The following is a 443,321-nucleotide window of genomic DNA, read 5'->3' on the forward strand; positions in this document are numbered from 1 at the left end:
GTCTATAGTTGCTCGGACGCCCCTCACCAGCGGTGGCTACGATGCGATGCCGTGCTCACGTAGGGGCGAGCGCATTTGTCTTCGATCAGTGAGTTCGATGTGCGCATCAAGATCATGTCGCAGACTTAGCCCAGTATGCACGCTTGCTGGCTGCAAAATCTAACGGCCGACTCAAGAAGTTCTATGGATATTTAATCGGGTGCAAAATTGATCCGTCCAGGATGATGCCTGAGTACAAGCGATTTCCGAACGGAAAAGGATTCTTTAGCACGTCACAACTTGTCGACTACGAAACCGACCGAAGGTATGGGGAGTTGTACAGCGAGGTGCTGCTATATGAGCACTTCATTGAGAGAGCAGCAATGAGACTGCGAGTCTACAAAGACAAGCTGAAGGTCCAACTGGACTAATCTCTGGGACCTTTGGTGGGAGGTTTCCTAATTGCTAGAGTCATAAAAAAGGCCTTTCCCGCGGACTTTCCTCCGCGTGAACAGGCCTTTCGTGCCGGCAAACAGTCTTACGCGAGCGCGCCGGGTTCCTGCCCCTTCTTCGGCCCGAACCACGCCACGTACAGCGCCGGCAGCACCACCAGCGTGAGCAGCGTGGCCGTCACCAGCCCGCCGATCACCACGATGGCCAGGGGGCGCTGTGTTTCCGAGCCGATCTCGTGCGACAGCGCCATGGGCAGCAGGCCGAGCATGGCGAGCAGGGCGGTCATGAGCACGGTGCGCAGGCGCTGCATGGAGCCCTGGCGCACGGCCTCGACCACGCTGGCGCCGCCGGCCTGCAATTGCTGGAACACCGAGAGCATCACCACGCCGTTGAGCACGGCCTGGCCGGAGAGCGCGATGAAGCCGATGGCTGCCGACACCGACAGCGGGATGCCGAAGACCCAGAGCGCCACGAAGCCGCCGATGAGCGCCAGGGGCACGTTCAGCAGGATGAGCGATGCCATCTTGACTGACTTGAAGGCGTCGAACAGCAGCACGAAGATCAGCAGCAGCGAGATGGGCACGACCACCGAGAGGCGCTTCATGGCGCGTTCCTGGTTCTCGAACTCGCCCGACCAGTTGACCTGGTAGTTGTCCGGCACCTTCACGTTTTTCTCCACGCGGGCCTTCATGTCGGCCACGACGGAGCCCATGTCGCGCCCGGCGATGAAGATGCCGATGGCCGTGGTGCGGCGGCCGGCTTCGCGGGCGATGTTCATGGCGCCCGAGCTTTCGCGGATCTTCGCGACGTCGCCCAGTTGCACATAACCGCCGTCCGGCGTGGCGATGGGCGTGCGTGGCAGGTTGGCGATGGTGCGCTCGTCGGATGGCAGGCGCACCGCCACGGCGAACTTGCGCTCGCCTTCCCACAGGTTGGTGGCGGCCTTGCCGGCCAGGGCGGCCTCGATCACGTCCTGGATGTCGCTCACGTTCAGGCCATAGCGCGCGGCGCGGTCGCGGTCGATGTCGATCAGCAGCTGCGGCACCTGGCCTTCGCGGTCGATCTCGGCGCGGGCCACGCCCTGTACCTGCTTGACCTCTCGGGCGATCTCTTCCGTGATGCGCTTCATCTCGACGAGATCGTCACCGGCCAGCTTGATCACGATCTGGCCCTTGATCTGCGAGATCGATTCGAGCACGTTGTCGCGGATGGGCTGCGAGAACGCCGGGTCGATGCCGGGGATGGCCGAGAGCGCGCGGCCCATCTCCTCGGTGATCTTCGCGCGTGTCATGCCGGGGCGCCACTGGTCCTCGGGCTTCATGTCCACGAAGATCTCGGCCATGGAGATGGTCTTGGGGTCGGTGCCGTCCTCGGGTTGGCCGGCCTTGGAGACGGTGGTACGCACCTCGGGTACCGAGAGCAGCGCCTTGCGCGCCATGCGCAGGATGCGAGAGGCCTCGGCGGTGGAGACGTTGGGCGAGAGGCTGAAGTTCACCCAGGTCGTGCCCTCGTCCAGTTCCGGCAGGAATTCCGAGCCCAGGCGCGAGGCCGCCACCATGGCCACGCCGAACACGGCCAGCGCGATGATGACCACCGTGCGGCGGCGCTCCAGCGCCCAGTCCAGCACCGGAGCGTAGAGGCTCTTGGCACGCGTGACCACGCGGTTGTCGCCGTGCGGCAGCTTGCGGCGCAGCAGCCAGTAGGCCAGCAGCGGCACCAGGGTGAGCGAGAAGATCAGCGAGCCGATGAGGGCGGTGGTGACCGACAGCGCCATGGGCTGGAAGATGCGGCCCTCGTGGCGCTGCAGCGCGAAGATGGGGATGTGCGCCGCGATGATGATGAGCATCGAGAACAGCGTGGGCCGGCCGACTTCGCCCGCGGCCTCGATGATGGTGTCGCGCCGGTCGCGGTCGTCCATGTCCTCGCCGCGTTCGGCCAGGCGGTGCATGATGTTCTCGATCACGATCACCGCGCCGTCCACGATGATGCCGAAGTCCATCGCACCCAGGCTCAGCAGGTTGGCCGGCACGCCCATGATCTTCAGGCCCATGAAGGTGGAGAGCAGGGCGAGCGGGATGATGACCACCACGGCCAGGCTGGCGCGCAGGTTCGACAGGAAGATGTAGAGCACCAGCGAGACCAGCAGCGCGCCTTCGACGAGGTTGTGGAAGACGGTGGTGAGGGTCTTGTCCATCAGCCAGGTGCGGTCGTAGAAGGGCACGATCTGCACGCCCGGCGGCAGGCCGCGCTGGTTCAGCTGGGCGATCTTGTCCTTCACGCCCTTGAGCACCACGCTCGGGTTCTCGCCTTTGCGCATCACCACGATGCCGGTGACGATGTCGTCGTCCTGGTCCTGGCCCACCACGCCGAGCTGCGGCACGGCGCCGATGCGCACCTGGGCGATGTCGCGGATCAGCACGGGCGTGCCGCCGCGCGAGGCGACGACGATGCGGCCGATGTCCTCGGCCGAGCGCAGCAGGCCCAGTCCGCGGATGGTGTACTGCTGCGCGCCCTGCGCCACGTAGCTGCCGCCGGCGTTGGCGTTGCCGCGGCCCAGCACGTCCAGCAGGTTCTGGAAGCTCACCTTGTACGCGCGCAGCTTGTCCATGTCGGGCTGCACCTCGTACTGCTTGATGGCGCCGCCCATGGCCACCACGTCGGCCACGCCGGGCACCTGGCGCAGCGCGCGTTCGACGGTCCAGTCCTCGATGGTGCGGATCTCGGTGGTGGTGAGGCCGTCGCCCTTGAGGCGGTAGCGCATGATCTCGCCCACCGGCGTGGCGTTGGGCGCGATCTCGGCCTGTACGCCCTGGGGCAGATCGACGGTCGAAAGCCGCTCGGCCACCTGCTGGCGCACGATGTTCACGTTGGCCGCATCGTCGTACGTGACCACGGTGAACGACAGCCCGAACTGCGTATGCGAGAACACGCGGATGGAGTTCGGCAGGCCGGCCAGGGCGGTCTCGATGGGCAGCGTGACCTGCTTTTCCACTTCCTCCGGCGCGCGGCCGGGAAAGAGCGCGATCACGGTGACCTGGGTGTCGGTGACATCCGGGAAGGCTTCCACCGACAGGTTCTTGAAAGCGATCACGCCCGCGAGCGCGAACAGCAGCACGCCCAGGATGATGAACAGGGGCTGGTGCAGCGCGTAGTGGATGAGACGCTTCATGGGGTCTCTTTCTTCGCGGTGGCGGCGTCTTCGGCCATGGACTGGAACTGGCGCGCCAGCAGCAGCGCGTTCTGGTTCACCACGGCTTCGCCGGGCTGCAGGCCGGCGGAAACGAGCACCTCGGCCGGGCCTTCATGGGCCAGTTCGACCTTGCGCGGCTCGAACACGCCGGATTCTCGGCGCACGAAGATGAGGTGCTGCGTGCCGTCCAGCACGATGGCGCTGGCGGGCACCACCACGCCGCCGGCGCGGCTTTCCTGCACGCGGGCGGTGGCCAGCATCTCAGCCTTCAGGCGGCGGTCGGCGTTGGGCACCACGCCTCGCACCTTGATCGTGCGCGTGCCCGGATCGATGGCATCGGCCGTGGCCGTGACCTTGCCGGCGAAGGTGGCGCCGGGGTAGGCCGGCACCTGCAGCGTGATCGGGTCGCCCGGGCGCAGCGAGGCCAGGTCGGTCTCGCGCGCGTCGATCTGCACCCAGAGGGAGGTCGGGTCGGTCACCACGAAGAGCGCCGGGCCGGACTGGTCGGGCCGCACTTCCTGGCCGGGGTTGAGGTTGCGCTCGACCACCACGCCGCCAATGCCGGTGGAGAGGGCCAGTTGCTGGTTCACGCCGCTGGCGCTGCCGTAGAGGCGCGTGCGGGCCGCGGCGCGGGCCACTTCGGCCTGGGCTCCGGCGGCGTCGGCCTCGGCCTGCTCCAGGTCCTTGCGGGCGATGATGCCGGCCTCGAACAGCTCGCGCTGGCGCTTGAGCGATTGCTGCGCCAGCGATTGCCCGGCCTGGGCCTTGGCGGTGTCGGCCTGGGCCTGGCCGAAATCGGGCGAGGCCAGCAGGGCGAGCGGCGCGCCGGCCTTGACCGATTGGCCCAGGTCGGCCTGGATGGCGGTCACGCGGCCGGCGAAGGCGGGGTAGATGCGCTGGGTGCGCTCTTCGTTCCACACCAGGCGGGCGGGCAGGTCCACCGCCACGTCCTTGGCGGCACGGGCTTCCACGGTGCCCAACAGGGCGAGCTGCGGATGGCCGGACGGAAAGCGCAGCTGGCCGGCCTGCATCACGGGCGGGGCGGGTTCGGGCGGCGTGGCGGCGGCTTCCGCGCCGGACTTGCCGCAGCCGGGCAGCAGCGCGCAGGCGGCGCCGAGCGCGGCCAGGGCCAGCAGGCCGCGCGCGGAAGGACGCCGCGCGGGAAGGGAGAGAAGGGGAGCCATCATGGTCGGGAGGTCCGGAAAGGAATGCAGTGGAAAGCGGGAGGGCTGGGTGGTGGCGCGGCGGTCAGGCCGGGGTCAGGGCGTGCCGGTGAGCAGCTGCGGGCGGGTGCGCAGCAGCCAGGCGCCGCGCGCCTTGGCGTAGTCGGCGCGGGCGGCCAGCGCGTCCAGCAGCGTGGCGCGCAGGGTGCGCTGGGCGTCCAGCAGGTCCGTGAGGGCGATGGCGCCCTTGCGGTAGGCCAGCTCGGCGCTGTCGGCCACCTGGCGTGCACGGGGCAGCACGCCCTGGTCGTAGTCGGCAGCGCGGCGGGCGGCGCTCTCCTGCGTCTGGCGCAGGCGCTGCAGGTCCAGCAGGGCCAGCCGGCGCGTGTTGTCCAGCGCATCCTGCGCCTTGGCGTAGTCGGCCTGGGCGCGGCCGATCTCGCCCTGGTACTGGTAACCCCACTGCAGCGGGATCTGTACGCGCAGTTCGACCTGCCGGGTCGAAGTGCCGGGGAAATGGTCGATGGAGGCGCCCACCGTCCAGTCGGACTTGCGCAGGGCGTTGGCGCCGTCCAGCGCGGCCTGGGCAGCCTGGGCGCGCGCCAGGGCGGCGCGCACGTCGGCGCGGGTTTCGGCCCAGGCGGCCAGGTCGGCATCGGTGGCGGGCGGGTCGCCGGCCAGGGTGGGCCAGGGCGTGTCCACGGCCTGCAGGCGGCTGCCGGTGCTGCCCGTGACCTGGGCCAGCGCCAGTGCGGCGTCGTCCCGGGCCTGCTCGGCCGCGCGCGTGTCGGCACGGGCGCGTTCGGCCTCGATGCGGGTGCGCGAGGCATCCTGCACCGAGAGATCGCCCGCCTTCACGCGGCGCTCGGCCATGCCGGCCACGTCGGCCAGGCTGCGCTCGATGGCGGCGACCTCGGCGAGGCGGTCCTGCGCGGCCAGCAGGTCGTAGTAGGCCCCCAGGGCGGCCTGCAACTGCTGGACCTGCGTGTCTTCCACGTCGGCTTCCGCGGCGTTGGCCGTGCTCTCGGCCGCCTTCTTGCGCAGCGCGCGCTTGTCGCCGCGCTCCCAGGTCCAGTCGATGCCGACGGACTTGTCGATGCGCTTGCGCGTGAACACGTTGCCCGGGCCGGGGCCGTGCTGCAGGTCGATGGAACTGGCCTTGGTGGTCAGGGAGGGCAGGGGCGCATGGTCGGCGCTGAGCACGTCGGCGCGCGCGCCGGCCAGTTCCTGCCGGGCCTGGTTGACTTCGCTGTTGTCGCGGGCGGCGGCCAGGGCCTGGGAGAGCGTCCAGCCAGTGCCGCGCGGGGCGGCCGCCGTGGCAGGCGCGGGAGCGGGCCGGGAGGATGCGGGCATGGCCGCCGTGGCCTGGGCCTGGGCCGGGTGCGGCCCGGCCAGCCAGGCGCCGCCGCAGGCCAGGAGGCCGGCCGCGATCCGCAGTGCGGTGCCGCTGCGCAGGGAAAGGGAGGGGGGATTGGAACGCATGCCCTGTTTATCGGCGTGCGAGCCTGACCACGGCCTGACCTGGCGTGCCGCCGGGCCCCGGGCGCGACACAATGCGGCTTGTGCGCCACGGTGCGGCTAGCCGTACCCGGGCGGGGCTTTTTTTCCTTCTCTTTTTTCCTTCCATCTTTGGTGCAGCCATGCGGATTCTCGTAGTCGAAGACGATGCCGTGCTGCGCGGCGTGATGCAGCGCAGCCTGGCCGACGCCGGCCACCGCGTGGACGTGGCCGCCACGCTGGCCGAAGCCGACCATTTCTGGAAGGTGCAGCCCTTCGACGCGGTGCTGCTGGACCTGAACCTGCCGCAGGATGCCGCCCATGCCAGCCCGGTGGGCAGCGGCCTGGCCGTGCTGCGCGCCGCCCGCGCGCGGGGCGACCGCACGCCGGTGCTGGTGCTCACCGCCCGCGACCGCACCGAGGAGCGCATCGCCGGCCTGGATGCGGGCGCCGACGACTACCTGGGCAAGCCCTTCGACCTGGCCGAGGTGGAGGCCCGGCTGCGCGCCCTGGTGCGCCGCACGCAGGGCACGGACGACCGCACCAGCGCCGGCACGCTGGTGCTGGACCGGCGGGCGCGCCGCTTCACCCTGCATGGCCAGCCCTTCGAGTTGCCCGCGCGCGAATTCGAGGTGCTGTGGGAGCTGATGACCCCGCCCGGGCGGGTGGTGAGCAAGCGCAGCCTGTCGGACAAGCTGTCGGACTTCGACGACATGCTGGGCGACAACGCGCTGGAAGCCTTCATCTCTCGCCTGCGCAAGAAGCTGCAGGGCAGCGGCGCCGGCATCCGCACGCTGCGCGGGCTGGGCTACATGCTGGAGGCGGCCGACGCCGCGGCGACGGAAGGAGACGCATGAGCGGCGATACGCCTGCCGCGCCCCCGCCACAGAGGCCGGCGCCCTCGCCGCCCTCGCTGCGTGCGCGCCTGCTGCGCCACGTGCTGGTGCCGCTGGCGCTCACATGGTTCGCGGGCACGGCCATTTCGGTGCTGGTGGCCAACGGCTTCACGCAGCGCGCCTTCGACCGGGCGCTGCTGGACGATGCCTATGCGATCGCGGCCAATGTGCGGATCAAGGGCGGGGCGCTGGACCTGGCGCTCAGTTCGCGCGAACTCAAGTCCGTGCTGTTCGACCAGGTGGAGACGGTGTATTTCGCCGTGCTGCTGCCTGACGGGTCGATGCTCTCGGGCAATGCCAGCCTGCCGGTGCCTCCACCCCGCGACGAGGCCTATCGCTTTTCCGACATCAGCTACCGCGGGCGGGCGCTGCGGGCCGTGCGGGTGCGGGTGAGCGAGCCGCAGGCCTTCGAGGTCATCACGGCCCAGACGGTGCATGCGCGCAGCGCCATGCTGCGTGGCGTGCTGCTGTATTCGGTGGTGTCGCAGGTGCTGCTGCTGGGCGCGCTGGCGTTCTGGCTGCGGCGTGCCATCCAGGCGGACCTGCGGCCCCTGGCGGCCTTCCAGGAGGAACTGGCGGGCCGGGATGCGCGGGGCCTCGAGCCGGTGCCGGTGCAGGCCTCCACGCGCGACCTGCAGCATCTGGGCGCTGCCGTGAACGGCCTGCTGGCGCGCGTGGCCGAGGGCGTGCGGGCGCAGCGGGAATTCGCGGGCAACGTGGCGCACGAGTTGCGCACCCCGCTGGCGGGCATCCGCGCGCTCGCGGCCTATGGCCTGGCCCACAAGGACCCGGCCGTGTGGCACGAGCAGCTCGCCGGCGTGGCCGCCAGCGAGGCCCGCGCCAGCCACCTGGTGGACCAACTGCTGGCCCTGGCGCTGGCCGACGAGGTGCGCGGTGCCGTGCCGCGGCAGCCCGTGGCGCTGGACGAGCTGGCGCGGGATGCCGTGCTGCGCTTCCTGCCACGCGCCGACGCGGCGGGCGTGGACCTGGGCGCGCGCGGGCTGGATCGGCCCGTGGTGGTGCAGGGGCAGACCGTGCTGATCGAAGGGGTACTGGGCAACCTGATCGACAACGCGCTGCGCTACGGCCGCCCGCCGGTGCAGGAAGGCGTGGCCCCGCGCATCACCGTGGAGATCGCGCAGGATGATGGGGCGGACGGCGGCGGCGTGGTGCTGTCGGTGGTGGACAACGGCCCGGGCATCCCGCAGGGGCTGCGCACCGACCTCATGCAGCGCTGGGCCCAGGGCCGCGAAGGCGAACGCCTGGGGCAGGGCGCGGGACTGGGCCTGGCCATCGTGGCGCGCTATGCGGAGCTGCTGGGCGCGCGCCTGGTGCTGGGAACGGGTCCGGACGAACAGGGGCTGCGGGTGGGACTGGTGTTCGCGCCCCTGGGGCCGACCTAAGGCCGCTCAGACCGCTTCTTCGCCGAATACCGGCCGGAAGAAGCTGCGCTCGTAGCTCAGGATGCAGCGGGTTTCGTCCGCATAGCGGAAGGCCGCGATGCATTCGGCATCCTGCATCGACTGCTGGCGGTAGGTTTCGTAGGCGGCGAGCGAGGGAAAGGTGAACATCGCCAGCGCGATGTTGTTGGCGCCTTCCGACGGCAGGAAGTAGCCGTGGTGGCGGCCGCCGAACTTCTCCACCAGGGGAATCCAGAGCCGGCCGTAGTGCTCGAATTCGGCGAGCTTGTAGGGGTCGATGACGTAACGCAGTGTGCAGGTGATCATGGCCCGATTTCACCGCATTTTCGGGAGAAACGGGCTGAACCGGTACCTGGCCCCCGGAATGCGGCGTTCGGGCCTCCAGGAGGCCTTCCAGGGGCCTCGGTGAAGCCCCCGCGCCGTTTCTGCGGGCGGCAGGGGCGCGGCCCGGTCAGCCGAGTGTCGGATAGTCGGTGTAGCCCTTCTCGCCGCCGCCGTAGAAGGTCTTGGAGTCCCACGGGTTGATCGGTGCGTCCTGGCGCAGCCGTTCGACCAGGTCGGGGTTCGAGATGAAGGCCTTGCCGAAGGCTACGATGTCGGCACGGCCGCTGGCCACCGCTTCCATCGCCAGTGCCCGGTCGTAGGCGTTGTTGACCATCCAGGCACCCTTGCCGCCGGCCTTGCGATAGGCGGCCTTCAGGGCTTCGTAGTCGAACGGGCGGCCTTCCACCTCGCGCGGGCCTCCGGTGGAGCCTTCGATGACGTGGACATAGGCCAGGCCCAGCGGCGCGAGCTGGCGGATCACGTAGTCGAACAGCGGCTGCGGATCGGCATCGACGATGTCGTTGGCCGGCGTGACGGGCGAGAGGCGGATGCCCACCTTGCCGCCGCCGATCGCGTCCACCACGGCGCGCGTGGCCTCGAGCAGCAGGCGGGCGCGGTTCTCGATGCTGCCGCCGTAGTCGTCGGTGCGCTGGTTGGCGCCGGTCTTGAGGAACTGGTCCAGCAGGTAGCCGTTGGCACCGTGGATCTCCACGCCGTCGAAACCGGCCGTCTCCACCGCATTGCGCGCGGCCGCGGCGTAGTCGTGCACGATCCCGGGCAGCTCTTCGGCGTCCAGCGCGCGGGGCTCCGAGGTGGCCGCGAAATGGCCCTGGCCGGTGGCCTTGTCGATCAGGTAGGTCTTGGACTTGGCGGCGATGGCCGAGGGCGCCACGGGCGCGCCGCCACCGGGTTGCAGGTCGTTGTGGGAGATGCGGCCCACGTGCCAGAGCTGGGTGACGATCTTGCCGCCGCGCTCATGCACCGCCGCGGTCACTTTCTTCCATCCGTCCAGCTGGTCGGTGCCGTAGAGGCCCGGCACGTCCGCATAGCCCTGGCCCTGGTGGCTGATGGCCGTGGCCTCGGTGATCAGCAGGCCGGCGGTGGCGCGCTGGGCGTAATAGGTGGCGGTGATGTCCTTCGGGACCGCGTTCGGCGAGCGGTTGCGCGTGAGCGGCGCCATGGCGATGCGGTTGGCGAGCTGCAGGTCGCCGGCCTGGACGGGATCGAAAAGCGTATGGGACAAGGGAACACCTCTTTCGAAAAAGTGGGGGGTGGGACTAAAGGCCCGGGCCGGGCCCTCCACGGCAGAGAGCGACGTTACCGCGTTTGCGCTTTTCCTGCAGTGGGACTGCGCCGCGACGGGATATGCAAGTCGTGCTAGCGAAATCGCAGCAACCGGCGGCGCATCGCAACTTCTCCAGGACGGCCGGCTTATCTGTTTTGCGCATGGGCATGCGCGCAAACGGCGCTTAGCTGCGGGAAAAGCGGTTCCTATGATGGTTCGGCCCGGCCACTGCCGGGTTCGAGACACCACAACCATCCAACGAAGGGGTTATCCAGATGCCATTCCAGCCGGTACAGAGCACGCCATCCACCCGCCGCCGCGCCCTGCAGCGCACGGCCCTGCTGATGGCGGGCAGTCTGCTGTGCGGCACCGCCGCCATGGCGCAGGCGAAGAAGGAAGTGGTGATCGGCTACCAGGACATGGTGGTGCCATGGCGCCATGCGCAGGAGACGAAGGAGGTCGAGCGCCGCACCGGCTACCAGGTGACCTACCGCAAGCTGGGCAGCGGTGCCGAGGTGGTGCGCGCGCTCGCGTCGGGCGCCATCCAGATCGGCGAGGCGGGCTCCTCCCCCATCGCGGCGGCGCTGTCGCAGGGCGTGCCGATCGAAGTCTTCTGGGTGCTGGACAACATCAACGACGCGGAGGCACTGGTCGTGCGCAACGGCTCGGGCGTGAACTCGCTGGCCGACCTGAAGGGCAAAAAGATCGGCCTGCCTTTCGTCTCCACCACGCATTTCCACGCGCTGGTGGCGCTGCAGGACGCCGGCATCGACCCCAGGACCGTGCGCATCGTGAACCTGCGGCCGCCGGAGATCCTGGCCGCCTGGGAGCGTGGCGACATCGACGCCACCTTCGTCTGGGACCCGGTGCTCGCCAAGGTCAAGCAGAGCGGCAAGGTGCTCGTCACTTCCGGGCAGATCGCGGCCAGGACCGGCAAGGCCACCTTCGACGCACTGGCCGTGAACCAGGAGTTCGCGCGCACGCACGATGCCTTCCTCACGCAGTTCGTTCAGGTGCTGGCCGATGCCGACAAGGCCTACACCGCGAACAAGGCGGCCTGGACGGCGGACGCGGCGCCCGTGAAGTCGATCGCCAAATGGTCCGGCGCCGAAGCCCCGGCGGTTCCGGCCAGCCTCGCGCTCTATGCGTTCGTGCCGCCGGCCGAGCAGGCCGGCCCGCAATGGCTGGGCGGCGGCAAGGAGTCGGGCGTGGCGAAGTCGCTGGCCGCGACGGCCGCCTTCCTGAAGGAGCAGGGGACTGTGCAGTCCGTGCTGCCCGATTATTCGGTGGGGGTGAACCCGGCGTGGGTGCAGCGTGCGCGCTGAGCCGTCTGCGCAAGCCGCAGGGTCGCGCAGCCCTGCCTGCCGTGGGGGCGGGGGCGGATTGTCCCTGCGCGACGTGAGCGTGCGCTACGCCGGCACGGATCAGCCCGCGCTGCGGGGCGTCGATCTCGATATCGCCGCGGGCGAACTGGTGGTGGCGCTGGGGGCATCCGGATGCGGCAAGACCACGCTGCTGAACTGCATGGCCGGCTTTACCGAACCCTCTGCCGGAGACATCCTGCTGGATGGGCGGCCGGTGATGGGGCCGGGCGCCGAGCGGGGCGTGGTATTCCAGAAGCACGCTCTCATGCCATGGCTGAACGTGATCGACAACGTGGCGCTGGGCTTGCGGCTCCAGGGTGTTTCACGTGGAACACGCCAGCGGCTGGCGGGTGAGCGGCTGGCCCAGGTGGGGCTGGAGGCTTTCGCGCAGGCGCCTGTCTGGCAGCTCTCGGGCGGCATGCAGCAGCGCGTGGGCATCGCCCGTGCCCTGGCCAGCGACCCGCAGGTGTTGTTGATGGACGAGCCTTTCAGCGCGCTGGATGCGTTCACGCGCGAATCGCTGCAGGAGCTGGTGCTGCGGCTGTGGCACGGCACGGGCAAGACGATTTTCTTCATTACCCACGACGTGGAAGAGGCGCTGTTCCTCGCCTCCCGCCTGATCGTGATGGCGCCGCGCCCGGGCCGCATCGTGCGGCAGCATGGACTGGATTTCAACCGCCAGTTCCTGAAGGGCCAGCCTGCCCGGGCGGTGAAATCCGGCCCGGCTTTTATCGGCTGGCGCGAGCGTGTGCTGGACGAGGTGGCGCCATCGCTGGCCCCGCAGGCAGCGGTCCGGCAGCCAGAGCATGTGAGGCATGTCCATGCCTGATGAAGCGTTGACGCCGTCGCTCCGGACACTGGCGCCGCAGCCCCGGCGCGGGGCGGCTGTGCCCGATTCGACCCTGGCTCCCGCGGAAGCCGCCCCACCGCCCGCCTTGCGGGCCGTTGCGCCATACCGCCTGCCGGGCCAGGAGTCGAGCCGGGGCCTGAGCGTGGCCTGCGTCGCCGCGTTCGCGCTGCTGTGGTGGCTGGCCACGCAGCAGCAGTGGGTAAAGCCGCTGTTCCTGCCCGCACCCCCTGCCGTGCTGCTGGCGCTGCGCGATGCCTGGGAGGGGCGCATCCAGGGCGGGGAACCCCTGTGGCGGCACCTGCAATGGAGCGCGATCCGTGTTTTCGGCGCCTTCGTGCTCGCGGCCCTGACGGCGGTGCCCGTCGGCATCGCCATGGGCGTGAGCCGCGTGGCGCGCGGCGTGTTCGATCCACCCATCGAGTTCTACCGGCCACTGCCGCCGCTGGCCTACCTGCCGCTCATCGTCATCTGGTTCGGCATCGACGAAACGGCGAAGATTCTGCTGATCTACCTGGCCTGCTTCGCGCCCGTCGCGCTGGCAGCGCGGGCCGGGGTGCGCAGCGCGAGCGTGGAGCAGATCCATGCCGCGCTGTCGCTGGGTGCGAGCCGCTGGCAGCTGGTGCGGCATGTGATCGTGCCGGCGGCACTGCCCGAGATCCTGGTGGGGCTGCGCATCGCCATCGGTTTCGGCTGGACGACACTGGTGGCAGCGGAAATGGTGGCGGCGACGGTGGGCATCGGGCAGATGGTGCTCAATGCCTCGAACTTCCTGCGCACCGACCTCGTGGTGGCCGGCATCCTGGTGATCGGCCTGGTGGCCTGGACGTTCGATCTGGGCATGCGCTGGGTGGAGGCCCGCGCGGTGCCCTGGAAGGGACGGGCCTGAACACGGGCCCGTCCTGTTTCCGAAAGCCTGAAGAAGGCTTACTTCTGCAGGCCCTCTGCCTTGAGGGCGGCCTGCACGGCCGGACGGGCGCCCACGCGTGCCAGATAGGCTTGCAGGTTCGGCAGGCCGGACAGGTCCACGCCCACGTGCTTGCCCCAGCCGCTGACGGTGAACAGGTAGCCGTCCGCCACGGAGAAGTGCTCGCCCATCAGCCATTCCTTGCCGGCGAGCTGCTCGTCCAGCCACTGGAAGCGCGACATCAGCTTCTCGCGCACGATGGGCTTGTAGGCATCGGGCGTGTTGGGCTGGAACAGCGGGCTGTGGCCCTTGTGCAGTTCCGTGCCGATGAAGTTCAGCCATTCCTGCAGGCGGTAGCGTGCCAGCGTGCCGTTGGCGGGCGCAAGGTTCTTGTGGGGCGCCTGATCCGCGATGTATTGCACGATGGCGGGGCCTTCGCGCAGGCGGGTACCGTCGTCGAGTTCCAGCACCGGCACATAGCCGAGGGGGTTGATGGTGTAGAAGTCGGTCCCGTCCTGGAGCTTGTGGCTCTTGGTGCTCGCGAGCACGGGGGTGAAGGCCAGGCCGGCCTCGTGCAGGGCGATGTGCGGGGAAAGCGAGCAGGCACCAGGACTGTAGTAGAGCTTCATGGTCAGGTTCTGAAGGCAGTGGAACAAGCCTGCCATGCTATAGCGAAGCGGCAATCCGTGCTGTCGGCCTGCGAGCCGGCACACGGGCGGTCACCCCGGCCGTCAGGCGGGCTGGGTGGCGGTTTCCAGCCGGCCGAGCCAGGCGAGGGCATGCTCCCTGCCGGGTCCGCACATGTCCTCCGAGGGCCGCAGGGATGCACAGATCGCCGGCCGCTCGGCGCTGCCGAAAATCCGGCAGCGCATCTGGCTGTCGAGCTGGACGCAGGGAACCCCGGCCGGCTTGCCGGAGGGCATGCCGGGGATCGGGCTCGTGATGGAGGGGGCGATGCAGCAGGCGCCGCATCCCGACCGGCATGCCAGGGCCATGGACGGTCAGGTACCCAGGCGGCCGGCAGCCCAGAGCACCTGGTCCACGACGGCGCGCACGCGGCCATGGTGGGCGGCATCCACGAAGCCGTCCTGAGCGTCGAAGGCGTTGCCCGCATGCCCGAGGGCGAAGGCCTGCGGTGCCAGCCAGCACTCCAGGTTGATGAGCAACGGGGCCAGGTGGCTTTGCGACCGAATGCCTCCCAGGCCGCCGGGCGAGGCGCTCAGCATGCCTACCACCTTGCCGCGGAAGGGCAGGGTGCCGTCGCTCCACACCGGGTGGCCCGCCACCGGGCTGGAGGCCCAGTCGATGGTGTTCTTGAGCAGCGCGGTGTAGCTGCCGTTGTACTCGGGCGAACACACGATCCAGCCTGCGTGGGCATGCAGGATCTCCTTGAGCCGCACCACGTCGGCGGGTGTGCCTCGTGCCTCGAGATCCGCGTTGTAGAGCGGGATGTCGAAGTCCGACAGCTCCAGCAGCGTGGTGTCCGCGCCTGCGGCGCGGGCGATGTCGGCGGCGGCGCGCGCCAGCCGGCGGTTGAGGGATTGCTGGCGGGTGCTGCCCGCGAAGACGAGGATTTTTGGCATGGCACGCATTGCAACACACGGGCGGGACAGGAATCCTGCAAGCGGTGTTCCACGTGAAACATCCAGGCGGACACCCCCGCCTGCGCCCGGGGCGTTCTGCCCCAGGGTGGCGTGTCCATGGCCGAAGTGGGAAAATCCCCGCCTTTCCCCCATTCACCCATCCGCTGACCCGGAGTCGGTGGTGCCGGCCTGTTGCCGGCGCCAGCAGGGTCAAGGTGTGCGCCGGCGGCCCGGTGTGCGCCCCTTATCGGTAACGGGCCGCCCCCTCGTTCGAGGTCCCCGGAGCAGTTTGCATGTTGTACCCCCAGGAATTTGATGTCATCGTCGTCGGCGGAGGCCATGCCGGTACGGAAGCCGCATTGGCCGCTGCCCGCATGGGCAGCAGGACGCTGCTGCTCACCCACAATATCGAGACGCTGGGGCAGATGAGCTGCAACCCCAGCATCGGGGGCATCGGCAAGGGCCATCTCGTGAAGGAGGTGGACGCGCTGGGTGGCGCCATGGCGCTGGCGACGGATGAGGGCGGTATCCAGTTCCGCATCCTCAACAGCTCCAAGGGCCCGGCCGTGCGGGCCACGCGCGCGCAGGCAGACCGCATCCTGTACAAGGCCGCCATCCGCCGCATGCTGGAGAACCAGTCCAACCTTTGGCTCTTCCAGCAGGCCGTGGACGACCTGATGGTGGAGGGCGACCGGGTGGTGGGCGCCGTCACGCAGGTGGGCATCCGGTTCCGGTCGCGCACTGTGGTGCTGACCGCGGGCACCTTCCTGGACGGCAAGATCCATGTCGGCCTGAACAACTACTCCGCCGGCCGGGCAGGGGACCCGCCGGCCGTGTCGCTCAGCGCGCGCCTGAAGGAATTGCAGCTGCCCCAGGGCCGCCTCAAGACCGGCACGCCGCCGCGCATCGACGGTCGCAGCATCGATTTCAGCCAGTGCGAGGAGCAGCCCGGTGACGGCATGCCCGGCGGCGTGAACGAAGGCACCCTTCCGGTGTTCAGCTTCATGGGCAGCACGGCGATGCACCCGCGGCAGGTGCCCTGCTGGATCACGCACACCAACGAACGCACGCACGAGATCATCCGTTCGGGCTTCGACCGCAGCCCCATGTTCACCGGCAAGATCGAGGGCGTGGGGCCGCGCTATTGCCCGAGCGTGGAAGACAAGATCAACCGCTTTGCCGACAAGGACAGCCACCAGATCTTCCTGGAACCGGAAGGGCTGACCACGCACGAGTTCTACCCCAACGGAATTTCCACCAGCTTGCCGTTCGACGTGCAGTACGACCTGGTGCGCTCGATGCGCGGCCTGGAGAACGCCCATATCCTGCGGCCCGGCTACGCCATCGAGTACGACTATTTCGACCCGCGATCGCTCAAGAGCAGTTTCCAGACGCGCCAGATCCAGGGGCTGTTCTTCGCCGGGCAGATCAATGGCACGACGGGCTATGAAGAAGCCGCCGCACAGGGGCTGTTCGCGGGCATCAACGCCGCCCTGCAGTGCCGGGGTGAATCCGCCTGGCTGCCGCGCCGCGACGAGGCCTACCTGGGCGTGCTGGTGGACGATCTCATCACCAAGGGCGTGACCGAGCCCTATCGCATGTTCACCAGCCGGGCCGAGTTCCGGCTGCAGCTGCGGGAGGACAACGCGGACATGCGGCTGACCGAGGCAGGTCGCCGCATGGGCCTGGTGGACGACGCACGCTGGGATGCCTTCAGCCGCAAGCGCGACGCGGTGGCACGGGAGACCGAGCGCCTGAAATCCACCTGGGTGAATCCCCGCAACCTGCCCGCCGAGGAGTCGGCCCGCGTGCTGGGCAAATCGATCGAGCACGAATACAACCTGTTCGACCTGCTGCGCCGGCCGGACGTCACCTATGACGCCCTGACGGGCATGGATGGCGGCAAGTACGCCAGTGCCGGTGTTTCACGTGAAACACTCGGTGAGCTGAGCGCACCGGTGATCGAGCAGGTGGAGATCGCCGCCAAGTACGCGGGATATATCGACCGCCAGAAGGACGAGGTGCAGCGCGCCTTCCACTATGAGAACCTGCAGCTGCCCCAGGAGCTGGACTACATGCAGGTAGCGGCACTGTCGATCGAGGTGCGCCAGAAGCTGCAGAAGCACCGGCCCGAAACGCTGGGGCAGGCCTCGCGGATTTCCGGGGTGACGCCGGCCGCGGTATCGCTGTTGCTGGTGCACCTGAAGAAGGGCGGCTTCCGCGGCTTCACGACCCAGCAGGCTGACGAGGTGGCCGCGTGACGGTGGTTGCCGACGCTTTGTCGGCACCCCTGCGTGCGGGCGCGGAGGCCCTGGGCCTGCAGCTGTCGGAGACGCAACTGGGTCAATTGCTGGAGTTCCTGGCCCTGCTGCAGAAGTGGAACCAGGTCTATAACCTCACGGCAGTGCGTGACCCGCAGGAGATGCTCACGCACCATCTGCTCGACAGCCTTGCGGCGGTGGCGCCGCTGCAGCGCCATCTCCAGGGGGGGGCGAACCTGCCGGGCAGCGCGGCCGACGGCGCCCAGCTGCGCCTGCTGGATGTCGGTTCGGGCGGCGGCCTGCCGGGCGTGGTGTTCGCCATCTGCTGTCCCGCGCTGGACGTGAGTTGCGTGGATACCGTGGCCAAGAAAGCCGCCTTCATCCAGCAGGCCGCGGTGTCGCTGCGGCTGCGGAACCTGCGGGGCATCCACGCGCGGGTGGAAAACCTGGCGGGCCCCTTCGACGTGGTGAGCTGCCGGGCGTTCGCCTCGCTGCCGGATTTCGTGACGTGGTCGCAGGCAGCCATCGCCCCGGACGGCGTCTGGCTGGCGATGAAGGGCCGCGACCCTTCCGATGAAATCGCCCTTCTGCCTCCGGTAGCGGAAGTGTTCCACGTGGAACAACTGGCGGTGCCGGGCCTGGATGCGGAGCGCTGCATCGTATGGATGCGGCCGCGAAAGAACGTGGAAGCCGGGACGGATGGCGTAAGCGGCGCAGCCCTGCCTTAAACTCCCGCTTCCAATTTTCGGGGGGTGCTGATGTTTGGCATTGCGGACTACGGCGCATTCGTTGCCGCCATCCTGTTGTTCCTGGCCATTCCCGGCCCCGGCAACCTGGCGCTCGTCACCTCTACCGGCAAGGGCGGCGTGCGCGCCGGGATGGCGGCCACGCTGGGCGTCATCGCGGGCGACCAGGTGCTGCTGTGGATGGCGGTGGCCGGCGTGGCCGCTATGCTCGCGGCGGTGCCGGCGGTTTTCCATGCGGTGCAGTGGCTGGGGGCCGCCTATCTGGCCTGGATGGGCGTGCGCATGCTGCTGGCCCGTCCCGGTTCAGCGCCGGTCATCGCCATCCAGCCCCGGCACTACTTCCGCCAGGCCGCGCTCATCACGCTGCTCAATCCCAAGGCCATCATGTTCTACATGGCGTTCTTTCCGCTGTTCGTCGATCCGGCCCGCCACCGCGGCCTGTTGACCTTCGGCGTGATGGCCGCCACGATCGCGGTGCTCTCGTTGCTCTACGGGCTGGGCGTGGTGCTGCTGACGCACCGCATGGCCGAGCGCATGCGTGCCCGGCCCGCGCTGGGCCGTGCGCTGGAGCGTCTGGCGGGCACGTTCCTGATCGGCTTCGGCATCAAGCTGGCCGTGGCCCGCTGACCTTTCCACCTATTGGCTGCAAGGCCCCATCCCTTCCATTCCCATGGCCAAGATTTTCTGCATTGCCAACCAGAAAGGCGGCGTCGGCAAGACGACCACCTCCGTCAACCTCGCCGCGGGCCTCGCCAAGGTGGGCCAGCGCGTGCTGCTGGTGGACCTCGATCCCCAGGGCAATGCCACCATGGGTTCGGGGGTGGACAAGCGCGCGCTCGAACTCACCATCTACGACGTGCTGCTCGAATCGGCCTCCGTGCAGGAGGCGGCGGTGCTGTCGGAGCAGTGCGGCTACCGCGTGCTGGGCGCGAACCGCGAACTGGCGGGCGCCGAGGTGGAACTGGTGGCCCTGGAGCAGCGCGAGCGGCGTCTCAAGAGCGCACTGGCGGCGGTGGACAAGGATTTCGATTTCATCCTCATCGATTGCCCGCCGAGCCTCTCGATGCTGACGCTCAACGGCCTGTGCTGCGCGCACGGGGTGATCGTGCCGATGCAGTGCGAGTACTTCGCGCTCGAGGGCCTGACCGACCTCGTCAACACCATCAAGCAGGTGCACGCCAACCTGAACAAGGACCTGCAGATCATCGGCCTGCTGCGGGTGATGTTCGATCCGCGCATCACGCTGCAGAGCCAGGTCAGCGAGCAGCTCAAGGACCATTTCGGCGACAAGGTGTTCGACACGGTGATTCCCCGCAACGTGCGCCTGGCCGAGGCGCCGAGCTACGGCCTGCCGGGTGTGGTGTTCGACCCGGGCGCCAAGGGCAGCCAGGCCTTCGTGGACTTCGCGCGCGAGATGGTCAAGCGCGTCAAGCGCATGTGAACGGTTGCTATCAAATGAGTAGCATGAATCCCGACGACGTGCTCATCCTGCCAGGATGGCAGAACTCCGGCCCCGACCACTGGCAGAGCCGCTGGGAGCGCCGCTACGGCTATCGCCGCGTGGAGCAGCACGACTGGATGCGCCCGCTGCGCGGCGATTGGTCGGCGCGGCTGGAGGACGTGGTGGGCGACGCTCCGCGGCCCGTGGTGCTGGTGGCGCACAGCCTGGGCTGCATCCTCACGGCCTGGTGGGCCGCCCACACGCGGCATGCCGGCAAGGTGCGCGGCGCCCTGCTGGTGGGGCCCGGCGACGTGGAGCGGTCCGACATCGCGGCGCTGCTGCCCGGCTGGACGCCCGTCGCGCGCACCGCGCTGCCGTTTCCCGCGGTGCTCGTGGGCAGCCACGACGATCCCTATTGCTCACTGGAGCGCGCCAGGGCGATGGCCTCGGACTGGCATGCGCGCTTCGTGGATGCGGGGGCGCGTGGCCACCTGAATGCCGACTCGGGACTGGGCGACTGGGACGAAGGGCATGCGCTGCTGCATTCCATCGCCACACCCCCCTGACGCCTGGTGCGCATCAACATCTTCCGCTTTCGACATGGCCCACAAAATCGATCTTCTCGCCGAAGCGCGCGCATTGCCTGTCACCTGGCGCTCCCGGGTAGTAGGACGGGCCGCCGATGCGAACTTCAAGATCGTCCGCATGGACGATGCCGCATATCCCGACGAAACCCACGACTTCGATGAAGCCCTCCTGGTGCTGGAGGGGCAGATGAACCTGGACCTGCAGGGCCGCCGCATCGAGGTCGGCGCCGGCGAGGTCTTCATCGTGCCCGCGGGCATTCCCCACGCCGTCGCAGCCGGCAGCCACGGGACCCTCGTCATCATCGACCGCTGATTTCCCGGATCGGCATTCATCCGCATTCACGCATCCAAGAACACATGGCAACCAAGAAACCCAAGGGCCTCGGGCGCGGCCTCGAAGCGCTGCTCGGCCCCAAGGTCGCGGAGGCGGCGCCCGGCGCCGAAGGCGGCGGTTCCAACGCCGCCGCTCCCGGCGCCCCATCCACCCTGGCGCTCGACGACATGGTGCCCGGCATCTACCAACCGCGCACGCGCATGGACGAAGGCGCGCTCTACGAGCTGGCCGAGAGCATCAAGGCCCAGGGCATCATGCAGCCCATCCTGGTGCGCCGGCTGGCGCAGGGCGAGAACGCGGGCCGCTACGAGATCATCGCCGGCGAGCGGCGCTTCCGGGCCGCGCGCATCGCGGGGCTGGCGGAGGTACCGGTGCTGGTGCGCGAGGTGCCGGACGAGTCCGCCGCGGCGATGGCGCTGATCGAGAACATCCAGCGCGAGGACCTGAACCCGCTCGAAGAGGCCCAGGGCCTTGCGCGCCTGGTGAAGGAGTTCGGCCTGACGCACGAGCAGGCCGCGCAGGCCGTGGGGCGCTCGCGCAGCGCCGCGAGCAATCTGCTGCGCCTGCTGAACCTCGCCGAGCCGGTGCAGACCATGCTCATGGCGGGCGATATCGACATGGGCCATGCCCGTGCGCTGCTGTCGCTGGACCGCGCCGCGCAGATCACGGCGGGCAACCAGATCGCGGCGCGCAAGCTGTCGGTGCGCGAGGCCGAAGGGCTGGTGAAGAAGATCGGCGCGGAATTCAGCCTGGCGCCGCAGAAGGCGCGCAAGGAAGGCAAGTCGCGCGACCTCAAGCGGGTGGAGGAAGAGCTCTCCGACCTGCTGATGGCCGAGGTGGAGGTGCGGGTGAAGAAACGCGTGAAGCGCGGCGGCCGTACCGAGGAGGTCGGCGAGCTGGCGATCCAGTTCGGCTCGCTGGAGGCCCTCAATGGCCTCATAGAGCGCCTGCGCGGCGAAAGCTGATCCAGGGTACCCCACAGGCTTTCCGGGCTTTGCAGGGGCGCCTGAAGCCTTCTGCGCTTTTCGGGCGGGGCCACCAGATTCAGGCGTTTCCTGCAACCACGGGTGCGCCCTGGCGCGGTTTACTGCTCTCTACGTTCTCCGGCGCGCTGGGGTGGCCCGTCGCTCCTCGGCCGGCAGGGCGGCGGTGGCGCTGCCCGGGGCGCGGCGCTCCAGCCAGCCGATGGCGGCGAAGCCGCAGGCCACGGCCACCCACAGCGTGGCGAATCGGATGCCCACGGCCGCGAGCGCCGCGGTGCCCAGCGGCACGGCGTGCAGCGCCAGCAGGGCCACGATGGTGGCCTCCGTGGTGCCGATGCCGCCCGGGAGCATCGATGCCGCGCCGGCCAGCATGGCCGTGGGGTAGGTGGACAGCGCCGCGCGCAGCGGCACCGTAATGTCCAGGCCCTGCAGCAGCCAGGCGAACGATGCCGCGGTGATCGTCCAGGCCGCCAGGCCCAGCGCGAACGAGACGGCCAGGTCGCGGGGGGTGAGCCAGAGGCGGCAGCCGGCCAGCCCGAGCGCGAGCATGCGGCCGGTGCGCGCGGTACGGCGCCATCCTGCGGCGCGCGTGCGCGCGGCCAGGCGCCGCAGCCAGCGGGGCCGGGCCGCCACCGCGGCGACCGCACCGATCAGCCCGGCCACGAAGGCCAGCACGATGCCGAACAGGCGGCCGGAGGGCACGGCCAGCGCGGCCAGCAGCGCCACCGTGAGCAGATCGAACGCGCGTTCATAGACGAAGGCCGAGAGGGTGCGGGCTGCCGGCACGCCCCAGCGCGTGAAGTAGCGGGCGCGCACCAGTTCGCCAACCTTGCCCGGCGTGGCGGTGAAGGCGAAACCTGCCAGGTACCCCGCGAACCCCGCTGCGGACGGCACGCGGTGCCCCGCGCGGCGCAGCAGCCAGCGCCAGCGCGCATAGCGCAGCGCATAGGAGGCGAACGCCACGGCCGCCATGCCGGGCATCCACGCCGCCACGCGTGGCAGTTGCGCGAAGACCTGGTTGCGGGCGTCGGCCCAGACCAGGGCCGCCACGTAGGCGGCCGTGCAGGCCAGGGCGGCGGCGACGGCGGTGCGCGGATTCATGGCGCCGGTGTATCAGTCCGGGGCGCCGGACCGGGCCGGCGTTTCGGCGAAGGACCAGCGCTTGTGGCCCAGGTAGCTCGTGAACACCGGCACCACCACGCCCACCGCGTGCGCGATCTCGGGTGCGAAGGCCGTGATGCCGAGCGCGGGCAGTACCCACTTCAGCAGGACCATGCTCACGGCCCAGGTCTGCGCCACGGCCAGCAGGTTCACCAGCACGAAGAACATCGCCGACTTGTGCGTGGACTGCGTGCTCGCCTTGAAGACGAAAGCGCGCGCCAGTACGAAGGCCGTGCACATGCCCACGCAGTAGGCTGCGATCACGGCGGCGGAGAACGGCATCCAGTGGCTGAACGCGATGCGCGAGCCGAAGTTGGCGAGCGCCGCCACCCCGCCCGTCACCAGGAAGGCCAGGAACTGCTTCGAGCGGAAGGCCGCGATCACGGGCGGGAGCCTGTGGCAGCTGCGGCCGCGTCGCGCGCCATGCGGCGGCCGAAGCCGATGCTCTCGGAAATGCCGCGGTCCTCGGGGTAGTAGTACGAGGTGTCGGCCACCCACAGGCCCTGCACGGGCAACTGCACGGGCGGCAGGCTTTCCAGGTAGTTGGGCGGGCAGATCGGCTGCGCGTAGCGGTAGCGGCTCGCGCGCATCGCGAGGAAGTCGCTCTCCTGCAGCGCGGGATTGATGGTGCGCAGGTAGCGCTTCACCTTGTCCAGGAAGGCCTGGTCGGGCTCGGCGTACTTGGGGTGTTCGCCGGGCATGTAGAACGGCACATAGACGATGGATTCCGGCAGCGGGCGCAGGTTGCTGTATTCCACCAGGCCCGGGATGTCCATGTCCGGGTCGTTCACGTTGAGCCAGAAGTTCTCGGTGAGCGGCTTGCGCAGCTTGGCGATCACGCAGACCACGGCGATGTTCTTCAGCGCCGCGAAGCGCGCGAGCACATCCTGCGGCAGGTCCGGCATCAGGCGCGGCACGAAGGGCAGGGGCACGGTGCTCACCACCTTGTCGAAGGCCTCGAAGCCCTGCGCCGTCTCCACGCCCTGCACGCGGCCCGCCTCCATGCGCACCCGGGTGACTGGCGTGGAGAGGCGGATCTCGCCGCCGTGCGCGCGGATGTCCGCGGCCATGCCGTCCAGCAGCGTGGCGGAGCCGCCCTCCAGGTGGCCGAGCTTTTCCTGCATGAGGCTGTAGCGCGAGCGGCCGATGCGGCGGATGCGGCTCCAGATCCAGGCGGCCGAGAGGTTGCCCGTGTGCTCGTAGAACTTGTACTCGAAGAGGCGGCGCCACAGCACCTCGTAGGCCTCCGCGCCCACCCAGCGGCGGATCCAGCCCGTGGCCTCGACGCCGTCGAGCGGCTTCCAGTCGTCGCGCCTGGTGGAGAGGAAGGCATGCAGGCCGTAACGGAACTTCGCCACCAGCCCCAGGCCCTGGAAGCGCAGCAGCGCCACCGGGTTGCCCCAGGCCTGCAGCCGCTTCTGGAACCAGTAGCCCATGCGGGTGGCGCGCCAGCGCATCCTGTCTGCCAGGCCCAGCTCGTCCAGCACCCGCAGGAAGGCGTGGTCCGAGGTGCAGTGGAAGTGGTAGTAGCGCTCGATCGGCATACCGTCGAAATCGAACATCGCGGTCATGCCGCCCACGCGGTCGTCGGCCTCGAACACCACGGGACGGTGGCCGTCGCGCGCGAGCTGGTAGGCCACGGCCAGGCCCATGGGGCCGGCGCCGAGCACGGCGATGCGCTGGCCGGGCGTGGCCGTGGATGCGGCGGCAGAGGAAGCGGCGGTGTTCATCAGAACTCCAGCACCACGCGGCTGTACTCCGGGTGGTGGAAGGTTTCGTGGATGGCCTCGGCGAAGGGCGTGGCGCGCACGCCGAAGATGCCGGGCCAGTCGATCACCTCGAACTCGTCGTGCGCCACGAGGGCCTTGAGCTGGTCGGCGGTGAAGGGCGGGTCGCGGTCGAAGAGCGCCCACACTTTCAGGAGCATGTAGAAGAGCCCGTAGGGGATTTTCACGATGGCGGCCTTCGCGCCCGTGGCGGCCTTGATGGTGCGGATGATGTCGATGTAATCCACCTTCTCCAGCCCCGTGATGTTGAACACGCCGCCCACGCGGCGCTCCTCGATGCAGCGCACGATGATGCGGCAGAAGTCCGCCGCGTAGAGCGGCTGGCGCATGTAGCGGCCGCTGCCGGGAATCGGGAACACCGGCACCTTGCGCATGAAGCGCGAGAGCCAGCCCAGGTGCTTGCGGTCGAACCAGCCGAACATCAGCGTGGGCCGCAGCACCACGCAGGGGATGCCGCTGGCCAGCACCATCTGTTCCTGCGCGCGCTTGGTGTCGGTGTAGTGGTCCTTGGCGACCGACTCCACCACCGAGGAGCTGATGTGCACGGTGTGGGGAATGCGGTGCTGCTGGATGAGCGCCAGGATGCGTTCCGTCGAGGTGAGGTTGTTGCGCACGAACGGCTCGGCCTGCGGCGCGCCGATCTGCGCCTGCAGCATCACCACCGCGTCGGCCCCCTCGAAATGGCGCTCCCAGTCGCCGGGCTCGGCCAGGTTGGCCAGCTCGGCGACGATGTCCGGGTGCATGCGGCGCAGGATCTCCAGGTTGGCGGCATGCTTGTCGAGCACGACGAGGTTGGCATAGCCATGGAGCTTGAGGTGCGCGACGAGGTTCTGGCCGACGAGGCCGGCGCCGCCGGGCAGGACGATCTTGGTGGTGTGCTGCTGCATGGAAGAGGGAGGATGCATCGGGATCGGAAAAGCGTGGAAGGACGGCGCCGCGTCAGGAGGCCGGCACGGGGGGCGTCAGCACCAGTGCGGCCGAGCAGGGCGTACCGGGCGCCTGCAGGGTGACGGCGGGAGGCAGTTGCCCCGATGCCGGCACCTGCAGGTAGGCCGTGAACATGAGATAGCGCCCGAAGGGACCCGGCGCGTGCGCGGGCGGCGTGCGGTTGCGCCAGCGGTCGGGCACGCCGTAGCCGACCACCGTGCCGTCGGCGCCGACCAGGCGCACGGCCTCGAAGGGCTTGCGCTCGGGCTCGGGCAGCAGGCCGCCCTGCACGCGCACGAAGCGGGGCTCGCCGGGCAGGGTCTCCACCTGGTCCACGAAGGCGTGGCAGCGCGGGGGCAGGGCGTCTGCGCGCTCGCCCACCGCGTGGGTGGCCTCCACCATGACGGGGCGGCCGAAGATGCCTGCGCGGACGGCCGTGGCCCCGCGGGCGAGGTGCGCGCCGTAATCGTCGTTCCAGATCAGCATGCCGATGCGCCGCTTGTCGTGCACGCCCATCTGCAGTGCCAGCGCCCCGGTCATGCGCATGTGCTGCTCTTCCTTGCGCTCGGCGTCACGCGTCTGCACTATGAGCATCTGCGCCAGCCATGCGACGAGCAGCACGTACATGGCCACGCGTGCCGCGCCGCGCAGCGCGACCAGGCGCGGTGCGTACAGGATCGCCAGGGTGGCCCACGCCATCACGGTCGGCGTGGTGTAGCGGCTCGACAGCGCGCTTTCGATGCCGAACTGCACGCGCCCGCCACTGGTCGCGAAGGCGAGGCCGCCGATGTAGGCGACGAAGGTCAGCAGGGCCAGGTCCAGCCGGTGCGCGCCGGGATCGCGGAGGACGCGCGGCAGCGGCGCCAGGGAGAGCAGTACGAAAAGCACCCCGAAGGCCTGGCTCAGCGGAGCCCATGACAGGGATTGCTGCTTCAGCACGAAATGCTGGAAGGGGGCACCGAGGTAGGCCAGGGTGTAGGCGAGCATGTCCAGCGGGCGGTCCCGCAGCTTGGAGAACACGCCGCCATGGTCGGAAGGGGAGGTGTAGCCCACCGCATAGGCGCCCGCGCAGATGGCGGTGAGCACTGCCAGGATGAGCGTGCGCCGGCGGCCGAGCCGTGCGACGGCGGCGTAGAGCACCATCATGGGCAGGGCCATGACGCCGTTGGCCATGGTTCCCACGCTGAGCACCCCGATCAGGCAGGCGGCGGGAAACCAGCCGCGCGCCGTCGGCGCGCACGCGGCGCGATAGAGACAGTAGAAGCCCACCAGCGGCAGCACCTGCGCCAGGAAGAACTGGCCCTGGTTGGCCCAGGCCAGGTTTTCCTTCTGGACCCAGGAAAACAGCCATATGGCCAGCAGCGTCACGCCGAAGAACCACGACCTGCCCGACAGGGCGGGCAGGCGGGCCCGCAGGAAGGCTGCGAACACCGCCAGGCCGCAGCCGACGAGCACGTAGTTCATGATGATCAGGAAGACCTGCTGGCCGCCGAACCAGGTGTATTCCATCCAGAACAGTGCCTTGGGAAGCACCAGCCGGTGCTCGTTGGCCTGGCGCCACCAGGCGTCCCAGCCGACGCCGTGGCGCACATCGATATAGAACTCCAGTGCTGCGCCCCACGTGTCCCAGATCGGGACCGGCGTGAAGGTGCGCCAGGCGGATACCGCCGTGGCCAGCGCGTAGATGGCGGCGAAAACCATCAGCAGCCCGAACGGTACGCGCTGCCGCCAGATCTGCCGGGAGGGGGGAGAGGAGAGAAGGGGCTCGTCGTGGGTCATCTGTGGCAATGTCAGATCTTCATGCGGTGGAACACGGCGCGGGGCAGGTGGCGGATCACGAGCATGATGAGCGCCCATTTCGCCGGGGCGTAGACCACCGGGGCGCCGCGCGCCATGCCGCGCACGATGGCACCGGCCACGTCCTCGGGCGTCGCGAGCCGTGCGCCCTGCGCCTTGAGGTGCGCGGTCATCGGCGTGTCCGTGGGCCCGGGCTTGACGAGGGTCACGCGCACGCCGGTGCCGGCCAGGCGGTGCTGCAGGCCCTGGGCGTAGCGCTCCACGAGGCCCTTGGCGGCGCCGTACACGTAGTTCGACTGGCGTCCGCGGTCGCCCGCCACCGATCCGATGATGCCGATGCGGCCGCGTCCCTGCGCCTGCTGCGCGCCCGCGAAGGCCTCGGCCCAGAGCGCGGGGGAGATGCCGTTCACTTCCAGCGCCTGCTGCGCCGCCGCGAGGTCGGATTCGCAGGCCGGCTGGTCGGGCAGGTTGCCGTGCGCGATGAGCACGAGATCGGGCACGCCTCCCGCGCACACGCTGCGCACCGTGTCCGTGATGGCGTCGGGCCGCAGCATGTCGCCTGCGATGGTGTCGATGCGCGTGCCGGGCTGGCGCACCTGCAGGTCCGCCGCGACCGAGGGCAGGCGTGCGGCGTCGCGCCCGATGAGCACCAGCCGGTCCACCGTGCCGGCGGCGAGCCAGAGACGGGCGCAGTGGTGCGCGATGGCCGAGGTGGCGCCCACGATGGCGATGGATCGGAAGGAGGAGGTATCGGACATGGCGGGCGGAGGTGGCGGCAGCGGAAGCGGCGCAAACGGTGAACAGGAAAAGACAACGGGGCGCAGTGGCGGGCCGGCGCGTCAGTCGCCGAACAGCCGCAGCGACATCGCGGAGCGGATGCGGGGATCGCGGTAGGGCAGGAACTCCGACAGGCGCGGGTAGCCCGATTCGAACAGCGCGCGGGGCATGCGGGCGTCCTTCGCGGGATACAGCCGGCCGCCGGCCGCGGCCACCACGGTATCGAGCCGCTCGAAGAGGCGCAGCGTGGACTCGCCCAGGTTCGGGAAATCGAGCGCCAGAGTCACGCCGGGCATCGGGAAACTCAAAAGGCCCGGCGGCGTGCGCTGCCCGAAGGTCTTGAGCACCCCGAGGAACGATCCCTGGCCCGACGCGGAGATCTCTCCGAGCAGCGCGGCCACCGCACCTTCGCCGCCCTCGCGGGGCACGGCGCACTGGTACTGGTGGAAGCCGCGGCGGCCGTAGATGCGGTTCCATTCCAGCAGGTTGTCCAGCGGATAGAAGAACGGCTCGTAGTGCTGCAGGCGCCGCCCCGCACGCCGCGCATGCAGGTGGTAGTAGGCGGTATTGAACGGCCGCAGGCTGAGGCGGTTGACCAGCGAGAACGGCGGCGCGAACGGCACGGTGCGCTTGCCGCCGCCGGGCGGGCGCGGCGGCGACGCCACCGGGCCGGGCACGTGGTTGCCGCGCATGAAGATGCCGCGCGCATCGGCGCCTGAGAGGCAGTCGATCCACGAGACGGTGTATTCCCAATCGGCTTCCGAGGCATCCGAGAGCGCGAAGAATTCCCGCAGGCTCGCGTAGGGCAAGGTTTCGGTGTCGAGCCACGGGCCGGCCACGCGTCGCAGCCGCAGGGTGGCCTGTGTGACGACACCCGTCAGGCCTAGCCCACCGACGGTGGCGGCGAACCAGCCGGGTTGCAGGTCGGGCCCGCAGTGCAGGCGCTGACCGTCGGTGCGCAGCAGCTGCAGGGCCACCACGTGGTCGCCGAAGCTGCCATGCACGTGGTGGTTCTTGCCGTGCACGTCGTTGGCGATCGCGCCGCCCACGGTGGCGAACTGCGTTCCGGGCGTCACGGGCAGCATCCATCCGCGCGGCACGAACGTGCGCTGGATGTCGCGCAGCAGCACGCCGGCCTCGCAGGTGAGCTCGCCCGTGGACTCGTCCCAGGCGATGAAACGGTCGAGCCCACGCGTGGACCAGAGAGCGCCGCCAGGGTTCAGGCAGACGTCGCCATAACTGCGGCCCATGCCGTGCGCCAGGCCGTGCTGCCCCTCCGCCAGCGGCAGGCGGGCGGGGGGATGGTCCGCGAGCGCATGCAGCGCGTGCTCCGCCGCCTGCAACCGCCCCCAGGAATGCACCGCTACCACGGCCACCCCAGGGCCGCCGCGACCAGGGCCAGCACGAACACCGCACCCGCCACGATGCTGGCGCGGTCCTTGAACGCGAAGACGAGCGGATCGTCGTGCATCTCGCCGCGAGCCGCGCGCAGCCACATCCAGCTCACCCAGAAGGCCAGCACCGGCACGGTGGCCCAGACCAGACCGGGTGCGCGATACATGGTCATCACCGCATCGCTGTTGAGGTAGAGGGCGAGCACCACCACGGAGGTATAGCCTGCCGCCACGCCCAGGCTCTGCACGATGGGCGCATCCGAGGTGAGATAGCCGCGGCCGTGGGCCTGCGTCTTGCCCGCCGCCTGTTGCACCAGCAGTTCCGCATAGCGCTTCACGAAGGCCAGCGACAGGAACAGGAAGCCCGAGCAGGCAATCAGCCAGAACGACAGCGGCTGCGCGATGGCCGCCGCGCCCGCCACCAGGCGCAGCGTGTAGAGCACGGCGAGCGCCACGCAGTCCACCAGCACCCAGCGCTTGAGCGCCAATGAATAGGCCCAGGTGGTCGCGAAATACACCAGCAGCCACGCGAGGAAAGCCGGCGCGGTGGCCCAGGCCAGCGCGAGGCTCGAGCCCGCCAGCACCGGCACCAGCGCCACCCCCTTCCACGCAGGGAGGGTGCCGGCGGCGAACGGCCGCAGCCGCTTGCGCGGGTGCTGGCGGTCGCTCTCCAGGTCCAGCAGGTCGTTGGCGAGGTAGACGGAAGAGGCGCACAGCCCGAACGCCAGGAAGGCCATGAGCAGTTGCGTCCAGGCGGCGCCGTCGCTCAGGCGGTGCGCCGCCATGAGCGGCACGAACAGCAGCAGGTTCTTCATCCACTGGTGCAGGCGCAGCGCCTTGCGCCACACGGAGAGGCCGGCCGAGGCGGGGGGAAAGCTGCGCTGCACGTTGCCCTGCGCCTCGGCCCGCCGCGCCACGGAGGCGGACGCATTGACCACGATGGCCGCGCGCGCGGCGCGCCAGACGGGCAGGTCGGCGCGCGAATTGCCCGCGTAGTCGAAGCCGCGCTCGCCGAAGGCCCGCACCAGCGCATCGGCCTTCGCCGGGCCGGCGAGGTTGGTGGCGCCGTCGCTCGCCATCACCGCGTCGAAACAGCCCAGGTGCGCGGCGATCGCATCGGCCAGCGCCTGGTCGGACGCCGTGCACAGCACGACGCGCCGCCCGGTGGCGCGCTGCTCGCGCAGCCAGGTAACGAGCGGCTGGTTGTAGGGCAGATGGGCGACCGGAACCTCCACCTGCTGCGCGATGCGGCGCTTGAGGGCCGCCTTGCCGCCTGCCAGCCACACCGGCAGCGCCAGCGCCTTCCAGGGCGCGTCGCGCACCAGCTGCAGGGAGCTTTCGTGCAGCATGTCGGTGAGCAGCAGCGTGCCGTCGAGGTCCACCACCAGGGGCAGGGCGTCGGCGGAAAGCGATGGATGGGTGGACGGACGCACGAAAAGCCCCTGGACGGTACGGAAAGCCCGGAAACAATCCGGGGCCGGACGCCCTGGATCAATGGCAAATGCAAAAAATGGAACGGGAGATTGTAGGAGGGCCCCGGTGGCAGGACGTGCCCGGCCCGCAGGGCTCTCTACACTGCGCGGCAGGCGGGCCGTTCCGCGATCCCTTTTGCGTTCCACGACGAGATGCGTTCCATGCCGATACCGCTGCCCTGGCCCCTTCCCGCCCTCCTGGCCTGGGGTGGTGCCTGGCTCGCCTTCGCGCTGCTGCGCGGCGTGCCCGGCATCCCCTGGTGGGGCGCCTGGCTCGCGGGCTGCGGCGTTGGCGTGCTCGCCAGCCTCTGGGGCTCCACGCGCTGGCGGCAGGGCTTCATCGCGGCCGGCTTCCCCCTGTCCTTCCTGGCGGCCGGTGCCGCGCAGGTGCCCGCCTGGGCCTGGCTCGCACCCCTGGGCGTGCTGCTGCTGGTCTATCCGCTCAACGCCTGGCGCGACGCGCCGCTGTTTCCCACCCCGCAGCGCGCGCTCGACGGCCTTCCGGATGCCGCACCCCTGGAGCCCGGCGCCGCCGTGCTCGATGCGGGTTGCGGCCTGGGCCACGGCCTGCGCGCGCTGCGCCGCGCCTATCCCGCCGCGCGGCTGGAGGGGCTGGAGTGGAGCTGGCCGCTGCGCTGCCTGTGCGCGCTGCGCTGCCCTTGGGCGCGGGTGCGCCGCGGCGACATCTGGCGCGCGCCCTGGGGCGGCTACCGGATGGTGTATCTGTTCCAGCGGCCGGAGAGCATGTCGCGCGCGGCCGCCAAGGCCCGCGCCGAGATGGCGGCGGACGCCTGGCTGGTCAGCCTCGCCTTCGAGGTGCCGGGGGCCGCGCCCGAGGCCGTGCTGCGGCCCGCGGACGGCCACCCGGTCTGGATCTACCAGGTGGGGCGCCTGCCCGCGCCGTCTGGGCGCGCGCAGACCCCGGCGCTATGATTCGGCGCCGCCGCGCGACGGCTTCACTCCACTGCCGAGCACGGCCCGATTACTCCCGGACGCGGCCCTTCCATTCCCCTGTGTTTATCCCGAAAGGAATTTCTCCCATGCTCCAGAAGACCTTCACCCTGCTGGCGGTGGCCGGCGCCGCGGCGCTGCTGTCGGGTTGCGAGACCACGAACATGCGCATGGGCAGCGCCGAGTCCAAGACGGTGGCGACGGGCGCGGCGGCGGGGGAGTCGTCGGCGAACGCGAACACGCAGCTGGAGCGCTGCTCCTCGCCGCTGGGCACGGTGTCTCTGGTGGAGAACCAGGACGCTGGCTGGTACACGATCCTGCGCAATGAATACCGCCTGCCGCCCACGTCGAACCTGCTGCGCCTGCTGATCCAGCAGTCGAACTGCTTCGTGGTGGTGGAGCGCAGCATGGCCGGCATGGGCGCGATGAACCGCGAGCGCGCCCTGATGCAGTCGGGCGAAATGCGCGGCGGCAGCAACTTCGGACAGGGCCAGATGGTGGCCTCGGACTACGGCATGTCGCCGGAGATCATCTTCTCCAACAGCGACGCGGGCGGCATCGGCGGCGCGCTGGGTGCGCTCATCGGCGGCGGCAGCGGCCGGGCGATCGGCGCGCTGGGCGGCTCGCTCAAGACGCGCGAGGCGAGCGCGATGCTGACGCTGGTGGACAACCGCTCGGGCGTGCAGGTGTCGGTGTCGGAAGGCAGTGCGTCCAAGAGCGATTTCGCGGGCTTCGGCAGCCTGTTCGGCGGCTCCGCCGGGGGCAACCTGGGCGGCTACCAGAACACCTCGCAGGGCAAGGTGCTGACGGCGGCGTTCATGGATGCGTACAACCAGATGGTCGTGGCACTGCGCAACTACAAGGCGCAGAAGGTGCAGGGCCAGGGCCTGGGCGGCGGTGGCCGGCTGGGCGTGGACGGAGGCGCGGCCCCGTCGCAGACGAAGGCCGGTGCGTCGATGTCGGTGCGTGAAGCCCAGGCGCGCCTGAATGCGCTGGGCTACGACGTGGGCACGCCGGACGGCGGCATGGGCCCGAAGACGACGAACGGGCTGCGGGCCTTCCAGAAGGACAAGGGCCTGCCGGTGACGGGCCGCCTGGACTCGGCCACTACCGACGCGCTCTCGCGCTGACGCAGCTTCGGGGCGGCCGGCACACGCTCCCTGGAGTGCGCCGGCCTTGTGGCCTTTCGATCAGCGAGCCACTTTCACCTTGGCGGCCGACTGCTGGACCGTGTGGGAGTAGTAGGCCCAGATGTAGGCGCCTCCGGCACCCTCGTTGAGGTCGGGGCCGACATGCGTCCACCCCGGGATCTGTGGCGGCGTGGATTCGTTGAGGGCGAGGAACATCAGGTTCGTGATCGGGGCCGCGCCGCCGCGCTTCCAGTACATGTAGATGTATTTGCCCCCCGCACCCTCGTTGAGGTCCACAGGAGACCATTCCCAGCCGGGGATGGAGTTCTGCTGGGCGCTGTCGTAGGCTTCGAAGCGCACATCGGTGATGGGGTTGGCGGTGCCCCGCTGGTAACCCACGTAGATGTACTTGCCGCCGGCGCCCTGGTTCAGGTCCGTGGCATAGAAGTCCCAGCCCTGCTGGTACAGCGGGCCTGCGTTGTTGTCGGATTGGACGGTCAGATTGGTCAGTGCCATTTTTGGGTTCGCTGGTTGGTTGGCTTTCGGAACACCGATGGAATCGGCGTCCCCCCTCCCTCAGAGACTGAGGAGCCCTCATTCTTCCGTTTCGTGCCGGCAGGCGGAATGAATGTTTCCTGAAAATTCCTGAACAGTTCCTGGCCAGGATGCGCAGCCGGGTGCAGGATCAGTTCCCTCCGATCGGCGCGACCGTGTTCCAGAGTGCGGAGCAGTTCGCGCCCTGGTCGATCGTGGATGCGCTGACACTGCTCTCGCCAGCGGTGTTCCATTGCGCCAGTGGCGACGACAGGCCGGCATAGGGCGCCCAGCGCGTCGGCAGGCTGCCGGACGCGGCCCAGGGAGCCGGGTTGGACGGGTTGTTCACGAAGCTCGCCCAGGCGGCCGCCATGGTCTGCGCCAGTGCCATGTCCGCGGCGGGGGCTGGGTTGACCAGTTGCCCGACGGTGTTGAACACATACGGTATTTCGTTGGCATGGCAGACGTTGCCGGCATCCGGCTGGCAGGCCGGGACAGGCGTGCGCTCCGGGCCTGTCCTGTACAGGTTGAAGATCGGCGCCTGCGCGAACAGGTAGCCGAAGGCCGGCAGCGCGGGGCTGGCCTTGGCGTTGGCAGCGGCTCCGCGGCCGGCCATGGCGAGATTGCCGCAGCGGAAGGCGAAGTCGTTGATGATGTTCGACATCGTCACGGCCGAGCCATTGGCCATGTAGCTGGGGGCCGAGGCGGCGGGGGCCTTGTAGGGCGATGTGCCTTGCACCGTGTAGCCGGTGATGGCCTTGGCGCTGTCGCGGCCCCAGACCCAGGGGACGACGATGTTGTTGACCGCGATGGGGCTGAGTTTGTCCTGCAGCTTCAAATAGGCCATGTCGGCGAAGACGGCCCCCTCGTCCCGGTTGATGCCGAAGACGAACGGCTTCGCAGGCATGGGTCCGGTGGATGTGGTCGCATAGCCGGCCAGGGGTTGCCCGGCGATGACCGTGCCGTCCAGCGTGGGCGACCAGGGCAGGCCGTCGTGGACCTGCGGGGCGGCCTCGCCCAGCAGGGCGACCAGGGGCGGCACCGAAGTCTGCATCCTGGCCGTGGCGCCGGCCTTGTCCTCCGATGGCGGCGCTTTCATTGACTGGGTATCGATAATCTCCCGGAACGTGGCATTTTTCAGGATGGGTTCGCGTTGCAGGCAATCTTTCATGTGCAGGCAGAGCGATACACGGAAGAGGTCGCCCAGCTCGTGGGCCTTGGCCGGTGTGCGGTACACGGACCCGACCGGATTGCTCTCCATGATCGCAGCCTGGAAGAGCTTCGCGCTGTCCGGGGCGGCGAACAGGTGCAGCCCGGTGGACATCGCACCTGCGCTCTCGCCCGCGACGGTGACGCGCGCCGGGTCGCCGCCGAATGCGCGGATGTACTGCTGCACCCATTGCAGTGCCTGCTGCTGGTCGAGGATGCCGAAATTGCCTTTGAGCGTGCCGCTCGGATCGACGCTCTTCTCGACATGGCCGAGCGCCAGGAACCCCAGCGCGCCCAGGCGGTAGTTGATGGTCACCACCACCATGTTGCCCGTGGCGGCGAGATAGGAGCCGTCGAAGATGTTGCCATGGGAGGTCGGCTGGTAGCCGCTGCCTTCCACGAACGCGCCGCCGTGGATGAAGAACAGCACCGGCAGCGGCCGGGACGCCCCGAGGGCCGACTGCGGGGTGAAGACGTTCAGGTAGAGACAGTCTTCGCTCTGGTTGGGGAAGACGGTGCTGTTGGGCTGCGGGCAGAAGGCGCCGGGCGCCGTCTGCGGCACGTTGCTGCCGGTGGGGGCATGCATCTGCGGCGGCTGGAACCGGCCCGCCTTGGCGTACTTGATGCCCAGGTAGGTGTTCACCGCCACGGGCGATCCGCCCGCGGGCGTGACGGATGCCTGGCTCCCGCACGCGGACGCGCCGTTGCTGAAGGTGGCGGTGGTGCCGCTGGCGCAGGCAGGCGCCGGTGCGGCGCCTGCCTGGTGGTCCGTGCGGTGCGTGCTGCAGCCGGTGCCGGCCAGCACGGCGGCGGCGGAAAGCGCCAGCCAGGCGCCTCGGATGGTGTGCGGATGTCGCATGTCGGGTTCCCTCTCTCCAAGTGTTGTGGCCGGGTGGCCGTTGCATTCGGCGCGAGCGCCCTGTCCATTCTTGGTGCGAATCCCGGCCGGCCCGGGGGCGGACACCTGAATCGTTCTGAAACGTCCTGAGCGGGCCGTGCCGGCGCGCTCCCCCTATACTTCCGCCCGTTGGTGCTCGCGCGGCCGTTTCCGGCCGCGCAGTTAAACGGGAACCAGGAAGGGCCGCTCCGCCATGGACGACGGCCCCGGCCTGGGCTGCCCCCGCAACGGTCAGCGATGGAAGGCGCATGGGCTCAGGCCAGGCGCCTTCGGCCCCTGGAACGACGTCCACTGGAATGCCTTGCGCGGCATCCGGGAAGGGCCCGGGGAGCCCGGTACGAACTGCCGCGCCGCCAGCCCGGATACCGGCCGACAGGGGAGCGCGCGCTTTTTGCGTGCATGCTCCATTTCACGGACCCTGCGGGGAGGCAGGGTGCGGGCGCGCCTGCCGCGGCGGGCGCATCTTTGTTCGTCGCTTCCCATGCCAGATTCTTCGGCGCAGGCCAACGGGGCCTGCGACAACGCTGTCCCGGGACCGGGCACCGTCTGGTTCGTCGGTGCCGGCCCCGGCGATCCGGACCTCATCACCGTCAAGGGCCGTTCCCTGGTCGAACGCGCAGGTGCCATCCTGTTCGCCGGCTCGCTCGTGGACGAAACCGCCACGCGCTGGGCGCCTCCAGGCTGCACCATCGCCGACAGCAAATCCATGACGCTGGAGCAGATGGCCGCGTGGCTCGTGCTGCAGGCGCAGAAGCACCGCACCGTGGTGCGCCTGCAGACGGGCGATCCGGCACTGTACGGCGCGCTGGTCGAACTCGTGCAGCCGCTCGATGCCGCGGGCGTTCCGGTGCGCGTGGTACCGGGGGTGTCCTCGGCCATGGCCTCGGCCGCAGCCGCGGTCGAGAGCTTCACGCTGCCCGAGGTCACGCAGACCGTGGTGTTCACGCGCGTGGAGGGCCGCACGCCCATGCCGCCCGGCGAATCGCTCGCCGAGCTGGCGCGGCACCGTTGCACGCTCTGCATCTTCCTGTCGATCACCCTGCTGCACAAGGTGCAGGCCGGCCTGCGCGAAGCCGGCTGGCCCGACGACGCGCCGCTGCTCGTGGTCCACAAGGCCTCCTGGCCAGGCGAGGAGCGCATCGTGCGCTGCACGGTGGCGGACGTGCGCGAGCGCTGCCGCGAGGCCCAGGTGGTGAGCCAGGCCATGATCATCGCCAGCCCCACGCTGGGCGCGCGCCACTGGCCCGAACTCGCCAAGTCCAAGCTCTACGACCCGGGCTTCACCCACCGCTTCCGCCGCGCGAGCGATGCGCCGCACGGCGCGGAGGCCTCCAGCTCCCCGACGGACACCCTCACGGATACCCCACGATGACGCACCTGCACGCTCCGCATGCCCACGGGCACTCCCACGAACACGGCCACGGTCATGGCGTCGATCCACATCGTGGCCCCGCCGCCGGCACCGCTCCCGCACTCGCGCAGGCCGGAACCACCGTGCTGCTGGTCGGCCACGGCTCGCGCGAGCCCGAGGGCAACGACGAGATCCACGCCTTCGTGCGCCAGTGGCGCGCGCGCCAGCCCGGCTGGCGCATCGAGGTCTGCTTCATCGAGTTCGCGCCGCCCGGCCTGCACGACGGCCTGCTGATGGCCGCCCGGGGCAGCCGCCGCGTGCTGGTGCTGCCGCTCATCCTAAACGCGGCCGGCCACGTGAAGATGGAGATCCCCGAAGCCATCGAGCATGCGCGCGAGCACTGCCCGGGCGTGGAATTTCTCTACGGCCCGCACCTCACGGCCTGCGAGCCCATCCTCGCCATCATGCAGCGCCAACTGCGCCGCTGCATGCAGGCGCTGGACATGCCCGACCCCACCACCACCGGCGTGGTGCTGCTGGGCCGGGGCTCGTCCGACCGGCAGGCCAACGGCGACGTCGCCAAGATGGCGCGCTGGCTGCAGGAAGACAGCCACCACGAGCTGGTCGAGATCGCCTTCACCGGCATCACCTGGCCGCGCCTGGAGCGCGTGGTGCAGCGCCAGGCGCTGCTGGGCATGAAGCAGATCGTGGTACTGCCGTACTACCTCTACACCGGCACGCTGATGCAGCGCATCGGCCGGCAGGTGGAGCACCTGCGCGTGCAGTACCCGCAGCTGCGCTTCGCGCAGTCGGCCCACTTCGGCATGGAGACCGAGATCTTCGAGCTGCTGGAGCAGCGCGTGGCCGACCTGCAGGCCGGCCTGCCCGACAGCCGCCTGCCCTGCGACGGCTGCAAGTACCGCGAGATCGCGCACGACCTGGGGCACGGCCATAGCCACGAGCACACGCATGCCCATGCGTCCGTAGCCCCCGCCGCCGCAGGCGCCGAACATGCGCACGCGCATGCCCATGGGCACTCGCACGGCCACGATCACGATCACGATCACGATCACGACCACCACGGCCACGCCGCGCCCCAGCCGGCCGGAGCCGCCGCATGAGCACGGTCAACACCGTCACCGAACAGCTCACGCGCGCCGGCCAGGCCATCGAGCACGACAGCTTCGCGATCATCGACGCCGAGGCCGGCCCGCACCCCTACACGGCGCAGCAGTGGCCCATCGTGCGCCGCATGATCCACGCCAACGCCGACTTCGAATTCAACGGCCTGACCGACTTCCACCCCGAGGCGGTGGAGGCCGGCATCGCGGCGATGCTGCGCGGCGGCGCGCCCGTGGTGGCCGACGTGGAGATGATCTGCTCGGGCCTCTCGCAGCCGCGCCTGGCGCACTTCGGCATGCGCACGCACCAGTTCATCAGCGACGCCGACGTGATCGCCCGGGCCCAGGCCGAGGACACCACGCGCGCCGTGCAAGCCATGCGCAAGGCGCACCGGCAGGGGCTGCTGCAGGGCGCCGTCGTGGGCATCGGCAACGCGCCCACCGCGCTCATCGAACTCGTGCGCCTGATCCGCGAGGAGGGCGTGCGCCCGGCCCTCGTGGTCGGCATGCCGGTGGGCTTCGTTTCCGCCGCCGAATCCAAGGACCTGATGGCCGGCGTGGCCGAGGTGCCCTGGATCGTGATCCGCGGCCGCAAGGGCGGCTCCACGCTGGTGGTGGCCGCGCTGCACGCGCTGCTGGCGCTGGCCGAGGCACGGCAAAAGCAAACGGCACCGCAGCCCCAAGGCGCCGCCGGAGGCTGAACCCGCCATGATGGAGAAAACCGTCCGCCGCGGCACGCGCACCGGCTTCACCACCGGGGCCTGCTCCGCCGCCGCCGCGCGCGCCGCCGTGCTGGGCCTGGTGGGCGGTGCCGTGCCCGAGGCGGTGGACTGCCTGCTGCCCAACGGCGACGTGGTGCGTTTCGCGGTGAACGACGGAAGCTGCGAGAGCGGCCGGAACGCGCACGCCATGGTCATCAAGGACGCGGGCGACGACCCCGACTGCACCGACAAGGCCCACCTCACGGCCGACGTGCGCGTGCTGCCCGGCCGCGCGGGCGAGGTGGTGCTGTGCGGCGGTTTCGGCGTGGGGACGGTCACCATGGCCGGCCTGGGCCTGGAAGTGGGCGGTCCGGCCATCAACCCCGTGCCCCGCCGCAACATCGAGGAGAACGTGCGCGCCGTGGGCGGCCCGCTGCTCGCGAACGCGGGGCTCGAAGTGACCATCTCCGTGCCCCAGGGCGAGGAGATGGCCAAGAAGACGCTGAATGCGCGCCTCGGCATCCTGGGCGGCATCTCCATCCTCGGCACCACCGGCATCGTCAAGCCCTATTCCACCTCGGCCTACCGCGCCAGCGTGGTCCAGGGCGTGCAGGTGGCGGCCACGCTGGGCCACGGCGTGGTGGTGCTCACCACGGGCGGGCGCACCGAGCAGTTCGCCATGAAGGAGCGGCCCGAGCTGCCCGCCGCCTGCTTCGTGCAGATGGGCGATTTCCTGCGCTATGCGCTCGACGAAGCCGTGGCGCAGGGCCTGCGCGAAGTCGTCATCGGCGGCATGGTGGGCAAGCTCACGAAGATCGCCCAGGGCGAGACCATCACCCACGCCAACCGCGCCGAGGTCGATACGCAGCTGCTGGCCGAACTCGCCGCCCGCGTGGGCGCGCTGCCCGAGGTCTGCGCCGAGATCGCCGCCGCCGAAACCGCGCGCTTCGGCGCCGAGCGCATGCAGGCCCTGGGCCTGGGCGAGCCCTTCCACCATGCCCTCGCCCAGGCCGTGGTGCAGACGCTCACGGCGCCCGACCGCTACGGCGACCGCTTCCATCTCACCGTGCTGGTCTGCGATTTCGACGGCAGCAAGATCACCGAGGCCGCCTCCGGGCCGGCCGCAACCGCCTGACCATGACCACGAACCTGCTCGAAAAAGACCCCCAGCCCTGCCGCGTGATCGGCGTGCTGGACGACGGCGCCGCCAGCCTCGGCGCCACCGCGCTCGCGCTGCTGCGGCGCGCCGACCTGGTGATCGGCGGCACGCGCACGCTGGCGCTGCTGGAAGACGACATCGCCCCCCATGCCGTGCGGCGCGACCTCACGGGCTGCCTGTCCTCCGTGCCCGGCTGGATCGCCGAGGCCCGCGCCGCCCAGCAGGCCTGCGTGGTGCTGGCCACGGGCGATCCGCTCTGCCACGGCATCGCCAGCTACCTCGCCTCGCGCCTGTGCATCCAGGCGCTGGAGGTGATGCCCAATGTCTCCACCCTGCAGCTCGCCTGCGCCCGGCTGGGCCTGGCCTGGCAGGACGCGCGCATCGTCTCCGTGCATGCGAAGGATGCCGGCGAGTGGGCCGTGGGCGCCGCGCCCACGCATGGCCTCTACGCGCTGGCCCAGGCCGTGCGCCAGCACGACCGCCTGGCCGTGCTGACCAGCCCGGACAACACACCCGCGCGCATCGCCCGCCTGCTGCTGGCCGAAGGCCTGGGCGAGGACTTCCAGATCAGCGTGGCAGAGCGCCTGTGCACGCCCGACGAGCGCGTCTGGGCCGACATGGCGCCGGCCGCCGCCGCCGGCCAGGACTTCGCCGACCCCAACGTGGTGCTGCTGGTGCGCACCCGCCAGCGGCCCGACGCGGTGCGCTTCGGCCTGCCCGATGCGGCCTACCACCAGCGCCAGCCGGACAAGGGCCTGATCACCAAGCAGGAAGTGCGCGCCGTCTCGCTGGCCCGCATGCAGTTGCGCGCAGCCAGCCGCGTGTGGGACATCGGCGCGGGCAGCGGTTCCGTGGGGCTGGAGGCCGCGCGCCTGTGCCCGCAGGGCCATGTCTGGGCGATGGAGAAGAACGAGGGCGACGTGGAGATCGCGCGCCGCAACGTGCGCGACTTCGGCGTCTCCAACCACACGCTGGTGCATGGCAAGGCGCCCGAGGGACTGGATGCCTGGCCCGATCCGGACGCCGTCTTCATCGGCGGATCGGGCGGCGAGCTGGCCGAGCTGATCGCGCTGTGCCTGAAACGCCTGCGCCCCGGCGGCTGGCTGGTGATGAACTTCGTCACGCTGGAGAACCTGGCCGCCGCCACCCAGGCCCTGCAGGCCGCCGGCGCCGCGTGGGACGTGCTGCAGCTGCAGGCCGCGCGCAGCAAGCCCATCCTGCACATGCACCGCATGGCGGCCGAGAACCCGGTGTGGATCGTCTGCGCGCAGGCGGGCGGTGCCGGGGTTGCGGCGCCGGCCGTGGAGGAGGGCGCATGACCGCCGAGCATGCCACCATCGATACCACCGCTCCGCAGGCAGCGCATGCCTCGCCAACGCCGCAAGCCCCGCAAAAGCCCCTGGGCCGCCTGATCGGTGTCTCCCTGGGCCCCGGCGACCCCGGCCTCATCACCCGCGCCGCCTGGGCGCAGCTGCAGCGCACCGACGCCGTCTGGACCTACCCTGCGCGCAGCACCAAGACGCCGAGCTACGCCTTCGACATCGTGCAGCGCGCCGGCCTCGCGCCGCCCGCCACGCACCAGACGCTGCTTTTCCCGATGACGCACGACGGCGACAAGCTCGCCCGTGCCTGGATGCGTGCGGCCGACACCGTGCTGCCCTGGCTGCTGGCCGGGCAGGACGTGCTCTTCCTCGTGGAAGGCGACGCCAGCACCTACGCCACCTTCGGCCACCTGGCGCGCACCGTGCGGGCGCTGGACGCGCGCATCGAGGCGCCCGTGATCGCGGGCGTGAACGCCTTCACGGCGGCCTGCGCCACGCGCGGCATGCCCCTGGCCGAACAGGACGACACCATCGCCATCGTGCCCGCCGCCTACGGCGTGAGCGCGGTGGACCGCCTGCTGACCGACTTCGACACCCTGGTGCTCATGAAGGTCAAGCCGCTCATGGACGACCTGATCGACTGGCTGGAGCGGCGCGATTTGCTGCCGCACACCCAGTTCATCGAGCGCGTGGGCGCGCCCGACGAGCGCTGCGTGGCCGGGCAGGATCTGCCCGCCCTGCGCGGCACCAAGGTCAGCTACCTTTCGCTCATGGTGGTGAAGAACCCGCACCGCATCCGGGGCGAGCGCATCAAGGGCTGCCTGAAGAAGACCTCGCCCGCGGACTCCACGGCTTCCGCTGTGGACCCACCCCTTTCCGACGAACCGGAGCTTGCCGAATGAATACCCCTGCCACCCCCGACGTGGTGCTCTCCGCCCCCGCGCAGTCCGCCGGCGAAGTGCGCGTGTGCCTCGTCGCCATCACCCGCCATGGCGCCGCCCAGGCCGCGCAGCTGGCGCGCGACGTGCCGCAGGCGCACGTCTGCACCGCCGCCAAGTTCACATTGGCCTTCGAAGGCCTGCCCAACACCGTGCGCGCCTACGAAGGCGCCCTGCGCGACGAGATCGCGCCGCTCTTCGCGCACTACGACCAGCTGGTCTTCTTCGTCTCGCTGGGCGCCGTGGTGCGCCTGATCGCCCCGGTGCTCAAGTCCAAGGACGAGGACCCCGGCGTGACGGTGGTGGACGACGCCGGCCAGTTCGTCATCCCCGTGCTCTCGGGCCACGTGGGCGGCGCCAACGAATGGAGCGAGCGCATCGCCGCGCTGATCGGCGCCACGCCCGTGCTCACCACCGCGTCCGACGTGGGCAAGACCATTCCCGTCGACATCCTCGGCCGCCACCTGGGCTGGCGCGTGGAGGCGCCCAAGATCAACATCACGCGCGTCTCGGCCCACGTGGTCAATGGCGAGCCCATCGCCGTGGTGCAGGAGGCCGGCAGCCGCCAGTGGTGGAACCGGCCCACGCCGCTGCCCGCCAACATCACCTGCCTGGACGGCTGGAGCGGCGTCGAGCCGGGCCGCTTCCAGGCCGTGCTGTGGATCACGCACGACGAGGTCGCGCCCGAGCGCTGGGCCGCATGGCACGAGCGCCTGGTGGTCTATCGCCCGCCCGTGGAAGCTGCCGCGTGAGCACTGCACACGGCGCTCGCCCGGCACCCCGCCTCGCCATCGGCCTGGGCTGCGACCGCGGCACACCCGAGGCCACGGTCGAGGCCTGCCTGCACGAAGCCCTTGCCCGGGCCGGCGCGCAGATCGCCCAGGTGTCCGTGGCCGCCAGCATCGAGGCCAAGCACGACGAAGCCGCCTTCCTGTCGCTGGCCGCCCGCCATGGCTGGCCGCTGCGCTGGTACGCCGCGGCGCAACTGGCCGCCGTGCCCGTGCCCAACCCGTCGGAGACCGTGCTGCGCTACATGGGTACGCCCTCGGTCAGCGAGGCCGCCGCGCTGCTGGCCGCGGGCGCGCCCGATGCGTCGGCCCTGCTGGTTGAAAAACACCGCCTGCGCGGCCCCGACGGGCGCAACGCCACCGTGTCCATCGCCCGCATTCCGCCTGTCCCGCAGGGCACTTCCGATTCCGGCGGCTGAGGCGCCACGCCCGCGTCCCGGCCCGTTCCTTCCCGCAACTCCAGAAAGGTCCACCATGCATATCGAAATCGGCATCCTCTCGCAGGACAAGATCGCCTATGCCTCCGTCGCCGCCACCGCGCTGCTGGGCGCGCACGCGCTGCCCCTGCTCAAGAGCCCCACGGCCTGGCTGCGCACGCTGCTGGCCGCCTTCTTCTTCAGCGTGCTGATGCAGGTCTGGCACATGCCCATAGGCCCGTCCGAGCTGCACTTCGTCGGCGCCATGCCCATCTACCTGCTGTTCGGCTTCATCCCGACGCTGTTCGGCTTCGGCCTGGGGCTGCTGGCCCAGGCCCTCGTCTTCGAGCCGCAGGACCTGGCGCACCTCGCCATCAACTTCCTGAGCCTGGCCGTGCCGCTGGTGGCCGTCCACCACGGCCTGGGCAAGCGCCTCGCGCGCATCAGCGTGGCGAATGTGCTCAAGCTCGACGCCATGTACTACGCGGGCGTCACCCTCATGGTCGGCTTCTGGCTCTCCATCAGCAGCGATCCGGCCCCCTTGGCCGACTGGGCACTGTTCGCCGCGTCCTACCTCAGCCTGGTGGCCGTCGAGCCGCTGCTGACCATCGCCATCACCCTGGGCGCCACGCGCCTGCGCGGCCGCCGCTGGCTGGCCGCCTGCATCGACGAAGGCACGCTGCACCGCATCGCCGCTCCCGGCGCCACCGCGGCAACGGCGGCCTGACCCTCATCCGAAAGAGACGACACGCACATGTCCGCAGGAAAGATCATGCTCGTGGGCATCGGCCCCGGCAGCACCGACCACATGACGGCGCGCGCCCGCGCCGCCATCGCCGAGGCCGACACCATCATCGGCTACGTCACCTACATCAAGCTGGTGGCCGACCTCATCGAGGGCAAGGAGATCATCCGCAAGTCCATGACCGAGGAGCTCGACCGCGCCATCGAGGCCCTGGCCCGCGCCCGCGAGGGCAAAAAGGTCGCGCTGATCTCCTCGGGCGACGCGGGCGTCTACGGCATGGCCGGGCCCACCTTCGAGGTGCTGTTCCAGGCCGGCTGGACGCCGCCGGAAGTCGACGAGAACGGCGTGCCCGACCCCGAGGGCATCGAGGTCGAGATCGTGCCCGGCGCATCGGCCCTCAACAGCTGCGCGGCCCGCGTGGGCGCGCCGCTCACGCACGACTTCTGCGCCATCTCGCTGTCGGACCTGCTCACGCCCTGGCCCACCATCGCGCGCCGGCTCGACGCCGCCGCCATGGCCGATTTCGTGGTCGCGCTCTACAACCCCAAGAGCGGCCGCCGCACGCGCCAGATCGAGGAGGCCCAGCGGCTCTTCCTGCGCCACCGCAGCCCGGACACGCCCGTGGCCATCGTCAAGAGCGCCTACCGCCGCCGCGAGCGCATCGAGTTCGCCACGCTCGCCACCATGTGCGATGCCGACATCGGCATGCTGAGCACCGTGCTCATCGGCAACAGCAACACCATCGTGCAGCATGGCCTCATGGTCACGCCGCGCGGCTACGCCAACAAGTACGACGTGGAAGGCGGCGGCGCCACGCGCGCAGGCGAACGGCCCGGCCGGTCGCTCTCCACGGGCCTCAATGGCTGGCTGGAGAACCTGCAGCTCGACCACGCCGCCGGCGAAAGCATCGAAGCGCTGGCCCTGCGCCACCGCCTGCCGGCCGACTACATCCGCGACACGCTGGCACAACCGCTCGCCGTCGCCGAGGCCACCACGACCGAGGAAGAGGCATGAGCACCGACACGCCCGACACCACCACCGCAGCCGCCACGCCCGCCGAAGGCGTGCGCGTCGTCGTCAAGCCCAGGATCGGCAGCTACCGCCGCCACATCCTCATCTGCACCGGCCCCCGCTGTGCGCAGGAAGGCCAGGCCCAGGCGCTGTTCGACAGCCTGGGCGAGAAGTTCAAGGCCGCGGGCCTCAACGACGGCGACCTGCGCGTCAAGCGCAGCCGCGTGGGCTGCTTCGCCGCCTGCAAGGGCGGCCCGGTGATGTGCGTGCAGCCCGACGGCACCTGGTACTACGACGTCACGCCGGCCAACATGGACCGGATCATCGAGCAGCATCTGGTGGGCGGGCAGCCGGTGGAAGACCTGGTGTTCCACCAGGGGCCGACAGGCGGCTAGGGCCTGTTAACGCTATGGAAGGGGCTGCGATGAGCTTCCCTTCGGGTTGCCCCACCAAGGGGCCGTCTGCGGCGTTGCCCGCACTTGCAAGGCACCAGCCTTGCTACGCGCGGGCGCCTTGCATACAACCCCTTGGTGGGGCAACGCGATCCCCTTCCATAGTGTTAACAGGCCCTGGGGCTGCCGCGCCATCCATTGCCTGGTGCTGTCCGGGTGCACGCTCATTGCCCAGCACGCCAGCCGATCGAGGCCGAGGCCGCCGAAGCGGGCGGGGTGGGCCTGGTGCAGCTCACAAAACCCTTCTGGCGTCGTTACTGCATCTTGTCGTACTGCCTTCGATGTGGCGCCTGGTCAGAAACGCTTCGCCGGATTTTGTGGGCCGCGCTTCATGCAAGCCCGCACCGGGAACCCGCCAATCAGCGCGGGATCAGATGCGCATACCCTTGATCCACCAGCCAAAGGAGTGTGACGATGACCCCGAACGAACGCCCGCTGCTCGACGACCTGCTGCAACGCCTGGCCCACGCCGGCCCGGCAACCAAGGACAGCGAGGCCGACAGCCGCATCCACCAGGCGCTGGCCGCGCAGCCCGACGCGCTCTACCTGCTGGTGCAGCGCTGCCTGCTGCTCGAGCGCGGCCTGGCGCATGCACGGGAAGAAGTCGCACGGCTGCAGCAGGCCGCAGACAGCAACCGCAGCTTCATCGGCGCCGACCTGGAGCCGGGCTTTGGCCGCGCCCCGTCGCAGCAAGCCTACAACCCGGGCGGCGCCGCAGCGCAATCTGCCTCCATGCCGCCGCAGGCCCCCCCGGCGGGCTATGCGCAGCCGGCACCCGCTCCGGGCTGGCGCGACCGCCTGTTCGGCAACGCCAGCGCGCCGGCTGCGGCCGCCCCGGCAGGGCCGGGTTTCCTGGGCACCGCCGCCAGCGCGGCGGCCGGTGTAGCCGGCGGCATGTTCCTGTTCAACGGGCTGGAACACCTGCTGGGCAACCGCGGCAGCGCCGTGGGCAATGGCCTGCTGGGTGGCGGCGCGCTGCTGCCACAGGAAACCGTGGTGCAGAACATCACCAACGAGAATTTCTACGACAGCCGCGGCAACGACGATAGCCGCGACGCAGGCTGGTTGCCCGACGACAGCGGCCCGGCCTTCGACGACGACGACGGCGGGAACTTCCTCTGATCTCTGAGCGCGTGCCTGCGGTCTTCCCCTTCTCCAGCCACGCAAGGCGGCGCTCGACGATCCAGCGCTTGGACGGGTGCGAAGACGTCGCCGAAGCCGCATCGCTGCGACCGGCAAACATGAGGTGTCCATGGAGCCGGGTCAACTCCAAGCATCTCGATGCCCGGCGTGCGATGCCCGCATTACGCCACCGGCCCTGGAAAGCAGCGCGCGCATCGCAGGCTGGCCGGACGGCGTGACGAGACCGATGCCGAGGGCCAGCGCGTCGCCCTCGGCCAGCCGCCTGTACGCCACGCCGGCCCGCCGCAATCCGGTGAAGGAGCTGGCCAGCAGCGCCATGCCCCGGCCGGCCGCCACCTCGGCCAGCAGGACGTGGTGGTCCGCCGGCTCGCGGAGCTTGGGCGGGGCGAAGCGGTGCCGCTCGAACACCTGCTGGCAATGGTCGTAGAACGCGGGCTGCCGGGCGCGCTCGAACCAGAACACGGGTTCCGCCGCCAGGTCGGCCAGCCGCAGCAGCCGGCGCCGCGCCAGCGGGTGCGCGGAGGGCAGCGCCACCACCATGGGCAGGCGGTCCAACTCCAGCACGTCGAGTCCGCGCACATCGGTGGGCAGCGCGATGAAGGCCGCGTCGAGCCGGCCCGCGCGCAACTGCCGTACCAGGCGCGGGGACGTGTCCGATGCCACGGCCACCATCACTCCGGGCTGCAGCGCCTGCACGCGATCGGCCAGCCCGCGGAACCAGGCCGGTTCGGCCGAACTGGTCAGCCCCAGCCGCAGCGTGGACGGCACGGCGGCGCCCTGGAAGGCGACCTCGGCCTGCCGCAGCAGATCGGCCACGCCGCGCGCATAGGGCAGCAGCCGGCGCCCGGCCTCGGTGAGGCTTACGCCCTGCGGGTGGCGGTCAAAGAGCGGCACGCCCAGGCGCGACTCCAGATCGTGGATCGCGCGGCTCAGGGGCGGCTGCGACAGGTACAGGGCCTCGGCGGCCTGGCGGAAGCTCTGCGCATCGGCCACGGCCAGGAAAAGGGCGAGCGAGCGGGAGTCGAGCTTGGCAGACATACCGAAAAGGTATCACCAAATCGGTCATTTCCGCGGCGCCGCGGGCTTCCTACATTCGCGGCTCCCACCCTCGAAAGCCGAAAGGAGCCCCGCATGCCCTACACATCCCCATCCAGCGCTGCCACGTCCCCGTCGACCACCGCCTCCCTCCCGCCGATGTCCTCGGGCACTGGCAACCACAACGACAACGCGCGCCACGAGCGCGGCGCCCGCATGCTGGCCCGCGTGGACGGCCCCGCGGGCCTCGCCGTGGTCGAGCAGCTGGCACAGTCCTTCCCCGACTTCGCGCGCCTGCTGCTGGAGTTCCCGTTCGGCGACATCTATTCGCGCCCCGCGCTGGGCCTGCGCGAACGCGAGCTGGCCACCGTGGCGGCCCTGTGCGCCATGGGCCATGCGCTGCCGCAGCTGCGCGTCCACGTGCATGCGGCACTGCACGTGGGCTGCAGCCCGGAAGAGATCGTCGAGGTGGTGATGCAGATGGCGGTCTACGCCGGCTTTCCGGCCGCGCTCAATGCGCTGGGCGTGGTGCGCGAGGTGTTCGCCGCATCGGGCATTGCGCTGCCGCTGAGCGCTGGCGGTCAGGCTGACAAGGACGAGGCGCCATCGACGGCCGCATAGTGCGACACGACCGGAAACGGCTCGTAGAAGTGGTGCAGCAGCCGCTTCCATTCCTGGTACTGGGGCGAGCCGCGAAAGCCCTGTTCGTGGGCTTCCAGCGTGTCCCACTCCACCAGCAGCAGGTACTCATTCGGCCGTTCGATGCAGCGCTCCAGCCGGTGCGAACGGTAGCCCGGCATGGACGCGATGATGCGCTGGGCCTGGCGGAACGCAGCTTCGAACGCCGCGGCTTGGCCGGCGCGCACGTGCAGGGGGGCCGATTCAAGAATCATCCGGGATTTCCTTCGTGGTGATCGCTGCGCTTCAACGCCGCGCCGCAGGCCTGCGCAACAGCCAGCGCAGGCCCACCCCGACCAAGTACAGCGTCAGCGCCGCCGGCAGCGTGAACATCGACCCCCATGCGCCCGTCAGGAACACCGCATAGGCCACGTCGGAGAGTCCCGGCGCAGCGGCGCAGTGCATGCCCGATCCTTCGTTGCCCGTGCACTCCAGCAGCGCGGCCAGCGGCCACCAGGCCAGCAGGAGCAGCAGCGGCGCCAGGCCCAGGAGCGTGCACAGCAGCCCGAACCAGTGGCGGGCGAGGAAGGGAAAGCGCCGGGCGGCCGTGACCATCGGATGGCGGGCCGCGCTACTTCCGGCCGCCCACCGCCAGCAGCAGCCCGCCCACGGCGATGGCGCCGATGCCCAGCCACAGCGGGACGTTGACGCGCTCCTGCTCCTTGGCGGAGATCTCCAGCGGCCCCAGCTTCACCACCGTGGTGTCCTTGGTATAGCTGAAGCCTCCATAGGCGAGGCCGAGCGCGCCGGCCACGATGAGGGCAAGGGCGACGAGTCGGGTGGCGTTCATGGTGTCGGTTCTTTCCGGAAGGGTCCTGCGCGGGCACCGTGGCGGCAGCAGGGCGGTTGCCCGGCAGTGAAATACGGAAACGCTGCCATGCATGAGCATAAGCGCTGCCGCGTTACCCCGGCATCACCGCGGCCGGTACATCTTGAACTTTTGCTCCGGCCCCACCGAGAAATAGTCCGCAGGCCCCCCCGCGCGCAGGATGTGCCCGGCACTCGCCGTGTCGTACACCCCTTCCTTCAGCAGGGCCGTGTCGATGTGGATGGTCACCACCTCGCCCAGCACCAGCCAGGTGGGCACCTGCACCCCGTCCGCGCCCTGCAGCTGCAGGATCTGCGTGCACCGGCATTCGAAGGTCACGGGGCTTTCGGCCACGCGCGGCGGCGCGACGCGTTCGGAGGCCAGGGGCGTGAGCCCGGCCAGGGTGAACTCGTCCACTTCGGGCGGCACGGCCGCGCAGGTCTGGTTCATCGCCTCCGCCAGGTCCCGGGTGGCCAGGTTCCACACGAATTCACCGGTGGCCTGCACGTTGGCCAGCGTGTCCTTGGCACCGATGCTGGCGAAGCCCACGATGGGCGGCACGTAGTTGAAGGCGTTGAAGAAGCTGTAGGGTGCGAGATTGAGCACGCCTTCCGCACTGCGGGTGCTGATCCAGCCGATGGGGCGCGGCCCCACGATGGCGTTGAAGGGATCGTGCGGCAGGCCGTGGCCCTGGCGCGGCTGGTAGCTGTGGAAACGTGCGCCATCGCCGGCGGTGGATGGCGCATCGGGAGAAGAGGGAGCGGGTGCGTTCATGCGCAGGCACCATACCGGCATTGGCGCGTCCCTGCAATTGCTCACTGTCCGAAGTCCAGCGGCAGGCCCACGTAGTTCTCGGCGATGGTGCGCGAGCCCGCCTCGGAATGCAGCAGGTAGTCGATCTCGGCCGCCTGGAACTTCGCGGCGATGGCCGCGTCGTCGCCGGGGAAGTTGTGCATCAGCTGCGTGAACCACCAGGAGAAACGCTCCGCGCGCCAGATGCGCTGGAGGCACTGCGCGGAGTACCCGTCGATGCCGGCCTCGCTGCGCCCTGCATAGAACTCGATCAGCGCGGCCGAGAGGAACTTTACGTCCGTCGCCGCCAGGTTCAACCCCTTCGCACCCGTGGGCGGCACGATGTGGCCCGCGTCGCCCGCCAGGAACAGGCGGCCGAAGCGCAGCGGCTCGGTGACGAAGCTGCGCAGCGGCGCGATGCTTTTTTCCAGGCTGGGGCCGGTCACCAGGTGCTCGCGCGCTTCCGGGTCCAGGCGCAGGCGCAGTTCGTTCCAGAAGGCCTCGTCGCTCCAGGCTTCGACCTTGTCGGTCAGCGGCACCTGCAGGTAGTAGCGGCTGCGCGTGGCGCTGCGCTGCGAGCAGAGCGCGAAGCCGCGCGGCGTGTTCGCGTAGATCAGTTCGTGGTGCACCGGGGGCGTGTCGGACAGCAGGCCCAGCCAGCCGAACGGATAGACCTTCTCGTAGTTGCGCAGCGCTCCCTGCGGCACGCTGGCGCGGCACACGCCGTGGAAGCCGTCGCAGCCGGCGATGAAGTCGCACCGCAGTGTGTGCGTGGCGCCGTCCTTCTCGAAGGTGACGTGCGGCCGGGCGGTGTCGAAGCCATGCACCTGCACGTTGGCTGCCCCGTAGGCCGTGGGCAGTCCGGCCGCGGCGCGCGCCTGCATCAGGTCGCGCGTCACCTCGGTCTGGCCGTAGACCATCACGTGCCGCCCGCCCGCCAGTGCCTCCAGGTCGATGCGGTGGCGCCGGCCGTCCAGCAGCAGGTCGAAGCCGCGGTGCACCAGCCCTTCCTCGTGCATGCGCGCGCCGACGCCGGCCTCGTCGAGCAGTTCGATGGTCACCTGTTCCAGCACGCCCGCGCGGATGCGGCCCAGCACGTGGTCCGCCGGCTGGCGCTCGACGATGAACGCGTCGATGCCAGCCCGGTGCAGCAACTGGCCCAGCAGCAGGCCCGACGGGCCGGCACCGATGATGGCGACCTGGGTGGCGGCCGGAACGGTGGCGCGGGGCACCGGTGCGGCCCCGGGGGGGCTGGTGGTCATGGGCTTGTCTCCTGCCGCCGGCGTGCGGCGGTCTGCTGTGTGGAAGGCGGCCGGCGGGTGCCCGGCCTGCCTGTGTCCCGCAGGGTAGGAGCGCCGCCCGCGACGCGCCATGGCCGCCCGGAAAGCTTGCGCGATGATCGCGCAATCGATGCGATGATCGCGCACTACCGCCCGCAGGGTTCCATGGCACCACGCAAACTCCCCTCTCCCCGCACGCCATCCGCTGCACCCCCGGGCAGCGCCGGGCCCGGCATTGCCCATGCCGACTTCATCGCCGGCATGGCCAGGGGCCTGGCCGTGCTGGAGAGCTTCGATACCGAGCGCCAGCGCCTCAACGCCACGCTGGCGGCCGAGCGCACCGGTCTCACGCGCGCGGCGGCGCGGCGCCATCTGCTCACGCTGGCGTACCTGGGTTACCTGGAAAGCGATGGGCAGTACTTCTGGCTGGCACCCAAGGTGCTGCGGCTGGCGGGCAGCTACCTGGCATCGGCCCGGCTGCCGCGCCTGGTGCAGCCCACGCTCAACCGCCTGGCCGCGCAGACGCAACTGCCGTTTTCCACCGTGGTGCTGGAAGGGCGCGAGGTGGTCATCGTGGCGCGCAGCACCGCCGCGCCGCAGGGCGATGCCGTGCGCGAGACGGGCCGCTCCGGCGGCATGCCGGGTGCCGCGGACCGCGTGCTGGCCTATGGGCTGCACCTGGGCAGCCGCCTGCCGGCGCACGCTACCTCCACCGGCCGCATGCTGCTGGCCACCCGCTCGCGCAGCGCGGTGCGTGACTGGCTGCGCGGGCACCCGCTGCCGCGCCTGACGGCCTACACCCGCACCGATGCACCCGCGCTGCGAGCCGCCATCGACCAGGCCCGCGCGGAGGACTGCTGCATGGCCTGCGAAGAGCATGAGCTGGGCGTGCTGGCCCTGGCCGTGCCGCTGCGCGACCTGCAGGGCCGGGCCGTCGCCGCGCTCAACGTGGTCACCGCGCCGGACCGCCTGTCTCCCGAACGCCTGAAGCGCGACCTGCTGCCGGTGCTGCAGGATGCCGCGCGGGAACTGCGGCCCATGCTCTGACGCCCTGCAGCCGGCAAGGGCGGGGCGGTACGCCGGCGCTCAATCCAGCGTCACGTTCGCCTTGCGGATCACGTCGCCGAAGCGCTGGCTCTCGCCCTGGATGAACTGGCTGAACTGGGCACGCGTGGTGGGGAAGGGCTCGTAGGCGAAGCTCTTGAACTTCTCCTGCACCTCGGGCGCCATCAGGGCCTCTTCCACGTCGTGCTTGATCCTGTCGGTGACGGCCGCGGGCAGGCCGGGTGGCACGGCGATGGCGTTCCAGCCGATGACCTCGAAGCCCCTGGGGCCGCCCGATTCGCCCACGGTGGGCACGTCGGGGTAGCTGGCCGAGCGCTGCGGCGCCGCGATGGCCAGGAAGCGCAGCTTGCCCGCGCGCTGCAGCGGCCCGGCCGTGGCGGCCGTGCCCAGGGCGAAGGCCAGGTCGCCCGTGGAGACCGAGGTGTAGAGCTGCGTGGTCTCCTTGTAGACGATGTGCTCCATCTGCGTGCCGGTGATCGACTCGAACAGCTCGGAGCCCAGGTGCACCGGATTGCCCACCGACCATGACCCGTAGTTGAGCTTGCCCGGATGGGCCCTGGCGTCGGCGACCAGGTCGGCCACCGACCGGTAGGGGCTCTGGGTGGGAACGGTGAAGAAGAAGTAGGTCCTGAACAGGGGCAGCAGCGGGTCGAAGTCCTTCGCCGGGTCGTAGGGCAGCTTCTTGAACAGGCTGGGATAGGCGGCCAGGTGGACGTTGTCCAGCACGATCATGTCGGTGCCGTCCCGGGCGCCGCGCTTGAAGGCGTCGATCGCGATGAAGCCGTTGCCGCCCGGCCGGTTGTCCACCGTCACGGGCTGGCCCCAGGCGCGGGCCAGGCGGTCGGCCACCAGCCGCGCCACGCCGTCGGGCCCGCCGCCCACCGGGAAGGGCGTGATGATGCGCACCGGCTTGGCGGGCCAGGCGGCCGGGGCCTGCGCCCGGGAGGCCAGGGGGAGGGCGCAGGCGGCGGTGGCGGCCAGGGCCAGCAGGGCGCGGCGTGCGGTGGAGGTGGCGCGGTTCGTCATGGCTTGTCTCTCTGTGCAGGAGTGGGCATTCTTGCGCGCGCGCCGCCGCTTGCCCTCGGGGCCTACCCGATATGCGGCCGTGCCGCGCGGCTCACTGCTGCAGCCCCAGGAACCGCGCCGGCGGCACGCCCACCGCGCGCCGCACCATGGCGCTGAATGCGCTGGGGCTGCTGTAGCCCAGTTCGGCCGCGATCTGGTTCACGGGCCGCCGCCCCGCCGCCAGCGCCACGGCCTGCGCCAGCAGCACCTGCTGGCGCCATTGCGTGAAGGTGGTGGACAGGTCCTGCCGGAAGAGCCGTGCCACCGTGCGCGGGCTGGCGCCGGTGTCGCGCGCCCAGTCGGCCAGCTTCTCGTGGCGCGTGGGATCGGCCAGCACCGCCTCGCACAGATGGCGCAGGCGCTTGTCCCGCGGAAGCTGCACACCCAGGCGCACGGCGCTGGCGCTGCACAGCTCTTCGCGGATCAGCGCGCTCAGAAGGCGTTCGCGGCGCAGAACCTCCTGCGGAAGCGCAGGCGCGTCGTCGCTCCGGGTGGGCATTTCGCACACCAGCGCGCGCAGCAGGTCGGACATCTCCAGCACGCGGCACTGGCGCCACAGCGCATCTTCGGCCCGTGCCACGCCGGGGCCGCAGCGCCCGCGCGGCTGGTGCAGATACAGCGTGCGCATGTCGGCGTCCTCCACCACGGTCACCGCATGCTCCACGCCGGGGGGAATCCACACCGCGCGCGACGGCGGCACGGTGTAGGTGCCTTCGGCCACCGTCAGCCGGATCACGCCCGTGGTCGATACGGCCACTTGCGCCCAGGGGTGGCAGTGCGGCATCACCTGCGTGCCGGCCTTCAGCTGGCGGTGCTTGGCGCGCATCGGCCGCGCCGCGCTCGGCACGAAGAGATGCGGCGTGAGCGAGGGGACGAACGACACCGCGCGCCACTGGGACGCGCGCTGCCGGCCCGGTGCGGAGTCCTCGGCGGGCAGGGCGGCGGGCGGCTGGGCGGAGTTTGGCATGTTCACGACAGCGATTGGCAGACTATCGTAATTCAGACGCGGGCTGCCTGCCTAAGATCACCGGCATGACATCGACCCATGCGCCCGCTGCGGCGACCTCTCCCGCCACGCTGCGCGAAGACGCCCGCACCATCGGCCTCATCGGCCTGGCGCACGGTTCCTCGCACTTCTTCCACCTGCTGCTGCCGCCGCTGTTCCCCTTCCTCATCGCGGAGTTCGGCTACAGCTACTCCGAACTGGGCCTGCTGGTGTCGGTGTTCTTCGTCATCTCCGGCGTGGGCCAGGCACTGTCGGGTTTCATCGTGGACCGGGTCGGCGCGCGGCCGGTGATGTTCTTCGCGCTGTCGAGCTTCGTCCTGTCCGGCCTCGTGGCCAGCATCGCCACCGGCTATGCCGGGCTGATGGCGGCCGCGGCGCTGGCGGGCCTGGGCAACGCTCCCTTCCATCCGGTGGACTTCACCATCCTCAACAAGCGCGTGTCGCCCCAGCGCCTGGGCCACGGCTTCTCGGTGCACGGCATCTCCGGCAACCTGGGCTGGGCCACCGCGCCCGTCTTCATGGCCGGCATCACCGCGGCCACCGGCTCGTGGCGGGCGGCCTGCCTCTGCGGCGGCCTGCTGGCGCTGGTCATCCTGTCCATCATGGTCCTGAACCGCGACGCGCTCGACGACCGCCGGGGCATGGCAGCGCCTGCCGCGGGCAAGCCCGGCGCCGCTGCCGCGCCGGCAGGCACCCTGGCCGAACACCCCATGGCCTTCCTCCGGCTGCCCTCCGTCTGGCTGTGCTTCTCGTTCTTCTTCTGGACCACCTGCTCGCTGAGCGTCATTCAAAGCTTCGCCGGCCCCACGCTGCAGAAGATGTACGGCCTGCCGCTGTCCGTCACCTCCATGGTCGTCACCGGCTACATGCTGTGCGGCGCCGCCGGCATGGTGGTCGGCGGCTTCCTGGCCGGCCGCGTGGCCCGGCTGGAGCGCACCATCACCGTCTGCCTGCTGGCCACGGCCGTGCTGCTGGTCGCCGCGGGCACCGGCCTGCTGCCGGGCATGGCCGCCATGGTCTTCGTGGCGCTCGCAGGCGTGGGCACCGGCCTGGCCGGCCCCTCGCGCGACATGCTCATCAAGCGCGCCGCGCCGCCCGGCGCCACCGGCCGCGTCTACGGCACGGTGTACTCGGGCCTGGATCTCGGCTTCTGCGTGGCCGCCCCGGTGTTCGGCGCCATGCTGGACGCGGGCATGACCTCGGGCATCTTCTACGGCTCGGCCGCCGCCCTGGTGCTGGGCGTGGCCTCGGCGGGCGTCGTGGGCATCGGCGTTGCCGCCAGGGCGCGCGCGCAGCGCATGGCCACTGCATGAGCGGCCGCTCCACCGCATCCATATCCACCGCACCCGCATCCATGGAGGGCGCCGCGCGTTGCCGGGTGTCGTGATCGAACAGCCGCCCGGCGGGGAGTGCCTGCACATCCGCGTGCGGCCACGCCTGCTGGCGGCGGCCATGTTGCTGGCCGGAGGTGTGCTCGCAGTGCTTCCCTGGACCGCGGCGGTGCTGTGGATGGGTGATCCGCAGGCCCGCGCACGCCTCGCGGCGGAAGGCCCGTGGGCCATGGCGGTGCTGGTCCTGTGGGGCGTGCTGGTCTGCGGCGCTGGCATCGCCCTCCTGCGTTTCGCGCCACGCAGCCGGGACGCCCGGCTGTCCCGCCTGGAGGGCACCGGGGAAGCCCTGCGCCATTTCCGGGGGGCACCCAGCGTGCGCGACATGGGCGTCATCCTCTCGCACATCGACGCCATCTGGCTGCGCCGCGTCCCGCATGGCCGCGGCGGGCTGCGGCGCGAAGAACTGGTCCTGCGCTGCGTGCATGGCGGCCCCCGCGTTCTGGCCTGGGCGGTCCTGCCCCGGGCCGGCGCACCCTCTCGCCTGGATGCAGCGGCCCGCGCGGCCGGCGGCTTCCTGGGCGTACCCGTGGCGCTGGACGGGGAGCCGCTTCCGCCGCGGTCGGCTGCCCGCAGGCGGCAGGTCCGCAGCCTGCAGAAAGTGGCCGCCCCCCCGGTGGACACGCCCCGGCTGCGCCTGCCCGGCCGCTGCATGGCGGCTGCCGGCGCAGCGCTGGCAGCCCTGTTCGCGGCCTGGCTGGCATGGCAGGTCGCCGGTGCCGTGCAGACCGGCCACCTCGTCGTCCATCCCCGGGCGGGCGGGGCGCGGCACTACGACTGGAACGCCGCACCGGGCCCGTTCGCCATCCAGCTGGCGTTCACCGCGGCGCTGGCAGCGCTGTGCGCGCTGATCGCGTGGCTGGCCGCGAAAGTGACGATGGGAGGGTGGAACCGGTCCGCGTGATCCGGCCGGCCGTCAGGCCTTGCGGGCCAGCTCCCGCGCGTAGCGTTGGCTGACGACCCCCAGGATGATCCCGAACACGATGAACCCCAGGCCGATCGCATCGGCGAAGCCGGGCCACGGCCCGCGCCCCTGGCTGGAAAACACGATGAAGATGGCCCCGGCACCGATGAAGAAGATGGGCGCGAGGAACCGGTTGCGCCGCTGCGCCGAGAGCACGACCGCGCTCTGCTGCACCTGCGAATGCAGCGTGCGCGCCTTGGTTTCGCATTCGCCCGCGCAGCAGATGGAATGGCCCAGGTCGGTCGCGCAGGCCGGGCACAGCCCCTTGTTGCAGGCCCGGCAGGTGCCGACCGCGTCCGAGTCATGGTGTACGAAGCATTTCATGCGAGTCCTTGTTGGCCGGGGGGGTGAGGGTCGCGCCGCGCGCCCGCCCGACTATCGCATGGCGGCGGAGGGACCGGCTTCTCTTCCTGGGCAATGGTTTCGCCTGCAGCGGGGACCCGCGGGCGGTTTCCCGGTGGAATGGCTCCCCTTTTCATAAAAGGACAATGCCATGGAACACAGAATCCAGAGCACAGGCACGCACTCCCGGGCCTATGGTTACCTGCCTGCCGGGGCAGCCCACCCCGCTTCTACGTCCGCTCGTTCCTGCGTGCACGCACGGCCTGCCGGCGATCGGTTCCCCATGCCAGGCCGGCCGCAGCCCGCATCGGGCTCCGCGCGCATGCTCGCACCGCGCGCATCGCTGCCATCCGCCAGGCCGGAGGTCTGCAGTGGTGTACCGCCACGGGAGGGCGCCTCCGCCATCCCCTACCGCACCGCCGAACTCACTGGAGCCAATACCGAAGGCATCTGCCTGGGGCTCTCCGCGGAATGGCTTCGCCGCCTTGGCCAGAGCCCCGCCGACCGCATGGCTGCGTTGGCGCGGGGATCCGCCAGCCATGCCCAGGCCGGCCAATGGCAGCGGCAGTACGCGGATGGCAAGGCCATGCGGCGGAGCAGCGGTACGCAGACGGCAAATGCGGATATCCAGGCACAGAATGCGGTACTGCGCGCTGCGGGCCTGCGCCCGGCGGATAGCGATGAGGTCTTCGATTCCAATACGCCTGAAGTGCTGCCGTATGTGTCCGACACGATTGCGGTGAGCGGCACGAAGCATCTGCTGGGGCTGTATTTCACCGACGGGACGGCGCACACCGTCGCGACGTCGGCATCGGGGCGGCGCACGACGGTCTTCGACCCGAACTATGGCGAGTTCGAAGCCCGGTCACGCGAGGTGGAAAGCCTGCTCGGAAGCCTGATTCAACGCTACAGGGAGCATGGCCACTCCCCGGTGGCCATCAGCCTGCAGGTACTGCATTGAAAACAGCCACCCGGTCACCCGCGGCACAGCGCACGATGGCATGCCGCGGTCCTGGACGCGTTCACTTGGCCTTCGAATGCCCGTGCGCCGCCGCCCCCTCGGACGCCATGCTGCTCGCCATCACCTTGGCATAGGCGGACTTCGTCAGGTGCACCGAGCAGTACTGGTCCAGCTCGGGCTTGATCTTCTCGATGGCGTCCTCCTCGAACACCGCTTCCTTCTTGCCGCCCTGCGTGTGGCCCACGGCGTAGTAGATGAACTTGGGCTTGATCGTTTCGTCCATGCCCACGTAGTCGGAGCAGGTGGTCTTCACCAGCGGCTTGCGTGCGCTTGCTGCCGGTGCCGTGGCGGCCGCCGGGTTCGCGGCCGCTGCCGACGGTGCCGCGGGGCTCGGCGTCTGCGCCATGGCTGCTGCGGCGGCCAGGGAGGAAAGGGTCAGGACGGACAGGCGGGCAAGAACTCTCATGGTGGTCACTCCTCGATCGAATGATGATGGGCTCCGGCGCGTGCGCCGCATCGGCGGCGGCATGCCGGTACCGTGTCGTCCGCCCCTTGCGACAGTGAAATCGCCCGGGCTTTCAACGACGGTTTCATCCTAGGACTGCAGACTTAGAGAGGCCTTAGAGGGGCTGCGACTGCGGCGCTTGCGGCCGGGGCTGCACATCGATGCCCGTCCACGCATGCACCGCATCCTTCTCCATCGCCATGTCGAACACCTCGCCCAGGGCTGGAAAGTGCAAGCGATAACGCAGCGTATGTGCGTCGAACCGGAAGTCCTCCGCGAACCCCTTCACCGCCACCTCCAGCCGTGCGATCGCCCAGGCCTGCACGTCGATCAGCGCGGCGCAGGTGACGGGGCCCTCGCCGTAGTCCGTAGTGAGCCACTCCTGGACCACGACGACGCGCGAGTCGGGCGACCAGCACAGCGGCCTGCCGAAGATCCGGTGCGGTACTTCGCGGCCATCGATGGCCAGCCGGAAGTACTCCGGCCCGAAGTGGATCTCGCCCTCGAAGCGCAAGGCTGCGCGGTGCGCGCCGTCGGGAGAGCGGATCGTGTGCATGCGTGATGACGTACGTGTATCTGCGAGGGGCTGCCGGTCAGGCGATGCGCCGCCATGGCACCAGCCGCGGAATGACCGCGCCCGTGGTCCGCATGTAGTCGCGGTACGCCTGCCCGAACTCCTCGCACATCATGGCCTCCTCGCGGGGAATGCGCACGATGCAGAGGATGGCCACCGCGACCAGCGCCGAAGGCCCCGCGATGGCATTGGGCAGCAACAGGGCCTGCGCCACGCCGAACAGCAGGAATGCGGCATACATCGGGTGCCGCACCACGCGGTACACGCCGTGCTGGACCAACTGGTGGCCGTGCCGGATCTCCAGCGTGATCGACCACCACGTGCCCAGCTCCGCATGGGCGCGCCAGAACAGCCAGAGGCCTGCAGCCCAGACCAGCGCACCGGCATACGGCAGCACGTCGGGGGCGGCGTCATGCGAGGCTCCATCCAGCCAGGGGGTGAAGATGTACGCCAGTGGCAGCACCATCTGCCCGATGGCCACCAGCGCGATCAGTGCCTTGTCCTGCCGGGTGGAATAGCTCGCCCTGGATGGGCCGGCAGCGCGCGCTCGGCGCTGGTAGACGATGCGGATGGCCTGGTAGGCCAGCAGGCCCACGAGGAATGTCGCCTGGGCGGCGTGAAGATGCATTGGGTTCCCTCCCTGTTTTTGTCGCCCTGCCGTTCGGGTCGGCAAGCGCAGGCCATTCTGTCCCGAGACATGGATGGTGAGCAGTACCCAAAGCTTTGCATCGCCATAAATGGCGCCTTGGGCTCACTTTCCATGCGGCCAACATGCCCCGGCCTCGCTATCCAGGCATGCGGAGGTTCGTTCTCGTCAGCCAGCGCAGCGCTTGTGAAGGCGCCCCTCGGCATTGATGATGGCGTAAGTGGCGTTCAAATCCGCGCGGATGCCTGGCCCGATGTACACCGGATCAGCAATGATCCCATCGCACACGAATTCGCCTTTGAATTCAAACCTTTGTGTCAAATGGCATTGCGGTGCAATTGGTAACCATTTTTCGGGCGATTAAGGCCTTGCTCAGCCGTTAGGTTCATATCATGCGCCCGCTGACATGAATAGAACAAGGGAGGGACGGCATGACGAGCATCATTGCGGTGCCGCAGGAGGCACTGCGTGCTGAACTGTTGCGAAAACTTGCACCAAAGTACGCTACACGACTTTTCCAATTGCGGGACATCCCGAATGTGATGCGCTCGCGGCTGGGTTGGACTGTGGCAGGTGCGTTGATGGAGCGGTGGTTCAACGGCGCGCCATTTCGCTTGCCCCCGGAAATGAAGGAAGGTCGCGCGCTCCAGTACAGACTGAGTCAGTTGGCGGGAGGGCATCTTGACGAAATGACCGTCACCATGGCTTGGGCTCTTCGGTTTGCGCGAGTGCAGTCTGCCTTGACCAGATTGCAAGCCAATTGGGCCACTCCTGCCGGGGTGGGGATGCTGAAGCGGCGGATCGCCAACCAATATAGCGGCCTGCAATGTGTGCGTTTTGGTGATCTCTCCCAGCCTGCCAAAATCTTGGATGAGACCTGCCAGGTCAACTACCTTGTTTTTGGAAAGTGGAGCGATCCATTGGATGATTTCTATGGTGCGATGGGTGAGGCACAGCTGAACGTGGCTGTTTCAGGTATTGTCACCCCGCAGGGCGGTGGCGGTACCATGGTAGAGATCGACGAGCTCGGCTTTTATTTGCGTGATTCCTACGACTTCAACGACAACCATGCTTTTCTGTCGCAGCCCCTGGGGTGCTGGGGATTTTCCGGGGTGCAATGTGGACCTCTCACCCGAACCATTGTGAAAATTGAGGATATCACCGTGGATGAAGAACCAGCTGACGTGGAAGGTTATAAATATCTCGTTCAGAATGCCGACTTTCAGCGTTGGAGGGAAAAGCACCAGAGGGGCGGCGATTTCATGGTGCTTTCTGATGTTTTGCGCGTACGACTGCCGTTCCCGCAAAAATTCTCTTGGTGAAAAGCATGGAGTTAACGAGAAAGTATTTTCGATGGGCACTTTGGCTTTGCCTTGCAGTGCTCTTCACATGTTGCGTATGGTATCTGACGACTCCTGTTTTCAAGGGTAGCTACCCCAGCCCTCGCCACGTATATCGAGTGGAATATTACGATGTCTCGCCGATCCAAAGGCTCATCCACTACGACATGAAAATTCCATCGTTTGTGCGTCTTTATCGCATTGAACCGGAGACCTTGATGGGTGAGAGCGATGTTGCTGATCTATGGATCAACGGCCAGCTTTACTGGTGGTTGAATCCGCCGGTCAATGCGGTGCAGATCGGACGAGATATCGTGTTCGAGAACGTGCCTCCTGAGTGTGTGGACTGTTCTAGATTACCTGACTCTGCCGTCAGACCTTAATAGCTCGTCCACCTTGAACTATTGGTTTTCAGTTGTAGGTAAATCAGCGGTCGACGGAGCGGCGATCAATGCCGCCGTAGGCCGAAGGCAGCAGGGCACCAACACAGGCCATGACAATGCCGAAAGCATGGCCTATGTTGGCGTCCGCGTTGAACCGACAGTAATGCTGGGATGCGAAGCACTGTGCTGCTTACACAAGTTCATTGGGGTTTTGTGCATTGGGGTACTCGAACTTGTATGTGTAGCATTCGTCGGAAAGAACGTTGCCGATCAACGACCATTGGTTAAGGTCTGGAGTGGTGGCTGCAACGATCCAAATTTCAGCCACAACGCCTTGTGGTGGCGAGATCTTGTTAATTTCAAATTTGAACCTGCGATTGAGATGATAGACAACGATGAGATCTTTGGAGTCTGAGTACTTTTGAAGTTTGTCTAGCTCTCTTTGAAGGGTGCTTTCTGGATTAAGCCGCTCAGGGACCAGTTCCTTTAGCTGTACAGGAACAAACACCCGCTCGCCTTGCCTTTCAAATGAACAAAGAGCGTCGTAGTCCGCTTCCTCTTTGAGCGCGAAGACTACCTTCGTACCCACTGCGATCGACATTCCGTACGAAAACAGCGCTGCTTGTCGCATCTCCAGTATCGGACGGAGCGATCGTGTGCGAAGGTTCCTAACCTTGTCGGGCAACTCATGCAGCGGCAGGTTTTCTTCCACCCATCGGAGGCCAGCCAAAACCTTTTCTGGATCTTTGAACGCGATCTGTTCCATCTTTTATAGGGCGACGCGCTCTTGGCTCGTCACATCTCAAAAATCTTCCCCGGGTTCAAAATATTCTTCGGATCCAGCGCCTGCTTGATCGCCCGCATCATCCCCACGGCCCCCGGCCCGGTCTCGTCCAGCAGGAAACCCATCTTGTGGATGCCCACGCCGTGTTCGCCGGTGCACGTGCCGCCCATGGCCAGGGCCCGGGCGACGAGCTGGTGGTTGAGCCGCTCGGCCACCATGCGCTCGTCGTCGCTGTTGGGGTCGATCAGGTAGCCGAAGTGGAAGTTGCCGTCGCCCACGTGGCCGACGAGGAAGTAGGGGATGCCGCTGGCGTCGGCCTCGGTCACCGAGTCGAGCAGGCAGTCCGCCAGGCGGCTGATGGGCACGCAGGTGTCGGTGCTGATGGCCCGGCAGCCGGGGCGGCTCTGCACGGCGGCGAAATAGGCGTTGTGCCGCGCGGTCCACAGGCGCGTGCGTTCCTCGGGCGTGGTGGCCCATTCGAAGGCGTTGCCGTTCCATTCCTGTGCGATGGATTGCACGGTCTCGGCCTGTTCCTGCACGCCGGCGGGCGAGCCGTGGAACTCCATCAGCAGCATGGGTTCCTCGCGCAGGCCGAGCTTGCTGTGGGCGTTCACCATGCGCACGGTGTGCGCGTCGATCAACTCCACGCGGGCGATGGGCACGCCCAGCTGGATGGTCTGGATGACGGTGCGCACGGCGGCCTCGATGCTCGGGAAGGAGCAGATGGCGGCACTCACGGCCTCGGGCAATGGGTAGAGGCGCAGCGTGACTTCGGTGATGACGCCCAGCGTGCCTTCGCTGCCCACCAGCAGGCGCGTCAGGTCGTAGCCGGCAGCGCTCTTCTTGGCGCGGGTGCCGGTGCGGATGGCTTCCCCCGATGCCGTCACCACTTCGAGCGCGAGCACGTTCTCGCGCATGGTGCCGTAGCGCACGGCGTTGGTGCCGCTGGCGCGCGTGGCGGCCATGCCGCCGATGCTGGCGTCCGCGCCCGGGTCGATCGGGAAGAACAGGCCCGTGTCCTTGATCGCCTCGTTGAGCTGCTTGCGCGTGATGCCGGGCTGCACGGTCACGGTGAGGTCGTCGGCATCCACGCTCAGCAGGCGGTTCATGCGCGAGACGTCGATGCTGATGCCGCCCTGGATGGCGAGCAGGTGGCCTTCGAGCGACGAGCCCGCGCCGTATGGAATGACGGGAACGTCGTGCTGCGCAGCCAGGCGCACGGCATCGGCCACGTCCTGCGTGCTCTCGGCGAAGACCACGGCCGAGGGCGGCGGCGCCTGCATCGAGCCTTCGTCGCGCCCGTGCTGCTCGCGCACGGCCTGGGCCAGCGAGCACTGGGGGCCGAATCGTGCCTGCAGTGCGTCCATGAAGGCCTGCGGCACGGGGCGCAGTCGGATCTCGGGCAGCAGGTGGGCGGTGGCGGTGGGGGCGTTCATGGCGGGTGTCTCCTGGGGGAGATCCATTCTAGGCACCCTGCCTGCTGGCGGCTTGTCCCCCCTTGGAAGGCAGGGGCGGTTCAGGGAAACCGCTGTGGTGTGACCAGATAGTGCAGACACATCCCGGCCGCCATCGAGAAGACGCACAGGAAGACCCACGGTGCATGCCTCCAGCCCGCGGTGCATTGCACCAGGCAGGCATTGCGCCACCGGAGTGCGAGCATCGGATATGCCAGAGCGCTGCATATCAGCCACAGCATGCACCACCCGCCGAGCCGCGCCCAGCCAACCTGCAGCCTCGCGCCGGAAATGACCACTGCGAAGAAAGCGACATAGGCCCATGACGCCACCGCCGCGACGGTTCTTGTTCTCGAAAGTCCTCCACCCGGCGCGCGTGATAGCAGTTGGTGGAGCAGGAACCACTCGCAAGCGATCAACGGTGGAACGAAGAGAAGGGCGAATGCCGCAGAAAATTCACCAAGCATGCCGATGGCCAGATAGGACAGCGGCGTGAGCAGCAGCCCTGCGGCGAGCGCGGCCAGGCCATAGGTGCCTGCGTGTCGAAGCGCTCGGGCGGTGACGCTGTTCTTCATATGGCGGGGATTTCGTAAGTGCGCTTCAGGACAACTCTCGTGACCAGGGGGGCATAAGCGAACTGATGTTGAAGCTGCCACCAGGCAGTGATTCCTACACCTGAAGGTGCGGACATCAGGCCATCCGACATCGCGCCGTATTCGGTCAGGTCGTCGTCATCCAGTCCGAAAACGTCGTAGAAAACGAATTTAAGGTTCAGATTGTATTTGCTTTCCTTGCTGTCATAAGAATAATGCGTTGCAATGATGTAGGCGTACTGAATGCCATTGATCATCAACCCGAGGCCATTGTGGTAGTCCCTTGTGGAGAAAAGGGTGCTTCCAATATTCAAGGCAGGCACTCCGATGTCGGCCGGCATCATGATTTTATGGATATCCCAGTTCGCATCCTTGAGAGATTGATGAATCCGATGATGGTTGGGTGATTGGTAAGGCAAATTGGGTGCAGATAATATGGCGCTACAGAAATAATTTATATTTGGGTGCGAGTCTACTGCTGTGTTCAAGCGCTCGTCGTCAAAATAGCTCACCTCCCTTCGATCCTCGCGGAGGAATTCCATGAAGAGTCTGCGAGCCATCCCGGTTCTTTCCCCCTTCGCGAAAATATCCAGCAGCTTGAGCATCTTGGGCTTCAGTTCCTGAACTGTGCTCCCGACATTGTGGCCGCGCGGTGAGCGCGCTCGACATCCGAAGGTGATATCCTGTCCGTACAGGGGCGGACTTACTGCAGGGATATGTAAATCATCTTTGAATGGATATTTTGGAGTGAGATATTTATCCTTTGCGATAGCGATGACCAGTGGAGGACTCAGGGGTAAAGGGCTGCTCATCTTGATTCGATTGGATTATTAAAATTTCGAATCGACGGATTGTATTGTTTTTCATATCATTAGTTATAAATATTAATTATGCAATGGATTGCGGTATAAGGGACTTAAACAGGGCACCGATTGAGGTGCGATAGCAGTTATGCAGGACTGCAGAGCTCACGTGCTATATATGCATCGGCTCCATATTCCGGCAGGCGAGATCTTGTGGATGCGAAGGGGGGAAAGCGCCGAGCATATCCAGATGCACCGAAACCCGCATGCCTCCTGCCATGCGGGTCGGGTCGGGGAATGTCAATCCTGGAGTTCTCGTGGTAGTTGCGCAATCACAGAACGTCAGCAGGACGCTGGAGGCAGGGCGTCAGGATTTGGCGCCTGCCTCGAATTCGGTACGGGACAGGGCACCGTCGTGGTTGGTGTCCAGTTCCTTGAAATGCTGGCTGATGGCGGGCAGGCGGGCGGCCTCCTGGGCGCTCAGCTTTCCGTCCTTGTCGCTGTCTGCACGGTCGAACGAGGCGCCGGCGGACGTGGAGGGAGAGGTGCCCCCGAAGGTGGCGCGGTTGCTGCCCGCAGCGGAGAGTCCCTGGGCGCCCATGGAGGGGGCGCCGGAATGCGATGGCGTGGAATGCGTTCCCGCCGAGGACGTGGTGGAGGAGGTCTGTGCATGCGCCGCGGCGCTTCCCACGGCGATGGCCGCAAAGAGCATCACGCTGCGGGCATCGAAGGTGAGGGTGGGTCGTCGTTGCTGCGTAGCTGGCATGGATGTCAGGCTCCGTAGAAGTTGAACAGGCCTTCATTGCACCGCAGCACGCGGGGCCGCGCCAGCGCTTTTGCCCGCTGTTGCCCGAGTACACATTCGCGCCCGGGATGTAACGGAAAATGGCGCCTCTTCTCCCCAATCCCTCCGGAAGGCTCCCATGGGCAACCGATTGACACAGATTGCCACGCGCACGGGCGACGACGGGCGCACCGGCCTGGGCGACAACTCCCGCGTCTCCAAGCACAGCGCCCGGCCGCACGCCATGGGCGACGTGGACGAGCTCAACTCCCACATCGGCCTGCTGCTCTGCGAGCCGCTGCCGGAGGACGTGCGCACGCTGCTGGGCGACGTACAGCACCAGCTTTTCGACCTGGGCGGCGAGCTGTCCATCCCGGGATTCGAGCTGCTCAAGGAGGGCGCGCTCGCGCAGCTGGATGCGGCCCTGGCGCGCTACAACGCCACGCTGCCGCGCCTGCAGGAGTTCATTCTGCCCGCCGGCACGCGCGCCGCGGCGCAGGCGCATGTCTGCCGCACGGTGGCCCGGCGCGCGGAGCGCGCCGTGGTGGCCCTGGGCGAAGCCGAGGGCCTGCGGCCCGCGCCCCGGCAATACCTGAACCGCCTGTCCGACCTGTTCTTCGTGCTCGCCCGCGTGCTCAACCGCATGGAGGGAGGGGACGACGTGTACTGGCGCAGCGACCGCATGGCACGCGCTGCCGAGCAGGACGAAGGTTCCGCCGCCGGATAGCCCGCAGCGCTCCGCAGATGGGCCTGTTCTCCTACGGCCGGTGGGAGAACCCATGCATTACTTTCCTTTGGCAACACAAGGAAAGCAGGACCTCGATGGAGTGCGTTGAAAAGGCGGGCAGCCCGCAGCCCGGCAGTACTGAGAAAGCGGCAGGCCTGCATCCCGCGGGGAGGCAGCGATGATCGGCATCGTCGTCCCGGTCCACGACGAGGAGGAATGCCTGGACGGGTGCCTGCGCGCCTTGCACGTGGCCGCCGCCCATCCCCGGCTGCGTGGCGAGGGCGTGGAGATCGTGGTCGCGCTCGATGCCTGTTCCGACCGCTCGGCCGATATCGCGAGGCGCCACCGCGTGACGGCGCTGGCGCTGGAGCGCCGCAACGTGGGCGCGGCCCGTGCGGCGGGGGCCCGCGCAGCCCTGGCCGCTGGCGCCCGATGGCTGGGCTTCACCGATGCCGACAGCACCGTGGCTCCCGACTGGATCGCCAGCCAGCTGGCACTGGCGAGCGACGTCGTCTGCGGCACCGTCGAAGTGCGCGACTGGGACGGATATTCCGGTGATGTGCAGCAGCGTTACCTGGCCGCCTATTCCGATGCGCCGGGACACCGGCACATCCATGGCGCCAACCTCGGCGTGGCGTCGGGCGCCTATGTGCAGGCCGGGGGCTTTCCCGAGCTGTGCACGGGCGAGGACGTGGCCCTGGTGCGCGCGCTCGAGGCGTCGGGCGCGTCCATCGCGTGGACCGACCAGCCGCGCGTGGTGACCAGTGCGCGCCGCCGCTGGCGCGCGCCGGACGGCTTCGGCGCCTATCTGGCAGGCCTCGCGGGCCTGGCGGGGCCGGCGACCATGGCGTCGGCCGCTGCAGGAGGCGTGGCATGAGCATGCGCGATCCCGGCCACGGCGCGGCGCTGTTGCCTGCGCTGCGATCCGTGCTGGCAGGCCTCGGCGCGGACGCCGGACCGGCGGACGGCCTGCGGACATTGGTGGATGCAGGCTGCACGGACCTTCCGCCACCCGGTAGGGGCGCGACGGCGGACCGCTGGCGTGCGCTGGGCGAGGTGGCCGCGCATGACCTCTCGCTCGTCAAGCTCTACGAAGGCCACACCGACGCGCTCGCCATCCTGCGCGAACTGGGCGCCCCGGCAGGCATCGCGGACAGCACTCCCGCATCGGCATGGGGCACCTGGGCGGCGGAAGCGCCCGGCGCACGCGCGACCGTGCATGCCGGCCCGGACGGGACGGTGCTCCTGCGCGGCCGCAAGGCCTGGTGCTCGGGCGCGCAGCATGCGAGCCACGGATTGCTGACCGCCTGGCATCCGGACGGCCAGGGGCCGCAGCTCATGGCGGTGGACATGCGCCAGCCGGGCGTATCGTTCTCGGGCGACCACTGGCATGCGGTGGGCATGGCCGCCAGCGCCAGCGTCGATGTGCTGTTCGACGGCGTTCCGGCCGTGCCCGTGGGTGCGCCAGGCGACTACCTGCGGCGGCCCGGGTTCTGGCATGGGGGTGCCGGCGTGGCCGCGTGCTGGCATGGCGGCGCGGTGGCACTGGCGTGCGTCCTGCACGCGGCCGTGGCGCAGGCTCCCGAGGTGCAGCGCACGGCCTTCCGGCTCGCAGCCCTGGGGCGGGTGGACCGGACGTTGACGGGATCGGCTGCGCTGTTGCGCGAGGCGGCCGGCTGGATCGACGCGCATCCACGCGACGACGCGCGGCTGCCAGCCCTGCGGGTGCGCCAGGCGGCCGAGGCGAGCGCGCGGGCCGTGCTCGACGAAGTGGGCCGGGCCCTGGGGGCCACGCCCTGGTGCCGCGATGCCGGATTCGCGCGCAGGGCGGCGGACCTGCCGGTCTTCATCCGCCAGAGCCATGCGGAACGAGACGATGCCGCCATGGGCGAATGCCTGGCGCAATCGCAGGAGGTGTCATGGTCGATCTGACGGCAGACCGCGCGGCAGAGCGGCAGATCGATATCGGCCGTCCGCGCTGCACATCCCTGGCCTGGCAGGAGCATCTGTCCCGCCGCAATGGCGTCCGCATGCCCGTGTCCGCCATGGTCGGCGCCGCCCAGCGCCTCGTGGTGCTGGCGCCGCATCCCGACGATGAACTGCTGGCCTGCGGCATGCTGATGCATGCCCATGCCCGCCGGGGTGGCGACGTTCTGATCATCGGAGTGACCGACGGCGAGGCCAGCCACCGGGATGTACCGGGCTGGTCGGCGCCGGACACCGCCGCCATGCGCCGCCGGGAGCGCGTGGAAGGCCTGGATGCGCTGGGCGCCGGCACGGCCGACCTGCTGCTGCTCGGCCTGCCGGACGGAGCGCTCCAGGAGCGCGTCGATGACCTGCAGCAGGCGCTGGGCACGCTGCTGCGCCCGGACGATGCCGTGGTGACCACGTGGCGGCTCGACGGGCACCCGGACCACGAGGCTTGCGGCCTGGCCGCTGCCGGTGCGGCGCGCAGGGCTGGCGCCCTGCTGTGGGAGGCGCCCGTGTGGATGTGGCACTGGGCGGACCCGGAGCACCCGACGGTGCCCTGGCACCGCCTGTGCGCCTTCCAGCCCCCGGCAGGGGCCGCGGCGGCCAAGCAGGCGGCCCTCTCGCGCCACCGGTCGCAGCTTGCGGAGCGCGGGCACGGCCTGGCGCCCGTGCTGGACGGCGCGATCCTGGAGCGCGCCCGCTGGCCGCTCGAATATTTCCTTCTTCCAGGGGCATGACCATGCCTCCGGAAGCCCTCCCTTGCGCGGACGGCGGCGCGGACGCGGCGCAGCATTTCGAGGCGATGTACGCCGGTAGCGACGATCCGTGGCGCTTCGACGGCAGTTGGTACGAAGCCCGCAAGCGCCGCATGCTGCTGGCGGCGCTGCCCCACGAGCACTATGCCCGCGCCTTCGAACCCGGCTGTGCCACCGGGCTGCTCACGGCCGAGCTGGCCCCGCGCTGCGGCCGGCTGCTCGCCACCGACGGCGCCGGGCGGGCGCTGTCGGTCGCCGGCCAGCGCCTGCGGTCGCACCCCCACGTCTCGCTGCGGCGCATGTGGGTACCGGATGAATGGCCCGAAGGGGCCTTCGACCTGATCGTGCTCAGCGAGTTCGTGTACTACCTGGCCCCCGCCGCGATCGACCGCCTGGCGCAGCGCGTGCGCGCCTCGCTCGCGCCCGACGGCGTGGTGGCGGCATGCCACTGGCGCAGGCCGATCGAGGGTTGCGCCCTCGGCGGCGATGCGGCGCATGCACGGCTGGAGAATGCGATGGCATTGCACCGCGTGGTGGACACGGTGGACGCGGATTTCCGCCTGGGGGTCTGGGGGACCGCTACGGAGTCTGTCGCCTGCCGCGAAGGCAGGACGGATTGATCAGCGCGGCGCGAGGATCGCCATGGTGAGGCGCGAGACGCAGGTGAGGTCGCCGGCCTCGTTGGCCATGTCGATCTGCCACACGTGCGTGGTGCGGCCGATGTGGATGGGCCGCGCGGTGCCGGTCACCCAGCCCTCGGTGGCGGCGCGCAGGTGGTTGGCGTTGATGTCCAGTCCCACCGCGCGGCAGCCCTCGGGCGAGGCGTAGAACGCGCCCACGGAGCCCAGCGTCTCGGCCAGCACCACGCTCACGCCGCCGTGCAGCAGGCCGAAGGGCTGCCTGGTGCGCTCGTCCACCGGCACGCGGGCGCGCAGGAAATCGTCGCCGATCTCGGTGAACTCGATGCCCAGGTGGGTCACCGCGTTCGGCGTGGCCGGGTGGTTCAGGCTGTGCAGGTCGATGGGCTGCTTCCAGATCGGCATGGGCGATGTCTCCTTCAGGTGCGATCCGGTGATTATGGGAGGCGCCGGCTTTTCCTGCAGGCCCGCCCGGGACAGCGCGCCCCGGGCCCGCCGGACCGCCCGCGGCACTTCAGGCGCGCATGGTGCCGGTGCGCAGGTACCGCTCGTGCCAGGACAGCGCCTCGCCCAGCAGGTGCGGCGTATGCAGGCCGCAGCCGCTCGCGCGGGCGCGGGCCACGTAGTCGCGCAGGGCGGGGCGGAAGTCGGGATGCGCGCAGCGTTCGATCACCACCTCCGAGCGCTGCGAGGGCGAGAGGCCGCGCAGGTCCGCCAGGCCCTGCTCGGTGACGAGGATTTGCACGTCGTGCTCGGTGTGGTCCACGTGCGAGGCCATGGGCACGATGCACGAGATGCTGCCGCCCTTGGCGAGCGAGGGCGTCATGAAGATCGAAAGGTAGGCATTGCGCGCGTAGTCGCCCGAGCCGCCGATGCCGTTCATGATCGACGAGCCCATCACGTGCGTGGAGTTCACGTTGCCGTAGATGTCGGCCTCGATCATGCCGTTCATCGAGATGAGGCCCAGCCGGCGGATCAGCTCGGGGTGGTTGCTGATCTCCTGCGGGCGCAGCACGATGCGTTCGCGGTAGAAGCCGATGTTGCGGGTGAATTCCTCGGTGGCTGCGGGGCTGAGCGACAGGGCGGTGGCCGAGGCGCTGTCCAGCGTGCCGGAGCGCAGCATGTCCAGCATGCCGTCCTGCAGCACCTCAGTGTAGGCCGTGAGGTGCTGGAAGGGACCGGCGTCCAGCCCCGCCAGCACGGCGTTGGCGATGTTGCCCACGCCCGACTGCAGCGGCAGCAGCGTGGGCGGCAGCCGTCCGTGCCGCACTTCGTGCTCCAGGAACTCGATGATGTGGCCCGCGATGCGCCGGGAGGTGTCGTCGGGCGGGTTGAAGACGGAGTTGCGGTCCGGCGAATGGGTGGGCACCACGGCCACCACCTTGGCCGGGTCGCAGCGGAGGTAGGGCTCCCCGATGCGGTCGCCGGGCTTGACCAGCGGGATCGGCACGCGGTTGGGCGGCAGGTCGGTGCCGTAGTAGATGTCGTGCATGCCGTCCAGCCCTTCGGGCTGCCAGGCATTCACCTCCAGGATGATCTTGTCGGCCTGATCGAGCCAGGTCTTGTTGTTGCCCACGGAGGACGACGGGATCAGCCGCCCGTCGGGCAGCACGCCGGCCACCTCGATCACGGCCACGTCGAGCCGGCCCCAGAAGCCGAACCACACGTACGGCGCCACGTGGGAGAGGTGGGCGTCCACGTACTGCATCTTGCCCGCGTTGATCTGAGCGCGGCAGGTCGGGTCGGACTGGTAGGGCATGCGCATGTTCACGCCGCCCACCTTGGCGAGCGCGCCGTCGAGCTCCGGCGCGGTGGAGGCGCCTGTCCACAGGCCGATGCTGAAGGGTTCGCCCGCGGCGTGCAGCGTCTCGATGCGGGTGGCGAGCGCGGGAGGGATCGCCTTGGGGTAGCCGGCGCCGGTGAAGCCGCTCATGCCGACGCGCGCGCCGTTCGGGATGAGGGCGGCGGCCTGCTCGGCCGTCATGAGCTTGTCCCGCAGGACGGGGCATTGGATGCGGGAAGTATCGAAGGAAGGCATGGAAGAGCCGGGCGCAAGGCCGCGTGGAAAGCCGGGAGGAGGCGGATGCAAAAATCTTAGCGCCCTGGCACGGCCGAGCTGCAGGCTGGGCGGTCCGGGACGCCGCAGCGTGACGCGGCCGACATTGCGTGCGCGACGGCAGGCGTGCAGCACGGGGCGGCGCGAGGCCACGGGCCGGCTGTGTGGACGGACCGGGCCGTGCCGTAACATGCACCGCGATGCCCGCGCCCAGCCTCTGCCCCTCCTGCCGCCAGCCCGCCGAGAACCACCGCTTCGCCGCGCGCGACGGTGGGGATCTGCACATCGACCTGTGCTTCGCCTGCCAGGGCCTGTGGTTCGATCCACGGGAAAACACGCGGCTCGCGCCGGGCGCGGTGCTGGAACTGTTCGAACTGCTGCACCGGCACCGCGGGGACGCGCACCGCCCGCTTGCCGAGCGCATGCAGTGCCCGCGCTGCACGAAGGCGCTGGAGCCGGGATTCGACCTGGGCCAGGGCGGACGCTACCGCACCTACCGCTGCGCTGCGCGCCACGGCCGGTTCAGCACCTTCGGCTCCTTCATGGTGGAGAAGGGCTTCGTGCGCCACCTCTCGCCGCTGGAAATCGATGCGCTGGCCGAGCGCGTGGGCACCATCGCGTGCACGGCCTGCGGCGGCGCGGTGGATATCCGCAACGACCATGCCTGCCCGTACTGCCGCTCCGCCCTGTCGCTGCTCGACCCGCAGGCGGTGGACAAGGCGCTGGAGCGCCACGCACGCGCTGCGCAGGTGGCGGCCGAGCCCGCACGGCCCGAGGCCCTGGCCGACGCGCTCATCGCCATGGAGCGCGACCGCGAGCGGGAGCGGAGGGAGCGCCAGCGGGAGGCGTTCACCTCCACAACCTCCGAGCGCTTCGACCTGCTTTCTGCCGGGGTGGAACTGGTCTGGTCGCTGCTGAAGCGCTGAGCGGCTGCAGGCCCGGATCAGCGGCCCCGGCGCAGGTTCAGCAGCGCGTAGAGCCCGATCGCGCCGAAGGTGGCGGTGCCGATGCCGCCGAGCGCGAAGTCGCCGAACTTGAGCGTGAAGTCGCCCGTGCCGATGATGAGCGTGATGGCGGCCACGATCAGGTTCCTGTTGTCCGAGAAGTCCACGCGGTTGTCCACCCAGATCTTGGCGCCCGCCACGGCGATGAGGCCGAACACCACGATCGAGACGCCACCCATCACCGGCAGCGGAATTGCCTGGATCAGTGCGCCGAACTTCGGCGAAAAGCCCAGCACCAGGGCGATCAGGCCGGCCACGAGGAACACGGCGGTGGAGTAGATCTTGGTGGCGGCCATCACGCCGATGTTCTCGGCATACGTGGTCACGCCCGTGCCGCCCACCGCGCCGCTCGCCATGGTGGCGATGCCGTCCCCGATGAAGGCGCGGCCCATGTAGCGGTCGAGGTTGCGGCCGGTCATGGCCGTGACGGCCTTCACGTGGCCGAGGTTCTCGGCCACCAGGATCACGGCCACGGGCGCGATCAGCAGCATGGCCGGCGCGCTGAAGGCGGGCGCGGCGAAGCGCGGCAGGCCCAGCCAGGGCGCGGCCAGGACGCCGGAGAGGTCCATCGGCTTGCCCAGCCCCAGGCCGTTGGTGAGCAGCGCGTACAGCACGCTGGCGGCGATCAGGCCCACGAGGATCAGCAGCCGCTGCAGCATGCCGCGCGTGAGCACGGCGACCAGGCCCACGCAGACGAAGGTGGCGGCCTGCATCCAGCTCTCGAAATTGTTGGCCGCCATGTTCTTGATGGGCACCTGCGCGAGGTTGAGCCCGATCACCGCCACCACCGCGCCCGTCACCACGGGCGGCATGCAGCGTTCGATCCAGCCCGTGCCCACGGCCTGCACGACCGCGCCGATCACGGTGTAGAGCAGGCCGCAGGCAATGATGCCGCCCAGCGCCACGGCCATGTTGGCGTTCGGGCCCGGGCCCGCATAGCCCGTGGCGGCGATCACCACGCCGATGAAGGCGAAGCTCGAACCCAGGTAGCTCGGCACGCGGCCGCCCGTCACGAGGAAGAAGATCAGCGTGCCCAGGCCGCTCATCAGGATGGCCACGTTGGGATCGAAGCCCATGAGGATGGGCGCGAGCACGGTGGCGCCGAACATGGCGATCACGTGCTGCACGCCCATGGCGGCGGTATGCCCCCAGGGCAGGCGCTCGTCGGGGGCGACCACGGCGCCCTCGGCGGGCGAGGCCAGCCGCCAGCGGGTGAAATAGGAAGAAGAGGGGGTGGACACGGCGATGGGCTCCTTGGACGTTGGGGCTGGCGTTCTGGGTGTTCCGGGCGGGCAGGGCGTGGCCGCGCCCGCGCGGTGGTCGGGAAAGGGTGGTGCCGGGAAGCGTCGCGAGTGTAGGCGCTGGCGACGCCCGCCCACGCGGGAGTAGGAATGGGACGACCCGTGCAGTGCAATGGCTGCGGTAAGGTGGCCTGTCCTCTGGATCGCGCAGCGTGCCCACGTCCCCCTCTTCCATTCCGCCCGCCGGCCCGGCCGACGCGCCCGTGCCCGCCTCCCGGGCCGAACCGGGCGGCGGTCGGCGCCCTGGTGCCCGCCCTCCCTGGGGCCGGGTCCTGCGTTGGACGCTGGGCGGCGTGGCCGTCGCGGGCGCCCTCGTGCTGGTGGCGGGCGCCGCGCTGTGGTGGTGGCTGCCGTCCGACGAGGAACTTGCCCGGCGCGCGGGCGACGGTGCCGGCGACTGGCTGGGCGTGCCCGTCGTGGTGGACCGCCTCGAATGGCATCTGCTGCCCGCGCCCCGGGTGGTGCTGCACGGCGTGCACACCGAGCAGGAGGCCCCCGTCTCGGCGGACCGCATCGTGGCCGACGCGCGCTGGTCCGACCTGCTGCGCCTGCGCCTGGCCCTCGCACGGCTGCAGCTGGAGGGCGCGGCCATCCCGCAGCTGTCGCTCTCGCAGTTCAAGGTGCGCGACGCGGGGGAGGACGGTCCGGCCGGCTTCGGGCCCTTCACGCTCGCCGAGGTGCCGGTGGAGCGCGCCGAATGGCAGGGCGTGCGCTGGATCGGGCGGCAGGGGCGCGACCTGGCCTACGGCGGCTCCGTGGATTTCGGGGCCGCATGGCGCCCCGTGCGCGGACTGCTGGAGCGCGAGGGCGCTTCGCCGCCCGCGCGCATGGCCATCGAGCGCGAAGGCGGCGAGGACCGCTGGCGCGCCGACGTGACGGCCGGCGGGCGCACCGAGCGCGGTGAACTGCGGCTGCAGGAGTTCGGCGAGCGCTACCGGGTGACCGGCTCGCTCGATTTCTCCGGGGTGGACGTGGTGGGGGTCATGAACGCCTTCGAGCGCCGATCCATCGTGTCGGGCAGGGCAAGCGGGCATACCGACCTGATCGCCGAGGGCGACGACCCGGCCGCGGCGATGCGGGCGCTCCAGACGCGCACGTCCTTCACGGTGGCCCGGGCGAAGCTGCTGACCTTCGACCTGGAGGCCGCCATCCGCAGCGCCGGCAGCGACAAGGGCGGCACGACCCAGCTCGACAGCCTGGCGGGCATCGTGCGCACCGAGGCCGACTCCGGCGGCACCATCGTGCGCTACAGCGACCTGAAGGCGACCTCCGGGGCGCTTACCGCCACCGGCGACGCCGTCATCCAGAACCAGCGCGTGAGCGGCCACGTGGCCGTGGACCTGGTGGATGGCATCGTGGGCGTGCCGCTCGAATTCGGCGGCACGGTGAAAGACCCCACGCTGGCCCTGCCGCCAGCCGCGCTGGCCGGCGCCGCGGTGGGCACGGTGGTCGCGCCCGGCGTGGGCACGGCCCTGGGCGCGCGCATCGGCGAAACCGTGCGGCGCATCTTCGGTGGCGAAGACAGGCAGGAGCCGCCGGCACCACGCCGCCTGCCTCCGGTGCGGCGGGACCCGGACTGAAAAAGAACAGGGCGCCCGAAGGCGCCCCGTGATCGCTGGCCGGCTCCCGGGGAGCTCAGAACGTGGTCCAGTCGTCGTCGGCGTTGCTGTGCGCGGCCGGCTTCGCGGCGGGCTTGGGTGCGGCTGCCGGCAGGGCCGGTGCCCTGGATGCCTTGGGTGCCGCGGGCGCCTTGGCGGCGCGCGGCGCCGGTTGCGCGGGCCTGGACGGGGCCGGGGGCGTGCTGCCCAGTTGCGCGGCCGGTGCCTTGCCACCGCCCAGGGCCGTGGAGGCCGCAGCGGAGGGGCGTGCTGCCGGGCGTGCAGGAATGGCGTGGGGCGTGGCGGCAGCGGTGTGGACAGGAGCCGGCGCAGGCGCTGCGCGCTCGGCCATGCCGGAAAGGCGGAATACGCCCACCGCCTCGGTCAGGCGGACAGCCTGCTGCTGCAGGCTGCCGGCCGCTGCAGCGGATTCCTCGACCAGCGCGGCGTTCTGCTGCGTGGCCTGGTCGAGCTGGGAAACGGCCGCGTTCACCTGGCCGATGCCCTCGCTCTGCTCGCGCGTGGCGGCGTCGATCTCGGCGATCAGGTCGCTCACGCGCTGCACCTGCTGCACGATGTCGGACATGGTGGCGCCGGCCTCGTCCACCAGGCGCGTGCCCGTGCCGACCTTCTCCACGCTCTGGCCGATGAGGTTCTTGATCTCCTTGGCGGCCTCGGCGCTGCGGCCCGCGAGCGCGCGCACCTCGCCGGCCACCACCGCGAATCCGCGGCCCTGCTCGCCCGCGCGGGCGGCTTCCACGGCCGCGTTCAGCGCCAGGATGTTGGTCTGGAAGGCGATGCCGTCGATCACGCCGATGATGTCGGCGATCTTGTTGGAGCTGCCCGAGATGTCCTGCATGGTCGCGACCACCTGGCCCATGACATCGCCGCCCCGGCTCGCGGCCTGGCTGGCGGTGGATGCGAGCTGGCTGGCCGTGCGCGCCGTGTCCGCATTCTGGCGGATGGTCGCGCTCATTTCCTCCATGGAGGCCGCGGTCTGCTGCAGGCTGGACGCCTGCGACTCCGTGCGCTGGGAGAGATCGGAGTTGCCGCTGGCGATCTGCGAGGAGCCGGTGGCGATGGAGTCGCTCGCCTGCCGGATCTGGTGCACCACGCGCGTGAGGTTGCCGTTCATGGTCTGCAGGGAGCGCAGCAGCAGCGCGGCCTCGTCGCGGCCGGTGTCGTCCATCGTGCGGGTGAGGTCGCCTTCGGCCACGGCCTGGGCCATGCCTACGGCCTGCGACATGGGGACCGTGATGGAGCGGGTGATCAGCATGGCGCCGGCCACGCCCACCAGCACGGCGATCCCGGCCACCACCCCGAGGATGGTGGCGGACTGCAGGAAGGTGGCATGGGCGTGCGCGCTGGCCTGCTGCATTTCGCCTTCGTACTGCTTCACGAGCTGGGCCAGTTGCCCGAGCAGCTCGCCCTGGATCTTGTAGCGCGGGCCGAACAGCAGCTTCTGGCCTTCGATGTTCTGGTTGGCGAGCCCGAGCCTGGTCACGTCGGCCGTGAACGCGAGGTATTCCTTGCTCGTGGCTTCGGTGGCATCGATCAGGCTGCGCGTTGCGGGCGACGTCTCCATCTGGCGCAGCCGGGCGATCGTATCGGCGAACTCGGCGATGTTCTTGTCGATGACGGCCTTGTTGCTGGCCATCTGCGCCGCATCCTCCAGGATGATGATGTTGCGGGCGGCGCGGGCGATGTCCAGCACCAGGTAGCTCATGCGCTGGCTGGCGTTCGCCTTGGCGTAGTACTCGGAGGTGAGCTGCTGCGACGTGTGGTCGAGCGTGGACATGCGGGCGATGCCCATTCCGGTGACGATGGCCAGCAGCAGGAGCAGCAGGCCGAAGCCCAGCGCGAGCCGGGACCCCAGCGAGAGACGGCGAAGGAATTGCATGTGAACTTTCTGAGCGGGAGCGGTGACTCGGGGCCGTTGGAACCGGCGCAGACACGCCATTCTGGCGCGGAGCCAAGACAGACTGACAGTATGTGACAAAAAGAAACAGACTGCTTGGCGGCCGCGCATTGCGCCTGCAGCCTGGACCGGCAATGCGCGCAGGTGTTGCGCGCGCGCAAAACGAACAGGGTCCCCGGCCGGCCTGTCAGGCGCGCGCCTCGAGCGCGCGCTCGATCCTGCGCCGGTTCACCGTGGTTTTCGGTACATGGAAAGGAAACCATGCCCGCACGTCCTCTTCCAGCCCGATCCCGTGCATGTAGTTGTAGATGGCCTTCTTGAGGCCTGCGCCCAGGGCGTCGTGGTCCACGCCGGTCGGGTCGATGAACGCCACGTCGTTCTTCGCGAAGCCGCCGGGCGGCAGTGGCGCCAGGGTGACCCCGTATTCCGCCGGGTTCTGCCCCACGGGCGAATGCACGGTGCAGGCGAAGCGGTGGAAGAAGCCGCTCTGGATGCAGCCGTTGGCGAACAGCTGGCGCACGTATTCCAGCGCATCCACCGTGTCCTGCACGGTCTGGGTGGGAAAACCGTACATCAGGTAGGCATGCACCAGGATGCCTGCATCGCTGAAGGCGCGCGTCACGCGGGCCACCTGGTCCACCGATACGCCCTTCTTCATCAGCGCCAGCAGCCGGTCCGACGCCACTTCCAGCCCGCCCGATATGGCGATGCAGCCCGAATCGGCGAGCAGCTCGGCCAGCTCGGGCGTGAAGGTCTTCTCGAAGCGCACGTTGCCCCACCAGCTGATGCCTGCATTGCGCTCGATCAGTTCGGTGGCCAGCGCCTTGAGTGCCTTCGGCGGCGCGGCCTCATCGACGAAATGGAAGCCCGTCTGGCCGGTCTCTGCGACGATGGCCTCGATGCGGTCGGCCAGCACCTGGGCGCTGGCGCCCTCGTAGCGGCCGATGTAGTCCAGGCCCACGTCGCAGAAGCTGCACTTCTTCCAGTAGCAGCCGTGCGCCACCGTGAGCTTGTTCCAGCGCCCGTCGCTCCAGAGCCGGTGCATGGGGTTGAGCATGTCCAGCAGCGACAGGTAGCGGTCCAGCGGCAGGCCGTCCCAGGTGGGCGTGCCGACCTCGGCGAAGGCGACGTCGGCTTCCATCATGTTCACGTACTGCACCGTGCCGTCCTCCGGGCGCACGAAGGTACGCACCAGGCGCTGCCTGCCGCGGCGACCCTCCAGGTGTTCCAGCAGCGCCAGCAGCGGGCGTTCTCCGGCATCGAGCGTGACGTAGTCGAAGAAGTCGAACACGCGCGGGTCCGACAGCTCGCGCAGCTCGGTGTTCACGAAACCCCCTCCCAGCACCGTGGCGATGTGCGGGTGCCGCGCCTTGATGGCCTGGGCGATGCGGAACGCCGCATAGACCGAGCCGGGAAAGGGCACCGAGAGCAGCACCACGGTGGGCTGGTGGCGCTCGACGGCTTCGTGCGTGAGTTGCGCGAGCAGTTCGTCCACCAGCGTGGGCGGGGCGGCCAGGGCATCGGCCAGCGGATCGAAGGTGGGCTGGCTGCCGGCGAGCGATTCGGCATAGCGCACGAACTCGAAGCGCTCGTCCACCGCATCGCGCAGCACGTCGGCCAGGTCGTTCAGGTAGAGCGTGGCCAGGTGCTTGGCCTTGTCCTGCAGGCCCAGGGCGCCGAAGGCCCAGCCCAGCGGATCGCCGCCTTCGTCATCGACATAGACATCGAGCGAGGCGAAGCGCGGCCCTTCGGGCAGGTAGTGGCGCCCGGCGATGCGGTGCGCCAGCGTGCTGTCGCGTCCCTGCAGGAAGGCGATGGCCGGGCCGATGGTGGCCAGATACCGGTCCTGCCGGGCCGCGAAGGACTGCACGGCGGGGCTGCGCCGCTTCGGGGGAATCGCCTGCACCCGCTCTGCCACGTCCTTCAGTCCTTCGGGCGAGAGCAGGCGCAGCACCAGGGCCAGCGCCAGGTCTTCCTGGAAGGCCGCGACGCCGCGCGAGCGCAAAAAGCCCGTGAGGTAGGCGGTGGAGGGGTAGGGCGTGTTGAGCTGCGTCATCGGCGGGATGACGGCCAGCACGCGGCAGGCGGAATCGGGCATGGACAACGTGGGGCAGGAAGACGCCGATTATCCCGGCGGGCCGCACGGCGTGCCGGCCAGGGGGCACTGCGGCGTATCCAGCGGGGATGCCGCCGGCCTCTCCTCAGGACTCAGGGGCCTGCCGTGCCAGCCGCCGGGCCTGCTTGACCTCGTACATCTGCCGGTCGGCCCGGTCCAGGGCCTGCTCTGCCGTGAGCGGTCGCTCCGGCGGCACGGCGATGGCGCCCACGCTGGCCCCTTCGTAAGCTAGCGTGGCGTCCGGAAGGTCGAACCGCCCCTGCGTGGCCCGGGCGACGCGCTCCCGGAAGGATTCCTGCGTGCAGGAAGCCGTATCTCCAGCGTGCGTGCCGAGGGCCGCCACCACGAATTCGTCGCCTCCCATGCGGGCCACCACGTCTTCTTCGCGCAGCACCGCCCGCAGCCGCTGCGCGATGGCGGCGAGGAACTGGTCGCCCACTTCATGTCCATGGCGGTCGTTGATCGACTTGAAGCTGTCCAGGTCGATGAAGGCGACCAGCACCTCCGCCTGCCGGCGCTGGCCCTGCGACAGCAGCCGCGTGAGCGCTTCGATGAGTGCCCGGCGGTTCGGCAGTCCCGTCAGTGCGTCGGTCGAGGCGTACCGGGCCAGCCGTTCGTTGGCGGCGACCAGTTCCTTGATCAGCTGCTCGCGTTCGATCTGCTGCCCGATCAGATGGGCGAAGAGCGTGAGGATGTGCTCGGTGTCGGGCGTGGCGGGCCGGGCCCGCGTGCTGGCCGCGCACAGGGTGCCGCACAGCCGGCCGTCCGCGGTGCGCACGGGCATGCTGGCATAGGCCCGCAGGCCCAGGTCGCGCACGACCGCCAGGTCTGCCCAGCGGCTGGAAATGTCGCTGGCGTAGCGCAGGCCCTCGTCCAGCGCCCGCTTGCACGGCGTCTGGTCCCAGGAGGTGACCAGGCCTTCGGGGATCTGTAGCGTGCCGGCATTGCGCGCGTGCAGGATCCGGAGGGTGCCCTGCGCTTCGTCGATGGACGTCAGGTAGGTGGATTCCAGCCCCGTCACTACCGACAGTATCTCCAGCAACGGGCGCGTGAGGTCTTCCAGGTTGCGCGCCGTGGAGACCGAGCCGGACAGTTGCTCGAGGAAAGGGGTCATGCGGGAATGAGATTAGATGATCCGCATGGGCCTGTCGAGCGCTCAGTCCTGGGGCGGTGCGGCCAGGTAATTGTTCTTGACGCGGATGTAATGCTCCGCCGAGTAGCGCAGATAGGCGATCTCCTGCGGCGTCAGCGCACGCTGGCGCACGGCGGGCCGGCCGATGTAGAGCGAGCCGCGCTCCAGCACCTTGCCCGGCGGCACCAGGCTGCCGGCGCCGAGCATCACCTGGTCGCCGATGACCGCATCGTCCATCACGATGCTGCCCATGCCGATGAGGCATTCGTCGCCGATGCGGCAGCCGTGCAGGATGGCCGAATGCCCGATGGTCACGTGGCTGCCGATGACCAGGGGCGAGCCGTCCGGCTTGCCCGGGTGGCGGTGGGACACGTGGCCCATGCTCAGGTCCTGCACGTTGGAGCCCTCGCCGACCGTGATGCGGTGCACGTCGCCGCGCAGCACGGCATTGCACCAGACGGACGCGTCCCGCCCCAGGTGCACGTCGCCGATCACCTGGGCGGAGGCATGGATGAACACGCCTTCGTCCATCGTGGGCGTGGCGTCGAGATAGGGGGAGAGAGGCATGGGCGGAGGCGGCCGGGGCCGGAAAACGAAGAGGCGTGACCCCGGAGCGTAAGGCACGCCGGGCCGCGCCGCAGCCCGGGGCTCAGGTTTCCGGCAGAACGGCGTGGCCCGCTGCCAGCAGGAGGGCCTGCCCGGCGGCTGCATCGCGCTCCTGCAGCAGGAGGTGGTCGCCGTCGAAGGTCGACACCACGAACACGCCGATGCCCGCCTCCGACAGCGGCTGTATCACGGACAGCACGATCCCGGTGGCACCGAAGGCGAACGGGCCGACGAAGCGGAACGCCTTCCAGTCCCGCTCGGCCTGCACGTGGGTCGGCACCCGCTCCTGCCGGCAGACCACCGACAGCTCCTCGGAGGTGCGCGTGATCGAGACGAAGCCGTCGCCATCCGCCCAGTCCGGGAATGCCGACGAGGGCGCGAGGCGCGCCACCGCATAGCGCAAGGGAAGGGGTGCGAGGGTGATGCGGGGACGGGTCATGGTGTGGAGGGAAGGGACGTGAAGGCGAGGAAGGCGGCCAGCGACAGCATCACGGCCGCCACGAAGGCGTCGAGCGCGCGCCAGGCCGAGGGCCGGGCGAACCAGGGCGACAGGAGCCGGGCGCCGAAGCTCAGAGAGAGGAACCACGCGGTGGAGGCCGCGATCGCCCCGGCCGCGAACGCAGTGCGCTCGGGCGGTGGCCGCTGCCCGCCCAGCGAGCCGAGCAGCACCACCGTATCCAGGTACATATGGGGGTTGAGCAGCGACACTGCCAGCACGGCGGCCAGGGCCTGGCGCGAGCCGCTGTCCCGGGCCGGGTCCATGCCGTCCTGGCCCGTGCCTTCGCCCAGCCGGGCGCCGCCCCGCAGGGCCCGCCATGCCGCCGCCAGGCCATACCAGGCGAGAAAGGCCGCACCGCCCCAGCGGGCCGCGCCGAGCAGCAGGGGCTGCCCCTGGATCAGCAGGCCCATGCCCGCCACGCCGGCTGCGATGGCCATGGCATCGACGGCAATGCAGGTCCATGCCGTGAGCGCCACGTGCCGTCGCTGCAGGCCCGTGCGCAGCACGTGCACGTTCTGCGCCCCGATCGCGATGATCAGGCCCGCGCCGGTACCCAGGCCCTGCAGGAAGGAAGTTGTCCACCACATGACGGCATTCTCGGACCGCATCGCTGGAATTGAGTCAAACTTGTGTATTCATCGGCCAGGCCGAAAATTTCTCAATCAACCCGATCCAGGCCGCCATGCACCTTGATTCCAGACAGTGCGAAGCCTTCCTCGCCGTGGCCGAGGCCGGCAGTTTCGAGCAGGCCGCCGCCGCGCTGCACCTGACGCCCTCGGCGGTGTCGCTGCGGGTGCGAGCGCTGGAAACCCGTCTCGGCCAGCCGCTGCTGGTGCGTGGCCGCCCCTGCCGGGCGACGCGGGCCGGGCGGCAACTGCTGCAGCACCTGCAGCGCGCGCGGGCCATGGAGCGCGAACTGCTGGCCGACCTGGCCGGCGATGGCGGGGACGCGGCGTTTTCTCCCGTCGCGCTGGCCGTGAACGCGGATTCGCTGGCCACCTGGCTCCTGCCGTCGCTGGCACCCGCCCTGCAGCGCGAGCGCATCGCCCTGGAACTCATGGTGGACGACCAGGAGCACACGCATGCGCTGCTGGAGGCCGGGCTGGTGCATGCCTGCATCTCCGTGCAGCCGGAGGCCATGCGCGGCTGCGTGGCCGAACCGCTGGGGACGATGCGCTACCGGCTGGTGGCGTCGCCCGCGTTCGCGGCGGAGTGGTTTCCGCGCGGCATCTCTCGCTCCTCGGCGCGCCGCGCGCCGGTCGTGGTCTTCAACCGCAAGGATGCCCTGCAGGCCCAGGTCCTGCGCCAGGTTTTCGGCCTGCAGGCCAGCGCATGCCCCAGCCACTACGTCCCGGCGTCCGAGCCCTTCGTGGCCGCGGTGCGCTGCGGGCTGGGCTACGGCATGGTGCCCGAACTGCAGATCCCGGGTGCCGTGGAACGGGGAGAACTGGTGGATGTGCTGCCGGAGGCCGCCATCGACGTCGCCCTCTTCTGGCACGGCTGGCGGCAACAGCCGCCGCGGCTGGAGCGCCTGGCCCGCAGCGCGATGGAGGCGGCACGCCGCGTGCTGGGCCCCGCGCCGCAGCCTCAGCCGCGGGCGTAGAAGCCCAGGAACATGTCCACCGCGTCGTCCAGCACCTGGGCCTGCTGGGCAGCGTCCAGCGGCGGCTGGCCCAGGATGAGTTGCGGCCAGAAGGCATGCGTCTTGAGCTGGCCCATGAGCAGGTGCGCGGCATAGAGCGGATCGGGACCGGCGCGCAGCCGGCCCGCCTCCTGCGCGTCGCGGATCCAGGCGGGCAGGCCTTCTTCCCTGGAGGAAAGGCGCTCGGCCATTGCCTTGGCACGTTCGGGCGTGTGCAGCATCTCGGCCATCACCACGCGCGAGAGGTCCATGAAGCTCGGGTCGTTGAAGAGCTGCATCTTGCCGCCGATCAGCTCCAGCAGTTGCTGCCGCAGCGGCCGGTCGGCGTCGTGGCGCAGATCGGGCAGCGCGTGGCTGCGGTTCCAGAGCTGGTCGAGGATGGCGGAGAACAGCTCGTCCTTGCTGGGGAAGTGGTTGTAGACCGTGCGCTTCGACACACCGGCGGCGGCCGCCACACGGTCCATGCTGGTGCCGGAGAAGCCGCTTTCGCGGAACTCCGCGATGGCCGCCTGCACGATGGCTTCGCGCTTGCGGTCGGTCAGGCGGGGGAGCACGTCGGCTGCTGTCATGGAGATATTTTACACCGCACGGTTTACTTTTTTCGAAACAACACTACACTGTGCAGTGCACTTCGTAGTGCGTCTTTTTCCCATTTCCTTCCTCCACTGCCATGGCCCGTCCGTCCGCCTACAGCCACGCCGCCCCGATCGATCCGTCCCCCCTGCGGCTTCCGACGTCGGCCGACGGCCGGTTCCGCAACGCAGCCCCGCCCCGCCGCATGGGCTGGCTGAAAGGCCTGCAGGTGATGCTGCGCATGGCGCTCGGCAAGCCCGCCGGCACGGTGCCGGACCGCCCCGTGCCGGTGCGGGCGCTCACGCGGGAGGCGCTGCTGGCCGCGCCCGACATGTCGCTGTGGCGGCTGGGCCATTCCACCGTGCTGCTCAAGCTGCAGGGCGGCTTCTGGCTCACGGACCCGGTGTTCTCGGAGCGCGCCTCTCCCGTGCCGTTCGCGGGGCCGCGTCGCTTCCACGCGCCGCCCCTGCGGATCGAGGACCTGCCCCCGCTGCGCGGCGTGGTGCTGTCCCATGACCACTATGACCACCTGGACCATGCCGCCATCCTCGCGCTGGTACCGAAGGTGGAGCAGTTCATGACGCCGCTGGGCGTGGGCGACCGCCTGGTGGGCTGGGGCGTGCCGGCCGACAAGGTGCGGCAGTTCGACTGGTGGCAGGGCACCACCTTCGCCGGGGTGCAGCTGGTCTGCACGCCGGCGCAGCATTTCTCGGGACGGGGCCTCTCCGACGGCAACCGTACGCTCTGGGCATCGTGGGTGCTGATCGCTGGCAGCACCCGCGTCTTCTTCAGCGGCGATTCCGGCTATTTCGACGGCTTCCGCGCCATCGGCGAGCGCTACGGCCCCTTCAACCTGACGCTGATGGAGACCGGTGCCTACAACGCCGACTGGCCCGACGTGCACATGCAGCCCGAGCAGAGCCTGCAGGCGCACCTGGATGTGCGCGGGCGCCACTGCCTGCCCATCCACAACGGCACGTTCGATCTGTCCTTCCATGCCTGGACCGAGCCGTTCGAGCGCATCGGCGCGCTGGCCACCGCATGCGGCGTGCCGCTGCTGACGCCCGCCATGGGCGAGCGCGTGGACATCCGTTCCCCCGCGGCCACGCAGCCCTGGTGGCGCGATGCCGCTGCGCCCGCCGCCTCCTGACCGACCGGAGACCATCGACCATGTTCAGCCGCGTCATTCCCATCCGGCGCCTCCTGTACGGCCACCTCGCGCCGGTCGGCGGCGGGAGCGCTCCCGTGCGCCTTGCCGCTTCCGGCCACCCTGCACCTTCCGCCGGCGCGATGCCGGATCGATTCACCCAGGCGAGGTCCGCCCCATCCGCGCCGCCTGGCGTGGCGGCCGTTCAGGAACTGGCAAGCACTGGCTCTTGAGCGCTGCGCTGAAGCCGGTGGCGCCGAAGGCGCCTCAGGGGGGGGACTCTTCCCCCGTGGGCAGCCGCATCACCCCGGTGCGGAAGTCGTACTCGAACACCTCGCCATGCCGCGCCCAGGTGATGGCCGTGCGCAGCACGCTCTCGGCCTCCTGGGCATCGAGCTGCTCGCTCAGCAGGCGCAGGAAGGGCACGTCCGGCAGTTCGCCCGCCGGCTCCTGCTCCAGGCTGTGGCGGATGTGCGCCACGAGCGGCACGTGGGCCAGCAGCTGCTGGCCGAAGATTTGCTGCCGCAGGCCGTGGGCTCCTTCCACGTAGCGCCGCCCCAACGGAGTGATCTGCAGGTCGCCGCTCGCCAGCGCCGCCAGGCCCAGCTGGGACACCGCATGGGCCACGGGCAGCAGTTCGGCGTCGGTGAGGCTGGTTTCCTCCGCCAGCCGGGGCAGGTCGGCGCGGCCGTCGAAGGGGGGCTCCGCCAGCAGTTCCAGCAGGCCGTCCATGCGCGCCACGTCGGCTGCGGGCAGGCGGTCGGTGAGCGTGGCGGGCGCCGGCTCGGCCGCCGCGCCCCCGGCCGCGGACGCGTGGCGCGTGGCGCCGGCCGTCATGAGCGCATAGACCTCGTCGATCAGCGCGCGCACGTGGTGGCTGTCCGGATCGCGGGGGCGCGGCAACTGGATCGACAGCTGGCAGCGGATGCGGCCCGGATCGCTGGCGAAGATCAGCACGCGGTCGGCCATCATCACGGCCTCCTCGATGTTGTGCGAGACCACCAGCATGGCCTTGGTGGGCATGCTGCCGCTGCGCCACAGCTGCAGGATGTCCTCGCGCAGGCGCTCGCCGGTGAGCACGTCCAGCGCGGAAAAGGCCTCGTCCATCAGCAGCACGTCGGGCTGGGTGACCAGGGCGCGGGCGATGCCCACGCGCTGGCGCATGCCGCCCGAGAGCTCGCGCGGCAGCGCGCCTTCGAAGCCCGCCAGCCCGATGAGTTCGATGGCAGCCTCCGCCCGCGCGGCCCGCTCCGCCTGCGGCACGCCGCGGGCCTCCAGGCCCAGCTCCACGTTCTGCTGCACCGTCAGCCACGGAAAGAGCGCGAACGACTGGAAGACCATGCTGATCGCGCGCGCCGGCCCGTGCAGCGGCTGGCCGCGGTAGCGCACGTCGCCCTCGTCGGCCGGCACCAGGCCCGCCATGATGCGCAGCAGCGTGCTCTTGCCCGAGCCTGACTGGCCCAGCAGGGCGACGATCTCGCCTTCGCGCAGCGTGAAATCGACGTTCTGCAGCACGGGGCGCTCGCGGCCGTCGGAAGAGCGGAAGGTCTTGCCCACGCCGTGGAGTTCGATGATGGATTGCGTCATGGCAGCGATGCGTTGTGTTCAGCGTTCGGGGCGGGTCAGAAATGCATGCGGTCTTCTGCGAGGCGGTAGAGGCGCCGCCACAGGAAGTGGTTCAGCCCCATCACGAACACCACCATCGCGCCGATGCCCAGCGCGATGCGCGGGAAGTCGCCGGTGGCCGTCATCTGCGCGATGTAGCTGCCCAGGCCCCGGGCCTGCAGCGTGGTGTCGCCCCAGGTCACGTATTCGGCCACGATGCTGGCGTTCCACGATCCGCCACTGGCGGTGATGGCGCCGGTCACGAAGCTGGGGAACACGGCAGGCAGCAGGTAGCGCTTCCACTTGAGCCAGCCCGACAGGCCCAGGTTCTGCGCGGCCAGGCGCAGTTCGTTGGGGATGCTGGAGGCGCCCGCGATCACGTTGAAGAGGATGTACCACTGCGTGCCCAGGATCATCAGGGGCGACAGCCACACGTCCGGGTTCAGCTTCCAGTGCACCACCAGCATCACCGCCACCGGGAAGAACAGGTTGGCCGGGAAGGCGGCCAGGAACTGCGCCACCGCCTGCAGCCGGCCCGCCCAGCGCGGGTTCATGCCGATCCACACGCCGATGGGTACCCACACCACGGCGGCCAAGGCGATCAGCACCATCACGCGCACCAGGGTGTAGCCGCCCAGGGTGAATACATGCACCACCTCGTGCCAGCCTACCTCGGTGTGGACGAACTGCACCAGCCGCGCGATGGCGAAGAGCACCCCCGCGGCCAGCACCGCGTCCCACACGCGCTCCGCGCGGGCCGAGGGCGCGGGCGGGCGGGCGCGGATCGAGGTGCCGTCATGGCTGCGCCTGAACAGCGTGAGCGTGCGGCCCAGCTGCCGCTGGCACCAGCCGGCCACGGTCTGCGTGGCGCGCGCGCGGCGCAGCCAGGCCAGCAGCCAGGAGCGGGGGGCCGCATCGGCGCTGCCTTCCTCGAAGCGGAACTTGTCGGCCCAGGCCACCAGCGGGCGGAAGAGCAACTGGTCGTAGAGCAGGATGGCCACCAGCATGCAGGCGATGGCCCAGCCGATCGCGGGCAGGTCGCGCGCCTCGATGGCCATGGCGATGTACGAGCCCACGCCGGGCAGCTTGATGTCCTGGTGCGAGACGGAAATCGCCTCCGAGGCCACGACGAAGAACCAGCCGCCGGACATCGACATCATCATGTTCCACAGCAGGCCCGGCATGGCGAAGGGCAGTTCCAGCCGCCAGAAGCGCTGCCAGCCCGAGAGCTGGAACACCCGTGCGGCCTCCTGCAGCTCCGCCGGCACGGTGCGCAGCGACTGGTACAGGCTGAACGCCATGTTCCACGCCTGCGAGGTGAAGATGGCGAAGATGGCCGCGCATTCCACGCCCAGGAGGCTGCCCGGGAAGAGCGCGATGAAGCCCGTCACGGTGATGGACAGAAATCCCAGGATGGGAATGGACTGCAGGATGTCCAGCAGGGGCACCAGCACCCGTTCGGCCAGCCGGTACTTGGCCGCCAGCACCGCGAACACGCAGGCGAACACCAGCGAGGCGCCCAGCGCGATGAACATGCGCAGCGTGGTGCGCAGCAGGTAGTACGGCAGCTGCCAGGGGTCCAGCGAGAGCGGGATCACGTCGCCCATCTCGAAGGGCCGGGCCATCTGCGCCGCCCCATAGGCCAGCAGCACCACGCCTGCCAGCACCAGCGGCAGCAGGGCCCAGTCCCAGCGGTTGGGGCCGGCCTCCACGACCTGGCGTGGAAAGAATTCGCGGGACGCTTGGTTTTTCATGGTGTGCGGAACCAAAAAGGGCGCATAGGGTAGCCGGTCCTGATGACAAAAGGCCGGCCATGCCGCCGCCGCACACGAAATGCCGCGCGAGGGCGGCATGGCGGAGTCCGCCGAAGCGGGAAAGTTCAGAGGCCCGCGGGGCCGGGCGTCCAGGGACTGGCCTCGGACGCCGTTCCCATCAGCTGCCCCACGATCGCCGCCTGTACGGGAGCGAGCCGGCGGGCACCCTGCAGCACCACGCGCCGCAGCAGGCGCGGCAGCGGGCGGTCGTCGGTATAGAGCCGCACGATGGCATTCGTGCCCTCGTACAGCGGCCAGGCATGCCGGTGGTGCCCCCGCGCGTAGTGCCGCTCCAGCAGGCCGGCATCACCGATGTCGCGGCCCGTATCGCGTGCGTGCACCAGCGCGGCGGTCAGCCGCTCCACGCCCGCGAGGCCCAGGTTGTAGCCATGCGCGGTCACCGGATGCATGCCCACGGCGGCATCGCCCAGCAATGCGCAGCGGTGGCCGCTGAAGCGCCGGGCATAGACGGCGACCAGCGGATAGGCGTGGCGCTCGCCGGCCAGCCGCATCGCGCCGAGGCGGTCGCCGAACTGCGCCTGCACCTGGGCGGCGAAATCGGCCGGCGGCAGCGCGAGCAGCGCGGCGGCATCGTCGGTGCGGGTGGTGACCACCACCGAGCACAGGGGCTCGCCCGTGCCGGGATCGGGCGGCAGCGGCAGGATGGCCAGTGTGCGGGCATAGCCGAAGCACTCGTGGGCGGTACCGTCGCCCGCGAGTGCGTGGCGCATGCGGCAGACGATGACCGTGCGACCGAAATCGGTGCTCGCCGCGCCGATGCCCAGTTGACGCCGCGTGGCGGAAAAGCGGCTGTCCGCCGCCACCAGCAGGCGCGCGCGCAGCCGCAGGGGCGCGGCGCCATCCGGCCCGCCATCGACGGGCGCGCATTCCAGTTCCGCTGCGTCCTGCGACACGGCCACGTGCGTCACCTGCCGGCCGGCCAGCAGCCGCACGCCCGGCGTGGCGAGGGCCGCGGCGTGCGCGCTGCGCCGCAGGGCGTGGTTGGGAACGATCCAGCCCAGGTGGCCCGGGCCGCGTCCGGTCTGCAGGTGCAGCGGCTGCGTGACGCCCACGGGGCCGTCGTGCACCTGTGCTGCGTGGATGCGCCCGACCTCGTGCGGCAGCAGGCGCTGCCAGGACCCCAGGCGCCGCAGCGTGTCCGCGCCGGGGTGGGTGAGCGCGATTTCCCGGCCATCCGGCGCCGGTCCGGCCAGCGCGTCACCCGGCTGGCGCTCCACTACCGTGGCGGTGAAGCCGGCCTGGGCCAGCGAGACCGCGAGCGACAGGCCCGCGGGGCCGCCGCCCACGATCAGGACATCGCAGTCGTGCGCACCTGCAGTCGTGGCCTGCCGGGGCAGGGAGGCTGGGACGGAAGCAGGCGCGGACATCTCGGGCATGGCGGGCGGAACGCGCAGGGGGCGCAAAAGTGGGAGCCTGCCGATTGTGGGCGCGGTGGCCCGGGGCTGCCATTGCTGTGCATCAAGCGCCGTGTTCGCCGCTGCCGGCAACGCTCCAGAGGCGCTGCGCTTCCTCCAGCCACGCCACGAAGCAACGGGCTTCTTCGGAGGCATCCGGTGCAATGCCGTAGTAGTAGCGCTCCAGCGGCAGGGCGTGACGGGGAAGCAGCGGCACCAGCCTTTTCTGCTTGAGATCATTGCCCCACAACGACCGCGGCGCCATGGCCACGCCCAGCCCGTCGACGGCGGCCTGGAAGATCAGGTGCAGGTGGTCCAGGTGCAGCCGTCCTGCGGCCTTCAGCCGGCCTATGCCTGCCTGCCGGCACCAGTCGTCCCAGTCACCCTTCCTGGAACGGGCGCAGAGCAACACGAACGCCGCCAGGTCGCGCGGGGATTCGACAGGGCGGCTGGCGCTCTGCAGCAAGGCCGGCGAGGCCACCGCCAGTGCCTCGTCTTCCAGGAACGGTGCCACCTGCAAGGACACCGGCCACCCCTGGAGCCCGCGCCGCACGGCCACGTCGAATCTCTCTGCGGCGTGGGAAGGCGCCGCAATGCTGGTGATGACCTCCGGCTCGATGCCGGGGTACCTGGCCACGAAATCGGGCAGTCTGGGGATCAGCCAGCGCACGGCGAACGACGGCCTCACATTGACCCGCACGGCACGGCTCGCCACCCCTGCCCTCAGGGCCGTGGCTGCATTCCCTATCAGGGCCAGGCCCGCCTCGGCCTGCGCGTAGAAGGCCTGGCCTTCCACCGTGAGCACCACCTGCCGCACCCGGCGTTCGAAGAGGGAGACGCCCAGGTCTTCCTCGAGCCCCTTGACCTGCCGGCTCACGGCGCCATGGGTCACATGCAGCTCTTGCGCTGCCCGCGAAAAACTCTGGTGCCTGGCCGCGGCCACGAAGGCCCGTACCGCATTGAGAGGGGGGAGCACCATGGCCATGCGTGAGATTTTTGCACACATGTGCCCCCAACAAACTCGTTTGTCGTCTCCTTGCGCAGGGCCCACGATGCGGCCATGCAAACGACCAGCGCGGCCGGAACGGACATCCCCACTCCCGAAGCCGCTGACCGCGACTCCAGAAACGCTGCGATAGCGCTGGCCACCACGCTGCCTTCGGACGTGGTGCTGTACCTGCTGTTTCCCGTCCACGGCGCTGCATGGGGCATCACGCTGGTGGAAGCGGGGATGCTGCTGGCCGCCAACCGCCTCGTGCGCATTGCCGGGTACGGCTGGGTCGCGCGCCTGTATGCCCGATACGGCGACCGCAGGATCTGCGTCCTGGCTGTCGCGGCGGCTGCCGCCTGTGCATTGGGCAATGCCACCCTCAGCGGCTTCTGGCTGCTGCTGCCGCTGCGCTTGCTCTGGGGCATGGCGTTCGCTGCGTTGAACCTCTCCACCCAGGTCCTGGCCACGTCGTCGGCAGCCGGTGCATCGGCGCGGTCCGGAAGGTCGCGCGCCTTCATCGCTCTGGGACCCGTGATCGCCTTGCCGGCGGCGGCCGTGTTGAGCGAGCTGGCAGGACCGCGCTGGGTGCTGGGAGCGCTGACCTTCGCGGCCCTGGGCGGCTTGTGGGCTGCCCGCAGGCTTCCCGCCCGGCCCCACCCGGGCATGGGGGCGGTGCGTACCCGGCCGTCGCGTCCGAACGCCCTGGACACCTGGTCTTTCGTGGAGGGATTCGCGCTGGACGGCCTGTTTCTCATCGGCCTCACCGTGCTGGGCCAGGCGTTGTGGCCTTCCAGCGCGCTGACGGCCGCCGCCGTGCTGCTGGCCGTCCGGTATGGCTCCGAGATCGTTCTCGGCCCGGTCGGTGGCCGCTGGGCCGACAGGTGGGGCGCCGAACGGCTGCTCGTCGTCTTCTCGCTCATGACGGCCGTGGCCCTCGTCGGCTTCGGAGCGGGGTGGCTGTGGACCTGTGCTGCGGCCATCGTGTTGCTGCGGGCCCTTCAGCTGCCGCTGCTCGCACCCATCGTCGCCATCCGCCATCCCGGCGCCGACCGCGTCCGTGCCCTGGCGGCCCGGTCCGTCTGGCGTGACATCGGGGCAGGGCTCGGGCCGCTGGCCGCCGGGCTGTTGCTGCCCGTGCTCCCGACGCCCTGGCTCTACGGCATTCCCGCCGCGGTGCTGGCTGCCGCGGCTCTGGCTTGCGGGAGAAAGGCAGCCATCCGCGCCGACGGCGGGCGGTCCTGATCCCTCTCCCGCAGCCTGGCGCCCCCTGTCGAGACTGCCCCTCTCAGCAGGGAACGCCGTTGCGCGCGGCCAGCCACCCGGGCGCATCCTGCAGTGCCACGGGGCGCAGGAAGCGATCCATCGCTGCGTAGCCGACCGACGTGGTGAAGGGCGCGGTGCTGGCGGGGTAGGGGCCGCCATGGTGCTGGGCGGCCGTGACGGCCACGCCGGTGGGCACGCCGGCAAAGAGCACGCGGCCCGCCACCTGGGTGGCGGCGCGCACCAGTGCGCGGTTGTCCTCCGTGTCGTCGTCCGCGCCCCAGAGCGTGACCGTGAGGGAGCCGCCCACGGCGCGCAGCACGTCGATCGTTTCCTTGGCCGAGCCCGTGCGCACCACCAGGGCGGCGGATCCGAAGACTTCCTCGTGGAGCGCGGCGTCGGCGATGAAATCCGCCGCCTGCACCTCGGCCAGGAAGGGGCGCGGCGTGGCGTCGGGCGCGGCCGTGCCGTCCACCAGCGGCCTGACCTTGCCGTGGGCCCTCCACGCGGCCACTCCATGGTCGAAGTGCGCGCGGATGCCCGCCGAGAGCATGGCGTGCGGCGCGAGCGCCTGGAGCCTGTCCGCCAGCGCCTGCACGAACGCGTCGCCCGAGGCATCCCGGCGCACCACGATCACGCCGGGGCTGGTGCAGAACTGGCCCGCGCCGAGGCAGATCGAGCCGGCCAGGGTTTCGGCCAGCGCGGCGCCCTGGGCCTGCAGCGCCGCGGGCAGTGCGACGAGGGGATTCACCGAGCCCAGTTCGCCATAGAAGGGGATGGGCCGGGGGCGTTCCGCCGCCACCCGGGCCAGGGCGGTGCCTCCCTTGAACGAGCCGGTGAAGGCCACGGCGGCGATGGCCGGCGCCTGCACCAGTTGCACGCCGGTGGCCACCGATCCGCCCTCCACGAACTGGAAGACCCCTTCGGGCAGGCCCTGCGCCGCCACGACCTGTTGCGCGAGGCGTGCCGTCCGGCGGGACAGCTCCGGATGGGCCGGATGCGCCTTCACGACCACCGGGCAGCCGGCCGCCAGCGCCGAGGCGGTGTCTCCGCCCAGCACCGAGAACGCGAAAGGAAAATTGCTCGCCGAGAACATGGCGACGGGCCCCACGGGCACGCGCACACGGGTGAGGTGCGGCCGGCCGGCCGGTGGCGCGCCGGCCACCGCGGGGTCGTCCACCACCGCGTGCGCCGCACCCCGCTCGAGCTCGGTGGCGAAGCCGCGCAGCTGGAAGGCGGTGCGGTCCAGCTCGCCGTTCAGGCGGACCGGGCCCAGGGCGGTCTCGCGGTCGGCGATGGGCACCAGGGCCTCGCGCTGCGATTCCAGGGCGTCGGCCAGGGCGCGCAGCAGGCCCGCGCGGTCGGCGGCACTGCGGGCGGCGAAGGCGTCTGCCGCCTGTGCGGCGGTGGCCACGGCGGCGTCGATGGCCGCTGGCGTGGAGGCGTTCCAGGCATCGCCCTGGGGCTGGCCGGTACGCGCGTCGATGGATTGCAGGGTGTCTGGCGTGGTCATGGAATGTCTCCTGGGAAATGGGGCCGGAGCTGTCTCAAGGGATGGAAAGCCGGTGCGGAAGTCCGGCCCGCAGCGTCCTGCCGGCCGATCGTAGCGAGCACCCGTGTCCCCGGCATCCGGGAGGGGAGGCTACAGTCGCGGGCAGTTCCACTATCTGAGACACACCATGGCCTCGTCTTCCAGCGAAGGCACCGCGGCCCTTGAAAAGGCCCTCGATCTCCTGGAGGCGGTCGGCGCCGCACCCGATGGACTGAGCCAGGCCGAGCTGTCCGGGCGCTTCGGGCTGCCGCGCACCACCGCCTACCGCCTGCTCGCCGTCCTGGTGGCGCGCGGGCTGCTGCGGCGCGACCCGCTGCGCAAGGTGTATTGCCTGGGCATGCGCTGCTTCGAGATGGCGCGGCAGGCCTACGCCATGCCCGACCTCGCCGCAGCCGCGGCGCTGGAGTTGCGGGCGCTGCGCGACCTGACGGGTGAAACCTCCTACCTCGCGGCCCTCGACGGCCGTGAAGTCGTATCGCTCGAGCGTTGCGACGGGGCGCACAGCGAGCGCTCCTCCAGCGCGCTGGGCCAGCGCAAGCCGGTGCATTGCACCAGCCAGGGCAAGGCCATCCTGTCGGCGCTGCGCGAGCCCGAGCGCGACACCCTTCTGAAGGGACTCTCCCTGAAGGCCGCCACGCCGCGCACCATCACCGACCGGCGCCGGCTGCAGGCGGAGCTGCGCGTGACGGCGGCGCGCGGCTACGCCATCGACGATGAGGAGATCGTGCCCGGCGTGCGCTGCGTCGGCGCCCCCATCGTGGACGGCCAGGGCCAGGTGCGGGGGGCGCTCAGCGTGGCCGGCCCGGCCTGGCGCCTCACGCCCGAGCGGCTGGAACTGCTCGGGCCGGAAGTGGCCGAGGCCGCCCGGCGGGTGGGCGCCCAGCTCGGGCGCACCCGCGCCCCCGTGGCCGACACCGTGGCGTGCGCCCTGGCGGGGTCCTGGGCATTCCATGGTGCCCATCCCCACTGGTGCGCAGAAGCCGGCCTGCTGTACTGGGCGGACAGCCTGGCCCCTGCGCTGCGCGCCTGGTCGCCGCAGGCCGCCCCGGAAGGAGAGCCGCGCGCGGCTGGTGAGGCCGTCCTGCCGACCGGTACCGACCAGGCCCTGGCGGGATGCGAAGAGCCCATTGCCGGCGTGCTCGTGCATGGCCCGCAGGATGTGTCGCTGGTGGGCGCGCGGGGCGCCGTGCGCTGGCGTCCGGGTGCCGCGCGGCCCGAGCCGTGGCCCCTCTGGCCGGAAGGCTCCATCGTCCAGGCCGTGTGCCTGGGCGGGGCCGAGGGTGGCGGCAGCGGCGTCTGGATCGCCGTGGAAACCGCCGAGGGCGGCAGCGCGGTGGGGCGCCTGCACGCCACGGGGCACGTCGAGGTGCTCTGGCGGCTGGCCGAAGCCCTGCAGTGCCTGCGCTGGCGGGCCGGGGATGGCGCGCTGCTGGCCACCGCGCCCCACACCGGCGCCATCCTGCACATGCACCCGGACAGCCCCGGCGTGGTGCGAAGGCTGGTCACGGTGCCCAAGGGGTCAGGGCGTGTCAGCGGGCTCGCCTTCGACGCCGAGGGCGGCGTGTGGACTGCGCTGCGCGACGGCTGGAGCGTGGTGCGTTTCCTGGCGGACGGCGGGCTTGACCGCGTCGCCGCACTGCCCGTGCCCTGTCCGACCGATGTGGCCGTGGGTGGACCGGAAGGCAACGTCCTGTTCGTGACGACTGCGCGCCAGCCCGTGGCGCTGGACATGCTCGCAAACGCCCCTTTGTCCGGCCGCCTTTTCGCGCTGCCGCTCTGAACTGCTGGTTTTTTGCAACAAGATGTGCCTCTGGCGATGAGAGGCATGCTTCGCGAAATCGCCAAAAGTTCCCGGGGAATGCGGGTGTTACCCGTTTGGGTGGATAAATACAAATGGATGCAAGTGTGCGCTCGCCGCGACTCTCCGGCGCCCCATCCCTGGAGAGAATCCGCCCGCCGTCCCACCGCCGCAGCCTCGCGTCGGTCCCGGGCCCGGGCTGCGCCCGGCCCTCTTCGGGCGGCGCATCATTCCAACGAGGGTAAAAAAACCATGAACACGTTCCGCCTGGGCGCGCTTGCGCTCTCCCTGATCCTGGCCGGCTGCGCCACCAATGGCTCCACGGGATCTTCATCGTCCGCAGGATCCGCACTCGGTTCCGTGCTGGGAGCGGCGGGCACCGGCGGCACCGGCTCCGGCACCGACAGCAAGATCGGCGCGGCCGCGGACGTGTTCAAGGCTGCGACCGTGTCGGACGCCGAACTCAAATCCGTGTCGCAGCAGCTGCGCGCCTACGAGGAGCGCACGGAAAAGGTCGCGCCGGCCGGCAACAAATACGCCCAGCGCCTGGCCCGCCTCACGAAGAAGCATGTCAACGAAGACGGCATGAAACTCAACTTCAAGGTCTATCTCGCCAACGAGGTCAACGCCGACGCGACGGCCGACGGCTCGATCCGCGTGTACAGCGGCCTGATGGACATGATGAACGATCAGGAGCTGCTGGGCGTCATCGGACACGAGATCGGCCACGTCAAGCTGCAGCATTCCCTTGCCGCCATGCGCACCGCCTATCTCGCCTCCGCCGGCCGCAAGGCCGCTTCCGCCGCGGGCGGCGTCGGTGCCCTGGCCGACAGCGACCTGGGCGCACTGGGCGAAAAGCTGGTCAACAGCCAGTTCTCCCAGAGCCAGGAGACGGCCGCCGACGACTACGGGCTGGCCTTCATGAAGAAGCACAAGTACAAGGTGAGCGCGATGGAATCGGCTTTCCGCAAGCTGGCGGCCCAGAGCGGCGGCAAGGGCGGCGCGCTCGACGAGATGCTGTCCTCCCATCCGGACCCGGCCGGCCGCGCCGACCGCATGCGCGACATGGCTGCGAAGTAAGCGCGCTTCGGAGACCTCCCCTCCGTTCCCGCCAGGGGCGGGGGGTTTTTCCTACGGGAGTGCCGCGGAGCGTTGGCTAGAGTGGGGACTTCTCTCCCCACAGCAAAGGATCCCTCCCATGCGCGTCGACATCTACCGCCGGCCCGAAGCTGACGGCAAGCATTCCTATCTCGTGGTTCCCGAAGGCCGCCCCATTCCGCAGGAGGCCATCAACACCGACTGGAGTTGCCAGGAGCGGGGCCACGAACTGGACGAGAGCGCCGCGCACTGGAACGACTACGGCATTCCCGAACCGGCCCGGCAGCTGAGCGAGAAGCGCTACGCGATCACCAGCGTGAAGGAACTCAAGGAAGACTGACCCGGGCACCTGCCTGTCAAGCCCGGGACGCCCCGGCGGTGACACGCCGGGGCACCACGCAGTACGCTGCGTGGCCATGGAGACAACCACACCCCCGCCGCGCAACGCGGCCGCCGAAGCGAGCGCCCCCTTCGTTCCCCAGATCCGGCTCTACCAGGACTGGCTGCGCGAGACGCGCGGCCTGCAGTTCGACGATTACGATGCCCTCTGGCGCTGGTCCGTGACCGACCTGGACGCCTTCTGGCAGAGCATCTGGGATTACTTCGGCCTCGAGTCGCCCACGCCGCACACGGCCGTGCTGGCCCGCAACACCATGCCGGGTGCCGAATGGTTCCCGGGTGCCCAGGTGAACTACGCGCGCCAGGCGCTGCGGCACGCCGATGCCGCGCACGAGGCCGGCCAGCCGGCCATCATCAGCCGCAACGAACGCGGCGAGCACCGCGAACTGTCCTGGCCCGAACTGCGCCGGCAGGTGGCCGCGCTGGCCCTGCACCTGCGCGCTCAGGGCGTGGGGCCGGGCGACCGCGTCGCGGCCTACCTGCCCAACATCCCCGAGGCCATGGTGGCCCTGCTGGCCACGGCCAGCCTGGGCGCCATCTGGAGCGTGTGCGCGCCCGACATGGGCACGGCCGCGGTGCTGGACCGCTTCCGGCAGATCGAGCCGAAGGCCCTGATCACCGTGGACGGCGTGACCTACGGCGGCCGCGACCTCGACCGCCGCGGCGTGCTGGCCGAGCTGCGGGCCGCGCTGCCCACGCTGGAGCACGTGGTCGTCGTGGACCAGCTCGGCACGGCGGGCACCATCGCCGGCTGCGTGGAATACGCCCGGGCCACCGCGCGCGACGATGCCGGGGTGGCGTCGTTCGAGCCGCTCTGGCTGCCGTTCGACCACCCGCTCTGGATCGTCTATTCCAGCGGCACCACGGGCCTGCCCAAGCCCATCGTGCACGGCCACGGCGGCATGGTGCTGGTGGCGCTGCTGCTCAAGGGCCTGCACAACGACATCGGCCCGAGCCACGCGCCCAACTCGTTCGGCGAACGCTACCACTGGTACAGCTCCACCGGCTGGGTCATGTGGAACGCGCAGGCCAGCGGCCTGCTCTCGGGCACCACCTGCGTCATCTACGACGGCAACCCGGGCGGCAGCCGCGAGCGCCCCGACTGGGGCACGCTCTGGCGCTTCGCCGCCGAGACCGGCGTGACCTTCTTCGGCGCGGGCGCCGCCTTCTATGCCAACTGCATGAAGGCGGGGATCGATCTCGCGGCCTGCGGCGACCTTTCCCGCATCCGCGCGCTGGGCACCACGGGCTCGCCGCTCTCGCCGGAGGTGCAGGAGTGGGGCACGGCGCAATTCGCGCGCATCCAGGCCCGAGCCGGGAATGCGGGCAGCAGCGAACCGATCTGGTGGGACAACATCTCCGGAGGCACGGATTTCTGCGGCGCCTTCATCGGCGGTCACCGAGAACTCCCGCAGGTGCCCGGCGAGATGCAGTGCCGCATGCTCGGCGCGGCCGTGGAGGCCTGGGACGAGGAAGGTCGGCCCGTCACCGGCGCGGTGGGCGAGCTGGTCTGCACGCAACCCATTCCCTCCATGCCGCTCTACTTCTGGGGCGATGCACCGGCGGGGGCGCCGGCACTGCCGGGCGATCCGCAGGGTCCGCGCTACCTCGCGAGCTATTTCGACATGTACCCGCCCGGCCACGGCCGCCGGCCTGGCGGTGGCGACGGCCCCGCGTCCATGGGCGCGGTCTGGCGCCATGGCGACTGGCTGCGCGTCGGTCCGGAAGGCCGCTGCGTGATCTACGGGCGCAGCGACGCCACCATCAACCGCCACGGCCTGCGCATGGGTACCAGCGAGCTCTACCGCGCGGTGGAAGCCTTGCCCGAGGTGCTCGACAGCCTCGTGGTGGACCTGGAATACCTGGGCCGCGAGAGCCACATGCCGCTCTTCGTGGCGCTGCGCGAGGGCGCCGTGCTGGACGATGCGCTGCGCGAGCGCATCGCCGGGGCGATCCGCACCGCGCTCTCGCCGCGCTTCGTGCCCGACGAGATCGTGCAGGTGGCCGAGGTTCCGCGCACGCTCACGGGCAAGAAGCAGGAGCTGCCCATCAAGAAGCTGCTGCTCGGCCAGCCGCTGGAGAAGGTGGTGAACCGCGACGCCATGGCCAATCCCGGCTGCCTTGGCTGGTACGAGGATTTCGCGCGGCGGCACCTGGCGCGCACCGCCGCCGCCGCTGCCGCGCAGGCCTAGCGCCGTCCCGCCGGGGCCGGCGCGCGCACCAGCGTGCTCTTGCCGAACAGGCTCTCCACCAGATCCACCACGAGTTCGGCGGTCTGGTTGCGGATGTCGAGCGCGGGGTTGAGTTCCACGATGTCGAGCGAGGCGAGCCTTCCCGTGTCCGCGATCATCTCCACGCACAGCTGGGCCTCGCGGTAGTTCGGCCCGCCGCGCACCGTGGTGCCCGTGCCGGGCGCGATTTCCGGATCGAGGAAGTCCACGTCGAAGCTCAGGTGCAGGTGCGCGCCATCGTCGTCCTCCAGCCCGGCGAGCGCGCGGCGCATGACCTCGCGCATGCCGAGCTCGTCGATCGCGCGCATGTCGTATACCTCCAGCCCGAGCTCGTGGATCATGCGCTTCTCGGCCGCATCCACGCTGCGCAGGCCGATCTGGCACATCTGCGCGCCGCGCAGCGCCGGCCCGGGGCCGCCGAGCGCCGCGAGCGCGGGAGGGCCCAGCCCGCAGAGGCTGGCCACCGGCACGCCGTGCACGTTGCCGCTGGGCGAGATCTCCGGCGTGTTGCTGTCGGAGTGCGCGTCCAGCCAGAGCACGCGCAGCCGCTTGCCGGTATCGCGGCAGTGGCGCGCCACGGCGCTGATCGAGCCGATGGCGAGGTTGTGGTCGCCGCCCAGCATCACCGGCAGGCGACCGGCCTGCAACTGGGCGAACACCGCATCGTGCGTGGATCGGTTCCATGCCTCGCATTCGGCGAGGTTGCGCAGGCCCTCGGCCGTGCGCTCGCCGCGCGGGTTCGGCGGGCCGTGCAGATTGCCCAGGTCCTCGACCTCCAGTCCCAGCCGTTCGAGCGCCGGACCGAGCTGGGCCACGCGCAGCGCGTCCGGGCCCATCGCCGCGCCCAGGCGGGCGGCGCCGACGTCGGTGGGAACGCCGATCAGCGTGACCGGGCGTGGAAAGGGGGCGTTGTCCATGGTGGGCGTCTCTCCTGCTGCGGGCATTGTGCGGTGCGGACCTGCGCGATGGCGTCGGAAATCAGGCCGCCTCGTGGACGAAGATGGGAGCGCGTGGCGCCGACGTGGCTGCGCCGGGGGCGCCTTCAGGCAGCCAGGGCCGCAACTGCGCGTACAGGTCCTTCGGATCGGCCAGGTCCGGCACCAGTGCGATGCGCTCCAGCAGCCCGGCCGCCTGGCCCAGCGCACGCATGGTGCGCAGGGCGGAGTAGTCCTCCAGCGCGAAGCCCACGGAATCGAACACCGTTACCTGCCCGGGCGACACGCGCCCCGGCGCCATACCCGCCAGCACGCGCCAGAGCTCGGTGACGGGGAAGTCCGCCGGCATCTGATGCAGATCGCCCTCGATGCGGGTCTGCGGCTCGTATTCCACGAAAACCGCACCTGCCTGCATCACCTCCGGCGCCAATTCGGTCTTGCCCGGACAGTCGCCGCCCACGGCGTTCAGGTGCATCCCCGGCTCCAGCATGTCGGCCTGGACGATGGCTGCGCGTGTCTTGTCGGCCGTCGCCGTGGTCACGATGTCGGCGCCGCGCACGGCTTCACGCGCACTCGCGCACGGCACGCAGTGCAGTCCCTCGCGTGCATAGGGCCCGAGGTTGCGCATGAGCTTGCGCGTGGCCGCGGGGTCGGTGTCGTACAGCCGCAGCTCGCGCACGTCCAGCAGTCCGAAGAACGCCAGCGCCTGGAACTCGGCCTGCGAGCCGTTGCCGATCAGCGCCATGCAACGGCTCTCCGGCCGGGCCAGCCGCCGGGCCGCCACGGCCGAGGTGGCGGCCGTGCGCAGCGCGGTGGTCAGCGTGAGCTCGCCCAGGAACACCGGCAGGCCCGTGTCCACGTCCGCCAGGGCGCCGAAGGCCATCACCGTGGGCAGCCCGTCCTGCGTGTTGGCCGGGTGGCCGTTGACGTACTTGAAGGCATAGCCGCCGCCGGGCCGGGTATCGGCCACGGGCATGAGCTCGATCACGCCGCGCGGCGAATGGGCGGCCGTGCGGGCGGTCTTGTCGAAGTCGTTCCACCGGGCGAAGTCGGCCTCGATGGCCTGGGCGATGGCGTGCAGGCAGGCGATGACGCCCGTGCGACCCACCAATTCGGCGGCACGCGGTGCGTCCAGGAATTCGGTGGATCCGGCGCGGCGCAGGGCGGGACGGATGGTGTGGGTGCGGTCCATGGCATGCCTCTTCGGTGCTGGTGTACGAGGTTCCCACAGGCGTGCACCAATCCAAATCGCAAGGATTGACCGCAATTGCGCAGAAAGCTGGCTTTATGGCAGCATTCGTTGACACTATGGACAATATCGACCAGCAACTCATCGCCGCCCTGCGCCACAACGCCCGCGCCAGCGTGGCGACGCTGGCAACGCGCCTGGGCGTGTCGCGCGGCACGGTCACCAACCGCATCCGCAAGCTGGAGGATTCGGGAACCATCGTCGGCTACACCGTGCGGTTGCGGCCGGAGGGGGAGACCGGCGGGCTGCAGGCCTGGATGAGCATTTCCATCGAGGGCAATGACGCGCGCCGCGTTACCGCCTCTCTGCTGGGCGAGCCGAGCGTGCTGTCCCTGCACGCCACCAACGGCCAGTGGGATCTTCTGGCCGAACTGCAGATCGCGTCCCTGGCCGAGCTGGCCCAGGCGCTGGAGCGCATCCGGCTCATCAAGGGCATCCGCAACACGGAAACCAGCATCCACCTGGAAACCCTGCGCGCGCCGCCCCAGCAGGCTCCTGGCGCACGCCGGTAGGACATACCTGACGAGGCCGGCGCCGGCCCCGTCCCATAATCGGCCGACGGCCCCGCGCCGCAGCATCCGCAGGAACCGCCAGGAAGGAAAGACCGCCCATGACTCCGCAAGCCCCCAAGCGTTTTTCGATGATCCGCGAGTTCCACCTGGCCGACTGGTTCACGCTGGGCAACGCCGTGTGCGGCGTGGGGGCGCTGTTCTCCTCCATGACATTCATGGAGACGGGCGACGTGCGCCACGTGTATTTCGCCGCCGCGCTGGTGCTCGCGGCGCTGGTTTTCGACGTGCTCGACGGCCGCGTCGCGCGCTGGCGGCAGAAGTCCTCCGCCATGGGCCGCGAGCTGGATTCGCTGGCCGACGTGATTTCGTTCGGCGTGGCGCCGGCGATCATCGCCTACGCCTGCGGCATGCAGGGCCTCTACGACCGCATCGTCCTGGCCTTCTTCGTGGCCTGCGGCGTCTCGCGCCTCGCGCGCTACAACGTCACGGCGGAAACACTCTCCGAGGGTTCAGGCAAGGTGAAGTACTTCGAGGGCACGCCGATCCCCACCTCCATCGTGCTGGTGGGGCTCATGGCACTGGCCGCATCGCTCGGTGCCGTGCGCGAGAACCTGTGGTTCGGCAAGCTGCTGGTGGGGGGCTTCACGCTGCACCCCTTCGTGCTGCTGTTCGCGGTGTCCGGCTCGCTCATGATCAGCCGGATCCGCATACCGAAGTTTTGACCCCCCTGAGTCGCCTTCGGCGCCTTCCCCCCAAGGGGGGACGACGCCAGTGGCCCGGCAAAGCCGGTTCCACGGCGTCTGCTGGCGTGGCCTGCTCCGCGGCCTTCTGACGGGGCAGGCTCTGCGTGTGCGTGAGGGGCCCACCGGGCTTGAGAATACCTCTGACTGTCGGTAGCCCACGATGACGTGTAGTGGGCCAATGTTTCTTTGTGCGATGGATTTGCATTCACTTGCTGAACATTTACCCGCACTTCGGCCCTGCTGCGCGTGCCAATCGCCCCGGTAACGGTAAACTCCGCCGCTTTGAGCCGCGTCGTTCGCACTCCTTCCTTCCATGGCCGTTGACACGGTGGGCCAGGCCCGCACCAGCTTTGACCTCAAGAGCGCCCAGCTGCCCGTGGTGGCCGTGGCGTTGCGGACCACCGACGCCGACGCGTTCGCTGCCGACCTGGCCGCGCGCCTCGGGGAGGACCCGGGCTTCTTCGACAACGATCCGGTGCTGATCGACCTCGCCGCCGTGCGCGAGGAGGCTGCACCCATCGATTTTCCCGCCCTCGTGGCCCTGCTGCGCCAGCACCGCACCCAGCCCGTGGCCGTGCGCGGCGGCAGCGCCGCGCAGATGGAGGCCGCGCTCGCCGCCGGGCTCGTGGCCGCGCCGGAGGCGCCGCCCGCCCGTGCCGCCCAGCCGCCCGCCGCGGCCGAATCGCCTGCGCGGGAGGTCGTCCGCGAAGTCGTGCGCGAGGTCGAGGTGGTGCGCGAGGTGCCCGCTCCCGCACCCGGCACCGTCGTGGTGGACAAGCCGCTGCGCTCGGGCCAGCAGGTCTATGCGCGCGGCTCCGACCTCGTGGTGATGGCCGTGGTGAGCTTCGGTGCCGAAGTCATCGCCGACGGCAACATCCACGTCTATGCGCCGCTGCGCGGCCGGGCCATCGCCGGTGCGCGCGGCGACACCTCCGCCCGCATCTTCAGCACCTGCCTGGAACCGCAGCTCGTCTCGGTGGCCGGCATCTACCGCACCACCGACACCGAGCTGCCCGACAACGTGCGCGGCAAGCCCGCGCAGGTGCGGCTCGACGGCGAGAAACTGATCATCGAGCCGCTCGCCTGACCCCAGAACACCAGACCAACGCCCCAAGGAATTTGCAGAAATGGCCAAAATCGTCGTCGTGACCTCCGGCAAGGGAGGCGTGGGAAAGACCACCACCAGCGCCAGCTTCGCATCGGGCCTCGCGCTGCGCGGCCACAAGACCGCCGTGATCGACTTCGACGTCGGCCTGCGCAACCTCGACCTCATCATGGGTTGCGAGCGCCGCGTCGTGTACGACCTCATCAACGTGATCCACGGCGAGGCCAACCTGAACCAGGCCCTCATCAAGGACAAGCAGTGCGAGAACCTGTTCGTGCTGGCAGCCAGCCAGACGCGCGACAAGGACGCGCTCACGCAGGAGGGCGTGGAGAAGGTGCTGAACGACCTCGCCGCGATGGACTTCGAATACATCGTCTGCGACTCGCCCGCCGGCATCGAAAGTGGCGCGCTCATGGCCATGCACTTCGCCGACGAGGCGCTGCTGGTGACCAACCCCGAGGTGTCCTCGGTGCGCGATTCCGACCGCATCCTCGGCATGCTCGGCAGCAAGACGAAGCGCGCGATCGAGGGCAAGGAGCCGATCAAGGAACACCTGCTCATCACGCGCTACAACCCCGGCCGCGTGCAGGACGGGCAGATGCTGAGCCTGGAGGACATCCAGGACATCCTGCGCATCGAACTCATCGGCGTCGTGCCCGAGTCCGAAAGCGTGCTGCAGGCGTCCAACCAGGGCACGCCCGCCATCCACCTGCAGGGCACGGACGTGTCCGAGGCCTACAAGGACGTGGTGGCGCGCTTCCTCGGCGAGGACAAGCCCCTGCGTTTCATCGACGCGCAGAAGCCCGGCTTCTTCAAGCGCATCTTCGGCGGGAGGTAACGCATGGCATCCTTTCTCTCATTCCTGCTCGGCGAAAAGAAGAAGACCGCCAGTGTCGCCAAGGAGCGGCTGCAGATCATCCTCGCTCACGAGCGCAATGGCCGCAATGCCTCGGAGCCGGACTACCTGCCCGCACTGCAGCGCGAGCTCGTCGCCGTGATTTCCAAGTACGTGAAGATCAGCCCCGAAGACCTGAAGGTGCAGCTGGAGCGCCAGGACAACCTCGAGGTGCTCGAAGTCAAGATCGAACTGCCCGACACGGTGCGCTGACCGCCCGGCCGTGGCCCGCGGTCCGCGGCCGCCAGCGGCTCAGAGGGGATGTTCCGTATAGAAGCGTCCGCCGTGGTAGAGCAGCGGTGGCACGCCCGGGCGGTGCGCGCAGCGCTCCACTTCTCCGACGAAGATGACGTGGTCGCCTTCGTCGTAGCGGCTGCGGTTGAAGCATTCGAACGTGGCCACCGCCCCCTCGATCAGCGGCGCGCCCGCCACGCCCGGCGTGTAGGCCACGCCCGCGAAGCGGTCCACGCCACGGCTGGCGAAGCGCTCGGCCAGTGTCTTCTGGTCGGCGGCCAGCACGTTGATCGCATAGTGCGAACCGGCGGCCAGCGCGCTCATCGAACCGGCGGTGCGGCCCAGGCTCCAGAGTACCAGCGGCGGCGCGAGCGACACCGAATTGAATGAACTCGCCGTGAGGCCCACGAGGCCGCCGGCGGCGTCCTGCGCGGTGACGATGGTCACGCCGGTGGCGAACATGCCGAGCGCGTCGCGGAACTCGCGGGGGGAAAAGCTCGGCGGAGTGGCCAGCGCGGGCCGGGGCAGGGGACGTGTCACGGAAGGCGAAGGCGCGGCGCGCGCCGGGCGGAGGAAGGGGTCGGCTATTATGGTCCGGTGCCCGCACCCCCGCCGCCGACCGGGGCCGAGTCCCCACCGGGCGCGTTGTCGTTGCCCCTCCCTTCCATGGCCCTGCTTCCCACTTTCACCACCCTTGGCGCCGGTCCCACCGTGCTCATGCTGCACGATGCCGACGGCGGCCACCTGACCTTCGCTCCCCAGGTCGAGACCCTCGCGGGCTCCGGCTACCGTGCCGTGGCCTGGGACATGCCGGGTTACGGCCGCAGCGCGCCCATCGAGCCCTACAGCTTCAAGGGGCTGGCGCAGAGCTGCATCGCCCTGCTCGATGCGCTGCAGTGCACGCAGGGCACCACCCTCGTCGGCCACGGCCTGGGCGCCATGGTGGCGGTCGAGGTCGCCCTGCGGGCACCCCGCCGCGTGGGCCGGCTCGTGCTGTGCGCGGGCGGCCCGGCCCTGGATGGCGAAGGCCTGGACACCTGGGTGGCGCCCCGCGTCGCCGCGCTGGAGGGCGACCAGGCCATGGAGCGCGTGGCCGAATTGCTGGTGCCGCGCCAGACCGGCAGCGGCGCGTTGCCCGAAGGCGCGCGCCTGGCTGGCCATGCGATGGGCCAGGTCCACCGTTCCGCCTTCCGCCGCGCGCTGGAATTGCTGCCAGCGTTCGCGCGCGATGCCGCGGACCTCGCCCACCTCTCCATGCCCACCCTGCTCGTGAGTGGGGCCCAGGACCGCTGCATGCCGCCCGAGGCCCTGCAGGCCCTGGCCCACGTGCTGCCCGATGCGCGGCACCTGAGCCTGCCGAACGTGGGTCACTGGCCGCAGCTGGAAGACCCGGACGGCTTCGATGGCGCGCTGCTGGACTTCCTCGGCTCCTCCGCTCCGCGGACCATCCACTGATGGCGGCGCGCACGAACGGCACTCCCGGGGTGCCAGCCATCCCGCGCCGTCCAGGTCTCCTGTCCCCCTGGCTGATGCCTCCGGCGGCCGTGCTGGCGCTGGCGCTGTTCGGTGCCTCCCTGTGGGATCCCCGTGCCTTCCAGGCCGGCGGACAGGCTGGCGCGGTCACTGCCTCCGACGCTGTGGTCGCCGTCGGGCGGGGGCACCTGGGCACGGGTGAGAGCGGCGCGGGATACCACTCGGTGGTCGTGCTCGGCGCGCCCGCCGAACGTTCCGGGGACACCGCGGCCTCCCCGGCGGTACCCCGGGCGTCCAGCGCGGCCCAGCCCCGGAGGGGCGCCGCATCCGCTCCGGGCCGCGGCGACGGCGCCGCGGCGTCCGCGTCCGGCGCCATGGCCACCCGCGCCCTGGCGCCCGCCCAGGTCCCCGTCCCCTTGCCGCCACCCGGCGCCGCGGAATCGGTGGCCGCCTGCAAGCTGCTGCTGCCCCGCCTGCCCACGGTGGACCGGCCGCTCTGCGAATCCACGCGCCTGTCCGAAAGCGGGGCGCATTCCCGCAAGGGGCTGCCGATCTACTGGCGCGACGTGCCTCCGGCCCCGGTGGCGGGCGGTGCCGCGGGCCCGGAGCCGCTGCGCGTCCTGGTGCTGGGGGCCATCCACGGCGACGAGCCCACCTCCGCGTCGCTGGCCATGCGCTGGATCGCTTTCGCGGCCCAGCCGCAGCCGGCGTTGCGGCAGCCCGTGCACTGGCGCTTCATTCCGGCGCTCAACCCCGACGGCATGCTGGCCCGCCCGGCGACGCGCGTGAACGCCCGGGGCGTGGACCTGAACCGCAATTTCCCCACGCCGAACTGGGAGCGCGATGCCCCGGTGTACTGGGAAAAGCGCACCCGCCGCGATCCGCGCCGCTGGCCGGGGCCCGAGCCTTTGTCCGAGCCCGAGTCGCGCTTCCTGCACGAGCAGATGGAGGGCTTCCGGCCCGACCTGGTGGTGAGCATCCACGCTCCGTATGGCGTGCTCGATTACGACGGCCCGCTGCCGCCGCCCAGCCGCCTGGGCCGCCTGCGGCTCGACCAGCTCGGCATCTTCCCCGGCTCGCTCGGCCACTACGGCAGCGTGCGCCAGGGCATGCCCGTCGTCACCATCGAGCTGCAGCACGAACTGCGCATGCCCGAAGACAGCCAGGTGCGCCAGATGTGGGTGGACCTGCTGCGGTGGATGGATACCCACCTGGCAGCCACCGATACGCCGGCCGCCGGCATTCCCGCGCGGTAGCTTCCGGCCCGGGCCGGGGCGCCTGCCCCGGGCGCCTCAGGAGAGCGGCGCTGCCAGGAAGCGCGCGGCCTCCCGCACGGCCGCCGCATCCGCCTGCACCGCGCCCGGCGGCCCGCCCTTGCCCCAGAGTGCTCCCCGGAAGCGCATGCCCAGGAACTGCGCGCACAGCTGCACCGAATCGATCATCGGCTGGGCCTTGGCGCGGTCGCCGCTGGTCGTGACCAGGCTGAGCGCCTTGCCGGCCATGCGTTCCTTGAACTCCAGGCCCGGCACGCGCATCCATGCGCTCCAGTGGTCCAGGTAGGTCTTGAGCGGCGAAGGAATGCTGAACCAGTACACGGGCGACACGAACACGATCTCGGAGGCCGCGAGCGTGGCATCCAGCAGCGTGCGCAGATCGCCTTCGGGCGCGGGGTAGGTGCCGGTGGTGTGGCGCAGGTCCACGAACGGCGGCAGGTCGAGGCGGGCGAGGTGCAGCCAGTCCACGGCGGTGCCTGCGGGCAGCGCGGCCGCGGCCTGGCGGGCCAGCCATTCGGTGTTGCCGACATGGCCCGGCTCGCGGGTGGAGGCGTTCAGGAAAAGAAGATGGGAGGAGGACGGCATGCGCGAGATGGTAGCGCTGCATGTCCTGCCCGCCCGCCTGCCGGGCCGGGTTGCCGTGTCAGGCGGCGACCGGCGTGGCGCTCGCCTGGCGGCCCTGGGCGCCGAAGCCGAGGAAGCCGAAATCCATCGCGGGCCGCTCGCCGCTCAGCAGCTCGGCCATCGCCTTGCCCGAGCCTGCGCCGTGCGTCCAGCCCAGCGTGCCGTGCCCCGCGTTCACCCAGAGCTTGCCCACGCGGGTGCGGCCGATGAACGGGATGTTGGTCGGCGTGGCGGGGCGCAGCCCGGTCCAGTACTGCGGATTGCCGCCTTCCTCCGGCGTGCGCGTATCGCACACGCCGGGCAGGATCTCGGCGATGCGCCGCGAGAGCATGTGGCAGCGCGCGCGGGCCACGGGGCTGTCCAGGGAGAGGTCGAAACCCCCCAGTTCGATCGTGCCGGCCACGCGCAGGAAATTGCCCAGGCGGCTCATCGCGATCTTCTTGCCGTCGTCGATGGTGGAGACCATGGGCGCGCCCTCGGGCTTGAGCAGCGGGAACGTGGCGCTGTAGCCCTTGCCGGGGTAGATGGGCAGATCCACGCCCACCGTGCGCAGCAGCGGCGCCGTATAGGAGCCGCAGGCCACCACGAACGCGTCGGCACGCAACTCCTGCGCGGCCGAGCCGGGCTCGCGGGAGCGCACCGTGGCGGCGTCGATGGCGTCGCCCGTGCGCTGCAGCCGCAGCACGTCGTGCCCGAAGAGGAACTGCGCACCCCGCTCGGCGCAGCGGCGGGCCAGCGCCTGGGTGAACACCCGGGCGTCACCGCTCTCGTCGGTGCTGGTGTAGGTGCCGCCGGTGATGCGGTCGCCATAGGCGCGGAACGCCGGCTCGATCTGCAACAACTCGTCGCGGCTCACCAGGCGGCGCTGCACGCCGTACTGGCGCATCAGGTCCACGGCCTTGCCGGCCGCGTCGAAGGATTTCTGGTCGGTGTAGAAGTGGGCGATGCCGCGTTCGAGCCGGTGGTACTCGATGCCGGTGGAGCGCACCAGGTCCTTGAGCGCGGCATGGCTGTAGGCCCCCAGCGCCACGATCTGCTGCACGTTGCGGGCAAAGGCGGCGTCGTTGCATTGCGCGAGGAACTTCAGGCTCCAGCGCCACTGGTCCCAGTCCAGCTGGGGACGGAACAGCAGCGGGGCTTCCTTGTCGAACATCCACTTGAGCGCCTTCCAGGGCGCCTCCCGGTTCGCCCAGGGTTCGCAATAGCTCACCGAGATCTGCGCCGCATTGGCGTAGCTGGTCTCCAGCGATGCGTCGGGCTGGCGATCGACGACGATGACTTCGTGTCCGCGCTCGAGCAGGTGCCACGCGGTGCTGATGCCGATGATGCCGGCTCCGAGGACGATGGTTTTCATGGCTCCGCAGTGTGCGGCGGCGCCCGTTTTTTTTGAAGAGGAATTAAACTTCCTCCAAATTCATCAGTTCATCTAATGCGCCGACCGCCATGAGCACCTTCGATCCCGCCGCCCTGGAATGCCTGGCCGCCATCGTGGAAGAGGGGGGCTTCGAGCGCGCGGCGCAGCGCCTGAACGTCACCCAGTCGGCCGTCTCGCAGCGCCTGCGGGCGCTGGAGGCGCAGGTGGGCTCCGTGCTGATCGTGCGCAGCCGGCCGCTCAAGCCGACGAGTGCCGGGCAGCTGCTGCTCAAGCACACCAAGCAGCTGCGCCTGCTGCGCGCCGACCTGGAGCGCGACCTGCAGGAACTCGCCCCCAGCGCGCCCGGGGGTGCCCGCGAGGACGAGCGCATCGCCATCGCCATCAATGCCGACAGCATCGCCACCTGGGCGCTGGACGCGCTGCACGACCTGGCCCGCCAGCGCCTGCCCATCGAAATCATCGTGGACGACCAGGACTTCACCCAGGAGTGGCTGCGTTCGGGCCAGGTACTGGGCTGCGTGACCACGCTCAAGCAGGCGCTGCGGGGATGCAAGGTCGTGCCGCTGGGGGCCATGCGCTACGTGGCGGTGGCCTCTCCGGGCCTGGCGGCCCGGTATCTGCCCCAGGGACTGACGCCGCACAACTTCCGCGACGTGCCGTTCCTGTCGTTCAACCGCAAGGACGACATGCAGTCGGAATTCATCATGCGCGCCTTCGGCCTCAAGCGCGTGGCGCTGCACCACCTCTTCGTGCCCAGCTCCGAAGGCCAGGTGCGCGCGGTGGTCGCGGGCTGGGGCGCTGGCGTGGTGCCTGAATTGCTCGCGCGTCCCGCCCTGGCCAGCGGGGCGCTGGTGGACCTCGCGCCCGGCCACGCCCTGCCGATCCAGCTCTACTGGCATTGCTGGAATCTGGAATCCGAGGTGCTGGACTCCCTCACCGAGGCCCTGATGGCCACCGCCGCGCGCTCGCTCGCAGCCGCGTGACTGCAACTCGACCGTGACAGTGGGTCCTTGACGCAGGCCCTAAGATGTGTACATGAATACGTCTTCCCCGCCACCCCGCCGCTCCTTCAGGGCACAGATGCACGAGGCCCGCGCCCAGGCCATCGTCGCCGCCGCAGGCCGGTTGCTGGGCGAAAAGGGCTTCGAGGCCATGACGCTCGACGAGGTCGCCGCCCAGGTGGGCGTGGCCAAGGCCAGCCTCTACAAGCATTTCGCCGGCAAGGAAGACCTCTGCGCCACGGCCATGGCGCGCGCGGTCGAGCGCCTGCGCGAGTTCCTCGAAGGGCTGCCCCCCGGTCTTCCCCCGCTCGACTGCCTGCAGCGGCTGCTGCGCTGGCTGCTGTCGTTGCAACTCACCGACGAACTGCCACTGATGCTCAGCCGCAACTCCGGCCTGCAGCGGCCCCTCAAGGAGTGCGCCGCCTACCAGAGCGCCCTGCAATGCGTGAGTGCCCGGGTCATGGAATGGATCACCGCCGCGCAGGGCGAAGGCCTGCTGAGCCGGGTGCTGCCGGCCGAGGTGATCCTCTATTCCATCTATGCCCGCAGCGCCGACCCACTGCTGTCCATGCTGCGCGAGCACAGTGGCTGCTCCGATGAACAGATCGTGGACTGGGCGGTGCAGACCTGCTTCGATGGGTTGAAAAGCAGGTCATCCCCCTGAATGAGGCCTGCTCTGCGGCCTTCCGATGGCAAGCCGCTGCTTCAGCGCACCAGCAGCACGGGGACCCGGCTGCTGGCCAGCACCTGGGTGCTCACCGAGCCCATGACGAGCTGGCCCAAGGCGCCGTGGCCGTGGGAGCCCATGACCAGCAGGTCGAACTTGCCCGCATCGGCGGCCTTGGCGATGGTTTCGCCCACGGGGCCGGTCTTCACGAGGCGCTTGGCAGTGATGCCGTGGCGGGCGAGGAACTTGGCGACGGGGCCGATGACCTTCTCGGCCTCGTCGGCGTAGTACTTCTCGACCACGTCCTTGCCCAGCGCGGCGCGGGCCCGGGGAGGCAGCGGCGACTGCACCGTGATGGCGGTCACATCGTGCGCTCCGCCTGCGAGCAGTTCGTCGTGCGTGGCGAGGTAGGCCAGCATCTTCTTGGTATAGGCGCTGCCGTCGACGGCCAGAAGGATCTTCATGGTGGAAAGGCTCTCACGAAAGGATGAAGGAAGACTAAAGCGCGCCTGTGCCTGTTGTCTTGACCTGGGTCATCTTTGTGCTGCCGTGCGCGTGCGGGCCGGGGTTGCGGGCTCCCCGTGGCGCCATCATACGGTGACGGTGAAATGCGGCCGGAAGGTTTCCTGCTCTCCCTTGCCGGCATAGCCCAGCGGGTTCGCGACCACGCGGCAGGCCCACGTGCTGCCGTCCGGGCGGGTGCCCTGGGCGGTGTAGTCGCTGGGGGCATGCAGGTGGCCGTGCATCCAGACCCGTGCCAGGGGCAGCAGGTCGTCCAGCGCGTTGCAGAAGCCTGCCGTGCCGGGTACCAGGCCATAGCGGGGATCGGCGCTGCGCAGGCTGGGAGCGAAGTGAGTGACCGCTACTGTCGGTCCGTCAAAAGGGACCTGCAGTGCACCGCGCAGCCAGTCCTGGCAGCGCAGCGCCTCCTCGCGCATCGTCTCGGCCAGGAAGGGCTCGCCGTCGCGCGTGCCTCCGGTCTTGCGCAGGTAGAAATTGGCGGCGCGGAAGGCCTTGTCCCGGTGGCGCAGCAACCGCGCCATGTCGGCGCCCCCGTCGCTCTTGTCCAGGGCCAGTGCGTCGAAGTCGCTCCAGAGCGTGGTGCCCACGAAGCGCACGCCCTGCAGCTCCACCGTTTCGCGGTCGAGCCACTGCAGGCCCAGTCGGTCGCAGGTGGCGCGCAGGCGGTCCCGCGCCGCGTCGAAGTCGTGCAGGTCGTATTCATGGTTGCCCGGCACGAACAGCACCGGCACGGGCCAGCCGGCATGCTGGGGCAGCGGGGAGAAGCGTGCCAGCCCGAAGTCGTCGTCCGCGAGGCGGGAACCGGTCTGGTAGGAGCCGATGTCCCCGGCCAGGACGAGCAGGTCGGCCCCGGGTGCGGGACTGGGCTGGAACGCGGGGTGGGCCTCCAGGTGCAGGTCGGACAGCAATTGGATCTTCATGCCCCCGGATTCTCCGGTGCGGGCGCTGCCGTGGCTGCCGGAGGGTGCGCCGCCGTGTGCCGGGCCGAGCGCGCCATGGCGTCCCGCAGCCAGAGGTGGGCGGCGTCGTGGCGCTTGCGGCGGTGCCAGAGCGCATCGACGTGCACGGTGGGCAGCGGCATGGGCAGCGGGCGCCAGACGAGTTCCCCGCCCAGGCTGGCCACGCCCACGAAGTGGCGCGGCAGCACGGTGAGCAGGTCGGTGGTCGCGACCACCCGGCCGGCAGTGAAGAACTGGTTCACGGTGAGCACGATGCGCCGCTCGCGGCCGAGCGCGGTCAGGGCCTCGTCGATGAAGCCGTAGGGCTTGCCGGAAAAGCTCACCAGCAGATGGCGGGCCGCGCAGTACTGGTCCAGCGTGAGCGGTTCGCGCGCCAGGGGATGGTCCTGGCGCATCACGCAGACATACTCGCCGTCGTAGAGCCGCAGGCTTTCATAGGCGATGACGCTGTCGGTCTGTGCCCGGGCCGTGAGGTCGGCCATCACGGCGGGGAAGTAGCCCACGGCCATGTCGGTGGATTCGTCGTCCAGCAGGCTGCGCGGATCGCGCGTGGTCAGCGGCACCACCCGCAGCGATACGCCGGGGGCCTCGCGCTCCACGATCTCCACCAGCGGGGGGATCAGCGTGGCGCCGGTGGCGTCGGCCATGGCGAGCACGAATGTGGAGTTCGCCGAGCCCGGATCGAAGGTGCCGGGGGCGAGCGACTGCTGCAACTGGGCCAGCGCCTGCCTTACCGGGGGCCAGAGGGCCAGAGCCCGGGGCGTGGGCTCCACTCCCTGCCCGCTGCGCACCACGAGATCGTCGCCCATCACCTCACGCAGGCGGCGCAGGGCATTGCTCACCGCGGGCTGCGTGAGCGCGAGCTTGGCTGCGGCGCGGGTGAGGTTGCGCTCGGCCATGACCTCGTCGAAGACGCGCAGAAGGTTCAGGTCGAGCGAGCGGAAATTGACGGGCTGCATGCCTGAACCATCATCGCTGTGAATGTCTGGGATTCAAAATATAAAGTGGAACAACCCTGGGGTAAACCCTAAGATACCTCCATTCGCCCGGCAACTTCGCCACAAGCGTTTGAGAGGGTCTGCATCATGACGAACTTTGTACACATCGACTACCGTACCGAACATCCTGGCGTGGCACGCGCCGAACAGGCTGCCGCCACGCTGAAGAGCGCCTTCGAAGGCGCACGCGGCGCCTCCTCGCTGCTCCTGGCCGCCGTCGTGGCTGCCGTGCTGGTGGTGGCCAACCAGATCATCGAAACCTGGAGCGAGGGCCACACCCTCACCGCCTGGATGGTGCTCTGGCTGATCGCCTTCACCGCCCTGGCCCTGCTGGCCGGCCCCGTCCGCCGCGCTGCGTCCATGCTGCGCGCCGGCTTCCACGCCTGGAAGGAAGCCCGCCGCCGGGAAGCCGAAGACGAAAAGACCTGGAATGCCGCCCTGCACGATGCCCGCATCATGGCCGATCTGAGCCGCGCCATGAACGGTATCGCCGTGGACAACATCCGCCGCTACTATTGATCAGGCTCCGGGCCATCGGCCCGGAGAGGCCGGCCGGGGCCACGACCCGGCACCTTTTTCAGGGCACCGCGAGGTGCCCTTTTTCGTGGGCGCCCGAAAAGCGGGCGGTTGTTCCCGTCCGGCCGCTCCGGCGCCTATTGCAGCAGGCAGTCCGCCACGCGGGCCAGCATGTCCGCCACATCGGCCACCGGCACCGCGCCCGGCAGGGCCACGTCGCCGTGCATCACGAAGACGGGCGTGCCCCATTTCAGGCCCAGCGCCATTTCCGACAGCGTGCCCATGTTGCCGCCGATGGCGATCAGGCACACGGCGCTGCGGGCGATGAGCGCGTTGCGCATCTCCCCCATGCCCGTGGGCAGGGCAACGCCCAGCCAGGGGTTGGCGTTGCGTTCGTCCTCCTCGGGCAGGAGGCCGATGGCGATGCCGCCCGCCTCGGCCGCGCCCTGCGATGCGGCGGCCATGACCCCTCCGCGCCCGCCGCAGACGATGGCCATGCCCGCGCCGGCGAGGGCCCGGGCCACCTGGCGTGCGGCGCTGCATTCGTGCTCGCCGCCGTCGCCCGGGCCGATGATGCCCACCGGCCGGCGATGGCGCCGGGGGCCGCTCTGGCGCCCGGCCAGCTGCTGCAGGGCCTGCCGCACGCCGGGCGGCAGGGCGTCCGGTCCGCCGTCTGCGGCACCATGGGCGCTGTCAGTGCGTTGTGTTTGCATGCGTTGTCGTCCGTTCCCGCCGGCGTGCCAGCGCGTCGCCTGCGCCCATCACGATGACGCACAGCGCCATCAGCAGCAGAGAGAGGGCCGCCGCCACGCCGAAATCCGATCCGCCGTCGCCCACCTGGGCATAGAGCATCAGCGGAAGAATATTGAGCTGCGTGCCCGCCAATGCCAGCGCCGTGCCGTAGGTGCCCATGGCGATGGCCGCCACCAGGCAGGCATTGGACAGCACCGAGGGTGCCACCTGGGCCAGCACCGTGTCGTTGAAGGCGCGCCAGCGCGTGGCGCCCAGAGTGCGCGCGGCCAGCATGGGGCGCAGGTCGAGGTTGGCGAACACGGGGTACAGCGACAGCGCCACCCGTGGCACCAGGTAGTAGGCGTAGGCCAGGCCCAGTCCACCCGCGCCGTAGATCCAGCCACCCACGCTGGCCGGGTCGGCACCCAGGCGGGCCAGCAGCTGGGTGACGAAGCCGGCGCGGCCGAAGGCCAGGATGAAGCCGTAGGCGATCACCAGGCCCGAGAACGCCAGCGGCAGGCCCAGCAGGGCCATCATCCAGCGCCTGCGGGCGGCCGGCTGGCGCGCCAGCTCGATGGCCACGGCCGTGCCCACCAGGGCCGACACGCCGCCGGCCGTGAGGCCCAGCGCCAGCGTGTTGCGCAGCGCGCCGGGCAGCAGCGGGTTGGCGAAGAGCCGGCCGAAGGCGCTGCCGCGATCGGCGAAGGCCTCGGGCAGCAGCGCGGCCAGAGGCAGCACGAAGAAGAGCGCCATGAAGGCCCACGCGGGCCAGGCGCCGAAGCGGCGGATGATCACGTCAGGTCACATTCCGCGCGTCACTTGCCGGCCAGCGCCACCTGGGCCCAGAGCTGGTCCACCTCGGCCTTGCGGGCGGCGGCCTTGACCACGTCCAGCGGGCGGATCTGCGGCGCGGCGGGCATCCTGGCGGCGATGTCGGCGGGCAGCGGCGTGCCGGGCACGGCCGGGCGCACGAACCCCTGGGCGAAGAGCTGCTGGCCAGCGGTGCTCATGATGAAGTTGAGCCACAGCTTGCCGGCGTTGGGGTTGGGGCCGTTCTTGACCAGGCTGATGGCGTAGGGTGCGGCCACGCTGGCCTCCTTGGGGATGACCACGGCGCAGTCGTCGCCCATGCCGTCGCTGTACTTGGCCTTGAGGCCGTCGTTCTCGTAGCCGATCCAGACGGGGATCTCGCCCTTGAGGAACTTGGCGTAGGGCGTGGTGCCTTCCACGCGCTGCACGTTGCCGGCCGCATGCAGGCGGCCCAGGTAGTCGATGCCGGGCTTGACGTCGTCCACGCTGCCACCGTTGGCATAGGCGGCGGCGAAGGCCATGACCTGGCCCACGCCGGTGCTGCGCGGGTCCAGATAGGTGACGGCGCCCTTGTATTCGGGCTTGAGCAGGTCGGCCCAGCCGGTGGGCACGTTCTTGACCAGCTTCCTGTTGACCAGGAAGGCGATGTTCAGCGTGTGGATGGTGAACCAGCGGCCTTCGGCGTCGCGGAAGACCTCGGGGAGCTTGTCGAAATGCAGCGGCTTGAAGGGCGCGACCACGTCCTTCTTCACCGCATCGACGGCCGAGGCGGCGAAGTAGTAGGCCGTGTCGGCCTGCGGGCGGCGGCGCATCTTCTCCAGCGCGACCACGGTGGCGGCCGAGCCCAGGTCGTTGTAGGTCAGCTCGATCTCGGGGTAGCGCTTCTTGAAGTCGCGGAACAGCGATTTCCAGTTGGCCCATTCGGGGCCGGTGTCGAAGGAGACGCACAGGCCTTCCTTCTTCGCCTCGTCATAGAGGGCGCGCTCGCCGGCGTAGAGCTCGGCACCTTCGAAGGCGAAGGCGGCGCGGGTCGTGAGCAGGGAGGCCAGGGGCAGGGTGCCGGCTGCCTGGAGGAGATGTCTGCGTTGCATGGAAAGGCTCCTGGAGGAAGGGAGAAGGCGGATGAATGGAAGGAAGGCGCGGATGGCGGGAACCCGTCACTCGTCCAGCAGTTGCAGGTGCTCGGGCGCGATGGCGACGGCCTCGCGGGCTGGCCTTGCGCCTTCGCAGAGCAGCGGGCGGGGCGCGCCGGCCACGGCGAAGTCGTAGCGGGTGACCGCACCCAGGTAGCGCTGCGCGCCGGCCTGGCCTGCCAGGCGGTTGGGGGCGCCGGCAGGCGGGTCGGCCTGGACGTGTTCGGGGCGCACCAGCACATGCACGGCCTGGCCGACGGTGCGGCCGGCGGTGGACACGGCCAGTTCGGCAAAGCCCGTGTCCACGCGGCCTTCGGCGCTCACGCGGGCAGGCAGCAGAGTGGACAGGCCCACGAACTCGGCCACGGCGCGGCACGCGGGCCGCTCGTACAGCGCGCGAGGCGCGGCCATCTGCAGCAGGCGCCCGTCCTTGAGCACCGCCACGCGGTCGGCCATGGCCAGGGCCTCTTCCTGGTCGTGCGTGACCAGCAGCGTGGTGGCGCCGAAGCGCTGCTGCAGGCTGCGGATCTGGTCGCGCAGGTGGCCGCGCACGCTGGCGTCCAGCGCGGAGAGGGGTTCATCGAGCAGCAGCGCGCGCGGGTCGATGGCCAGGGCCCGCGCCAGCGCCACGCGCTGCTGCTGCCCGCCCGACAGTTGCGTGACGGCGCGCTGGGCGTGCCCGGCCAGGCCCACCACCTCCAGCAGCTCCAGCGCGCGGCGGCGCCGTTCGGCCGCGGGCACCTTGCGCAGCGTGAGGCCGTAGGCCACGTTGTCCTGCACGCTCAGGTGCGGAAAGAGGGCATAACTCTGGAACACCATGCCGATGCCGCGCTGGTGGACGGGCGTGCCCGCCATGTCCTGCCCGCCCAGCACGATGCGGCCGGCATGCCCCGCCTCCAGCCCCGCCACCAGCTTGAGCAGCGTGGATTTGCCCGAGCCGCTGGGCCCGATGACGGCCACCAGTTCGCCGGCGGCCACGTCGAACGACACCGCGTGCAGCCCCTGCGTGGTGCCGGGATAGCGGTAGCTGACCTGATCGAAAACGAGGCTCATGGGGACGGCTTGCGGAAAACGGTGGAGGACAGCAGCGCAGCGATGCCGGCGAGCAGCAGCAGCACCACGGTGGCGGCGCAGGCGAAGCCCGTGGCGCCGTAGAAGGCCTGCAGCAGCACCACCGGATAGGTGCGGTTCTGGAAGCCCGCCAGCAGGTTGGACAGGTTGAATTCACCGATCGAGAGCGCCGCCACCATCACCAGGCCCGACAGCAGGCTCTGCCGCAGGCTGGGCAGAACGATGCCCGTGAAGCGCTGCCATTCGCCGGCGCCCAGCGTGGCGGCGGCCTGTTCCAGCCGTTCCAGGCCCAGGTGGCGCAGGTCGGTCAGCAGAGTATTGGTGAGATAGGGCAGGGTGGCGATGGCATGGGCGGCCACCAGCAGCGGCGTGCTGCCCAGCCAGGGCAGGGTGTCGGTGTTGAAGACCAGCAGGTAGCCGAAGCCCAGCGTGATGGCCGGCACCGCCACCGGCATGGCCGATACCAGCCGCGCCGCCATGCCGCCGCCGCGCCGCGCGCCATGGTAGAGCGCATAGGCCAGCGGCAGCGCCAGCAGCGCGTCGATGGCGCAGGCCGAGAGCGCCACGACGAGGCTGCTGCCGAAGGCCTTGCGGAAGGATGGGTCCTGCCACAGCTCGGCATACCAGCGGCCGGTGAGGCCCGTGGGCAGCAGGGTGTTGGTCCAGCTCTGGCCGAAGCTGCCCAGCACCAGCAGGCCCATGGGCAGCAGGAGATAGAAGCCGTAGATGAGGGTGATGCCGCGGACCAAGGGCACTGCTTTCGTACAGGGTGAACGGCCGCGGGATGATCCGATACTTTCCGGATGCGACTGGGCGGCAGGAGTGATGCCGGAATTCTAGGAATCGTGGCGCGGTCCTGCGTGAAGCTTCGATGACAAAGCTTGAGCTTTTGGAAAGTATCATGCGGGTGCCCAGGCACCGATTCCCGGTGTTGTGCCGCCGTCGGGAGAACGTTTCGTGAAGCGCGATTGCCCTACCATCCAGGAACTGCTGGCTTTCGATGCCGTGGCCCGGCACGAGGGGCTGACCCGCGCCGCGGAGGCGCTGTGCCTCACGGTGAGCGCGGTCAGCAAGCAGGTCGCCGGGCTGGAGTCCTTCCTGGGCGTGTCGCTGCTGCGCAAACAGGGGCGTGGCGTGCAGCTTACGCCGCAGGGGCGGGCGTACTGGCAGAAGATCGCCGGGCCGCTGCGCGCGCTGGAAGCCGCGAGCTTCGAGGCGCGCGCGGGCGGCGGCGATGCCGGCTTGATCACGCTGGCCAGCGTGCCCACCTTCCTCACGCGCTGGCTGATCCCGCGGCTGCCGGCCTTCAGCCGCCGCCATCCGCAGGTGACGCTGGGCTTCAGCCGCCACCTCGCGCCCGCCGAAAGCCTGCCGCCGCAGGTGGATGCCGCCATCCGCTACAGCCCGGCCGAGCTGCCCGGCGTGGTGGCCGAGTACCTCGCCGGGCGCGAATTCGTGCCCGTCGCCTCGCCCGCGCTGCTGGAGGGCCCGCACCGCATCCATGCGCCCGCCGACCTGCTGGGCCACACCCTTCTGCACCACGAGGAGGCCGCCACCGCCTGGCCGCGCTGGGCGGGCCGGCATGGCGTGGCTGAAACCTGGGTGGCGGCCGGGCCGCGCTTCGCCCAGTATTCGGCGCTGATCCAGGCGGCGCGCAGCGGCCTGGGCCTGGCCCTGGTGCCGCGCATCCTGGTGGAGGACGAACTGGCCGAGGGCGCGCTCCGCGTGCCCTGCGGCGAGCCGGTGGTCGTCGAGCAGGGCCACTACCTCTGCTATCGGCCCGAACGCATGCACCTGCCGGCCTTCGCGGCCTTCCGCGCCTGGCTGCTGGACGAGGCGGCGCGCTCGCGCGGGCCGCTGGGTTAGGAGCGGGCGGCAAAAAGCCCCGGCCACGGGCGTGGCGCGGGGCTTTCAGGGGGCCGCCCGCCCTGGCAGGCGGGGCCGGGCGGGGTCAGGCGCCCAGGCGTTCTTCCAGCGCGGCCTTGGTCTCGAGCATCTGCGCCGGCAGGTGGTAGGCCAGCTGGTCGAAGTGCGCGGTGTGCAGCTTCAGTTCGTCGGCCCAGGCGGCCTTGTCGATGCGGGTCACGGTGTCGAACTGCTCGCCCGAGAAGTCCAGGCCCGTCCAGTTGATCTCGCCGTACTGCGGCGCCACGCCGAAGGCGGTTTCCTGGCCGGTGGCGCAGCCTTCGATGCGGTCGATCATCCACTTGAGCACGCGCATGTTCTCGCCGTAGCCGGGCCAGACGAACTTGCCATCGGCATCCTTGCGGAACCAGTTGGTCGTGTAGATGCGCGGCAGCGTGGCGCCCGAAGCGGCGAGTTTCTCGCCCAGGTTCAGCCAGTGCTGGAAGTAGTCGCTCATGTTGTAGCCCATGAAGGGCAGCATGGCGAACGGGTCGCGGCGCACCACGCCCTGTGCGCCGAAGGCGGCGGCAGTGGTCTCGGAGCCCATGGTGGCGGCCATGTACACGCCTTCGGTCCAGTCGCGGGCCTCGGTCACCAGCGGCACCGTGGTGGAGCGGCGGCCGCCGAAGATGAAGGCGTCGATCTTCACGCCCTTGGGGTCGTCCCAGGCTTCGTCCAGCGCGGGATTGTTGGTGGCGGCCACGGTGAAGCGGGCATTGGGGTGGGCCGCCTTGGCGCCGGTTTCCTTGGCGATCTGGGGCGTCCAGTCCTTGCCCTGCCAGTCGATCAGGTGGTCCGGCAGCTTGCCGGTATCCTTTTCCATGCCTTCCCACCACACGTCGCCGTCGTCGGTCAGCGCGACGTTCGTGAAGATCACGTCCCTGTCGAGGCTGGCCATGCAGTTGGGGTTGGTGTGGTAGTTGGTGCCCGGGGCCACGCCGAAATAGCCGGCCTCGGGGTTGATGGCGCGCAGGCTGCCGTCGGCCTGGGGCTTGATCCAGGCGATGTCGTCGCCGATGGTGGTGACCTTCCAGCCCTCGAAGGCCTTCGGGGGCACCAGCATGGAGAAGTTGGTCTTGCCGCAGGCGCTCGGGAAGGCGGCGGCCACGTGGTACTTCTTGCCCTCGGGGTTGCTGACGCCCAGGATCAGCATGTGCTCGGCCAGCCAGCCCTGGTCACGGCCCATGGTGGAGGCGATGCGCAGCGCGAAGCACTTCTTGCCCAGCAGCGCGTTGCCGCCGTAGCCGGAGCCGTACGACCAGATCTCGCGCGTCTCGGGGTAATGCACGATGTACTTGGTCTTGTTGCAGGGCCAGGACACGTCCTGCTGGCCGGGTTGCAGCGGGGCGCCCACGGTGTGCACGCAGGGCACGAAGTCGCCTTCCACGCCCAGCACGTCGTACACGGCACGGCCCATGCGGGTCATGATCTTCATGTTGACGGCCACGTAGGGGCTGTCGGAGAGCTCGATGCCCACGTGCGCGATGGGCGAGCCCAGCGGGCCCATGCTGAACGGCACGACGTACATCGTGCGGCCCTTCATGCAGCCGTCGAACAGGGGCTGCAGCGTGGCGCGCATCTCGGCCGGGGCCATCCAGTTGTTGGTCGGGCCGGCGTCTTCCTTCTTTTCGCAGCAGATGTAGGTGCGGTCTTCCACGCGGGCCACGTCCGACGGGTCGGACCAGGCCAGGTAGCTGCCGGGGCGCTTGGCGGGGTTGAGCTTCTTGAAGGTGCCGGCATCCACCAGTTGCTGGCAGAGGCGGTCGTACTCTTCCTGCGAGCCGTCGCACCAATGGATCCTGGCGGGCTTGCAGAGGGCGGCCATGTCGGCCACCCAGGCGAGCAGGCGGGCGTTCTTGACGTATGCGGGGGCCTGGAGGTCGAGGCCTTGCATGGTGGGTGCGTTCATCGCGGGCTTCCTGAAGTTGAAAAACGGTTTTTCAAAGGAAGCGGCCGGGATGCGGCAAGGCCGCGCTGGATCCTGAGCGCTGTCTTTGAGAAAACGTCTTGCGGCTCAGTCGGCGGGCGGACGAACGGTGAGGGAAGTGTGGTTCGCCAGGGTCGGTTGCGTCGTCCGCAGGTCGGCTGGGATGACGATTTTATGAATGCACCCCCGAAAAGTCTGTCAGACACCGGCATAAGTGATGCAAAAAAAGCATTAGGTTATGCGGTGTAGGGCGCGGTGCGCCGGCGGTATGTCGCGGTTGGGACAGGCGGATGCCCTGATTCGCAGTCTCCCGCTTGCACGGCCCGTCACTTTCCCCGAGAGTCCAATTACCGTCCGGCAGGTAAATAGACGACTGACTGTGTCCTGGCCGTGGCGGCCCCATGCCACACAAGGAGATATATGGAATTCCAGACCTTGCAACTGGCGGTGCAGGACCGCATCGCCGTCGTGACGCTCAACCGTCCTCCCGTCAACGCGCAGAACGCCGAGCTGCGTGGGGAGATCACGCAGGTATTCGACGAACTCTCCGATCGCGACGACGTTTCGGTCGTGGTGCTCACGGGTGCCGGCAAAGTGTTCTCGGCCGGTGCCGACATCCGCGAGCGCCCCAACCTGGGCGCCACGCCGGGCGCCTACGGACGGCACAACCGGCTGGTGCGTGAGTCGTTCTACGCCGTCGTGGAGTGCTCCAAGCCGGTCATCGCCGCCATCAACGGACCGGCCATGGGCGCCGGCTTCGGGCTGGTAATGGCCTCCGACATCTGGGTGGCCTCCGAGGAGGCCTACGTGTCCATGCCGGAAATCAACGTGGGCCTGGCGGGCGGCGTGACCTTCCTGCAGGAGGTGTTCGGGCGCTCGCGTGCACGACGCATGTTCTTCACCGGCATGAAGGTCAGTGGCGCGGAGCTGTACCGCCTGGGCCTGGTCGAGGCCTGCCTGCCGCCCGACGAACTGATGCCCTACGCCATGGACCTGGCCCGCGAGATCGCTTCCAAGAGCCCCATCGCGCTGCGCCTGGCCAAGGAGGCCGCGCGCCTGACGCAGCTGATGCCGTCGCGCGACGCCTACCGGTACGAGCAGGGCAACACGGTGGCGCTGTCCAAGACGGAAGACGCCAAAGAGGCCCAGCGTGCCTTCCTGGAGAAGCGCGCGCCGGTGTACGTGGGCCGCTGAGCGCGCCGGGCGCGCGCGGTCACGGCCCTGCTGCAGAATGGAGGCTGCACCATACGAGCGCCCCTGGCCTGCCGGCCGGGGGATCATGGCATCCGGGCGGGGCCGAGCCCACGGTCTGGCGTGCCTGCACTACAACAATGAGGAGGCCTCACCCTATGGCAACCCGTTCTGCGGTTTCGGCGAACGACCCGGCGCCCACAGGCCGCTCCGACACCCGGCAGGAGCAGCTCATCGACATCGCCTGCCGACTGTTCGCTCAGCGCGGCTACGAAGGCACGTCGCTGCGCGACATCGCCGAAGAGGCCAAGATCACCAAGGCGGCGCTGTACTACCACTTCCCGAACAAGGAGGCGCTGTACGAGCGCATCGTGCTCGAGTCCATGCAGGCCCTGGTGGATTCCGTGCGCGGGGCCATGGCGCAGGGGGCGACCCCGGTCGACAAGGTCCGCCTCTTCATGCAGTCGTCGGCCGACTTTCTGGACCGCAGCCGCAACTCCTGGATCGCCGGCTCCAACGCGTTCTGGTCCGGCAGCGCCATCGATCCCCGTGCCATGGCGGTGGACCTGCGCGACGAGTACGAGCACCTGCTGCGCGACAGCATCACGGAGGCGATCGCCAAGGGCCACTTCCGCGCGGTGGATCCCGCCATGGCGGGGCGCATGCTGCTGTCCATGCTCAACCACATCGCGCGCTGGCACTCGCCCGGCGGGCGCCTCACCACGCGGCAGGTGATCGAGCAGTACCTCGACATGGCCTTCGGCGGGCTGCTGAAGCCGTAGCGCTCCCCCTTCCGGTCCCCTGCACAGGCCGCCCCGGTACCCGCCGGCGCGGCCTGTGTGCTTCCAGGGACCGGTCTGCAGCCGCTGCAGGGGTTTTCCCTGTCTGTTTACCTGCCGGCCGTTTAATAAACTGTCCGCAGGAGGTTGCCCATGTGTACCGATCGCCGATCTTTCCTGCTGCTGTCCTGCGCCGCGCTGTCTGCCGTGACCGCGCCGGCCCTGGCCGCCGCGCCGCAGCGGCTGGGAGGCCGGCCGGTACAGATCGTCGTGCCTTACGCCGCGGGCGGCCTGACCGACAATCTGGCGCGGGTGATCGCTCCCGCCCTGTCGGCCCGCTGGTCCCTGCCCGTGGTGGTCGACAACCGCAACGGCGGCGGCGGCACCATCGGCACCGCTGCCGTGGCGCGGGCGCCGGGCGACGGGCACACGCTGCTGCTCACGGCCTTCGGCTACGTCTCCAACCCCCTGCTGATGGACTCGCTGCCGTACGAGCCGCACGCGCTGGCGCCGCTGGCGATGGTGGGAGACACCCCGAGTGTGCTCTATGTCAACGCGCGCCTGCCCGTCACCACGGTCGCCGAGCTGGTCGCCTACGGCAAGGCCCACCCCGGCAAGCTGGTCTTTGCCTCCTCGGGCAATGGTTCCAGCCCGCACATCGCGGCGGAGCTGCTGGCCGCGCTGACGGGCATCGAGATCGTCCACGTGCCCTACCGCGGTAACGGACCTGCGCTCAACGATCTGCTGGGCGGTCAGGTGCAGGCCATGTTCGATTCCGTGGCATCGCTGGCGCATGTGCGCAGCGGGCGGCTGCGCGCCCTGGGCGTGGCCAGCGCGGCCCGGTTGCCGCGCGCGCCGGAGCTCGTGCCGATCGCGCAGTCCGGCGTGCCGCAGCTGGCCGGGTTCGCGGCGGGCGGCTGGTTCGGCTTCATCGTGCCGGCCGCCACGTCGCCGGCGCTGCAGCAGTGGCTGCACGCGGAACTGCGGCAGGTCCTGCAGGAGCCCGCCGTGGGCGACGCCGTGGAGCGGGCCGGCGTGGAGCCGCGCAGCATGACGCAGGAGGCCTTCGCGGCCTACCTGGAGGCCGAGCGTGCCCGCTGGGCGCCCGTATTCCGCCAGCGCGGCATCCGCCTGGACTGACGCACCGCCACCGCCATGGCCACCCACTGCCCATCGCACCGCGCCACGCGCCGCGCACCGCATCCCCCGCTGCGGGGCCCCGGCCACGGCGGTTCCTTCCCCCTTTCTGCAACGCACCGGGGCATCCCCCCGCATTTCCGAGCACCATGACGAGCAGCCCATCCCCATCGCACACCGCCGACCCCTATGCCGCCTTCCGGGAGGAACTGCGCCAGTTCGCGCAGGCCGAGTGCCCGGCGGAACTGCGGGAGATCGTCCGCACCAACCAGAAGGTCACGCGCAACGAGTACCGCGCCTGGCAGGAGAAGCTCTTCGCCCGCGGCTGGGCCGCACCCAACTGGCCGGTGGAGTACGGCGGCACCGGCTGGGACCTGCAGCAGCGCTACCTGTTCGAAGAGATCACGGCCCAGGCGGACTGCCCGCCGCAGTATCACCACGGCCTGGGCCACATCGGGCCGGTGATCATGCACTTCGGCACGCCCGAGCAGAAGGCGCGCTTCCTGCCCCGCATCCTGGATGGCAGCGAGTGGTGGTGCCAGGGTTACTCCGAGCCCGGTGCCGGCTCCGATCTGGCTTCGCTGAAGACCTCGGCGGTGCGCGACGGCGACCACTATGTCATCAACGGCCAGAAGATCTGGACCTCCCACGCCCAGGAGGCGGACATGATGTACACGCTGGTTCGCACGTCCAGCGAAGGGCGCAAGCAGGCCGGCATATCGCTGCTGCTGGTGCCCATGGACACGCCGGGCATCGAGGTGCGCCCGATTCCCACCATCGACCACTGGCACCACGTCAACGAAGTGTTCCTCAACGACGTGCGCGTGCCGGTCGCCAACCTGCTGGGCACCGAGGGGGAAGGGTGGAAGTGCGCCAAGTTCCTGCTCGACCGCGAGCGCCTCTCGCCGGCCACGGTGCCGCGCCTGGCCCGGCTGGCCGAGCAGGTGGAGGAGCTGCTGCGCGAGCGCGGCGCTGGCGCGGCCGGGGCCCGCGCCAGCCAGCACGTGCTGCAGGAGCGCCTGTTCCTGGCCCAGGCGGGTGTGGTCGGCGCGCGGGAGATGCTGCTCAGTGCCATCCAGGAGGAGATGCAGGGCACGCTGGCCGCATCCAAGTCGTCCGCGCTGAAGCTCTACTGCTCCGAGCTGTCACAGCAACTCATCGGCATCGCGCTGGACATCGCCGGCCCCGAGTACGCCGCGCGCCTGGTCGATACCGTGGCCGCCACCGGTCAGGAGGTGGCAACGGGCGCGGTGGACCCGGTGCGCCAGCTCATCCATACCTACCTGTTCTATCGCTCGCGCACCATTGCCGGCGGCACCAGCGAAGTGCAGAAGAACGTGATCGCGCGCGACCTTTTCGGAGCCTGAACCCATGACATTCCACGCCACGCCGATGTTCCCCGGCGATCTCTACGACACCACGGCCCGCGTGGCCGCAGCCGCCCCGGTCACCGAGACCTTCGAGTCCCAGGAGCCCAGCGAAACCTGGCGCCAGTTCCTGCAGCTGGGCTGGCAGGGCGTCCTGATCGACGAAGCCCACGACGGTGCCGGCGCCTCGCTGGGCGATGTCGCCGCCGTGGCCGAGGCCGCCGGGCGCCATGCGCTGGCCCAGCCCCTGGCGGCCCGCTGCGCCGTGGTACCGGAACTGTTGGCCGGCCTGCCTGCGGCGGGCGACATCCTGCGTGCCATGGCCGCGGGCGAGGCCTCCGTGTGCCCGGTGCTGGAGACGGCGCAGGCGCCGCTGGGGGCTGCACCGGCGGCCGGCGGCCTGGTGCTCGACGGCAGCCTGCGCGGCGCGGACCTGACCGAGCCCGCCACCCATTTCGTGTTCGTGGCCCGGGCGCAGGACGGCGAGCCGCTGCTGCTGATCGCGCAGCGCGATGCCGTGCCCGGCCACGCCAGCACCTGGCTGGGCATCGACGGCCGCCAGACGGCCGACATCGCGCTGTCGGGCGTCGCCCTGCCCTCCGCGGCCGTGCTGGCCCGCGGTGACGAGGTGCACCGGCGGGTGGAGCGCGCCAGCGCCGTGGGCGGCCTGCTGGCCTGCGCCCAGATCGTGGGCGCCCTGGGTGCCATGATCGAGCAGACCATCGAATACCTCACCACACGCGTGCAGTTCGGCGTGGCCCTGGCCACCTTCCAGGCGCTGCGCCACCGGGTGGTGGAGATGTACGTGGCGTACGAGAACGTGCGCGGCATGGTGCGCCGCCAGGTGCTGGAGCTGGAAGGGGCCTCTGCGCGCGACGTCGCCCTGGTGCAGCTCTACCTGTCGGTCACCGGGCGCCAGGTGGCCGAGTCGGCGATCCAGCTGCACGGCGGCATCGGCATGTCGCGGGAGCTGCCGGCGGCGCGCCTGGCCATGCACGCGCTGGCCTGCAGCCTGCAGTGGGGCGACCGCTTCGCCCACCTGGACCGCCTGGCGGGGAGCGCCGCCGCGCACTGACCGCGCCGGGGGCCGCCGCCGCGCGCGGCAGCCCGGGCCTGCACCATCGACATCTCGCATTGAAAGACCAATGGCCATGCATCCGCTGCATCCGCTGTTCCACCCCACTTCGGTCGCCCTGGTGGGCGCATCGTCCGATCCCGAGCGCATCGGCGGGCGGCCGCTGCGCTTCATGCGCGAAGGCGGCTTCGAGGCGCCCGTCTACCCGGTCAACCGCAGCCAGGCCGAGACCATCCAGGGCCTGCCGGCCTATGCCCGCGTGCGGGACATACCGCACCCCGTGGACCACGCCGTCATATGCGTGCCGGTCGCCGGGGTGGAGGAGGCCGTGCGCGACAGCATCGCCAAAGGCGTGCGCGCCATCCAGGTGCTCACCGCCGGCTTCGCCGAGGTGGATGCCGCCGGCCGGGCCCTGCAGGAGCGGATCGCAGGCCTGTGCCGCGATGCCGGCGTCCGCATGCTGGGCCCCAATTCGCTGGGGCTGCTGAACGTGCCCACGCGCTTCTTCGCCACCTTCTCCACGGCGCTCAACGGCCTGCAGCCGCGCCCCGGCCCCATCGCGCTGGCCACCCAGAGCGGCGCGTTCGGCTCGGCCGCGTACGCCGCTGCCTCCCTGCGCGGGCTGGGCTTCAGCAAAATCGTGGCCACCGGCAACGAGGCCGATGTGGATGTGGCCGAGTGCATCGACTACCTCGTGGACGATGCGGATACGCGCGTGATCTGCGCGGCCCTGGAGTCCTGCCGCGATGGCGCGTGCCTGCGCGCCGCCCTGCTCAAGGCGGCCCGGGCCGGCAAGCCGGTGGTCATCATGAAGGTCGGCCGCACCGCGCTGGGCGCGGCCGCGGCGTCCACGCACACGGGGTCGCTGGCCGGCGACGATGCGGTGTACGACACGGTGTTCGCCGAATGCGGCGCCTGGCGGGCCGGCTCCATCGAGGAGATGCTCGACATCGCCTACCTCTACGCGACCGCCGGCCGACTGCCCCCGAACGCCGACGTCGGCGTGGTCACGGGCTCGGGCGGCATCGGCATCCTGATGGCCGACGACGCGGGCGAGCGCGGGCTCGACCTGCCGCCCCTGCCCGACGCCGCGCGGACCGCGGCGCTGGAGCTGCTGCCCTTCGCCGTGGCGAGCAACCCGCTGGACATGACGGCGCAGGTCACCGCCGTGCCGCAGGGCGTGCCCCGCACCTTGGCGCTGATGCTCGACCACACGGGCTACGGCAGCGTGTTCGCCTACCTGGCCCACGTGGGGCTGTCGCCGGAGCGCTTCGCGGCCACGCAGGCCGAACTGGTCGCGCTGCGGCGGCGCCATCCCGAGCGGCTGATGGTGCTGGTCATGCTTTCGCGCCCGGAGGTGAGCGCGGCCCTGCAGGCAGAGGGCATCGCCGTGTTCGAGGACCCATCGCGCGCCGTGCAGGCCGTGGCTGCCCTGGCCCGGATCCAGCAGCGCCGCGGCATGCTGCACCTGCCTCCCCCGCCGGCCCCGGCGTCGGCGCCGCTGGGCGACGTGGCGACGGAGGACGGTGCCAAGCGCGTGCTGGCGGGGGCGGGCCTGCCCGTGCTGCCCGAGCGGATCTGCCGCAGCGCCGCGGAGGCGGCAGAGGCGGCCGCGGGCATGGGCTTTCCCGTGGTGGCGAAGATCGTCTCGCCCGACATCGTGCACAAGACCGAGGTCGGCGGTGTGCTGCTGCACCTGTCCGACGGGCCTGCGGTGGCCGCGGCCTTCGACACGCTGATGCAGCGCGCCCGCGCGGCCCGGCCGGATGCGCGCCTTGACGGCGTGCTGGTGGCGCCCATGCTGCGCGGCGGCGTCGAGATGATCGCCGGCATCCACCGCGACCCGACCTTCGGGCCCATGGTGATGTTCGGCTCCGGCGGCACGGCCGTGGAGCTGTTCAAGGACGTGGCCTTCGCCTCCGCCCCGCTCACGCCGGAACGTGCGCGGGCCCTGCTGGAGCGGGTGCGCTCCACGCAGCTGCTGCGCGGCTGGCGCGGGGGTCCGCATTACGACGAGGCGGCGCTGGCCGACGCGCTGTGCCGGCTGTCCGAATTCGCCTTCGCCCACGCCGACCAGATCGAGAGCATCGACATCAACCCGCTGGTCGTGCGCACCGAAGGGGCTGCCTGCCTCGACGCGGTGATCGCCTTGCGGCCGCATGGCACGCAGGAGGGTGGCCATGCCGTCCACTGAAAGCCGGCTCGCGACCCTGGAGTCGCAAGGGCGCGCCCTGGCGGACAAGGACGCCATCCGCGAGTGCCTGTACCGCTACAGCCGCGGCATCGACCGCTGCGACGAGGAGGCCCTGCGCAGCGCCTACTGGCCCGACGCCACCGACCGGCACGGCCCCTTCCAGGGCAGTGCGGAAGGCTTTATCGCCTGGGCCCTGGACAAGCTGCCGGCCAGCGGCCGCATGGTCCACCTGCTGGGCAACATCTCCATCGAACTGCGTGGCAGCGTGGCGGCGGTGGAGAGCTACTTCCAGGCTCTGCAGCCCGGGCAGGACGCCCAGGGGCAGGCCGTGGACCTGCTTCTGTGCGGCCGCTATGTCGACCGCTTCGAGCAGCGCCGCGGCGAGTGGCGGGTGGCCAGGCGCACGGTGGTCTACGACTGGATCCGGGAAATGCCCGCGGCGCCCGGGGACGACGCCCAGCGCTTCGGCGTGCGCATGCCCGTGGGGGCCCATAAACCGGTGGATACCTGGTATGCGCTGGCTGCGCAAATGACCGGCTGATTGGTTATTGCCCCGCTGGTGGGGGATTCTTCCTGGAGCCCGGGTGCAGCACCGGGCTTTTGGCGCTGGGGAAAAGCCGGGTGGATGACGGATGAAAATCGCCTGCGTGAATACCCTTGGATTATTGGTGCATACCCTTGGAATTTCCTTCAAGCCATTGATGCTGCTTAATTTTTTTCTTACCATTTTTTGACCGGTCGGCAGGTAATTGACTGTATTGCAAGGGCCGGCAATGCGCTTTTCCATTTGGTGGAAATGGCGATCTCTATTCCTGTTGAGGAGGCATCGATGTCTGAAAGAATGGGCGAGAAAATCACCGGCAATATCCGCCGCGGCATTATTCGGAACACGCGGCCGCGCCTGCTGGTGGTTGCCATGGCGGCGGCCGCGGCCTGCGGCCAGGCCGGAGCGCAGCCGGCCCAGAAGGAAGAGCTGCGGCAGATCACCACGCCCGCCGGTGGCATGACGTCCGCGGCCTCCAGCGTGACGATCTACGGCCTCATCGACACCAGCATCGCGTATGCCTCCGCGCCGGGCGGGCGCATCGCCAAGCTCGACAGCGGTCACATGAACGGCTCGCGGCTGGGTTTCCGCGGAACGGAGGACCTGGGCGGAGGGCTGCGTGCCAACTTCTGGCTGGAGGCCGGCATCAATACCGACACCGGCACCTCGGGCCAGAACCAGGGCGCGGGCGCCAAGTTCTTCGGCCGGGGCTCGCTGGTCAGCCTGACGGGGGGCTTCGGCGAGGTCCGCCTGGGCCGCACGGTCACGACCATCAGCTCCGAGGCGCAGGCCGTGGGCGATGCCTTCGGCCTGGGCGGCGCGGGCAACCTGCAGGGCATACAGCCGGCCACGGGCCGCGCGAACAACACCGTCTGGTACCAGACGCCGTCGCTTTCCGGCTTCATCGGGAAGGTGTCGTATTCCTTCGGCGAGCGCACGCAGGCCGGCGGCGGCACCCAGGCCGCCAACCAGGCGGCGGTGGCGCTGTTCTACGCGGCGGATGCGCTCAGCGGTGCCCTGGCCTACACCACCCTTCGCCACCCCACCGACCTGAGCACCGTGCGCTGGCTGAACTCCAGCCTGGCCTACAACTTCGGCAGCTTCAAGCTGTTCGGCTCCTTCGCCACGTTCAAGAACCCCGGCACGGACCTCACGCCCGCCGTCCATGCGGGGCTCGACGGCAACGTGCAGCTCGCCGGCTTCCCCACCGTGGGCTACTACGCGGGCCAGGACGATCGCAGCGCATCCCTGGGCGTGTCGGTGCCCTTCGGGGCCAGCACGGTGCTGGCGCAGATCGTCAAGGTGGACGATCGCGGGCCCCTGAACCGGGACGCCACGCAGTTCGGGGTGGCCTACCTCTATGCCCTGTCCAAGCGCACCACGCTGTACGCCGACTACGGCAAGGTCAGGAACCGCAACGGGGCCGCCTATGCGCTCACGGGGGCCACTTCGCAGGCCGGACTGGGCGACAGCGGCAACAGCGATGCCGTGCACCTGGGCGTGCGCCACTCCTTCTGAAGGCGCGGGTGCGGCGGGCCCGGCCTGGTGGGGATGGGGCCTGCCGCCACCGTGGTGCCCGGGGCCAGGCAGGGCACCGGGCACCGTGCCGCCGGGATCAGCCGGCGGTGGCTGCGGGGCGCTGCCAGCCGCCCATGGGCAGCGAGCCCATGAGGGTGTGGGAGAGGCCGCCGTCCACCACCAGCTCCGCGCCGGTGACATAGGCCGCGTCCGGCCCGATCAGGAATGCCGCCACGCCGGCCATGTCGTCGGCCTCGGCCAGCCGCCGCAGGGGTACCCGTGCCTCGCGCTGCCGGCGGGCCTGCGGGTCCTGGTACGCGGCCGCGGTGCCGGGCGTGAGCGTCAGCCCGGGCGAGAGGGCATTGACCCGGATGCCGTCCGGACCCCATTCCGCCGCCATCTGGCGCATCAGCATCAGGGTGGCGGCCTTGCTGGCGCTGTAGGCCCCCAGCGGCGGCGTGGCGTGCGTGCCGGAGATCGACGCGACGAAGAGCACGCTGCCGCGCGCGGCCTGCAGGGCCGGGCGCGCGGCCTGGGCCAGCAGGAAGGGCGCCCGGGTGTTGACGGCGAAGACGCGGTCCCACGTGTCCGTGCCGTAGGTGGCCAGCGGGCCGGGTGCCGCGAAGCCGGCGTTGCAGACCACTGCGTCCAGCCCGCCGAACGCGGACACGGCCTCGGCACAGGCACGGGCCGGCAGGGCGGCATCGCAGAGGTCGCCGCCGATCGCGAGCGCCGTGCCGCCCGCCTGCCGCACCAGGGTCGCCACGGGTTCGAGCTCGGCCCCGTGCTGGTCCAGCAGCGCGATGCGGGCGTGTCCCCCGCAGGCCGCCGCATCGCGTGCCAGCCGCAGTGCGATGGCGCGGCCGATGCCCCGCGCGGCGCCGGTGACGATGCAGCGCGTCATGCGCTGGCTTCCTGCCCGCCGGCGGGGTGGGAAGACGAGAGAACAGTCGGTGAAGAGAAAGCCATGCAAGATCCTCCTGGAAGCAAAGACACAACTGACCCTGCGGCGGCGGACCGCCATCGCTGTGGAGCCTGCGCATGCCGGCCACCCCGGTGAAATCCGCCACCCGCGTCCTGCAGGTGCTGGAGCACTTCGCGCAGGTGCGCGCGCCCCTGCCGCTCAAGCACCTCAGCGAGACGCTGGGCTATCCGCAGTCGAGCACCACGGTGCTGCTCAAGAACCTGGTGGCGATGGGCTACCTGCGCTACGACCGGGCCGAGCGGCTGTATTTCCCCACACCGCGCGTGGCGGCCCTGGGCGACTGGATTTCGCAGGCGCTCTTCGGCCAGGGCCGCGTCTTCGGCCTCATGCATGACCTGCACGGCGCGACAGGGGAAACCGTGTCCATCGCGATGCTCAACGACATCTACGTGCAATACATCCGGGTGATCCAGTCCACGCACGCCATCCGCTTCCATACCGACGAAGGCAGTCTGCGGCCGCTCACGCGCTCCGCCGTGGGGTGGCTGCTGCTCACGGACCGCACCGATGCCGAGGTGGAGAAGCTGTTGCGCCGCGCCAACATCGCCGTGCCGCGCACCGAGGACCGCGTGCCGCTGGAGACCATCGCCGCCGAAGTGGCGGACGCCCGGCTGCGCCGCACCCTCTACCTGGAGAACCTGCCCCTGGTGGGCGGTGCCACCATCGGCGTGGTACTGCCCTGGCGGGTGCAGGAGCGCCTCGTGGTGCTGGGCATGGGCGGCACCATCGAGCGCATGCGGCCCCGCCGCGCCCGCTATACGGCGATGATGCGCCAGCTGGCCCATCAGCTGGAGCCGCAGCCGCCGGGCGGGGGTGCCGCGGAGGACGCCCCGCGCCCCGGTGGCGTGTAGCGGCGGGCCGGGGCGGCGGGCACGGCTCAGCCGGCGAGCGCCGGTTCCGGGGCCGCCACCGGGGCGGGGCGGCCGGGGGCGCCGGCCTGCGCCCCAGGGCGCTGGAAGCTGAAGCTGCGGTAGCCGTCCTGCGCGGCGGCCGCGCAGTGCTCGCGGTACTTGGCGAAGCCTCCGGTGAACAGGGTGAGGCCCTGTGGCTTGTCCTTCACGTTGGCGCCCAGGTACCAGGTCTTGGCCTTGAGCAGCAGCGAGCGCTGCGACAGCGCGAACACGAGGTCCATCCAGCCCTGCTCGGCCTGGGCCGTCGGCTCGATGGTGGCCAGGCCCTGGCGCTCCATGTGCTGCATGGCGGCCGCGATCCAGTCCACGTCGTTCTCGCTGATGCGGATGATGTTGGCCAGGGCGGCCGGGCCGTTGGGGCCGGTGGTCATGAACAGGTTGGGGAAGCCTTCCATCATCAGCCCCAGGTAGGAGCGCGCGCCGTCCTTCCACTTATCGTTGACCGTGCGGCCACCGCGGCCGACCACGTCGAAGGCCAGCAGCGCGCCGGTGAGCCCGTCGTAGCCCGTGGCCAGGATGAGCATGTCCAGCTCCACCTCGCCGGACTGGGTCCGCACGCCCTTCTCGGTGATCTCCACGATGGGATCGTTCAGCAGGTCCACCAGGTGCACGTTGGGCTGGTTGAAGGTCTCGTAGTAGCCGGAGTCCAGGCAGGGGCGGCGGGCGAAGATCGGGTAGCCCTTGGGCTTGAGCTGCTCGGCCGTCACCGGGTCGTGCACCACCTCCCCGATCTTGCCGCGCACGAACTCCGCCACATGCTCGTTGGCCTCGGCGTTGGTCATCAGGTCGCAGAAGGTGCCGAGCATGGCCAGGCCACCGTTCTTCCAGGCGTCCTCCAGCAACTGGCGGCGCTGCTGCGGCGTCACGCTGTAGAAGGCCCGGGTCGACTGCGGGCGCACGCCGCCCACGGCGCTGTTGCGCGCGGCCTCGCGGATGCCGGCGTAGTGGCGCTTCACCTCGGCCACGTAGTCGGGCGTGAGCGTCTCGTTGCGCATGGGCATGGTGAAGCTCGGCGTGCGCTGGAACACGAACAGTTCGCCGGCTTCCTTGCCCACCTCCTGCACGATCTGGATGCCGGTGGAGCCGGTGCCGATCACGCCCACGCGCAGCCCGTCGAAGCGCACCGGCTCGTGCGGCCACCTGGCGGCGCGCAGCAGCCGGCCGCGGAAGCGGTCCAGGCCCGGGATCTCCGGGTCCTTGGGAATGGACAGGGGGCCGGTAGCCATGATGCAGTACGTGGCCTCGTACACGTCGCCGCGGTCGGTCTTCACGGTCCACAGCTGCCGGTCCTCGCTCCAAACGGCGCTGGTCACGCGGGTGTTGAACTGGATGTGCCGGCGCAGGTCGAGCCGGTCGGCCACGAAGTTGATGTAGCGCAGCAGCTCCGGCTGGGCCGCGAACTGCTCCGACCAGGTCCACTCCTGCTCGATCTCGGGCGAGAAGGAAAAGCTGTAGTCGATGCTGGGCAGGTCCACGCGGGCGCCGGGGTAGCGGTTCCAGTACCAGACGCCGCCCACGTCGCCGCCGGCCTCGAAGCCCTGGATCTTCAGCCCCATTTCGCGGAACTTGTACACGGCGTACATGCCGCCGAAGCCCGCGCCCACGATGGCCACGTCGATGCGCTGCGGCGCGTGGGTGGTGCCCGGGGTGCCGTGCTGTTGCTGGTTTTGCGCTGTCATTTCGTGTCTCCTCTGACGGCGGCACGCCACGGTGCCGCGGATGGTTGCAGATCCGGCCGGGCTGCCGCCAGCGCTGCGTGGGCGCATGGTTCGTTCAGCCGGCCTTGCGGAACATGATGCGTTCGCGGTGCGGGCGCATCAAGCAAACGCGGTGGGCGGGGCGTCAACATCACATCCGTGATTTCCGCTGGCGCTGCGGCCCGGACCGCATGTGTTCAGACGGCCAGCGTGCCGCCGTCCACGGGCAGCGTCGCGCCGTTGACGAAGCTCGCCAGGTCCGAGGCCAGGAACACCGCCGGCCCGGCCAGCTCGTGCGGCTGGCCCAGGCGGCCGGCGGGAATGCGCTGCATGAAGCGTTCGAGCCGCTCGGGGTTGGCGCGCGTGGCCTCCGTCATGGGGGTCTCGATCACGCCGGGCGCCAGCGCGTTGACGCGGATGCCGTCGGGCGCGAGGTCGAGGGCGAGGGTCTGGGTGAACATCCGCACGGCCGCCTTCGACGGCGAATAGCCCAGGGCATTGCCCTGCGCGATGAAGGCCGCGCCCGAGGCCACGTTGATGATGCAGCCGCGCGTGCGCCGCAGCGCGGGCAGCCAGGCATGCACGGTGTGGAACACGCCGAACAGGTTCACGTCCATCGTGCGGCGCAGGTTCTCGGCGGCGCGGGGGCTGTCGATGCCCTCGCGGATGAGCACGCCGGCGTTGTTCACCAGCGTGTCCACGTCGCCGGCGGTCCGCTCCACTTCGGCGGCCAGGTCGCGGCAGGCCCCGGCGTCCGAGACGTCCAGCGCATGGGCCCAGCCTTCGGCGCCGGCGGCGTGTACGGCGCGCAGCGTGTCCGCGCAGCGCTCGGCCTGCAGGTCGGTCACGACCACGCGGGCGCCGGCCCGGGCGAAGGCCACGGCCACGGCCTGGCCGATGCCGCTGGCCGCTCCGGTGACGAGGGCCAGGCGGCCGGCCAGCAGGCCGGGGGTGGCGGGGCAGGCGGGGGGAAGGGCATGGGCGGGCATGGCGGCTCTCCTACAGTGGCGCCGCGCCGCGCTGGCGGCGGCTGGCGAGATACGACTGGAACTGGCCGACGATGCCCTTGCGGAACAGCATGACCACGATGACGAACACCACGCCCTGCAGGATCAGCACCCACTCGGCGAACGAGGCCAGGTAGTTCTCCATGGTCACGATCACCATGGCGCCCACCACCGGGCCCAGCAGGGTCTGCATGCCGCCGACGATGCAGATGAGCAGCGCCTCGCCGGAGGTCGCCCAGTGCACGTCGGTGAGCGTGGCGAGCTGGAAGACCAGCGCCTTCAGCGAGCCCGCGAAGCCGGCGATGGTGGCCGACAGCACGAAGGCCAGCAGCTTGTACCGGTTGACGCGGTAGCCCAGGCTCCCGGCTCGGGGCTCGTTGTCACGGATGGCACGCAGCACCTGTCCGAACGGCGAGTGCACCAGCCGGTAGATGAGCCAGAAGCCGGCGGCGATCATCACGGTGACGAAGTAGTACATCACCAGCGTGTTCTCCAGCGAGAACAGGCCCAGCACGGTGGGCCGGGGGATGTTCTGGATGCCGTCCTCGCCGCCCGTGAACGGCAGGCGCAGCGCCATGAAGTACACCAGCTGGGCGAAGGCCAGCGTGATCATCGAGAAATAGATGCCCTGGCGGCGGATGGCCAGCAGGCCCGTGAGCAGGCCCAGCAGCCCGGCCGCGGCGGCCCCGAAGGCGATGCCGGAGAGGCCTTCCCAGCCCCAGACCTTGACCGCATGGGCCGTGAGGTAGCCGGCGGTGCCGTAGAACATGGCGTGCCCGAAGGACAGCAGGCCCACGTAGCCGACCAGCAGGTTCACCGATGCGGCCAGCAGCGCGAAGCACATCAGCTTCATCAGGAACATGGGGTAGACCACGAAGGGGGCCGCGGCCAGGCAGGCGCCGGCGGCCAGCAGCAGTGCGGTGGAGGTGCGTCGGCTGAGCAATTCCATGGCGGTTCGGTTCCTCAGTGGGCACGGCCGAAGAGGCCATGGGGACGGACGGCGAGCACGAGGATCATCACGACGAAGATGACCACCCCCGCGCCGTCGGGATAGACGAGCTTGGTGAGCCCCTCGATGGCGCCCAGAGCGAAGCCCGTGACGATGGAGCCCAGGATGGATCCCATGCCGCCGATCACCACGACGGCGAAGACGACGATGATCAGGTTCGACCCCATCAGCGGGCTCACCTGGTAGATGGGCGCGGCCATCACGCCGCTCAGGCCCGCCAGGCCGACGCCCAGCCCGTAGGTGAGCATGAGCATGCGCGGCACGTTGATGCCGAAGGTGCGCACCAGGGGCGCGTTCTCGTTGGCCGCGCGCAGGTAGGCGCCGAGCTTGGTCTTCTCGATGAAGAACCAGGTGCCCAGGCAGACCGCCAGCGCGGCGACGATCGCCCACACCCGGTACAGCGGCAGGAAGGTCACGCCCACGTCGATGCCGCCCGACAACGGGTTGGGATAGGGCTGGCCGCTCACGCCGAACTGCAGCCGGAATGCGCCTTCCATGAGCAGCGCCACGCCGAAGGTCAGCAGCAGCGCATAGACGTGGTCCAGCGCGTAGAGGCGCCGCAGCATCAGCCGCTCGAAGGCGATGCCGAAGGCGGCCACCACCAGCGGCGCGATGAGGAGCGCCGGCCAGTAGCCCAGGCCCAGGTACTCCAGCAGCCCCCAGGCCACGAAGGCTCCCAGCATGTACTGGGCGCCGTGGGCGAAGTTGACCACGTGCAGCAGCCCGAAGATGATCGACAGCCCCAGGCTCATCAAGGCATAGAAGGCGCCGTTGATCAGCCCCACGAGGATCTGCCCGATCCATGCCGCCCAGGGAATTCCGAATAGCCCGTCCATCGTCTGGCCCGTCCTGTTGGTAGTGAAGAAGCAGCCGGGCTCACAGGCCCAGCAGCGATTCGATGCGCGGGCGCTGCGTGCCCAGCTCGTCCTGGCGGAAATGGGCAGCCACCTCGCCCTCCTCGATCACGTAGAAGCGGTCGGCCAGCGACGAGGCGAAACGGAAGTTCTGCTCCACCAGCAGCACCGTGAAGCCGCGCTCGCGCAGCATGCGGATGGTCTGGCCGATGCGCTCCACGATCACGGGGGCCAGCCCCTCGGTGGGCTCGTCGAGCAGCAGCAGCTTGGCGCCCGTGCGCAGGATGCGTGCGATGGCCAGCATCTGCTGCTCGCCGCCCGACAGCCGCGTGCCCGGGCTGTGCCGGCGCTGCTGCAGGTTGGGGAACAGCGTGTAGATCTCCTGCACGCTCAGTCCGCCGGGCAGCAGCACCGGCGGCAGCAGCAGGTTCTCTTCTGTCGAAAGGCTGGCGAAGATCCCGCGTTCTTCCGGGCAGTAGGCCATTCCCAGGCGGGCGATGGCCTCGGGCGGAAGTCCTTCGGTCGGGCTTCCGCGCAAGGTGATGTGGCCTTCACGCCGGGCCAGCAGACCCATGATGGCGCGCAGCGTGGTCGTCTTGCCGGCACCGTTGCGGCCCAGCAGGCACACCACTTCGCCTTCGTTCACGTCGAGGTCAATCTGGTGCAGTGCCCGGGTCTCTCCGTACCAGCCGCGCAGGCCGCGTACCCGCAGGATGGTCCGTGCATGGTCTGTGTCAGTCATGCGCCCCTCCCACATAGGCTTCGATGACGCGCGGGTCGCGCGAGACCTCGTCGTAGCTTCCCTCCGCCAGCACCTGGCCGGCCTGCAGCACGGTCACGCGGTCGCACAGCTCGGCGATGACTTTCATGTTGTGCTCCACCATGAGCACCGTCCGCCCGCGGGCCGCCTCGCGGATCAGTTCCACCACGGGGCCGATGTCCTCGTGCCCCAGGCCGGCCATGGGCTCGTCCAGCAGGATCATCTCGGGCTCCATGGCGATGGTGGTGGCCAGCTCCAGGGCGCGCTTGCGCCCGTAGGGCAACTCGCCGGCCGGGGTGTCGCGCCAGCGCCCCAGGCCCACGCGCTCCAGCAGTTCCAGCGCCCGGGCGTCCAGCGTGCGCAGCACCCTGGCGTTGCGCCAGAAGGCGAAGGTGCCGCCGTGGCGCTTCTGCAGTGCCACGCGCACGTTCTCCAGCGCCGTCATCTGCCCGAACACGGCCGAGATCTGGAACGAGCGCACCAGCCCGGCCATGGCCACCGAGGCCGGGTCGCTGCGGGAGATGTCCCGGCCGTTGAACACCACCGTGCCGGACGACGGCCGCAGGAAGGTGGTGAGCAGGTTGAAGCAGGTCGTCTTGCCCGCGCCGTTGGGGCCGATGAGGGCGTGGACCGAATGCCGGCGCACCCGCAGGTCCACGTCCTTCACGGCGTAGAAGCCGCGGAACTGCCGGCTCAGCCCGCGGGCCTCGAGGATGAAGGTGTCGTCCATGGCGTGGCGGCCGCGGTGCGCGTCAGAGGAAGGCATGGGTGACGCCGCCGTCCACGAGCAGCGATTCCCCGGTCACGAAGCTGGCGTCGTCGGAGGCCAGGAAGCAGGCGGCCCTGGCGATGTCCTCCACCTCGCCCAGGCGCTTCATCGGCGTCTTGGCGATGCGGATCTTCGCCTTCTCGGCGTCCACGTTGATCTTCACGCCCTCGGTGAGCACGGAGCCGGGGCAGATGGCGTTGACGCGGATGCCGCGCGGCCCCAGGTCCACCGCGGCGGAACGTGTCAGGCCCAGCACGCCGGCCTTCACGCCGCAGTACAGCATGCCCTCGGGCAGGCCCAGGAAAGCGGCTGACGACGCGATGTTGACGATGCTCCCGCCCGCGTCCATGGCCTCGGCGCCCACCTGGATGCCCCAGACCACGGAGTTGAACCCGGTGCCGACCATGCGGTCGAGCATCTCGGGCGTGATGGCGTCGATGGGGCCGTAGCGCACCCAGATGGCGTTGTTCACCAGCACGTCGAGGCGGCCGTAGTGCTCCTTGAGCGCGCCCACCGCCTCGGTGAAGCTGGAGCGCCGCGCCACGTCGCCGCCGAAGGCCATGGCCCGCAGGCCGCGCGCCTGCAGCTGCTCGGCGGCCTCGTGGGCCATGTCCTCGGCGCGGTCCAGGATGCCGACGGCGGCGCCTTCGGCCGCCATGGCCTCGGCGATCGCGCGGCCGATGCCGCGGGCGCCGCCGGTGATGAGGGCTACCTTGCCTTCGAAACGTCGGGTCGTCATGGAGAAGTCCTTGTCTGTGGGGATCGGGGAAGGTCGGCGAAGCGGGCTTCCTCGAGCCCGCGCACGCCGGTGCCGTGGATGGCGAAGACCGCGCCGGCGTCGGGGTGGTCGCTGCGCAGCAGGTTGCCGCTGTCGCGGATGGAGGTGAGGTAGATCACGTCGAGTTGCGGCCCGCCGAAGCACGGGCAGGTCACGAAGTCCACGGGCAGCTGGATGCGCCGCTCCAGCCGCCCTTCAGGCGTGAAGCGCACGAGCTGGCCGTTCTGCACCAGCGCCACCCACACGCAGCCGTCCGCGTCCACGGCGGCGCCGTCGGGCACCGAGCCCAGCGCCCGGGTGTCCACCCACGGTTCGGCCGGGCCGGCCATGCCGGTGGCCGGGTCGTAGGAGTGGCGGCGTACCTGGTGCGTGGGGCTGTCGGCGAAGTACAGCCAGCGCCCGTCCGGGCTGAAGCACGTGCCGTTGGCCACGTGGATGCCGCGGTCCAGGATGCGCACGGCCTCCGCCGCGCCCGCGGCATCCGCCGTCTCCGGCGCCTGCAGCTGGTACAGCGCGCCCTCGGGCGCCATCCGGCCCAGTGTCATGGAGCCGACCACGAAGCGGCCGCGGCGGTCGGTGCGACCGTCGTTCAGGCGCATCCGGTCGGCGGCGTGCGCCACCCGCACGCCCAGCGGCTCCAGGGCGCCGGTCTCCGGGTCCAGGTAGCGGAAGTCCTCCTCCAGCGCCACCAGCAGCCGGCCGCTCTCGCACAGCGCGATGGAGCCGGCGTGGGCGGGCAGCTGCCAATCCACCTCGGCGCCCGTGGCCGGCGTGTGCCGGCGCACCAGGCCGGCCCGGGCGTCGATCCAGTAGAGCGACTGCGTGCGCACGTCCCACAGCGGGCATTCGCCGAGCAGGTCGCGCCGGGGGGAGAGGATGTCGATCCGCAGGTCCATGGGGGCTCTCGCAGGTGCCGGCCGTCGTGCCTTACCTGGCCGCGCTCTTGATGTAGTCGCAGCTGCTCTCGGACAGCGGGCGCCACGTCTGCTCGGGCGGGATCTCGCCGCGCACCGTGTAGAAGTCGTTCGGGCCCCTGGACTCCGCGGGCTTCTTGACCTGGATGGCGTACACCGGGCGCAGCGCCTGGCCGTCCTCGCGGATCTTCACGTCCTTCGAGAAGAAGTCGTTGATGGGCAGCTCGCGCATCCTGGCCGCGACCTGGGCGCCGTCGTCCGTGCCGGCGGCCTTCACGGCCTGCAGGTAGTGCCAGGCGGCGCTGTAGGCGCCGGCGTGGATGTAGGTGGGCACCACACCCTTGTTGCGGGCCATGAAGCGCCTGGACCAGGCGCGCGAGGACTCGTCGCGGTCCCAGTAGAAGGGCAGGGTCAGCTGCAGGCCCTGGGCCACGTCCAGGCCCATGGCCGCCACGCTGTTGATCGTCATGCCGAACACGGTCACCACCTGGCCGCCGCGGGTGATCTTGTACTCCGCGGCCTGCTTGAGGGCGTTGGACAGGTCCAGGCCCGCGTTGAGGATGACGATGGCCTGCGCACCGCTGGCCTGGGCCTGCAGCAGGTAGGAGGAGAAGTCCGTGGCGCCCAGCGGGTGCTTGACCGAGCCCACCACCTTGCCGCCGGCGGCCTGGATGAAACGCGTGGCATCGTCCTGGTAGGCCTGGCCGAAGGCGTAGTCCACGGTGATGAAAAAGAAGCTCTTGATACCCTGCTTGAACAGGCTCTGCACGCCGGCCTTGGGCAGCGCGTAGGTGTCCGTGAGGAACTGGAAGTTCATGGGCGAGCACGACTTGTTGGTCAGCTCCGCACTCACCGTGCCGGCGATCAGGTAGGGCTTCTTGCGCTCCTTCATCAGGCTGGAGATGCCCAGCGCGATGGACGAGGCGGAGCCGCCGACGATGGTGTCCACCTTCTCGGTGTCCAGCCACTTGCGGGCGATGTTCAGGCCCACGTCGGGCTTGTTCTGGTCGTCGGCCACGACCACCTCCACCGGCTTGCCGAGCACGGTGCTGCCGAAGTCCTCCACGGCCATGCGCACGGCCAGCGTCGAGCCCGGCCCGCCGTTGCCGGAGTAGGGGCCGGTCTGGTCGGCCATGACGCCGATGCGCACGACGTCGTCACTGATCTGGGCATGGGCCGCCGCGCCGAAGGCGAGGGACAGGGCGGCGAGGGCGAGGCGGGAGCGTGGCTGGGGCATGGTGTGTCTCCTTGGTGTGGTGCGTTGTCTTCGGACCGGACGGATGCATTCCAGGGCCCGCCGTCCGCAGGCCGGGTGGCGGGCCGGCGCCTGCAGCGCCCGGGGGCCGCGTGGCGTCAGCCGGCGTCGGTGGGCAGGCGGTGGTCGCGGAACAGTTCGCGCAGCCGGGTCTTCTGCAGCTTGCCGGTGGCCGTGTGGGGCAGCTCGTCGATGAACACCACGTCGTCGGGCATCCACCAGCGGGCCACGCGGTCCTTCATGAAGTCGAGGATTTCCGCGCCGCTCACCGTCTCGCCGGCCTTGGGCACGACGATCAGCAGGGGGCGTTCCTGCCACTTGCTGTGGTAGGCGCCGATCACTGCGGCCTCCTGCACCTTGGGATGTCCCACGGCCAGGTTCTCCAGGTCGATGGAGGAGATCCATTCGCCGCCGGACTTGATCACGTCCTTGGACCGATCGGTGATCTGCACGTAGCCCTCGGCGTCGATGAGGGCCACGTCGCCCGTGGCGAACCAGCCGTCCGCATCCAGCGCGGAGCCCGACGTCTGGCCGTAGTAGGCCGATACCACCCAGGGCCCGCGCACCTTGAGGTCGCCGGGGGTGTGGTCGTCCGGCGCGCGCTGCCGCCCGTCGGCGTCGAACACCGCGATTTCCACGCCGTAGATGGCGCGGCCCTGGCGCGCCTGCACGGCGTGGCGCTCCTGCGCGGGCAGGCCGTCGTGGCGGGGCAGCAGGTTGCCGATGGTGGCCAGCGGGCTGGTCTCCGTCATGCCCCAGGCCTGGATCACGAAGGCACCGAAGAGCCGGTCGAACTTCTCGATGATGGCGCGGGGCGCGGCCGACCCGCCCACCACCACGCGCTGCAGCCGCAGCTGCGCCCGCTCAGCGTCGGGGAGGCCCTCGACGTGCTGGAAGAAGCCCAGCCAGACGGTGGGCACGCCGAGCGACAGGGTGCACTGCTCGTCGCGCAGCAGCGCGAAGATGCGCTCACCCGCCAGGTTGGGCCCCGGCAGGACGAGCTTGGCGCCGCTCATGGCAGCGGCATAGGGAATGCCCCAGGCGTTCACGTGGAACATCGGCACGGCCAGCAGCACGCTGTCGCGCGCGCCCAGCCCCAGCCCGTCCGTGGCGCAGGCGGTCCAGGAGTGCAGCACCGTGGAGCGGTGGCTGTAGAGCACGCCCTTGGGATGGCCCGTCGTGCCGGAGGTGTAGCAAAGGGAGGAGGCCGTGTGCTCGTCCAGGGCCGGCCAGGTGAAACCTTCGTCGCCCGCATCCACCAGGTCTTCGTAGCACAGCAGCGGCACGGGCAGGTCCATGGCCGGCAACTGGTCGCGCCGGCACAGCGCCACGCAGGCCCGCACCGAGGCCAACTGGGGGGCGATCCGCGCCACCAGCGGCGCGAAATCCAGGTCGAAGCACAGGTACTCGTCGGCCGCGTGGTTGACGATGTAGCTGATCTGCTCGGGGAACAGGCGGGGGTTGATCGTGTGCAGGATGGCGCCCATCCCGGACACGGCGTAGTACAGCTCCAGGTGGCGGTGGGTGTTCCAGGCCAGCGTGCCGACACGGGCCCCCGGGGGCAAGCCCCGGCCACGCAGGGCGCCGGCCAGGCGCCGGGCGCGGCGGCCCACTTCGCCCCAGGTCGTGCGCAGGCTGTCGTGCGCGTTCAGGTGGGAGACGATTTCCACCCCGCCATGGTGGCGTACCGCATGCTCCAGCAACGTGGAGATCAGCAGCGCCCCGGATTGCATCAAACCCTGCATTTGTCTTCCTCTTTCTCTTCGGTGCCGCGCGACGGTGGTCCGTGAGCGATCTGCTTTTTACATGCCGGCCGGTAAGTAAATTGATGCTAGCAGAACGCCCCCCAGCCAACAATGGCGCGCGCTGGGTGAAAACCCTTGCGAGCGGGCCGTGGCTTGCCGGGACGCGGAAAGGGGAGAAAAAAGGTGCCGCCGCCGGGCGGACTGCCGGGATCAGCCTTGTGCGGCCTGTCCAGTCCACTGCGCATGCCCGGCCTGCCGCAGCAGGCACGCCGGGCAGGTGCCGCAGCCGTAGCCCCAGGCGTGGAGCGTGTCGCGCACGCCGTGGTAGCAGGTATGGGACTGGCGAACGATGATGTCCACCAGCTCGTCGCCGCCGATCTGCCGGGCCATTTCCCAGGTCTCGGCCTTGTCGATCCACATGAGTGGCGTCTCGATGGTGAAGCGCTGGCCCATGCCCAGGGAGAGGGCCACCTGCAGCGCTTTGAGCGTGTCGTCGCGGCAGTCCGGATAGCCGGAGAAGTCGGTCTCGCACATGCCGCCCACCAGCGTGTGCAGGCCGCGCCGGTAGCCCACGGCGGCGGCCAGCTGGAAGAACAGCAGGTTGCGGCCGGGCACGAAGGTGTTGGGCAGGCCGGCTTCCGTCATCTGGATGGCGGTGTCGCGGGTGAGCGCCGTGTCGCTGATCTGGCCGAGCACGGCCAGGTCGACCATGTGGTCGTCGCCGAGGCGCGCGCTCCAGGCGGGGAAGCGGCCGCGCAGTGCCGCGAGCACGGCGGTGCGGGCCTCCAGCTCCACATGGTGGCGCTGGCCGTAATCGAAGCCGATGGTCTCCACCCGCTCGAAGCGCTCGAGCGCCCAGGCCAGGCAGGTGGTGGAGTCCTGGCCTCCGGAGAAAAGGACGAGGGCGTGGCCGGCTCGCATGGGATGGGTCCTTGGAACGAAGAAGATCAGGAGTGAAAAGAAAAAGCCCCGCATGCGCGGGGCCGGCTGGCGGGGCGGTCCGGAATGGCTTCAGGCCATGTAGATGGCGATGAACGCCAGCAGCAGCATCAGCACGCCGCCCGCGATGGGCAGCACGATGGGCATGTAGGGCACCACGGCCTCCACGCCGTCGGGGGCATGCTGCTCGCCGGCGTGCGGTGTGGTGGTGGTGTCGTGGACCATGGCATTCTCCTCGGAACGGGGTTGCGGATGGGATGGACCATTCTAGCCACAGCCCCGCGGCGCCCGGGCCGCGGTTTCCTCGGTAATAACCTCAGTATCCGTGCCGGGCGGCACGTGGCCGGTCAGGAGAGCCGGCGGTCCGCCGGGGCGGGCGGCACCCACTGGTAGAGCCACGTCTCGGTGAGCGGCGCGCCGTTCTCGCCGCGCAGGAACATGCGGATGGTGATGGGCGCGGTGCTGTCGTCCTCGGGCTTGATGTCGAACATGGCGCGCCAGCCCTGGATGGCGTCCTGCGGCCGTGCGGAGGTGATCTCGATCTTGCCGCGGCTGGCGGTGATCACGGGCTCGACCTTGGCGCCGCGGCCCAGCGCCACGAGGTTCTCCCCGGCGAAATCGACCGCGAAGCGCCAGGAGAAGTACTTGCGCGGCTGGCCGACCACGCCGCCCAGGCCTGTCCAGGTGGCCACGCAGCGCGCCAGCGGGGACTGGGCCGGCGGGTGGGCGCCCCAGAACAGGCGGTAGCCGATCAGCAGTTCCTCGCCGGGCTGCGGCTTGCGGTCGGGGTTCCAGAAGGCGACGATGTTGTCGAAGGTCTCGTCGATGGTGGGAATCTCCACCAGCTGGATGGAGCCCGCGCCCCAGTCGGACTTCGGCTCCACCCAGAGCGAGGGCCGGCGCTCGTAGAAGACGCCGTCGTCCTGGTAGTGGTCGAAATTGCGGTCGCGCTGCACGAGGCCGAAGCCGCGCGGGCCCTGGTCGGCGAAGGCGTTGAACTGCAGCGCCGGCGGATTGGTGAGCGGACGCCAGACCCATTCGCCGTTGCCACGCCACATCTGCAGGCCGTCGGAGTCATGGATCTCGGGGCGCCAGTCGTTGGCCATGCGGCGGTCGTTCTCGCCGTGCTGGAACATGCTGGTGCAGGGCGCGATGCCCAGCCGCTCGATGGCCTTGCGCGGATACAGGGCGGCATCGATCTCCATCACCTGTGTGTCGCCCGGCGTGATCGCGAAGCGGTAGGCGCCGGAGATGCTGGGCGAGTCCAGCAGGGCCAGCACGACGACGGTGTTGGAGCCCGGCGCGGGGCGCTCCAGGTAGAAGGCGGTGAAGTCCGGGAATTCCTCCGGCCGCTGCATGCCGGTATCGATGGCCAGGCCCCGGGCGGAGAGGCCGTACTGCCATTCGCCGCCCACGGCCCGGAAGTAGCTGGCGCCCAGGAAGGCGGCCACGTCGCGCACCGGGTCGGTATGGAAATTGAGGCGGAAGCCCGCGAAGCCCAGGTCCGGCGGCAGGTCACCGGGCTTGAGGCCGCTCTTGCCGTAGTCGAACATCTCGGGGTCGTAGGCCAGTTCCTGGGCCTTGCCGTCGGCCAGTTCGAACATGCGCACCGGCTTCTTGAAGAACAGGCCCAGGTGGAAGAACTTGGCCTGGAAGCGCAGCTTCTCGTCGGCCCAGAGGGCGTGGTCTGGCCGGAACTGGATGGACTGGTACTGGTCCCAGTCGAGCTTGGACACCGAGGGGGGAATGGTGTCCTTCGGCGGCTCGTAGGCCTTGGCAGCCAGGGCGCGGGCCTGGCCCTTGAGCGCCGCGAAATCGAAGGGCTGGGGCTGGCCCAGGGGCTTGAGGGCGGCGAAGGCCTGGGTCCAGTTCAGGCCCAGGCCGCCAGCGGTGGCCAGCGCGGCGCCGTGGCCGAGAGTGCGGAGGAAATGGCGTCGTTGGGGTTTCTGCATGGGGCTGCAGTGTGCCGAAAACGACGCGGCGGTGATGCAACGCCGTGTGACTCTGTGGATATTGCCCGCAAAAGCCGCTCCAGTCCTACAACGCGGAGGGGCAAAGGATCACAGGAGTTCGGCTTCCATGGACGCTTCGCGGAGGCGGGCGAGCACCTGCTGCACATGCTCGCGGCCGCGCGTCTGCAGCACGAGTTCGATCTCCACGTTCTGGGCGGCCAGCATGGTGAAGGCGCGCTGGTGGTGGACTTCCTCGATGTTGGCGCCGGCCTCGGCCACCGTGGCGGTGATGCGCGCGAGCACGCCCGGGATGTCGCGCGCGCTCACCTTGACGCGCGCCAGGCGCCCGGAGCGCACCATGCCGCGCTCGATGATGGCCGCCAGCAGCAGGGGATCGATGTTGCCGCCGCACAGCACCAGGCCCACGCGCTTGCCCCGGAAGCGCTCCGGGTGGCGCAGCAGCGCCGCGAGGCCCGCGGCTCCGGCGCCCTCCACGAGGGTCTTCTCGATTTCCAGCAGCATCAGCACGGCCTGCTCGATATCGCCCTCGTCCACGAGCAGCAGGTCGTCCACCAGCCGGGCGATCACCTCGCGGGTGATCTGGCCGGGCGTGCCCACGGCGATCCCTTCGGCGATGGTGGAGGTGCCCTGCGGGTGGTGCGTGCCCTTGACCGCATTGACCATGGCCGGAAAGCGCGAGGTCTGCACGCCGATGATCTCGATGTCCGGCTTCAGAGCCTTGGCGGCGGTGGCGATGCCGGCGATCAGGCCGCCCCCGCCCACGGCGATGGCCAGGCAGTCCAGGTCCGGCACCGCCTGCAGCATCTCCAGGCCGACCGTGCCCTGGCCCGCGGCGACGGCCTCGTCGTCGTAGGGATGCACGAAAGTGAGCCCCCGCTCCTCGGCCAGGGCATAGGCATGGGCGCGTGCTTCTTCCAGGGTGTCGCCGTGGAGCACGACCTCGGCGCCGAAGCCGCGCGTGCGCTCCACCTTCACGCCGGGCGTGAAGCGCGGCATCACGATCACGGCCACGAGGCCCAGGCGCTGCGCGTGGTAGGCCACGCCCTGGGCATGGTTGCCGGCGCTCATGGCGATCACGCCGCGCCGCTGCTCCTCCGCCGAAAGCTGGCTCAGCTTGTTGCAGGCGCCGCGTTCCTTGAAGGAGGCGGTGAACTGCAGGTTCTCGAACTTGAGGAACACCTGCGCGCCCACGATCTGCGAGAGCGTGCGCGATTCGACGCAAGGGGTGTCGAGCACCTGGCCCTGGAGGCGGGCGGCGGCGGCCTGGATGTCGGGGAGGGTGAGCATGGGCGCCATTGTCATGCAGGCAGGTCCGGCGCCCACGGATTCCTGCCGTTCAGAAATCCACGGAGGCCGACAGCTGCAGGCTCCGTGGCGCGCCGACCAGCAGCGTGCCCCAGGTGGACGCCCCGGCCCAGTAGTCGCGGCCCGTGGCGTTGCGTACCGTGGCGCGCAGCACCGTGCTGCGGCCGGCCACCTGCAGTCGGTAGCGCAGGCCCAGGTCCACGGTCGTCCACGACGGCAGGCGCTGGAGGTTGGCCTGGTCGGCGTACTGGGAGCCGGTGCGGGTGAGCCCTGCCGTGGCCGTCAGGCCGGGCACCAGGGCGAGGTCGTGCTCGGCGTTCAGCGTGAACTGCGTGCGCGGCACGCCCACGGCCATGTTGCCTTGCGTGGCGGCGCTGCTGGTGCGGGTGAGTTCCGCGTCGATCCAGGTCGCGCCGCCGTACAGACGCCAGCCGGCGGCGGGCTCGCCATATGCCGACAGCTCCAGGCCGCGGTTGCGCTGTTCGCCGTCCACCGCGAATACGTTGTTCTGCAGGAAGCCGCTGGGCTTGCGGATCTGGAAGAGGCTGGCGGTGGTCATGAGCCTGCCGTGATCGATCTTGATGCCCACCTCCCGCTGGCGGGTTTTGTAAGGGGCGAAGACCTCGCCCGCGTTCACGGCGTTGCTGGGCGCGGTGTCGCCCCTGCTGAGGCCCTCGATGTAATTGGCATACAGGGAGACACCCTGCCACGGCTTGAACACCACGCCGGCCAGGGGCGTGGTGGCGCTCTGGCCGTAGGTTGCTGTGCGCACGCCGCTGGCATCGAAGCTGTCCGAGTCCACCTGCTGGTGGCGCATGCCCAGGGTGAGCAGCAGCCGTTCGTCCCACAGGCCGAGGGTGTCCGACAGTGCGATGCCGCTCAGCGCAGTGGCGGACCGCTTCGGACGGGTGGCCGGAGCCTCCACGGCCTGGGCGGGCCGCTCGATCGGCGCATAGAGATTGGAGGTATAGGCCGTGCCCGACACCGAGCCCATGCGGTAGCGGTCTTCGTACCGGCTCCACTGCAGCGTGGCCTGGTGACTGGCCGCGCCGGTGGTGAAGCGGCCGCGCAGGCCGGCCTCCATCACCGCGCGCTCCACGTCGAACCGGGCCCGCGTGGGCGTCACGCGCGTATCGCCGGCGGCCGAGGTGATGGTGGGAGTGTTGAAGAGCCGGTCCACCTGGGACCGGGCTGCGCCCGCGCTGGCGAAGACAGACCAGCGGTCCGTGAGTTCGTGCCGCGCCTTGAGCAGGGCGGATTCCTCAGTGCTTTCGTACCACTCCCAGCGCTGCGTGATGTTGCGGCGCCCGTCCGGCGCGGCGGGCACGGCCAGGCCCGCGGCCAGGGACGGCCGGCGCGTGGGGGCATCCACGTCCTCGCGCTGGCGGATCAGGTCCAGCGTGGCCTGGGTGCGCTCCGTGGTGTAGTCCAGCGCCAGGGCCCCCAGCGAAGACTCCCGGCGTTGATGGTCCATGGGCGTGCGGCCGTCGCGGTAGCTGCCGTTGAAGCGCACGCCGAACTGGCGCGCATCGCCCCAGCGCCGCGCCACGTCGATGTGGCCGCCGCCCTGCGTGCGGGTGCCGTAGTCGGCGCGCAAGCGGGTCAGGTCCTGCGTGGCGCGCTTGGGCACCACGTTGATGCCGCCGCCTACGCCGCTGTTGGGCGACATGCCGTACACCATGGCCGTGGGGCCCTTGAGCACCTCCACGCGCTCGGCGTAGTCGGTCAGCAAGCGGTAGTTGGGTGCCACGCCGTACAGGCCGTCGAAGGCGATTTCGCCGATGTTGTTGTCCCCGATGGCGAAGCCGCGGATGAAGAAGGCATCGGCGACGTCGCCGCTGGGCGCCGTGCTGCGCACCGACGGGTCCACCGCCAGCGCGTCGGCCAGCGTGGTCGCCTGGCGGTCCTCGATGGCCTGGGCGGTGTAGCTGGTGATGTGGAAAGGCGCATCCATGGCGTCCGCCTGGCCCAGGAGGCCCAGCCGCCCGCCGCGGGCGATCTGGCCGCCGGCGTACGCGCCGGGCAGCAGGTCGGGCTGCACCGGTGCGGCGGCCGTCACGCGCACCTCCGGCAGGGCCGAGGTGGCGGCGCCCGGTGCGTGCGAGGCTTCCGGCAGGCGGCGCAGCGTGTAGGCGCCGCCCGCACCGGCCACGGGCTCCAGCCCGGTGCCGGCCAGGAGTTGGGCCAGGGCATGCGCGACCGTCGGCGCGCCCTGCACGCCGTCCGTCCGCAGGCCGGCCACCAGATCGGGTGCGAAGGTGATCAGCGCACCCGACTCCCGGCCCAGCCGGTTGAGCGCCGGACCCAGCGGGCCGGCGGGGATGGCATAGCTGCGCGGTGCAGACTCGGCTGCTGCCGGCTGGGCCTGCGCATGGGAAGGCAGTGCCAGCAGGGCCGCGCCGCAGGCTGCCGCCAGGCTGGCGCACAGCACGTGCGCCGCGGTGGCTGTGCTGCGGCGGGGGAGGGGCAGGGGGCGAGGGGCTGAGAGATGGGCGCGGTACATGCTGCGGGTCTTTCGGGCGATAGAGCGGAGGGAGGTCGTGTGCCCCGCTGCGGGCAGGGCTTCCCAATGCTTGACACCCATTCGGGCCGAAATGGCCGCATTTCCGTGGCGCATCGGCACGGAGTGCGCAGATGGACCGGTCCATCCTGCAGATGAAGCTATGAAAATGTGGCTAACCGCGCAGCTCCACCGTCACCCACCAGGGCGTGCGGCTGCGGATCTGCACCGGCAGCGACAGCGTGAGCGCCGCCAGTACCCGGTCGGTGTCGGCCAGCGGGTACGAGCCCGAGACACGCAGCCCGGAGGTCTCGGGCGCGCAGCGCAGCACGCCGGGCCGATAGCGCGACAGCTCGGCGATGAAGTCGCCCAGCGGCATGCCGTCGGCGACCAGCATGCCTTCGGCCCAGGCGCTGGCGCCGTCCTGCAGGGGCTCTGCGGCGCTGGCCGCCTCGCGGCTGAAACGGCCCTGCTCACCCGCCGCCAGGCGCAAGGCCGGCCGGCCCAGCCGGGCAGGCATGAGTTCCACGGCACCCTGCATCACGCCGACAGCGGTGTGGCCGCCATGCTGGCGCACGGTAAAGCGCGTGCCGACAGCGTGCACCAGCCCTTCGGCGGTGCGCACGCGCAGGGGGCGGACGGTACCGGTGGCGGCATCCGGGGCGTTGTCGGGAGCGCTCTGCACCAGGATCTCGCCAGCACGCAGCACGATGAGACGCTCGGTGGTGGCGTAGCGCACGTCCACGGCCGAGGCGGTGTTCAGCCACACGCAGGTGCCGTCGGGCAGCCGCGCCTCGTGCCGCTCCCCGGTGCCAGTGGCCAGGTCCGCCGCCAGCCGCTGCCACACCTGGTCGCCCAGGCCCGTCTGCCGCGCAGCCAGCAGTCCGCCGGTCCCGGCGGTGAGCAGCACGGCCAGATGCACCGCATGGCGGCGCCGCAGGCCGGGTGCAGCCAGTGTCTGCAGGGCGACGGAGGGCGGCACGCCGCGCAGCTGGGCATCCACCTCGGCAATGCGCTGCCAGGCGCGGGCGTGCAGCGGGTCGGCGTCCAGCCAGGCCTGCCATCGCTGGCGCGTGTGCCGTGCGGCCCCGGGCGCGTCGTCTTCCGGCTGCAGCTCCAACAGCCAGTGCACGGCCTGGCGAGCGACGGCGGGAGGGATGTCCGTGGAATCCATGCCAGGTTGCGGAGGCGCCAAGCCGCGCTGGGGCTCAGCGGATGGGCGCTGCATCGCCGAAGTAGCAGCGCTCGGCCGCGGCTGCCAGGTGCCGGCGCACGGTGGTGCGCGAGAGTCCCAGTTGCGCGGCGATCTGCTCCTGCGTCAGTTCCTCCAGCCGCCACAGCAGGAAAGCCTTGCGCGCCACGGCGGGCAGGCCGTCCAGCAGGCGGTCGATGGCGACCAGGGTCTCCAGCACCATCAGGCGCACGTCGGGCGGCGGTGCCACGGGTTCGGGCAGCAGGGCCAGCGCATCGAGATAGGCGCGCTCGATCTGCCGGCGCCGCAGGTGGTTGGCCAGCAGGCGCTGGGCGATGGTGGTCAGGTAGGCTCGGGGCTCGGCCACTTCGTCCAGCCCCTGGCCGGTGGCGGTGAGCACGCGCACGAAGGTGGTCTGCGCCAGGTCCGCCGCATCCCAGGCGCAGCCCAGCTTGTGTTGCAGGCGGCCCACCAGCCAGCCGTGGTGCTGCAGGTACAGGGCCTGGGTGGCTTCGGCATGGAGGGAGTGGGCGGGCGCAGGCATGGCAGGCATTACAAATGCGAATCGATCGCATTCTATTCCTTCTCATCTGTCCGGAGGGCCGGCCTGCCCTGTGCCCCGTCCGGATCAGCCGGTGAAGACCCGCGCCAATATTGCCGCTACGTCCGCCCTGCGCAGGTCCAGGGCGCCTGCCACGCGCCCTGCGCTCCCGACGCGTTCCGAGGCCAGCCGCGTGGCGATGAACGCATCCGCCACGGCGGCGGGCGCATGCCGGCGCAGCAGGCAGGCCTGGGCCAGCAGCACCAGCCGCTGCACCAGCAGGCGGCCCAGGGCTTCAAGGGCTTCCGGCGGCCCGGCCAGCAGCGACTGCAGTTCGCGCAGCGCGGCGGCGATGCGCGGCTCACCCTGCGCGGCGGGCGCGAACTCTTCCAGCAATGCACGGGCGGCCTCGGGATCGCGGGCCAGTGCCCGCAGCACGTCCAGGCACATCACGTTGCCCGACCCCTCCCAGATGGAGTTGACGGGCGCTTCGAGGAACAGGCGGGCCATCACGCCCTCCTGCACGTAACCGTTGCCGCCGAACACTTCCATCGCCTCGCCCGCCATCTCCACGCCGCGCTTGCAGACCCAGAACTTGGCGGCGGGCGTCATCACGCGCTTCCAGGCGTGGTCGGCCGGGCTGGCGGTGCCGCCGTCGTCGCGCTCGAAGGCTTCGGCCAGGCGCATCAGCAGGGCGAGCGCGGCCTCGCTCTCCAGCGCCAGGTCGGCGAGCACGGTGCGCATCAGGGGCTGCCCGGCCAGGGCCTTGCCGAAGGCGTGGCGCCGGCGCGCGTACGCGATGGCCTGCACGGTGGCCTGCCGCAGGATGGCGGCGCTGCCGGCCACGCAGTTGAGGCGGGTATGGGTGGCCATCTCGATGATGGTGGGAATGCCGCGGCCCTCTTCGCCCATGAGCACGCCCCAGGCGTCGTCGAACTCGACTTCGCCGCTGGCGTTGCTGCGGTTGCCGACCTTGTCCTTGAGGCGCTGCACGTGCACGCCGTTGAGCGTGCCGTCCTGCAGGCGGCGCGGTACGTAGAAGCAGGCGAAGGGGCCGCCTTCGCCCGTGCGCGCCACCACGAGGTGCGCGTCGCTCTGCGGGGTGGAGAAGAACCACTTGTGGCCGCGCAGCTGGTATTCGCCGCCGCGCCCGCCCGCACCGATGGGCGTGGCCACGGTGGTGTTGGCGCGCACGTCGGAGCCGCCCTGTTTTTCCGTCATGCCCATGCCCAGCCAGACGCCGGCCTTGTCATGCGCGGGCACCTCGCGCGGGTCATGGACGCGGCTGTGGAGCCTGTCGCCCAACTGCGCCCAGAGGGCGGGCTCCTTGCGCAGCAGCGGGATGGCGGCCTGCGTCATCGTGGCGGGGCAGAGCGTGCCCTGCTCCACCTGCCCGTGCAGGTAGAAGCCGGCCGCCCAGGCGGACCAGCGGCCGGGCCGGTCGCTGTCGAAGGGCATGGAGACCAGGCCTTCGCCGCGGTAGAGGGCCATGAGCGCATCCCATGCGGGGTGGAACTCGACCCGGTCGATGCGGCGGCCCCGGCTGTCGAAGCGGTGCAGTTCCGGCGTGTGGCGGTTGGCCAGCTGCGCCAGGGCACAGGTTTCGGCGCTGCCGAGCCGGCGGGCGTAGTCGCCCAGCGCGGGCAGGGCGTGGGCGGCGCCCGCGCGCTGCAGTGCCTCCTGCAGGGCGGCATCGGTGCCGAGCAGGTCGTAGTCGGTGAGTTCCGCGAACTGGTTGAAAACCTCGTGGGTGGCCTGGGCCATGGTTGTCTCCTCCACAGGGATGCGGCGGCGTGCGCCGAAACCCGCATGGTGCCCGCACTCGCCCGGGCATGCACGCGCCTTCAGGACACGGGGGAGGACGACACTTCGCGCAGGGCGCGCAGCATGCTGTCCACCGCCGTGCGGTCGGTGGTGTTCTCGCGCCAGTACATCGACACCGATCCGAAGCCCGCCAGCCGCACCGGCAGCACGCGCAGGGCGCCCATGTGCGAGAAGCGCAGAGCGGCCCGGTGCGAGGCCAGCCCGATCATGTCGCTGTGGCCCAGCAGGGTGAGGTTGAGCGTGACGGAGTTGGATTCCACGCTGCCCGGCGGCAGGGCGTGGCCGGCGGCGACGAGCGCGTTCTCCAGCGCGTTGCGGATGGGCGTGCCGCGCGGCCAGACCAGCCAGCGCCAGGCCATCAGGTCGGGCCAGTCGATCGGGCCGTCCGTGCGCTGCAGCAGCGGGTGCTGCGGGCGCGCCACCAGGTGGATGGGCTCCATGTAGAGCGTCTCGGCGTGGATGTGGGTGTCGTGCAGTTCGGGGGCGGAGCGGCCCACCACCACGTCCAGCTCGCCCATGGCCAGCTGCTGCATGAGCACGTTCATGGTGCTTTCGGCCAGCCGGATCTGCGCGCGCGGCAGCCATTCCAGCAGGCGCAGCACGGCCATGGGCACCACGTCGGAGGCGGATGCGCCCGAGGTGCCCACCGCCACCAGGCCGCTGCCGCCGTCGCGCAGGGCCTGCATGTCGTCGCGGGCGCTGTCCAGGTGGGCCTCGATGCGGCGGGCATGGGCGATCAGCGCCTCGCCCTGCGGGGTGGGGCGCAGGCCGCGCGCATGGCGCTCGAACAGCACCATGCCGAGGTCGTCCTCCAGTTCCCTGAGCCACTTGGAGAGCGCGGGCTGCGCGGTATGCAGTTGCTGGGCCGACTGGCTCATGTTGCCGGTCTGCGCGAGGCTCAGGAGCATCTGCAGCTGGCGCAGCCGCAGGCGGTGGGTCCAGTCCATGGCGGCGGTCCTTGGCGTCGAGGTATATCCAAAAGATTATGAATAAGACCAATAAATGATTTTACGGAATATCGCTGGCGCCGAATAATTTCCGCAGATACAGGAGACAACGCATGGACACCAACACCCTCGCCCGGCCCGCCGCGGAAGGCGCCGGGACGCCCGGACGCCAGGCCTATTACGACCGCATCGCCCGCCATGGCATGGCGCCCCTGTGGGAATCGCTGCACAGCCTGGTGCCGCGCGAGCCGCGCCCGCAGGCCGTGCCGGCCTTCTGGCGCTACGAGGAGGTGCGGCCGCTGGTCATGCAGGCCGGCGAGGTCATCAGCGCCGAGGAGGCCGTGCGGCGCGTGCTCATCCTGGAGAACCCGGGCCTGCCGGGCCGCGCCAGCATCACGTCCACGCTCTACGCGGGGCTGCAGCTGATCCTGCCCGGCGAGGTGGCGCCCAGCCACCGCCACACGCAATCGGCGCTGCGCTTCATCGTGGAAGGCAAGGGCGCCTACACGGCCGTCAACGGCGAGCGCACCACCATGCACCCGGGCGATTTCATCATCACCCCCTCGTGGACGTGGCACGACCACGGCAACCCCGCGGTGGACGAGGGGGGCGAGCCCGTGGTGTGGCTGGACGGCCTGGACATTCCCCTCATCGGCCACCTGGACGCCGGCTTCGCCGAGAACTATCCCGAGGCCGTGCAGCCCGTGAACCGCGCCGAAGGCCACAGCTTCGCCGCCTTCGGCCACAACATGGCCCCGGTGCGCCACCGCGCGGCGGACCCGGCTTCGCCCATCTTCAGCTACCCCTACGACCGCAGCCGCGAGGCGCTGGACCAGCTGTTCCGTCAGGGCGAGCTGGACGCCTGGGACGGCGTGAAGCTGCGCTACGTGAACCCCGCCACCGGCGGCTGGCCCATGCCCACCATGGCCACCTTCCTGCAGTTTCTGCCCGCGGGCTTCCAGGGGCGTACCTACCGCGGCACCGACGCCACCGTGTTCAGCGTGGTCGAAGGACAGGGCACGGCGCGCATCGGCGGCAGCACCTTCCAGTTCGGCCCGCGCGACACCTTCGTCGCGCCCTCGTGGGCGCCGGTGCAGCTGGCCGCCACGCAGGACGCGGTGCTGTTCAGCTATTCCGACCGGCCGGTGCAGGACGCACTTCACCTCCACCGCGAACACCGCATGTGACGGGGCGCGGTCCACAGAGCCTCCCTGGCGGCGTTGCCGCATCTTGCCGTGGCGCTGCCACTGTCTGCGATGCGGCGCCTTGCCAGAGAGGCTCTGTGGACCGCTCACGAGCGTGACCCGCCTTCCCTCTTTGAACGATCCATTTCTCCGAAAGAAAAAACACCATGGCTTTCGTGTTTCCTGTTCCTCCTACCGTGGCCGTGCCTGTCGTGGGCACATCGGATGCCTTCGCCGTGCGGCGCGTCTATTGCGTGGGGCGCAATTACGCGGCCCATGCGCGGGAGATGGGGTTCGATCCGGACCGCGAGCCGCCGTTCTTCTTCTGCAAGCCGGCCGATGCGGTGATTCCCGTGGCCTATGGCGAGACGCTGCGGCTGCCGTATCCGGTGCGTACCGACAACTTCCATTACGAAGCGGAACTGGTCGTCGCCATCGGCAAGGCCGGCAGCGACATCCCGCGGGAGAAGGCGCTGGAGCACGCCTGGGGCTATGCCGTGGGCCTGGACATGACCCGCCGCGACCGGCAGATGGAGATGCGCCAGATGGGCCGCCCCTGGGAGATCGGCAAGGCCTTCGATGCCTCCGCGCCCATCGGCCCCATCCACCGCGCGAGCGACGTCGGCCACTTCGAGCAGGCCGGCCTCTGGCTCACCGTGAACGGCGCGGACCGCCAGCGCAGCGACGTGTCGCACCTGATCTGGTCGGTGGCCGAGACCATCGCGGATCTTTCCACGTATTTCCGCCTGGAGCCCGGCGACCTGATCTACACCGGCACGCCCGAAGGCGTGGGCCCGGTGGTGCGCGGCGACCGCATGGTGGTGGGCGTGGAGCGCCTGGGCGAACTGGCGGTGGACGTGGTCTGAAGCGACGGCGACACCATGCAGCTCTACAGTTTCTTCAACAGCTCCACCTCGTACCGGGTGCGCATCGCCCTGGCGCTCAAGGGACTGCCGGCCGACTACCACGGCGTGAACATCCGCACCGGCGAGCACCGCGCGCCGGGCTATGCCGAACTGAACGCTGCGCGCGTGGTGCCCACGCTGGTGGACGGCGACTTCACCCTGGGACAGTCCATGGCCATCCTGGACTACCTGGACCAGCGCCATCCCGAGCCGCGGCTGATCCCGCTGGAGCCCCACCTGCGCGCCCGCGTGCTGGAGCTGGCGAATGTCGTCGCCTGCGACATGCACCCGGTGAACAACCTGCGCATCCTGAAATACCTCCAGGGCCCGCTGGGCTTGAGCGCGGCGCAGAAGGACGCCTGGTACGCCCACTGGGCGGCGGAGGGCTTCGCTGCCGTGGAGCAGTTGCTGGTGCGGCATGGCGGCACAGGCCCCTGGTGCTTCGGCGACGCGCCCACGCTGGCCGATGTGTGCCTGGTGCCGCAGGTGGCGAATGCCCTGCGCGCGGGCTGCGACCTCGCGCCCCATGCGCGCGTGATGGCCGTGCACGCGCATGCGGAGCAGCACCCCGCCTTCATCGCCGCGCGGCCGCAGGCGCAGCCGGATTACCAGCCATGAGTTGACAGGCCGCCACCCCACGGGCCCAGGCCACAGGCCGGGCTTCCATCCACAAGAACGGAGCGAGACAAAATGACCCCATCCATGGCCGCCGGCATCCCGGCGGCAGACCGCGCCGCCTTCGGGCCGCTGCAGCTGCGCGTGACGCTGCTGTGCGCCATCGTCGCCATGCTCGATGGCTTCGACACCCAGTCCATCGCCTACGTGGCGCCGCGCATCGCGGAAGACTGGGGCCTCAAGGCCTCCGAGTTCGGCCCGATCTTCGCAGCGGGCCTGTTCGGCCTCATGGCCGGCGCCTTCCTGCTCAGCCCGGCGGCGGACCGCTGGGGCCGCAAGAAGGTGATCCTGCTGTCCACCTGCATCTTCGGCCTGTTCGCGCTGCTCACCGCCTGGGCCACCAGCATGAACGAGCTGCTGGCCTACCGCTTCATCACCGGCGTGGGCCTGGGCGCCGCCATGCCCAACATCATCGCGCTGACCAGCGAATACGCGCCGCAGCGCCTGCGCGCCACGCTGGTCACGGTGATGTTCTGCGGATTCCCGCTGGGCTCCACGCTGGGCGGGCTGGTCTCCAGCTGGCTCATCGCGCATTTCGACTGGCACTCGGTCTTCGTGCTGGGCGGCGTGCTGCCGCTGCTGCTCCTGCCGGTGCTGGCCGCGCTGCTGCCCGAATCGCTGCGCTACCTGGCCGCCAGCGGTGCCGCGCCCGCGCGCTACGAGCCGATCGTGCAGAGCGCCTACCCGGGCGAGGACCCTGCCACGGTGATGGCCGGGCTGCGAGGCGAGGCCGCGGGCGTGCAGGGCGGTTTCTCGGTGTTCGAGCTGTTCCGCCACGGCCGCCTGCCCACCACCGTGCTGCTGTGGCTGGCCTTCTTCATGAACCTGCTGGTCATGTACTTCCTGGTCAACTGGCTGCCCACGCTGCTCAAGAGCGCCGGCCTGCCGCTGGAAAAAGCCATTCTCTCCACCGCCATGCTCAACCTGGGCGGCGTGGTGGGCGCGCTCGCGCTGGGCCGGCTCATCGACCGGTTCAGTGCCTATACGGTGCTGGGGGCCGCCTATGCGGCCTCGGCTGCGTTCATCGGCCTCATCGCCTTCAGCGGGCAGAACCTCACGGGCCTGCTGGCGGGCGCCGCGCTCTCGGGCTTCGGCGTGGTGGGCGCGCAAATCGGCTGCAACGCGCTGGCCGCCGCCATCTACCCCACCCACATCCGCGCCACCGGCGTGGGCTGGGCGCTGGGCGTGGGGCGCATCGGCGCCATCGTCGGCCCGCTGGCCGGCGGCGCGCTGCTGGCCGCGGCATGGACGCCGTCGTCCATCATCCTCGTGGCCGCCGTGCCGGCGGTACTGGCGGCCGTGGCCGTGGTGCTGCTCGGGCGCGTGCGGCGGGGCGCCTGACAGGGATTGTCCGGGCCCGCCCACTGCCGGGCCGGCATGGCATCGCGGCTGGAGACAAGCACCCAAGAAAGGCAGCCCATGGACGACGGCCTTCGCACCTGGACCACCGATTCCGTTCCCCCCGCGCAGCGGGCCGACTATTGGGTCGGCGCCGTCTGCGACTGTTTCCTCGACATGGAGGTGCAGCCCGGCCAGCGCGACGCGTTCTCCGCCACGCTCACCTCCGTGCCCTGCGGGGGGCTGCGCGTCAACCGCGTGAGCGGCGGGGCGCAGCGCGTGCGCCGCACGCAGCAGGCCATCCGCCGCGGCGCGGGCGACAACTTCTACTACCTGCTCTGCAAGGAGTCCGCGCCCTGCCATGTCGCGCAGGACGATGCCGGCGCCGCGCGCCTGCTGCCGGGCGACCTGGCGCTGATCGACTCGCGGCGCCGCTACCTGCTGGAGTTTCCGGAGGCGGTGGACACCGCCTCCATCCAGATCCCGATCGGCTGGCTGGACACCTGGCTGCCCGCCGCCGACCGCTGGCTGGGCCGCCGCGTGGACGGCGCCACGGGCTGGGGGAGGGTGCTGAGCGCCTACGTGGGCCAGCTGTGCGCCGAGCGGCCGGAACGGCTGGCCGCGCTGCAGGCCGAGCACCTGGGCGGCCTGCTGTCCCTGGCCTGCGGCCCCGTGCCCGAGGCGCCGCCGCGCACGGGCCTGCTGCCGCGCATCGAACAGTGCGTGCGCGAGCGCTGCTGCGAGCCCGGGCTCACCGCCGCCCATGTGGCCGATGATGTCGGCGTGTCGCTGCGCACGCTGCACCGCGCGCTGTCGTCGGGTGGCACCACCTTCGCGGTGCTGCTCATGCGCGAGCGCATGGCCGTGGCGCAGCGCATGCTGCACGCACCCTCGCACCGGCATTTGACGGTGGCCGAGATCGGACGGCGCGCGGGCTTCCTGGACCCGTCGCACTTCGCGCGCGCCTGCCGGCAGTGGTGCGGCAGGACGCCCGCGCAGGAGCGCGCCCGGGCTGCGTGAATGGAAGAGGCGATGCCATTGCGGGGCGTGAACGTCACCAGGGCCAGGCCACCGGCAGCCCGAGCCCGGCGGCGTCCGCCTGCTGCTGCACCAGCCGGGCCACGGTCAGGTCCTGCAGGGCCAGGCCCGTCATGTCGAACAGCGTGATGTCTTCGGGCTGCCGGTCCACGGAGGCGCTACCCCGCATCACATCGCCGATTTCCGTGCATGCGGTCCCGGGGGCCCATTGCATCTCGCCGATCTGGCGGGCCTGGGCCTCGTCATCGACGTAGATCCGGGCCTTGTCCAGCAGGCCTTGCGGCGCTTCGCGCTTGCCACGGGTGTCGGCGCCCACGCAGTTCAGGTGCGTGCCGGGGCGCACGGCGTCCAGGTCGAAGAGCGGGCCGCCGCCCGGCGTCGCGGTGATCACCACGTCGCTGGCGGCCACGTCCGCGTTGCGGTCGGTCGAATGGCGCAGCAGGCATTGCCTCGCGAACCGCTGCTCGAACGCCGGGTCGGGCCGGCCGTCGGCCGTCACGTACCGCACGTCCCGCAACTGCGGCAGCAACCGCAGGGCGTAGGTGAGCTGCACGCCGGCCTGCACGCCCGTCCCGAACAGGCACAGCCGCCGGCTGTCCGGGCGCGCCAGCAGCGCCAGGCCGTGGCCGCCCGCGGCACCGGTGCGCGCCGTGGTGATGGCGTTGCCGTCGATCAGGCAGGTGGGCCGGCCGGTGGCGGGGTCGATCAACAGGATCGTGGCCTGGTGCGGCTCGCCACCGAGCGCACGGTTGGAAGGCCAGAACCCCGCCGCCTTGAAGCCGAGCAGCCCCTGCGAGGGCACGTCGCCGGACTTGATGCCGAAGATGCCGCCCGTCTCCAGGCGCTCGCGCACCACCGGGAACACCCGGCCGGCCCGCTCGCTGTGCAGGACGAAGGCCTCGCGCACGGCGGCCAGCACGCCCTCCGGCTGCAGCAGCTGTTCCACGTGGTCCTTCGTGAGCAGGAGCAGCCGCGCATCCCGTGTGGTGGAGGCCGTCATGCGAACATCTCCGCGATGGCATCGGCATTCTTGATGCCGGTGGCCGTCAGGATCACCACCGTCTCCTCGCTCTCGCGGACCGTGCCGGCCTGGATCAGGTGGTCGAGCCCGGCGATCGCCGTGGCAGACGTGAGTTCGGGCAGCAGGCCCGTGCGCGCCGCCTTCCCGAGCGCATCGACGATGGCCTGCTCCTGCAGCGCCACGGTGGCGCCGCCGGTGGCCTGCACCGCCGAGACGAGCTCCCGCAGCCGCAGGGGGTGCGCAATCGCCGTTCCCTCGGCCACCGTCTTGCGCACTTCGCGCGCCACCGGCGTCGTCACGCCCGCCTGGAAGCTCGCGTCGATCGGCGAGCAGTTCAGCGGCTGGCAGACGTACAGGCGCGGCATCTTCGCGATCTGGCCCGCGCGCAGCAGTTCCGAGAACGCCATGAAGCACCCCAGCACGTTGCTGCCGGCGCCGGCGGGCATGACGATGTTGTCCGGCGCGCGGAAGTTCAGGTCTTCCCAGATTTCGTAGCCGATCGCCTTCGTGCCTTCGAGGAAGAAGGGCTGCCAGTTGTGGCTCGAATAGAAGATGTGGGCCGATTGCCGCACCGCCTCGTCCTCGCAGGCCTGGCGCGGCCCCTCCACCAATTGCACTTCCGCCCCGTAGGCACGCATTTGCGCGATCTTCGGCTTCGAGGCATAGGCCGGCGCGAGGATCTTCACCCGCATGCCGCCCGCGGCACCGTACGCGGACACCGACGCACCGCCGTTGCCCGAGCTGTCCTCCAGCACCGCATCGACGCCCTGCTGGCGCAGCACGGAGAGCATCACCGTGGTGCCGCGGTCCTTGAAGCTGCTGGTCGGGTGGAACCATTCGAGCTTGAAATGTGGCCGGTGGGCACCCCATTCCTTCTGCACGAGGGGCGTGCAGCCCTCGCCCATGGAGATCGGGCGCGCGACGTCCAGCGGCAGCGATGCCCGGTACCGCCACTGGGAGCGGCAGGTGCGGTCGATGTCGTCGCGCGACATGCCGGGCTGCGGCGTGATCAGCAGCGGCTTGCGGTCGTCGGAGCACCACCGCGGCACGTCCAGGGGGTAGGTCCGGCCGCTGGCCGGGTCGATGTAGAGCGAAGTCGTCATGTCTCGGTTCTCCTGCAATCGGATGTGGATGATAAATCCAGAATTAGACAATATGTTTGGACTCCCGATCAACTGACCAATGCTGGATAAAATGTCCAGATGAAGAAGAAGGCGCACACCGCGGAGCAGCAGGCCATCCTCGAACAGGTCCAGCACATCGCCTCCGCGCTGGGAGAGACGTTCGCGCCGTTCACCGAGGTCGTGCTGCACGACCTGCGGTCGCCCCGGCACGCGATCCTCGCCATCCACAACAACCTGTCCGGCCGGAAGGTCGGTGATCCCGCGACGGAACTGGGCCTGGCCCGCATCGCGGACGACCAGTACCCCCAGGTGCTGGCCAACTACGCCAACCAGTTCGCCGACGGCCGCCGCGCCAAGAGCACCTCGATCGGCATCAAGGATTCCGAAGGGCACTACTTCGCCGCGCTGTGCCTGAACGTGGACATGACCGTCTTCCGCGGGATCGCCACCATGATCGAGCAGTTCTCCGCCATCGGCGAAGACGGCCGCAAGGAGTCGCTGGACACGGGCAACGCCGACGCGCTGCGCGACCGCATCGACCGCTTCGCGATGACGCTCGCCACCACGCCCCGCGCGCTGCGCACCGAGCAGCGGCGCGAACTGCTGCAGACGCTCAAGGGCGAAGGCTTCCTGGAGATCAAGCGCTCCATGGACACGGTGGCCCAGCACCTGGGCGTGTCCCGGGCCACGGTGTACAACGACATCCGGTAGCCGCCTGGCACCTTGCGTCCGCCGGCCTGGCACGCAGCGGCCATCCGCGGCCCTGCTGCCGGGCCACCATGGGTCTCCCCACCACACAAGGAGACAACGACATGGCGGACACCTACGTACTGGTCCACGGCGCCTGGCACACGGGCGAAACCCTGGCGGCGACGGCGAAATACCTGCGCGCGCGCGGCCACACCGTGCACTGCCCCACGCTGCCGGGCAACCGCCCCGGCGACGGCACGGCCCCGCTGGGCCTGCAGGACGCGATCGACGGGCTGGTGCAGTTCCTGGAATCGAACGACCTGAAGGACGTGCGCCTGGTCGGCCACAGCTATGGCGGCATGCTGCTCTCGGGCGCGGCCGACCGCGTGCCCGAACGCATCCGGCGGCTGGTGTACGTGAACGCCTTCGTGCCGCTGCCCGGCGAATCCCTGGCCGACATGGCGCCACCTTACTACCGCGCGATGTTCGAAGGCATCGCGGCCGCCAGCGGCGGCGGGGTGCAACTGCCGTTCGAGGTCTGGCGCGAATCCTTCATCAACGACGCCGATGCGGACCTGGCGCGCACCACCTATGCGCTGCTGCACCCGCAGCCGCTGCGCTGCCTGACCGACCCCATCACCCTGTCGCAACCCACTGCGGCGCTGGCGCTGGGCAAGTCGTACCTGAACTGCCGTGAGGACACCGCGCTGCCCCACAGCCTGCCCTGGCATCCGCGCCTGTCGGAGCGGCTCGGCCTGTTCCGCTACGTGGAGGCCAGCGGCAGCCACGAGGCGCTGTTCACCGACCCGGAAGGCTTCGCGCGCGGCATCGAGCGCGCCGGGCGGGATTGATCTGCAAGGCCGGCACACGGACATCCATTCAGGAGACGACACCATGCAAGCCATCGCACGCCACACGCACGCCGCCGCTGCCTTCGCAGCCGCCGTCGGCTGCCTCATCGCTGCGCAGCCCGCCCAGGCCCAGGCACCGACGCAGCCACAACAAACCACACAGGCCACAGCGCGAACGCCATCGGCGGACCTGTCCGCGCCATCCCCCTGGCGCATCTACGCCGGTGCTGCGCACATCGGCTTCAGCACCTCGGCCGAAGTGCGTGCCGGCGGCCAGCTCGTGCCCGGCGCAAATGCCGAAGCGGATTCCAACAACAGCCTCGGCTTCGGCGCCATCTACGACTTCCACCCCGGCTGGAGCGCCGAAATCGCCCTGGGCCTGCCGCCCACCACCGCCCTCAAGGGCACCGGCACCCTGAGCAGCGCGGGCACGCTCGGCAAGGTGAAATACGGCCCCGCCGTGCTCTCCGTGCGCCGCCACCTGTGGGAAGACGGCCCCGTGCGCCCCTACATCGGCGCGGGCATCAACTACACCCTGGTGCTGGAGTCGCGCGATGGCTTCGTGTCGAACCTTCACGTCAGGAACGGCGTGGGCCCGGTGCTGCAGGCCGGCTTCGAAGTGCCGATCGACCGGCGCTGGAGCTTCTTCGTCGATGCGAAGAAGATCTGGCTGAAGACCACGGCGACCGGCACGCTGCCCGCGCTGGGCGGGGCGCCGGCGCATGCGAAGGTGCGGCTGGATCCGCTGGTGGTGACGGCGGGGGTGAGTTATCGGTTCTGAGAGTCGGGCTGCGATACGCCTTTTGCTTTTCTGGTCCGTGCAGGACTAGAAACTGGCCCGCGGCAGATCTTTTTCGGTGAAGACCAGGTAGGCGCGGGCATCTTCCGGAATGGGGGGCAGGGAGTCGTTCCATCGCTCCCAGGAAGTCTTGAGCTCCTGGAAGATGTCCGGATACCGGGAACGCAGGTTGGCACGTTCTCGAACGTCTTCCCCGAGGTTGAAGAGGTACTCGTTCTCTTCGACCTGCAGATACTTCCAGTCCCCCCGCACCACCGCCTTCTGCCGCAGGTGGGTCATGCGCCAGAACAGGTCCCGTGTCTTTGCGGGCTCTCCGTCGCACAGTGCCGGTAACAGGCTGACCCCGTCCAGGGGATAGTCGTCGTGGCAGCGGGCGCCGGCCGCATCCAGCAGGGTGGCTGTCCAGTCCATGGTCATGTTGGGAATGTCGCTCACACTCCCCGCCGGCATCCGCGCGGGCCATCTGGCGATGAGCGGAACCCTGATGCCGCCCTCGAGGAGATCCATCTTCTGCCCGACCAGCGGCCAGTTGTTGGAAAACCGTTCGCCGCCGTTGTCGCTGGTGAATACCACCAGGGTGTTCTCGTCCATGCCGCGCCGCTGGAGTGCCTCCATCACCCACCCGATGCCTTCGTCCATGTGGTGGATCATCCGCTGGTAGGTCTCGATGGAGCCACCGTCCAGGTGCTTGCCGACACCCGCGATCCGCCGGGACTCGGCTGCGTCGTCCCGGGTCAGCCAGGGCCAGTGGGGCGCGCTGTAGTGCAGGCTGAGCAGGAATGGACGATCGGCGGGTTGCTGTTCGATGAATGCGACGGCCCGCTGGCTCAGGATGTCCGTGAGATAGCCTTCCTCCCTGATCTCGGTTTCGTTTTCCCAGAGGTCGGGCTGCCCTTTGGGATTGCAGTGGGCAAAATAGTCGTTGCCACCCGCGTGGAAGCCATAGAAGTGCTGGTACCCCGAGAGGCGGGGCGAGAAATGGGGTGGATAGCCGAGATGCCACTTCCCTATCAGCGCCGTGGTGTAGCCCGTGTCCCGCAGCAGAGAAGGCAGCGTCGGGTGCTCCGGAGGCAGGCCCAGGACCTTGTCCTGCGAGACGGTGGGAATGGGCTCCTCTGCCCCTCCGCGCAGCCGGTACTGCCAGCGGCCTGTCGCCAGCGCGAATCGCGTGGGGGAGCAAACGGAGGAGTTCGAATAGCCTCTCGTGAAGCGCACACCGCCTGACGCGATCCTGTCGAGATGGGGGGTGATATCTGCCGGCCGCCCCTCGGCATCCCGGGCTCCGGTGCATCCCAGGTCCGCATAGCCCAGGTCGTCGGCAAGGATGAAGATGAGGTTGGGACGCTTCTCCTGGGACATATGCGCTTTCTCCGTGCTCAGTTCAGTGGGATCTTCGCGGTATGGACCAGCGCATTGAACTTCGCAAGGCTGTTGACGACGAAGTCCTGCGTCGCAGCAGGCGACAGATGGCCTCCGACCTGTCCGGAAGCCTCCAGCGCGAGTTTCACTTCAGGATTCTGAAGGGCCTCGGCGATGGTCGCGTTGAGCTTCGCCACGATGGCAGGATCGATGCCCCTGGGTGCGGCAGCCACGAAGAACTGGGTGGCGTCGTAGCCTTTGAGGCCCGCTTCTTCCATCGTGGGCACGTCGGGCAGGCTGGGAATACGGAACCGGGTGGTCACGGCATAGGCCTTCAGCTGCCCCGCCTTGATCTGGGACAGCACCGGAGTCACCCCGAGCATGCCCAGGGTCACCTGGCCGCCGACGATGTCGGTGACGGCCTGGCCACCGCCTTTGTAGGGAACATGGACCATTGCGGTGCCTGCCATCGTGTTGAAGAGTTCACCGGCAAGGTGCTGGCCGGTGCCCGTGCCGGAACTGGCGAAGCTCCAGCGGTCGGGATGCTGCTTCATGGCGGCGATCAGGGCACGGAGGTCCGACGGCGCATTGGCCATGGTCCCCACCATCACGATAGGGCCCTGCGACATCAGGGCGACTGCCGCCAGCTCCCGGCCGATCTCCGGTTGCCGCTGCGTGTGGATGATGGGGCCAGGCACGGTGAGCAGGGTGTAGCCATCGTTGGGAGCCCGGGACACGTACTGCAGGGCGAGTGCGCCTGAAGCCCCCGGCCGGTTGTCGATCACGATGCTCTGCCCTATTTTTTCGGAGACGACCTTGGCAATCGCCCGGGTCAATACATCGACGGAGCCTCCTGGCACGTAGCCCACGACCCAGGTGATCGGCTTCGCCGTCGGCCAGGGCCTGGGGGCATCCGCGGCACCGGCAAAAAGGGCGCTGCAGCATGCAGCGAGAGCGGCAACGGAACGAACGACACGCAGCAGAGAGGGTTTCATCTTTGGCTTCCGAAGAGTGGGGAGTGGAGTAATGAACTATCGGTGGGCAGCTTCGGGGTCCTTCGCCCCGGGCTTGGTGTTGGGATGCACTTCCACGCTATCGTTGAAAGCCTTCACCATGCGCAGCATGGGCCCCATCACCCAGGTATTGAAGACGAGCACATCCGTCTCTTCCTTCGGGTCTCGCGTCAGATTGAACAGGTAGGGCGATTCCAGCTTGCCCTTGCCTTCGTTCACTTCCGGCTCCCAGTAGAAGTGCAGCTTCCAGTCGCGCCACTTCAATGCCCGCATTTCCTGCTTGATATAGAAAATGAATCCCTCCCGCGCCGACTTCTCCTCGTTTTCCAGCAGGAATCGCCGCTGGTCCAGCCCGTCGATGGGGCGGTCGGCCGGCACCGCCGCGCCACCGACATGCGCCAGCGTCGTGAAGATGTCCGTGACATGGAAGATTTCATTGCTGACGCGTCCCGGCCGTATGCGGCCGGGCCAGCGAGCGATGAAGGGAACCCGCAGGCTTCCTTCCATCGCGGTGTGGTACGTGCCCCGCCAGGGACCGGCGGTCCCGCGGTAGGGTGCACGAAACTCCGGACCATTGTCGCTGCAGAAGATGAACAGCGTGTCGTCGGAGATGCCCAGGCGTTCGATCTCGTCGATCACCTGGCCGACGCGATGGTCCATTTCCACCATCGAATCGGCAAAGTCCCCGTTCCCCGTCCGTCCGGAAAACTCCGGGTGAGGGAGCGTGGGGAAATGCAGATGGACCAGCGGCAGATACAGGAAGAACGGTTTTCTGGCAGCCGCGTGCCGCTGCATGAATTCACAGCTCTTGTCGACCAGGTCGGCGTCGATCTTCCGACGCGATTCCAGGTCGTACAACTTGACTTCCTTCGTCGGCTCGCCGGACTTGCCTTCCATGATGTAGGGCAGATCGGCCGCCGAGGGGTCGAAGCCGATGGACGATGTGAACTGGCTCTCATCGGTCGTTCGCGGGATGCCGTACCACTCGTCGAACCCGCGGTCCGAGGGATACCGGCCATGGACGTCGCCGAGGTGCCATTTCCCGAAATGGGCGGTGGCGTATCCGGCATCGGACAGCAGTTGTGCCAGCGTGCGCTCCCATCGGGTAAGGCCCTGGGGCAGGCCTGGCGGGACCGACTGCAGGCTGCCCGTGCGGATCGGATGGCGTCCCGTCATCAGGGCCGAGCGGGTCGGGACGCAGTCGCTTTCGACGTTGAAGTTCTGAAGCAGGACACCTTCGCTTGCAAGCCGGTCGATGCGGGGGGTGGGCGCCCCGCGCAGAGCCCCGCCGCCGTAACAGCCGAGCTCGCCCCATCCCAGGTTATCCGCCACGACGAGAACGATATTGGGTTGTCCCATGGCAATGGCCTCTCAAGTTCTGAATGTTGGAGAGGTTCATGCCAAAAGGGTGCCCGATGCATTCCCTGGCGAACGCATTCGCATTCCATGCAGGAATGCCTCAAGCCCTTATTCCTGCCGAGGGTCGCGGTACGAGAGGAGCAGGTCCCTCAAGTCGGTCATCAACGCAGACCAGGTCGCCTGGGGCCGTGAAAGCAGTACCTGGGTACGGTGGATCTGCAGTTCGGGCACCGACAGGGGTGTCACCCTGCCTAGCCAGTTGCGCAGTACCGACGCAGGGACCATGGAAAGCAGGTCGGTCCTGGTGATGATTCCCATGACGGCCTCCGAGACGTAATCCGGCTCCAGTGCGACATGCGGTGCCGGTGCCCCGTTCTGCTGCAAGGCCCGCTGCAGCGCCTGGAGTGCTGCGCTGTGCTGGGAGGGCATGACCCATGCGAAAGGTGTCAGGTCCTGCAGGCCGACGGACGCCAGCCGGGCCAGCGGGTGGCCCGCTCGGACGACCAGGCGCATCTCTTCCTGGCTGAGAGCGATTTGGGAACAACTCAGCGATTGCCCCTGGTAGGAAGGCACCACGGCGAGGTCCAGTTCGCCGTCCTCCACTTTGGCATTGAGTTCATCCGATTTGCCGATGTGCATCCGGAGCCTCATCCCGGGGCGCCTGCGCACCAGGTCGGACACGGCGAGCACCGCAATGGAATCGCTCGAAGGGCTCGTGATGCCCAGCCGCAGCAGCCCCGAGTGCCTGGCCCTCAGTTCGGACGAGAGGCGACCCAGTTCCAGGTGCTGCGCCTCCAGCCGTTTGGCCGCTTCCAGGAAGAGCTGCCCTTCGCTGGTCAGCCGAACCCCATGCACGCCGCGCTCGAGAAGGGAGACGCCCACGGAGTCCTCGAGCCTGCGCAGTGCCTTGGATACGGAAGGCTGCGTCACCCCGAGGTTGATGGCTGCGCGACTGAAGCCGCCACTGCGCACGACCTCGATGAAGGCAGCGATGTCTGAACGTGAAAGATCCATGCCCGAGAGTAATGTCTATCGCGCCGTCGTGGAATGGAAGGCCATCTTCTCGTCCAGGGCGGCGGACATCCCCGCAGGTGCATGCCGTGGGGGCCGCCGGTGGCTCAGGCGGAAGCCATCATCCAGGTCTGGTGTATCGACGCGCCTGTCCCATCGACGGCCACGGTGACGGGAAAGTCCTCCAGCACGAATTCGTGGATCGCCTCCATGCCCAGATCCTCGAACGCCAGTACCCGTGCCCCGACCACGGCTCGGGAGAGCAGGTACGCGGCGCCGCCCACGGCGATCAGCGATGCCGAGCCGTGGCGACGGATGGCATCCACGGCTGCGGTGCCGCGCTCGGCCTTGCCGATCATGGCCAGCAGCCCCGTGCGGGCCAGCAACGGCTCGACGAATGCGTCCATGCGCGTGGCGGTGGTCGGTCCCGCCGGTCCCACGGCTTCCCCGGGCACCGCATCGACCGGGCCCACGTAGTAGACGACGCGGTCGCGCAGGTCGACCGGCAGCGGCTGGCCGGCATCGAGCATCGCCACCAGGCGGCGGTGGGCTGCATCGCGCGCGGTGAGCAGCCGGCCCGACAGCAGCAGCGTCTGGCCGACGCGCCAGCCCGCCACCTGATCGCGATCCAGCGTGTCGAGGTCGACACGCAGCGCGCCCCCGCTCTCGAAGCGGTCCGGAATGCCATCCCATAGCGAGGCCGGTGGTGGTTGCAGCCGCAAAGGTCCACGGCCGTCCAGCGTGAAGCGCAGCCAGCGGGTGGCGGCGCAATTGGGCACCAGCGCCACCGGCAGCGCCGCGGCGTGCGCGGGTACGGTGGCCACCTTGACGTCCAGCACCGTGGCCAGCCCGCCCAGGCCCTGGGCACCGATGCCCAGCGCGTTGGCGCGGGCATGCACTTCCAGCCGCAGGGCTTCCTCCGGCGTGGCGGCGCCACGTGACTGCAGCGCGCAGATGTCGATCGGCGCGAACAGGCTCTGCTTGGCCAGCAGCATCGCCTGCTCGGGCGTGCCGCCGATCCCGATGCCGAGCGTGCCCGGCGGGCACCAGCCGGCGCCCATGCCCGGCAATTCGCGGATCACCCAGTCGGCGATGCTGTCGCCGGGCAGCAGCGTCGCGAAGCGGGCCTTGAGGTCCCCGCCGCCGCCCTTGGCCGCGACCAGGACCTCGACCGTGTCGCCTTCCACGATGTCGCAATGCACCACCGCCGGCGTGTTGTCGCGCGTGTTGCGGCGTGCGCCCAGCGGGTCGGAGACCACCGTGGCGCGCAATGGGTTGGCCGCGTCGGTATAGGCGCACCGGGTGGCGGAGTCGGCGATGGCCTGGGGCGTGCGCAGCGCGCCGCCGTCGCGCCGATGGAAGCGCGCGCCCACGCCGATGCGCAGGAACACCTGGGCGAGCCCCGTGTCCTGGCAGACCGGCCGCCGTCCCTGCGCGGCCAGGCGGCTGTTGACGAGCAATTGCAGCAGCGCGTCGCGGGCCGGCGGATGCGTCTCGCACTCCCAGGCCGTGCGCAGGGCCTGCACGAAATCCGGCGGGTGGAAGCAGCTGACGTACTGCAGCGCATCGGCGATGCCGTCTTCGAGGTCTTCCTGTGCGATGGATGGCATGGTGGGGGTGCGTGGGCTGTCTTGCGCCGCCGCTCAGTCCAGCGAGATTTTCGCGTCCGCCGCGACCTTGCGCCAGGTCTGCACCTCGGCGGCGGTGTATTTGCGGAAGGCTTCGGGGGCGTATTGCGCCTCGGGCAGCAGGCGGATGCCCTGGTCGGTCATCTTCTTCTTCCAGGCGGCGCTCTCCATCGCCTTGGCGTAGGCCTGGTAGACCTTCTGCACCACGTCCGCGGGCGTGCCCCGTGGCGCGTAGATCCCATACCAGGTGGCCGTCTCGAAGCCGGGTATGACCTTCTGGCCGAGTGCCGGCACGCCGGGGAATTGGGGCATTTCCTTGTCGGAGGTCAGGCCGATGGCCTGAATGCGGCCGCCGGCGAGCTGCGGCAGCGCCGTGTTGGTCTGGTCGAACATCGCGTCGAGCTGGCCGGCGATCAGGTCGGTCATGGCGGGGGCGGCCCCTTTGTACGACACCGAGGTGATCTCGATGCCCGCCCGGCTGGCGAACAGGGCCGCCACCAGGTGCGAGGTGGAGCCGACACCGGCGTTGCCGAAGTTCAGCGCGCCCGGGTTCTTCTTGCCGAAGGCGATCAGCTCCTCCGCGCTGCGGTAGGGCGAATTCTTGCCGACGAGCAGCACCAGCGGCGTGTCCGGGAAGCGGAGCACGGGTTCGAAATCCTTGACCGGGTCGTAGGCGAGCTTCTTGTAGAGGGCCGGTGCCGCGCCCATGTAGCCCATGTGGCCCACCAGCATGGTGTATCCATCGGGCGCGGCGCGCGCCACCCTGGTCGCGCCGATGGTGCCGCCGGCACCGGCCGCGTTCTCGATCAGGATGGTCTGGCCCAGCTGCCGGGAGACGTTGTCCGCCACGTCGCGCGCCATGGCGTCGGTCGGGCCGCCCGCGGCGAAAGGCACGACCCACGTGATGGGGCGCGAGGGATAGCCCTGGGCGTGGGCGGCGGCGAAGGCGGCCGTGAGGGCGAATGCGAGGACGGTGCGGCGCAGCAGGGCCATGGGAGTCTCCGGGTGTGAGTAATTCTGGAATCGGCGAACGGGGTGGTCGGCGGTGCGCGCGGCCGTCATGCGATGCGCGCCGACAGCGCGAGGGCGCGGTCGACCATCTGCGGCGCGAGGCCGAGATAGTTCGCGGGATCGGTCAGGCGGTCGATGGCGGCCCGGTCGAGGTACTGCGTGACTGCAGGCAGCGCGGCGAGCGCCTCGGCCAGCGTGCCGCCGCGCTCGTTGACGGTGCGGCAGGCGTCGTAGACCACGTCGTGCGCGTGCTGGCGGCCTAGCGCGGGCGCCAGGCCCATCATCACGGCCTCGGCCACGATCAGGCCGCGGCTCAGGCCCAGGTTGTGCCGCATCCGGTCCTCGTCGACGATCAGGCCGCCGAGCGCGAATTTCGCCTGGTGCAGGGCACCGGCGGTGAGGATGAAGCTCTCGGGGATGGCGATCCACTCCGCATGCCATGGCCCCGTGGCGCGCTCGAAATCCTGCACCATGGCGTCGACCATCAGGCCCGCGTGCTGGCGCACCGCCTTGGAGGCCGCCAGCATCAGTTCGCTGGAGATCGGGTTGCGCTTCTGCGGCATGGTGCTGCTGGCGCCGCGGCCCTTGACGAAGGGCTCGTACACCTCGGCGAACTCGGTGCTGGCCATGATCATGATGTCCAGCGCGATCTTGCCGAGCGATCCGGTGACGAGCGCGAGCAGGTTCACTGCTTCCGCGAAACCGTCGCGCGCCACATGCCAGGTGGTGGCGGGGATGCCCAGGCCCAGCTCCTCCGCCATGGCGGCCTGCACTTCCAGGCCCTTGCCGCCCAGCGATGCCAGCGTGCCGGCCGCGCCGGCGAACTCGACCACCGCGACCCGCGGCCGCAGCTCGGCGATGCGCTGCTGGTGGCGGTCGAACATCGCCAGCCAGATCGCTGCCTTGTAGCCGAAGGTCACCGGAAGCGCCTGCTGCAGGTGCGTGCGGCCGGCCATGGGCGTGTCGCGGTGCTTCTTCGCGAGGCCGGCCAGGATGGCGCGCAACGCGCGGACATCGGCATCGATGGCGTCGAGCGCGTCACGCACCTGCAGCGCCACGGCCGTGTCCATGATGTCCTGGGTGGTCGCGCCCCAGTGCACGTAGCGGCCGGCCTCGCCGCACATCTGCGCGAGCTGGTGGACCAGGGGCAGGATGGGATAGCCGACGATGTCGGTTTCTTCCCGCATGTGGTCGAAGTCGATGCGGTCCAGGCGCGACTGCCGGGCGATCGCCTCGGCCGCCTCGACCGGTATCACGCCGCAGCGGGCCTCGGCGCGGGCCAGCGCGATCTCCGCATCGATATAGCGCTGCACCAGCGCGCGGTCGGAAAACAACCCGCGCATCGCGGCGGTTCCGAAGGCGTCGCGGAACAGGATGGAATCGACCACCGTGCTGGCGGCGGGAAAGAGCGTGGCGGACGGATCGGACGGGTGCATCGGGCAGGCCATTCATTCATATGTTCGGACATAAAGACTTTATATGTTCGGACATATTGGAGGCTCAGGGATTACCCTGTCGGGGATAATCGAGGGGCATGAAGAGGCCTCACTACACGGACATCGCCCGCCACCTGACCGAGTCCATCACCACCGGCCATTTCGCGGTGGGCAGCCTGCTGCCCACCGAACTCGAGCTGTGTGCCCATTACGGGACCAGCCGCCACACCATCCGGGCGGCGCTGGCCGAACTGCAGGCGCAGGGGCTGGTCTCGCGGCGCAAGAATGTCGGCACCCGGGTGGAGTCGGCGCAGGCGCGATCGGGCTTTCGTCCGACGCTGGCGTCGGTGGACGACCTGGTGCAGTTCAGCGCGACCCACATTCGCCAGGTGCAGTCGGTGGGCGAGGTGGAGCTGGGGGCGGGAAAGGCGCGCGAACTGGGCTGCGCGCCGGGCTCGCGCTGGCTGCGCATTTCCAGCCTCCGGCTGGAGGCCGGTGGCCTTCCGGTAGGCTGGACCGATGTCTATGTGGACCCTGCCTATGAGGCGGTCGGCACGATGGTGCGCCAGGAGCCCGGTACGCTGATCTGCGCGCTGATCGAATCACGCTACGGCCGGTCCATCGCCGAGATCCGGCAGGAAATCCATGCGGCGACCGTCACCGGCACGTTGGCAGAGAAACTGCAACTCGACCCGGGCGCCGTGGTGCTCAAGGTGATCCGGCACTATCTCGACGCCGACGGCGTGGCCTTCGAAATCTCGGTGTCGGTCCATCCCGCCGAGCGGTTCTCGGTGTCGATGCGATTGCGGCAGTCGGAGCCGCTGCATCCGTAGCATCGAAAGAAAGGCTGGCGGGCACCGGCCTGCCCGGGCATTCAGTCCCCGCTCAGTCCCCTTCCGCGAACATCTCCACCACCACCCCCCGCAACCACTGGTTCCCCGGATCCCGGTGGTACTTCGTGTGCCAGAACAGGTTGATCGCCACCTGCGGCAATTTGGCGGGGTGGGGCGCATAGGCCAGCCCGAAGGGCTCGGCCATGCTCTGGGCCATCTTCTCGGGCACGGTGGCGACCATCTGCGTGGCCTGCAGGATGTGGCCGATGGCGACGAAGTGTGGCACGGTGAGGCGCACGTCGCGGGCCACGCCCATGCGCTCGAGCAGTTCGTCCACCTTGCCGTGGCCCGTGCCTTCGGAGACGACCACCACGTGCTGCGCCTTCGCGAAATCCTCCAGCCCGATGCGGCGGCGCCTGTGCAGCGGGTGGCCCTGGCGGAAGAGGCACACGTAGGGCTGGCGGAACAGCCGGCGCTGGAAGAAGCCGGCTTTGAGCTGCGGCAGCAGGCCCACGGCGAGGTCCACCTTGCCGGCTTCCATGGCGTCCTTCAGATCCGTCGCTGAATTGCGCACGGTGGTCAGGCGCACGCCCGGCGCCACCTGGGCCAGGCGCTCCAGCAGGCGCGGCAGGAAGTAGATCTCGCCGATGTCCGTCATGCCCACCTTGAACACGCGCCGGCTGCTGGCCGGGTCGAACCCCAGCTTGTGGTTCAGGGCGCCGTGGATCATCGCCAGCGCGTACGACACCGATTCGGCGAGCTGGTCGGCGTAGGGCGTGGGCTGCATGCCGTGGGCCGTGCGCAGGAACAGCTCGTCGCCCAGCAGGCGCCGCAGCCGCGCAAGGGCGTTGCTTACGGCCGGCTGCGTGAGGCCCAGGTTCTCCGCGGCCTGCGACACCTTGCGCGTGACCAGCAGCTGCTGGAAGACCACGAGCAGGTTCAGGTCGATGTCTTCCAGTTCCATCGCCAACCTTTATTCATCAGGGTGATGCTCTGTATTCATGCCATTCTATTGGCTGATGAATGAATCGCGGGAATGATCGGGGCCATAACGAAACCCTGGAGACAGTCCCCGATGGAGTTGCATATCGAGCCGCTGGGCCGCGTGCTGCCCGTGGCGCCCGGCGCCAATCTGCTGGAAGTGCTGCGCGCGCACCAGATCCCCGTGTCGTACAGCTGCATGGCCGGGCGTTGCGGCACCTGCCGCTGCAAGGTGATCGCGGGCGAGGTGCTGGATTCCGGCCAGGCGCTGCGCATGCCGCCGCTGGGCTGCGATGGCGAGGCGCAGTACGTGATGGCCTGCCAGACGGTGCTGAGCGAGTCCTGCACCATCGAGATTCCCGAGCCCGACGAGGTGGTGGTGCACACCTCCCGCACGCTCAAGGCCACGGTGACGGCGGTGGAAACGCTCACGCACGATATCCGCCGCCTGCTTCTGAAGCCGGCCAAGCCGCTGGATTTCTCGCCGGGGCAGTACGCGCAATTGCAGTTCGGCCCGGGCCTGGTGCGGCCTTATTCGATGGCCGGGCTGCCGCACGACGATGAACTCGAATTCCATGTGCGGCTGGTCGAAGGCGGGCTGGTGTCCACCCACGTCGCCAGCGTGCTGGCGGTGGGCGATGCGGTGCGCGTGAGCGGGCCGCTGGGCTCGGCCTACCTGCGCCGCAAGTACGAAGGCCCGATGCTCTGCGTGGCGGGCGGGACGGGGCTGGCGCCGATCCTCTCCATCGTGCGCGGCGCGCTGGAAGCCGGCATGCCCAATCCCATCCACGTCTATGCCGGTGCGCGGTCCGCGCGCGATGTCTATGGCCTGCAGTGGCTGGCTGACCTGCAGCGCCGCCATCCGCAGTTGCAGGTGCATGCCGTGGTGGCCGCGGCCGATGCGGCGCCGGGGCAGCGCACGGGGCTGGTCACCGATGCGATCGCGCAGGACTGGCCTTCGCTGGAAGGCTGGCGTGCGTACCTGTGCGGATCGCCGCCGATGGTGGAGGCGGTATCGCTGCTGGCGCGCCAGCGCGGCATCTCTCCCGAGCACCTCTATGCGGATGCTTTCTACGCCAGTACGCCCTGACACACATCCCAAGGAGACAACGACATGAGTACGCCCCACCCCGTCTTCCCATTGCAGCCCGTCTGGGAGGGCCCCGGCACCCACCGCGTGCCGTTCGCGGCCTACACCAGCGAAGATATTTACCGCCGCGAGCTGGAGCGGTTTTTCTACCGCGGCCACTGGTGCTACGTGGGCCTGGAGGCCGAGGTGCCCAACCCCGGCGACTTCAAGCGCACGGCGATCGGCGAGCGCTCGGTGATCCTCACGCGCGGCGAGGACATGCAGCTGCACGTGGTGGAGAACGTCTGCGCGCACCGCGGCATGCGCTTTTGCCGCGAGCGGCACGGCAACCGCAAGGAGTTCGTCTGCCCCTACCACCAGTGGAACTACAGGCTCGATGGGGCGCTGCAGGGCGTGCCTTTCCGGCGCGGGGTGAAGCAGGACGGCAAGGTGCACGGCGGCATGCCGGCGGATTTCAAGCTCGAGGAGCACAGCCTCACGCGGCTCAAGGTGGCCGTGCGCGGCGGCGTCGTGTTCGCCTCGTTCGACCAGGATGTGGAGTCGCTCGAGGACTTCATGGGCCCGGTCATACTGGGCTACTTCGACCGCATGTTCAATGGCCGCAAGCTGAAGATCCTCGGCTACAGCCGCCAGCGCATTCCGGGCAACTGGAAGCTGATGCAGGAGAACATCAAGGACCCGTACCACCCCGGGCTGCTGCACACCTGGTTCGTCACCTTCGGCCTCTGGCGCGCGGACAACAAGTCGGAATTGAAGATGGACGCGCGCCACCGCCATGCGGCCATGGTGTCCACGCGCGGCGAGGCCAAGAAGCAGTCGGACGTGTCCAACGTCTCCAGCTTCAAGGCCGGCATGCAGCTGGAAGACCCGCGCTTTCTCGACATCGTGCCCGAGCCCTGGTGGGGCGGCCCCACGGCGGTGATGACCACGCTGTTCCCGAGCGTGATCCTGCAGCAGCAGGTCAACAGCGTCTCCACGCGCCACATCCAGCCCGTGGGCCACGACGCCTTCGATTTCGTGTGGACGCATTTCGGCTACGAGGACGACACCGACGAGATGACCGAACGCCGCCTGCGCCAGTCCAACCTGTTCGGCCCGGCGGGCTTCGTCTCGGCCGACGACGGCGAGGTGATCGAGTTCTCGCAGCAGGGCTTCGAGCAGAAGCCCTTCCACCGCGCGCTGGTGGAGCTGGGCGGCCACGACGTGGGCGACACCGACCACATGGTGACCGAGACGCTGATCCGCGGCATGTACGAATACTGGCGCGGCGTGATGGAGAAGGAGGACTGAAGCCATGCGCACGATCACCACCACCGCGACCACCGTCACGCCCGCCATCGACTTCGCCGACTGGTTCGCGCTGCAGCAGCTCTATGCCGACTACGCCGCGGCGCTGGACGCCGCCGACTGGGACCGCTGGCCGGGCTTTTTCACGGAAGACTGCGTGTACCGCCTGCAGCCGCGCGAGAACCACGAGCGCGGCCTGCCGCTGGCCACGCTCTCGTTCGACAGCCAGGGCATGCTGAAGGACCGGGTCTATGGCATCCGCGAGACGCTGTTCCACGACCCCTACTACCAGCGCCATGTGATCGGCACGCCCCGCGTGCGTACGGCCGGCGAGGGCCGCTGGGAATGCGAGGCGAACTACGCCGTGTTCCGCACCAAGCTGTCGGAGCCCTCCACGGTGTTCAACGTGGGCCGCTACCTCGACATGGTGGTGCGCACGCCCCAGGGGCTGCGCTTCGCCCGCAAGGAATGCATCTACGACAGCGAAATGATCCTGAATTCCATCATCTACCCCATCTGAGGAGACATTCCATGACCGCCATCGATACCGCATGGACCGAGGCCGCCGCACTGGACGACGTGCCCCAGGACGACGTGGTGGGCGTGACCGTCGCCGGGCGCGACGTGGCGCTCTATTCCGTGGAAGGCGAGGTGTTCGCCACCGACAACCTCTGCACCCACGGTAATGCGCGGCTGTGCGACGGCTTCCTGGAGGGGCACGAGATCGAATGCCCGCTGCACCAGGGCCGCTTCGACGTGCGCGACGGCAGCGCGCTGTGCGCGCCGCTCACGCAGGGCCTGCGCACCTACCCCGTGCGGATCGAGCAGGGCAAGGTGTACCTGCAAATCGACGGGGCGTGAGGAAGGCCGGCCTCAGGGTGCCAGCAGGTCCACCCTGGCGATGAAGGCATTCAGCGGATCGCGCCAGTAGCGCCCGCCCACCCGCAGCAGGTTGTGGCCGTCCGCTCCCTCCAGCGCGGGCGCCGCGATGAACTGCGCATCGTCGCCGCCTTCGCGGAAGGCGCCGAACCACTGGCGGGGCATGTCCGGGCCCCAGTACTGGTCGTTCTGGGCATACAGCCACAGGGTGGGCACGCGCACCTGCGTGCCCAGCTGGCGGTAGAGCCCGGTGAGCACGTCGGGCCGGCAGCTGTGGCCCGGGGCCGTGTCGGGCTTGCCCCCCGCGCCGCCGGAGAAATTGACCGCGCCGACCACGCCGGGCAGGCGGCCCGCCGCCGCGGCGATGGTGGCCATGCCGCCCACCGACTGTCCTTCGAGCAGGATGCGGTCGCGCCGCACCCAGGGTTGCTGCAGGGCCCAGCCGTGGACGGCCTGGACGGCGGCCGCGGCGTGCCCCGCCACCTGGGCATAGTCGGGCAGGCCCGTGCAGCCGGTGCCGCCGGCCGGCCAGCGGGCACCGGAATTCTCGCGGTCCGGGCCCCCCGTGGCGCCATAGCCGGGCCGGACCGGTGCGACCACGGCCACGCCCTGGCGCAGCCAGTAGGCCACGTGGCCCAGGGGAACGGGATATTGCAGGGCGGCGCGCACGGCGGGATCGGCCGAGCGGCCGTGCGAGAAGATCACCAGGGGGAAGGGGCCCGGCCCGTCCGGGCGGAAGACCTGGGTCGCCATGTCCACCTCGCGGCCATCGATGGACAGGTGCAGCACCTGCGTGTCGGGCTGGGGCAGGGGCGCGGCGGCACCGGCCGGGCCCGCGGCCAGCAGGGCCGCCAGCAGCGCACCCGGTGGCATGGGCAGGGAGCAGCGGCGCATCGATCGGAACAGGAAGGGCATGCGGACCTCGCATTGCCCGTGGCCGTGGGCAACGCGGCCATTATGGCGCTGCTCTGCAGTAAGGGGCCGCTGCAGGCCCGTGCCCGCCGCCGCTAGGCGGTGGCCGGTACCGGGTGCAGGGCGGCCTGCCGCTGCGCCAGCCAGAACACGGGCAGCGCGAGGACGGCGCAACCCGCCAGCAGCGCGAAGGCGAGGCCGAACCGGCCCTGCGCGCCCACCACGCTGTTGGCGATGGCCGGGCTCAGCGAGGCACCGACGCCCTGCAGGGTCATGACCAGCCCGAGGGCGGTGTTGTAGCGGCCGCTGCCGCGCACGTAGCGCTCCACCATCAGGGGGGTGGCCACGCCCAGGGCGCCGGCCGCGACGCCGTCGAGGATCTGCACGGGAATGTTGGCCCAGGCATCGGGAATCGCCCAGGCCAGGATGCCGCGCACGGGCAGCGCGAGGATGGCGATGTAGATGAACACCTGCAGGTCGAGGCGGCGGCTGCGCGACACCCACAGCGCCACCGGCACCATGGTGAGCTGCGCGACGACGATGGCGATGCCGGTCCACAGCAACGGAGCGGAATCGGGCACCGTGGCCGCCAGCCGCTGGTTGAGCAGCGGCAGCATGGCCGCGTTGCCCAGGTGGAAGAGCGCGCAGGCCAGCCCGAACAGCCAGAGCGCGCGGTGCGACAGGAAGGCGCGCCAGCCTTCGGGGGCGGCCGTGGCGCCGGCGGATGCGGCGGCCGGGGCCGCCTGTGCCGTGTCCATGCGCGCGGCCTCCGGGGCCGGCTCGCCGCCGCGGGCCGCCACATGGTCGATGTCGCGGTCGCGGATGGCCATCAGGCAGGCCAGCGCGCCCACGGCCATGGCCGTCATGACGACCAGCATCCAGGGCGCACCGAGCCAGTGTGCGAAGGCCGCCGCGCCCAGCGCGGAAACGATGTTGCCGGCATGGCTGTAGGCCTCGTTGCGGCCGGTCTGGTGGCGCAGGCCCTGGCTGCGTGCCAGGCCCAGCGTCAGGGCCGCGAGCCCGGCGGCCAGCAGCGCGCCGGCCACGCCGGTGAGCACCTGCGACAGCACCAGCATGGCCGGCGACCGCGTGCCGAAGGCGATCGCGCTCGCGGCCAGGATGGCCAGCGCGGCGATGGCGACCAGCATCCGCTTGGCGTGGATGCGGTCCGCCCAGGCGCCGGCCAGGGGCGTGGCCAGCATGCCGGCCAGCCCGCCGGCCGACATCACGATGCCGATCATGGTCTGGTCGATGCGCTGGGTCTGCAGGTAGGTGGCGAGGAACGGACCGAGCCCGTCGCGCACGTCCGCCATGAAGAACGCCATCCAGGCCAGGGCCGTGAGGGAGGCCCCGGCGGCCACCGGCGCGTTCCCGCCGGCAGACCGTTTTTCCTGGGGGGCCGGGCCTCCGAACAGCGGGGAAGGGGCGGTGTCTGCGATGGCGGGGTGCGCGGCGGTGGTCATGGTGTCACCCGTGGCGGGGTTGGGCGGGAAGGGGCTTGCCGTTGACGGTGCGGGCCTCGATCACATGGCCCTGCGCGCCGCGCAGCGGCCGGGCGGGACCGGTGGCATCGACCGCGTCGCCGGGCTGCAGCTGCAGCGCCGCATAGCCTTCGGGGCGCAGGTGGATGAAGTCGCCGGTGTCCAGCACCACGCCGTTGGGCTCGCCGTGGCGGGCGTGGTGGATGCGCGCCACGCGGCCTTCGGCGCGGCGCACGGCCTCTTCGGGCGCGGCGGGCTCGCCGTCGATCGACACCAGCCGCTCGAAGACATAGACCTCGTGCGCAGCCTCGCCGTGCCGCGGGGGCGCGGCCACGCTGCCCTCGAGCACGATGGCCTGGCCGGGCTTCAGGTCTTCGGCGGCACGCACGGCGCGCTCGTCATGCTTGCCGAAGGTGAACTGCGCGGGGACGCCGTCCACGTCGATGAGCACGCCTTCCACCTCGCCGCGAGGGCTGTGGAGCAGGTGCTGGAAGCGGCCCTCGAGGGACCAGACTTCCACGGTTTCATGGGGTTGGGTCATACGGGTTTCCTGTGGGTGAAAAAGAGAGGGATCAGGGCATGCGCGGCGGGCCGCCGGCCGGGCCGCGGAACACTTCCTGCAGCGTGCTGGCGGAGGAGCCGAGCTGCGTGGCTTCCAGCGCCGTGCCCAGCGTGTTGCGCGTGCCCCAGCCGCGGGCCGAGACGGTGGCGCCGGTCTGCAGCAGGTTGCCGATGGACGCGGCCACGTGCGGCGGGAAGCGGACGATCACGCCGTTGTCGAGCAGCAGGCCGTGGGCGTCGCCACGGGTGTTGAGCAGCACGGCGGCCACGCGGCCGTCGGTCTGCAGCTCGGCGAGGGCCTGGCGCTGCGGGGGAGGCGGGGGCGTCTGGCCCGGCGCGGGAGGCGTGTCCTCGACGGTGCGGCCCTGCGAGCGGATCGCGGTGGCGCGCAGCACGGGCACGCCGCTGTGGTGCCAGCCGGCCACGTCCACCGCGGCGCCGGGCTGCAGCCAGGCGGTCAGCGTGTCGGACAGGTGCGGCGGGAAGGTCACCTGCGTTCCGTCCTGCAGCAGCAGGCCGTCGGCTTCGCCGTTGGGGTTGAGCAGCCAGCGCTGAACGGCGCCGCTGTGCGAGGCCTGCTCCACGGCGGCCGGCTGGCCGATCGGGCCGGGTGGCTGGCCTGCCACGGGGGGCGGCGGAACGGCGCCGGGGGCCGGGGGGGCGGGCTGGGCCTGTGCTCCGGCACAGGCGAGCAGGAGGGCGGCGAGGCCGGCGCGGGTCAGGGTATTCAGTCGCATGGCAGAACTCCTTCTGGTGGTGGAGTCCTGGTATCTCAAGAGACGTGCCAGCATGGAATGCCTTATGAATCAACGACTTGCATGAATTCTGCGGGCCGCCGCGTGCATGGCGGGACGACACCTTGTCCGGATTCGCGACATCGCCGGTGCCTCCATCCGTCTCATTCCATGCCGTACTGGGCCAGCTTGCTGTAGAGCAGCTGCCGGTGGATGCCCAGGCGCCGGGCGGCGAGCGAGCGGTTGCCGCGGGCCTGCTCGAGCGCATGGGCGATCAACAGCCGCTCCAGCCGCTCCACGGCCTCGGGCAACGGAATTTCGAGCCAGTCCTGGGGCAGGTCGCCGCTGGCGGAGCCCGCCATTGCCGCCGAGCCCGTGGAGGGGCCCAGGTCGAGGTCGGCCGCGCCCACCACGGGGCCGCGCTGCAGGGCCTGCACGCGCTCCATGGCGTTGCGCAGTTCGCGCACGTTGCCCGGCCAGCCATGGGCGAGCAGGGCACGCGCGGCATCAGGCGCCAGGCGCTTGGCAGGCTGCGGTGCCGCGGCGCGGCGCAGAAAATGCTCGGCCAGCGGCACGATGTCGGCCAGCCGCTCGCGCAGCGGGGGCAGGGCGATCTGCAGCACGTCGAGCCGGTAGCGCAGGTCCTCGCGGAAGCGCCCCTCGCGCACGGCGGCGGCCAGGTCGCGGTGCGTGGCGGCCACCACGCGCACATCCACTTTCACCGGCCGGTGGCTGCCCAGGGGCGTGACCTCGCCTTCCTGCAGCGCGCGCAGCAGCTTGGCCTGCACGTCCGGCGCCATGTCGCCGATCTCGTCGAGCAGCAGCACGCCGCCATCGGCCGCGCGAAAGCACCCGGGCCGGTCGGTGGCGGCGCCGGTGAAGGCGCCTTTCACGTGGCCGAAAAGCTCGCTTTCCAGCAGTTCCTTCGGGATGGCCGCGCAATTGAGCGCCACGAACGGGCCGGCGCTGCGGGCCGAGTGCCGGTGCAGCGCGCGCGCCACCAGCTCCTTGCCCGTGCCGGTCTCGCCCTGCACCAGCACCGGTGCCTCGCTCGCGGCGGCCAGGCCGATGCGCTTGTGGACTTCGCGCATGGCCTCGCTCACGCCGATGAGCTCGCCGTCCGCCTCGTCCGCGCCGGACTGCGCCGCCGGGATGGGTGGGGTGGCATCCGCTTCGGCGCGGGAGCGCAGGGCGCGCTCCAGCACCTCGATCACCGCGGCGCGGCCCACCGGCTTGGTCAGGTGGTCGAAGGCGCCGAGGCGCATCGCCTCGATGGTGCCGGAGCCGCTGGCGTAGGCGGTGAGCACCACCACCGGGGGCAACTCGGGCACGCGGGCAGCGAGCGCGGCCAGGGTTTCCAGCCCGTCCATGCCGGGCATGCGGTGGTCCAGGAAGATGGCGGCGTAGCGGTGGCGTCCGGCCTGCTGCAGCGCTTCGTCGCCGCTCGCGGCCTCGTGCACCTCGTGCCCCAGGCCCTGCAGGGTTTCGACCAGCGATTCGCGGAAGGCCGCGTCGTCATCGACGGCTAGGATGCGTGCCATGGCAGCTCCAGGAGGAAGCGGGCGCCGCCGCCTTCGCGCGGCGCGTAGTGCAGGTCTCCCCCGTGCGCCAGCGCCACCTCGCGCGCCAGGGCCAGGCCCAGGCCGTTGCCGTCGGTGCGGCCGGTGGCGAAGGGCTCGAAGAGCTGGGCGCGCAATGCTTCGGGCACGCCCGGGCCGTCGTCCTCCACGGCGATCACGCACAGGGAACGGGCGGCATCCACCTGGGCCGAGAGCACGGCCTCGCCCCCCTGCGGCGCATGGCGCACGGCGTTGTCCAGCAGGTTGTCGATGGCGCGTGCCGCGTGCACGGGGTCGAAGACGGCCGTGGCCGGCGCATCGCCGCGCAGCGACAGGCGCACGCCCCGGGCCTCGGCCGCGGCCCGGGCGGTGTCCAGCCGCTCCTGCAGCCAGGCGGGCAGGTCCACCGGGTGGGGTTCGAGCTGCAGGGGCTGCACCAGGGTCAGCAGGCTCTGCACCAGGCCTTCCAGCCGGTCGATCTGCGTGCCGATGGCGGCCAGGGCGTCGGCATGGCGGGCGGGAGGCGCCGCCAGGGCGTTGTCGGCCTTCAGCCGCATGGCGGCGATGGGGTTGCGGATTTCGTGCGCCACAGAGGCCGTCATGCGGCCCAGGGCCGTGAGGCGCATGTCGCGGTGCTGCTGGGCGAGCGCTTCGCGCAGGCGCTCGCGCGCTTCCTGCAGCCGGGTGCCGAAGCTGTTGAAGCCATCCACGATGCGGTCGAGTTCCCGGATGCCGGTGCGCTCCAGCACGGGGACGGTGTCGCCCCCGGCCTGCGCCAGGGCGTCCTCCATGCGCTGCACCTGCCGCAGGCCGCGCTGCAGCATCCACCCGAGCCAGGCGCCCGACACCACCACCAGCAGGGCCAGGATGGCGATGCCCGCGCGCAGGCTGTCCTGCGCGGCGATGGCGCCGGCATGCACGCGGGTCATGGTCCAGACGGCCGTGTCCGGATGCGCGGACAGCGGGCAGGCCGCCACGATGAGCACCTCGCGGCTGCCGCGCACCAGGTTCACCAGCGGCTGGCGCCCGGCGCTGGACTGCCGCGCCATTTCCACGATGAGCGGCTCCTCGGCGGAGGGCACGTCGCTCTTCACGCCGCTGCCCTCGTAGGTGGGGTAGGCATAGGCCAGCATGCCGCCGGCGGCGCTCCAGACGCCGCCTTCGACGCGCGGCGCCTCCAGCAGCACCATGTGCAGCAGCACCCGCAGCAGGTCCTCGCGCGGGGCGTCGGCCGCCACGTCGGGCACGGACTGGGCGTAGCGTGCGGCGACGTCGGCGCAGGCCTGGGCCACGCGGGTGCGCCCGGCGGCCACCTGCGCGCCCGAGCCCGACTGGTAGAGCACCGTGAGAACGACCGCCACCAGGGCGCAAGCGCCCAGCAGCAGGGTCCAGAAGAGGGTGAGTTGGATACGCAGGGAGCGCACGGGGGATCCGCGGGTGGGAGACGTGCGCATCCTACGGTGCCACGGATGAGCCGGCGGTAGGAGAGCAGCCCATCCGTCCGCCCCGGAGCCGGGCCGGTCCGGGCGGGATCAGGCCGCTTCGGGGTAGAACAGCTTGCGCGTGGGCACCGGAGCCACGGCGCGGCCGATGGCGGCGATGTGGTCCGGCGTGGTGCCGCAGCAGCCGCCCACGATGTTCACCAGGCCCTCGGCGGCGAACTCGTGCACCAGGCGGCTGGTGACCTCGGGCGTCTCGTCGAAGCCGGTGTCGCTCATGGGGTTGGGCAGGCCGGCGTTGGGGTAGCAACTGATGAAGGTGTCTTCCGCCACCCGGTTCAGTTCCTGGATGTAGGGGCGCATCAGCGTGGCACCCAGGGCGCAGTTCAGGCCGATGGCCAGCGGCCGGGCGTGGCGCACGCTGTGCCAGAAGGCCGTCACGGTCTGGCCCGAGAGGATGCGGCCGGAGGCATCGGTGACGGTGCCGCTGATGATGAGCGGCAGGCGCTCGCCGCTCGCCTCGAAGTATTCGTCGATGGCGAAGAGCGCGGCCTTGGCGTTGAGCGTGTCGAAGATGGTTTCCACCAGCAGCACGTCGGCCCCTCCCTCGACCAGCGCCTGGGTCTGCTCGTAATACGCGGCACGTAGTTGCTCGAAATCGACGTTGCGTGCGCCGGGGTCGTTCACGTCCGGGCTGATGCTCGCAGTCTTGGGCGTGGGCCCGAGCGCACCGGCCACGAAACGCGGCTTGTCGGGCGTGGAATATTTGTCGCAGGCGGCGCGCGCCAGCCGGGCCGAGGCGAGGTTCATCTCGCGCGCCAGGTCGGCCATGTGGTAGTCCTCCTGCGCGATCGTGGTGGCGCCGAAGGTGTTGGTTTCGATCAGGTCGGCGCCTGCGGCCAGGTAGCGCTCGTGGATGTCGCGGATCACGTCGGGCCGCGTGAGCGACAGCAGCTCGTTGTTGCCTTTCACGTCCCGCGGGAAATCCTTGAACCGCTCGCCCGCGCCGTCGGGGCCGCTGTAGCCCTCGCCGCGGTACTGGGCCTCGCCCAGCTTGAAGCGCTGGATCATGGTGCCCATGGCGCCGTCGAGGATGGCGATGCGTTCGGCCAGGATGCCAGGCAGTTGCCGGGCGCGGGTGTAGTGGAGCGGTTGCATAAGCCTCCATTGTAGAAAGTGCGCTCCGCAACCCGGCCTGTCCGTGCCGGTTCTGTCCCTTGCCCTTTATTCCGCCATGGCTTTGCACAGGGCCGCCATGCTCTTCTGGCCTTCGGGTTTCCTGGCTTCCTGCATCTGGTCGCGCCGGGCGTCTGCCACGGCGGAGGCAAACGCCGGACTCTTGCGGTATTCGGTCACCTGGGGCGGCAGCGATGCCAGATTGGCCTGCCAGTTCTTGTCGATCTTCCTGGCAAGGTCCGGGTGCAGCGATGCGCAGTTGGCGACGGTGGCCGCATCGGTCACATGCATCTGGCGCTCCATCGCTGCCTGCATGTCTTTCTGGGTGATCTGGTTCGCGGGCTTGGGTTGCGCGAGTACCGGCACGCTGAAGGCGACAGCGGCGACAGCGGCGACAGCGGCGACAGCGGCGAAAGCGATGAAGGGTGCGATTTTCATGGCTGGCATTTGGGTGGGAGGGGACGCCGTCTGTCAGGAACCCTCGGAGGCCGGACGGTGCTGCTGCGAAGCGGCGGATGCCACGTCCAGAAACGCCTGCAGCGCCGGATTCGTGCCCTCTTCATGCCAGGCCAGCACCCCCACCGTGGGGTGCTCCAGGTGGGCGATGGGCATGAAGCGCACGCCCTGCACGGCGGCCTGCGCCATCGAGGCCGGCACCAGTGCCACGCCCATGCGCATGGCGACCAGCGCCACCACCGTCAGCCACTGGCGCGCGGCGTGGCGCGTGTGCGGATGGATGCCGGCGCGGTGGAAGAGGGCGATGACGTTGTCGTGGTTGGCCGGCGCCACGTCGCGCGCGAACATCACGAAGGTTTCCCCGGCCAGGGCGTGCAGGTCCACCGGCGCCGTGCCGGCCAGGGCGTGCCCCTGGGGCAGGCAGGCCACGAAGTGGTCGTGCGCCAGCGGCAGGCAGCGCAGGGGCGCGGGCACCACGCTGGCGTTGATGAAGCCGGCATGCAGTTGCCGGTGCAGCAATGCTTCGGTCTGCTCGCCCGAGGACATCTCGCGCAGGTGCACCTCGATGCCCGGCGCTCGCTCGCCGAAGGCCCGCACGATGGCTGGCATGTCACGATAGACCATGGAGCCGGTGAAGCCGATGTCCAGCCGGCCGCGCCGGCCGGCGGCGACGGCCCGCGCCGTGTCGCCCGCCCGCGCCACGCGGTCCAGCACCACGCGCGCCTCCGCGAGGTAGGCCGCGCCCGCGGGCGTGAGCGCCACGTGCTTGCTGCTGCGGTCGAAGAGCTTCACGCCCAGCTCGTCCTCCAGCGCCTTGATGCCCGAGCTGAGCGGCGGCTGCGTGATGGCCAGCCGCTCCGCCGCGCGGCCGAAATGCAGCTCTTCGGCCAGCACGGTGAAGTAGCGCAGCAGGTGCAGTTTCATGCGGGGCATCATGCCAGCCGCCGCGGGCCCGGCGATCCGGTGCGCGGAAGCGGCGCAGGCGCTCATACGGATTCGCCTTCAACCGTATAAAGTCGTTGGTTCGCCTCGCCGTGCCATAGCACTGTCTTCGGCTTCCCGCCTAGTTATCCGATTGAAGGCAAACCCGTATCAGGGGATGTCAATACGACTTCGGCAGGCCCAGGACCTTCTCGGCGATGAAGCACAGGATCAGTTGCGGGCTCACGGGCGCGAGGCGCGGGATCCACGATTCGCGCAGGTAGCGCTCCACGTGGTATTCCTTGGCGTAGCCCATGCCGCCATGGGTGAGGATGGCGCGCTCGCAGGCGTGGTAGCAGGCCTCGGCCGAGAGGTATTTGGCGGCGTTGGCCTCGGCGCCGCAGGGCTGGTGCCGGTCGTAGAGCCAGGCGGCCTTCTGCACCATGAGGTGCGCGGCCTCCAGCTCCATCCACGACTGCGCCAGCGGATGCTGGATGCCCTGGTTCTGCCCGATGGGGCGGCCGAACACCTCGCGCTCCTGCGCGTAGCCGGCCGCGCGCGCCAGGGCTGCACGGCCCAGGCCCACGGCCTCGCTGGCGATCAGGATGCGCTCGGGGTTGAGGCCGTGCAGGATGTACTGGAAGCCCTTGCCTTCCTCGCCCACGCGGTCTTCCACGGGGATGCGCAGGCCGTCGATGAACACCTGGTTGGAGTCCACGCACTTGCGGCCGAGCTTCTCGATCTCGCGCACTTCCACCGTGCTGCGGTCCAGGTCGGTGTAGAAGAGGCTCAGGCCCTCGGTGCCGCTGCATTCCTCCACCGGCGTGGTGCGCGCCAGCAGCAGGATCTTGCTGGCCACCTGCGCGGTGCTGATCCAGACCTTCTGGCCGTGCACCACGTAGTGGTCGCCCTGCCGCACGGCGCGGGTCTTGAGCTTGAGTGTGTTCAGGCCCGTATTGGGCTCGGTCACGCCGAAGCAGGCCTTGTCGCGGCCCTGGATCAGCGGCGGCAGCCAGCGCGCCTTCTGCTCTTCGGTGCCGAATACCACCACCGGGTGCAGCCCGAAGATGTTCATGTGCACGGCCGACGCACCCGACAGGCCCGCGCCGGTGGCCGAGATGGTGTGCATCATCAGCGCAGCCTCGCTGATGCCCAGGCCGGCGCCGCCATAGGCTTCGGGCATGGCGATGCCCAGCCAGCCGGCATCGGCGAGTGCCTGGTGGAAGTCGTGCGGAAAGCCGCCTTCGCGGTCCTTCGCGAGCCAGTAGTCGGCATCGAACGGTGCGCAGACGCGCTCGATGGCATGGCGGATCTGCTCCTGATCCGGCGAGAGGGCGAAGTCCATCATGCGCCTTTCGCGGCCGGGCGGATCACCTTGTCGGGCGATTCGCCGTAGGGCGGGCTGTAGATCACCAGCAGCTTGACGGGGGTGTCGCTGGTCACGGTGAACACGTGCATGCGGTCGGCCGGGAAAAAGCACATGTCGCCCGGCACCATGTCGAAGGCCTCGCCCTCCACCTCGGCGCGGGCCGTGCCTTCCAGCAGGTAGCAGGCCTGCTCGATACCCGGGTGCGCGTGCGGCAGCGCGCCGCCGCCCTTGTGCAGCGTGCCGAGCAGCACTTCCATCTGGCGCGCACCCACCGTCTCGGGGCCGATGAGGCGCTGGTTCACGGTGTGGTGGTGGTTGGCGGGCTGGTAGCCGGGTACCTGCGCGGCGCGCACCAGGTAGCGGGAGGGGGCGTCGGGAGTGGTCATGGCGGTCGTCGTGGGGACTGTCGTGGTGGGAGTCATGCGGTGTCTCCGGCAGCGCGGCACGCGCCCTGTGCCAGCAGGGTGTCGATCTGAACGGGCGTGTAGCCGGCATCGGCCAGCAGGCTGCGCGTGTGTTCGCCCAGGCGCGGCGCGGGCGGCAGATCGCGCTCCGGGGGCGTGGCGGACCAGCGCGTGGGATGCGCCATGGCGTGCATCGGTCCCTCGCTGGGGTGTTCCGTGTCGTGCAGGAAGCCGGTCGCGCGCAGTTGCGCGTTGCCGAGCAGGTCGGCCGGGGAATTCATGGGCATGTTGGGCACGTCGGCCGCGTCCAGCAGCGCCTGCCATGCGGCCGTGGTGCGCGTGCGCAGGATGCGCGCCACCTCGGCGTACACGGCGTCGATGTGCGCGGCGCGCGCGCCATGCGTGGCGAAGCGCGGGTCGTGCGCCAGGCCTCCATCGCCGTCCTCGCCGATCGCCGCGAAGAAGCTGCGCCAGTGCTTGTCGTTGTAGATCAGCACGCAGAGCATGCCGTCGGCCGTGGCATAGGGCTTGCGGTGCGCCGTGAGCAGGCGCGCGTACCCGGGCTCGCCCAGCGGCGGCTCGAAGGTGAGGCCCGCCATGTGGTCGCCCAGCACGAACTGCGCCATGGCCTCGAACATCGGCACGACCACGGCCTGGCCCCGGCCGGTCTTCTCGCGGGCGTAGAGCGCCGCCGTCACGGCGTACACCGCGTGCAGCCCGGTCACCCGGTCCGACAGCGTGGTGGGCGCGTACGACGGCTCGGGTGCGCCGTAGCGTTGCATGAGCCAGGGAATGCCGGTGGCGCCCTGGATCAGGTCGTCGTAGGCAGGACGCGCGGCGTCCGGCCCGTCCTGGTCGAAGCCGCAGCAGCTCACGTGGATGATGCGCGGGTTGCGAGCACTCACCGCCCCGTAATCCAGCCCCAGCCGGGCCAGCGCCTGCGGGCGCACGTTGCTGACGAGCACGTCGCACTGCTCGGCCAGCCGCAGCGCCGCCTCGCGCCCCTCGGGGTGCTTCAGGTCGAGCGCGATGCTCTGCTTGCCCGCGTTCGCATGCAGAAAGATGTGGCCCATGCCCGCATGCCGCATCGGCCCCACGTGCCGCATGTTGTCCCCCTCGGGCGTCTCCACCTTCACCACCTCCGCGCCCAGCTGCGCGAGGATCTGCGTGGCGAACGGCCCCATGATCACCGAGGTGAGATCGAGCACCCGCACCCCCGCCAGCGGGCCGGTGCGTTGTGGGGAGGCAGCGAAAGAAGAAGCGTCTGTCATCTCGTGTTCCGTTGAACAGGTCCGTTCGGCAACGTCGCCCATGCCTATGCCCGAGTCCACGGCTTTTGCACTAGCGCGGCCCAGGCCAGCAGACGCCGTGGAACTGGCTCTGCCAGGCCACCGGCGTCGTCCCCCTTCCCGCCGCGCGCAGCGCGGCGAGAGAAGGGGGAAGCGGCGCAGCCGCTCAGGGGGTTGTTGCCTGAATTCCGGCTTGCTGGATCAAAGTCCGCCAGTGCGCCAGCTGCTGCGCCACGTACTGCGCGAATTCCTCCGGCGTCTTGCTGGGCCAGACCTGGAAGCCGATCTGCGCGAGCTTGTCCTGCGTGTCCCTGTCGGCCAGCACGGCCTGCAGCTCGGTGTTCAGGCGCTGCACCACGGCGGGCGGCATGCCGGCCGGGCCGAAGATGCCGTTCCACGATGTCAGGTCGAAACCCCTCACCGTCTGGCCGATGGGCGGCACGCCCGGCAGCAGGGGCGAGGGCTGGGCGGTGGTGATGCCCAGGGTGCGCACCTTGTCGCCCGTGAGCATGGTCTTGCCCGAACCCAGGTCCACCACGTAGGCCTGCACCTGCCCGCCCAGCAGGTCGGTGAGCGCCTGCGGGCTGGACTTGTAGGGCACGCCCAGGATGTCCACCTTCGCGATGTGCTTGATGCTTTCCATCGCCACCAGCGAGGTGCTGTTGGGCGTGGCGTAGCTCAGCGTGCCGGGGTGGGCGCGGGCATAGTCGAGGAACTCGGGCAGGGATTTCACCGGCAGGGCCGGGCTCACCACGAGCGCGAAGGGCAGTTCGCCCACGCGGGCCACGGGCGTGAAATCCTTGATGGGGTCGTACTTGAGGCTGGCGTAGAGCGCCGGATTGGCCGAGTGCGAGGTGTTCGTCGTCATGAACAGCGTGTAGCCGTCGGGCTTGGCCCGGGCCGCCAGCTGGGCGCCCACCTGGGCGTTGGCGCCAGGCTTGTTGTCCACCAGCACCGGCTGCTTCAGGCGTTCGGCCAGCTTCTGGCCCACGGTGCGCGCGACCGCGTCCGTGCCGCTGCCGGCGGCGAAGGGCACGATGAGGGTGATGGGGGCGTTCGGATAGGCGGGCGCCTGGGCCAGGGCCGCCGTGGCGGCCAGCGCTGCCGCGGCGCCGCAGGCCCGCCGCAGGGCGCGGGGAAGGAAAAAGCGCATCGTGTTGTCTCCTGAATGGCGGCCTCTGTAGCCGGGCCTGGAGGGCATCTTGAGGGGTCCATCCATTCGCGTCCAATTCAATCGTTGAAGCGTGCGATAGCTTTTGCGAATGGTTGCCGCGCTTCCAGCCTGCGGGACGGAGCACAATAGGCACCTTGCCTGCGTGCAGCGCAGCGGCTCCGCCGGGACGCCGTCCTGCCCTGCACCCGCCCAGCGCCACTGCCGCGCGGGCACCCCGACGCCATCGACCAGAGAGTTCCACCGCCTTGTCCCCCGCGCATTTCGTCCTGCACGACGTTTTTGGCTACGAGCATTTCCGCGGCCCGCAGCAGGCCATCGTCGAACACGTGATCGCCGGTGGCGACGCGCTGGTGCTCATGCCCACGGGCGGCGGCAAGTCGCTGTGCTACCAGGTGCCGGCCATCGTGCGGCGCGATGCGGGCAAGGGCGTGGCCATCGTCGTGTCGCCGCTCATCGCGCTCATGCACGACCAGGTGGGCGCGCTGCACGAGGCGGGGGTGGATGCGGCCTATCACAATTCCACGCTCGACTGGCAGCAGACGCAGGAACTGGAGCGGCGCGTGGCGCGCGGCGACATCACCATGCTGTACGCCGCGCCCGAGCGCCTGACCACGCCCCGCTTCCTGGAACTGCTCGACGGCCTGCACCAGCGCGGGCAGCTGTCGATGTTCGCCATCGACGAGGCGCATTGCGTGAGCCAGTGGGGCCACGACTTCCGCCCCGAATACCGCGCGCTCACCGTGCTGCACGAGCGCTACCCGGGCGTGCCGCGCATCGCGCTCACCGCCACGGCCGATGCGCTCACGCGCGAGGACATCGTTGAGCGGCTGCAGCTCGAGGGCGCGCAGCACTTCGTCTCCAGCTTCGACCGGCCGAACATCCGCTACACGATCGTCGAGAAGAAGGAGCCGCTCGCGCAGCTGCTGCGCTTCATCGAGCGCGAGCACCCGGAGGATGCGGGCGTGGTCTATTGCCAGTCGCGCAAGCGCGTGGAGGAGATGTCGGCCGCGCTGGTCGATGCGGGCCTCAAATCGCTGCCCTACCACGCCGGCTTGGCCGCAGAGGTGCGCCAGGAGAACCAGGACCGCTTCCTGCGCGAGGAAGGCATCGTCATGGTGGCGACCATCGCCTTCGGCATGGGCATCGACAAGCCGGACGTGCGCTTCGTGGCCCACGTGGACATGCCCAAGAACATCGAGGGCTACTACCAGGAAACCGGCCGCGCGGGCCGCGACGGCCTGCCCGCCGATGCCTGGATGGCCTACGGCCTGCAGGACGTGGTGAACCAGCGCCGCATGATCGACGAGAGTCCCGCGGGCGAGGAATTCAAGCAGGTCATGCGCGGCAAGCTCGACGCGCTGCTGGGCCTGGCCGAGGCCACGGATTGCCGGCGCGTGCGGCTGCTGGGCTACTTCGGCGAGCCGTCCGAGCCCTGCGGCAATTGCGACAACTGCCTGAATCCGCCGGCCGTCTGGGACGGCACGGACGCCGCGCGCAAGCTGCTGTCCACCATCTACCGGGTGCACGAGGCCAGCGGCCTCACTTTCGGCACCGGGCACATCATGGACATCGTGCGCGGCAAGGACACCGAGAAGGTGAAGCAGTTCGGCCACGACAGGCTATCCACCTTCGGCGTCGGCAAGGACTACACCGAGCCGCAGCTGCGCGGCGTGCTGCGGCAACTGCTGGCCACGGGCGCGGTGGGCCTGCACAAGGTGATGCTCGAGAGCGGCCACAGCTTCGACACGCTGAGCCTCACCGAAGGCTCGCGCCCGGTGCTCAAGGGGCAGGTGCCGGTGAAGCTGCGCGAGTCGGCCGCCGCGGCGCCGGCCCGGCGCACGCGGCGTACCGCGGCCCCGCCCGTGGCCGCGGCCAACCTCGATCCGGATGCGCAGGTGCGGTTCATCAATCTCAAGGCCTGGCGCGCCGAAGTGGCGCGCGAGCACAACCTGCCGGCCTACGTCATCTTCCACGATGCCACGCTGGCGGCCATTGCCGAGCGGCGCCCCGCGTCGCTGGCCGACCTGCAGGGCATCAGCGGCATGGGAGCCAAGAAGCTGGAGGCCTACGGCGAGGATGTGCTGCGCGTGTGCCGCCAGGGCGCCGCCGTGTCCTGACGCCGCACCAGGCGCAGTGCGCCAGCGTCAACCGCTGGCCTGCGCCGCGCCCGGTCCGGTGGCCGGCCGGTCCTTCAGCAGCGTGCGCGTGATCGCGCGGCCGATCTGCTCGAACAGCCGGCCCGCCTGCCGCATCTCGTCCATGCCCTCGGCGCAGGTGGCCACCACGATCGCATGCGCGCCGCCATCCTGCGGATCGATCACGCCCATGTGGCAGGCCCGGTGGTACTGCGTGCCGGTCTTGTGGATGAAGCGCACGGTGCGCGGCAGCCCGGCTTCCAGCCGGTAGGCGTCGTAGGTGTCGAATTTCAGGTCCTTGTAGAGCATCTGCTGGTGCGGCGGTGTCAGCAGCTGGCCGCGCACCAGCTTTTCCAGCATGGCGCCGTAGCCCGCGAGCGTGGCGGTGTTGGCGCCGCGCGCGTAGTAGCGGCCGTAGGCCTCCTCCATGGTCTTCACCTGCAGATCGGCCGTCTTGAGGTCCAGCGTGCGGGCCAGTGCCTGCACGCGCTGCGCGCCCATGGGCGCGGCGGCCACGCGCACCAGGTCCATCGGCGCGATCTCGCGCGCGCGGGGATGCAGCTCGGCGTACACATCCTGGCGCACCTGGGTGAAGTTGGTGAGCGGGCCGACGTTGCGCGCACCCATCAATGCCTGGGCGCGCGTATTGAACGTCTCCAGCCCGATGGTGCGGATCAGCAGGTTCGCCGCGGTGTTGTCGCTGTCCATCAGCATGCGGCGCAGCAGCGTCTCGACGCTGTGCTGCGTGCCCACGGGCTGCCAGACCAGCGCGCCGGAGCCGTCGATCTTGTCGCGCTCTTCCACGCGCAGTTCCTGGTCCAGCCGCAGGCGGCCCTGCTGCACCTCCTGCAGCACCGCGATGGCCAGGGGCAGCTTCGCGGAAGAGGCCAGGTACCACCGCCGGTCGGCCTGCCAGGCGAAGGTCTCGCCGTTGTCCAGGCGCTTCACGTACAGGCCGAAATCGCCGGGCGTCTCGCGTTCGAGCTTCTGCACCTGGCTGCCCAGGGCCTCGGCCCACGCCGGGGCGGCGAGGGCCCGCTCAGGCGTCGTCGTCCACAGCGCCGTCAGCAGGGGCAGTGCCGCCACCAGCACCGGGCGGGCGAGCCGCCGGCGCATCGCCCGATGGCGTGGTGCCGGTGGAGCGGGAGGGCAGGGTGGGGCAGCGTGGTTCATGCGGTCTCCCGTCGGACAGCAGGCCCGACTGGCAGAGGGCGATACCCACCTGCCTGAGCGCGCGATCGGACCGGGCCGTGGAAGGTTCGCCGCGCGTGCAGGCCACCACCAGCAAGCGCGGCCCCGGGTGGGAGCGCGGCATGGTGACGAGCCCGGAATCGCATGTTCGTGCGCGCTGCGTTCCGGTCTTGTGGGCGAAGCGCGCACCAGGCGGTAGTCCCGCCTTGATGCGCTGGGTGCCGGTCTTCACGCGCTCCATCACGGACAGCAGGTAGGCCGTGTGCCGGGCATCGAGCGCCCGGCCCTCGACGAGTGCCTGCAGCAGGTCGGCATAGGCGTCGAGCCGGCCGCTGTTGAGGCCGGTGGCGTAGTAGGTCTCGTAGGCGGAGGCCAGGTCCGTGGGCGCGAGGGAGCGCTCGGGTACGCGCAGCAGCGTGGCCAGCGCAGACCGCGCCGCGGCATCGCCATGCAGCCGCTGCTGCTGCCGCAGCGCCAAGAAGTCGGTGCCGGACAGGTGCGATGCCGCGGGCGTGAGCACGCCGTACACGTGGCGGCGCACGTCGGCCAGCGTGGTGATGCGCCCGAAGCCCCGGGGCACCAGCGACTGCACCACCGCGTTCACCGTGCCGATGCCGACCAGGCCGATGAGCATGTCGGTGGCGGTGTTGTCGCTGTAGATGATCATCTGCTCCAGCAGGTAGCGCACGGTGAGCGGCGCGCCCACGGCGCGTCCGTTGGTGGGGCCCGCGCCGTCCACGTAGTCGGCCGCACGCAGGGTGAGGGGCGTCTCCAGCGTGAAATCTCCACGCTCCACGCCGCGCAGCACCGCGATCGCCACCGGCACCTTGACGGACGAGGCCAGGTACCACGGCTCCGTGCCGTGCAGCGAGGCGGAGGCGCCCGTGTCCAGGTCGCGCACATACACGCCGGTGCGCACGCCGCTGTCCGCCTCCACCCGCGCCAGCGCGCGCTCCAGCGGCTGTACCCAGGCCGGCGTGGAGGCCGTAGCGGGCAGCGTGGCGGATGGTGCATCCGCGCCCTGCGCATGCACCGTGCCCGTGGCGATGTGCCACAGCGCGGACGTGGCGCAGGCCAGGAACCGGAGCCTGCGCAAGGGATGGGCCGGGTGGAAGCGAGATGGCGTGGATGCGGGAGTCTGGGGCATGCGGACGGTCTCGGAACGGGGACGACGGGCCCACCCTAGCGCCCTCGCGCGCGCGGCGCCGTAGGGCAATGTCCCTTGCAGCCTGCCGGGTGGCATCGGGTGTGCCATGCACTGTATTTACAATCAGTGTTCCAATCGCGCCATGCCGGACATCGCCCTCCAACGCATCCATCGCACCCGCCTGCTGCAGATCTGGCGGTCCGCGGGCTGGCCTTGCCGCGATACGGTCGAGATCGACCTGCTCGCCGCCGGCATGCTGCGCCTGGTACCGGAGCCGGGCGGGCATGAGGTGCTCCGCCTGACCGACGCGGGCATCGCCAGCCTGGCCCAGGCGCGGCAGCGCAATGCGCGGGCGCTGAGCGCCCACGACCGGCTGGCGATGCGCTTCGCGGAGCAACTGCTCTCGGCCGGCCGCATCGTCTGGCGGGAGCTGTCGCTGCGCGCCGCCGTGGAAGCCCTGCCTCCGCCGGCCCCCGCGCCGCAGCCGCCGCTGTCTCCGGCGGCGCCCGGTCGCGGCGCGCCGGCCGGCCTGTGGGACGGGGAGGAGGCCCAGGGCGGCGCCTGCCTGCCGCCGCCCGCGGTGGCCCGCGTGTGGCGCATGGCCCGGCCCGACCTGTTCTCGATCCGCCACACCAGCGTGCCCGCCTACCTGCAGCCCATGGTGCACGAGGTCAAGGCGAGCCGCGCCGACCTGCTCTCCGACCTGCGGCATGCGGCCAAGCGCGAGGCCTACCAGTGGCTGTGCGAGGAGTGCTACTACGTCTTCCCGGCGGGCATCGCCGAGCCTGAGGAGATCCCCGAACCCTTCGGCGTGTGGGTGCTGCACGGTGCGATCGAATCGGGCCGCTTCGAGCTGCTGCGCCCCGCGCGCCATGCCCGGTGCCCGCTGCCTTTCGCCGTCTGGATGGCGCTGTGCCGCGCCACGCCCCTGCACGGCGAAGGCGAGCCTGCACAGGCGCTGCTGGGCGAGGAGGGCGGCGCGCCGGCCTCCGGCGTGCCCGCCGACGTGCGGCCGGAGGCGCCTGCGCCGGCGCCCTCCGCAGCTCCCTGACGCGCCAGCCCATGCAGACGGCAACGCAACCGGCCACGGAGCCCGCGGACCCTGGCGCGCCCGGCGCGGAGAGTGCGCAGCCGTGGAGCTACACCATCGCCGTGCGCGAGCTGTGCGAGTTCACCGCCAAGCAGGGCGACCTCGACCTGCGCTTCACCCCGGCGCCCACGGCGCGGGAGGGCATGGCGGGCCATGCCGCGGTGGCGGCCCGGCGGGCGGCCGAGGCCCCGGGCTACGAGGCCGAGGTGCCGCTGGAAGGTGTGTGCGGGCTGCTGCGCGTGCGGGGCCGCGCCGACGGATTCGATGCCGCGGCGGGCCGCGTGGACGAGGTCAAGACCTTCAAGGGCCGGCTCGACCGCCAGCCCGCCGCCCACCGTGCGCTGCACTGGGCGCAGGCCCGGGTGTACGGATGGCTGCTGTGCGTCTCGCGCGGCCTGCCGGGGCTCACCGTCTCTCTGGTGTACCTGGACGTCGGCACCCAGAAGGAAACCGTGCTGTCCGAAGACTGGACGGCGCCGGCGCTGCGGGCGCATTTCGAGGCGCTGTGCGGCCGCTTCGTGGACTGGGCCGCGCAGGAGGTGGCCCACCGGGCGGCGCGCGACGCTGCGCTGCGCCGCCTGGCCTTTCCGTTCGCGGGGGGCTTCCGCGCAGGCCAGCGGCCCCTGGCCGAAGCCGTGTACCGGACCGCCGTTGCCGGCAGATGCCTGCTCGCGCAGGCACCCACGGGCATCGGCAAGACGGTGGGCACGCTGTTCCCGCTGCTCAAGGCCGCGCCGGGCGCGGGCATCGACAAGGTGTTCTTCCTCGCGGCCAAGACCTCCGGGCGGCAGGTCGCCCTGGACGCGCTCGCCCGCATCGCGGTGCCTCTGCCCCTGCCCGTGCGCGTGCTGGAACTGGTGGCGCGCGAGAAGTCCTGCGAATACCCGGGCAGCGCCTGCCACGGCGACGCCTGCCCGCTCGCGCGCGGCTTCTACGACCGGCTGCCGGCCGCGCGGGCCGATGCGCTGCGCCCGCCGGAGGGCGGGGCGCCGGCACCGCTGGACCAGGCCCGCGTGCGCGATGCCGCCCTGCGCCACGGGGTGTGTCCCTACTACCTGGGCCAGGAGCTGGCGCGCTGGGCCGACGTGGTGGTGGGTGATTACCACTACTACTTCGACATGGGCGGCCTGCTGCACGGCCTGGCGCAGGCCAGCCAGTGGCGCGTGGCCCTGCTGGTGGACGAAGCGCACAACCTGGTGGAGCGCGGCCGGCGCATGTACAGCGCGGAACTGCTGCCGGATTCGCTCTTCCAGGCCCGCCGCTCGGCCACCGCCGCCACCGTGCCGGCCGTGAAGAAAGCCCTGGACCGCGTGCGGCGCTGCTGGGTGGCGCTCGACAGGGAGCAGCCGGTCGATTACGCCGTGCTGGAGGCCTTCCCCGGCAAGCTGCTCGCGGCGCTGCAGCAGTGCTCGGTCACGCTGGGCGAGCACTTCGCCGAGCATCCGGAGCAGATGGACGCCGCGCTGCAGGCCTTCCACCTGGAAGTGCTGCAGCTGCTGCGCATGACCGAACTGCTGGATGCGCATTCCATCGTGGACGTGAGCCGCCCTGCGCAGGGCGCCGCCGGCAGTTCCGTGGTCTGCGTGCGCAACCTGGTGCCCGCGCCGTTCCTGGGGCCGCGCCTGCAGGCCGCGCAGTCGGGCACGCTGTTTTCCGCCACGCTGCAGCCCATGGACTACTACGCCGACCTGCTGGGCCTGCCGCAGGACCATGTCCGCACCGACGTGGCCTCGCCCTTCCGCGCGGCGCAGCTGCAGGTGCATATCGCGCGCCACATCTCCACGCGCTATGCCCATCGCGCGGCCTCGGTGCAGCCCATCGCCGACCTCATGGCGGGGCAGTTCGCGGACCGGCCCGGCAACTACCTGGCCTTTTTCAGCAGCTACGACTACCTGCAGCAGGTGGCGGAGGTGTTCGCGCAGCGCCATCCCGGCGTGCCGCACTGGTGCCAGTCGCGCCGCATGCAGGAGGCCGGGCAGCGCGCGTTCCTGGAGCGCTTCACCGAGCAGGGCCGGGGCATCGGCTTCGCGGTGCTGGGCGGCGCCTTCGCCGAGGGCATCGACCTGCCCGGCCGCCGGCTGATCGGGGCTTTCCTCTCCACGCTGGGGCTGCCGCAGGTGAACCCGGTGAACGAGCAGGTGCGAGAGCGCATGGACCGGCTCTTCGGGGCCGGCTACGACTACACCTACCTCTACCCGGGCCTGCAGAAGGTCGTGCAGGCCGCGGGCCGGGTGATCCGCACGCCCGAGGACGAGGGCGTGGTGTACCTCATCGATGACCGCTTCGGGCGCGCGCAGGTGCGGCGGCTGCTGCCTGCGTGGTGGCGTGTCTGAGCCGGACGGCAGGCAGAGCCGGTGGTCACGCTGAATTGACATACGCTCCGTATGCCAATTAGCATACGTACCGTATGTCAACCAGGACACCCATCCAGCAGCGCCGCACACGGGCGGAAATGATCGAGGCCACCCGCGCCCGGCTCCTGGCCGCGGCGCGCGGTGCGTTTGCGGCCCAGGGCTATGCGCAGACGTCGATGGACGATTTCACGGGCGAGGCCGGCCTGACGCGCGGGGCGCTCTACCACCACTTCGGCAGCAAGGAGGGCCTGCTGGCCGCGGTCATCGAGCAGATCGAAGCCGAGGTCGGCGAGCGCCTGCGTGCCGTCTCCGGGGCGGCGCCCACGCCGTGGGAGGGGCTCCGGCGCCGCTGCCGTACCTACCTGGAACTGGCGCTGGAGCCCGAGATCCGCCGCATCGTCCTGCAGGATGCCCGGGCCGTTTTCGGCGACGTACCCCAGGCCGCGCAGTCGGCCGGCGTCGCCGCGCTCGAATCCGCGCTGCAGGGCCTGATCGACCAGGGCACGGTGGCCCCGCTGCATGCCGGCGCCATGGCCCGCATGCTCTACGGCGTGGTCACCGAAGCCTCGTTCTGGATCGCCGAGCCGGACGGGGACCAGTCCCAGCGTCTCGCGCAGGCCCTGGATGGCCTGGACCGGCTGCTGGACGGCCTTCTTGCCCACCCCTGACCTCTTCTTCGCCCACCCAGGAACACCCCATGCAGTGGACCAGCACCGCGACCCGTTTCGGGGCGCTCGCCAAATTCTTTCACTGGACGAGTGCCGCCGCATTCATCGGCGCCTACGCCGTCGTTTATTACGTCATCTGGTTCATGGACGACACCTCGGACGCATCCCTGCCCGTGCTCAACATCCACTGGGTGCTGGGCCTGATCGTGGGCTTCCTGGTGCTGCCGCGGCTGATCTGGCGGCTGCTGGACGTGCAGCCCGAGGATCCGCCCGGCACGCCCCTGGAGCATGCCCTGGCCCATGCCGCGCACTGGGGCCTCTACGGCCTGCTGGTCGCCATGCCGCTCACGGGCTATATCGGCACCGGGGCGCCCACGGATTTCGGGCTGTTCACCGTGACGGGATTCAACGACACCGCGCTCTTCGCCTGGATCAGCCGAACCTTCCAGGTGGGCTGGGAGGCGTTCGAGGCGCCGGTCGATGCCGTCCACCACTTCCTGGGCCAGTTCGTGGCCTGGGCCGTCGTGCTGCTGCACGTGGGGGCGGCGCTCTTCCACCACCGTGTGCGGCGCGACGACGTGCTCACCCGCATGCTGCCGGGACGGCGCTAGGGCGTTACGCTTACGCATTGCTGACAAATCAAGTGACCGAGCGTCACCCAGGGTGAATGGATTACAAATATTCACGTTTCCTCCCGGGTTCGGTATAACCGCGTGAACTTTCTGTGGAGGAGAGCGCTTTGGTTTTCAAGCAATGGGCAGCAGCCGCGCTGCTGGCGTGCACCGCGGGTGCCCACGCCTACGAGCCCCAGGCCGGCACCTGGGTCGTGTCGTCGGAGGTGGATGGCAAGCCGGGCCGGGGCCTGTCGGTGGATGTCCAGAACGGCACGCTCGCCCTGCAGATGTATGCCTACGAGAACAGCGGTCAGCCCACGTTCTACCTCGCCGTGGGCTCCGTGGCGGACAACAGGGTCACGGCACGGCTGAACCGCTACACCGGCGGCCGCTATTTCGGCAGCCCGGCGCAGTCGGGCACCGAGGCCGGCAGCCCCGGCAACGTGACCATCCGCTTCACCAGCGGGACGACCGGTTTCATCACCTTCCCGAACGAGCCGGAAAAGCCCATCTCCCGTTTCAACTTCGGCTATCCGCAGAAGCCTTCCAGCCTGGCGGGCATCTGGACCTTCACCTCGGTAGGTTCCGAAGGGACCCGGGCCGATGCCGCTTTGCTGGACACGCCGCTTTCGGGCACCAGCAATGGCAATGGCCTGCTGGCAAGCAGCGACGGCCTGTTCGGCTGCGAGCACCAAGTGTCCGGCACCCTGGCAGGCAGCGTGCTGTGCGTGCGCGTCAACAGCAGCGGCACGCTGCAGCGCGTCTACGTGATGAACTACAGCATCCATGACGGCGAGGGCTACTCGCAAGGGGCGAGCAGCAACACCCAGCAGTTCCTGGTCGCACGCCGCGTCGCCACGGCCAAGGGCGACGGCACGGGCATCGCCCTGAAGTCGGCCGGCTCCGCGGAAGGCTCCGCGCCTCCGTCCTCCCTGCAGGTGGCATTGCGCTCCCACCTGGAGGCCGTGGCCCTGCAGGCTCCCGCGCCCTGAGGCTGCGCGGCCTGGCTGGTGCGTTGCCGCGGGCACGCGCCGGCAGGCATGGCGCTCACGGCCGCCAGGCCGCAGAATCCGGTCAGGCGGCCGTGCGCGGCGGCCTTCCGGAAACGCCATGCCCCCTTCATCCATCGATCCGCCGCTCCCGCCGCAGGGCGCCCTGGCGCGCCTGTTCGCAGAGGCCGCGCTGCAGCGGCAGGGCATGCTGCTCGGCACCGACCGTGGCAGCGATACCGCCCCCTCGGCCCCGGCCCTGCCGCATGCGCCCGGAACTGCCGCACCGTCCCAGCCCCCGCCGTCCACCGAACGCGTGAGTGTGTCGCCCGAGGCCCGCGCACGCGCGGATGCTGCGCTGGGACCGGGCCCGGCCGCGGCCCCACGCCCCGGCGCTGGAGTGCCCGGCACCACGGGACAGGGTGCGCCGGGGGCGGGCCGGCCTCCAGCCGGGCTGCCTGGCCTGGCCGTGCCTGCGCCGGCCGCGGGTGCGGCCCCGGTGGATGGCCCGGGCGAGGCCTGGCCCGCCGGCGGGGTCGGCGGCCCCATGCGTTCCCTGCTCGGCATGCTGGTGCACCGCCTCGCGGAAGCCGGTGGCCCTGCCCTGCGCGTGGTGGCGGCCCAGCCCTGGACGGCGGACATGGCGCGGGCCTTGCGGGCTGCCGTTTCGGCCCAGGGCGGCCCGGCCGCCCTGCAGACCTGGCGCGTGGGGCAGGGCCGCGTGCAGGCGGAAGACGGCGAGCGGGGATTCGCCTTCACGCTCCAGGTGCCGTCGGCCTGGGCGGAGCGCGGCGCGGCCGCCGGGGCGTCCGCGGGCATGGCGGCATCCGCGGGCGCGCAGGCCCTGGCCGTACCGTTCCCCGGGCGGCAGGCACGGCTGGACCCGGGCGTGTTCGCGCTGGTGCTGCAGCCGGCCCGGGACGACGCAGGCGCGCCGGGCAGGACGAGCGCGCTCCTGTCCCTGGAGTTCCAGCCGCCGCCCCAGCAGGGCCTGTACGGGCGCGAGTGGATGCAGCCCGCCCTGCGCCCCGATCCCTGGCTGCAGATGGCGGCGCTGCAGGCCAGCGGCTGGCGCCGCGAGGACGAGGAGGCCGAGGCCGCCGCGCGCCGGGGCGCGGTGCCGCCCTGCGACCAGCCGGGCTGCCCCTACGAGGGCCGGTCGCCCTGCGAGCAGCCCTTTTGCCTGGCGCTGCGGGTGGAGCCGCCCCGCCGCCCGGCCTGACCGGCCCACTGGCATGCCCGTAAAAAAAGCCGCCAGGCCCGGGTAGGGCGCTGGCGGCTTCTTCCTGACGCGCACGCTCGATGGGCGCGCGCGGCAGGCGGCAGTCGGTCTTGCCGATGTCAGTGCATCAGGGGTACAGGCCGCGCATTTCGCGGGCGTGCAGGATGCGCTGGCAGGCCACGATGAAGGTGGCGGTGCGCAGCGTCACCTTGTGCTCCTGCGCCACATGCCAGATGCCGGCGAAGGCTTCCTGCATGATGCGCACCAGGCGGGCGTTGATCTCGTCCTCGCTCCAGAAGAAGCTGGAGAAGTCCTGCACCCACTCGAAGTAGCTCACCGTCACGCCGCCGGCGTTGGCGATCACGTCGGGCAGCACCAGCACGCCCTTGTCGGCCAGGATGTCGTCGGCCTCGGTGGTGGTGGGGCCGTTGGCACCCTCGATCACCAGCTTGGCCTTGATCTGGCCGGCGTTGTCCTTGGTGATCTGGTTTTCCAGCGCGGCGGGGATGAGGATCTCGCAGTCCACGCCCCAGAAGTCTTCCTTCGCCATCGCTTCGGCGCCGGCGAAGCCGCCCACGCCGCCGGTCTGCTTGACGTGCGCCAGCAGGGCGGGCACGTCCAGGCCGTTCTTGTTCAGGATGGTGCCCGTGTGGTCCTGCACGGCCACGACCTTGGCGCCCGCTTCGGCGAAGAGCTTGCCGGCGATGCCGCCCACGTTGCCGAAGCCCTGCACGGCCACGCGTGCGCCCTCGATGGGCAGGCCGGTGAGCTTGGCGGCTTCCACGCCCACGGTGTACACGCCGCGGCCGGTGGCTTCCACGCGGCCCAGCGAGCCGCCCAGGTCCACGGGCTTGCCGGTGACCACGCCGGTGGCGGTGGCGCCCACGTTCATCGAGTACGTGTCCATCATCCAGGCCATGACCTGGCCGTTGGTGTTCACGTCAGGGGCGGGGATGTCCTTGGAGGGGCCGATGAGCAGGCCGATCTCGCTGGTGTAGCGGCGCGTCAGGCGCTCGAGCTCGCCGCGCGAGAGCTTCTTGGGATCGACGCGGATGCCGCCCTTGGCACCGCCGTAGGGCACGTTCACGGCGGCGTTCTTCACCGACATCCAGGCCGACAGGGCCATCACTTCGGACAGCGTCACGTCCTGGTGGAAGCGCACGCCGCCCTTGCCGGGGCCGCGGCTCAGGTTGTGCTGCACGCGGTAGCCCTCGTAGTGGGCGATGGTGCCGTTGTCCAGTTCGATGGGCACGTCCACGACCAGGATGCGCTTGGGACGCTTCAGGGTTTCCACCCAGCGCGCCAGGTTGCCGAGGTACGGCGTGACGCGGTCCACCTGCTGCAGGTAGTTGCCCCAGGGGCCGAGGTGGTCGGCCTGGAGGTAGGAAGGCACGGGATGTTGGACGAGGGTGCCGGCGGAGTTCGACATGCGGATGTTTCCCTTGGGTGTAGGAGGTAGGGTCAGGCCAGCGACTGTATGCCTCGCCCCCCGGGCTGTCCAAGGCCTGAGTGTTTCCGGGTTATGCGGTGGATGCATAACCGGGGCCTGCACCCGATCACGGCCGCACGAAGCTCTTGAGCCAATCCAGGGTGGGGTTGAGTTCCCAGCCGCTGTTGCCATACAGGTAGCCGGAGTCCACCAGCAGGCCCGTGCACTGCGTGCCGTAGTAGCCGCCGTAGCCCATGAAGCAATGGTCGGCATACCCATCCTGCACTTCGCTGTCCTTGACGATGTACCAGCCGCTGCCGTTCTCGCCGCCGCATGACTGGGCGCCGGGGCAGGCGAGGCCGGTCACCAGCGTGGCGGAGTCGCGGGCGATGCCCTCGTTGCCGCCGACGAACATGTCGCGCTCGCCATTGATGATGCGCAACCGGTTGCCGGGCAGGGAGTGGTTGCCATTGGCGATGCAGCTGCCGAGGTTGTAGTACGGGGTATAGGTCGCGCCGGTGCCCTGGCCGAAGGAAGCCACGACCCGGCTGTCATAGTCGTGCGCAAGCACCGAAATGATGGAGCCTTGGCTCAGGCCGCCGGTCACCACGCCTTTGGAGCAGTCTGCCTTGCCGCGCGAACAGACCTGGGCGATGGCGCTCTGGAGATTCCGGGCATCGAAGATGGCCCTGGCCCGGCCACCGATCACGCTGCAGTCGCCGAAGCTGCTGTTGTCGTACTGCACGGAAGCGGCCACGAAGCCCTTGGCGGCCGCCGTGTTCACCGCGGCGAGAGACCAGTTGCTCTGGTAGGGCTCGCCGGTGCCGCCGATGTGGATGTACACCGGGTACCTGCCTGCGGCGGTGGGCTCCCGGCCGCTGATGCCATAGGTGGTGCCATGGCTGCTGTAGGACATGCTGAAACCGGTGGTGTCCGCCGCCGAAGCGGGGCCGCCGATCGAGCCTGCAATGAGCAGGCCCAGCCATGGCAGGAACGAGCAGAACAGGGGCTTGCGTGCACGACGTTGCATGGTGAATACCTCCGGTGGTGCCGATGCGTGGTTGGACGGACAGCGTATGTCGTATGGATGAGCTCCCTATGAAAATACTCAATAGCAACCTGGAATTGTGATTATTCTTGTTTATGCAAATATTTGTTTCCGGTTACGCCCGGCCGGACTGTTCCGGGCACGGCCCGCATGGCGGCCGAATCATTCGATCGTGAAATGGGCCAGCGCCGGATCCCCTTCGGGGTAGCGCAGGTCGAGATTGCGCAGCACCTCGCGCAGCACGGTGGCGATCATCAGGTTGCGGTGGGTCTTGGAGTCGGCCGGCACGATGGTCCACGGCGCCCAGGGCGTGTGCGTGGCGGCCAGCAGCGTGGCGTAGGCGCGCTGGTAGTCGTCCCACTGCTTGCGGGCCGCGATGTCGCCCATCTCGAATTTCCAGTGCTTGGCCGGGTCGTCCAGCCGGGCCTGCAGGCGCTCGCGCTGCTCGTCCTTGCTGATGTGCAGCATGAACTTGACGATCACCGTGCCGGTCTCGGCCAGCATGCGCTCGAAGTCGTTGATGTGCGCCAGGCGCTGGGCGTGCTGCTCCGGCGTGATCCAGCCCTGCACCACGGGCACCAGTACGTCCTCGTAGTGGCTGCGGTTGAAGACCACGGTCTCGCCGGCCGCCGGCACCTGGGCATGGATGCGCCAGAGGTAGTCGTGCGCGCGCTCGGTCTCGGTCGGGGCTTTCCAGCCCACTGCGCGCACGCCCAGTGGACTGGTCTGGCCGAACACGCCGCGCACCGTGCCGTCCTTGCCGGAGGTGTCGGTGCCCTGCAGCAGCACCAGCAGCTTGAAGCGGCGGTCGGCGTAGAAGAGGTTCTGCAGGCCGTCCAGTTCGGCGGCCAGGTCCTGCACGGCGGCCTTGTCGGTGGCCTTGTCGCCGAGGGAGAAAGGCTTCTTGCCGGGATCGAAATCCGCGAGCGAGAAGGCGGGCGCGTCTTTGTTGTTGTCTTTCCTGCCGATCCCGGCTGCGGGCGGCTGCCAGTCGCGCCACCGTGCGGCCAGGGCCTTGTCGCGGATGTCGAAGGGGGGCTCCATGCGGTTCTCCAGGGGAATGGGACAGCCATTGTGGCCTGCCACTGCCGGGCGGGCACGGCACCGGCGGAGGCAGGAACGGGCTGTGTCACATGGGAAGCGGGAATGCGTGTCAGCACTTATTCAATGGGCCTGGCGCCAAACCAATCAGACAACAGCAGGCGATAGTTCACACTTGCTTGCATTTGATACCGTCAGATAAGATGGTTGCTCATCCATTCGGACATCCGTCACCTGCCGAGCGAGAGCCGCCATACCATGCGTCACAAATACACCCCATCCGTTTTTGCCCTCTGGCTGCAGAGATGGTGCGCTTATGTTATCTGTGCGCTGGCGCTCGGAACCGGAGGCTCGGCCCTGGCGCAGACGCTGGGGTGGAGCAGCGGGCCCGACATGGGCGCGGCTCGCTACGACCACACGGCGACGCTGCTGGCCAATGGCAAGGTGCTGATCGCAGGGGGCGAAGACACCAACGGACGCCTTGCTGGTGTGAAGTTGTACGACCCGACATCGAATAGCTGGAGCAGCGCGAGCAGCCTGGCCGCCGCACGCACCCTGCACGCGGCCGTGCTGCTGCCCAGCGGCAAGGTGCTGGTCGTCGGGGGAAACGCCGGCAGTGGCGGCTACCTCACCAGCGCGGAGTTGTACGACCCGGTCGCCAATAGCTGGAGCAGCGCGGGCAGCCTGGGTACCGGACGCAGCGGCCCCACGGCCACGCTGCTGCCCAGCGGCAAGGTGCTGGTCGCAGGGGGGAGGGACCGCGATGGCTACCTCGCCAGCGCGGAGCTGTACGATCCGGCCACCAACAGCTGGAGTAGCGCGGGCAACCTGACCGTCGGGCGCGGCCTGCACACGGCCACGCTGCTGTCCGGCGGCAAGGTGCTCATAGCAGGGGGCATCAGCAGTGTCTACCTCGCCAGCGCGGAACTGTATGACCCGGCCACCAACAGCTGGAGCAGCGCGGGCAGCCTGGGCGCCGCGCGCGGCAGCCACACCGCTACGCTGCTGTCCAGCGGCAAGGTGCTGGTCGCGGGAGGACGCAACCCCGACGGCATCGCCAGCGCGGAGCTGTACGACCCGGCCGCCAACAGCTGGAGCGGCACGGCCAGCCTGGCGGCCGCGCGCTACGGGCACACGGCCACGCCGCTGTCCAGCGGCAAGGTGCTGGTCGCGGGGGGATACGGCAACAATACTCTGGCCAGCGCGGAACAGTACGACCCGGCCACCGGCAGCTGGAGCAGCGCGGGCAGCATGGGCACCGCGCGCTACTTCCATACGGCCACGCGGCTGTCCAGCGGCAAGGTGCTGGCCGTGGCGGGATACGGCAACACCTACCTCTCCAGCACGGCGCTGTACGATGCGCCGGCCCCCACCGTGCCGGGTGCTCCCACGGGTCTCGTGGCCAGCACGGGCGATGGCGTCGTGGCTTTGAGTTGGACGGCCCCCTCCGACAACGGCGGCAGCGCCATCACCGGCTACACCGTGCTCGTGACGCCGGTGGCCGGCGGCTCCAGCTCAGTGGCGTGCAGCACGAACGGCACGCTGGGCTGCACGGCATCGGGGCTGACCAATGGCCAGGCGTATTCCTTCACCGTGCGCGCCACCAATGCCGTGGGCGACGGCAGCGTGTCGGCTGCGGTGCAGGCCACGCCGCAGCAGATCACCAGCCCGAGCGTGCCCATGACGGGCGTCACCGGCGGCGGCAACGCGGCCGTGCGGATCAGCGGCGCGCCTGCGGGGTGTACGGTCAATTCCCTGACCATCGACAGCAACGCGCCCGCCGAGGCGCCCCGCAATGCCACCTTCCCGTTGGGGGTGCTGCGTTTCACCGTCACGGGGTGCCCCGGGGCGACGCTGACGGTGAGCATCACCTACCCCAGCGCCATCCCCGCCGCGGCCCGGTTGCAAAAGTACGGCCCGAAGACGGCCGGGGCGCCCAACAGCTGGTTCACCCCCAGCGTTTCCAGCATCAGCAGCGACCGGCTGACGGCCACCTACCAGGTGACGGACAACGGCGAGGGCGACAGCGACGCCACGCCGGGCGCCATCAGCGATCCGTTCGCTCCCTTGGTGGTGCCTGCGGACCCGCAGTCCGTGGCCGGGATTCCCACCCTCAGCCAGTGGGGCCTGGTGCTGCTGTCGCTGATCGCGGCGGCCATGGGAATGCTGGTGGTGCGCCGGCGCGGCTGATCCGTCCCGGGTCGCGGCAGGGGCGGCTTCGGTGTCTGCCGTGCCAGGACGCTATCGCGTCACATGCACGTCCGGGCGCCGCCCGCCGTTCCAGCGCCCGCCGAGCGCCCGCTCGATCTGCGCGGCCAGCTGCAGCAGCAGGCCGTCGTGCCCTTGCCGCGCCTGGGCGTGGATACCGAAGGGCAGGTCGTGGTCCTGCGCGCCCATGGGCAGCGAGATGGCCGGAATGCCGCAGAGGTTGGACAGCGGCGTGTACGCGAAGAACTGCCAGAGGTTGTCGAACCAGTCCAGCACGTCGGGGTTGTCGCTGGTGGTGAGGTATTCGGTGGTGCCCACGGGCGGCGTGGGCCGCGCGGTGATGGGGGTGAGGATGATGTCCCAGTCCTCGAAGAATGCGCCGAAGCCGCGTGCCGTGGTGTTGAACACGGTCTGCATGCGGTGGCGCTCGGCATAGGGCAGGTCGCGGCCGGCCTCCCAGATGCGGATGTTGATGGGCTCGATCAGGCCGGCGGGCGGGCGCTCCAGACCGCGCCGCTCCAGCAGGCCGTTGATGACCTGGGCGAAGTTGCTGATGTAGCAGGTGGTCTGGGCGCGGAAGGCGGCGCGCAGGTCCACCTGCGGCAGCGCCCATTCGACGTGGTGGCCCAGGCCTTCGAGGAAGCGGCCGGCCTTTTCCAGTTCGGCCACGATGGCCGGCGTGGCGCGGTAGTCGCCCCATTCGTGCGAGAGCGCGATGCGCAGGCGGGCCGGGTCGCGGCGGATCAGTTCGGTGTAGGGCTCGGGCGCCGTCCAGTAGGGCATGAACTCGCCCGGCGCGCCGCCCCGGCAGGCATCGACGAAGGCGGCCGTATCGCGCACCGTGCGGCTGTGGCAGCCCTGGGTGGAGACGTAGCCCGTGATGTCCGAGGCATGGGGCGCGATGGAGAACACGCCGCGCGAGGGCTTCAGGCCGATGTTGCCGTTGAAGCCTGCGGGGATGCGGATGGAGCCGCCCCCGTCGGTGGCGTGCGACATGGGCACCACGCCCGCCGCCACGATGGCGGACGTGCCGGCGGACGATCCGCAGGTGGTGTAGCCAGTGTTCCAGGGGTTGCGCGTGACATAGACGGCCGGGTTCTCGGCCGAGCTGCAGACGCCGAATTCCGGCGTGGTGGTGCGGCCCATCAGGTTCAGCCCCGCGCGGCGCATCTGCTGCACGAGCCAGGCGTCTTCGGTGGGGCGGTTGCCGCGCATGAAGAGCGATCCCTGCTCCTGCAGCCGCCCGGCCAGGGTGGGGCCCAGGTCCTTCATGAAGAAGGGCACGCCGGCCAGCGGGCCGCCGGGCCGCATGCCGGCCTGCTGCGGGTCGGCCACCGCATCGGCGAAGACCTCGACCACCGCGCTCAGGGCGGGGTTCACCTTCGCCACGCCGGCTGCCGCCTGGGCGGCCAGTTCGGCGGGGGTCACCTCGCCGCGGCGCACCAGTCCGGCCAGCCCCACCGCGTCGTGCGCGGCCCATTCGGTCCAACCCATTGCCAAGCCCATGTGGATGCCTTCCGTTTCATGTGGTCGCCGCAAACGCCAAGACTGCCACAGCAACCGGCGATGGACTCAGAAGCTGTGCTGGAGCCCCGCCACCACCTGCCTGCCCAGGCCCGGCATGGCGGTGAGCGCGCCCCATGACGTGGCGGCGTAGTGCTTGTCGAAGAGGTTGTGTACGTCCAGCGTCAGGCGTGTGCGCGGGTCGATCTGCCAGTAGGCGGTCACGCGTGCCGTGGTGTAGCCCGGCAGACGGTAGGTATCGTTGGCCGTGGCGGTGCGCTCGCCCACATAGACCAGGCCGCCGCCCACGCCGTAGCGGCCGCCCGAGGCCAGGCGGTCTTCGCGGATGGCGAACAGGCCGCCGCTCACGCGCGGGATGCCCAGCAGGCGCTTGCCCAGCAGGGTCTTGTCGTTGTCGCGCAGCACCTCGGTGTCGGTGTAGGCCGCGTTGGCCGTCAGTCGCCAATGAGCGTCGAGCTTGCCGGACACATCGGCCTCGACGCCACGGCTGCGTACCTCGCCCGCCGCCACGTTGAAGTTGGCGTTGTTCGGATCAGGCGTGAGCACGTTGGTCTTGCGGATGTCGAACACGGCCATGGAGGCGACCAGGCGCTGGTCGGGCGACTGCCACTTGGCGCCGGCTTCGAAGGCCTTGCCCTTGGTCGGCGCGAAGGCGTTGCCCGACGCGTCGCCGCCGGCGTTGGGCCGGAACGAGCGGCCGTAGGAGACATAGACCGAGCTGTCCGGCGTGAGCAGATAGCTCAGGCCCACGCGCGGCGAGGTGGAGGAATGGTCCTGCGTGGTGTTGGTCTTGGCCAGCCGGTCCTCCAGGCTCTGGTGGAAGCGGTCGAAGCGTACGCCGGCCAGCAGCTTCCAGCGCGCAGTCAGGTCGATCTGGTCCTGCAGGAAGAGGCCCGTGGCGCGCTGGTGGTCCTGGCTGCTGAAATACGGCGTCATCGGAGCCGTTCGGGGCTGGCCGTAGGTGGGCTGGTAGATGTCGATGGCGTACAGGCTGGAGCCTCGGGGCGAGGCCTCGCCGTACTGGCCCACGAAGAGCCGCCACGACTCCACACCCGCCAGCAGCGTGTGGCGCAGGCTGCCGGTGCTGACCTTGCCCTCCACCTCCGCCTGCACCGAGGTGTCGTGCGAAGGCAGGCTGCGCCAGGTGTCGCTGCGGTACAGCGTGCGGCCATCGCTCTGCAGCAGGCCCAGCCGTCCGTTGCCGAAGTCCATGGCGTCGCCGTAGTACTCCGTCTCGCGGTACGACGCGCCCAGGCGGGTGCGCCAGCCCTGGCCCAAGTCGTGGTCCAGCGTGAGTTGGTGCGTGTCGCCCGTCACGTGCAGCTTGCCGCGGTTGGGCTCGCCCAGGAAGCGGTCGCCGGGCAGCGCCAGGGCGTTGCCACCCACCTGGACGGTGCCGCGGTCCAGCGGCGTGCGGATGCGGATGAACTCGGCCTCGTACTGCAGCACCGTGTCGGCGCCCAGCGTCCAGGCGAAGGCGGGGGCGACCACGTACTTGTGGTTGTCCACCAGGCTGGTGCGGCTGGCGCCGTCCTCGGCCGCCACGTTCAGGCGGTAGGCCAGGTTCTGCGTGATGGGGCCGGTGGTGTCCAGCGTGGCGCGGCGCATGCCCAGCGTGCCCACGTCCAGCCCCACCTTGTGCGCGGCGGTGAACTGCGGCTTCTTGGTGACGATGTTGAGCGTGCCGCCGGGCTCGCTGCTGCCGTAGAGCGCTGCCGCAGGGCCCTTGAGGAATTCCACCCGCTCCACCGTCGCCATGTCGCGCATGGGGCCGTAACCCCGGCTGGAGGCGAAGCCGTTGAGCAGCGAACCGCCGTCGGTGTTGCTGAAGCCGCGGATGGCGTAGTTGTCCCAGGTGCCGCCGAAGTCGTTCAGGCGGGTGACGCCGCTCACGAAGTCCACCGTGTCCGCCAGGCGCGTGGCGCCCAGGTCCTGGATGAGCTGCTGCGATACCACGCGCACCGCCTGCGGGGTTTCGACCAGGGGCGTGTCGGTGCGGGTGGCGGCGGTGTTGCGCTGCGCGCCCTGGTAGCCGGTGGTGGCGTCGGCCGCGTCCTGCACGCGCACTTCCTGCAGCGTGACGGCGGGCGCGGCGGTCTCCTGGGCATGGGCCTGGTTCTGGGCGGAGAGGGCGGCGGCGAGCACCAGCACGGCCTGCGCCAGCGGGGCGCGGCGGGGAGAGAAAGAGCGGGAGGACGCCGCGGCGACGGCGGCCAGGTCGGGAGACAGGCGGAAGGCAGGCATGGACGGCAGGCCGGAGAAGGCTCCGGCGCGAAAAAAGGAATGCGGTGGAGTTCGGTGAGCGAGCCTTCAGGCTCCGCAGCTCGGCCGTGAAGGCGCCGAACTGTAGCACCAAGTTGAGAACAACTCTCATTCCCTGTCGCGTCGCCGCGACGCTGCGGCCGGGGGCTTCGGGCTGCCGCCCCCAGCCTGCCCGTGCCGGCCTGCTACTTGAGCGGGTTCTCCGGCTCCTTGCCCGTCAGCGCCTTGTCCTTGCGGCAGACCGACAGGGGCTGGGTGCGTGACGAGAAGATGTGCGTCACTTCCTGCGTATCGGCGCGCGCGCTGACTTTCAGGCAGGCGCAGCCGTAGCCCGCGCTGCCGGTGCCGGTCGCCACCCAGCGTGCCTTGGGGAACGTCGGCCAGTCGCCTTCGGCCTGGTGGCCTCCCTGCATGCCGATGGTCCATTCCCCGTCCTTGTCCACCAGGGTCGCATTGCCCGGCGTCGGGTTGTCGAACCAGCCGCAGCGCGTGGTCGTGTCGGGCGGCATCGCCGCGGCCGCGAACTGGCAGGCACCCAGCCACAGCAGGGCATGGAGGACGCGGGCCGTCATCGGGCCGCGCAGGGTCTTCGGGGCAGTGCAGCGTGTCATGGCTTGGGGGCGGCAGGTGTGTTGATGGCGTTCGGCCGGGCCTTCAGCAGGACCGCCTCGAACTTCCGGGCGATCTTGGCGATGTCTTCGGCGTGGTCGCTTCCGTTGACCATTTTCCGGGCCGATACGTAATCGGTCGCGTCCCCCGAGAAGTAGAGTGAGAACTTGCGTCCGTTCGCGAAGATGCCGCCCGTGCGCATGCCATAGGACATCAGTGCATAGGCGGTCTCGGGCGTCTTGACCTGCTCCGGGTCCGTCAGCAGCCCCAGCCCCCGGCCGAGCGCGACGCCTGCCTTGGCGTAGTTGGACCACCAGGTCAGCTGCACGTAGCCGCGCCCGTAATAGGCCTGCTCGATGCCGTCGTCGGCGTCGTAGGACTTGGTGGCGGCGCCGCCGTCCTTGGTGCCCATCTTGGCACCCTTGGTGAGCGGGGAGATGTCCCCGGCCGCCGTGACCGAGAACTGGTCGCCGTCCTGCTCGGTGATGCGCGCCCCGCCATCCGGCAGCAGCTTGACCTTGACGGGTTCGTGGTACTGCCGTCCCTTGCCGTGGCCGATCTCGGCCACGGGGGCCATGGTCATCAGCCACTTCTTCTGCTTGAGGACGACGGGCTGCCCGTGCTTGTCCACCAGCGGCAGCCCCTTCTTGTTCGTCGCCACCTTGGTGACGGTGACCGGAGAGGTGGTTTCCCACATCACGGTCGCGAGCATGTAGGCAGCCTGGCGCACGTCGTTGATGGCCGTGTCGCGCTCGATCATGCCCAGCAGGGACAGCATGTCGGGAATGGCTGCGGCGTTGTACCTGCCGCTGGTGCCGAACTGCTGGGTGAATTGTTCCTGGAAAACGACCCGGTCGTAGGGGCCGGTGTGTTGGTAGTTGATTTTCTGCGGCGCAGGCATGGGCCCATCCGTGGAATGGAAACGCACCAGTCTAGGGCGCTCGTCCGTGGCTTTGTTTTGCCGGATGTAATTTCTGCAAACCGGTATCACCTCCGACGCCGCGGGTCGCGAGCGCCTGCGCGGAGTGCCGTAACCGCTCCACGAAGCGCCGTGCGCCCAGGCCCTGCGGTCGCTCCCTGGACCACACCACATCCACCCACAGCTCCACGCCATTGCTGAGATTGTCGAACGGCATTTCCACCAGAGTGCCGGCCTGGATGCGGGGATCCACCAGTTCGCGCGGCTGCCAGCCCCAGCCCAGGCCGGCCTCGATGAGGCTGAGCGCGGCCAGATGGTTGTCGGTGCGCCAGTGGTGGCGCGCGAACACGAAGCGCGGGTCGGTCTGCGCGAGATCGCGCCCGGCCACGACGATCTGGCGGGTGGTGGTCAGGTGGACTTCGCTCAGCGGCGCGCCGGCGGCGGCCTGCATCACGGGGTGCTGCGGCGCGATGACCGCCACCAGCGTCTCGCTGCCCACTTCCTGGAAGCCTTCGCGCCCGTCCAGGCTGGACCGCTCGAACACCAGCGCCAGCTGGGCGCGGCCCGCGTGCAGCAACGCCATGGCGTCGGCCTGCGGCGCGGCCAGCACCTCCACCTGCAACTGGGGGTACTCGGCGGTGAGCGCGGCCAGCGCATCCGTCCAGGGGCCGGCCAGCAGTTCGGGCGCGATGGCGATGGTCAGGCGCTCTTCCAGCCCCTGCGTGAGGGCCAGGGCCTGCGCGTTGAGCTGGCGCAGTTGCGCGCCCAGCAGCCGGGCCTGGGGCTCCAGCGCGCGGGCGGCGGGGGTGGGGCGCGGCTCGCGCCCGCTGCGGTCGAAGAGCTGCACGTCGAGCTCGGCCTCCAGGTGGGCGATGGTCATGCTCACGGCCGAGGGCACGCGGGAAAGCGCCCGGGCGGCGGCCGAGAACGAGCCGTGGTCCAGCACCGCCAGAAATACGTTCACGCTGTCGGAAGAAAATGCCATGGCCGTCGTTCTATCAGAAAAAATGAAACAAGCTGACTTTATGTATCAGCCCGGCACACATAAAGTGCGACGCATGTCCGTGCCATCCTCCTCTTCCGCCGCCGTCTCCGCATCCGCTGGCGCCCGTGAAGCCCCGGGCTTGCAGGGCCCCTGGCGCCGCGTGGTCTATGTCTCGCTCTACGAACTGATCGCCATCGCCTTCGCGACCGCCGGCCTGGCCATGCTGACGGGGCAGGGCGCGGGCCATTCCAGCGCCGTGGCGGTGGCGTGCTCGGTGATCGCCATCGTCTGGAACGTCGGCTTCAACTGGGCGTTCGAGCGCTGGGAGTCGCGGCAGGCGGTGCGCGGCCGCAGCGTGGCGCGCCGCGTGGCCCATGCGATCGGCTTCGAGGGCGGGCTGGCGCTCATCCTGGTGCCGCTCTTCGCCTGGTGGTTCGACGTGAGCCTCTGGCAGGCGCTGGTGATGGACCTGGGCCTGCTGCTGTTCTTCCTGGGTTACACGTTCGTCTTCAACTGGCTCTTCGACCGGGTGTTCGGCCTGCCGGCCTCGGCGCGGGGCTGATCCGGCGTCATTCCTGGAGCCACTGCCCTGCCAGGGCGGCCGCGGCGGTGCGCGTCTCCACGCCCAGCTTCTCGAAGATGTGCTCCAGGTGCTTGTTCACCGTGCGCGGACTCATGCCCAGGATGTCGGCGATGTCGCGGTTGGTCTTGCCCTTGGCGATCCACGACAGCACCTCGGTCTCGCGCGGTGTCAGGTCCACGCTCGGCAGGCGCGCCGCGGGCGCCGCGCCGGCGGCCTGCACCGACAGCAGCAGCATGGTCTCGCCCAGCCCGCTGGCGCCGAGCGGGCGCGCCATGAGCCGCTGGCCGGGCTCCAGGCCGGTGGCGCCTTCGCCTGCCTGCTGCGCCTGGGCCAGCCAGCGTGCCATGGCCGGTGCCGGAGCGGGATCGGCGGCGAAGGCGGCCTCCAGCCAGCGTGTGGCCTGGGGCGAGCGCCAGGCGATGCGGTCCTGGCCGTCGAGCACCACCACGCCCATGCCGGCCACGTCCACCGCCTCGCGCGCCAGCCGGGCGGCGCGGGCGTTGGCGACGTGGGTGGCCAGGCGGGCCAGCACCTCGGGCAGGCGCAGGGGCTTGACCACGTAGTCCACCCCGCCGGCCGCGAAGCCGCGCACGATCTGTTCGGTGTCCGACAGGCCGGTCATGAACACGATGGGCACGTGCGACCACGGCGGCGTGGCCTTGATGCGGGCGCAGAGCGTGAAGCCGTCGGTTCCGGGCATGACGGCGTCCAGCAGCACGCCGTCGGGCACGGCGAGGTCGAAGCGCTCGAGCGCCTCGTCGGCGTCGCGTGCGGCCAGCACGGCGTAGCCTTCTGCGGCCAGGGCGTCGCCGAGCATCTGCAGGGTGGCGAGGTCGTCGTCCACCACGAGGATGGCGCGCCGCGCCGCGGCGGGGGATGGAGAAACGGGAGCGGTATCAGGCGGATGCATCGGTGTCGTCTTCGGGTTCGCGCAGCAGCCGGGTGAGCCGGTCGAAGTCCAGCTGGCCGACCGCGTCATCCAGGGGGTCCAGCAGCGCGGCGTGGCCGGGATGGGCGGCCCGGGCCGCGCGCAGCCGGGCGCGCAGCGCGGAGGCTTGGCCGGAGCGGGCCAGGTGGTGCAGTGCCTCCCGCAATGGCTCCGGCAGTGGTTCCGGCCGCGGCTGTGTGCAAGTCGCCGCGGCATCGGCGTGCGCCGAAGGGGCGCCGGCGGGGCGGGGCATGTCCTGCGGCGCCGGGTCGTGCAGCCACTGCAGGCCCAGCGCGGACTGCAGGGCCTGCAGCAGTTCCGATTCCACCACCGGCTTGCCCACGAAACCCTGGCAGCCGTGGGCGGCCACGCGCGCGGCGTCGTTGTCGAACTGGTTGGCGGACACGAACACGATGGGCAGGGCCGCAGCCGGCAGGCACTCGCGCAGCAGCGCGGCGGTCTGCCAGCCGTCCAGGTCGTCCATGCTGATGTCCAGCAGCACCAGGTCCGGGGGCGACTGCCGCACGATCTCCAGGCACTCGCGTCCGCTCGCGGCCTCGCGCACATCGAAACCCAGGGGCACCAGCAGGCCCGCGAGCAGCTGGCGCTGCAGCGGCTGGTCGTCCACCACCAGCAGGGTGCGCCGCGGGGGCCGGTAACCCACCACGGGCCGCAGGGCGGCGGCCTGCGCGGGCTGCCAGGCCGGGTCGGGCGCGGCAGCGGGCAGGTACAGGCGTGCGGTGAAGGTGCTGCCCTGGCCCACGGTGCTGCGCACGCTCAGCTGCCCGCCCATGAGTTCGGTCAGCAGGTGGGTGATGGTCAGCCCCAGTCCGGTGCCGGGTTCGCTGGCGCGGCGGCCGGCGCTGCCGCGCTCGAACGGCAGGAAGATGCGTTCCAGGTCCTGCGGCTCGATGCCGATGCCGGTGTCGATCACCTCGATGCGTGCGACATGGGCGCGGAAATCCAGCCGCAGCCGCACCTCGCCCTGGCGGGTGAAGCGCACCGCGTTGGACAGCAGGTTGATCAGGATCTGGCGCAGGCGTTTGGCGTCCGCGCGGATCCATCCGGGCATCGCGCCCAGCACCTCCACGGTGAAGGCCAGGCCTTTGGCCTCGGCCTGCGGGCGCAGCATGCCTTCCACGTCGTGCACCAGCTCGGGCAGCGGCAGCGGCGCGAGAGCCTGCCGCAGCCGGCCGGCCTCGATGCGGGCCAGTTCCAGCGAGTCGTCGATCAGCGCATGCATGTGCCGGCCGCTGCGCTCGATGGTCGAGAGCGCGTCGCGCAGCGCGTGGGCGTCCGGCGGGGCCTTCTGCAGGATCTGGGTGTAGCCCAGGATGCTGTTGAGCGGCGAGCGCAGCTCGTGCGTCATGCCGGCCACGTAGCGGGTCTTGGCCATGTTGGCGGCCTCGGCGCGGTCGCGCGCGGCCTGCAGTTCGGCGTCGGTGCGCTTGTGCGCCTCGATCTCCTGCAGCAGCAGTTGCGTCTGGCGCTCGGATTCGTCCTGCGCCATGCGCCGGCTTCCGGTGCTGAGCACCACCCACCAGGCGCACACGGCGGCCAGCAGCGCCAGCAGGGCATAGACCTTGAGGAACGGCGTGCGCAGGAACTGCGCGGGTGTCTCCAGCCCTTCCTGCACATAGACCACCCCCACCAGGAACGCGATCACCGCGCACAGCGACGCGAACACCATCAGGTACTGCCCCAGCCGGAAGTTCATTTTCGCGGCCCAGGCGCGCGGAAGCAGCAGCGTGGCCAGCGCGCGCAGCTGGTCGGCCGCGCGCGAGCCGGTCTTGCAGCGGTCGTGGCAGCGCGACTCGAGCGAGCAGCACAGCGAGCAGATGGCCGCGCCGTAGGCGGGGCAGCGGGCCATGTCCTCGGATTCGAAACGGTTCTCGCACACGGCGCAGCGCACCAGCTCGCCCGGCGCCCAGTCGGCGGCGGGCGGGCGCGCCAGGTAGTAGCGTCCGCCGGTCCACCATGCGAACAGCGGCGCCAGCGCCATCGACAGGGCCAGGGCGATGAAGGGCGAGAAGGCCGCCGCGGTCTCGCCCAGCAGGCCCGCATAGGCGCAGCAGGCCACGGCCGCGGCCACCACCATCGCGCCCAGGCCGACGGGGTTGAAGTCGTACAGGTGCGCCCGGCGGAATTCGATGCCCCGGGGCGACAGGCCCAGCGGCTTGTTGATGACCAGGTCGGCCACCAGCGCGCCCACCCAGGCGATGGCCACGTTGCTGTACACCGCCAGCACCTTCTCCAGCGCGCCGAAGACACCCAGCGTCATCAGCAGCGTGGCGATGCCCACGTTGAACACCAGCCACACCACGCGCCCCGGGTGGCTGCGGGTGACGCGCGCGAAGAAGTTGGACCAGGCCAGCGAGCCCGCATACGCATTCGTCAGGTTGATCTTGATCTGCGAGACCACCACGAACAGCACCGTCACGGCCACCGCCATGCCGGGCAGGCCCAGGGACTGCATCACCTGCCGGAAACCGGCCAGGAACATCTGCGTGGGCTCGGCCGCGCGGTGCACGCCCACCTCGAACTGCAGCGCCGCGAACGCGAGGAAGGCGCCGCCCGCCATCTTGAGCATGCCCATGGCGATCCAGCCCGGTCCGGCCACCAGCACCGCGCCCCACCAGCGCCAGCGGTTGGTGGCCGTGCGCTCGGGCAGGAAGCGCAGGAAGTCCACCTGCTCGCCGATCTGCACCACCAGGGAGAAGATCACCGCGCAGGCCGCACCGAACATGAGCGGGTCGAACTGGCTGCTGCCGCTCTTGAGGCCCGAGAGGCTGGCGAAGTCGCGGTAGAGCTGCGGCTGCGCCAGCGCGATCCACACGAAGGGAAGGAGCAGCAGGAAGAGCCACAGCGGCTGCGTCCAGGCCTGCAGGCGCGAGATCAGCGTGATGCCGCGCATGGCCAGCGGCAGGATGACCAGCGACGAGAGCACATAGCACCACTGCAGCGGCCAGTCCACCACCAGCTGCAGGGCGAGGGCCATGATGGCCGCCTCCAGCGCGAAGAAGATGAAGGTGAACACCGCGTAGATCAGCGAGGTGATGGTCGAGCCCAGGTAGCCGAAGCCCGCGCCGCGCGTGAGCAGGTCCATGTCCAGCCCGTAGCGCGCCGCGCAGTAGGCGATCGGCAGGCCGGTGAGGAAGATCAGCACGCCCACCGCGAGGATCGCCCACATCGCGTTGGCGAAGCCGTAGTTCAGCGCGATGGCGCCGCCGATGGCCTCCAGCGCCAGGAACGAGAGCGAGCCGAACGCGGTGTTCGCCACGCGGAATTCGCTCCAGCGGCGGAAGCCCTTGGGCGTGTAGCGCAGCGCGTAGTCCTCCATGGACTCGTCGGCCACCCAGGCGTTGTATTCGCGCCGGAAGCGAAAGATCGTCTGCGTCGCGGCGGGAGTGTCGTCGGGGGTGGCGGCCATGCATGGACCGCATGCAAGAAACGTTCTTGGCGTGGTGCGGGCGGCGCCGTACGCACGCCACTACGTTAATTGACGTATGGGCGCTTCGCAGGGTTCTCCCTAACCTTCATTCCAGCGCGGCACCTGTCGTCCCATCCGGGGCGACGCCACCGCCGCCTTCCACCCTCGCCAGATGCAAGGAGCGCCTTCATGAAGCACCCTCTCGACCCCCGGAACGTTTCCCCCCTGGCCAGCGCCGACGCGGGCCGCCGCCGCCTGCTGCAGGCCATGGGCGCCGCGTCCATCGCCGGCCTGCCGGCCTGGGGGCATGCCCAGCCCACGGCGCAGGTCAACACGACCAAGCTGGCCGTGACCGACACCGAAGTGACGGTGGGCCAGCTGCATTCGGCCACGGGCACGATGGCGATTTCCGAGACGGGCTCCATCCAGGCCGAGCAACTCGCCATCGACCAGATCAACGCCATGGGCGGCGTGCTGGGCCGCAAGATCAAGGTCATCAAGGAAGACGGCGCCTCCGACTGGCCCACCTTCGCGGAGAAGGCCAAGAAGCTGCTCATCAACGACCACTGCGCGGCGGTGTTCGGCTGCTGGACCAGCGCCTCGCGCAAGGCGGTGCTGCCGATCTTCGAGAAGGAGAACGGCCTGCTGTACTACCCCACCTTCTACGAAGGCCTGGAGCAGTCCAAGAACGTGATCTACACCGGCCAGGAGGCCACCCAGCAGATCCTCTACAGCCTGGACTGGGCGCAGAAGGAGAAGAAGGCCAAGACCTTCTTCCTGATCGGTTCGGACTACATCTGGCCGCGCACCTCGATGAAGATCGCGCGCAAGCACATCGAGAACTTCCAGAAGGGCAAGGTCGTCGGTGAGGAGTATTACCCCCTGGGCAGCACCAACTTTGGCTCGCTGATGAACAAGATCAAGGTGCAGAAGCCCGACTGCATCTTCGTGGCGGTGGTGGGCGGCTCCAACGTGGCCTTCTACAAGGCGCTCAAGGCCGCGGGCATCACGGGTGACAAGCAGCTGCTGGTGACGCTGTCGGTCACCGAGGACGAGATGACCGGCGTGGGCGGAGAGAACTTCGCGGGCTTCTACTCGTCGATGAAGTACTTCCAGTCGCTGGACAACGAGAACAACAAGAAATTCGTGGCCGCGTTCAAGGCGAAGTACGGCCCCAATGCGGTGATCGGCGACGTGACGCAAGCCGGCTACCTGGGCCCCTGGCTCTGGAAGGCCGCGGTGGAAAAGGCCAAGAGCTTCGACGTGGACAAGGTGGTGGCGGCCTCGCCCGGCATCGAGCTCAAGACCGCGCCCGAAGGCTACGTGAAGGTGGATGCCAACCACCACCTCTGGAGCAAGTCGCGCATCGCCCAGGGCCTGCCGGACGGCACGTTCAAGGTGGTGTCCGAATCGCCCGAGCTCATCAAGCCCGATCCGTTCCCCAAAGGGTATCAGTGACCACCCCCTGAGGCGCTGCGCGCCTTCCCCTCTCTCTCGCTGCGCGGGGAGGGGGACGACACCTTCGGTGCGGGGCGGCCCTTCCTCGGTGTCTCTGGCCTTGGGCCGTGCCGGTTTCAGCCGCCATGCCCTGGGTTCGCCACTGCGGTTTTCGAATTCCGCACAGATCGCCATTTCTTCCGATGGGTTCGCACGCAGGAGCTGCACCATGACTTTCTCCGAGATGATGAACATCGGCCTGATGCAGGGCTTCGCGGGCCTGAGCCTGTTCGCGGTGCTGCTGCTCATGGGCCTGGGACTGGCGATCATCTTCGGCCAGATGGGCGTGATCAACATGGCGCACGGCGAGTTCATGACCATCGGCGCCTACACCATCTACCTGGGCTCGACGCTGACGGCGCAGTACGCGCCCGGCTTCATGCCGTTCTATTTCCCGCTGGCCATCGTGGCCGCGTTCGGATTCGCCTTCGTGGCCGGATGGCTGGTGGAGTGGGGGCTGATCCGCCACCTCTACAAGCGCCCGCTGGACACGCTGCTGGCCACCTGGGGCGTGAGCCTGGCGCTGCAGCAGTGCTTCCGCACCTTCATCGGCCCCAAGGAAGTGAGCCCCACGCTGCCGGACTGGCTGATGGGCTCCTGGGCGCCGGCCGAAGGGCTGGACATTCCCGTCAACGGCCTGTTCGTGCTGGCCCTCACCGTGGTGGTGACGGCCGGCGTGCTGATCGCGCTGCACAGGAGCCGCTGGGGCCTGCGGGTGCGCGCCACCGTGAGCAACCGCGTGATGGCCAACGCCATCGGCATCGACACGAAGAAGACCGACCGCCTCACCTTCGCCATCGGCTGCGGCATCGCCGGCGTGGCGGGCGCGGCCTTCACCACCATCGGCTCCACGGGACCTACTTCCGGCTCGCTCTACATCGTCGATGCCTTCCTGGTGGTCACCTTCGGCGGCGCGGCCAGCCTGCTGGGCACGGTGGTGTCGGCCTTCGGCATCGCGCAGACGCAGTCGATCACCGAGTTCTTCCTGGCCGGCTCCATGGCCAAGGTGATCACGCTGTCGCTGATCGTGCTGATCCTGATGGTGCGGCCGCAGGGGCTGTTCGCCTCCAAGGTCCGCCGCTGAAGCTCCGCTCCCTGTTCCTTCCCGCATCCACCGGAGTCCTCCCATGAACGCCCTCAAAGCCTGGGTCCAGCGCTACCAGCTCGCCAGCCTGGTGCTGCTCACCGTGCTGCTGGCCGTGGTCCTGCCGCTGGCCCTCGACGTGTTCCGCCTGAACCTGGTGGGCAAGTACCTGACCTATGCCTTCGTCGCCATCGGGCTGGTGATGGTGTGGGGCTACGGCGGCGTGCTGAGCCTGGGGCAGGGCGTGTTCTTCGGCCTGGGCGGCTATGCCATGGCGATGTTCCTGAAGCTCGAGGCCTCGGACCCCATCAGCACGAAGATCCAGTCCACGCCCGGCATCCCGGATTTCATGGACTGGAACCAGATCACCGCGCTGCCCTCGTTCTGGGTGCCGTTCAAGAGCCTGCCGTTCGCGCTGGCCGCCGTGGTCGTGCTGCCCACGCTGCTGGCCTGGATCGTGAGCTTCGCCATGTTCAAGCGCCGCGTGGGCGGTGTGTATTTCGCCATCATCACGCAGGCGGTGGCGCTGATCTGCACGGTGCTCATCATCGGCCAGCAGGGCTACACGGGTGGCGTGAACGGCATGACCGACCTGAAAACGCTCTGGGGCTGGGACACGCGCACCGACAGCGCCAAGGTCATCCTCTACTACGTGTGCGTGGCGCTGCTGGTGGCGGCCATCGTGCTGTGCCGCTACATCCAGACGAGCAAGCTGGGCACGCTGCTGCTGGCCATGCGCGACAAGGAAGACCGCGTGCGCTTCTCGGGCTACGACGTGGCCAACTTCAAGGTCTTCACCTTCTGCCTGGCGGCGGCGCTCTCAGGGGTAGGCGGCGCGCTGTTCACGCTGCAGGTGGGCTTCATGTCGCCGAGCTTCGTGGGCATCGTGCCCTCGATCGAAATGGTGATCTACGCCGCCGTGGGCGGGCGCATGAGCCTGGTGGGCGCGGTCTACGGCGCGCTGCTGGTGAACGCGGGCAAGACGTATTTCTCCGAGAGCTTCCCGGACCTGTGGCTGTTCCTGATGGCGGCGCTCTTCATCGGCGTGACCATGGCCTTCCCGATGGGGCTGGCCGGCCTGTGGGAAGAGCGCATCGTGCCCTGGTGGAAGGGCCGCCGCGAGGCCCTGCGCCGCGCTGCCGTGCCGGCACCCGCCCCCTGGACCGAACCCGCTGCCGAGGTGCCGCCGCCCGCCAGTGTCGCTGCCTCTCCGAACCCCGCCGCGCCGCTGCCCCAGGGCACCCGCCATCAGGGCGTCTGAACACCACCGCGCAGGAGCCCTTCATGAGCAATACCGACTTCGCCCTGGCCGTGGAAGACCTCACTGTCTCCTTCGACGGCTTCAAGGCCATCGACAAGCTGACGCTGTACGTGGACAGGAACGAGCTGCGCGTGATCATCGGCCCCAACGGCGCGGGCAAGACCACGCTGCTGGACCTCATCTGCGGCAAGACACGCGCCACCGGCGGCAGCATCAAGTTCAAGAACGAGGAACTGACCCGCATGGCGGAGCACAAGCGCGTGCGCCTCGGTATCGGCCGCAAGTTCCAGACGCCCTCCATCTACGAGAACCTGTCGGTCTTCCAGAACCTGGAGGTGTCCTATCCCACGGGCCGCACGGTGTTCGGGGCGTTGGCCTTCCGCTGCACCGATGCGGTGAAGGAGCGCGTGCAGGCCGTGGCGGAGGACATCGGTCTGGCAGACCGGCTGGAGACGGAGGCCGGCCTGCTGTCGCACGGGCAGAAGCAGTGGCTGGAGATCGGCATGCTGCTGATGCAGGAGCCCGAGCTGCTGATGCTGGACGAGCCGATCGCCGGGATGAGCGCGCGCGAGCGGGAGCTGACGGCGGAGCTGCTGGAGCGCATCTGCCGCAACCGCGCGGTGATCGTGATCGAGCACGACATGGAGTTCGTGAAGCGCATCGCGCACAAGGTGACGGTGATGCACCAGGGAAAGATCCTGGCCGAGGGGCCGATGGACAAGGTGCAGGCCGACCCGAAGGTCATCGACGTGTACCTGGGGCATTGAGCATGCGGTGCGAACGACGGTTGTCTTATTGGTTCTGGTGCCGGAACGAAGGCTGTGTAGAGCGTGCTATCGGGGTGGCCCGTGGCGGTGGCATGCCCCGCTCCGCGAATGTCCCCCGGCCTGCGGCCTCCTCCTTGATTTCGCTGCGCGGGGCATGCCACCACCACGGGCAGCCAGCGCCGTGCGGTTTTCGCGGCCGGCAAGGCAGAGCACTGAACTGGCCGGGAGTGCCGGGTGGCCCCTGCAGCGAAATCAAGGAGGAGGCGAAGCCGGGGGACATTCGCGGAAGGGGCCACCCGGCGATCCCGGCCCGGGCGCACATCTCGCACATCAAGAGCTCTGCAGCGACGGCTGCCGACCCAACGCAAAGCCCGCACATCCGAGCCGACATGGCAGGCATCCCAAAGCACCCCCCAGGAGCGACCCCATGCTGAAAGTCACCGACCTCCACGTCGCCTACGGCCAGAGCGAGGCCCTGCACGGCATCTCGTTCGAAGGCCATGCCAACGAAACCGTCGCCATCATGGGCCGCAACGGCATGGGCAAGACCACGCTCTTCAAAAGCCTCATGGGCGTGCTGCCCACCAAAAGCGGCAGCATCCGCGTGGCGGACCAGGACGTCACGCGCGACGAAAGCTTCCGCCGCGTCGCCAAAGGCATCGCCTACGTCCCCCAGGGCCGCATGATCTTCCCCACCCTCACCGTGGAAGAAAACATCCAGACCGGCCTGGAAAACGCCAAGGAAAAACGCATCCCCGACGAGATCTACGCGCTCTTCCCCGTGCTGTGGGACATGCGCCGCCGCAAGGGCGGCAACCTCTCGGGCGGCCAGCAACAGCAACTCGCCATCGCCCGCGCCCTGGTCACCGACCCCAAGGTACTGCTGCTCGACGAGCCCACCGAGGGCATCCAGCCTTCGATCATCAAGGACATCGCCAAGGCCCTCAACGAGATCCGGAAGATGCGCCAGCTCACCATCGTCGTGTCCGAGCAGGTGCTCAGCTTCGCGATGGACGTGGCCGACCGGCTCTTCGTCATCGAGGGCGGCCGGCTGGTGCACGAGACCACCCGCGCCGGCACCGACCAGCAGCGCATCAAGTCCTACCTCTCCGTCTGACCACCATCCACCCCCAAGGAGCATGCCATGACCGACACCCTCATCAAAGTCGACCTCACGAAGTCGCCCACCGAGAACGAGAACATCCACAACCGCTGGCACCCGGACATTCCCATGGCCTGCTGGGTGAACCCGGGCGACGACTTCATCCTGGAGACCTTCGACTGGACGGGCGGTTTCATCAAGAACAACGACAGCGCCGACGACGTGCGCGACATCGACCTGACCACCGTGCACTACCTCTCCGGCCCCGTGGGCGTGAAGGGGGCCGAGCCCGGCGACCTGCTGGTGGTGGACCTGCTGGACATCGGCGCCAAGCCGGACAGCCTCTGGGGCTTCAACGGCTTCTTCTCGAAGAAGAACGGCGGGGGCTTTCTGACCGAGCACTTCCCCGAGGCGCAGAAGTCCATCTGGGACTTCAAGGGCATGTTCACCAGCTCGCGCCACATCCCGGGCGTGAACTTCGCCGGCCTGATCCACCCCGGCCTGATCGGCTGCCTGCCCGACAAGGCGATGCTCGACCAGTGGAACGCGCGCGAGCAGGCGCTGATCGACAGCGCGCCCACCGCGGGCCTGGCCAACCCGCCTTCGCCCGGCACCGCGCACATGGGCAAGATGACGGGCGAGGCCCGCGACAAGGCCGCCGCCGAGGCCGCCCGCACCGTGCCCCCGCGCGAGCACGGCGGCAACTGCGACATCAAGGACCTGTCGCGCGGCGCGAAGGTGTATTTCCCGGTCTACGTGGATGGCGCGGGCCTGTCGGTGGGGGACCTGCACTTCAGCCAGGGCGACGGCGAGATCACTTTCTGCGGCGCGATCGAGATGGCGGGCTGGGTGCACATGAAGGTGCAGCTCATCAAGGGCGGCATGGCCAAGTACGGCATCAAGAACCCCATCTTCAAGCCCAGCCCCATCGTGCCCACCTACAACGACTACCTGATCTTCGAAGGCATCTCGGTGGACGAGGCCGGCAAGCAGTACTACCTGGACGTGAACGTGGCCTACCGCCAGGCCTGCCTGAACGCCATCGAATACCTGAAGAAGTTCGGCTACAGCGGCGCGCAGGCCTATTCCATCCTGGGCACGGCCCCGGTGCAGGGCCACATCAGCGGCGTGGTGGACGTGCCCAACGCCTGCGCCACGCTCTGGCTGCCCACGCAGATCTTCGACTTCGACATCAACCCCACGGCCGCGGGCCCGCAGAAGATGCTCGACGGCAGCATCGACATGCCCCTGTCGCCCGACATCGCCTGAGCGAACCAGCGAGCGAAAGAGACCCGCCCATGCCCACCTACGACTACCACTGCGCGGCCTGCGGCGGCTTCGACGCGCTGCGCGGCCTGGCGCAGCGCAACGAGCCCGCCGCCTGCCCGGAATGCGGCGCGCCGTCGCCCCGCGTTTTCGCGAGCGCGCCGCGCCTGGCCTGCCTGGGCGCGGACCAGCGCCGCGCCCACGACACCAACGAGCGCGCCCGCCACGCGCCGCGCTCCTCGCGCGACACCGAGGCCGGCAGCTACGGCCGGATGCGCCATCCCGCGGGCTGCGGCTGCTGCAGCGGCGGCTCCGGCAAGCGCAGCGCCACCGTCACTGCCGCCAACGGCGCCAAGGCTTTTCCGTCAAAACGGCCCTGGATGATCAGCCACTGAGCGCGGCACCCCGGACGGCCTTTTCTTCTCTCTCGTCACCGATTCACCGTTTTCCCAGGAGCCCGCGCCATGATCCACGGCGATATTTCGAGCAGCGACGACACCGTCGGCGTCGCGGTCGTCAACTACAGGATGCCCCGGCTGCACACCAAGGCCGAGGTGCTGGACAACGCCCGCAGGATCGCCGACATGCTGATCGGCATGAAGGCCGGCCTGCCGGGCATGGACCTGGTCATCTTCCCCGAATACAGCACCCACGGCATCATGTACGACCGGCAGGAGATGATGGACACCGCCGCCCACATTCCTGGCGAGGAGACCGAGATCTTCGCCGCCGCCTGCCGCAAGGCCAGGGTGTGGGGCGTGTTCTCGCTCACCGGCGAGCGGCACGAGGAGCACCCGCGCAAGGTGCCCTACAACACGCTCATCCTCATGAACGACCAGGGCGAGATCGTGCAGAAGTACCGCAAGATCATGCCGTGGACGCCCATCGAGGGCTGGTACCCGGGCGACCGGACCTACGTCACCGACGGCCCCAAGGGCCTGAAGATCAGCCTCATCATCTGCGACGACGGCAACTACCCCGAGATCTGGCGCGACTGCGCCATGCAGGGCGCCGAGCTGATCGTGCGCTGCCAGGGCTACATGTACCCGGCCAAGGAGCAGCAGATCCTGATGAGCAAGGCCATGGCCTTCGCCAACAACAGCTACGTGGCCGTGGCCAATGCGGCCGGCTTCGACGGCGTGTACAGCTACTTCGGCCACAGCGCGCTGATCGGCTTCGACGGCCGCACGCTGGGGGAGTGCGGCGAGGAGGAAATGGGCGTGCAGTACGCCGCGCTCTCCAAGCACCTGATCCGCGACTTCCGCCGCCACGGCCAGAGCGAGAACCACCTGTTCAAGCTCATGCACCGGGGCTACACCGGGCTGCTGAACTCGGGGGAGGGCGACCAGGGCGTGGCGGACTGCCCGTACGGCTTCTACCGCCAGTGGGTGACCGACCCGGCCGCCGCGCGCCGCACGGCGGAGGCCGTCACGCGCGGCACCGTGGGCACGCCGCAGTGCCCGATCGACGGCATTCCGCACGGGGCGAAACAGCCCTGACGCCTCTGCCGTGTCACGGGTTGTCAGCCATTCCTATCGCCCCCTGGACGAATAATCGCTGTCCATCCACGCCTGAGCACTGGCCTGGCTGAGCTTGAAGTTCGCCTCCACGCGCGCTTCGCCCAGCAGCTGGCCGGCGTCGTCGTGCGCCGTCAGAACGGCATACGGATACTCCTCGTCCGGCACGATGCGCAGGGCCACCCGGACGCGCGCTGCGCCCGCGCCCACGGCTACCTCCTTGTGCAGCTGCGCATGCAGTTGCTGCTCATGGCGGCGCAGCACTTCGGAAGCGGTTTTGACCAGCGTGTGGAAGGCCGCCACGTCCAGCGGCTTGGGATTCTTCTTGTCGCGGCCCATCGTCCACGGGCCCACCAGCGCCGGCTCGGATTCGCCGCGCAGCGTCATCGACACGGCCCAGCCGTCGTCGTCTTCGTTCTTGATCACCTCGGCCGTCCAGCGTCCGTCGCTCCAGAGGCGGGCCTCCTGGATGGGCGCTTCGGTGGTATCGGGGGATGCTTCGTCGGTCTTCTGCATGGGGGAGTCGTTCATCGCTGCATTGTCCGGTACGTGGCCGGCCGGCTGGCAGCGGTGGCCGTGGCGCCCACCAACGGCCGCAGCCGCGCCACGAACTCCCGCGCCGCCGCGCTGCGCGAGGCGCCCCGCCGCCACAGCACCCCCGCGCGCCGCACGGTGGCGGGTTCGGTCAGCGTGATCGCGCGCATGCCCGGCCCGGCCTGGCCCGCCGCCCGTTCGGCCGCGATGGTGGCCAGCGGCCCGCTGCGGCAGGCGTGCAGCAGCGCGTCCACCGATTCCATCTCCACCCGCACCACGGGGGCCACGCCGGCCTGCGCGAAGGCCGCATCGATCATGCGGCGCGTCGCGAAACTCTGCGGCAGCAGCGCCAGCGGCACGCCGGCCAGTTCGCGCACGCGCAGGCTGCGGCGGCGCGCCAGTGCGTGGCCCGCGTGCACCACCAGCTGCAGGCGCTCCTCGAACAGCGGCTCGGCCTCGATCTCCTCGCGGTGCGCGGGGTGGAAGGAGATGCCCACGTCCAGCCGGCCGGCGATCAGCTGCTCTTCGATCGGGCCGCCGCGCAGGTCGCGCACCACCACCTGCACGCCCGGGTAATCCGCGCTGAAAGCGGCCACCGCGTCCGGCACCAGGTGGGTGAGGAAGGTGGGGATCACGCCCACGGTGAGCGTACCCGCCTGCAGCCCCGCCATGTCGGCCAGCGCCATGCGGCCGGCCTCCAGTTCCTGCAGCGCGCGCGCCGCGTGGCTGCGGAACGCCATGCCTGCCTGCGAGAGCTTCAGCCCCCGCCCCAGCCGGTCGAACAGCGGCAGGCCCAGTTCGGCCTCCAGCTGCCGCAGGCCGTGCGACAGGGTGGACTGGGTGACGAAGAGCGCGTCGGCCGACTGCGTGAGGTGCTCGGTCTCGGCCACGCTCAGGAAGTAGCGCAACTGGCGCAGTTCCATGGAGGCTCCTGGAGGAAGGGGGGAATCGGGTGGCGGAAGGTGCGCATGATCGTTCGATGTTGTCGAATGAATCGTGTCATATATACCATTGGATCGCAGGCTTTCTCCGGGATAAGGTGGCAGCCATGACCGCCATTTCTTCCGCCGGCCTGCGCATCGAGCGCATCGAGGCGCGCATCCTCGACATCCCCACCATCCGGCCGCACAAGTTCTCGTTCGGCGCGATCCACCGCCAGAGCCCGGTGGTGGTGCAGCTGTGGCTGGCGGACGGCGCCTGCGGCTTCGGCGAGGCCGCCACCATCGGCGGCCCTTCGTGGAACGAGGAATCGCCCGAAAGCATCCTGCATGCCGTCACCGCATACCTCGGCCCCGCCGTGGCCGGGCAGGACGCGGGCCGCTTCGAGCAATTGCTGGCGCGCATGGACGCCGTCTGCAAGGGCAACCGCTTCGCCAAGAGCGCCGTGGAGATGGCCGCCATCGACGCCGTGGCCCGCTCCCTGGGCCTGCCCGCCTGGCAGCTGCTGGGCGGCAAGCAGCACGAGAGCCTGCCCCTGGCCTGGACGCTCGCCAGCGGCGATTCCGCCCGCGACGTGGAAGAGGCCGAGCGCATGCTGGAGGCGCGCCGCCACCGCATTTTCAAGCTCAAGATCGGCGCGCGCGCCCCGCAGGACGACGTGGCCCACGTCACGCGCATCGCCCGCGGCCTGGACGGGCGCGCCGACATGACGGTGGACATCAACCAGGCCTGGGACGGCAATACCGCGCGCCGCTACGTGCCCCAGCTCATCGATGCGGGCGTGACCCTGATCGAGCAGCCCGTCGCGCAATGGAACGTGGAGGCCCTGCGCCAGCTCACCGCCGGCCTGCCCGCCGGCGCGCTGGTGATGGCCGACGAGACCGTCTGCACGCCGCAGGACGCGATGCTGCTGGCGCGGCAGGGCGCCTGCCATGTCTTCTCGCTGAAGGTGGCCAAGTACGGCGGCCTGCTGCGCACCCGCGCCGTGGCTGCGGTGGCGGAGGCCGCGGACATCGGCTGGTACGGCGGCACCATGCTGGAAACGTCGCTGGGCAGCGCCGCATCGGCCCACGTCTTCGCCACCCTGCCCGGCAGACATCACAACTGCGAACTGTTCGGCCCGCAACTGCTGGTGAACGACATCGTCGCCACGCCCATGGCCGTGCGCGACTTCGCGTTGCAGTTGCCTGACGGCCCCGGCTTCGGCGTGGAGGTGCTGCCCGAGGCCCTGCGCCGCTTCGACCGCGCCCGCGAAGGACTCGCGCCCATGCACGTGGACATGGGCCGCCAGGCGGCCAGCTCATCCGTGCCATCCGCCTGACGCCTGCGCCACCCTTTCATCCATCCATCCCTCATCGAATCCTATAAATCCGGAGACAAGTCCCATGCCATCCATCCGCGCCCAGGCCCTGCCGTTCGCCCCCACCCCCACGCGCCGCCGTGCCCTCGCCTTCGCGGCGGGTGCCGCTGCCACCGCCGCGGCCGCCCTGGCGGGCGTGCTGCCCGCGCCCGCCCACGCGCAGTCGGCCGACGCGGCCGCCTGGCCCTCCAAGCCCATCCGCTGGGTCGTTCCGTTCCCGCCCGGCGGCGCCATGGACGTCATCGCCCGCACCCTGGGCGAGCGCGCCGGCCGCACCCTGGGCCAGCCCTTCGTGATCGAGAACCGCCCCGGCGCGGGCGGCAACATCGGCGCGGACGCCGTCGCCAAGTCGCCGGCCGACGGATACACGATCATGATCACCTCCATCGGCATGGCCACCAACAAGGCGCTCTACGCCAGGCTGAGCTACGACCCGGTGAAGGACTTCGCGCCCGTCAGCCTGCTGGCCATCGTGCCCAACGTGCTGGTGGTGCACGCCAATAGCCCGGACAAGACGGTGGCCGACGTGATCGCGCACGCCGGGCGCGAGCCCGGCAAGCTCACCTACGCCTCGGCCGGCAACGGCACCTCGATCCACCTGGCCGGCGAGGTGTTCGCCTCCATGGCCAGGCTGAACCTGCTGCACGTGCCCTACAAGGGCAGCGGCCCGGCCATGACCGACATGCTGGGCGGCCAGGTGGACCTGATGTTCGACAGCATCACCTCCGCCGCCCCGCACATCCAGTCCGGCAAGCTGCGCGCCCTGGGCGTCACCAGCGCCAAACGCTCGGCCACGCTGCCGGGCGTGCCCACCATCGCCGAGGCCGGCGTGCCCGGCTACGAGGTCTCGCCGTGGTTCGCCGTGTTCGCCCCGGCCGGCACGCCCGCGCCCATCGTGCAGAAGCTCAACGCCGCCCTGCTGGACGCCATGAAGCAACCGGAGACCAAGGCCCGCTTCGACGCCATCGGCGCCGAGCCCATCGGCAGCACGCCCGCGCAGCTGGCCGCGCACCTGGACAAGGAAATGGCGCGCTGGGGCGCGCTGATCAAGGACCGCAACATCCGGATGGATTGAGTCCCGGCAATCCCAGCATCAGGTCGAGGTTCTGTACCGCCGCACCCGCGGCGCCCTTGCCCAGGTTGTCGAACACCGCAGTCAGCAGAACCTGCTCCTGCTGCGGCTGGCCGAACACCGCCAGTCGCACGCGGTTGGTACCGTTGAGCGCACGGGGGTCGAGCCGCTGTGCGTCCGCGTCTTCCTCCAGCGGCTGCAATTCGATGCAAGGCTGGCCGGCATACCGCGCCTGCAGCGCGGCGTGCAGGCGTGCGGTGGTCACGCCGGCGGGGAGCAGGCGGAGGTGCAGGGCGATGGTCACCACGATGCCCTGCCGGTAGTTGCCATAGGCCGGCACGAACACCGGTGCATGCGCCAGGCCCGAGTGTTGCCGGATCTCCGGCACGTGCTTGTGGTGCAGGCCGAGGCCATAGACCTGGAACGGCACGGCGGTCGATGCGTTCGCGCCTTCATGGTCCTGAAGGCCCGTGCGGCCCCGTCCCGAGTAGCCCGACACTGCATGGATGGCCACCGGGTAGCCGGCCGGCAGCAAGCCGGCGTCGATCAGTGGCCTGAGCAGCATCAGCGCGCCGGTCGGGTAGCAGCCAGGATTGCTGACGCGGCGGGCATGCGCGATGCGGCCGGCCTGGCCCGCCTCCAGTTCCGGCAGCCCATAGACCCAGCCCGGTGCAGTGCGATGCGCCGAACTGGCATCGATGATGCGCACGCCGGGCCGGCGTACCCACGCCACGGCTTCACGCGCGGCGTCGTCCGGCAGGCACAGCAATGCGATGTCGCAGTCGTTGAGCGCTTCGGCCCGGTGCGCGGCGCTCTTGCGTTGCTCGGCCGGCAACTGCAGCAGGCGCAGATCGTCGCGTCCTTCGAGCCACTGGCGTACCTGCAGGCCCGTGGTGCCCTGGTCACCGTCGATGAATACATGGGGGGTCATTGCGTGCTCCATGGGGTGTATGGGGCGCATGGTGCAGCGCAATGCGGATGCAGGCCAGTTGAATCTGACAAACTACGCATTCATGAATACTGAATGAGCGGTCCTCCGTCAAGCCATGCGCGAAATCAATCTCGACCGTCTGCGCACATTGCTGGCGGTGGCGGATCTCGGGTCCTTTGCCGCAGCCGCCAAGGCGTTGCACCTGGCGCCGCCCACGGTGACGCTGCACGTGGCACAGCTGGAGGAACGCCTCGGGGCGCGCCTGCTGCACCGCGCGTCGGCAGGCGCCACGCCGACATCGGCCGGAAGCCTGTTGATCGACAGGGCGCGGCGGCTGTTGGCCGAGGCCGACGATCTTCTGCAGTCCGTGGAGCGGCAGATCGCTGCACGAGGCGGTCGCGTGCGCCTGGGGGCATCCACGGGCGCACTCGCGCACCTGTTGCCCCGGGCACTGGAAACCCTGGCTGCCCGGCATCCGGAGATTGACGTGCAGGTGGGAGTGATGACGAGCGAGGAAGCCCTGGTGCGCCTGGCGGCCGGCAGCCTGGACATCGGCATCGTCGCGCTGCCGCAGCCGGTGCTGCGCGGCCTGCAGGTGCAGGCCTGGCGCCAGGACCCGGTGCTGGCGTTCATACCGGCTGCCTGGAAGCCGCCGCGGCATGTCACGCCGGCGTGGCTCGCTGCCCGGCCGCTGATTGCCAATGACAGCGGCACCCGGCTCTCGCGCCAGACGGCTGAATGGTTCGCCGCTGGCGGCGAGCGGCCCAAGGCACGCATCGAGTTGAATTACAACGATGCGATGAAGAGCCTGGTGGCCGCAGGCTATGGTGCCGCATTGCTGCCCCACGAAGCAGGCGCGCCGCAGCCCGATGCCCGCATCAGCACCCGGCCATTGCGCCCGGCGCTGTGCAGGGCACTGGGCATCGCACACCGGACCCATCTGGATGACGACGCAACGGCCGTGACGCTCCGGGCCTTGCTGGACATGGAGCATGGCGGGAAGGCATAGAACGCATGCTGGCAGGCAGCGGCCGCCCGGTCCCGGCCATCACGGCAGGCTCAGGTCCATCCCGAGATGCCTGGCCAGCGCGAACGTCAACCACAGCACGACCGCCAGCGCCAGCAGGAAGGCGGCACCGAGCTTGCAGGTGGTCAGCAGCAGCGCGCGCCTGTCCATCTTCTTCCCGCTCTGGTCGTAATGCCACTTGATGGCGAAGAACATGCACGTGCCGAACACGAGCACCTTGAACACAATGAAGACTACGGGGATCCAATCGATCATCTGGGGAGCTTCCTGGCGGGTGGCCTGACACGGTGCATGGGGGAAGGCGGCAAAGCGAGAATGCAGGGCTGCCGCCGCCACCCGCTCCGGGAGATGGTACGCAGAAGCAATATCCATACATCCACGGCCCACGCTGCCATTCATCCCAGCCATGCAAGACGACGACGCGCCCCTCTGGCTGCCGCGACTGGCCGCGCAGGGCGGGCCCCGCTTCCTGCAGATCGCGGATGCCCTGCAGGCCGCGGTAGAGGACGGATCGCTGGCCCCGGGCGACCGCCTGCCGCCGCAGCGCCTGCTGGCGGCACGGCTGGGCGTCGATCTCACGACTGTCACGCGCGCCTACGACGAAGCCCGGCGCCGCCACCTGCTGGAGGGGCGCGGCGCGCGCGGCACCTATGTCGCGGCGCCGAAAGTCGCATCGACCCCGACCCTCGACCTCAGCATGAACATCCCGCCACCGCCGGAGGGCGTGGACTTTGGCGACCTGTTGAGGCAAGGCGTGTCCCAGGTCCTGATGCGGGCGGACGCCGGATTGCTGATGACCTACCACCCGGGCGGCGGCAGCGAGGCCGACCGCGAGGCGGGGGCCCGATGGATCGCACCGATGCTGGGCGATGTGGAGGCCGGGCAGGTCGTCGTCTGTCCCGGTGCGCAGGCGGCCATCGCCGCGCTGATCCTGGCGCTCACGGAGCCGGGCGATGCGATCTTCGTGGAGCCCGCAACCTATCCCGGCGTGTTGGCCGCAGCCGCTCAGTTCGGCCGGCGCCTCGTGGCGGTGGAAGCGGACGGGCAGGGCATGGTGCCCGAGGCGCTGGAGCAGGCGTGCCGCCAGCACCGGGCCGGGCTGGTGTATCTCAACCCCACGCTGCAGAACCCGACCGCCATCACCATGCCGGAGCACCGGCGCAAGGCACTGGCCGGCATCGCGCGGCGCTGCAGGCTGCGCATCATCGAGGACGATCCCTACTGGCTCCTGGCCGATGCCCCGCCACCACCCATCGCCACGTTCGCTCCGGAACGGGTGACCTACCTCTCGACGCTGTCGAAATGCCTGACGCCCGGCCTGCGCGTCGCCTTCGTCCTGATGCGGGATCCGCAGGAGCGCGAACGCTTCCTGGCCGCGCTCAGGGCCTTCGCGCTGATGGCTGCGCCCTTGACGGCCGCAGTGGCCACGCAGTGGATCCTCGACGGGTCGGCCGCCGGATTGATGGAAGGCGTGCGCAAGGAAGCGCGCCTGCGCCACCGGATGGCGGGGGACCTTCTGGCGGGGCGGTACAGCGGGGCCGGGGACGGCCTGCATGTGTGGCTGGAGTTGCCGGGGTATTGGAGTTCTGCAGAGCTGGCGCAGGCCACCCGGAGCGAGGGCATTGCCGTCATGCCGGCGGAAGCGTTTGCGCCGGATGGTGCAACCGTGCATGCCAATGCCATCCGGATCTCTCTGGGCGGCATCAGGGACCGCGGGCGCCTGCAGGCGGGGCTCCGGAAGCTGTCTGATCTGTTGGCGCGGCGGCCCGGGTAGAGCGCTGCTTTCCGCCCGCGCACACCTCCCGCACGCATTCGCGAAGCCATCGATGCCCCGCGTCCGCATGCATCCGCGGATGCCAGATCAGCGACACGGTGAAGTCCGGCAGGTCGAATGGCAGCGCGAATGTCTTCAGTCCCACGCGCAGCCGGGCCGTGTGCGCCTCGGGCACCGTCGCCACCAGGTCGGTGTCGCGCGCGAGCGCCAGCGCGCCGGTAAAGCTGTCCACTGCCGTCACCACGCGGCGCGAGAGGCCCAGCAACTCCAGCGCGCCGTCCACGATGCCGCGGCGCCCGGGCCGGCGCTCCACCACGACGTGGCCGGCCTGCGCATAGCGCGCGGGAGTCACGCGTCCGCGCGCAAGTGCATGGCCCGCATGCACCACGCCCACGAAGCGGTCGCGCAACAGCGCCTGCACGCGCATCTCGGGGCCGGTGGACTGGCCGACGACACCGATCTCGAGATCGACGCTGCCGTCGCGCAGCGGCGTGTTGTCCTTGTCGGGCTTGGGCGCGAAGCGCAGGCTGACGCCGGGCGCCTCGGCCGCCACGCGGGCGATCAGCGCGGCGCCGAAGTTCTCGACAAAGCCGTCGCGCGTGCGCAGCGTGAACGTCCGCTCCAGCCGGGCAGGATCCAGGCCTTCTGCGGGCCGCAGCAGTGCCTCGGCCTCGCGCAGCGCCGGGCCCGTCCGTTCGCGCAATTCGATCGCGCGCGGCGTGGGCACCAGGCCGCGGCCGGCGCGCACCAGCAGCGGGTCTCCGGTGGTCTCGCGCAGGCGCGCGAGCGAGCGGCTCATGGCCGACGCGCTCAGGCCCAGGCGGAGCGCGGCGCGCGCCACATTGCCTTCGGCAAGCAGCACATCGAGCGTCACGAGCAGGTTGAGGTCGGGTCGCGTCATGCCGCGATCTTGGCATGACATGGCGTCTCATGCAGCTATTCAATGCAATCCATGCGTCTTCCGCCAGGTCTCGTTCGTCCCTACGCTGCGGGAAAAACTCCGGAAAGATGCCATGAACGACAACCGACCCGCGCTCGCCGCCCTGTGCCTGACGATGCTGATGCCCTCGCTGGACACCAGCATCGCCAATGCCAGCCTGCCCGTGCTCGCCCAGGCCCTCGGGGCATCGTTCGCGCAGGTGCAGTGGGTGGTGCTGGCCTACCTGCTCACCATCACTGCCCTGATCGTCGGTGCCGGCCGGCTCGGCGACCTGCTCGGGCGCGGGCGGCTGCTCGTCGCCGGTGTCGCACTGTTCACTGTCGCCTCGCTGCTGTGCGGGCTTGCGCCGACGCTCGCCACGCTGGCGGCAGCGCGCGTGCTGCAGGGCCTGGGCGCCGCGGCGATGCTGGCGCTGACCGTCGCGCTCGTCGGCGAGACGATGCCGCGCGAACGCACCGGCGCGGCGATGGGCCTGCTCGGCACGATGTCGGCCATCGGCACGACGCTCGGCCCGTCGCTGGGCGGCCTGCTCACCACGGCCCTGGGCTGGCGCGCGATCTTCCTCGTCAACGTGCCGATCGGCCTCCTCAACCTGTGGCTGGCGAGCCGGCACCTGCCGATGGCGCGCCCTGCCGCCGCAGGCACCGGGCCGCGCTTCGACATTCCCGGCACCGTGTTGCTGGCCGGCACGCTCGCTGCCTACGCGATCGCGACGACGGTCGGCCGCGGCCATGCGCTCGCGTGGATGGCCGTCGCGCTGGCCGGCGGGCTCGCGTTCGTGGCGGTGGAGGCGTGTGCCGCCGCGCCGCTGGTGCGGCTCTCGATGTTCCGCGACGCGGCGCTGTGCGCGGGCCTCGCGACGACGGCGCTGGTGGCGACCGTGATCGCCACCACGCTCGTGGTCGGCCCGTTCTACCTCTCCCGCGCGCTGGCCTTGCCAGCGGGCATCGTGGGCGTCGTGCTGTCGTGCGGCCCGATGGTGTCTGCGCTGGCGGGGGCGCCGGCGGGGCGCGTCGTGGACCGCGTCGGCGCCTCTCGAGTGGTGGTTTTCGGCCTCGCCGCGATGGTTGCAGGCACCCTGCTGCTGGCGCTGCTGCCATCGGGCCTGGGCGTGGCGGGTTGGCTCGCCGGCATCGTGGTGACGACGGTGGGCTACGCGAGCTTCCAGGCCGCCAACAACACCGCGCTGATGCATGGCGCCGCCGCAGCGCAGCGCGGTCTTGTCTCCGGACTGCTGAGCCTCGCGCGCAACCTCGGCCTCGTCACCGGCGTGGCGGCCCTGGGCGCGGTGTTTGCAGCAGCATCGTCGTCGGCCGATGTCGCGAGCGCGGGCGGGGCTGCCGTCGCGCGGGGCATGCACATCACCTTCGCAGTGGACGCCGGGCTGATGGCCATCGCGCTCGCCATCGCGCTGGCCGGAGCGTGGCTGCGCAGGGTCGCTCCTCTGGCAAAGGCGTGACAGAGCGGCGCGATGCGTGAGCCATCGTGCAGCGGAACGGCCCTTGCGACGGGGCGGTGCCGACGGCCCGCTGGCCGGTATGCTCGACGCTGCCCTTATGCCCTCTTCACTGCCCGAGTCGCCATGAACGTCGGCATGACGTTCTCCACCACGAACCGCGGATGCGGCTGCCAGTCTTCATGGAACCCCGTCAGGACGAACCCCGCATCCAGCTGCCCGCCGATCTGGTCGGCGAGCGTGTGGCCGAAGACCACGGCCTCGCCCCGGCCCTGCTTGTCCGCCAGGGCTTCGGGCGGCAGGTGCTCCACGTCGGAATAGGGCAGTCGCCATACCGGCTTCACCAGGCCCTGGGCGCGCAGTGCCGGGTCCCGGTCGCCGATGAACACCACCGGGTTCCAGAAGCTCGACAGCAGCGTGCCGCCGGGCACGAGCACGCGCGCGCACTCCCGCCACACGGGTCGCACATCCGGCACGTAGAGGTTGGAGATGGGGTGGAAGATGAGGTCGAAGCTGCCATCGGCGAACACGCCCAGGTCCCGCATGTCGCCCTGCACGCAGCGCAGGTCCAGCCGCTCCCGCTCGGCCACGGCCCGGTCCTGCGCAAGCTGGCCGGCAGAGGCGTCGTACACCGTCACCTCGGCGCCCGCCGCCGCGAGGAGGGGGGCCTGCTGGCCACCTCCGGCGGCGAGGCAGAGGATGCGCAGGCCGGCGACCTGCTCCAGCCATCCCGCGGGCAGCGGGCCCGGCGTGAGGTGGACCTGCCAGCGCCCGGCGCGCGCTTCGGCGATGGCTTCAGGGCCGACCGGGGCGGACCATTCGCAGCCCTGCGCGGCCTGGCGGTCCCAGGCGGCCTGGTTGTGGGCGAGGATGTCGATGGGATGGTTCATGGTTTTTGGGGAGAGTAGCGCCGCATTCCCGCTGCCGATCATTGTCGCCCTTGGCTTGGCGTACCACGACCACCCCACGGCCAAAACGCGGTAGAGGAAAACCTTCGATTTCCAGCCGCCCCATGTCTCGTGGATGCCGCAAGCCGTGCCATTTCACGAACATGCGCACCGATTGCACGCAGGCCTGCTCGTGCGCAGGCTATAGTGTTTGTAACGAATTCGCTCACGGACCTGATCCAGCAACCGTGCGGCGCTTAGCACAGGAGGGGGAGGTGGGGTTCATGGCTGAATTTGGAGCTGTATTTTTGTACAGATTGCTCGCCTTCAATCTAGGCTGCAGCCCCTTTCCGCGTTTTTTTTCGCGCCAATTTAGACCGCAAGCGCCAGATATGGCCTGCGGCTTAGTGCGGTCTACATTAAGTTGGGCGCTTATGCAATCGAAACTCGTGGAGTATTATTAAATGACGAAGGTCAATCACGTACCACCGATATTAAAAAAACAAGCCTTCAACTGCACTCGCTGCGGGGTGTACGCAAAACAAAATTGGTACTACATGTCCGGCTCAACCGAAAGCAATGGCTATGGCGGCATGTACCAGAACAAGGCGTTTCTTGTATCTCGCTGCGAAGCTTGCGGCGAGCCCACCATCTGGCACGGTGACGTGATGATCTATCCGCTGCACTCTACCGTTGAGCCGCCTAGTGCTGACCTACCTCAAGATATTCAAGACGACTACGAAGAGGCTCGACTAATTGCCAATTTCTCACCTCGCGGCGCAGCAGCACTACTTCGTCTAGCTGTTCAAAAGCTCTGCCAGCATCTGGGGCAGCCGGGAAAAAATATTAATACTGACGTGGCATCGCTAGTCGCAAAGGGACTCCCCCCAAGTGTTCAAGAGGCTCTTGATAGTGTTCGGGTTATTGGCAATGAAGCAGTTCACCCTGGCTCTATCGACCTTCGGGACGACCGAGAAACGGTCATTAAGCTTTTTAGACTGGTCAACTTCATCGCGGCAAAGATGATTACGGAGCCAAAGGAAATTGCTGACCTCTACAACGGTCTTCCGGCTGACAAACTTGCAGGTATCGCAAAACGCGATGGACGCTAGATTGAGCCTTCCATGACTAGCGTTAAATCCAAATGCAGCGCCTAACTGGGCGGTCAAGCGGACGCCAACAAAGTCCATGGCTTCGCCATTTTCATGAGCTTTGTTGGTGCCGTCCACTCGCTGCGCTCTTCCCGGCGCCGCTTACCTTGGGCGTTAGGCCGCGGGTTCGCCCTTAAGCGCAGGGGCGCTATGTAAAATTAAATTCTTAAGGAGATAGAGGATTGAGAAACTGGCAAGTTCAGCTGGGATTCTGGGGCGGCATCGCATGGATCGGTTCGTTCCAGGCCGGCGATTTCCTCGCAAAACAGGGCTACACGATGGCGTCAAGCGCCATATTTGGCTACACGATGGGATTCATTACAATTTTTTCCGGGCATATCTTCTGGAGTCGAGTGGTTCAAGGAAAATGGTCCGAATTACTCGGAGTCAGTTGGCTGACACGGATTTTCTCAGCACTTCCGCTTGGCGTCATATTTTTATACGGCATTCTGGGTTTTTGCATTGGAGTTTTCCACTCAAATCATTGGTCTTACAGTCTCGCCTTTGCATTTGGCGGACTAGTAGTGAATCAGGGCTTGATGCCCCTCATTGATAGTCTTGACACCCCAAGCAGGCCTTAAGCTTTAGGGCTTTCGAGCTGATTGAGCTGCGTGACGAGGAGTCGCTGGAATGAGCGCGCTGAGCAAGCTCGATCTAACTAGTCGGTCAAGCGGACGCCAACACAGTCCATGCCTTCGGCATTTTCATGGCCTGTATTGGTGCCCTACGCACCTTTGATGCACCGGCGCCGCTTACCTTGGGCGTTAGGCCTCAGAGAAGAAATACCATGGACGCCAGTACCTCACTCCTAATAACCGCCATTTCGGCGGCTGTTGCCGCACTAAGCGCTTTAGTTGGTGTTTGGAACTTTCAACGTGAGCAGTTGAATCAAAAGATCACAACAGCCAAATGGCGAAGAGAGTATTTCTCTGACCTGTTGAGGTGGTCGGATGATGCAATGCATCTGCTCTCGGAAGCATTTCATTTGTGCGAACTTGATCCAAAGCGAATGGAGGCAGGTGAGTACTTTGAGCTTCGCCACAAGCTGCGGGTAGAGCTATCTGCCCAAATTGACAGGGGGCGCTGGTTCTTCCCCAACTACATGACAGAACAATACGGACAACACAAACACGAGGCGTTCCAAGGCTATCGCCATGCCGTACTCGACGGTCTGGTTCACACATATCAAGAAGTAAGCAAGCTTGATTATTCCGATGCAACCAAGAACGGCCCTCGTCGAATGGCTATTGAGCAAGCAAAAAGACTGTTCACGAGCGAAATACAAAAAGTTCTCGACCCACGAACCCGAGATGAAGAGTTCAGAAAACTCACATCTGCCGTCACTGATTCGCGGTTTCGCACATGAAGCTCAATACCAAAAAATATCCGTGGCCTAACATTACGGTCAAGCCGACGCCAACACTGACCATGGCTTCGCCATTTTATTGGCGAGTGTTGGTACCCTGCACTCGCTTCGCTCCTTCCGGCGCGGCTTACCTTGGGCGTTGAGCGCCCGCTTTCATCTGCCATCACCGACTGCCTCTGGCCGATAACAGCCCTGATCACGTGTAAGCCACGCAAAATCGCTCCACGGGAAGCGACTCCTCACCCTTGATCAGCAAGCATCATCGCCAGCCCGCCCCACTACGAAAAGCACTGGGATTGGCCCCCGCCCCCCGGCGCATCAGCCGCCGCAATGCCGTAGCGTCGATATACCCCACCTCCTGAGCGACCTGGTCCACCGGCATCCGGCTGTTCTCGATCAGCAGGCGCGCCCGGTTCAGGCGGACGGCCTGGACCAGGGCCAGCGGGCTCTGGCCGGTGGCGGCGCGCACGTGGCGCGCCAGCGTACGGGACGACATGGCGAAGGCCTCCGCCAGTTCGCCGACGCTGGGGGGATGGGGCAGCGCCGATTCGATGAACGCGGTCAGGCGCCCGATCAGCTCGTTGCCGCCGGCCAGCATGGCCGGCACCATGAAGCGCGACTGGGCCTGCCTGCCGTCGACCAGCAGCACCTTGCCCACCGCGTCGGCCAGGGCGGCGGAGAAGCGCGCGCGGATGAGGTGCAGCATGAGATCGGTCTGCGCGAAGGCCGCCCCGGCCGTGGTCACCGGGCCGTCGCTGACCACCATGCGGTCGGCGTCCACCGTGCAGTCGGGCTGGAGCCGGCGCAGCTCCGGCGCCAGCCACCACGACGTGGTGGCGCGGCGTTCGCGCAGCAGGCCCGCGGCCTGCAGCAGGAACACGGCGGAACAGGAGGCCGCCACCGTGCCGCCGGCGGCGACGTGCCGGGCCAGGCGCACGGCGGCCTGGTGGGCTGCCGGGCCGGACAGGCGGGCTGCGACGTCGCCGGGGCCGTCCACGCCCAGCCCCGGCACGACCCAGGTGGACGGATCGGCTGGCGCGCGCACGGGCATGCGCGTGGTGGCGATGCCCAGCCCACCGGAAAGCTGCACGGCCCCGCCACCGGGCGACACGACGCGCCAGCGCGGAGGCGGCAGCTTGCAGCGCGGCGCCAGCGCCGCGGCGGCCTGGAGCATGTCCTGCGTGAGCGCGACGCTGGCGGCATACGCGCCAGGCAGCACGAGAAGGGTGAAGTCGTGCATGGCAGATTTCGCTGGAAAGATGTCGAAATCGACACTCGCAGTCTAGCGGCGGGCAGAGTGCAATGGCGGGTCTTCCTCACCCTTTGCAATGAGCCACCATGCCCCACATCATTGTTCGCATTCCCAAGGACTCCTACCCCGGCGAGGCGCGCGCTGCGCTCGTGCGCAGCATCAACGACGCTGCCGCGCTGGCCGAGCAGATTCCGGCAGACCCGCGCAAGCGCATGCTGTGCTGGGTGCTGATCGACGAAGCCGCCTCCGGCGCCTGGACCTGCGGCGGCGCCGACCTCACCGCGCAGCTGCTGCCCTGCGTGGCCTGGGTCTATCTGCCCGCAGGTGTGCTGGATGACGCCGCGCGGGCCTTGTACGTGCAGGCGCTGCACCAGGCGTTCCAGCAATCGATGCCGGCACAGGACACGCGTCGACTGGCCAGTTCGGTGGTTTTGCAGGAAGTCGCCGATGGCACATGGGGCGTCAATGGGGCGATATGGAAGCTGCCGCAGTTCGCGGAGGCGGCGGGCTTCGCCCATCTGCAGGGACTGGTGAACGCCGGCTGACCCGCGTCACGAGGAGCCGGCATCGCCGCCGGCCTGAAACACACGCGTGAAGTCACAACACGACTGCGCCAGCATGATCACCGACGCCACCAGGGCGCTGCGCTGGTCCCCGCGCACCATCGCCACATAGGGCACGGGCGGCAGCGGTGGCTGCACCTCGATCTCGGCCAGCATGCCGGCGGCGACCAGGGGGGCGAGGCAGTGGCGGGGCAGGTAGCTCACGCCCAGGCCGGAGATGGTGAGGCCGGCCAGCGCGATCAGGTTGCTGACCACCAGGGTGTCCGCGGGCTCCACGCCGCGCTCGCGCATCCAGCCGTCGTAGATGCGGCCGGTGCCGGAGGCATTGCCCTGCACCAGCAGGCGGTGGGCGGCCAGGTCGTGCAGGCGCACGGGGCGGCCGGGGGCGGGGGGCTGCACGAGGCCGGGGCGGCACATCCAGGCGCTCTCGACCTGGCCCACGGGCTTGGCGGGCAGGCGGCTGTCGGCGAAGGCGTCGGGCACGATGACGAGGTCCAGCGCGTCGGCCAGCAACTTGTCGCGCAGGGGCACGCTGCCGTCCACGTCGGGCTCCAGCGTGACCTTGGGGTAGTGCGCGCGCACCAGCCCCACCAGGCGCGGCAGCCAGGTCATGGCCGTGAGCTCCGTCACGCCGATGCGCAGGCGCCGTTCGATCACCCCGGGCTTGCCGAACTGCTCCACCGCCGCATCGCGCTCGCGCAGCAGCTTGCGTGCCAGCATGAACATCTCCTCGCCCTTTTCCGTCAGGCGCGCGCTGCGCTGGCTGCGGTCGAACAGCGCGGTGTCGAAGATCTGCTCCAGCTCGTGCACCCGCTTGGAGATGGCGGACTGCGTGGTGTGCAGCTTGCGGGCGGCCGGCGCGAAGCCGCCGAGCTGGCCGATCCAGTACAGGGCTTCCAGTTGCTTGAAGGTCATCATGGCGGGTGTCGATTCATCGCTTTTGTTCATGCGATTCGAGCACAAAAAATCGCTTTTCGAGAAATGACACGACTCTCACAATGGGCTGCATCCCGGCCGTGGCGCTGACGCCCGCGGCTTTTTCTCCGTCCGCAGCCGCCTTCATCCAGGAGTGCCCGCCATGACTTCCCGCCGCCTTTTCTCGTCCTCGTCCCTGGCCGCCGTGCTGGGCGCCTGCCTGCTGGCCCACGGCGCCGCCGCCAGCGCGCAGGAGATCGACACGCTGGCACGCATCAAGCAGACCGGGGTGATCCACATCGGCAGCCGCGACAGCTCGATCCCGTTCTCGTACAGCCCCAAGGGCAGCGGCGACCCGGTAGGCTTCTCCAACGACATCTGCCTGAAGATCGTCGATGCGGTGAAGGCCAAGCTGGGCCTGCCGGCGCTGCGCGTGCAGTACACGCTGCTCAATTCGCTCAACCGCATCCCGCTGATGCAGAACGGCACGGTGGACCTGGACTGCGCCACCACGACCAATTCCGTGGTGCGCCAGCAGATGGTCTCCTTCGCGCCCAGCCATTTCGTGGCGGGCATCACCGTGGCGGTGAAGAAGAACTCGGGCATCAACTCCCTCTCGGATCTCGCGGGCAAGACGGTGGCCACCGTGGCCGGCAGCACCTCGGTGCAACTGCTGCGCACCTACAAGCGGGCCGAGGCGCTGGACGTGCGCGAACTGAGCGGCAAGGACACGGCCGACGCCTTCCTGCTGCTGGCCAACGGCCGGGCCGACGCCTATGTGCTGGACGACGTGCAACTGGCAGGCCTCATCGCCTCCTCGCCCAATCCGGGCGAATACCGCATGCTGCGCGACGTGGTGCTGCGCCAGGAACCCTACGGCATCATGTTCCGCAAGAACGATCCGCAGTTCGAGGCGCTGGTGGACGAGACCGTCACCCAGCTCATGAAGAGCGGCGAGATGGAGCGCCTCTACGCCCGCTGGTTCACCCAGCCGATCCCGCCCAACAACGTGAACCTGAACTTCCCGATGACGGACGCCGTGCGCGAGGCCTACCGCAACCCCAGCAAGAAGGGCGTGTGATGGCCGGCCACGACGCGATTTCGGCCCGCTACCCGCAGGGCCTGCTGTTCCCGGAGGCGGTGATGCGCGAGGTGCGCGGCCGCTTCCTGCAGGTGGACCACGACCATGCAGGGCGCCCGCGGCTGTATTTCGACAACGCGGGCGGCTCCTTCCGCCTGAAGGCGGCGGTGGAGCGCTTCGCGCAGATCGACGCCGTGCCCGACAACACCGAGCGCATCCACCCCGTGGCGCGCGAACTGCAGGGCATCCAGGCCACGGGCACCGACGACCTGCGCATGATGCTCAATGCCGAGGGCGGCAGCGTGCATGCCGCGCTCACCGCATCGGGCGCCATGTTCGAGATGGTGCGCGCCATCGCGCTGAACGTGCCGGGCACCAACATGGTCACCACGGTGCTGGAGCACCCCTCGTCCTACGACGCCATGGAGCGCTATGCGCGCGAGACCGGCCGCGAACTGCGCGTGGCGCCCAGCAACCCGGCCACGGGCGGGGTGGACGTGGACGCCGTCGTGCGGCTGGTGGACGAGGGCACGACGCTGCTCAACGTGATCTACGCCTCCAACATCTCCGGCGCCAAGCTGGACCTGGAGCGCATCGTGGCCGCGGCGCGTGCCGTGAAGCCCGACCTCTACATCGTGGTGGATGCCGTGCAGCACGCGCCGCATGGCCTGATCGACCTGCAGAAGACGCCGGTGGACGGCATCAACATCGCACCCTACAAGTTCTTCGGCTGCCGGGGCTCCGGCCTGGCCTGGCTGTCGGATCGCGCTGCCGCGCTGCCGCACCACAAGCTCTCGGCCAAGCCGGAGGGCTTCTGGGACCTGGGCAGCTCCTCGCCCTGGCAGTTCGCGGTGGTGACCGAGATCGCCGACTACGTCTGCTGGCTGGGCTGCCAGGCCCTGAAGGAACTGCCGGAACTGGCCGCCGCGCTGGACGCGGGCGCCGATGCCGGCGAGCGGCCGCGCCGGGCCCTGTTCGCGGCCGGCATCGAACGCATCATGCTGCACGAGCGGGCCCTGCTGGCGCGCCTGCTGGACGGCGACGGCGGCGCCCGCCACGGCCTGCGCGGCATGCCTGGCGTGCAGGTGTTCCTGGACCACCCGGACCTCACCCTGCGCGACCTCATCATCGCCATCGGCATCGACGGCGTGGACTGCACCCAGGCCGTGCACGAATACGGACTGCGCGGCGTGACGGTCTATGAGCGCAGCGTGGCGAGCCTGTATTCGCGGCGCATGCTCGAATCCTTCGGGCTGAAGGGCGCGGTGCGCGTGTCGCCGCTGCACTGCAACACGGTGCAGGAGGTGGATGCGTTCCTGCGGGTGACGGAGGACATCGTGCGGGTGCATGCCTCGTCCGCTGCCCGCGAGGCCGCGGTCCTGTAGCGCAGCGTTCCGCCCTACAGCCTGCAGTCCACGCCCCACGCGTGGATGGGGACCACATCGCAATCCACCTCCGCCGCGATGCGGTCGGCCACCAGCCAGGGGCCGGCCTGCAGCGACAGCAGCGGGTGGTGCCACACGCCCGGGGCCAGTTGCAGCCCCTGCCGGCCGTCGGTGACGAAGGCGCGCAGATGCCCAGGGCCCAGCGCTTCGGGTGCGATGGCCGCATCGGCCACCACGGCCACCAGCTGCAGCGCGGCGCCGAAGGGCGCGAAGGACTGGCTGCCCAGCCGGTGCCGCTCCATCAGCGTGAGCCGCGCCGGCAGCGCGGTGGCGGCGGCATCGAACAGGCTGAAGGCCACAGCGCCGGGCCCGGCGGCGAAGGGCCGGGCCAGGTCGTGGTGGCGCATGCAGCGGCCATCGTTGATGGGGATCTGCCGGGTGCCGCTGCCGCCCAGCGCGATCACCTGGCCGTAGGGCGCGAAGGCTTCGGCGGTGAGGGGCTGCACCGGCAGCACCACTCCCCCGCTCATTGCACCGCGCCGATGAAGCCGGCCAGTTCCGGCGTGCGCGGCTGGGCGAACAATTCCCTGGCAGGCCCGCATTCGTGCACGCGGCCCTGGTGCATGAACACCAGCTGGTCGCCCACGTCGCGGGCGAAGCGCATTTCGTGGGTGACCATGATGAGCGTCATGCCCTCGGTGGCCAGCTGCTTGACCACGGCGAGCACCTCGTTGACCAGCTCCGGGTCCAGCGCGGAGGTGATCTCGTCGCACAGCAGCACCTTGGGCTGCATGGCCAGGGCGCGGGCGATGGCCACGCGCTGCTGCTGGCCGCCGCTGAGCTGGTCGGGGTAGGCGTCGTATTTCTCGGCCAGGCCCACCTTGGCGAGCATCTCGCGGGCGAGCTGCCGGGCCTCGGCCTTCTTCGTGCCCTTGACCACCACGGGCGAGAGCGCCACGTTCTCCCCCGCCGTGAGGTGCGGGAACAGGTTGAACTGCTGGAACACCATGCCCACGTTCAGGCGCAGTGCGCGCAGCTGCGCGGCCGTGGCCTGCGCCCCCTTGAGCACGGCGTCATCGACGACGATCTGGCCGTCGTTGATCGATTCCAGCCCGTTGATGGAGCGCAGCAGCGTGCTCTTGCCCGAGCCGCTGCGGCCGATGATGGCCACGACCTGGCCGCTTTCGACGCGCAGGTCCACGCCCTTGAGCACATGGTTGTCGCCGTAGTACTTGTGCACGGCGCAGACGTCAACGAGCGGCATAGAGTTTCTTCTCCAGGTGGGATGCACAGGCGGACAGCGGCCAGCACAGCAGGAAGTAGCCGGCGGCGACGAGCCCGTAGATGAGGAAGGGCTGGAAGGTGGCGTTGGCCAGCATCGAGCCGAGCTTGGTGAGGTCCTCGAAGCCGATGATCGAGGCCACGGCCGTGCCCTTGACGATCTGCACCGAGAAACCCACGGTGGGCGCGATGGCCAGGCGCACGGCCTGCGGCAGCACCACGTGGCGCATCTGCTGGAAGTAGCCCATGGCGAGGCTGGACGACGCCTCCCACTGCCCGCGGGGGATGGCCTGCACGCAGCCGCGCCAGACTTCGGCCAGGTAGGCGCTGGTGTAGAGCGTGAGGCCGATGGCGGCGGCCGTCCAGGGCGATACGTCGAAGCCCGCCATCGACGCGCCGAAGAACACCAGGAACATCTGCATGAGCAGCGGCGTGTTCTGGAAGACCTGGATATAGGTGCGGCTCACGCGCTGCAGGCCGGAGTGCCGGCCCACGCGGGCGAACAGCACCACCAGGCCGGCCGCGCCGCCCAGCGCGAAAGCCATGAGCGACAGCAGCAGGGTGGCCCAGAGGCCTTCGGCCAGCTTGAGCAGGATGGGCAGCAGGGGAATGTCGGCGATCATGCGGCGTCTCCGGCCGGCGCGGCGGCGGGGCGGGGCGTGGACGTGGCCGGCGCGCGGCGCGCCACGATGACGTGCTGCCCGATCCAGGCCAGCGCCTGGCGCAGCAGCAGGGCCAGCGCGAAGTAAAGCGCCGTCACCACGATATAGGTCTCGAACGCGCGGAAATTGCGCGACTGGATGAAATTGGCGGCGAAGGTCAGGTCCTGCGCCGCGATCTGCGACACCACCGAGGTGCCCAGCATCACGATGACGATCTGGCTGCTGAGCGCGGGCCACACTTTCTGCAGCGCGGGCCGCAGCACCACGTGCCGGAAGCAGGCCCAGCGGCCCATGCCCAGCGCGCTCGCGGCCTCCAGCTGGCCGCGCGGCGTTTCCTGGATGCCGGCCCGCACAATCTCCGTGAGGTAGGCGCCCAGGTTGACCACGGTGGTCAGCAGGCAGGCCTGCCATTCATTGAGCTGCAGGCCCAGCGACGGCAGGCCGAAGAACACGAACATCAGCTGCACCAGGAAGGGCGTGTTGCGGATCGCCTCCACATACAGCTTGAACAGCCAGTTCAGCGGCGCGATGCGCCACGCGCGGCAGACGCCGCCGGCCACGCCGATCACGCCGCCCAGCACGGCACCGGCCGTCGTCAGCCCCAGCGTGAAGGCGGCGCCCTGCGCCAGCTGGCCGCTGTAGTCGAAGACGGCGCCGAAGTCGAATGCATATGCCATGGAGGAGGTCTCTTCCGGTCAACGTGGCCTGGTGCGGACGGTGCGGTCCCGGCCGCTTACAGCGTGGCGGGCAGCGGCATCTTCATCCAGCGCTGCGACATGTCGTTCAGGCGGCCGTCGGACTTGGCCTTGGTGATGATCGCGTCCACCTTCTGCAGCAGCGCGTCCTCGCCCTTGGCGACACCCACGTAGCAGGGCGTGTCTTCCACGGCGAACTTGGCATCCAGCTGGCGCAGCCTGGTGCGCTCGTTCACGGCGTTGGCGACGATGTTGCCCAGCGTCACCAACTGCACCTGGCCGGTCAGGTAGCTCTGCGCCGTGGCGTTGTTGTCTTCATAGCGCTTGATGGTGGCCGACGCGGGAGCCAGCTTGGTCAGCGACAGGTCTTCGGTGGAGCCGCGCGTCACGCCGATGGTCTTGCCCGCCAGGTCGGCCGGGCCCTTGATGACGGCCTCCTTGGGGCCATAGACGCTCTTGGGGAAGGGCGCGTAGGCCTGGGTGAAGTCGATCACCTTGGCGCGCTCGGCGTTCTTGCCGAGGCTGGAGATCACCAGGTCGGCCTTGCCGGTGGTCAGGTAGGGGATGCGGTTGGTGCTGGTGACGGGCACCAGTTCGACCTTCACGCCCAGTTCCTTGGCCACCAGGTTGGCCATGTCGATGTCATAGCCCTGCAGCTTCAGGTCGGTGCCCAGCGAGCCGAAGGGCGGGAAGTCCTGCGGGATGGCCACGCGGACCACGCCGGCCTTCTGGATGTTGGCCAGCACGTCGGCACGGGCGGACGCCGCGCCGCCCAGGGCTGCGGCCGCGAAGGCGGTGGCGGCCAGCAGGGCGCGGAGGGCGCCGCGGCGGGCGGTCGGGGGGGTGATGGCGGTGCGGGTCATTGGAAAACTCCTTCAGGGAAAGGGGGAGAGGGGGGAACGAGGCGAAAGGAAACCGGTGCGCCGGCCGCGGGGGGCTCCGGCGCACCCATGTCGATGCCGCCGCGGCGCGCCGCCGACAGCAGGTGGGCGTGCATGGCCTGGGCGCTGGCCGCGGCATCGCCCGCGCGCAGCGCCTGCACGATGGCGTCGTGCTCGCGCGCGGGCTCGTCGTCGGCGCCCGTGCGGGCGAACGGCAGGCGCAGGCTGTGGGCGATGGCCGGCTCCAGCTGCCGCGCCATGGCGATCAGGCCGGGGTTGCCCGACAGCTGTGCCAGCAGCAGGTGGAAATGCAGGTCCGCCTCGGCGGCGCTCAGCAGGTCGTTGCGCCGCAGCGCTTCGGACTGCTGCTGTTGCAGCCACTGCAACTGGTGGTGCGCGCCCGCATCGGCGCGGCCGGCGGCCAGGGCCGTCCATCCGGGCTCCAGCACCAGCCGCAGCTCGATCAGCTGGCGCGGCGAAAGGGTGCCCATTTCGGGGGTGGCGAAGGCACGGTGCGTGCGCTCGCCGCTGGCATGCGGGCCCCGCACCATCACGCCCCGGCCGGGCAGGATGTCCACCAGCCCCAGCGTCTCCAGCACCGACAGTGCCTCGCGCAGCGAGGCCCGGCTGATGCCCAGGCGCTGCGCCAGTTCGCGCTGCGCGGGCAGCGGGCTGCCGCTGGCGTAGTGGCCGCTCAGGATCTGCTGCTGCAGCGTTTGCGCGACGGAGGAAGGAATGCTGTGCATGGGCTTGGTGGATCGGTGGCCTGACAGGTCAGACCAGTGCGCAGGTCAAAGCGATTTGCATGCCAGACTCAAAAACAGGAGCATGAAAGCATTGCCTGGAAAGGAAAATTCCCGGGAGAGCCGGCCAGCTTCCGCGGCAGGGCGGTGCCCGGCGCGCCGCACACCGTCCGGGGGGCGCCTGCATTTGGTGCGCTGCAGCACGGCGCCGGGCAGAAGGCGCCCGGCGCCTGCCCATAATCCGGACGTGATGAAGACGGCCGACCTCCCTCTTTCCCGCCGCTGCCTGCTGGGGCAGGGCTGTGCGCTGGCCGGCGCGCTGCTGGCCGGATGCGGAACGCCGGCCCACACCGAGCGCGGCGAGGTGCAGGCCGCCGACATCGAGCCCACCGAGCTGGCGCAGTCCGACGTGAACCGCATGGCCACGCTGGGCATGCGCGCCAACCTGGACAGCCTCTACCTGCTGATGGACAAGCTCTACCGCCGCAACCCGGCCGAGTGGCGCAAGGGCCAGGCACCGGACCAGCTGCCGGGCCGCATCCTGGCCGGGCAGCGCGTGCGCGACGCCATCGAGCAGCGCCAGCCCTGGGCGCCGCTGCAGGGGCGCCGCGACATCGCCGCGCTGGCCTTCTCGCTCAGCCCCGAGTTCACGGGCGACCGGGTGGCCGCGGTCATCCACGCCACGGCCGACATGATCGTCACCGCCCATGGCGGCAAGACCCGCTTCTTCCTGGTCGACGGGCTGGACGCGCAGCACCTCTACAACGCCGCGCGCAACGTGGAGATCGCCGTCTGGCTCATCGCCCAGCGGCAGGGCCCGGACGGCCGGCCGCTGCTGCTGGCCGACGAGATCGGCCCGGGCGTGCGCAACGTGAGCTTCGAGCGCGAGTTCGGCAAGATCATCGCGCGGCTCGACCTGCTGGCCGCCGTGGTGGCCGAGAAGTACCGCCGCGCCGCCATCAGCTACGTGCAGAACCTGGTGGGCGGCACCTTCCTGCAGTTCCTGCCGGTGCGCTAGGCGAAGGGGCCTCCCCCGGTCGCGCGCCGCCGTCCCCGTTTAAAATCCGCCCGCCCTCCGAGGAGCGTTGCAGCGGCCCGTCCGCCGGCGTCGGTCACGACCGCCGCGGGCGCGCCGTCAGGCTCGGAGCCCGTGCCGAAGATTCGATGCCAACGACGCTCACCTGTCCTTTCCCACCGTCCGCGCAGGTGAGCCCCATGTCCGCCCCCCATTCCCTTCCTCCCATGAAGCTCTCCGGCCTGGAGCCGGTCTCCATCGGCGAGGGCACGCTGTTCGTCAACATCGGCGAGCGCACCAACGTGACGGGCTCCAAGGCCTTCGCGCGCATGATCCTCAACGGCCAGTACGAAGAGGCCCTGGCCGTGGCGCGCCAGCAGGTGGAAAACGGCGCCCAGGTCATCGACATCAACATGGACGAGGCCATGCTCGACAGCAAGGCCGCCATGGTGCGCTTCCTGCAACTCATCGCCTCCGAGCCCGACATCGCCCGCGTGCCCATCATGGTGGATTCCTCCAAGTGGGAGGTGATCGAGGCCGGGCTGCGCTGCATCCAGGGCAAGGGCATCGTCAACTCCATCAGCATGAAAGAGGGCGTGGAGAAGTTCAAGCACGAGGCGCGCCTCGTCAAGCGCTACGGCGCCGCCGCCGTGGTCATGGCCTTCGACGAGGTGGGGCAGGCCGACACCTACGCGCGCAAGATCGAGATCTGCGAGCGCGCCTACCGCGTGCTGGTCGATGAAGTGGGCTTCCCGCCCGAGGACATCATCTTCGATCCCAACATCTTCGCGGTGGCCACGGGCATCGAGGAGCACAACAACTACGCGGTGGATTTCATCGAGGCCACGCGCTGGATCAAGCAGAACCTGCCGGGCGCCAAGGTCTCGGGCGGCGTCTCCAACGTCTCCTTCAGCTTCCGCGGCAACGACCCGGTGCGCGAGGCCATCCACACCGTGTTCCTCTACCACGCCATCAAGGCGGGCATGGACATGGGCATCGTCAACGCCGGCATGGTGGGCGTCTATGACGACCTGGAGCCCACCCTGCGCGAGCGGGTGGAAGACGTGGTGCTCAACCGCCGGCCCGATGCGGGCGAACGCCTGGTCGAGATCGCCGAGACCGCCAAGAGCGGCGCCAAGGACGAAAGCAGGAAGCTCGAATGGCGCAACGCCCCGGTGCGCGAGCGGCTGGCCCACGCGCTGGTGCACGGCATCACCGACTTCATCGTGCAAGACACGGAAGAGGCCTACCGGGAGATCCTGGCCGGCGGCGGCCGCCCGCTGCACGTGATCGAAGGCCCGCTCATGGACGGCATGAACATCGTGGGCGACCTGTTCGGCGCCGGCAAGATGTTCCTGCCCCAGGTGGTCAAGAGCGCGCGCGTGATGAAGTCCGCCGTGGCCCACCTGATTCCCTACATCGAGGAAGAAAAGCGCCAGGACGAACTCGCCGGCCGCGACGTGCGCAGCAAGGGCAAGATCGTCATCGCCACCGTGAAGGGCGACGTGCACGACATCGGCAAGAACATCGTCACCGTGGTCCTGCAGTGCAACAACTTCGAGGTGGTGAACATGGGCGTGATGGTCCCGTGCCACGAGATCCTGGCCAAGGCCAAGGTCGAGGGCGCGGACATCGTGGGCCTCTCGGGCCTCATCACGCCCAGCCTGGAAGAGATGCAGTACGTGGCCGGCGAGATGCAGAAGGACGAGCACTTTCGCGTCAAGAAGATCCCGCTGCTGATCGGGGGCGCCACCTGCTCGCGCGTGCACACCGCCGTCAAGATCGCGCCGCATTACGAAGGGCCCGTCGTCTACGTGCCCGACGCCTCGCGCAGCGTGAGCGTGGCGCAGAGCCTGCTGGGCGATGGCGCGCAGAGCTATGTCGAAGAGCTGAACGCCGACTACGACAAGGTGCGCCAGCAGCACGCCAACAGGAAGCAGACGCCGATGTGGCCGCTGGCCAAGGCGCGCGCCAATCGCACGCCGGTCAACTTCAGCACCTACCGGCCGCAGCCGCCCCGCCTGCTGGGCCGCCGCGTGTTCAAGAACTTCGACCTGGGCGATCTGGCCAAGTACATCGACTGGGGCCCCTTCTTCCAGACCTGGGACCTGGCCGGCCCGTACCCCGCCATCCTCGACGACGAGGTGGTGGGCGAGCAGGCCCGCCGCGTCTTCGCCGACGGCCAGGCCATGCTCAGGAAGGTCATCGAAGGCCGCTGGCTCAGCGCGAGCGGCGTGCTCGCCCTCTACCCCGCCAACAGCGTGGGCGACGACATCGAGTTCTACACCGACGAGACCCGCACCGAGGTCGCCATGACCTGGTACGGCCTGCGCCAGCAGACCGAAAAGCAGGTGATCGACGGCGTGATGCGCCCCAGCCGGTGCCTGGCCGACTTCGTCGCGCCCAAGGAAAGCGGCATCGCCGACTACGCCGGCCTCTTCGCCGTGACGGCCGGCCTGGGCGTGGAGAAGAAGGAGCAAGCCTTCATCGACGCGCTGGACGACTACTCCGCCATCATGCTCAAGGGCCTGGCCGACCGCCTCGCCGAAGCCTTCGCCGAATGCCTGCACCAGCGCGTGCGCACCGACCTCTGGGGCTACGCCGCCGGCGAGGCCCTGAGCAATGAAGACATGATCGCCGAGAAGTACCAGGGCATCCGCCCCGCGCCCGGCTACCCCGCCTGCCCGGACCACAGCGCCAAGACCGACCTCTTCCGCGTGCTGCAGTGCGAGGAGATCGGCATGGGCCTGACGGAAAGCCTGGCCATGACCCCCGCCGCCAGCGTGAGCGGCTTCTACATCGGCCACCCCGAGAGCACGTACTTCAACGTCGGCAAGATCGGCGAGGACCAGCTACACGACATGGCCGAGCGGCGCGGCATGGACGAGAAGGTGCTGGAGCGGCTGCTGGCGCCGAATCTCTGATTTCCCGACGCTGGAAAGACGAAGGCCCCGCATGCGGGGCCTTCCATTTGGTGCATCTTTCAGCTTGTTAGCGTCCAGAGCGCATATCCCAGTGATCTGAGTGTTTGCGAATTTACCCGAATCCGCTACAAACGGCAAACAGCAGAGCAGAGGGGGAACGCATGCAGAAAGAAAAACCGCTGGCCTATCGCCTGGCATTGGACCTGGGCTCCACATCGCTGGGCTGGGCCGTGCTTCGTTTGAGCGCGCCGGGTGAGCCTTCGGCCATCGTCAGGGCAGGCTCGCGCATCTTCAGCGATGGCCGCAATCCCAAGGACGGGTCGTCCCTGGCCGTCACCCGCCGCGCGGCACGCGCCATGCGAAGGCGGCGCGACCGGCTCCTCAAGCGCAAGGCCCGCATGCTGGCGGCGCTGGAACGGCATGGCTTCTTCCCGCAGGACGAGGCAGCCCGCAAGGCACTGGAAAAGCTGAATCCCTACGGGCTGCGCGCCGAAGGCCTGGAGTCCGCGCTCAAGCCGGAAGAATTCGGCCGCGCGCTGTTCCACCTGAACCAGCGCCGGGGCTTCCAGAGCAACCGCAAGACCGACCGCAAGGACAGCGACAGCGGTGCGCTCAAGCAGGCCATCGGCACGCTGCGGGCGCAGATGCACGAATCCGGCTGCCGCACGGTGGGCGAATGGTTCTGGAAAGTGCGCATGGAGCAAAAGCCCGAAGGCGTAAAAGGCCAGGGGGTGCGCGCCCGCTACCGCGAAACGCCTTTCACCACCGACGAGGGCAAGAAGCGCATCGACAAGCGCTACGACCTGTATGTCGATCGCGCCATGGTGGCGCATGAGTTCGATGCGCTGTGGGCCGCGCAAGCGGCCTTCGCCCCCGAACTGTTCAATGAGACCGCACGCGCCGAACTGCGCGACATCCTGCTGCACCAGCGCAAGCTGCGGCCCGTGAAGCCCGGCCGCTGCACGCTGGTGCCCGAGGAGCCCCGCGCCCTGCTGGCGCTGCCGAGCACGCAGCGCTTCCGCATCTACCAGGAAGTGAATCACCTGCGCGTGCTGCATGACGAGTTGCGCGAAGAGGCGCTGACCCTGGCGCAGCGCGACCAGATCGTGGCACTGCTGGAGAAGCAGGCCAAGGTGACTTTCACCGCCATGCGCAAGGCGCTGGGCTTTTCGGCCCTCTTCAACCTGGAAGACGCCAAGCGCGATGGCCTCAAGGGCAATGCCACCGCGGCGGTGCTGGGCAAGAAGGACTTGTTCGGCCCGCTGTGGGCCGGATTCGACACTGCGCTGCAGGACGAGATCGTCACGCAGCTGATGACCGAGGAAAGCGAGCCGCGCCTGATCGCCTGGCTGCAGGAGCGCACAGGCGTGGATGAGACGCGGGCGCAGGCCATCGCCAATGCCGGCCTGCCGGAAGGCTATGGCAGCCTGGGCCGTACGGCGCTGGCCCGCATTGTTCCGGAGCTGCAGCGCGATGTCATCACCTACGACAAGGCCGTGCAGGCGGCCGGCTTTGCGCATCACAGCGACCTGGGCTTCAGCTTCGAGCACGATGCGGACGAAGTGGAACGCATCGGCGAGCGCACCATTGCCTCCACCGGGGAGATCAAGCCCGTCTTCGCCTTCAAGCAGTTGCCCTACTACGGCCGCGCGTTGCAGCGCCATGTAGCGTTTGCCAAGGACAACCCGCGCAACGACGAAGAGCGCTACGGCAAGATCGCCAACCCCACCGTCCACATCGGCCTGAACCAGGTGCGCGTGGTAGTCAACGCGCTGATGCGCCGCTATGGCCGGCCGGTCGAAGTGGTGATCGAGCTGGCGCGCGACCTCAAGCAGAGTCGCGAGCAGAAGCTGGAAGCGCAGCAGCGGCAGGCGGACAACCAGAAGCGCAACGTGCGCATCCGCCGCTCCATCGCCGAGGTGCTGGGCATCAGCGAAGAACGGGTGCGAACGCTGGACATCCAGAAATGGATCCTGTGGGAAGAGCTGAGCCACGATGCGGCCGACCGCCGCTGCCCCTACAGCGGCGTACAGATCAGCGCGAGCATGCTGCTGGGCGAGCGCGTGGAAATCGAGCACATCCTGCCGTTCTCGATGACCCTGGACGACAGCCTGAACAACCGCACGGTGGCCCTGCGCGAAGCCAACCGCATCAAGCGCAACCGCACGCCGTGGGAGGCCCGCGCCGACTTCGAAGCGCAGGGCTGGAGCTATGACGGCATACTGCAGCGCGCCGAGCGCATGCCGCTGCGCAAGCGCTACCGCTTCGCGCCCGACGGCTACGAACGCTGGCTGGGCGAGGACAAGGACTTCCTGGCCCGTGCGCTCAACGACACGCGCTATCTGTCGCGCGTGGCGGCGGAATACCTGCGGCTGGTGTGCCCCGGCAGCGCCACGCGGGTGATCCCAGGTCAGATGACGGCGCTACTGCGCGGCAAGTTCGGCCTGAACGACGTGCTGGGCCTGGACGGCGAGAAGAACCGCAACGACCACCGCCACCATGCGGTGGATGCCTGCGTGATTGGCGTGACCGACCAGCGCATGATGCAGCGCTTCGCCCAGGCCAACGCGCGGGCGCGTGAAGATGGTTTGACACGCCTGGTCGAAGACATGCCGCTGCCCTGGCCCACCTACCGCGCCCATGTGGAGCGCGCCGTGCGCCACATCTGGGTCAGCCACAAGCCCGACCACGGCTTCGAAGGCGCCATGATGGAGGAGACCAGCTACGGCATCCTGCGCGACGGCAGCATCAAGCAGCGCCGCAAGGTCGACGGCAGCGCGGGGCGCGAGATCAGCAACCTGATCCGCATCGCCGAGCCCCGCCAACCCATGCGTCATGGCGTCGATGCCGAAGGCCGGCCGCTGCCCTACAAGGGCTATGTGGGCGGCAGCAACTACTGCATCGAGATCACCATCAACGACAAGGGCAGGTGGGAAGGGCAGGTGATCTCCACCTTCGATGCGTATCGCATCGTGCGGGAAGGCGGCCTACAGCAGTTGCGGCATCCAACCCAAGGCCAGAATGGGCGGGCATTGGCCATGCGGCTGGTGATTGGCGATAGCGTGCGGCTGGAGGTAGGTGAGCAAGAGCGTGTCATGCGCATCGTGAATATCAATGGCAACAATGGCCAGGTATTCATGGCCCCCGTACACGAGGCGAATGTGGATGCCCGCAACAGAGACAAGCAAGATGCGTTTGTCTACACATCCAAGATCGCGGGCTCGTTCCAGAAAGCCAAGGCCCGCCAAGTCGCCATCTCCCCCATTGGCGAACTCCGCGATCCGGGGTTCAAGGGCTGACGCACCATGGTCGGCCGCATCGTCGAAATCGCGGACGACCGGCGGCACCTCTTTGTGCACCGCGGATTTCTCGTCGTGCGCGACACCGAGGGAGAGCGCAAGGAGCTGGGCCAGATTCCCCTGGATGACATCGCAGCCGTCATCGCCAACGCCCACGGCCTGAGCTACACCAACAATCTGCTGGTGGCCCTGGCCGAGCGCGGGGCGCCGTTCGTGCTCTGCGGCGCCAATCACAATGCCGTAGGCATGCTGTTGTCCATCGACGGCCACCATGTGCAGGCCAAGCGCATCGAAGCGCAACTGGCCGCTGGCCTGCCCTTGCTCAAGCGCCTTTGGGCCACCGTGGTGAAGGCCAAGCTGGAACAGCAAGCCGCCGCGCTGGAGGCCGCAGGCGCCGCCACGGCACCGCTGCTGGCCCTGGTGGGCAAGGTGCGCAGCGGCGATCCCGAGAACATCGAAGGGCAGGGGGCCAGGCGCTACTGGAACCTGCTGTTCGGCACGGACTTCCGGCGTGACCAGGACGGCGAGGGCCTGAATGCCCTGCTCAACTACGGCTACACCGTGCTGCGCTCCGCCACTGCCCGGGCCGTGGTGGCTGCCGGCCTGCATCCCAGCCTCGGCCTGCACCACAGCAACGACGCCAACCCGATGCGGCTGGTGGACGATCTGATGGAGCCCTTCCGACCGGTGGTGGATCTCAAGGTGTGGCAACTGTATCGGGCGGGCGAAGCCCATGTCACGCCCGAGACCAAGCGCGCCCTGGTGCGCGTGCTGTACGACGACATGCAGACCCTGCAGGGCGTGACACCCGTCATGGTGTGCATGCAGCGCATGGCGACTTCACTGGCCCAGGTGTATTTGGGGGAACGGCTTCGACTCGATCTTCCCCTGCCCGGATTGCCGCTATCGCTGGCGGGCAGCTTCGATCCCGATTGAAGTGACGCTGAACGGACGCATGCGACAGGATTGCAACCATGCTGACGGGGTACCGACTGATGTGGATGGTGGTGATGTTCGATTTGCCCGTGATCACGAAGGCGGAACGCAAGGCGGCCACGGGGTTTCGCAATGCCTTGCTGGACGTGGGTTTCCAGATGAGCCAGTTCAGCGTCTACCTGCGCTTTTGCACCAGCCAGGCTCAGGTGGACACGCTCTGCCGACAGGTGGAGCACGCCTTGCCGGCCGGGGGTAAAGTGCATATCTTCCAGTTCACCGACAAGCAGTACGAACGGGCCATTTCCTTCCATGGCCGGAGCCGCCAGCCCGCGCAAAAAGCACCCGACCAGTTCGATCTTTTCTGACCAGACGCCATGTTTTCCTGGACCGCAGAAGCGAAAAACCCCTTGACGAATCAAGGGGTTATCGCGATCAGAGTCTAGATCACTGGGATATGCGCACTGGCCGGAACAGAAGCGGCCGGCTGACGCTCCCCCGCGTCAGTCTAGATCACTGGGATATGCGCACTGGCCGGAACACGACGCCTTCGTCGGCGATCAGCTGCTGCAGTCTAGATCACTGGGATATGCGCACTGGCCGGAACAGAGGATGGACCGTCACCGAAGACCGCTTCAGTCTAGATCACTGGGATATGCGCACTGGCCGGAACTGACCCGCCTGACCGGCGAAACGGACGTGTAGTCTAGATCACTGGGATATGCGCACTGGCCGGAACTCGCCGGGGGTGACGGTGGCGCAGGCTACAGTCTAGATCACTGGGATATGCGCACTGGCCGGAACCACGGCACAGCCTACGCAATCACCCGCAGCAGTCTAGATCACTGGGATATGCGCACTGGCCGGAACTCCTCACGCTGGAGGTGTACCAGCAGGTCGAGTCTAGATCACTGGGATATGCGCACTGGCCGGAACAGCAATGCCTATTCGCTCTACAACACCGGAAGTCTAGATCACTGGGATATGCGCACTGGCCGGAACGAACTCGTGCTGCGGTTGGAGCAAAGCAAGAGTCTAGATCACTGGGATATGCGCACTGGCCGGAACGGCCCTGCACAGATTGTCCGGACGTGCCTTAGTCTAGATCACTGGGATATGCGCACTGGCCGGAACCGATCCTGCAATGGACGGCGGCGGAGTGCTAGTCTAGATCACTGGGATATGCGCACTGGCCGGAACTCGCGTGCGGGGCGATGTGGAGTGCTGTCGAGTCTAGATCACTGGGATATGCGCACTGGCCGGAACAAGGCTTTCCGTAGGGCTCGCAGGCGGATAAGTCTAGATCACTGGGATATGCGCACTGGCCGGAACGCTGTGAACGTATTTTAGCGCACGTTAAACAGTCTAGATCACTGGGATATGCGCACTGGCCGGAACTGGATCACCGACAGCCCGCCGTGCAGGTAAAGTCTAGATCACTGGGATATGCGCACTGGCCGGAACTGTGCCGCCGCCTGTGCCGCCGCCCGTGCCAGTCTAGATCACTGGGATATGCGCACTGGCCGGAACTCCTCCAGTCCACGCTCGATTACCGCGAGTAGTCTAGATCACTGGGATATGCGCACTGGCCGGAACGCATGGATGCGCCGTCTTATCTGCCGTCTGAGTCTAGATCACTGGGATATGCGCACTGGCCGGAACGCAGGTAGCCGTATTCCACGAGGTGCCCGTAGTCTAGATCACTGGGATATGCGCACTGGCCGGAACCAACCAGATGCGCAGCCGCGCCTCTTGCCGAGTCTAGATCACTGGGATATGCGCACTGGCCGGAACAAAACACGGACGGGACGTTCGTGCGCCGACAGTCTAGATCACTGGGATATGCGCACTGGCCGGAACTTACGTCGAAGGCATGCGCTGTGTGGTGCAAGTCTAGATCACTGGGATATGCGCACTGGCCGGAACCCGCGGCCGAATGCATCGACTTCACCCTCGAGTCTAGATCACTGGGATATGCGCACTGGCCGGAACTGCACGCGCGCGCGGGAGAAAGTGGACTTCAGTCTAGATCACTGGGATATGCGCACTGGCCGGAACGGCAGCGCACCTGCTGGATGTCGGTCAGCAAGTCTAGATCACTGGGATATGCGCACTGGCCGGAACATGCCTGGCGTCTACACGCTGCTGGGCAATAGTCTAGATCACTGGGATATGCGCACTGGCCGGAACGCGGCGGCAGCTTCGTCGACTTTCAGGCCTAGTCTAGATCACTGGGATATGCGCACTGGGCGGAACATGGCCATCGTCGCAGTGTGGGCCGTGGGCAGTCTAGATCACTGGGATATGCGCACTGGCCGGAACTTGTCGGATGGAAAGGTGAAACCAGCGCCGAGTCTAGATCACTGGGATATGCGCACTGGCCGGAACACCTCACCGCCTTTGAACAGGTGCTTGTCTAGTCTAGATCACTGGGATATGCGAGCTGGCTGTGTTCACCAGCACTGCTCCGGCCAGTCACCGCCGTGTTACCCAAACGTCACTCCCACGCAATAGTCCGAGAGAAGAATGCCAAGCCTCTCCATTCCTCTCCCCACGACATGACCTCGCATCCACGGCCCACCGCGCCGTCCCTCCTCGGCCGCTCCCTGCTGGCCGCCTGCACGCTCGCGCTCGGCCTGCTGCTGGCCGGCTGCGGCGGCTCCGGCTCCGACGCCTCGAACGGCTTCATCGCCAACTGCGGCAACCCCGACACGCACTGCGCGCCCAAGCCCTGACCCGGGCCCACGGGCGCTCCGGCGCCTGTCGTGCACTGCGCTCGCCGCACCGCCGCGCGCGGTCCATGGCGCGCCCCGTCTTTCTTCGGACAACAAACACTCCTCCAAAATGACCGTCGATTCCTCCAAACGCAAGTTCCTCTCCGGCGTGCTCGGCACCGGAGCGGCCGCCGCCACGCTGTCCGCGTTTCCGCCCGCCATCCGGCGCGCGCTCGCCATCGAGGCGAACAACGCCACCGGCACCATCCGGGACGTGCAGCACGTGGTGCTGCTGATGATGGAAAACCGCTCCTTCGACAGCTATTTCGGCACCTTCAAGGGCGTGCGCGGCTTCGGCGACCGCTTCGCCGTGCCCTCGCAGTACGGGCGCAACGTCTTCTACCAGGCCTACACCAAGACCACGCCGCCCGGCACCTACGTGCCCTTCCGGCTGGACGAGGCCCAGGGCAACGCCCAGCGCGCCGGCAGCACGCCGCACACCTGGGTGGATTCGCAGGCGGCCTGGGACCATGGCCGCATGTCGCGCTGGCCCGATGCGAAGCTGCCCCTCTCGATGGGGTACTACGAGACGGCCGAGGTCTCGTTCCAGCGCGCGCTGGCCGATGCCTTCACGCTGTGCGACCACTACCACTGCGGCATGCACACCGGCACCATCGCCAACCGGCTCTTCTACTGGACGGGCACCAACGGCCCGAACGGTGTCAGCCCCGTCGACGGCTCGCGCGTGAATGTGGCGGGCCTGAACAACCAGTTCAACGCGGGCAACGACATCGGCGCCTCCACCGACGGCTGGACCTGGACCACCTATGCCGACCGGCTGCAGAAGGCGGGCGTGACCTGGAAGGTCTACCAGAGCCTGATCGACAACTTCGGCTGCAACGAGATGATGGGCTTTCGCCACTGGCGCGCCGAGATCGAGAAGATGCCCGCGGACCGCAAGCCGCTCTACGTGGCCAAGACCGACATCACGCAACCGCAGGGCCTGGCCGGCCCCAATTACGACCCGGCCATCGACGATGCCCTGAGCCCGCTGGCCAAGGGCTTCGGCAACACCATGCCGCAGGGCTTCCTGGAGACCTTCCGCGACGACATCGGCAAGGGCCGGCTGCCGGCCGTGTCGTGGATCATCGCGCCCTCGGTCTATAGCGAACACCCCGGCCCCTCCAGCCCCGCGCAGGGCGGCTGGTACGTGCAGGAAGTGCTGGACGCGCTCACCGCCAATCCGGAGGTGTGGAGCAAGACGGTGCTGCTCATCAACTACGACGAGAACGACGGCTTCTTCGACCACCTGCCGTCGCCCGCCGTGCCTTCGCGCAACGCGGATGGCAGCCTGGCCGGCGCCTGCACGCTGGCTGCCGCCGACGTTGCCGTGGAATACCACGACTTCCAGCCTGCCACCTCCAGCCAGCCGCCGGCCGACGGCAAGCCCTACGGCCCCGGCCCGCGCGTGCCGATGTGGATCGTCTCGCCCTGGAGCCGGGGTGGCTGGGTGAATTCGCAGGTGTTCGACCACACCTCCACCCTCATGTTCCTGGAAAAGCGCTTCGGCGTGGCCGAGCCGCAGATCAGCGCCTACCGCCGCGCGGTGTGCGGCGACCTGACCAGCTGCTTCAACTTCGTCAACCCGAACACCGAGACCCTGCCCACGCTGGCCGGCCGCACCAGCAAGACGGCCGTGGACGCACGCATCGCCGCGCAGGTCCAGGCCCCCAAGCTGCCCCAGCCCGCCGCGGCCACGGACACGGCCCTGCCGGTGCAGGCGCCGGGCGTGCGGCCTTCGCGCGCGCTGCCCTACGAACTGCACGCCACGGCCCAGGCGAACGCCGGCGCGGGCACGGTGACGCTGCTCTTCGCCAACACGGCCAAAGCCGGCAGCCCCGCCACGGTGTTCCACGTCTATGACAGGAAGCACCTGGACGCGATCCCGCGCCGCTACGTGGTCGAGGCGGGCAAGACGCTGAACGGCGTCTGGAACGCGGCGGCCGACGGCGGTGCCTACGACCTGTGGGTGCTGGGCCCCAACGGCTTCCACCGCGCCTTCGCGGGCGACCTCGCGCAGCAGGCTTCCGCCGGCATGCCCGAGGTGCAGGTCTGCTACGAACTGTGCGACCCGCCGCAGGTGCGCGTGAAGCTCTACAACCGCGGCACCGCGGCCATCGGCTTCACCGCCGAGGCACGCGCCTACCGCGCCGACGGCCCCTGGACGCGCACCGTGCAGCCGGGCGCGGTGGAGGAACTGGCCTGGGCCCTGGGCGACAGCGGCAACTGGTACGACTTCACCGTGCGCTGCAGCGCGGCCCCGGCCTTCGTGCGGCGCTTCGCGGGCCGCGTCGAAACGGGCCGGGATTCCGTGTCCGATCCGGCGATGGGACAGGGGGCCTGAGGACGGCGCGCGGGGCGGTCACCGCTGCGACGCCATGTCGGGCGATGACTGCCCCGCCGTCTGCGCGTTCTCCGCCATGGCGAACCCGCCCCCGCGCCGCTTGGCCGTGTACATCGCCTGGTCGGCGCATTGCACCACCTCGGCGCCGCGCCGGGAGTGCGCGGGGGCGAAGGCGATGCCGATGCTGGTGCCCACTTCGGCCGTGAGGCCCGGCTGCAGCGGGATGGGCTGGCGCACCACCTCGACGATGGCAGTGGCGATGTGGGTCAGCGTCTGCGGGTCGTCGGTGCGTACCAGGATCGCGAACTCGTCGCCGCCCAGCCGGGCCAGCGTGTCGGACGAGCGGATGATCTTCTGGATGCGGGACGCGGCTTCCTTGAGCACCACGTCGCCCGCGTCGTGCCCGTACGTGTCGTTGACGAGCTTGAACTTGTCGAGGTCCAGCAGCATGACGGAGAAGCCCGCGCCCGACCTCTGCATGTCCTGCTCGGCGCGCAGCAGCCGGGCCTCGAAGGTGCGGCGGTTGGCGAGCCCGGTGAGCGCGTCCTTCTGCGCCACGTCCTCCAGCGGCGTCACCACGCGGCTGGCGACCACCTTCACCGCGATGATGGACACCAGCGCGCTCATCAGCACGCTCACGGCGTACAGTGCCTCCAGCTTGAGGAACGGAGACATGACCGGCGCGAAGGGCTTGGCCACCACGGCGCTGACAGGCTGCGGGCCGGAGTCGTCCAGCATGATGACCTTGACGCGGTAGCCGGCACCTTCGGTGTCGCTGGCGGAAAAGGGCGCCTGGTTCCTGTAGTGCCGGTCGATGTGTTCCATGGGAATGGAGGGGGGCAGGGTGCTCGCGTGGACGGTGTAGCGGCCCTCGCTGTCATGGGAGACGAAGGCCATCTGCAGCTGCGTCATGCGTGCGAACTGCTGGGCGCCCGCGGGCGTGATCCGGAAGGCCAGGTAGATGTGCGCCACCGGAACGGGAGCCCGCACCGTCACCTTGACCCAGTTGTGCAGCACGGGCTTGCCGTCTTCCCCGTCCATGGTGCGCATGTTGCGGCTGGCTTCGCGGACGCTTCCCACCAGCATCTCCAGCCGGCGGTCCAGCGCCGGGTCCCGCTCGCGCAGGAACCCGGACACGGACGAGCGCGCCCGCAGCGTGCCGTCCAGGTCCGTGAGCACGATCAGTTCGGCGCCGGTCCGCGCCAGCTGGTTGTAGAGCGCCGACTCCACCGTGTCCCGGTTGGTCTCGTTGAAGATGATGTTCTGCAGGCCGTAGTCCCGGGAGATCAGCTCGGAGGCCACCCGCCGGGATTCGCGCCGCATCGCGGCCGTGTACTCGAAGGTCTGCGCGCCCGCCTCCAGGGCGGCGTCCACGCTGTTCATGGCGATCCGCCGGTTGGAAAAATGCAGGAAGACGAAGGCCACCACCTGTGCAGCGATCAGCGTCAGCGCGAGCAGGGCCAGGAAACGGCCCGACGATGCGGATGGCAGGAAATCCCTCTTCATGCGTGCTCTTTTTCTGTAAGGCGCGGGCAATCGTGCTCCGTGGGCAGGGCGGGCGCCCGCCTGTGGTGCCCTGCCTGACTCTTTCTCTATTCCCCTGCGCCCCATGATGCCCGCCTTTGGCCTATCCGTGCAATGACCTGCGGGTATCCCGTATCCCATACAGGTATGCATTGGCGAAGTGCTCCGACACCCGGCGGCTCGACGATGCGGTGCAATGGCCGCATGCCGTCCCCCTTCCTCACCCGCTGCATGGAGAGCGCCAGGCGCCTCATCCAGCCCATCATGCCGCTCGTGCGGGCCGTCAATCTCTGGCTCGACGCCGACGGCCTGCGGATGAGCGCAGCCATGTCGTTCTACGGCATGCTGAGCCTGGCGCCCCTGCTGCTGCTGCTCGTGGGGGTGCTGGGCTGGTGGATCGACAAGTCCTATCTCGAAACCAACCTCATCGCCCAGGTGCAGTCCGTGATGGGCGAGCGCGGCGCGGAAGTCGTGAAGCTCGCGCTCTCCAGCGCCCGGGAGCCCTCCGAAGGCCGGCTGGCCTCCATCGCGGGCTTCGTGCTGCTGCTGTCGGGCGCGACCGGGGTGTTCGTGGAGCTGCAGTCCGCGCTGGAGCGGCTCTGGACGTCCGGCCATCCCCCCGCACCCGACAACAACAAGGCCTGGTGGCGCATGGCCTCGCTGCGGCTGCGCGGCCTGGCGTATGTGCTGGCCATCGGCTTCCTGCTGCTGATCTCGCTGGTCGTCTCCACGGTGATCCACGTGGTGGCCAACTGGGCGAGCGCGCGCCTGCCTTTCGCCTCCGGGCCCCTCCTGCAACTGGTCAACGAACTGGTCGCCTTCGGCATCGCGGTGCTGCTGTTCGTGGGGCTGATGCGCATCGGGACCGGGCCCAAGCCGCCGATGGCCTGCCTGGTGTTCGGCGCCGTGGTGGGGGCGATCCTGTTCACCGTGGGCAAGCAGCTGCTGGCGCTCTACCTGGCCACGGCGGCCGTGGTGTCGGCCTACGGGGCCGCGGGCTCGCTCGTCGTACTGCTCATGTGGATCTATTTCTCGTCGGCGGTGCTGCTGTTCTCCGCCAGTTGCGCCCGTGCCCTGCAGGAGGCCCGGGCCGAGCACGTGGGGCAGCGCGTGGATGCCGCCCATGCCGAAGATGTGCCCCCCTCCACCTCGCCGAAGCCACCGGCACCCGCCGCGCCGGCCGGCGCGCGCTGAGCACGGGCCGGGCACCGGCGCTCAGCGCCCCGCCGGCCGCAGCGTGTCCGGGGAAAGGCGCAGGACCCGCGCCAGTTCCAGCGCATTGCGGGGCGCGTGGAGCTTCGCCGTGTTGTCGAAGAAGCAGAACACGTCCCGCCCGCCTGGAGGCGCTGCGGGCGCACCCGCGGCAGGGCCGGCCAGTGCGACATCGCGGGGCACCGCGCCCCGGTGCCAGGCCCGGATGCGGCGGGCCCACGCGGCGATCCGGTCATCGCTGTAGCCGCTGGCGTACAGCGCCTCGGCGCCGTGCAGGCGCAGGTACATGAAATCGGCAGTGACGTCGCCCAGCTCCGGCCAGCGGCCGCCGGTGTCGGCCACCACCAGGGCCACGCCATGGCGGCGCAGCAGGGTGATGCATTCGGGTGTGGCGAAGCTGGAATGGCGCACCTCGAGTGCATGGCGCATGCGCCACCGGGGCCCTTCCGCCTCCAGCCATTCCCGGCCGCGCATGCGGGGCTCGCGTTCGCGGGCCAGTTCCAGGCCCTGCCGGGTGTCGCGGGGCAGCAGGGCCAGGAAATCCTCCAGCAGGCCGGCATCGAAGGGCAGGCTCGGCGGCAGCTGCCACAGGACGGGGCCGAGCCGGGGGCCGAGCGAGAGCAGGCCGGACGCCAGAAAATTCGCGATGGCCGCGCGCGGCGAGCGCAACCGCAGGATGTGGGTGATGAACCGCGGCGCCTTCACGGTGAAGACGAAGCCTTCCGGCGTATCCCGCGACCACGCCGCGTAGCTGGAAGGGCGCTGCAGGGCATAGAAGGAGCCGTTGAGCTCGATCGCAGGAAACTGCCGGGAGGCGAACGCCAGCTCCCGGGCCTGGGCCAGGTCGTCCGGGTAGAAGGTACCGCGCCATGGGGCATAGCGCCACCCGGAAACACCGATGCGTATCTGTGCGGCCGGTGCCGCCTGGAGTGCCATGGGGCCACTGTGCGCAGCGCCGGCCAGGGCGTTTGCGGGAGGCCTTCGGCAGGCCGTGTCGGACGCCGCCGGGCGGCTCTACAGCTTCTTACGGTGTTTACAGAGCCCGGCGGTATGTGAAGCACCTGCGCGGGTAACCTGCCAGCACAACACCCATGGAAAGGGAAATCGTATGAGTCTCGTTGTCCGTTCCAATTCTTCCGCTGCGGGCCCGGTGGCCGGCGGCTCGGCGAAGTGGCTCTGGGCTGCGATCGGCGCGCTGGGAGTCAGCGTGCTGGCCCTGGGCGCCACGCTGGTGGTCCAGAACCGCGACCGCGCTCCGGATGTCGCCTCCGCAGTGCAGCCTGCCGCCGCCCTCGCTCCGGACGCACAGTCCGCGGCGGCCGCCAATCCATCCATCAACCCCGCCAACTCCGCAGTACCCCAGGGCGCCCAGGGCCGTCCCGCCGCGGTGGCCCAGGCCCCGGCCCAGCAGTTCGCGCAGCGCGCGCCCTCCCCGGGCTATGCGCCGCAGCCCGCCTACAGCGGTGCCCCGCAGGGCCAGCAGCAGGTGGCCATGCAGCGTGCCGCGGCGCCGGCCTGCATGACCTGCGGCCGTGTCGAGTCCGTCCAGGCCTTCCAGCAGGCCGCGCCCGCCACCGGCATCGGTGCCGTGGCCGGCGGCGTGATCGGCGGCGTGCTGGGCAACCAGGTGGGCAAGGGCTCGGGCCGCACGGCGGCCACGGTGCTCGGCGCCGTGGGCGGCGGCTACCTGGGCCACACGGTGGAGCAGCGCACCCGCACCACCACGGCCTACCAGATCCGTGTCCGCATGGACGACGGCTCGGTGCGTACCTTCACGCGCTCGCAGCCGGTGGCCGAAGGCACGGCCGTGCGGGTGGAAGGCCGCAGCTTCCGCGTGGACAACGGCCAGTACGGCAGCGGCTATGGCGGCGGCTACTCCGCCCAGGCGCCGCATTCGGTGCGCGTGGCCGACAACGGCTACTGACATCCCCGGGCCGGCCGGCATGTTCCGGCCGCGGGTCCCCTCGGCTTTGCGGACGGGCGGCTTTCAGGCCGCCCGTTGTGCTTTCCGCGGCCGTGTCACTTCTCGACGAAGGCGCGCTCGATCACGAAATCGCCGGGCTTGGTCGTGTTGCCTTCCTCAAAGTCGCGCTTTTCCAGGATGGCCTTGAGCGAGGCCAGCATTTCCGGGCTGCCGCAGAGCATGACGCGGTCCACCAGCGGGTCCAGCGGGGGCACGCCCAGGTCGGTGAAGAGCTTGCCGTTCTCGATCAGGTCGTTGATGCGGCCCTGGTTGCGGAACGGCTCGCGCGTCACGGTGGGGTAGTACTTGAGCTGCTTGGACACCATCTCGCCCAGGAACTCGTGCTTGGGCAGCTCCTGCGTGATGAAGTCGTGGTAGGCCAGTTCGTTCACCTGGCGCACACCATGCACCAGCACCACTTCCTCGAACTTCTCGTAGGTGTCCGGGTCGCGGATCACCGAGAGGAAGGGTGCGAGGCCGGTGCCGGTGGAGATGAGGTACAGGCGCTTGGCCGGCAGCAGGTAGTCGATGAGCAGCGTGCCCGTGGGCTTGCGGCCGACGACGATGCTGTCGCCCACCTGGATGTTCTGCAGGCGCGAGGTGAGCGGGCCGTCCGGCACCTTGATGGAGAGGAACTCCAGGTGCTCCTCGTAATTGGCGCTGGCGATGCTGTAGGCGCGCAGCAGCGGCTTGCCGTCCACCTTGAGGCCGATCATGGTGAAGTGGCCGTTGGAGAACCGCAGCGACGTGTCGCGGGTGGTCGTGAAGGAGAACAGGCGGTCGGTCCAGTGGTGGACGGAGAGGACTCGCTCTTCGTTGAATGCGCTCATGGATGGATGGCGGAAAGTGAAAACGACAAGGGGCGCGTGGCCTTCGAAGGCAGGGCCGGTGGCTCGTGCGGGCGGCCATGTGGACCGCCCTGGCTGCCCCCTGCCGGGTGGGCAAACCCCTACATTGTCGGACAAACGCGGCGGGTGGGTGGGTTCAGGCCCCAGGACATGTGCGCGAATCCTGTCTATCGTCATCTGGAAAACCTGCCAGCCAATGGTCCGTCGGCACGCGTCTCACGGTGGCGCTGCTCCCCGGTTTGTCGCTGCCGCATCCTGCCCCAGGTGCTCCCCCACCACTTCCGCCAGCCAATCCATCACCGCCCTCACGCGCCGCGGCAGGTTGCGGCGGTTGGCGTACATCAGCGTGAGCGGCATCGGTGGCGCGGCGTGCTGCGGCAGCACTTCCACCAGCGCGCCCTGCGCCAGCAGGTCCACCACGCCCAGGCGCGGCACCTGGATGATTCCCAGGCCCGCGAGACAGCCGGCGATATAGGCCTCGGCGTTGTTCACCGTGAGGGCACCCTGCATGGGGATGGCCGCCAGGGAGCCGTCCACCAGGACCTCGAAGCCGCCGGAGCGGGCGCCGAGGGTGTTCACGAAATGCACCAGCCGGTGATTTGGCAGAGCGTCCAGCGCCTGCGGTGTGCCGCGCGCCCGCAGGTAGGCGGGGCTGGCGCAGTTGACCAGCCGCGCGGGGCCCAGCGGGCGCGCGACGAGGCTGGCGTCCACCACGGCGCCGGTGCGCAGCACGCAGTCGAAGCCTTCGCGCACCACGTCCACGCGGCGTTCGGTGCTGCTCAGTTCCACCTCCAGGCCTGGATGGCGGGCCAGTAGCTCGGGCAGGCGCGGCACGACCACGTTGCGCGCCATGCCGGTGGACATGTCGATGCGCACGCGTCCGCGCAGGCCGCCGCCCCCCGCGCCCTCGCCGTCGGCGTGCTGGAACATGGACTGCAGCTCGTCCACGTCGGCCAGCAGGTCCTTGCAGCGCTCGTAGTAGGCCTGCCCGTCCTGCGTGAGCTGCACCCGGCGGGTGGTGCGGTGCAGCAGGCGCGTGCCGAGCTGGGTTTCCAGCTGCTGCACGGCGGTGGAGGCGCTGGCCTTGGGGATGCCGAGCGCTTCGGCCGCCTGCGTGAAGCTGGCGAGTTCGGCCACGCGGACGAAGGTGTGCATGCGGTCGAAGGGGCTCATTGTTCTTTTGGGATGAACGATGTGATCGATTTTCCGCGATTTATGGCGATGGTATCGATCAATAGACTCCGTTCCATCGATTCTTCAACGTCGTTTCCTCCTTCCCTGATCCACCGAAAGGACTTCGCCATGGCTTCCCCCGCATCCACTTCTTCTTCTTCTTCTTCCACCGGCCACCCCGCCATCGCCCTCATCACCGGCGGCAGCCGGGGCCTGGGCCGCAATGCCGCGCTGCACGTGGCGCGCTCCGGCACCGACGTGATCCTCACCTACCGCAGCCAGGCGGCCGAGGCGCAGGCCGTGGTCGCCGAGATCGAGGCGCTGGGCCGCCGCGCGGTGGCGTTGCCGCTGGACGTGGGTGCCAGTGCCACGTTCGCGGATTTCGCGCAGCAGGTGCGCGGCGTGCTCGCACAACACTGGCAGCGAGAGCGCTTCGACTTCCTGGTGAACAACGCCGGTTCCGGCGCGCATGCCGGCTTCATGGAGACGACCGAGGAGCAGTTCGACCAGATGGTCGCCATCCACCTCAAGGGCACGTTCTTCCTCACGCAGAAGCTGCTGCCGCTGATGAACGACGGCGGGCGCATCCTGAACGTGTCCTCGGGCCTCGCGCGGTTCGCGCTGCCGGGCTATGCCGCCTATGCGGCGATGAAGGGCGGGGTGGAGGTGCTGACCCGCTACATGGCCAAGGAACTGGGCGCGCGCGGCATCGCCGTGAACGTGGTGGCCCCCGGCGCGATCGAGACGGATTTCGGGGGCGGTGCGGTGCGCGACAACGCGCAGCTCAATGCCTTCATCGCCGGGCAGACGGCGCTGGGCCGTGTGGGTCTGCCGGACGACATCGGCGGCGTGATCGCGGCGCTGCTGCAGCCGGGCACGGGCTGGGTGAACGCCCAGCGCATCGAGGCGTCGGGCGGCATGTTCGTCTGAAACGAGCCTTTGCCACGGCGCTGGCGCACCGCTCACCGGTCCGGGCCGTCCATTCCGAGCACAGCAACGCATGGACGAATTCGCCGCCCCACTCTGGCGCGCTGCCTGTGGGTCGCTGCGTGCGCCTCGGCCAGGACCGGCCGGTGAAGCCCGCCGTCCGGCCGACGGGCCGTTGCGGTACTCAGTTCAGCTTCAGCTGCTGCTTGGCCACCACGCCCTTGTAGAGCTCGTACTCGGCCTTGGTCTGGGCCGTGAATTCCTCCGGCGTGTTGCCGACCACGAGGGAGCCCGTGTCCTCGATGCGCTGGCGCACGGCCGGGTCTTCCAGGGTCTTTTTCACGGCCTGGGAGATCTTGTCCACCACTTCGCGCGGCAGGTTCTTCGGGCCGTGGATGCCGTAGAACGCCATCCGGTTCACGGGCTCGAAGCCGACTTCCTTAAAGGTGGGCACGTCGGGCATCGAGGGCAGCCGCTGGGGCGCCGCTACCGCGATCGCGATGAGCCGTTTTTCCTTGATGAACGGCAGCGCGGAGGGCAGGTTGTCGAAGATCATGGGCACCTGGCCGGCCACCGCGTCGTTGAGCGCCGGGCCCGCGCCCTTGTAGCCGATGTGCTCCAGTCCCAGGCCGGACAGCGACTTGAACAGTTCCATCTGCAGGTGGCCGATGCCGCCCGTGCCCGAGGTGGCGAAAGAGTACTTGCCCGGATGGGCCTTCACCTCGGCCATGAACGCCTTGAAGTCCTTCGCCGGGAAGCTCGGGTGCACGGCCAGGACGTTGGGCGTGGCGGCCATGTTGACGATCGACGTGAAGTCGGTGAGCGGGTTGTATTTCACGGCGGGATTGATGGCAGGCGCGGACGCGACCGACGACACCGTCGCCACGCCGAGCGTATAGCCGTCCGGCGCGGCGCGGGCGATTTCCGTCGCACCGACCACGCCGCCCGCGCCGGCCTTGTTGTCCACCAACACGGGCTGGCCCAGCGTGGTGCCCAGCGACTGCGACACCACGCGCGCCACGATGTCGGTCGTGCCGCCAGGGGCGAACGGAACGATCAGGCGCACGGGTTTGGAGGGGTAGTCCTGGGCCATGGCGGGAGCCGCGGCGCAGGCGGCCAGGGCCGTGGCGGCGAGCAGGGCGCGGCGCAGGGGGGAGGGGGAATGCTTCATTGCGGATGTCTCCTGGGTAGTCGGATATTTTCGGTTCTGCGGGATGCGGCACACTTCGCCCGCGATGGCGGGTGCGCCGCACGGAAATGCCTTTTGCAGCTTGCGTGCCACGCCGGGCGCGGCGGTGGCGGATGAGCCCGGCGGGCGCACCAGCGCTGGAGATGGGGCCTGTTGCATAGCCGCGGAGGGGCTGGGTGCGGCAGTGCTGCGTGGCGGCTTTCCGCACGTGGACGGACCGGTTGTGCGGTTTTCCGGACACGGGTTCTTGTCAACGGGAGTAGCCCTTGGGTGCGCCTTTCCGGCCCGCACCACAATGCGTGCCGAACCGCCGCTCCGGCGGGCCGGCGGCCACCGCCGGGCATTTCGCCGCGCAGCCTCCGCTTGAAACCCGACCGTTCCCTCCTGATCCCCGGCCTCGCTGTGCTGGCCTGCGTGTGTGTCGGCGCGCTGGTGTACCGCGCCACGCTCGACACTCAGCTGTCCCGCCAGCGGCATGCGGCGGCGCAGCGGCTCGATTTCGCCGCCCAGAGCCTGGAATCCCTGCTGCATCGCAACGAGGCCCTGCCGGCCCTGCTCGCCCTGGATGACGGCCTGGGCCGCGCGCTGCGCGACTCCGGCCAGACCGGCCTGGCCGCCGCCAATGCGTTCCTGGAACAGGCGGCCGGCCTGGCCGACGTGGAAGCGGCCTACCTGATGGATGCAAGCGGCCACACGGTGGCGTCCAGCAACTGGCGCCTGCCGAGCAGCTTCGTGGGGCAGAACTACCGGTTCCGCCCGTACTTCGAGGCGGCGATGCAGGGACAGACCGGGCGCTTCTACGGTGTGGGCGCGACGACCGGCAAGCCCGGCTATTTCATCGCCGCGCCCCTGCCGGCCAACGCACCCGCCCGGGGCGTCGTGGCCGTGAAGATTTCGCTCGATGCCTTCGAAGCCTCGCTGGCCGCAGGCGGCGACACCGTTCTGCTGGCCGACCGCGATGGTGTCGTGTTCGTGAGCACCGAGGCGCAGTGGCGCTACCGCACGCTCGCGCCGCTCGGGCCACAGGCGCTGGCCCGGCTGCAGGATGCCCAGCAATATGGCAGCCATGCCCTGAGGCCCATCGACCACGGCCTGGGTGCCTGGCCGGACGGCAGCGCACCGGTGCGCCTGCGGCGCGGCGGAATGGAGCGCGATTTCAGCGTGGCTGCACGCAGCGTCGGGCCGCTGGGCTGGCAGATGCTGCTGCTGGCGGACCAGTATCCGGTGCGCCAGGAAGCCCTGGTGGCGGGGCTGGCCGGCGGGCTGTGCGCCGCGCTGCTGCTGGGCATGTTCTTCTACCAGCGGCTGGACCAGCAGGGCCAGGCCGAGCGCCGCGCCAGCGCCGCCCGGCTGCAGGCCGCGCACGACATGCTCGCATCGCAGATCGCCCAGCGTACCGCCGACCTGACTGCCGCCAACATGGCACTGCAGGAACGGGTGAGCGACCTGCAGCAGGCGGAGCAGATCCTGCGCGGCACGCGCGATGCGGCCGTGCAGGCGGGCAAGCTGGCGGTGCTCGGCCAGATGGCGGCCGGCATGAGCCATGAACTGAACCAGCCCCTGGCCGCGCTCCAGACGCTCTCGGACAATGCCATCGCGCTCGACCGCCAGGGGCGCCGCGAGGATGTGGCCGAGAACCTGCAGCTCATCGGCCAGCTCGCCGCACGCATGGGCCGGATCGTGCGCCAGCTCAAGAGTTTCGTGCGCAAGGAAGCGCCCGTGCTGCAGTCCTGCCGCGTGCGCGATGCGCTGGACCATGCGCTCCTGCTGCTGGCGCAGCGCTGCACGGCGGTACAGGCGCGCATCGACGTGCAGCCGTTCGACGCCGGGCTGTGCGTGATGGCGGACCCCACGCGGCTGGAGCAGGTGCTGGTGAACCTGCTGCGCAACGGCCTCGACGCGGTGCAGGACCGGCCGGTGCGCGAAGTGCGCTTCGCCCCGGCCGCCGAGGCTGGATGGGTGCGCCTGCGCGTGTCCGACACGGGGGGCGGCATCGCGCCCGAGGCCCGCGGCCGGCTCTTCGAGCCGTTCTTCACGACCAAGGCGGGCGAGGGGCTCGGCCTGGGGCTCGCGGTTTCGCGCATCATCGTGGAAGGCATGGGCGGCACCCTCGCCGTGGAAGACGTTCCCGAGGGCGGCGGCGCCGGATTCACCGTCACCCTTCCTCTCGCCCGGCCCGATGCCTGAATCCCTTCCGTTCCAAGGACTTTTTAGCCGATGACCGACGCGCCCCTCCCGGCCGTACCTGCCGGGGCCCCCCGCCCCGTCTATCTGATCGAGGACGACGCCATGGTGCGCCGCGCCTACGGCCAGGCCCTCGAACTGGCCGACATCCCCGTGCGCGCGTTTTCCCAGGGGCAGGCCGCCCTCGACGCCTTCGGGCAGGACCCGCCCGCCGTCGTGGTGACCGACATCCGCATGCCGGGCCTGGACGGCATGGAACTGCTGCGCCTGCTGCGCCAGCGGGATGCGGACCTGCCCGTGGTGCTGGTCACCGGCCATGGCGACGTGGCGATGGCGGTGGAAGCCATGCGCGATGGCGCCTACGATTTCATCGAAAAGCCGTTCTCGTCCGAGCGCCTGCTGCTGACCGTGCGCCGGGCGCTGGAGCGCCGCGCGCTGTCCGGCGAACTGCAGCGGCTGCGCGCGCGGGGCGGGGCCGATGCGCTCGCCGGGCTGGTGGGCCAGTCCGCCGGCATGGCGGAGGTGCGGCGGCTGGTGTCGGCGCTCGCCCCCCTGGACGTGGACGTGCTGCTCCACGGAGAGACCGGCGCCGGCAAGGAGGTGGTGGCCCGCGCCCTGCACGCGGCCAGCGGCCGCACCGGCCCGTTCGTGGCCATCAACTGCGGAGCGCTGCCCGAAGCCATCATCGAGAGCGAACTCTTCGGCCACGAGCCGGGCGCGTTCACGGGCGCCACGCGCCGGCGCATCGGCAAGATCGAATACGCCAACGGAGGCACGCTGCTGCTCGACGAGATCGAGTCCATGCCACCCTCGCTGCAGCTGCGCCTGCTGCGCGTGCTGCAGGAGCGCGAGATCGAACGCCTGGGCAGCAACCAGCCGGTGCCCGTCACCGCGCGCTTCGTGGCCGCCGCCAAGGCGGACCTGAAGCAACTTGCCGAGCGCGGGCAGTTCCGTGCCGACCTGTACTACCGCCTGCACGTGGTCGCCATCGACATCCCGCCGCTGCGCGACCGGCCGCAGGACATCCCGCTGCTCATGGCCCACTTCCTCGCGCAGTCGGCACTGCGCCACGGCCGCCCGGTGCCCGCCTGGAGCGACCGAGACCTCGCGGGATGGCTGGCCCACGACTGGCCCGGCAATGTGCGCGAACTGCGCAACGCCGCCGAGCGCCTGTGCCTGGGCCTGCCCGTGCAGCCGCTCGATGCGGGGGGCGAATCCACCCCGTCGCTCGCGGCCCGGGTGGAGGCGTTCGAGCGCAAGCTGCTGCGCGACACCCTGGCCTTGACGCAGGGCAATGTGGCCCGCGCCGCCGAACTGCTCCAGATGCCCCGCAAGACGGTGTACGACAAGCTGCAGCGCCACGGGCTCGCGCCCGGCAACGCGGGCATCGCTCCGCGCGACGGCGAACGGTAGGCCGCAGCCGCGAAGGCCGGGGCTGCCGGTCACGCGGCCTGGCGCAGCACGCGCCGGTACTGCACCGCTTCGGCCACGTGCGCGGGCCCGACGGAAGCATCGCCCGCCAGGTCGGCGATGGTGCGTGCCACCTTGAGCGTGCGGTGGGTGCTGCGCGCCGACCATCCCAGCCGGGCGGCGGCGGACTGCAGGAACCGGGCGGCATCGTCCTGCAGGCCGGCCTGCACGTCGATCTCGCGCCCCTGCAGGGCCTGGTTGGGCTTGCCCTGGCGGGCCAGGGCGCGCTCGCGCGCGGCGGCGACGCGCTCCCGCACGCTGGCCGACGGTTCGCCGGGCGCGGCGGCCAGCAACTGGTCCGCGGGGAGGGCGGGCACCTCCACATGCAGATCGATGCGGTCCAGCAGCGGGCCGCTCAGCTTGGCCTGGTAGCGGTCGATCTGGTCGGGCGTGCAGCGGCAGGCACGCTGGCCGGAGCCCAGGTAGCCGCAGGGGCAGGGGTTCATCGCCGCGACGAGCTGGAAGCGCGCCGGGAAATCCGCGCGGCGTGCGGCCCGTGCGATCGTGATGCGGCCCGTCTCCAGCGGCTCGCGCAGCGCTTCCAGGGCGCTGCGGGCGTACTCGGGGAATTCGTCCAGGAAGAGCACTCCGTGGTGGGCGATCGAGATTTCTCCGGGGCGCGGGGGTGACCCCCCTCCCACCAGAGCCACCGCACTGCAGGAGTGGTGTGGCGCAGCCGTCGGCCTGGCACCCCATGCGGTCGGCGTGAAGCGCCCGGCCAGGCTGGCCACCGCGGCGCTTTCCAGCGCCTCGTCCACGGACATGGCCGGCAGCAGGCCCGCGAACCGGTGCGCCAGCATCGACTTGCCCGAGCCCGGCGGGCCCACCATGAGCAGGCCGTGGCCGCCTGCGGCGGCGATCTCCAGCGCGCGCCGGGCGGCGGCCTGGCCCTTCACGTCGGCGAGATCGTCGGCGGGGGCTGCGGCCATCGGCGGCATGCCCTCCACCCGGCACCAGCCGTCCTCGGTACCGATGTCGGGGCCCGCCCCGGCGCTGGCCGCGGCCTGGGGAGGAAGGAACCGCGCCACCACGTCCAGCAGGTGCCGGGCCCGGTACACCTCGGTGCCGGGCACCAGGGCCGCTTCTTCGGCGCTGCCGGGCGGCAGCACCATGCGGGCGCGGCCCCCGGCGGAGCGCAGGGCGAGGCTGGTGGCGAGTGCGCCCCGCACCGGGCGCAGTTCGCCGGAGAGCGACAGCTCGCCCGCGAACTCATGGCCGGCCAGCAGCGTGCCGTCGATCTGGCCGCTGGCGGCCAGGATGCCCAGGGCGATCGGCAGGTCGAAGCGGCCGGAGTCCTTGGGAAGATCAGCCGGAGCCAGGTTGACGGTGATCTTCTTGTTGTGGGGGAATTCCAGCCCCGCGTTCTGCAGTGCCGAGCGCACGCGCTCGCGCGCTTCCTTCACTTCCACGTCCGCCAGGCCCACGAGCGTGAAGCTCGGCAGGCCGTTGGCCAGATGCACTTCCACCGTGACGGCCGCGGCCTGCAGGCCCAGCAATGCGCGGCTCTGCACCAAGGCAAGACTCATGAACTTTCCCCCTCCCCACTTGGGTGCGCTGCCGGGTGCCGGCGCGTCGGGGGCGCATGGTACGCACCATTCGGGTGCGCCATGCTGCAAAACCGTCAGGGTTGTAACCATCCACGACGCAGGGGACGCCGGGGCGCACCCATTCGGAGCGCCTGGAGCGGCGCGGCGGCGGGGCATGGCACGGTCCATGCTTTGCGTCTGTCGAACCCCGATCCACCATTGGCTTATTCCGAAGGAGCCCCCATGACCCGCGTCCTGAAGTCCCTGAGCATCGCCCTCCTGGCCGCCGCCCCCGTCTGGGCCAGCGCCCAGCTGACCGGCAATGTGAGCCTGACCACCAACTACAAGTTCCGTGGACAGGACCAGGACACGAGCAAGGTCAAGGCCGTCAAGCCCGCCATCCAGGGCGGCTTCGACTACACGTTCGGCGAGAGCGGCTTCTACCTGGGCAACTGGAACTCCAGCGTGGACTGGCTGCCCGGCAATTCCATCGAAATGGATTTTTATGGCGGCTATAAATTCAAGGCCGGGGGCATGGACCTGGACGTGGGGGCCCTGACCTATGTGTATCCCGGCAACACCACCGGCAACACGACCGAACTCTACGGCGCCGCCACCTACGGCCCGGTGACGGCCAAGTACTCGCACACCATCTCCAAGGACTATTTCGGCTGGGCCGGCGCCAAGACCTCCGGCAACCGCGGCCGCAATACCGGCTACCTGAACGTCGCTTTCGCGCAGGAAGTCGCCCCGAACACCACCTTCAAGGCGGCGGTGGGTTACACGCGCTTCGCCAGCGACATCAAGGACCTGGGCGTGCCCAACTATGTGGACTACAGCGTGGGCGGTGCCTACGATTTCGGTTCCGGCCTCTCGCTGTCGGCTGCGGTGGCCGGCGCCAACAAGAAGAACTTCTTCGGGCCGGTGAACAAGAACCGGCTCATCGTCACGCTCACGAAAACCCTTTGACCGACCATACCCACAACGGGGGTCTCGAGGCCCCCACTACGGAGATCCGAACATGAAAATGGTGACAGCCATCATCAAACCCTTCAAGCTCGACGAGGTGCGCGAGGCCCTCTCGGACATCGGCGTGCAGGGCATCACGGTGACCGAGGTCAAGGGCTTCGGGCGCCAGAAGGGCCATACCGAGCTCTACCGCGGCGCCGAGTACGTGGTGGACTTTCTGCCCAAGGTGAAGATCGAGGCCGCCGTCGCGGACGATCTCGTGGAGCGGGTCATCGAGGCGATCGAGGGCGCCGCCCGCACCGGCAAGATCGGTGACGGGAAGATCTTCGTGGGACACCTGGAGCAGGTCGTCCGCATCCGCACCGGCGAGACCGGCAAGGAAGCCCTCTGACGGCGGCCCGAGCGCAGAGCCAACGGATCAACGCATTCCGAGAGACACAACCATGAAAAAACTGCTTGCTTCCTTCCTGCTGGGAATGGGCCTGCTGGCTGCCGGCTCCGCCGCGCTGGCACAGGCCCCTGCCGCCTCCGAGCCGGCCGCCGTCACCGCATCGGCTCCCGATGCCGCCCCCGCGCCGGCCGCTGCTGCGGCACCCGCTCCCGCAGCGGCCGCCGCGCCGGCTGCCGCTGCAGCTTCCGAAGCCGCTCCCGCGGCGCCTGCGCCGAAGCTCGATTCCGGCGACACCGCCTGGATGCTGACCTCCACGCTGCTGGTGATCCTCATGACCATCCCGGGCCTGGCCCTGTTCTACGGCGGCCTGGCCCGCTCCAAGAACATGCTGTCGGTCCTGGTGCAGGTGTTCGTGATCTTCTCGCTGATCTCCGTGCTCTGGGCCATCTACGGCTACAGCCTGGCGTTCGGCGGCGAAGGCACGTTCTTCGGCACGTTCGACAAGATCTTCCTGAAGGGCATCGCTCCGGACACCCTCTCGACCATGCTGCCGACGATCCCCGAGTACGTGTTCGTGTCGTTCCAGTCCACCTTCGCTGCGATCACCGTCGCGCTGATCGTGGGCTCGTTCGCCGAGCGCATCAAGTTCTCGGCCGTGCTGATCTTCTCGGTGCTGTGGTTCACGTTCAGCTACATCCCGATGGCCCACATGGTGTGGGGCGGCGGCCTGCTGGGCAAGGACGGCGCGCTGGACTTCGCCGGCGGCACCGTGGTGCACATCAACGCCGGTATCGCGGGCCTGGTGGGCGCGTACATGGTGGGCAAGCGCATCGGCTTCGGCAAGGAGGCGCTCACGCCCCACAGCCTGACGCTGACCATGGTGGGTGCCTCGCTGCTGTGGGTGGGCTGGTTCGGCTTCAACGCCGGCTCCGCCGGTGCCGCCAACGGCGCCGCGGGCCTGGCCTTCGTGAACACCGTGCTCGCCACGGGCGCCGCCACCCTGAGCTGGCTGGCCGGTGAATCCCTGCACAAGGGCAAGGCCTCCATGCTGGGTGCCGCATCGGGTGCCGTGGCCGGCCTCGTGGCCGTCACGCCGGCCGCCGGTTTCGTGGGCCCGATGGGCGCCATCGTGCTCGGCCTGATCGCCGGCGTGGTCTGCCTCTGGGGCGTGGGTGGCCTCAAGAAGATGCTGGGCGCTGACGACGCATTCGACGTGTTCGGCGTGCACGGCGTGGGCGGCATCCTGGGCGCCATCCTGACGGGTGTGTTCGCCTCCCAGGGCCTGGGCGGCACGGGTGGCCTGACGCCCGACACGTTCTCCATGGGCGGGCAGGTGTGGATCCAGGTCAAGAGCGTGGTGATCACGCTGGTCTGGTCCGGCGTGGTGGCCTTCATCTCCTACAAGATCGCCGATCTGCTGGTGGGCCTGCGCGTCAGCGAGGAAGCCGAGCGCGAGGGCCTGGACATCACCTCGCACGGCGAAACCGCCTACAACCGCTGAAATCAGGGTTTGTGCGCCGTTCCTTTGGATGCTGAAAAAAGGTACGGTGCCAGGTATCTGGACCGGGGCGGCGACTGGTGGCGTCACCCGGGCCGGACGACAACGAACGATCGAGTTGCTCCTTTTGGACATTCGGCCCGCCCGCAAGGCGGGCTTTTTTTTGGCCATGCGGTGCCATGGCCGAATAATCGGTGCCGGGGCCCGGGAAGGCGGCTGCGGCGGTCGCGCCGCCGAAGGGCTCCCTACGAAAGAGGACACCGCATGCACCTGGACATGGACTGGCGCACGGGCAGCCTGGAGCCCGACGCGCTCGGCGAGTCGCCGTTCTGGCATCCGCTGGAAACCCGCCTCTACTGGGTCGATATCGCCGGCTGCGCGCTGGCCCGCTGGGAGCCCGACACCGGCCGCATCGACCGGTGGGCCATGCCCAGCGAGCCGGGCTGCATCGCCCCCGCGCGCACCGCGGGGGTGGCCAGCGGCCTGGTGATCGCGCTGCGCGACGGCATCTACCGGGCACGCGAATGGGGTGGGTCCTTGGTGCCGGTGGCCACGCTGCCCTACGACCCGGCCACGCAACGTGCCAACGACGGCAAATGCGACGCCCTCGGCCGTTTCTGGGTGGGGACCCTGCACGAGCCGCCGTCCGGGCAGCCGCGGGAGGCGGTGGGCGCGCTCTACTGCATCGACGGCCGCGGCAGCGCCAGCGCGCCCGTGGTGCGCCGCATGCTGGATGGCGTGATGACCGCCAACGGCCTGGCCTGGTCGCCGGACGGCCGGCGGCTCTACTGGGCCGATACCCCGGCCCACACGGTGAGCGCCTGGGAATGCGACGCGCACGGCGAACCCCAGGGCAGCCCGCGCGTGTTCCACTCCTTCCCGCCCAAGCCCGCGCAGTGGCGCCCGGGTGATCCCGGCTACGCGGGACGGCCCGACGGGGCCGTGGTGGATGCCGAGGGCCACTACTGGACGGCCATGTACGAAGGTGGCCAACTGCTGCGGCTGGCGCCGTCCGGCGAGATCGTGGCCGAGGTGCCGGTGCCCGTGGTGTGCCCCACCATGCCCTGCCTGGGCGGGGTCGGCGGGCGCGAGTTGTTCGCCACCTCGGCCCGCAAGGGCCGCCCCGAGGAGGAGGTCACCCGGCTGCCGTGGACCGGTTTCCTGCTGCGAGCGGGCCGGCCGGCGCCGGTACCGGGCCAGCCGGTGGCGTGGTACGAGGAGGCGGCCCTGCCGGCAGGGATGGATTGACGGGACACCCCTGGCGCCGCGAGGCGGCCGGCTTCACGCGCCGCGTTCAAAAAATTCAAGGGGCCTTGCGGTCTCCCGTTCCGGGGCTGCCGCTACGATGCAGTCATGGATTCCGCCCTCCGCCAGATCATCGAACGCGTGCGCGACAGTGCGCGCGAAGGCCGTCCCCTGCGCATCCGCGGGGGCGGTACCAAGGATTTCCATGGCGGCATGCCGCTGGCCGGCGAAGTGCTCGACACCCGTGCCTGCGCGGGCGTGGTGGACTACGAGCCGAGCGAACTGGTGGTGACGGTGCGCGCCGGCACCCCGCTCGCCGAGCTGGAGGCGCTGCTGGCCGGCCGGGGGCAGTGCCTGCCGTTCGAGCCGCCGCATTTCGGTGAGGACGCCACCGTGGGCGGCATGGTGGCGGCGGGGCTGTCGGGCCCGGCCCGCGCGAGCGCCGGGGCCGTGCGCGACTTCGTGCTCGGGGCGGAGATCGTCAACGGCCGCGCCGAATGCCTGCGCTTCGGCGGGCAGGTCATGAAGAACGTGGCGGGCTACGACGTCTCGCGGCTGATGGCCGGGGCCTGGGGCACGCTGGGTGTCGTCACCGAAGTGAGCCTGAAGGTGCTGCCCGTGCCGCCCGCGGAGGCCACCCTGTGCTTCGAGCTGTCGCAGGCCGAGGCGCTGCGGCGGCTGCAGGAGTGGGGCGGCCAGCCGTTGCCTTTGAATGCCAGCCGCTGGGAGGCCGGCCCGTCCGGTGCCGCGGACGGCGTGCTGCACTTGCGGCTGCGGGGTGCCGTGGCCGCCGTGGAGTCGGCCTGCCGTGCCCTGGGCGGACAGCTGCAATCGCCGCAGGCAGCTGCCGCGCAGTGGGATGCCTGCCGCGAGCAGGCGCTGCCGTGGTTCGCCGGCCGGCCCGCGGGCGCCGCGCTCTGGCGCCTGTCGGTGCCCCAGTCGGCTCCGGCCCTGGCATTGCCTGACGGGACATCCGGACCGCTGGTCGAATGGCATGGCGGGCTGCGCTGGGTGCAGGCCCCGCCAGCCCTGGGGCCGGCGCTGCAGGAGGCCGCGCGTGCCGTCGGCGGTGCGGCCACGCTGTTCCGCGCTCCGGCGGAATCTTCCGTCGTGCCGGCGGCCGGTACCGTGCCGGCGCAGCCCGCGGACGCGGCCCTGCAGCGCATCCATGACCGCTTGCGCGCGGCTTTCGATCCCTCGGGCATCTTCAACCCCGGACGGCGGGTGGCGGGGTAGGGCAAGTATGCGCCTGCTGCGGCACCTCATGGGGCGGCACCGCACGCCGTCCACCAACCGGCTGCTGGGCCTGCTGCTGGCGTTCAACGCGGGCGCGGTGAACGCGGGCGGCTTCCTCGTCGTGCACAGCTACACCTCGCACATGACGGGTTTCCTGTCCACCGTGGCCGACAACCTCGTGCTGGGCAACATGGCCCTGGTGCTGGCCGCCGTGGGCACGCTCTGGGCGTTCATGTCGGGCGCGGGCACCACCGCGATCATGGTGAACTGGGCGCGCCACCACCGGCTGCGCAGCGGTTTCGCGCTGCCGCTGCTGCTGGAAGCCGTGCTGATGCTGCTGTTCGGCCTCATGGGCGCGATCACGCTGGGCTGGCCCACGCCGTTCTCGGTGCCGCTCACGGTGCTGCTGCTGGCCTTCCTCATGGGGCTGCAGAACGCGGTGGTGACCAAGATGTCTTCTGCCCAGATCCGCACCACGCACATGACGGGCGTGGCCACCGACCTGGGCATCGAGATGGGCAAGATGCTCTACTGGAACCGGCGCGGCACTCCGCCCGAGGCGCATGTGCACTCCAACCGCGCCCGGATGGTGCTGTTCGCGAGCCTGCTGGGCATGTTCACGGCCGGCGGCATCGTGGGTGCGGCCGGCTTCAAGCACGTGGGCTTCGTCTGGGTGGTGCCGCTCGCGGCGGTGCTGCTGGGGCTCGCGCTCCCGCCGCTCGCATCGGACTTCGGGCACCTGGCCGCGCTGTGGCGTACGCGCCGCCACCGCCCTTGAACGCCCTGCGGGCCGACACCACGACATTCCCACGATAACGATCACCATGCAAACCCGACTCGCCCCCGAATTCCAGGACACGCCCGAAGGCCGCGAGGCCGAGGGCATCCTGCGCAAGTGCGTGCATTGCGGCTTCTGTACCGCCACGTGCCCGACCTACCAATTGCTCGGCGACGAGCTGGACGGGCCGCGCGGGCGCATCTACCTCATCAAGCAGGTGCTGGAGGGGGAGACTCCCACGCGCAAGACGCAACTGCACCTGGACCGCTGCCTGACCTGCCGCAACTGCGAGACGACGTGCCCGAGCGGCGTGCAGTACGGGCGCCTGGTGGATATCGGCCGGCGCATCGTCGAGGACAAGGTGCCGCGGCCGCTGCCCGAGCGCGCGCGCCGCTGGGCGTTGAAGGAGGGGCTGCCCTCGCCGCTGTTCAGGCCGGCGCTGAAGGCCGGCCAGGCCGTGCGCGGGCTGCTGCCCGCCGCGCTGCGCGCCAAGGTGCCGCGCCCCCAGGAGGCGGGCGCCTGGCCGGTGCGCGAGCACGCACGCAAGGTGCTCATGCTCGCGGGCTGCGTGCAGCCGGCGATGCTGCCCAACGTGAACCGCGCCACGGCGCGCGTGCTGGACGCCGCGGGCATCCAGACCGTGATCGCCGCCGGCGAGGGCTGCTGCGGCGCGGTGAAGTTCCACCTCAACGACCAGGACGGCGGCCTCGCGCAGATGCGCGCCAACATCGATGCCTGGTGGCCGCACGTGGAGGCGGGGGGCGTGGAGGCGATCGTGCTCAATGCCTCGGGCTGCGGCGCCACGGTGAAGGAGTACGGCCACCTGCTGCGCCACGACCCGGCCTACGCCGCGCGGGCGGAGCGCATCAGCGCACTGGCGCGGGACCTGTCCGAACTGCTGCCGGACATGCTGCCCGCGCTTGCCGAGCGCCTGGAGGGGCGGATCGATCCCCCGCGCGCGCTGCTGGCCTACCACCCGCCCTGCACGCTGCAGCACGGCCAGAAGCTGCGCGGCGGGGTGGAGGCCCATCTGGCCCGCCTGGGCTTTCGCCTGCGCGTGGCGCGCACGGAGTCGCACCTGTGCTGCGGCTCCGCCGGCACCTACTCGCTGCTGCAGCCGGAGATCGCCGGCCAGTTGCGCGACCGCAAGCTCGGCGCGCTGGACGAGGCGTGCGCGGAAGAGCCGCCCGCGGCCATCCTCTCGGCCAATATCGGCTGCATCACGCACCTGCAGAGCGGCACCCGGGTGCCCGTGCGGCACTGGGTGGAGGTACTCGACGAGGCCCTGCGGCCGGGCGCCGTCTAGCGCCGTGCAGGGGCCGCGCGCGGCAAACTGGCATGATGGCGGGTTTTACGCCGCGTGGCCATGCCGCGCAGCCGGGCCGCACGCCCTGACCAGACCGCATCCTTGATTGCCATGACCGACAACGCGACCGCAGAAGCAACCCAGAACCCCGTCCCCGCCGCAGCGGACGACGCGCAGGCCGTGGCCGGCCGCGAAGACGCAATGGACAACGCCGCGCCGGCCGCCACCGGCGATGCTCCCGAGGCCGGCGAAGCCCGCACGCCCCGCGCCGGCCGGCGTGGAGGCCGGGGCCGCGGAGGCGCCCGCAACCGCTCCGCGGGCGAGCCCGCCGCCGCGCCAGGCGCTGCCGCGCCGCAGGCCCAGGGCCCGCGCCGCACGCATCCCGTGCTGGAACAGCTGGCAGGCTTCTATCCGCACCTCTTCGGCGCGCAATTCCTGCCACTCAAGCGCGGCATCTTCCAGGACCTGCAGGACGCCCATCCCGGCGCTTTCGAGAAGGACGACCTGAAGGCCGCGCTGGGCATCCACACCCGCTCCACCCGCTACCTGCAGGTGGTGGCCGAGGGCCGCCCGCGCCACGACCTGCAGGGCCAGGCCGTGGAGGCCATGGCGCCAGAGCATGTGCACCACGCGCTGCTGGAGGTGTTCCGCCGCAAGAAGCCGCGCGACGGCGAGGACCTCACCGCCAAGCTGCGCCGCCGCATCGCCCAGGCGTACGAAGCATCGGGCCTCACGCGCGATGCCTACGACGCGCTGGTGCGTGGCCGTGACGAGCGCGCCAATGCCGTGCTGGACGAAGCCTTCGCCGAAGTCGCCGAGCGCGATGCCAAGGCCGAGGCCCTGCTGCGCGCTTTCGAGGCCAGCGGCAGCACGGTGGATCAGTTCGCCGACATGTACGGCCTGCAGCCGCGGGCGGCCGAGCGGCTGCTGCAGCGTGCGCGCCAGATGCGTGCAGCGCCCGTGCCTGCGGCGGCTCCGGAGGCTCCCGAGCCGCCGCCGGCCTCGGCCTGAGCCATCCGGCCGGCGCCCGCTGCGGCTTTTCAGCGGGGCTGCTGCAGTTGGTCGCGGGTGCAGAGGCTGCTGTTGCTGCCCATGCACCCTGCCGTGATGAGGTATGGCACGTTGACTGAATGGCGCAGGTAGCCGCGCAGCATGCCATTGGCGTCCACCGTGAAATATCCGCTGCGGTATTCGGTGTTGGTTGCGCCTTCGGAGGCCTGGCAATTCAGTGAACCGGACGTTGCCAGCCCATCGCCGGCGAGGTTGTAGGTACCCCGGTACTGGCAGTTCTTGTAGGCCCCCATGGCAATGGTGTCCATGCGAAACACGCCGTCGCGTGCGACGAGGTCGATGTCGATCGAATCGCTGGCAGGGTAGGGGGAGCTGTAGCCCCGGCCCTCGAAGGCCTTGTCAAAACGCACGGTGTGGTCTTCGTAGCGGTAGCGCGAGATGCGCCGCGGCGTGTCGCCGGGCAGTGTGATGGTGCCCGTGGTGGGACTGTTCAGCACCAGTTGCGCGGTCCCCACGCTCGCGGCCTCCTGCCCGGGAGTGACGGCCCCTCCAATCACGGGGCCGTTGCGGAACTCCTTGAGGGGGATTCCGTAGTTGCGTACCTGAATCATGTCCACCGGAGCAGAGCCCTGCAGGAACAGCGAGGAGCCGTCGGCACGGTATCCGAGGTACGACACGACCAGCGCCCCGCTGCCGGGCAGGTTATCGATCTGCAGGCTGCGCCCCGGCCGTCCGTTCAGTTCGTCGTCGAAGCTCCACATTCCCGTCTGCAGTGCGAAGCCGCCGTAGAAGTGCGTCGAGCAGGGCCCGGGCGTGCCGGAGTTGACCGCGCCGGTCATCCAGCAGGCCCCCGCCGCGACGACGCTGGTGCCGTCGATCTCCATCTTTGCGGAGAGAAAGCCCTGGCTGTCGAACCGGAGCCGTTCGATCTTGTAGGTGCCCTGCTGCTGCGCGCCGGACGCATCCGTGCAGACCTTCGTGCCTTGCGAGGTCAGGCTTCCGCCCTGCACCTGGTAGGGGCCCGAGTAGGCACAGAGACTGCCGTCGCTGCTGCTGAGCTGTTCCAGCCGGAGGTCGCTGTCGGACAGCCGCATCCGGTACGTTGCCGTCCGGGGTGACCGGCTCGCCTGGGAATACAGCCCGATCTCGATCTGCCGGTCGAAATCGCGCGACAGTTGCTGGTTGCCATACGTGAAGCGGGAGATGCGCCGCGGCGCCTCGCCTGGCAGCGTCACGGTGCCGGAGGTGGGCGTGTCGAAGGCCAGGCGCAGCGTGCCGACGCTGCCCGCCACCTCGCCGTTGGCGGCGCCCCCGCCGATCACCGGGCCGTTGCGGAACTCGCGCAGCTCGCCCGTGAAGCCGTTGTCGTCCTGCGCGCGGTAGCCGCTCGCCTGCAGGAAAAGCGAGGAGCCATCGGCGCGGTAGCCCAGGTACGAGACGACCATGCCGCGCCCCAGCTGGGTGTCGATCTGCAGACTGCGGCCGGGCTGGCCGGTGAGTTCGCCATCGAAGGCCCACATGCCGGGCTCGGGCTCAGCGCCCGCCGCCGCGGTGGTTTGCGCCCAGGCCGGCGCGACGCCTGCCGCGGAAGCGGCCAGGGCAAGCGCGCACGCCAGAGCAAGGCGTGCCGTGCGAGCGCGCCGGGAGTGCCGGGCGATGATGGCGTTCTGCATGGGTTTTCCCCCCTGTCATGCGAAGTGAATGCGAAGTATTTACTAAAGCGTAAAACTCGCTCTTTGCCTACCCCTCCTGGGTAGGCTTCTGGTATCAATGGATACCAAAAATGACCTTTGTGACGGGTCGTTGCGCAACCGCGGCGTCCTGCGCTGGTACGGTTGGCACCAGCTTCACGGCACCACTTTTTCCGGAACGGGGCGCGTCAGAACGGGCAGGAGGAGACATGACGACCGACAACGACAATTCCGCAAAGGACCGCTCAGCGTTCGAGACCGCCATCTGGATGCTCAAGGTGGAGATGGGCAATGCCGGCGCGCACATGACCATCGACGCGAATGCCCGGCTCGCCTATACCCGCCAGATCGACGCCATGGCCAACGAGCTGCGCGCGCAGGCCCTGTCGGGGAACATCACCTGGGCGCAGGCCGCCCAGCAGGCGCAGGACACGCGCAACGTGATCATGGAAGTGATCCGCGGCCGCAGCACCCCGTTCGGGCGGGCCATGGCGCAGCAGCTCAAGGCCGAGGGCAAGACGCTCAATGAACTCATCGCGCGCAAGGTGCAGCAGCTGCACGGCCCGGGCGCGCAGTTCGACCGGCTCACGGCGGCACAGCAGAACGGCGTCTATGCGGAGATCGTGAAATCCGCGGGCAAATCCAACCCGCGCGTCACCCAGACGATGCGGGGGCTGTCGCGCGCGGGGCGGGGTCTCATCGTGCTGTCGCTGGCACTGTCGGTCTACAACGTGGCGACGGCGCAGGACAAGGTGGCGGCGGCCGGCAGGGAGGTGGCCGTCACGGGAGCCGGCATCGGCGGCGGCATCGCCGGCGGCGCGCTCGCGGGCCTGGCCTGCGGTCCGGGGGCTCCGGTCTGCGTCGCGGTCGGGGCCTTCGTGGGCGGGGCGCTGGCCGCTTTCGGCGTGGACATGCTCTGGTGAGGCGCCCGGCCCATGGATGTCCTCGCTCCCGAAGAACTCTCCCTCCACCTCCTGCGGGAGGCCGACGCGCGGCACAAGCCGCTGAGCGACATCGTGCTGGCCGGGCAGCGCACGGGCCGCACCGTGGAGGCCGCGCTGCTGGAGGCGGCGTTCCGCTGCGACAGCGGCTATCTGCTGTTCACCACCGACGATGTGCCGGACGAGGAATTCCTCGGCATCCACCTCTTCAGCCCCACCCTCGAGCTGCTGGACTCCGCCACCCTCGGCGGCATGTATTCCACCGGCAGCTTCCTGCTGCTGGGCGTGGAGGGAACGGACACGGTGCGGTTCCGGTTCATCGGCGGCACCGACTGGCGGCTGAGGGTGCTGCCCCGGCCCCGCCTGCGCGTGCCCCTGATGCCGGAGGCGCGCGGGGTGTCGAGGCCGCTGGGATTCTCGCGCCGCTTCGAGATCACCGGACGGCCGCAGCGCGAACTGTCGGACTGACCGGGGTGGCTCAGGGCGCGGGGCTGGCGAGCGCCGCCTCGATGTCCCTGGCGAGCGACGCCGGTTTGTCGGTGGGCGCGTAGCGGCGGATCACCTGGCCGTCCCGGCCGATGAGGAACTTGGTGAAGTTCCACTTGATGGCCTTCGTGCCGAGCAGGCCCGGGGCTTCCGCGGTCAGCCAGCGGTAGAGCGGCGGCGCCTCGGATCCGTTCACGTCGATCTTGGCCATCATCGGGAAATCCACGCCGTAGTTGCGCTGGCAGAACGTGGCGATCTCCCCGTTCGATCCCGGATCCTGCCGGCCGAACTGGTTGCAGGGAAAGCCCAGCACGACGAGCCCGCGGTCCGCATAGCGCTGGTGCAGTTCCTGCAGGCCCGCGAACTGAGGCGTGAAGCCGCAGGCGCTGGCGGTGTTCACGATGAGCAGCACGCGGCCCTCGTACTGGCGCAGGGGCACCGTCTGGCCGTCCATCTGCAGGGCATCGAAATCGTAGGCGCGGGTCATGTCGGGCATTCTCCGGAAAGCCCCGCAGGCCCGGCGCGGTCAGGGCGACTTCGCCGTTGCGGGAGTCCCATTGTCGCCAGCGAAGTAGGGGATCAGCACGCGGTTGCCTTCGCTGCCCGTGGCGCGCAGGTATTCCACCGCCAGGTTCTCGCCGAGCCGGCGCATCTCGCGCCGCAGTTCCGGCTCGGGCGTCTCCACCCGGATGCCGTTGCGTGCGAGTTCGGCCATCGAGGCCGATGAAGCCGCATCGCTCGCGGCCCACCCGCGTTTCTGCGCCTCCTCCGCGGCTGCCTGCACTGAACGGCGCGTGGCTTCCGGCAAGGCCATCCATTTCGCCTTGTTCGCGATCACGAGGTTCTTGGGGTACCAGCCGCGCACGTTGTAGAAGTACTTCACGGGAGACTCCCACACCCTGCCGTCCACGCCCGTCGCGGGCGAGGTGAACATCGCGTCCACGCGCCGGTCTGCCAGGGCCTGCGGTATGCCCTGGGTCGGTACCTCCACCGGCGTGGCGCCCACGAGTTGCGCGAGGCGCTCGGTACTGGGGTTGTAGGTGCGCATCTTCGCGCCGCGCAGATCGGTGACGGAATGGATGGGCCGCACGGTGAAAAGGCCCTGCGCCGGCCACGGCACGGCATACAGCACGACCAGGCCCTGGCGGTCCAGCGCCTCCTGCAGGACGGGGCGCTGCGCATTCCAGAAGCGCAGCGCGTCCTCGTAGCTGTTCACGATGAAGGGCAGCGTGTCCGCCCCGGCGATCTTCGCGTCGCCGGAGAGGGCGCTGAGCAGCACCTCGCCCGCCGCGATCTCGCCCGAGCGGACCTTGGCCGCGATCTCGGAGAGCTTCGCCGCACTGTTGTCGGGACGCAGTTCGACAACCAGGGCGCCGCGGGTCCGGGCATTCACGTCGTCTGCGAACTGGCGCAGGTTCACCGTGTGGAAGAGGGCGGCGGGGTAGCCTGAGGCGAGCGTCCAGGGGGCAGGCTCGGCCGCCCTGGCCGGCAGTGCCAGGCAGGCGACGGCCAGCGCCGTGGCGCCTGCCCGGCTGAAGCGGCGGCGGGCGGGACTGGAGAGAGGGGGCATGGGGACGGCTCCTGGACTGCGCGGAGCCACCGATGCGGCAGCGAGGACGCGCTGTGCCGCGATGATCGCAACAACCCTCCCCCCGGCTGGACGGAAAGTGCAGGCAAATCCGCTTTGCGGAACGGATCCGCGCGAAAACAGGATCGTTCGTTGTTTTTCGGCCGATTCAGCGCCGCTGCAGCGAGGCCAGCAGCGCGGCCAGCACGATCATCCCGCCGCCCAGCAGGGTGCGCGGCTGCAGCGTGGCCGCCGAGAGCAGCACCGACGATACGCTGGCGAACACCACTTCGGAGAGCATCACGATGGCCGTCGTCCCTGCCGCGAGCCGGGACGCGCCGAACTGCAACGCCCAGTTGCCCAGCAGCAGCACGCCCGCGAGCAGCGCCGCCGTGGCGATCCAGGTGGCGTTCGGGGCGGGGAAGGGCTCCACCACGCCCACATGCAGGCCGATGGTGCCCACCACGAGCGCCATCAGCATGCAGCCGCCGAACATCGAGAACATGCGGGCCTCCCCCGGCACCGCATGCAGGCGCCGCAGCGTGACGTTGGTGAGCGCGAACATGAAGCCGCCCAGCAGGGCGAGGCCGTCGGCCATCGTCAGCCCGTGCAGCAGTGCCCGCCCGGAGGCGCCCTCGGGCCAGATCACCAGCACCACGCCCGCGAAGGCCAGCGCCAGCCGTGCGATCGCCCCGGCCGTGGGCCGCTCCCCGAGCACCTTCCAGGCCAGCAGCACCGCCCAGGCGGGCATGAGGTAGAACAGCAGGATCACGCGCACCACGTCGCCCACGGTGACCGCCCAGTTGAAGGCCACGTTGTTCAGGCCCGAACTGAGGGCGAGCAGCCACAGCTGCGGATGCGCGCGCACCTGCGCCCAGAGGCCCGGGCGCAGCGCCAGCAGCGCGATCAGCACGCCGCAATACATCAGTGCCGTGGCCCAGAGCGGGTGCAGGCCGGCCCCGTGCATCAGCCGGAAGGGCCACCATGCCAGCCCCCAGACGAAGGCATTGAACAGCAGGGCGAGGATGGGCAGCGGGGAGGTCATGGGAAATCCGGGCCGCGATGGCGGCGGGTGCCTGGACGCGGATGCCCCGCGCTCCGGCGCCGGGCGCGGCCCGCGGGGGCCGGTGCTTCAGTGGTGGTGGTCGTGCCGCGCGATGTGCAGCAGGTGTTCCACCTCGTCGTGATAGCGGGTGCAATTGTGGATGTGCCAGCGCCGGATCAGCCACATCACGCCCGCCACCACGAGACCGAAGACCGTGATCGCGCCGAACACCGACAGCCCCATCTTGAGCGACAGGCTGTAGAACGCGCCCAGCCCGAGGATGGCCGCCTGCTCGTTGAAGTTCTGCACGGCGATGGAGCGGCCCGCGCCCATGAGGTTGTGGCCGCGGTGCTGCAGCAGCGCGTTCATGGGCACGACGAGGTAGCCGCCCAGGCCGCCCAGCAGGATCAGGAAGGGGATGGCGATCCAGATGCTCTTGATGAAGACCATCAGGATCAGCAGCACGCCCATGGCGATGCCCAGCGGGATGACCTTGGTGGCCATGTCCAGCCGCATGCGCATGGAGGCCACCACGGCCCCCACCGCGGTGCCGATGGCCACCACGCCCGTGAGCGCCGAGGCCTGGGTGGTGTTGTAGGCCAGGGCGGCGGCTGCCCAGGCCAGCACGATGAACTTCAGGTTGCCGCCGGCGCCCCAGAAGAGGGTGGTGGTGGCCAGGGAGATCTGCCCGAGCTTGTCGCGCCAGAGGCGGTTGTTGCAGGCCCAGAAATCGGGCAGCAGCGCCAGCGGGTTGCGCGGCATGGGGCGCATCTCGACGCCGGTGTGCGGGATGCGGGTGTTGAACCAGGCCGCGGCCAGGTACACCGCGATGAGCGTGGCGATGGCCGCCTCGGCCGCGGTGTCCACGCCGGTGTCCACGAACGGGATGTCCACCGACAGCAGCCATCCGGAGATGTTGGGGCCCACCAGCTGTCCGCCCAGCAGCACGCCCAGGATGATGGAGGCGATCGTGAGGCCCTCGATCCAGCCGTTGGCCTTGACCAGTTGGGAGGCCGGCAGCAGTTCGGTGAGGATGCCGTACTTGGCGGGGGAATAGGCCGCGGCGCCCAGGCCCACCACCGCATAGGCGATGAGCGGATGGGAGCCGAACAGCATCATGAGGCAGCCGACGACCTTGATCGCGTTGCTCACGAACATGACCTTGCCCTTGGGCATCGCGTCCGCGAAGGCGCCCACGAAGGGCGCCAGCACCACGTAGAACAGGGCGAACATCGGCACCAGCGCGGCCCGCTGCCATTCCGGGGAGCCGTTGGTGCGCAGCAGTTCGACGGCCGCCACGAAGAGTGCGTTGTCGGCCAGCGAGCTGCAGAACTGCGCCGACATGATGGTGTAGAAACCGCGCTTCATCGAATGGCTGGTGGTGCATCAGCGGAACTGATGCCCTGTTAAATCTCGGACCCGGCTGCAAGTGACTGGCGGTTATATCACGCGCCCTGTACGCTCCGATGCCAGAATTCCTCCCTTTCTGCCTGCCGTCCAGTCCCCATGCCTCGCCCCATACAAGCCACGATCCATACTGCTGCACTGCAGCAAAACCTGGCGCGTGCCCGTGCCGCCACGCCTGACGCCCGCGTGTGGGCCGTGGTCAAGGCCAATGCCTACGGCCACGGCATCGAGCGCGCGTTCGAGGGGTTGCGCGGGGCGGACGGCTTCGCGTTGCTGGACCTGGGCGAGGCCGAGCGGGTGCGCCAGCTGGGGTGGCGGGGACCCATTCTGCTGCTGGAGGGGGTGTTCGAGCCGCGCGACCTGGAACTGTGCTCGCGCCTGTCGCTGTGGCACGCGGTGCACTGCGACGAGCAGATCGACTGGCTCTCCGCGCACAAGACGCATGCGCCGCACCGCGTGTTCCTCAAGATGAATTCGGGCATGAACCGCCTGGGGTTCCCGCCGGAGCGCTACCGGGCGGCCTGGGCGCGGCTCAATGCCCTCCCGCAGGTGGACGAGATCTCGTTCATGACCCACTTCAGCGACGCCGACGGGCCGCGCGGCATCGCCCACCAGATCGATGCCTTCTGCACTGCCACGCAGGACCTGCCGGGCGAGCGCACGGTCAGCAACAGCGCCGCCACCCTGCGCCATGCCGGCGGCGACGCGCGGGTGCGCGCCGACTGGGTGCGCGCGGGCATCGTGCTCTATGGCGGCGCGGCCGACCACCCCGAGCACACGGCGGCGCACTGGGGCCTCGCGCCGACCATGACGCTGTCGGCGCGCATCATCGGCACCCAGCAACTGCAGGCCGGCGACACCGTGGGCTACGGCTCCACCTTCACCGCGGACCGGCCGATGACCATCGGCGTGGTGGCCTGCGGCTATGCCGACGGCTACCCGCGCCACGCCCCCACGGGCACGCCGGTGCTGGTGAACGGCGTGCGCACGCGCATCGTGGGCCGCGTGAGCATGGACATGATCACCGTGGACCTCACGCCGTTGCACGAGGCCGGCGTGGAGGCCGGCACGGGCAGCGAAGCCACGCTCTGGGGGCGCGCAGCCTGCGGCGCGGTGCTCGGCATCGACGAGGTGGCGCAGGCGGCCGGCACGGTAGGGTATGAACTGATGTGTGCGCTCGCTATGCGCGTGCCGGTGGTGGTGGACTGATGCCCTCCGGGCGGGCGCGGCCCGGCCAGCGCGCCGGGGGATCGAGCTGGCGCCGCGTGCGCACGCCCGGGCGCACGCTGGAGGCGTCGCTGCTGAGCCGCTACCGGCTGCGCGTGCACGGCTGGTGCATCGGCGCCTTCATGATGGCCTTCATGTGGGCGGTTTCGCACACGCAGATGGTGCTGGGCGTGGAGTCGCTCGCCGTGCGCTACCTCGCCACGCTCGGGGCCGGCTATGCCGCCTACCTGCTGGTGCTGCGGCTCTGGGCGGCGCGGCTGGTCCGGCGGCCTGCGGGCCGGTCGCGGAACCGGGACGAGGACGGCCCCGATCCCTCCAGCGGAATGGACGTGGCCGATGCGGCCGAAGCCCTGTACGACGCCGGCGATCTCGCGGCCCGGGCGGTACGGGGTGCCGGCGGACGCGCGCCGGCGCTGCCCCGGTCCGGCGGCGGCGATTTCGCGGGGGCGGGCGCGGATGGCCATTTCGGGGACGCCCTCGGCGACATGGCGGGCAACGCCCTGGGCGCCGCCGCCGAGGCCGACGAGGGGGCTGTGGTGGTCGTGCCCGTGGTGGCGATCTTCCTCATCGGCGCGGCCGTGCTGTTCGGTGCGGGAGCGCTCGCGCTGCTGTACTTCGGCTTCGACGTGCTGCTGGCCGTGGCGGTGGAACTGGCGTTCTCCTATGCCACGGCGCGCGCCACCATGGGCGTGGAGCGCGCGGGCTGGCTCGCGGCCGCCGTGCGCCTCACCTGGAAGCCCCTGCTGGGCGCGCTGCTGTGCGCAGTGGTGCTCGGGGCCGCGCTCGACCGCTTCCTGCCCGAAGCGCGGTCGCTGCCGCAGGCGGTGCGCATGCTCCAGGGCGGCCACCGCTGAACCGCCTTGCCGGGCGCATCCGGCAGAGTCACCGCGTCGGTGACTTTTTGCGCTGACGCAATCTGCGGCGCACATTCCCCGCGCCCGCCTGCGCGTTTGCGATGGGTCAAGCGCGCCGCGGGCCGGGCTCCGAAGAATGGTTTCACGGCAGCACGGCGCGGGCGACACCGCGGCGGCTGCCGGATGCCATCACACAAGGAGCCCTCCGATGAGAACGCCTGTATTCCTCCTGCGCGCCGCGTTCGGCGCCTGGGCCTGCGCGGCCCTGGTGGCCGGGACGGCCACGCATGCCGCAGAACCCGTGCAGCCCGTGACCGTGCCGCAGGTGAAGGACCCTGCCCGGGTCGAACTCGGCAAGAAGCTGTTCTTCGATCCGCGCCTGTCGCGCTCGGGCTTCATTTCCTGCAATTCCTGCCACAACCTCGGCATGGGCGGCTCGGACAACATCCGCACATCCATCGGCCACAAGTGGCAGCAGGGACCGATCAACTCGCCCACCGTGCTGAACGCCAGCCAGAACCTCGCGCAGTTCTGGGACGGGCGCGCCAAGGACCTCAAGGAACAGGCCGGCGGCCCGATCTCCAACCCTGGCGAGATGGGCTTCACGCACGAACTCGCGGTGGACATGCTGCGCTCCATCCCGCAGTACGTGGCTGAATTCAAGACCGTGTTCGGCACCGACCGACTCACGATCGACGAGGTGACCTCTGCCATCGCGGCGTTCGAGGAAACGCTGGTCACGCCCAATGCGCGCTTCGACCAGTGGTTGCAGGGCAGAAAGACCGCCATCGACGCGCAGGAGCTGCGCGGCTATGAACTGTTCAAGTCCAGCGGCTGCGTGGCCTGCCACAACGGCCCGAACCTGGGGGGCGGCTCCTTCCAGAAGATGGGCCTCGTCGAGCCCTACAGGACCACCAACGCCGCCCAGGGCCGCGCGGGCGTGACGGGCAAGGACGCGGACCGCTTCCTCTTCAAGGTGCCCACGCTGCGCAACGTGGAGCTCACCTACCCGTACTTCCACGACGGCGGCGCCGACACGCTGGCGCAGGCGGTGGACGTGATGGGCCGGCTGCAGCTCGGGCGGCGCTTCACCGATGGCGAGAACGCCGACATCGTGGCGTTCCTCAAGACCCTCACGGGCGAGCAGCCGAAGATCGTGCTTCCGATCCTGCCGCCGTCGAGCGACAAGACACGGCGCCCACAGCCCTTCGATTGAAGGATGCGGCCTGCGCCCGCCGCCCGCATATCGATACAACCACAAAGTCGTTCAGCGGGCACGGCCGGCTTGGCATAGTGGCTGCCTCGCTGCGGAGCAGCCCATCCCGAGACCAAGACACCACCATGCGAATTTCCCGCACCCTCCTGGCGGCCGCGCTCGCGGCCTCGCTCACGGCAGCCCTGCCCCTGGCCGCGCAGGCGGCCACCTTCCGCTTCGCCCGTTCGGCCGACGTGACCACCTGGGACGTGCATGCCCACAACGTGGGCCCGAACAATGTGCTGCATTCGGCGGTGTACGAGACGCTGGTCGAATACAACAGCAAGACCTTCAAGCCCGAGCCGCAGCTGGCCACCGCCTGGAAGCAGGTGAGCCCGACCCAGCTGCGCCTCACCCTGCGGCAGGGCGTGAAGTTCAGCGACGGCTCGCCGCTCACGGCCGAGGACGTGAAGTTCTCGCTGGAGCGCGCGAAGGCCAGGACTTCCAACTACGCGGTCTATGCGCAGGGCGTCGACCGCGTGCAGGTGGTGGATGCGCAGACGATCGACATCTTCTCGGACGTGCCCAACCCGGTGCTGGTGAACCAGCTGACCGAACTGCGCATCCTGAGCAAGCCCTGGGCCGAGAAGAACAACGCGACGACCCCGAAGGACATCAAGACCAGCGACGAGCCCTACACGCACCGCAACGCGCTGGGCACGGGTCCGTTCGTGCTCAAGTCGTGGTCACCCGACCAGCGCACCGTGCTCGCGGCCAACCCCCACTGGTGGGGGAAGGGAAAATTCGCCGGCAACGTGACCGATGTGGTCTATACCCCGATCAAGTCCGATGCGACCCGCACCGCGGCGCTGCTGTCGGGCGAGGTGGATTTCGTGCTCGACCCCAGTCCGCAGGACATCGCGCGCGTGCGCCAGACGCAGGGCTTCAAGGTGCTGGAAGGCCCGGAAAACCGTACGCTGTTCCTGGGCCTGGACCAGTTCCGCGAGGAGCTTCCCGGCTCGAACGTGAAGGGGACGAACCCGCTCAAGGACGTGCGCGTGCGCCGGGCGCTCTACCAGGCCATCGACATCCAGACCATCCAGCGGGTGACGCTGCGCGGTCTCGCGCAGCCCACGGGCGCGCTCATCGCGCGGCAGGTGAACGGCTGGACGCAGAAGGCCGACGCGCGCTGGCCCTACGACCCCGCTGCCGCGCAGAAACTGCTGGCCGACGCGGGCTATCCGCAGGGCTTCGAGGTCGATTTCGCGTGCAGCGCGGGCCGGTACACGAACGATGAGCAGCTCTGCCAGGCGATCACGGCGCAGTGGGCCAAGGTGGGCGTGCGCGCCAAGCTGCGCACCCAGCCGTTCGCCACGTATTTCCCGATGATCCAGCGCAACGAGGCCAGCATCTACCTGCTGGGCTGGGGCGTGCCGACCTTCGACGCGTTCTACTCGCTGCAGTCGCTGGTCCGCTCGCCCGGCGCGGGCGGCGACGGCAACTTCAACCTGGGGCGCTTCTCCGATCCGCAGCAGGACGCGCTGATCGAGCGCATCAAGAAGGAGACGGACCTGTCCACGCGCAACGGCCTCATCGAGCAGGCCCTGTTGAAGGACCACGAGCTGATCTCGCACATCCCGCTCTACAACCAGATCATTCCCTGGGCCGCCACCCAGAAGGTGGCGCTGCCGCACCGCGCCGACAACCGCATCGACTGGCGCGTGCTGAAGGTGGAACAATGACCGGCCCCGGGCGCGCGTGAGCGGCGCCGTCAGCCGCCCGTGATCGTCCCGCTCGCCTCGCCCAAGCCGATGCGCGCCGCGCCTTCGCGCTCGCACCAGCCGCGCAGCGTGACCGTGTCGCCGTCTTCCAGGAAGCTGCGTTCCTCGCCGGACGGCAGGCGCACGGGCTGGCGGCCGGCCACGGCCAACTCCAGCAATGAGCCGGCCTCACCCGGGCCGGGCCCCGACAGCGTGCCCGAGCCGAGCAGGTCGCCGCTCTGCAGGTTGCATCCGTTCACCGTGTGGTGCGCCACGAGCTGCGCGGGCGTCCAGTAGGCGGCGCGGGTGGTGTCGGTGCGCGAGAGCACGGCCGGCGGCAGTCCCTGCGCGCGCATGCGCTCCGTCTGCAGCAGCACTTCGAGCGTGATCGCGAAGGCGCCCGCGGCGCGGTGGGCGGGCGCGTCCAGGTAGGGCAGCGGCTGCGGGTCTGCCTCGGGCCGCGTGAAGGGCGCGCGGAACGGCGCCAGCGCTTCCAGCGTGACCACCCAGGGCGAGAGGGTGCTGGCGAAATTCTTCGAGAGGAACGGCCCCAGGGGCTGGTACTCCCAGCCCTGGATGTCGCGCGCGCTCCAGTCGTTGAAGAGCGCGACGCCGAACAGGTGGTCCTCCGCCTCGCCGATGCCGATGGGCTCGCCCTGCGCGTTGCCTGCGCCGACGAACCAGCCCAGTTCCAGCTCGTAGTCCAGCCGGCGGCTAGGGGAGAGCACGGGCGCGACGGCGTCGGGCGCCTTGAGCTGGCCGCGGGGACGCCGCACCGCCGCTCCGCTCACGCCGATGGAGGACGCGCGGCCGTGGTAGCCGATCGGCACCCACTGGTAGTTGGGCAGCAGCGGGTTGTCGGGGCGGAACTGCCGGCCCACGTTGGTGGCGTGGTGCACGCTGGTGTAGAAGTCGGTGTAGTCGCCGATGCGGCAGGGCACGAGCATCGTGGTGCCCGCCTGCGGCAGCAGCGCGTCCTGCCATGCGGCCTGCTGCGCGCTGCCGGCGGCGAGGCCCTGCGAGAGGCGCGCGCGCAGGGCCCGGCGCGCCTGCGGGCCCGCCGCCATCAGCGCGTTCATGTCGTCGCCGGCCACGAGGCCCGCGGCCTGCAGGTCCAGGATGCGGTCGCCGATGGCCACGCCTATGCGGGCGCCGCCGTCCTGCGCGCGGAAGCGTCCGAAGGGCAGGTTCTGGATGGGAAAGTCGCAGCCCGCGGCGTTGGCGGATTCGACCCAGCTGCGCAGTGCCGGGTCATGGGTGGCGTCGGTGTGCTGTGGCATGGCAGGGCCTCAGTCCACGGTCATCCCGGCCGTGCGGGCCACCTTCCCCAGGCGGTCGTACTCGCGCAGCGTCAGCGCTCCCAGTTCGGCCGCGGAGGAGCCGCGCGGCGTGAAGCCGGCCGCCTGCAGGCGGTCCTTCACGGCGGGATCGGCCAGGGCCTCCTGCAGGGCCTTGTCCAGGCGCTGCACCACCGCGGCCGGCATTCCGGCGGGGCCATAGACCCCGAACCACGGCTCCACCGAATAGCCGGCCAGTCCCGCCTCGGCCAGGGTGGGCACGTCGGGCAGGGCCGGCGAGCGCTGCGATCCGGCCACGGCCAGCGCCCGCAGCTTGCCGGCCTGGATGTGCGGCAGCGACGCGGGCAGGTTGTCGAAGGCCACGGGCACCTGGCCCGCGATCAGGTCGGTGATGAGCGGGGCGCTGCCCTTGTAGGGCACGTGCGTCCATTCGGTCTTGCTCAGCTGCCCGAACAGTACGCCGGCCAGGTGCATGGAGGTGCCCGCGCCCGCGGTGGAGAACGGCAGGCCGGGGTGCTTGCGTGCGTAGTCGATCAGCTCGGCCACGTTCTTCACGGGCAGCGCGGGGCCGGCCTCCAGCACGATGGTCGATTGGCCCAGCAGGCCCACGGGCGTGAAGTCCTTGCGCGGGTCGAAGGGCATCTTCTTGTAGATGTGCGGGTTCAGCGCGTTGGTCGAGATCGCGCCCATGCCCACGGTGTAGCCGTCCGGCGCGGCCTTGGCCACCGCGTCCATGCCGATGTTGCCGCCTGCGCCGCCGCGGTTGTCGATGACGACGGGCTGGCCCAGCGTCTGCGCCATGCGCGCGCCCACCGTGCGCGCCACGAGGTCGGTGGTGCCGCCGGCCGCGTAGGGCACGATGAAGCGGATGGGGCGGGAGGGGAAGGTTTCCTGCGCGGCCAGGGGGCCGGCGGCGGCGCCCAGCAGCAGGGCCGCGGCGGCGCCCAACGCCGCGCGGCGCGGCATGGAGGGGGAACCGGAAAGGATGGAACGCATGTTGTCTCCTGGTTGTTCGTTGCCGCGATTGTGGCCAGCCTGTCCGGCCAGGTCAGCAGTTTGTCCACGGTGTGGACAAGAAGCGGCGGGATTCCATTCCCCGGCGGGTATGCTGGCGCCATGACCACCGTGGTGCTCGACCGCGTCCTGCGCATCCTCGACCAGCTCTCGCGCTACGACGCGGGAGGCCTCTCGCTGTCGGACATCGCCCGCCAGTCGGGCATACCCCATCCGACCGTGCACCGCCTGCTGCGCGATCTCGCGCAGGCGCGCCTCGTGACGCTGCTGCCCGATGGGCGGGGCTACGTCCTGGGTCGGCTGGCCTTCGAGGTGGGTCTGGCCGCCCGCGCGCGGCACGACGTGGCACCGCTCTTCGCGGCCCACCTGCGCCGCCTGGCGGAAGCCACGGGCTACGCCGCCTACCTGTTCGTGCGCAGCGGCCTCGAAGCGGTCTGCCATGACCACACCCATGCGCAGCGGCTCGATCCGCCCCTGTCCGTCACCGTGGGCGGCCGGCGGCCGCTGGGCGTGGGCGCCGCGGGCCTGGCCCTGCTGGCCGCGCAGGACGATGCCCGGGTGGAGGCGTCGCTCGCCGCCCATGCGGGAGTGCTCGGGCGCTACGGCGGGCTCGACGTCGTGTCGCTGCGCACGCTCATCGCGCAGACGCGCGCCCTGGGCTATGCCCGCAGCGGCGGCTGCCTCAACACCAACACCGCCGCCGTGGGCCATGCCGTGCGTGACCCGGGCGGCTGCGCCTTCGCGGCCGTGAGCCTGTCCACCACCGTCGCGCGCCTCACGCAGCGCGAGGCCGCCCGCCTGGCGTCGCTGCTGCGCGCGGAGATCGCGCAGATCGAGCCGCGCGTGCGCTTCGCCTGGAGCGACGAAGCCGCGCTGCGGTGATGCGCATGACGCGGCGCATCCCCCGTATGCACGTCGTGCCACCACGTTCCATGGAAGCCCGCACGGCGCCACCCCTCCGATGGCCGCGGAGCAGGCCATGCCAGCAGACGCGCCGCGGCTCCGAGCCTGCCTGCGCAGGCTTGGACGTGCACGAAGGGCAGCCGCCTCTGGCGGCAGCGCGGAGCGGCGCAGCCGCTAAGGGGGGGTGTCCTTTCTTTCAGGCCAGTGCCTGCTGTACCGCCGGACGCGCCGCCACGCGCTGAGAGTGAGCGTGGACCTTGGGAAAGCGCGCGATGTCCACCCCGTCGCTGGCCAGCCAGCCGGCCACGGTGAACAGGTAGCCATCAGCCACCGTGTAATGGTCGCCCATCACCCAGGGGCCGTCGCCGAGGCTGTGCTGCTCGATCATCTCGAAGCACTCGGTCATGTTCTGCGGCACCTTGCGCTGCATCGCGGCGATGGCCTCGGGCTCGTCCGCCCAGCGGACCGCGCGGGGACGGTGCGCATGGGCGACATGCACGGTGGAGGCCAGGTAGCTGTGGAACTCCTGCATGCGCGCGAAGCGGTAGGCATCGGTGGGCGCGAGGCGTGCTTGCGGGAACCGCTGCGCCACGTAGGCGAGCAGGGCGGGTGTCTCGGTCAGCGTGCCCTCTTCGGTGACCAGCGCGGGCACGCGGCCCTTGGGGTTGATGGCGAGGTATTCCGGGCTGCGCTGCCCGCCGGCCGAAAAATCGACGCGCACCAGGCGGTGCTCCGCGCCGGCTTCGTGCAGGGCGATGCGCACCGCCTGCGCGCAGGTGCCGGGAGCGTAGTAGAGGGTGAGGGCAGGGGTCATGGTCGGGTCTCGTTGCGAAGGGAAAGGCGGTTGGATGCGAACAGGCGCACCAGGCCCAGCAGCGCATCGGTGTGGGGCGTGGGCACGCCGGTGGCGCGGCCGAGTTCGTGCACTGCTCCCACCAGGGCGTCGATCTCCAGCGGCTTGCCGGCCTCCACGTCCTGCAGCATGGATGTCTTGAAGGCGCCGAGCTTGCGCGTCACCGCGTGCCGGTCCTCGGGTTGCTGGTCGATGCGCAGGCCCAGGCGCTCGCCGATGGCCTTGGCCTCCAGCATCACGGCGGAGACGAAGCCGCGCACGAGCTCGTCGTCCAGGATGCGGTCGGTGGTGGCGCCGGTCAGGGCGCTGATGGGGTTGATCGTCATGTTGCCCCACAGCTTGAACCAGATGTCCTGCTGGATGCGCGGGGACTGTTCCACCTCGATGCCGCCGCGGGCGATGAGCGCCGAGAGCGCCTCCAGGCGCGGGGTGGTGCCGCCGGCGGCCTCGCCCAGGATGAGCCGGTTGCCGAAATGCTGCCGCACGATGCCGGGCCCGTCGACCGAGCAGCTGGCATGCACCACGCCGCCGACCACCCGCTGGGTGGGAATGGCGCGTGCCAGCGTGCCGCCCGGGTCCACGGAGGCCAGCTCCCGCCCATGGGCCGGGCCGGAGCATCCCTCCAGGAACCACCATGGCACGCCGTTCATGGCCGTGAGCACGGTGGTTTCGGGGCCCAGCAGCGGGGCGATGCGCGCGGCCACGTCGGGCAGGGCGGGGGCTTTCACGGCCAGGACGACCGCATCCTGCGCACCGAGCGCGGCCGGATCATCGTGGGCCGCGACGGGCGCGGCCTCGCAGGTGCCGTCCGGCCGGATGCAGCGCAGGCCCCGGGTGCGCAAGGCATCCAGTGTGGGACCCCGCGCCACGAAAGACACATCGGCACCGCCGCGCGACAGCGCCATGCCCAGCCAGCCGCCGATGGCGCCGGCACCATAGATCGCAACCTGCATCGTCTCCTGCCTCCTCGGGATCGCGCCGCCATGGGCGCGGAATGGCCCGGCGCACGAAAAAGCCATGCGCCGGGCCCGGGAGGGCTATTGTGCTGCGGGCGGGATGCGCGCGTCCCGCAGCGGGTGGGGATGCGTCAGCGTGCGGCGCTGGCGGCGTCGGATGCCGCGGAGGCGGGGGGCGTGGTCGCCGTGCCGCCGAAGACGGCACCGCCGGAGGGGGCGGAGGACGCCGCGCCAGGGGCCGTTCCCCCGAAGACCGCACCGCCGGAGCTGCTTCCGGTGCCCGACGTGCCCGCATCGGAAGCCGGTGGCATGGTCGCCGGGGCCGGCGTGGTGGCCGGAGCCGGCGTGCTGGACGGCGTGGTGTTCACATTGCTTTCCTTGTTCCGGTCGCAGGCGGACAAGGCCAGCACCGAAGCCAGCGCGATCGGTGCGGCCACCAGCCAGCGGCGCGATGCGGAAAGTGCGGTGTTCTGGGTCATAGGTTCGTTCTCCGTTCTAGGAAACAAGGCGGCGCCATGCCGCCGGGAGGCCCATCCTAGGGAGGCCGCAGTCCATGCGGAGTAGGATAGGGTTGACGACGCATTTGCTTACGGTTGCCCCCGCTTTCCTGCGCGGTGCGCCGTTGCCCGACCCGTGAAAATCGGCATCGCCGGCCCCATCTGCATGCGTTGCGACTGCTGTCCACGCCTCCATGCGGATGGCCCGTGTGTCTCCGCGTGGTGTTTCTCGCCGCCCCCTGCTCCATTTTTTCCTGGCCCGCATCCCGCGGGCTCCCTCTGCCATGGCCAAAGACAAGACCGTTTTCACCTGTACCGAATGCGGGGGCACCAGCCCGCGCTGGCTCGGCAAGTGCCCCGCCTGCGGGGCCTGGAACACGCTGGTGGAGTCCGTCGCCGAGGCCGGGCCGGGCAAGAACCGCTACAGCACGCCGCAGCATGCGGGCCTGGCGCAGTCGCAGCCGGTGACGCCGCTGTCGGCCATCGAGGCCGCCGACGTGGCGCGCACCGCCAGCGGCATCGAGGAGCTCGACCGGGTGCTGGGCGGCGGGGTGGTCGAGGGCGGCGTGGTGCTCATCGGCGGCGACCCGGGCATCGGCAAGTCCACCCTGCTGCTGCAGGCGCTCGATGCGCTGCAGCGCCTGGGCCTGCCTACGCTCTACGTGACAGGCGAGGAAAGCGGCGCGCAGGTGGCGCTGCGCTCGCGCCGGCTGGGACTGGACCACAGCCAGGTCAATGTGCTGGCGGAAATCCAGCTGGAGAAGATCCTCGCCACCGTCGAGGCGACACAGCCTGCCGTCGCCGTGATCGATTCCATCCAGACCGTGTATTCCGACCAGCTCACCAGCGCGCCGGGCTCGGTGGCCCAGGTGCGCGAATGCGCGGCGCACCTCACGCGGGCCGCCAAGACCACCGGCGTGTCCATCATCCTCGTGGGCCACGTGACCAAGGAAGGCGCGCTGGCCGGTCCGCGCGTGCTCGAGCACATGGTGGACACGGTGCTGTACTTCGAAGGCGACACCCACAGCCAGTTCCGGCTGGTGCGCGCCATCAAGAACCGCTTCGGCGCGGTGAACGAGATCGGCGTGTTCGCGATGACCGAGAAGGGGCTGAAGGGCGTGACCAACCCCAGCGCCATCTTCCTGAGCCAGCACAGCGAGCCGGTGCCCGGCAGCTGCGTGCTGGTCACGCTGGAGGGTACGCGGCCCATGCTGGTGGAGATCCAGGCGCTGGTGGACGAGGGCGGCCCGAGCCCGCGCCGCCTGTCGGTGGGCCTGGACCGCGACCGCCTCGCCATGCTGCTGGCCGTGCTGCACCGCCATGCGGGCGTGGCCTGCATGGATCAGGACGTGTTCGTCAATGCCGTGGGCGGCGTGCGCATCAGCGAGCCGGCGGCCGACCTGGCCGTGATGCTGGCCATCACCAGCAGCCTGCGCGGCAAGCCCCTGCCCAAGGGGTTTCTCGCCTTCGGCGAAGTGGGGCTGGCGGGCGAGGTGCGGCCCGCGCCGCGCGGCCAGGAGCGCCTGAAGGAGGCCGCCAAGCTCGGCTTCACCCTGGCCGTGGTGCCCAAGGCCAACGCGCCCAAGAAGCCGATCGAGGGCCTGACGATCCACGCAGTGGAACGGGTGGAGGAGGCGATGGAGGTGGTCCGCGGCATGGGGTGAATTCCCCCCCTGAGTCGCCTTCGGCGCCTTCCGCGTAAGCACCATCCACAGCGAGGGGCTTGCTCCGGCCGACGACAATCGGCGCATGAACCTGCTGCGCCGCTTCTTCATTCCCGTCCTCATCGCCCTGCTCGTCATCGCGGCCTACCGCTCGTACGGCTGGCAGGGTGTTTTCGCCGTCGGCGGGGGGCTGCTCATGTGGGCGCTGCTGCATTTCACGCGGCTCATGAACATCATGCGCAAGGCGGCCGACCGGCCCATCGGCTACGTGGGCAGCGCCGTCATGCTGAACGCCCGCCTGCGCGAGGGCGTGAACCTGATGCACGTGGTGGCGATGACGCGCTCGCTGGGCGAACTGCTGTCGCCCGAGGGCGAGGAGCCCGAGCGCTACCGCTGGACGGACGGCACGCAGTCACACGTGACCTGCGAGTTCCGCGGTGGCCGCCTCGCCGCCTGGGAACTGGTGCGGCCGGTGGCGGAGGCGGATGCCGGGGCCGGCGGCACGGCGAGCGGCGCTTCCGACGCGCTGCCGCCCGCCACGGGGCCGTCCGCGCCGTAAAATCGCAGGCTTTGCGGCAGCATGCCCCCGGAAAAAAGGAATCCCATGAGCCCCGTAGTTCCCTCGATGGCCGACCGTGACGGCAAGATCTGGATGGACGGCCAGATGGTGGATTGGCGCGACGCCAAGATCCACGTGCTCACCCATACGCTGCACTACGGCTGCGGCGCGTTCGAGGGCGTGCGGGCGTACCAGACCCCCCAGGGCACGGCGATCTTCCGCCTGCAGGAGCACACCGAGCGGCTTTTCAACAGCGCCAAGATCCTGCGCATGCAGATCCCCTTCACGCAGGACGAGGTGAACGAGGCCCAGCGCGCCGTGGTGCGCGAGAACCGGCTCGCCTCCTGCTACCTGCGCCCGCTCACCTGGATCGGCTCGCAGAAGCTGGGCGTGTCGCCCAAGGGCAACCAGATCCACCTGATGGTCGCGGCCTGGGCCTGGGGCGCGTACCTCGGCGAGGAAGGCATGCAGCGCGGCATCCGCGTGAAGACCAGCAGCTACACGCGCCACCACGTCAACATCACCATGACGCAGGCCAAGGCGGTGAGCAACTACACCAACTCGATCCTGGCCAACATGGAAGCCACGGAAGACGGCTACGACGAGGCCCTGCTGCTCGATTCCGCCGGCTTCGTGTCCGAGGGCGCAGGCGAGAACATCTTCGTGATCAAGAACGGCGTGGTCTATACGCCCGACCTGTCCGCCGGTGCGCTCAACGGCATCACGCGCAACACCATCCTGCACATCTGCAAGGACCTGGGGCTGGAGCTCGTGCAAAAGCGCATCACGCGCGACGAGGTGTACATTGCCGACGAGGCGTTCTTCACCGGCACGGCCGCCGAGGTCACGCCCATCCGCGAACTCGACCGCATCGCCATCGGCGCGGGCAGCCGCGGCCCCGTGACCGAGAAGATCCAGGGCGCGTTCTTCGACATCGTGAACGGCCGCAATCCGAAGTACGCCCACTGGCTCACGCTGGTCTGACCCCTTTTTGTTTTTCCTGTCCGCACAGCGCGACCCCCACCATGACGCAAGCCATCATCGAACTGCTCGCCAAGGACCTGAACCCGCAGGGCGGCGTCTTCTGCCCGAGCCCCAAGGCCGACATGAAGGTCTGGAACACCCACCCGAAGGTGTACCTGGACGTGGCCCACACGGGCGAGGCCAAGTGCCCCTACTGCGGCACGGTGTACCGCCTGAAGGCGGGCGAAACGGTTCGCGCGGGCCACTGAGCCGCGGCCGCCCTGGCGCGCCCCGATGTGCGTGCCCCTACGCTGCCGAGCCGTTCCCGGCGTGCGCAGGCGCGGTGCTGCCGCAGGCCTGTTGCCAGATGCTGCCGGCTGCCGGCCCGCCGTGCTGGGCGAGCAGCTCCGAGAAATGCCGGCGCTCGCCGCCGCGCAGCTTGATGAGCGGCGCCGGCGCCGGCTCGGCCTGCACCAGGCACAGCCGCGGATACAGCAAATACCACTTCCAGCGCAATGCCTGCTGGTAGAAGAATGCCGTGTCCTCCGCCTTGAAGAGCGCCAGCCGGAAGGCGTTGCCACGCCGCAGCACCTGCTGGGCGGCCACGTGGATCAGCAGATAGGCCGGGTCCGCGATGCCCTGCAGCCGTGCTGCCGCATCGTCCTGCCCTCGCAGCTGCGCCAGGTAGGCGTCGGTGCCGGCGGTGACCAGCGCGTGGTGGAATTCCTGCTGCCAGGCGGTCACGAAGGGCGCATGCGCGGGAGCGCCGAAAGCCCAGCTCTCGATCACCGGAAAGCGTTCGTCGTGCGTATAGCCGCCCAGGTAGAAACCCACGAATTCCGCGCCGCGCGACTGCCGCAGCGCGTCCATCCAGCGCAGCGGCTGCGTGAGCAGGATGGTGGCGTCGAGCCAGTAGCCGCCGTGGTGGCGCACCAGGTAGAGGCGCACCCAGTCCGACTGCTTGGTCGGATGCAGTTGCGCGAAGCCCGGCGGCAGGTCGCCGGCCGCCACGAAATCGCCGATGTTGCGGCGGTTGACCACCTGCACCTCGAAGTCCGGGCAGTGGATGCGCCAGTTGGCGATGCACTGGTCCACCAGCGGATCGGCGGTTTCGGTATCCCAATAGGTCCAAAGGCGTGGCGGGATCGGCTGGCCGGCCGCGGCGGGTGCAGCGCCGCGCCGGCCGTCGAACAGCACGGCCTGCGGCTGGCCGGGATAGCGGGTGCTGCCGCGGGGGCGCAGGCAGGTCACGAGGCGATAGGCCGCGCGCAGGGCGCGGGCAGAAATGCGAAGCGTCATGGAATACCGTGTCGGCCGGACTGCGCGGATGCGCGACGCCCGGCATTCTGGCACCGCGGCGCTGCGTTACGATCCGCCGCGGAGAGACCATCCGAATAAATATCCCGCGGCCGCGCCATTGCTCCATTGCGCAATGCATGCCGCCTTTTCCGTACCCGTGCCCGCGAAGCACGCCTTGCCCTTCCGATGACTCTCGCTGCCTTTTCCTCCCTGCTGGGGCCCGGCCCCTGGCCGCGCCGCCTCACGACGCTGGCCGCCTTCCTGGTGCCGGCCCTGGCGCTCACGCTGCCTTCCGGTTATTCATACGGGGCCGTGCTGCTCCTGCTCGGGGCCCTGGCCACGCTGCCCCGCTGGGTGCGCATGCGCCCCGACCGGGGGACCCTGGCCCTCGTCGCGGTGACCTTCGCGATGGGGCTGCTGTGGTGCGTAATGTCCGATCCGCGCGAAACCATGGGCCAGTGGGACCGTCCCGTCAAGTTCATGCTGGGCGCCGTCTGCGGGCTGTTCATCGCCTCGCAGCCGCCCAGGCCGCGCCCGCTGTTCTGGGGGCTGCTCGTGGGCTGTATCGGCGCGGGGCTGGTGGCGCTGTGGCAGGTGCATGTGCAGGGCGCGCTGCGGGCTTCCGGATTCCCGACAGGCCGCACGAACGCCATCCAGTGGGGCAACCTGGCGTTGCTGCTGGGTTCGATGCTGGCCCTGCAGCTGATCGTGCTGTGGCGCCAGCTTCCGCGCGCCGTGGCATGGCTGGCGGTCGTGGCCGCGCTCGGGGCCCTCAATGCCTCGGTGCTGTCGCAGTCGCGCGGAGGCTGGCTGGCGCTGCTGCTGGCGCTGCCCATCGGCCTGTGGCTGCTGCATCGCCTGCATCCGGGACGGATCACCGCTATCACCGCCGTGCTGGTCACCGCGCTGGCCGTGCTCACGGCCATGAACTGGGACGTGATGGAAAAGCGCTGGGAGCGGATGCAGGAAGAGGTGACGCAGTACGACACCCACGGCGAGGCCGACAACTCTGTCGGCCAGCGGCTGGAGCATTGGCGATTCGCCTGGAACGTGGGCATGGAGCGGCCCTGGACCGGCTGGGGCATGGCGGGCTACATGCAGGAAAAGGCCACGCGGGTGGCGGCGAAGCAATACGAGCCTTCCATCCTGGAATACATCTACGTCCACAATGAACTGCTGGACGTCTTCGTCAAGACCGGCGTCGGGGGCGTGGTCCTCCTGCTGTGCTTCTACGGCGTGCCGCTCGCGCTCTTCTGGCCCAGCCGCCGCCGCATGGCGGTGGTGGCCTCCGAGCCCGAGCCGGTGCGTGCCCAGGTGCTGGCGCTGCGGCTGTCGGGGGTGTGCATCCCGTTGCTCTATGCGGGCTTCGGGCTCACGCAGGTGTTTTTCGCGCACAACAGCGGCATCATGTTCTACATCTTCATGAACATGGTGACCTGGGCCGTCTTGCTGGGCATGCGCGCGCCGGTGGCGGGCGCCAGGGCATGAGCCCCGTGCCATGAGCGCGCGCACGCTCCACGCCGCTCCGGCCGCGGGCATGCCGTCCGCGCGGCGGCCGCGCGTGCTGCATTTCGTGACCGGCGGCTTCTCCGGTGCCACGCAGGTGGCCGTCGATCTGGTGCGCGCGCACGCGGGCTCCGGCCGTTTCGACGCCCTGCTGGCGCTGCGCTCCAAGCGCCGCACCACCACCCCCGAACGCGTTGCGGCGCTGCGGGCCGAAGGCATGGCGGTGGAACTGGTACCCGGCTGGGCGCATGCGGTCACCGTGTGGCAGCTGGCGGCGCTCTGCCGGCGCTGGCAGCCCGACATCCTGGTCGCGCACGGTTTCAGCGAGCACCTCTGGGGCCGCTATGCCGGCCTGCTCGCGGGCGTGCCCCGGCTGGTGCACGTGGAGCACAACTCCCGCGAGCGCTACACCGCCTGGCGCCTGGCGCAGGCGCGCTGGCTGGCGCGGCGCACGGCCGCCATCGTCGGGGTGTCCGAAGGCGTGCGCAGCACACTGCTGGAGCGCGGCTTCCCGGCGGAGCGCATCCATGCCATTCCCAACGGCGTACGGCTCGAGCCCTTCGCCCAGGCCGCCGCCCACCCCTTTGCCGCGCGCGAGCCCGGCATCGTGATGGCCGCCCGCTTCGCCCGCCAGAAGGACCATGCCACGCTGCTGCGCGCCGTGGCGCTGTTGCGCGATCGCGGCCTCACTCCGCCCGTGCGGCTGGCCGGTGGCGGCAAGGCCGGCGCGCGGCAGGCCGCCGAGCGGCTGGCGCGCGAATTGAACCTGCTGCCCCAGGTGCAGTTTATCGGCCACTGCGCCGACGTGCCGGGGCTGCTGATGGGCCAGCGGATCTGCGTGCTCTCCACGCATTACGAAGGCATGCCGCTGTCGCTTATCGAGGGCATGGCCGCCGGCTGCGCGGTGGTGGGCAGCCGCGTGGTGGGCGTGCAGGAAGTGATCGCGCCGGGACGCACGGGCCTGCTGGCCGAGCCGGGCGATGCCGCATCGCTGGCCGATGCGCTGGCGCTGCTGCTGACCGATGCCGAGGCCGCTGCCCGCATGGCTGCCGCCGCGCGCGCGGACGCCGTGGCGCATTACGGCCTGCCCACCATGACGGCGCGCTACGAAGCCCTCCTGGAGGGCCTGATGCGCGAGGCGCCCGCTGCACCATGACGCTCTCCGCATCCCCGATGGCAGCCCGCACGGCCGCTGCGCCCTGGCTCAGCGTGCTGGTGCCTGTCTTCAACGTGCGCGACTACCTGGCCGAATGCGTCGAATCCGTGCTGGCCCAGGCGCCGGCCGATGCGGGTGTCGAAGTGCTGCTGCTGGACGACTGCTCCACCGATGGCTCGGCCGAGGTCATGGCCGCCCTGGATGCCCGCTGGCCCGGCCGCCTGCGGCTGATGCACCACGGGCGCAATGCGGGCCTGAGCGCCGCGCGCAACACGATGATCGCCGCGGCGCGGGGCGACTACCTCTGGTTTCTCGACTCCGATGACAAGCTCCTGCCCGGCGCCATCGGGGGCTTGAGCGAAGTGGTGCGCCTGCATGCGCCCGACGCCGTGCTGTGCGACTTCGCCGTCTGGCGCGAGCGCCCGCGCCTGAAGCACCGCCTGCGCGGCGAAGGCCACCGCGGCAGCTTCGACGGCCCGCACGCCACGCTGCGCCCCGGCGGGCCGGAACTGCTGGCCGGGCTGCTGTCCACGGGGCAGCTGCATGCCTGGTCCAAGATCACGCGCCGCGCCCTCTGGCCGGATGCCGTGCGCTTTCCGGCCGGCCGGTACTTCGAGGACATGGCCACCATGCCGCTGGCGCTGCTGGGCGCACGCAGCTACTGGCACGCCCCCCGGCCCTGGGTGGCCTACCGCCAGCGCGGGGGCAGCATCCTGGCCACCATGACGCTGCCCAAGGCCCTGGACCAGTCCGCCGCACTGCGGGCTTTCAGCGAAGCGCTGCGAGGCCGGCCCGAAGCCGGGGACGCGGCGCTGCGCTTCGCCCTGGCCCACCAGAGCGCGCGCAACCTGACAGGCGCCATGCGCGTGGTGGCCCGCGCCGCCGGCCAGCCCGGCGCCGACCCGGCGGCGCTGGACGCCGCCGCCGACCGCATCCGTGCCGATTTCGCCGCCGTATCGCCCCTGCCGGCCGGTGCGCTGGCGCGCGCGTATCTGCAGCGCGGCTGGTGGCTGCGGCGCCTGAAACTCCTGCGCGCCCACGCGCTTCGCCAACGATGAACCTGCCTGCACTTCCCCGTCCCACGCTCAAGACGCATGGCGAACTCTGGCTGGCGCGCGGCCTGCGCTGGTTCTACGGCCTGTGGCCGCGCCGTCTCGAGGACTGTCCCCCGCCGCCGTTCGCGCTGCATGCGATCGCGCCTGCCCGGGGCATGCCGGCGGACCGGGAGGACGAGGCGGGGCGGCGCCCCATTCCGCGCGTCATCTGGGCCTACTGGAAAGGGGCCACTCCGCCGCTGCTGATCCAGCGCTGCTTCGCCAACTGGCGGCGCAACAGCCCGGGCTACGAGATCCGCCTGCTGGACGATGTCTCCGCCCGGGCGTGGCTGCCGGACATCCCGGCCGTGCTCGACGACGTGTCGCCCGCGAAGCGCGCCGACTGGATCCGCCTGGAACTGCTGCGGCTGCATGGCGGCATCTGGGTGGATGCCAGCACCATCCTCACGGCGCCGCTGGACTGGGTGCTGGCGCAGCAGGAGCGCACCCCGGCCGACTTCGTGGGCTTCTATCTCGGGCGCCATACCCGCGATGCCGCCTATCCGGTGGTGGAGAACTGGTTCATGGCGGCGCCCCCGGGCAGCCGCTTCATCGCCGACCTGCAGCAGGAGTTCACGACCCAGGTGATCCACCGCACGGGGCACGAATACATCGCCCACCTGCAATCCCTGGGCGTGTACGAGGAAGTGCGGCAGTACATCGATGCGCCGGACTACCTCAGCATGCACCTGGCGCTGCAGTTCATCCTGCGCGCGCGCGGCGGCTACCGGCTGGCGCTGGCCCGCGCGGAAGACGGGCCGTTCTACTATCACATGCTCGGGCGCTGGCAACGCACGCAACTCAAGCTGCGGCTGCTGTTCTCGCGGCCCGCGGGCGCGCTGCCGCCCCTCATCAAGCTGCGCGCGCCCGACCGCAGGCGGCTGGACGACTATCTGGCGCGGGGGCTCTACCTTCCGGACAGCATCGCCGCACGGCACCTGATGGCGGAGACCGGTCCCGCCGTCATGCCGGCGAGCCCGCGCTGACCCCGCCCGCCGCGGCCCGCCATTCGCTGGCCAGCAGCGCCACCAGTTCGCCCGCCGGCATCGGCCGCACCGCCGCCACGCCCTGGCCGGCCCACAGCGCCACCGCGTCGGCGCAGCCCCGGGCCGCGGCGGCCTTGCGCACCGGGCCCATCAGCGCGTTCTGCACCGGGTAGGCCGGCACGCTGCCTTCCCAGGGGGCGAGCCGCTCCATGGTGGCGTTGACGATGCCGCGCGCCGGCCGGCCCGAGAACACGCGGGTGAGGCGGGTGCTGGTCTCGCCCGCCCGGGCCAGCGCCGCCCGGTAGGCCGGGGCGATGGCCGACTCGGGGCAGGACAGGAAGGCCGTGCCCATCTGCGCACCTTCGGCGCCCAGGGCCTGCGCCGCGGCAATGCCGCGGCCGTCCATGATGGCGCCGGCCGCGATGACCGGAATGCGCAGCGCGTCCACGCATTGCGGCACCAGGGCCAGCGTGCTGACCTGGCTGGATTCGAAGTCGGCCAGGAAGGTGCCCCGGTGGCCGCCGGCCTCCAGTCCACTGGCGCAGACCGCATCGGCGCCCACGCCGGCCCAGGCACGGGCTTCCGCCACGGTGGTGGCGGTGCCGATGACGACGCAGCCCGCCGCCTGCAGCCGTTCCACCTGGCGCGCGTCGAGGATGCCGAAGGTGAAGCTGGCGACGGCCGGGCGGGCCTCTACCAGGGCCTCGAACTGCGCCGCGAAGTCTTCGCACCATTGCGCGGGCACGGCGGGCTCCAGGCCGAATTCCGCGTACAGCGGCGCCAGCCGGTCCAGCGCCTCGCGCACCGTGGCGGCGTCGGGCGAGGGGGTGTCCTGCACGAAGAGGTTCATGCCGAAGGGGCGGGCCGTGCGGCGGCGCACTTCGGCGGCGGCCTCGGCCATGGCGGTGGGCGAGCGCATGCCGCAGCCCAGCGTGCCCAGTCCACCGGCTTCGGACACGGCGGCGGCCAGGGCGGGCGTGTCGGCGCCGGTCATGGGGCCCTGCACGATGGGCAGGGCGATGCCCAGGCGGTCGAACAGCGGGGTGCGGCGGGGTGAAAGGGCCGTGGTCGGCATGGCGGGTCTCCGATGGATGGGAACAGGGTATGGCCGGGTTCAGGCGCCTGGCGGCAGGCCGGCAGGAGTGCCGCGCAGCGCGTCCAGCAGCGCATCCAGGGCCGGCGTGTGCCAGCCGCGCCGGCGCACCAGCACCGTCTCCCGGTCGGGCAGCGGCACCCAGCGCAGCGCAGGTGGCTCGCGCATCAGGTCGATGACGGACTGCGGCACCACGCCGGCGCAACGCCCCGCGGCCACGCAGGCCAGGATGGCGTGGTAGGAGGCCAGCTCCAGCACCTGGGGCGCGGCGCCGTGCCGCTGCGCGCGCATCCAGTCCTCGCCCATGCGGCGGTAGGTACAGCCGGGGCCGAAGGCGGCGAGCGTGTCCACCTGCAGGTCTCCGGGCCGCTCCACCGCCGGGTGGCCGGCAGGCAAGGCAACGAGCAGCGATTCGGTGAAGACGGGCGTGCGGTCCACCGGTGCCTCCGGGTCCACACCCGGCGGCGGCCAGGCGACCAGGGCGCAGTCGCTGGCGTGTGCCAGCACCTGGTCCACCAGGTCGCGCGACGCGCCGGTGCGCAGTTCCAGCTGCAGGCCGGGCCATCGGGCGTGCAGGCGGGCGAGGGGTGCCGGCAGGCGCGCGGCGGCGGTGCTCTCCATGGCGCCCAGGCGCAGCCGGCCCACGGGCGTGCCGGGGTGCAGGGCCTGGCGGGCTTCTTCGGCCAGCGCCAGCAGGCGGTCGGCATAGGCCACCAGCGAGGTCCCGGCCGGCGTGAGGGCCATGCGCCGCCCTTCGCGCACGAACAGTGTGGCGCCCAGCTGTTCCTCCAGTTGCTGCACCCGGGTGGTCACGTTCGACTGCACCCGGCCCAGCCGCTCGGCTGCACGCGTGACGCTGCCTTCGGCCGCGACGGCGCGAAAGATTTCCAGGGCGGACAGGTCCATGAAATTCTTTTTGAGAGATTGATTGTTTGAATAATAATCTGAAAAAGAGAATAAACAAGACGAGGCCCGCATGGCACCCGAAACCGTCCCGGCCGATACCCTGGCCAAGCCCCCCACCCTGGTGGACAACCCACTGGCGGTCGCCCTGGCCGGCATGGCCGCGCTCGGCGCCGCCATGGGCATCGGCCGCTTCGCCTTCACCCCGCTGCTGCCCATGATGCTGGGCGATGGCGTGCTCACCCTCGCGGGCGGAAGCTGGCTGGCCACGGTCAACTACGTGGGCTATCTGGTGGGTGCCCTGGCCTGCATGGCGCTGCCGTGGCTGGCGCCGGACGCGTTCCGCCCGTGGCAGGGAGCCCGGCTCACGCGCTGGGGGCTGGCGGCCACCGTGCTGCTGACGTGCGGCATGGCGCTGCCCCTGCCCGGCGCATGGCCGCTGCTGCGCGCGGCGGCGGGCGTTGCCAGCGCGGTGGTGTTCCTCAACGTGTCGTCCTGGTGCATGGCGCGGCTGGTGGCGATGGGGCAGCCGGCGCTGGGCGGACTGATTTTCTGCGGGCCGGGACTGGGCATCGTGCTGACGGGACTGTCGGGCAGCGCCATGGTTGCGGCGCACTGGCGGGCCGCCACGGCCTGGGCGGTCTTCGGGCTGCTTTGCGCGGTGCTGTGCGCGCTGGTCTGGCCGGTGGTGCGCGGGTCGGCGCGGCCTGCGGCGGGCGCGTCGGGGCCGGCTGCGGCGCAGGCTGCCGCTCCCGGGGCCCGCGGCGGCCGCTCCGCCCGTGCGCTGCTCACGCTGGCCTATGGGCTGGCGGGGCTGGGATATATCGTCACCGCCACGTTCCTGCCGGTGATCGCGCGCGGGGTGCTGCCGGCCGGATCGCCCTGGCCCGATCTGTTCTGGCCGGTGTTCGGCGCGGGCGTGGCGCTGGGCGCTGCGCTGTCCACCCGGACCCCGGCGGCCTGGGACCGGCGCTGGCTGCTGGCGGGCTGCTATGCGCTGCAGGCCTTCTCCATCGGCCTGGGCCTGGCATGGCCGGGCGTGCCCGGCTTCGCCCTGGGCAGCCTGCTGCTGGGGCTGCCTTTCACCGCCATCACGTTCTATGCGCTGCAGGAAGCGCGGCGCATCTGGCCGGCGGCGGGCGACAGCTTCGCGGGCCTGCTGACGGTAGCCTACGGCCTGGGCCAGATCGCCGGGCCGCCGCTGGTGGCCTGGGCGCTGCACCATGCGGCCACGCCGCGGCAGGGGTTCGCGCACGGCCTGGCGATGGCGGCCGGCGCGCTGTGCCTGGGGGCGGCGATGCTGGGCGCGATGGCGTGGCGGTGGCCGCCGGAGCCGCGGCCGGAAGGGGGCTGATGCGCAGCGCGGCGCGGACGGACGGAGGTCAGCCGGCGCGCGGCAGCCGCAGCACGAAGCAGGCGCCCTCCGCGCCGTCGGGACGGTCCGTGCAGTACACGCTGCCGTCGTGCCGCTCCGCGATGGAGCGCACCAGGGCCAGGCCCAGGCCGACGCCGCCCGAGCGTTCACTGGCGCCGGGCAGGCGATAGAAGGGCTCGAAGATACGTTCGCGCTGTGCCGGCGGCACGCCGGGGCCCTGGTCGCAGACGCTCACCTCCACGTGCGTCGCCGTGCTGCGCAGCGTGACGGTGATGTCGCCCTGGCTGTAGCGCCGGGCGTTCTCCAGCAGGTTGCGCAGCGCGCGGCGCAGCAGCTTGGCGATGCCGCGCACTTCCAGCGCATCGGCGGCGGTGCCGTCGGCGGCCTGCAGTTCGGCGTCCACGCGCACGCACTCCTCGGCGGCCAGGCCCATCAGGTCCACCGTTTCCACGGTGCCCATGTCGGCTTCGCGCGCGTCGAGGCGGCTGGCAAGGAGGATTTCGTCCACGAGCTGGTCCAGCTCGGCGATGTTGCGCAGGATCTCGGAGCGGAAGGCCGGCGACGGCGTGCTGCCCTGCATCAGTTCCAGCCCCATGCGGATGCGCGTGAGCGGCGAGCGCAGTTCGTGCGAGGCATTGGCGAGCAGCGATTTGTGCGACTTGACCAGCGTCTCGACGCGCGCGGCCGCGGCGTTGAACTGGCGGGCGAGGTCGGCCACTTCGTCCTGCCCGTGTTCGGGAACGCGCACCGACAGATCGCCCTCGCCGAAGCGCTGCACGCTGCGCTGCAGCGTCTCCAGCCGCTGCAGCAGGCGCCGGATGATGGGGAACACGCCTACCGCCACCGCGATGCCCACGATGCCCAGCATCCAGAGGAACCCGAAGGGCGGGCGCGTCCAGAACGCGACCTCGGGGCCGCCGCGGCGGTCGCGCTCGCCACCCGGCGGATGCATGCGCGGCGAAAACTGCAGCGTGTGCGGCATCTGGCCGTCTTCGCCTTCCACGCTGAACTCCAGCTTGCCCGGCGGCGCGCCCGCGGGGGGCGGCACGCGGATCGCGAGCCCGCGCAGCACCGTCTGGCCCGATGCGTCCAGCAGCACCACCTCGCGCGGCGGCGGCGCCGGCTGCGACAGCGCGTTCTGCTCTGCCGCGATGCGCCATGCCCAGCCCACCGCCAGCGTGAGCACCGCCATCCCGCCGACCACGGCGAGCCAGATGCGCAGGTAGAGGCGGCGGGAAAAGGGATTGGACATGGGATGGCTTCCGTGCCGTCAATCTTGCTGTTTTGCGAACACGTACCCGACACCGCGCACCGTGAGGATGCGGCGCGGGTTCTTGGGATCGGATTCGATCGCCGCGCGGATGCGGCCCATGTGCACGTCGATCGAGCGGTCGAAGGCCTCCAGCTCGCGGCCGCGCACGGCCTCCATGATCTGGTCGCGCGTGAGCACCCGGCCCGCGCGTTCGGCCAGCGCCACCAGCAGATCGAACTGGTAGGAGGTGAGGTCCGCCGGCTGGCCGCCGACGGTGACGGAGCGCGCGTCGCGGTCGATCTCCAGCGTGCCGAAGCGCATGGCCTGCGACGGTGCGGCGGGCCCGGTCTCGCGGCGGCGCAGGATGGCGCGGATGCGGGCCAGCAGCTCGCGCGGCTCGAAGGGTTTGGGCAGGTAGTCGTCGGCGCCCAGCTCCAGCCCGATGATGCGGTCCATGGGGTCGCCCTTGGCCGTCAGCATCAGCACCGGCACCTGGGCCGCGGCGCCCGGCAGCGAGCGGATGCGGCGGCACACGTCGAGCCCGTCCATGTCGGGCAGCATCAGGTCCAGGATCACCAGGTCGGGCAGCGCGCCGGCATCGCCGCCCTGCAGGCGGGCCATGCCGCTCTGGCCGTCGGCCATGTGGGTGACCTCCAGGCCCGACTGGCCGAGGTATTCGATGACCATCTGCGCGAGGCGGAAGTCGTCTTCGATCATCAACAGCTGGGCGGTACTCATGGCGTCTTTCGTCTTCTCCGCGGGGGGCGGATTCCCATGCTCGCCCCGGCGCATCTCGGGGCGTTGAAGTCTCCGTAAAGTTCAGGTAAACGCCGGCAGCGCCGCGGCCGGCTCACGCCGGCGGGCGGGCCTGCACGCGCGCGGCCAGCGCCACCAGCAGCAGCACGGGCAGCCCCAGCAGCGCGGTGGCCGCGAAGAACCCGGGGTAGCCGAAGGCATCCACGAACCGCCCCGAGAACCCCGCGATCCACTTGGGGAGCAGCAGCATCATGGAGCTGAACAGCGCGTACTGCGTGGCCGAATATTGCACATTCGTGAGCGCCGAGAGGTAGGCGATGAACGCGGCCGAGGCGATGCCGCCGGCCAGGTTGTCGGCCGACACCACCAGCACCAGCAGCGTCACGTCGTGCCCCTGCAGGCCCAGCCACGCGAACAGCAGGTTGCTCGCCGCGCTCAGCAGGGCGCCGAGCATCAGCACGCGCATCACGCCCACGCGCATCGACAGCACGCCGCCCACGAAGGCGCCGGCGAGCGTCATGAACACGCCGAACACCTTGGTGACGGCGGCCACCTCGTCCTTGGTGTAGCCCATGTCCACGTAGAACGGATTGGCCATGATGCCCATCACCACGTCGCTGATGCGGTAGACGGCGATCAGCGCCAGGATCAGCGCCGCCTGCCAGCGGTAGCGTGCGATGAAGTCCGCGAACGGATCGATCAGCGCGCCGCGCAGCCACTCGGCCGCGTTGCGCGCGGGCGGCAGCGGGCGCGGCGCGGGCTCGCGCGAGAGCAGCACCGTGAGCACGCCCACCAGCATGGATGCGGCCATCACCAGGTAGGCAGTGCGCCATGCGCCGGGCTGGTAGCCCGCGAGGCCGGGCACCTCGGCGCGCGCGGCCACCCACAGCACGCCGGCGCCCGCCCAGATCATCGCCAGCCGGTAGCCCGTCTGGTAGGTGGCGGCGAGCGCGGCCTGCCGGTCGGCATCGGCCGATTCGATGCGGAAGGCGTCGAGCGCGATGTCCTGCGTGGCCGAGCCGAAGGCCACCGCCAGCGCGCACCACACCATGGGTGCCAGCGCCGCGCGCGGATCGTTGAAGGCCATGCCCGCCAGGCCCGCCATCACCAGCGCCTGCGAGAACAGCAGCCAGCTGCGGCGCCGGCCCAGCGCGCGCGTGAGCAGCGGCAGCGGCATGCGGTCCACCAGCGGCGCCCACACCCATTTGAAGGCATAGGCGAGGCCCACCCAGCTGAGGTAGCCGATGGTGGTGCGGTCCACGCCCGCCTCGCGCAGCCAGAACGACAGCGTGCCCAGCACCAGCAGCAGCGGCAGGCCGGCAGAAAAGCCCAGGGCGAGCATGCGCAGGCTGGCAGGTTCGGCATAGACCTTCCAGGCGGCCCTCCAGGAACGGCGGGGCGGTGCTGGCACGGAGGGCGCGGACGATGGAGGCTCGGAGGGCTGCGTGGAGGTCATGGGCAAGGGCGTGGCCGTCCCCCGGGGCGGGGCGGCCGGGCGTGGCGGCATTATCGGGGCGGGCCGCCGGGCGTACCATGCGGGCCATGCTGCCGGGAACCCCCGCCTTCCTTTCCTGCACCCTGCGCCACTATGGCGGGGAGCACGCCGCGCATGCGCACGACCATGCGCAGGTGCTGGTCGGGCTGCAGGGGCGCATGGAGCTGGAGGTGGACGGCCGTTCGGCGTTCGTGGACGCCTCCTGCGGCATCCTGATACCCGCCGGTGCGCGGCACGGCTACCTGGCCTCGCCCGGGGCCCGCTTCTGCGTGGTCGATGCGGCGGCGCAACCGGGCATGGACCGGCTGCGCCGCTTCGCCGTGCCGGCCCCGGCGCGCGACGGCCTGGCGCGCGCCCTCGGAGGCGGGGCTGGAGGTGCACCCTCCCTGCCCTCGCTGCCCGGCGTGTGGAGTGCGCCCGTCGCGCACGGGGGGCAGGTGGCCGCCCACCTGGAAGCCCTGCTGGGCCGTGCGCCCCGCGTGCTGGCCCGCCGGGCGCTGCCGCTGGAGCGGCTGCAGCAGGCCGTGGAGGCTGCCCTGCACGAGCCCTGGCCCACGCCCCGCATGGCGGCCCTGTGCCACCTGAGCCCGCAGCGCTTCCATGCCCGCTGGCTGGAACTGACGGGGGCGACGCCCCAGGCCTGGCTGCGCGGGCTGCGCCTGGATGCTGCCGCGCAGCGCATCGCGCGCGGACAGCGGCTCGACGACGCGGCGCTGGCCTGCGGCTATGCCACGGGCACGGCGCTCGCGAGCGCGCTGCGCCGGGAGCGCGGCACCGGCGCCCGCGCGCTGCGCGGGGACGCGGGCAGGGACTGACGCACGGCGCACTTCGAGCGTTGCGCGACATCCGGCGGCCGCGCCGCGTGGCACGCTCGCGGCCATGTCCTCCCCATCGCCAGCGACTTCTTCCGTGACGCCATCTTCCGCCACCTCCCGGCTGCCGGCACCGTCCGCCGCCCGGGCGCCGCTGGGCATCGGCATGGTGCTGCTCGCTGCCGTGCTCTGGGGCACGACGGGCACGGCGCAGAGTCTTGCGCCTTCCGGCCTGGCGCCGGTGTGGGTGGGGGCGCTGCGGCTGCTGATCGCCAGCGCCTTCTTCGCGGCGCTGCTGCGGTGGCAGGGCGGCGCGCGCGGCCTGGGTGCGCTGCCCTGGCACGGCGTCCTGGCCGGCGGGGTCTGCGTGGCCGCCTACAACCTGAGCTTCTTCGCCGGGGTGAAGGCCTGCGGCGTGGCGCTGGGGACGGCGATCGCCATCGGCAGCGGCCCGGTCTGGGCCGGGCTGCTGCAGACCGTGGTGCAGCGCCGCTGGCCCGCGGCCGTGTGGTGGGTGGGCACGCTGCTCGGGGTGGCGGGCGGGGCCGCCATGGCGCTGGACGGCCGCACCAGCGTGCAGGCCCCGCCTGGCGGCATCGCGCTGTGCCTGCTGGCGGGCCTGTCGTACGCTGCCTATGCGCTCGTCAACCAGCGGCTGGTGGCCCGCGCCGCGCCAGGGGCGGTCAACCTGGCGGTGTTCGGCTCGGCCGCGCTGCTCTCCCTGCCGGCCGCCTTCGCCATCGCCGGGCCGCTCGCGGTGTCGGCGCGCACCTGGGGCGTGGTGCTGTACCTGGGCCTGGTGGCCACCGGCCTGGCCTACCTGCTGTTCACGCACGCGCTGCGGCACATCAGTGGCGCGACCGGCGTCACCCTCGCGCTGGCCGAGCCGGTCACCGCGTTCGCCCTGGCCGTGGCCGTGGTGGGGGAGTCGCCGTCCGCCATGGCCGTGTGGGGACTGGCGGGCGTGCTGGGCGGGCTGCTGATCGTGGTCTGGTCGGAGGTCCGCAGCCGCAAGGGGGCCGCTGCCGGGTGAAGGCGCGCCGCCTCCGGAACGCCGCTTCGGCTGCATGGACATTTGCGCGGGCGGCCTACAGCCGCGCTGCGGCATGCCGCACTAGACTCGCCCCATCATGCCGAACGATCACCCGACTTCCCCTTTCCCGGCCGTCGATGGGTCTCCGGCGGCCATGCCGCATTCCGATACCGGCTGCCGCTTCTGCACCGCCCTGCGCACCGGGCCCTGGAATGCGCGGCGGGGTTTCCTGCTCGCGGCCGGCGCGGCGGTGGCAGCCCCGGCGCTGGCCCAGGTGGACGTGGGCTCCGCCTCGCAGATGCGGCGCCTCGTGCCGGCCGAGCAGCTGGAGGCCGCCGCCGACCAGCAGTACGACCAGATGCTCGCCAAGGCCAAGGCCCAGCGCGCCCTCGCCGGCGATACGCACCCGCAGCTGGTGCGCCTGCGCGGCATCGGCCAGCGCCTCATCCCCTTCTCCGCGCAGTGGAACGACCGTGCGCGGCAGTGGAAGTGGGAAGTGAACCTGATCGGCAGCAAGCAGATCAACGCCTTCTGCATGCCGGGCGGCAAGATCGCCTTCTACACCGGCATCCTGGACCAGCTCAAGCTCACCGACGACGAAGCCGCCATGGTCATGGGCCACGAGATGGCGCATGCGCTGCGCGAGCACGCGCGCGCCCGCCTGGCCAAGACACAGGCCACGAGCATGGGCCTGTCGCTCGGCGCGCAGCTGCTGGGCCTGGGCGACCTGGGCAACGCGGCCGCGAACATCGGCACGCAGCTGATTTCGCTCAAGTTCAGCCGCAGCGACGAGACGGAGGCCGACCTCGTCGGCCTGGAGATGGCCGCCCGCGGCGGCTACAACCCCGAATCCGCCGTCACGCTCTGGCGCAAGATGGGCGAAGCCACGGGCAGCCAGGGCGGGCTCGCCTTCCTGTCCACGCACCCGAGCGGGCCGGACCGCATCCGCGAACTGGAGCAGAACGTGCCGCGCGTACAGGGCCTCTACCAGGCGGCGCGGCGCGGCTGAGCCCGCGCCACCTGCGCAGCGTCAGAGCACGCCCATCCACGGCCACAGCGTGGCCGACAGCAGCAGGATGAGCGCCAGGCCCGCCAGCGTCACCACCAGCCCGACCTTGGCGAACTGCAGCGTGCCGAACGCGCCCGTGCCGTAGCACAGCATGTTCTGCGGAGCGTTCGTCGGCAGGATGAAGCCGAACGACACCACGAAGCTCTGCACGAGCACGATGCCGAATGCCGTCTCCTTCGAGACCGGCAGTGTCTGCACGAAGGCGATGAAGATCGGGATCAGCGTGCTGGCCAGGCCCGTGGCGGAGGCGAAGCCCAGGTGCAGCACGATGCTGAACACCGCCAGCGCGCCGATCACCGACACCACCGGCAGGGCCGCGAGCCCCAGCTGGCCCAGCGTCTGCTGGGCCAGCCAGCCGGCCGCCCCGGTGCGCTGCAGCAGCGTGCCGAGCGAGATCGAGGCCGCGAACAGCACCACCGTGCCCCAGGGCACGAGCTTTTCTGCCTGTGCCCAGTGCATCACGCCGATGCGCGGCATGAGCAGCAGCGCGATGCCGAGTTGCGTCGTGGTGGTCGTGTCGAACGGGTGCAGCGTGCCTTCCGTGGACCAGAGCACGAGCAGCAGCAGCGCCACCGCGATCAGGCGCTTCTCCGGGGCGCTGACGGGCCCCAGCGCGCGCAGTTGCTCGCGCAGGTTGCCTGCGGCGTCTTCGGAATCGGGCACCTCGGGGCGCAGCAGCCACAGGGACACGAAGAACAGCACGACGGACATGCCGATGGTGAAGGGCAGGGCGGCCAGGAACCACTGTCCCCAGGTCACGCCGTGGCCGAAGGCGCCCTGCATGAAGTTCAGGCTGATGAGGTTCTGCGCCGCGCCCGTCTTCACCGCGATGTTGAAGATCGAGCAGGCCTGCGCCGTCACGATCATCAGCGTGGCGCCCAGGCTGCTGCCCACGGGCAGGCCGAGTGCCGCGGTGATTCCGACCATGATCGGTATCACCGCGCCCACGCGCGCCGTGGCCGAGGGAATGAACAATGCCAGCACGAAGCCCACCAGCATCGCGCCCAGCGTGAGCCGTGCCGGCGAAATGCCCACGCGGCTCATCACCAGCAGGGCCACGCGGCGGTCCAGCCCGGTGTGCTTGAGCGCCACGGCCAGGAACAGCGCGGCGGCCACCAGCAGCACGGCCGTGGACGAGAAGCCGCCCAGCATCACGGTGAGCGCATCGGCCGAGCCCATGGGTTTGGCGCCCGGCGTGAGGGACTTGCCCATCAGCCCCACCACCGCCATGCCGGTGAGCAGCACCGCGCTGTTGGCGGGCGAGACGCATTCGCTGATCCACAGCGTGACGACCAGCACCAGCAGCGCCAGGGCGACCTGGCCCGAGGGCGAAAGGCCGGCGGGAGCGGGCAGAGCCAGCACCAGGGCATACAGGCCCAGGGCGAGCAGCAGGTAGCCGAGCTTGCGGCGGGAATCGGGCTCGGGCTGCGAAGTGATCGGAGCGGCGGGGGAGGGCGGGGGGACGGGCGATGTCGTCATGGCGGAGGCTTTTCTTTCACGGTGAGGCCGTGGCCCGCCATCGATCGGAAACGACCGATTGCGCGGTGCCGTCAGGCCTGCCTGGAAGAATGCCCGTACCCCGCTCTCGGGGCGTTGACCGGCATCAAGGCCGGGTGGATACCCGGCCGTGGAGGGCCGCTCAGGTGCCGCCCACGTAGGGGTTGCTGCGCCGTTCGCGCCCGAAGGTGCTCTCCGGCCCGTGTCCGGGAATGAACACCGTCTCGTCGCCCATGGGCCACAGGCGCTGCACGATGCTGTCGATCAGGTCCTGGTGGTTGCCCTGGGGGAAGTCCGTGCGGCCGATGCTGCCGGCGAACAGCACGTCGCCCACGAAGCAGCGCTGGATCTGCGGCGCATGGAACACCACGTGGCCAGGCGTGTGGCCGGGGCAGTGGCGGACGTGCAGCGTCTCGTTGCCGATCTGCACCGTGTCGCCGTCGTGCAGCCAGCGCGTGGGCGTGAAGGGCCGGGCGGGCGGGAAACCGAACATCGCGCTCTGCTGCGGCAGCCCGTCGATCCAGAACTGGTCGCCCGGGTGGGGGCCCGTGATCGGCAGCGAGAGCCGCTCGGCCAGTTCGCCCGCGCCGCCGGCATGGTCGATATGGGCGTGCGTGAGCCAGATCTGCTCCAGCCGCAGTCCGCGGCGCCCCACCTCCGCGAGCACCTGGTCGAGGTCGCCGCCGGGATCGATCACGGCGGCCGCTTGCGCGCCGTCGCACCAGACGAGCGAGCAGTTCTGCTGGAAGGCGGTGACGGGGTGGGTGTGGTAGTGGAGCATGGATGAGAAAGATTTTGCAGCTATCAGCTTCAAAAAGGCTTTGCAAGAGTTTGTGTGGAATTTGTTTTCGGTCAGCGAGGTTGTGCAAATTGTCACAAGTAGCGTAATTATTTTGGTTAGTATCCGCACCGAAAATAATTGCAACAACTCTGCATCCGCTGTTAAGGGAGGTAATCGGCATCCGCCGGTTAAGCAACGCTTTGCACGCGCATCGGGGTCGAGGGTCTCAATAATGCGTGTGCCGGGAATGGGTTGCGTGGCAAAAGCCGCGCGGCGCTGGTTGTGCTTTGCTTTGCTGTCTGTATGTCCCGCCCTGGTTTGGGCGGATACATCCAGTGGACTTGCATGGCTTCAGAGGCAGGTGCAGGCGGCGGGGCCGTGGACGAGCGTCTCCAGTTCCGCAACGGCTTCCCAGAGCCAATGCGAAGCGGCCCGCACGCTGCTGGAGTTTTCGGATCCGGCCCGGGCTGTCGCGTTGACCGCTGCCCTGGATGCGGCGCCCCTGGCCGAGACAGCGACCGAGGTGCTGGCGTGCACGCAATGGCTGCAGCAGCAACAAAACCAGATTTCTCGCACTTCCGAGCTTCAAAGCCGGCGGGCGGATTCCGGTGGTTTTTCCACTTTCGCCGATCTCAGCGGGCCCAGCCCGCTGGATACCGGCTGGGCCTTGCAAGCAATGGCCACCCAATGGAGCGCCATCCAGGCTGAGCCCACCCTGGCCTGGCTGCAGCAGCAACAAGCCGCCAACGGCAGCTTCACTGTGGGGGGACATGCCGATCTGCTGGGCACGGCCATCGTTTTGCGCGGCCTGCAGGCCCACCGCCAGCGCTCAGCGGTTGCCGTGGCCATCGCCGACAAGGCAGCGGGTTACCTGCTGGCCCAGGCCGACCCGGCCGGGAATTGGCAGTCCGATGCCGGAGTCACCGCGCTCGTCTATGAAGCCGTGCATCCATACAGCGGCGCTGCACCGAACCTGGGGGCGTCCGTCAAGGCGTGGCTGCTGGCCGCGCAAGGCGCCAGCGGCGCATGGGGCAATGGTGATCCCTGGGCCACGGCTCTGGCCCTGCGCGCGTTGGCGCTGGCTGAGCGCCCGGCCATCCATCCTGCCCAGGCCGCATTGCGCGTGCAGTTCGTGGACGCCCGCAACGGCAGTCCCATCCCCGCGGTGCAGCTCGCCGGCCCGGGAGGCAGCGGCATCCAGGGATCGAGCGATGCGTCGGGCCGGATCTACCTGAGCGGACTGGCTCCGGGTGCCTATACCCTCACCGCGAGCAATGCCGGCTACAGCACGGTACAGATGTCGGCCACCCTGCGTGCAGGCCTCGTGACGGACCTGGGCATCCTGCAGATGCTGGTGCCGGGCAACAGCGCCACCGCCGTCCTCAGCGGCACCGTCAGGGACAGTGCCACCGGATTACCCCTGAGCGCGGTGGCCGTCACGGTGGCCGCGCAATCGCTGAGCGCCGTCACCGATGCCACAGGCCGTTATCTCATCGGCGGCGTGGCCCCCGGCACCGTCAGCGTGCTGGCCCGCAAGGCCGGCTACCACGACGCTTCAGGGCAGGCAGACGTCCTGGCAGGACAAACCCTGGATTTCTCGCCCGCATTGGTGCCGGGCCAATCCGGAGGCCCGGGAGGAGCGACCGATTGCCGCATCCTGGGCCGAGTCACCAGCGCCGCCGATGCATCGCCGATTGCAGTTGCCTCCGTCTCGCTGAGCGGGGCCAATACGGGCGCCGTGCTCACGGGTGCCGACGGAGCCTACGCATTGACTGGCCTCGTGTCCGGCGATACGCGCATCACCGTCAGCCAGGCAGGATACGGTTCTGCCGAGGCCAACACCCGGCTCGCCTGCAGTGCACTGAGCAACACGGCGGTTCAATACGCCCCCAGGCTCTATCCAGGTAGCCAGAGCCCGCCGGACGCGAACAGCGCCAGCGTGAGCGGCATCGTCCTGGACGTTCGCGACAACCGGCCGATTGCCGCGGCGCAGCTGTCCGCCACGACCAGCACGGGCATCGTGCGTAACACGGCCAGCCAGCCGGACGGCCGCTTCGCGATCGGTGGCCTGGATGGAGCCAGCGTGCAGCTCACGGTCACGGCCACGGGCTACGCAGGTACCACGGCCAGCTACCTGCTGCAGCCTGCCCTGAACAGCGACCTGGGACAGTTGCGCCTGCGCCCGCCGCAGACTGATGAACTTGCCATGGACCTGCAGGTGCAGGCCGTCAAACGGCACACCCTGCAGACCGACCCGCAAACGCTGCGCGTGCTCGGTGCGCTCCAGGTGCAGATACGGAATGCAGGCACGCAGCCTGCCCCGGGAAACATACCGGTGCTCGCTTTCCTGGACGTGGACGGCAACGGTGCCTACGACGCCGGCACGGATGCCGTGCTCGGCCAGGCAACGATGGCTGCAGCGTTGGCGTCAGGGCAGTCACAGGCATTGGAGATCGTGGTCGCGGGCATGCTGCCCTTCCGGGATGCGCCAATCCACGTGATCGTCGATCCGGCAGGTGCGATCCCCGAGAGCAACAAGTCCAACAACGTGCGCTCCAGTGCGCAGGATGTGCTGTTCACTCCGGCCACCGCAGCGTTCTCGCCCAAGCTCAAGTGGCACTGGGATGGCAGCAATTCGCCGTACCCCGACTACAACCAGGTGATGATGGCGCCCGTCGTCGGGCGGATCATCGATACCAACGGCGACGGGCGCTTGAGCGTGGACGATATGCCTGTGGTGGCGTTCACGTCGTTCACCGCCTCGCAGGGATACAACAACGTGGCCACGATCCGTGTCGTCGATGGCAGGACGGGCGCCCACCTGTTGTCCATCCGGGACGACTCCATCTCGGCGATCGCCAATCTGGCCCTCGCGGACCTGGACGGCGACGGAACGCCGGAGATCATCGCCATCACCCGGGACTACCGCGTCGTGGCCTTCCGCAACACCGGCGAGCGGTGGTGGGTGTCCGATGTGACGGTCGCCAGCTCGGGCAGTCCACCGTGGGGCGCTCCGTACGTGGCGGACATCGACCGCGATGGAAAGCCGGAGATCATTTTCGGCCTCACCGTCCTGAACTTCGACGGCACCACCAAGTGGCGCGCCAACGGGCCCTATGTCGGCACTTCGTATGAAAGAAACGGCGGCTTCTCGATCCCCGTCGCGGCCGACATCGAAGGGCGAGGCAATGCCAATGTGATTTTCGGAGGCTCGCTCTATTCCGCCGATGGATCGCTGGTGTGGCAGGCTCCGATGGATGGGTACACCGCTGTCGCCTCCTTCGATGCAGGCCGGCAGCCCTCGATTGCCATCGTCCATTCGGGCCAGCTCTCGCGCATCGGTGCGGACGGACAGGTGCTGTGGACAACCGCCCTGCCCGGCGGGGGCACGGGCGGGCCGCCCACCATTGCCGACATGGATGGCGACGGCATCCCGGACATCGGGGTCGCGGGCTCCAATGCGTACTCGGTGTTCCGGGGAGACGGGTCGCTGCTGTGGAGCAAGCCGTCACAGGACTGGTCTTCGCAGATCACGGGTTCGACCGTTTTCGACTTCGATGGCGACGGGGTGGCCGAAGTGCTCTACTCCGATGAAATCAAGCTGCGGGTCTTCAAGGGGCCGACAGGCGAAGTGCTCTGGGAGCAGCCCAATACGTCGGACACGACACTCGAATATCCGTTGGTGGTCGATGTGGATGCCGACGGGCATTCCGACGTGCTGGTGGTGTCCAACGACTTCGGCTGGCTCATCAATGCGACGGAGCGTTTCCATGGCGTGCGGGCTTTCGAGGACGTCAACAACGCCTGGGTGCCCACGCGCAGCGTCTGGAACCAGCATGCATACAGCATCAACAACATCAACGACGACCTGAGTGTTCCGCGCGACCCTGAGCCGAGCTGGAAGAACCACAACACCTTCCGGCTGAACCGGCGCATGGATGCCGATCCCCGTGCCATCGCGGACATCACGGCCAGCTACGTGCGCGTGGTGGACGGTGGGGCGCAGACGGCCTCGCAGATCGTCGTGCGCGTGGGCAATGCCGGCTCCTACCAAGTGCCCGCGGGCACGCCGGTGGCCATCTACAACACCGACCCTGCACTGGGCCAGCCTGCAGTGCAGGCCCTGGTGGCGCAGGGCGTCACGCAGGGCGTGCTGCCCACGGGCGCATACGAAGACCTGGCGATCATCCTGGCCCGGCCGCTGGCCCAGCTCAGCCCCACGGGTACCGTGTGGATCGTCGCCGACGACGACGGAACGGGCCGCCACACCCTCGCGGATTTCGACCGTGGAAACAACGTGGCCGCGGCCGACCTGGGCGCCATCGCCACCCACCTGCTCATCACGGTGGCCACGGACAAGCCGCTTTACTCGGAAGCCGATACCGCCAGCTTCACCGCCACGGTGCGCAACGCAGGGAGCTTCGGCCGCAGCGCACTCGTTCGTTTCACGGTGCTGGATGCTGCAGGCCAGTCTGTGGACATCCTGCCGCTGGGCGCTGCCGCCCTGCTGCAACCGGCCTCCAGCGGCCAGGTGCAGGCCCCCTGGTCGGCCGCCGCGGTGCTCGCGGGCAACTACCAGGTCCGGGCGGAACTCGTCACGCCGCAAGGCCTCGTGTATGGCACGGCCAGCGCGCCTTTCGCCGTGAGGGCAGGTACCGGCACGGGCGCTGTGGACAACAGCCTGAACAGCGCACGCACCAGCACGGACCGCAGCCGGTACAGCACGGCGCACCCCGTTTTCATCGACTCGCGGATCGCCAACCTCAGCGCCAACCTCCTGCAGGAAAACCTGCGCGCCGTGACGCAGGTCATCGCGCCCGGCGGACAAGTCGTGCTCACGCACACCGAAGACATCGCCCAGGCCGTCCCGCGCAGCCAACGCAAGTATGGCTACTACCTCCCTGCCGGCAGCCTGGTGCCGGGCACCTACCAGGTGCGCATCAGGCTCTTCGGCCCCGCCAGCTACCAGGGCGCGACCCGGTTGGCGCTGGCCGTCAAGTCGAGCGCCCGTGCCGATACCTCCGATGTCGAACTGGCCTCCAGCACCGCCACTTTCGTGATGCTGGACGCGTTGCAGGGCAGCACGGGCGTCACGGGGCAGCTCGGCGCCGCGCCTGCCACCGTGACCGTGGGTGCCGCGTCCGCACTGCAGCTGAGCGTGGCCAATAACGGTACTTCGGCCATTGCGGGCGCGACGGTGCGCGTGCGCGTGCTGGACCCCGGCACGGGCACGCCCCTCGCTGTCTTCACCCAGACCGGCGTGCAACTGCCTGCGGGAACGGGCGGCCAGTACAGCTGGAACTGGGTCTCTTCAGGAACCGCGGGCAGCGTGCTGCCAGTGGCGGCCACCATCGAGATCGCGGGGACCGAGCAACCCCTGGCGCAGGCCACCGTGACGCTCATCGCCGCGACCGCGCAACCGCCTGTCGAGCTCCGGCCCGTGCCCCTCGACGGGCGATGGCTGCTCGCGCTGCTTCTCCTGATGCCTGCCATCGCACATTGCTGCACGCGCCGCCGCCTGCCCGCGCGCGCGCCTTTCCAAAGCCAACCATGAGCCACGCAACCCCGAGCATGAGCGCCTCCCCCAACACCCGGATCGCATGGCACCCCTGGCTGCGCCCGGTAGCCCGCACTGTGATGGCGGCCCACTTGGCACTGGCCCTGCAGCCCCTGAGCGCACTGGCCCAGGACGGCACACCTGCCGTCCCGCCCGCAGCGCAGCAGCAGATGCAGCGCCTGGCGCAGTGGCAGCAACGCATGGAGTCGGCCCGGCTGGAGCAGGCGCGTGTGGCGCAGCCGCCCGGTGCGATCGCGACCGACCGCACCAGCCGCAACCTCACCCGCGTGCACGAACTGCTCAGGGGAATCAAGGCACGCATCGAGCAGCCCTCTGCCCGCGCAACCGGACGCAGCGGATCCACTCCGTATGCGACAAAGGCCGGGCCGGATACGGGAGCGGCCAGCGAAGCAGAGCAGGCGCAGATCACCGCCCTGCTGAATGCGATCGATGCCGACACCGACGCCGTGCTGGCCGATTTCGCGTCCATGCGCCAGCAGCTCCAGGCGCAGGGCGTGGGCGCGGAAATCCTGGCCCGCCACGACGAGGCCCAGGCGGAGCTGGACAGGCGTGCAGGCGAACTGCGCGGCCTGATCCAGGCGTGGCGCCAGGCACCGGGCGCGGCCGCCCTGGCAGCACTGGATGCCTACTTCGAGCGGTATCCTGCTGCCCGCACCAGTGCACCCGTCGATGCCGGCAAGCTCCCCTGGCGGACGCCGCAGCCCAACCCGCGCGCGCCCGCCGAGAGCAAGCTGGCCTGGTTCGAGAACCTGCACGGCAAGCAGCAGGTGAAGCTCGCCCAGGCAGGGGGGGGCAACAGCCTCGGCCTGCAGTTCACGATCCCGCCCGAGCCCGGGCAGGCACCCACGCCCGAGGACCTGGCGGAAACGGCGGAAGTCACCTTCACGGCCGCCATCCGCGCCAAGGCGCAGGAACTGGGCAACAACCCCGTCGCCATCCAGAACTGGGTGCGCAACACCATCGAATGGGTGCCCACCTGGGGGGCGATCCAGAGCGCGCAGGACACGCTGGACAAGCAGCGCGGCAACGCAATCGACATCGCAGGCCTGCAGATCGCGCTGCTGCGCGCGGCCGGCATTCCGGCACGCTACCAGTTCGGCACGGTGGAGATTTCTGCCGCGCAGGCGATGAACTGGATGGGTGGCGCGGCGAACGCACAGGCGGCCCTGCAATTGATGAACCTGGGCGGTATCGCGGCCCGGGGCCTTGTCCAAGGCGGCGGCATCCAAAGCATTCGCATGGAGCATGCCTGGGTGCAGGCATATGTGAACTGGGCGCCCGGGCGCGGGAGCCGCAACGCCACCGCCACGCAGCATCCGAACCCCAACGCCGGCCTCAATGCCTGGGTGCCGCTGGATGCGAGCTTCAAGCAGTACGACCATGTGGCAGGCATGGACCTGCAGGCCGCCGTGCCCCTGGATGCGCAGGCACTGCTGAACGCTGCCCGAAGCGGGGCCACCGTCAATGAACAGGAAGGCTGGGTGCAGAACCTGAACCAAGCGGCCATCCAGAGCCAGCTCACCGCGTACCAGAACCGCCTCAAGGCCTACATCGACACCCGGAAGCCCGACGCCACCGTGGGCGACGTCATCGGCAGGAAGATCATTCCGCAGACGGTGCACAGCGTGCTGGGCGGCGTCACGCCGCTGGTCCTGATCCAGGCCGGCCAGCAGAGCGCCACGGTTCCTGCCGGGCTGCAGCACCGGTTCAGCTACCAGCTCAGCGATGGCTGGGGCAACGAGTTGCTGAGCTACTCGGCACCCACGAGCCGCCTGGCGGGAAAACGCCTGACCCTGAGCTATGTGCCCGCGGACCAGGCGACCACCGACCTCATCGCCAGCTACCTGCCCAAGCCGCATGCGGACGGCAGCCCCATCCAGCCCAGCGAACTCCCCACCAGCCTGCCGGGGTACCTGATCCGGCTCAAACCCCAGATCAGTCTTGAAGGGCAGGTGGTGGCCCAAAGCACCAGCGTGGTCACGATGGGCACCGACCTGCAGGGCCACGGTGGCTTCACCCAGTTGTACGACCCGACGCAATGGGACCTGAGCCCGGACGCGAGCCACGTGGCGGGCCAGGCCACGGCCATTGGCATCAGCGCCGGCGGCATCAGCGCGCGGCAACTGGATGCCTTGAAGGGCCGGCTGGAACAGGCCAAGGGGCTGCTGCAGGCCGGCAGTGTGGAAGGCCTGACGGGCGAGCGCCTGAGCGGCGACCTGCTCACCGCCGTGATCTGGAGCTGGTTCGCGGCCACGGAAAGCCACAGCCGGCTGAGCCAGCGCGCCGCCGGCATGGTGGAGAACCCGGGGCTGAGCTACGGGCTGTTCCACGCGGTGGCGCAGCCGGTGTACAGCTGGGGCGTGGTGCGGCGGGTGGAGTTCCCCGGCGTGAACATCGACATCGGGCACATGCGCAACCTGGCCTGGTCGCGGAGCAACGACAAGGCCCAGTGGGTGGCGTACAACCGGATGCGTGGGCAATACATGAGCGCGCTGGAGCACGCGGTGCCGGAGCGGTTCTTCAGCGATCCGGCGAAATGCAACCTGGCAGGGAGCGCCAATCCGGTGGCCGGGCTGCCGGAATGTCCCCAGGGCATCAGCGCGGTGAAGGCGCTGGGGCTGGCCGCGCAGCAGGGCCAGAAGATCTACACGATCACGCCGCAGGTCTATGCGAACCAGCCCAACATCGTGAACACGGCGCTGGTGGCGCACAGCCCAAGCACGCGGGCGAAGGTGCAGGCAGCGCTGGACGAGGGCAAGGAGGTGACCATCCACGAGGCGCCGATTGCGCAGAGCGGGTGGGTGGGGGCGGGGTTTACGGTGATTGAAGAGGGGACGGGGGCGGGGGCTTACACGATTGAAGGGGGCAGTAATGGAGGGATATTTATATTCAGCGCTTTGATAATGCTCGGATTGACAGTGGTGGCTATATTTAGTGCCGGTGCATTGGGAGGCGCTGCGGTTGCGACTATAGCTGTCGGATTAGTTCTTACCCTTGGTCTTGCTGTTACTGGTCTTTCTCTAATCGGAGCTATTGATAGCAGTTGGTGTCGATGGGGGTACGGTTTGACTGTAGGAACACTCGTGGCGAATGTCGCAGCTTTAGGTTTGGCAGCGGCTGGCAAAGGGGCAGGATTTTTTACGCAATTTTTCCTTAACTCAAATATTCAGAGGGTTCTTGGTGGGCTGCTGGGGTTGTTCTCTGTTGGAAGGGTTTGCGGTATATGAAGGAGTTGCTGTGAAGGTGTTTTTCGCTTTGATTTTTTGCTTGTCGTTGTTGGTAAACTATTTTGCTTGGAAATATTTGGCTCAGCCTTGGGATTTCTTGGTAATGGTGATTTCTGTAGTGGTTGCGTGGTCAGCTTTTAAAAAACTAATTAAGCCATCCAGAAATGCAAAGAGAAATAATGGCGAGCCGCTCTAGCTAATTCAGCACACAGCAGGCATGTGTAGAGAACCCGGGGCTGAGCTACGGTCTGTTCCACGCGGTGGCGCAGCCGGTGTACAGCTGGGGCGTGGTGCGGCGGGTGGAGTTCCCCGGCGTGAACATCGACATCGGGCACATGCGCAACCTGGCCTGGTCGCGGAGCAACGACAAGGCCCAGTGGGTGGCGTACAACCGGATGCGTGGGCAATACATGAGCGCGCTGGAGCACGCGGTGCCGGAGCGGTTCTTCAGCGATCCGGCGAAATGCAACCTGGCAGGGAGCGCCAATCCGGTGGCCGGGCTGCCGGAATGTCCCCAGGGCATCAGCGCGGTGAAGGCGCTGGGGCTGGCCGCGCAGCAGGGCCAGAAGATCTACACGATCACGCCGCAGGTCTATGCGAACCAGCCCAACATCGTGAACACGGCGCTGGTGGCGCACAGCCCAAGCACGCGGGCGAAGGTGCAGGCAGCGCTGGACGAGGGCAAGGAGGTGACCATCCACGAGGCGCCGATTGCGCAGAGCGGGTGGGTGGGGGCGGGGTTTACGGTGATTGAAGAGGGGACGGGGCGGGGGCTTACACGATTGAAGGAGGAAGCCAAGGAGCTTGGTTGGGGGGCTTCGCCCATGGAGTTTCTTTTGCTGCGACGGTGGCTATATTGGTTACCGTAGCAGGGACTTCCATTGGGACATTAGGTGTTGTTGGTGGAGTTTTGGCGTCATTAATATTGGCAGCAGTATTTTTTGCCATTCACCTTATTGTGCTGGAGCTCGCGACTAGAGGTATGAGTGATGAGCAACTGGCTTGTTACAACGGAGGATTTGGTGCAGGAGGCGCGGTATGGGGCATAGCAGCCGCAATGCTTGCAGCTTTTATTCCCACTGTTTCTGCTGCAGCGGTTGCACAAGGCGCCGCTGGAGTAATGCTGGCTGTATATAGTATCCCTGGATTAGTGGCCGGAATGGAACTTCCGTCAACCGATCGCCCTAGTTGCTTTAAATGATGTACTATATTTTTGCATTCATTGTTATATTTTTTGTTGGCTATACGTCTCTAGGGTTGGGTCAGAAAAGGCGCCTTGGGCTAGCGAAGAAAATAGATTACATTTTATTTTTAATTTCAATGATTCTGTTCGTTTTTATGCTTTATTTAATTAAAAAATAGTACCTACCACTTGATTGATAGCCGCCGAATTGAATTCGGGCGCGAGCCACGTGGCAGGCCAGGCCACGGCCATCGGCATCAGCGCGCGGCAACTGGATGCGTTGAAGGACCGTCTGGAACAGGCCAAGGGGCTGCTGCAGGCCGGCAGCGTGGAAGGCCTGACGGGCGAGCGCCTGAGCGGCGACCTGCTCACGGCCGTGATCTGGAGCTGGTTCGCGGCCACGGAAAGCCACAGCCGGCTGAGCCAGCGCGCCGCCGGCATGGTGGAGAACCCGGGGCTGAGCTACGGGCTGTTCCTCGCGATGGCGCAGTCTATGTACAGCTTCACGCCGGTGCCGGCTTACCGTGGCGCCGCCTGGCCATCGCCCCTACAGCGCCCTAGAATCCCGCTTCCCCGAAAGAACCGCCATGGCCCGGGGCCATGGAAGGCTTTCATTCATTCTCGCAACCCGATGGGGTGAAGATGAACAAGCCTTTCATTTCCCTGTGCCCGGAGATCACCCGGGCCCACGCGCTCTTGCTGATGGACTGGCTGGAAGACGAGGGCGTGACCCGCTACCTGAGCGATGCGCGCGATGTCTCCCGGTCCATCGGGCAGGTGGTCGGCCGGGTGCAGCTGCCGGTGCTCACGCATCTGTTCAACCAGGGCGGCCGGTTCTTCATGGCCTGCGACCGGCACGACATGCCCGTGGGCTTCGTCCGCCTGGTCAAGGACGGACCGGACTGCGAGATGGTTCTGGCCATCGGCGACCGTGCCAACTGGGGGCGCCGGCTGGGGGCCAGCGCGATCCGCGAAGGCATGAAGCTCGCTTTCTTCGACATGCGTGCCGAAAGGCTCATCGCCAAAATCCATCCGGACAACGCGCGGTCGCTGAACGCTTTCCTGCGCAGCGGATTCGCGCTGCACAGCGAAGGGCCTTCGGTGACGTCCCTGGCCATGGGCGCGGACCGCTATCTCCGGCTCCTGCGCGAATGCCCCGCGGCTGGCACTCCGGCCATCCACGTCACCGAGATCGACGAAGCCCGGCTCCGGGAGCTTGTCGCGTTCCACCAGGACCCGGAGATCTTCGAGCTGGAGCACGAGATCGAGCGGGCCACGGTCGTCGATCCGCGGCAGGTGGCGGAGGACGTCGTCACGATGAATTCCAGGGCCCTGCTGGAGGTGGACAACGAAACGGTGGAAGTGGCGCTGGTCTATCCGCAGGATGCGGACGAGGCTGCAGGCAGGCATTCCGTCTGCTCGGGCCTGGGCACGGCGATCCTGGGCTACCGGGAGGGCGATGCCTTCCGCTGGCGGATCGCGGACCGCACGCGCCGCATCCGTGTGCGGAAAGTGCTGTACCAGCCGGAAGCCCGGGGCGATTTCCACCTGTAGGCCGCAGCGGCGCCGACGGCGCCGGCCTGCTCAGCGGGCGGAAGCCGGCTTTCCGGAACCAGGCTCGAGCCGCGATGCCAGCAAATCGGCCGTGTACCGCAGTCGGCCGATGTCGGCTTCCGGGTGGACCCCCCTGCTGAAGCAGCACAGCGTGCCATAGACCCCGCCCCCCGGCAGGCGCACCGGCGTGCTCAGCAGCGTGCCCACGGAATACCCCGGATTCGGGGCCTTCCCCGCCTTGACGTAGGCGGCAGCGTTCTCCACGCGTTCCGGCAGCCGTCCCTCGATGACGTGCTGGCACCAGGTTTCCTCGACCGGGTCGGACGTGCCTGCCGGAAGGGGATCGAAGCCCGGGGCATGGTCCACGGCCTGGATCGTGCGGCGCCCGTCCGCGATCTGCGACACGAAGGCCACGTCCATGTCCAGCCGCGTGCGCAGCAGGCGCAGCACCGCGGGCACGGCCGAGGGAAGAGCGGGGTCGGCGGAATCGCAGGTGGCGACCAGCAGTTCCGAAATCTTCACGTCCAGGTCGTCGGGGTCGTAGTCCAGGAACATGCCGGCCAGTCTAAGCCCTTGCCCGCGGCGGGTGCAAGAATGCCCGCATGCTTACCCACCGGCAGTTGCGCTATTTCGTGGAGATCGTGGATGCCGGCAGCTTCAGCCTGGCGGCCGAGCGGCTCTTCATTGCCCAGTCGGCGCTGAGCCGGCAGGTCCGTGAGATGGAGGACGCCCTGCAGGCCCGGCTGCTCGAGCGCGGGACGCGCCACCTCGAGATGACGGCCGCCGGCCGGTCGCTCTACACCGATGCCCGTGCGATCCTGTCCGCGCTGGAAGCGGCTGCTGCGCGGGTCGTCCATGCGCAGCACGGCACCGAAGGCACGCTGCGGCTCCTGCACTCCAGTTCCGTTCCGCTCGCGCCGCCGCTGCTGGCCGTGCTGCGCGCGCATGCGCGCGACTGCCCCGGGGTGTCCGTCGAGGTGTCGCAGGCCTCCTCCGAACACCAGCCGCTCGACATCAGCGAGGGACGCGCCGACGTGGGGCTGGCGCGCGCGCCGATCCTGCGCCGCCATGCCGGCGTGCAGTACGTGCCGCTCTACGATGAGCCGCTGGTGGCCGCGGTGCCCGAGGGGCACGCGCTGGCGCAGCGCGCGGGCGTCGGCTTCGCGGAGTTGCGCGGGGAGTGTTTCGTGGCCACTCCGCACCTGGAGCGCGGCGGCCTCAGCCACCGGGTCGCGGAACTGTGCCGCGACCACGGGTTCCAGCCACGCGCGGCCGTGGTGCGTTCACGCAAATGGGCGCAGCTGGCACTGGTCCAGGCCGGCTTCGGCATCGCCGTCGTGCCCGCATCGATGGGCCGGCTCGCGCCGCCGGGCGTGCGCACGGTCTCCCTGGAAGGGCCCGGCTGCACCAGCAACGTGATGGCCCTCTGGCGCGACGACGCACCGGCCGTGGCGATGCGTTTCGCCGAGCGGCTGCGCGCCGCGCCGTGGGCCGGCGCCACGGACGAGACCCCGGCCGGCGTCCCCAGCTGATTTCGAGATAAGTGGACGCCGCATTCCATATTGGCGCGCACCGGCCCCCGCCGGTAGATTGGGCGGCTTCTTCCTTCCTGCCCAGCTTCGCACCGTGGATGCCTTCCAGTCCCTGTCCCTGCCGCTGCCACCCTGGCCCCTGCTCGTCGTCTGCCTGGGCGTGGCGGTGGCCTATGTCATCTTCGGCATCGCCGGTTTCGGCACCGCGCTGGTGGCCGGGCCGGTGCTCGCGCAGTTCGTGCCCGTCGCGACCATCGTGCCGTTGCTGGCGCTGCTCGATTTCGCCGCCGCGGGCGTGAATGTCGCGCGCGACGGCAAGGCCGCCGATACGGCCGAGCTCCGGCGGATCGTGCCGGCGATGGCGCTCGGCAGCCTCGCGGGGGCGGCGCTCCTGCTGCTCGGGCACCCGGATGCGCTGCTGCTCGCGCTGGGCGTCTTCGCGGTGGCCTACGCTCTGTACACGCTGAGCGGCTACCAGGCCGGCACGGCGTTCGGCGCGGGCGCGGCCTGGCCGTTCGGCCTCGTGGGCGGCGTGTTCTCGGCCCTGTTCGGCAGTGGCGGCTTCCTCTACGCCATCTACCTCGGCGGCCGCATCGCGGAGCCCGCGCGCTTCCGCGTGACCCAGTCCACGCTCATCGGGTTGTCCACGCTGACGCGCGCCGTGCTGTTCCTGCTCGCGGGCGTCTATGCGGACCGCGCGATCCTCGTGCTGGCGGCGGTGCTGGCGCCGGCCATGCTCCTGGGCACCGCGGTGGGCCGCCGCGTCACCCTCGCGCTACCGCGCGCGCAGTTCCTGCGCATCGTCAGCGCCGTCGTCCTGTGTTCGGGGGCGGCGCTGATCTGGCGGTATCTGGCGCGGTGATCGCCGAAGGGGCCGGGCCTGCTCGCGGGCGTCGGCGCTCAGCTCGGAGCAGTGGAACGCCTGCCACACCAGCCTGTCCCGTTCCTCGCAGAACCAGAAGCAGATGACGGAGCCGTCGCCGTTGTCGCAGGTCACCAGCATGCGGGTGTTCCCGTTCCGGGAGCGTACGTACATCCCGGGGCGGAGGAAGGGAATGTTCTGTGTGCGCATGGCGCCATTGAAGCGCCGCCGGGCCGTGCGGCCTTGCGCTCGCGCAAGCCTGCCCGCAGGACCCGGCGCGGTCCTACAGGGGCGCCTCAATGTCCGGGCCCGGCCAGCCGTGCGGCCAGGAAATCGAGGAAGCAGGCGATGCGCGAAGCGAGTTGCGTGTTGCGGTAGTACACCGCGCTGATGGGTTGCCGCACGTCGGCCGTGTCCCGGGCCAGCAGTTGCACGAGGTCGCCGCGTTCGCGGTCCCGCGCGGTCATGAAGTCCGCCAGGCAGGCGATGCCGGCGCCCTGCAGCGCCAGCTGGCGCAGGGTTTCGCCGCTGGAGGCCGCGATGTCCGGCGTGGCGGTCCAGGCGTCGCCATGCGGGCCGCGCAGGGGCCAGAGGTTGAGCGCCTCGGGCTGGGTGAATCCCAGCAGGGTGTGCTGCGCCAGGGCCGCTGCCGACTTCGGCCGGCCGTGCGTGGCCACGTAGGCAGGGCTGGCGAGCACGCGCAGGCGGCTGGAGCCCAGCGGGCGCGCGTGCAGCGTGGAGTCGCGCAGGGCGCCGATGCGGATGGCGACATCCGTGCGCCGCTCCAGCAGGTCGATGTTGCGCTCGTCGGTGTCCAGTTCCAGGGCGATCTGCGGGTAGGCATCGCGGAAGGCCGGCACCAGCGGTGCCACCACGTGCAGCATGAACGGCGTGGCGGCGTTCACGCGCAGGCGTCCCGCGGGCTGGTGCCGGCGCGCGGCCATGTGCTCTTCCGCCTCGTCCAGGGCCGCGAGGATGGCACGGGCACGCGTGAGGAAGGCGTGGCCTTCTTCCGTGAGCGCGATGCGGCGCGTGGTGCGGCGCAGCAGCGTCGTGTCGAGCTTCTTCTCCAGGCGTGCCAGAGCCCGGCTGACGCCCGATGCCGTCTGGTCCAGCTGCGCGGCGGCGGCGGTGACGGAGCCGGCGTCCACCACGGCGGCGAAGGCCTGCAGTTCTTCCAGGGTGGTTTTCATGAGGGCGGATTGTTGACTGCGAGGCAAATATATTCTGCCGATCACGGGCTTTTTCCGCAAAGGTGAAGCGCCCACACTCCTGGCATCGATCTTTTTCTGTGCCCCAAGGAGTGCTTCCCATGCCCATTGCCCTGTTCGCGCTGACGCTCGGCGCCTTCGCCATCGGCACGACGGAATTCGTCATCGTCGGGCTGCTGCCCACCGTGGCCGCGGACCTCGGCATCGGCCTGCCCTCGGCCGGCCTGCTCGTCAGCCTGTATGCGCTGGGCGTGGCCGTCGGCGCCCCGGTGCTCACCGCGCTCACCGGCCGGCTGCCTCGCAAGGCCCTGCTGCTGGCGCTCATGGCGCTGTTCACCGCCGGCAACCTGCTGGCCTGGCAGGCCCCGGGCTACGGCACGCTGGTGGCCGCGCGCGTGCTCACCGGGCTCGCGCACGGCGTGTTCTTCTCGATCGGCTCGACCATCGCCACCGGCCTGGTGCCGCGGGAGAAGGCCGCCAGCGCCATCGCCACGCTGTTCGCGGGGCTCACGGTGGCGCTGGTCACCGGCGTGCCGCTGGGCACCTTCATCGGCCAGCACTTCGGCTGGCGCGAAACCTTCCTCGCCGTGGCGGGGCTCGGCATGCTGGCCTTCGCGGGCAGCGCGCTCTTCGTGCCGCGGCGCATCGCGCACGTGCCGCCGGCCTCGCTCCTGCAGCAGGCCCGCGTGCTGGCCGAGCCGCGGCTGCTGCTGGTCTATGCCAAGACGGCCATCGGCTACGGCGGCACCTTCATCCCGTTCACTTTCCTCGCGCCCATCCTGACCGGCGTGTCGGGTTTCAGCGAAAGCGCGGTGGGCTGGGTGATGCTGGTGTACGGTGTCTCGGTGGCCGCGGGCAACCTCTGGGGCGGCCGGCTGGCCGACCGCCTGGGGCCCATCGCCGCGCTGCGCATCATCTTCGCGCTGCTGGCCGCCGTGCTGCTGCTCCTGCAGTTCACCGCGCCGCATCCCTGGCTGGCCGTGGGCACGGTGCTGCTCTGGGGCGCGGTGGCCTTCGGCAACGTGCCGGGCCTGCAGCTGTACGTGGTGCGCCAGGCCGAGCGCGTCGCGCCGCAGGCCGTGGACGTGGCCTCGGGCCTGAACATCGCCGCGTTCAACCTGGGCATCGCCGGCGCGGCGTGGGCCGGGGGACTGATCGTGACGCACCTGGGCCTCATGCACACGCCCTGGATCGGCGCCGTCGTGGTGCTGGGCGCGCTGGCGCTCACCCAGGCCAGCGGCGTGCTCGACGCCCGCGGCGGGGCTGCCGTGCGCGGGGGGCGTCCGGCGGCCGCGGGCCACTGAGGCGCGGGGGCCGGCCCATCCATTCATTCGTTCATTCATTCACCGACAAGGAGTTTTCCATGCAGGCATCCGCTTCCCTCTCCACGCAGCCGCCCGTGCCGCCTTTCGGCATGGGCACGTTCCGGCTCAAGGGCCAGGCCGCCATCGATTCGGTGGCGAATGCCCTCGACCTCGGCTACCGCCATGTGGACACCGCGCAGATCTACGGCAACGAGGCCGAGGTGGGCCAGGCGGTCGCCGCCAGCGGCGTGGCCCGGGGCGACCTCTACCTCACCACCAAGGTCTGGACCGACCATCTCGCCGCCAGCCGGCTCGTTCCCAGCCTGGAGGAAAGCCTCGAAAAGCTGCGCACGGACCATGTCGATCTGGCGCTGATCCACTGGCCCTCGCCCGGCGGTGCCGTGCCGCTGGCCGAAAGTCTGGAAGCGCTGGCCGAAGCGCGGGCCCGCGGGCTCGCACGGCGCATCGGCGTGTCGAACTTCACGGTGTCGCTCCTGCGCGAGGCGGTGGCCGCCGTGGGGGCAGACATGATCGCCACGAACCAGATCGAGCTGCACCCCTACCTGCAGAACCGGGCGGTGGTGGATTTCGCGCGCAGCCAGGGCATCCACATCACCTCCTACATGACGCTGGGCTACGGCCAGATGCTGCAGGATGCAGAGATCCAGGCGATCGCGCAGGAATGCAGCGCCACGCCGGCCCAGGTCGCGCTGGCATGGGCGATGCAGTCGGGCTTCGCCGTGATTCCTTCGTCCACGCGCCGCGAGCATCTGGCCTCCAACCTGCGCGCCACGCAGTTGCGGCTGGAGGAGACCCATAAGCAGCGCATCGCCGCGCTGGACCGCGGCGGCCGCCTGGTAAACCCGGAAGGGCTGGCGCCAGCCTGGGATTGAGGCCGTTGCCCGGGCTTCAGAAGCGAGCGTTGCTGCCCGTGTCCGCGTTCGTGCCCCCATCCGCATGCACCGGGGCGTCCCACACCACCCGCATCGGGCTCTTGCGCGAGAACAGCTCCACGTGCGAGTCGATGGCATGCTGGACACGCGAAAGCGCCTCGGCGTCGTCCGCGCTGCATTCGAAGGACAGTTGCCCGGCGTCCGCCCGCAGCACGCATGCGCCCCACGGAAAACGCGCGTCCCCCCGCGTCGCGTCATATTCGACCGGGATCTTGCGGCGGAAGTGATAGCACAGCCGGGTGAGAAACCGGCTGGCTTCGGCGGTGGCCATGCGGCCGTGGCGCGTGATCATGGAGATGTGGTGTCGTGGGAACGGAAGGCGCTCGCGGCGGCGCCGGCCGGGGCCAGCGCTTCGTCGGCGAGCACGACGGGATGGCCGAGCGAGCAGCGCTCCACGCGCGCCCGCACGCCGTAGGCCTGCTGGAGCAACTGCGGCGTGACCACGTCGGCAGGCACGCCATCCGCCAGGATGCGGCCCAGGCCCAGCACCAGGATGCGGTCGCAGAAGCGCAGGGCCAGGTTGAGGTCGTGCACGGCGATGAGCGCGAGCGTCTGCCCGCCGTCCACCAGCGCGCGCACGGTCTGCAGCACCGTGAGCTGCCAGCGCAGGTCGAGCGCGCTGGTGGGCTCGTCCAGCAGCAGCAGGCGGGGGGCACGCACCAGCACCTGGGCCAGGCCCACCATCTGGCGCTGCCCGCCGGAGAGCTCGTCCAGCCGCCGCAGCGCCAGGCCGTCGAGCCCCAGGTCGCCCAGCACGCGGGCGAGGGCGGTATCGGCCCGTGCGCCGGCGAGGTCCGGGCGGCCCACGCGCAGGGCGCTCAGCATCGATTCGTGCACCACCAGCGAGGTGGCCTGCGGCAGTGTCTGCGGCAGGTAGCCCACGCGGCGCAGCCGTTCGCGCGGCGCGAGGCGTGCCAGGTCGGCGCCGTCCAGCCGCACGGTGCCGCGCGCGGGCTGCAGGCCCGCGATCGCGCGCAGCAGGGTGGACTTGCCCACGGCATTCGGGCCCACCACGGCAGTGAGCGTGCCCGGCGCGGCGCGCGCGGGCGCGATGTCCGAGAGCACGGTGCGGCCCGGGTAGCCCACCTGCACCTGCTGCAGCACGAGGCCTTCCTCTGTGCGGTCATGGGTCGCCGCACTCATGCCTGCCGCCTGCGCGCGAGGATCAGCGCCATGAACATCGGCACGCCCACCAGCGCGGTGATGATGCCGATCGGCAGCACCACGCCCGGCACCAGCGCCTTGCTGAGGATGGAGGCGCCCGCGAGCATCAGCGCGCCCGCGAGCGCGCTGCCGGGCAGGTAGTAGCGGTGGTCTTCGCCCACCACCAGCCGCGCGATGTGCGGCCCGACCAGGCCGACGAAGCCGATCGTGCCCACGAACGACAGCGCGGTGGCTGCCAGCAGGCTCACGCGCAGCAGCGTCACCAGCCGCAGACGCTCCACCGCCACGCCGAAGCTGCGCGCCTGCTCCTCGCCCGCGCGCAGCGCCGTGAGCGACCAGGCGTGGCGCGCCGACCAGATCCCGCAGAACGCGAACACCGCACCCACCAGGCCGATCTTGTTCCAGGTGGCGCGCGACAGGCTGCCCATGGTCCAGAACACGATCTGCTGCAGCGCGTTGCTGTCGGCGATGAACTGCAGCAGCCACAGCAGCGCCTCGAAGGTGAACAGTAGCGCGATGCCGAACAGCACCACCGTGTCCACCGTGGCGCCGAAGCGCCAGGCGAGAAACTGGATGAGCAGGGTGGCGCCGGTGGCCGCGGCGAAGGCGCACAGCGGCACGGCCAGGTTCTCGCCGAACGCGGCCAGCGTCAGGCCCGAGACCACGGCGACGGACGCTCCCACGGCCGAGGCCGCCGAGATGCCCAGCGTGAACGGGCTGGCGAGCGGGTTGTTGAGCACGGTCTGCATCTCCGCACCCGCCAGCCCCAGCGACGCGCCCACGAGCACGGCCATGGCGGCATAGGGCAGGCGCACCTCCCAGAGGATCACGCGCTGCTCTGCGGGCAGTGCGCCGGGCCGCAGCAGGCCGGCCCACACGTCGGCCAGCGGAAAGGTGGAGGGACCGGTGGAGACGTCCACCGCGAACGCCAGGGCGAGCGCCGCGGCCATGGCCGCGAGCACCAGCAGGCGCGCCGCGGCGAAGCGCCGGTAGCGGCGCGCGAGCGCGGTGCCGGCCGCGGCCTGCGCATCCGACGCCGGAGGGGCGGCAGGGGTCACGCAGCGGCCTCCTGCAGTGCCAGCGCGACGGCGCGTACCGCCGCCGGGGCCATGGTGCTGCCGTGGTCCTCGTCCTCGAACCGCACGAAGCGCGTGCGCAGGCCCGGCACGCCCTCCAGGTGCCGCGCCCAGTCCTGCGGCGTTCCCCCGGCCTGGCGCTGGCGCACGATGGCCGCACGCGCGTGGTCCGCAGGCGGCACCGGCGGCGTGCCCTCGCGGCCACCCGCCGTCATCAGCAGGTCGATGCCGGCGGGCGGCAGCGCGCCGGCCCGGGCCGCGGCGACGAAGCGATCGCGCTCGCGCGTCAGCGGCCCGCCGCGCCACCACACCGAAGGGCTGGCGGCGCAGTAGCGCGTGAACAGGGCGGGGCGGGTAAAGAGCGCATGCAGCGCCAGCAGGCCGCCGTACGAATGGCCGAACAGCGTCTGCCGCCGCGGGTCGAGCGGAAAGCGCCCGGCGATCCAGGGGCGGATGCGCCCGTCGAGCAGGTCGAGGAAGGCGTCGGCACCGCCCTCGCGGCGCCCGAGCGGATCCACCAGCGGCACATCCGCGTTCCCGGCATCGTCGCCCTGCAGGGGCGGCGTGTAGTCGTAGGCGCGGGCCGTGGTGTCCAGCACGCCGGGCGTGGCGTAGCCCAGTCCCACGACCACCGCCGGGAAACGCGCGGCCATGTCGCTGCGCGCGCCGCGGTTGCGCACCAGTTGCGCCACGATCGGGAACAGGATGTTGCCGTCCAGCACGAAGATGACGGGGTAGCCCTGGGCCGGCGGCGGCGCGATCGGCTCCGCCACGAAGATGCGGTGCACGTGGCCGTTCGCGGCCCAGTCGATCTGCCGGGTGCCCGGCATGGCGAAGGCGGGCGCGCCGTCCAGCGGCGGCAGGGCCGTTTCCGGCCGGCGGGCGGCGGCGGAGGGCTGCCCGGCCGCGCAGCCCGCGAGGGCGAGCGCCGCGTCGGCGCCCGCGCACAGCAGGCCGCGACGCCCGGTGGAGGGGATGCCCGCGCTCATCGGGCGAGTTCCGTCCAGTAGGTGCCTTCCAGCGCGAACGGCTGGAAGCGTTCGGTCAGCGTGCGGAAGGTCTCGCGCGGATCGACGTCTGCGAACAGCTCGGGGTGCAGCCATTTGGCGAACACCTGTACCGCGACCACGTTGAAGGGCGAGTTGTAGAAGTGGTGCCAGATGGCGAAGGCACGTCCCTCCTGCACGGCTTTCAGCTGGGCGATGCCGCGGCGCTGCACCGCGCGCGCGAGCGAGGCGCGCGCCGCCTCGGGCGTGGCGTCGGCCCCCAGCACGATGCGCAGCGGCATGTCCCGCGCCGTGGCGGCAGAGCCGATGCCGGTGCCGATGTAGAAGCGCGGCTGCCGGGCGATCAGCAGCTCCGGGTTCAGCGTGCCGAACTCCCCGGGGATCAGTCCCTTGCCGATGTTGCTGCCACCCGCGGCGTCCAGCAGCATGCCGACGAGGCCCACCATCGTGTCGCAGCAGCCCTCGGACAGGCCCACGCGGTTTTCCAGGAAGACCGTGGGCGCCTCCGGTTTCGCGCGCGCCAGCCGGTCCGTCACCACGGCCAGCTGCGCCTTCCAGACCTTCACGAAGGCGTCGGCTTCGGCGCGCCGGCCCAGCACCTCGCCCAGCAGCTTCATGCTGCGGGGCGTGTTGCGCAGCGGGTCGTGCCGGAAGTCGATGAACACCGCGGCCACGCCGGCCGCCTCCAGGCGCGCCAGCGTCTCGCGGTCCCGCTCGCTCGGGCCATGGCCGCCGGCCAGCCCGAGGATCGCCACCTGGGGCCGCAGCGCGATCGCCTGCTCGTCGCTGAAGCTGCCGCTGCTGGTGCGCCCCACGCGCGGCACCTGGTCGAGATGCGGAAACCGGCGCGCCCATTGCGCGTAGCCGGGCGCATCCAGCTTCTCGAATTCGCCCATCATGCCCACGAGCCGGCGCGTCGGGTCCTCGCGGTCGAAGACGGCGAGGGCGGGCAGCAGCCGGCCCTCGCCGAGCAGCACGCGGTCCACGCGGGCCGGCAGGCGGACCGTGCGCCCTGCGAGGTCGGTCACCTCGATGGAGTCCGCGGAAGCGGGTGGCCGTGCCTGCCCGGCCGCGGGCAGGGCCCACAGGCCGGCGGATGCGGCCAGGGCGCCGCAAAGGGCGCGGCATACGGAGCGGCGGAACGGAAGTCTCATGGTGGCGTAGCGAATGCGGGGGGTTGTATTGAGAACCATTTGTATTATCGATCGCGGCCTGATAGCATCCCATGCACTGCGGTCCGAGGTGTTTGCCCCGCCAACGAAGATGTTTGCGGCGGCCCCGTTCCGGCCCCTGCCTCCGCGGCCGCGCCGCTTTCTTCCCGTTGCCCCTTCCCGCCGCTGTCCCCCGTGCCGCCGTCGTCCGTACCCGCCGTCCAGCCCATCGCGCCCACGCCCGGCGCGCTCGCCGCCGAGCCGGCGCTGCGCGCGCATTTCCAGCGCATGCGGCAGCTGCGCCCCGGGCTGCACCTGCACGCCGACGACGCCCGCGACGAGCGCGACCTCGTCGCGCAGTCCGAAATCGAAGAGGGGCTGCGCATCGTGCTGTTGCTGGAGGGCACGGTGGACGTGTCATACGGCCCCGAGCGCGTGCGGCTCACGGGCCGCGCCGGCCATGCCAGTGCCATGCTCGTATCGGTGGCCGAGCGCGAGCGCTTCACCCGCCGCGCCCGCCAGGGTTCCTACGCGCGCCGCGTGAGCCTGGGCCTGGGCTGGGACTGGATTGCCCAGGCGCTGGGCGAAGGCAGCGATCCGCAGGAAGCCCGCGGCCAACTGGGCGAATTCCGCCGCCGCCACCTCGCCATCCAGCGGTGGCAGGCCTCGCCGCGCGCCGTGGCGATCGCCGAGCAACTCGTGCGCCCACCGGTGCTCGAACCGCTGCTGCAGCACCTCTACCTGGAAAGCCGTGCCCTCGAACTCATCGGCGAGGCGCTCGGCACGCTCTACCGCAACCCCGCCGCGCCTCCGCCCCCCGCGGTCGCGCCCGCCGCCCTGCGTCCTCGCGAGCACCAGCGGCTGCGGGAACTGCACGCCTTCCTCGGCTCGGGCGAGGCGGACCAGTTCTCCCTCGACGAGATCGCGCGCCGCGCCGGGGTGAACGCCAACACGCTGCAGCGCCAGTTCCGCTCGGTCTATGGCACCACGGTGTTCGACTACCTGCGCGACTGCCGGCTGCAGCGCGCCCGCCAGGCCCTGGAGCGCGATGGCCTCTCCGTCGGCCAGGCGGCCATGGTGGCCGGCTATACCAGCGCGGCCAACTTCGCCACGGCGTACAAGCGCCGTTTCGGCCTTTCGCCCAAGCAGGCCCGCAGCCGCGTCTGGTAATCAGGGCGCGGCGGGCGGTGCCTGGCAGCCCCGCGTTCCCGGCTCCCGCGCAAACATCTTTGTTGTCCCGGCAAACCACTGCGCCGGCAGCGCGTGGAAGAATCGTTTCAGAAAGTAATGCGAATCATTCCTGAAACCATCGCTCCGCAACGCCGCGCCATGCACCTTCTTCCTGCTTCCAAGACCTTCCGCCGCCGCGCTTCGCCGCTCCATCCCTGGCTGGCTGCCGCCCTCGCGGGTGCCTGCGCCGCCGCGGGCGCCCAGGCCCAGGCCTCCGACACCGCCGGCGCATCCGCCGACACGCCTGCGCTCGGTACGGTGGTCGTCACCGCCAGCGGACGCGAGCAGCAGGTCAAGGAGGCCCCCGCGAGCATTTCGGTGATCACGCGCGAGGAACTGGACCAGCGGCCCTACGCCACGCTGCAGGACGTGATGAAGGACCTGGAAGGCGTGAGCGTGGTGGGCGCCAGTGCCAACGAGAAGGACATCGTCATCCGCGGCATGCCCGGCGAATACACCCTCATCCTCGTGGACGGCAGCCGGCAGGGCACGCGCGAGACCATGAACCGCGGTACCGCGGGCGTGCAGTCGAACCTGATCCCGCCGCTGGCCGCCATCGAGCGCATCGAGGTGGTGCGCGGGCCGATGTCGTCGCTCTACGGGGCGGACGCGATGGGCGGCGTGATCAACATCATCACGCGCAAGGTACCGAAGCAGTGGAGCGGCACGCTGGAGGTCGGCGGCATCCGGCAGGAAGACCGCAGCCAGGGCGACTCCACGCTGGCGGACTTCTGGGTCGGCGGCCCGCTGCGCGACGGCGTGCTGGGCGTGCAGATCTACGGCAAGTCGCGCCACCGCGGCGAGGACGACATCTTCTTCCCGCTCAACTCCACCAGCGGCAACTTCGGCAACCGCGACGAGGAACTGACGGCCAGGTTCACCCTGAAACCCTCGGCGGGCCAGGAGTGGACCTTCGAGGCCGGCCAGGGCCGCTTCACGCAAAAGAGCACGCCCGGCCGCACGCTCTCGCCCACCGCCTCGGCGACCACCGTGGTGCGCACCGAACACGAGCGGCGCCACTGGGCGATCGCCCACGACGGCCGCTGGGATTTCGGCACCACCTCCGTTTCGCTCTACCAGGAGGTCGGCCAGCAGACGCAGTGGCGCACGGGCGGCCGCAACCCGGTGGCGCCCGAGCTGACCAACACGGTGCTGGACGGCACCGCCACGCTGCCGCTTGGGCGCAGCGTGCTCAAGGTGGGCGGCCAGGCCACGCGCAACGAACTGACCGGCATTGCCGCGCAGGACGCCGCGCCGGGCGGCTACGGCGCCAACGTGGACCGCGTGAAGCTCAATGGCTGGGCGCTCTTCGCGGAGGACGAATTCTTCGTGACCGACCGCTTCACCGTGACGGCCGGTGCGCGCGTGGACGACGACGACCGCTACGGCCGCCACTGGACCCCGCGCCTCTACGGCGTCTACCAGCTGGCCCCCGCCTGGACGCTGCGCGGCGGCATCGCCAAGGGCTTCAAGGCGCCCACCATCCGCCAGAGCACCACCGGCTATTGCATGACCACCGGCGGCGCGGGCGGCGCCACGCCCGGCACGCTCTGCGGCGACGGCGGCCTGAAGCCCGAGACCAGCCTCACCCAGGAGATCGGCCTGCGCTTCGACCAGGGCGGCAGCAACGTTTCGGCGACCTTCTTCCACAACGCGTTCAAGAACAAGGTGGCCAGCTACGACACGGGCGTGCGGGACCCTCGCTCGGTCGGCCGCAACATCTACGTGTACGACAACATCGACCGCGTGACCCTGCGCGGCCTGGAGCTCGGCGCAGGCACCACGCTGGCCCGAGACTGGAAGGTGTCGGGCAACTACACCTTCACCGACTCGCGCCGCAAGGGTGGCGGCGAGCCCGCCTTCAACGGTACGTCGCTGGAAGGCCGCCCGCTCGACAAGACCCCCCGCCACGTACTCAACGCCCGCGTGGACTGGACGGCCACCGGCCAGCTGTCGCTCTACGCCTCGGCCAGCTACATCGGCAAGCAGTACTGGGCGGCCTTCCGCAACGCCGCGCTGGGTGTGCGCGAGCGCGGCGCCTCCACCACGCTGGACTTCGGCGGCCAGTACGCCTTCCATCGCAACCTGTCGCTCAAGTTCGCGGTGCTCAACCTGACGGACAAGGTCGTGCCCGTGGACGCGCGCTCCCGCACGGGCGGGCTCGACGGCAACTGGATGGTGGACGAGGGGCGGCGCCTGTTCGTGGCGCTCAACGCCTCGTTCTGATTCCGGTCAGATCGCCAGGTCGTAGCCGACCGTGATCGGCGCGTGGTCCGAGAACTTCTGCTGCTTGTAGATGGACTCGGTGCGCGCCAGTGCCGCGATGGCCGGTGTGGCGAGGTGGTAGTCCAGCCGCCACCCCACGTTGTTCGCGTAGGCCTGCCCGCGGTTGCTCCACCAGGTGTAGGCCGTCTCGGTGGTGTCGGGCTGCAGCAGGCGGTACACGTCCACGAGGCCGCCGCCCGGGTCGGTCGTGTGCAACAACTTTGTCATCCACTCGCGCTCTTCGGGCAGGAAGCCGCTGTTCTTCTGGTTGCTGCGCCAGTTCTTCAAGTCGATCTGCTGGTGGGCGATGTTGACGTCGCCGCAGAGGATGAACTCGCGCTCTTCCTTCACGCGCATCAGGTGCACGTGGAATTCCGCCAGGAAGCGGAACTTGGCCAGCTGGCGCTCCGGCCCCGACGAGCCGCTCGGAAAATAGGCGCTGATGATCGACAGCTTGCGCGAAGGCGTGTCGAAGCGGGCTTCCACGTAGCGCCCCTCGGCGTCGAATTCGGTGGAGCCGTAGCCCACGCGCACGTCGCTGGGCTCGTGGCGGGTGTAGATGCCGACCCCCGAGTACCCCTTCTTGGTCGCGAAGTGGAAATGCCCCTTGAGGCCCGCCAGGGTCTCGAAACGGCCTTCCATGTCGGCGGACTGGGCCTTGATCTCCTGCACGCAAATACAATCCGGCCGCGTCTCGGCAATCCATGCCTCCACGCCTTTCGAGGCGGCGGAGCGGATGCCGTTGAGGTTCAGGCTGGTCAATTTGAAAAGGGAAGCATCCATGGTGGCAGACGGCGCGCAGCGGCAGGCGGGAACGGAAATGGCGGGAGACGGCGCGTCGGCGGACCGCCTCGCCCAGGAATTCGTGCATTTCGCCGTGGAGGCAGGCGTGCTCAGGTTCGGCGAATTCAAGACCAAGGCGGGCCGCATGAGCCCGTACTTCTTCAATGCCGGGCTTTTCGACGATGGCGCCAAGATGGGCCGGCTCGCGGAATTCTATGCAAAAGCCTTGGCTGCAAGCGGCATCGAATTCGACATGGTCTTCGGGCCCGCCTACAAGGGCATCCCGCTGGCCGCCACGGTGGCGGTGGAACTGGCCCGCCATGGCCGCAATGTCCCCTTCGCCTACAACCGCAAGGAGGCCAAGGACCATGGCGAGGGCGGCACGCTGGTCGGCGCGCCGCTGCAGGGCCGCGTCCTCATCGTGGATGACGTGATGTCCGCCGGCACCGCCGCGCGCGAATCCATCGCGCTCATCCGGGCCGCCGGGGCCGTTCCCCACGCGATGGCCATTGCCCTCGACCGCCAGGAAAAGGCCACCGAGAACGGCCAGGACGTGGACCACAGCGCCGTGCAGTACGTGCGCAGCCAGCTGGGCATGCAGGTGTGCACCATCGCCAAGCTGGCCGATTTATTGCAATATCTGCAGGACCGTGGGGGCTCCGGCATGGGCGCCCACCACGAGCGCGTGCTGGCCTACCGCCAGCGCTACGGCGTCTGAACCGCGCCTGACCTTACTTCGCACGCCGCATCGGGCCCTTTTCGGGCGGCGGGAGAGCACGGACACCTGCACAGCATGGAAGCCCTTCCGGTGAAGCAACTGAGCCTCTGGCGCGCTGGCGCCGGAGCGGCGCTGGCCTTCCTGTGCGGTGCCGCGGCCCAGGCGCAGCAGCAGCCCGGGCCCGGCGGCATCTACACCTGCGTGGACGCCAAGGGCCGCCGCCTCACCGCGGACCGCCCCATCCCCGAGTGCTCCGACCGCGAGCAGCGCGTGCTGGGGCCGTCCGGCACGGAGCGCTCGCGCGTGGGTCCCATCCTGTCCGACCAGGAGCGTGCCGCGCTGGAAGCCCAGCGCCGGAAGGAGGCCGACGAACGGGCGCGCGCCGCCGAGGAGCGGCGCCGCGAGCGCGTGCTGGTCGCCCGCTATCCGGACCAGGCCGCGCACGATGCCGAGCGCGCGGCGGCCATCGCGCAGGTGAACGAGGTGACGTCCGTGGCCGAGGCCCGCGTGGCCGAACTGCGGCGCCAGCGCAAGGCACTCGACGCCGAGATGGAGTTCTACCGCCGCGACCCGTCCAAGGCCCCCATGGCATTGCGCCGCCAGATCGCCGAGCAGGAGGAGTCGCTCGCCCAGCAGCAGCGGTTCATCGCCTCGCAGGAGGACGAAAAGCGCCGGGTGCACCAGCGCTTCGACGCGGAACTGGCCCATTTGCGCCAGCTCTGGGCCGCGCAGCAGGGCATGCCGGCATCTCGCTGACCGGGGATCGGCCAGCCCCGGCCCCTATACCACCAGCGTCAGGCGGCCGCGAGCCGCGCGCGCAACATCTCGTTGACCTGCTGCGGGTTCGCCTTGCCCTTGCTGGCCTTCATGGCCTGGCCCACCAGGGCATTGAATGCCTTGTCCTTGCCGGCCTTGAACTGGGCCACGTTGTCGGGGTTGGCGGCGATCACCTCGTCGATGATCTTCTCCAGCGCGCCGGAGTCGTTCATCTGCCTGAGGCCCCTGGCCTCGATCACCGCATCCACGTCCTGGCCTTCGCCGGTCCAGAGTGCATCGAACACCTGCCGGGCGGCGGCATTGGAAATGGTGCCGTCGGCGATGCGCTGGATCAGCTTCGCCAGCAGCGCGGCCGTCACCGGCGCGGCGGCGATGTCGGTCTCGCCCGCATTCACGCGGCGCGACACCTCGCCCATGATCCAGTTGCTCGCAAGCTTGGGGCTGCCGCTGGCCTTCGCGGCTTCCTCGAAGTAGGCCGCCATGGCCTTGGACTGGGTGAGCGTGGTCGCGTCGTATTCCGGCAGGCCGTAGTCGGCCACGAAGCGTGCGGCCATGGTGCGTGGCAGTTCGGGCATGCGCGCGCGCTCTTCCTGTACCCACTGCTCCGAAATCCGCAGCGGCGGCAGGTCCGGGTCGGGGAAGTAGCGGTAGTCGGCCGCGTCTTCCTTGGTGCGCATGGCGCGGGTCTCGCCCGTGTCCGGGTCGAACAGCACGGTGGCCTGCTGGATGGCGTGTCCGTCCTCGATCTGCTCGATCTGCCAGCGGATCTCGTAGTCGATCGCCTGCTGCATGAACTTGAAGCTGTTCAGGTTCTTGATCTCGCGGCGCGTGCCCAGCGGCGCCCCCGGCTTGCGCACGGAGACGTTGGCGTCGCAGCGGAACGAGCCTTCCTGCATGTTGCCGTCGCAGATGCCGATCCAGGTCACGATCTTGTGCAGCTCGCGGGCATAGGCCACGGCCTCCTCGCTGCTGCGGATGTCGGGCTCGGTCACGATCTCCAGCAGCGGCGTGCCGGCGCGGTTCAGGTCGATGCCCGACTGGCCGATGAAGTCCTCGTGCAGCGACTTGCCCGCGTCTTCCTCCAGGTGGGCGCGCACCAGGCGCACGGTCTTCTTCTCGTCGCCGAGATAGAACGACACCTCGCCGCCCTGCACCACCGGGATCTCGAACTGGCTGATCTGGTAGCCCTTGGGCAGGTCGGGGTAGAAGTAGTTTTTGCGCGCGAAGATGCTCTCGGGCGCGACCCTGGAGCCCAGGGCCAGGCCCAGGCGTATGGCGCAGGCCACGGCCTCGCGGTTCATCACGGGCAGCGTGCCGGGCAGGGCCAGGTCCACCGCGCAGGCCTGGGTGTTGGGCTCGGCGCCGAAGGCCGTGGGCGCGCGGCTGAAGATCTTCGATTGCGTGGCGAGCTGGGTGTGGGTCTCGAAGCCGATGACGACTTCGTAGCCATGGATCAGTTTGCTGGTCGTCATGTCACAGTCCTCCGGGCGTGCGGAGGTGGAAATCGGTCGCCTGCTGCAGGCGGTGCGCGGCATTCAGCAGCCGGCTTTCCTGGAAGTAGTTGCCGATGAGCTGCAGGCCCACGGGCATGCCGCCTTCTCCGAAGCCGGCGGGCACGCTCATGCCGGGCAGGCCGGCGAGCGAGGCGGGCAGGGTGAAGATGTCGGCCAGGTAGTCGGCCAGCGGATCGTTGCCGTGCTCGCCGAGCTTCCAGGCCACCGTGGGCGCCACCGGGCCGGCGATCAGGTCGCAGTCCTTGAAGGCGTTCTGGAAGTCATCCGCGATCATGCGGCGGATCTTCTGCGCCTGCAGGTAGTAGGCGTCGTAGTAGCCGTGCGAGAGCACGTAGGTGCCGATCATGATGCGGCGCTTGACCTCGTCGCCGAAGCCCTCGGCGCGGGTTTTCTTGTACATGTCCACCAGGTCGGTGTAGTCCCTGGCGCGGTGGCCGAACTTCACGCCGTCGAAGCGGCTCAGGTTGGACGAGGCCTCGGCCGGCGCGATGATGTAGTACACCGGGATGGACAGCTCGGTGCGCGGCAGCGTGATGGGCACCAGCCTGGCGCCGAGCTTCTCGTATTCCTTGAGCGCGCCGTCCACCGCGGCGCGCACGTCGGGCGCCAGGCCCTCGCCGAAGAACTCGGCCGGGATGCCGATGCGCAGGCCGTCGATGGAGTCGTTCAGCTTCGCGCTGAAGTCCTCGGCCGGCACGTCCAGGCTGGTGGAGTCGCGGTCCGGATCGGGGCCGCAGATCGCCGAGAGCAGCAGGGCGCAGTCCTCGGCCGAGCGGGCCATCGGGCCGGCCTGGTCCAGGCTGGAGGCGAAGGCGATCATGCCGTAGCGGCTGGCGCGGCCGTAGGTGGGCTTGATGCCGGTGATGCCGCAGAACGAGGCCGGCTGGCGGATGGAGCCGCCGGTGTCGGTGCCCGTCACGGCCGGGGCGAGGCGCGCGGCCACGGCCACGGCGCTGCCGCCGGAGGAGCCGCCCGGCACGCGGTCGGTCGCCCAGGGGTTGCGTACCGGGGCGGGCGCATCGGCGCCCAGGGGGGCGACGGCCGAGTTCTCGTTGGCCGAGCCCATGGCGAATTCATCGCAGTTGAGCTTGCCCAGCGTCACGGCGCCGGCGTCGGCCAGCCGCGTGACCACCGTGGCGTCGAAGGGCGACTGGTAGCCGGCCAGCATCTTCGAGCCGGCCGTGCTGGGGAAGTCGCGCGTGACGAAGATGTCCTTGTGGGCGATGGGCACGCCCGCCAGCGGGCCGGCCGTGCCGGCGGCGATGGCCGCGTCCTGGGCGCGAGCCTGGGCCAGGGTGGCCTCCTCGTTGACGCTCACGAAGGCGCCGAGGTCGGTGTGCTGCTGGATGCGGGCGAGGAAATGCCGGGCGGCCTCGACGGCGGAGATGCGCTTGCCGCGCAGCGCCGCGGCCAGTTCGGCCACGCCCAGGGTGTGCAGGGAAGAGGAGGGTTCGCTCATGGATTACGTACGTTTATTCTTGTTATTCGATCACCTTGGGCACCAGGAACAGGCCCCGCTCCACGGCGGGCGCGCTGCGCTGGTTGGCTTCGCGCTGGTCGGGCTCGCTCGCGGTGTCTTCCCGCAGGCGCAGGGCGATGTCCTGGATGGCAGCGACGGGGTGGGAGAGGGGTTCCAGGCCGGCGGTATCCACAGCCCGCATCTTCTCGACGATGCCGAAAAAGCCGTTGAGCTGCGTAAGCATGCGCTCACTTTCGGCGGGGCTCAGATCGAGCCGCGCCAGGTTGGCGATGCGGCCAATGTCCTGGGGTGTCAGTGCCATAGGGAAAACAGGTCCGGAAACGGGATGTAAAGCTGCGCCGGCGTAGGGCCGGGCGGGAGTTATTCACAGGGGATGCGGTATTATCCCGGCTTTGCCGCAATACCCTCCCAACCGCCGGTCATTGTGCGAAAAAAGCCCACAAACACCCTGTAAACACCCGGCGACGGCAGGCCGACGCGCATGCCGTGCCCGAGAGGAATTCCTGAATGTTCGGAGCTTTCCGTCGGTACTTCTCCACCGACCTTGCCATTGATCTTGGCACAGCCAACACGCTGATCTTCGCCCGCGACAAGGGCATCGTGCTCGACGAACCCTCCGTCGTCGCCATTCGCCATGAAGGCGGCCCCCACGGCAAGAAAGTCATCCAGGCCGTCGGCCACGAGGCCAAGGCCATGCTCGGCAAGGTGCCCGGCAACATCGAGGCCATCCGCCCGATGAAGGACGGCGTGATCGCCGACTTCGTGATCACCGAGCAGATGATCAAGCAGTTCATCAAGATGGTGCACCCGCGCACGCTGCTCACGCCGAGCCCGCGCATCATCATCTGCGTGCCCTGCGGCTCCACCCAGGTGGAGCGCCGCGCCATCAAGGACGCGGCCGAGGCCGCGGGCGCCACGGCCGTCTATCTCATCGAGGAACCCATGGCCGCCGGCATCGGCGCCGGCCTGCCGGTCTCCGAGGCCTCCGGCTCCATGGTCGTGGACATCGGCGGCGGCACGACAGAAGTCGGCGTGATCTCCCTGGGCGGCATGGTGTACAAGGGCAGCGTCCGCGTGGGCGGCGACAAGTTCGACGAAGCCATCATCAGCTACATCCGCCGCAACTACGGCATGCTGATCGGCGAGCCCACGGCCGAGGCCATCAAGAAGAGCATCGGCTCGGCCTTCCCCGGCTCCGAGGTGCGCGAGATGGAGGTCAAGGGCCGCAACCTCTCCGAGGGCGTGCCGCGCAGCTTCACCATCTCCAGCAACGAAGTGCTGGAGGCGCTCACCGATCCGCTCAACCAGATCGTGTCTTCCGTCAAGAACGCCCTGGAGCAGACCCCGCCCGAGCTGGGCGCCGACATCGCCGAGCGCGGCATGATGCTCACCGGCGGCGGTGCGCTGCTGCGCGACCTCGACCGGCTGCTCGCCGAAGAGACGGGCTTGCCGGTGCTGGTGGCCGAAGACCCCCTGACCTGCGTGGTCCGCGGCTGCGGCATCGCGCTCGAGCGCATGGACCGCCAGGGCAGCATCTTCACGAGCGAGTGACATGACCATGCCGCGGGGCGGAGGTTGCGGGTCCGCCGGCCGGGCGGGCCGGCCGCCGTGCCTGCGCCCCGGTGCCGCCGCGTTCGTTCCTGCGTCCGTGCCCGCGCGGCACCGTCCCTCCTGACATTCCCTGCGGCTGTTCCCTACCGCCATGCCCATCGGTACCCTCGAACGGACCGCGCCGTCTTTCTTCAAGCAGGGCCCGTCGCCGCGCGCCCGCTTCGCGCTGTGCGGCGCGCTGGCACTGTTCCTCATGGTGGCGGACGCGCGCTTCCACGTCACCGAACCGCTGCGCAAGGCCATCGCCGTGGCGCTCTACCCGGTGCAGTGGGTGATGCTGCAGCCCGTGGAGTTCGTGGGCGGCGGCATGGCCTACCTGCGCACCATGGAATCCGCCCAGGCCGAGGTCGATGCCGCGCGGCGCAACATGGTGGCCATGGCCCAGCGGGCCAACCAGGCCGAACAGCTCCTGCAGGAGAACGAGCGCCTGCGCAAGCTGCTGCAGTTGCGCGACCGGCTGCAGACGCCCGCCAGGGCCGCGCAGGTGATCTACGACGCCGCCGACCCCTATACCCGCCGGGTGATGATCGACCAGGGCCAGATGGCCGGCATCGTGCTCGGCTCCCCGGTCATGGACGAATCGGGCATGCTCGGCCAGGTGACCCGGGTGCATCCGCTGCTGAGCGAGGTCACCCTGCTCATCGACCGCGACCAGGCCATTCCGGTCATGAACGTGCGCACCGGAGCGCGCGGCGTCGCCTACGGCGACCCCGTCATCGCGCACGGCGGCGGGATGGAGCTGCGCTTCATGCCCAGCAATGCCGACGTGCAGGAGGGCGACCTGCTCACCACCAGCGGGGTGGACGGCCTCTATCCGCCAGGCCTGCCCGTGGCCCGCATCGTGCGCGTGGAGCGCCGGGCCGACTCCGCCTTCGCCCGCATCTACTGCGCGCCCCTGGCGCAGGCGCAGGGCGCCCGCCACGTCATGGTGCTGCAGCCCCTCGATACCGGCCTGCCCGAACGGCCCCCGGCCGCCGAGCCCGCGCCAGCGCGCAAGGGGGGCCGCCGATGATCATGCCCCGCGGCGAGCAGCTGCTGCTGCCCGTGCGTCCCGCCTTCATCGCGGCCAGCCTGCTGGTGGCGCTGGCGTTCAACATGCTGCCGCTCGGGCGCGTGGTGTGGACGCCCGACCTCGTCATGGTGCTGCTCGTTTTCTGGGGCGTGCACCAGTCGCAGCGCGTGGGCATGGCCGTCGCCTTCGTCATGGGCCTGTGCATGGACGTCTACCAGACCGCGCTGCTGGGTCAGCATGCGCTGGCCTACTGCGCCATGATGTTCGGCGCGATCTACCTGCACCGGCGCCTGCTGTGGTTCAGCCCGTTCTCGCAGGCGCTGCAGGTGCTGCCCCTGTTCCTGGCCGCGCATGCGATCGAGCTGCTCGTGCGCATGGTCTCGGGCGGCATCCTGCCCGGACTGCCGGGGCTGATCGCCCCCGTGATCGAGGCCCTGCTGTGGCCGCTGGCCAGCTGGGTGCTGCTCGCGCCGCAGCGCCGCCCGCCCGACCGCGACGAGAACCGGCCGCTCTGACGCGCCCCTCCTCTTTTCTTCCGCCCTGCCGACATGACCGAGCTGCGCAACACCGAGGCCGATCTCTCGCGGTTCCGCCTGCGCGTCTTCGTCGTGGGCCTGGTGGTGCTGCTGGCCATGTGCCTCATCGTGGCGCGCCTGCTCGTGCTGCAGGTGGTGCGCCACGAAGACCTTGCCGACCAGGCCGAGAGCAACCGCACCGCGGTCGTTCCCATCGTGCCCAACCGCGGGCTCATCCAGGACCGCAACGGCGTGGTGCTGGCCACCAACTACTCGGCCTACACCCTGGAGATCACGCCCTCGAAGGTCGATGGCCTGGAGGACACGATCGACGAGCTCTCCAAGGTCGTGGAGATCCACGCGCGCGACCGGCGCCGGTTCAAGCGCCTCATGGAGGAGTCGCGCAGCTTCGAGTCCCTGCCGATCCGCACGCGCCTCTCGGACCAGGAGGTCGCCCGTTTCACCGCCCAGCGCTACCGCTTCCCGGGTGTGGACATCAAGGCGCGGCTCTTCCGCAATTACCCGCTGGGCGAGATCGCGAGCCATGCCATCGGCTACATCGGCCGCATCAACCAGCGCGAGAAGGAGCGCATCGAGGATTCCGAGGACGCGGCCAACTACCGCGGCACGGACCACATCGGCAAGCTCGGCATCGAGCAGAGCCAGGAGACCACGCTGCACGGCCAGACCGGTGTGGAGCGCATGGAGACCTCGGCCGGCGGCCACGCCGTGCGGCGTCTCGCGAGCCATCCGGCCACGCCGGGCAACACCGTGATGCTGTCGCTCGACATCAAGCTGCAGAAGCTGGTGGAGGACATGTTCGGCGACCGGCGCGGCGCGCTCGTGGCGATCGACCCTCGCAACGGCGAAGTGCTCGCGCTGGTATCGAAGCCCACGTTCGATCCGAACCTGTTCGTGGAAGGCATCGATTCGGAGAACTGGCAGGCGCTCAACGAATCCATCGACAAGCCGCTGCTCAACCGCGCGCTGCGCGGCACCTACCCGCCCGGCTCCACCTACAAGCCCTTCATGGCACTCGGCGCGCTGCAGCTGAACAAGCGCTCGCCCACGCAGGTATACAACGACCCGGGCTTCTATACCTACGGCGGCCACACCTTCCGCAGCCACGAAGGCGGCCTGGGCGGCGTGGACATGGTGCGCGCCATCCAGTTCTCCAGCAACACCTACTTCTACTCGCTGGCCGTGGACATGGGCGTGGACACCATCCACGACTTCATGAAGCCGCTGGGCTTCGGCCAGATCACCGGCATCGATCTCAACGGCGAGGTGCGCGGCGTGCTGCCCAGCACCGAGTGGAAGCGCAATACCTACAAGCGCCCGGAGATGAAGCGCTGGTATTCGGGCGAGACGGTGTCCCTCGGCATCGGCCAGGGCTACAACAGCTTCACCATGCTGCAGCTGGCCTCGGCCGAGGCCACGCTCGCCAACGGCGGCATCCGCTACCGCCCGCACCTGGTGAAGGCGGTGCGTGACACCGTCACCGGCGTGGTCACCGAGGTGCAGCAGCCGCCCGGCGAGAACCTCGGCTATTCGCCGAAGAACCTGGAAATCGTGCGCAACGGCCTCACGGCGGTGATCAAGGCCGGCACGGGCACGCGCGTGTTCGCAGGTGCTCCGTACACCGCGGCCGGCAAGACCGGCACCGCGCAGGCCGTGAGCCTCGGGCAAAACGTGAAGTACAACGCCAAGCTGCTGGAAGAGCACCAGCGCGACCACTCGCTGTTCGCCGCCTTCGCGCCGGTGGAGAACCCCCGCATCGCCGTGGCCGTGATCGTCGAGAACGCGGGTTTCGGCGCGGCCGCCGCGGCGCCGATCGTGCGCCGCGTGTTCGATTACTGGCTCCAGGGCGATTACCCCAACGAGCAGGACCTGGCGGCGGTCGCCAAGGGCCAGGCCGGCGCCCCGATGGGCACGCCGCGCCGCGCGGCCGACGTGCAGGTCACGGCCCCCGCGCCCTGACGCCGCCGGGCCGTCCCTTCAGCCGGCCGCCTGTGGTGCGCGCGGCGGCTGCAGCTGGCTGACGATCAGCGCGCCGACGATGAGCGCCGCCCCGCACACGCCGGCCCAGCCCAGCCGTTCGCCGATCAGCACCCAGGCCGTGAGCGCCGCGAACACGGGCTCCAGGCCGAAGACGATGGCGCTGCGCATGGCGTCCACGCGCTGCTGGCCCCACGCCTGCAGCGTGACCACCAGCACGCTGGCCACCACGCCCAGGTAGGCCACGGCGGCCCACGCATCGCCCGGCAACTGCGCGATCTGCGCCATCGACGTGGCATGGCCGTCGTGGCGCACGCCCACCAGCACGGTGGCGGCACCGAACATCACCAGCGCCTGCATGGCCGCCATGCGCGTGGCCCGCAGTGGCGCCGCGGCCGTGCGGCGCGCGCATTCCTCGAGTGCGAGGATGTAGATGGCGTAGAACACCGTGCTGGCCAGGGTCAGGGTATCGCCCAGGTTCCAGGGCTCGTTCTCGTGGAACATCAGGCCCATGCCCGCCAGTGCCATGCCGCAGGCGGCCCACAGCGTCCACCCGTAGCGCCGGCCCAGCACGGCCATCGCCAGCAGCGGCACGACCAGCACGTTCAGGCCGGTGACGAAGGCGTTGCGGTTGCTGCTGGTGCGCGCGAGCCCCTCGATCTGCAGCCAGAACGCCAGGAACAGGAGGCCGCCCAGCAGCAGCCCCCAGCCGAGCTCTGCGCGGCGCATGCCGCGCCACATCGGGCTGAGCACGGCCAGCGCGATGGCGAAACGCATCCAGATGATCTGCAGCGCGTCCAGGTGCGCGGACAGCATCTTCATCGCGGGGAAGGTCGTCCCCCAGACCATGGTGACGAGGAGGAGGGCCAGCAGGCCCTGGCGTTCGGAGCGCAAGGCGGTCAGCTGCCCATGCGCCCCAGGAAGGCGCGGATGCGGTCGTTGGCCGGATTGGCGAAGAACTCGGCCGGCGGCGCATCGTGCGCGATGCGGCCCTGGTCGAAGAACATCACGCGGTCGGCCACTTCGCGGGCGAAGCCCATTTCGTGGGTGACCACGATCATGGTCATGCCGCCGCGCGCGAGCTCGCGCATCACGTCCAGCACTTCCTGCACCATTTCCGGGTCCAGGGCGGAGGTGGGCTCGTCGAACAGCATCACCTTGGGCCGCATGGCCAGTGCGCGGGCGATGGCCACGCGCTGCTGCTGGCCACCCGAGAGCTGCCAGGGGTACTTGTGGGCGTGCTCGCGCAGGCCCACGCGCCGCAGCAGCTGCAGGGCCTGCTCGTTCGCCTCCGCGCGCGGCGTGCGGTGGATGCGGCGCGGCGCGAGCGTCACGTTGTCGAGCACGCTCATGTGGCCGAACAGGTTGAACTGCTGGAACACCATGCCGACCTCGCTGCGCTGCTGCTGCAGGACGCGCTGGTCGTCGGTGACTTCCACGCCGCCGATGGTGATGCGGCCGCTGTCGTGCGGCTCCAGCCGGTTGATGGCGCGCAGCAGCGTGGACTTGCCCGAGCCGGAGGCTCCGATGATCACGGTGACCTCGCCCGTGTTGAACACGGTGGAGACATCCTTGAGCACCTGGTGCGTGCCGAACGCCTTGCAGACGTTCTCCGCCACGATGTAGGGCGTGGCGGGGGTGGTGTGCGGCCGGTTCATTGGGCGCGGCCCTCCACGTCGAAGCGGTGCTCGATGGCGTTCGACACCTGGGTGACCAGCGTGGTCAGCAGCAGGTAGGTGATGGCCACCGTGGAGAGCGTGGCGATCGGCTGGAAGGTGGCCGACTGGATGCGGTTGCCCACGTTGGTCAGCTCCACCACGCCGATCGCGTAGGCGAGCGAGGAGTCCTTGAGCAGCGCCACGAAGTTGCTCACCAGCGGCGGCAGCGAGATCTTGAAGGCCTGGGGGAACACCACGTCGAAGAAGACATGCGTGCGCGACAGACCCAGGGCACGAGCTGCTTCGGTCTGCCCGCGCGGCACGGCCAGCAGGCCCGCGCGGATGGCTTCGGAGTTGTAGGCGCCCACGTTCAGGCCCAGCGCCACCACGGCGGCGGCGAAGTCGGGCAGGTTGAGCCCCGGCACCAGCACCGGCAGCGCGAAATACACGAACAGGATCTGCACCAGCAGCGGCGTGCCACGGATGACCCAGATGTAGAAGCGGGCCACCCAGCGCAGCGGCGTCCAGCGCGCGGTGCGGGCCAGGGCCGCGCCGGTGCCGAGAACGAGGCCGCAGAACCCGCTCACGAGCGTGAGCCAGAGCGTGGTGCGCGCGCCGTCGGCGAAGGCCTGCGCGTTGGGGCCGATGGGGTCGGGGAGGAAGGAGAGGGCCTGGCCGAGCAGGGCCAGGGCCAGCACCATCAGCACCAGGGCCGAGACCAGTGTCGCATTGCTGCGCTGCTGGCGGCTCCAGTGCCGGGGCCAAAGGGCGGTGAGCATGGGAGGGAACGTCCGGAAGGCCGGCGGCTGCGTCCGCGGCGGGACGCAGGCCGGCGGTCAGGGATCAGGGGGTGCAGCGGACGTCTTCGTTGAAGTACTTCTTCGACACGGCGGCATAGCTGCCGTCGGCCAGGATCTCGGCGAAGGCCTTGTTCCAGGCATCGGCCAGGCCGGTGTTGCCCTTGGCCACGGCCGGGGCGATCTTCTCGATGAAGAGCATGTCGCCGAGCTTCAGGCCGGCCTTGGGATTCTTGGCGGCGACTTCCTTGGCCACGAACTTGTCGGTCACCCAGGCGTCCACCCGCTTGGAGGTGAGCGCGCTGCGGGCGTCCACGTCGGTCGGGAAGTTCTTCACGTCCTTCACGCCGGGCACCTTCTTCACGTTCTCCAGGTAGCTCGTGCCGGTCTGCACGGCCACCACCTTGCCGGCGAGGTCCTTGCCCGCGCGGATGGCAGGGTCCATGGAAATCACCATGCCGCCGGAGCAGTAGTGGGGGGTGGCGAAGGTGACGGCCTTGGAGCGCTCCTCCGTCACGCCGTGCGAGGCGATGGCGACGTCCCAGCGGTCCTGCGCGAGGCCGGTCAGCAGGGCGTCGAAGCCCAGCGTCTTCCATTCCACCTTCAGATTCATCTTCTTGGCCACCAGGTTGGCGACCTCGACCTCGAAGCCCGTGAGCTGCGTGCCGTTGAAATAGTTGAAGGGCGCGAACTGCCCCTCCGTGGCGATGATGATCTTGCCGTCCTTCTGGATGGCGTCGATCGGGCGGGCCTGTGCCGAGAAGGCCGCGCACAGCGCCACGGCGGCGGTGGCCATCGTCTTGAGAATCTTCATCTGCGGTTCCTGGTGGGGTGGGACAGGGTACAAAAAATCCGGCTTGGCGTGTGGCGAAGCCGGACATGGTGGACCCGCCGCCCGGGGTCGGGCGTCACGGAGTGGACACATTATAAAGACGGGGCATGGCGCCATGCCTCCTCGAAAATGCGGATGGTCCGGTGCCGCCTGGAGCGGCTACAAGGCTCAGCAAGAAGCGGACCTGCCCTCGGGCTCAACACTCCACGATGTTCACCGCCAGGCCGCCCCGGGCCGTTTCCTTGTACTTGGTGAGCATGTCGGCCCCGGTCTCGCGCATGGTTTTGATGACCTGGTCCAGGCTCACGAAGTGCGTGCCGTCGCCGTGCAGCGCCATGCGCGCCGCGTTGATCGCCTTGACCGAGGCGATGGCGTTGCGCTCGATGCACGGGATCTGCACCAGCCCGCCGACGGGGTCGCAGGTGAGCCCCAGGTGGTGCTCCATGCCGATCTCCGCCGCGTTCTCCGCCTGGGCCGGCGTGCCGCCCAGCGCCGCGCACAGCGCGCCCGCCGCCATCGAGCAGGCCACGCCCACCTCGCCCTGGCAGCCGACTTCCGCGCCGCTGATGGACGCGTTCTGCTTGTAGAGGATGCCGATCGCCCCGGCCGTGAGCAGGAAGTCCACCACGCCGCGCTCGCTGGCGCCGGGCGCCGTGTGCACGTAGTAGTGCAGCACCGCCGGCACGATGCCCGCGGCGCCGTTGGTCGGGGCGGTGACCACGCGGCCGCCGGCGGCATTCTCCTCGTTCACGGCCAGCGCCCAGAGGTTCACCCAGTCGAGCACCCGCAGCGGATCTTCCGGACGGGGGTCGAACGTTCCCAGCCGCTGCGCCAGGCCGGCTGCGCGCCGCTTCACCTTGAAGCCGCCGGGCAGCAGGCCCTCGGTGCGGCAGCCGCGCTCGACGCAGCCCTGCATGGTGCGCCAGATGGCGAGCAGGCCGGCGTCGATCTCCGCGTCCGTGCGCCAGTGCCGTTCGTTGGTGCGCATCACGCCCGCGATGTCCAGGCCGTGCGTGGCCGTGAGGCGCAGCAGGTCCGCCGCATCGCCGAAAGGCAGCGGCAGCACCGACGGGTCGGGTGCCACCACCTTGTGGCGGGATCCATCCGCCGCCACCGCTTCGCTCACCACGAAGCCGCCGCCCACCGAGTAATAGGTGGCCTCGTGCAGCAGATCGCCCGAATCGCTGCGCGCGGCGAAGCGCAGCCCGTTGGCGTGGAAGGGCAGGGTCTTGAGGGCGTAGAAGCGCAGGTCGCGCCGCTCGTCGAAGGCGACCGGATGGTGGCCGGCCAGCGGCAGGCGCCCGCCTGCGCGGATGTCGGCCACGTAGCCGCCGATGCGGTCCACGTCCACCGTGTCGGGCTCGTGCCCCGCGAGGCCCAGCAGCACGGCGGTATCGCTGCCGTGGCCCTTGCCCGTGGCGCCCAGCGAGCCGTAGAGCTCCGCCTCCACGCGCCCCGTGGCGGCCATCAGGCCCTGGTGCTCCAGGGCGTGGGTGAACAGGCGGGCGGCACGCATGGGGCCCACCGTGTGGGAGCTGGACGGACCGATGCCGATCTTGAAGAGGTCGAAGACGCTGATGGCCATGGGACGGAGTGCAATGCTGCGGATGGGCGCACAGCGTAGGCAACAAGTTTCACCAGGTCCACTGATCTTTTGTGAAGGAATACATTAGAGATTCTGTTGATTCTTGAAGGCCGGGAAACCATGGACATGAACCGCCTGCGCGCCCTGCGCGAACTGGCCCGCTGCGGCACGATGGCAGCGGCTGCCGAGGCGCTGTCCCTCACGCCCTCGGCGGTGTCGCAACAGATCGCGCAACTGGAGGCGGAAGCGGGCATCGCGCTCACCGAGCGCCAGGGGCGCGGCGTGCGCCTCACGCCCGGCGGCGAAGCGCTGGTGCGGCACGCGGAGCGCCTGATGGCGGTGCTGGACGAGGCGAAGTCCGAACTGGCGCTGCTGCGGCGCGAGCTGGCAGGCGAGTTGCGCGTGGCGGCTTTCCCGTCGATCGCCTCCGCGCTGCTGCCGGAGACGATCCAGGCGCTGCGGGCCGCCTATCCGCGCCTGCGCCTGGCCGTGGAGGAAATGGAACCGGTGGACGGCCTGGCAGCGCTCGGCTCCTGGCGTGCCGACATTGCGCTCATCGACCACCTCGCGCTGCGCCGGGATCGCCGGCAGGACGGCTACGGTTTCGTGGCGCTGGCCCGGGATTCGCTGCACGTGCTGCTGCCCGCCACCCATCCCCTGACCGCCCGTCCGTGGCTGGGCGTGGCGGACCTGCGGGACGAGCCCTGGGCCATGGACGCCGCCTCCAGCAGCTTCGGCGAGTTCGTGCGCAACCTGTGCCTTGCGGAAGGCTTCGAGCCGCGCATGGACGTGCGCGCCCTCGGCTTCGAGGTGGTGTCCGCCATGGTGGGTGCCGGTTGCGCCGTGACCGTGGTCCCCGGGTTGCGCCTGCTGCGCCCCTTGCCGGGCACCCGCGCCGTGCCCCTGCGCCCGGCCGTCGCCCGGGAAATCTCCGTGGCCTTCCGGCGCGGCGAGCGCGAGCACCCGGCCGTGACGGTATTCATCGGTGAAATCGTGCGCGCGGCGGAGCGCCTGTCCCGCCCGGCAGGGGATGTCACCTCATGAAGCCGTCGTAGCCCGTCTTGAGGATCAGCGCCCCCACGACGAGGATGAAGATGCCACGCACGAAGCCCGTACCGTGCTTCATCGCCATGTGCGTGCCCAGGACGCTGCCCACCACGTTGGCCACCGCCAGCGGCAGCGCGAAGTGCCACCACACCTGGCCCTTGGCCGTGAACAGGATCAGCGCGGCGACGTTGGTCGCGAGGTTGAGCAGCTTGGCCGAGGCCGACGCGTTCAGGAAGTCGTAGCCCAGCAGCCGCACGAACAGGAACACGAAGAAACTGCCCGTTCCCGGACCGAAGAAGCCGTCGTAGAACCCGATCGTGAGGCCGATCAGGCAGGCCATGCGGGTTTCGGCGGCGCCCTCGAAGCGTGGCGCATGGTGCTTGCCGAGATCCTTGCGCGCCAGGGTGTAGAGCAGCACGGCCAGCAGGATGAAGGGCAGGATCCGGCGCAGGAAGTCCACCGGCACCACGGTGACCGTCCACGCCCCGGCGAACCCTCCCACGAAGCCCGCGGCCGCGGCGGGCAGCAGCGACTGCCAGCGTATCTGCACGCGGCGGCTGTACTGCCAGGTGGCGATGGCGGTGCCCCAGATCGAGCCGCTCTTGTTGGTGCCCAGCAGGGTGGCCGGCGGTGCGTTGGGAAAGGTGGCGAACAGGGCGGGCACCAGGATGAGTCCGCCGCCGCCCACGATGGCATCCACGAAACCGGCCAGCAGCGATGCCAGCGAAACAATGATCCATTCCATCCCCGGATTGTCTCACCTGCTATCGTTTCAATAGCTTGCAGGCAAAAAAAAGCGCCGGGATCACCGGCGCTTGGGGAAACAGGGCATCTTGTAGGGGATGCTTGGAATGTGTTTTCGAGTTCGAGTTTGTCTCCTCGGCCCCCTCGTGGCGCGACGTGCGCGCCATCGGGTAACTGCAATGTAACTCCCGCACTCGCCTGGTGCATTGGGGGTTTCCCTCAGGCGGTCCGTGCGCGATGGCGGTGCGCCGGGTGGCCGGATGGGGCCGTGGTGGTGCATCGGCGCCCGCGCGGCTGCGCGTCAGCCCGCGGCCCGGGCTTCGGCGCGCAGCCATTCGGCCGCCTTTTCCGCGATCATCAGCGTGGGCGAATTGGTGTTGCCGCTGGTGATGGTGGGCATGGCGCCCGCGTCCACCACCCGCAGGCCCGCGATCGTGCCGCCCCGGCCGTCCCGCACGCGCAGCCGCGCGTCGAGCACCGCGGCAGAGTCTCCGTCGGCGCCCATGCGCGTGGTGCCCACGGGATGGAAGATGGTGGTGGCGATGTCTCCCGCCAGGCGCGCGAGCTCCTCGTCGGTCTGGTACTGCGGGCCCGGCTTCCATTCCTCGGGCCGGTAGGGCGCCAGTGCCGGCTGCGCCACGATGCGGCGCGTGACGCGCAGCGAATCGGCGGCCACCTGCCGGTCCTCCGGCGTGCTCAGGTAGCGCGGCGCGATCGCGGGTGCATCCTGGAAGCGGGGGCTGCGGATGCGCACCGTGCCGCGGCTCGTCGGATTGAGGTTGCACACGCTGGCGGTGAACGCCGGAAACGCATGCAGCGGCTCGCCGAACGCGTCGAGCGACAGGGGCTGGACGTGGTACTGGATGTTGGGGTGTGGCTGCTCCGGCGCGCTGCGGGTGAAGGCGCCCAGTTGCGACGGCGCCATGCTCATCGGGCCGGTGCGTTTGAGGGCGTACTCGAGCCCGATGCGTGCGCGGCCCCACAGGTTGCCCGCCAGCGTGTTGAGCGTGGGCACCCCGTTCACCTTGAACACGGCGCGGATCTGCAGGTGGTCCTGCAGGTTGCCGCCGACCCCCGGCAGGTCGTGCGCCACGGGTATGCCATGCGACTGCAGCAACTCTCCCGGGCCGATGCCCGAGAGCTGCAGCAGTTGCGGCGAATTGACGGCGCCCGCGCTCAGGATCACGTCGCGGGCGGCATGCGCGGTGACCATCTCGCTGCCGTTCCACACCTCCACGCCCGTGCAGCGGCTGCTGCCGTCCGGCAGGGTCTCCAGCAGCAGCCGGGCGGCCTGCGCGCCGGTCCACATCTCGAAATTGGGGCGGCCATAGCAGGTGGGCCGCAGGAAGGCCTTGGCGGTGTTCCAGCGCCAGCCGTTCTTCTGGTTGACCTCGAAATACCCCACGCCCTCGTTGCTGCCGCCGTTGAAATCGTCGGTCGCCGGGATGCCGGCCTGCTGCGCCGCGAGCGCGAAGGCGTCCAGCACATCCCAGCGCAGGCGCTGGCGCTCCACCCGCCATTCGCCGCTGCCCCCGGTGCTCTTGCTGCCATGCAACCGCCGGAACGCCTCGCTCGCCGTGTCGGGGCGGTCCAGGCGCCAGTGGTCCTCGTGGCGGCGGAAGGCCGGCAGCACGGATTCCCAGCGCCATGCGTCGTCGCCGGTGATCTCCGCCCACTGCTCGTAGTCCCGTGCCTGCCCGCGCATGTAGATCATGCCGTTGATGCTGCTGCAGCCGCCCAGGGTCTTGCCGCGCGGATAGCGCAGGCTGCGGCCGTTCAGGCCCTCGTCCGGTTCGGTCTGGTAGAGCCAGTCGGTGCGCGGGTTGCCGATGCAGTAGAGGTAGCCCACGGGAATGTGGATCCAGTGGTAGTCGTCCTTGCGGCCCGCCTCCACGAGCAGCACACGGTGCCGTGGGTCGGCGCTCAGCCGGTTGCACAGCAGGGCGCCGGCCGTGCCGCCGCCGATGACGATGGTGTCGAAAGTGGTGTCGCTCATGGGAAGGGAAGGCGGGAAGCCGCGGCGCGGCAACGGGCCCGGCCATTGTGCGCAGCGGTGCCGTGCTGTCGATAGGGAAACACCTGCTGCTCCTGGTTCGATAGCATTAATGGCCCATCCCTGCTGGTTGCATGCCGGTTTTGACGAAATTTCAACCGCCGCGCTCCGCCATACGGACGGGCTCTGCGCTGACGCGTGCGGCGCGCCGCGCTCCGCTAACATCCGGTTGCCGTTTTCCGCGGCACTTTGTCTCCGCCGTTCAACCCCACCGCATCCTGCCAGTCCCTTCCGCCCCGATCCGGCACCGTTTCCCCTCCATGAGCGACAGCCAGCCACGCATCACACGCACGGATACCCCCGAAGGGCCGGTCGCGGCGCTGCTCGGCCGCTGGGGCGCGGCGGAACTGGGCACGCGGCCGGCCTGGAAGGCCCTGTCGGCGCAGCTGGCTAAGACGCCGCCTTCGGCCGGCCTGGGGTGGGACCTGCGCGGCATCGAATGGCTCGACCACGTGGGCGCGCAACTGCTCTGGAACCACTGGGGCCGCGACTGGCCCGAACGCCTGTCCGTGGACGATGCGCAGCGCGACATGCTCGAGCGCGTGGCCGAATACACCGTCACCCGCCGGCCGTCCGAATCCTCCTGGCGCCTGTCCGAAGAGATCGACCGGCTCGGCGTGAAAGTGCTCAGCGCCCTCGGCCATGCGCGCCACCTGCTGGAACTGGTGGGCCAGCTGATGATCGACCTGGTCCGGGTGGTGCGCGCGCCGCGCCGCGCGCCATGGCGCGACATCTCGGGCCACCTCTACCGCATGGGCGCCACGGCCATGCCCATCACGGCCATCGTGGGCTTCCTGATCGGCGTGGTGCTGGCCTACCTCATGAGCCTGCAGTTGCGGCAATTCGGGGCCGAATCCTTCATCGTCAACATCCTGGGCATCTCGCTGATCCGGGAACTGGGCCCGATGCTGGCAGCCATCCTCGTGGCAGGCCGGTCCGGCTCGGCCATCACGGCGCAGATCGGCGTCATGCGGGTCACCGAGGAGCTGGATGCGATGCGCGTCATGGGCATACCGCACGGCTTCCGGCTGGTGATGCCCCGCGCTGTAGCCCTGGCCATCGCCATGCCGCTGATCGCCGTCTGGACCACGCTGTGCGCTCTGGCGGGGGGCATGCTCGCGGCCGACATCGCCATGAACGTCTCGCCTGCCTATTTCGTGCAGGCGCTGCCCAATGCAGTGGGCTTCTCCAACCTCGTGCTCGCCATGGGCAAGTCGGTGGTGTTCGGCGTCGGCATCGCCCTCATCGGCTGCCACTGGGGCCTGCGCGTGAAGCCCAACACCCAGAGCCTGGGCGAGGGCACCACGGCCTCGGTGGTGAACGCCATCACCATGGTCATCATCGTGGACGCGCTCTTCGCGATCGCGTTCAAGAACCTGGGGATCTGAGCGCATGACGAGCGAAGCAGAAGCAGACGCCATCGCCACGGGCCCCGCGGCCGCCCCCGAGCCGCCGCCGACGGACGCGCCGCCCGTGGTCGAGATCCAGGGGCTGTCCACCGTGTTCGGCAAGGGCGACGAAGCCTTCGCAGTGCACGAGAACCTCGACCTCACGGTGCGCCGCGGCGAGATCCTCGCGCTCGTGGGCGGCTCGGGCACCGGAAAGACCGTGCTGCTGCGGCAGATGCTGGGCCTCACCCGTCCGGCCAAAGGCAGCGTCACCGTGCTGGGCCGGCCGGCCTCCGAGATGGGCCGCGCGGGCGCCGCGAGCCGCGTGGGCATGCTGTTCCAGCACGGTGCGCTGTTCTCCGCGTTCAGCGTGCTGGACAACGTCGCCTTCGCGCTGCGCGAGCAGGGCACCCTGCCCAGGGACCTGATCTGCGACGCCGCCATGGTCAAGCTGCGCATGGTGGGCCTGAAGCCCGAACACGCCACGCGCATGCCGTCGGATCTGTCGGGCGGCATGATCAAGCGCGTGGCGCTGGCGCGCGCGCTCGTCATGGACCCGCCGCTGCTGCTGCTCGACGAGCCCACTGCGGGCCTCGACCCGAACAGCTCCGACGAATTCTGCGAACTGCTGCGCGAACTGCATGCCGCGCTCGGCCTCACCGTGGTGATGGTCACGCACGACCTGGACACGCTTTTCGCGCTCAGCACGCGTGTCGCGGTCCTCGCGGAAAAACGGGTCATCACCAGCGGCACGCCGCAGGAGGTGACCCGCTTCGAGCATCCGTTCATTCAACACTTTTTCCTCGGGGAGCGCGGCCGCCGCGCGATGGCGCCCGCGCCGTCTGCGCCGCCTGCCGCCGCCCCGGGACAGGAGGCCTGATGGAAAACAAGTCCCATGCCCTGGCCGCGGGCATTTTCGTGGTGGTCGTGGCGGCGCTGCTGGCGGGGCTGGGCCTGTGGCTCACGCGCGACCGTGCGAGCTACCAGCTCTATGAACTCTCCACCCGCGAGAGCGTGGGCGGCCTGCAGCCCCAGGCCGCCGTGCGCTACAAGGGCGTCGCCGTGGGCAAGGTCACGCGCATCGGCTTCGATCCCGACGTACCGGGCAACGTGCTCATCCGGATCGCCGTCAACGACCAGGCGCCCGTCACCCCGGCCACCTTCGCGGTGCTGGGCTACCAGGGCGTCACCGGGCTGGCCCACGTGCTGCTCGATGATGGCAATGGTCCGCAGCCGGCGCTTCCCCGCGGGGCGAGCGGCCTGCCGCGGCTGCCCCTCAAAAGTTCCCCCTTCAGCCAGCTGGCGGAGCAGGGGCCGGCCATCCTCGCGCAGGTGCAGCAGGCGACCGATCGCATCAACGACCTGCTGGGCGACGAGAACCAGAAGCGCTTCTCCCTGGCGCTGGACAACCTCGGCCAGGCCGCCGGCAGCGCCAACGCGCTCATGAAGCGGCTCGATGCCACCGTGGAACAGCGGCTCGATCCCGCACTGGCCTCGGTGCCGGGCGTGGCGAGCGATGCGCGCGAGACGCTGAAGGCGCTGCGGCAGGCGGGCACCAACGTCGGCGACGCGGCCAACGAGGTCAGGGCCGCCGTGCGCAAGCTCAGCGCCGAAGGCGGGCCGATCGACAAGATCGCCGACAGCTCGCAATCGCTCTCGCTGGCCGCAGACCGCTTCGGCCGCGTGACGCTGCCGCGCCTGAGCCACGCCGCCGACGAGACCTCGCGCGCTGCGCGCCGGCTGGGCCGGGCGGCCAGCGGCTTCAGCGACAACCCGCAATCGCTCATCTACGGGCCCGGCCGTTCGGCGGGCGGCCCCGGCGAGCCCGGATTCGAGGCGCCTGCCGCGGCGGCCCCGTGAGGCGCAGGCCGCCCGGGCACCTGCAAGCACGCCCCGCAGCATCTTCCACCGCATCCATGGACATGACGAGGAACGACATGGCACACCACGCAGTCACCCCCCGGGCCCGCGGCCTCCGGGCCGTCGCCATCGCGGCCGCCGCAGCGCTCATGGCGGGCTGCTCCGCCCTGCCCGCGCCACCGCCCCGGGCCGACGTGTACGACTTCGGTCCCGGCCCGCTGTCGCAAGCGCCCGCCGAGCGTGGCGCGCCGCTGCCGCCCATCGCGCTGCCCGAGGTGGCCGTCGCGGGGCCGGTCGAAGGCAGCACCGCCGTGCTGTACCGCCTGGCCTACGACGATCCGCGCCGCCTGCGCCCCTACGGCCAGGCACGCTGGAGCCAACCGCCCGCGCAGCTCGTGCAGCAGGCCCTGCGCGACCAGCTCGGCCTGCGCCGTCCCGTGCTCATGGGCGACGAGGGCGCATCGCAACTCGTGGACACCGGCAAGCCGCCTGCGGTGCTGCGCGTGGAGATCGAGGAGTTGAGCCAGGTCTTCCAGGCGCCCAAGTCCAGCACCGGCGTGTTGCGGCTGCGTGCCTCCCTCGCCGACTCCACCCAGGCCGGCGAGAAGCTCGTCGCCCAGCGCGTCTTCGTCATCCAGCGCCCGGCCCCCACGGCCGACGCGCGCGGCGGCACGCTCGCCATGGCCGAGGCAGCCGCCCAGGCGTCGCAGGAGGTGGCGCAGTGGGTGGAGCAGATGGGGCGATAGGCTATTGCCCCAGTGCCGCGAGGCGGCGTAGAAGCGCTTCCACGTCCTGCCTGCGAACTGGAAGAAATTCCTGCACTGTCGTGTCAGGGGGGGGATGCCCTGCCAGTTCCTTTTCGCAGAGCGCCATGTTGGCGCGGATCGCTGATCGCGTGTCCGCCGGAACGCGATAGTTCGCACTTTCAGAGCGTTCGAGATAGTCGTCGAGGGTGAGGTGTGCGCATTGCGTCAACCAGGGAATCTGCGCGCGGGCCTTGTCGAGATCAAACGCCCCGCAGCCGGGATGGATGTAGAGCTGCAGCAAACGAAGATGGGCATCGGGGCTGTTCGGCACCACGCGCAGCATGATGGCTTCGACGGTGCGCGCATCGAAGCCCGGCACGCGGTCGCAAAAGACCTTCATTTCACTGCGCAGGTCCAGCCCGACCTGTGCCCCGTGCATGGCGCGTAGCTGCCACTGGCGTGCTTCCGGTTCCCTGCCTTCCGTTTCGAGATAGGCGCCGTAACCCCATTGCGCGGCGTTGTCTCCCTGCTCGGCGCGCTCCTGTATCCGCATGAGGCAGATGCCGCGAAGGTTGTATTCGTCCTGGGTATCACAGGTGCGCGCGCTATCGATCCACCACCATGCGGTGTAGATGCCGATCATTAGCGCAAAAAGCAAAAGAAGTCGCAGTCCGCAACCCATCCGTTTCCACCAGCGCAACATCATCGTTTTCTCAGAAGTTCGTTAGCCAGTGGGCCCCTGATAACTCCTCCGCCATCGCGCGGGGACGTGCGTGTAGTGGCAATGGGTTCGCCGTCCGGCCCCCAGGTTCTCCATTGTCCTGGGCGTAGGAAGTTCGGAATGGCCAGTCTCTCCAATACTCCTGGTAGCTTTTCGAAAGCACCCTGGCCGATAGCAGGGCCACCGAAAGGATGATTCCACGTGGTGGTGGTAGGCGCCGTGATGTGGGTGCCCAAGGCCCTGGCCAAGATGCTGGCGACACCGTCAGGTGCGGCACCGGCATTGCAGGCATCTATCAGGATCGGTTGCCTATGCCAGATTCCGCTGAGATGAAAAAGCTTGACGATTTCTCCAATGTCTATCACTCCCTGCAGGCGAGTTGCATTCGCATGCGCGAAAAGATACAGATATCCCGGAACCCCTCTTTCCCGCAGGCCTGAGGCATACAGCGCCTTCTCTCCGGGCTGGATCAGGATGATCTTTTTCCGCACTGGATCGATAGTGGCGATTTTCGAGACAATTTTTTGGGCGTTGTCCAAGCCCTTGAACACCAGCTTGGGCAACCCCTTCCCCGGCCCATACTGAATCCACCCATTCTCGACGGGCTCCGCAGGTCCCTCCCGGAACCAGTAGGCAAGCGACATCCTGTCTTTCCTCCCATGTGCATGTGCATGAAGGCCGGTGCGGCCTTCCTCCGGGCGGTGCGTGCCCTGGACGGATGCCAATGTGCCTGCATCGGGCGGTGTGCGGGGGCCGTTGCCCCGCGCGTTCTGCAATGCAGAACATTTCCACCGCACGCTGGACAAGCGCGGTGGAAATGGGGTCGGTGAAGCGGGAAGGCGGCGCCATTGCGCCGCAGGCCACTAGCGCAGCGACACGAAGACCGGGTTCGAATAGAACCAGAGGTTGCCGTAGTTGCGGTCGTTGATCTGGTCGTGGCGGGTGGCAGGATCGGTGGTGGTGACCGGCTGGTCCGCCAGCGGCTCGCCCCCGGACGTGAGACCGGCCACGTTCTCGCCGAGGTTCGTCCCGCGCAGGCGCAGGTACTGGTTCTTCGTGACGGTCATCGGGAACTCCATCACGTTGTAGCCTTCCTCGTCGGTGGTCCAGTCCGCGGCGGTGAAGCGGCGCAGCACCCGCGTGCTCGGGTTGGTGGCCTGCCGGTAGGCGTCGGTACCGGGCAGTGCTTTCGCGCCCACGTCGCCCACGATGAGATCCACATGGTCCACCCTGGGCGTCATGTTGCCGGGATTGCCGCTCGCCACCGGGCGCTGGTAGTTGTTGACCGGAGGGCTCTTGAAGCGGATGCGCACCGTCACGCGCTCGCCGGCGGCGGCGTGGATCTCCTGGCCCATGGTGGCCCGGCCGGCTGCGCCGGACACGTTGAAGTCCAGGGCGTTGATCAGGTCCCCGAACACCCCGAAGCTGCGGCCCGCGCGCAGGCTGTCGATCAGCCCGTCGATGTGGCCTTCCGCCTTGGCGCCCTGCCAGACGTAGGTCTTGGCGTATTCGCCAGGGTAGTAGCCGCTGCTGTTGTTGTTGGAGTCGATCTCGAAGTGCGAGTCGGAATCGGCAATGTTCCAGATGCGGCGGCCTTCGCCCAGCAGCGCATCCCACACGCCGCCCAGTTGCGCCACGATGTAGTCGGTGCCGCCGTAGGTGCGGTTGGGCTTGTTGGCGTCGATGTAGGCCGAGGTGTAGCCGCCGCGGTCGGGCTCGAGCTGGTTGCCCACCATGCCTTCGATGGCGAACACGATCCGGGGCGCCAGGTCGTTCATCTGGCGGAAGTCGGCAATGGTGTACTTGCTGGGGTTGCGCGAGGGGTGGTTGATCAGCGCGTAGCTGTTGTCGGGGTACTTGTCCTTCAGCCAGGCGATGGCCTTGATCGCGTCGTCGCCGGTCTGGTTGTAGCGCTGCGGGTACCGGGCCTTCCATCGGGCCACGTCGGCCGGGTCGAACAGCGACTCGGCGCCGGTGGTGAAGAGGTACTGGAATTCCTTGGCCGCGTTGGCGGAGGTCTTCCAGTTGCCGCTGGTGCCTTCGAAGATGCCGACGCCGATGTGGTCGTGCGTGGGCATGTCCCACTCGAAGGCCGAATAGATCAGCTTGCCCTTGTGGCTGCCGGCGTCCTGCAGCGCCTTGATGCGCGGCATCTCGTAGCTTTCCATGCCGTAGGCGAAGGCCCTGGGCGCGGGAAGCAGGTTGGCCGCGTTGTCGTACTTGGACGAGCGCAGGTGGTTGGTCACGGCCATCCAGTCCAGGCCATAGCTGGTGAAGGCCTTGCCGAGCAGGAAGTCCAGGGTCTGCGTGGTGCGCGAATCATCGGATTGCACCGTGTGCGTGTGCAGGTCGCCGGTGGTCCAGCGGCCCTTCTCGAAGTTGTCGGATGAGCCGCCGGAGCCGCCGCAGGCGCTCAGTAGGAGAACCAGCAAGGAGGAGGCCGCCAGGGGATGGCGTACGGGCCGGCGTGCGCGGAGCGTGGAAGTGGGCATGGGACGCGGATGTTGCAGGGCGTTGTGGAAGCATGCCCCCGTGGCGCGCGATGGCGCCCGGAGGCCGGCGATTTGTAACCAGGCTTCATGACTTCCTGGTGACGTACAGCACGCCCGTCCCTGGCCTTCCGCGACCCCTGCCTCAGAAGCTGTGCCGCAGCGTCAGCGTCGCATTGCGCGGAGCGCCCGGCAGGTTCAGGTTCGCGTTCGATCCGTGCGCCGACACGATGTAGTTGCGGTCGAACAGGTTGCGCAGGTTCAGCTGCAGCGTGGTCGCACGGTCGATGCGGTACTGCGCCATGGCGTCCACCACCACATACGACGGCAGCGTCACGGTGTTGCCCGGGTTGGCGAAACGGTCGCCCACGTAGTTCACGCCGCCGCCCACGCTCCAGGCCTCGCCGAGCTGCTGGGTGATCCAGGCCGAGAAGGCATTGCGCGGCGTGAGGGTGGCGCGCTTGCCTTCCACCGGCTGGCCCGCGTCCGTGGCCGTGGAGCGCGTGACGCGCGTATCCAGGAACGCATAGCTGAAGGTGGCCTGCGTGCCGGGGCGCAGTTCTCCCGAGAGCGACAGCTCCAGCCCGCGCGTGCGCTGCGTGCCGATGGGGATCAGCACCGTGGGCTGCGCCGGGTCGGCGGTCTTGATGTCGGTGCGCTCCAGTTGGAAGAGCGAGGCCGTGGCGGTGGCGCGGCCACCCAGCAGCTCCCACTTCGTGCCCACTTCATAGTTGGTGGTGCGCTCGGGCTTCACGGACGCATTCGATGCCGACAGCGCGAACATTTCGGCCGATGGCTGGTACGAGCGGCTCACCGAGGCGTAGTACGACTGCACGGCGTCGGGCTGCCAGACCAGGCCCAGGCGCGGGCTCCAGGTTGTGTCCGTGCGCTCGAAGTCGGCCTGGCCCGGCAGCCGGTTGTCGGTCGCCTGCCCGAACCGGTCGTAGCGCAGGCCCGCCAGCAGCTTCCATTGCTGCGTGAACGTGACCTGGTCCTGCACGTAGATGCCGCGCGTGTCGTACCGGTTGAGCGCGCTGGCGGTCAGCTTGCCTCCGCCGTCCAGCGGCACGACCGGCAGCACCGGATGGAACAGGTTCACGGTGGCGACGGTGCCGTCCGAGAAGCTCAGCGCATCCTTGTTCTGCTGGCCCAGCTCCACGCCGTACAGCACCTCGTGCTCCACGCTGCCGGTGCGCAGCTTCTGGATCAGCTCGGTCTGGTTGAACACGCCGTGTTCGAAGCGGTCGATGCCCGAGCGCGTGAGCGCCACGGTGCCGGCGGCCTCGTTGACGGCGCCCCCGGGCAGGGTGTTCTGGCGGTCCAGCTCGTAGTGGTAGTAGCGCAGGGCATTGCGCAGGCGCAGGGTGTCGGAGAAGCGGTGCTCGAAGGTGGCGGCGAAAGAGCTGACCCGGGATTCCGACGTGTCCGCATCGCGTGCATTGGCCGATCCGTAGTAGGTGCCCGGGTCCACGGCCACCGGGCGGCCCCGGTATGCCGGAATGCCGAAATCGGTCACGCGCTTGTCCCGCAGGTAATCCGCCTGCAGCATCAGCGAGGTGGCGCCGTCGGGCTTCCAGAGCACCGACGGTGCGATCGCCTGGCGCTCCAGGAACTGCTGGCTGCGGTAGCTGTTGGCATCCTCGGCCGCGCCGGTCACCCGCCAGGACCAGTCGCTGCCCGCGGGTGCGCGGCCCACATCGAACTCGGCCCGCTTGTCCGCCCAGCTGCCCACGCTCAGGGCCGCATCGGACACATTGGTCCCTGGCTTCTTCGTGACGCGGTTCACGAGGCCGCCGGAAGATCCGCGCCCGTAGAGCACGGCGGCCGGCCCCTTCACCACCTCCACGCGTTCGATGTTCGACAGGTCGCGGAAATACAGCGCATCGTCCCGGAAGCCATCCACGAACTGGTCGCCGATGCTGGTGAAACCGCGGATGCTCACCTGGTCGCGCTGTCCGTCGCCCGTGGACAGGCCCACGCCCGCCACGTTGCGCAGCGTGTCCTGGATCGAGGTGGCGCCCTGGTCGCGGATCACCTGCTGGGGCACCACGTCGATGGTCTGGGGCACATCGCGCAAGGCCGCCTCGGTCTTGGTGCCGCTGGCGGACGAGGGGGCGTAGTAGGCCGTGTCCTCGCCGCGCGCGGCCTGCACGCGCACCTCGCCCAGCGCGGGTGCGCCACCGGCGGCCTGGCCCGGTGCTGCCTGGGGGCGTTCGATGGTGAAGGTGCGCCCATCCTGCGCGCGCACGACGAGACCCGAGCCGACCACCAGGCGGTCCAGCGCCTCGCGCACCTCCAGCGTGCCGCGCAGCGCGGGCGCGCGCAGCCCCTGTGCCAGTTCGGTGGCGAACACGATCTGCGCGCCGCTCTGGCGGGCGAGCGCGGACAGCGATTGCGCCAGCGGCTGTGCGGGCAGGTCGATGGCCACGGGCTGGGCATGGGCGGCGGCGGCGATGCACAGTGCCGCAGCCAGGGCCGCGCCCCGGAGGGCGAAGGACCGGGGCTGGCGCAGGGCGTGCAGGGCCTGCAGGGGGCACTGGGGACGGAACGGGGTCGGCATGGAACGGAAACTCCTGGCGGATGGCGGTGAGGAAATGGCCGGAAAGGACTCCGGCTTGCCTGCAAGCCGAACGGGCGCGCGGGTTTGTACACCTCTCCCACGGAAAAAATCGCCAGGCACTGGCGGGGCCGTTTCCCGCGGCCTGGCCGTCAGGAGGCGGAGTGCGCTCCCGCACGGGACCGGATCACCACGCTGCCGTCGGGCTGCCTGTGGACCGCCACGGGCGCGAGTCGCGGCAGCAGATCGATGAGCTGGTCGATGCGGTCCAGGTCGAACACGCCGGAAATCCGCCGGCCCGCGGCCTGCTCGTCCGCGATCACGATGGGCGCGGCATGCTGGCGCTGCATCTCCGCCACGGCGTCGGCCAGCGGCGTCGCCTCCAGCAGCAGCCGCCCTTCGCGCCAGGCCGTGGCCGCGGCCATCGCTGCAGGGCCCGGGCGCTCCGGGGCCGGCAGCACGGCCGAGGTGCCCGTGGCCGCTGCGTCGTCCGGCACGCGCAGCAGGTCCCCGGCCGCCAGCCGCACCGCGGGGGCCGTCCCATGCAGCGGATGCACGCTGACACGGCCCTGCAGCACGGCGATATCCGTGCGCCCCGTTCCACCCGGGCTGAAGACGGCGCCGCGGCGGCGGATCTGGAACACGGTGCCGATGTCGAGCACGCGCACCGCACCGGCCTGCACGGCAAAGGGCCGCTGCAGCCACGGCAGCCAGCGGTGCCATGGCGCATGCGCCACGTCGAACGACGCCTCCCCCGTGGAGAGGGCCAGCCTGCGGGAGCGCAGGTGCAGTGCCACTTCCACGCGCGACTGGCCGTGCAGCCGCACCTCGCTGCCGTCCGGCAGGCGCACGCTGCGGCGTTCTCCCAGCGCGGTGGCCAGGGTGTCGCGGTGCCATGCCGGGTCGGCCCACCAGAGCCCGGCTGTCAGCAGGGCCACCACCGCCGTGCCCGCTGCCGCCCGGGCCGTGCGGCGCCGTTTGCGGGCGGCGGCAGCGCGCTCGATCTCCTCGGGCGTGGGCAGGTGCTGGCGCAGTGCGTCGGCGAAGGGGGCCAGCGCCTCGTCGAAGGGAAGATGGGGAGAACGCGCGGGGCGGCGCGCGGGTGAGGGCGCCCTGCGGGCCGGATCAGTGTCCATGGACGTGGCGTGGATCTCCGTCCGGCGGCGTGTTTCCGGCGCAGGTGTCCTGCAGGACCGGCTGCACGCCACGCAACGCGCGTGCCAGGTGCCGTGCCACCATGCTGCGCGAGATGCCCAGGCGCTGCGCGACCTCGTCCTGGGGCAACCCGTACAGCTTGGCCATCACGAACACATCGCGGCAGGCTTCGGGCAGGTCCGCGATGGCCGACAGCAGGGCCTGCCGGCACTGCTGCGCGGCGCAAGCCAGTTCGGGATGCGACAGCCGAGCAGGAGGGGGAGGCGATGCGTGCGCCTCCAGCAATTCCGGCTCCAGGACCGTCTCGGGCCGGCGCGCGCGGGCGCGGTGGCGGTCGATCGCCAGGTCGCGCGAGATCGCGCGCAGGAACGCCACCGGATTCTCCACGTGCGGTACGGGCCGCTCCAGCAGCCGCACGCAGACCTCGTTCACGATCTCGCGGGGAAAGCAGTCTTCCCCGAAGCGCTGCCGCAGCGCACCGACGAGTTCCTCGTAGTGCTGCACCAGCGCCCCCAGCAGGGGGGCGGCACCGGAGACGGCGCGGGAATCGGCAGCGATGGATGTCATGGCGGCCGTGATTATAGAAAAGTTAATACGAATTATTAACATTGATAAACAGGATTCCGCGTCCTGCATCCCTGCCACCGGCGTGGGCGTGACCCGCCGCCGGGACGGCGGCCCGCACGCGCGGCACAATGCCCACCCTGCCGCCGGCGCTTTTTTTGTCCAGCCGGCGCGGCAACGGAGCCACGCATTCCCATGAGCAGCAGCATCGACCTCGACCGGATCAACGCCGAACTCGGCCACAACGCGCAGGGCCTCGTGGACTGGGCCATCGGCCTGGGCCAGCCCGCCATCGTCACCACCAACTTCCGCCCGTTCGAGGCCGTGATCCTGCACATGTGCACGCGCGCCCGGCCGGACATCCCGGTCGTGTGGATGGACAACGGCTACAACACCGAGGCCACCTACCGGTTCGCCGATGAGGTGACTCGCCAGCTCGGGCTCAACCTGCGCATTTACCTGCCGCTGCGCTCGCGAGCCCACCGCGAGGCGGTGGACGGTCCCACGCCCGCACTGGACGACCCCCGCCACGCCGCGTTCACGCAGGAAGTCAAGCTCGAGCCCTTCGCACGGGCCCTGCGCGAGACGGCCCCCAAGGTCTGGTTCACGGCCCTGCGCGCCACCGACACGGCCGTGCGGGCGCAGATGGATCCGGTCAGCCTCAACCCCGATGGCCTCGTCAAGGTCGCGCCGCTGCTGCACTGGAGTTCCAAGGACCTGTACGAGTACTGCCAGGCACATGGCCTGCCCAACAATTTCGATTACGTGGACCCGACCAAGGGCGAAGACAACCGCGAGTGCGGCCTGCACCTGGCCCATTGACCGGACGCGCCGTTCAAGGCGCCTCCCTCCATTCCGAAGGGCGTGCTTGCATGCCCTTTTTTTATGGCTGGGTGCCCACGCTGCCAGTAGTCCTGGGCTGACGCGGCCATACCCCCCGAACCTACGCGTCCATGCCGGACCGACTTTTACAGTGCCTCCATCGCATCCCGCAAGGGTTCCACCCCGTACCGGAGTGGATGGCGGAGCGAGACACCCAGAAGAGAGGACACGTCCATGAACGAAGACACCATCAAGGGCAACTGGAAGCAATTCACCGGAAAGATCAAGGAGCAATGGGGCAAGCTGACCGATGACGACCTCGACGTCGTCGCCGGCAAGCGTGACCAGTTCGTGGGCAAGCTGCAGGAGCGCCAGGGCCTGGCACGCGATGCGGCAGAAAAAGAACTCAAGGCCTGGCAGGAACGCCATCCCGATTTCCGTTTCGACAAGTGATCCGTTCGGACTCCTGCTCTCCCACCGCATTTTTTTGAAAACCATCCCCTTCACTGACTTGAGGAGAAAACAATGAAGCACGCACGCAATCTGCTCGCCCTGGCCGTCGCCGGTCTGCTCGCCACGTCCGGCATGGCCATGACCAAGGAAGAACACAAGGCGGCCAACGACCGCATCTCCGCCGACTACAAGGCCGCCAAGGCCAAGTGCGACGGCCTGACGGGCAATGCCAAGGACGTCTGCCAGAAGGAAGCCAAGGGCAACGAGAAGATCGCCAAGGCTGAACTGGAAGCCCAGTACAAGCCCAGCGACAAGAACACCTACAAGGTCGCCGAAGCCCGTGCCGACGCCGCCTACGACGTGGCCAAGGAGAAGTGCGACGACCTGAAGGGCGACGCCAAGAACGTCTGCCAGAAGGATGCCAAGGCCGCCCATGTGAAGGCCAAGGAAGACGCCAAGGTGGCCCGCGCCGAAACCAAGCCCGCCGACACGGCCGCGGAAAAGAGCGCACAGGTGGCCGAAGCCAAGAAGGACGCGGCCCACGAAAAGCGTGAAGCCGACTACAAGGCTGCCAAGGAGCGCTGCGACACCATGTCCGGCGACGCCAAGGACAAGTGCGTTGCCGACGCCAAGCGCATGTACAACCAGTAAGCGTACTGGTGGGAGCCATGGCACGCCACGCCATGGCCCTCTGTGGGCCGAGGTCTCCTGACGGGGGCTTCGGCCTTTTTTTGTGTCCATGCCCGAAGCATGGCGTGCCCGTCCGGAGGCCCGAAGGCTGACCTGCATCAAATCTCCCCGCGGGGGCTGCGCCTAAGCTGCATCGCTCACCGCAAGCCAAGGATTGGAGAGATGCATGGCCGCACTGCAATGGTCGGAGGGTCTCGCGCTGGACCTGCCCCTGATGGATGAAACGCACGAGGAGTTCGTTGCCCTGCTGGCCGCTGTCGAACAGGCGGACGACGAGGCGCTGCTGCCGGCGTGGCGTGCGCTCGTGGCCCACACCACGGAGCACTTCGCACGCGAAGACGCCTGGATGGCCGCCACCCGCTTCGCCTCCGGCAACTGCCACAGCCTGCAGCACAAGGTGGTGCTGCAAGTCATGGGCGAGGGCATGGCCCGCGCAGAAGCCGGCGAGCCTGCCGTGCTGCGCCACATGGCTGGCGAACTGGCGGTATGGTTTCCCCAGCACACCCAGACCATGGATGCCGCGCTGGCCCTGCACCTGCGCCGCGTGGGCTACGACCCCGTCAGCGGCACCGTGCATGCCCCCGACGCACTGCCAGCCGAGCCCATTCATGGCTGCGGGGGAGCCTGCTCCAGCGATCTGGCCGAGGCCGAAGTCCCGGCGACGGCCGTGGCCTGACAGCCCGGCGTGTTCGCCCGGACGGCCTGCCGTCCGGGCCGGTCATTCCGTGCGCGACCTTGCCAGCCGCAGGGCGGCCATGCGCCAGGCGAGTTGCCTTATCGCCCGCGCGAAGGCGGGCGTCGCTCCCCACGAGGTGGTCGCGGTCCGCAGCACGGCCTGCTTGGCGGTGCGCAGCGCGTCCCGGTCCCTCGCATCCCAGGCTGCCAGCAACTGGTCCCGGTAGCGCGCGAGGCGGGCGGCCTCTGCCGGACGCAGCGGCACCGGGGCTGCCGATGCCTGCGCAGTGCCCGGCGCCGACAGGAAGCCGGACCAGTCCGTGGCGCCCGGCTGGGCGGAATGCGCGCGGGGCCGGGTCATGGTGCGGTCTCCGCCCGGGCTGCTGAAGACGCGCTTCGGCCAGCGCCAGACAGCGCATACCAGTCCAGCTTGCGGGTGGCCACCATCACGAACGCCAGCACCAAGAACAATGCCAGCGCGCCCACCACCAGCGCCGTTTGTTCCAGCTGAAGCAACAGGTAGAGCAGGCCGTAGAGCAGGGCGATGCCCGCGCCGAACGGCAGTCCGCGCCGCACGCTGCGCAGCATGTGGCAGGCGTAGTAGGCCAGCAGCAGCACGCACGCGCCTGCCGCCAGGGCGTACGCGGCGCCGAAAGGCAGGTGTTCGGACAGACTCACCAGCAGCAGGAAAAAGCTGCACAGGGCGCTGCCTGCCAGCAGGTACTGCACCGGGTGCACGCGCAGCCGCTGCAGCAGCTCGAACAGGCCCACGGCCACGAAGGTGAGTGCGATGAACAGCACACCGTATTTCGTGGCGCGGTCGGAGAGCGAATACGGATTGACGGGATCGATGAAGGACACGCCGAACACATCGGCGCAGCCCGCATCGGCTGCTCCCGGCGGCTCGTAGGGCGCCGGATCGCTTGCGAGGTCACACAGCCGCCGGCTGGCGGCAACGTCCTGCTGCGCGGTGGTGGCCAGAGCCGAGAGGTTCCAGCGGGCCGTGAATCCGTCGTCGCCGAGCGCGCGCTCCGATGGCAGGAAGCGGCCTCCGAACGACGGATGTGGCCAGCTGCTCTGCAGTTGCACGTCGGTCGTGCCGCCCAGGGGCACGATCGAAAGCCGCTCGGTGCCCACCAGTTCGAGATCCACGGAGGCAACCAGGGGCTCGCCGCGCCCGCGGAGCGCCTCCGGCAGCGGCGTATGCAGGCCGCGCGCATAGGTGGGGTGGAAGGTGCCGGGCTTGAGCACCAGTGGTTGCCCGTCCACCTCCACCCGTGCGGCGCGGATGCCGCGTGCATCGCCCACGGCCAGCATGAGGATGGGCGCACCGCACTGCATGCGCGATCCCTCCACGGTGGCGTGGGGGCGCAGGTCCGCGAGCGTCGCCCAGCGCGCGGTGACATGGGCCTGGAGGGTATAGGCGTTGACCTGGTGCAGGCCGCGCGAAAGCTGCTGCATCGCGGCGCCCGACCGCACCTGCAGCGATTCGGGCATGGCCGTGAGCAGGAATTCGCGCCGCTGCTCGGTCGTGCGGCGCTCCTCCCCCTTGCCGGTCACGGTATCCCAGGTCTCCACGCAGGCGCTGTGCAGCATCGGTCCCAGCAGCGTCTGCGGCCCGGCCAGGCTCTGGGCCACGCTGCGGGTGGCTTCGCTGCGGTAGTGCTGCCGGTCGCGCACGATGTCTTCGATCATGCCGAGTCCGAAAAGCAGCAGCAAGGTGACCGCGACGAGCGCCGCGGCTTTGGCGAGAAAGGGGTGTTTCAAGAGGGGCTCCTCCGGCGAGTGGTGATGGAGGGGCAGTCTCGGCTCCGGGTGTGAGGGGGAAATGAGGTGTGTGAGGCGAGCGTGAAGTGGCGTGCGCCGCCACCCGGCCGGCGCGCGCCGCGGGCCTGTGTACCCCTTGGGGGCCGTCAGCCGGCCAGTACCAGGGTCGCCCGCAGCCCGCGGGCGGTGCTGGCCACGTCGAGCCGGCCGCCGTGCAGCGCCATGACCCGTTTCACGATCGCCAGCCCCAGGCCCGAGCCGCTGCGCGTGCCGTCCGGCCGCGCGGTGGTGAAGAACCGCTCGCCCAGCCGGGGCCGGGCGTAGTCCGGCACTCCCGGCCCTTCGTCCTGCACCGAGGCGGTGGCGCCGTCCAGCACCACGCGCACGGTGCCGCCTTCGGGCGAGAAGTCGATGGCGTTGTCGATGAGGTTGCCGAGGGCCAGGGTGATGAGATCGGCCTCCCAGGGGCCGCTTGCTCCGGCCCCTTCCAGTTGCAGGCGCACCCCGCGTTGGGAGGCTCGCGCCCCGCACTGGCGCAGGGCGGCCTCGGCGCAGGCGCGCAGCGCCACCGGTGCGGCGCCGGCCTCGGCGTGCTGGCGCTGCTCCAGCTTGCTCAGTTCCAGCAGCCGGTCCACGAGGCGCTGCAGCCGTTCGCTCTGGTCCACCACCTGGGCCGCGAACTGCCGGCGGTCGTCCCCGGGCAGGTCGTCCTGCAGCAGCTCGCCTGCGCCGCGGATGGCGGCGACGGGGCTCTTGAGCTCGTGGGTCAGGGCGCGGACGTAGCCCTCGATGTAGTCGCGGCCCGCGAGGCGCTCGCGCATGTGGTCCATGGCCCGCGCGAGGTCGCCGAGTTCGCCGGGCACGCGCGGCACGGTGGGCGGCGGCCCGCCGCCGGCGCCCGGCGCCTGCACGCTGAGGGCGTAATCGCGCAGGCGGCGCACGTGCCACACGGTCCACACGGTGACGGCCACGCCCACGGCCGCGGAGAGCGCGAGCAGCAGCAATCCGCCCTGCAGCACCTTGCGTTCGGCGCGGTCGATGAAGCGCTGCACCGTGCGCGTCGGCTTGGCGACTGTGAGCACGCCACCGATCCGCCGCTCCCCGCCTGGGGCACCGTCGATCCAGATCGGCGCGGCCACATACATCACGCCGCTGGTGTCGTCGGCCTGCACGTCGCGCGTGGCGCGGGCGCCGTATTCGCCGCGCAGCGTGCGGGCCACGTCGCGCCACTGCGAATAGTCATCGCCCACGGCGCGCCGCTCGGTATCGAAGACCACGCGCCCGCGCGCATCGGTCACGTAGATGCGGAAATCCAGTGTCTGCTTGGACAACCCCCAGATGGAGGCATCGACCGGCCGGCTCGCGTAGCGCCGCACGTGGCGTGCGAAATCGCTTTCCGGCGTTCCGGGTGCGCCCTGCGCGCCCGCTGCCAGTCGCCCGCTCGCGAGGTCGTCGCTCGCCAGTTCCGCCAGCAGGTTGGCGGTGTCCACCATCATGTCCTCCATCACTTCCCGCACGCTGGGCTTGATCTCGGCCGTGAACACCCGCAGCACGAAGAACGCCGCGATGCCGTTGATGAGGAAGAACGCGAAAAGCAGCCGCAATCCGAGGCGCATGGGTCAAGCTCCTTGCCAGCGGAAGGGGGATGGCGCGAAGCGCGTCAGGGGTGGCTTCATACCTCTAGTGAATAGCCCATGCCCCTGTGCGTGCGGATGTACTCGCGCGACGGGTCGGCCTCGCGCAGCTTGGCGCGCAGGGTCTTGATGTGCGTGTCCACGGTGCGATCGGTGCTCTCGCTGTCGCCGCCCCAGGCGCCGGCCAGCAGGGCATCGCGCGTGTGGATGCGGCCCGCGCCCGCGAGCAGCTGGGACAGCAGGCGGTATTCGCGGCGCGTGAGCTCCAGCGGGCGTCCGTGCAGGTGCATGCGCTGGCCGGTAGCGTCGTCATGGAAGGGGCCGGTGGCCAAGCGGGCATGTGCCACCGCAGGCACGGCGGCGCGGCGCAGCAGGGCCTTGGCCCGGGCAGCCAGTTCGCGCGGGCTGAAAGGCTTGGGCAGGTAGTCGTCGGCACCGAGTTCCAGTCCCAGCACGCGATCGATCTCTTCCCCGTGGGCGCTGAGCATGAGCACGGGCAGGGCGCTGCCCTGCTGCCGCAATTCACGCAGCAGGTCCAGGCCGCTGCCGTCGGGCAGGCCCACGTCCAGCACCAGCAGGTCGAAGCGATGGGCGCGCAGCAGGCCGCGGGCATCGCCCAGCAGCAGGCTGTGGCTCACTGCCAGGCCGTCGCGTTCCAGGGCGTAGGCCACTGTGCGCGCGATGGCCGGGTCGTCCTCCACGAGCAGCAGGCGTGCCGCCATGGTCAGCGCGCCACCAGCACGGGAAAGAGCTTGCCCAGCCCGTCGGCCATCACCTCGACCGCCAGAGCGGCCAGGATCAGGCCCATGAGCCGCGTCATCACGTTGATGCCGGTCTTGCCCAGCACGCGCGCGATCGGGTCGGCCAGTGCGAAGCACACCGCCGTGGCCAGGGCGATGACCACGCCATAGCCCACGAGCGCCAGGTGCTGCCAGAAGGTCTGCGCCCGGTCGGCGTAGATCACCACGGTGGACATGCTCGCCGGCCCGGTGAGCAGCGGGATCGTGAGCGGCACCACGGCGATGCTGTCGCCCTGGGCCGCCTTCTCGGCGCCTTCCTCCAGCTCGTGCGTGTGCGGTTTCGCTTCCGCGGGCTGGGCGTTGAGCATGTTCATCGCGCTGATGAGCAGCAGCATGCCGCCACCCACCTGGAAGCTCTGCAGCGAGATGTTGAAGAATTCCAGGATCTGCAGGCCCAGTAGCGCGCAGGCCGCGATGACGCAGAACGCGCTGAAGGCCGCCACCTGGATGGTGCGCTGCCGCTGCCGTGGCGAGAACCCGTCGGTGTAGTGAATGAAGAAGGGCACGATGGCCAGCGGGTTCACGATGGCCAGCAGGGTGATGAGGGGCTTGAGGTCCATGGAATGTCGGTGTCCGGTTCAGCGGCCGCCGGAAACGTCCAGCAGGCTCATGGTGGTGTAGCTCGCGGCGTCCGACAGCAGCCAGACGATGGATTCGGCCACTTCTTCCGGCGTGCCGCCCCGGCCCATGGGCACCTGGTGGGCAAGGTCGCGCACACGGTCGGGCAACCCTCCGCTCGCGTGGATCTCGGTATCGATCAGGCCGGGCCGCACCGCGTTCACCCGGATGCCTTCCGCGGCCACTTCGCGCGCGAGGCCCACCGTGAGCACGTCGATGGCGCCCTTGGCTGCCGCGTAGTCCACGTACTGGTGGGCGGCGCCCAGGCGGGCTGCGGCGCTGGAAACGTTGACGATGCTGCCGCCCTGGCCGCCGCGCTGCAGGCCCATGCGCCGAACTGCCTCGCGGGCGCAGTAGAAGCTGCCCAGCACGTTGATGTCGAACATGCGCCGCAGCCGCTGGCCGCTCATTTCGGACACGCGTGCCGGCACGTCCACCACGCCGGCATTGTTCACCAGGCCCGATAGCCGGCCCCACTGCGCGTCCACCGCCTCGAACAGCGCCACGACCTGCGACTCGTCCGCCACGTCCGCCTGGATGGCCATGGCTTCGCCGCCTTCCGCCCGGATGGCATCGACCACGCGCCCGGCCGCGGCGGCGTCGCGCGCGTAGTTCACCGCCACGGCCCAGCCATGCCGGGCGGCCAGCCGGGCGGTGGCGGCGCCGATGCCCCGGCTGCCTCCCGTCACCAAAACCACTTTTTTGTCCATGGGTGCGTCTCCTGCAAGAATGCCGTGGCGCGATTACAGCACTGCCGTGCCCGGCGCGGGCCGGCTGCTGCGATCGATTCCCGTCGCCCCCTCCCCCGGGGGCGTTCAACCCGTCCATACCGAAGGAGTGACAACATGGGCAGTTTCGTGGATCTGGCCTCGGCCGATGGTTTCAAGGTGCCGGCCTGGGTGGCGCAGCCCGAAGGCCGGGCGCGCGGCGCCGTGGTGGTCCTGCAGGAGATCTTCGGCGTCAACTCGCACATCCGCTCCGTGGCCGACCGCTATGCGGCCGCGGGCTACCTCGCGGTGGCGCCCGCCACCTTCGCGCGCGTGAAGCCCGGCGTGGAACTGGGCTACACCGAAGACGACATGAAGGAAGGTTTCGGCCTGAAGCAGCAGGTGGAGGCGCTGCCCGGTGCGGGCGTGCTGCCCGACATCCAGGCGGCCATCGACCATGCGGCGCAGCAGAGCGGCGGCAAGGTCGGCATCGTGGGCTACTGCTGGGGCGGCCTGCTGTCCTGGCGGGCGGCGTGCGAACTCCGGGGCCTGGCGGCCGCGGCCGTCTATTACGGCGGCGGCATCACGGGCGACCAGGAAGTGGCGCGCACCCCGCGCTGCCCGGTGATCGCGCACTTCGGCAAGCGCGACCACTACATCCCGCTCGAAGGCGTGGAGACCTTCCGCAAGGCGCACCCGGACGTCGAGGTGCATGTCTATGAAGCCGACCACGGCTTCAACTGCGACCAGCGCGGCTCCTATGACGCGCCGTCCGCGGACCTGGCGCGCGAGCGCACGCTGGCGTTCTTCGCGAAGCACCTGGGCTGAGGGCCGCGGGGGGTGGGAGCCGCCGATGCGTCAGGGCGATGGATCGGCGACGCCCCCGGGGCGGGCCAGTGTCTGCAGCATCAGCGCATGCATCGCGTCCACGGCGGCCGAGCGCTGCGATGCCTTGCTGCGCAGCGCCGCCACCTCCATGGCCTCCAGGGCCGGCAGCATGAAGCCCGCCGGCAGGTTGCTCAACACCTGCAGATGCGCAGGCACGCTGCACCGCGTGCACACCGCCACGGCCAGCCCGCTTTCCACGGCTGCCAGCTGGCCCGCCAGGCTGGAGCTGTGGTACACGATGCGGTAGGGCCGGCGCTGCTGCGCCAGGCCGTCGAGGGTGGCCGTGCGGGCCATGCTGCCGGTTTCGTACACCGCGATGGGCAGGGGGGCTTTGCGCCAGACCTCGTATTGCGGTGAGCCCACCCACACCAGGGGCTCCCGGAAAAGCAGACGGCCGCGCTGCGGCTTGTCGCGCGATACGAGGGCCAGGTCCAGCTCGCCCCGGACCACCTTGGGGATCAGCGAAGTCGACTGCTCGCACGTCAGTTCGATGTCCACCGCATGGTGGCGCCCGGCGAAGCTGCGCAGCAGGGGGGTGAGGTAGCGGGCCGCATAGTCGTCCGGCACGCCCAGCCGCACGCGCCCGGAGAGGTCCGGGCCGCACAGCGCGGCCTGTGCCTCGGCCTGCAGCGCCAGCATGCGCCGCGCGTAGCCGAGCAGTTCCGCACCCGCCGGCGTCACCTGCAGCTGGCGCGGTCCGCGCAGCAGCACGGGCTTGCCCAGCGTCGCCTCCAGCTTCTTGATCTGCATGCTGACCGCGGCCTGCGACCGGTGCACCACGGGCGCCGCCGCCGAGAGCGAGCCGGCATCCACCACGGCGACCAGGGCACGCAGCCAGTCGATCTGCAGGTCCGGAAATCCCATGGCTGCCTCTTCCATTCATTCGATGATCGAATGATAGTGTGGTGAACTATTTGCTTTACGGGATGCCTTCGCCCGAGGAGCATGCAGGCATGTCCCAGTCACCCTTCCGGCCACAGTCCCAGGCATTCCCCTCTCCGGCCGTCCACGCCCGCGAGCGGCGCCATCGGGAGTCTCAAGGCGCATGGCTGCTCGTCGTTGGCGGGGTGCTGCTGGGCACGGTCGGCGTGTTCGTGGAAGAGGCAGGCCAGCCGCCGCTGGTGACCGTGTGGTTCCGCTGCGTATTCGGTGCGCTCGCCCTGCTGCTCTGGGGACTGGCCACGGGCCGGTCCCCGGAACTGCGCATCCGGGGCCGCAGTACGTGGGTGGTCCTGGCGGCGGGCGGCTTCATGGTGATGAACTGGGCGCTGTTCTTCGCGGCCATTCCGCACACATCCATCGGTGTGGCCACCATCGTCTTCCACATCCAGCCCGTGTGGCTGCTGCTCTACAGCGCGCTGGTGCTGCGCGAGGCCGTGCCGCGCCGGCAGCAGTTCGCCACCGCGGTAGCTCTGGGCGGGCTGATCCTCACGACGGGGCTGTGGGGTGACGCCGTCCGCACGGGGCAGGGAGGCGCGCAATACACGACGGGGCTTCTGCTGTGCCTGGCGGGATCGCTGTGCTATGCCGGCGTGACCATCCTGGCCCAGCGGCAGCAGGGCGTCAGTCCCTTCGCGCTGGCGTGGTGGCAGTGCGCGGTCGGCGCGGTATCGCTCGTGTGGGCGCCACTCCTGTACGGCTGGCCCGGCCAGGCCGCGGCCTGGGGCTGGCTGGCGGGCCTGGGAGTGCTGCACACGGGGCTGGCTTACGCCATCCTCTTCGCGGGCATGGCACGCCTGCCGCTCAGCCGCATCGCGGTCCTGCAGTACGTGTACCCCCTCACCGCGGTACTGCTGGACGGCATGGTGTATGGCAAGACCCTCGGGGTCCTCCAGTGGGCGGGCGTCGGGCTCATGGGGGTGGCGCTGTGGGCGATCAAGTCGCGCCCCGCCGCTCCGCGCCAGAAGCGATAAATAATGAAAGCCTTCAGCGCAAATTCTTCCCTGGCGAGACTCTGCACTTCCACGGCAGATAGCGTCTGGCCGGATCACTGCAATGATCCACGCGCCTGCGCCGCGGCCCGCGAAACCGGCACAGCATCACCCGTCCGATGGCCGCGGAGCAGGCCATGCCAGCAGACGCCGTGGAACCGGCTTCGCCAGGCCACCGGCGTCGTCCCATGCCCGCCCTGCGCGGCAGGGCGAGAGCGGGGAAGCTGCGCAGTCGCTCAAAGGGGGGCTGCTCAATGCGCGCCAGCCGCCGCGTCCGCGCTGCCGGCACTGGCGCGCACCGGGTGGGCCAGCCAGACCAGGGGAATCAGCAGCAGGAACAACACGGCCGAGGCATAGAAGATATCGTTGGCCGCCAGCATGAAGGCCTGCTGGTTCACCAGCCGCTCGACCTGCGCGAGCGCCTGCTCCGCCGTCAATCCTCCTGCCTGCAGCCCTTGCAGCGTCTGCGTGACGGCCACTCCACCCTGCTGCAGGCCCTCGGTCAACTGCGCATGGTGCAGCGTGGCACGCCGCTCCCACAGCGTGGTGGACACGGACGTGCCGATGGCTCCGGCCGTGATGCGCATGAAGTTCGACAGTCCGGAGGCCGAGGGAATGCGCGCCGGTGCGATCTCCGACAGCGTGAGCGTCACCAGCGGGATGAAGAAGAACGCCATGGCGATGCCCTGGATGATGGTGGGCACCATGATGGTCGTCAGGTCCGCCTGCGTATTGAACCGCGAGCGCATCCACAGCACCAGCGCGAACACGAGGAAGGCGAAGGTCGCGAAACGGCGCGGGTCCACCTTGGCGATGTTCTTGCCCACCACCGGCGAGAGCACCAGTGCCAGCAGACCCACCGGCGCCATCACCATGCCCGCCTGCGTGGCCGTGTAGCCCATGTACTGCTGGAGCCAGAGCGGCAGCAGCACCACGTTGCCGAAGAACAGGCCATAGCCCACCGAGGTGGCGAGCGCCCCGGCCCAGAAGTTGCGGATCTTGAAGAGCGACAGGTCCACCACGGGGTGCTCCTCGCCGCGCTCCCAGACCATGAAGGTGATGAAGCCCACAACGGCCACCACGCCGCAGGCCACGACCCAGGGCGAAGCGAACCAGTCATGCTCCTTGCCAATGTCCAGCATCACCTGCATCGCCGCCACCCAGATGACGAGCAGGGCCAAGCCGACGGAGTCGATCGGCAGCGCACGCCGCTCGGACTCGCGCTTGTGGAAGATGCCCCAGGTGACGAGCACCGCAACAATGCCCACCGGCACGTTGATGTAGAAGATCCACGGCCAGGTCATGTTGTCCGTGATCCAGCCGCCCAGCAGCGGTCCCATGACCGGCGCGATGAGCGTGGTCATCGACCACATCGCCATGGCCAGCCCGGCCAGCGCCTTGGGGTAGCTGGAAAGCAGCAGCGACTGCGACAGCGGGATCATCGGCCCGGCCACGAAACCCTGCAGTGCGCGGAAGGCGATGAGCGTGGCCATGTTGGGCGCCAGGCCACACAGCAGCGACGCGATGACGAAGAGCGTCACGCTGGCCACGAACAGGCGCACCTGCCCGAAGCGCTGCGACAGCCAGCCGGTGAGCGGCACCGCGATGGCGTTGGCCACCGCGAAGCTGGTGATGACCCAGGTGCCCTGCGTGGGGCTCACGCCCAGGTCGCCCGCGATGGCGGGCAGCGACACGTTGGCGATCGACGTGTCCAGCACGTTCATGAATGTGGCCGCCGAGAGGGCCAGCGTGCCCCACATGCGCGCGCTGCCTTCGAGCGGTGGCGGCGCCAGGGGCGTTGTGTGGGTGGGAGAGGACATGGAGGCTCCGAAAGGGGAGGGCGCCGCCGCGGTCAGTGGGCCTGCGTCCGGCTGCCGGCGCGGGTGGCCGGCCCTGCATTGGCTGCGATGATGCGGGCCACTTCTTCGTCGGCCCCCTTGTCGAGGCCGGCATACACGGCCGTCTGCGCCACCGCCTCGGCACGCGGCGCGTCCGCCAGCAGCGCGCCTGCGCGGTCCTGGGTGTTCACCGTCACGTCCATGGACAGGCCCACGCGCAGAGGATGGTCCTTGAGCTGCTCGGCATCCAGGGCGATGCGCACGGGCACGCGCTGCACCACCTTGATCCAGTTGCCGGTGGCGTTCTGCGCGGGCAGCAGCGCGAACGCCGCGCCCGTGCCCACGCCCAGCCCGACGACCTTGCCCGTGTACTCCACCTTGCTGCCGTAGAGATCGGCCGTGAGCGTGGCGGACTGGCCAAGGCGCAGGTTGCGCAGCTGGTTTTCCTTGAAGTTCGCGTCCACCCACACGTGGCTGAGCGGCACGATGGTCATGAGCGGCGCACCGGGCGCCACGCGCTGGCCGAGCTGCACCGTGCGCTTGGCGACATAGCCGTCCACCGGGGCGGGCAGGGCCGTGCGGCGCTCGGCGAGATAGGCTTCGCGCACCTTCGCCGCAGCAGCGAGCACGTTGGGGTTCTCCTGCACAGGCACGCCCTGGGTGAGCGACTGGTTGCTGGTCAGCTGTTCACGTGCGGCTTCGACGCCGGCCTGCGCGGCGGCCAGGGCCGAGCGGGCCGCGTCCACCTGGTTTTGCGCGTGCTGCAGCTCCTCCTTGGAGACCGCGCCATTGCCCGAGAGGGATTGCCGGCGCTTCAGGTCTTCCTGGGCGCGCGCCACGTCCGACCGCGCCTTGGCCACCTCGGCCTGGCGCAGCGTGATCTGCGCATTCAGCGAACCGTTGTTCACGTACACCGTGCGCGCCTGCCGCACGGCCTGGGCCAGGCCCGCCTCGGCCTGGGCAAGCGCCACGCGGGCATCGGCCGGGTCCAGCTGCACCAGTGGTGCGCCGGCCTTCACGAAGTCGGTATCGTCGGCCATGATGGACATCACCGTGCCGCCCGTCTGCGGCGTGATCTGGATGACGTTGCCCTGCACGTAGGCGTTGTCGGTGCTCTCGTAGTGGCTCAGGACGAGCCAGTCGTACAGGCCCCACCCCGCGCCGGCCACGACGACCACGGCGGCGAGGGCCACGAGGGTCTTGCGGCGGCGGGCCTTGGCGTCCTGCGCGGTGGCCGGGGCGTTGGAGGGTGCGGAAGCGTTCTGGGGTGCGTTCATGGTGATGTCTCCCCGCGGGACGGCCATCGTCCGCGCGGCAAGGGTTCGGAGAGGAAGCGGATGGAAGGAGGCAGGAAGGTCAGTGAGCGGTGCCGGATGCGGCGGGCGCCTGCGGGCCCGCTGCCAGGACGGGAGCCTGCGAGGCATAGCCGCCGCCCAGTGCCCGCGCCAGGCGTGCCTGGTTGTCCAGGCGGCGGGCCGCGAGATCCACGGCCTGCCGGCGCTGCTGCAGCACGCTGGTTTCGGCGGTGAGCACGTTCAGGTAGTTGCCCAGGCCGGCTTGGTAGCGCTGCTGGGCGATGGCGTAGGCGCTCTCGGCAGATGCCTGCGCTTCACGCTGCTCGGCGGCCTGCTGGTCGATGGAGCGTGCCGAGGCGATCTGGTCCGCCGCCTCATGCAGCGCATCCAGCAGGGTGGCGTTGTAGCTCTCGACCGCGGCATCCACGTCGGCGGCCTTGCCGCGCAGGTTGGCGCGCAGCCGGCCCGCCTCGAAGATCGGCAGCCGGATGGCCGGGCCCACGCCCCATTCGCGACTGCCGCCCTTGACGAAGTTGTCCAGCCCCAGCGAGGCCAGGCCCACGAAAGCCGTGAGGCTCACGTTGGGATAGAACTGCGCCTTCGCCACGGCCACGTCCTGCGTGGCGGCTTCCACGCGCCAGCGCGCAGCGGCGATGTCCGCACGCCGGCCCAGCAGGTCCGCGGGCAGCGCGGCGGGCAGGGCGATGGCATGCAGGGACGACAGCGGCGGCGGCACCAGGGCCTGCGCGGCTCCGGGCTGCCCCACCAGTGCGTCCAGTGCATTGCGCGCCATGGCCGCCTGCTCGCGCAGCGCCTCGATCTGCTGACGCGCCTCGGGCAGGCTGCCTTCGCTCTGGCGTTCTTCCAGCCGCGTGTCCAGGCCGGCCGCCACGCGGTCACGCACCAGCGACAGCGTCTGGGTGCGCTGCTCCAGGGTGCGCTGCGCCACGCCGAGCTGGGCCTGCACCCGTGCGAGTTCCACATACTGCCGCGCCACGTTGGACGCCAGCAGCACCCGCGCGGCCTGCGCGTCGGCGATGGCTGCATTGGCGCTGCCCACTGCGGCGTCGATGGCCGCGCGGTTCTTGCCGAAGAAGTCCAGCTCCCAGTTGCCCGTGAGGCGGCCCGTGGCGCTGTTTTCCGTGCTTCCGCCCAGCGGAGGCGGATAGATGGAATTGGCGCTGTAGCGCTGCCGGGTGGCGTCCAGGCTGCCATTGACCTGCGGGCGGTCTGCGGCGCGCGTGGCCTCCGTGAAGGCCTGCGCCCGGGCGATGCGCGCCTCTGCGAGCTTCAGGTTGGGGCTCTGGGACAGGGCCTGGTCGATGAGCGCATCCAGCTGCGCATTGCCGAAGCCGCGCCACCAGTCGGAGGCCACGGCCGGGTCGGCGAAGGCCCGCGCGGCATCCGCCGTGCCCTGCGCCTGTGCGGCCAGGCCCAGGGAGGCCGCATCGCGCATCCGGGCCTGGGGCGCGATGCCGGACATGTCTGCGCAGGCCGTCAGCCCCAGCAGCGCGAAGGCGAGGGTGCCGACATAGAGCGCCACCGCCTGCCAGCGGGGCCCTGCGGTGTCGCTGGCCGGTTGGGCTTGCGGCGCGGCGGCTGCGGAGGAGGAAGGAGCCAGAAGGTTTTTCATGTTGTGTCGTGCTCTCGGGAAAGGGGGGAAGGCTTACCGGCCGTCGGGCGGCGGCGCCAGCCGCGTGGTGAGGTTCTCGTAAATGCGGGCCAGGTAACGGCGAAATGCGGCGGCTTCCGCATCGCTGAAGCCGTGCAGGGCGGTGCGCTGGAGGTCCTGCAGCAATTCAGGCAACTGGGCGGCGGCGGCGTGGCCTTCTTCGGTCAGCGCGAGGTTGACCACGCGGCGGTCTTCCTGCGAGCGTTCGCGGCGGCACAGGCCCTTGGTCTCCAGCCGGTCCAGCAGCCGCGTCATGCCGCCGGCATCCAGCTGGCAGACGCGAGCCAGGGCGGCGACCGTGCTTTCCTGGCCCGACGCCAGGAAGATGCGCAGCAGGGGCCGCCATTGCGCATCGGTCAACCCCAGCGGTTCCACCCGGCGGTCCACCTCGCTGCCCATCAGGTTGACGATGCGGCGCATCTGGTAGCCGATGCTCTGCTCTATCAGCTCGGGATTCACGGAAGGCTTGGCGTCGTGGGTTGAATGCATGCCGCAACATTAATTGACTGGTCAAATAATGTCAAGTCTTTGATTGCGGCGCAGCCCCGTCGGTGGGCCCAGGGATGGAAGGGGGGCGCCTCCTCCGGCCGATGGCTGGAGGAGCCCGGGAGTGGCGTCAGGCTGTCCGGCGGTCCAGGCAGAACCGGGCGAAACGGCCCAGCAGCGCGGCCGCCACCGGTGTCGCGCAGACGTGCCCGCGCAATGCTTCGGGGTCGTGGCTGGTGTGGCGCAGGTCGGCAGCCAGCATGTCGATGTAGCCGCGCATCGCATCCGGCGCGAATTCGGGATGGAACTGCACCCCCCACGCGCAGGGGCCGACCCGGAAGGCCTGGTGCGGTTCGAATGCATTGCCCGCGAGCCGCACCGCCCCGGCAGGCAGGCGCCTCACCGATTGCCGGTGCACCACCTGGGCGCCGAAAGCGCCGGGCAGCGCGGCGAAAAGTGCGTCGCCGCACGTGGCATCCGGCGCCGTGCGAACCTCCACGGTACCGATCTCCCATCCTTCCGGATGGTCCTCCACCTCACCGCCCAGTGCGTGCGCGAGCAATTGGTGGCCATAGCAGATGCCCAGCACGGGCGTCTGCGCCGCCACGGCGCGGGCGAGCCAGCCGCCCAGTGCTTCGCTCCAGGGCGCCCGGTCCGTGACCATGGCATGCGACCCGGTCACCACCACGCCGGCGACGGCATCGGGTTCGGGCATGCCGTCGCCCTGCGCCGCATCGATGGTGAGCACGGGTGCCGCGGTGCCGGCCAGCCCGGCCTGCACCCAGTCCTCGAAGTCGCCCAGGTGCTCCCGCAGCGCCGGGAACGTGCCACCGGTCCTGGCGATCACGATGGGCAGCGGCGTGGGTGACGGCATGGGACTGTGCTGGCGGTCAATGCTGGCCGGTACGGGCGAGATAGCGCTTGCGCCAGAACAGCGCCACCAGGGCGATGGCGATCACCGTCATCGTGGCCATGGCCCACCAGAAGCCGTCCTGCTTGTGGATCAGCGGAATGAACTCGAAATTCATGCCGAAGATGCCGGCGATCAGGTTGAGCGGCAGGAACACGGCGGTGAGGGCGGTGAGCGTGCGCATGATGTCGTTGGTGCGGTTGCTCTGAACGCTGAAATGCATCTGCACCGCGGTTTCGGTGCTCTGTTCCAGCCGGCGCACGTGGTGCACCACCCGCTCGATGTGTTCCAGCACGTCGCGGCTGCGCACCTTGAGCAGTTCCAGTTCGCGCAGCGCGGCGATGTTCTCGGGCAGTGCCCAGGTCTCGAGCGTGTCCACCCAGTCCTGCACGGCAGCCCGCTGGTCCTCGCAGATCTCGTCGAGCTGGTGCAGCGTGAGCCGTGCATCGAGCAGAGCGCTCCAGTTGGCGAAGCGCCCGCGCGGCTTGAGCAGTTCGGCCTGCCAGTGGTCCAACTGGCGGGAGAGTTCGCGGCGCAGGTCCAGGTAGTTGTCCACGATCAGGTTCACCACGCGGAGCATCAGGTCCGCCGGGCTGGTCGGCAGGCGCGAGCCCGGCACGGGTCCGGTGCGCATGTCCCGGGCCTGCGTTTCCGAGGCCGGGCCGCCCTCGGCCGCGGGTGCAGGCTGCGTTGCCGTGAGCAGGCGGGCGGCGAATGCGTCGCGCACGGTGCAATCGCCCGGGTGCACCGACAGCAGCACCTGGTCGAAGACCGCGAACCCCACGGGGCTGGTGTCGATGCGACGCAGCACGGGAGGCCCGGCGCGCCGGGGCGGGGCCAGCCCCGTCAGGCTGGGCACTTCCGTCGTATCGCATTGCGTGGCGCTCAGCCGCCGGAACACCATGACGTCGTACTGGGACGTGTAGTCGTAGTGCGACGGCAGTTGGGCGTTCAGCAGGTCGGATACATGCAGATCGACGAGTTGCAGGCCCGCCAGGGACTGCAGCGCCGCCTGCAGCGCCGGCAGCCGCTCGCCGAAGACGGCGCGAGTGCATGCGATCCACACGAAGCCCTGTGGGGGAATGCGCTGCGGGATCGCATCCAGCTCTTTCGCCCCCTGCGGTCCGATGTGGAATACGCGGATCGCTCCGGAAGCGTCCAGCGTCACGGGGCGTGCTCCCGGCATCCGGAATGGGGTGCCATGGCGCTCCTATCGGGAAAGCAGGCGCGCGGCGTCGCGGGCGAAATACGTCAGGATGCCGTCCGCCCCGGCGCGCTTGAACGCGAGCAGGGATTCCATCATCACGGCATCGTGGTCGAGCCAGCCGTTGGCCGCGGCGGCCTTCAGCATGGCGTATTCGCCGCTCACCTGGTAGGCGAAGGTCGGCACGCGGAACTCGTCCTTCACGCGGCGCACCACGTCCAGGTACGGCATGCCGGGCTTGACCATGACCATGTCCGCGCCCTCGGCGATGTCCAGGGCCACCTCGCGCAGCGCCTCGTCGGTGTTGCCCGGGTCCATCTGGTAGACGTTCTTGTCGGCCTTGCCGAGCGCCCCGCGCGTGCCCACGGCATCGCGGAACGGGCCATAGAAGGCGCTCGCGTACTTGGCACTGTAGGCCATGATGCGGGTGTGGATGTGGCCCTGGGCCTCCAGCGCCTCGCGGATGGCGCCGATGCGGCCGTCCATCATGTCGCTGGGCGCCACGATGTCCACCCCCGCCTCGGCATGCGTGAGCACCTGTCCGACGAGGATTTCCACCGTCTCGTCGTTCAAGATGTAGCCGGTCTCGTCCAGCACGCCATCCTGTCCATGGCTGGTGTAGGGGTCGAGCGCCACGTCGGTGAGCACGCCCAGGTCGGGGAATTCCTTCTTGAGCGCCCGCACCACCCGGGGGATCAGCCCCTCGGGGTTGAGCGCTTCCTTGCCATCCGGCGCTTTCAGCGATGGCTCGATGGACGGGAACAGCGCCAGCACCGGGATGCCCAGGCGCACGCAGTCTTCCGCCACGGGCAGCAGCAGGTCCAGGCTCAGCCGGTCCACGCCGGGCATCGACGCAATGGCCTGCCGGTGGTTCGTGCCTTCGTGCACGAACACCGGGTAGATGAAGTCGTGCGCGGACAGCCGGTGCTCGCGCACCAGGTTGCGGGTGAATGCGTCGCGCCGCAGCCGGCGAGGGCGGTGCTGGGGAAAGGGCGGGGGGCTGGAGAGATGCATCCCGAAATTGTGCTCCCGTTTCGGGAGGGCGTGCCACCCGGCGGGCGCCCGGCGGCACGTACACTGCGGCCCATGCTCTGGGTCAAAGCCTTCCATATCGTCTTCGTGGCCAGCTGGTTCGCGGGCCTGTTCTACCTGCCCCGCATCTTCGTGAACCTCGCCATGGTGCCGCCGGAGTCCACCGCCGAGCGCGAGCGCCTGCTGCTCATGGCGCGCAAGCTGCTGCGTTTCACCACCCTGCTGGCGGTGCCCGCGCTGGCCCTGGGCCTGTGGCTCTACCTGGGCTACGGCATCGGCCGCGGACCCGGCAATGGCTGGATGCATGCCAAGCTCACCGTGGTGGTGCTGGCCGTGGGCTACCACCATGCCTGCGGCGTGCTGCTGCGCAAGTTCGCCGCCGGGCGCAACAGCCACGGGCACCGCTGGTACCGCTGGTTCAACGAGGTGCCGGTGCTCCTGCTGGTCGCCGCGGTGGTGCTGGTCGTCGTCAAACCGTTCTGAAACGGGCGCGCGCCGCCGTGCACAAGACATCCGCCTGGCCGCTCGCGCTGACCTACATCGCGCTCATCGTCTTCGCGAGCCTGTTTCCCTTCGAGGGCTGGCGCGAGCAGGGCATCTCGCCGCTGGTCTTCCTCACGGCCCGGGTGCCACCGCCGTACTGGACCTGGTTCGACGTCAACATCAATGTCGCGGGCTATGCGCCGCTGGGCTTCCTGCTGGCCCTGGCGCTGCTGCGCACGGGCTGGCCCCGGGCGGCCGTGGCGGTGGCCGTGCTGTCCGGCGGCATGCTGTCCATGCTCATGGAGTTGCTGCAGATCTACCTGCCGCGGCGGGTGCCGTCCAACATGGACCTGTTGCTCAACACGGCCGGCACCCTGCTGGGGGCGCTCGTGGCCGCATTGCTGGAGCGGCTGGGGGCCATCGCCCGCTGGAGCCGGTTCCGCGCGCGGTGGTTCGTGCCGGACGCAAGCGGCGCCCTGGTGCTCATCGCGCTCTGGCCGGCCGCACTGCTGTTCCCTGCGGCCGTGCCGTTCGGACTCGGCCAGATGTGGGAGCGCCTGGAGGCCGCACTGGCTGAAACGCTGGCCGACACCCCCTTCCTCGAATGGCTGCCCGTGCGCGACACTCCGCTGGAGCCCCTGATGCCCGGGGCGGAACTGCTCGCGGTGCTGCTCGGGTTGCTCGTTCCCTGCCTGCTGGGCTATTGCGTGATCCGCAACGTCGGGCGCCGCGTGGCCTATGCCTGCGGCATGGTCGCCGCCGGTGTGGCGGTAACCGCGCTTTCCGCCGCGCTCAGCTATGGCCCGGCCCACGCCTGGGAGTGGCTGGGCCTGCCCACGCGCGTAGGCATCGTCGCGGGCCTGGTGGCGGCGCTGCTGCTCGTGACTTTGCCGCGCCGCGCCGCCGGGGTGCTGTTGCTGCTCGTGCTGGTCTGGCACCTGAACCTGCTCAACCAGGCGCCGACCAGCGCCTACTTCGCGGAAACGCTCCTGGCCTGGGAGCAGGGGCGCTTCATCCGCTTCTATGGCCTGGGCCAGTGGCTCGGCTGGCTCTGGCCCTATGCAACGCTGGTGTACGTGGTGCTGCAGGTCGCCAGCCGCCCGGCGCCGGAGGTGCGCGCGGCCCCCGCCTCCTAGAATCCGGGGATGACCGAAGACACTTCCCCGTCCCGCGGCTACTACGCCCGCCACATTTTCTTCTGCCTCAACGACCGCACCAACGGCGAGGACAGCTGTGCCCACCACGGCGCGAAGGAGGCGTTCGACCACTGCAAGGCGCGCGTCAAGGCCGAAAAGCTCGCCGGTCCCGGCCAGGTGCGCGTGAACAAGGCAGGCTGCCTGGACCGCTGCGCGGGCGGGCCCGTCGCGGTCGTCTATCCCGAGGGCACCTGGTACACCTACGTGGACACCAGCGATATCGACGAGATCGTCGAGTCCCACCTCAAGAACGGGCAGGTGGTCGAGCGCCTGCTCACCCCGCCGGAACTCGGACGCTGATCCGGGCTCAGACCCCGGCCTTCCCGCATTTCGGACCGCGGGCTGCCCTTTTTTTTTGGAGGGCGGCACGGGGCCATTTCCATACTGCAGACAAGTGAACGCCCAGACTGAACGCCTGACTTTCTCCGGCACGGCCGGCGCCATCGAGGCGCTGCGCGACCCGGCTGCCGCGGCCGCGGGTGGTGCCCCGCATGGCGTGGCCGTGATCGCCCACCCCCATCCGCTCTTCGGCGGCACCATGGACAACAAGGTCGTGCAGACCCTCGCCCGGGCCTTCGTCGCCTGTGGGTGGACGGCCGTGCGCTTCAATTTCCGGGGCGTCGGCGGCAGCGCCGGCACCCACGATGAAGGGCGCGGAGAACTGGACGACCTGCTCGCGGTCATCGACCAGGCGGCGCCCGGCGGAGCACTCGCACTGGCGGGGTTCTCCTTCGGCGCTTTCGTCACCAGCCATGCCCTGGAGCGGCTCTGGGGCGCGCGCGACATCGAGCGTGCCGTGCTCGTGGGGACGGCCGCCAGCCGTTTCACCGTCGCGCCGGTGCCGGCCGAGGCCCATGGTCGCACGCTGGTCGTACACGGCGAGCAGGACGACACCGTGCCCCTCGCCGCCGTAATGGACTGGGCGCGCCCGCAGACACTCCCTGTGACAGTCGTGCCCGGCGGCGGGCATTTCTTTCACGGACAATTGCCGCTGCTCAAGAGCCTGGTCATGCGGCACCTGACTTCCCAGGCCTGAGGCGCAGGCCGCCGGCTGCCTGCCCGCCTCCGCTTTTCCTTCTTTTTTCTCTCCCGCTTCCTTTCTTCCCGGACCGTTTCGAATGCATGCCTCCATGAAGTCCTTCCTGCCCCTGCTGCGCTCTTTCGCCATGGCCGCCGCGCTCGCGCCTGCCGCGCTCTGGGCGCAGGTGCAGGCTCCCCAGCCGCCCGAGATCGCCGCGCGCAACTACCTGCTGCTGGACGTGACATCCGGGCAGGTGTTGGCCGCCAAGGACATCGATGCCCCCGTGGAGCAGGCGTCGCTGACCAAGCTCATGACCGCCTACCTGGTGTTCGATGCGCTGCGTTCCAAGAAGATCACCCTGGAGCAGACGCTGCCGGTGAGCGTGCTGGCGTGGAAGATGCCCGGCTCGCGCATGTTCATCGACCCCAAGATGCAGGTGCCGGTGGATGACCTGCTGAAGGGCATGATCATTCAGTCGGGCAACGATGCCTCCATGGCCCTGGCCGAGGGGGTGGGCGGCTCGGCCGAGAATTTCGTCAAGCTCATGAATGACCAGGCCAAGGCCCTGGGCATGAAGAACACGGCCTACAAGAACCCCGAAGGCCTCACGGAGCCCGGCCACACGACCACGGCGCGCGACCTGAGCATTCTCGCGACGCGGCTCATGAAGGACTTCCCGGAGTACATGCACTATTACTCCACCAAGCACTATGCCTATCCGGGCACCCCGCCTTCCAACGGCACCAACCGCAATTCGCTGCTGTTCCGCGACCCGACGGTGGACGGCCTCAAGACCGGGCACACGGCGGCGGCCGGCTATTGCCTCGTGGCCACGTCCAGGCGTGATTTCCCCAACGTCGGCCAGCGCCGCCTGCTGTCCATCGTGCTGGGCACCGCGAGCGAGAACGCGCGCGCCAACGAGAGCCAGAAGCTCCTGAACTGGGGCTACACCGCCTACGACGCCGTCAAGCTGTTCGATGGTGGCCAGCCGGCCGCCACCCCGGCGCTCTGGAAGGGCACGCAGAACACCGTCAAGATCGGACGCCCCGACCCCATCGTCGTCACGGTGCCGTCGGGCTCGGCCGGCAAGATCTCCACTCAGATCGTCCGCCAGGACCCGCTGGTCGCTCCGCTGACCAAGGGGCAGTCCATCGGCACGCTCAAGGTCTCGCTGGGCGACCAGCAGATCGCCGAGGTGCCCCTGGTGGCACTCGAGACCGTCGAGCAGGCGGGCATCTTCGGGCGTGCCTGGGATGCCATCCGGCTCTGGATCAAGTGATGCGCGCTGCGCGTGGCGGGAGGCTGGCGGCGCCGGTCCTTGCCTCGCCCCGGGCAAACTGATACATTAGAAGGCTTTTCGGAATTTCCGAAGGGAATCACGTCTTCGCTCGATCCGAATCCGCCGGGCGAAGTTTTCACGTTTAGGGACGATTCATGCCAACCATCAACCAGCTCATTCGTCAGGGGCGCGAGGTCGAAACGACCAAGTCCAAGAGCCCCGCGATGCAAAACTCTCCCCAGCGCCGTGGCGTGTGCACCCGTGTGTACACCACGACGCCCAAGAAGCCGAACTCCGCTCTGCGGAAGGTCGCCAAGGTGCGCCTGACCAACGGCTTCGAAGTCATCTCCTACATCGGCGGCGAAGGCCACAACCTGCAGGAACACAGCGTGGTGCTGGTTCGCGGCGGCCGTGTGAAGGATCTGCCCGGTGTGCGTTACCACATCGTGCGCGGCTCGCTTGACCTGCAAGGTGTCAAGGACCGCAAGCAGGCCCGTTCCAAGTACGGTGCCAAGAAGCCCAAGGCCAAGTAAGCCCTGCGTTTCGAAGAATTTTCGGTGCTGTTCCCGCGTGGCGCGGCGAAGCAGCGTAGTGGCCCCGAACGCAGGTGTTCTGCGTGGGTCGAGTAAGTGGGAGTCCTGAATGGCTCTCGCGGTGCCTGGAAGGGCGCCAACTGAAGCAAAGATAGAGGTCAGAAATGCCACGTCGTCGCGAAGTCCCCAAACGTGAAATCCTGCCGGACCCGAAGTTCGGCAATGTCGAGCTGTCCAAATTCATGAACGTGATCATGGAAGGCGGCAAGAAGGCAGTTGCAGAGCGCATCATCTATGGTGCCCTGGAACTCATCCAGAAGAAGCACCCCGACAAGGATCCCCTGGAAGCGTTCACCGTTGCCATCAACAACGTGAAGCCCATGGTGGAAGTGAAGTCCCGCCGTGTTGGTGGTGCCAACTACCAGGTGCCGGTCGAAGTGCGTCCCGTGCGCCGCCTGGCCCTGTCGATGCGCTGGCTCAAGGAAGCCGCACGCAAGCGCGGCGAGAAGTCCATGGCCCAGCGCCTGGCCAACGAGCTGCTGGAAGCCACGGAAGGCCGTGGCGGCGCGATGAAGCGCCGTGACGAAGTGCACCGCATGGCGGAAGCCAACAAGGCGTTCAGCCACTTCCGCTTCTAAGCCCATCCCTTCATCTCGAAGGCCTGGAGCCCGATCCGCCCCACCGGCGGGCGGGCTCTTTGGCTGTTAACGAAAGACCATCATGGCACGCAAGACTCCCATCGAGCGCTACCGCAACATCGGTATCTCGGCCCACATCGACGCTGGCAAGACCACGACGACTGAACGTATCCTGTTCTACACGGGTGTGAACCACAAGATCGGCGAAGTGCACGACGGCGCTGCGACCATGGACTGGATGGAGCAGGAGCAGGAGCGCGGCATCACGATCACGTCCGCCGCCACGACCTGCTTCTGGAAGGGCATGGACATGTCCTATCCCGAGCACCGCTTCAACATCATCGACACCCCCGGCCACGTGGACTTCACCATCGAGGTGGAGCGTTCCATGCGCGTGCTCGACGGTGCCTGCATGGTCTATTGCGCCGTGGGTGGCGTGCAGCCGCAGTCGGAAACGGTGTGGCGCCAGGCCAACAAGTACAAGGTGCCCCGCCTCGCGTTCGTCAACAAGATGGACCGTACCGGCGCCAACTTCTTCAAGGTCTATGACCAGATGCGCCTGCGCCTGAAGGCGAACCCCGTGCCCGTGGTGATCCCGATCGGCGCCGAGGAAAACTTCACCGGCGTGGTCGATCTGCTCAAGATGAAGGCCATCATCTGGGACGAAGCGTCCCAGGGCATGAAGTTCAACTACGAAGACATCCCGGCCGACCTGGCGGAGTCCGCCAAGGAGTGGCGCGAGAAGATGGTCGAGGCCGCTGCCGAAGCGTCCGAAGAGCTGATGAACAAGTACCTGGAAGAGGGTGACCTCTCCGAGGAAGAGATCAAGCTCGGCCTGCGCACGCGCACGATCGCCACCGAGATCCAGCCCATGCTGTGCGGCACGGCGTTCAAGAACAAGGGTGTGCAGCGCATGCTGGACGCCGTGATCGACTACCTGCCTTCGCCCGTGGACATTCCTCCCGTGGCCGGCACGGACGAGGACGAAGCCGAAACCACCCGCAAGGCGGATGACGGCGAGAAGTTCTCGGCCCTGGCATTCAAGCTGATGACCGACCCGTTCGTGGGCCAGCTGACCTTCGTGCGCGTGTATTCGGGTGTGCTCTCCAAGGGCGACAGCGTCTACAACCCCGTCAAGGGCAAGAAGGAACGTATCGGCCGTATCGTGCAGATGCACGCGAACGAACGCCTGGAAGTGGAAGAAATCCGCGCCGGCGACATCGCTGCCTGCGTGGGCCTGAAGGACGTGACCACGGGTGAAACCCTGTGCGATCCCGAAGCCATCGTGACGCTGGAGCGCATGGTGTTCCCCGAGCCCGTGATCGCGCAGGCCGTGGAACCCAAGACCAAGACCGACCAGGAAAAGATGGGCATCGCGCTGCAGCGCCTGGCCGCCGAAGATCCGTCCTTCCGCGTGAAGACCGACGAGGAATCCGGCCAGACCATCATCTCGGGCATGGGCGAGCTCCACCTCGAAATCATCGTGGACCGCATGAAGCGCGAGTTCGGCGTGGAAGCCAACGTGGGCAAGCCGCAGGTGGCCTACCGCGAAACCATTCGCAAGACGGTGGAAGAGGCCGAAGGCAAGTTCGTGCGCCAGTCCGGCGGCAAGGGCCAGTACGGCCACGTCGTGCTCAAGATCGAGCCGAACGAAGCCGGCAAGGGCATCGAGTTCGTCGACGCCATCAAGGGCGGTGTGGTTCCCCGTGAATTCATCCCGGCCGTGGAAAAGGGCATCAACGAAGCCGTGACCCAGGGCGTGCTGGCCGGTTATCCGGTGGTGGACGTGAAGGTCACGCTGCACTTCGGTTCGTACCACGACGTGGACTCGAACGAACTGGCGTTCAAGATGGCTGCCATCTTCGGCTTCAAGGAAGGTTGCAAGAAGGCCGGTCCGGTCATTCTGGAACCCATGATGGCCGTGGAAGTGGAGACGCCCGAAGACTACGCCGGTACCGTGATGGGCGACCTCTCGTCCCGCCGCGGCATGGTGCAGGGCATGGATGACATGGTCGGCGGCGGCAAGGCCATCAAGGCCGAAGTGCCCCTGTCGGAAATGTTCGGCTACTCGACCGCGCTGCGCTCCGCGACGCAAGGCCGTGCCACGTACACGATGGAGTTCAAGCACTACAGCGAAGCTCCGCGCAACGTGTCCGAGGCCATCATGGCCGCCCGCGCGAAGTAAAGTCCCACCCCTGTGTCGCCTGCGGCGCCTCCCCCTCAAGGGGGCGCACGCAGCGGTCCGGCAAAGCCGGTCCCGCGCGTGCTGCTGGCATGGCCTGCTCCGCGGCCTTTCGAACAGGAAGGTCGGGGTGGCACTAGGGAATCAATTTCTGTCTGCGATCGCATGCCCTTCGTTGCCCGTGGCGAAGGATTCGGCAATGCGGTGCAGACGTAAAACCAACACACGGGCATTGCTCTTTATTCTGGAGTTGAGAAATGGCAAAAGGTAAGTTCGAACGTACCAAGCCCCACGTGAACGTGGGCACGATCGGCCACGTGGACCATGGCAAGACGACGCTGACGGCAGCGATCGCCACGGTGCTGTCCGCCAAGTTCGGCGGCGAAGCCAAGAAGTACGACGAAATCGACGCAGCGCCCGAAGAAAAGGCCCGCGGCATCACCATCAACACCGCACACGTGGAATACGAGACGGCCAACCGCCACTACGCCCACGTGGACTGCCCCGGCCACGCCGACTACGTCAAGAACATGATCACCGGTGCCGCCCAGATGGACGGCGCCATCCTGGTGTGCTCGGCCGCCGACGGCCCGATGCCCCAGACGCGCGAGCACATCCTGCTGGCCCGCCAGGTGGGCGTGCCCTACATCATCGTGTTCCTGAACAAGTGCGACATGGTGGATGACGAAGAGCTGCTCGAGCTCGTCGAAATGGAAGTGCGCGAACTCCTCGACAAGTACGACTTCCCCGGCGACGACACCCCCATCGTGCGCGGCTCGGCCAAGCTGGCCCTCGAAGGCGACAAGGGCCCGCTGGGCGAGCAAGCCATCGACAAGCTGGCCGAAGCCCTGGACACCTACATCCCGACGCCCGAGCGCGCCGTGGACGGTGCCTTCCTGATGCCCGTGGAAGACGTGTTCTCCATCTCCGGTCGCGGTACCGTGGTGACGGGTCGTGTCGAGCGCGGCATCATCAAGGTCGGCGAAGAAATCGAAATCGTGGGCATCCGCGACACGCAGAAGACCACCTGCACGGGCGTGGAAATGTTCCGCAAGCTGCTGGACCAGGGCCAGGCCGGCGACAACGTCGGTCTGCTGCTGCGCGGCACGAAGCGCGAAGACGTCGAGCGCGGCCAGGTGCTGTGCAAGCCCGGCTCCATCAAGCCGCACACCCACTTCACGGCTGAGGTGTACGTGCTGTCGAAGGACGAAGGCGGCCGCCACACGCCCTTCTTCAACAACTACCGTCCGCAGTTCTACTTCCGCACGACCGACGTGACCGGCGCCATCGAGCTGCCGGCCGACAAGGAAATGGTCATGCCCGGCGACAACGTGTCGATCACCGTCAAGCTGATCAACCCCATCGCCATGGAAGAAGGCCTGCGCTTCGCCATCCGCGAAGGCGGCCGTACGGTCGGCGCCGGCGTCGTGGCCAAGATCATTGCTTAAATTCGAGCAATAAGGAATCTGCCATGTCCAAGCAAAAGATCCGCATCCGCCTGAAGGCTTTCGATTACAAGCTGATCGACCAGTCCGCCGCCGAGATCGTCGATACCGCCAAGCGCACCGGCGCCATCGTCAAGGGCCCCGTGCCCCTGCCGACGCGCATGAAGCGTTTCGACATCCTGCGTTCGCCGCACGTCAACAAGACGTCGCGCGACCAGTTCGAAATCCGCACGCACCAGCGCCTGATGGATATCGTCGATCCCACCGACAAGACGGTTGACGCTCTGATGAAGCTCGACCTGCCGGCTGGCGTGGACGTCGAGATCAAGCTGCAGTAATCCCCCCACTGTGGCCATTCGTGCGGCATGCTCCGGCTGGAGCGTGCCGTGCTTCCAACGCGGACTTGCCTGCAAAGGCAGTCCGCGTTATACTTTGAGGCTTCGCATTTTTGCGTCCTCGAATTGAGGGCGCAGGGCTGCGGAGTTTTATCAACCTTCTTTCGCGCACATTGGTGCCAAGCCGTCGAGGCCTGCGCCCGTCGTGCAAACGTCCTGGCCAATTGAAGTCGGGGCGGCGGAAGCTTTGGAGAACAACCAATGAGTCTGAGCAACTCCCTCGGGTTGCTGGGCCGCAAGGTGGGCATGATGCGTCTGTTCACCGATGACGGGGACGCAGTGCCCGTCACGGTGGTGGATGTGTCCAACAACCGCGTGACCCAGGTCAAAACCCAAGAGAACGATGGCTACGTGGCCCTGCAGGTCACGTTCGGTTCGCGCAAGGCATCTCGCGTGACCAAGCCCGAAGCCGGCCACCTTGCCAAGGCAGGTGTGGAAGCCGGTGAAATCATCCGTGAATTCCGCGTGACCGCAGAAACCGCTGGCAAGTACGCCACCGGCGCTGCAGTGCCCGTGGCGGACGTGTTCTCCGTGGGCCAGAAGGTCGATGTGCAAGGCACCTCGATCGGTAAGGGCTACGCGGGCACGATCAAGCGCCACAACATGGCCTCGCAACGCGCATCGCACGGTAACAGCCGCTCGCACAACGTGCCCGGCTCGATCGGCATGGCGCAGGATCCCGGCCGCGTGTTCCCCGGCAAGCGCATGACGGGCCACCTCGGCGACGCCACCACCACCACGCAGAACCTCGACGTCATCCGCGTCGACGAGGCACGCCAGCTTCTCCTGATCAAGGGCGCCATTCCGGGCTCCAAGGGTGGCTTCGTGACCGTGCGTCCCGCCGTCAAGGCCAAAGCTTCCCAAGGAGCGAACTAATGCAGCTCGAACTCCTGAATGACCAAGGCCAGGCCGCGTCCAAGATCGACGTGCCCGAAACCGTGTTCGATCGCCAGTACAACGAAGACCTGATCCATCAGATCGTCGTGGCCTACCGCGCCAACGCCCGCCAGGGTACCCGCGCGCAGAAGGACCGCGAACAGGTTCGCCACTCGACCAAGAAGCCCTTCAAGCAAAAGGGCACCGGCAACGCACGTGCCGGTATGACCTCCTCGCCGCTGTGGCGTGGGGGCGGTCGCATCTTCCCGAACCTGCCTGAAGAAAACTTCACGCAGAAGATCAACAAGAAGATGTACCGCGCCGGCATGGCGTCCATCCTGTCGCAGCTGGCCCGCGAAGGCCGTCTGGCCGTGGTGGACTCGCTGAAGGTGGAAACGCCCAAGACCAAGGTGCTGGCCGACAAGTTCAAGGCCATGAACCTGCAATCGGTGATGGTGATCGCCGATGAAGTGGACGAAAACCTGTACCTCGCTTCCCGCAACCTGAAGAACGTGTTCGTCGTCGAACCGCGTTATGCAGATCCGGTGTCGCTGGTGCATTACAAGAAAGTGCTCGTCACCAAGGGCGCTATCGACAAACTCAAGGAGATGTTCGCATGAGCACGCCCAAGTTTGACGAAGGCCGTCTGATGCAGGTTCTGGTCGCTCCCATCGTGTCCGAAAAGGCCACCATGGTTGCCGAGAAGTCCAATGCTGTGACGTTCAAGGTGCTGCAGAACGCAACCAAGCCCGAAATCAAGGCCGCCGTGGAATTGATGTTCAAGGTCGAGGTCAAGGGCGTTTCTGTGGTGAACACCAAAGGCAAGACCAAGCGCTTTGGCAAGACCATCGGCCGCCGCGACAACGTGCGCAAGGCCTATGTGACGCTGAAGGAAGGTCAAGAGCTGAACCTGTCCGGGGAGGCCGCTTAAATGGCAGTCATCAAGATGAAACCCACCTCGCCCGGCCAACGTGCCGTGGTGAAGGTGACGCGTGACCACCTGTACAAGGGCGAGGCTTTCGCTGCGCTGCTGGAACCCCAGCACCAGAAGTCCGGCCGCAACAACAACGGTCACATCACCACCCGCCACAAGGGCGGTGGCCACAAGCACCACTACCGTGTGGTGGACTTCAAGCGCAACAAGGACGGGATCCCGGCCAAGGTCGAGCGCATCGAGTACGACCCGAACCGTACGGCCCACATCGCTCTGGTGTGCTACGCCGACGGCGAGCGCCGTTACATCATCGCTCCCCGCAATCTGGAAGTCGGCGCCACCATCGTGAGCGGCTCCGAAGCCCCGATCCGCGTGGGCAACACGCTGCCGATCCGCAACATCCCCGTGGGTTCGACGATCCACTGCATCGAGCTCAAGCCCGGTGCAGGTGCCCAGATCGCCCGTTCCGCCGGCACGTCCGCCACGCTGCTGGCCCGCGAAAGCGCCTACGCCCAGGTGCGCATGCGCTCCGGCGAAGTGCGCAAGATCCACATCGAGTGCCGCGCCACCATCGGTGAAGTCGCCAACGAAGAACACAGCCTGCGCCAACTGGGCAAGGCCGGTGTGAAGCGCTGGATGGGTATTCGCCCGACCGTCCGCGGTGTGGCCATGAACCCGGTGGATCACCCTCACGGTGGTGGCGAAGGCCGCACCGGCGAAGGCCGCCATGCTGTCGATCCTTGGGGCAATCTGACCAAGGGTTATCGCACCCGCAACAACAAGCGCACACAGGTCATGATCGTGTCGCGCCGCAAGAAGTAAGGGATAACAAATGACTCGCTCTCTCAAAAAGGGTCCGTTTGTTGACCACCACTTGCTGGCCAAGGTCGAGAAGGCCGTCGCCACCAAGGACAAGAAACCAGTCAAGACCTGGTCGCGTCGCTCCATGGTTCTGCCCGAGTTCATCGGCCTGACCATCGCCGTGCACAACGGCAAGCAACACGTGCCGGTCTATGTCACCGACCAGATGGTGGGCCACAAGCTGGGCGAATTCGCCCTGACGCGCACCTTCAAGGGTCACCCCGCTGACAAAAAAGTCAAGAAGTAAGGAACGACCATGTCTGAAACACGTGCAGTCCTTCGGGGCGTCCGTCTGTCGGTCGACAAGGGCCGTCTGGTCGCTGATCTGATCCGCGGCAAGAAGGTTGACCAGGCCCTGAACATCCTGACGTTCACGCAGAAAAAAGCTGCCGGCATCGTCAAGAAGGTTCTGGAGTCCGCCATCGCCAACGCCGAGCACAACGACGGCGCCGACATCGACGAACTGAAGGTCAAGACCATCTACGTCGAACAAGGCACGACGCTCAAGCGCTTCACGGCCCGCGCCAAAGGCCGCGGCAACCGCATCAGCAAGCCCACCTGCCACGTTTACGTGACGGTCGGCAACTGAGGCCAAAGGAAGAATATGGGACAGAAAATCCATCCTACCGGCTTCCGCCTGGCCGTGAGCCGCAACTGGGCCAGCCGCTGGTACGCGAGCAACCGTGACTTCGCCGGCATGCTGGCCGAAGACATCAAGGTGCGCGAATACCTGAAGGCCAAGCTGAAGAACGCCGCCGTGTCGCGCATCCTGATCGAGCGTCCTGCCAAGAACGCCCGCATCACGATCTATTCGGCACGCCCCGGCGTGGTGATCGGCAAGAAGGGTGAGGACATCGAGAACCTGAAGAAGGAACTCGCCTCCCGCCTGGGCGTGCCGGTCGCAGTGAACATCGAGGAAGTGCGCAAGCCCGAAATCGATGCCAAGCTGATCGCCGACTCGATCACCCAGCAGCTCGAAAAGCGCATCATGTTCCGCCGCGCCATGAAGCGCGCGATGCAGAACGCGATGCGCCTGGGCGCCCAGGGCATCAAGATCATGTCCGCCGGCCGCCTGAACGGCATCGAAATCGCCCGTACCGAGTGGTACCGCGAAGGCCGTGTGCCGCTGCACACCCTGCGCGCCGACATCGACTACGGCACCTCCGAAGCCAAGACCACCTACGGTGTGATCGGCGTGAAGGTGTGGGTCTACAAGGGCGACACGCTGGGCCGCAACGACCTGCCGGTGGCCGAGACGCCCCGTCCGGAAGAAGAGCGCCGCCCCCGCGGTCCCCGTCGCGATGGCCGCCCTGGTGGCGACCGTGCCGGTGCAGGCCGTGGTCCCCGTCGTCCCATGGGTGGCAATGCCGCTCCGGCCGACGGCAGCGACAAGCCCGCTGGTGCCGGTGGCACCGACGCAACCGCCGTTAAGCGCGTTCGCAAGGTTGACGCGCCCGCTACAGCAGCGGACGGCAAAGGAGAATAACGATGCTGCAACCCGCTCGTCGCAAATACCGCAAAGAGCAGAAGGGCCGTAACACCGGCGTCGCTACCCGGGGCAACTCGGTGGCGTTCGGTGACTTCGGCCTGAAGTGCACGGACCGTGGCCGCCTGACGGCCCGCCAGATCGAGGCCGCACGCCGTGCGATCTCCCGTCACGTGAAGCGTGGCGGCCGCATCTGGATCCGTGTGTTCCCCGACAAGCCGATTTCCACCAAGCCCGCAGAAGTGCGGATGGGTAACGGCAAGGGCAACCCCGAGTACTACGTGGCCGAGATCCAGCCCGGCAAGATCGTCTTCGAAATCGTCGGCGTTCCTGAAGAGCTGGCACGCGAAGCGTTCCGCCTGGCTGCCGCCAAGCTGCCGTTGCGCACCACGTTCGTGAGCCGCCAGATCGGCGCCTGATCAGGAGAATCGACAAATGACGAAAGCTGCTGAACTGCGCCAGAAGGACGTCGCCGGCCTGGAGGCCGAGATCAAGTCGCTGCAGAAGGCCCATTTCGGCCTGCGCATGCAGAAGGCCACGCAACAACTGGGCAACACGGGCACGCTGCGCACCACGCGCCGCGACATCGCCCGCGCCAAGACCATCCTTGCTGAAAAGCAAGCCGCCAAGTAAGGAGCCGACATGACGGAAGCTAAAAAATCCCTCAAGCGCACCTTGGTTGGCAAGGTGGTCAGCGACAAGCGTGAAAAGACCGTGACGGTGCTCGTCGAGCGCCGCGTTAAGCACCCGATCTACGACAAGATCGTGATCAAGTCGAGCAAGTACCACGCGCACGACGAGAACAGCGAGTACAAGCTGGGCGACACGATCGAGATCACGGAAAGCCGCCCGCTCTCCAAGACCAAGAACTGGGTTGCCACCCGCCTGGTCCAGAAGGCTGCCCTGGTCTGAGTGGTTCTCCACCCTCCAGGCGGCACGCCCTCCAAAAACGGCCCACAATCGTGGGCCGTTTTTTTATTTCCGGCGCCGGTGCCTGCGTCCGCGGCGCACCGGCTGGCCCATCCACCACCTACCCAACTGGAGAAGAAAGCATGATCAAGATCGGAGAAGCGCTGCCCGCCGTGACGCTGATGGAGTACTCGGAAGTCGAGGGCGGAGGCTGCAGCATCGGCCCCAACCCCGTGGACGTCGCGAAGGCCTCGGCCGGCAAGACGATCGCGCTGTTCGCCGTGCCGGGCGCTTTCACGCCGACCTGCTCCGCCAAGCACGTGCCGGGTTACCTCGAGCAGGCCGAGGCCTTCAAGGCAGCCGGCGTGGACGAAATCTGGTGCCTGAGCGTCAACGATGCCTTCGTCATGGGCGCCTGGGCGCGCGACCAGAAGACCGACGGCAAGGTGCGCATGCTGGCCGACGGCGACGCCGCCTTCGCCAAGGCCACCGGCCTGACGCTCGACCTCAACGGCAAGGGCCTGGGCCTGCGCAGCAACCGCTATTCCATGCTGGTCAAGGACGGCAAGGTGGCTTCGCTGAACATCGAAGCGCCGGGCAAGTTCGAAGTGAGCGACGCCGACACGCTGCTGGCCCAGGCCCGCGGCTGAGAACAGCTCACGCACTCCTCGGCAGAACCGCTCCAGGCACTGTCCGGGGAGGGCACTCTCAGTCGATATCGACCTTGAGGTAGTGCGAGCCGGCGATGGGGTTGTGGTAGTAGGGCGGGATTTCCTCGAAGCCCAGATCCGCGTAGAGTGCCCGTGCGGACTCCATGCCGTCCAGCGTGTCCAGGAGCACGCTGGCGTATCCCGCCTGGCGGGCCACGTCCAGCATGGCCTCCGCCAATTGCCGTCCGAGGCCGAATCCGCGGAACGCCTTGCGCACGTACAGGCGTTTCATTTCGGCCGCGTTCGGGTAGTCGGCGGTGTCCAGCGGCCGGAGGGCGCAGCACCCCGCGATCGCGCCGTCCACCTCGGCCAGCAGGATCTGCCCGCGCGGCGGGGCATAGTCGCCGGGCAGGTCTGCCAGCTCGGCATCGAAACCCTGGAACTGCAGGTCGATACCCAGGCTGTCGCCATATTCCTGGAAGATGGCGCGCACGGGCTCCATCTCGGCAGGCTGGGAGGGCGTGAGGAGCGCGATGGAGGGCTGGTCCACGGGAAGCGTCGGGAGGGTGGCAGTGGGAAACAGTGTAACGGCATGCCCTGACGGCCCTGCTGCCGGCCCGGAGCCCACGCCGCGCGGGGCATCACGTTCCGCCTGCCAGGGCATGGCGGTCTGCCACGGCATCCGCGCCCCGGGATGGGCCGGGGCGGCGTCGTTCAGGTTTCTGCCAGGAGCCGCTCGATCAGCTGGTGGAGTTCCGCGAAGTCCGGCGCCCCCACGTAGCTCTTCACGATCTCGCCGCGCTTGTTCACGATGAAGGTCGAGGGGGTGAGCTGCACGTCGCCCCAGGCCTTGGCGACCGAGCCGGTGTTGTCGATGGCGATCTTGAAAGGCAGCTGGCGGGTCTGGGCGAAGTTCACCACGTAGCTCGGCGGGTCGTAGCTCATGGCCACGGCCAGCGTCTCGAAGCCGCGCTCGCGGTACTTGCCGTAGGTGGACACGATCTGCGGCATCTCGGCCACGCAGGTGGTGCAGCTGGTGGCCCAGAAATTCACGAGGGTGACCTTCCCGCGGAGGTCCGCAGTGGTCTGGCGGCTGCCGTCGAGCAGCACGAAAGTGGATTCCGGGGCCTGGGAGCGTCCCGCGCCCAGGAAGACGAAAGCGCCCACGCCCAAGAAGGCCGCGACCGCGGCGGCGCCGATCCAATGCTTCAAGCCCATCATGCCGTCCTTCCATCCGTCCGTTCAGACCGCGCGGCGCGCGAAACGCGGCGCACGGCTGCCATTGTGCCGGACGGGGCGGTCCGGCGCATGCCGCTGGTGGAGCATGCGGGCGGCAGAAAAGTTCGTGCTTGATGCGTATCAAGCGCCGGGATGCATGCCGTGCGCTGGGCCCACCGGGATGGGCCGACCATAATGCCCGGATGTCGCGCAACCGCATGCCCTGGATCCTGCTGGCCGGTGCCCTGTCGCTGGGGGGCTGCAGTCCGTCGCTGGACTGGCGCTCGGTCCGGATGGACGATGCCGGCCTGACGGCGCTGCTTCCATGCAAGCCGGAACGTGCCGTGAGGCCCGTCGAGCTGCAGGGGCGCTCCGTGGAGCTGTCCATGGCCGGGTGCGATGCCGATGGCGCCACCTTCGCCGTGTCCCACATGGCGCTGCAGCAGGGCTCCGGCGCGGCCGAGGCCGGCATGGTGCTTGCGCAATGGCGAGCGGCGACATTGGCGCGCATCGGCGTGCCGGCAGACGCGACGGACCTGGCCGGCGCCCCGTTCACGCCCCGCGGTGCGCTGCCGCTGCCGCAATCCTTGCGCCTGCAGGTGCGGGGCACGGCGCCTGGGGATGGGCGCGCTGTGGCGCTGGATGCGGCCTGGTTCGCCCGGGCCGAGTCCGCCGAGGGCGGGCCCCGCATGCGGCTCTTCCATGCGGTGATCTACAGCCCGCAGCCCCGAGCGGCGGTGGCGGACACGTTTTTCCCGGGGCTCGTGTTGCGATAATGCGGTCCACCCGATCTCCCCATGAGCACGCGCATCCTCCTCATCGCCCACGCCCCGCTGGCCCATGCGCTGCGCGCCTGCGCCCTGCACGTGTTTCCGGACACTGCCGAAGACATCCTGGCGCTGGATGTGCATCCGAATGCCCCGCCGGAGGACACGCTGGCTGCCGCGCGCATCCTGCTGGACGGGCCGGGCGATGACACTCCCATCCTCGTGCTGACGGACGTGTTCGGCGCGACGCCCTGCAACGTGGCGCAGCGTCTCGTGGACGGGGAGCGCTCGCGGCTGGTCACCGGGGTGAACCTGCCGATGCTGCTGCGCGCGGTGAGCTACCGCCGCGAGCCGCTCGAGGCGCTCGTCGCCCGCGCGGTCGCGGGCGGCACACAGGGGGTGATGCAGGTCGCTGTCGCCGCACCCCAGAACCAGATCCGACGGTCCCATCATGATCAAGACGAATATCACCATCAGCAATAAGCTGGGCCTGCACGCCCGGGCATCGGCCAAGCTCACCAAGCTGGCGGGCAGCTTTCCCTGCGAGGTGTGGATGGCCCGGGGCGAACGCCGCGTGAATGCCAAGAGCATCATGGGCGTGATGATGCTGGCCGCAGGCATCGGCACCGACGTCTCGATCGAGACCGACGGCCCGCAGGAGCAGGAAGCGATGGACGCGCTGCGCGCGCTCATCGACGGCAAGTTCGGCGAAGGAGAGTGAGGCCGGGAATGACCCCCTCAGCAGCCCGCTCAGCAGCCCGTTCCGGAGGCGCCCGATGACATTCGCCGTCCACGGCCTGGCCGTCGCGCGGGGCATCGCCATCGGGCGCGCGGTGCTCGTGGCTTCGAGCCGCGTGGACGTGGCGCACTATTTCATCGAACCCGACCAGGTGCGCGCGGAGATCATCCGCGTGCGCAACGGGCGCAATGCCGTGGTCGAGGAGCTGCAGCGCCTGCAGGCCGAGATGCCTGCCGATGCCCCGCCCGAACTCGCCGCGCTGCTGGACGTCCACCTGATGCTGCTGCAGGACGAGGCACTGGTGAGCGGCGTCAAGCACTGGATCACGGACCGCCTCTACAACGCCGAGTGGGCGCTGACGACGCAACTGGAGATCATCGCGCGCCAGTTCGACGAGATGGAGGACGACTACCTGCGCGAGCGCAAGGCCGACCTGGAACAGGTGGTCGAGCGCATCCTGCGGTACATGAAGGGCGTGGCCAGTCCGGTCGCGCCGCCGCCCTGCAGCCCGCGCCGCGGCAGCGCCGCGCTGGGCCTGCAGCAGGACCTGCTGCCGGGCGACATGGTGGACGTGCCGCTGGTGCTGGTGGCGCACGACCTCTCGCCGGCCGACATGCTGCAGTTCAAGCAGAGCGTGTTCGCGGGCTTCGTGACCGACGTGGGCGGCAAGACCTCGCACACGGCCATCGTGGCGCGCAGCATGGACATTCCCGCCGTGGTGGGAGCGCGTGCCGCGAGCCAGCTGGTGCGGCAGGACGACTGGGTGATCATCGACGGGGACGCGGGTATCATGATCGTCGATCCGTCGCCGATCATCCTCGCCGAATACGGCTTCCGCCAGCGCCAGACCGAACTGGAGCGCGAGCGGTTGTCCCGCCTGCGGCACACGCCGGCCGTGACGCTCGACGGCGAGCGCATCGAGCTGCTGGCGAACATCGAGCAGCCTGCCGACGCGGCGGTGGCCGTGCGTGCCGGGGCTGCGGGCGTAGGGCTGTTCCGCAGCGAATTCATGTTCATGGGCCGGGGCGGCCACCTGCCGGGCGAGGAAGAACAGTACCAGGCCTACCGTGCCGCGGTGGAGGGCATGCAGGGCCTGCCCGTCACGCTGCGCACCATTGACGTGGGCGCGGACAAGCCGCTTGACCACAAGGCAGCCAAGGATACCCCCAGCCACCTCAACCCGGCCCTGGGCCTGCGGGCCATCCGCTGGAGCCTGGCCGACCCGTCCATGTTCCGCACGCAGCTGCGGGCGGTGCTGCGCGCGGCCGCGCACGGGCCGGTGAACCTGCTGTTCCCGATGCTGGCCCACGTCGGGGAGATCCGGCAGACGCTGGCGCAGGTGGACATGGCGCGCGCGGAACTGGAGGCGCGTGGCGCTTCGTACGGGCCGGTGCAACTGGGGGCGATGATCGAGGTGCCCGCGGCGGCGCTGATCGTGCGGCGCTTCCTGCAGTATTTCGATTTCCTGTCGATCGGCACCAACGACCTGATCCAGTACACCCTGGCGATCGACCGGGCCGACGAGAGCGTGGCCCATCTCTACGACCCCATGCACCCGGCGGTGCTGCAGCTCGTGGCGGACGTGATCGCGGAAGGCCACCGGCAGGGCAAGAGCGTGTGCCTCTGCGGGGAGGCCGCGGGCGACGTGGCGATGACACGGCTGCTGCTGGGCCTGGGCCTGCGCAGCTTCTCCATGCATCCCGCGCAGATCCTGGCGGTGAAGCAGGAAGTGCTGCGCTCGGACACCCGCAAGCTGGCCCCCTGGGCCCGCACGGTGATCGACGCGGACAGCCCGGCGGACATGCTGGGCGGCTGACGGGCGTCCGGCCCCGGCGCCTGGCGCGGGACCACTGAAACTCCGGCTCCGTGCCCGGTACGTCTCGGCCGGCACGCGGTTTTTACGCCGCGTTTATGCGGCGTGCCGCAAGCTGTGCACACTTTTTACGGGTGCTTTTCCAGAATGCCTCCATCGCCCGCGAGGGTTGTTGGAGTGCCTGACATGGATGTGCTGTGGGTTGCCGCGATCGCGGCGTTGTGGGTGGCCATGGCCGAGGCCGTGGTGATCCTGGGTCGCCACGATGGCCGGCCGCGGGGAGAAGCACGATGATCGGCATCGACGTGCTCTACGGTTTCGGTGGCATCGTCGCGGTGCTGCTGTTCGCCTATCTGGTGTTCGCGCTGATCTGCGCGGAGGAGTTCTGATGACTGCCTCCGCCTGGGGCCTGCTGGCCCTTTTCCTGATCGTGCTGGGCCTGCTGGCGTGGCCGCTGGGCCGGGCCCTGGCCGCGGTGTGCGATGGGCGGCTGCCGGGCTGGATGCACCGCGTGGAAGCACCGCTCTATCGCCTGGCCGGCGTGCGGCCGGAGGCGGGCATGCACTGGCGCCATTACGCGCTGGCGCTGCTGGCCTTCAATGCCGTGGGCGTGTTCGCCGTGTACGCCCTCCAGCGCCTGCAGGGTGTGCTGCCCCTGAATCCGCAGGGACTGCCCGCAGTGTCGGGCGATTCCGCGTTCAACACGGCCGTGAGCTTCGTGTCGAACACCAACTGGCAGGGGTACGCGGGCGAGTCCACGATGGGCTACCTCGTGCAGATGCTCGGGCTGTCGGTACAGAACTTCCTGTCCGCCGCGACCGGCATTGCCGTGGCCTTCGCGCTGGCGCGGGGATTCGCCGCGCGCGGTGGCGATGGGGCAGGGCATGTGGGCAACTTCTGGGCGGACATCGTGCGCATCACGGCCTGGGTGCTGGTGCCGCTGTCCTTCGTGCTCGCCATCTTCTTCGTGGGCCAGGGCGTGATCCAGAATTTCACGCCCTACCAGGACGTGGCCACGGTGGAGACGACCATCTACCAGGACCCGCAGCTCGATGCGCAGGGGCAGCCCTTGAAGGATGCGTCCGGCAACCCGCTCACGCGAGAGGCCAGCACGCGTGCGCAGATGCTTCCCATGGGACCCGTGGCCTCGCAGGAGGCGATCAAGATGCTGGGCACGAACGGCGGCGGATTCTTCAATGCCAACTCGGCGCATCCCTATGAGAACCCGACGCCGCTCGCCAATTTCGCGCAGATGCTGGCGATCTTCCTGATCCCCGCGGCGCTGTGCTTTGCGTTCGGCCGCGTGGTCGGGGACTGGCGCCAGGGCGCGGCGCTGCTGGCCGCGATGGTGCTGATGTTCGCCGTGGCCGTGGTCGCGGTGACTGTCGCGGAGCAGGCGGGCAACCCGGCGCTGTCCGCGCTGGGAGCGGACCAGGTGGCCTCCGCCACGCAGGCCGGCGGCAACATGGAGGGCAAGGAGGTGCGCTTCGGGATCTCCGCTTCCGCGCTGTTCGCTGCGGTGACCACCGCGGCTTCGTGCGGCGCCGTGAACGGCATGCACGACTCCTTCACGCCGCTGGGCGGGATGGTGCCGATGGTGCTCATGCAGCTCGGCGAGGTGGTGTTCGGCGGCGTAGGCACGGGCCTCTACGGCATGCTGGTCTTCGCCATCCTCGCGGTGTTCATCGCCGGCCTGATGATCGGGCGCACGCCGGAGTACCTGGGCAAGAAGATCGAGGTGCGCGAGATGAAGCTGACCTCCGTCGCCATTCTCGTTACCCCCATCCTCGTGCTGGTGGGCACTGCCGTCGCCGTGCTGGCGGCCGCGGGCCAGGCCGGCATCGCGAACCCCGGGGCGCACGGCTTTTCCGAGGTGCTGTATGCGCTCACCTCGGCCGCCAACAACAACGGCAGCGCCTTCGCCGGCCTGTCCGCGAACACCCCGTTCTACAACGTGCTGCTGGCCCTGGCCATGTGGTTCGGCAGGTTCGGCGTGATCGTGCCGGTGCTGGCCATCGCCGGTTCGCTGGCCGCCAAGAAGCGCCTGCCGCCCGGCCCCGGCACCATGCCCACGCATGGCCCGCTGTTCGTGGCGCTGCTGGTGTTCACGGTGCTGCTCGTGGGGCTGCTGAATTACGTGCCTTCGCTGGCGCTCGGCCCGGTGGTGGAACACCTGGTGCTGCAGGCCCGGTGAGCGGGCCAGGAGAAGAACGACATGACGACCCCCCAATCCCCGGCCACGGCACCCGCCGCGGCCCCGGTTCCCTCGCGGAACCTCACGCTGTTCGATGCCGCGCTGGTGCGCCCCGCCGTGTGGCAGGCATTCGCCAAGCTGGACCCGCGCGTGCAGTGGCGCAATCCGGTGATGTTCATCGTTTTCATCGGCAGCATCTTCACGACGCTGCTGTGGCTGCAGGCGCTGACCACCGCGCAGGACATGGGCATGCGCCCGGTGTTCATCCTCGCGGTGGCCGTGTGGCTGTGGTTCACCGTGCTGTTCGCCAACTTCGCCGAAGCGCTGGCGGAAGGCCGCAGCAAGGCGCAGGCCGCCTCGCTGCGCGGACTGCGCAAGGACACCTGGGCCAAGAAGCTCTCCGAGCCGCGCCATGGCGCGCGTTTCCTGCCCGAGCAGGCCACCAACCTGCGAAAGGGCGACGTGGTGCAGGTGGATGCCGGCGACGTGATCCCGCTCGACGGCGAGGTGATCGAGGGCATGGCTTCGGTGGACGAAAGCGCCATCACCGGCGAATCCGCGCCGGTGGTGCGCGAGTCCGGCGGCGACTTCTCCGCCGTGACAGGTGGCACGCGCGTGCTGTCCGACTGGCTGGTGGTGCGCATCACGGTGAACCCGGGCGAGTCGTTCCTCGACCGCATGATCGGCATGGTGGAGGCCGCCAAGCGCCAGAAGACGCCCAACGAAGTGGCGCTCACCATCCTGCTGGTGGCGCTCACCATCGTGTTCCTCGTGGTGACGGTGACGCTGCTGCCGTTCTCCCTGTTCAGCGTGCAGGCCTCGGGCGCGGGCACGGTGGTGTCGCTCACCGCGCTGATCGCGCTGCTGGTGTGCCTGATCCCCACCACCATCGGCGGCCTGCTGTCGGCCGTGGGCGTGGCCGGCATGAGCCGCATGATGCAGGCAAACGTGATCGCCACGTCGGGCCGCGCGGTGGAAGCCGCGGGCGACGTGGATGTGCTGCTGCTGGACAAGACCGGCACCATCACCCACGGCAACCGGCAGGCGAGCACATTCCTGCCGGCACCGGGCGTGACCCGCGCGCACCTGGCCCGGGCGGCGCTCATGGCCTCGCTGGCCGACGAGACGCCCGAAGGGCGCAGCATCGTGGAGCTGGCGCGCCGCGAAGGCATCGAGGCCGGGGAAGGCGCGGCCGAAGGCCTCGTGCTGGTGCCCTTCACGGCGCAGACCCGCATGAGCGGCGTGGACCTGCCTGCCGCGGGCGGCGCCGCCCCCGTGGCGCTGCGAAAGGGTGCCGTGCAGGCCCTGACCCGGCATGTGCAAGCCCTGGGCGGCTCCATGCCCGCGGAGGTGGCCCGCGCCGCGGACGACGTGGCCCGCCGCGGCAGCACGCCGCTGGCCGTGGCGGAAGGCAGCCGTGTCCTGGGCGTGGTGGAGCTCAAGGACATCGTCAAGGCAGGCATCCAGGCGCGGTTCGCAGAACTGCGGCGCATGGGCATCAAGACGGTGATGATCACGGGCGACAACCGGCTCACGGCGGCGGCCATCGCGGCCGAGGCCGGGGTGGACGATTTCCTCGCCGAAGCCACGCCCGAGGACAAGCTCGCCCTCATCCGCCGCTACCAGTCCGAAGGCCGGCTGGTCGCCATGACCGGCGACGGCACGAACGACGCGCCCGCGCTGGCCCAGGCCGACGTGGCCGTGGCCATGGGCAGCGGCACGCAGGCCGCCAAGGAGGCCGGCAACATGGTGGACCTGGATTCCAACCCCACCAAGCTGCTGGAGGTGGTGGAGACCGGCAAGGCGCTGCTGATGACGCGCGGCTCGCTCACCACGTTCTCGATCGCCAACGACGTGGCCAAGTACTTCGCCATCATCCCGGCGATGTTCGTCTCCACCTATCCGCAGCTCGGCGCGCTGAACGTGATGCGGCTGGCCAGCCCGTCGTCGGCCATCCTCTCGGCGGTGATCTTCAACGCGCTGATCATCGTCTTCCTGATCCCGCTCGCGCTCAAGGGCGTGCGCTACCGGCCGGTGGGCGCCGCGGCGCTGCTGCGCCGCAACCTCGCCGTGTACGGCCTGGGCGGTCTCGTCGTGCCGTTCATCGGGATCAAGCTCATCGACTGGGCGCTTGCGGCCGTGGGCCTCGTCTGAGCGCAGCCTTCCGGAGAAACCACCATGAATACTTTCCTGCAATCTCCCGCGGATGCTTCCGCACCGGCTGCCACATCGGCCGGCGAAGGCCCGGCCCCGGCCCGAGCACCGCTGCTGCGGCCCACGCTGGTGCTTTTCGTCCTGCTGTCCCTGGTGACCGGTGTGCTCTATCCGCTGGCGGTGACGGGCGTTGCGCAGTCCGCCTTCCCCCACGAGGCGGCGGGCAGCCTCATCCGGGACGGCTCCGGCCATGCCGTGGGGTCCACGCTGATCGGCCAGAACTTCACGGAGCCGGGGCATTTCTGGGGGCGCCCGTCGGCCACTGCGCCCATGCCCTACAACGCGGGCGCCTCGGGCGGCTCGAACCTCGGCCCGGCGAATCCCGCCCTGGCCGATGCGGTCAAGGCGCGCATCGAGGCCCTGCGGGCCGCCGACCCCGGCAACACGGCTCCCGTACCGGTGGATCTCGTCACCGCGTCGGCCAGCGGGCTCGATCCGCACATCAGCGTGGCGGCGGCCCGCTACCAGGCGTCCCGGGTGGCCCGCGCGCGGGGGCTGCCCCTGGAGCGCGTGGAGGCCCTGGTGCGCTCCCACACCGAGGCGCCCCTCCTGCCCTGGCTGGGCGAGGCCGGCGTGAACGTGCTGACCCTCAACGTGGCCCTCGACGCGGCGCGCTGAATCCCGGAGACTGCGGTGCCGCGGCATGCCGCCGCGGCCCGTCCCCCATCGCCTTCCACGCATGACCGATCCCCGTCCCGATCCCGATGCCCTCATCGCACAGATACGTGCCGAGGAGCAGCGGGTGCAGCGCGGCAAGCTGCGCATCTATTTCGGCGCGAACGCCGGCGTGGGCAAGACCTGGTCCATGCTGAGCGCCGCGCAGCGCGAGCGGCAGGCGGGGCGCGACGTGCTCGTGGGCGTCGTGGAGACGCATGGGCGCGCGGAAACGGCGGCCCTGCTGGACGGCCTGCCCGTTCTGCCTGCGCGCACGCTGGAACACCGCGGACGGACGCGGACCGAGTTCGATCTCGATGCCGCGCTGCAGCGCCGGCCGGCCGTGCTGCTGGTCGACGAACTGGCCCACTCGAACGCGCCGGGCTCACGGCATGCCAAGCGCTGGCAGGACGTGCAGGAACTCGTGGCCTCGGGCATCGAGGTCTGGACGGCGCTCAATGTGCAGCACCTGGAGAGCCTCAACGGCACGGTGGGGGCGATCACGGGCGTGCGCGTGCACGAGACCGTGCCCGACACGGTGCTCGACGAGGCCGACGAGGTCGTGCTCGTCGATGCCACGCCCGACGAGCTGGCCGCACGCCTGGCCGCGGGCAAGGTGTACCTGCCGCAGCAGGCCGAGCGCGCGGCGCAGAATTTCTTCCGCAAGGGCAATCTGATCGCACTGCGCGAAATCGCCCTGCGGCGCACCGCCGAACACGTCGAGGACGATGTGCGCGGATGGCGTGTGGAGCAGTCCGGCGGCGGCCACGGCGTGCCGCCGGCCTGGAACACTTCCGGCGCGCTGCTGGCCTGCGTGGGGCCGCACGAGGATGCCGCCCACACCGTGCGCACGGCGGCCCGCCTGGCCAGCCAGCTGAACGTGCGCTGGCATGCCGCCTATGTGGAGACGCCGCGGCTGCAGCGTCTTCCGGCCCCGCAGCGCGACCGCATCCTGGCCGTGCTGCAGCTGGCAGAGGGACTGGGTGCGGAGACCGCCGTGCTCACCGGCAACGCCGTGGTGCCCGCGCTCGCGGAGCATGCGCGGCAGCTCAATTGCGCCACCCTGGTGGTGGGCCGCGCCCGCCGGCGGTCCGGCCTGTGGCGGTGGTGGCCGGTGCCCGGCACGGCCGAGGCCATCGGCACCGCCGCGCCCGCGCTCGACATCGTGGAGGCGGGCGAGCCCGGCAGCAGCCGCCGCCTGCCGGCCGCATCCTGGCGCCAGGGGGGCGATGCGCAGGAGGACGGCGAGCAGTTGTCCGCCCGCTGGCCCGGCTACGGGGCCGCGGTCGCCGCGAGCGTGGCCGTGACGCTGCTCGCATTGCCCCTGTCCGGCGTGCTGGAGCTGACCAACATCGTCATGCTCTACCTGCTCGGCGTGGTGGGCGTGGCCATGCGTTTCGGTCGCGGGCCTGCCGCACTGGCGGCGCTGCTCAACGTGGCGGCCTTCGATTTCGTCTTCGTATCGCCGCAGTTCTCGTTCGCCGTGAGCGATGTGCAGTACCTCGTGACCTTCATCGTCATGCTCGGCGTGGGATTGCTCGTGGGCCAGCTGACCGCGGGCCTGCGGTTCTCCGCAGGGGTGGCGGCCGGGCGCGAGCAGCGCATGCGCTCGCTGTTCGAACTCACGCGCGAGCTTTCGGCCGCCCTGGAGGCATCGCAGGTCGTGGACATCGGCACGGCCGCCGTACAGCAGCATTTCGGAGGACAGGCCGTGGTGCTGCCCCTCGACGAAGGCGACCGGCTCATGCTGCCCGTGAATCCACCCGAAGGATTCGACCCGAGCGTGGCCGACTGGACCCTGCGCCACGGCCAGAGCGCGGGCCTGGGAACCGGCACGCTGGCCGCGCAGGGCTGGCGCTACGTGCCGCTCACCGCGCCCATGCGGGTGCGGGGCGTGCTGGCCCTGTCGCCCGCGCACCCGCGCTGGCTGCTGATACCCGAGCAGGCGCGCCATCTCGAAACCCTCGCCCGGCAGGTCGCGATCGCGCTGGAGCGGGTCCACTACGTGGAGGTGGCGCAGCGCGCCGTGCTGGACATGGAGTCCGAGCGCCTGCGCAATGCCCTGCTGGGCGCCATTTCCCACGACGTGCGCACGCCGCTCACCGCCCTCATCGCCCTGGCCGAGTCCCTGCCGGCACAGCCCGGCGAGGGGTTGCAGTCGGCGTCGCGCGCCATCGTCCAGCAGGCCCACCAGCTGCACGCCCTGGTCAGCAACCTGCTGGACATGGCGCGGCTGGAAAGCGGCCTGTCCGGCGGCAGCGTGAACCTGCGGCGCGACTGGCAGTCGGTGGAGGAGGTGGTCGGTTCGGCCATCCGTGCGGCGCGTCCCGCGCTGGGGGCGACGGAGGTGCGCACGTCGCTGCCCCCCGACCTGCCGCTGGTGGAGTTCGACGCGGTGCTCATCGAGCGCGTGCTCGTGAACCTGCTGGAGAACGCGGCCAAGTACGGCGCCGCGCCCATCGAGATCGGTGCTGCCGCGCTGCCGGGAGCGCTGCACCTGCGCGTGCGCGACCACGGCCCCGGCCTGCCTGCGGCGCTGCGGGGGCGCGAGCACACGCTGTTCGACAAATTCACCCGCGGGCAGGCCGAGTCCGCCACGCCGGGCGTGGGGCTCGGGCTCGCGATCTGCAAGGCCGTGGTACTGGCGCACGGCGGCGATATCGCGGCGGCCGGTGCGTCGCCGGGCCCCGGGGCAGAATTCACCGTCACGCTGCCCCGGCGCGATCCCCCGGCCCTCCCGGAGCCCGTGGACCCGCCCGAACCATCATCCACCGACCCTGCACCATGACCCTGCACCTGCGCACCGCGATCGTGATCGAGGACGAGCCCCAGATCCGCCGTTTCGTGCGCGGGGCGCTGGAGGAGGAGGGCTGGCAGGTGCATGAGGCCGCCACGCTGCGCGAGGGGCTGTCGGCCGCCGGCACGCGCCAGCCCGACCTGCTGGTGCTCGACCTGGGCCTGCCCGATGGCGATGGGCTGACCCTGCTGCGGGACGTGCGCAGCTGGTCGGCCGTGCCCATCATCGTGCTCTCCGCGCGCGCCGACGAGTCCGACAAGATCGCCGCCCTCGACGCAGGCGCGGACGATTACCTCACCAAGCCTTTCGGCACGGGCGAATTGCTCGCGCGCGTACGTGCCAACCTGCGTCGGCCGCGGCCCGCCACCGGGCAGGGCCTGCAGGCCGAAGCCGCCGAACCCGTGTTCCGCTTCGGCGACATCGAGGTGGACCGTGGGGCGCGCCTCGTGCGGCGCGCAGGCGCGGTCGTTCACCTGACGCCCACCGAGTACCGCATGCTCACCGTCCTGGTGGCCAACGCGGGCCGCGTCATCACCCAGCGCCAGCTACTGCGCGAAGTCTGGGGCCCGGCCCGCTCCGACCAGAGCCACTACCTGCGCATCTACATGGGCCACCTGCGCCAGAAGCTGGAGGCCGACCCTGCTCAGCCGCGCCACCTGCTGACCGAGACCGGGGTGGGGTACCGCCTGGCCGCCTGACGCTTTGCGGCGGATTGACGCGGCGCGCCGTGCTTTTTACGCCGTTTTGATGCGCCCGTTCCTAGACTGAAGGCCTGTTCCATCCTGCTTCGCACAAGCGCTCCGCGCCGCACGAAGCCCCAGAGCATGCTGCTGCATCGGATATTTCAAGACGAAGAGGGCGCTGATGCCGGCGCCGTGTGTTCCGGCTCCCGCCGTGCGCGCCCCGCGGTGCCCGGCGTGGTCCTGCCGGTCAGGCTGGCGCGGGAGCCCGCACTGCGCGTGCGCCAGCGCCTCCATGCCGCGCTGGGCCCTTTGCTGGGCACCTACCGCCTGTCGGTGAATGCCGTGCGGCCGGTGTGCACGGTCTACCTGCATCTGCGCGAGTCCGACATCGGCGAGTGCATGCACCGGCTCATGGCCGCCTTGCCGATGGCGGAATTCGGGCGCATCGGCCGCGTATTCCATGGCTTGCCGCAGCCCGCGGAGCCTTCTCTGGCAGAGGTGTCGCGTGTCCACGCATGACGTGCCGGCGCTGTGGCAGGCCGGCCTGGCCATCCTCGCGCTGTTCACTCCGCTCGCCGTCGCCTGGGGCGTCGTGCGCTGGAGCATGCGGCGCAACGCTCGCCGCTGAATCACAGGAGCACTCGGCAGACCGGCGCTTGGCCGGCAAGTCCTTCGCCGGGTGCCCGTCGCGGTGCGGGCTCTGCGCTGTGCTACTCCAAAAATTCAATGATTCCAATGCCTCAATAGTTTTTGCAAATACGAGGCTTACAATGTGAAGCGGTAAGTTTTTGTAAACATTTCGGATCTTTCGAGGAAATTGGAAATGAGAACTATCGACAAAGCCATCGGCAGCCTGGCTGCGGTCTTCGTGGGGCTGGCCTGCACCCAAGCCATGGCCGAGCCCGTGCCGCCCGTCACGGTCACCTATGCGCCGCCTGCTGCGCTGCCTGTTCCCACGTTATCGCAATGGGGCTTGATCCTGCTGACGCTCGCGTTGCTCGTCCTGGTCTATCGCACCCTGCGCAAAGCGTCCCATGGACGGCCCATCGCATGGGCTTTGCTGGCGGGAGCTCTCGCTCTTTCCGTGGGCGGAGCTGGCAGCTGGATCGGAAAGTCGTTCGCTGCGCCAAGTGCCAGGCAACTCTCCGTGCCTGCCGGCGGTTCGGTGCAAGTGAGCTCCGGTCTGTACATCCTCACCAACACGAGTGGCGTGGCGCAGCAGATCATCAGGATCGACGTACCCGCGGTGTACACGCGGCTGTCCATCGACAGCCAATTCCCCGCCGAGTGCTCGGTGGGCGCGGTGCTTGCGCCCAACGCTGCCTGCTCCACGCACTTCAATCTCGAATGACCTTCGACGCGGCCTGCCTCATCCCGCATACGGGAAGGCAGGCCGGCAGGCAGGAGCGCCTGATCGCCGCGGTTCACCGGTCAGGGACGCGCACGGTTATCGCGCCCCTCTGCGGCGCTAGACGCCTGCCGCGTGCGCCTGCTGGTCCGCGTGGTAACTGGAGCGAACCATCGCACCCACGGCGGCGTGGGTGAATCCCATCCTGTAGGCCTCTTCCTCGTACATCTTGAACGTGTCCGGGTGCACGTAGCGGCGCACCGGCAGGTGGCTGTTGGACGGCGCGAGGTACTGGCCGATGGTCAGCATGTCGATGTCGTGCGCGCGCATGTCGCGCATCACCTGCAGGATCTCTTCATCCGTCTCGCCCAGGCCCACCATGATGCCGCTCTTGGTGGGCACGCCGGGGTGCAGCGCCTTGAACTTCTTGAGCAGGTTCAGGCTGAACTGGTAGTCCGATCCCGGGCGCGCTTCCTTGTACAGGCGCGGCGCGGTCTCCAGGTTGTGGTTCATCACGTCGGGCGGTGCGGCCTTGAGGATCTCCAGCGCGCGGTCGTCGCGGCCGCGGAAGTCGGGCACGAGGATCTCGATCTGCGTGGCGGGCGAGAGCGCGCGGATGTTCTGGATGCACTCCACGAAGTGGCCGCTGCCGCCGTCGCGCAGGTCGTCGCGGTCCACGCTGGTGATCACCACGTACTTCAGCTTGAGCGCGGCGATGGTGCGCGCGAGGTTCAGCGGTTCGTCCTTGTCCAGCGGGTCCGGCCGGCCGTGGCCCACGTCGCAGAACGGGCAGCGGCGCGTGCACTTGTCGCCCATGATCATGAACGTGGCCGTGCCCTTGCCGAAGCACTCGCCGATGTTGGGGCAGGAGGCCTCCTCGCACACCGTGTGCAGCTTGTGCTCGCGCAGGATCTCCTTGATCTCGTAGAAACGCGTGGTGGGCGAACCGGCCTTGACGCGGATCCACTCGGGTTTCTTCAGCACCTCGCCCTGCTCCACCTTGATGGGGATGCGCGAAAGCTTCGCGGCGGCCTTCTGCTTGGCGAGCGGGTTGTAGGCGACGGTGGATTGCGCTTCGCGCACGACTTCGGGAGTGCTCATGGCTGGTGCTGAGGTCAGGGCGCGAGGCGGATGGCCAATTGGCTGGCCAGCACGGAAGCCGCTTCGTCCCAGGTGGTGTGCACGCCGATTGTAGAAAGGTCCACGGTCGGCAGCCCTGCGTAGCCGCAAGGGTTGATGCGCGAGAAGGGTTCCAGGTCCATGTCCACGTTGAGCGCCACGCCGTGGTAGGCGCAGTGGCGCGAGACCTTGATGCCGAGCGCGGCGATCTTGCCCAGCCCGGTGAAGTCGGGCGCGGGCGCCACGGGCGACAGCGGGTCGGCCTTCTGCGGGCGCTGGGGCAGCAGGGCGTGGCTGCGTGGATCGTCCAGCCGCACATAGATCCCCGGCGCGCCGGCCACCCGGTGGCCCGTGATGCCGAAGTGCGCGAGCGTGCGGATCGCTGCCTCTTCCACGCGATGGACATATTCCTTCACGTAGTAGCCGGCGCGCCGCAGATCGACGAGCGGATAGGCCACCACCTGCCCGGGGCCGTGGAAGGTGACCTGCCCGCCGCGGTTGGTGGCCACCACGGGGATGTCGCCCGGTGCCAGCAGGTGGTCCGCGCGGCCCGCGAGGCCCTGCGTGAAATGGGGCGCGTGCTCGCACACCCAGAGGGCATCGGGCGTGCCGTCGGTGCGCTGCTCGGTGAACGCCTGCATGGCCTCCACCGTTTCGCGCAAATCCACCCGCCCGAGCATCCGCACCTGCATCGCCGTGTCCCGGATCAGAGCACCACCTTCACCATCGGGTGCGAGGAAAGCGCGCGGTACAGGTCGTCGAGCTGTTCGCGGCTGGTCGCCGTCACGGTGAGGGTCACGCCCAGGTAATTGCCTTCGCGGCTGTCTCGCAACTCGATGGTGGAGGCGTCGAACGATGGGTCGAAGCGGCGGGCCACCTCGGTCAGCGCATGGACGAACCCATCGGCCTTGCGGCCCATGACCTTGATGGGAAAGCGGGAGGGGTACTCGATGAGCGATTCCTTGCGCGGATCGCCCTCGGATCCGATCACCGGGGAAGGGGTGGGGGGCTGTGTCATGCGATGATTGTCGGCGAAGCAGGGGAGAGACACCCGGGCGGCGATGCGCCAAGCTGGTGCCCGCAGGAGGCCTGGTTCACCCATCGGGTGCACCGTTGCGCGCCGTTGTCGCACGCGCGCCCCAAGGCATTGCAGGATGCAACGGGTTTTTACTTATAATCAAGGGCTTTGTAAGAAGTTCCAGCCCGGATGCCGGGCGTCCAGCAGGCGTTGACCAACCATGAAAACAGACGCTCCGGACACTGGAACTGAGGTCGAGGATTCCGGTTTCAAGCCCCTTTCTGCAGCCGAGGCGCAGGAATGGCGGCAACGACATCCACCCGTGTCCATCTGGCGCATCGTTGCGGGCCAGGCGGCGGTGGGGCTCGTTGCGGCCCTGGTGGCCTGGGTGATGACCGGACGCTCCCATGTCGCCTGGTCCACGGGTTACGGAGCGCTGGCGGTGGTTCTTCCCGCAGCGCTTTTCGCCCGGGGCATGGCGCGCAGGAGGTCTTCCGCCGGGGGCGCCCTGGCGGGACTCTTCGGATGGGAGCTGGTCAAGATTGCTTTGACCGTCGCCATGCTGGCGGCGGCGCCCCGGCTGGTGCCGGGATTGAGCTGGCTGGCTCTGCTCGCCGGCATGGTGGTGACGATGAAAACGTACTGGATCGCGCTCATGGTGCGGTCCGGTGTCCGCAAACCGATTGATTGAGAGAAGAGTTGTCCGATGGCCGCAGAAGCGCATGCCCCGACTGCCAGTGAATACATCGTTCACCACTTGCAGCATCTTCAGAACATCAAGCAGAAGTCCATCGTCGATTTCTCCGTGGTGAACTACGACTCCGTCATCGTGGGCCTGGTGCTCGGCGCGATCGCCCTGTTCACCTTCTGGATATGCGCCCGCAAGGCGACTTCCGGCGTGCCGGGCCGCTTCCAGGCCGCCGTCGAGATCCTCGTCGAGATGGTGGACAACCAGGCCAAGGCCAACATCCACAACGCCGAGAGCCGCAAGTTCATCGCTCCCCTGGCCCTCACCGTGTTCGTGTGGATCTTCCTGATGAACGCGATGGACATGCTGCCCGTGGACCTGCTTCCCGCCATCTGGGCGCAGATCTATGGCGCCGCGGGCCACGACCCCCACCACGCCTACCTGCGCGTCGTGCCCACGGCCGACCTCTCCACCACGCTGGGCCTGTCCACGGCCGTGCTGATCCTCTGCCTGTACTACAGCGTGAAGATCAAGGGCCTGGGCGGCTGGGCCCACGAACTCGTGACCGCTCCGTTCGGCACGAGCAAGAATCCCGTCTTCGCCCTGATCCTGGGCGTGGTCAATCTGCTGATGCAGATCATCGAATACGTTGCCAAGACCGTGTCGCATGGCATGCGGCTGTTCGGCAACATGTACGCTGGTGAGTTGGTGTTCATGCTGATCGCCCTGATGGGCGGCGCGGCAGCCATGTCGCTTTCCGGTGTGTTGCTCCCCGTGGGGCACATCATTGCGGGCTCTATCTGGGCGATCTTCCACATCCTGGTGATCACCCTGCAGGCATTCATTTTCATGATGCTGGCGCTGATCTACCTCGGCCAGGCGCATGACGCTCACTGAGCCTTCCCTTTCCTTCCTTCTCAACCTTTCTTTCTTTTCATCCTAGGAGTCATCATGGAAAACATTCTCGGTCTCGTCGCTCTGGCTTGTGGTCTGATCGTGGGTCTGGGCGCCATCGGCGCATCGATCGGTATCGCTCTGATGGGTGGCAAGTACCTCGAAGCTTCCGCCCGCCAGCCCGAGCTGATCAACGAACTGCAAACCAAGATGTTCATCTTGGCCGGCCTGATCGACGCCGCCTTCCTGATCGGCGTTGCCATCGCCCTGCTGTTCGCCTTCGCCAACCCCTTCGTCCTGGCCTGATTCCCGTCCAACGCCCAACTAGAAAGGTGTTGCCGTGAGTATCAACGCGACCCTGTTCGTTCAGGCCATCGTCTTCCTGATCCTGGTGCTGTTCACGATGAAGTTCGTGTGGCCCCCGATCGCGAAGGCGCTGGATGAGCGAGCCCAGAAAATCGCCGAAGGCCTCGCTGCTGCCGACCGCGCCAAGTCCGAACTCGTCGCCGTGAACCAGCGCGTCGAGACGGAACTCGCGCAGACGCGCAACGAAACGGCATCGCGTCTTGCGGACGCCGAGCGCCGTGCCCAGGCCATCATCGAAGAGGCCAAGGCCCGTGCGACCGAGGAAGGCAACAAGATCGTCGCCGCTGCCCGCGCCGAGGCCGAGCAGCAGACGATCCAGGCCCGCGAAGCCCTGCGCGAGCAGGTGGCCGCGCTGGCCGTCAAGGGTGCCGAGCAGATCCTCCGCAAGGAGGTCAATGCCGGCGTCCACGCCGATCTGCTGAACCGGCTCAAGACCGAGCTGTAAGTAAGGGACGCAACCATGGCAGAACTCGCCACCATTGCCCGCCCTTACGCGGAAGCCCTGTTCAAGGCCTGCGCAGCCCAGCCGGGCGCCGACCTGGGCAGCACCGTCGCCTGGGTGGACGAACTGGCGGCGATCGCTGCCGACCCGCAGGTGCGGCAGCTGGCCGACAACCCCAAGATCGAGCCCGGACAGCTGTTCGACCTGATCGCCGGGGTGGTGCGCGCGCCGCTCTCCGATGCGGCCCGCAACTTCCTGCGCGTGCTCATCGACAACGGCCGCCTCGAAGCGCTGCCCGAGGTGGCTGCGCAGTTCCGCGCCCTGGTCAATCGCCAGAGCGGCTCGTCCGACGCGGTGGTCCACAGCGCGTTCCCGATCGACGCCGCCGCACTGGCGGAGCTCGGTGCCTCGCTGGAGAAGCGCTTCGGCCGCAAGCTGAACCTCTCCGTGCAGCTCGACGAGTCGCTGATCGGCGGTGTGCGCGTGGCCGTGGGCGACGAGGTGCTCGACACCTCCGTCAAGGCCCGTCTGGAACAAATGAAAGCGGCCCTCGTCGCGTAAGCGCCCGAGGTTTCGGCTAACCCAAGAAAGAAGGAAAGAGTCATGCAACTCAATCCCGCAGAGATTTCTGAACTGATCAAGAGCCGCATCGAAGGTCTGGCAGCCAGCAGCGACATCCGCAACCAGGGCACCGTGGTGTCCGTGACCGACGGCATCGTGCGCGTCCATGGCCTGTCGGATGTGATGCAGGGCGAAATGCTCGAATTCCCGGCCACCCAGGACGGCCAGCCCTCCTACGGCCTCGCACTGAACCTCGAGCGCGACTCCGTCGGCGCCGTGATTCTGGGCGAGTACGAGCACATCTCCGAAGGCGACACCGTGAAGTGCACGGGCCGCATCCTGGAAGTGCCCGTGGGCCCCGAACTGATCGGCCGCGTGGTGAACGCCCTGGGCCAGCCCATCGACGGCAAGGGCCCGATCAACGCCAAGCTGACGGACGTGATCGAGAAGGTCGCTCCCGGCGTGATCGCGCGCCAGTCCGTGGACCAGCCGCTGCAGACCGGCATCAAGTCCATCGACGCGATGGTGCCCGTGGGCCGTGGCCAGCGCGAGCTGATCATCGGCGACCGCCAGACCGGCAAGACGGCCGTGGCCATCGACGCCATCATCGCCCAGAAGGGTCAGGGCGTGACGTGTATCTACGTCGCGATCGGCCAGAAGGCTTCGTCGATCAAGAACGTGGTGCGAGCCCTGGAACAGGCCGGCGCCATGGAATACACGATCGTGGTGGCTGCATCCGCTTCCGAATCGGCTGCCATGCAGTACGTGTCTGCCTACTCGGGCTGCACGATGGGCGAGTACTTCCGCGACCGCGGCGAAGACGCGCTGATCGTCTATGACGACCTGTCCAAGCAGGCCGTGGCCTACCGCCAGGTCTCGCTGCTGCTGCGCCGCCCGCCGGGCCGCGAAGCCTATCCCGGCGACGTGTTCTATCTCCACAGCCGCCTGCTGGAGCGTGCAGCCCGCGTGAACGCCGACTACGTCGAAGCCTTCACCAAGGGGGAAGTCAAGGGCAAGACCGGTTCGCTGACGGCACTGCCGATCATCGAAACGCAGGCCGGTGACGTGTCCGCCTTCGTTCCGACGAACGTGATCTCGATCACGGACGGCCAGATCTTCCTGGAAACCAGCCTGTTCAACGCCGGTATCCGCCCCGCCATCAACGCCGGTATCTCCGTGTCCCGCGTGGGTGGCGCTGCCCAGACCAAGATCATCAAGGGCCTGTCCGGCGGTATCCGTACCGACCTGGCGCAGTACCGTGAGCTGGCTGCGTTCGCGCAGTTCGCTTCCGACCTGGACGAAGCCACCCGCAAGCAGCTCGACCGCGGTGCCCGCGTGACCGAACTGCTCAAGCAGGCCCAGTACAGCCCCCTGCCCATCTCGCTGATGGGCTCGACGCTGTTCGCGGTGAACAAGGGCTTCATGGACGACGTGGACGTGAAGAAGGTGCTCGCCTTCGAATCCGGCCTGCACCAGTTCCTCAAGACCAGCCACGGCGCCCTGCTGGAGCGCCTGGAGAAGAACCGCGCCTTCGACAAGGAAGGCAAGGACGAGGCCGAACTGACGCAAGCCATCACGGCCTTCAAGAAGTCGTTCGCCTAAACCGGACGAGGACCCATCATGGCAGCAGGCAAGGAAATACGCGGCAAGATCAAATCGGTGGAGAACACCAAGAAGATCACCAAGGCCATGGAAATGGTGGCCGCGTCCAAGATGCGCAAGGCGCAGGACCGCATGCGTGCCGCACGGCCCTACAGCGAGAAGATCCGCAATATCGCGGCGAACCTCGGCCAGGCCAATCCCGAGTACGTCCATCCCTTCATGAAGTCGAACGACGCCAAGACGGCCGGCTTCATCGTGGTGACGACGGACAAGGGCCTGTGCGGCGGCATGAACACCAACGTGCTGCGCGCCGTGACGGCCAAGCTGCGCGAACTGCAGTCGCAGGGCGTGACCACGCAGGCCGTCGCGATCGGCAACAAGGGCCTGGGCTTCCTGAACCGCGTCGGCGCCCAGGTGGTGTCGCATGCAACCGGCCTGGGGGACACCCCCCACCTGGACAAGCTGATCGGCCCCGTGAAGGTGCTGCTCGACGCCTATGCCGAAGGCAAGATCAACGGCGTGTACCTCGCGTACACGAAGTTCATCAACACCATGAAGCAGGAATCGGTCGTCGAGCAGCTGCTGCCGCTCTCTTCCGAGAAGATGCAGGCCGAGAAGACCGAGCACGGCTGGGACTACATCTACGAGCCCGATGCCCAGAGCGTCATCGACGACCTGCTCGTGCGCTACGTGGAGTCCCTGATCTACCAGGCCGTGGCCGAGAACATGGCGTCCGAGCAGTCGGCGCGCATGGTGGCCATGAAGGCCGCCACGGACAACGCGGGCAACGTCATCGGCGAACTCAAGCTGGTCTACAACAAGACGCGCCAGGCCGCGATCACGAAAGAACTTTCGGAGATCGTCGCGGGTGCCGCGGCAGTTTAAATTTTTGGAGCAAATGCAATGGCTCAAGAGAACACCCAAGTGAACGCTGGCGTTCAGGGCAAGATCGTTCAATGTATCGGCGCCGTGGTGGACGTCGAGTTCCCGCGCGACCAGATGCCCAAGGTGTATGACGCGCTCAAGCTCGAAGGCTCCCCGCTGACGCTGGAAGTGCAGCAGCAGCTCGGCGACGGCGTGGTGCGTACCATCGCCCTGGGTTCGTCCGACGGCCTGCGCCGCGGCCTGATGGTGTCCAACACCGGCAACCCGATCACCGTGCCCGTGGGCAAGGCGACGCTGGGTCGCATCATGGACGTGCTGGGTTCGCCCATCGACGAGCGCGGCCCGGTCAGCCAGGAACTGACGGCCTCCATCCACCGCAAGGCCCCGGCGTACGACGAACTGTCGCCGTCGCAGGAGCTGCTGGAAACCGGCATCAAGGTGATCGACCTGGTGTGCCCGTTCGCCAAGGGCGGCAAGGTGGGCCTGTTCGGCGGCGCCGGCGTGGGCAAGACCGTGAACATGATGGAGCTCATCAACAACATCGCCAAGGCCCACAGCGGCCTGTCGGTGTTCGCCGGTGTGGGCGAGCGTACCCGTGAAGGCAACGACTTCTATCACGAAATGGCCGATTCCGGCGTCGTGAACCTCGAGAAGCTCGAAGACTCCAAGGTCGCCATGGTCTATGGCCAGATGAACGAGCCCCCGGGCAACCGCCTGCGCGTGGCCCTGACCGGCCTGACGATCGCCGAGTCGTTCCGCGACGAAGGCCGCGACGTGCTGTTCTTCGTGGACAACATCTACCGTTACACCCTGGCCGGTACCGAAGTGTCCGCACTGCTGGGCCGCATGCCTTCCGCCGTGGGCTACCAGCCGACGCTGGCCGAGGAAATGGGCCGCCTGCAGGAGCGCATCACCTCCACCAAGGTCGGCTCGATCACCTCCATCCAGGCCGTGTACGTGCCTGCCGATGACTTGACCGACCCGTCCCCCGCCACGACCTTCGCCCACCTGGACTCCACCGTGGTGCTGTCGCGTGACATCGCTTCGCTGGGTATCTACCCTGCCGTGGATCCGCTGGACTCCACCAGCCGCCAGCTGGACCCGCAAGTGGTCGGTGAAGAGCACTACCAGGTGGCCCGCGGCGTGCAGGGCACGCTGCAGCGCTACAAGGAACTGCGCGACATCATCGCCATCCTGGGCATGGACGAACTGGCCCCCGAGGACAAGCTGGCCGTGGCCCGCGCCCGGAAGATCCAGCGTTTCCTGTCGCAGCCGTTCCACGTGGCCGAAGTGTTCACGGGCTCGCCCGGCAAGTACGTGCCGCTGGCCGAGACCATCCGCGGCTTCAAGATGATCGTGGCCGGCGAGTGCGACCACCTGCCGGAGCAGGCGTTCTACATGGTCGGGACCATCGACGAAGCCTTCGAAAAGGCCAAGAAGGTCGCGTAAAGCGGCGCATACGGGCAGCCCGCGTCGTTGCCGTGCTCGCCGTACTCCGGTACGGCTGTGCGCGGCGCCCGGCGGGCCCTCCCGTCTGCTTGCTTTATCCACCTTCTTTCAGAGCCCAGAGGAAAACCCATGAACACCATCCACGTCGATGTGGTCAGCGCCGAAGAGTCCATCTTCTCGGGTGAGGCGCGCTTCGTCGCGCTGCCCGGTGAGGCCGGCGAGCTCGGCATCTACCCGCGCCACACGCCGCTGATCACCCGCATCAAGCCGGGATCGGTGCGCATCGAGACGGCCGACGGCGGCGAAGAGTTCGTCTTCGTGGCCGGTGGCATCCTCGAGGTGCAGCCCGAGCGCGTGACCGTGCTGTCCGACACCGCCATCCGCGGCAAGGACCTGGACGACGAGAAGGCCAACGCTGCCAGGGCCGCTGCCGAGGAAGCGCTGAAGAACGCCAAGAGCGACGTCGATTTCGCGCGCGCGCAGTCCGAGCTGGCCGTGATGGCCGCCCAGATCGCCGCACTGCGCAAGTTCCGCCAGAAGCGTTGAGTCCTGCGGGGCCGGCGACGGCCTTGCGTACTCCACAACCAGGCCGCCCCATGGGGCGGCTTTTTCTTTTTCCGAGCCTTCTTGGGCAATGCTTCCGGTCGACCGGGCCGGTACGGCGGGGGCCACGTGTTTCGGCTGCCGGAAACTGGACCGTGGGGTAGGCGTGCTCCGACATCGGCATGCGGCGGGCTGTACGGGAGGGCCCACGGGACGGGCGCTAGCATTCCTCATGCAAGCGCACACCAGGGCTTTCTTCCTTCTACGTACGTCGCATTGGGCGGCGGGGTCAGCGGGGCGGCGGGTTGGCGCTTTCCTCCATTCCATGGAAGGGCTCGCGCATGGCGGCTGCTTCCGATGACCTGGTGATCGCGCGTCCCGAGGGGCTCTACTGTCCCCCGGGCGATTTCTATATCGATCCCTGGAAGCCCGTGGAGCGGGCGGTCATCACGCACGGGCACTCCGACCACGCCCGATGGGGCCACTCCCATTACCTGGCCCACATCGACAGCGAAGGGACCTTGCGCACCCGGCTCGGGGCCGACATCACGCTGCAGACGCTGCCGTACGGGCAGGCCATCGAACACCACGGCGTGCGCATCTCGCTGCATCCCGCAGGCCACGTGCTCGGGTCGGCCCAGGTGCGGCTCGAACATGGTGGCCGCGTCTGGGTGGCCTCCGGCGATTACAAGACCGGGCCCGACGGTACCTGCGTGCCGTTCGAGCCGGTGCGCTGCGACACCTTCATCACCGAGTCCACCTTCGGCCTGCCGATCTACCGCTGGCCCTCGCAGGAAGCGCTGTTCGCCGAGATCGACGCGTGGTGGCGGGCGAATGCCGCGCAGGGGCGGCCGTCGGTGATGCTGTGCTACGCCTTCGGCAAGGCGCAGCGCATCCTGCACGGCGTGGACGCTTCGATCGGGCCTATCGTGGTCCATGGCGCGGTGGAGCCGCTCAATGCCGTTTACCGGGCGGCCGGCGTGGCGCTGCCCCCGACGGTGCGGGCCACGGATCCGGCCGTGGATGCGAAGCTGCTGCAGACGGCCCTGGTGGTCGCGCCTCCTTCTGCCCAGGGCACGCCCTGGATGCGCCGCTTCCCCCGGCATTCCGATGCTTTCGCCAGCGGCTGGATGCAACTGCGGGGCACCCGGCGCCGGCGCGGCGTGGACCGCGGCTTCGTGATGTCGGACCATGCGGACTGGCCCGGCCTGCAGTCGGCCATCGGTGCCACGGGGGCGGAGCGCGTCTTCGTGACGCATGGCAGCGTGGCCGTGCTGGTGCGCTGGCTCCGGGAGCAGGGCCTGGATGCGCAGTCGTTCCGCACGGAATACGGCAACGAGGACGACGATGCGGCGCCCGGTGCTTCCACGGCCGTGCCGCCGGTCGCCGCGCCGGGCGGTGATGCGTCGCCCGTGGAGGATGACGGCCGGCACGAGGGCGGGGAAGCGGCGCCATGAAGGACTTTGCCGCGCTCTACCGGGCGCTGGATGCGAGCACGTCCAGCCTGGCCAAGCAGGCGGCGCTGCAGGCCTACCTGCGTGCGGCAGCACCTGCGGATGCGGCCTGGGCGGTGTACTTCCTGGCAGGTGGCAAGCCGCGCCAACTGGTCCCGACCAAGCTGTTGCGGCAGTTCGCGCGCGAGGCCGCGGGCCTGCCGGAATGGCTGTTCGACGAAAGCTACGAAGCGGTCGGAGACCTCGCGGAAACCATCGCACTCCTGCTGCCGC

At 69.6% G+C, this 443,321-nt stretch carries 419 protein-coding genes, 1 CRISPR repeat array and 2 riboswitches (1 of these 422 cut by a window edge); of the genes, 219 read left to right on the forward strand and 200 right to left on the reverse strand.

The genetic code is table 11. From position 1 onward, the window contains the following. Positions 1–517: 517 nt before the first annotated feature. The 3 genes from ACGHC0_RS00240 to ACGHC0_RS00250 form a co-directional block, all read right to left on the reverse strand. Positions 518–3,601: an efflux RND transporter permease subunit gene (locus tag ACGHC0_RS00240; protein ID WP_415267087.1), complete on the reverse strand. Its 3,084-nt coding sequence runs from the start codon at positions 3,599–3,601 to the stop codon at positions 518–520. Continuing rightward, positions 3,598–4,809 carry an efflux RND transporter periplasmic adaptor subunit gene (locus tag ACGHC0_RS00245; protein WP_415267088.1) on the reverse strand — a complete coding sequence of 404 codons (1,212 nt, stop codon included), beginning with the start codon at positions 4,807–4,809 and terminating at the stop codon, positions 3,598–3,600. The genes ACGHC0_RS00240 and ACGHC0_RS00245 overlap by 4 nt, the downstream gene beginning before the upstream one ends. Before the next feature lie 72 nt (positions 4,810–4,881). Continuing rightward, entirely contained in the window at positions 4,882–6,267 is a 1,386-nt protein-coding gene (locus tag ACGHC0_RS00250; RefSeq protein ID WP_415267089.1) for a TolC family protein, read from the reverse strand. A gap of 158 nt (positions 6,268–6,425) precedes the next feature. Between ACGHC0_RS00250 and ACGHC0_RS00255 the strand changes: the two genes are divergently transcribed. Next, positions 6,426–7,139: a response regulator transcription factor gene (locus tag ACGHC0_RS00255; protein WP_368353484.1), complete on the forward strand. Its 714-nt coding sequence runs from the start codon at positions 6,426–6,428 to the stop codon at positions 7,137–7,139. After that, complete coding sequence (locus ACGHC0_RS00260; protein ID WP_368353485.1) at positions 7,136–8,581, forward strand: sensor histidine kinase; 1,446 nt, start codon at positions 7,136–7,138, stop codon at positions 8,579–8,581. The genes ACGHC0_RS00255 and ACGHC0_RS00260 overlap by 4 nt, the downstream gene beginning before the upstream one ends. A 6-nt stretch (positions 8,582–8,587) precedes the next feature. On the opposite strand, the gene ACGHC0_RS00265 is transcribed toward ACGHC0_RS00260, so the two are convergent. Together ACGHC0_RS00265 and ACGHC0_RS00270 are read right to left on the reverse strand one after the other, a co-directional pair. Beyond that, the gene (locus tag ACGHC0_RS00265) at positions 8,588–8,905 is read right to left on the reverse strand and encodes an NIPSNAP family protein (RefSeq protein WP_368353486.1); all 318 of its coding nucleotides are present in this window, start codon (positions 8,903–8,905) and stop codon (positions 8,588–8,590) included. A gap of 145 nt (positions 8,906–9,050) precedes the next feature. Beyond that, positions 9,051–10,166: an alkene reductase gene (locus ACGHC0_RS00270; protein ID WP_415267090.1), complete on the reverse strand. Its 1,116-nt coding sequence runs from the start codon at positions 10,164–10,166 to the stop codon at positions 9,051–9,053. 317 nt (positions 10,167–10,483) lie between these two features. On the opposite strand from ACGHC0_RS00270, the gene tauA reads away from it, so the two are divergent. The 3 genes from tauA to ACGHC0_RS00285 are packed head-to-tail and all read left to right on the forward strand — an operon-like array spanning position 10,484 to position 13,308. Further along, entirely contained in the window at positions 10,484–11,533 is a 1,050-nt protein-coding gene (tauA, locus tag ACGHC0_RS00275) for a taurine ABC transporter substrate-binding protein (protein WP_368353487.1), read from the forward strand. Positions 11,534–11,591: 58 nt separating this feature from the next. Further along, positions 11,592–12,401 (forward strand): taurine ABC transporter ATP-binding protein, encoded by an 810-nt coding sequence (locus ACGHC0_RS00280; RefSeq protein ID WP_415267091.1) that lies wholly within the window; start codon positions 11,592–11,594, stop codon positions 12,399–12,401. Next, complete coding sequence (locus ACGHC0_RS00285; RefSeq protein WP_368353489.1) at positions 12,388–13,308, forward strand: ABC transporter permease subunit; 921 nt, start codon at positions 12,388–12,390, stop codon at positions 13,306–13,308. The genes ACGHC0_RS00280 and ACGHC0_RS00285 overlap by 14 nt, the downstream gene beginning before the upstream one ends. Before the next feature lie 38 nt (positions 13,309–13,346). Here the strand turns inward: ACGHC0_RS00285 and gstA are convergent, their stop codons facing one another. The 3 genes from gstA to ACGHC0_RS00300 form a co-directional block, all read right to left on the reverse strand. Further along, positions 13,347–13,955, reverse strand: coding sequence for a glutathione transferase GstA (gstA, locus tag ACGHC0_RS00290; RefSeq protein WP_415267092.1), 609 nt, complete (start codon positions 13,953–13,955; stop codon positions 13,347–13,349). Between the two features lie 102 nt (positions 13,956–14,057). After that, entirely contained in the window at positions 14,058–14,321 is a 264-nt protein-coding gene (locus ACGHC0_RS00295) for a YkgJ family cysteine cluster protein (RefSeq protein WP_415267093.1), read from the reverse strand. A gap of 6 nt (positions 14,322–14,327) precedes the next feature. Next, complete coding sequence (locus ACGHC0_RS00300; protein WP_415267094.1) at positions 14,328–14,909, reverse strand: NADPH-dependent FMN reductase; 582 nt, start codon at positions 14,907–14,909, stop codon at positions 14,328–14,330. Between the two features lie 293 nt (positions 14,910–15,202). Here ACGHC0_RS00300 and mnmG point away from each other — a divergent pair, with 293 nt between their 5' ends. From mnmG to ACGHC0_RS00335, 7 genes are read left to right on the forward strand one after another with little or no spacing between them, the layout of a single operon-like run. Further along, complete coding sequence (gene mnmG / locus ACGHC0_RS00305) at positions 15,203–17,170, forward strand: tRNA uridine-5-carboxymethylaminomethyl(34) synthesis enzyme MnmG (RefSeq protein WP_415267095.1); 1,968 nt, start codon at positions 15,203–15,205, stop codon at positions 17,168–17,170. Beyond that, complete coding sequence (gene rsmG / locus ACGHC0_RS00310) at positions 17,167–17,898, forward strand: 16S rRNA (guanine(527)-N(7))-methyltransferase RsmG (protein WP_415267096.1); 732 nt, start codon at positions 17,167–17,169, stop codon at positions 17,896–17,898. The genes mnmG and rsmG overlap by 4 nt, the downstream gene beginning before the upstream one ends. Positions 17,899–17,928: 30 nt before the next feature. Next, the gene (locus ACGHC0_RS00315) at positions 17,929–18,543 is read left to right on the forward strand and encodes a LysE family transporter (protein ID WP_368353494.1); all 615 of its coding nucleotides are present in this window, start codon (positions 17,929–17,931) and stop codon (positions 18,541–18,543) included. A 43-nt stretch (positions 18,544–18,586) separates the two neighbouring features. Further along, the gene (locus ACGHC0_RS00320; RefSeq protein ID WP_368353495.1) at positions 18,587–19,357 is read left to right on the forward strand and encodes a ParA family protein; all 771 of its coding nucleotides are present in this window, start codon (positions 18,587–18,589) and stop codon (positions 19,355–19,357) included. Positions 19,358–19,380: 23 nt separating this feature from the next. After that, the gene (locus ACGHC0_RS00325; protein WP_415267097.1) at positions 19,381–19,923 is read left to right on the forward strand and encodes an RBBP9/YdeN family alpha/beta hydrolase; all 543 of its coding nucleotides are present in this window, start codon (positions 19,381–19,383) and stop codon (positions 19,921–19,923) included. Positions 19,924–19,957: 34 nt separating this feature from the next. Beyond that, a complete protein-coding gene (locus ACGHC0_RS00330) occupies positions 19,958–20,257 on the forward strand; it encodes a cupin domain-containing protein (RefSeq protein WP_415267098.1) in 300 nt (99 codons plus the stop codon). A gap of 44 nt (positions 20,258–20,301) precedes the next feature. Then, positions 20,302–21,243: a ParB/RepB/Spo0J family partition protein gene (locus ACGHC0_RS00335; protein ID WP_026432738.1), complete on the forward strand. Its 942-nt coding sequence runs from the start codon at positions 20,302–20,304 to the stop codon at positions 21,241–21,243. 129 nt (positions 21,244–21,372) lie between these two features. On the opposite strand, the gene ACGHC0_RS00340 is transcribed toward ACGHC0_RS00335, so the two are convergent. The 8 genes from ACGHC0_RS00340 to ACGHC0_RS00375 all read right to left on the reverse strand — a co-directional run bounded on the left by ACGHC0_RS00340 (position 21,373) and on the right by ACGHC0_RS00375 (position 30,537). After that, positions 21,373–22,362, reverse strand: coding sequence for a lysylphosphatidylglycerol synthase transmembrane domain-containing protein (locus tag ACGHC0_RS00340; protein ID WP_415267099.1), 990 nt, complete (start codon positions 22,360–22,362; stop codon positions 21,373–21,375). Between the two features lie 12 nt (positions 22,363–22,374). Next, positions 22,375–22,806 carry a GtrA family protein gene (locus ACGHC0_RS00345; protein ID WP_368353498.1) on the reverse strand — a complete coding sequence of 144 codons (432 nt, stop codon included), beginning with the start codon at positions 22,804–22,806 and terminating at the stop codon, positions 22,375–22,377. After that, a complete protein-coding gene (locus ACGHC0_RS00350; protein WP_415267100.1) occupies positions 22,803–24,152 on the reverse strand; it encodes an NAD(P)/FAD-dependent oxidoreductase in 1,350 nt (449 codons plus the stop codon). Before ACGHC0_RS00350 ends, ACGHC0_RS00345 begins: the two co-directional genes overlap by 4 nt. Then, on the reverse strand, positions 24,152–25,096 hold the full coding sequence (locus ACGHC0_RS00355) for an NAD-dependent epimerase/dehydratase family protein (protein WP_415267101.1): 945 nt from the start codon (positions 25,094–25,096) through the stop codon (positions 24,152–24,154). The genes ACGHC0_RS00350 and ACGHC0_RS00355 overlap by 1 nt, the downstream gene beginning before the upstream one ends. Positions 25,097–25,148: 52 nt before the next feature. Then, on the reverse strand, positions 25,149–26,915 hold the full coding sequence (locus ACGHC0_RS00360) for a hypothetical protein (RefSeq protein WP_415267102.1): 1,767 nt from the start codon (positions 26,913–26,915) through the stop codon (positions 25,149–25,151). Positions 26,916–26,926: 11 nt separating this feature from the next. Beyond that, positions 26,927–27,691, reverse strand: coding sequence for an SDR family NAD(P)-dependent oxidoreductase (locus ACGHC0_RS00365; protein ID WP_415267103.1), 765 nt, complete (start codon positions 27,689–27,691; stop codon positions 26,927–26,929). A gap of 81 nt (positions 27,692–27,772) precedes the next feature. Next, positions 27,773–29,080, reverse strand: a complete 1,308-nt coding sequence (locus ACGHC0_RS00370; protein ID WP_415268462.1) for an FAD-dependent oxidoreductase — start codon at positions 29,078–29,080, stop codon at positions 27,773–27,775. After that, positions 29,074–30,537 (reverse strand): UbiA family prenyltransferase, encoded by a 1,464-nt coding sequence (locus tag ACGHC0_RS00375; RefSeq protein WP_415267104.1) that lies wholly within the window; start codon positions 30,535–30,537, stop codon positions 29,074–29,076. The genes ACGHC0_RS00370 and ACGHC0_RS00375 overlap by 7 nt, the downstream gene beginning before the upstream one ends. A 201-nt stretch (positions 30,538–30,738) precedes the next feature. On the opposite strand from ACGHC0_RS00375, the gene ACGHC0_RS00380 reads away from it, so the two are divergent. Then, on the forward strand, positions 30,739–31,509 hold the full coding sequence (locus ACGHC0_RS00380) for a class I SAM-dependent methyltransferase (RefSeq protein ID WP_415267105.1): 771 nt from the start codon (positions 30,739–30,741) through the stop codon (positions 31,507–31,509). Positions 31,510–31,616: 107 nt separating this feature from the next. Beyond that, positions 31,617–32,657 (forward strand): peptidoglycan-binding protein, encoded by a 1,041-nt coding sequence (locus ACGHC0_RS00385; RefSeq protein ID WP_415267106.1) that lies wholly within the window; start codon positions 31,617–31,619, stop codon positions 32,655–32,657. Between the two features lie 60 nt (positions 32,658–32,717). Here the strand turns inward: ACGHC0_RS00385 and ACGHC0_RS00390 are convergent, their stop codons facing one another. Together ACGHC0_RS00390 and ACGHC0_RS00395 are read right to left on the reverse strand one after the other, a co-directional pair. Next, the gene (locus tag ACGHC0_RS00390) at positions 32,718–33,173 is read right to left on the reverse strand and encodes a hypothetical protein (RefSeq protein WP_051647393.1); all 456 of its coding nucleotides are present in this window, start codon (positions 33,171–33,173) and stop codon (positions 32,718–32,720) included. A 169-nt stretch (positions 33,174–33,342) separates the two neighbouring features. Then, the gene (locus tag ACGHC0_RS00395) at positions 33,343–35,259 is read right to left on the reverse strand and encodes a carboxylesterase family protein (RefSeq protein WP_415267107.1); all 1,917 of its coding nucleotides are present in this window, start codon (positions 35,257–35,259) and stop codon (positions 33,343–33,345) included. Positions 35,260–35,411: 152 nt separating this feature from the next. After that, positions 35,412–35,687, forward strand: a riboswitch (cobalamin riboswitch). A gap of 92 nt (positions 35,688–35,779) precedes the next feature. On the opposite strand from ACGHC0_RS00395, the gene cobM reads away from it, so the two are divergent. The 12 genes from cobM to ACGHC0_RS00455 all read left to right on the forward strand — a co-directional run bounded on the left by cobM (position 35,780) and on the right by ACGHC0_RS00455 (position 46,424). Continuing rightward, entirely contained in the window at positions 35,780–36,670 is an 891-nt protein-coding gene (cobM, locus tag ACGHC0_RS00400; RefSeq protein ID WP_368353508.1) for a precorrin-4 C(11)-methyltransferase, read from the forward strand. Continuing rightward, entirely contained in the window at positions 36,667–37,770 is a 1,104-nt protein-coding gene (locus ACGHC0_RS00405) for a sirohydrochlorin chelatase (protein ID WP_415267108.1), read from the forward strand. Before cobM ends, ACGHC0_RS00405 begins: the two co-directional genes overlap by 4 nt. Next, positions 37,767–38,471: a precorrin-8X methylmutase gene (locus ACGHC0_RS00410; protein ID WP_415267109.1), complete on the forward strand. Its 705-nt coding sequence runs from the start codon at positions 37,767–37,769 to the stop codon at positions 38,469–38,471. Before ACGHC0_RS00405 ends, ACGHC0_RS00410 begins: the two co-directional genes overlap by 4 nt. 7 nt (positions 38,472–38,478) lie before the next feature. After that, complete coding sequence (locus tag ACGHC0_RS00415; RefSeq protein ID WP_415267110.1) at positions 38,479–39,606, forward strand: cobalt-precorrin-5B (C(1))-methyltransferase; 1,128 nt, start codon at positions 38,479–38,481, stop codon at positions 39,604–39,606. A gap of 2 nt (positions 39,607–39,608) precedes the next feature. Further along, positions 39,609–40,949 (forward strand): precorrin-6y C5,15-methyltransferase (decarboxylating) subunit CbiE, encoded by a 1,341-nt coding sequence (gene cbiE / locus ACGHC0_RS00420; protein WP_415267111.1) that lies wholly within the window; start codon positions 39,609–39,611, stop codon positions 40,947–40,949. Further along, the gene (gene cobI / locus ACGHC0_RS00425; protein WP_415267112.1) at positions 40,946–41,854 is read left to right on the forward strand and encodes a precorrin-2 C(20)-methyltransferase; all 909 of its coding nucleotides are present in this window, start codon (positions 40,946–40,948) and stop codon (positions 41,852–41,854) included. The genes cbiE and cobI overlap by 4 nt, the downstream gene beginning before the upstream one ends. Next, the gene (locus tag ACGHC0_RS00430) at positions 41,851–42,642 is read left to right on the forward strand and encodes a cobalamin biosynthesis central domain-containing protein (protein WP_415267113.1); all 792 of its coding nucleotides are present in this window, start codon (positions 41,851–41,853) and stop codon (positions 42,640–42,642) included. Before cobI ends, ACGHC0_RS00430 begins: the two co-directional genes overlap by 4 nt. After that, a complete protein-coding gene (locus ACGHC0_RS00435; protein ID WP_415267114.1) occupies positions 42,639–43,097 on the forward strand; it encodes a cobalamin biosynthesis protein in 459 nt (152 codons plus the stop codon). Before ACGHC0_RS00430 ends, ACGHC0_RS00435 begins: the two co-directional genes overlap by 4 nt. 55 nt (positions 43,098–43,152) lie before the next feature. Then, positions 43,153–43,821 carry an energy-coupling factor ABC transporter permease gene (locus ACGHC0_RS00440; protein WP_415267115.1) on the forward strand — a complete coding sequence of 223 codons (669 nt, stop codon included), beginning with the start codon at positions 43,153–43,155 and terminating at the stop codon, positions 43,819–43,821. Between the two features lie 27 nt (positions 43,822–43,848). Continuing rightward, the gene (gene cobJ, locus ACGHC0_RS00445) at positions 43,849–44,853 is read left to right on the forward strand and encodes a precorrin-3B C(17)-methyltransferase (protein WP_368353517.1); all 1,005 of its coding nucleotides are present in this window, start codon (positions 43,849–43,851) and stop codon (positions 44,851–44,853) included. Further along, the gene (locus ACGHC0_RS00450) at positions 44,850–45,245 is read left to right on the forward strand and encodes a (2Fe-2S) ferredoxin domain-containing protein (RefSeq protein WP_415267116.1); all 396 of its coding nucleotides are present in this window, start codon (positions 44,850–44,852) and stop codon (positions 45,243–45,245) included. Before cobJ ends, ACGHC0_RS00450 begins: the two co-directional genes overlap by 4 nt. A 471-nt stretch (positions 45,246–45,716) precedes the next feature. Next, positions 45,717–46,424 carry a DUF2076 family protein gene (locus ACGHC0_RS00455; protein ID WP_368353519.1) on the forward strand — a complete coding sequence of 236 codons (708 nt, stop codon included), beginning with the start codon at positions 45,717–45,719 and terminating at the stop codon, positions 46,422–46,424. Positions 46,425–46,565: 141 nt separating this feature from the next. Here the strand turns inward: ACGHC0_RS00455 and ACGHC0_RS00460 are convergent, their stop codons facing one another. Beyond that, a complete protein-coding gene (locus ACGHC0_RS00460) occupies positions 46,566–47,483 on the reverse strand; it encodes a LysR substrate-binding domain-containing protein (RefSeq protein WP_415267117.1) in 918 nt (305 codons plus the stop codon). 156 nt (positions 47,484–47,639) lie between these two features. Here ACGHC0_RS00460 and ACGHC0_RS00465 point away from each other — a divergent pair, with 156 nt between their 5' ends. Next, the gene (locus ACGHC0_RS00465) at positions 47,640–48,101 is read left to right on the forward strand and encodes a carboxymuconolactone decarboxylase family protein (protein WP_405045352.1); all 462 of its coding nucleotides are present in this window, start codon (positions 47,640–47,642) and stop codon (positions 48,099–48,101) included. Here ACGHC0_RS00465 and ACGHC0_RS00470 read toward each other — a convergent pair. The 5 genes from ACGHC0_RS00470 to pobA all read right to left on the reverse strand — a co-directional run bounded on the left by ACGHC0_RS00470 (position 48,062) and on the right by pobA (position 51,020). Next, complete coding sequence (locus ACGHC0_RS00470) at positions 48,062–48,373, reverse strand: antibiotic biosynthesis monooxygenase family protein (RefSeq protein WP_368353521.1); 312 nt, start codon at positions 48,371–48,373, stop codon at positions 48,062–48,064. The two genes, ACGHC0_RS00465 and ACGHC0_RS00470, sit on opposite strands and share 40 nt — an antisense overlap. Before the next feature lie 31 nt (positions 48,374–48,404). Beyond that, entirely contained in the window at positions 48,405–48,713 is a 309-nt protein-coding gene (locus ACGHC0_RS00475; protein ID WP_415267118.1) for a hypothetical protein, read from the reverse strand. A gap of 16 nt (positions 48,714–48,729) precedes the next feature. Then, on the reverse strand, positions 48,730–48,948 hold the full coding sequence (locus ACGHC0_RS00480; protein WP_013592619.1) for a hypothetical protein: 219 nt from the start codon (positions 48,946–48,948) through the stop codon (positions 48,730–48,732). A 123-nt stretch (positions 48,949–49,071) separates the two neighbouring features. After that, positions 49,072–49,740 carry a flavin reductase family protein gene (locus ACGHC0_RS00485; RefSeq protein ID WP_415267119.1) on the reverse strand — a complete coding sequence of 223 codons (669 nt, stop codon included), beginning with the start codon at positions 49,738–49,740 and terminating at the stop codon, positions 49,072–49,074. Positions 49,741–49,781: 41 nt separating this feature from the next. Next, a complete protein-coding gene (gene pobA, locus ACGHC0_RS00490) occupies positions 49,782–51,020 on the reverse strand; it encodes a 4-hydroxybenzoate 3-monooxygenase (RefSeq protein WP_415267120.1) in 1,239 nt (412 codons plus the stop codon). Positions 51,021–51,299: 279 nt separating this feature from the next. Here pobA and ACGHC0_RS00495 point away from each other — a divergent pair, with 279 nt between their 5' ends. Continuing rightward, positions 51,300–52,085 carry an IclR family transcriptional regulator domain-containing protein gene (locus ACGHC0_RS00495; RefSeq protein ID WP_415268372.1) on the forward strand — a complete coding sequence of 262 codons (786 nt, stop codon included), beginning with the start codon at positions 51,300–51,302 and terminating at the stop codon, positions 52,083–52,085. Between the two features lie 39 nt (positions 52,086–52,124). Here the strand turns inward: ACGHC0_RS00495 and ACGHC0_RS00500 are convergent, their stop codons facing one another. Both ACGHC0_RS00500 and ACGHC0_RS00505 read right to left on the reverse strand, forming a co-directional pair. Continuing rightward, complete coding sequence (locus ACGHC0_RS00500; RefSeq protein WP_368353526.1) at positions 52,125–53,129, reverse strand: Bug family tripartite tricarboxylate transporter substrate binding protein; 1,005 nt, start codon at positions 53,127–53,129, stop codon at positions 52,125–52,127. 91 nt (positions 53,130–53,220) lie between these two features. After that, on the reverse strand, positions 53,221–54,135 hold the full coding sequence (locus ACGHC0_RS00505) for an AraC family transcriptional regulator (protein WP_368353527.1): 915 nt from the start codon (positions 54,133–54,135) through the stop codon (positions 53,221–53,223). A 65-nt stretch (positions 54,136–54,200) separates the two neighbouring features. Here ACGHC0_RS00505 and ACGHC0_RS00510 point away from each other — a divergent pair, with 65 nt between their 5' ends. Beyond that, positions 54,201–55,487 carry an MFS transporter gene (locus ACGHC0_RS00510; RefSeq protein WP_415267121.1) on the forward strand — a complete coding sequence of 429 codons (1,287 nt, stop codon included), beginning with the start codon at positions 54,201–54,203 and terminating at the stop codon, positions 55,485–55,487. A gap of 70 nt (positions 55,488–55,557) precedes the next feature. After that, positions 55,558–56,466, forward strand: a complete 909-nt coding sequence (locus tag ACGHC0_RS00515) for a hypothetical protein (RefSeq protein ID WP_415267122.1) — start codon at positions 55,558–55,560, stop codon at positions 56,464–56,466. A 12-nt stretch (positions 56,467–56,478) separates the two neighbouring features. Here the strand turns inward: ACGHC0_RS00515 and ACGHC0_RS00520 are convergent, their stop codons facing one another. Beyond that, on the reverse strand, positions 56,479–56,850 hold the full coding sequence (locus ACGHC0_RS00520) for a hypothetical protein (protein ID WP_415267123.1): 372 nt from the start codon (positions 56,848–56,850) through the stop codon (positions 56,479–56,481). A 340-nt stretch (positions 56,851–57,190) separates the two neighbouring features. Here ACGHC0_RS00520 and ACGHC0_RS00525 point away from each other — a divergent pair, with 340 nt between their 5' ends. Further along, positions 57,191–57,829 carry a YopT-type cysteine protease domain-containing protein gene (locus ACGHC0_RS00525; RefSeq protein ID WP_368353531.1) on the forward strand — a complete coding sequence of 213 codons (639 nt, stop codon included), beginning with the start codon at positions 57,191–57,193 and terminating at the stop codon, positions 57,827–57,829. 61 nt (positions 57,830–57,890) lie between these two features. Here ACGHC0_RS00525 and ACGHC0_RS00530 read toward each other — a convergent pair whose 3' ends face one another. From ACGHC0_RS00530 to ACGHC0_RS00540, 3 genes are all read right to left on the reverse strand, one after another. Next, a complete protein-coding gene (locus ACGHC0_RS00530) occupies positions 57,891–58,295 on the reverse strand; it encodes an HdeA/HdeB family chaperone (protein WP_415267124.1) in 405 nt (134 codons plus the stop codon). 154 nt (positions 58,296–58,449) lie between these two features. Further along, the gene (locus ACGHC0_RS00535; protein ID WP_415267125.1) at positions 58,450–58,890 is read right to left on the reverse strand and encodes a hypothetical protein; all 441 of its coding nucleotides are present in this window, start codon (positions 58,888–58,890) and stop codon (positions 58,450–58,452) included. A 37-nt stretch (positions 58,891–58,927) separates the two neighbouring features. Further along, complete coding sequence (locus ACGHC0_RS00540) at positions 58,928–59,536, reverse strand: protein-S-isoprenylcysteine O-methyltransferase (protein WP_368353534.1); 609 nt, start codon at positions 59,534–59,536, stop codon at positions 58,928–58,930. A gap of 449 nt (positions 59,537–59,985) precedes the next feature. Here ACGHC0_RS00540 and ACGHC0_RS00545 point away from each other — a divergent pair, with 449 nt between their 5' ends. Next, positions 59,986–60,876, forward strand: a complete 891-nt coding sequence (locus ACGHC0_RS00545) for a DUF6402 family protein (RefSeq protein WP_415267126.1) — start codon at positions 59,986–59,988, stop codon at positions 60,874–60,876. A 591-nt stretch (positions 60,877–61,467) separates the two neighbouring features. Here ACGHC0_RS00545 and ACGHC0_RS00550 read toward each other — a convergent pair. The 5 genes from ACGHC0_RS00550 to ACGHC0_RS00570 form a co-directional block, all read right to left on the reverse strand. Further along, positions 61,468–62,043, reverse strand: a complete 576-nt coding sequence (locus tag ACGHC0_RS00550) for a hypothetical protein (RefSeq protein WP_415267127.1) — start codon at positions 62,041–62,043, stop codon at positions 61,468–61,470. Between the two features lie 29 nt (positions 62,044–62,072). Beyond that, positions 62,073–63,497, reverse strand: coding sequence for an FAD-binding oxidoreductase (locus ACGHC0_RS00555; RefSeq protein WP_415267128.1), 1,425 nt, complete (start codon positions 63,495–63,497; stop codon positions 62,073–62,075). A gap of 80 nt (positions 63,498–63,577) precedes the next feature. Next, positions 63,578–64,090 (reverse strand): hypothetical protein, encoded by a 513-nt coding sequence (locus tag ACGHC0_RS00560; RefSeq protein WP_415267129.1) that lies wholly within the window; start codon positions 64,088–64,090, stop codon positions 63,578–63,580. Then, the gene (locus tag ACGHC0_RS00565) at positions 64,087–64,713 is read right to left on the reverse strand and encodes a hypothetical protein (RefSeq protein WP_415267130.1); all 627 of its coding nucleotides are present in this window, start codon (positions 64,711–64,713) and stop codon (positions 64,087–64,089) included. The genes ACGHC0_RS00560 and ACGHC0_RS00565 overlap by 4 nt, the downstream gene beginning before the upstream one ends. Before the next feature lie 565 nt (positions 64,714–65,278). Continuing rightward, a complete protein-coding gene (locus tag ACGHC0_RS00570; protein ID WP_107131863.1) occupies positions 65,279–65,677 on the reverse strand; it encodes an EF-hand domain-containing protein in 399 nt (132 codons plus the stop codon). Between the two features lie 157 nt (positions 65,678–65,834). Here ACGHC0_RS00570 and ACGHC0_RS00575 point away from each other — a divergent pair, with 157 nt between their 5' ends. The 5 genes from ACGHC0_RS00575 (at position 65,835) to ACGHC0_RS00595 (ending at position 69,768) form a co-directional block, all read left to right on the forward strand. After that, positions 65,835–66,422 (forward strand): cob(I)yrinic acid a,c-diamide adenosyltransferase, encoded by a 588-nt coding sequence (locus ACGHC0_RS00575; protein ID WP_415267131.1) that lies wholly within the window; start codon positions 65,835–65,837, stop codon positions 66,420–66,422. Between the two features lie 178 nt (positions 66,423–66,600). Continuing rightward, on the forward strand, positions 66,601–67,299 hold the full coding sequence (locus tag ACGHC0_RS00580; RefSeq protein WP_415267132.1) for a glycosyltransferase: 699 nt from the start codon (positions 66,601–66,603) through the stop codon (positions 67,297–67,299). Further along, on the forward strand, positions 67,296–68,354 hold the full coding sequence (locus ACGHC0_RS00585; protein WP_415267133.1) for an acyl-CoA dehydrogenase family protein: 1,059 nt from the start codon (positions 67,296–67,298) through the stop codon (positions 68,352–68,354). Before ACGHC0_RS00580 ends, ACGHC0_RS00585 begins: the two co-directional genes overlap by 4 nt. Further along, positions 68,342–69,130 carry a PIG-L deacetylase family protein gene (locus ACGHC0_RS00590; protein ID WP_368353543.1) on the forward strand — a complete coding sequence of 263 codons (789 nt, stop codon included), beginning with the start codon at positions 68,342–68,344 and terminating at the stop codon, positions 69,128–69,130. Before ACGHC0_RS00585 ends, ACGHC0_RS00590 begins: the two co-directional genes overlap by 13 nt. Continuing rightward, the gene (locus ACGHC0_RS00595; RefSeq protein ID WP_368353544.1) at positions 69,127–69,768 is read left to right on the forward strand and encodes a class I SAM-dependent DNA methyltransferase; all 642 of its coding nucleotides are present in this window, start codon (positions 69,127–69,129) and stop codon (positions 69,766–69,768) included. Before ACGHC0_RS00590 ends, ACGHC0_RS00595 begins: the two co-directional genes overlap by 4 nt. Here ACGHC0_RS00595 and ACGHC0_RS00600 read toward each other — a convergent pair whose 3' ends face one another. Together ACGHC0_RS00600 and ACGHC0_RS00605 are read right to left on the reverse strand one after the other, a co-directional pair. After that, positions 69,769–70,191: a hotdog fold thioesterase gene (locus tag ACGHC0_RS00600; RefSeq protein ID WP_107130739.1), complete on the reverse strand. Its 423-nt coding sequence runs from the start codon at positions 70,189–70,191 to the stop codon at positions 69,769–69,771. Positions 70,192–70,300: 109 nt separating this feature from the next. Continuing rightward, on the reverse strand, positions 70,301–71,824 hold the full coding sequence (locus ACGHC0_RS00605) for an acetyl-CoA hydrolase/transferase family protein (RefSeq protein ID WP_415267134.1): 1,524 nt from the start codon (positions 71,822–71,824) through the stop codon (positions 70,301–70,303). Between the two features lie 218 nt (positions 71,825–72,042). Here ACGHC0_RS00605 and ACGHC0_RS00610 point away from each other — a divergent pair, with 218 nt between their 5' ends. After that, entirely contained in the window at positions 72,043–72,768 is a 726-nt protein-coding gene (locus ACGHC0_RS00610; protein WP_415267135.1) for a zf-TFIIB domain-containing protein, read from the forward strand. A 17-nt stretch (positions 72,769–72,785) separates the two neighbouring features. On the opposite strand, the gene ACGHC0_RS00615 is transcribed toward ACGHC0_RS00610, so the two are convergent. After that, positions 72,786–74,087 (reverse strand): solute carrier family 23 protein, encoded by a 1,302-nt coding sequence (locus tag ACGHC0_RS00615; protein WP_415267136.1) that lies wholly within the window; start codon positions 74,085–74,087, stop codon positions 72,786–72,788. A gap of 212 nt (positions 74,088–74,299) precedes the next feature. On the opposite strand from ACGHC0_RS00615, the gene ACGHC0_RS00620 reads away from it, so the two are divergent. Further along, positions 74,300–75,727, forward strand: a complete 1,428-nt coding sequence (locus tag ACGHC0_RS00620; RefSeq protein WP_415267137.1) for a hypothetical protein — start codon at positions 74,300–74,302, stop codon at positions 75,725–75,727. A 55-nt stretch (positions 75,728–75,782) separates the two neighbouring features. On the opposite strand, the gene ACGHC0_RS00625 is transcribed toward ACGHC0_RS00620, so the two are convergent. The 6 genes from ACGHC0_RS00625 to ACGHC0_RS00650 all read right to left on the reverse strand — a co-directional run bounded on the left by ACGHC0_RS00625 (position 75,783) and on the right by ACGHC0_RS00650 (position 82,603). Then, positions 75,783–77,645, reverse strand: coding sequence for a methyl-accepting chemotaxis protein (locus tag ACGHC0_RS00625; protein WP_415267138.1), 1,863 nt, complete (start codon positions 77,643–77,645; stop codon positions 75,783–75,785). A 205-nt stretch (positions 77,646–77,850) separates the two neighbouring features. Beyond that, positions 77,851–79,761 carry a B12-binding domain-containing radical SAM protein gene (locus ACGHC0_RS00630; protein ID WP_368353550.1) on the reverse strand — a complete coding sequence of 637 codons (1,911 nt, stop codon included), beginning with the start codon at positions 79,759–79,761 and terminating at the stop codon, positions 77,851–77,853. 103 nt (positions 79,762–79,864) lie between these two features. Beyond that, positions 79,865–80,893: a GGDEF domain-containing protein gene (locus ACGHC0_RS00635; RefSeq protein ID WP_368353551.1), complete on the reverse strand. Its 1,029-nt coding sequence runs from the start codon at positions 80,891–80,893 to the stop codon at positions 79,865–79,867. 42 nt (positions 80,894–80,935) lie between these two features. Next, complete coding sequence (locus ACGHC0_RS00640; protein WP_368353552.1) at positions 80,936–81,478, reverse strand: gamma carbonic anhydrase family protein; 543 nt, start codon at positions 81,476–81,478, stop codon at positions 80,936–80,938. 82 nt (positions 81,479–81,560) lie between these two features. Beyond that, positions 81,561–81,956: an ACT domain-containing protein gene (locus tag ACGHC0_RS00645; protein ID WP_415267139.1), complete on the reverse strand. Its 396-nt coding sequence runs from the start codon at positions 81,954–81,956 to the stop codon at positions 81,561–81,563. Then, the gene (locus tag ACGHC0_RS00650; protein WP_415267140.1) at positions 81,953–82,603 is read right to left on the reverse strand and encodes a LysE/ArgO family amino acid transporter; all 651 of its coding nucleotides are present in this window, start codon (positions 82,601–82,603) and stop codon (positions 81,953–81,955) included. The genes ACGHC0_RS00645 and ACGHC0_RS00650 overlap by 4 nt, the downstream gene beginning before the upstream one ends. Positions 82,604–82,698: 95 nt before the next feature. Here ACGHC0_RS00650 and ACGHC0_RS00655 point away from each other — a divergent pair, with 95 nt between their 5' ends. Further along, complete coding sequence (locus tag ACGHC0_RS00655; RefSeq protein WP_415267141.1) at positions 82,699–83,619, forward strand: LysR family transcriptional regulator ArgP; 921 nt, start codon at positions 82,699–82,701, stop codon at positions 83,617–83,619. Here the strand turns inward: ACGHC0_RS00655 and ACGHC0_RS00660 are convergent. Next, positions 83,604–84,227: a TetR/AcrR family transcriptional regulator gene (locus tag ACGHC0_RS00660; protein ID WP_368353556.1), complete on the reverse strand. Its 624-nt coding sequence runs from the start codon at positions 84,225–84,227 to the stop codon at positions 83,604–83,606. The two genes, ACGHC0_RS00655 and ACGHC0_RS00660, sit on opposite strands and share 16 nt — an antisense overlap. 101 nt (positions 84,228–84,328) lie before the next feature. Between ACGHC0_RS00660 and ACGHC0_RS00665 the strand changes: the two genes are divergently transcribed. Next, positions 84,329–85,381 carry an MBL fold metallo-hydrolase gene (locus ACGHC0_RS00665; protein WP_415267142.1) on the forward strand — a complete coding sequence of 351 codons (1,053 nt, stop codon included), beginning with the start codon at positions 84,329–84,331 and terminating at the stop codon, positions 85,379–85,381. A gap of 264 nt (positions 85,382–85,645) precedes the next feature. On the opposite strand, the gene ACGHC0_RS00670 is transcribed toward ACGHC0_RS00665, so the two are convergent. The 4 genes from ACGHC0_RS00670 to ACGHC0_RS00685 form a co-directional block, all read right to left on the reverse strand. Further along, positions 85,646–86,965, reverse strand: coding sequence for a nitrate/sulfonate/bicarbonate ABC transporter ATP-binding protein (locus tag ACGHC0_RS00670; RefSeq protein WP_415267143.1), 1,320 nt, complete (start codon positions 86,963–86,965; stop codon positions 85,646–85,648). A 35-nt stretch (positions 86,966–87,000) separates the two neighbouring features. Continuing rightward, entirely contained in the window at positions 87,001–88,737 is a 1,737-nt protein-coding gene (locus ACGHC0_RS00675) for an ABC transporter permease (RefSeq protein WP_368353559.1), read from the reverse strand. A 125-nt stretch (positions 88,738–88,862) separates the two neighbouring features. Continuing rightward, positions 88,863–90,185: a 5-demethoxyubiquinol-8 5-hydroxylase UbiM gene (gene ubiM, locus ACGHC0_RS00680; RefSeq protein WP_415268373.1), complete on the reverse strand. Its 1,323-nt coding sequence runs from the start codon at positions 90,183–90,185 to the stop codon at positions 88,863–88,865. A 91-nt stretch (positions 90,186–90,276) separates the two neighbouring features. Further along, positions 90,277–91,191, reverse strand: coding sequence for a LysR substrate-binding domain-containing protein (locus tag ACGHC0_RS00685; RefSeq protein WP_368353561.1), 915 nt, complete (start codon positions 91,189–91,191; stop codon positions 90,277–90,279). Between the two features lie 81 nt (positions 91,192–91,272). Here ACGHC0_RS00685 and ACGHC0_RS00690 point away from each other — a divergent pair, with 81 nt between their 5' ends. After that, complete coding sequence (locus ACGHC0_RS00690; protein ID WP_415267144.1) at positions 91,273–92,445, forward strand: MFS transporter; 1,173 nt, start codon at positions 91,273–91,275, stop codon at positions 92,443–92,445. Positions 92,446–92,488: 43 nt separating this feature from the next. On the opposite strand, the gene ACGHC0_RS00695 is transcribed toward ACGHC0_RS00690, so the two are convergent. After that, the gene (locus ACGHC0_RS00695) at positions 92,489–93,976 is read right to left on the reverse strand and encodes an aldehyde dehydrogenase (NADP(+)) (RefSeq protein WP_415267145.1); all 1,488 of its coding nucleotides are present in this window, start codon (positions 93,974–93,976) and stop codon (positions 92,489–92,491) included. A 166-nt stretch (positions 93,977–94,142) separates the two neighbouring features. On the opposite strand from ACGHC0_RS00695, the gene ACGHC0_RS00700 reads away from it, so the two are divergent. The 4 genes from ACGHC0_RS00700 (at position 94,143) to ACGHC0_RS00715 (ending at position 99,502) form a co-directional block, all read left to right on the forward strand. Next, positions 94,143–95,795, forward strand: a complete 1,653-nt coding sequence (locus ACGHC0_RS00700) for an IclR family transcriptional regulator domain-containing protein (protein ID WP_415267146.1) — start codon at positions 94,143–94,145, stop codon at positions 95,793–95,795. A gap of 270 nt (positions 95,796–96,065) precedes the next feature. Next, positions 96,066–96,893 carry a M48 family metallopeptidase gene (locus tag ACGHC0_RS00705; RefSeq protein WP_368353565.1) on the forward strand — a complete coding sequence of 276 codons (828 nt, stop codon included), beginning with the start codon at positions 96,066–96,068 and terminating at the stop codon, positions 96,891–96,893. A gap of 118 nt (positions 96,894–97,011) precedes the next feature. After that, on the forward strand, positions 97,012–97,251 hold the full coding sequence (locus tag ACGHC0_RS00710; protein ID WP_013592665.1) for a DUF6139 family protein: 240 nt from the start codon (positions 97,012–97,014) through the stop codon (positions 97,249–97,251). 76 nt (positions 97,252–97,327) lie between these two features. Further along, on the forward strand, positions 97,328–99,502 hold the full coding sequence (locus ACGHC0_RS00715; protein ID WP_415267147.1) for an acetoacetate--CoA ligase: 2,175 nt from the start codon (positions 97,328–97,330) through the stop codon (positions 99,500–99,502). On the opposite strand, the gene rocF is transcribed toward ACGHC0_RS00715, so the two are convergent. Beyond that, positions 99,499–100,458: an arginase gene (rocF, locus tag ACGHC0_RS00720; RefSeq protein WP_415267148.1), complete on the reverse strand. Its 960-nt coding sequence runs from the start codon at positions 100,456–100,458 to the stop codon at positions 99,499–99,501. The two genes, ACGHC0_RS00715 and rocF, sit on opposite strands and share 4 nt — an antisense overlap. 61 nt (positions 100,459–100,519) lie before the next feature. After that, positions 100,520–101,668 (reverse strand): ornithine cyclodeaminase, encoded by a 1,149-nt coding sequence (locus ACGHC0_RS00725; protein ID WP_415267149.1) that lies wholly within the window; start codon positions 101,666–101,668, stop codon positions 100,520–100,522. A gap of 116 nt (positions 101,669–101,784) precedes the next feature. Here ACGHC0_RS00725 and ACGHC0_RS00730 point away from each other — a divergent pair, with 116 nt between their 5' ends. The 5 genes from ACGHC0_RS00730 (at position 101,785) to minE (ending at position 105,193) form a co-directional block, all read left to right on the forward strand. Beyond that, on the forward strand, positions 101,785–102,237 hold the full coding sequence (locus ACGHC0_RS00730; RefSeq protein WP_415267150.1) for an Lrp/AsnC family transcriptional regulator: 453 nt from the start codon (positions 101,785–101,787) through the stop codon (positions 102,235–102,237). A gap of 98 nt (positions 102,238–102,335) precedes the next feature. Beyond that, positions 102,336–102,959, forward strand: coding sequence for a CDP-diacylglycerol--serine O-phosphatidyltransferase (gene pssA, locus ACGHC0_RS00735; protein ID WP_011793313.1), 624 nt, complete (start codon positions 102,336–102,338; stop codon positions 102,957–102,959). 334 nt (positions 102,960–103,293) lie between these two features. After that, complete coding sequence (minC, locus tag ACGHC0_RS00740; protein ID WP_415267151.1) at positions 103,294–104,067, forward strand: septum site-determining protein MinC; 774 nt, start codon at positions 103,294–103,296, stop codon at positions 104,065–104,067. A gap of 40 nt (positions 104,068–104,107) precedes the next feature. Then, on the forward strand, positions 104,108–104,923 hold the full coding sequence (minD, locus tag ACGHC0_RS00745) for a septum site-determining protein MinD (RefSeq protein ID WP_092837366.1): 816 nt from the start codon (positions 104,108–104,110) through the stop codon (positions 104,921–104,923). Between the two features lie 3 nt (positions 104,924–104,926). Further along, positions 104,927–105,193: a cell division topological specificity factor MinE gene (gene minE / locus ACGHC0_RS00750; RefSeq protein ID WP_011793316.1), complete on the forward strand. Its 267-nt coding sequence runs from the start codon at positions 104,927–104,929 to the stop codon at positions 105,191–105,193. A 39-nt stretch (positions 105,194–105,232) separates the two neighbouring features. Here the strand turns inward: minE and ACGHC0_RS00755 are convergent, their stop codons facing one another. Beyond that, positions 105,233–105,754, reverse strand: coding sequence for a flavin reductase family protein (locus ACGHC0_RS00755; protein WP_415267152.1), 522 nt, complete (start codon positions 105,752–105,754; stop codon positions 105,233–105,235). 126 nt (positions 105,755–105,880) lie between these two features. Between ACGHC0_RS00755 and ACGHC0_RS00760 the strand changes: the two genes are divergently transcribed. Together ACGHC0_RS00760 and ACGHC0_RS00765 are read left to right on the forward strand one after the other, a co-directional pair. Then, positions 105,881–106,669, forward strand: a complete 789-nt coding sequence (locus ACGHC0_RS00760; RefSeq protein WP_368353572.1) for an alpha/beta fold hydrolase — start codon at positions 105,881–105,883, stop codon at positions 106,667–106,669. A gap of 74 nt (positions 106,670–106,743) precedes the next feature. Then, a complete protein-coding gene (locus ACGHC0_RS00765) occupies positions 106,744–107,943 on the forward strand; it encodes a M14 family zinc carboxypeptidase (protein ID WP_415267153.1) in 1,200 nt (399 codons plus the stop codon). A gap of 36 nt (positions 107,944–107,979) precedes the next feature. Here the strand turns inward: ACGHC0_RS00765 and ACGHC0_RS00770 are convergent, their stop codons facing one another. Then, positions 107,980–108,546 carry a flavodoxin family protein gene (locus ACGHC0_RS00770; protein ID WP_368353574.1) on the reverse strand — a complete coding sequence of 189 codons (567 nt, stop codon included), beginning with the start codon at positions 108,544–108,546 and terminating at the stop codon, positions 107,980–107,982. A gap of 58 nt (positions 108,547–108,604) precedes the next feature. Continuing rightward, positions 108,605–109,939: a D-amino acid dehydrogenase gene (locus ACGHC0_RS00775; protein ID WP_415267154.1), complete on the reverse strand. Its 1,335-nt coding sequence runs from the start codon at positions 109,937–109,939 to the stop codon at positions 108,605–108,607. An 89-nt stretch (positions 109,940–110,028) separates the two neighbouring features. On the opposite strand from ACGHC0_RS00775, the gene ACGHC0_RS00780 reads away from it, so the two are divergent. Together ACGHC0_RS00780 and ACGHC0_RS00785 are read left to right on the forward strand one after the other, a co-directional pair. Beyond that, positions 110,029–110,943 carry a LysR family transcriptional regulator ArgP gene (locus tag ACGHC0_RS00780; RefSeq protein WP_368353576.1) on the forward strand — a complete coding sequence of 305 codons (915 nt, stop codon included), beginning with the start codon at positions 110,029–110,031 and terminating at the stop codon, positions 110,941–110,943. 97 nt (positions 110,944–111,040) lie between these two features. Then, entirely contained in the window at positions 111,041–111,625 is a 585-nt protein-coding gene (locus ACGHC0_RS00785; RefSeq protein ID WP_368355559.1) for a TetR/AcrR family transcriptional regulator, read from the forward strand. A gap of 41 nt (positions 111,626–111,666) precedes the next feature. On the opposite strand, the gene ACGHC0_RS00790 is transcribed toward ACGHC0_RS00785, so the two are convergent. The 3 genes from ACGHC0_RS00790 to ACGHC0_RS00800 all read right to left on the reverse strand — a co-directional run bounded on the left by ACGHC0_RS00790 (position 111,667) and on the right by ACGHC0_RS00800 (position 114,068). Further along, positions 111,667–112,092, reverse strand: a complete 426-nt coding sequence (locus ACGHC0_RS00790) for a universal stress protein (RefSeq protein WP_415267155.1) — start codon at positions 112,090–112,092, stop codon at positions 111,667–111,669. Positions 112,093–112,218: 126 nt separating this feature from the next. Beyond that, a complete protein-coding gene (locus ACGHC0_RS00795; protein ID WP_368353578.1) occupies positions 112,219–113,070 on the reverse strand; it encodes a metallophosphoesterase in 852 nt (283 codons plus the stop codon). After that, the gene (locus ACGHC0_RS00800) at positions 113,067–114,068 is read right to left on the reverse strand and encodes a LysR family transcriptional regulator (RefSeq protein ID WP_368353579.1); all 1,002 of its coding nucleotides are present in this window, start codon (positions 114,066–114,068) and stop codon (positions 113,067–113,069) included. The genes ACGHC0_RS00795 and ACGHC0_RS00800 overlap by 4 nt, the downstream gene beginning before the upstream one ends. Before the next feature lie 126 nt (positions 114,069–114,194). Here ACGHC0_RS00800 and ACGHC0_RS00805 point away from each other — a divergent pair, with 126 nt between their 5' ends. After that, positions 114,195–114,626 carry a hypothetical protein gene (locus tag ACGHC0_RS00805; RefSeq protein ID WP_368353580.1) on the forward strand — a complete coding sequence of 144 codons (432 nt, stop codon included), beginning with the start codon at positions 114,195–114,197 and terminating at the stop codon, positions 114,624–114,626. Positions 114,627–114,760: 134 nt separating this feature from the next. Here the strand turns inward: ACGHC0_RS00805 and ACGHC0_RS00810 are convergent, their stop codons facing one another. The 5 genes from ACGHC0_RS00810 to ACGHC0_RS00830 form a co-directional block, all read right to left on the reverse strand. Next, positions 114,761–115,336: a TIGR00725 family protein gene (locus ACGHC0_RS00810; RefSeq protein ID WP_415267156.1), complete on the reverse strand. Its 576-nt coding sequence runs from the start codon at positions 115,334–115,336 to the stop codon at positions 114,761–114,763. After that, positions 115,317–116,108, reverse strand: coding sequence for an ABC transporter permease (locus tag ACGHC0_RS00815; protein WP_415268374.1), 792 nt, complete (start codon positions 116,106–116,108; stop codon positions 115,317–115,319). Before ACGHC0_RS00815 ends, ACGHC0_RS00810 begins: the two co-directional genes overlap by 20 nt. A 62-nt stretch (positions 116,109–116,170) precedes the next feature. Further along, positions 116,171–117,256: an extracellular solute-binding protein gene (locus ACGHC0_RS00820; RefSeq protein ID WP_415267157.1), complete on the reverse strand. Its 1,086-nt coding sequence runs from the start codon at positions 117,254–117,256 to the stop codon at positions 116,171–116,173. Between the two features lie 66 nt (positions 117,257–117,322). Further along, positions 117,323–118,351: an ABC transporter ATP-binding protein gene (locus tag ACGHC0_RS00825; protein ID WP_415267158.1), complete on the reverse strand. Its 1,029-nt coding sequence runs from the start codon at positions 118,349–118,351 to the stop codon at positions 117,323–117,325. After that, positions 118,348–119,070, reverse strand: a complete 723-nt coding sequence (locus ACGHC0_RS00830) for an ABC transporter permease (protein ID WP_019699828.1) — start codon at positions 119,068–119,070, stop codon at positions 118,348–118,350. Before ACGHC0_RS00830 ends, ACGHC0_RS00825 begins: the two co-directional genes overlap by 4 nt. A gap of 256 nt (positions 119,071–119,326) precedes the next feature. Here ACGHC0_RS00830 and ACGHC0_RS00835 point away from each other — a divergent pair, with 256 nt between their 5' ends. Next, a complete protein-coding gene (locus ACGHC0_RS00835) occupies positions 119,327–120,235 on the forward strand; it encodes a LysR substrate-binding domain-containing protein (protein WP_415267159.1) in 909 nt (302 codons plus the stop codon). Positions 120,236–120,320: 85 nt separating this feature from the next. Here ACGHC0_RS00835 and ACGHC0_RS00840 read toward each other — a convergent pair whose 3' ends face one another. Next, complete coding sequence (locus ACGHC0_RS00840; protein WP_415267160.1) at positions 120,321–122,183, reverse strand: phosphoenolpyruvate carboxykinase (GTP); 1,863 nt, start codon at positions 122,181–122,183, stop codon at positions 120,321–120,323. A 438-nt stretch (positions 122,184–122,621) separates the two neighbouring features. On the opposite strand from ACGHC0_RS00840, the gene ACGHC0_RS00845 reads away from it, so the two are divergent. The 8 genes from ACGHC0_RS00845 (at position 122,622) to ACGHC0_RS00880 (ending at position 132,006) form a co-directional block, all read left to right on the forward strand. After that, entirely contained in the window at positions 122,622–123,395 is a 774-nt protein-coding gene (locus tag ACGHC0_RS00845) for an enoyl-CoA hydratase/isomerase family protein (protein ID WP_368353586.1), read from the forward strand. Between the two features lie 155 nt (positions 123,396–123,550). Then, the gene (locus ACGHC0_RS00850; RefSeq protein WP_368353587.1) at positions 123,551–124,174 is read left to right on the forward strand and encodes a TetR/AcrR family transcriptional regulator; all 624 of its coding nucleotides are present in this window, start codon (positions 123,551–123,553) and stop codon (positions 124,172–124,174) included. 150 nt (positions 124,175–124,324) lie between these two features. Further along, entirely contained in the window at positions 124,325–125,311 is a 987-nt protein-coding gene (locus ACGHC0_RS00855) for a Bug family tripartite tricarboxylate transporter substrate binding protein (protein WP_415267161.1), read from the forward strand. A gap of 146 nt (positions 125,312–125,457) precedes the next feature. Continuing rightward, positions 125,458–126,675, forward strand: coding sequence for an acyl-CoA dehydrogenase family protein (locus tag ACGHC0_RS00860; RefSeq protein ID WP_415267162.1), 1,218 nt, complete (start codon positions 125,458–125,460; stop codon positions 126,673–126,675). Positions 126,676–126,679: 4 nt separating this feature from the next. Continuing rightward, the gene (locus ACGHC0_RS00865; protein WP_415267163.1) at positions 126,680–127,750 is read left to right on the forward strand and encodes an acyl-CoA dehydrogenase family protein; all 1,071 of its coding nucleotides are present in this window, start codon (positions 126,680–126,682) and stop codon (positions 127,748–127,750) included. Positions 127,751–127,820: 70 nt separating this feature from the next. Beyond that, positions 127,821–129,944 (forward strand): acetate--CoA ligase family protein, encoded by a 2,124-nt coding sequence (locus tag ACGHC0_RS00870; RefSeq protein WP_415267164.1) that lies wholly within the window; start codon positions 127,821–127,823, stop codon positions 129,942–129,944. Next, on the forward strand, positions 129,931–130,485 hold the full coding sequence (locus tag ACGHC0_RS00875) for a nuclear transport factor 2 family protein (protein ID WP_415267165.1): 555 nt from the start codon (positions 129,931–129,933) through the stop codon (positions 130,483–130,485). Before ACGHC0_RS00870 ends, ACGHC0_RS00875 begins: the two co-directional genes overlap by 14 nt. A gap of 288 nt (positions 130,486–130,773) precedes the next feature. Then, entirely contained in the window at positions 130,774–132,006 is a 1,233-nt protein-coding gene (locus ACGHC0_RS00880; RefSeq protein ID WP_368353593.1) for a porin, read from the forward strand. 97 nt (positions 132,007–132,103) lie between these two features. Here the strand turns inward: ACGHC0_RS00880 and ACGHC0_RS00885 are convergent, their stop codons facing one another. After that, on the reverse strand, positions 132,104–132,910 hold the full coding sequence (locus ACGHC0_RS00885; protein ID WP_368353594.1) for an SDR family NAD(P)-dependent oxidoreductase: 807 nt from the start codon (positions 132,908–132,910) through the stop codon (positions 132,104–132,106). 137 nt (positions 132,911–133,047) lie between these two features. Here ACGHC0_RS00885 and ACGHC0_RS00890 point away from each other — a divergent pair, with 137 nt between their 5' ends. Further along, positions 133,048–133,842 carry an IclR family transcriptional regulator gene (locus tag ACGHC0_RS00890; protein WP_415267166.1) on the forward strand — a complete coding sequence of 265 codons (795 nt, stop codon included), beginning with the start codon at positions 133,048–133,050 and terminating at the stop codon, positions 133,840–133,842. Between the two features lie 26 nt (positions 133,843–133,868). Here the strand turns inward: ACGHC0_RS00890 and ACGHC0_RS00895 are convergent, their stop codons facing one another. The 19 genes from ACGHC0_RS00895 to ACGHC0_RS00985 form a co-directional block, all read right to left on the reverse strand. Further along, positions 133,869–135,581: a flavin-containing monooxygenase gene (locus ACGHC0_RS00895; protein ID WP_368353596.1), complete on the reverse strand. Its 1,713-nt coding sequence runs from the start codon at positions 135,579–135,581 to the stop codon at positions 133,869–133,871. 215 nt (positions 135,582–135,796) lie between these two features. Then, a complete protein-coding gene (locus ACGHC0_RS00900) occupies positions 135,797–136,588 on the reverse strand; it encodes an SDR family NAD(P)-dependent oxidoreductase (protein ID WP_368353597.1) in 792 nt (263 codons plus the stop codon). A gap of 10 nt (positions 136,589–136,598) precedes the next feature. Next, positions 136,599–137,555 carry a branched-chain amino acid ABC transporter permease gene (locus ACGHC0_RS00905; RefSeq protein ID WP_368353598.1) on the reverse strand — a complete coding sequence of 319 codons (957 nt, stop codon included), beginning with the start codon at positions 137,553–137,555 and terminating at the stop codon, positions 136,599–136,601. A gap of 14 nt (positions 137,556–137,569) precedes the next feature. Beyond that, positions 137,570–138,451 carry a branched-chain amino acid ABC transporter permease gene (locus ACGHC0_RS00910; protein ID WP_368353599.1) on the reverse strand — a complete coding sequence of 294 codons (882 nt, stop codon included), beginning with the start codon at positions 138,449–138,451 and terminating at the stop codon, positions 137,570–137,572. Positions 138,452–138,491: 40 nt separating this feature from the next. Continuing rightward, complete coding sequence (locus tag ACGHC0_RS00915; RefSeq protein ID WP_368353600.1) at positions 138,492–139,211, reverse strand: ABC transporter ATP-binding protein; 720 nt, start codon at positions 139,209–139,211, stop codon at positions 138,492–138,494. Further along, entirely contained in the window at positions 139,204–139,959 is a 756-nt protein-coding gene (locus ACGHC0_RS00920; RefSeq protein ID WP_405045354.1) for an ABC transporter ATP-binding protein, read from the reverse strand. Before ACGHC0_RS00920 ends, ACGHC0_RS00915 begins: the two co-directional genes overlap by 8 nt. Positions 139,960–139,981: 22 nt before the next feature. Next, positions 139,982–140,737 carry an SDR family NAD(P)-dependent oxidoreductase gene (locus ACGHC0_RS00925; RefSeq protein WP_368353602.1) on the reverse strand — a complete coding sequence of 252 codons (756 nt, stop codon included), beginning with the start codon at positions 140,735–140,737 and terminating at the stop codon, positions 139,982–139,984. Then, on the reverse strand, positions 140,734–141,672 hold the full coding sequence (locus ACGHC0_RS00930) for an SMP-30/gluconolactonase/LRE family protein (RefSeq protein WP_415267167.1): 939 nt from the start codon (positions 141,670–141,672) through the stop codon (positions 140,734–140,736). The genes ACGHC0_RS00925 and ACGHC0_RS00930 overlap by 4 nt, the downstream gene beginning before the upstream one ends. A 31-nt stretch (positions 141,673–141,703) precedes the next feature. Then, on the reverse strand, positions 141,704–142,927 hold the full coding sequence (locus ACGHC0_RS00935; protein WP_415267168.1) for an ABC transporter substrate-binding protein: 1,224 nt from the start codon (positions 142,925–142,927) through the stop codon (positions 141,704–141,706). Between the two features lie 116 nt (positions 142,928–143,043). Then, positions 143,044–144,690 (reverse strand): long-chain-fatty-acid--CoA ligase, encoded by a 1,647-nt coding sequence (locus tag ACGHC0_RS00940; protein ID WP_368353605.1) that lies wholly within the window; start codon positions 144,688–144,690, stop codon positions 143,044–143,046. A 210-nt stretch (positions 144,691–144,900) separates the two neighbouring features. Continuing rightward, a complete protein-coding gene (gene queC / locus ACGHC0_RS00945; RefSeq protein ID WP_368353606.1) occupies positions 144,901–145,611 on the reverse strand; it encodes a 7-cyano-7-deazaguanine synthase QueC in 711 nt (236 codons plus the stop codon). A gap of 90 nt (positions 145,612–145,701) precedes the next feature. Then, positions 145,702–145,854, reverse strand: a complete 153-nt coding sequence (locus tag ACGHC0_RS00950; protein WP_368353607.1) for a hypothetical protein — start codon at positions 145,852–145,854, stop codon at positions 145,702–145,704. Between the two features lie 122 nt (positions 145,855–145,976). Beyond that, positions 145,977–147,581 (reverse strand): glucan biosynthesis protein, encoded by a 1,605-nt coding sequence (locus ACGHC0_RS00955; RefSeq protein ID WP_368353608.1) that lies wholly within the window; start codon positions 147,579–147,581, stop codon positions 145,977–145,979. A gap of 108 nt (positions 147,582–147,689) precedes the next feature. Further along, positions 147,690–148,889 carry a threonine ammonia-lyase gene (locus tag ACGHC0_RS00960; RefSeq protein WP_415267169.1) on the reverse strand — a complete coding sequence of 400 codons (1,200 nt, stop codon included), beginning with the start codon at positions 148,887–148,889 and terminating at the stop codon, positions 147,690–147,692. A gap of 49 nt (positions 148,890–148,938) precedes the next feature. Beyond that, positions 148,939–151,410 (reverse strand): TonB-dependent siderophore receptor, encoded by a 2,472-nt coding sequence (locus ACGHC0_RS00965; protein WP_415267170.1) that lies wholly within the window; start codon positions 151,408–151,410, stop codon positions 148,939–148,941. A 172-nt stretch (positions 151,411–151,582) separates the two neighbouring features. Then, entirely contained in the window at positions 151,583–152,581 is a 999-nt protein-coding gene (locus ACGHC0_RS00970) for a FecR domain-containing protein (protein WP_368353611.1), read from the reverse strand. Positions 152,582–152,615: 34 nt separating this feature from the next. After that, positions 152,616–153,143 carry a sigma-70 family RNA polymerase sigma factor gene (locus tag ACGHC0_RS00975; protein ID WP_415267171.1) on the reverse strand — a complete coding sequence of 176 codons (528 nt, stop codon included), beginning with the start codon at positions 153,141–153,143 and terminating at the stop codon, positions 152,616–152,618. An 84-nt stretch (positions 153,144–153,227) separates the two neighbouring features. Beyond that, the gene (locus ACGHC0_RS00980) at positions 153,228–154,904 is read right to left on the reverse strand and encodes an acyl-CoA dehydrogenase family protein (protein WP_415267172.1); all 1,677 of its coding nucleotides are present in this window, start codon (positions 154,902–154,904) and stop codon (positions 153,228–153,230) included. An 80-nt stretch (positions 154,905–154,984) separates the two neighbouring features. Further along, positions 154,985–155,911: a LysR substrate-binding domain-containing protein gene (locus ACGHC0_RS00985; RefSeq protein ID WP_368353614.1), complete on the reverse strand. Its 927-nt coding sequence runs from the start codon at positions 155,909–155,911 to the stop codon at positions 154,985–154,987. A 113-nt stretch (positions 155,912–156,024) separates the two neighbouring features. Here ACGHC0_RS00985 and gtdA point away from each other — a divergent pair, with 113 nt between their 5' ends. The 5 genes from gtdA (at position 156,025) to ACGHC0_RS01010 (ending at position 161,033) form a co-directional block, all read left to right on the forward strand. Next, on the forward strand, positions 156,025–157,098 hold the full coding sequence (gene gtdA, locus ACGHC0_RS00990) for a gentisate 1,2-dioxygenase (protein WP_415267173.1): 1,074 nt from the start codon (positions 156,025–156,027) through the stop codon (positions 157,096–157,098). Between the two features lie 164 nt (positions 157,099–157,262). Further along, the gene (locus tag ACGHC0_RS00995; protein ID WP_415267174.1) at positions 157,263–157,961 is read left to right on the forward strand and encodes a fumarylacetoacetate hydrolase family protein; all 699 of its coding nucleotides are present in this window, start codon (positions 157,263–157,265) and stop codon (positions 157,959–157,961) included. 15 nt (positions 157,962–157,976) lie between these two features. Next, the gene (maiA, locus tag ACGHC0_RS01000) at positions 157,977–158,618 is read left to right on the forward strand and encodes a maleylacetoacetate isomerase (protein ID WP_415267175.1); all 642 of its coding nucleotides are present in this window, start codon (positions 157,977–157,979) and stop codon (positions 158,616–158,618) included. A gap of 72 nt (positions 158,619–158,690) precedes the next feature. After that, on the forward strand, positions 158,691–160,016 hold the full coding sequence (locus tag ACGHC0_RS01005; protein ID WP_368353618.1) for an MFS transporter: 1,326 nt from the start codon (positions 158,691–158,693) through the stop codon (positions 160,014–160,016). 78 nt (positions 160,017–160,094) lie between these two features. Further along, complete coding sequence (locus ACGHC0_RS01010) at positions 160,095–161,033, forward strand: helix-turn-helix domain-containing protein (protein WP_368353619.1); 939 nt, start codon at positions 160,095–160,097, stop codon at positions 161,031–161,033. A 34-nt stretch (positions 161,034–161,067) separates the two neighbouring features. Here the strand turns inward: ACGHC0_RS01010 and ACGHC0_RS01015 are convergent, their stop codons facing one another. Together ACGHC0_RS01015 and ACGHC0_RS01020 are read right to left on the reverse strand one after the other, a co-directional pair. Further along, on the reverse strand, positions 161,068–162,051 hold the full coding sequence (locus ACGHC0_RS01015) for an ornithine cyclodeaminase family protein (protein WP_368353620.1): 984 nt from the start codon (positions 162,049–162,051) through the stop codon (positions 161,068–161,070). Then, a complete protein-coding gene (locus tag ACGHC0_RS01020; protein WP_415267176.1) occupies positions 162,048–163,175 on the reverse strand; it encodes a threonine synthase in 1,128 nt (375 codons plus the stop codon). Before ACGHC0_RS01020 ends, ACGHC0_RS01015 begins: the two co-directional genes overlap by 4 nt. A 99-nt stretch (positions 163,176–163,274) precedes the next feature. On the opposite strand from ACGHC0_RS01020, the gene ACGHC0_RS01025 reads away from it, so the two are divergent. From ACGHC0_RS01025 to ACGHC0_RS01035, 3 genes are all read left to right on the forward strand, one after another. Then, on the forward strand, positions 163,275–163,907 hold the full coding sequence (locus tag ACGHC0_RS01025) for a helix-turn-helix transcriptional regulator (protein ID WP_415267177.1): 633 nt from the start codon (positions 163,275–163,277) through the stop codon (positions 163,905–163,907). 101 nt (positions 163,908–164,008) lie between these two features. Continuing rightward, complete coding sequence (locus ACGHC0_RS01030) at positions 164,009–164,737, forward strand: alpha/beta fold hydrolase (protein ID WP_415267178.1); 729 nt, start codon at positions 164,009–164,011, stop codon at positions 164,735–164,737. A 43-nt stretch (positions 164,738–164,780) separates the two neighbouring features. Then, positions 164,781–165,518 (forward strand): OmpW/AlkL family protein, encoded by a 738-nt coding sequence (locus tag ACGHC0_RS01035; protein WP_415267179.1) that lies wholly within the window; start codon positions 164,781–164,783, stop codon positions 165,516–165,518. A 45-nt stretch (positions 165,519–165,563) separates the two neighbouring features. Here the strand turns inward: ACGHC0_RS01035 and ACGHC0_RS01040 are convergent, their stop codons facing one another. From ACGHC0_RS01040 to ACGHC0_RS01070, 7 genes are all read right to left on the reverse strand, one after another. Continuing rightward, positions 165,564–166,895 carry a sulfatase gene (locus tag ACGHC0_RS01040; protein ID WP_415267180.1) on the reverse strand — a complete coding sequence of 444 codons (1,332 nt, stop codon included), beginning with the start codon at positions 166,893–166,895 and terminating at the stop codon, positions 165,564–165,566. Between the two features lie 17 nt (positions 166,896–166,912). Next, on the reverse strand, positions 166,913–167,890 hold the full coding sequence (locus ACGHC0_RS01045) for a Bug family tripartite tricarboxylate transporter substrate binding protein (protein WP_415267181.1): 978 nt from the start codon (positions 167,888–167,890) through the stop codon (positions 166,913–166,915). Positions 167,891–167,926: 36 nt separating this feature from the next. Then, on the reverse strand, positions 167,927–169,267 hold the full coding sequence (locus ACGHC0_RS01050) for an arylsulfatase (protein ID WP_415267182.1): 1,341 nt from the start codon (positions 169,265–169,267) through the stop codon (positions 167,927–167,929). 108 nt (positions 169,268–169,375) lie between these two features. Continuing rightward, positions 169,376–170,281 (reverse strand): LysR family transcriptional regulator, encoded by a 906-nt coding sequence (locus ACGHC0_RS01055; RefSeq protein WP_415267183.1) that lies wholly within the window; start codon positions 170,279–170,281, stop codon positions 169,376–169,378. Positions 170,282–170,385: 104 nt separating this feature from the next. Further along, complete coding sequence (locus tag ACGHC0_RS01060; RefSeq protein ID WP_415267184.1) at positions 170,386–171,888, reverse strand: fumarate hydratase; 1,503 nt, start codon at positions 171,886–171,888, stop codon at positions 170,386–170,388. A gap of 33 nt (positions 171,889–171,921) precedes the next feature. Then, complete coding sequence (locus tag ACGHC0_RS01065) at positions 171,922–172,899, reverse strand: tripartite tricarboxylate transporter substrate-binding protein (RefSeq protein WP_415267185.1); 978 nt, start codon at positions 172,897–172,899, stop codon at positions 171,922–171,924. A 65-nt stretch (positions 172,900–172,964) separates the two neighbouring features. Then, positions 172,965–174,353 carry a class-II fumarase/aspartase family protein gene (locus ACGHC0_RS01070; RefSeq protein ID WP_415267186.1) on the reverse strand — a complete coding sequence of 463 codons (1,389 nt, stop codon included), beginning with the start codon at positions 174,351–174,353 and terminating at the stop codon, positions 172,965–172,967. Positions 174,354–174,451: 98 nt separating this feature from the next. On the opposite strand from ACGHC0_RS01070, the gene ACGHC0_RS01075 reads away from it, so the two are divergent. Next, the gene (locus ACGHC0_RS01075; RefSeq protein ID WP_415267187.1) at positions 174,452–175,186 is read left to right on the forward strand and encodes a GntR family transcriptional regulator; all 735 of its coding nucleotides are present in this window, start codon (positions 174,452–174,454) and stop codon (positions 175,184–175,186) included. Positions 175,187–175,238: 52 nt separating this feature from the next. Here ACGHC0_RS01075 and ACGHC0_RS01080 read toward each other — a convergent pair whose 3' ends face one another. After that, positions 175,239–176,150: a LysR family transcriptional regulator gene (locus ACGHC0_RS01080; protein WP_415267188.1), complete on the reverse strand. Its 912-nt coding sequence runs from the start codon at positions 176,148–176,150 to the stop codon at positions 175,239–175,241. A gap of 111 nt (positions 176,151–176,261) precedes the next feature. Between ACGHC0_RS01080 and ACGHC0_RS01085 the strand changes: the two genes are divergently transcribed. From ACGHC0_RS01085 to ACGHC0_RS01100, 4 genes are read left to right on the forward strand one after another with little or no spacing between them, the layout of a single operon-like run. Next, on the forward strand, positions 176,262–177,257 hold the full coding sequence (locus tag ACGHC0_RS01085; protein ID WP_415267189.1) for a 2Fe-2S iron-sulfur cluster-binding protein: 996 nt from the start codon (positions 176,262–176,264) through the stop codon (positions 177,255–177,257). Positions 177,258–177,281: 24 nt separating this feature from the next. Then, positions 177,282–178,547 carry an aromatic ring-hydroxylating dioxygenase subunit alpha gene (locus ACGHC0_RS01090; RefSeq protein WP_415267190.1) on the forward strand — a complete coding sequence of 422 codons (1,266 nt, stop codon included), beginning with the start codon at positions 177,282–177,284 and terminating at the stop codon, positions 178,545–178,547. Positions 178,548–178,551: 4 nt separating this feature from the next. Next, complete coding sequence (locus ACGHC0_RS01095; protein WP_415267191.1) at positions 178,552–179,064, forward strand: aromatic-ring-hydroxylating dioxygenase subunit beta; 513 nt, start codon at positions 178,552–178,554, stop codon at positions 179,062–179,064. 11 nt (positions 179,065–179,075) lie between these two features. Then, positions 179,076–179,405: a non-heme iron oxygenase ferredoxin subunit gene (locus ACGHC0_RS01100; protein ID WP_415267192.1), complete on the forward strand. Its 330-nt coding sequence runs from the start codon at positions 179,076–179,078 to the stop codon at positions 179,403–179,405. A gap of 12 nt (positions 179,406–179,417) precedes the next feature. Here the strand turns inward: ACGHC0_RS01100 and ACGHC0_RS01105 are convergent, their stop codons facing one another. The 13 genes from ACGHC0_RS01105 to ACGHC0_RS01165 all read right to left on the reverse strand — a co-directional run bounded on the left by ACGHC0_RS01105 (position 179,418) and on the right by ACGHC0_RS01165 (position 192,877). Next, on the reverse strand, positions 179,418–180,338 hold the full coding sequence (locus ACGHC0_RS01105; protein ID WP_415267193.1) for a dienelactone hydrolase family protein: 921 nt from the start codon (positions 180,336–180,338) through the stop codon (positions 179,418–179,420). Between the two features lie 92 nt (positions 180,339–180,430). Continuing rightward, on the reverse strand, positions 180,431–181,798 hold the full coding sequence (locus ACGHC0_RS01110; protein WP_368353640.1) for an MFS transporter: 1,368 nt from the start codon (positions 181,796–181,798) through the stop codon (positions 180,431–180,433). 4 nt (positions 181,799–181,802) lie between these two features. Further along, positions 181,803–182,357, reverse strand: coding sequence for a hypothetical protein (locus ACGHC0_RS01115; RefSeq protein ID WP_415267194.1), 555 nt, complete (start codon positions 182,355–182,357; stop codon positions 181,803–181,805). Between the two features lie 31 nt (positions 182,358–182,388). After that, a complete protein-coding gene (locus ACGHC0_RS01120; RefSeq protein ID WP_415267195.1) occupies positions 182,389–183,114 on the reverse strand; it encodes a hypothetical protein in 726 nt (241 codons plus the stop codon). A 161-nt stretch (positions 183,115–183,275) separates the two neighbouring features. Beyond that, the gene (locus tag ACGHC0_RS01125; protein ID WP_415267196.1) at positions 183,276–184,652 is read right to left on the reverse strand and encodes a sigma-54-dependent transcriptional regulator; all 1,377 of its coding nucleotides are present in this window, start codon (positions 184,650–184,652) and stop codon (positions 183,276–183,278) included. Further along, positions 184,637–186,124: a sensor histidine kinase gene (locus ACGHC0_RS01130; RefSeq protein WP_368353644.1), complete on the reverse strand. Its 1,488-nt coding sequence runs from the start codon at positions 186,122–186,124 to the stop codon at positions 184,637–184,639. The genes ACGHC0_RS01125 and ACGHC0_RS01130 overlap by 16 nt, the downstream gene beginning before the upstream one ends. A gap of 78 nt (positions 186,125–186,202) precedes the next feature. Next, entirely contained in the window at positions 186,203–187,267 is a 1,065-nt protein-coding gene (locus tag ACGHC0_RS01135) for a homocysteine S-methyltransferase family protein (RefSeq protein ID WP_368353645.1), read from the reverse strand. Positions 187,268–187,333: 66 nt separating this feature from the next. Then, positions 187,334–187,723 carry a hypothetical protein gene (locus ACGHC0_RS01140; RefSeq protein WP_415267197.1) on the reverse strand — a complete coding sequence of 130 codons (390 nt, stop codon included), beginning with the start codon at positions 187,721–187,723 and terminating at the stop codon, positions 187,334–187,336. Positions 187,724–187,756: 33 nt separating this feature from the next. Next, positions 187,757–188,665 (reverse strand): LysR substrate-binding domain-containing protein, encoded by a 909-nt coding sequence (locus ACGHC0_RS01145; protein ID WP_415267198.1) that lies wholly within the window; start codon positions 188,663–188,665, stop codon positions 187,757–187,759. 178 nt (positions 188,666–188,843) lie between these two features. Further along, positions 188,844–190,007 carry an acyl-CoA dehydrogenase family protein gene (locus ACGHC0_RS01150; RefSeq protein WP_415268375.1) on the reverse strand — a complete coding sequence of 388 codons (1,164 nt, stop codon included), beginning with the start codon at positions 190,005–190,007 and terminating at the stop codon, positions 188,844–188,846. After that, entirely contained in the window at positions 190,007–190,417 is a 411-nt protein-coding gene (locus ACGHC0_RS01155) for a cupin domain-containing protein (protein ID WP_368353648.1), read from the reverse strand. Before ACGHC0_RS01155 ends, ACGHC0_RS01150 begins: the two co-directional genes overlap by 1 nt. A 32-nt stretch (positions 190,418–190,449) precedes the next feature. Next, the gene (locus ACGHC0_RS01160; RefSeq protein WP_415267199.1) at positions 190,450–191,706 is read right to left on the reverse strand and encodes a CaiB/BaiF CoA transferase family protein; all 1,257 of its coding nucleotides are present in this window, start codon (positions 191,704–191,706) and stop codon (positions 190,450–190,452) included. A gap of 184 nt (positions 191,707–191,890) precedes the next feature. Next, a complete protein-coding gene (locus ACGHC0_RS01165; protein WP_415267200.1) occupies positions 191,891–192,877 on the reverse strand; it encodes a Bug family tripartite tricarboxylate transporter substrate binding protein in 987 nt (328 codons plus the stop codon). A gap of 266 nt (positions 192,878–193,143) precedes the next feature. Here ACGHC0_RS01165 and recQ point away from each other — a divergent pair, with 266 nt between their 5' ends. Continuing rightward, positions 193,144–195,015 carry a DNA helicase RecQ gene (recQ, locus tag ACGHC0_RS01170; RefSeq protein WP_415267201.1) on the forward strand — a complete coding sequence of 624 codons (1,872 nt, stop codon included), beginning with the start codon at positions 193,144–193,146 and terminating at the stop codon, positions 195,013–195,015. 27 nt (positions 195,016–195,042) lie between these two features. Here recQ and ACGHC0_RS01175 read toward each other — a convergent pair whose 3' ends face one another. After that, positions 195,043–196,149, reverse strand: coding sequence for a serine hydrolase (locus ACGHC0_RS01175; RefSeq protein WP_415267202.1), 1,107 nt, complete (start codon positions 196,147–196,149; stop codon positions 195,043–195,045). After that, a complete protein-coding gene (locus tag ACGHC0_RS01180; RefSeq protein WP_415267203.1) occupies positions 196,073–197,371 on the reverse strand; it encodes a serine hydrolase in 1,299 nt (432 codons plus the stop codon). Before ACGHC0_RS01180 ends, ACGHC0_RS01175 begins: the two co-directional genes overlap by 77 nt. Before the next feature lie 142 nt (positions 197,372–197,513). On the opposite strand from ACGHC0_RS01180, the gene ACGHC0_RS01185 reads away from it, so the two are divergent. The 6 genes from ACGHC0_RS01185 (at position 197,514) to ACGHC0_RS01210 (ending at position 204,308) form a co-directional block, all read left to right on the forward strand. Then, a complete protein-coding gene (locus ACGHC0_RS01185) occupies positions 197,514–198,422 on the forward strand; it encodes a hypothetical protein (RefSeq protein ID WP_415267204.1) in 909 nt (302 codons plus the stop codon). A gap of 11 nt (positions 198,423–198,433) precedes the next feature. Further along, the gene (locus ACGHC0_RS01190) at positions 198,434–200,794 is read left to right on the forward strand and encodes an ATP-dependent DNA helicase (RefSeq protein WP_415267205.1); all 2,361 of its coding nucleotides are present in this window, start codon (positions 198,434–198,436) and stop codon (positions 200,792–200,794) included. 119 nt (positions 200,795–200,913) lie between these two features. After that, complete coding sequence (locus ACGHC0_RS01195) at positions 200,914–201,483, forward strand: TetR/AcrR family transcriptional regulator (protein WP_368355563.1); 570 nt, start codon at positions 200,914–200,916, stop codon at positions 201,481–201,483. Positions 201,484–201,512: 29 nt separating this feature from the next. After that, positions 201,513–202,094 (forward strand): cytochrome b, encoded by a 582-nt coding sequence (locus tag ACGHC0_RS01200; protein WP_368353656.1) that lies wholly within the window; start codon positions 201,513–201,515, stop codon positions 202,092–202,094. A 128-nt stretch (positions 202,095–202,222) separates the two neighbouring features. Next, positions 202,223–203,089 carry a hypothetical protein gene (locus ACGHC0_RS01205; protein WP_415267206.1) on the forward strand — a complete coding sequence of 289 codons (867 nt, stop codon included), beginning with the start codon at positions 202,223–202,225 and terminating at the stop codon, positions 203,087–203,089. A 118-nt stretch (positions 203,090–203,207) separates the two neighbouring features. Further along, positions 203,208–204,308, forward strand: a complete 1,101-nt coding sequence (locus ACGHC0_RS01210; RefSeq protein ID WP_415267207.1) for a Fe-S oxidoreductase — start codon at positions 203,208–203,210, stop codon at positions 204,306–204,308. A 127-nt stretch (positions 204,309–204,435) separates the two neighbouring features. Here ACGHC0_RS01210 and ACGHC0_RS01215 read toward each other — a convergent pair whose 3' ends face one another. From ACGHC0_RS01215 to ACGHC0_RS01225, 3 genes are all read right to left on the reverse strand, one after another. Next, positions 204,436–205,737 carry a Glu/Leu/Phe/Val family dehydrogenase gene (locus ACGHC0_RS01215; RefSeq protein WP_415267208.1) on the reverse strand — a complete coding sequence of 434 codons (1,302 nt, stop codon included), beginning with the start codon at positions 205,735–205,737 and terminating at the stop codon, positions 204,436–204,438. A gap of 127 nt (positions 205,738–205,864) precedes the next feature. After that, on the reverse strand, positions 205,865–206,767 hold the full coding sequence (locus ACGHC0_RS01220; protein ID WP_415267209.1) for a hypothetical protein: 903 nt from the start codon (positions 206,765–206,767) through the stop codon (positions 205,865–205,867). 180 nt (positions 206,768–206,947) lie between these two features. Then, the gene (locus ACGHC0_RS01225) at positions 206,948–207,829 is read right to left on the reverse strand and encodes a PPK2 family polyphosphate kinase (protein WP_415267210.1); all 882 of its coding nucleotides are present in this window, start codon (positions 207,827–207,829) and stop codon (positions 206,948–206,950) included. A gap of 390 nt (positions 207,830–208,219) precedes the next feature. Here ACGHC0_RS01225 and ACGHC0_RS01230 point away from each other — a divergent pair, with 390 nt between their 5' ends. Beyond that, positions 208,220–210,016, forward strand: coding sequence for an IPTL-CTERM sorting domain-containing protein (locus ACGHC0_RS01230; RefSeq protein WP_368353662.1), 1,797 nt, complete (start codon positions 208,220–208,222; stop codon positions 210,014–210,016). Positions 210,017–210,067: 51 nt separating this feature from the next. Here the strand turns inward: ACGHC0_RS01230 and ACGHC0_RS01235 are convergent, their stop codons facing one another. The 5 genes from ACGHC0_RS01235 to ACGHC0_RS01255 all read right to left on the reverse strand — a co-directional run bounded on the left by ACGHC0_RS01235 (position 210,068) and on the right by ACGHC0_RS01255 (position 216,333). Beyond that, a complete protein-coding gene (locus ACGHC0_RS01235) occupies positions 210,068–211,528 on the reverse strand; it encodes an amidase (protein ID WP_415267211.1) in 1,461 nt (486 codons plus the stop codon). A gap of 78 nt (positions 211,529–211,606) precedes the next feature. Further along, positions 211,607–213,802, reverse strand: a complete 2,196-nt coding sequence (locus ACGHC0_RS01240; RefSeq protein ID WP_415267212.1) for a TonB-dependent siderophore receptor — start codon at positions 213,800–213,802, stop codon at positions 211,607–211,609. A gap of 203 nt (positions 213,803–214,005) precedes the next feature. Then, positions 214,006–214,431 (reverse strand): DUF4087 domain-containing protein, encoded by a 426-nt coding sequence (locus ACGHC0_RS01245; RefSeq protein WP_288492903.1) that lies wholly within the window; start codon positions 214,429–214,431, stop codon positions 214,006–214,008. Then, positions 214,428–215,330 carry a glycoside hydrolase gene (locus ACGHC0_RS01250; RefSeq protein WP_415267213.1) on the reverse strand — a complete coding sequence of 301 codons (903 nt, stop codon included), beginning with the start codon at positions 215,328–215,330 and terminating at the stop codon, positions 214,428–214,430. The genes ACGHC0_RS01245 and ACGHC0_RS01250 overlap by 4 nt, the downstream gene beginning before the upstream one ends. A gap of 31 nt (positions 215,331–215,361) precedes the next feature. Then, entirely contained in the window at positions 215,362–216,333 is a 972-nt protein-coding gene (locus tag ACGHC0_RS01255; RefSeq protein WP_415267214.1) for a LysR family transcriptional regulator, read from the reverse strand. Between the two features lie 139 nt (positions 216,334–216,472). On the opposite strand from ACGHC0_RS01255, the gene ACGHC0_RS01260 reads away from it, so the two are divergent. Continuing rightward, complete coding sequence (locus ACGHC0_RS01260; RefSeq protein ID WP_368355564.1) at positions 216,473–216,895, forward strand: PACE efflux transporter; 423 nt, start codon at positions 216,473–216,475, stop codon at positions 216,893–216,895. A gap of 7 nt (positions 216,896–216,902) precedes the next feature. On the opposite strand, the gene ACGHC0_RS01265 is transcribed toward ACGHC0_RS01260, so the two are convergent. Continuing rightward, positions 216,903–217,826, reverse strand: a complete 924-nt coding sequence (locus tag ACGHC0_RS01265) for a response regulator (RefSeq protein WP_368353668.1) — start codon at positions 217,824–217,826, stop codon at positions 216,903–216,905. Then, on the reverse strand, positions 217,813–221,274 hold the full coding sequence (locus ACGHC0_RS01270) for an ATP-binding protein (RefSeq protein WP_415267215.1): 3,462 nt from the start codon (positions 221,272–221,274) through the stop codon (positions 217,813–217,815). Before ACGHC0_RS01270 ends, ACGHC0_RS01265 begins: the two co-directional genes overlap by 14 nt. Positions 221,275–221,463: 189 nt before the next feature. On the opposite strand from ACGHC0_RS01270, the gene urtA reads away from it, so the two are divergent. The 8 genes from urtA to ACGHC0_RS01310 all read left to right on the forward strand — a co-directional run bounded on the left by urtA (position 221,464) and on the right by ACGHC0_RS01310 (position 229,750). Then, on the forward strand, positions 221,464–222,732 hold the full coding sequence (urtA, locus tag ACGHC0_RS01275; protein WP_092836719.1) for an urea ABC transporter substrate-binding protein: 1,269 nt from the start codon (positions 221,464–221,466) through the stop codon (positions 222,730–222,732). A 208-nt stretch (positions 222,733–222,940) separates the two neighbouring features. Continuing rightward, positions 222,941–223,855: an urea ABC transporter permease subunit UrtB gene (gene urtB, locus ACGHC0_RS01280; protein WP_092836716.1), complete on the forward strand. Its 915-nt coding sequence runs from the start codon at positions 222,941–222,943 to the stop codon at positions 223,853–223,855. Positions 223,856–223,898: 43 nt separating this feature from the next. Beyond that, positions 223,899–225,116, forward strand: a complete 1,218-nt coding sequence (gene urtC, locus ACGHC0_RS01285) for an urea ABC transporter permease subunit UrtC (RefSeq protein ID WP_415267216.1) — start codon at positions 223,899–223,901, stop codon at positions 225,114–225,116. A gap of 23 nt (positions 225,117–225,139) precedes the next feature. Further along, positions 225,140–225,883 carry an urea ABC transporter ATP-binding protein UrtD gene (urtD, locus tag ACGHC0_RS01290; RefSeq protein ID WP_288469526.1) on the forward strand — a complete coding sequence of 248 codons (744 nt, stop codon included), beginning with the start codon at positions 225,140–225,142 and terminating at the stop codon, positions 225,881–225,883. 427 nt (positions 225,884–226,310) lie between these two features. Beyond that, a complete protein-coding gene (gene urtE, locus ACGHC0_RS01295) occupies positions 226,311–227,000 on the forward strand; it encodes an urea ABC transporter ATP-binding subunit UrtE (RefSeq protein WP_368353672.1) in 690 nt (229 codons plus the stop codon). A gap of 27 nt (positions 227,001–227,027) precedes the next feature. Next, entirely contained in the window at positions 227,028–228,254 is a 1,227-nt protein-coding gene (gene fmdA / locus ACGHC0_RS01300) for a formamidase (RefSeq protein WP_368353673.1), read from the forward strand. 29 nt (positions 228,255–228,283) lie between these two features. Beyond that, complete coding sequence (locus ACGHC0_RS01305) at positions 228,284–228,646, forward strand: FmdB family zinc ribbon protein (RefSeq protein WP_415267217.1); 363 nt, start codon at positions 228,284–228,286, stop codon at positions 228,644–228,646. 69 nt (positions 228,647–228,715) lie between these two features. Next, positions 228,716–229,750 (forward strand): aliphatic amidase, encoded by a 1,035-nt coding sequence (locus tag ACGHC0_RS01310; RefSeq protein ID WP_415267218.1) that lies wholly within the window; start codon positions 228,716–228,718, stop codon positions 229,748–229,750. 33 nt (positions 229,751–229,783) lie between these two features. Here ACGHC0_RS01310 and ACGHC0_RS01315 read toward each other — a convergent pair whose 3' ends face one another. Next, positions 229,784–230,299 carry a hypothetical protein gene (locus ACGHC0_RS01315; RefSeq protein ID WP_415267219.1) on the reverse strand — a complete coding sequence of 172 codons (516 nt, stop codon included), beginning with the start codon at positions 230,297–230,299 and terminating at the stop codon, positions 229,784–229,786. After that, positions 230,296–231,225, reverse strand: a complete 930-nt coding sequence (cynR, locus tag ACGHC0_RS01320; RefSeq protein WP_368353677.1) for a transcriptional regulator CynR — start codon at positions 231,223–231,225, stop codon at positions 230,296–230,298. Before cynR ends, ACGHC0_RS01315 begins: the two co-directional genes overlap by 4 nt. A 125-nt stretch (positions 231,226–231,350) precedes the next feature. Between cynR and ACGHC0_RS01325 the strand changes: the two genes are divergently transcribed. Further along, positions 231,351–232,562, forward strand: a complete 1,212-nt coding sequence (locus ACGHC0_RS01325) for a muconate/chloromuconate family cycloisomerase (RefSeq protein ID WP_415267220.1) — start codon at positions 231,351–231,353, stop codon at positions 232,560–232,562. Between the two features lie 64 nt (positions 232,563–232,626). Beyond that, entirely contained in the window at positions 232,627–233,676 is a 1,050-nt protein-coding gene (locus ACGHC0_RS01330) for a tripartite tricarboxylate transporter substrate binding protein (protein ID WP_415267221.1), read from the forward strand. Here ACGHC0_RS01330 and argC read toward each other — a convergent pair. Beyond that, positions 233,648–234,604: an N-acetyl-gamma-glutamyl-phosphate reductase gene (gene argC, locus ACGHC0_RS01335; RefSeq protein ID WP_415267222.1), complete on the reverse strand. Its 957-nt coding sequence runs from the start codon at positions 234,602–234,604 to the stop codon at positions 233,648–233,650. The two genes, ACGHC0_RS01330 and argC, sit on opposite strands and share 29 nt — an antisense overlap. Before the next feature lie 115 nt (positions 234,605–234,719). Between argC and ACGHC0_RS01340 the strand changes: the two genes are divergently transcribed. Next, on the forward strand, positions 234,720–235,613 hold the full coding sequence (locus ACGHC0_RS01340) for a LysR family transcriptional regulator (RefSeq protein ID WP_415267223.1): 894 nt from the start codon (positions 234,720–234,722) through the stop codon (positions 235,611–235,613). A gap of 39 nt (positions 235,614–235,652) precedes the next feature. On the opposite strand, the gene ACGHC0_RS01345 is transcribed toward ACGHC0_RS01340, so the two are convergent. After that, the gene (locus tag ACGHC0_RS01345) at positions 235,653–235,886 is read right to left on the reverse strand and encodes a hypothetical protein (protein ID WP_368353682.1); all 234 of its coding nucleotides are present in this window, start codon (positions 235,884–235,886) and stop codon (positions 235,653–235,655) included. Between the two features lie 151 nt (positions 235,887–236,037). On the opposite strand from ACGHC0_RS01345, the gene ACGHC0_RS01350 reads away from it, so the two are divergent. After that, positions 236,038–237,405 (forward strand): PLP-dependent aminotransferase family protein, encoded by a 1,368-nt coding sequence (locus ACGHC0_RS01350; RefSeq protein WP_415267224.1) that lies wholly within the window; start codon positions 236,038–236,040, stop codon positions 237,403–237,405. Here ACGHC0_RS01350 and ACGHC0_RS01355 read toward each other — a convergent pair. Continuing rightward, on the reverse strand, positions 237,335–238,306 hold the full coding sequence (locus tag ACGHC0_RS01355; RefSeq protein WP_415267225.1) for a LysR family transcriptional regulator: 972 nt from the start codon (positions 238,304–238,306) through the stop codon (positions 237,335–237,337). The genes ACGHC0_RS01350 and ACGHC0_RS01355 overlap by 71 nt on opposite strands. A gap of 112 nt (positions 238,307–238,418) precedes the next feature. On the opposite strand from ACGHC0_RS01355, the gene ACGHC0_RS01360 reads away from it, so the two are divergent. Continuing rightward, positions 238,419–239,804, forward strand: a complete 1,386-nt coding sequence (locus tag ACGHC0_RS01360) for an MFS transporter (RefSeq protein ID WP_415267226.1) — start codon at positions 238,419–238,421, stop codon at positions 239,802–239,804. 95 nt (positions 239,805–239,899) lie between these two features. On the opposite strand, the gene ACGHC0_RS01365 is transcribed toward ACGHC0_RS01360, so the two are convergent. Then, a complete protein-coding gene (locus ACGHC0_RS01365) occupies positions 239,900–240,691 on the reverse strand; it encodes a class I SAM-dependent methyltransferase (RefSeq protein WP_415267227.1) in 792 nt (263 codons plus the stop codon). Between the two features lie 461 nt (positions 240,692–241,152). On the opposite strand from ACGHC0_RS01365, the gene ACGHC0_RS01370 reads away from it, so the two are divergent. The 3 genes from ACGHC0_RS01370 to ACGHC0_RS01380 all read left to right on the forward strand — a co-directional run bounded on the left by ACGHC0_RS01370 (position 241,153) and on the right by ACGHC0_RS01380 (position 243,205). Beyond that, on the forward strand, positions 241,153–241,800 hold the full coding sequence (locus tag ACGHC0_RS01370; protein ID WP_415267228.1) for a DUF4145 domain-containing protein: 648 nt from the start codon (positions 241,153–241,155) through the stop codon (positions 241,798–241,800). Between the two features lie 221 nt (positions 241,801–242,021). Then, complete coding sequence (locus tag ACGHC0_RS01375; protein WP_415267229.1) at positions 242,022–242,420, forward strand: hypothetical protein; 399 nt, start codon at positions 242,022–242,024, stop codon at positions 242,418–242,420. A 206-nt stretch (positions 242,421–242,626) separates the two neighbouring features. Further along, positions 242,627–243,205, forward strand: a complete 579-nt coding sequence (locus tag ACGHC0_RS01380) for a hypothetical protein (RefSeq protein ID WP_415267230.1) — start codon at positions 242,627–242,629, stop codon at positions 243,203–243,205. Between the two features lie 259 nt (positions 243,206–243,464). Here the strand turns inward: ACGHC0_RS01380 and ACGHC0_RS01385 are convergent, their stop codons facing one another. After that, positions 243,465–244,445, reverse strand: coding sequence for a GlxA family transcriptional regulator (locus tag ACGHC0_RS01385; RefSeq protein WP_415267231.1), 981 nt, complete (start codon positions 244,443–244,445; stop codon positions 243,465–243,467). 98 nt (positions 244,446–244,543) lie between these two features. Here ACGHC0_RS01385 and ACGHC0_RS01390 point away from each other — a divergent pair, with 98 nt between their 5' ends. Continuing rightward, positions 244,544–245,002 carry a tautomerase gene (locus ACGHC0_RS01390; protein ID WP_415267232.1) on the forward strand — a complete coding sequence of 153 codons (459 nt, stop codon included), beginning with the start codon at positions 244,544–244,546 and terminating at the stop codon, positions 245,000–245,002. Positions 245,003–245,008: 6 nt separating this feature from the next. On the opposite strand, the gene ACGHC0_RS01395 is transcribed toward ACGHC0_RS01390, so the two are convergent. Further along, the gene (locus ACGHC0_RS01395) at positions 245,009–245,935 is read right to left on the reverse strand and encodes a LysR family transcriptional regulator (RefSeq protein ID WP_415268376.1); all 927 of its coding nucleotides are present in this window, start codon (positions 245,933–245,935) and stop codon (positions 245,009–245,011) included. Between the two features lie 163 nt (positions 245,936–246,098). Between ACGHC0_RS01395 and ACGHC0_RS01400 the strand changes: the two genes are divergently transcribed. Both ACGHC0_RS01400 and ACGHC0_RS01405 read left to right on the forward strand, forming a co-directional pair. Next, positions 246,099–247,016 (forward strand): amino acid ABC transporter substrate-binding protein, encoded by a 918-nt coding sequence (locus ACGHC0_RS01400; protein ID WP_107128360.1) that lies wholly within the window; start codon positions 246,099–246,101, stop codon positions 247,014–247,016. Beyond that, positions 247,016–248,401: an aminotransferase class V-fold PLP-dependent enzyme gene (locus ACGHC0_RS01405; RefSeq protein ID WP_415267233.1), complete on the forward strand. Its 1,386-nt coding sequence runs from the start codon at positions 247,016–247,018 to the stop codon at positions 248,399–248,401. Before ACGHC0_RS01400 ends, ACGHC0_RS01405 begins: the two co-directional genes overlap by 1 nt. A gap of 14 nt (positions 248,402–248,415) precedes the next feature. On the opposite strand, the gene ACGHC0_RS01410 is transcribed toward ACGHC0_RS01405, so the two are convergent. The 6 genes from ACGHC0_RS01410 to ACGHC0_RS01435 are packed head-to-tail and all read right to left on the reverse strand — an operon-like array spanning position 248,416 to position 252,666. Then, complete coding sequence (locus ACGHC0_RS01410; protein WP_415267234.1) at positions 248,416–248,931, reverse strand: ureidoglycolate lyase; 516 nt, start codon at positions 248,929–248,931, stop codon at positions 248,416–248,418. After that, on the reverse strand, positions 248,928–249,665 hold the full coding sequence (locus ACGHC0_RS01415; protein WP_107128364.1) for an amino acid ABC transporter ATP-binding protein: 738 nt from the start codon (positions 249,663–249,665) through the stop codon (positions 248,928–248,930). The genes ACGHC0_RS01410 and ACGHC0_RS01415 overlap by 4 nt, the downstream gene beginning before the upstream one ends. Beyond that, on the reverse strand, positions 249,652–250,305 hold the full coding sequence (locus tag ACGHC0_RS01420) for an amino acid ABC transporter permease (protein ID WP_107128365.1): 654 nt from the start codon (positions 250,303–250,305) through the stop codon (positions 249,652–249,654). The genes ACGHC0_RS01415 and ACGHC0_RS01420 overlap by 14 nt, the downstream gene beginning before the upstream one ends. Continuing rightward, positions 250,302–251,021, reverse strand: a complete 720-nt coding sequence (locus ACGHC0_RS01425) for an amino acid ABC transporter permease (protein WP_107128366.1) — start codon at positions 251,019–251,021, stop codon at positions 250,302–250,304. The genes ACGHC0_RS01420 and ACGHC0_RS01425 overlap by 4 nt, the downstream gene beginning before the upstream one ends. 56 nt (positions 251,022–251,077) lie before the next feature. Continuing rightward, positions 251,078–251,902 (reverse strand): transporter substrate-binding domain-containing protein, encoded by an 825-nt coding sequence (locus ACGHC0_RS01430; protein ID WP_368353690.1) that lies wholly within the window; start codon positions 251,900–251,902, stop codon positions 251,078–251,080. Next, entirely contained in the window at positions 251,899–252,666 is a 768-nt protein-coding gene (locus tag ACGHC0_RS01435; protein WP_368353691.1) for a FadR/GntR family transcriptional regulator, read from the reverse strand. The genes ACGHC0_RS01430 and ACGHC0_RS01435 overlap by 4 nt, the downstream gene beginning before the upstream one ends. A 247-nt stretch (positions 252,667–252,913) precedes the next feature. On the opposite strand from ACGHC0_RS01435, the gene ACGHC0_RS01440 reads away from it, so the two are divergent. From ACGHC0_RS01440 to ACGHC0_RS01470, 7 genes are all read left to right on the forward strand, one after another. Next, entirely contained in the window at positions 252,914–253,681 is a 768-nt protein-coding gene (locus ACGHC0_RS01440) for a hypothetical protein (protein ID WP_368355567.1), read from the forward strand. A gap of 53 nt (positions 253,682–253,734) precedes the next feature. Beyond that, positions 253,735–253,849: riboswitch (S-adenosyl-L-homocysteine riboswitch) on the forward strand. A 56-nt stretch (positions 253,850–253,905) separates the two neighbouring features. Next, on the forward strand, positions 253,906–256,602 hold the full coding sequence (gene metH / locus ACGHC0_RS01445; RefSeq protein ID WP_415267235.1) for a methionine synthase: 2,697 nt from the start codon (positions 253,906–253,908) through the stop codon (positions 256,600–256,602). Between the two features lie 161 nt (positions 256,603–256,763). Continuing rightward, positions 256,764–259,901 carry a type II CRISPR RNA-guided endonuclease Cas9 gene (gene cas9, locus ACGHC0_RS01450; protein WP_415267236.1) on the forward strand — a complete coding sequence of 1,046 codons (3,138 nt, stop codon included), beginning with the start codon at positions 256,764–256,766 and terminating at the stop codon, positions 259,899–259,901. Between the two features lie 6 nt (positions 259,902–259,907). Continuing rightward, positions 259,908–260,837, forward strand: a complete 930-nt coding sequence (cas1, locus tag ACGHC0_RS01455; protein WP_415267237.1) for a type II CRISPR-associated endonuclease Cas1 — start codon at positions 259,908–259,910, stop codon at positions 260,835–260,837. A gap of 38 nt (positions 260,838–260,875) precedes the next feature. Continuing rightward, positions 260,876–261,202, forward strand: coding sequence for a CRISPR-associated endonuclease Cas2 (cas2, locus tag ACGHC0_RS01460; protein ID WP_415267238.1), 327 nt, complete (start codon positions 260,876–260,878; stop codon positions 261,200–261,202). Positions 261,203–261,273: 71 nt separating this feature from the next. Further along, a CRISPR array of direct repeats spans positions 261,274–263,288; the repeat unit is 36 nt; unit sequence AGTCTAGATCACTGGGATATGCGCACTGGCCGGAAC. Positions 263,289–263,392: 104 nt separating this feature from the next. Then, positions 263,393–263,569: a hypothetical protein gene (locus ACGHC0_RS01465; RefSeq protein WP_415267239.1), complete on the forward strand. Its 177-nt coding sequence runs from the start codon at positions 263,393–263,395 to the stop codon at positions 263,567–263,569. A gap of 109 nt (positions 263,570–263,678) precedes the next feature. Beyond that, a complete protein-coding gene (locus ACGHC0_RS01470; RefSeq protein WP_415267240.1) occupies positions 263,679–265,952 on the forward strand; it encodes a phosphocholine-specific phospholipase C in 2,274 nt (757 codons plus the stop codon). 18 nt (positions 265,953–265,970) lie between these two features. Here the strand turns inward: ACGHC0_RS01470 and ACGHC0_RS01475 are convergent, their stop codons facing one another. Continuing rightward, complete coding sequence (locus tag ACGHC0_RS01475; RefSeq protein WP_415267241.1) at positions 265,971–267,458, reverse strand: diguanylate cyclase domain-containing protein; 1,488 nt, start codon at positions 267,456–267,458, stop codon at positions 265,971–265,973. A gap of 222 nt (positions 267,459–267,680) precedes the next feature. Between ACGHC0_RS01475 and ACGHC0_RS01480 the strand changes: the two genes are divergently transcribed. Next, complete coding sequence (locus ACGHC0_RS01480) at positions 267,681–268,670, forward strand: YihY/virulence factor BrkB family protein (protein WP_368353697.1); 990 nt, start codon at positions 267,681–267,683, stop codon at positions 268,668–268,670. A 21-nt stretch (positions 268,671–268,691) separates the two neighbouring features. On the opposite strand, the gene ACGHC0_RS01485 is transcribed toward ACGHC0_RS01480, so the two are convergent. After that, the gene (locus ACGHC0_RS01485; protein ID WP_415267242.1) at positions 268,692–269,624 is read right to left on the reverse strand and encodes a DUF72 domain-containing protein; all 933 of its coding nucleotides are present in this window, start codon (positions 269,622–269,624) and stop codon (positions 268,692–268,694) included. 172 nt (positions 269,625–269,796) lie between these two features. Here ACGHC0_RS01485 and ACGHC0_RS01490 point away from each other — a divergent pair, with 172 nt between their 5' ends. Then, positions 269,797–270,612 carry a glycine zipper 2TM domain-containing protein gene (locus tag ACGHC0_RS01490; protein ID WP_107128375.1) on the forward strand — a complete coding sequence of 272 codons (816 nt, stop codon included), beginning with the start codon at positions 269,797–269,799 and terminating at the stop codon, positions 270,610–270,612. Between the two features lie 95 nt (positions 270,613–270,707). Here the strand turns inward: ACGHC0_RS01490 and ACGHC0_RS01495 are convergent, their stop codons facing one another. Then, positions 270,708–271,481 (reverse strand): ferredoxin--NADP reductase, encoded by a 774-nt coding sequence (locus ACGHC0_RS01495; RefSeq protein WP_368353700.1) that lies wholly within the window; start codon positions 271,479–271,481, stop codon positions 270,708–270,710. 234 nt (positions 271,482–271,715) lie between these two features. Further along, positions 271,716–272,672 (reverse strand): LysR family transcriptional regulator, encoded by a 957-nt coding sequence (locus ACGHC0_RS01500; RefSeq protein WP_415267243.1) that lies wholly within the window; start codon positions 272,670–272,672, stop codon positions 271,716–271,718. 129 nt (positions 272,673–272,801) lie between these two features. Here ACGHC0_RS01500 and ACGHC0_RS01505 point away from each other — a divergent pair, with 129 nt between their 5' ends. Continuing rightward, on the forward strand, positions 272,802–273,602 hold the full coding sequence (locus ACGHC0_RS01505) for an SDR family NAD(P)-dependent oxidoreductase (protein WP_415267244.1): 801 nt from the start codon (positions 272,802–272,804) through the stop codon (positions 273,600–273,602). A gap of 181 nt (positions 273,603–273,783) precedes the next feature. Here ACGHC0_RS01505 and ACGHC0_RS01510 read toward each other — a convergent pair whose 3' ends face one another. Then, positions 273,784–274,770, reverse strand: a complete 987-nt coding sequence (locus ACGHC0_RS01510) for a tripartite tricarboxylate transporter substrate binding protein BugE (RefSeq protein WP_415267245.1) — start codon at positions 274,768–274,770, stop codon at positions 273,784–273,786. 381 nt (positions 274,771–275,151) lie between these two features. On the opposite strand from ACGHC0_RS01510, the gene ACGHC0_RS01515 reads away from it, so the two are divergent. Together ACGHC0_RS01515 and ACGHC0_RS01520 are read left to right on the forward strand one after the other, a co-directional pair. Continuing rightward, complete coding sequence (locus ACGHC0_RS01515; protein ID WP_415267246.1) at positions 275,152–276,975, forward strand: sensor histidine kinase; 1,824 nt, start codon at positions 275,152–275,154, stop codon at positions 276,973–276,975. 30 nt (positions 276,976–277,005) lie between these two features. Further along, positions 277,006–278,385 (forward strand): sigma-54-dependent transcriptional regulator, encoded by a 1,380-nt coding sequence (locus ACGHC0_RS01520; protein WP_415267247.1) that lies wholly within the window; start codon positions 277,006–277,008, stop codon positions 278,383–278,385. 29 nt (positions 278,386–278,414) lie between these two features. On the opposite strand, the gene ACGHC0_RS01525 is transcribed toward ACGHC0_RS01520, so the two are convergent. Next, complete coding sequence (locus ACGHC0_RS01525) at positions 278,415–279,968, reverse strand: YifB family Mg chelatase-like AAA ATPase (protein WP_107128383.1); 1,554 nt, start codon at positions 279,966–279,968, stop codon at positions 278,415–278,417. A 243-nt stretch (positions 279,969–280,211) separates the two neighbouring features. Here ACGHC0_RS01525 and ACGHC0_RS01530 point away from each other — a divergent pair, with 243 nt between their 5' ends. From ACGHC0_RS01530 to ACGHC0_RS01565, 8 genes are all read left to right on the forward strand, one after another. After that, positions 280,212–280,937: a TorF family putative porin gene (locus ACGHC0_RS01530; RefSeq protein WP_368353706.1), complete on the forward strand. Its 726-nt coding sequence runs from the start codon at positions 280,212–280,214 to the stop codon at positions 280,935–280,937. 52 nt (positions 280,938–280,989) lie between these two features. Beyond that, positions 280,990–281,328 (forward strand): P-II family nitrogen regulator, encoded by a 339-nt coding sequence (glnK, locus tag ACGHC0_RS01535; RefSeq protein ID WP_011793419.1) that lies wholly within the window; start codon positions 280,990–280,992, stop codon positions 281,326–281,328. A gap of 52 nt (positions 281,329–281,380) precedes the next feature. Beyond that, positions 281,381–282,829 carry an ammonium transporter gene (locus ACGHC0_RS01540; protein ID WP_415267248.1) on the forward strand — a complete coding sequence of 483 codons (1,449 nt, stop codon included), beginning with the start codon at positions 281,381–281,383 and terminating at the stop codon, positions 282,827–282,829. Between the two features lie 261 nt (positions 282,830–283,090). Then, entirely contained in the window at positions 283,091–284,074 is a 984-nt protein-coding gene (locus tag ACGHC0_RS01545; protein ID WP_368353708.1) for an SMP-30/gluconolactonase/LRE family protein, read from the forward strand. Positions 284,075–284,179: 105 nt separating this feature from the next. Then, positions 284,180–285,307 (forward strand): glycolate oxidase subunit GlcE, encoded by a 1,128-nt coding sequence (gene glcE, locus ACGHC0_RS01550; RefSeq protein WP_415267249.1) that lies wholly within the window; start codon positions 284,180–284,182, stop codon positions 285,305–285,307. A gap of 7 nt (positions 285,308–285,314) precedes the next feature. Then, positions 285,315–286,085, forward strand: a complete 771-nt coding sequence (locus ACGHC0_RS01555; RefSeq protein WP_415267250.1) for a YoaK family protein — start codon at positions 285,315–285,317, stop codon at positions 286,083–286,085. A 46-nt stretch (positions 286,086–286,131) separates the two neighbouring features. Next, complete coding sequence (gene glcF / locus ACGHC0_RS01560) at positions 286,132–287,391, forward strand: glycolate oxidase subunit GlcF (protein WP_415267251.1); 1,260 nt, start codon at positions 286,132–286,134, stop codon at positions 287,389–287,391. Between the two features lie 111 nt (positions 287,392–287,502). Then, on the forward strand, positions 287,503–288,402 hold the full coding sequence (locus tag ACGHC0_RS01565; protein WP_415267252.1) for a ProQ/FINO family protein: 900 nt from the start codon (positions 287,503–287,505) through the stop codon (positions 288,400–288,402). Positions 288,403–288,431: 29 nt separating this feature from the next. Here the strand turns inward: ACGHC0_RS01565 and ACGHC0_RS01570 are convergent, their stop codons facing one another. Then, on the reverse strand, positions 288,432–290,075 hold the full coding sequence (locus ACGHC0_RS01570; protein WP_415267253.1) for a hypothetical protein: 1,644 nt from the start codon (positions 290,073–290,075) through the stop codon (positions 288,432–288,434). A gap of 227 nt (positions 290,076–290,302) precedes the next feature. Here ACGHC0_RS01570 and ACGHC0_RS01575 point away from each other — a divergent pair, with 227 nt between their 5' ends. Together ACGHC0_RS01575 and ACGHC0_RS01580 are read left to right on the forward strand one after the other, a co-directional pair. After that, positions 290,303–291,016: a hypothetical protein gene (locus ACGHC0_RS01575; RefSeq protein ID WP_368353714.1), complete on the forward strand. Its 714-nt coding sequence runs from the start codon at positions 290,303–290,305 to the stop codon at positions 291,014–291,016. Positions 291,017–291,028: 12 nt separating this feature from the next. Beyond that, positions 291,029–291,502, forward strand: a complete 474-nt coding sequence (locus ACGHC0_RS01580) for a hypothetical protein (protein ID WP_368353715.1) — start codon at positions 291,029–291,031, stop codon at positions 291,500–291,502. 10 nt (positions 291,503–291,512) lie between these two features. Here ACGHC0_RS01580 and ACGHC0_RS01585 read toward each other — a convergent pair whose 3' ends face one another. The 4 genes from ACGHC0_RS01585 to lplT form a co-directional block, all read right to left on the reverse strand. After that, entirely contained in the window at positions 291,513–292,007 is a 495-nt protein-coding gene (locus tag ACGHC0_RS01585) for a glutathione peroxidase (RefSeq protein ID WP_415267254.1), read from the reverse strand. Positions 292,008–292,046: 39 nt separating this feature from the next. Beyond that, complete coding sequence (locus ACGHC0_RS01590; RefSeq protein WP_415267255.1) at positions 292,047–293,090, reverse strand: TRAP transporter substrate-binding protein; 1,044 nt, start codon at positions 293,088–293,090, stop codon at positions 292,047–292,049. Positions 293,091–293,256: 166 nt separating this feature from the next. Continuing rightward, complete coding sequence (locus ACGHC0_RS01595; protein ID WP_415267256.1) at positions 293,257–294,132, reverse strand: DMT family transporter; 876 nt, start codon at positions 294,130–294,132, stop codon at positions 293,257–293,259. Between the two features lie 87 nt (positions 294,133–294,219). Next, on the reverse strand, positions 294,220–295,500 hold the full coding sequence (gene lplT / locus ACGHC0_RS01600) for a lysophospholipid transporter LplT (RefSeq protein WP_368353719.1): 1,281 nt from the start codon (positions 295,498–295,500) through the stop codon (positions 294,220–294,222). A 138-nt stretch (positions 295,501–295,638) separates the two neighbouring features. Here lplT and alr point away from each other — a divergent pair, with 138 nt between their 5' ends. From alr to ACGHC0_RS01620, 4 genes are all read left to right on the forward strand, one after another. Beyond that, positions 295,639–296,748 carry an alanine racemase gene (alr, locus tag ACGHC0_RS01605; RefSeq protein WP_415267257.1) on the forward strand — a complete coding sequence of 370 codons (1,110 nt, stop codon included), beginning with the start codon at positions 295,639–295,641 and terminating at the stop codon, positions 296,746–296,748. Next, positions 296,748–297,620, forward strand: coding sequence for a hypothetical protein (locus ACGHC0_RS01610; RefSeq protein ID WP_415267258.1), 873 nt, complete (start codon positions 296,748–296,750; stop codon positions 297,618–297,620). Before alr ends, ACGHC0_RS01610 begins: the two co-directional genes overlap by 1 nt. 208 nt (positions 297,621–297,828) lie before the next feature. Next, positions 297,829–298,836, forward strand: a complete 1,008-nt coding sequence (locus tag ACGHC0_RS01615; protein WP_368353722.1) for a cytochrome-c peroxidase — start codon at positions 297,829–297,831, stop codon at positions 298,834–298,836. A gap of 125 nt (positions 298,837–298,961) precedes the next feature. Further along, positions 298,962–300,557, forward strand: a complete 1,596-nt coding sequence (locus ACGHC0_RS01620) for an ABC transporter substrate-binding protein (RefSeq protein WP_415267259.1) — start codon at positions 298,962–298,964, stop codon at positions 300,555–300,557. Between the two features lie 29 nt (positions 300,558–300,586). Here ACGHC0_RS01620 and fahA read toward each other — a convergent pair whose 3' ends face one another. Both fahA and ACGHC0_RS01630 read right to left on the reverse strand, forming a co-directional pair. Next, a complete protein-coding gene (gene fahA, locus ACGHC0_RS01625) occupies positions 300,587–301,855 on the reverse strand; it encodes a fumarylacetoacetase (protein ID WP_415267260.1) in 1,269 nt (422 codons plus the stop codon). A 9-nt stretch (positions 301,856–301,864) separates the two neighbouring features. Continuing rightward, complete coding sequence (locus ACGHC0_RS01630) at positions 301,865–302,869, reverse strand: Bug family tripartite tricarboxylate transporter substrate binding protein (protein WP_415267261.1); 1,005 nt, start codon at positions 302,867–302,869, stop codon at positions 301,865–301,867. Positions 302,870–302,989: 120 nt separating this feature from the next. Between ACGHC0_RS01630 and ACGHC0_RS01635 the strand changes: the two genes are divergently transcribed. Beyond that, positions 302,990–303,769, forward strand: coding sequence for an IclR family transcriptional regulator (locus tag ACGHC0_RS01635; RefSeq protein ID WP_415267262.1), 780 nt, complete (start codon positions 302,990–302,992; stop codon positions 303,767–303,769). 217 nt (positions 303,770–303,986) lie between these two features. Here ACGHC0_RS01635 and ACGHC0_RS01640 read toward each other — a convergent pair whose 3' ends face one another. From ACGHC0_RS01640 to ACGHC0_RS01650, 3 genes are all read right to left on the reverse strand, one after another. Further along, positions 303,987–304,604 (reverse strand): glutathione S-transferase family protein, encoded by a 618-nt coding sequence (locus ACGHC0_RS01640; protein WP_415267263.1) that lies wholly within the window; start codon positions 304,602–304,604, stop codon positions 303,987–303,989. Then, complete coding sequence (locus tag ACGHC0_RS01645) at positions 304,601–305,596, reverse strand: 2-dehydropantoate 2-reductase (protein ID WP_415267264.1); 996 nt, start codon at positions 305,594–305,596, stop codon at positions 304,601–304,603. Before ACGHC0_RS01645 ends, ACGHC0_RS01640 begins: the two co-directional genes overlap by 4 nt. A gap of 134 nt (positions 305,597–305,730) precedes the next feature. Beyond that, the gene (locus ACGHC0_RS01650; RefSeq protein ID WP_368353732.1) at positions 305,731–306,078 is read right to left on the reverse strand and encodes a hypothetical protein; all 348 of its coding nucleotides are present in this window, start codon (positions 306,076–306,078) and stop codon (positions 305,731–305,733) included. A gap of 302 nt (positions 306,079–306,380) precedes the next feature. On the opposite strand from ACGHC0_RS01650, the gene radA reads away from it, so the two are divergent. The 4 genes from radA to ACGHC0_RS01670 all read left to right on the forward strand — a co-directional run bounded on the left by radA (position 306,381) and on the right by ACGHC0_RS01670 (position 309,551). After that, the gene (gene radA, locus ACGHC0_RS01655; protein WP_368353733.1) at positions 306,381–307,760 is read left to right on the forward strand and encodes a DNA repair protein RadA; all 1,380 of its coding nucleotides are present in this window, start codon (positions 306,381–306,383) and stop codon (positions 307,758–307,760) included. 85 nt (positions 307,761–307,845) lie between these two features. Further along, positions 307,846–308,319 carry a glycerate kinase gene (locus tag ACGHC0_RS01660; RefSeq protein ID WP_415267265.1) on the forward strand — a complete coding sequence of 158 codons (474 nt, stop codon included), beginning with the start codon at positions 307,846–307,848 and terminating at the stop codon, positions 308,317–308,319. A 45-nt stretch (positions 308,320–308,364) separates the two neighbouring features. Then, positions 308,365–309,303, forward strand: a complete 939-nt coding sequence (locus ACGHC0_RS01665; RefSeq protein ID WP_019700822.1) for a branched-chain amino acid transaminase — start codon at positions 308,365–308,367, stop codon at positions 309,301–309,303. A 41-nt stretch (positions 309,304–309,344) separates the two neighbouring features. Continuing rightward, positions 309,345–309,551 carry a zinc-finger domain-containing protein gene (locus ACGHC0_RS01670; protein ID WP_013592830.1) on the forward strand — a complete coding sequence of 69 codons (207 nt, stop codon included), beginning with the start codon at positions 309,345–309,347 and terminating at the stop codon, positions 309,549–309,551. 37 nt (positions 309,552–309,588) lie between these two features. On the opposite strand, the gene ACGHC0_RS01675 is transcribed toward ACGHC0_RS01670, so the two are convergent. Then, positions 309,589–310,581, reverse strand: a complete 993-nt coding sequence (locus ACGHC0_RS01675) for a glycosyltransferase family 32 protein (protein WP_415267266.1) — start codon at positions 310,579–310,581, stop codon at positions 309,589–309,591. 186 nt (positions 310,582–310,767) lie between these two features. On the opposite strand from ACGHC0_RS01675, the gene ACGHC0_RS01680 reads away from it, so the two are divergent. The 4 genes from ACGHC0_RS01680 to ACGHC0_RS01695 are packed head-to-tail and all read left to right on the forward strand — an operon-like array spanning position 310,768 to position 315,323. Next, entirely contained in the window at positions 310,768–312,069 is a 1,302-nt protein-coding gene (locus tag ACGHC0_RS01680) for an O-antigen ligase family protein (protein ID WP_368353737.1), read from the forward strand. A 10-nt stretch (positions 312,070–312,079) separates the two neighbouring features. Beyond that, complete coding sequence (locus ACGHC0_RS01685) at positions 312,080–313,243, forward strand: glycosyltransferase (protein WP_415267267.1); 1,164 nt, start codon at positions 312,080–312,082, stop codon at positions 313,241–313,243. Then, positions 313,240–314,301, forward strand: a complete 1,062-nt coding sequence (locus ACGHC0_RS01690) for a glycosyltransferase family 2 protein (RefSeq protein ID WP_415267268.1) — start codon at positions 313,240–313,242, stop codon at positions 314,299–314,301. Before ACGHC0_RS01685 ends, ACGHC0_RS01690 begins: the two co-directional genes overlap by 4 nt. Continuing rightward, positions 314,298–315,323, forward strand: a complete 1,026-nt coding sequence (locus ACGHC0_RS01695; RefSeq protein WP_368353740.1) for a glycosyltransferase family 32 protein — start codon at positions 314,298–314,300, stop codon at positions 315,321–315,323. Before ACGHC0_RS01690 ends, ACGHC0_RS01695 begins: the two co-directional genes overlap by 4 nt. On the opposite strand, the gene ACGHC0_RS01700 is transcribed toward ACGHC0_RS01695, so the two are convergent. Together ACGHC0_RS01700 and ACGHC0_RS01705 are read right to left on the reverse strand one after the other, a co-directional pair. Then, positions 315,301–316,398, reverse strand: coding sequence for an NAD(P)H-dependent flavin oxidoreductase (locus ACGHC0_RS01700; protein WP_415267269.1), 1,098 nt, complete (start codon positions 316,396–316,398; stop codon positions 315,301–315,303). The genes ACGHC0_RS01695 and ACGHC0_RS01700 overlap by 23 nt on opposite strands. 39 nt (positions 316,399–316,437) lie before the next feature. After that, on the reverse strand, positions 316,438–317,322 hold the full coding sequence (locus ACGHC0_RS01705) for a LysR family transcriptional regulator (RefSeq protein ID WP_415267270.1): 885 nt from the start codon (positions 317,320–317,322) through the stop codon (positions 316,438–316,440). Between the two features lie 70 nt (positions 317,323–317,392). Here ACGHC0_RS01705 and ACGHC0_RS01710 point away from each other — a divergent pair, with 70 nt between their 5' ends. Continuing rightward, entirely contained in the window at positions 317,393–318,673 is a 1,281-nt protein-coding gene (locus ACGHC0_RS01710) for a YbfB/YjiJ family MFS transporter (RefSeq protein WP_368353743.1), read from the forward strand. Positions 318,674–318,701: 28 nt separating this feature from the next. On the opposite strand, the gene ACGHC0_RS01715 is transcribed toward ACGHC0_RS01710, so the two are convergent. From ACGHC0_RS01715 to ACGHC0_RS01725, 3 genes are all read right to left on the reverse strand, one after another. Further along, positions 318,702–319,946, reverse strand: a complete 1,245-nt coding sequence (locus tag ACGHC0_RS01715) for an ATP-binding protein (RefSeq protein ID WP_415267271.1) — start codon at positions 319,944–319,946, stop codon at positions 318,702–318,704. 18 nt (positions 319,947–319,964) lie between these two features. Continuing rightward, a complete protein-coding gene (locus ACGHC0_RS01720; protein WP_311234803.1) occupies positions 319,965–320,684 on the reverse strand; it encodes a response regulator transcription factor in 720 nt (239 codons plus the stop codon). 112 nt (positions 320,685–320,796) lie between these two features. Then, the gene (locus ACGHC0_RS01725) at positions 320,797–322,158 is read right to left on the reverse strand and encodes an AmpG family muropeptide MFS transporter (protein WP_415267272.1); all 1,362 of its coding nucleotides are present in this window, start codon (positions 322,156–322,158) and stop codon (positions 320,797–320,799) included. An 86-nt stretch (positions 322,159–322,244) separates the two neighbouring features. Between ACGHC0_RS01725 and ACGHC0_RS01730 the strand changes: the two genes are divergently transcribed. From ACGHC0_RS01730 to ACGHC0_RS01740, 3 genes are all read left to right on the forward strand, one after another. Then, a complete protein-coding gene (locus ACGHC0_RS01730; RefSeq protein ID WP_368353745.1) occupies positions 322,245–323,012 on the forward strand; it encodes a helix-turn-helix domain-containing protein in 768 nt (255 codons plus the stop codon). A gap of 64 nt (positions 323,013–323,076) precedes the next feature. After that, entirely contained in the window at positions 323,077–324,042 is a 966-nt protein-coding gene (locus tag ACGHC0_RS01735) for a DMT family transporter (protein ID WP_415267273.1), read from the forward strand. 154 nt (positions 324,043–324,196) lie between these two features. Then, the gene (locus ACGHC0_RS01740; protein ID WP_415268377.1) at positions 324,197–325,051 is read left to right on the forward strand and encodes a M48 family metallopeptidase; all 855 of its coding nucleotides are present in this window, start codon (positions 324,197–324,199) and stop codon (positions 325,049–325,051) included. A gap of 21 nt (positions 325,052–325,072) precedes the next feature. Here ACGHC0_RS01740 and ACGHC0_RS01745 read toward each other — a convergent pair whose 3' ends face one another. Both ACGHC0_RS01745 and ACGHC0_RS01750 read right to left on the reverse strand, forming a co-directional pair. Beyond that, positions 325,073–326,590, reverse strand: coding sequence for an SLC13 family permease (locus ACGHC0_RS01745; RefSeq protein ID WP_415267274.1), 1,518 nt, complete (start codon positions 326,588–326,590; stop codon positions 325,073–325,075). Positions 326,591–326,750: 160 nt separating this feature from the next. Then, positions 326,751–327,389, reverse strand: coding sequence for an MBL fold metallo-hydrolase (locus ACGHC0_RS01750; protein ID WP_415267275.1), 639 nt, complete (start codon positions 327,387–327,389; stop codon positions 326,751–326,753). A gap of 475 nt (positions 327,390–327,864) precedes the next feature. On the opposite strand from ACGHC0_RS01750, the gene ACGHC0_RS01755 reads away from it, so the two are divergent. From ACGHC0_RS01755 to ACGHC0_RS01775, 5 genes are all read left to right on the forward strand, one after another. Then, complete coding sequence (locus ACGHC0_RS01755; protein WP_415267276.1) at positions 327,865–332,943, forward strand: carboxypeptidase regulatory-like domain-containing protein; 5,079 nt, start codon at positions 327,865–327,867, stop codon at positions 332,941–332,943. Next, positions 332,940–336,194, forward strand: a complete 3,255-nt coding sequence (locus tag ACGHC0_RS01760; RefSeq protein ID WP_415267277.1) for a transglutaminase domain-containing protein — start codon at positions 332,940–332,942, stop codon at positions 336,192–336,194. Before ACGHC0_RS01755 ends, ACGHC0_RS01760 begins: the two co-directional genes overlap by 4 nt. A gap of 314 nt (positions 336,195–336,508) precedes the next feature. Further along, positions 336,509–337,063 (forward strand): hypothetical protein, encoded by a 555-nt coding sequence (locus tag ACGHC0_RS01765; RefSeq protein WP_415267278.1) that lies wholly within the window; start codon positions 336,509–336,511, stop codon positions 337,061–337,063. A gap of 507 nt (positions 337,064–337,570) precedes the next feature. Then, entirely contained in the window at positions 337,571–338,017 is a 447-nt protein-coding gene (locus ACGHC0_RS01770; protein WP_415267279.1) for a hypothetical protein, read from the forward strand. Between the two features lie 2 nt (positions 338,018–338,019). Next, positions 338,020–338,931, forward strand: coding sequence for a bifunctional GNAT family N-acetyltransferase/nucleoside diphosphate kinase regulator (locus ACGHC0_RS01775; RefSeq protein WP_415267280.1), 912 nt, complete (start codon positions 338,020–338,022; stop codon positions 338,929–338,931). Between the two features lie 30 nt (positions 338,932–338,961). On the opposite strand, the gene ACGHC0_RS01780 is transcribed toward ACGHC0_RS01775, so the two are convergent. Then, positions 338,962–339,486, reverse strand: a complete 525-nt coding sequence (locus ACGHC0_RS01780) for a GAF domain-containing protein (RefSeq protein ID WP_415267281.1) — start codon at positions 339,484–339,486, stop codon at positions 338,962–338,964. A 47-nt stretch (positions 339,487–339,533) separates the two neighbouring features. Here ACGHC0_RS01780 and ACGHC0_RS01785 point away from each other — a divergent pair, with 47 nt between their 5' ends. Together ACGHC0_RS01785 and ACGHC0_RS01790 are read left to right on the forward strand one after the other, a co-directional pair. After that, positions 339,534–340,463: a LysR family transcriptional regulator gene (locus tag ACGHC0_RS01785; RefSeq protein WP_415267282.1), complete on the forward strand. Its 930-nt coding sequence runs from the start codon at positions 339,534–339,536 to the stop codon at positions 340,461–340,463. Between the two features lie 94 nt (positions 340,464–340,557). Beyond that, a complete protein-coding gene (locus tag ACGHC0_RS01790; protein WP_415267283.1) occupies positions 340,558–341,325 on the forward strand; it encodes a TSUP family transporter in 768 nt (255 codons plus the stop codon). 296 nt (positions 341,326–341,621) lie between these two features. Here the strand turns inward: ACGHC0_RS01790 and ACGHC0_RS01795 are convergent, their stop codons facing one another. Next, positions 341,622–342,518: a LysR substrate-binding domain-containing protein gene (locus tag ACGHC0_RS01795; RefSeq protein ID WP_415267284.1), complete on the reverse strand. Its 897-nt coding sequence runs from the start codon at positions 342,516–342,518 to the stop codon at positions 341,622–341,624. Positions 342,519–342,637: 119 nt separating this feature from the next. Here ACGHC0_RS01795 and ACGHC0_RS01800 point away from each other — a divergent pair, with 119 nt between their 5' ends. Next, positions 342,638–343,840, forward strand: coding sequence for an MFS transporter (locus tag ACGHC0_RS01800; RefSeq protein ID WP_368353755.1), 1,203 nt, complete (start codon positions 342,638–342,640; stop codon positions 343,838–343,840). 59 nt (positions 343,841–343,899) lie between these two features. Beyond that, entirely contained in the window at positions 343,900–344,733 is an 834-nt protein-coding gene (gene dkgB, locus ACGHC0_RS01805; RefSeq protein WP_368353756.1) for a 2,5-didehydrogluconate reductase DkgB, read from the forward strand. A 16-nt stretch (positions 344,734–344,749) separates the two neighbouring features. Here dkgB and ACGHC0_RS01810 read toward each other — a convergent pair whose 3' ends face one another. From ACGHC0_RS01810 to ACGHC0_RS01830, 5 genes are all read right to left on the reverse strand, one after another. After that, a complete protein-coding gene (locus ACGHC0_RS01810) occupies positions 344,750–345,085 on the reverse strand; it encodes a DUF2218 domain-containing protein (RefSeq protein WP_415267285.1) in 336 nt (111 codons plus the stop codon). After that, positions 345,082–345,936, reverse strand: a complete 855-nt coding sequence (locus ACGHC0_RS01815; RefSeq protein ID WP_415267286.1) for an ABC transporter ATP-binding protein — start codon at positions 345,934–345,936, stop codon at positions 345,082–345,084. Before ACGHC0_RS01815 ends, ACGHC0_RS01810 begins: the two co-directional genes overlap by 4 nt. Next, on the reverse strand, positions 345,933–346,907 hold the full coding sequence (locus tag ACGHC0_RS01820; protein ID WP_415268378.1) for a FecCD family ABC transporter permease: 975 nt from the start codon (positions 346,905–346,907) through the stop codon (positions 345,933–345,935). Before ACGHC0_RS01820 ends, ACGHC0_RS01815 begins: the two co-directional genes overlap by 4 nt. A 104-nt stretch (positions 346,908–347,011) precedes the next feature. Next, entirely contained in the window at positions 347,012–348,022 is a 1,011-nt protein-coding gene (locus ACGHC0_RS01825; RefSeq protein ID WP_415267287.1) for an alpha/beta hydrolase, read from the reverse strand. Further along, positions 348,019–349,194, reverse strand: a complete 1,176-nt coding sequence (locus tag ACGHC0_RS01830) for an ABC transporter substrate-binding protein (RefSeq protein ID WP_415267288.1) — start codon at positions 349,192–349,194, stop codon at positions 348,019–348,021. The genes ACGHC0_RS01825 and ACGHC0_RS01830 overlap by 4 nt, the downstream gene beginning before the upstream one ends. A 192-nt stretch (positions 349,195–349,386) precedes the next feature. Between ACGHC0_RS01830 and ACGHC0_RS01835 the strand changes: the two genes are divergently transcribed. Further along, complete coding sequence (locus ACGHC0_RS01835) at positions 349,387–350,361, forward strand: helix-turn-helix transcriptional regulator (protein ID WP_415267289.1); 975 nt, start codon at positions 349,387–349,389, stop codon at positions 350,359–350,361. A gap of 159 nt (positions 350,362–350,520) precedes the next feature. Next, positions 350,521–352,647, forward strand: coding sequence for a TonB-dependent receptor domain-containing protein (locus ACGHC0_RS01840; RefSeq protein ID WP_415267290.1), 2,127 nt, complete (start codon positions 350,521–350,523; stop codon positions 352,645–352,647). 6 nt (positions 352,648–352,653) lie between these two features. Here ACGHC0_RS01840 and ACGHC0_RS01845 read toward each other — a convergent pair whose 3' ends face one another. Further along, entirely contained in the window at positions 352,654–353,469 is an 816-nt protein-coding gene (locus ACGHC0_RS01845) for an exodeoxyribonuclease III (protein WP_368353763.1), read from the reverse strand. On the opposite strand from ACGHC0_RS01845, the gene pyrE reads away from it, so the two are divergent. Next, complete coding sequence (gene pyrE, locus ACGHC0_RS01850) at positions 353,468–354,187, forward strand: orotate phosphoribosyltransferase (protein WP_415267291.1); 720 nt, start codon at positions 353,468–353,470, stop codon at positions 354,185–354,187. The two genes, ACGHC0_RS01845 and pyrE, sit on opposite strands and share 2 nt — an antisense overlap. A gap of 75 nt (positions 354,188–354,262) precedes the next feature. Further along, positions 354,263–354,943 carry a DUF4124 domain-containing protein gene (locus ACGHC0_RS01855; protein ID WP_415267292.1) on the forward strand — a complete coding sequence of 227 codons (681 nt, stop codon included), beginning with the start codon at positions 354,263–354,265 and terminating at the stop codon, positions 354,941–354,943. Positions 354,944–354,981: 38 nt separating this feature from the next. Here the strand turns inward: ACGHC0_RS01855 and gatB are convergent, their stop codons facing one another. The 3 genes from gatB to gatC are packed head-to-tail and all read right to left on the reverse strand — an operon-like array spanning position 354,982 to position 358,259. Beyond that, positions 354,982–356,436: an Asp-tRNA(Asn)/Glu-tRNA(Gln) amidotransferase subunit GatB gene (gene gatB / locus ACGHC0_RS01860; RefSeq protein ID WP_368353765.1), complete on the reverse strand. Its 1,455-nt coding sequence runs from the start codon at positions 356,434–356,436 to the stop codon at positions 354,982–354,984. Between the two features lies 1 nt (position 356,437). Further along, the gene (gene gatA, locus ACGHC0_RS01865) at positions 356,438–357,937 is read right to left on the reverse strand and encodes an Asp-tRNA(Asn)/Glu-tRNA(Gln) amidotransferase subunit GatA (RefSeq protein WP_415267293.1); all 1,500 of its coding nucleotides are present in this window, start codon (positions 357,935–357,937) and stop codon (positions 356,438–356,440) included. A gap of 22 nt (positions 357,938–357,959) precedes the next feature. Next, positions 357,960–358,259, reverse strand: a complete 300-nt coding sequence (gatC, locus tag ACGHC0_RS01870) for an Asp-tRNA(Asn)/Glu-tRNA(Gln) amidotransferase subunit GatC (RefSeq protein WP_013592861.1) — start codon at positions 358,257–358,259, stop codon at positions 357,960–357,962. 206 nt (positions 358,260–358,465) lie between these two features. Between gatC and ACGHC0_RS01875 the strand changes: the two genes are divergently transcribed. The 4 genes from ACGHC0_RS01875 (at position 358,466) to mrdA (ending at position 363,076) form a co-directional block, all read left to right on the forward strand. Then, entirely contained in the window at positions 358,466–359,509 is a 1,044-nt protein-coding gene (locus tag ACGHC0_RS01875) for a rod shape-determining protein (protein ID WP_011793479.1), read from the forward strand. Between the two features lie 151 nt (positions 359,510–359,660). After that, complete coding sequence (gene mreC, locus ACGHC0_RS01880; protein WP_368353767.1) at positions 359,661–360,581, forward strand: rod shape-determining protein MreC; 921 nt, start codon at positions 359,661–359,663, stop codon at positions 360,579–360,581. After that, the gene (gene mreD / locus ACGHC0_RS01885; RefSeq protein WP_208912077.1) at positions 360,578–361,096 is read left to right on the forward strand and encodes a rod shape-determining protein MreD; all 519 of its coding nucleotides are present in this window, start codon (positions 360,578–360,580) and stop codon (positions 361,094–361,096) included. Before mreC ends, mreD begins: the two co-directional genes overlap by 4 nt. Positions 361,097–361,129: 33 nt before the next feature. Beyond that, positions 361,130–363,076 carry a penicillin-binding protein 2 gene (gene mrdA / locus ACGHC0_RS01890; RefSeq protein ID WP_368353768.1) on the forward strand — a complete coding sequence of 649 codons (1,947 nt, stop codon included), beginning with the start codon at positions 361,130–361,132 and terminating at the stop codon, positions 363,074–363,076. A gap of 18 nt (positions 363,077–363,094) precedes the next feature. On the opposite strand, the gene ACGHC0_RS01895 is transcribed toward mrdA, so the two are convergent. The 5 genes from ACGHC0_RS01895 to ACGHC0_RS01915 form a co-directional block, all read right to left on the reverse strand. Beyond that, positions 363,095–363,988, reverse strand: a complete 894-nt coding sequence (locus ACGHC0_RS01895; protein ID WP_368353769.1) for a DMT family transporter — start codon at positions 363,986–363,988, stop codon at positions 363,095–363,097. Positions 363,989–363,993: 5 nt separating this feature from the next. Continuing rightward, a complete protein-coding gene (locus ACGHC0_RS01900; RefSeq protein WP_415267294.1) occupies positions 363,994–364,752 on the reverse strand; it encodes an amino acid ABC transporter ATP-binding protein in 759 nt (252 codons plus the stop codon). Next, positions 364,749–365,531, reverse strand: coding sequence for an amino acid ABC transporter permease (locus tag ACGHC0_RS01905; protein WP_107128430.1), 783 nt, complete (start codon positions 365,529–365,531; stop codon positions 364,749–364,751). The genes ACGHC0_RS01900 and ACGHC0_RS01905 overlap by 4 nt, the downstream gene beginning before the upstream one ends. A gap of 64 nt (positions 365,532–365,595) precedes the next feature. Next, entirely contained in the window at positions 365,596–366,363 is a 768-nt protein-coding gene (locus ACGHC0_RS01910; RefSeq protein WP_368353771.1) for an ABC transporter substrate-binding protein, read from the reverse strand. 214 nt (positions 366,364–366,577) lie between these two features. Next, complete coding sequence (locus ACGHC0_RS01915) at positions 366,578–367,966, reverse strand: L-serine ammonia-lyase (RefSeq protein WP_368353772.1); 1,389 nt, start codon at positions 367,964–367,966, stop codon at positions 366,578–366,580. Positions 367,967–368,086: 120 nt separating this feature from the next. Between ACGHC0_RS01915 and ACGHC0_RS01920 the strand changes: the two genes are divergently transcribed. Next, positions 368,087–369,010 (forward strand): LysR substrate-binding domain-containing protein, encoded by a 924-nt coding sequence (locus ACGHC0_RS01920; RefSeq protein ID WP_415267295.1) that lies wholly within the window; start codon positions 368,087–368,089, stop codon positions 369,008–369,010. On the opposite strand, the gene ACGHC0_RS01925 is transcribed toward ACGHC0_RS01920, so the two are convergent. Both ACGHC0_RS01925 and ACGHC0_RS01930 read right to left on the reverse strand, forming a co-directional pair. Further along, positions 369,000–369,758, reverse strand: a complete 759-nt coding sequence (locus ACGHC0_RS01925; protein WP_415267296.1) for a sulfite exporter TauE/SafE family protein — start codon at positions 369,756–369,758, stop codon at positions 369,000–369,002. The genes ACGHC0_RS01920 and ACGHC0_RS01925 overlap by 11 nt on opposite strands. Before the next feature lie 300 nt (positions 369,759–370,058). Next, a complete protein-coding gene (locus ACGHC0_RS01930) occupies positions 370,059–371,753 on the reverse strand; it encodes a GMC family oxidoreductase (protein WP_415267297.1) in 1,695 nt (564 codons plus the stop codon). 317 nt (positions 371,754–372,070) lie between these two features. Between ACGHC0_RS01930 and ACGHC0_RS01935 the strand changes: the two genes are divergently transcribed. From ACGHC0_RS01935 to ACGHC0_RS01950, 4 genes are all read left to right on the forward strand, one after another. Then, entirely contained in the window at positions 372,071–373,198 is a 1,128-nt protein-coding gene (locus ACGHC0_RS01935) for an MlaE family ABC transporter permease (protein ID WP_368353776.1), read from the forward strand. Positions 373,199–373,202: 4 nt separating this feature from the next. Then, positions 373,203–374,078: an ABC transporter ATP-binding protein gene (locus ACGHC0_RS01940; protein ID WP_415267298.1), complete on the forward strand. Its 876-nt coding sequence runs from the start codon at positions 373,203–373,205 to the stop codon at positions 374,076–374,078. Continuing rightward, entirely contained in the window at positions 374,078–375,058 is a 981-nt protein-coding gene (locus ACGHC0_RS01945) for an MlaD family protein (protein ID WP_415267299.1), read from the forward strand. The genes ACGHC0_RS01940 and ACGHC0_RS01945 overlap by 1 nt, the downstream gene beginning before the upstream one ends. A 77-nt stretch (positions 375,059–375,135) precedes the next feature. Next, complete coding sequence (locus ACGHC0_RS01950; protein ID WP_415267300.1) at positions 375,136–375,804, forward strand: ABC-type transport auxiliary lipoprotein family protein; 669 nt, start codon at positions 375,136–375,138, stop codon at positions 375,802–375,804. Between the two features lies 1 nt (position 375,805). Here the strand turns inward: ACGHC0_RS01950 and ACGHC0_RS01955 are convergent, their stop codons facing one another. From ACGHC0_RS01955 to ACGHC0_RS01980, 6 genes are all read right to left on the reverse strand, one after another. Next, a complete protein-coding gene (locus ACGHC0_RS01955; RefSeq protein ID WP_415267301.1) occupies positions 375,806–376,510 on the reverse strand; it encodes a hypothetical protein in 705 nt (234 codons plus the stop codon). Further along, on the reverse strand, positions 376,507–377,169 hold the full coding sequence (locus tag ACGHC0_RS01960) for a hypothetical protein (RefSeq protein WP_415267302.1): 663 nt from the start codon (positions 377,167–377,169) through the stop codon (positions 376,507–376,509). Before ACGHC0_RS01960 ends, ACGHC0_RS01955 begins: the two co-directional genes overlap by 4 nt. Before the next feature lie 219 nt (positions 377,170–377,388). Further along, positions 377,389–379,017 (reverse strand): S-layer protein, encoded by a 1,629-nt coding sequence (locus ACGHC0_RS01965; RefSeq protein ID WP_415267303.1) that lies wholly within the window; start codon positions 379,015–379,017, stop codon positions 377,389–377,391. Positions 379,018–379,159: 142 nt separating this feature from the next. Beyond that, positions 379,160–381,574 carry a TonB-dependent siderophore receptor gene (locus ACGHC0_RS01970; RefSeq protein WP_415267304.1) on the reverse strand — a complete coding sequence of 805 codons (2,415 nt, stop codon included), beginning with the start codon at positions 381,572–381,574 and terminating at the stop codon, positions 379,160–379,162. 149 nt (positions 381,575–381,723) lie between these two features. Further along, complete coding sequence (locus ACGHC0_RS01975) at positions 381,724–382,707, reverse strand: FecR family protein (RefSeq protein ID WP_415267305.1); 984 nt, start codon at positions 382,705–382,707, stop codon at positions 381,724–381,726. Next, the gene (locus tag ACGHC0_RS01980; protein ID WP_415267306.1) at positions 382,697–383,293 is read right to left on the reverse strand and encodes an RNA polymerase sigma factor; all 597 of its coding nucleotides are present in this window, start codon (positions 383,291–383,293) and stop codon (positions 382,697–382,699) included. Before ACGHC0_RS01980 ends, ACGHC0_RS01975 begins: the two co-directional genes overlap by 11 nt. A 192-nt stretch (positions 383,294–383,485) precedes the next feature. On the opposite strand from ACGHC0_RS01980, the gene ACGHC0_RS01985 reads away from it, so the two are divergent. From ACGHC0_RS01985 to ACGHC0_RS02000, 4 genes are all read left to right on the forward strand, one after another. Next, complete coding sequence (locus tag ACGHC0_RS01985; RefSeq protein ID WP_368353785.1) at positions 383,486–384,112, forward strand: phosphoadenosine phosphosulfate reductase family protein; 627 nt, start codon at positions 383,486–383,488, stop codon at positions 384,110–384,112. Between the two features lie 234 nt (positions 384,113–384,346). After that, complete coding sequence (locus ACGHC0_RS01990; RefSeq protein WP_368353786.1) at positions 384,347–384,565, forward strand: CsbD family protein; 219 nt, start codon at positions 384,347–384,349, stop codon at positions 384,563–384,565. A gap of 72 nt (positions 384,566–384,637) precedes the next feature. Next, positions 384,638–385,216: a hypothetical protein gene (locus tag ACGHC0_RS01995; protein ID WP_107176946.1), complete on the forward strand. Its 579-nt coding sequence runs from the start codon at positions 384,638–384,640 to the stop codon at positions 385,214–385,216. A 205-nt stretch (positions 385,217–385,421) separates the two neighbouring features. Further along, entirely contained in the window at positions 385,422–385,931 is a 510-nt protein-coding gene (locus ACGHC0_RS02000; RefSeq protein WP_415267307.1) for a hemerythrin domain-containing protein, read from the forward strand. A gap of 42 nt (positions 385,932–385,973) precedes the next feature. Here the strand turns inward: ACGHC0_RS02000 and ACGHC0_RS02005 are convergent, their stop codons facing one another. From ACGHC0_RS02005 to ACGHC0_RS02030, 6 genes are all read right to left on the reverse strand, one after another. Next, entirely contained in the window at positions 385,974–386,291 is a 318-nt protein-coding gene (locus ACGHC0_RS02005) for a hypothetical protein (RefSeq protein WP_415267308.1), read from the reverse strand. Next, positions 386,288–387,697, reverse strand: coding sequence for a cell envelope integrity protein CreD (gene creD / locus ACGHC0_RS02010; RefSeq protein ID WP_415267309.1), 1,410 nt, complete (start codon positions 387,695–387,697; stop codon positions 386,288–386,290). Before creD ends, ACGHC0_RS02005 begins: the two co-directional genes overlap by 4 nt. 146 nt (positions 387,698–387,843) lie before the next feature. Next, positions 387,844–389,313: a two-component system sensor histidine kinase CreC gene (gene creC, locus ACGHC0_RS02015; RefSeq protein WP_415267310.1), complete on the reverse strand. Its 1,470-nt coding sequence runs from the start codon at positions 389,311–389,313 to the stop codon at positions 387,844–387,846. A 56-nt stretch (positions 389,314–389,369) separates the two neighbouring features. Beyond that, positions 389,370–390,053 carry a response regulator gene (locus tag ACGHC0_RS02020; RefSeq protein ID WP_415267311.1) on the reverse strand — a complete coding sequence of 228 codons (684 nt, stop codon included), beginning with the start codon at positions 390,051–390,053 and terminating at the stop codon, positions 389,370–389,372. Between the two features lie 2 nt (positions 390,054–390,055). Then, on the reverse strand, positions 390,056–390,691 hold the full coding sequence (locus ACGHC0_RS02025) for a MarC family protein (RefSeq protein WP_013592894.1): 636 nt from the start codon (positions 390,689–390,691) through the stop codon (positions 390,056–390,058). An 18-nt stretch (positions 390,692–390,709) separates the two neighbouring features. Then, entirely contained in the window at positions 390,710–391,459 is a 750-nt protein-coding gene (locus tag ACGHC0_RS02030) for an SDR family oxidoreductase (protein WP_368353792.1), read from the reverse strand. A 135-nt stretch (positions 391,460–391,594) separates the two neighbouring features. On the opposite strand from ACGHC0_RS02030, the gene ACGHC0_RS02035 reads away from it, so the two are divergent. After that, the gene (locus ACGHC0_RS02035) at positions 391,595–392,284 is read left to right on the forward strand and encodes a dienelactone hydrolase family protein (protein ID WP_415267312.1); all 690 of its coding nucleotides are present in this window, start codon (positions 391,595–391,597) and stop codon (positions 392,282–392,284) included. A gap of 30 nt (positions 392,285–392,314) precedes the next feature. On the opposite strand, the gene ACGHC0_RS02040 is transcribed toward ACGHC0_RS02035, so the two are convergent. After that, the gene (locus ACGHC0_RS02040; protein ID WP_415267313.1) at positions 392,315–393,208 is read right to left on the reverse strand and encodes a LysR family transcriptional regulator; all 894 of its coding nucleotides are present in this window, start codon (positions 393,206–393,208) and stop codon (positions 392,315–392,317) included. An 89-nt stretch (positions 393,209–393,297) separates the two neighbouring features. On the opposite strand from ACGHC0_RS02040, the gene ACGHC0_RS02045 reads away from it, so the two are divergent. Next, complete coding sequence (locus ACGHC0_RS02045) at positions 393,298–394,257, forward strand: DMT family transporter (protein ID WP_415267314.1); 960 nt, start codon at positions 393,298–393,300, stop codon at positions 394,255–394,257. Positions 394,258–394,526: 269 nt separating this feature from the next. Here ACGHC0_RS02045 and ACGHC0_RS02050 read toward each other — a convergent pair whose 3' ends face one another. From ACGHC0_RS02050 to hemB, 7 genes are all read right to left on the reverse strand, one after another. Further along, a complete protein-coding gene (locus ACGHC0_RS02050; protein WP_368353796.1) occupies positions 394,527–396,095 on the reverse strand; it encodes a DHA2 family efflux MFS transporter permease subunit in 1,569 nt (522 codons plus the stop codon). Between the two features lie 32 nt (positions 396,096–396,127). Beyond that, positions 396,128–397,390 carry an efflux RND transporter periplasmic adaptor subunit gene (locus tag ACGHC0_RS02055; RefSeq protein ID WP_368353797.1) on the reverse strand — a complete coding sequence of 421 codons (1,263 nt, stop codon included), beginning with the start codon at positions 397,388–397,390 and terminating at the stop codon, positions 396,128–396,130. Between the two features lie 79 nt (positions 397,391–397,469). Further along, positions 397,470–399,041 carry an efflux transporter outer membrane subunit gene (locus tag ACGHC0_RS02060; RefSeq protein WP_415267315.1) on the reverse strand — a complete coding sequence of 524 codons (1,572 nt, stop codon included), beginning with the start codon at positions 399,039–399,041 and terminating at the stop codon, positions 397,470–397,472. Positions 399,042–399,074: 33 nt separating this feature from the next. Beyond that, positions 399,075–399,569, reverse strand: a complete 495-nt coding sequence (locus ACGHC0_RS02065) for a MarR family winged helix-turn-helix transcriptional regulator (protein WP_368353799.1) — start codon at positions 399,567–399,569, stop codon at positions 399,075–399,077. Positions 399,570–399,696: 127 nt separating this feature from the next. Then, entirely contained in the window at positions 399,697–400,440 is a 744-nt protein-coding gene (locus ACGHC0_RS02070; protein ID WP_415267316.1) for a glutamine amidotransferase, read from the reverse strand. 16 nt (positions 400,441–400,456) lie between these two features. Continuing rightward, a complete protein-coding gene (locus ACGHC0_RS02075; RefSeq protein ID WP_415267317.1) occupies positions 400,457–401,662 on the reverse strand; it encodes a magnesium transporter CorA family protein in 1,206 nt (401 codons plus the stop codon). 24 nt (positions 401,663–401,686) lie between these two features. Then, positions 401,687–402,694, reverse strand: coding sequence for a porphobilinogen synthase (hemB, locus tag ACGHC0_RS02080; protein WP_368353802.1), 1,008 nt, complete (start codon positions 402,692–402,694; stop codon positions 401,687–401,689). A gap of 72 nt (positions 402,695–402,766) precedes the next feature. Here hemB and ACGHC0_RS02085 point away from each other — a divergent pair, with 72 nt between their 5' ends. From ACGHC0_RS02085 to ACGHC0_RS02185, 21 genes are all read left to right on the forward strand, one after another. Beyond that, a complete protein-coding gene (locus ACGHC0_RS02085) occupies positions 402,767–403,195 on the forward strand; it encodes a CopD family protein (RefSeq protein ID WP_415267318.1) in 429 nt (142 codons plus the stop codon). Between the two features lie 17 nt (positions 403,196–403,212). Further along, positions 403,213–404,331, forward strand: a complete 1,119-nt coding sequence (locus ACGHC0_RS02090; RefSeq protein ID WP_368353804.1) for a VanZ family protein — start codon at positions 403,213–403,215, stop codon at positions 404,329–404,331. A 9-nt stretch (positions 404,332–404,340) separates the two neighbouring features. Beyond that, entirely contained in the window at positions 404,341–404,691 is a 351-nt protein-coding gene (locus ACGHC0_RS02095; protein WP_368353805.1) for a (2Fe-2S) ferredoxin domain-containing protein, read from the forward strand. Positions 404,692–404,785: 94 nt separating this feature from the next. Beyond that, positions 404,786–405,427: an alpha/beta hydrolase gene (locus ACGHC0_RS02100; RefSeq protein WP_415267319.1), complete on the forward strand. Its 642-nt coding sequence runs from the start codon at positions 404,786–404,788 to the stop codon at positions 405,425–405,427. A 94-nt stretch (positions 405,428–405,521) separates the two neighbouring features. Next, positions 405,522–406,691, forward strand: a complete 1,170-nt coding sequence (locus ACGHC0_RS02105; RefSeq protein ID WP_415267320.1) for a D-alanyl-D-alanine carboxypeptidase family protein — start codon at positions 405,522–405,524, stop codon at positions 406,689–406,691. A gap of 155 nt (positions 406,692–406,846) precedes the next feature. Then, positions 406,847–407,224: a 30S ribosomal protein S12 gene (gene rpsL / locus ACGHC0_RS02110; protein WP_026432380.1), complete on the forward strand. Its 378-nt coding sequence runs from the start codon at positions 406,847–406,849 to the stop codon at positions 407,222–407,224. Between the two features lie 164 nt (positions 407,225–407,388). Then, positions 407,389–407,862 (forward strand): 30S ribosomal protein S7, encoded by a 474-nt coding sequence (gene rpsG, locus ACGHC0_RS02115; protein ID WP_011793519.1) that lies wholly within the window; start codon positions 407,389–407,391, stop codon positions 407,860–407,862. 82 nt (positions 407,863–407,944) lie between these two features. Beyond that, positions 407,945–410,047, forward strand: coding sequence for an elongation factor G (gene fusA / locus ACGHC0_RS02120; protein WP_368353808.1), 2,103 nt, complete (start codon positions 407,945–407,947; stop codon positions 410,045–410,047). A 254-nt stretch (positions 410,048–410,301) separates the two neighbouring features. Then, positions 410,302–411,492 (forward strand): elongation factor Tu, encoded by a 1,191-nt coding sequence (gene tuf, locus ACGHC0_RS02125; protein WP_011793521.1) that lies wholly within the window; start codon positions 410,302–410,304, stop codon positions 411,490–411,492. 23 nt (positions 411,493–411,515) lie between these two features. After that, on the forward strand, positions 411,516–411,827 hold the full coding sequence (gene rpsJ, locus ACGHC0_RS02130) for a 30S ribosomal protein S10 (protein ID WP_003059431.1): 312 nt from the start codon (positions 411,516–411,518) through the stop codon (positions 411,825–411,827). A gap of 258 nt (positions 411,828–412,085) precedes the next feature. Continuing rightward, positions 412,086–412,760, forward strand: a complete 675-nt coding sequence (rplC, locus tag ACGHC0_RS02135) for a 50S ribosomal protein L3 (RefSeq protein ID WP_011793522.1) — start codon at positions 412,086–412,088, stop codon at positions 412,758–412,760. Next, positions 412,760–413,380 carry a 50S ribosomal protein L4 gene (gene rplD, locus ACGHC0_RS02140; protein WP_013592910.1) on the forward strand — a complete coding sequence of 207 codons (621 nt, stop codon included), beginning with the start codon at positions 412,760–412,762 and terminating at the stop codon, positions 413,378–413,380. Before rplC ends, rplD begins: the two co-directional genes overlap by 1 nt. Then, positions 413,377–413,691, forward strand: a complete 315-nt coding sequence (gene rplW, locus ACGHC0_RS02145) for a 50S ribosomal protein L23 (protein ID WP_368353809.1) — start codon at positions 413,377–413,379, stop codon at positions 413,689–413,691. Before rplD ends, rplW begins: the two co-directional genes overlap by 4 nt. Further along, positions 413,692–414,516: a 50S ribosomal protein L2 gene (gene rplB, locus ACGHC0_RS02150; protein ID WP_368353810.1), complete on the forward strand. Its 825-nt coding sequence runs from the start codon at positions 413,692–413,694 to the stop codon at positions 414,514–414,516. A 10-nt stretch (positions 414,517–414,526) separates the two neighbouring features. Next, positions 414,527–414,802, forward strand: coding sequence for a 30S ribosomal protein S19 (gene rpsS / locus ACGHC0_RS02155; RefSeq protein WP_011809046.1), 276 nt, complete (start codon positions 414,527–414,529; stop codon positions 414,800–414,802). Between the two features lie 9 nt (positions 414,803–414,811). Next, positions 414,812–415,144, forward strand: a complete 333-nt coding sequence (rplV, locus tag ACGHC0_RS02160) for a 50S ribosomal protein L22 (protein ID WP_005796970.1) — start codon at positions 414,812–414,814, stop codon at positions 415,142–415,144. Between the two features lie 15 nt (positions 415,145–415,159). Then, entirely contained in the window at positions 415,160–416,041 is an 882-nt protein-coding gene (gene rpsC / locus ACGHC0_RS02165) for a 30S ribosomal protein S3 (protein ID WP_013592912.1), read from the forward strand. Between the two features lie 2 nt (positions 416,042–416,043). Then, complete coding sequence (gene rplP / locus ACGHC0_RS02170) at positions 416,044–416,460, forward strand: 50S ribosomal protein L16 (protein ID WP_011793529.1); 417 nt, start codon at positions 416,044–416,046, stop codon at positions 416,458–416,460. A 16-nt stretch (positions 416,461–416,476) separates the two neighbouring features. Next, the gene (gene rpmC / locus ACGHC0_RS02175) at positions 416,477–416,674 is read left to right on the forward strand and encodes a 50S ribosomal protein L29 (protein ID WP_011793530.1); all 198 of its coding nucleotides are present in this window, start codon (positions 416,477–416,479) and stop codon (positions 416,672–416,674) included. Positions 416,675–416,683: 9 nt separating this feature from the next. Continuing rightward, on the forward strand, positions 416,684–416,953 hold the full coding sequence (gene rpsQ, locus ACGHC0_RS02180; protein ID WP_011793531.1) for a 30S ribosomal protein S17: 270 nt from the start codon (positions 416,684–416,686) through the stop codon (positions 416,951–416,953). Positions 416,954–417,093: 140 nt separating this feature from the next. Beyond that, on the forward strand, positions 417,094–417,600 hold the full coding sequence (locus ACGHC0_RS02185; protein ID WP_415267321.1) for a peroxiredoxin: 507 nt from the start codon (positions 417,094–417,096) through the stop codon (positions 417,598–417,600). 58 nt (positions 417,601–417,658) lie between these two features. Here the strand turns inward: ACGHC0_RS02185 and ACGHC0_RS02190 are convergent, their stop codons facing one another. Then, the gene (locus ACGHC0_RS02190; protein WP_368353811.1) at positions 417,659–418,150 is read right to left on the reverse strand and encodes a GNAT family N-acetyltransferase; all 492 of its coding nucleotides are present in this window, start codon (positions 418,148–418,150) and stop codon (positions 417,659–417,661) included. A 164-nt stretch (positions 418,151–418,314) separates the two neighbouring features. After that, entirely contained in the window at positions 418,315–418,818 is a 504-nt protein-coding gene (locus tag ACGHC0_RS02195) for a peroxiredoxin family protein (protein WP_415268379.1), read from the reverse strand. Between the two features lie 203 nt (positions 418,819–419,021). Between ACGHC0_RS02195 and ACGHC0_RS02200 the strand changes: the two genes are divergently transcribed. The 13 genes from ACGHC0_RS02200 to ACGHC0_RS02260 all read left to right on the forward strand — a co-directional run bounded on the left by ACGHC0_RS02200 (position 419,022) and on the right by ACGHC0_RS02260 (position 432,030). Further along, positions 419,022–419,594, forward strand: a complete 573-nt coding sequence (locus tag ACGHC0_RS02200) for a hypothetical protein (protein WP_415267322.1) — start codon at positions 419,022–419,024, stop codon at positions 419,592–419,594. Between the two features lie 21 nt (positions 419,595–419,615). Further along, positions 419,616–420,068: a PTS sugar transporter subunit IIA gene (locus ACGHC0_RS02205; protein WP_368353813.1), complete on the forward strand. Its 453-nt coding sequence runs from the start codon at positions 419,616–419,618 to the stop codon at positions 420,066–420,068. Next, positions 420,037–420,306, forward strand: coding sequence for an HPr family phosphocarrier protein (locus ACGHC0_RS02210; protein ID WP_368353814.1), 270 nt, complete (start codon positions 420,037–420,039; stop codon positions 420,304–420,306). The genes ACGHC0_RS02205 and ACGHC0_RS02210 overlap by 32 nt, the downstream gene beginning before the upstream one ends. Positions 420,307–420,361: 55 nt before the next feature. Next, positions 420,362–422,140 carry a phosphoenolpyruvate--protein phosphotransferase gene (ptsP, locus tag ACGHC0_RS02215; RefSeq protein ID WP_368353815.1) on the forward strand — a complete coding sequence of 593 codons (1,779 nt, stop codon included), beginning with the start codon at positions 420,362–420,364 and terminating at the stop codon, positions 422,138–422,140. A gap of 287 nt (positions 422,141–422,427) precedes the next feature. After that, positions 422,428–422,526, forward strand: a complete 99-nt coding sequence (gene kdpF, locus ACGHC0_RS02220; RefSeq protein WP_013592920.1) for a K(+)-transporting ATPase subunit F — start codon at positions 422,428–422,430, stop codon at positions 422,524–422,526. Then, a complete protein-coding gene (gene kdpA, locus ACGHC0_RS02225) occupies positions 422,526–424,331 on the forward strand; it encodes a potassium-transporting ATPase subunit KdpA (RefSeq protein WP_415267323.1) in 1,806 nt (601 codons plus the stop codon). The genes kdpF and kdpA overlap by 1 nt, the downstream gene beginning before the upstream one ends. Before the next feature lie 21 nt (positions 424,332–424,352). Next, complete coding sequence (kdpB, locus tag ACGHC0_RS02230; protein ID WP_415267324.1) at positions 424,353–426,485, forward strand: potassium-transporting ATPase subunit KdpB; 2,133 nt, start codon at positions 424,353–424,355, stop codon at positions 426,483–426,485. A gap of 24 nt (positions 426,486–426,509) precedes the next feature. Next, positions 426,510–427,163: a potassium-transporting ATPase subunit KdpC gene (gene kdpC, locus ACGHC0_RS02235; RefSeq protein ID WP_415267325.1), complete on the forward strand. Its 654-nt coding sequence runs from the start codon at positions 426,510–426,512 to the stop codon at positions 427,161–427,163. A 61-nt stretch (positions 427,164–427,224) separates the two neighbouring features. After that, on the forward strand, positions 427,225–429,987 hold the full coding sequence (locus ACGHC0_RS02240) for a DUF4118 domain-containing protein (protein WP_415267326.1): 2,763 nt from the start codon (positions 427,225–427,227) through the stop codon (positions 429,985–429,987). Then, a complete protein-coding gene (gene kdpE / locus ACGHC0_RS02245; protein ID WP_415267327.1) occupies positions 429,984–430,694 on the forward strand; it encodes a two-component system response regulator KdpE in 711 nt (236 codons plus the stop codon). The genes ACGHC0_RS02240 and kdpE overlap by 4 nt, the downstream gene beginning before the upstream one ends. Before the next feature lie 177 nt (positions 430,695–430,871). Beyond that, positions 430,872–431,198: a hypothetical protein gene (locus ACGHC0_RS02250; RefSeq protein ID WP_415267328.1), complete on the forward strand. Its 327-nt coding sequence runs from the start codon at positions 430,872–430,874 to the stop codon at positions 431,196–431,198. Further along, the gene (locus ACGHC0_RS02255; RefSeq protein ID WP_368353821.1) at positions 431,185–431,307 is read left to right on the forward strand and encodes a hypothetical protein; all 123 of its coding nucleotides are present in this window, start codon (positions 431,185–431,187) and stop codon (positions 431,305–431,307) included. Before ACGHC0_RS02250 ends, ACGHC0_RS02255 begins: the two co-directional genes overlap by 14 nt. 195 nt (positions 431,308–431,502) lie before the next feature. Then, complete coding sequence (locus ACGHC0_RS02260) at positions 431,503–432,030, forward strand: midcut-by-XrtH protein (protein ID WP_415267329.1); 528 nt, start codon at positions 431,503–431,505, stop codon at positions 432,028–432,030. Positions 432,031–432,147: 117 nt separating this feature from the next. Here the strand turns inward: ACGHC0_RS02260 and lipA are convergent, their stop codons facing one another. Genes lipA through ACGHC0_RS02275 form a run of 3 tightly spaced genes read right to left on the reverse strand, consistent with a single transcriptional unit; the run spans position 432,148 to position 434,164 of the window. Further along, positions 432,148–433,128, reverse strand: coding sequence for a lipoyl synthase (lipA, locus tag ACGHC0_RS02265; RefSeq protein WP_368353823.1), 981 nt, complete (start codon positions 433,126–433,128; stop codon positions 432,148–432,150). A 14-nt stretch (positions 433,129–433,142) separates the two neighbouring features. Then, positions 433,143–433,838 (reverse strand): lipoyl(octanoyl) transferase LipB, encoded by a 696-nt coding sequence (gene lipB / locus ACGHC0_RS02270; RefSeq protein WP_415267330.1) that lies wholly within the window; start codon positions 433,836–433,838, stop codon positions 433,143–433,145. 14 nt (positions 433,839–433,852) lie between these two features. Beyond that, positions 433,853–434,164 (reverse strand): YbeD family protein, encoded by a 312-nt coding sequence (locus ACGHC0_RS02275; RefSeq protein WP_011793548.1) that lies wholly within the window; start codon positions 434,162–434,164, stop codon positions 433,853–433,855. A 220-nt stretch (positions 434,165–434,384) separates the two neighbouring features. Between ACGHC0_RS02275 and ACGHC0_RS02280 the strand changes: the two genes are divergently transcribed. The 11 genes from ACGHC0_RS02280 to ACGHC0_RS02330 form a co-directional block, all read left to right on the forward strand. Then, on the forward strand, positions 434,385–434,855 hold the full coding sequence (locus tag ACGHC0_RS02280) for an ATP synthase subunit I (RefSeq protein ID WP_415267331.1): 471 nt from the start codon (positions 434,385–434,387) through the stop codon (positions 434,853–434,855). 15 nt (positions 434,856–434,870) lie between these two features. Further along, positions 434,871–435,749, forward strand: coding sequence for a F0F1 ATP synthase subunit A (atpB, locus tag ACGHC0_RS02285; RefSeq protein ID WP_013592931.1), 879 nt, complete (start codon positions 434,871–434,873; stop codon positions 435,747–435,749). 54 nt (positions 435,750–435,803) lie between these two features. Beyond that, positions 435,804–436,052: a F0F1 ATP synthase subunit C gene (gene atpE / locus ACGHC0_RS02290; protein WP_011793551.1), complete on the forward strand. Its 249-nt coding sequence runs from the start codon at positions 435,804–435,806 to the stop codon at positions 436,050–436,052. Positions 436,053–436,086: 34 nt separating this feature from the next. Beyond that, positions 436,087–436,557 carry a F0F1 ATP synthase subunit B gene (locus ACGHC0_RS02295; protein WP_011793552.1) on the forward strand — a complete coding sequence of 157 codons (471 nt, stop codon included), beginning with the start codon at positions 436,087–436,089 and terminating at the stop codon, positions 436,555–436,557. Positions 436,558–436,572: 15 nt separating this feature from the next. Then, on the forward strand, positions 436,573–437,115 hold the full coding sequence (locus tag ACGHC0_RS02300; RefSeq protein ID WP_053842789.1) for a F0F1 ATP synthase subunit delta: 543 nt from the start codon (positions 436,573–436,575) through the stop codon (positions 437,113–437,115). A gap of 42 nt (positions 437,116–437,157) precedes the next feature. After that, on the forward strand, positions 437,158–438,717 hold the full coding sequence (gene atpA, locus ACGHC0_RS02305; RefSeq protein ID WP_128098991.1) for a F0F1 ATP synthase subunit alpha: 1,560 nt from the start codon (positions 437,158–437,160) through the stop codon (positions 438,715–438,717). 18 nt (positions 438,718–438,735) lie between these two features. Next, positions 438,736–439,602 carry a F0F1 ATP synthase subunit gamma gene (gene atpG, locus ACGHC0_RS02310; protein ID WP_128098990.1) on the forward strand — a complete coding sequence of 289 codons (867 nt, stop codon included), beginning with the start codon at positions 438,736–438,738 and terminating at the stop codon, positions 439,600–439,602. Between the two features lie 18 nt (positions 439,603–439,620). Continuing rightward, on the forward strand, positions 439,621–441,051 hold the full coding sequence (atpD, locus tag ACGHC0_RS02315) for a F0F1 ATP synthase subunit beta (protein ID WP_011793556.1): 1,431 nt from the start codon (positions 439,621–439,623) through the stop codon (positions 441,049–441,051). 129 nt (positions 441,052–441,180) lie between these two features. Next, positions 441,181–441,597: a F0F1 ATP synthase subunit epsilon gene (locus tag ACGHC0_RS02320; RefSeq protein ID WP_019703875.1), complete on the forward strand. Its 417-nt coding sequence runs from the start codon at positions 441,181–441,183 to the stop codon at positions 441,595–441,597. Positions 441,598–441,935: 338 nt separating this feature from the next. Beyond that, positions 441,936–443,051 carry a ligase-associated DNA damage response exonuclease gene (locus ACGHC0_RS02325; protein ID WP_368353826.1) on the forward strand — a complete coding sequence of 372 codons (1,116 nt, stop codon included), beginning with the start codon at positions 441,936–441,938 and terminating at the stop codon, positions 443,049–443,051. Next, positions 443,048–443,321: the 5' end (the start) of an ATP-dependent DNA ligase gene (locus ACGHC0_RS02330; protein WP_368353827.1), read on the forward strand. 1,427 nt of this gene lie beyond the right edge of the window; 274 of the gene's 1,701 nt are visible here — the first part of the coding sequence; it begins with the start codon at positions 443,048–443,050; the stop codon falls past the right edge of the window. Before ACGHC0_RS02325 ends, ACGHC0_RS02330 begins: the two co-directional genes overlap by 4 nt.

The organism is Acidovorax sacchari, assembly GCF_042847045.1.
Lineage (GTDB): Bacteria > Pseudomonadota > Gammaproteobacteria > Burkholderiales > Burkholderiaceae_C > Paracidovorax > Paracidovorax sacchari.

Excerpts from the sequence above, each read along its gene's own strand:
- ACGHC0_RS00240 (WP_415267087.1), bottom strand. The coding sequence starts at position 3,601 with ATGAAGCGTCTCATCCACTACGCGCTGCACCAGCCCCTGTTCATCATC.
- ACGHC0_RS00245 (WP_415267088.1), bottom strand. The coding sequence starts at position 4,809 with ATGATGGCTCCCCTTCTCTCCCTTCCCGCGCGGCGTCCTTCCGCGCGC.
- ACGHC0_RS00250 (WP_415267089.1), bottom strand. The coding sequence starts at position 6,267 with ATGCGTTCCAATCCCCCCTCCCTTTCCCTGCGCAGCGGCACCGCACTG.
- ACGHC0_RS00255 (WP_368353484.1), top strand. The coding sequence starts at position 6,426 with ATGCGGATTCTCGTAGTCGAAGACGATGCCGTGCTGCGCGGCGTGATG.
- ACGHC0_RS00260 (WP_368353485.1), top strand. The coding sequence starts at position 7,136 with ATGAGCGGCGATACGCCTGCCGCGCCCCCGCCACAGAGGCCGGCGCCC.
- ACGHC0_RS00265 (WP_368353486.1), bottom strand. The coding sequence starts at position 8,905 with ATGATCACCTGCACACTGCGTTACGTCATCGACCCCTACAAGCTCGCC.
- tauA (WP_368353487.1), top strand. The coding sequence starts at position 10,484 with ATGCCATTCCAGCCGGTACAGAGCACGCCATCCACCCGCCGCCGCGCC.
- ACGHC0_RS00285 (WP_368353489.1), top strand. The coding sequence starts at position 12,388 with ATGTCCATGCCTGATGAAGCGTTGACGCCGTCGCTCCGGACACTGGCG.
- gstA (WP_415267092.1), bottom strand. The coding sequence starts at position 13,955 with ATGAAGCTCTACTACAGTCCTGGTGCCTGCTCGCTTTCCCCGCACATC.
- ACGHC0_RS00295 (WP_415267093.1), bottom strand. The coding sequence starts at position 14,321 with ATGGCCCTGGCATGCCGGTCGGGATGCGGCGCCTGCTGCATCGCCCCC.
- ACGHC0_RS00300 (WP_415267094.1), bottom strand. The coding sequence starts at position 14,909 with ATGCCAAAAATCCTCGTCTTCGCGGGCAGCACCCGCCAGCAATCCCTC.
- mnmG (WP_415267095.1), top strand. The coding sequence starts at position 15,203 with ATGTTGTACCCCCAGGAATTTGATGTCATCGTCGTCGGCGGAGGCCAT.
- ACGHC0_RS00315 (WP_368353494.1), top strand. The coding sequence starts at position 17,929 with ATGTTTGGCATTGCGGACTACGGCGCATTCGTTGCCGCCATCCTGTTG.
- ACGHC0_RS00320 (WP_368353495.1), top strand. The coding sequence starts at position 18,587 with ATGGCCAAGATTTTCTGCATTGCCAACCAGAAAGGCGGCGTCGGCAAG.
- ACGHC0_RS00325 (WP_415267097.1), top strand. The coding sequence starts at position 19,381 with ATGAATCCCGACGACGTGCTCATCCTGCCAGGATGGCAGAACTCCGGC.
- ACGHC0_RS00330 (WP_415267098.1), top strand. The coding sequence starts at position 19,958 with ATGGCCCACAAAATCGATCTTCTCGCCGAAGCGCGCGCATTGCCTGTC.
- ACGHC0_RS00335 (WP_026432738.1), top strand. The coding sequence starts at position 20,302 with ATGGCAACCAAGAAACCCAAGGGCCTCGGGCGCGGCCTCGAAGCGCTG.
- ACGHC0_RS00340 (WP_415267099.1), bottom strand. The coding sequence starts at position 22,362 with ATGAATCCGCGCACCGCCGTCGCCGCCGCCCTGGCCTGCACGGCCGCC.
- ACGHC0_RS00350 (WP_415267100.1), bottom strand. The coding sequence starts at position 24,152 with ATGAACACCGCCGCTTCCTCTGCCGCCGCATCCACGGCCACGCCCGGC.
- ACGHC0_RS00355 (WP_415267101.1), bottom strand. The coding sequence starts at position 25,096 with ATGCAGCAGCACACCACCAAGATCGTCCTGCCCGGCGGCGCCGGCCTC.
- ACGHC0_RS00360 (WP_415267102.1), bottom strand. The coding sequence starts at position 26,915 with ATGACCCACGACGAGCCCCTTCTCTCCTCTCCCCCCTCCCGGCAGATC.
- ACGHC0_RS00365 (WP_415267103.1), bottom strand. The coding sequence starts at position 27,691 with ATGTCCGATACCTCCTCCTTCCGATCCATCGCCATCGTGGGCGCCACC.
- ACGHC0_RS00380 (WP_415267105.1), top strand. The coding sequence starts at position 30,739 with ATGCCGATACCGCTGCCCTGGCCCCTTCCCGCCCTCCTGGCCTGGGGT.
- ACGHC0_RS00385 (WP_415267106.1), top strand. The coding sequence starts at position 31,617 with ATGCTCCAGAAGACCTTCACCCTGCTGGCGGTGGCCGGCGCCGCGGCG.
- ACGHC0_RS00390 (WP_051647393.1), bottom strand. The coding sequence starts at position 33,173 with ATGGCACTGACCAATCTGACCGTCCAATCCGACAACAACGCAGGCCCG.
- ACGHC0_RS00395 (WP_415267107.1), bottom strand. The coding sequence starts at position 35,259 with ATGCGACATCCGCACACCATCCGAGGCGCCTGGCTGGCGCTTTCCGCC.
- cobM (WP_368353508.1), top strand. The coding sequence starts at position 35,780 with ATGCCAGATTCTTCGGCGCAGGCCAACGGGGCCTGCGACAACGCTGTC.
- ACGHC0_RS00405 (WP_415267108.1), top strand. The coding sequence starts at position 36,667 with ATGACGCACCTGCACGCTCCGCATGCCCACGGGCACTCCCACGAACAC.
- ACGHC0_RS00410 (WP_415267109.1), top strand. The coding sequence starts at position 37,767 with ATGAGCACGGTCAACACCGTCACCGAACAGCTCACGCGCGCCGGCCAG.
- ACGHC0_RS00415 (WP_415267110.1), top strand. The coding sequence starts at position 38,479 with ATGATGGAGAAAACCGTCCGCCGCGGCACGCGCACCGGCTTCACCACC.
- cbiE (WP_415267111.1), top strand. The coding sequence starts at position 39,609 with ATGACCACGAACCTGCTCGAAAAAGACCCCCAGCCCTGCCGCGTGATC.
- cobI (WP_415267112.1), top strand. The coding sequence starts at position 40,946 with ATGACCGCCGAGCATGCCACCATCGATACCACCGCTCCGCAGGCAGCG.
- ACGHC0_RS00430 (WP_415267113.1), top strand. The coding sequence starts at position 41,851 with ATGAATACCCCTGCCACCCCCGACGTGGTGCTCTCCGCCCCCGCGCAG.
- ACGHC0_RS00440 (WP_415267115.1), top strand. The coding sequence starts at position 43,153 with ATGCATATCGAAATCGGCATCCTCTCGCAGGACAAGATCGCCTATGCC.
- cobJ (WP_368353517.1), top strand. The coding sequence starts at position 43,849 with ATGTCCGCAGGAAAGATCATGCTCGTGGGCATCGGCCCCGGCAGCACC.
- ACGHC0_RS00450 (WP_415267116.1), top strand. The coding sequence starts at position 44,850 with ATGAGCACCGACACGCCCGACACCACCACCGCAGCCGCCACGCCCGCC.
- ACGHC0_RS00455 (WP_368353519.1), top strand. The coding sequence starts at position 45,717 with ATGACCCCGAACGAACGCCCGCTGCTCGACGACCTGCTGCAACGCCTG.
- ACGHC0_RS00460 (WP_415267117.1), bottom strand. The coding sequence starts at position 47,483 with ATGTCTGCCAAGCTCGACTCCCGCTCGCTCGCCCTTTTCCTGGCCGTG.
- ACGHC0_RS00465 (WP_405045352.1), top strand. The coding sequence starts at position 47,640 with ATGTCCTCGGGCACTGGCAACCACAACGACAACGCGCGCCACGAGCGC.
- ACGHC0_RS00470 (WP_368353521.1), bottom strand. The coding sequence starts at position 48,373 with ATGATTCTTGAATCGGCCCCCCTGCACGTGCGCGCCGGCCAAGCCGCG.
- ACGHC0_RS00475 (WP_415267118.1), bottom strand. The coding sequence starts at position 48,713 with ATGGTCACGGCCGCCCGGCGCTTTCCCTTCCTCGCCCGCCACTGGTTC.
- ACGHC0_RS00480 (WP_013592619.1), bottom strand. The coding sequence starts at position 48,948 with ATGAACGCCACCCGACTCGTCGCCCTTGCCCTCATCGTGGCCGGCGCG.
- ACGHC0_RS00485 (WP_415267119.1), bottom strand. The coding sequence starts at position 49,740 with ATGAACGCACCCGCTCCCTCTTCTCCCGATGCGCCATCCACCGCCGGC.
- pobA (WP_415267120.1), bottom strand. The coding sequence starts at position 51,020 with ATGACCACCAGCCCCCCCGGGGCCGCACCGGTGCCCCGCGCCACCGTT.
- ACGHC0_RS00495 (WP_415268372.1), top strand. The coding sequence starts at position 51,300 with ATGGCCAGGGGCCTGGCCGTGCTGGAGAGCTTCGATACCGAGCGCCAG.
- ACGHC0_RS00500 (WP_368353526.1), bottom strand. The coding sequence starts at position 53,129 with ATGACGAACCGCGCCACCTCCACCGCACGCCGCGCCCTGCTGGCCCTG.
- ACGHC0_RS00505 (WP_368353527.1), bottom strand. The coding sequence starts at position 54,135 with ATGCCAAACTCCGCCCAGCCGCCCGCCGCCCTGCCCGCCGAGGACTCC.
- ACGHC0_RS00510 (WP_415267121.1), top strand. The coding sequence starts at position 54,201 with ATGACATCGACCCATGCGCCCGCTGCGGCGACCTCTCCCGCCACGCTG.
- ACGHC0_RS00520 (WP_415267123.1), bottom strand. The coding sequence starts at position 56,850 with ATGAAATGCTTCGTACACCATGACTCGGACGCGGTCGGCACCTGCCGG.
- ACGHC0_RS00525 (WP_368353531.1), top strand. The coding sequence starts at position 57,191 with ATGCTCGCACCGCGCGCATCGCTGCCATCCGCCAGGCCGGAGGTCTGC.
- ACGHC0_RS00530 (WP_415267124.1), bottom strand. The coding sequence starts at position 58,295 with ATGAGAGTTCTTGCCCGCCTGTCCGTCCTGACCCTTTCCTCCCTGGCC.
- ACGHC0_RS00535 (WP_415267125.1), bottom strand. The coding sequence starts at position 58,890 with ATGCACACGATCCGCTCTCCCGACGGCGCGCACCGCGCAGCCTTGCGC.
- ACGHC0_RS00540 (WP_368353534.1), bottom strand. The coding sequence starts at position 59,536 with ATGCATCTTCACGCCGCCCAGGCGACATTCCTCGTGGGCCTGCTGGCC.
- ACGHC0_RS00545 (WP_415267126.1), top strand. The coding sequence starts at position 59,986 with ATGACGAGCATCATTGCGGTGCCGCAGGAGGCACTGCGTGCTGAACTG.
- ACGHC0_RS00550 (WP_415267127.1), bottom strand. The coding sequence starts at position 62,043 with ATGGAACAGATCGCGTTCAAAGATCCAGAAAAGGTTTTGGCTGGCCTC.
- ACGHC0_RS00555 (WP_415267128.1), bottom strand. The coding sequence starts at position 63,497 with ATGAACGCCCCCACCGCCACCGCCCACCTGCTGCCCGAGATCCGACTG.
- ACGHC0_RS00560 (WP_415267129.1), bottom strand. The coding sequence starts at position 64,090 with ATGAAGAACAGCGTCACCGCCCGAGCGCTTCGACACGCAGGCACCTAT.
- ACGHC0_RS00565 (WP_415267130.1), bottom strand. The coding sequence starts at position 64,713 with ATGCTCAAGCTGCTGGATATTTTCGCGAAGGGGGAAAGAACCGGGATG.
- ACGHC0_RS00570 (WP_107131863.1), bottom strand. The coding sequence starts at position 65,677 with ATGCCAGCTACGCAGCAACGACGACCCACCCTCACCTTCGATGCCCGC.
- ACGHC0_RS00575 (WP_415267131.1), top strand. The coding sequence starts at position 65,835 with ATGGGCAACCGATTGACACAGATTGCCACGCGCACGGGCGACGACGGG.
- ACGHC0_RS00580 (WP_415267132.1), top strand. The coding sequence starts at position 66,601 with ATGATCGGCATCGTCGTCCCGGTCCACGACGAGGAGGAATGCCTGGAC.
- ACGHC0_RS00585 (WP_415267133.1), top strand. The coding sequence starts at position 67,296 with ATGAGCATGCGCGATCCCGGCCACGGCGCGGCGCTGTTGCCTGCGCTG.
- ACGHC0_RS00590 (WP_368353543.1), top strand. The coding sequence starts at position 68,342 with ATGGTCGATCTGACGGCAGACCGCGCGGCAGAGCGGCAGATCGATATC.
- ACGHC0_RS00595 (WP_368353544.1), top strand. The coding sequence starts at position 69,127 with ATGACCATGCCTCCGGAAGCCCTCCCTTGCGCGGACGGCGGCGCGGAC.
- ACGHC0_RS00600 (WP_107130739.1), bottom strand. The coding sequence starts at position 70,191 with ATGCCGATCTGGAAGCAGCCCATCGACCTGCACAGCCTGAACCACCCG.
- ACGHC0_RS00605 (WP_415267134.1), bottom strand. The coding sequence starts at position 71,824 with ATGCCTTCCTTCGATACTTCCCGCATCCAATGCCCCGTCCTGCGGGAC.
- ACGHC0_RS00610 (WP_415267135.1), top strand. The coding sequence starts at position 72,043 with ATGCCCGCGCCCAGCCTCTGCCCCTCCTGCCGCCAGCCCGCCGAGAAC.
- ACGHC0_RS00625 (WP_415267138.1), bottom strand. The coding sequence starts at position 77,645 with ATGCAATTCCTTCGCCGTCTCTCGCTGGGGTCCCGGCTCGCGCTGGGC.
- ACGHC0_RS00630 (WP_368353550.1), bottom strand. The coding sequence starts at position 79,761 with ATGCCCGATTCCGCCTGCCGCGTGCTGGCCGTCATCCCGCCGATGACG.
- ACGHC0_RS00635 (WP_368353551.1), bottom strand. The coding sequence starts at position 80,893 with ATGACCCCTTTCCTCGAGCAACTGTCCGGCTCGGTCTCCACGGCGCGC.
- ACGHC0_RS00640 (WP_368353552.1), bottom strand. The coding sequence starts at position 81,478 with ATGCCTCTCTCCCCCTATCTCGACGCCACGCCCACGATGGACGAAGGC.
- ACGHC0_RS00645 (WP_415267139.1), bottom strand. The coding sequence starts at position 81,956 with ATGACCCGTCCCCGCATCACCCTCGCACCCCTTCCCTTGCGCTATGCG.
- ACGHC0_RS00650 (WP_415267140.1), bottom strand. The coding sequence starts at position 82,603 with ATGTGGTGGACAACTTCCTTCCTGCAGGGCCTGGGTACCGGCGCGGGC.
- ACGHC0_RS00655 (WP_415267141.1), top strand. The coding sequence starts at position 82,699 with ATGCACCTTGATTCCAGACAGTGCGAAGCCTTCCTCGCCGTGGCCGAG.
- ACGHC0_RS00660 (WP_368353556.1), bottom strand. The coding sequence starts at position 84,227 with ATGACAGCAGCCGACGTGCTCCCCCGCCTGACCGACCGCAAGCGCGAA.
- ACGHC0_RS00665 (WP_415267142.1), top strand. The coding sequence starts at position 84,329 with ATGGCCCGTCCGTCCGCCTACAGCCACGCCGCCCCGATCGATCCGTCC.
- ACGHC0_RS00670 (WP_415267143.1), bottom strand. The coding sequence starts at position 86,965 with ATGACGCAATCCATCATCGAACTCCACGGCGTGGGCAAGACCTTCCGC.
- ACGHC0_RS00675 (WP_368353559.1), bottom strand. The coding sequence starts at position 88,737 with ATGAAAAACCAAGCGTCCCGCGAATTCTTTCCACGCCAGGTCGTGGAG.
- ubiM (WP_415268373.1), bottom strand. The coding sequence starts at position 90,185 with ATGTCCGCGCCTGCTTCCGTCCCAGCCTCCCTGCCCCGGCAGGCCACG.
- ACGHC0_RS00685 (WP_368353561.1), bottom strand. The coding sequence starts at position 91,191 with ATGGTGCTCCCCCCTCTCAATGCGGTACGGGCCTTCGTGGCCGCGGCC.
- ACGHC0_RS00690 (WP_415267144.1), top strand. The coding sequence starts at position 91,273 with ATGCAAACGACCAGCGCGGCCGGAACGGACATCCCCACTCCCGAAGCC.
- ACGHC0_RS00695 (WP_415267145.1), bottom strand. The coding sequence starts at position 93,976 with ATGACCACGCCAGACACCCTGCAATCCATCGACGCGCGTACCGGCCAG.
- ACGHC0_RS00700 (WP_415267146.1), top strand. The coding sequence starts at position 94,143 with ATGGCCTCGTCTTCCAGCGAAGGCACCGCGGCCCTTGAAAAGGCCCTC.
- ACGHC0_RS00705 (WP_368353565.1), top strand. The coding sequence starts at position 96,066 with ATGAACACGTTCCGCCTGGGCGCGCTTGCGCTCTCCCTGATCCTGGCC.
- ACGHC0_RS00710 (WP_013592665.1), top strand. The coding sequence starts at position 97,012 with ATGCGCGTCGACATCTACCGCCGGCCCGAAGCTGACGGCAAGCATTCC.
- ACGHC0_RS00715 (WP_415267147.1), top strand. The coding sequence starts at position 97,328 with ATGGAGACAACCACACCCCCGCCGCGCAACGCGGCCGCCGAAGCGAGC.
- rocF (WP_415267148.1), bottom strand. The coding sequence starts at position 100,458 with ATGGACAACGCCCCCTTTCCACGCCCGGTCACGCTGATCGGCGTTCCC.
- ACGHC0_RS00725 (WP_415267149.1), bottom strand. The coding sequence starts at position 101,668 with ATGGACCGCACCCACACCATCCGTCCCGCCCTGCGCCGCGCCGGATCC.
- ACGHC0_RS00730 (WP_415267150.1), top strand. The coding sequence starts at position 101,785 with ATGGACAATATCGACCAGCAACTCATCGCCGCCCTGCGCCACAACGCC.
- pssA (WP_011793313.1), top strand. The coding sequence starts at position 102,336 with ATGACTCCGCAAGCCCCCAAGCGTTTTTCGATGATCCGCGAGTTCCAC.
- minC (WP_415267151.1), top strand. The coding sequence starts at position 103,294 with ATGGCCGTTGACACGGTGGGCCAGGCCCGCACCAGCTTTGACCTCAAG.
- minD (WP_092837366.1), top strand. The coding sequence starts at position 104,108 with ATGGCCAAAATCGTCGTCGTGACCTCCGGCAAGGGAGGCGTGGGAAAG.
- minE (WP_011793316.1), top strand. The coding sequence starts at position 104,927 with ATGGCATCCTTTCTCTCATTCCTGCTCGGCGAAAAGAAGAAGACCGCC.
- ACGHC0_RS00760 (WP_368353572.1), top strand. The coding sequence starts at position 105,881 with ATGGCCCTGCTTCCCACTTTCACCACCCTTGGCGCCGGTCCCACCGTG.
- ACGHC0_RS00765 (WP_415267153.1), top strand. The coding sequence starts at position 106,744 with ATGCCTCCGGCGGCCGTGCTGGCGCTGGCGCTGTTCGGTGCCTCCCTG.
- ACGHC0_RS00770 (WP_368353574.1), bottom strand. The coding sequence starts at position 108,546 with ATGCCGTCCTCCTCCCATCTTCTTTTCCTGAACGCCTCCACCCGCGAG.
- ACGHC0_RS00775 (WP_415267154.1), bottom strand. The coding sequence starts at position 109,939 with ATGAAAACCATCGTCCTCGGAGCCGGCATCATCGGCATCAGCACCGCG.
- ACGHC0_RS00780 (WP_368353576.1), top strand. The coding sequence starts at position 110,029 with ATGAGCACCTTCGATCCCGCCGCCCTGGAATGCCTGGCCGCCATCGTG.
- ACGHC0_RS00785 (WP_368355559.1), top strand. The coding sequence starts at position 111,041 with ATGCACGAGGCCCGCGCCCAGGCCATCGTCGCCGCCGCAGGCCGGTTG.
- ACGHC0_RS00790 (WP_415267155.1), bottom strand. The coding sequence starts at position 112,092 with ATGAAGATCCTTCTGGCCGTCGACGGCAGCGCCTATACCAAGAAGATG.
- ACGHC0_RS00795 (WP_368353578.1), bottom strand. The coding sequence starts at position 113,070 with ATGAAGATCCAATTGCTGTCCGACCTGCACCTGGAGGCCCACCCCGCG.
- ACGHC0_RS00800 (WP_368353579.1), bottom strand. The coding sequence starts at position 114,068 with ATGCAGCCCGTCAATTTCCGCTCGCTCGACCTGAACCTTCTGCGCGTC.
- ACGHC0_RS00805 (WP_368353580.1), top strand. The coding sequence starts at position 114,195 with ATGACGAACTTTGTACACATCGACTACCGTACCGAACATCCTGGCGTG.
- ACGHC0_RS00810 (WP_415267156.1), bottom strand. The coding sequence starts at position 115,336 with ATGCAAACACAACGCACTGACAGCGCCCATGGTGCCGCAGACGGCGGA.
- ACGHC0_RS00815 (WP_415268374.1), bottom strand. The coding sequence starts at position 116,108 with ATGGCGCTCTTCTTCGTGCTGCCTCTGGCCGCGCTGCTGCCCGAGGCC.
- ACGHC0_RS00820 (WP_415267157.1), bottom strand. The coding sequence starts at position 117,256 with ATGCAACGCAGACATCTCCTCCAGGCAGCCGGCACCCTGCCCCTGGCC.
- ACGHC0_RS00825 (WP_415267158.1), bottom strand. The coding sequence starts at position 118,351 with ATGAGCCTCGTTTTCGATCAGGTCAGCTACCGCTATCCCGGCACCACG.
- ACGHC0_RS00830 (WP_019699828.1), bottom strand. The coding sequence starts at position 119,070 with ATGGGCCTGCTGGTGCTGGGCAGCTTCGGCCAGAGCTGGACCAACACC.
- ACGHC0_RS00840 (WP_415267160.1), bottom strand. The coding sequence starts at position 122,183 with ATGAACGCACCCACCATGCAAGGCCTCGACCTCCAGGCCCCCGCATAC.
- ACGHC0_RS00845 (WP_368353586.1), top strand. The coding sequence starts at position 122,622 with ATGGAATTCCAGACCTTGCAACTGGCGGTGCAGGACCGCATCGCCGTC.
- ACGHC0_RS00850 (WP_368353587.1), top strand. The coding sequence starts at position 123,551 with ATGGCAACCCGTTCTGCGGTTTCGGCGAACGACCCGGCGCCCACAGGC.
- ACGHC0_RS00855 (WP_415267161.1), top strand. The coding sequence starts at position 124,325 with ATGTGTACCGATCGCCGATCTTTCCTGCTGCTGTCCTGCGCCGCGCTG.
- ACGHC0_RS00860 (WP_415267162.1), top strand. The coding sequence starts at position 125,458 with ATGACGAGCAGCCCATCCCCATCGCACACCGCCGACCCCTATGCCGCC.
- ACGHC0_RS00865 (WP_415267163.1), top strand. The coding sequence starts at position 126,680 with ATGACATTCCACGCCACGCCGATGTTCCCCGGCGATCTCTACGACACC.
- ACGHC0_RS00870 (WP_415267164.1), top strand. The coding sequence starts at position 127,821 with ATGGCCATGCATCCGCTGCATCCGCTGTTCCACCCCACTTCGGTCGCC.
- ACGHC0_RS00875 (WP_415267165.1), top strand. The coding sequence starts at position 129,931 with ATGCCGTCCACTGAAAGCCGGCTCGCGACCCTGGAGTCGCAAGGGCGC.
- ACGHC0_RS00880 (WP_368353593.1), top strand. The coding sequence starts at position 130,774 with ATGTCTGAAAGAATGGGCGAGAAAATCACCGGCAATATCCGCCGCGGC.
- ACGHC0_RS00885 (WP_368353594.1), bottom strand. The coding sequence starts at position 132,910 with ATGACGCGCTGCATCGTCACCGGCGCCGCGCGGGGCATCGGCCGCGCC.
- ACGHC0_RS00890 (WP_415267166.1), top strand. The coding sequence starts at position 133,048 with ATGCCGGCCACCCCGGTGAAATCCGCCACCCGCGTCCTGCAGGTGCTG.
- ACGHC0_RS00895 (WP_368353596.1), bottom strand. The coding sequence starts at position 135,581 with ATGACAGCGCAAAACCAGCAACAGCACGGCACCCCGGGCACCACCCAC.
- ACGHC0_RS00900 (WP_368353597.1), bottom strand. The coding sequence starts at position 136,588 with ATGCCCGCCCATGCCCTTCCCCCCGCCTGCCCCGCCACCCCCGGCCTG.
- ACGHC0_RS00905 (WP_368353598.1), bottom strand. The coding sequence starts at position 137,555 with ATGGAATTGCTCAGCCGACGCACCTCCACCGCACTGCTGCTGGCCGCC.
- ACGHC0_RS00910 (WP_368353599.1), bottom strand. The coding sequence starts at position 138,451 with ATGGACGGGCTATTCGGAATTCCCTGGGCGGCATGGATCGGGCAGATC.
- ACGHC0_RS00915 (WP_368353600.1), bottom strand. The coding sequence starts at position 139,211 with ATGACTGACACAGACCATGCACGGACCATCCTGCGGGTACGCGGCCTG.
- ACGHC0_RS00920 (WP_405045354.1), bottom strand. The coding sequence starts at position 139,959 with ATGGACGACACCTTCATCCTCGAGGCCCGCGGGCTGAGCCGGCAGTTC.
- ACGHC0_RS00925 (WP_368353602.1), bottom strand. The coding sequence starts at position 140,737 with ATGACGACCCGACGTTTCGAAGGCAAGGTAGCCCTCATCACCGGCGGC.
- ACGHC0_RS00930 (WP_415267167.1), bottom strand. The coding sequence starts at position 141,672 with ATGGACCTGCGGATCGACATCCTCTCCCCCCGGCGCGACCTGCTCGGC.
- ACGHC0_RS00935 (WP_415267168.1), bottom strand. The coding sequence starts at position 142,927 with ATGCCCCAGCCACGCTCCCGCCTCGCCCTCGCCGCCCTGTCCCTCGCC.
- ACGHC0_RS00940 (WP_368353605.1), bottom strand. The coding sequence starts at position 144,690 with ATGCAGGGTTTGATGCAATCCGGGGCGCTGCTGATCTCCACGTTGCTG.
- queC (WP_368353606.1), bottom strand. The coding sequence starts at position 145,611 with ATGCGAGCCGGCCACGCCCTCGTCCTTTTCTCCGGAGGCCAGGACTCC.
- ACGHC0_RS00950 (WP_368353607.1), bottom strand. The coding sequence starts at position 145,854 with ATGGTCCACGACACCACCACCACACCGCACGCCGGCGAGCAGCATGCC.
- ACGHC0_RS00955 (WP_368353608.1), bottom strand. The coding sequence starts at position 147,581 with ATGCAGAAACCCCAACGACGCCATTTCCTCCGCACTCTCGGCCACGGC.
- ACGHC0_RS00960 (WP_415267169.1), bottom strand. The coding sequence starts at position 148,889 with ATGCTCACCCTCCCCGACATCCAGGCCGCCGCCGCCCGCCTCCAGGGC.
- ACGHC0_RS00965 (WP_415267170.1), bottom strand. The coding sequence starts at position 151,410 with ATGTACCGCGCCCATCTCTCAGCCCCTCGCCCCCTGCCCCTCCCCCGC.
- ACGHC0_RS00970 (WP_368353611.1), bottom strand. The coding sequence starts at position 152,581 with ATGGATTCCACGGACATCCCTCCCGCCGTCGCTCGCCAGGCCGTGCAC.
- ACGHC0_RS00975 (WP_415267171.1), bottom strand. The coding sequence starts at position 153,143 with ATGCCTGCGCCCGCCCACTCCCTCCATGCCGAAGCCACCCAGGCCCTG.
- ACGHC0_RS00980 (WP_415267172.1), bottom strand. The coding sequence starts at position 154,904 with ATGGCCCAGGCCACCCACGAGGTTTTCAACCAGTTCGCGGAACTCACC.
- ACGHC0_RS00985 (WP_368353614.1), bottom strand. The coding sequence starts at position 155,911 with ATGGACTGGACCCACCGCCTGCGGCTGCGCCAGCTGCAGATGCTCCTG.
- gtdA (WP_415267173.1), top strand. The coding sequence starts at position 156,025 with ATGGACACCAACACCCTCGCCCGGCCCGCCGCGGAAGGCGCCGGGACG.
- ACGHC0_RS00995 (WP_415267174.1), top strand. The coding sequence starts at position 157,263 with ATGGCTTTCGTGTTTCCTGTTCCTCCTACCGTGGCCGTGCCTGTCGTG.
- maiA (WP_415267175.1), top strand. The coding sequence starts at position 157,977 with ATGCAGCTCTACAGTTTCTTCAACAGCTCCACCTCGTACCGGGTGCGC.
- ACGHC0_RS01005 (WP_368353618.1), top strand. The coding sequence starts at position 158,691 with ATGACCCCATCCATGGCCGCCGGCATCCCGGCGGCAGACCGCGCCGCC.
- ACGHC0_RS01010 (WP_368353619.1), top strand. The coding sequence starts at position 160,095 with ATGGACGACGGCCTTCGCACCTGGACCACCGATTCCGTTCCCCCCGCG.
- ACGHC0_RS01015 (WP_368353620.1), bottom strand. The coding sequence starts at position 162,051 with ATGACGGCCTCCACCACACGGGATGCGCGGCTGCTCCTGCTCACGAAG.
- ACGHC0_RS01020 (WP_415267176.1), bottom strand. The coding sequence starts at position 163,175 with ATGACGACTTCGCTCTACATCGACCCGGCCAGCGGCCGGACCTACCCC.
- ACGHC0_RS01025 (WP_415267177.1), top strand. The coding sequence starts at position 163,275 with ATGAAGAAGAAGGCGCACACCGCGGAGCAGCAGGCCATCCTCGAACAG.
- ACGHC0_RS01030 (WP_415267178.1), top strand. The coding sequence starts at position 164,009 with ATGGCGGACACCTACGTACTGGTCCACGGCGCCTGGCACACGGGCGAA.
- ACGHC0_RS01035 (WP_415267179.1), top strand. The coding sequence starts at position 164,781 with ATGCAAGCCATCGCACGCCACACGCACGCCGCCGCTGCCTTCGCAGCC.
- ACGHC0_RS01040 (WP_415267180.1), bottom strand. The coding sequence starts at position 166,895 with ATGTCCCAGGAGAAGCGTCCCAACCTCATCTTCATCCTTGCCGACGAC.
- ACGHC0_RS01045 (WP_415267181.1), bottom strand. The coding sequence starts at position 167,890 with ATGAAACCCTCTCTGCTGCGTGTCGTTCGTTCCGTTGCCGCTCTCGCT.
- ACGHC0_RS01050 (WP_415267182.1), bottom strand. The coding sequence starts at position 169,267 with ATGGGACAACCCAATATCGTTCTCGTCGTGGCGGATAACCTGGGATGG.
- ACGHC0_RS01055 (WP_415267183.1), bottom strand. The coding sequence starts at position 170,281 with ATGGATCTTTCACGTTCAGACATCGCTGCCTTCATCGAGGTCGTGCGC.
- ACGHC0_RS01060 (WP_415267184.1), bottom strand. The coding sequence starts at position 171,888 with ATGCCATCCATCGCACAGGAAGACCTCGAAGACGGCATCGCCGATGCG.
- ACGHC0_RS01065 (WP_415267185.1), bottom strand. The coding sequence starts at position 172,899 with ATGGCCCTGCTGCGCCGCACCGTCCTCGCATTCGCCCTCACGGCCGCC.
- ACGHC0_RS01070 (WP_415267186.1), bottom strand. The coding sequence starts at position 174,353 with ATGCACCCGTCCGATCCGTCCGCCACGCTCTTTCCCGCCGCCAGCACG.
- ACGHC0_RS01075 (WP_415267187.1), top strand. The coding sequence starts at position 174,452 with ATGAAGAGGCCTCACTACACGGACATCGCCCGCCACCTGACCGAGTCC.
- ACGHC0_RS01080 (WP_415267188.1), bottom strand. The coding sequence starts at position 176,150 with ATGGAACTGGAAGACATCGACCTGAACCTGCTCGTGGTCTTCCAGCAG.
- ACGHC0_RS01085 (WP_415267189.1), top strand. The coding sequence starts at position 176,262 with ATGGAGTTGCATATCGAGCCGCTGGGCCGCGTGCTGCCCGTGGCGCCC.
- ACGHC0_RS01090 (WP_415267190.1), top strand. The coding sequence starts at position 177,282 with ATGAGTACGCCCCACCCCGTCTTCCCATTGCAGCCCGTCTGGGAGGGC.
- ACGHC0_RS01095 (WP_415267191.1), top strand. The coding sequence starts at position 178,552 with ATGCGCACGATCACCACCACCGCGACCACCGTCACGCCCGCCATCGAC.
- ACGHC0_RS01100 (WP_415267192.1), top strand. The coding sequence starts at position 179,076 with ATGACCGCCATCGATACCGCATGGACCGAGGCCGCCGCACTGGACGAC.
- ACGHC0_RS01105 (WP_415267193.1), bottom strand. The coding sequence starts at position 180,338 with ATGCCCTTCCTGTTCCGATCGATGCGCCGCTGCTCCCTGCCCATGCCA.
- ACGHC0_RS01110 (WP_368353640.1), bottom strand. The coding sequence starts at position 181,798 with ATGACCACCGCCGCGCACCCCGCCATCGCAGACACCGCCCCTTCCCCG.
- ACGHC0_RS01115 (WP_415267194.1), bottom strand. The coding sequence starts at position 182,357 with ATGACCCAACCCCATGAAACCGTGGAAGTCTGGTCCCTCGAGGGCCGC.
- ACGHC0_RS01120 (WP_415267195.1), bottom strand. The coding sequence starts at position 183,114 with ATGCGACTGAATACCCTGACCCGCGCCGGCCTCGCCGCCCTCCTGCTC.
- ACGHC0_RS01125 (WP_415267196.1), bottom strand. The coding sequence starts at position 184,652 with ATGGCACGCATCCTAGCCGTCGATGACGACGCGGCCTTCCGCGAATCG.
- ACGHC0_RS01130 (WP_368353644.1), bottom strand. The coding sequence starts at position 186,124 with ATGCGCACGTCTCCCACCCGCGGATCCCCCGTGCGCTCCCTGCGTATC.
- ACGHC0_RS01135 (WP_368353645.1), bottom strand. The coding sequence starts at position 187,267 with ATGCAACCGCTCCACTACACCCGCGCCCGGCAACTGCCTGGCATCCTG.
- ACGHC0_RS01140 (WP_415267197.1), bottom strand. The coding sequence starts at position 187,723 with ATGAAAATCGCACCCTTCATCGCTTTCGCCGCTGTCGCCGCTGTCGCC.
- ACGHC0_RS01145 (WP_415267198.1), bottom strand. The coding sequence starts at position 188,665 with ATGAAACTGCACCTGCTGCGCTACTTCACCGTGCTGGCCGAAGAGCTG.
- ACGHC0_RS01150 (WP_415268375.1), bottom strand. The coding sequence starts at position 190,007 with ATGGACTTCGCCCTCTCGCCGGATCAGGAGCAGATCCGCCATGCCATC.
- ACGHC0_RS01155 (WP_368353648.1), bottom strand. The coding sequence starts at position 190,417 with ATGACCACTCCCGACGCCCCCTCCCGCTACCTGGTGCGCGCCGCGCAG.
- ACGHC0_RS01160 (WP_415267199.1), bottom strand. The coding sequence starts at position 191,706 with ATGACAGACGCTTCTTCTTTCGCTGCCTCCCCACAACGCACCGGCCCG.
- ACGHC0_RS01165 (WP_415267200.1), bottom strand. The coding sequence starts at position 192,877 with ATGCGCTTTTTCCTTCCCCGCGCCCTGCGGCGGGCCTGCGGCGCCGCG.
- ACGHC0_RS01175 (WP_415267202.1), bottom strand. The coding sequence starts at position 196,149 with ATGCGCCGGCGGCTCGCCCGCCCGGTGCTGGTGGCGGCACTGCCCCTG.
- ACGHC0_RS01180 (WP_415267203.1), bottom strand. The coding sequence starts at position 197,371 with ATGCCCCAGACTCCCGCATCCACGCCATCTCGCTTCCACCCGGCCCAT.
- ACGHC0_RS01185 (WP_415267204.1), top strand. The coding sequence starts at position 197,514 with ATGCCGGACATCGCCCTCCAACGCATCCATCGCACCCGCCTGCTGCAG.
- ACGHC0_RS01190 (WP_415267205.1), top strand. The coding sequence starts at position 198,434 with ATGCAGACGGCAACGCAACCGGCCACGGAGCCCGCGGACCCTGGCGCG.
- ACGHC0_RS01195 (WP_368355563.1), top strand. The coding sequence starts at position 200,914 with ATGATCGAGGCCACCCGCGCCCGGCTCCTGGCCGCGGCGCGCGGTGCG.
- ACGHC0_RS01200 (WP_368353656.1), top strand. The coding sequence starts at position 201,513 with ATGCAGTGGACCAGCACCGCGACCCGTTTCGGGGCGCTCGCCAAATTC.
- ACGHC0_RS01210 (WP_415267207.1), top strand. The coding sequence starts at position 203,208 with ATGCCCCCTTCATCCATCGATCCGCCGCTCCCGCCGCAGGGCGCCCTG.
- ACGHC0_RS01215 (WP_415267208.1), bottom strand. The coding sequence starts at position 205,737 with ATGTCGAACTCCGCCGGCACCCTCGTCCAACATCCCGTGCCTTCCTAC.
- ACGHC0_RS01220 (WP_415267209.1), bottom strand. The coding sequence starts at position 206,767 with ATGCAACGTCGTGCACGCAAGCCCCTGTTCTGCTCGTTCCTGCCATGG.
- ACGHC0_RS01225 (WP_415267210.1), bottom strand. The coding sequence starts at position 207,829 with ATGGAGCCCCCCTTCGACATCCGCGACAAGGCCCTGGCCGCACGGTGG.
- ACGHC0_RS01230 (WP_368353662.1), top strand. The coding sequence starts at position 208,220 with ATGGGCGCGGCTCGCTACGACCACACGGCGACGCTGCTGGCCAATGGC.
- ACGHC0_RS01235 (WP_415267211.1), bottom strand. The coding sequence starts at position 211,528 with ATGGGTTGGACCGAATGGGCCGCGCACGACGCGGTGGGGCTGGCCGGA.
- ACGHC0_RS01240 (WP_415267212.1), bottom strand. The coding sequence starts at position 213,802 with ATGCCTGCCTTCCGCCTGTCTCCCGACCTGGCCGCCGTCGCCGCGGCG.
- ACGHC0_RS01245 (WP_288492903.1), bottom strand. The coding sequence starts at position 214,431 with ATGACACGCTGCACTGCCCCGAAGACCCTGCGCGGCCCGATGACGGCC.
- ACGHC0_RS01250 (WP_415267213.1), bottom strand. The coding sequence starts at position 215,330 with ATGCCTGCGCCGCAGAAAATCAACTACCAACACACCGGCCCCTACGAC.
- ACGHC0_RS01255 (WP_415267214.1), bottom strand. The coding sequence starts at position 216,333 with ATGGCATTTTCTTCCGACAGCGTGAACGTATTTCTGGCGGTGCTGGAC.
- ACGHC0_RS01265 (WP_368353668.1), bottom strand. The coding sequence starts at position 217,826 with ATGCATCCGCCTGATACCGCTCCCGTTTCTCCATCCCCCGCCGCGGCG.
- ACGHC0_RS01270 (WP_415267215.1), bottom strand. The coding sequence starts at position 221,274 with ATGGCCGCCACCCCCGACGACACTCCCGCCGCGACGCAGACGATCTTT.
- urtA (WP_092836719.1), top strand. The coding sequence starts at position 221,464 with ATGAAGCACCCTCTCGACCCCCGGAACGTTTCCCCCCTGGCCAGCGCC.
- urtB (WP_092836716.1), top strand. The coding sequence starts at position 222,941 with ATGACTTTCTCCGAGATGATGAACATCGGCCTGATGCAGGGCTTCGCG.
- urtC (WP_415267216.1), top strand. The coding sequence starts at position 223,899 with ATGAACGCCCTCAAAGCCTGGGTCCAGCGCTACCAGCTCGCCAGCCTG.
- urtD (WP_288469526.1), top strand. The coding sequence starts at position 225,140 with ATGAGCAATACCGACTTCGCCCTGGCCGTGGAAGACCTCACTGTCTCC.
- urtE (WP_368353672.1), top strand. The coding sequence starts at position 226,311 with ATGCTGAAAGTCACCGACCTCCACGTCGCCTACGGCCAGAGCGAGGCC.
- fmdA (WP_368353673.1), top strand. The coding sequence starts at position 227,028 with ATGACCGACACCCTCATCAAAGTCGACCTCACGAAGTCGCCCACCGAG.
- ACGHC0_RS01305 (WP_415267217.1), top strand. The coding sequence starts at position 228,284 with ATGCCCACCTACGACTACCACTGCGCGGCCTGCGGCGGCTTCGACGCG.
- ACGHC0_RS01310 (WP_415267218.1), top strand. The coding sequence starts at position 228,716 with ATGATCCACGGCGATATTTCGAGCAGCGACGACACCGTCGGCGTCGCG.
- ACGHC0_RS01315 (WP_415267219.1), bottom strand. The coding sequence starts at position 230,299 with ATGAACGACTCCCCCATGCAGAAGACCGACGAAGCATCCCCCGATACC.
- cynR (WP_368353677.1), bottom strand. The coding sequence starts at position 231,225 with ATGGAACTGCGCCAGTTGCGCTACTTCCTGAGCGTGGCCGAGACCGAG.
- ACGHC0_RS01325 (WP_415267220.1), top strand. The coding sequence starts at position 231,351 with ATGACCGCCATTTCTTCCGCCGGCCTGCGCATCGAGCGCATCGAGGCG.
- ACGHC0_RS01330 (WP_415267221.1), top strand. The coding sequence starts at position 232,627 with ATGCCATCCATCCGCGCCCAGGCCCTGCCGTTCGCCCCCACCCCCACG.
- argC (WP_415267222.1), bottom strand. The coding sequence starts at position 234,604 with ATGACCCCCCATGTATTCATCGACGGTGACCAGGGCACCACGGGCCTG.
- ACGHC0_RS01340 (WP_415267223.1), top strand. The coding sequence starts at position 234,720 with ATGCGCGAAATCAATCTCGACCGTCTGCGCACATTGCTGGCGGTGGCG.
- ACGHC0_RS01345 (WP_368353682.1), bottom strand. The coding sequence starts at position 235,886 with ATGATCGATTGGATCCCCGTAGTCTTCATTGTGTTCAAGGTGCTCGTG.
- ACGHC0_RS01350 (WP_415267224.1), top strand. The coding sequence starts at position 236,038 with ATGCAAGACGACGACGCGCCCCTCTGGCTGCCGCGACTGGCCGCGCAG.
- ACGHC0_RS01355 (WP_415267225.1), bottom strand. The coding sequence starts at position 238,306 with ATGACGCGACCCGACCTCAACCTGCTCGTGACGCTCGATGTGCTGCTT.
- ACGHC0_RS01360 (WP_415267226.1), top strand. The coding sequence starts at position 238,419 with ATGAACGACAACCGACCCGCGCTCGCCGCCCTGTGCCTGACGATGCTG.
- ACGHC0_RS01365 (WP_415267227.1), bottom strand. The coding sequence starts at position 240,691 with ATGAACCATCCCATCGACATCCTCGCCCACAACCAGGCCGCCTGGGAC.
- ACGHC0_RS01370 (WP_415267228.1), top strand. The coding sequence starts at position 241,153 with ATGACGAAGGTCAATCACGTACCACCGATATTAAAAAAACAAGCCTTC.
- ACGHC0_RS01380 (WP_415267230.1), top strand. The coding sequence starts at position 242,627 with ATGGACGCCAGTACCTCACTCCTAATAACCGCCATTTCGGCGGCTGTT.
- ACGHC0_RS01385 (WP_415267231.1), bottom strand. The coding sequence starts at position 244,445 with ATGCACGACTTCACCCTTCTCGTGCTGCCTGGCGCGTATGCCGCCAGC.
- ACGHC0_RS01390 (WP_415267232.1), top strand. The coding sequence starts at position 244,544 with ATGCCCCACATCATTGTTCGCATTCCCAAGGACTCCTACCCCGGCGAG.
- ACGHC0_RS01395 (WP_415268376.1), bottom strand. The coding sequence starts at position 245,935 with ATGACCTTCAAGCAACTGGAAGCCCTGTACTGGATCGGCCAGCTCGGC.
- ACGHC0_RS01400 (WP_107128360.1), top strand. The coding sequence starts at position 246,099 with ATGACTTCCCGCCGCCTTTTCTCGTCCTCGTCCCTGGCCGCCGTGCTG.
- ACGHC0_RS01405 (WP_415267233.1), top strand. The coding sequence starts at position 247,016 with ATGGCCGGCCACGACGCGATTTCGGCCCGCTACCCGCAGGGCCTGCTG.
- ACGHC0_RS01410 (WP_415267234.1), bottom strand. The coding sequence starts at position 248,931 with ATGAGCGGGGGAGTGGTGCTGCCGGTGCAGCCCCTCACCGCCGAAGCC.
- ACGHC0_RS01415 (WP_107128364.1), bottom strand. The coding sequence starts at position 249,665 with ATGCCGCTCGTTGACGTCTGCGCCGTGCACAAGTACTACGGCGACAAC.
- ACGHC0_RS01420 (WP_107128365.1), bottom strand. The coding sequence starts at position 250,305 with ATGATCGCCGACATTCCCCTGCTGCCCATCCTGCTCAAGCTGGCCGAA.
- ACGHC0_RS01425 (WP_107128366.1), bottom strand. The coding sequence starts at position 251,021 with ATGGCATATGCATTCGACTTCGGCGCCGTCTTCGACTACAGCGGCCAG.
- ACGHC0_RS01430 (WP_368353690.1), bottom strand. The coding sequence starts at position 251,902 with ATGACCCGCACCGCCATCACCCCCCCGACCGCCCGCCGCGGCGCCCTC.
- ACGHC0_RS01435 (WP_368353691.1), bottom strand. The coding sequence starts at position 252,666 with ATGCACAGCATTCCTTCCTCCGTCGCGCAAACGCTGCAGCAGCAGATC.
- ACGHC0_RS01440 (WP_368355567.1), top strand. The coding sequence starts at position 252,914 with ATGAAGACGGCCGACCTCCCTCTTTCCCGCCGCTGCCTGCTGGGGCAG.
- metH (WP_415267235.1), top strand. The coding sequence starts at position 253,906 with ATGAAGCTCTCCGGCCTGGAGCCGGTCTCCATCGGCGAGGGCACGCTG.
- cas9 (WP_415267236.1), top strand. The coding sequence starts at position 256,764 with ATGCAGAAAGAAAAACCGCTGGCCTATCGCCTGGCATTGGACCTGGGC.
- cas1 (WP_415267237.1), top strand. The coding sequence starts at position 259,908 with ATGGTCGGCCGCATCGTCGAAATCGCGGACGACCGGCGGCACCTCTTT.
- cas2 (WP_415267238.1), top strand. The coding sequence starts at position 260,876 with ATGCTGACGGGGTACCGACTGATGTGGATGGTGGTGATGTTCGATTTG.
- ACGHC0_RS01465 (WP_415267239.1), top strand. The coding sequence starts at position 263,393 with ATGACCTCGCATCCACGGCCCACCGCGCCGTCCCTCCTCGGCCGCTCC.
- ACGHC0_RS01470 (WP_415267240.1), top strand. The coding sequence starts at position 263,679 with ATGACCGTCGATTCCTCCAAACGCAAGTTCCTCTCCGGCGTGCTCGGC.
- ACGHC0_RS01475 (WP_415267241.1), bottom strand. The coding sequence starts at position 267,458 with ATGAAGAGGGATTTCCTGCCATCCGCATCGTCGGGCCGTTTCCTGGCC.
- ACGHC0_RS01480 (WP_368353697.1), top strand. The coding sequence starts at position 267,681 with ATGCCGTCCCCCTTCCTCACCCGCTGCATGGAGAGCGCCAGGCGCCTC.
- ACGHC0_RS01485 (WP_415267242.1), bottom strand. The coding sequence starts at position 269,624 with ATGGCACTCCAGGCGGCACCGGCCGCACAGATACGCATCGGTGTTTCC.
- ACGHC0_RS01490 (WP_107128375.1), top strand. The coding sequence starts at position 269,797 with ATGAGTCTCGTTGTCCGTTCCAATTCTTCCGCTGCGGGCCCGGTGGCC.
- ACGHC0_RS01495 (WP_368353700.1), bottom strand. The coding sequence starts at position 271,481 with ATGAGCGCATTCAACGAAGAGCGAGTCCTCTCCGTCCACCACTGGACC.
- ACGHC0_RS01500 (WP_415267243.1), bottom strand. The coding sequence starts at position 272,672 with ATGAGCCCCTTCGACCGCATGCACACCTTCGTCCGCGTGGCCGAACTC.
- ACGHC0_RS01505 (WP_415267244.1), top strand. The coding sequence starts at position 272,802 with ATGGCTTCCCCCGCATCCACTTCTTCTTCTTCTTCTTCCACCGGCCAC.
- ACGHC0_RS01510 (WP_415267245.1), bottom strand. The coding sequence starts at position 274,770 with ATGAAGCATTCCCCCTCCCCCCTGCGCCGCGCCCTGCTCGCCGCCACG.
- ACGHC0_RS01520 (WP_415267247.1), top strand. The coding sequence starts at position 277,006 with ATGACCGACGCGCCCCTCCCGGCCGTACCTGCCGGGGCCCCCCGCCCC.
- ACGHC0_RS01525 (WP_107128383.1), bottom strand. The coding sequence starts at position 279,968 with ATGAGTCTTGCCTTGGTGCAGAGCCGCGCATTGCTGGGCCTGCAGGCC.
- ACGHC0_RS01530 (WP_368353706.1), top strand. The coding sequence starts at position 280,212 with ATGACCCGCGTCCTGAAGTCCCTGAGCATCGCCCTCCTGGCCGCCGCC.
- glnK (WP_011793419.1), top strand. The coding sequence starts at position 280,990 with ATGAAAATGGTGACAGCCATCATCAAACCCTTCAAGCTCGACGAGGTG.
- ACGHC0_RS01540 (WP_415267248.1), top strand. The coding sequence starts at position 281,381 with ATGAAAAAACTGCTTGCTTCCTTCCTGCTGGGAATGGGCCTGCTGGCT.
- ACGHC0_RS01545 (WP_368353708.1), top strand. The coding sequence starts at position 283,091 with ATGCACCTGGACATGGACTGGCGCACGGGCAGCCTGGAGCCCGACGCG.
- glcE (WP_415267249.1), top strand. The coding sequence starts at position 284,180 with ATGGATTCCGCCCTCCGCCAGATCATCGAACGCGTGCGCGACAGTGCG.
- ACGHC0_RS01555 (WP_415267250.1), top strand. The coding sequence starts at position 285,315 with ATGCGCCTGCTGCGGCACCTCATGGGGCGGCACCGCACGCCGTCCACC.
- glcF (WP_415267251.1), top strand. The coding sequence starts at position 286,132 with ATGCAAACCCGACTCGCCCCCGAATTCCAGGACACGCCCGAAGGCCGC.
- ACGHC0_RS01565 (WP_415267252.1), top strand. The coding sequence starts at position 287,503 with ATGACCGACAACGCGACCGCAGAAGCAACCCAGAACCCCGTCCCCGCC.
- ACGHC0_RS01570 (WP_415267253.1), bottom strand. The coding sequence starts at position 290,075 with ATGCAGAACGCCATCATCGCCCGGCACTCCCGGCGCGCTCGCACGGCA.
- ACGHC0_RS01575 (WP_368353714.1), top strand. The coding sequence starts at position 290,303 with ATGACGACCGACAACGACAATTCCGCAAAGGACCGCTCAGCGTTCGAG.
- ACGHC0_RS01580 (WP_368353715.1), top strand. The coding sequence starts at position 291,029 with ATGGATGTCCTCGCTCCCGAAGAACTCTCCCTCCACCTCCTGCGGGAG.
- ACGHC0_RS01585 (WP_415267254.1), bottom strand. The coding sequence starts at position 292,007 with ATGACCCGCGCCTACGATTTCGATGCCCTGCAGATGGACGGCCAGACG.
- ACGHC0_RS01590 (WP_415267255.1), bottom strand. The coding sequence starts at position 293,090 with ATGCCCCCTCTCTCCAGTCCCGCCCGCCGCCGCTTCAGCCGGGCAGGC.
- ACGHC0_RS01595 (WP_415267256.1), bottom strand. The coding sequence starts at position 294,132 with ATGACCTCCCCGCTGCCCATCCTCGCCCTGCTGTTCAATGCCTTCGTC.
- lplT (WP_368353719.1), bottom strand. The coding sequence starts at position 295,500 with ATGAAGCGCGGTTTCTACACCATCATGTCGGCGCAGTTCTGCAGCTCG.
- alr (WP_415267257.1), top strand. The coding sequence starts at position 295,639 with ATGCCTCGCCCCATACAAGCCACGATCCATACTGCTGCACTGCAGCAA.
- ACGHC0_RS01610 (WP_415267258.1), top strand. The coding sequence starts at position 296,748 with ATGCCCTCCGGGCGGGCGCGGCCCGGCCAGCGCGCCGGGGGATCGAGC.
- ACGHC0_RS01615 (WP_368353722.1), top strand. The coding sequence starts at position 297,829 with ATGAGAACGCCTGTATTCCTCCTGCGCGCCGCGTTCGGCGCCTGGGCC.
- ACGHC0_RS01620 (WP_415267259.1), top strand. The coding sequence starts at position 298,962 with ATGCGAATTTCCCGCACCCTCCTGGCGGCCGCGCTCGCGGCCTCGCTC.
- fahA (WP_415267260.1), bottom strand. The coding sequence starts at position 301,855 with ATGCCACAGCACACCGACGCCACCCATGACCCGGCACTGCGCAGCTGG.
- ACGHC0_RS01630 (WP_415267261.1), bottom strand. The coding sequence starts at position 302,869 with ATGCGTTCCATCCTTTCCGGTTCCCCCTCCATGCCGCGCCGCGCGGCG.
- ACGHC0_RS01635 (WP_415267262.1), top strand. The coding sequence starts at position 302,990 with ATGACCACCGTGGTGCTCGACCGCGTCCTGCGCATCCTCGACCAGCTC.
- ACGHC0_RS01640 (WP_415267263.1), bottom strand. The coding sequence starts at position 304,604 with ATGACCCCTGCCCTCACCCTCTACTACGCTCCCGGCACCTGCGCGCAG.
- ACGHC0_RS01645 (WP_415267264.1), bottom strand. The coding sequence starts at position 305,596 with ATGCAGGTTGCGATCTATGGTGCCGGCGCCATCGGCGGCTGGCTGGGC.
- ACGHC0_RS01650 (WP_368353732.1), bottom strand. The coding sequence starts at position 306,078 with ATGACCCAGAACACCGCACTTTCCGCATCGCGCCGCTGGCTGGTGGCC.
- radA (WP_368353733.1), top strand. The coding sequence starts at position 306,381 with ATGGCCAAAGACAAGACCGTTTTCACCTGTACCGAATGCGGGGGCACC.
- ACGHC0_RS01660 (WP_415267265.1), top strand. The coding sequence starts at position 307,846 with ATGAACCTGCTGCGCCGCTTCTTCATTCCCGTCCTCATCGCCCTGCTC.
- ACGHC0_RS01665 (WP_019700822.1), top strand. The coding sequence starts at position 308,365 with ATGAGCCCCGTAGTTCCCTCGATGGCCGACCGTGACGGCAAGATCTGG.
- ACGHC0_RS01670 (WP_013592830.1), top strand. The coding sequence starts at position 309,345 with ATGACGCAAGCCATCATCGAACTGCTCGCCAAGGACCTGAACCCGCAG.
- ACGHC0_RS01675 (WP_415267266.1), bottom strand. The coding sequence starts at position 310,581 with ATGACGCTTCGCATTTCTGCCCGCGCCCTGCGCGCGGCCTATCGCCTC.
- ACGHC0_RS01680 (WP_368353737.1), top strand. The coding sequence starts at position 310,768 with ATGACTCTCGCTGCCTTTTCCTCCCTGCTGGGGCCCGGCCCCTGGCCG.
- ACGHC0_RS01685 (WP_415267267.1), top strand. The coding sequence starts at position 312,080 with ATGAGCGCGCGCACGCTCCACGCCGCTCCGGCCGCGGGCATGCCGTCC.
- ACGHC0_RS01690 (WP_415267268.1), top strand. The coding sequence starts at position 313,240 with ATGACGCTCTCCGCATCCCCGATGGCAGCCCGCACGGCCGCTGCGCCC.
- ACGHC0_RS01695 (WP_368353740.1), top strand. The coding sequence starts at position 314,298 with ATGAACCTGCCTGCACTTCCCCGTCCCACGCTCAAGACGCATGGCGAA.
- ACGHC0_RS01700 (WP_415267269.1), bottom strand. The coding sequence starts at position 316,398 with ATGCCGACCACGGCCCTTTCACCCCGCCGCACCCCGCTGTTCGACCGC.
- ACGHC0_RS01705 (WP_415267270.1), bottom strand. The coding sequence starts at position 317,322 with ATGGACCTGTCCGCCCTGGAAATCTTTCGCGCCGTCGCGGCCGAAGGC.
- ACGHC0_RS01710 (WP_368353743.1), top strand. The coding sequence starts at position 317,393 with ATGGCACCCGAAACCGTCCCGGCCGATACCCTGGCCAAGCCCCCCACC.
- ACGHC0_RS01715 (WP_415267271.1), bottom strand. The coding sequence starts at position 319,946 with ATGTCCAATCCCTTTTCCCGCCGCCTCTACCTGCGCATCTGGCTCGCC.
- ACGHC0_RS01720 (WP_311234803.1), bottom strand. The coding sequence starts at position 320,684 with ATGAGTACCGCCCAGCTGTTGATGATCGAAGACGACTTCCGCCTCGCG.
- ACGHC0_RS01725 (WP_415267272.1), bottom strand. The coding sequence starts at position 322,158 with ATGACCTCCACGCAGCCCTCCGAGCCTCCATCGTCCGCGCCCTCCGTG.
- ACGHC0_RS01730 (WP_368353745.1), top strand. The coding sequence starts at position 322,245 with ATGCTGCCGGGAACCCCCGCCTTCCTTTCCTGCACCCTGCGCCACTAT.
- ACGHC0_RS01735 (WP_415267273.1), top strand. The coding sequence starts at position 323,077 with ATGTCCTCCCCATCGCCAGCGACTTCTTCCGTGACGCCATCTTCCGCC.
- ACGHC0_RS01740 (WP_415268377.1), top strand. The coding sequence starts at position 324,197 with ATGCCGCATTCCGATACCGGCTGCCGCTTCTGCACCGCCCTGCGCACC.
- ACGHC0_RS01745 (WP_415267274.1), bottom strand. The coding sequence starts at position 326,590 with ATGACGACATCGCCCGTCCCCCCGCCCTCCCCCGCCGCTCCGATCACT.
- ACGHC0_RS01750 (WP_415267275.1), bottom strand. The coding sequence starts at position 327,389 with ATGCTCCACTACCACACCCACCCCGTCACCGCCTTCCAGCAGAACTGC.
- ACGHC0_RS01760 (WP_415267277.1), top strand. The coding sequence starts at position 332,940 with ATGAGCCACGCAACCCCGAGCATGAGCGCCTCCCCCAACACCCGGATC.
- ACGHC0_RS01775 (WP_415267280.1), top strand. The coding sequence starts at position 338,020 with ATGAACAAGCCTTTCATTTCCCTGTGCCCGGAGATCACCCGGGCCCAC.
- ACGHC0_RS01780 (WP_415267281.1), bottom strand. The coding sequence starts at position 339,486 with ATGTTCCTGGACTACGACCCCGACGACCTGGACGTGAAGATTTCGGAA.
- ACGHC0_RS01785 (WP_415267282.1), top strand. The coding sequence starts at position 339,534 with ATGCTTACCCACCGGCAGTTGCGCTATTTCGTGGAGATCGTGGATGCC.
- ACGHC0_RS01795 (WP_415267284.1), bottom strand. The coding sequence starts at position 342,518 with ATGAAAACCACCCTGGAAGAACTGCAGGCCTTCGCCGCCGTGGTGGAC.
- ACGHC0_RS01800 (WP_368353755.1), top strand. The coding sequence starts at position 342,638 with ATGCCCATTGCCCTGTTCGCGCTGACGCTCGGCGCCTTCGCCATCGGC.
- dkgB (WP_368353756.1), top strand. The coding sequence starts at position 343,900 with ATGCAGGCATCCGCTTCCCTCTCCACGCAGCCGCCCGTGCCGCCTTTC.
- ACGHC0_RS01810 (WP_415267285.1), bottom strand. The coding sequence starts at position 345,085 with ATGATCACGCGCCACGGCCGCATGGCCACCGCCGAAGCCAGCCGGTTT.
- ACGHC0_RS01815 (WP_415267286.1), bottom strand. The coding sequence starts at position 345,936 with ATGAGTGCGGCGACCCATGACCGCACAGAGGAAGGCCTCGTGCTGCAG.
- ACGHC0_RS01820 (WP_415268378.1), bottom strand. The coding sequence starts at position 346,907 with ATGGCCGCGGCGCTCGCCCTGGCGTTCGCGGTGGACGTCTCCACCGGT.
- ACGHC0_RS01825 (WP_415267287.1), bottom strand. The coding sequence starts at position 348,022 with ATGAGCGCGGGCATCCCCTCCACCGGGCGTCGCGGCCTGCTGTGCGCG.
- ACGHC0_RS01830 (WP_415267288.1), bottom strand. The coding sequence starts at position 349,194 with ATGAGACTTCCGTTCCGCCGCTCCGTATGCCGCGCCCTTTGCGGCGCC.
- ACGHC0_RS01840 (WP_415267290.1), top strand. The coding sequence starts at position 350,521 with ATGCACCTTCTTCCTGCTTCCAAGACCTTCCGCCGCCGCGCTTCGCCG.
- pyrE (WP_415267291.1), top strand. The coding sequence starts at position 353,468 with ATGGTGGCAGACGGCGCGCAGCGGCAGGCGGGAACGGAAATGGCGGGA.
- ACGHC0_RS01845 (WP_368353763.1), bottom strand. The coding sequence starts at position 353,469 with ATGGATGCTTCCCTTTTCAAATTGACCAGCCTGAACCTCAACGGCATC.
- ACGHC0_RS01855 (WP_415267292.1), top strand. The coding sequence starts at position 354,263 with ATGGAAGCCCTTCCGGTGAAGCAACTGAGCCTCTGGCGCGCTGGCGCC.
- gatB (WP_368353765.1), bottom strand. The coding sequence starts at position 356,436 with ATGACGACCAGCAAACTGATCCATGGCTACGAAGTCGTCATCGGCTTC.
- gatA (WP_415267293.1), bottom strand. The coding sequence starts at position 357,937 with ATGAGCGAACCCTCCTCTTCCCTGCACACCCTGGGCGTGGCCGAACTG.
- gatC (WP_013592861.1), bottom strand. The coding sequence starts at position 358,259 with ATGGCACTGACACCCCAGGACATTGGCCGCATCGCCAACCTGGCGCGG.
- ACGHC0_RS01875 (WP_011793479.1), top strand. The coding sequence starts at position 358,466 with ATGTTCGGAGCTTTCCGTCGGTACTTCTCCACCGACCTTGCCATTGAT.
- mreC (WP_368353767.1), top strand. The coding sequence starts at position 359,661 with ATGCCCATCGGTACCCTCGAACGGACCGCGCCGTCTTTCTTCAAGCAG.
- mreD (WP_208912077.1), top strand. The coding sequence starts at position 360,578 with ATGATCATGCCCCGCGGCGAGCAGCTGCTGCTGCCCGTGCGTCCCGCC.
- mrdA (WP_368353768.1), top strand. The coding sequence starts at position 361,130 with ATGACCGAGCTGCGCAACACCGAGGCCGATCTCTCGCGGTTCCGCCTG.
- ACGHC0_RS01900 (WP_415267294.1), bottom strand. The coding sequence starts at position 364,752 with ATGAACCGGCCGCACACCACCCCCGCCACGCCCTACATCGTGGCGGAG.
- ACGHC0_RS01905 (WP_107128430.1), bottom strand. The coding sequence starts at position 365,531 with ATGCTCACCGCCCTTTGGCCCCGGCACTGGAGCCGCCAGCAGCGCAGC.
- ACGHC0_RS01910 (WP_368353771.1), bottom strand. The coding sequence starts at position 366,363 with ATGAAGATTCTCAAGACGATGGCCACCGCCGCCGTGGCGCTGTGCGCG.
- ACGHC0_RS01915 (WP_368353772.1), bottom strand. The coding sequence starts at position 367,966 with ATGGCCATCAGCGTCTTCGACCTCTTCAAGATCGGCATCGGTCCGTCC.
- ACGHC0_RS01920 (WP_415267295.1), top strand. The coding sequence starts at position 368,087 with ATGGACATGAACCGCCTGCGCGCCCTGCGCGAACTGGCCCGCTGCGGC.
- ACGHC0_RS01925 (WP_415267296.1), bottom strand. The coding sequence starts at position 369,758 with ATGGAATGGATCATTGTTTCGCTGGCATCGCTGCTGGCCGGTTTCGTG.
- ACGHC0_RS01930 (WP_415267297.1), bottom strand. The coding sequence starts at position 371,753 with ATGAGCGACACCACTTTCGACACCATCGTCATCGGCGGCGGCACGGCC.
- ACGHC0_RS01935 (WP_368353776.1), top strand. The coding sequence starts at position 372,071 with ATGAGCGACAGCCAGCCACGCATCACACGCACGGATACCCCCGAAGGG.
- ACGHC0_RS01940 (WP_415267298.1), top strand. The coding sequence starts at position 373,203 with ATGACGAGCGAAGCAGAAGCAGACGCCATCGCCACGGGCCCCGCGGCC.
- ACGHC0_RS01945 (WP_415267299.1), top strand. The coding sequence starts at position 374,078 with ATGGAAAACAAGTCCCATGCCCTGGCCGCGGGCATTTTCGTGGTGGTC.
- ACGHC0_RS01950 (WP_415267300.1), top strand. The coding sequence starts at position 375,136 with ATGGCACACCACGCAGTCACCCCCCGGGCCCGCGGCCTCCGGGCCGTC.
- ACGHC0_RS01955 (WP_415267301.1), bottom strand. The coding sequence starts at position 376,510 with ATGATGTTGCGCTGGTGGAAACGGATGGGTTGCGGACTGCGACTTCTT.
- ACGHC0_RS01960 (WP_415267302.1), bottom strand. The coding sequence starts at position 377,169 with ATGTCGCTTGCCTACTGGTTCCGGGAGGGACCTGCGGAGCCCGTCGAG.
- ACGHC0_RS01965 (WP_415267303.1), bottom strand. The coding sequence starts at position 379,017 with ATGCCCACTTCCACGCTCCGCGCACGCCGGCCCGTACGCCATCCCCTG.
- ACGHC0_RS01970 (WP_415267304.1), bottom strand. The coding sequence starts at position 381,574 with ATGCCGACCCCGTTCCGTCCCCAGTGCCCCCTGCAGGCCCTGCACGCC.
- ACGHC0_RS01975 (WP_415267305.1), bottom strand. The coding sequence starts at position 382,707 with ATGGACACTGATCCGGCCCGCAGGGCGCCCTCACCCGCGCGCCGCCCC.
- ACGHC0_RS01980 (WP_415267306.1), bottom strand. The coding sequence starts at position 383,293 with ATGACATCCATCGCTGCCGATTCCCGCGCCGTCTCCGGTGCCGCCCCC.
- ACGHC0_RS01985 (WP_368353785.1), top strand. The coding sequence starts at position 383,486 with ATGAGCAGCAGCATCGACCTCGACCGGATCAACGCCGAACTCGGCCAC.
- ACGHC0_RS01990 (WP_368353786.1), top strand. The coding sequence starts at position 384,347 with ATGAACGAAGACACCATCAAGGGCAACTGGAAGCAATTCACCGGAAAG.
- ACGHC0_RS01995 (WP_107176946.1), top strand. The coding sequence starts at position 384,638 with ATGAAGCACGCACGCAATCTGCTCGCCCTGGCCGTCGCCGGTCTGCTC.
- ACGHC0_RS02000 (WP_415267307.1), top strand. The coding sequence starts at position 385,422 with ATGGCCGCACTGCAATGGTCGGAGGGTCTCGCGCTGGACCTGCCCCTG.
- ACGHC0_RS02005 (WP_415267308.1), bottom strand. The coding sequence starts at position 386,291 with ATGACCCGGCCCCGCGCGCATTCCGCCCAGCCGGGCGCCACGGACTGG.
- creC (WP_415267310.1), bottom strand. The coding sequence starts at position 389,313 with ATGCGCCTCGGATTGCGGCTGCTTTTCGCGTTCTTCCTCATCAACGGC.
- ACGHC0_RS02020 (WP_415267311.1), bottom strand. The coding sequence starts at position 390,053 with ATGGCGGCACGCCTGCTGCTCGTGGAGGACGACCCGGCCATCGCGCGC.
- ACGHC0_RS02025 (WP_013592894.1), bottom strand. The coding sequence starts at position 390,691 with ATGGACCTCAAGCCCCTCATCACCCTGCTGGCCATCGTGAACCCGCTG.
- ACGHC0_RS02030 (WP_368353792.1), bottom strand. The coding sequence starts at position 391,459 with ATGGACAAAAAAGTGGTTTTGGTGACGGGAGGCAGCCGGGGCATCGGC.
- ACGHC0_RS02035 (WP_415267312.1), top strand. The coding sequence starts at position 391,595 with ATGGGCAGTTTCGTGGATCTGGCCTCGGCCGATGGTTTCAAGGTGCCG.
- ACGHC0_RS02040 (WP_415267313.1), bottom strand. The coding sequence starts at position 393,208 with ATGGGATTTCCGGACCTGCAGATCGACTGGCTGCGTGCCCTGGTCGCC.
- ACGHC0_RS02045 (WP_415267314.1), top strand. The coding sequence starts at position 393,298 with ATGTCCCAGTCACCCTTCCGGCCACAGTCCCAGGCATTCCCCTCTCCG.
- ACGHC0_RS02050 (WP_368353796.1), bottom strand. The coding sequence starts at position 396,095 with ATGTCCTCTCCCACCCACACAACGCCCCTGGCGCCGCCACCGCTCGAA.
- ACGHC0_RS02055 (WP_368353797.1), bottom strand. The coding sequence starts at position 397,390 with ATGAACGCACCCCAGAACGCTTCCGCACCCTCCAACGCCCCGGCCACC.
- ACGHC0_RS02060 (WP_415267315.1), bottom strand. The coding sequence starts at position 399,041 with ATGAAAAACCTTCTGGCTCCTTCCTCCTCCGCAGCCGCCGCGCCGCAA.
- ACGHC0_RS02065 (WP_368353799.1), bottom strand. The coding sequence starts at position 399,569 with ATGCATTCAACCCACGACGCCAAGCCTTCCGTGAATCCCGAGCTGATA.
- ACGHC0_RS02070 (WP_415267316.1), bottom strand. The coding sequence starts at position 400,440 with ATGCCGTCACCCACGCCGCTGCCCATCGTGATCGCCAGGACCGGTGGC.
- ACGHC0_RS02075 (WP_415267317.1), bottom strand. The coding sequence starts at position 401,662 with ATGCCGGGAGCACGCCCCGTGACGCTGGACGCTTCCGGAGCGATCCGC.
- hemB (WP_368353802.1), bottom strand. The coding sequence starts at position 402,694 with ATGCATCTCTCCAGCCCCCCGCCCTTTCCCCAGCACCGCCCTCGCCGG.
- ACGHC0_RS02085 (WP_415267318.1), top strand. The coding sequence starts at position 402,767 with ATGCTCTGGGTCAAAGCCTTCCATATCGTCTTCGTGGCCAGCTGGTTC.
- ACGHC0_RS02095 (WP_368353805.1), top strand. The coding sequence starts at position 404,341 with ATGACCGAAGACACTTCCCCGTCCCGCGGCTACTACGCCCGCCACATT.
- ACGHC0_RS02105 (WP_415267320.1), top strand. The coding sequence starts at position 405,522 with ATGAAGTCCTTCCTGCCCCTGCTGCGCTCTTTCGCCATGGCCGCCGCG.
- rpsL (WP_026432380.1), top strand. The coding sequence starts at position 406,847 with ATGCCAACCATCAACCAGCTCATTCGTCAGGGGCGCGAGGTCGAAACG.
- rpsG (WP_011793519.1), top strand. The coding sequence starts at position 407,389 with ATGCCACGTCGTCGCGAAGTCCCCAAACGTGAAATCCTGCCGGACCCG.
- fusA (WP_368353808.1), top strand. The coding sequence starts at position 407,945 with ATGGCACGCAAGACTCCCATCGAGCGCTACCGCAACATCGGTATCTCG.
- tuf (WP_011793521.1), top strand. The coding sequence starts at position 410,302 with ATGGCAAAAGGTAAGTTCGAACGTACCAAGCCCCACGTGAACGTGGGC.
- rpsJ (WP_003059431.1), top strand. The coding sequence starts at position 411,516 with ATGTCCAAGCAAAAGATCCGCATCCGCCTGAAGGCTTTCGATTACAAG.
- rplC (WP_011793522.1), top strand. The coding sequence starts at position 412,086 with ATGAGTCTGAGCAACTCCCTCGGGTTGCTGGGCCGCAAGGTGGGCATG.
- rplD (WP_013592910.1), top strand. The coding sequence starts at position 412,760 with ATGCAGCTCGAACTCCTGAATGACCAAGGCCAGGCCGCGTCCAAGATC.
- rplW (WP_368353809.1), top strand. The coding sequence starts at position 413,377 with ATGAGCACGCCCAAGTTTGACGAAGGCCGTCTGATGCAGGTTCTGGTC.
- rplB (WP_368353810.1), top strand. The coding sequence starts at position 413,692 with ATGGCAGTCATCAAGATGAAACCCACCTCGCCCGGCCAACGTGCCGTG.
- rpsS (WP_011809046.1), top strand. The coding sequence starts at position 414,527 with ATGACTCGCTCTCTCAAAAAGGGTCCGTTTGTTGACCACCACTTGCTG.
- rplV (WP_005796970.1), top strand. The coding sequence starts at position 414,812 with ATGTCTGAAACACGTGCAGTCCTTCGGGGCGTCCGTCTGTCGGTCGAC.
- rpsC (WP_013592912.1), top strand. The coding sequence starts at position 415,160 with ATGGGACAGAAAATCCATCCTACCGGCTTCCGCCTGGCCGTGAGCCGC.
- rplP (WP_011793529.1), top strand. The coding sequence starts at position 416,044 with ATGCTGCAACCCGCTCGTCGCAAATACCGCAAAGAGCAGAAGGGCCGT.
- rpmC (WP_011793530.1), top strand. The coding sequence starts at position 416,477 with ATGACGAAAGCTGCTGAACTGCGCCAGAAGGACGTCGCCGGCCTGGAG.
- rpsQ (WP_011793531.1), top strand. The coding sequence starts at position 416,684 with ATGACGGAAGCTAAAAAATCCCTCAAGCGCACCTTGGTTGGCAAGGTG.
- ACGHC0_RS02185 (WP_415267321.1), top strand. The coding sequence starts at position 417,094 with ATGATCAAGATCGGAGAAGCGCTGCCCGCCGTGACGCTGATGGAGTAC.
- ACGHC0_RS02195 (WP_415268379.1), bottom strand. The coding sequence starts at position 418,818 with ATGGGCTTGAAGCATTGGATCGGCGCCGCCGCGGTCGCGGCCTTCTTG.
- ACGHC0_RS02200 (WP_415267322.1), top strand. The coding sequence starts at position 419,022 with ATGTCGCGCAACCGCATGCCCTGGATCCTGCTGGCCGGTGCCCTGTCG.
- ACGHC0_RS02205 (WP_368353813.1), top strand. The coding sequence starts at position 419,616 with ATGAGCACGCGCATCCTCCTCATCGCCCACGCCCCGCTGGCCCATGCG.
- ACGHC0_RS02210 (WP_368353814.1), top strand. The coding sequence starts at position 420,037 with ATGATCAAGACGAATATCACCATCAGCAATAAGCTGGGCCTGCACGCC.
- ptsP (WP_368353815.1), top strand. The coding sequence starts at position 420,362 with ATGACATTCGCCGTCCACGGCCTGGCCGTCGCGCGGGGCATCGCCATC.
- kdpF (WP_013592920.1), top strand. The coding sequence starts at position 422,428 with ATGATCGGCATCGACGTGCTCTACGGTTTCGGTGGCATCGTCGCGGTG.
- kdpA (WP_415267323.1), top strand. The coding sequence starts at position 422,526 with ATGACTGCCTCCGCCTGGGGCCTGCTGGCCCTTTTCCTGATCGTGCTG.
- kdpB (WP_415267324.1), top strand. The coding sequence starts at position 424,353 with ATGACGACCCCCCAATCCCCGGCCACGGCACCCGCCGCGGCCCCGGTT.
- kdpC (WP_415267325.1), top strand. The coding sequence starts at position 426,510 with ATGAATACTTTCCTGCAATCTCCCGCGGATGCTTCCGCACCGGCTGCC.
- ACGHC0_RS02240 (WP_415267326.1), top strand. The coding sequence starts at position 427,225 with ATGACCGATCCCCGTCCCGATCCCGATGCCCTCATCGCACAGATACGT.
- kdpE (WP_415267327.1), top strand. The coding sequence starts at position 429,984 with ATGACCCTGCACCTGCGCACCGCGATCGTGATCGAGGACGAGCCCCAG.
- ACGHC0_RS02260 (WP_415267329.1), top strand. The coding sequence starts at position 431,503 with ATGAGAACTATCGACAAAGCCATCGGCAGCCTGGCTGCGGTCTTCGTG.
- lipA (WP_368353823.1), bottom strand. The coding sequence starts at position 433,128 with ATGAGCACTCCCGAAGTCGTGCGCGAAGCGCAATCCACCGTCGCCTAC.
- lipB (WP_415267330.1), bottom strand. The coding sequence starts at position 433,838 with ATGCAGGTGCGGATGCTCGGGCGGGTGGATTTGCGCGAAACGGTGGAG.
- ACGHC0_RS02275 (WP_011793548.1), bottom strand. The coding sequence starts at position 434,164 with ATGACACAGCCCCCCACCCCTTCCCCGGTGATCGGATCCGAGGGCGAT.
- ACGHC0_RS02280 (WP_415267331.1), top strand. The coding sequence starts at position 434,385 with ATGAAAACAGACGCTCCGGACACTGGAACTGAGGTCGAGGATTCCGGT.
- atpB (WP_013592931.1), top strand. The coding sequence starts at position 434,871 with ATGGCCGCAGAAGCGCATGCCCCGACTGCCAGTGAATACATCGTTCAC.
- atpE (WP_011793551.1), top strand. The coding sequence starts at position 435,804 with ATGGAAAACATTCTCGGTCTCGTCGCTCTGGCTTGTGGTCTGATCGTG.
- ACGHC0_RS02300 (WP_053842789.1), top strand. The coding sequence starts at position 436,573 with ATGGCAGAACTCGCCACCATTGCCCGCCCTTACGCGGAAGCCCTGTTC.
- atpA (WP_128098991.1), top strand. The coding sequence starts at position 437,158 with ATGCAACTCAATCCCGCAGAGATTTCTGAACTGATCAAGAGCCGCATC.
- atpG (WP_128098990.1), top strand. The coding sequence starts at position 438,736 with ATGGCAGCAGGCAAGGAAATACGCGGCAAGATCAAATCGGTGGAGAAC.
- atpD (WP_011793556.1), top strand. The coding sequence starts at position 439,621 with ATGGCTCAAGAGAACACCCAAGTGAACGCTGGCGTTCAGGGCAAGATC.
- ACGHC0_RS02320 (WP_019703875.1), top strand. The coding sequence starts at position 441,181 with ATGAACACCATCCACGTCGATGTGGTCAGCGCCGAAGAGTCCATCTTC.
- ACGHC0_RS02325 (WP_368353826.1), top strand. The coding sequence starts at position 441,936 with ATGGCGGCTGCTTCCGATGACCTGGTGATCGCGCGTCCCGAGGGGCTC.